General features: G+C 50.5%; 390 protein-coding genes, 11 pseudogenes and 1 riboswitch (1 of these 402 cut by a window edge). Of the genes and pseudogenes, 215 read left to right on the top strand and 186 right to left on the bottom strand.

All coding sequences use genetic code 11. The features are described from left to right. Window positions 1-1,497 precede the first annotated feature (1,497 nt). The 7 genes and pseudogenes from K3T82_RS25570 to K3T82_RS25530 all read left to right on the top strand — a co-directional run. Complete coding sequence (locus tag K3T82_RS25570; RefSeq protein WP_220196374.1) at window positions 1,498-2,451, top strand: hypothetical protein; 954 nt, start codon at window positions 1,498-1,500, stop codon at window positions 2,449-2,451. A 765-nt stretch (window positions 2,452-3,216) separates the two neighbouring features. Further along, window positions 3,217-3,588 carry a glyoxalase superfamily protein gene (locus tag K3T82_RS25560; RefSeq protein WP_236031521.1) on the top strand — a complete coding sequence of 124 codons (372 nt, stop codon included), beginning with the start codon at window positions 3,217-3,219 and terminating at the stop codon, window positions 3,586-3,588. A 193-nt stretch (window positions 3,589-3,781) separates the two neighbouring features. Continuing rightward, complete coding sequence (locus K3T82_RS25555; RefSeq protein ID WP_220196373.1) at window positions 3,782-4,234, top strand: pyridoxamine 5'-phosphate oxidase family protein; 453 nt, start codon at window positions 3,782-3,784, stop codon at window positions 4,232-4,234. Between the two features lie 168 nt (window positions 4,235-4,402). Next, window positions 4,403-4,888, top strand: coding sequence for an iron chaperone (locus tag K3T82_RS25550; RefSeq protein WP_220196372.1), 486 nt, complete (start codon window positions 4,403-4,405; stop codon window positions 4,886-4,888). Between the two features lie 69 nt (window positions 4,889-4,957). Continuing rightward, complete coding sequence (locus K3T82_RS50025; protein ID WP_220196371.1) at window positions 4,958-5,206, top strand: DUF4158 domain-containing protein; 249 nt, start codon at window positions 4,958-4,960, stop codon at window positions 5,204-5,206. A 664-nt stretch (window positions 5,207-5,870) separates the two neighbouring features. Continuing rightward, a pseudogene (locus K3T82_RS47835) lies at window positions 5,871-7,190 on the top strand (MFS transporter). Window positions 7,191-7,471: 281 nt separating this feature from the next. Then, window positions 7,472-7,699: pseudogene (locus K3T82_RS25530) on the top strand (DDE-type integrase/transposase/recombinase); the annotation flags it as partial. Between the two features lie 169 nt (window positions 7,700-7,868). Here the strand turns inward: K3T82_RS25530 and K3T82_RS25525 are convergent. From K3T82_RS25525 to K3T82_RS25510, 4 genes are all read right to left on the bottom strand, one after another. Continuing rightward, window positions 7,869-8,552, bottom strand: a complete 684-nt coding sequence (locus K3T82_RS25525) for a hydrolase (protein WP_220196368.1) — start codon at window positions 8,550-8,552, stop codon at window positions 7,869-7,871. A 419-nt stretch (window positions 8,553-8,971) separates the two neighbouring features. Further along, the gene (locus K3T82_RS25520) at window positions 8,972-10,357 is read right to left on the bottom strand and encodes a cytochrome P450 (protein ID WP_220196367.1); all 1,386 of its coding nucleotides are present in this window, start codon (window positions 10,355-10,357) and stop codon (window positions 8,972-8,974) included. 47 nt (window positions 10,358-10,404) lie between these two features. After that, complete coding sequence (locus K3T82_RS25515; RefSeq protein ID WP_220196366.1) at window positions 10,405-11,508, bottom strand: hypothetical protein; 1,104 nt, start codon at window positions 11,506-11,508, stop codon at window positions 10,405-10,407. A 25-nt stretch (window positions 11,509-11,533) separates the two neighbouring features. Continuing rightward, a complete protein-coding gene (locus K3T82_RS25510; RefSeq protein ID WP_220196365.1) occupies window positions 11,534-12,142 on the bottom strand; it encodes a hypothetical protein in 609 nt (202 codons plus the stop codon). Between the two features lie 860 nt (window positions 12,143-13,002). Here K3T82_RS25510 and K3T82_RS25505 point away from each other — a divergent pair. The 3 genes from K3T82_RS25505 to K3T82_RS25495 all read left to right on the top strand — a co-directional run bounded on the left by K3T82_RS25505 (window position 13,003) and on the right by K3T82_RS25495 (window position 16,014). Beyond that, the gene (locus K3T82_RS25505) at window positions 13,003-13,584 is read left to right on the top strand and encodes a hypothetical protein (RefSeq protein ID WP_220196364.1); all 582 of its coding nucleotides are present in this window, start codon (window positions 13,003-13,005) and stop codon (window positions 13,582-13,584) included. A 93-nt stretch (window positions 13,585-13,677) separates the two neighbouring features. Then, window positions 13,678-14,025 (top strand): zinc-binding metallopeptidase family protein, encoded by a 348-nt coding sequence (locus K3T82_RS25500; RefSeq protein WP_220196363.1) that lies wholly within the window; start codon window positions 13,678-13,680, stop codon window positions 14,023-14,025. Between the two features lie 129 nt (window positions 14,026-14,154). Further along, window positions 14,155-16,014: a S9 family peptidase gene (locus K3T82_RS25495; protein ID WP_220196362.1), complete on the top strand. Its 1,860-nt coding sequence runs from the start codon at window positions 14,155-14,157 to the stop codon at window positions 16,012-16,014. 735 nt (window positions 16,015-16,749) lie between these two features. On the opposite strand, the gene K3T82_RS25490 is transcribed toward K3T82_RS25495, so the two are convergent. Further along, window positions 16,750-17,301, bottom strand: coding sequence for a PadR family transcriptional regulator (locus tag K3T82_RS25490; protein ID WP_220196361.1), 552 nt, complete (start codon window positions 17,299-17,301; stop codon window positions 16,750-16,752). A 163-nt stretch (window positions 17,302-17,464) separates the two neighbouring features. On the opposite strand from K3T82_RS25490, the gene K3T82_RS25485 reads away from it, so the two are divergent. Further along, window positions 17,465-19,246 carry a CocE/NonD family hydrolase gene (locus tag K3T82_RS25485; RefSeq protein WP_220196360.1) on the top strand — a complete coding sequence of 594 codons (1,782 nt, stop codon included), beginning with the start codon at window positions 17,465-17,467 and terminating at the stop codon, window positions 19,244-19,246. Window positions 19,247-19,393: 147 nt separating this feature from the next. Here K3T82_RS25485 and K3T82_RS25480 read toward each other — a convergent pair whose 3' ends face one another. Then, window positions 19,394-20,251 carry a TetR/AcrR family transcriptional regulator gene (locus K3T82_RS25480; protein ID WP_236031519.1) on the bottom strand — a complete coding sequence of 286 codons (858 nt, stop codon included), beginning with the start codon at window positions 20,249-20,251 and terminating at the stop codon, window positions 19,394-19,396. Window positions 20,252-20,484: 233 nt separating this feature from the next. Between K3T82_RS25480 and K3T82_RS25475 the strand changes: the two genes are divergently transcribed. Both K3T82_RS25475 and K3T82_RS25470 read left to right on the top strand, forming a co-directional pair. After that, window positions 20,485-21,513 carry a YndJ family transporter gene (locus K3T82_RS25475; protein ID WP_220196359.1) on the top strand — a complete coding sequence of 343 codons (1,029 nt, stop codon included), beginning with the start codon at window positions 20,485-20,487 and terminating at the stop codon, window positions 21,511-21,513. After that, on the top strand, window positions 21,501-22,451 hold the full coding sequence (locus K3T82_RS25470; protein ID WP_220196358.1) for a TIGR01777 family oxidoreductase: 951 nt from the start codon (window positions 21,501-21,503) through the stop codon (window positions 22,449-22,451). Before K3T82_RS25475 ends, K3T82_RS25470 begins: the two co-directional genes overlap by 13 nt. A 300-nt stretch (window positions 22,452-22,751) precedes the next feature. Here the strand turns inward: K3T82_RS25470 and K3T82_RS25465 are convergent, their stop codons facing one another. From K3T82_RS25465 to K3T82_RS25445, 5 genes are all read right to left on the bottom strand, one after another. After that, window positions 22,752-24,128 carry an MFS transporter gene (locus K3T82_RS25465; protein ID WP_220196357.1) on the bottom strand — a complete coding sequence of 459 codons (1,377 nt, stop codon included), beginning with the start codon at window positions 24,126-24,128 and terminating at the stop codon, window positions 22,752-22,754. Window positions 24,129-24,175: 47 nt separating this feature from the next. Next, window positions 24,176-25,159, bottom strand: coding sequence for an aldo/keto reductase (locus K3T82_RS25460; RefSeq protein WP_220196356.1), 984 nt, complete (start codon window positions 25,157-25,159; stop codon window positions 24,176-24,178). A 25-nt stretch (window positions 25,160-25,184) separates the two neighbouring features. Beyond that, window positions 25,185-25,568, bottom strand: a complete 384-nt coding sequence (locus K3T82_RS25455; RefSeq protein ID WP_220196355.1) for a DUF2255 family protein — start codon at window positions 25,566-25,568, stop codon at window positions 25,185-25,187. Between the two features lie 48 nt (window positions 25,569-25,616). After that, complete coding sequence (locus K3T82_RS25450; protein ID WP_220196354.1) at window positions 25,617-26,660, bottom strand: zinc-dependent alcohol dehydrogenase family protein; 1,044 nt, start codon at window positions 26,658-26,660, stop codon at window positions 25,617-25,619. Between the two features lie 147 nt (window positions 26,661-26,807). Beyond that, complete coding sequence (locus K3T82_RS25445; protein ID WP_220196353.1) at window positions 26,808-27,203, bottom strand: (R)-mandelonitrile lyase; 396 nt, start codon at window positions 27,201-27,203, stop codon at window positions 26,808-26,810. Between the two features lie 295 nt (window positions 27,204-27,498). Between K3T82_RS25445 and K3T82_RS25440 the strand changes: the two genes are divergently transcribed. Beyond that, window positions 27,499-28,443, top strand: a complete 945-nt coding sequence (locus tag K3T82_RS25440) for an AraC family transcriptional regulator (protein ID WP_220196352.1) — start codon at window positions 27,499-27,501, stop codon at window positions 28,441-28,443. A gap of 70 nt (window positions 28,444-28,513) precedes the next feature. Here the strand turns inward: K3T82_RS25440 and K3T82_RS25435 are convergent. Beyond that, window positions 28,514-28,901 (bottom strand): annotated as a pseudogene (locus K3T82_RS25435) (transposase); the annotation flags it as partial. 367 nt (window positions 28,902-29,268) lie between these two features. Here K3T82_RS25435 and K3T82_RS25430 point away from each other — a divergent pair. Continuing rightward, window positions 29,269-29,748: a group II truncated hemoglobin gene (locus K3T82_RS25430; RefSeq protein ID WP_220196351.1), complete on the top strand. Its 480-nt coding sequence runs from the start codon at window positions 29,269-29,271 to the stop codon at window positions 29,746-29,748. A gap of 253 nt (window positions 29,749-30,001) precedes the next feature. Here K3T82_RS25430 and K3T82_RS25425 read toward each other — a convergent pair whose 3' ends face one another. Next, window positions 30,002-30,739, bottom strand: coding sequence for a peroxiredoxin-like family protein (locus K3T82_RS25425; RefSeq protein WP_236031517.1), 738 nt, complete (start codon window positions 30,737-30,739; stop codon window positions 30,002-30,004). A 460-nt stretch (window positions 30,740-31,199) separates the two neighbouring features. Here K3T82_RS25425 and K3T82_RS25420 point away from each other — a divergent pair, with 460 nt between their 5' ends. After that, window positions 31,200-32,225, top strand: a complete 1,026-nt coding sequence (locus K3T82_RS25420) for a pentapeptide repeat-containing protein (protein ID WP_220196350.1) — start codon at window positions 31,200-31,202, stop codon at window positions 32,223-32,225. A 372-nt stretch (window positions 32,226-32,597) separates the two neighbouring features. Continuing rightward, entirely contained in the window at window positions 32,598-34,742 is a 2,145-nt protein-coding gene (locus K3T82_RS25415; protein ID WP_220196349.1) for a glycosyltransferase family 39 protein, read from the top strand. A gap of 161 nt (window positions 34,743-34,903) precedes the next feature. On the opposite strand, the gene K3T82_RS25410 is transcribed toward K3T82_RS25415, so the two are convergent. Both K3T82_RS25410 and K3T82_RS25405 read right to left on the bottom strand, forming a co-directional pair. Then, window positions 34,904-35,776 (bottom strand): alpha/beta fold hydrolase, encoded by an 873-nt coding sequence (locus K3T82_RS25410; protein ID WP_236031514.1) that lies wholly within the window; start codon window positions 35,774-35,776, stop codon window positions 34,904-34,906. Then, entirely contained in the window at window positions 35,773-36,216 is a 444-nt protein-coding gene (locus K3T82_RS25405) for a MarR family winged helix-turn-helix transcriptional regulator (RefSeq protein ID WP_220196348.1), read from the bottom strand. Before K3T82_RS25405 ends, K3T82_RS25410 begins: the two co-directional genes overlap by 4 nt. Before the next feature lie 215 nt (window positions 36,217-36,431). Between K3T82_RS25405 and K3T82_RS25400 the strand changes: the two genes are divergently transcribed. Together K3T82_RS25400 and K3T82_RS25395 are read left to right on the top strand one after the other, a co-directional pair. After that, window positions 36,432-36,605, top strand: coding sequence for a TetR/AcrR family transcriptional regulator (locus K3T82_RS25400; RefSeq protein WP_220196347.1), 174 nt, complete (start codon window positions 36,432-36,434; stop codon window positions 36,603-36,605). Window positions 36,606-36,916: 311 nt separating this feature from the next. Beyond that, the gene (locus K3T82_RS25395; RefSeq protein WP_220196346.1) at window positions 36,917-37,402 is read left to right on the top strand and encodes a GNAT family N-acetyltransferase; all 486 of its coding nucleotides are present in this window, start codon (window positions 36,917-36,919) and stop codon (window positions 37,400-37,402) included. A 30-nt stretch (window positions 37,403-37,432) separates the two neighbouring features. Here K3T82_RS25395 and K3T82_RS25390 read toward each other — a convergent pair whose 3' ends face one another. Beyond that, window positions 37,433-38,155, bottom strand: coding sequence for a hypothetical protein (locus K3T82_RS25390; RefSeq protein WP_220196345.1), 723 nt, complete (start codon window positions 38,153-38,155; stop codon window positions 37,433-37,435). A 440-nt stretch (window positions 38,156-38,595) separates the two neighbouring features. On the opposite strand from K3T82_RS25390, the gene K3T82_RS25385 reads away from it, so the two are divergent. Beyond that, window positions 38,596-40,833, top strand: a complete 2,238-nt coding sequence (locus tag K3T82_RS25385; RefSeq protein ID WP_220196344.1) for a PAS domain S-box protein — start codon at window positions 38,596-38,598, stop codon at window positions 40,831-40,833. A 20-nt stretch (window positions 40,834-40,853) separates the two neighbouring features. Here the strand turns inward: K3T82_RS25385 and K3T82_RS25380 are convergent, their stop codons facing one another. Further along, complete coding sequence (locus K3T82_RS25380; RefSeq protein ID WP_220196343.1) at window positions 40,854-41,660, bottom strand: class I SAM-dependent methyltransferase; 807 nt, start codon at window positions 41,658-41,660, stop codon at window positions 40,854-40,856. 930 nt (window positions 41,661-42,590) lie between these two features. On the opposite strand from K3T82_RS25380, the gene K3T82_RS25375 reads away from it, so the two are divergent. Next, on the top strand, window positions 42,591-43,565 hold the full coding sequence (locus tag K3T82_RS25375; RefSeq protein ID WP_220196342.1) for an ATP-binding cassette domain-containing protein: 975 nt from the start codon (window positions 42,591-42,593) through the stop codon (window positions 43,563-43,565). 28 nt (window positions 43,566-43,593) lie between these two features. Beyond that, window positions 43,594-44,406, top strand: a complete 813-nt coding sequence (locus K3T82_RS25370) for an ABC transporter permease (RefSeq protein WP_420799340.1) — start codon at window positions 43,594-43,596, stop codon at window positions 44,404-44,406. Window positions 44,407-44,543: 137 nt separating this feature from the next. Here the strand turns inward: K3T82_RS25370 and K3T82_RS25365 are convergent, their stop codons facing one another. The 4 genes from K3T82_RS25365 to K3T82_RS25350 all read right to left on the bottom strand — a co-directional run bounded on the left by K3T82_RS25365 (window position 44,544) and on the right by K3T82_RS25350 (window position 48,730). Then, the gene (locus tag K3T82_RS25365) at window positions 44,544-45,137 is read right to left on the bottom strand and encodes a DinB family protein (protein ID WP_220196340.1); all 594 of its coding nucleotides are present in this window, start codon (window positions 45,135-45,137) and stop codon (window positions 44,544-44,546) included. Window positions 45,138-45,871: 734 nt separating this feature from the next. After that, the gene (locus K3T82_RS25360; RefSeq protein ID WP_220196339.1) at window positions 45,872-47,098 is read right to left on the bottom strand and encodes an MFS transporter; all 1,227 of its coding nucleotides are present in this window, start codon (window positions 47,096-47,098) and stop codon (window positions 45,872-45,874) included. Then, window positions 47,095-47,664 carry an ArsR/SmtB family transcription factor gene (locus tag K3T82_RS25355; protein WP_220196338.1) on the bottom strand — a complete coding sequence of 190 codons (570 nt, stop codon included), beginning with the start codon at window positions 47,662-47,664 and terminating at the stop codon, window positions 47,095-47,097. The genes K3T82_RS25360 and K3T82_RS25355 overlap by 4 nt, the downstream gene beginning before the upstream one ends. A 337-nt stretch (window positions 47,665-48,001) precedes the next feature. Further along, the gene (locus K3T82_RS25350; RefSeq protein WP_220196337.1) at window positions 48,002-48,730 is read right to left on the bottom strand and encodes a hypothetical protein; all 729 of its coding nucleotides are present in this window, start codon (window positions 48,728-48,730) and stop codon (window positions 48,002-48,004) included. Window positions 48,731-49,548: 818 nt separating this feature from the next. On the opposite strand from K3T82_RS25350, the gene K3T82_RS25345 reads away from it, so the two are divergent. Then, complete coding sequence (locus K3T82_RS25345; protein ID WP_220196336.1) at window positions 49,549-50,427, top strand: SDR family oxidoreductase; 879 nt, start codon at window positions 49,549-49,551, stop codon at window positions 50,425-50,427. A 315-nt stretch (window positions 50,428-50,742) separates the two neighbouring features. Here K3T82_RS25345 and K3T82_RS25340 read toward each other — a convergent pair whose 3' ends face one another. Further along, window positions 50,743-51,663, bottom strand: a complete 921-nt coding sequence (locus K3T82_RS25340) for an undecaprenyl-diphosphate phosphatase (protein WP_220196335.1) — start codon at window positions 51,661-51,663, stop codon at window positions 50,743-50,745. A 269-nt stretch (window positions 51,664-51,932) separates the two neighbouring features. On the opposite strand from K3T82_RS25340, the gene K3T82_RS50020 reads away from it, so the two are divergent. Next, on the top strand, window positions 51,933-52,241 hold the full coding sequence (locus K3T82_RS50020; RefSeq protein WP_420799322.1) for a DUF1294 domain-containing protein: 309 nt from the start codon (window positions 51,933-51,935) through the stop codon (window positions 52,239-52,241). 782 nt (window positions 52,242-53,023) lie between these two features. On the opposite strand, the gene K3T82_RS25330 is transcribed toward K3T82_RS50020, so the two are convergent. The 3 genes from K3T82_RS25330 to K3T82_RS25320 all read right to left on the bottom strand — a co-directional run bounded on the left by K3T82_RS25330 (window position 53,024) and on the right by K3T82_RS25320 (window position 59,543). After that, on the bottom strand, window positions 53,024-54,568 hold the full coding sequence (locus tag K3T82_RS25330; protein ID WP_220196333.1) for an NERD domain-containing protein kinase family protein: 1,545 nt from the start codon (window positions 54,566-54,568) through the stop codon (window positions 53,024-53,026). Then, window positions 54,565-58,029: a tetratricopeptide repeat protein gene (locus K3T82_RS25325; protein WP_220196332.1), complete on the bottom strand. Its 3,465-nt coding sequence runs from the start codon at window positions 58,027-58,029 to the stop codon at window positions 54,565-54,567. The genes K3T82_RS25330 and K3T82_RS25325 overlap by 4 nt, the downstream gene beginning before the upstream one ends. Before the next feature lie 503 nt (window positions 58,030-58,532). Beyond that, the gene (locus K3T82_RS25320) at window positions 58,533-59,543 is read right to left on the bottom strand and encodes a hypothetical protein (protein ID WP_220196331.1); all 1,011 of its coding nucleotides are present in this window, start codon (window positions 59,541-59,543) and stop codon (window positions 58,533-58,535) included. A gap of 445 nt (window positions 59,544-59,988) precedes the next feature. Here K3T82_RS25320 and K3T82_RS25315 point away from each other — a divergent pair, with 445 nt between their 5' ends. After that, entirely contained in the window at window positions 59,989-60,558 is a 570-nt protein-coding gene (locus tag K3T82_RS25315; RefSeq protein ID WP_220196330.1) for an arsinothricin resistance N-acetyltransferase ArsN1 family B, read from the top strand. A gap of 251 nt (window positions 60,559-60,809) precedes the next feature. Further along, entirely contained in the window at window positions 60,810-61,550 is a 741-nt protein-coding gene (locus tag K3T82_RS25310; protein ID WP_220196329.1) for a hypothetical protein, read from the top strand. A gap of 101 nt (window positions 61,551-61,651) precedes the next feature. On the opposite strand, the gene K3T82_RS25305 is transcribed toward K3T82_RS25310, so the two are convergent. Next, the gene (locus tag K3T82_RS25305) at window positions 61,652-62,803 is read right to left on the bottom strand and encodes an aminotransferase class V-fold PLP-dependent enzyme (protein WP_220196328.1); all 1,152 of its coding nucleotides are present in this window, start codon (window positions 62,801-62,803) and stop codon (window positions 61,652-61,654) included. An 813-nt stretch (window positions 62,804-63,616) separates the two neighbouring features. Between K3T82_RS25305 and K3T82_RS25300 the strand changes: the two genes are divergently transcribed. After that, window positions 63,617-65,029, top strand: a complete 1,413-nt coding sequence (locus K3T82_RS25300) for a tryptophanase (protein WP_220196327.1) — start codon at window positions 63,617-63,619, stop codon at window positions 65,027-65,029. Between the two features lie 334 nt (window positions 65,030-65,363). Next, complete coding sequence (locus K3T82_RS25295) at window positions 65,364-66,761, top strand: hypothetical protein (protein WP_220194907.1); 1,398 nt, start codon at window positions 65,364-65,366, stop codon at window positions 66,759-66,761. 52 nt (window positions 66,762-66,813) lie between these two features. Here K3T82_RS25295 and K3T82_RS25290 read toward each other — a convergent pair whose 3' ends face one another. Genes K3T82_RS25290 through K3T82_RS25280 form a run of 3 tightly spaced genes read right to left on the bottom strand, consistent with a single transcriptional unit; the run spans window position 66,814 to window position 68,279 of the window. Further along, window positions 66,814-67,149 (bottom strand): GNAT family N-acetyltransferase, encoded by a 336-nt coding sequence (locus K3T82_RS25290; protein ID WP_220196326.1) that lies wholly within the window; start codon window positions 67,147-67,149, stop codon window positions 66,814-66,816. Continuing rightward, window positions 67,137-67,760, bottom strand: a complete 624-nt coding sequence (locus tag K3T82_RS25285) for a HEAT repeat domain-containing protein (protein ID WP_268886677.1) — start codon at window positions 67,758-67,760, stop codon at window positions 67,137-67,139. Before K3T82_RS25285 ends, K3T82_RS25290 begins: the two co-directional genes overlap by 13 nt. A 36-nt stretch (window positions 67,761-67,796) precedes the next feature. Continuing rightward, window positions 67,797-68,279, bottom strand: coding sequence for a HEAT repeat domain-containing protein (locus K3T82_RS25280; protein ID WP_220196324.1), 483 nt, complete (start codon window positions 68,277-68,279; stop codon window positions 67,797-67,799). Between K3T82_RS25280 and K3T82_RS25275 the strand changes: the two are divergent. Beyond that, window positions 68,272-69,446 (top strand): annotated as a pseudogene (locus K3T82_RS25275) (serine/threonine protein kinase). The gene K3T82_RS25280 and the pseudogene K3T82_RS25275 sit on opposite strands and share 8 nt — an antisense overlap. Before the next feature lie 469 nt (window positions 69,447-69,915). Here K3T82_RS25275 and K3T82_RS25270 read toward each other — a convergent pair. The 4 genes from K3T82_RS25270 to K3T82_RS25255 form a co-directional block, all read right to left on the bottom strand. After that, the gene (locus K3T82_RS25270; protein WP_220196323.1) at window positions 69,916-72,162 is read right to left on the bottom strand and encodes a PAS domain S-box protein; all 2,247 of its coding nucleotides are present in this window, start codon (window positions 72,160-72,162) and stop codon (window positions 69,916-69,918) included. Window positions 72,163-73,087: 925 nt separating this feature from the next. After that, entirely contained in the window at window positions 73,088-73,252 is a 165-nt protein-coding gene (locus K3T82_RS25265; protein WP_220196322.1) for a hypothetical protein, read from the bottom strand. A 43-nt stretch (window positions 73,253-73,295) separates the two neighbouring features. Further along, window positions 73,296-73,508 carry a hypothetical protein gene (locus tag K3T82_RS25260; protein WP_220196321.1) on the bottom strand — a complete coding sequence of 71 codons (213 nt, stop codon included), beginning with the start codon at window positions 73,506-73,508 and terminating at the stop codon, window positions 73,296-73,298. 261 nt (window positions 73,509-73,769) lie between these two features. Beyond that, entirely contained in the window at window positions 73,770-74,288 is a 519-nt protein-coding gene (locus K3T82_RS25255) for a pyridoxamine 5'-phosphate oxidase family protein (protein WP_220196320.1), read from the bottom strand. Window positions 74,289-74,653: 365 nt separating this feature from the next. Between K3T82_RS25255 and K3T82_RS25250 the strand changes: the two genes are divergently transcribed. Next, window positions 74,654-75,169 (top strand): MarR family winged helix-turn-helix transcriptional regulator, encoded by a 516-nt coding sequence (locus K3T82_RS25250; RefSeq protein ID WP_220196319.1) that lies wholly within the window; start codon window positions 74,654-74,656, stop codon window positions 75,167-75,169. A gap of 5 nt (window positions 75,170-75,174) precedes the next feature. Further along, the gene (locus K3T82_RS25245; protein ID WP_220196318.1) at window positions 75,175-77,487 is read left to right on the top strand and encodes an FUSC family protein; all 2,313 of its coding nucleotides are present in this window, start codon (window positions 75,175-75,177) and stop codon (window positions 77,485-77,487) included. 184 nt (window positions 77,488-77,671) lie between these two features. Here the strand turns inward: K3T82_RS25245 and K3T82_RS25240 are convergent, their stop codons facing one another. Then, window positions 77,672-79,258, bottom strand: coding sequence for an FAD-dependent monooxygenase (locus tag K3T82_RS25240; protein WP_220196317.1), 1,587 nt, complete (start codon window positions 79,256-79,258; stop codon window positions 77,672-77,674). 196 nt (window positions 79,259-79,454) lie between these two features. Next, the gene (locus K3T82_RS25235; protein ID WP_220196316.1) at window positions 79,455-82,679 is read right to left on the bottom strand and encodes an NB-ARC domain-containing protein; all 3,225 of its coding nucleotides are present in this window, start codon (window positions 82,677-82,679) and stop codon (window positions 79,455-79,457) included. A 738-nt stretch (window positions 82,680-83,417) separates the two neighbouring features. Here K3T82_RS25235 and K3T82_RS25230 point away from each other — a divergent pair. Beyond that, entirely contained in the window at window positions 83,418-83,795 is a 378-nt protein-coding gene (locus K3T82_RS25230) for a VOC family protein (protein ID WP_220196315.1), read from the top strand. Between the two features lie 476 nt (window positions 83,796-84,271). Continuing rightward, window positions 84,272-84,739 carry a GNAT family N-acetyltransferase gene (locus K3T82_RS25225; protein ID WP_220196314.1) on the top strand — a complete coding sequence of 156 codons (468 nt, stop codon included), beginning with the start codon at window positions 84,272-84,274 and terminating at the stop codon, window positions 84,737-84,739. Between the two features lie 66 nt (window positions 84,740-84,805). On the opposite strand, the gene K3T82_RS47825 is transcribed toward K3T82_RS25225, so the two are convergent. Further along, window positions 84,806-85,039 carry an LLM class flavin-dependent oxidoreductase gene (locus K3T82_RS47825; RefSeq protein ID WP_236031509.1) on the bottom strand — a complete coding sequence of 78 codons (234 nt, stop codon included), beginning with the start codon at window positions 85,037-85,039 and terminating at the stop codon, window positions 84,806-84,808. Next, window positions 85,014-85,532 carry an LLM class flavin-dependent oxidoreductase gene (locus K3T82_RS25220; protein WP_236031507.1) on the bottom strand — a complete coding sequence of 173 codons (519 nt, stop codon included), beginning with the start codon at window positions 85,530-85,532 and terminating at the stop codon, window positions 85,014-85,016. The genes K3T82_RS47825 and K3T82_RS25220 overlap by 26 nt, the downstream gene beginning before the upstream one ends. Before the next feature lie 16 nt (window positions 85,533-85,548). Here K3T82_RS25220 and K3T82_RS25215 point away from each other — a divergent pair, with 16 nt between their 5' ends. After that, the gene (locus tag K3T82_RS25215) at window positions 85,549-85,821 is read left to right on the top strand and encodes a TetR/AcrR family transcriptional regulator C-terminal domain-containing protein (RefSeq protein WP_220196313.1); all 273 of its coding nucleotides are present in this window, start codon (window positions 85,549-85,551) and stop codon (window positions 85,819-85,821) included. 211 nt (window positions 85,822-86,032) lie between these two features. Here K3T82_RS25215 and K3T82_RS25210 read toward each other — a convergent pair whose 3' ends face one another. The 3 genes from K3T82_RS25210 to K3T82_RS25200 form a co-directional block, all read right to left on the bottom strand. After that, entirely contained in the window at window positions 86,033-86,266 is a 234-nt protein-coding gene (locus K3T82_RS25210; protein ID WP_307811149.1) for a zinc-binding dehydrogenase, read from the bottom strand. A gap of 272 nt (window positions 86,267-86,538) precedes the next feature. Beyond that, window positions 86,539-87,159 carry a TetR/AcrR family transcriptional regulator gene (locus K3T82_RS25205; protein ID WP_220196311.1) on the bottom strand — a complete coding sequence of 207 codons (621 nt, stop codon included), beginning with the start codon at window positions 87,157-87,159 and terminating at the stop codon, window positions 86,539-86,541. A gap of 153 nt (window positions 87,160-87,312) precedes the next feature. After that, window positions 87,313-88,566, bottom strand: a complete 1,254-nt coding sequence (locus K3T82_RS25200; protein WP_220196310.1) for a cytochrome P450 family protein — start codon at window positions 88,564-88,566, stop codon at window positions 87,313-87,315. 572 nt (window positions 88,567-89,138) lie between these two features. Between K3T82_RS25200 and K3T82_RS25195 the strand changes: the two genes are divergently transcribed. The 8 genes from K3T82_RS25195 (at window position 89,139) to K3T82_RS25165 (ending at window position 98,214) form a co-directional block, all read left to right on the top strand. Further along, complete coding sequence (locus tag K3T82_RS25195) at window positions 89,139-89,501, top strand: RNA polymerase sigma factor (RefSeq protein WP_220196309.1); 363 nt, start codon at window positions 89,139-89,141, stop codon at window positions 89,499-89,501. A 59-nt stretch (window positions 89,502-89,560) separates the two neighbouring features. Beyond that, a complete protein-coding gene (locus K3T82_RS25190) occupies window positions 89,561-89,932 on the top strand; it encodes a hypothetical protein (protein WP_220196308.1) in 372 nt (123 codons plus the stop codon). A 165-nt stretch (window positions 89,933-90,097) separates the two neighbouring features. Then, complete coding sequence (locus K3T82_RS25185; protein ID WP_220196307.1) at window positions 90,098-92,767, top strand: LuxR C-terminal-related transcriptional regulator; 2,670 nt, start codon at window positions 90,098-90,100, stop codon at window positions 92,765-92,767. A 167-nt stretch (window positions 92,768-92,934) separates the two neighbouring features. Next, entirely contained in the window at window positions 92,935-93,837 is a 903-nt protein-coding gene (locus K3T82_RS25180) for an aminoglycoside phosphotransferase family protein (protein ID WP_220196306.1), read from the top strand. A 16-nt stretch (window positions 93,838-93,853) separates the two neighbouring features. Next, entirely contained in the window at window positions 93,854-94,699 is an 846-nt protein-coding gene (locus tag K3T82_RS25175) for an LLM class flavin-dependent oxidoreductase (RefSeq protein ID WP_220196305.1), read from the top strand. A gap of 532 nt (window positions 94,700-95,231) precedes the next feature. Beyond that, window positions 95,232-95,444: a PAS domain-containing protein gene (locus tag K3T82_RS49635; RefSeq protein ID WP_307811179.1), complete on the top strand. Its 213-nt coding sequence runs from the start codon at window positions 95,232-95,234 to the stop codon at window positions 95,442-95,444. Next, window positions 95,363-96,691, top strand: a complete 1,329-nt coding sequence (locus tag K3T82_RS25170; protein ID WP_307811148.1) for a sensor histidine kinase — start codon at window positions 95,363-95,365, stop codon at window positions 96,689-96,691. The genes K3T82_RS49635 and K3T82_RS25170 overlap by 82 nt, the downstream gene beginning before the upstream one ends. A 524-nt stretch (window positions 96,692-97,215) precedes the next feature. Beyond that, window positions 97,216-98,214, top strand: a complete 999-nt coding sequence (locus K3T82_RS25165; RefSeq protein ID WP_220196304.1) for a type I glyceraldehyde-3-phosphate dehydrogenase — start codon at window positions 97,216-97,218, stop codon at window positions 98,212-98,214. A gap of 179 nt (window positions 98,215-98,393) precedes the next feature. On the opposite strand, the pseudogene K3T82_RS25160 reads toward K3T82_RS25165, so the two are convergent. Together K3T82_RS25160 and K3T82_RS25155 are read right to left on the bottom strand one after the other, a co-directional pair. Next, window positions 98,394-98,807, bottom strand: a pseudogene (locus K3T82_RS25160) (zinc-binding dehydrogenase); the annotation flags it as partial. 65 nt (window positions 98,808-98,872) lie between these two features. Further along, on the bottom strand, window positions 98,873-99,334 hold the full coding sequence (locus tag K3T82_RS25155) for a hypothetical protein (RefSeq protein ID WP_220196303.1): 462 nt from the start codon (window positions 99,332-99,334) through the stop codon (window positions 98,873-98,875). Window positions 99,335-99,567: 233 nt separating this feature from the next. Between K3T82_RS25155 and K3T82_RS25150 the strand changes: the two genes are divergently transcribed. From K3T82_RS25150 to K3T82_RS25130, 5 genes and pseudogenes are all read left to right on the top strand, one after another. Next, a complete protein-coding gene (locus tag K3T82_RS25150; RefSeq protein ID WP_220196302.1) occupies window positions 99,568-99,993 on the top strand; it encodes an SRPBCC family protein in 426 nt (141 codons plus the stop codon). Continuing rightward, entirely contained in the window at window positions 99,986-100,465 is a 480-nt protein-coding gene (locus K3T82_RS25145) for an EVE domain-containing protein (protein ID WP_220196301.1), read from the top strand. The genes K3T82_RS25150 and K3T82_RS25145 overlap by 8 nt, the downstream gene beginning before the upstream one ends. Further along, window positions 100,434-100,907, top strand: coding sequence for a MarR family winged helix-turn-helix transcriptional regulator (locus K3T82_RS25140; RefSeq protein ID WP_220196300.1), 474 nt, complete (start codon window positions 100,434-100,436; stop codon window positions 100,905-100,907). The genes K3T82_RS25145 and K3T82_RS25140 overlap by 32 nt, the downstream gene beginning before the upstream one ends. Before the next feature lie 47 nt (window positions 100,908-100,954). Next, window positions 100,955-102,058, top strand: coding sequence for a DUF6585 family protein (locus tag K3T82_RS49630; protein ID WP_307811147.1), 1,104 nt, complete (start codon window positions 100,955-100,957; stop codon window positions 102,056-102,058). 164 nt (window positions 102,059-102,222) lie between these two features. Further along, window positions 102,223-102,347 (top strand): annotated as a pseudogene (locus K3T82_RS25130) (IS5/IS1182 family transposase); the annotation flags it as partial. Window positions 102,348-102,358: 11 nt separating this feature from the next. Here K3T82_RS25130 and K3T82_RS25125 read toward each other — a convergent pair. Further along, window positions 102,359-102,778: a winged helix-turn-helix transcriptional regulator gene (locus K3T82_RS25125; protein ID WP_220196298.1), complete on the bottom strand. Its 420-nt coding sequence runs from the start codon at window positions 102,776-102,778 to the stop codon at window positions 102,359-102,361. 175 nt (window positions 102,779-102,953) lie between these two features. Here K3T82_RS25125 and K3T82_RS25120 point away from each other — a divergent pair, with 175 nt between their 5' ends. After that, a complete protein-coding gene (locus K3T82_RS25120; RefSeq protein ID WP_220196297.1) occupies window positions 102,954-103,676 on the top strand; it encodes an SDR family NAD(P)-dependent oxidoreductase in 723 nt (240 codons plus the stop codon). Window positions 103,677-103,994: 318 nt separating this feature from the next. After that, window positions 103,995-105,032: a GNAT family N-acetyltransferase gene (locus K3T82_RS25115; protein ID WP_220196296.1), complete on the top strand. Its 1,038-nt coding sequence runs from the start codon at window positions 103,995-103,997 to the stop codon at window positions 105,030-105,032. Window positions 105,033-105,167: 135 nt separating this feature from the next. Here the strand turns inward: K3T82_RS25115 and K3T82_RS25110 are convergent, their stop codons facing one another. After that, window positions 105,168-105,914, bottom strand: a complete 747-nt coding sequence (locus K3T82_RS25110) for a response regulator transcription factor (RefSeq protein WP_220196295.1) — start codon at window positions 105,912-105,914, stop codon at window positions 105,168-105,170. Beyond that, window positions 105,898-107,064: a sensor histidine kinase gene (locus K3T82_RS25105; RefSeq protein WP_220196294.1), complete on the bottom strand. Its 1,167-nt coding sequence runs from the start codon at window positions 107,062-107,064 to the stop codon at window positions 105,898-105,900. Before K3T82_RS25105 ends, K3T82_RS25110 begins: the two co-directional genes overlap by 17 nt. Before the next feature lie 504 nt (window positions 107,065-107,568). On the opposite strand from K3T82_RS25105, the gene K3T82_RS25100 reads away from it, so the two are divergent. The 6 genes and pseudogenes from K3T82_RS25100 to K3T82_RS25075 all read left to right on the top strand — a co-directional run bounded on the left by K3T82_RS25100 (window position 107,569) and on the right by K3T82_RS25075 (window position 113,660). Then, window positions 107,569-108,507: a CPBP family intramembrane glutamic endopeptidase gene (locus tag K3T82_RS25100; RefSeq protein ID WP_220196293.1), complete on the top strand. Its 939-nt coding sequence runs from the start codon at window positions 107,569-107,571 to the stop codon at window positions 108,505-108,507. Window positions 108,508-109,469: 962 nt separating this feature from the next. Beyond that, window positions 109,470-109,799 (top strand): annotated as a pseudogene (locus K3T82_RS50890) (winged helix-turn-helix domain-containing protein); the annotation flags it as partial. A 30-nt stretch (window positions 109,800-109,829) separates the two neighbouring features. Continuing rightward, window positions 109,830-111,518 (top strand): LuxR C-terminal-related transcriptional regulator, encoded by a 1,689-nt coding sequence (locus tag K3T82_RS25090; RefSeq protein WP_220196291.1) that lies wholly within the window; start codon window positions 109,830-109,832, stop codon window positions 111,516-111,518. 131 nt (window positions 111,519-111,649) lie between these two features. Beyond that, entirely contained in the window at window positions 111,650-112,369 is a 720-nt protein-coding gene (locus K3T82_RS25085) for an FAD-dependent monooxygenase (RefSeq protein ID WP_220196290.1), read from the top strand. After that, window positions 112,366-112,950: an FAD-dependent oxidoreductase gene (locus K3T82_RS49625; protein ID WP_220196289.1), complete on the top strand. Its 585-nt coding sequence runs from the start codon at window positions 112,366-112,368 to the stop codon at window positions 112,948-112,950. Before K3T82_RS25085 ends, K3T82_RS49625 begins: the two co-directional genes overlap by 4 nt. A 302-nt stretch (window positions 112,951-113,252) precedes the next feature. Then, complete coding sequence (locus K3T82_RS25075; protein ID WP_220196288.1) at window positions 113,253-113,660, top strand: DUF6924 domain-containing protein; 408 nt, start codon at window positions 113,253-113,255, stop codon at window positions 113,658-113,660. Between the two features lie 329 nt (window positions 113,661-113,989). Here K3T82_RS25075 and K3T82_RS25070 read toward each other — a convergent pair whose 3' ends face one another. The 3 genes from K3T82_RS25070 to K3T82_RS25060 are packed head-to-tail and all read right to left on the bottom strand — an operon-like array spanning window position 113,990 to window position 116,430. Continuing rightward, a complete protein-coding gene (locus K3T82_RS25070) occupies window positions 113,990-114,613 on the bottom strand; it encodes a response regulator (protein ID WP_220196287.1) in 624 nt (207 codons plus the stop codon). Continuing rightward, window positions 114,610-115,926, bottom strand: coding sequence for a sensor histidine kinase (locus tag K3T82_RS25065; RefSeq protein WP_220196286.1), 1,317 nt, complete (start codon window positions 115,924-115,926; stop codon window positions 114,610-114,612). Before K3T82_RS25065 ends, K3T82_RS25070 begins: the two co-directional genes overlap by 4 nt. 42 nt (window positions 115,927-115,968) lie before the next feature. Then, window positions 115,969-116,430, bottom strand: coding sequence for a hypothetical protein (locus tag K3T82_RS25060; protein ID WP_220196285.1), 462 nt, complete (start codon window positions 116,428-116,430; stop codon window positions 115,969-115,971). Between the two features lie 261 nt (window positions 116,431-116,691). Between K3T82_RS25060 and K3T82_RS25055 the strand changes: the two genes are divergently transcribed. Both K3T82_RS25055 and K3T82_RS50015 read left to right on the top strand, forming a co-directional pair. Beyond that, window positions 116,692-117,435, top strand: a complete 744-nt coding sequence (locus K3T82_RS25055; protein ID WP_220196284.1) for a CPBP family intramembrane glutamic endopeptidase — start codon at window positions 116,692-116,694, stop codon at window positions 117,433-117,435. Between the two features lie 262 nt (window positions 117,436-117,697). After that, window positions 117,698-117,959 (top strand): annotated as a pseudogene (locus K3T82_RS50015) (IS6 family transposase); the annotation flags it as partial. A 53-nt stretch (window positions 117,960-118,012) separates the two neighbouring features. Here the strand turns inward: K3T82_RS50015 and K3T82_RS25050 are convergent. The 3 genes from K3T82_RS25050 to K3T82_RS25040 all read right to left on the bottom strand — a co-directional run bounded on the left by K3T82_RS25050 (window position 118,013) and on the right by K3T82_RS25040 (window position 121,865). Continuing rightward, window positions 118,013-118,807, bottom strand: coding sequence for a COG4705 family protein (locus K3T82_RS25050; RefSeq protein WP_220196520.1), 795 nt, complete (start codon window positions 118,805-118,807; stop codon window positions 118,013-118,015). A gap of 928 nt (window positions 118,808-119,735) precedes the next feature. Then, window positions 119,736-120,848, bottom strand: a complete 1,113-nt coding sequence (locus K3T82_RS25045; protein WP_220196283.1) for a homospermidine biosynthesis protein — start codon at window positions 120,846-120,848, stop codon at window positions 119,736-119,738. A 492-nt stretch (window positions 120,849-121,340) separates the two neighbouring features. Continuing rightward, window positions 121,341-121,865, bottom strand: coding sequence for an Lrp/AsnC family transcriptional regulator (locus K3T82_RS25040; protein ID WP_220196282.1), 525 nt, complete (start codon window positions 121,863-121,865; stop codon window positions 121,341-121,343). Window positions 121,866-122,203: 338 nt separating this feature from the next. On the opposite strand from K3T82_RS25040, the gene K3T82_RS25035 reads away from it, so the two are divergent. After that, complete coding sequence (locus K3T82_RS25035; RefSeq protein WP_220196281.1) at window positions 122,204-123,121, top strand: PhzF family phenazine biosynthesis protein; 918 nt, start codon at window positions 122,204-122,206, stop codon at window positions 123,119-123,121. A 465-nt stretch (window positions 123,122-123,586) separates the two neighbouring features. On the opposite strand, the gene K3T82_RS25030 is transcribed toward K3T82_RS25035, so the two are convergent. Next, the gene (locus K3T82_RS25030) at window positions 123,587-124,789 is read right to left on the bottom strand and encodes an MFS transporter (protein ID WP_220196280.1); all 1,203 of its coding nucleotides are present in this window, start codon (window positions 124,787-124,789) and stop codon (window positions 123,587-123,589) included. Between the two features lie 256 nt (window positions 124,790-125,045). Continuing rightward, a pseudogene (locus K3T82_RS50010) lies at window positions 125,046-125,632 on the bottom strand (DUF4277 domain-containing protein); the annotation flags it as partial. A 504-nt stretch (window positions 125,633-126,136) separates the two neighbouring features. Between K3T82_RS50010 and K3T82_RS25010 the strand changes: the two are divergent. The 6 genes from K3T82_RS25010 (at window position 126,137) to K3T82_RS24985 (ending at window position 130,294) form a co-directional block, all read left to right on the top strand. After that, window positions 126,137-126,817 (top strand): GntR family transcriptional regulator, encoded by a 681-nt coding sequence (locus K3T82_RS25010; RefSeq protein WP_220196276.1) that lies wholly within the window; start codon window positions 126,137-126,139, stop codon window positions 126,815-126,817. 55 nt (window positions 126,818-126,872) lie between these two features. Then, the gene (locus K3T82_RS47815; protein ID WP_220196275.1) at window positions 126,873-127,256 is read left to right on the top strand and encodes a cupin domain-containing protein; all 384 of its coding nucleotides are present in this window, start codon (window positions 126,873-126,875) and stop codon (window positions 127,254-127,256) included. 126 nt (window positions 127,257-127,382) lie between these two features. Further along, entirely contained in the window at window positions 127,383-128,387 is a 1,005-nt protein-coding gene (locus tag K3T82_RS25000) for a Gfo/Idh/MocA family protein (RefSeq protein ID WP_220196274.1), read from the top strand. Next, complete coding sequence (locus tag K3T82_RS24995; RefSeq protein WP_220196273.1) at window positions 128,384-129,136, top strand: sugar phosphate isomerase/epimerase family protein; 753 nt, start codon at window positions 128,384-128,386, stop codon at window positions 129,134-129,136. The genes K3T82_RS25000 and K3T82_RS24995 overlap by 4 nt, the downstream gene beginning before the upstream one ends. Window positions 129,137-129,331: 195 nt before the next feature. After that, the gene (locus tag K3T82_RS24990; protein ID WP_220196272.1) at window positions 129,332-129,874 is read left to right on the top strand and encodes a CbrC family protein; all 543 of its coding nucleotides are present in this window, start codon (window positions 129,332-129,334) and stop codon (window positions 129,872-129,874) included. Window positions 129,875-129,937: 63 nt separating this feature from the next. Further along, on the top strand, window positions 129,938-130,294 hold the full coding sequence (locus K3T82_RS24985; RefSeq protein WP_220196271.1) for a hypothetical protein: 357 nt from the start codon (window positions 129,938-129,940) through the stop codon (window positions 130,292-130,294). Between the two features lie 542 nt (window positions 130,295-130,836). Here the strand turns inward: K3T82_RS24985 and sigJ are convergent. Both sigJ and K3T82_RS24975 read right to left on the bottom strand, forming a co-directional pair. After that, entirely contained in the window at window positions 130,837-131,844 is a 1,008-nt protein-coding gene (gene sigJ, locus K3T82_RS24980; protein WP_220196270.1) for an RNA polymerase sigma factor SigJ, read from the bottom strand. 59 nt (window positions 131,845-131,903) lie between these two features. After that, the gene (locus tag K3T82_RS24975; protein WP_220196269.1) at window positions 131,904-133,238 is read right to left on the bottom strand and encodes a phytoene desaturase family protein; all 1,335 of its coding nucleotides are present in this window, start codon (window positions 133,236-133,238) and stop codon (window positions 131,904-131,906) included. An 832-nt stretch (window positions 133,239-134,070) separates the two neighbouring features. Between K3T82_RS24975 and K3T82_RS24970 the strand changes: the two genes are divergently transcribed. Beyond that, window positions 134,071-135,366, top strand: coding sequence for an MFS transporter (locus K3T82_RS24970; RefSeq protein WP_220196268.1), 1,296 nt, complete (start codon window positions 134,071-134,073; stop codon window positions 135,364-135,366). A gap of 619 nt (window positions 135,367-135,985) precedes the next feature. On the opposite strand, the gene K3T82_RS24965 is transcribed toward K3T82_RS24970, so the two are convergent. From K3T82_RS24965 to K3T82_RS24955, 3 genes are all read right to left on the bottom strand, one after another. Further along, window positions 135,986-136,927 carry a TIGR03621 family F420-dependent LLM class oxidoreductase gene (locus K3T82_RS24965; RefSeq protein WP_220196267.1) on the bottom strand — a complete coding sequence of 314 codons (942 nt, stop codon included), beginning with the start codon at window positions 136,925-136,927 and terminating at the stop codon, window positions 135,986-135,988. Between the two features lie 316 nt (window positions 136,928-137,243). After that, a complete protein-coding gene (locus K3T82_RS24960) occupies window positions 137,244-138,203 on the bottom strand; it encodes a 3-oxoacyl-ACP synthase III family protein (protein WP_236031500.1) in 960 nt (319 codons plus the stop codon). Between the two features lie 100 nt (window positions 138,204-138,303). Continuing rightward, entirely contained in the window at window positions 138,304-140,091 is a 1,788-nt protein-coding gene (locus tag K3T82_RS24955) for a thiamine pyrophosphate-binding protein (RefSeq protein ID WP_236031498.1), read from the bottom strand. Between the two features lie 668 nt (window positions 140,092-140,759). Between K3T82_RS24955 and K3T82_RS24950 the strand changes: the two genes are divergently transcribed. Further along, complete coding sequence (locus tag K3T82_RS24950; protein WP_220196266.1) at window positions 140,760-141,875, top strand: hypothetical protein; 1,116 nt, start codon at window positions 140,760-140,762, stop codon at window positions 141,873-141,875. 255 nt (window positions 141,876-142,130) lie between these two features. Here the strand turns inward: K3T82_RS24950 and K3T82_RS24945 are convergent, their stop codons facing one another. Continuing rightward, on the bottom strand, window positions 142,131-142,562 hold the full coding sequence (locus K3T82_RS24945; RefSeq protein WP_220196265.1) for an SRPBCC family protein: 432 nt from the start codon (window positions 142,560-142,562) through the stop codon (window positions 142,131-142,133). Between the two features lie 208 nt (window positions 142,563-142,770). Between K3T82_RS24945 and K3T82_RS50005 the strand changes: the two genes are divergently transcribed. Then, window positions 142,771-143,064 carry a transposase family protein gene (locus K3T82_RS50005; RefSeq protein WP_220196264.1) on the top strand — a complete coding sequence of 98 codons (294 nt, stop codon included), beginning with the start codon at window positions 142,771-142,773 and terminating at the stop codon, window positions 143,062-143,064. Window positions 143,065-143,141: 77 nt separating this feature from the next. Here the strand turns inward: K3T82_RS50005 and K3T82_RS24935 are convergent, their stop codons facing one another. Further along, window positions 143,142-143,705 (bottom strand): GNAT family N-acetyltransferase, encoded by a 564-nt coding sequence (locus tag K3T82_RS24935; RefSeq protein WP_220196263.1) that lies wholly within the window; start codon window positions 143,703-143,705, stop codon window positions 143,142-143,144. Between the two features lie 1,025 nt (window positions 143,706-144,730). Between K3T82_RS24935 and K3T82_RS24930 the strand changes: the two genes are divergently transcribed. Together K3T82_RS24930 and K3T82_RS24925 are read left to right on the top strand one after the other, a co-directional pair. Continuing rightward, window positions 144,731-147,646, top strand: coding sequence for a malectin domain-containing carbohydrate-binding protein (locus K3T82_RS24930; RefSeq protein ID WP_220196262.1), 2,916 nt, complete (start codon window positions 144,731-144,733; stop codon window positions 147,644-147,646). A 79-nt stretch (window positions 147,647-147,725) separates the two neighbouring features. Next, window positions 147,726-147,923, top strand: a complete 198-nt coding sequence (locus K3T82_RS24925; protein ID WP_220196261.1) for an RDD family protein — start codon at window positions 147,726-147,728, stop codon at window positions 147,921-147,923. A gap of 36 nt (window positions 147,924-147,959) precedes the next feature. Here K3T82_RS24925 and K3T82_RS24920 read toward each other — a convergent pair whose 3' ends face one another. Together K3T82_RS24920 and K3T82_RS24915 are read right to left on the bottom strand one after the other, a co-directional pair. Further along, a complete protein-coding gene (locus K3T82_RS24920; protein ID WP_220196260.1) occupies window positions 147,960-148,553 on the bottom strand; it encodes a cysteine hydrolase family protein in 594 nt (197 codons plus the stop codon). Window positions 148,554-148,694: 141 nt separating this feature from the next. Beyond that, the gene (locus K3T82_RS24915; RefSeq protein WP_220196259.1) at window positions 148,695-150,467 is read right to left on the bottom strand and encodes an MFS transporter; all 1,773 of its coding nucleotides are present in this window, start codon (window positions 150,465-150,467) and stop codon (window positions 148,695-148,697) included. A gap of 296 nt (window positions 150,468-150,763) precedes the next feature. On the opposite strand from K3T82_RS24915, the gene K3T82_RS24910 reads away from it, so the two are divergent. Then, the gene (locus K3T82_RS24910) at window positions 150,764-151,396 is read left to right on the top strand and encodes a TetR/AcrR family transcriptional regulator (RefSeq protein WP_220196258.1); all 633 of its coding nucleotides are present in this window, start codon (window positions 150,764-150,766) and stop codon (window positions 151,394-151,396) included. Between the two features lie 39 nt (window positions 151,397-151,435). Here K3T82_RS24910 and K3T82_RS24905 read toward each other — a convergent pair whose 3' ends face one another. Then, window positions 151,436-152,059: a TetR/AcrR family transcriptional regulator gene (locus tag K3T82_RS24905; RefSeq protein WP_220196257.1), complete on the bottom strand. Its 624-nt coding sequence runs from the start codon at window positions 152,057-152,059 to the stop codon at window positions 151,436-151,438. Window positions 152,060-152,227: 168 nt separating this feature from the next. Between K3T82_RS24905 and K3T82_RS24900 the strand changes: the two genes are divergently transcribed. Then, window positions 152,228-153,481 carry a multidrug efflux MFS transporter gene (locus tag K3T82_RS24900; RefSeq protein ID WP_220196256.1) on the top strand — a complete coding sequence of 418 codons (1,254 nt, stop codon included), beginning with the start codon at window positions 152,228-152,230 and terminating at the stop codon, window positions 153,479-153,481. A 65-nt stretch (window positions 153,482-153,546) separates the two neighbouring features. On the opposite strand, the gene K3T82_RS24895 is transcribed toward K3T82_RS24900, so the two are convergent. Then, window positions 153,547-154,575 carry an abortive infection protein gene (locus K3T82_RS24895; protein ID WP_220196255.1) on the bottom strand — a complete coding sequence of 343 codons (1,029 nt, stop codon included), beginning with the start codon at window positions 154,573-154,575 and terminating at the stop codon, window positions 153,547-153,549. Further along, a complete protein-coding gene (locus tag K3T82_RS24890) occupies window positions 154,572-155,195 on the bottom strand; it encodes a TetR/AcrR family transcriptional regulator (protein WP_220196254.1) in 624 nt (207 codons plus the stop codon). The genes K3T82_RS24895 and K3T82_RS24890 overlap by 4 nt, the downstream gene beginning before the upstream one ends. Before the next feature lie 54 nt (window positions 155,196-155,249). Here K3T82_RS24890 and K3T82_RS49190 point away from each other — a divergent pair, with 54 nt between their 5' ends. Continuing rightward, the gene (locus K3T82_RS49190; RefSeq protein ID WP_268886672.1) at window positions 155,250-155,384 is read left to right on the top strand and encodes a hypothetical protein; all 135 of its coding nucleotides are present in this window, start codon (window positions 155,250-155,252) and stop codon (window positions 155,382-155,384) included. Window positions 155,385-155,526: 142 nt separating this feature from the next. On the opposite strand, the gene K3T82_RS24885 is transcribed toward K3T82_RS49190, so the two are convergent. Then, on the bottom strand, window positions 155,527-156,909 hold the full coding sequence (locus K3T82_RS24885) for a hypothetical protein (RefSeq protein WP_220196253.1): 1,383 nt from the start codon (window positions 156,907-156,909) through the stop codon (window positions 155,527-155,529). A gap of 1,565 nt (window positions 156,910-158,474) precedes the next feature. On the opposite strand from K3T82_RS24885, the gene K3T82_RS24880 reads away from it, so the two are divergent. The 7 genes from K3T82_RS24880 to K3T82_RS24850 all read left to right on the top strand — a co-directional run bounded on the left by K3T82_RS24880 (window position 158,475) and on the right by K3T82_RS24850 (window position 166,470). Next, a complete protein-coding gene (locus K3T82_RS24880; RefSeq protein WP_220196252.1) occupies window positions 158,475-159,245 on the top strand; it encodes a glycosyltransferase family 2 protein in 771 nt (256 codons plus the stop codon). 65 nt (window positions 159,246-159,310) lie between these two features. Then, the gene (locus K3T82_RS24875) at window positions 159,311-160,666 is read left to right on the top strand and encodes a glycosyltransferase family 2 protein (RefSeq protein WP_220196251.1); all 1,356 of its coding nucleotides are present in this window, start codon (window positions 159,311-159,313) and stop codon (window positions 160,664-160,666) included. A gap of 4 nt (window positions 160,667-160,670) precedes the next feature. Continuing rightward, window positions 160,671-161,693, top strand: a complete 1,023-nt coding sequence (locus tag K3T82_RS24870) for a glycosyltransferase family 2 protein (protein ID WP_220196250.1) — start codon at window positions 160,671-160,673, stop codon at window positions 161,691-161,693. A 113-nt stretch (window positions 161,694-161,806) separates the two neighbouring features. Next, entirely contained in the window at window positions 161,807-163,174 is a 1,368-nt protein-coding gene (locus K3T82_RS24865; RefSeq protein ID WP_220196249.1) for a lipopolysaccharide biosynthesis protein, read from the top strand. After that, window positions 163,158-165,029: a hypothetical protein gene (locus K3T82_RS24860; protein WP_220196248.1), complete on the top strand. Its 1,872-nt coding sequence runs from the start codon at window positions 163,158-163,160 to the stop codon at window positions 165,027-165,029. Before K3T82_RS24865 ends, K3T82_RS24860 begins: the two co-directional genes overlap by 17 nt. A 2-nt stretch (window positions 165,030-165,031) precedes the next feature. Further along, entirely contained in the window at window positions 165,032-165,652 is a 621-nt protein-coding gene (locus K3T82_RS24855) for a hypothetical protein (protein WP_220196247.1), read from the top strand. A 203-nt stretch (window positions 165,653-165,855) separates the two neighbouring features. Then, entirely contained in the window at window positions 165,856-166,470 is a 615-nt protein-coding gene (locus tag K3T82_RS24850; RefSeq protein ID WP_220196246.1) for a hypothetical protein, read from the top strand. A 318-nt stretch (window positions 166,471-166,788) separates the two neighbouring features. Here K3T82_RS24850 and K3T82_RS24845 read toward each other — a convergent pair whose 3' ends face one another. Beyond that, window positions 166,789-168,078: a choice-of-anchor P family protein gene (locus tag K3T82_RS24845; RefSeq protein WP_220196245.1), complete on the bottom strand. Its 1,290-nt coding sequence runs from the start codon at window positions 168,076-168,078 to the stop codon at window positions 166,789-166,791. Between the two features lie 637 nt (window positions 168,079-168,715). Between K3T82_RS24845 and K3T82_RS24840 the strand changes: the two genes are divergently transcribed. From K3T82_RS24840 to K3T82_RS24830, 3 genes are all read left to right on the top strand, one after another. Further along, the gene (locus K3T82_RS24840) at window positions 168,716-169,384 is read left to right on the top strand and encodes a DUF998 domain-containing protein (protein ID WP_220196244.1); all 669 of its coding nucleotides are present in this window, start codon (window positions 168,716-168,718) and stop codon (window positions 169,382-169,384) included. A gap of 23 nt (window positions 169,385-169,407) precedes the next feature. Next, complete coding sequence (locus tag K3T82_RS24835; RefSeq protein ID WP_220196243.1) at window positions 169,408-170,364, top strand: TetR family transcriptional regulator; 957 nt, start codon at window positions 169,408-169,410, stop codon at window positions 170,362-170,364. 152 nt (window positions 170,365-170,516) lie between these two features. Then, window positions 170,517-171,254 (top strand): N-acyl homoserine lactonase family protein, encoded by a 738-nt coding sequence (locus K3T82_RS24830; RefSeq protein ID WP_220196242.1) that lies wholly within the window; start codon window positions 170,517-170,519, stop codon window positions 171,252-171,254. A 142-nt stretch (window positions 171,255-171,396) separates the two neighbouring features. Here K3T82_RS24830 and K3T82_RS24825 read toward each other — a convergent pair whose 3' ends face one another. Further along, window positions 171,397-172,299, bottom strand: coding sequence for an LLM class flavin-dependent oxidoreductase (locus K3T82_RS24825; RefSeq protein WP_220196241.1), 903 nt, complete (start codon window positions 172,297-172,299; stop codon window positions 171,397-171,399). 49 nt (window positions 172,300-172,348) lie between these two features. Beyond that, window positions 172,349-174,610, bottom strand: coding sequence for an LLM class flavin-dependent oxidoreductase (locus K3T82_RS24820; protein ID WP_220196240.1), 2,262 nt, complete (start codon window positions 174,608-174,610; stop codon window positions 172,349-172,351). Window positions 174,611-174,794: 184 nt separating this feature from the next. Between K3T82_RS24820 and K3T82_RS24815 the strand changes: the two genes are divergently transcribed. Continuing rightward, window positions 174,795-175,214, top strand: a complete 420-nt coding sequence (locus K3T82_RS24815; RefSeq protein ID WP_220196239.1) for a winged helix-turn-helix transcriptional regulator — start codon at window positions 174,795-174,797, stop codon at window positions 175,212-175,214. A gap of 416 nt (window positions 175,215-175,630) precedes the next feature. Here the strand turns inward: K3T82_RS24815 and K3T82_RS24810 are convergent, their stop codons facing one another. From K3T82_RS24810 to K3T82_RS24800, 3 genes are all read right to left on the bottom strand, one after another. Beyond that, a complete protein-coding gene (locus K3T82_RS24810; protein ID WP_220196238.1) occupies window positions 175,631-176,371 on the bottom strand; it encodes a metallophosphoesterase family protein in 741 nt (246 codons plus the stop codon). A 149-nt stretch (window positions 176,372-176,520) separates the two neighbouring features. Next, on the bottom strand, window positions 176,521-177,105 hold the full coding sequence (locus tag K3T82_RS24805) for a TetR/AcrR family transcriptional regulator (protein ID WP_236031496.1): 585 nt from the start codon (window positions 177,103-177,105) through the stop codon (window positions 176,521-176,523). Beyond that, entirely contained in the window at window positions 177,102-177,941 is an 840-nt protein-coding gene (locus tag K3T82_RS24800) for an alpha/beta fold hydrolase (RefSeq protein ID WP_220196237.1), read from the bottom strand. The genes K3T82_RS24805 and K3T82_RS24800 overlap by 4 nt, the downstream gene beginning before the upstream one ends. A 189-nt stretch (window positions 177,942-178,130) precedes the next feature. Between K3T82_RS24800 and K3T82_RS24795 the strand changes: the two genes are divergently transcribed. Further along, window positions 178,131-178,619 carry a DinB family protein gene (locus tag K3T82_RS24795; RefSeq protein WP_220196236.1) on the top strand — a complete coding sequence of 163 codons (489 nt, stop codon included), beginning with the start codon at window positions 178,131-178,133 and terminating at the stop codon, window positions 178,617-178,619. 136 nt (window positions 178,620-178,755) lie between these two features. Here the strand turns inward: K3T82_RS24795 and K3T82_RS24790 are convergent, their stop codons facing one another. Then, window positions 178,756-178,968, bottom strand: coding sequence for a hypothetical protein (locus tag K3T82_RS24790; RefSeq protein WP_220196235.1), 213 nt, complete (start codon window positions 178,966-178,968; stop codon window positions 178,756-178,758). Between the two features lie 118 nt (window positions 178,969-179,086). Between K3T82_RS24790 and K3T82_RS24785 the strand changes: the two genes are divergently transcribed. Together K3T82_RS24785 and K3T82_RS24780 are read left to right on the top strand one after the other, a co-directional pair. Then, entirely contained in the window at window positions 179,087-179,551 is a 465-nt protein-coding gene (locus K3T82_RS24785; protein WP_220196234.1) for a MarR family winged helix-turn-helix transcriptional regulator, read from the top strand. A 194-nt stretch (window positions 179,552-179,745) separates the two neighbouring features. Continuing rightward, complete coding sequence (locus K3T82_RS24780; protein ID WP_220196233.1) at window positions 179,746-180,501, top strand: SDR family NAD(P)-dependent oxidoreductase; 756 nt, start codon at window positions 179,746-179,748, stop codon at window positions 180,499-180,501. Between the two features lie 45 nt (window positions 180,502-180,546). Here K3T82_RS24780 and K3T82_RS24775 read toward each other — a convergent pair whose 3' ends face one another. Next, window positions 180,547-180,876, bottom strand: a complete 330-nt coding sequence (locus K3T82_RS24775; protein ID WP_220196232.1) for a nuclear transport factor 2 family protein — start codon at window positions 180,874-180,876, stop codon at window positions 180,547-180,549. Between the two features lie 485 nt (window positions 180,877-181,361). Between K3T82_RS24775 and K3T82_RS24770 the strand changes: the two genes are divergently transcribed. Further along, window positions 181,362-181,736, top strand: a complete 375-nt coding sequence (locus tag K3T82_RS24770; RefSeq protein ID WP_220196231.1) for a winged helix-turn-helix transcriptional regulator — start codon at window positions 181,362-181,364, stop codon at window positions 181,734-181,736. Window positions 181,737-181,858: 122 nt separating this feature from the next. Here K3T82_RS24770 and K3T82_RS24765 read toward each other — a convergent pair whose 3' ends face one another. Then, on the bottom strand, window positions 181,859-182,347 hold the full coding sequence (locus tag K3T82_RS24765) for a nucleotidyltransferase domain-containing protein (protein ID WP_220196230.1): 489 nt from the start codon (window positions 182,345-182,347) through the stop codon (window positions 181,859-181,861). 230 nt (window positions 182,348-182,577) lie between these two features. Here K3T82_RS24765 and K3T82_RS24760 point away from each other — a divergent pair, with 230 nt between their 5' ends. From K3T82_RS24760 to K3T82_RS24745, 4 genes are all read left to right on the top strand, one after another. Next, the gene (locus tag K3T82_RS24760) at window positions 182,578-183,891 is read left to right on the top strand and encodes an NF041680 family putative transposase (RefSeq protein WP_220196229.1); all 1,314 of its coding nucleotides are present in this window, start codon (window positions 182,578-182,580) and stop codon (window positions 183,889-183,891) included. Between the two features lie 332 nt (window positions 183,892-184,223). Next, window positions 184,224-185,207, top strand: coding sequence for an LLM class flavin-dependent oxidoreductase (locus K3T82_RS24755; protein WP_220196228.1), 984 nt, complete (start codon window positions 184,224-184,226; stop codon window positions 185,205-185,207). Window positions 185,208-185,736: 529 nt separating this feature from the next. Next, complete coding sequence (locus K3T82_RS24750) at window positions 185,737-186,327, top strand: hypothetical protein (protein WP_220196227.1); 591 nt, start codon at window positions 185,737-185,739, stop codon at window positions 186,325-186,327. A gap of 316 nt (window positions 186,328-186,643) precedes the next feature. Continuing rightward, window positions 186,644-187,780 (top strand): winged helix DNA-binding domain-containing protein, encoded by a 1,137-nt coding sequence (locus K3T82_RS24745; RefSeq protein ID WP_220196226.1) that lies wholly within the window; start codon window positions 186,644-186,646, stop codon window positions 187,778-187,780. A 188-nt stretch (window positions 187,781-187,968) separates the two neighbouring features. Here K3T82_RS24745 and K3T82_RS24740 read toward each other — a convergent pair whose 3' ends face one another. After that, on the bottom strand, window positions 187,969-189,891 hold the full coding sequence (locus K3T82_RS24740; protein ID WP_220196225.1) for an RICIN domain-containing protein: 1,923 nt from the start codon (window positions 189,889-189,891) through the stop codon (window positions 187,969-187,971). 569 nt (window positions 189,892-190,460) lie between these two features. Here K3T82_RS24740 and K3T82_RS24735 point away from each other — a divergent pair. The 4 genes from K3T82_RS24735 to K3T82_RS24720 all read left to right on the top strand — a co-directional run bounded on the left by K3T82_RS24735 (window position 190,461) and on the right by K3T82_RS24720 (window position 197,242). Then, window positions 190,461-191,228 (top strand): MBL fold metallo-hydrolase, encoded by a 768-nt coding sequence (locus K3T82_RS24735; RefSeq protein ID WP_220196224.1) that lies wholly within the window; start codon window positions 190,461-190,463, stop codon window positions 191,226-191,228. 546 nt (window positions 191,229-191,774) lie between these two features. Beyond that, window positions 191,775-194,300, top strand: a complete 2,526-nt coding sequence (gene fxsT, locus K3T82_RS24730) for an FxSxx-COOH system tetratricopeptide repeat protein (RefSeq protein WP_220196223.1) — start codon at window positions 191,775-191,777, stop codon at window positions 194,298-194,300. 350 nt (window positions 194,301-194,650) lie between these two features. Further along, on the top strand, window positions 194,651-195,757 hold the full coding sequence (locus K3T82_RS24725; RefSeq protein ID WP_220196222.1) for a LacI family DNA-binding transcriptional regulator: 1,107 nt from the start codon (window positions 194,651-194,653) through the stop codon (window positions 195,755-195,757). A 219-nt stretch (window positions 195,758-195,976) separates the two neighbouring features. Beyond that, a complete protein-coding gene (locus K3T82_RS24720; RefSeq protein ID WP_220196221.1) occupies window positions 195,977-197,242 on the top strand; it encodes a glycoside hydrolase family 16 protein in 1,266 nt (421 codons plus the stop codon). Window positions 197,243-197,453: 211 nt separating this feature from the next. Here K3T82_RS24720 and K3T82_RS24715 read toward each other — a convergent pair whose 3' ends face one another. The 3 genes from K3T82_RS24715 to K3T82_RS24705 all read right to left on the bottom strand — a co-directional run bounded on the left by K3T82_RS24715 (window position 197,454) and on the right by K3T82_RS24705 (window position 201,115). Further along, window positions 197,454-198,431 (bottom strand): class I SAM-dependent methyltransferase, encoded by a 978-nt coding sequence (locus K3T82_RS24715; protein ID WP_220196220.1) that lies wholly within the window; start codon window positions 198,429-198,431, stop codon window positions 197,454-197,456. Window positions 198,432-198,689: 258 nt separating this feature from the next. Beyond that, entirely contained in the window at window positions 198,690-199,529 is an 840-nt protein-coding gene (locus K3T82_RS24710) for a phytanoyl-CoA dioxygenase family protein (protein ID WP_236031494.1), read from the bottom strand. Window positions 199,530-199,792: 263 nt separating this feature from the next. Further along, window positions 199,793-201,115 carry a discoidin domain-containing protein gene (locus tag K3T82_RS24705; RefSeq protein ID WP_220196218.1) on the bottom strand — a complete coding sequence of 441 codons (1,323 nt, stop codon included), beginning with the start codon at window positions 201,113-201,115 and terminating at the stop codon, window positions 199,793-199,795. A 531-nt stretch (window positions 201,116-201,646) separates the two neighbouring features. Here K3T82_RS24705 and fxsT (K3T82_RS24700) point away from each other — a divergent pair. Both fxsT (K3T82_RS24700) and K3T82_RS50000 read left to right on the top strand, forming a co-directional pair. Further along, the gene (gene fxsT / locus K3T82_RS24700; RefSeq protein WP_220196217.1) at window positions 201,647-204,073 is read left to right on the top strand and encodes an FxSxx-COOH system tetratricopeptide repeat protein; all 2,427 of its coding nucleotides are present in this window, start codon (window positions 201,647-201,649) and stop codon (window positions 204,071-204,073) included. A gap of 586 nt (window positions 204,074-204,659) precedes the next feature. Next, a complete protein-coding gene (locus tag K3T82_RS50000) occupies window positions 204,660-204,815 on the top strand; it encodes a DUF5679 domain-containing protein (protein WP_007920481.1) in 156 nt (51 codons plus the stop codon). Window positions 204,816-204,948: 133 nt separating this feature from the next. On the opposite strand, the gene K3T82_RS24690 is transcribed toward K3T82_RS50000, so the two are convergent. Beyond that, window positions 204,949-205,398 carry a carboxymuconolactone decarboxylase family protein gene (locus K3T82_RS24690; protein WP_220196216.1) on the bottom strand — a complete coding sequence of 150 codons (450 nt, stop codon included), beginning with the start codon at window positions 205,396-205,398 and terminating at the stop codon, window positions 204,949-204,951. Between the two features lie 370 nt (window positions 205,399-205,768). On the opposite strand from K3T82_RS24690, the gene K3T82_RS24685 reads away from it, so the two are divergent. The 4 genes from K3T82_RS24685 to K3T82_RS24670 all read left to right on the top strand — a co-directional run bounded on the left by K3T82_RS24685 (window position 205,769) and on the right by K3T82_RS24670 (window position 211,170). Continuing rightward, the gene (locus K3T82_RS24685; RefSeq protein ID WP_220196215.1) at window positions 205,769-208,411 is read left to right on the top strand and encodes an ABC transporter permease family protein; all 2,643 of its coding nucleotides are present in this window, start codon (window positions 205,769-205,771) and stop codon (window positions 208,409-208,411) included. Window positions 208,412-208,431: 20 nt separating this feature from the next. Continuing rightward, window positions 208,432-208,884 (top strand): FtsX-like permease family protein, encoded by a 453-nt coding sequence (locus tag K3T82_RS24680; protein WP_220196214.1) that lies wholly within the window; start codon window positions 208,432-208,434, stop codon window positions 208,882-208,884. A 358-nt stretch (window positions 208,885-209,242) separates the two neighbouring features. Next, window positions 209,243-209,803: an RNA polymerase sigma factor gene (locus K3T82_RS49995; protein ID WP_420799339.1), complete on the top strand. Its 561-nt coding sequence runs from the start codon at window positions 209,243-209,245 to the stop codon at window positions 209,801-209,803. 320 nt (window positions 209,804-210,123) lie between these two features. Continuing rightward, window positions 210,124-211,170, top strand: a complete 1,047-nt coding sequence (locus tag K3T82_RS24670; protein WP_220196212.1) for a hypothetical protein — start codon at window positions 210,124-210,126, stop codon at window positions 211,168-211,170. A 54-nt stretch (window positions 211,171-211,224) separates the two neighbouring features. Here K3T82_RS24670 and K3T82_RS24665 read toward each other — a convergent pair whose 3' ends face one another. Beyond that, on the bottom strand, window positions 211,225-212,820 hold the full coding sequence (locus K3T82_RS24665; protein ID WP_220196211.1) for a Na+/H+ antiporter: 1,596 nt from the start codon (window positions 212,818-212,820) through the stop codon (window positions 211,225-211,227). 206 nt (window positions 212,821-213,026) lie between these two features. Further along, entirely contained in the window at window positions 213,027-214,010 is a 984-nt protein-coding gene (locus K3T82_RS24660) for a helix-turn-helix transcriptional regulator (protein ID WP_220196210.1), read from the bottom strand. Window positions 214,011-214,265: 255 nt separating this feature from the next. Between K3T82_RS24660 and K3T82_RS24655 the strand changes: the two genes are divergently transcribed. The 4 genes from K3T82_RS24655 (at window position 214,266) to K3T82_RS24640 (ending at window position 217,751) form a co-directional block, all read left to right on the top strand. After that, a complete protein-coding gene (locus K3T82_RS24655; protein ID WP_220196209.1) occupies window positions 214,266-214,664 on the top strand; it encodes a VOC family protein in 399 nt (132 codons plus the stop codon). A gap of 44 nt (window positions 214,665-214,708) precedes the next feature. Beyond that, window positions 214,709-215,098 (top strand): VOC family protein, encoded by a 390-nt coding sequence (locus K3T82_RS24650; RefSeq protein WP_220196208.1) that lies wholly within the window; start codon window positions 214,709-214,711, stop codon window positions 215,096-215,098. A 223-nt stretch (window positions 215,099-215,321) separates the two neighbouring features. Then, complete coding sequence (locus tag K3T82_RS24645; RefSeq protein WP_220196207.1) at window positions 215,322-217,265, top strand: PAS domain S-box protein; 1,944 nt, start codon at window positions 215,322-215,324, stop codon at window positions 217,263-217,265. 87 nt (window positions 217,266-217,352) lie between these two features. Continuing rightward, the gene (locus tag K3T82_RS24640) at window positions 217,353-217,751 is read left to right on the top strand and encodes a hypothetical protein (RefSeq protein ID WP_220196206.1); all 399 of its coding nucleotides are present in this window, start codon (window positions 217,353-217,355) and stop codon (window positions 217,749-217,751) included. A gap of 90 nt (window positions 217,752-217,841) precedes the next feature. Here the strand turns inward: K3T82_RS24640 and K3T82_RS24635 are convergent, their stop codons facing one another. The 8 genes from K3T82_RS24635 to K3T82_RS24600 form a co-directional block, all read right to left on the bottom strand. Then, a complete protein-coding gene (locus K3T82_RS24635; RefSeq protein ID WP_220196205.1) occupies window positions 217,842-218,414 on the bottom strand; it encodes a dihydrofolate reductase family protein in 573 nt (190 codons plus the stop codon). A 256-nt stretch (window positions 218,415-218,670) separates the two neighbouring features. Continuing rightward, the gene (locus K3T82_RS24630; RefSeq protein WP_220196204.1) at window positions 218,671-219,909 is read right to left on the bottom strand and encodes a WD40/YVTN/BNR-like repeat-containing protein; all 1,239 of its coding nucleotides are present in this window, start codon (window positions 219,907-219,909) and stop codon (window positions 218,671-218,673) included. A gap of 247 nt (window positions 219,910-220,156) precedes the next feature. Further along, window positions 220,157-221,326, bottom strand: coding sequence for an AI-2E family transporter (locus K3T82_RS24625; RefSeq protein WP_220196203.1), 1,170 nt, complete (start codon window positions 221,324-221,326; stop codon window positions 220,157-220,159). A 219-nt stretch (window positions 221,327-221,545) separates the two neighbouring features. Further along, on the bottom strand, window positions 221,546-222,757 hold the full coding sequence (locus K3T82_RS24620; RefSeq protein ID WP_220196202.1) for a hypothetical protein: 1,212 nt from the start codon (window positions 222,755-222,757) through the stop codon (window positions 221,546-221,548). Continuing rightward, entirely contained in the window at window positions 222,757-223,293 is a 537-nt protein-coding gene (locus K3T82_RS24615; RefSeq protein WP_220196201.1) for an RNA polymerase sigma factor, read from the bottom strand. Before K3T82_RS24615 ends, K3T82_RS24620 begins: the two co-directional genes overlap by 1 nt. A gap of 207 nt (window positions 223,294-223,500) precedes the next feature. Further along, a complete protein-coding gene (locus tag K3T82_RS24610; RefSeq protein ID WP_220196200.1) occupies window positions 223,501-224,757 on the bottom strand; it encodes a phosphodiester glycosidase family protein in 1,257 nt (418 codons plus the stop codon). A 271-nt stretch (window positions 224,758-225,028) separates the two neighbouring features. Then, window positions 225,029-226,390 (bottom strand): NAD(P)/FAD-dependent oxidoreductase, encoded by a 1,362-nt coding sequence (locus K3T82_RS24605; RefSeq protein WP_236031492.1) that lies wholly within the window; start codon window positions 226,388-226,390, stop codon window positions 225,029-225,031. 143 nt (window positions 226,391-226,533) lie between these two features. Next, on the bottom strand, window positions 226,534-227,154 hold the full coding sequence (locus tag K3T82_RS24600) for a hypothetical protein (RefSeq protein ID WP_220196199.1): 621 nt from the start codon (window positions 227,152-227,154) through the stop codon (window positions 226,534-226,536). Window positions 227,155-227,383: 229 nt separating this feature from the next. Here K3T82_RS24600 and K3T82_RS24595 point away from each other — a divergent pair, with 229 nt between their 5' ends. Together K3T82_RS24595 and K3T82_RS24590 are read left to right on the top strand one after the other, a co-directional pair. Then, window positions 227,384-229,525 carry a RelA/SpoT family protein gene (locus K3T82_RS24595; protein WP_220196198.1) on the top strand — a complete coding sequence of 714 codons (2,142 nt, stop codon included), beginning with the start codon at window positions 227,384-227,386 and terminating at the stop codon, window positions 229,523-229,525. Between the two features lie 11 nt (window positions 229,526-229,536). Next, window positions 229,537-230,088: a 3'-5' exonuclease gene (locus K3T82_RS24590; RefSeq protein WP_220196197.1), complete on the top strand. Its 552-nt coding sequence runs from the start codon at window positions 229,537-229,539 to the stop codon at window positions 230,086-230,088. Between the two features lie 145 nt (window positions 230,089-230,233). On the opposite strand, the gene K3T82_RS24585 is transcribed toward K3T82_RS24590, so the two are convergent. Next, entirely contained in the window at window positions 230,234-230,497 is a 264-nt protein-coding gene (locus K3T82_RS24585) for a hypothetical protein (RefSeq protein ID WP_220196196.1), read from the bottom strand. Between the two features lie 328 nt (window positions 230,498-230,825). Here K3T82_RS24585 and K3T82_RS24580 point away from each other — a divergent pair, with 328 nt between their 5' ends. Further along, complete coding sequence (locus tag K3T82_RS24580) at window positions 230,826-232,382, top strand: HD domain-containing phosphohydrolase (protein ID WP_220196195.1); 1,557 nt, start codon at window positions 230,826-230,828, stop codon at window positions 232,380-232,382. An 81-nt stretch (window positions 232,383-232,463) separates the two neighbouring features. Here the strand turns inward: K3T82_RS24580 and K3T82_RS24575 are convergent, their stop codons facing one another. Then, a complete protein-coding gene (locus K3T82_RS24575; protein ID WP_220196194.1) occupies window positions 232,464-233,372 on the bottom strand; it encodes an LLM class F420-dependent oxidoreductase in 909 nt (302 codons plus the stop codon). Between the two features lie 923 nt (window positions 233,373-234,295). On the opposite strand from K3T82_RS24575, the gene K3T82_RS24570 reads away from it, so the two are divergent. Continuing rightward, window positions 234,296-234,598: a hypothetical protein gene (locus K3T82_RS24570; protein WP_220196193.1), complete on the top strand. Its 303-nt coding sequence runs from the start codon at window positions 234,296-234,298 to the stop codon at window positions 234,596-234,598. Between the two features lie 238 nt (window positions 234,599-234,836). After that, window positions 234,837-235,226, top strand: coding sequence for a PPOX class F420-dependent oxidoreductase (locus K3T82_RS24565; RefSeq protein WP_220196192.1), 390 nt, complete (start codon window positions 234,837-234,839; stop codon window positions 235,224-235,226). A 136-nt stretch (window positions 235,227-235,362) separates the two neighbouring features. On the opposite strand, the gene K3T82_RS24560 is transcribed toward K3T82_RS24565, so the two are convergent. The 3 genes from K3T82_RS24560 to K3T82_RS24550 form a co-directional block, all read right to left on the bottom strand. After that, window positions 235,363-236,472, bottom strand: coding sequence for a hypothetical protein (locus tag K3T82_RS24560; protein ID WP_220196191.1), 1,110 nt, complete (start codon window positions 236,470-236,472; stop codon window positions 235,363-235,365). 52 nt (window positions 236,473-236,524) lie between these two features. Then, entirely contained in the window at window positions 236,525-236,992 is a 468-nt protein-coding gene (locus K3T82_RS24555; protein WP_220196190.1) for an SRPBCC family protein, read from the bottom strand. Window positions 236,993-237,341: 349 nt separating this feature from the next. Next, window positions 237,342-237,764, bottom strand: coding sequence for a VOC family protein (locus tag K3T82_RS24550; protein ID WP_220196189.1), 423 nt, complete (start codon window positions 237,762-237,764; stop codon window positions 237,342-237,344). A 252-nt stretch (window positions 237,765-238,016) separates the two neighbouring features. Here K3T82_RS24550 and K3T82_RS24545 point away from each other — a divergent pair, with 252 nt between their 5' ends. Continuing rightward, entirely contained in the window at window positions 238,017-238,565 is a 549-nt protein-coding gene (locus K3T82_RS24545; RefSeq protein ID WP_220196188.1) for a DUF4870 domain-containing protein, read from the top strand. 274 nt (window positions 238,566-238,839) lie between these two features. Here the strand turns inward: K3T82_RS24545 and K3T82_RS24540 are convergent, their stop codons facing one another. Both K3T82_RS24540 and K3T82_RS24535 read right to left on the bottom strand, forming a co-directional pair. Beyond that, window positions 238,840-240,411, bottom strand: a complete 1,572-nt coding sequence (locus K3T82_RS24540) for an outer membrane protein assembly factor BamB (RefSeq protein WP_220196187.1) — start codon at window positions 240,409-240,411, stop codon at window positions 238,840-238,842. After that, on the bottom strand, window positions 240,404-240,967 hold the full coding sequence (locus K3T82_RS24535; RefSeq protein ID WP_220196186.1) for an RNA polymerase sigma factor: 564 nt from the start codon (window positions 240,965-240,967) through the stop codon (window positions 240,404-240,406). Before K3T82_RS24535 ends, K3T82_RS24540 begins: the two co-directional genes overlap by 8 nt. Window positions 240,968-241,178: 211 nt before the next feature. Between K3T82_RS24535 and K3T82_RS24530 the strand changes: the two genes are divergently transcribed. After that, window positions 241,179-241,619 (top strand): PaaI family thioesterase, encoded by a 441-nt coding sequence (locus K3T82_RS24530; RefSeq protein WP_220196185.1) that lies wholly within the window; start codon window positions 241,179-241,181, stop codon window positions 241,617-241,619. 399 nt (window positions 241,620-242,018) lie between these two features. Next, window positions 242,019-242,813 carry an LLM class flavin-dependent oxidoreductase gene (locus tag K3T82_RS24525; RefSeq protein ID WP_220196184.1) on the top strand — a complete coding sequence of 265 codons (795 nt, stop codon included), beginning with the start codon at window positions 242,019-242,021 and terminating at the stop codon, window positions 242,811-242,813. 70 nt (window positions 242,814-242,883) lie between these two features. Here the strand turns inward: K3T82_RS24525 and K3T82_RS24520 are convergent, their stop codons facing one another. The 6 genes from K3T82_RS24520 to K3T82_RS24495 form a co-directional block, all read right to left on the bottom strand. Continuing rightward, window positions 242,884-244,353 (bottom strand): DHA2 family efflux MFS transporter permease subunit, encoded by a 1,470-nt coding sequence (locus K3T82_RS24520; RefSeq protein WP_220196183.1) that lies wholly within the window; start codon window positions 244,351-244,353, stop codon window positions 242,884-242,886. A gap of 237 nt (window positions 244,354-244,590) precedes the next feature. Continuing rightward, window positions 244,591-244,740, bottom strand: a complete 150-nt coding sequence (locus K3T82_RS49990) for a pentapeptide repeat-containing protein (RefSeq protein ID WP_220196182.1) — start codon at window positions 244,738-244,740, stop codon at window positions 244,591-244,593. A gap of 219 nt (window positions 244,741-244,959) precedes the next feature. After that, a complete protein-coding gene (locus K3T82_RS24510) occupies window positions 244,960-245,907 on the bottom strand; it encodes an oxidoreductase (protein WP_220196181.1) in 948 nt (315 codons plus the stop codon). A 389-nt stretch (window positions 245,908-246,296) separates the two neighbouring features. Then, window positions 246,297-248,051: a class I mannose-6-phosphate isomerase gene (locus K3T82_RS24505; protein WP_220196180.1), complete on the bottom strand. Its 1,755-nt coding sequence runs from the start codon at window positions 248,049-248,051 to the stop codon at window positions 246,297-246,299. Between the two features lie 22 nt (window positions 248,052-248,073). Continuing rightward, a complete protein-coding gene (locus tag K3T82_RS24500) occupies window positions 248,074-249,066 on the bottom strand; it encodes an ROK family protein (protein WP_220196179.1) in 993 nt (330 codons plus the stop codon). Window positions 249,067-249,081: 15 nt separating this feature from the next. Continuing rightward, the gene (locus K3T82_RS24495) at window positions 249,082-251,526 is read right to left on the bottom strand and encodes a glycoside hydrolase family 38 N-terminal domain-containing protein (protein WP_220196178.1); all 2,445 of its coding nucleotides are present in this window, start codon (window positions 251,524-251,526) and stop codon (window positions 249,082-249,084) included. 302 nt (window positions 251,527-251,828) lie between these two features. On the opposite strand from K3T82_RS24495, the gene K3T82_RS24490 reads away from it, so the two are divergent. The 8 genes from K3T82_RS24490 to K3T82_RS24455 all read left to right on the top strand — a co-directional run bounded on the left by K3T82_RS24490 (window position 251,829) and on the right by K3T82_RS24455 (window position 261,326). Continuing rightward, complete coding sequence (locus K3T82_RS24490) at window positions 251,829-252,620, top strand: GntR family transcriptional regulator (RefSeq protein WP_220196177.1); 792 nt, start codon at window positions 251,829-251,831, stop codon at window positions 252,618-252,620. Between the two features lie 298 nt (window positions 252,621-252,918). Continuing rightward, on the top strand, window positions 252,919-254,247 hold the full coding sequence (locus K3T82_RS24485; RefSeq protein ID WP_220196176.1) for an ABC transporter substrate-binding protein: 1,329 nt from the start codon (window positions 252,919-252,921) through the stop codon (window positions 254,245-254,247). A 20-nt stretch (window positions 254,248-254,267) separates the two neighbouring features. Next, the gene (locus K3T82_RS24480; RefSeq protein WP_220196175.1) at window positions 254,268-255,194 is read left to right on the top strand and encodes a carbohydrate ABC transporter permease; all 927 of its coding nucleotides are present in this window, start codon (window positions 254,268-254,270) and stop codon (window positions 255,192-255,194) included. Window positions 255,195-255,212: 18 nt separating this feature from the next. After that, the gene (locus K3T82_RS24475; RefSeq protein ID WP_236031490.1) at window positions 255,213-256,112 is read left to right on the top strand and encodes a carbohydrate ABC transporter permease; all 900 of its coding nucleotides are present in this window, start codon (window positions 255,213-255,215) and stop codon (window positions 256,110-256,112) included. A gap of 511 nt (window positions 256,113-256,623) precedes the next feature. Further along, window positions 256,624-257,817 (top strand): MFS transporter, encoded by a 1,194-nt coding sequence (locus K3T82_RS24470; protein WP_220196174.1) that lies wholly within the window; start codon window positions 256,624-256,626, stop codon window positions 257,815-257,817. 218 nt (window positions 257,818-258,035) lie between these two features. Next, entirely contained in the window at window positions 258,036-259,298 is a 1,263-nt protein-coding gene (locus K3T82_RS24465; RefSeq protein ID WP_236031487.1) for a hypothetical protein, read from the top strand. Window positions 259,299-259,479: 181 nt separating this feature from the next. Continuing rightward, a complete protein-coding gene (locus tag K3T82_RS24460) occupies window positions 259,480-260,019 on the top strand; it encodes a hypothetical protein (RefSeq protein ID WP_220196173.1) in 540 nt (179 codons plus the stop codon). Window positions 260,020-260,108: 89 nt separating this feature from the next. Next, entirely contained in the window at window positions 260,109-261,326 is a 1,218-nt protein-coding gene (locus K3T82_RS24455; RefSeq protein ID WP_220196172.1) for a serine hydrolase domain-containing protein, read from the top strand. 61 nt (window positions 261,327-261,387) lie between these two features. On the opposite strand, the gene K3T82_RS24450 is transcribed toward K3T82_RS24455, so the two are convergent. Beyond that, window positions 261,388-262,041 carry a P-loop NTPase family protein gene (locus K3T82_RS24450; protein ID WP_220196171.1) on the bottom strand — a complete coding sequence of 218 codons (654 nt, stop codon included), beginning with the start codon at window positions 262,039-262,041 and terminating at the stop codon, window positions 261,388-261,390. 461 nt (window positions 262,042-262,502) lie between these two features. Between K3T82_RS24450 and K3T82_RS24445 the strand changes: the two genes are divergently transcribed. Further along, window positions 262,503-263,174 (top strand): HPP family protein, encoded by a 672-nt coding sequence (locus K3T82_RS24445; RefSeq protein ID WP_220196170.1) that lies wholly within the window; start codon window positions 262,503-262,505, stop codon window positions 263,172-263,174. 75 nt (window positions 263,175-263,249) lie between these two features. Here K3T82_RS24445 and K3T82_RS24440 read toward each other — a convergent pair whose 3' ends face one another. Next, complete coding sequence (locus K3T82_RS24440) at window positions 263,250-264,053, bottom strand: SDR family NAD(P)-dependent oxidoreductase (RefSeq protein ID WP_220196169.1); 804 nt, start codon at window positions 264,051-264,053, stop codon at window positions 263,250-263,252. Window positions 264,054-264,208: 155 nt separating this feature from the next. Further along, the gene (locus K3T82_RS24435; protein WP_220196168.1) at window positions 264,209-267,775 is read right to left on the bottom strand and encodes a winged helix-turn-helix domain-containing protein; all 3,567 of its coding nucleotides are present in this window, start codon (window positions 267,773-267,775) and stop codon (window positions 264,209-264,211) included. A gap of 224 nt (window positions 267,776-267,999) precedes the next feature. Here K3T82_RS24435 and K3T82_RS24430 point away from each other — a divergent pair, with 224 nt between their 5' ends. After that, entirely contained in the window at window positions 268,000-269,385 is a 1,386-nt protein-coding gene (locus tag K3T82_RS24430) for a bifunctional metallophosphatase/5'-nucleotidase (RefSeq protein WP_220196167.1), read from the top strand. Between the two features lie 44 nt (window positions 269,386-269,429). On the opposite strand, the gene K3T82_RS24425 is transcribed toward K3T82_RS24430, so the two are convergent. Next, the gene (locus K3T82_RS24425) at window positions 269,430-270,257 is read right to left on the bottom strand and encodes an alpha/beta fold hydrolase (RefSeq protein WP_236031484.1); all 828 of its coding nucleotides are present in this window, start codon (window positions 270,255-270,257) and stop codon (window positions 269,430-269,432) included. Between the two features lie 393 nt (window positions 270,258-270,650). On the opposite strand from K3T82_RS24425, the gene K3T82_RS24420 reads away from it, so the two are divergent. The 4 genes from K3T82_RS24420 to K3T82_RS24405 all read left to right on the top strand — a co-directional run bounded on the left by K3T82_RS24420 (window position 270,651) and on the right by K3T82_RS24405 (window position 275,354). Then, window positions 270,651-272,159, top strand: coding sequence for a phage terminase large subunit family protein (locus K3T82_RS24420; RefSeq protein ID WP_220196166.1), 1,509 nt, complete (start codon window positions 270,651-270,653; stop codon window positions 272,157-272,159). Between the two features lie 170 nt (window positions 272,160-272,329). Then, the gene (locus tag K3T82_RS24415) at window positions 272,330-272,965 is read left to right on the top strand and encodes a DUF1684 domain-containing protein (protein WP_220196165.1); all 636 of its coding nucleotides are present in this window, start codon (window positions 272,330-272,332) and stop codon (window positions 272,963-272,965) included. Window positions 272,966-273,201: 236 nt separating this feature from the next. Beyond that, the gene (locus K3T82_RS24410) at window positions 273,202-274,581 is read left to right on the top strand and encodes a cytochrome P450 (RefSeq protein WP_220196164.1); all 1,380 of its coding nucleotides are present in this window, start codon (window positions 273,202-273,204) and stop codon (window positions 274,579-274,581) included. A gap of 200 nt (window positions 274,582-274,781) precedes the next feature. Then, on the top strand, window positions 274,782-275,354 hold the full coding sequence (locus K3T82_RS24405; protein WP_220196163.1) for a hypothetical protein: 573 nt from the start codon (window positions 274,782-274,784) through the stop codon (window positions 275,352-275,354). Window positions 275,355-275,418: 64 nt separating this feature from the next. On the opposite strand, the gene K3T82_RS24400 is transcribed toward K3T82_RS24405, so the two are convergent. The 3 genes from K3T82_RS24400 to K3T82_RS24390 all read right to left on the bottom strand — a co-directional run bounded on the left by K3T82_RS24400 (window position 275,419) and on the right by K3T82_RS24390 (window position 280,227). Continuing rightward, window positions 275,419-276,366, bottom strand: a complete 948-nt coding sequence (locus tag K3T82_RS24400; RefSeq protein ID WP_220196162.1) for a DMT family transporter — start codon at window positions 276,364-276,366, stop codon at window positions 275,419-275,421. A gap of 218 nt (window positions 276,367-276,584) precedes the next feature. Next, window positions 276,585-278,306 carry a M3 family oligoendopeptidase gene (locus K3T82_RS24395; protein ID WP_220196161.1) on the bottom strand — a complete coding sequence of 574 codons (1,722 nt, stop codon included), beginning with the start codon at window positions 278,304-278,306 and terminating at the stop codon, window positions 276,585-276,587. Window positions 278,307-278,598: 292 nt separating this feature from the next. Continuing rightward, a complete protein-coding gene (locus tag K3T82_RS24390; protein WP_220196160.1) occupies window positions 278,599-280,227 on the bottom strand; it encodes a choice-of-anchor D domain-containing protein in 1,629 nt (542 codons plus the stop codon). 381 nt (window positions 280,228-280,608) lie between these two features. On the opposite strand from K3T82_RS24390, the gene K3T82_RS24385 reads away from it, so the two are divergent. The 3 genes from K3T82_RS24385 (at window position 280,609) to K3T82_RS24375 (ending at window position 283,712) form a co-directional block, all read left to right on the top strand. Beyond that, window positions 280,609-281,502 (top strand): metal ABC transporter permease, encoded by an 894-nt coding sequence (locus K3T82_RS24385; protein ID WP_236031481.1) that lies wholly within the window; start codon window positions 280,609-280,611, stop codon window positions 281,500-281,502. Between the two features lie 22 nt (window positions 281,503-281,524). Further along, window positions 281,525-282,391 (top strand): metal ABC transporter permease, encoded by an 867-nt coding sequence (locus tag K3T82_RS24380; RefSeq protein ID WP_220196158.1) that lies wholly within the window; start codon window positions 281,525-281,527, stop codon window positions 282,389-282,391. 100 nt (window positions 282,392-282,491) lie between these two features. After that, the gene (locus K3T82_RS24375) at window positions 282,492-283,712 is read left to right on the top strand and encodes an FUSC family protein (protein WP_220196157.1); all 1,221 of its coding nucleotides are present in this window, start codon (window positions 282,492-282,494) and stop codon (window positions 283,710-283,712) included. Window positions 283,713-283,721: 9 nt separating this feature from the next. Here K3T82_RS24375 and K3T82_RS24370 read toward each other — a convergent pair whose 3' ends face one another. Both K3T82_RS24370 and K3T82_RS24365 read right to left on the bottom strand, forming a co-directional pair. After that, the gene (locus K3T82_RS24370) at window positions 283,722-284,543 is read right to left on the bottom strand and encodes an MBL fold metallo-hydrolase (protein WP_220196156.1); all 822 of its coding nucleotides are present in this window, start codon (window positions 284,541-284,543) and stop codon (window positions 283,722-283,724) included. Between the two features lie 170 nt (window positions 284,544-284,713). Continuing rightward, the gene (locus K3T82_RS24365; RefSeq protein WP_220196155.1) at window positions 284,714-285,052 is read right to left on the bottom strand and encodes an ArsR/SmtB family transcription factor; all 339 of its coding nucleotides are present in this window, start codon (window positions 285,050-285,052) and stop codon (window positions 284,714-284,716) included. A gap of 114 nt (window positions 285,053-285,166) precedes the next feature. On the opposite strand from K3T82_RS24365, the gene K3T82_RS24360 reads away from it, so the two are divergent. Together K3T82_RS24360 and K3T82_RS24355 are read left to right on the top strand one after the other, a co-directional pair. Next, window positions 285,167-285,928, top strand: coding sequence for a glucose 1-dehydrogenase (locus K3T82_RS24360; RefSeq protein ID WP_220196154.1), 762 nt, complete (start codon window positions 285,167-285,169; stop codon window positions 285,926-285,928). Between the two features lie 211 nt (window positions 285,929-286,139). After that, window positions 286,140-286,529 carry a secondary thiamine-phosphate synthase enzyme YjbQ gene (locus tag K3T82_RS24355; protein ID WP_220196153.1) on the top strand — a complete coding sequence of 130 codons (390 nt, stop codon included), beginning with the start codon at window positions 286,140-286,142 and terminating at the stop codon, window positions 286,527-286,529. 45 nt (window positions 286,530-286,574) lie between these two features. Here the strand turns inward: K3T82_RS24355 and K3T82_RS24350 are convergent, their stop codons facing one another. Further along, window positions 286,575-287,261, bottom strand: coding sequence for a GNAT family N-acetyltransferase (locus tag K3T82_RS24350; RefSeq protein WP_220196152.1), 687 nt, complete (start codon window positions 287,259-287,261; stop codon window positions 286,575-286,577). Window positions 287,262-287,570: 309 nt separating this feature from the next. Here K3T82_RS24350 and K3T82_RS24345 point away from each other — a divergent pair, with 309 nt between their 5' ends. Continuing rightward, window positions 287,571-287,810: a hypothetical protein gene (locus K3T82_RS24345; protein ID WP_220196151.1), complete on the top strand. Its 240-nt coding sequence runs from the start codon at window positions 287,571-287,573 to the stop codon at window positions 287,808-287,810. 189 nt (window positions 287,811-287,999) lie between these two features. Here K3T82_RS24345 and K3T82_RS24340 read toward each other — a convergent pair whose 3' ends face one another. Next, on the bottom strand, window positions 288,000-288,617 hold the full coding sequence (locus K3T82_RS24340; RefSeq protein WP_220196150.1) for a GNAT family N-acetyltransferase: 618 nt from the start codon (window positions 288,615-288,617) through the stop codon (window positions 288,000-288,002). A gap of 311 nt (window positions 288,618-288,928) precedes the next feature. Here K3T82_RS24340 and K3T82_RS24335 point away from each other — a divergent pair, with 311 nt between their 5' ends. After that, entirely contained in the window at window positions 288,929-289,867 is a 939-nt protein-coding gene (locus K3T82_RS24335; protein ID WP_220196149.1) for a DMT family transporter, read from the top strand. Between the two features lie 34 nt (window positions 289,868-289,901). Here K3T82_RS24335 and K3T82_RS24330 read toward each other — a convergent pair whose 3' ends face one another. The 3 genes from K3T82_RS24330 to K3T82_RS24320 form a co-directional block, all read right to left on the bottom strand. Continuing rightward, complete coding sequence (locus tag K3T82_RS24330; protein ID WP_220196148.1) at window positions 289,902-291,404, bottom strand: chitinase; 1,503 nt, start codon at window positions 291,402-291,404, stop codon at window positions 289,902-289,904. A gap of 461 nt (window positions 291,405-291,865) precedes the next feature. Then, a complete protein-coding gene (locus tag K3T82_RS24325) occupies window positions 291,866-292,060 on the bottom strand; it encodes a hypothetical protein (RefSeq protein WP_220196147.1) in 195 nt (64 codons plus the stop codon). A gap of 252 nt (window positions 292,061-292,312) precedes the next feature. Continuing rightward, window positions 292,313-293,137 carry a maleylpyruvate isomerase family mycothiol-dependent enzyme gene (locus tag K3T82_RS24320; RefSeq protein WP_220196146.1) on the bottom strand — a complete coding sequence of 275 codons (825 nt, stop codon included), beginning with the start codon at window positions 293,135-293,137 and terminating at the stop codon, window positions 292,313-292,315. 226 nt (window positions 293,138-293,363) lie between these two features. Between K3T82_RS24320 and K3T82_RS24315 the strand changes: the two genes are divergently transcribed. Next, a complete protein-coding gene (locus tag K3T82_RS24315; RefSeq protein WP_220196145.1) occupies window positions 293,364-294,230 on the top strand; it encodes an LLM class F420-dependent oxidoreductase in 867 nt (288 codons plus the stop codon). Between the two features lie 45 nt (window positions 294,231-294,275). On the opposite strand, the gene K3T82_RS24310 is transcribed toward K3T82_RS24315, so the two are convergent. The 4 genes from K3T82_RS24310 to K3T82_RS24295 form a co-directional block, all read right to left on the bottom strand. Next, complete coding sequence (locus tag K3T82_RS24310; protein ID WP_220196144.1) at window positions 294,276-296,459, bottom strand: FUSC family protein; 2,184 nt, start codon at window positions 296,457-296,459, stop codon at window positions 294,276-294,278. A 196-nt stretch (window positions 296,460-296,655) separates the two neighbouring features. Continuing rightward, entirely contained in the window at window positions 296,656-297,981 is a 1,326-nt protein-coding gene (locus K3T82_RS24305) for an ABC transporter substrate-binding protein (RefSeq protein ID WP_220196143.1), read from the bottom strand. A gap of 64 nt (window positions 297,982-298,045) precedes the next feature. Then, on the bottom strand, window positions 298,046-298,915 hold the full coding sequence (locus K3T82_RS24300; RefSeq protein WP_220196142.1) for a carbohydrate ABC transporter permease: 870 nt from the start codon (window positions 298,913-298,915) through the stop codon (window positions 298,046-298,048). Window positions 298,916-298,927: 12 nt separating this feature from the next. Next, window positions 298,928-299,884: a carbohydrate ABC transporter permease gene (locus tag K3T82_RS24295; protein WP_220196141.1), complete on the bottom strand. Its 957-nt coding sequence runs from the start codon at window positions 299,882-299,884 to the stop codon at window positions 298,928-298,930. A gap of 283 nt (window positions 299,885-300,167) precedes the next feature. Here K3T82_RS24295 and K3T82_RS24290 point away from each other — a divergent pair, with 283 nt between their 5' ends. Next, complete coding sequence (locus tag K3T82_RS24290; RefSeq protein WP_220196140.1) at window positions 300,168-300,926, top strand: WD40 repeat domain-containing protein; 759 nt, start codon at window positions 300,168-300,170, stop codon at window positions 300,924-300,926. 67 nt (window positions 300,927-300,993) lie between these two features. Here K3T82_RS24290 and K3T82_RS24285 read toward each other — a convergent pair whose 3' ends face one another. Continuing rightward, on the bottom strand, window positions 300,994-301,551 hold the full coding sequence (locus K3T82_RS24285; RefSeq protein WP_220196139.1) for a dihydrofolate reductase family protein: 558 nt from the start codon (window positions 301,549-301,551) through the stop codon (window positions 300,994-300,996). A 196-nt stretch (window positions 301,552-301,747) separates the two neighbouring features. Between K3T82_RS24285 and K3T82_RS24280 the strand changes: the two genes are divergently transcribed. Then, window positions 301,748-302,107 carry a cupin domain-containing protein gene (locus K3T82_RS24280; protein WP_420799338.1) on the top strand — a complete coding sequence of 120 codons (360 nt, stop codon included), beginning with the start codon at window positions 301,748-301,750 and terminating at the stop codon, window positions 302,105-302,107. 76 nt (window positions 302,108-302,183) lie between these two features. Here K3T82_RS24280 and K3T82_RS24275 read toward each other — a convergent pair whose 3' ends face one another. The 3 genes from K3T82_RS24275 to K3T82_RS24265 all read right to left on the bottom strand — a co-directional run bounded on the left by K3T82_RS24275 (window position 302,184) and on the right by K3T82_RS24265 (window position 304,802). After that, on the bottom strand, window positions 302,184-303,056 hold the full coding sequence (locus tag K3T82_RS24275; RefSeq protein ID WP_220196137.1) for an LLM class F420-dependent oxidoreductase: 873 nt from the start codon (window positions 303,054-303,056) through the stop codon (window positions 302,184-302,186). A gap of 190 nt (window positions 303,057-303,246) precedes the next feature. Then, on the bottom strand, window positions 303,247-304,032 hold the full coding sequence (locus tag K3T82_RS24270; RefSeq protein WP_307811138.1) for an amino acid ABC transporter ATP-binding protein: 786 nt from the start codon (window positions 304,030-304,032) through the stop codon (window positions 303,247-303,249). Next, window positions 304,032-304,802: an amino acid ABC transporter permease gene (locus K3T82_RS24265; RefSeq protein WP_220196136.1), complete on the bottom strand. Its 771-nt coding sequence runs from the start codon at window positions 304,800-304,802 to the stop codon at window positions 304,032-304,034. Before K3T82_RS24265 ends, K3T82_RS24270 begins: the two co-directional genes overlap by 1 nt. Before the next feature lie 87 nt (window positions 304,803-304,889). On the opposite strand from K3T82_RS24265, the gene K3T82_RS24260 reads away from it, so the two are divergent. The 3 genes from K3T82_RS24260 to K3T82_RS24250 all read left to right on the top strand — a co-directional run bounded on the left by K3T82_RS24260 (window position 304,890) and on the right by K3T82_RS24250 (window position 307,641). Beyond that, window positions 304,890-305,132 (top strand): hypothetical protein, encoded by a 243-nt coding sequence (locus K3T82_RS24260; protein ID WP_220196135.1) that lies wholly within the window; start codon window positions 304,890-304,892, stop codon window positions 305,130-305,132. A 379-nt stretch (window positions 305,133-305,511) separates the two neighbouring features. After that, on the top strand, window positions 305,512-306,642 hold the full coding sequence (gene thiO, locus K3T82_RS24255; protein WP_220196134.1) for a glycine oxidase ThiO: 1,131 nt from the start codon (window positions 305,512-305,514) through the stop codon (window positions 306,640-306,642). A 15-nt stretch (window positions 306,643-306,657) separates the two neighbouring features. After that, window positions 306,658-307,641: a phosphotransferase enzyme family protein gene (locus K3T82_RS24250; RefSeq protein WP_220196133.1), complete on the top strand. Its 984-nt coding sequence runs from the start codon at window positions 306,658-306,660 to the stop codon at window positions 307,639-307,641. 14 nt (window positions 307,642-307,655) lie between these two features. Here K3T82_RS24250 and K3T82_RS24245 read toward each other — a convergent pair whose 3' ends face one another. Continuing rightward, window positions 307,656-308,522, bottom strand: a complete 867-nt coding sequence (locus K3T82_RS24245) for an alpha/beta fold hydrolase (RefSeq protein ID WP_220196132.1) — start codon at window positions 308,520-308,522, stop codon at window positions 307,656-307,658. Between the two features lie 167 nt (window positions 308,523-308,689). Then, a riboswitch (ZMP/ZTP riboswitch) is annotated at window positions 308,690-308,779 on the top strand. 63 nt (window positions 308,780-308,842) lie between these two features. Between K3T82_RS24245 and K3T82_RS24240 the strand changes: the two genes are divergently transcribed. Beyond that, on the top strand, window positions 308,843-310,357 hold the full coding sequence (locus K3T82_RS24240; protein WP_220196131.1) for a glycine hydroxymethyltransferase: 1,515 nt from the start codon (window positions 308,843-308,845) through the stop codon (window positions 310,355-310,357). 83 nt (window positions 310,358-310,440) lie between these two features. Here the strand turns inward: K3T82_RS24240 and K3T82_RS24235 are convergent, their stop codons facing one another. The 3 genes from K3T82_RS24235 to K3T82_RS24225 form a co-directional block, all read right to left on the bottom strand. Next, complete coding sequence (locus K3T82_RS24235; RefSeq protein WP_220196130.1) at window positions 310,441-311,415, bottom strand: GNAT family N-acetyltransferase; 975 nt, start codon at window positions 311,413-311,415, stop codon at window positions 310,441-310,443. Window positions 311,416-311,932: 517 nt separating this feature from the next. Then, window positions 311,933-312,625 carry a nucleotidyltransferase domain-containing protein gene (locus tag K3T82_RS24230; protein WP_236031479.1) on the bottom strand — a complete coding sequence of 231 codons (693 nt, stop codon included), beginning with the start codon at window positions 312,623-312,625 and terminating at the stop codon, window positions 311,933-311,935. Between the two features lie 49 nt (window positions 312,626-312,674). Further along, window positions 312,675-313,253, bottom strand: coding sequence for a TetR/AcrR family transcriptional regulator (locus K3T82_RS24225; protein WP_220196128.1), 579 nt, complete (start codon window positions 313,251-313,253; stop codon window positions 312,675-312,677). 188 nt (window positions 313,254-313,441) lie between these two features. Here K3T82_RS24225 and K3T82_RS24220 point away from each other — a divergent pair, with 188 nt between their 5' ends. The 5 genes from K3T82_RS24220 to K3T82_RS24195 all read left to right on the top strand — a co-directional run bounded on the left by K3T82_RS24220 (window position 313,442) and on the right by K3T82_RS24195 (window position 321,170). Beyond that, on the top strand, window positions 313,442-314,848 hold the full coding sequence (locus K3T82_RS24220) for a cytochrome P450 (protein WP_220196127.1): 1,407 nt from the start codon (window positions 313,442-313,444) through the stop codon (window positions 314,846-314,848). Window positions 314,849-315,009: 161 nt separating this feature from the next. Further along, the gene (locus K3T82_RS24215; RefSeq protein WP_220196126.1) at window positions 315,010-315,471 is read left to right on the top strand and encodes a GNAT family N-acetyltransferase; all 462 of its coding nucleotides are present in this window, start codon (window positions 315,010-315,012) and stop codon (window positions 315,469-315,471) included. Window positions 315,472-315,479: 8 nt separating this feature from the next. Continuing rightward, the gene (locus tag K3T82_RS24210) at window positions 315,480-318,659 is read left to right on the top strand and encodes a winged helix-turn-helix domain-containing protein (protein WP_220196125.1); all 3,180 of its coding nucleotides are present in this window, start codon (window positions 315,480-315,482) and stop codon (window positions 318,657-318,659) included. Between the two features lie 406 nt (window positions 318,660-319,065). Continuing rightward, window positions 319,066-319,581: a DinB family protein gene (locus K3T82_RS24200; protein WP_220196124.1), complete on the top strand. Its 516-nt coding sequence runs from the start codon at window positions 319,066-319,068 to the stop codon at window positions 319,579-319,581. A gap of 137 nt (window positions 319,582-319,718) precedes the next feature. Then, window positions 319,719-321,170, top strand: coding sequence for an MFS transporter (locus K3T82_RS24195; protein WP_220196123.1), 1,452 nt, complete (start codon window positions 319,719-319,721; stop codon window positions 321,168-321,170). A gap of 121 nt (window positions 321,171-321,291) precedes the next feature. Here the strand turns inward: K3T82_RS24195 and K3T82_RS24190 are convergent, their stop codons facing one another. The 3 genes from K3T82_RS24190 to K3T82_RS24180 all read right to left on the bottom strand — a co-directional run bounded on the left by K3T82_RS24190 (window position 321,292) and on the right by K3T82_RS24180 (window position 324,906). Then, entirely contained in the window at window positions 321,292-322,233 is a 942-nt protein-coding gene (locus K3T82_RS24190; RefSeq protein ID WP_220196122.1) for an aminoglycoside phosphotransferase family protein, read from the bottom strand. Window positions 322,234-322,307: 74 nt separating this feature from the next. After that, a complete protein-coding gene (ilvD, locus tag K3T82_RS24185) occupies window positions 322,308-324,044 on the bottom strand; it encodes a dihydroxy-acid dehydratase (RefSeq protein WP_220196511.1) in 1,737 nt (578 codons plus the stop codon). A gap of 52 nt (window positions 324,045-324,096) precedes the next feature. Next, the gene (locus tag K3T82_RS24180; RefSeq protein WP_220196121.1) at window positions 324,097-324,906 is read right to left on the bottom strand and encodes an SDR family NAD(P)-dependent oxidoreductase; all 810 of its coding nucleotides are present in this window, start codon (window positions 324,904-324,906) and stop codon (window positions 324,097-324,099) included. A gap of 195 nt (window positions 324,907-325,101) precedes the next feature. Here K3T82_RS24180 and K3T82_RS24175 point away from each other — a divergent pair, with 195 nt between their 5' ends. Continuing rightward, the gene (locus K3T82_RS24175; RefSeq protein WP_220196120.1) at window positions 325,102-325,494 is read left to right on the top strand and encodes a VOC family protein; all 393 of its coding nucleotides are present in this window, start codon (window positions 325,102-325,104) and stop codon (window positions 325,492-325,494) included. A gap of 161 nt (window positions 325,495-325,655) precedes the next feature. Here K3T82_RS24175 and K3T82_RS24170 read toward each other — a convergent pair whose 3' ends face one another. From K3T82_RS24170 to K3T82_RS24155, 4 genes are all read right to left on the bottom strand, one after another. After that, window positions 325,656-326,540 (bottom strand): hypothetical protein, encoded by an 885-nt coding sequence (locus K3T82_RS24170; protein ID WP_220196119.1) that lies wholly within the window; start codon window positions 326,538-326,540, stop codon window positions 325,656-325,658. A gap of 205 nt (window positions 326,541-326,745) precedes the next feature. Continuing rightward, window positions 326,746-327,372, bottom strand: a complete 627-nt coding sequence (locus tag K3T82_RS24165; RefSeq protein WP_220196118.1) for a type 1 glutamine amidotransferase family protein — start codon at window positions 327,370-327,372, stop codon at window positions 326,746-326,748. A gap of 152 nt (window positions 327,373-327,524) precedes the next feature. Further along, complete coding sequence (locus tag K3T82_RS24160; protein ID WP_220196117.1) at window positions 327,525-327,761, bottom strand: hypothetical protein; 237 nt, start codon at window positions 327,759-327,761, stop codon at window positions 327,525-327,527. After that, window positions 327,740-328,027, bottom strand: a complete 288-nt coding sequence (locus K3T82_RS24155; RefSeq protein ID WP_220196116.1) for a hypothetical protein — start codon at window positions 328,025-328,027, stop codon at window positions 327,740-327,742. Before K3T82_RS24155 ends, K3T82_RS24160 begins: the two co-directional genes overlap by 22 nt. A gap of 264 nt (window positions 328,028-328,291) precedes the next feature. On the opposite strand from K3T82_RS24155, the gene K3T82_RS24150 reads away from it, so the two are divergent. Further along, on the top strand, window positions 328,292-329,128 hold the full coding sequence (locus K3T82_RS24150) for an aminoglycoside adenylyltransferase domain-containing protein (RefSeq protein WP_220196115.1): 837 nt from the start codon (window positions 328,292-328,294) through the stop codon (window positions 329,126-329,128). Window positions 329,129-329,211: 83 nt separating this feature from the next. On the opposite strand, the gene K3T82_RS24145 is transcribed toward K3T82_RS24150, so the two are convergent. After that, the gene (locus tag K3T82_RS24145) at window positions 329,212-329,631 is read right to left on the bottom strand and encodes a nitroreductase family deazaflavin-dependent oxidoreductase (protein WP_220196114.1); all 420 of its coding nucleotides are present in this window, start codon (window positions 329,629-329,631) and stop codon (window positions 329,212-329,214) included. 806 nt (window positions 329,632-330,437) lie between these two features. On the opposite strand from K3T82_RS24145, the gene K3T82_RS24140 reads away from it, so the two are divergent. Beyond that, a complete protein-coding gene (locus K3T82_RS24140; protein WP_220196113.1) occupies window positions 330,438-333,092 on the top strand; it encodes a glycoside hydrolase family 78 protein in 2,655 nt (884 codons plus the stop codon). Between the two features lie 4 nt (window positions 333,093-333,096). Next, entirely contained in the window at window positions 333,097-334,248 is a 1,152-nt protein-coding gene (locus K3T82_RS24135) for a phosphotransferase family protein (protein ID WP_220196112.1), read from the top strand. Window positions 334,249-334,303: 55 nt separating this feature from the next. Here the strand turns inward: K3T82_RS24135 and K3T82_RS24130 are convergent, their stop codons facing one another. Further along, window positions 334,304-335,221 (bottom strand): MmyB family transcriptional regulator, encoded by a 918-nt coding sequence (locus K3T82_RS24130; RefSeq protein ID WP_220196111.1) that lies wholly within the window; start codon window positions 335,219-335,221, stop codon window positions 334,304-334,306. A 163-nt stretch (window positions 335,222-335,384) separates the two neighbouring features. On the opposite strand from K3T82_RS24130, the gene K3T82_RS24125 reads away from it, so the two are divergent. Continuing rightward, window positions 335,385-336,134 (top strand): SDR family NAD(P)-dependent oxidoreductase, encoded by a 750-nt coding sequence (locus K3T82_RS24125; RefSeq protein ID WP_220196110.1) that lies wholly within the window; start codon window positions 335,385-335,387, stop codon window positions 336,132-336,134. Window positions 336,135-336,252: 118 nt separating this feature from the next. Here K3T82_RS24125 and K3T82_RS24120 read toward each other — a convergent pair whose 3' ends face one another. Beyond that, the gene (locus tag K3T82_RS24120; RefSeq protein ID WP_220196109.1) at window positions 336,253-336,966 is read right to left on the bottom strand and encodes a TetR/AcrR family transcriptional regulator; all 714 of its coding nucleotides are present in this window, start codon (window positions 336,964-336,966) and stop codon (window positions 336,253-336,255) included. Window positions 336,967-337,336: 370 nt separating this feature from the next. Between K3T82_RS24120 and K3T82_RS24115 the strand changes: the two genes are divergently transcribed. Both K3T82_RS24115 and K3T82_RS24110 read left to right on the top strand, forming a co-directional pair. Next, window positions 337,337-338,185, top strand: coding sequence for an SDR family oxidoreductase (locus tag K3T82_RS24115; RefSeq protein WP_220196108.1), 849 nt, complete (start codon window positions 337,337-337,339; stop codon window positions 338,183-338,185). Between the two features lie 134 nt (window positions 338,186-338,319). After that, entirely contained in the window at window positions 338,320-338,805 is a 486-nt protein-coding gene (locus tag K3T82_RS24110) for an HIT family protein (protein WP_220196107.1), read from the top strand. Window positions 338,806-338,841: 36 nt separating this feature from the next. Here the strand turns inward: K3T82_RS24110 and K3T82_RS24105 are convergent, their stop codons facing one another. Further along, window positions 338,842-339,759: a LysR family transcriptional regulator gene (locus K3T82_RS24105; RefSeq protein WP_220196106.1), complete on the bottom strand. Its 918-nt coding sequence runs from the start codon at window positions 339,757-339,759 to the stop codon at window positions 338,842-338,844. Window positions 339,760-339,958: 199 nt separating this feature from the next. Between K3T82_RS24105 and K3T82_RS24100 the strand changes: the two genes are divergently transcribed. The 3 genes from K3T82_RS24100 (at window position 339,959) to K3T82_RS24090 (ending at window position 342,462) form a co-directional block, all read left to right on the top strand. After that, window positions 339,959-340,372 carry a PPOX class F420-dependent oxidoreductase gene (locus K3T82_RS24100; RefSeq protein WP_220196105.1) on the top strand — a complete coding sequence of 138 codons (414 nt, stop codon included), beginning with the start codon at window positions 339,959-339,961 and terminating at the stop codon, window positions 340,370-340,372. Between the two features lie 74 nt (window positions 340,373-340,446). Continuing rightward, window positions 340,447-341,718, top strand: coding sequence for a multidrug effflux MFS transporter (locus K3T82_RS24095; protein ID WP_220196104.1), 1,272 nt, complete (start codon window positions 340,447-340,449; stop codon window positions 341,716-341,718). 204 nt (window positions 341,719-341,922) lie between these two features. After that, window positions 341,923-342,462 carry a DUF1697 domain-containing protein gene (locus tag K3T82_RS24090; protein WP_220196103.1) on the top strand — a complete coding sequence of 180 codons (540 nt, stop codon included), beginning with the start codon at window positions 341,923-341,925 and terminating at the stop codon, window positions 342,460-342,462. 51 nt (window positions 342,463-342,513) lie between these two features. Here the strand turns inward: K3T82_RS24090 and K3T82_RS24085 are convergent, their stop codons facing one another. The 7 genes from K3T82_RS24085 to K3T82_RS24055 all read right to left on the bottom strand — a co-directional run bounded on the left by K3T82_RS24085 (window position 342,514) and on the right by K3T82_RS24055 (window position 352,451). Next, window positions 342,514-343,023, bottom strand: coding sequence for an NUDIX hydrolase (locus K3T82_RS24085; RefSeq protein ID WP_220196102.1), 510 nt, complete (start codon window positions 343,021-343,023; stop codon window positions 342,514-342,516). A gap of 211 nt (window positions 343,024-343,234) precedes the next feature. Next, window positions 343,235-345,040: a serine hydrolase gene (locus tag K3T82_RS24080; protein WP_236031568.1), complete on the bottom strand. Its 1,806-nt coding sequence runs from the start codon at window positions 345,038-345,040 to the stop codon at window positions 343,235-343,237. 364 nt (window positions 345,041-345,404) lie between these two features. Further along, window positions 345,405-346,493, bottom strand: a complete 1,089-nt coding sequence (locus K3T82_RS24075) for a hypothetical protein (RefSeq protein WP_220196101.1) — start codon at window positions 346,491-346,493, stop codon at window positions 345,405-345,407. 209 nt (window positions 346,494-346,702) lie between these two features. Then, complete coding sequence (locus tag K3T82_RS24070) at window positions 346,703-347,470, bottom strand: SDR family oxidoreductase (protein WP_220196100.1); 768 nt, start codon at window positions 347,468-347,470, stop codon at window positions 346,703-346,705. A gap of 613 nt (window positions 347,471-348,083) precedes the next feature. After that, on the bottom strand, window positions 348,084-348,566 hold the full coding sequence (locus K3T82_RS24065; RefSeq protein WP_220196099.1) for a DinB family protein: 483 nt from the start codon (window positions 348,564-348,566) through the stop codon (window positions 348,084-348,086). Window positions 348,567-348,812: 246 nt separating this feature from the next. Next, on the bottom strand, window positions 348,813-350,519 hold the full coding sequence (locus K3T82_RS24060) for a S53 family peptidase (RefSeq protein WP_220196098.1): 1,707 nt from the start codon (window positions 350,517-350,519) through the stop codon (window positions 348,813-348,815). 654 nt (window positions 350,520-351,173) lie between these two features. Then, window positions 351,174-352,451 (bottom strand): ROK family transcriptional regulator, encoded by a 1,278-nt coding sequence (locus tag K3T82_RS24055; protein WP_220196097.1) that lies wholly within the window; start codon window positions 352,449-352,451, stop codon window positions 351,174-351,176. A 794-nt stretch (window positions 352,452-353,245) separates the two neighbouring features. Here K3T82_RS24055 and K3T82_RS24050 point away from each other — a divergent pair. The 8 genes from K3T82_RS24050 (at window position 353,246) to K3T82_RS24015 (ending at window position 362,660) form a co-directional block, all read left to right on the top strand. Further along, a complete protein-coding gene (locus tag K3T82_RS24050) occupies window positions 353,246-353,452 on the top strand; it encodes a hypothetical protein (RefSeq protein ID WP_220196096.1) in 207 nt (68 codons plus the stop codon). A gap of 244 nt (window positions 353,453-353,696) precedes the next feature. Continuing rightward, the gene (locus K3T82_RS24045) at window positions 353,697-355,073 is read left to right on the top strand and encodes an extracellular solute-binding protein (protein WP_220196095.1); all 1,377 of its coding nucleotides are present in this window, start codon (window positions 353,697-353,699) and stop codon (window positions 355,071-355,073) included. A 134-nt stretch (window positions 355,074-355,207) separates the two neighbouring features. Then, the gene (locus K3T82_RS24040; RefSeq protein WP_220196094.1) at window positions 355,208-356,146 is read left to right on the top strand and encodes a carbohydrate ABC transporter permease; all 939 of its coding nucleotides are present in this window, start codon (window positions 355,208-355,210) and stop codon (window positions 356,144-356,146) included. A 285-nt stretch (window positions 356,147-356,431) separates the two neighbouring features. After that, window positions 356,432-357,247 carry a carbohydrate ABC transporter permease gene (locus K3T82_RS24035; RefSeq protein ID WP_236031475.1) on the top strand — a complete coding sequence of 272 codons (816 nt, stop codon included), beginning with the start codon at window positions 356,432-356,434 and terminating at the stop codon, window positions 357,245-357,247. 62 nt (window positions 357,248-357,309) lie between these two features. Beyond that, complete coding sequence (locus K3T82_RS24030) at window positions 357,310-358,908, top strand: alpha-amylase family glycosyl hydrolase (protein ID WP_220196092.1); 1,599 nt, start codon at window positions 357,310-357,312, stop codon at window positions 358,906-358,908. A gap of 267 nt (window positions 358,909-359,175) precedes the next feature. Next, window positions 359,176-359,979, top strand: a complete 804-nt coding sequence (locus tag K3T82_RS24025; protein WP_220196091.1) for an AraC family transcriptional regulator — start codon at window positions 359,176-359,178, stop codon at window positions 359,977-359,979. Window positions 359,980-360,106: 127 nt separating this feature from the next. Continuing rightward, complete coding sequence (locus tag K3T82_RS24020) at window positions 360,107-361,090, top strand: NADPH:quinone oxidoreductase family protein (RefSeq protein ID WP_220196090.1); 984 nt, start codon at window positions 360,107-360,109, stop codon at window positions 361,088-361,090. Between the two features lie 316 nt (window positions 361,091-361,406). Next, entirely contained in the window at window positions 361,407-362,660 is a 1,254-nt protein-coding gene (locus K3T82_RS24015; RefSeq protein WP_220196089.1) for an aminotransferase-like domain-containing protein, read from the top strand. Between the two features lie 79 nt (window positions 362,661-362,739). Here the strand turns inward: K3T82_RS24015 and fabF are convergent, their stop codons facing one another. After that, window positions 362,740-363,975 (bottom strand): beta-ketoacyl-ACP synthase II, encoded by a 1,236-nt coding sequence (gene fabF, locus K3T82_RS24010; protein ID WP_220196088.1) that lies wholly within the window; start codon window positions 363,973-363,975, stop codon window positions 362,740-362,742. 204 nt (window positions 363,976-364,179) lie between these two features. Beyond that, window positions 364,180-365,112, bottom strand: a complete 933-nt coding sequence (locus K3T82_RS24005; RefSeq protein ID WP_220196087.1) for a cation diffusion facilitator family transporter — start codon at window positions 365,110-365,112, stop codon at window positions 364,180-364,182. Between the two features lie 536 nt (window positions 365,113-365,648). Between K3T82_RS24005 and K3T82_RS24000 the strand changes: the two genes are divergently transcribed. Further along, the gene (locus K3T82_RS24000) at window positions 365,649-366,068 is read left to right on the top strand and encodes a DUF4383 domain-containing protein (RefSeq protein ID WP_220196086.1); all 420 of its coding nucleotides are present in this window, start codon (window positions 365,649-365,651) and stop codon (window positions 366,066-366,068) included. A gap of 44 nt (window positions 366,069-366,112) precedes the next feature. Here the strand turns inward: K3T82_RS24000 and K3T82_RS23995 are convergent, their stop codons facing one another. The 4 genes and pseudogenes from K3T82_RS23995 to K3T82_RS23980 form a co-directional block, all read right to left on the bottom strand. Next, window positions 366,113-366,937: a sugar phosphate isomerase/epimerase family protein gene (locus tag K3T82_RS23995; RefSeq protein WP_220196085.1), complete on the bottom strand. Its 825-nt coding sequence runs from the start codon at window positions 366,935-366,937 to the stop codon at window positions 366,113-366,115. A 14-nt stretch (window positions 366,938-366,951) separates the two neighbouring features. Continuing rightward, window positions 366,952-368,118 carry a dihydrodipicolinate synthase family protein gene (locus K3T82_RS23990; protein ID WP_220196084.1) on the bottom strand — a complete coding sequence of 389 codons (1,167 nt, stop codon included), beginning with the start codon at window positions 368,116-368,118 and terminating at the stop codon, window positions 366,952-366,954. Window positions 368,119-368,136: 18 nt separating this feature from the next. Continuing rightward, window positions 368,137-369,297 carry a Gfo/Idh/MocA family protein gene (locus K3T82_RS23985; protein ID WP_220196083.1) on the bottom strand — a complete coding sequence of 387 codons (1,161 nt, stop codon included), beginning with the start codon at window positions 369,295-369,297 and terminating at the stop codon, window positions 368,137-368,139. Between the two features lie 106 nt (window positions 369,298-369,403). Then, window positions 369,404-370,624: pseudogene (locus tag K3T82_RS23980) on the bottom strand (MFS transporter). Window positions 370,625-370,905: 281 nt separating this feature from the next. On the opposite strand from K3T82_RS23980, the gene K3T82_RS23975 reads away from it, so the two are divergent. The 7 genes from K3T82_RS23975 to K3T82_RS23945 all read left to right on the top strand — a co-directional run bounded on the left by K3T82_RS23975 (window position 370,906) and on the right by K3T82_RS23945 (window position 379,275). Continuing rightward, complete coding sequence (locus tag K3T82_RS23975) at window positions 370,906-371,934, top strand: LacI family DNA-binding transcriptional regulator (protein WP_220196081.1); 1,029 nt, start codon at window positions 370,906-370,908, stop codon at window positions 371,932-371,934. A 231-nt stretch (window positions 371,935-372,165) separates the two neighbouring features. Continuing rightward, window positions 372,166-373,032, top strand: coding sequence for an IclR family transcriptional regulator (locus tag K3T82_RS23970; RefSeq protein WP_220196080.1), 867 nt, complete (start codon window positions 372,166-372,168; stop codon window positions 373,030-373,032). A 42-nt stretch (window positions 373,033-373,074) separates the two neighbouring features. Beyond that, window positions 373,075-373,611 carry a (2Fe-2S)-binding protein gene (locus K3T82_RS23965; protein WP_220196079.1) on the top strand — a complete coding sequence of 179 codons (537 nt, stop codon included), beginning with the start codon at window positions 373,075-373,077 and terminating at the stop codon, window positions 373,609-373,611. Further along, a complete protein-coding gene (locus K3T82_RS23960) occupies window positions 373,608-376,130 on the top strand; it encodes a xanthine dehydrogenase family protein molybdopterin-binding subunit (protein WP_220196078.1) in 2,523 nt (840 codons plus the stop codon). The genes K3T82_RS23965 and K3T82_RS23960 overlap by 4 nt, the downstream gene beginning before the upstream one ends. Further along, window positions 376,130-377,116 carry an FAD binding domain-containing protein gene (locus tag K3T82_RS23955; RefSeq protein WP_220196077.1) on the top strand — a complete coding sequence of 329 codons (987 nt, stop codon included), beginning with the start codon at window positions 376,130-376,132 and terminating at the stop codon, window positions 377,114-377,116. Before K3T82_RS23960 ends, K3T82_RS23955 begins: the two co-directional genes overlap by 1 nt. Window positions 377,117-377,345: 229 nt before the next feature. After that, the gene (locus K3T82_RS23950) at window positions 377,346-377,876 is read left to right on the top strand and encodes a hypothetical protein (RefSeq protein ID WP_220196076.1); all 531 of its coding nucleotides are present in this window, start codon (window positions 377,346-377,348) and stop codon (window positions 377,874-377,876) included. A gap of 121 nt (window positions 377,877-377,997) precedes the next feature. Beyond that, window positions 377,998-379,275 carry a phenylacetate--CoA ligase family protein gene (locus K3T82_RS23945; protein ID WP_220196075.1) on the top strand — a complete coding sequence of 426 codons (1,278 nt, stop codon included), beginning with the start codon at window positions 377,998-378,000 and terminating at the stop codon, window positions 379,273-379,275. Between the two features lie 85 nt (window positions 379,276-379,360). Here K3T82_RS23945 and K3T82_RS23940 read toward each other — a convergent pair whose 3' ends face one another. Further along, a complete protein-coding gene (locus tag K3T82_RS23940) occupies window positions 379,361-380,233 on the bottom strand; it encodes a class I SAM-dependent methyltransferase (RefSeq protein WP_220196074.1) in 873 nt (290 codons plus the stop codon). Window positions 380,234-380,480: 247 nt separating this feature from the next. On the opposite strand from K3T82_RS23940, the gene K3T82_RS23935 reads away from it, so the two are divergent. Beyond that, complete coding sequence (locus K3T82_RS23935) at window positions 380,481-382,586, top strand: ATP-binding protein (RefSeq protein ID WP_220196073.1); 2,106 nt, start codon at window positions 380,481-380,483, stop codon at window positions 382,584-382,586. Window positions 382,587-382,731: 145 nt separating this feature from the next. After that, entirely contained in the window at window positions 382,732-384,024 is a 1,293-nt protein-coding gene (locus K3T82_RS23930; protein WP_220196072.1) for a hypothetical protein, read from the top strand. A gap of 154 nt (window positions 384,025-384,178) precedes the next feature. Here the strand turns inward: K3T82_RS23930 and K3T82_RS23925 are convergent, their stop codons facing one another. The 4 genes from K3T82_RS23925 to K3T82_RS23910 form a co-directional block, all read right to left on the bottom strand. Continuing rightward, window positions 384,179-384,934, bottom strand: a complete 756-nt coding sequence (locus K3T82_RS23925; protein WP_220196071.1) for a carbon-nitrogen hydrolase family protein — start codon at window positions 384,932-384,934, stop codon at window positions 384,179-384,181. A 255-nt stretch (window positions 384,935-385,189) separates the two neighbouring features. Then, a complete protein-coding gene (locus K3T82_RS23920; RefSeq protein ID WP_220196070.1) occupies window positions 385,190-385,642 on the bottom strand; it encodes a hypothetical protein in 453 nt (150 codons plus the stop codon). 215 nt (window positions 385,643-385,857) lie between these two features. Then, window positions 385,858-386,532: a class I SAM-dependent methyltransferase gene (locus tag K3T82_RS23915; RefSeq protein WP_220196069.1), complete on the bottom strand. Its 675-nt coding sequence runs from the start codon at window positions 386,530-386,532 to the stop codon at window positions 385,858-385,860. A gap of 63 nt (window positions 386,533-386,595) precedes the next feature. Next, entirely contained in the window at window positions 386,596-387,303 is a 708-nt protein-coding gene (locus K3T82_RS23910) for a peroxiredoxin-like family protein (protein ID WP_236031473.1), read from the bottom strand. A 284-nt stretch (window positions 387,304-387,587) separates the two neighbouring features. Here K3T82_RS23910 and K3T82_RS23905 point away from each other — a divergent pair. The 3 genes and pseudogenes from K3T82_RS23905 (at window position 387,588) to K3T82_RS23895 (ending at window position 390,454) form a co-directional block, all read left to right on the top strand. Further along, a pseudogene (locus K3T82_RS23905) lies at window positions 387,588-387,898 on the top strand (winged helix-turn-helix transcriptional regulator). 295 nt (window positions 387,899-388,193) lie between these two features. Then, entirely contained in the window at window positions 388,194-388,940 is a 747-nt protein-coding gene (locus tag K3T82_RS23900) for a GntR family transcriptional regulator (protein ID WP_220196068.1), read from the top strand. Window positions 388,941-389,140: 200 nt separating this feature from the next. Next, on the top strand, window positions 389,141-390,454 hold the full coding sequence (locus K3T82_RS23895; RefSeq protein ID WP_220196067.1) for a cytochrome P450: 1,314 nt from the start codon (window positions 389,141-389,143) through the stop codon (window positions 390,452-390,454). Window positions 390,455-390,570: 116 nt separating this feature from the next. Here K3T82_RS23895 and K3T82_RS23890 read toward each other — a convergent pair whose 3' ends face one another. Then, complete coding sequence (locus K3T82_RS23890; RefSeq protein ID WP_220196066.1) at window positions 390,571-391,374, bottom strand: SDR family oxidoreductase; 804 nt, start codon at window positions 391,372-391,374, stop codon at window positions 390,571-390,573. 155 nt (window positions 391,375-391,529) lie between these two features. Here K3T82_RS23890 and K3T82_RS23885 point away from each other — a divergent pair, with 155 nt between their 5' ends. Then, on the top strand, window positions 391,530-392,459 hold the full coding sequence (locus K3T82_RS23885) for an RNA polymerase sigma-70 factor (RefSeq protein WP_220196065.1): 930 nt from the start codon (window positions 391,530-391,532) through the stop codon (window positions 392,457-392,459). A gap of 60 nt (window positions 392,460-392,519) precedes the next feature. Here K3T82_RS23885 and K3T82_RS23880 read toward each other — a convergent pair whose 3' ends face one another. The 5 genes from K3T82_RS23880 to K3T82_RS23860 all read right to left on the bottom strand — a co-directional run bounded on the left by K3T82_RS23880 (window position 392,520) and on the right by K3T82_RS23860 (window position 398,402). Beyond that, window positions 392,520-392,816 (bottom strand): GlsB/YeaQ/YmgE family stress response membrane protein, encoded by a 297-nt coding sequence (locus K3T82_RS23880; RefSeq protein ID WP_220196064.1) that lies wholly within the window; start codon window positions 392,814-392,816, stop codon window positions 392,520-392,522. Window positions 392,817-393,013: 197 nt separating this feature from the next. Beyond that, entirely contained in the window at window positions 393,014-393,562 is a 549-nt protein-coding gene (locus K3T82_RS23875) for an HNH endonuclease (protein ID WP_220196063.1), read from the bottom strand. 79 nt (window positions 393,563-393,641) lie between these two features. Then, entirely contained in the window at window positions 393,642-394,289 is a 648-nt protein-coding gene (locus tag K3T82_RS23870) for a pentapeptide repeat-containing protein (protein ID WP_220196062.1), read from the bottom strand. A gap of 337 nt (window positions 394,290-394,626) precedes the next feature. After that, window positions 394,627-396,492 carry an ABC transporter ATP-binding protein gene (locus K3T82_RS23865; RefSeq protein WP_220196061.1) on the bottom strand — a complete coding sequence of 622 codons (1,866 nt, stop codon included), beginning with the start codon at window positions 396,490-396,492 and terminating at the stop codon, window positions 394,627-394,629. A 2-nt stretch (window positions 396,493-396,494) separates the two neighbouring features. Then, window positions 396,495-398,402, bottom strand: a complete 1,908-nt coding sequence (locus K3T82_RS23860; RefSeq protein WP_220196060.1) for an ABC transporter ATP-binding protein — start codon at window positions 398,400-398,402, stop codon at window positions 396,495-396,497. A 504-nt stretch (window positions 398,403-398,906) separates the two neighbouring features. Between K3T82_RS23860 and K3T82_RS23855 the strand changes: the two genes are divergently transcribed. Next, on the top strand, window positions 398,907-399,896 hold the full coding sequence (locus K3T82_RS23855) for a helix-turn-helix transcriptional regulator (RefSeq protein ID WP_220196059.1): 990 nt from the start codon (window positions 398,907-398,909) through the stop codon (window positions 399,894-399,896). A 50-nt stretch (window positions 399,897-399,946) separates the two neighbouring features. Here the strand turns inward: K3T82_RS23855 and K3T82_RS23850 are convergent, their stop codons facing one another. Next, entirely contained in the window at window positions 399,947-400,834 is an 888-nt protein-coding gene (locus tag K3T82_RS23850) for an alpha/beta hydrolase (RefSeq protein WP_220196058.1), read from the bottom strand. Between the two features lie 142 nt (window positions 400,835-400,976). On the opposite strand from K3T82_RS23850, the gene K3T82_RS23845 reads away from it, so the two are divergent. Further along, complete coding sequence (locus K3T82_RS23845; protein WP_220196057.1) at window positions 400,977-401,882, top strand: LysR substrate-binding domain-containing protein; 906 nt, start codon at window positions 400,977-400,979, stop codon at window positions 401,880-401,882. A 53-nt stretch (window positions 401,883-401,935) separates the two neighbouring features. Here the strand turns inward: K3T82_RS23845 and K3T82_RS23840 are convergent, their stop codons facing one another. Beyond that, on the bottom strand, window positions 401,936-403,159 hold the full coding sequence (locus tag K3T82_RS23840; RefSeq protein WP_220196056.1) for a glycosyltransferase: 1,224 nt from the start codon (window positions 403,157-403,159) through the stop codon (window positions 401,936-401,938). A 471-nt stretch (window positions 403,160-403,630) separates the two neighbouring features. On the opposite strand from K3T82_RS23840, the gene thrS reads away from it, so the two are divergent. The 3 genes from thrS (at window position 403,631) to K3T82_RS23825 (ending at window position 407,022) form a co-directional block, all read left to right on the top strand. Further along, window positions 403,631-405,505 carry a threonine--tRNA ligase gene (thrS, locus tag K3T82_RS23835; RefSeq protein WP_220196055.1) on the top strand — a complete coding sequence of 625 codons (1,875 nt, stop codon included), beginning with the start codon at window positions 403,631-403,633 and terminating at the stop codon, window positions 405,503-405,505. Window positions 405,506-405,711: 206 nt separating this feature from the next. After that, window positions 405,712-406,143 carry a MarR family winged helix-turn-helix transcriptional regulator gene (locus tag K3T82_RS23830; RefSeq protein ID WP_220196054.1) on the top strand — a complete coding sequence of 144 codons (432 nt, stop codon included), beginning with the start codon at window positions 405,712-405,714 and terminating at the stop codon, window positions 406,141-406,143. A gap of 66 nt (window positions 406,144-406,209) precedes the next feature. Beyond that, window positions 406,210-407,022: an SDR family NAD(P)-dependent oxidoreductase gene (locus K3T82_RS23825; RefSeq protein ID WP_220196053.1), complete on the top strand. Its 813-nt coding sequence runs from the start codon at window positions 406,210-406,212 to the stop codon at window positions 407,020-407,022. A gap of 286 nt (window positions 407,023-407,308) precedes the next feature. Here the strand turns inward: K3T82_RS23825 and K3T82_RS23820 are convergent, their stop codons facing one another. Beyond that, on the bottom strand, window positions 407,309-408,295 hold the full coding sequence (locus K3T82_RS23820; RefSeq protein WP_220196052.1) for a phosphotransferase enzyme family protein: 987 nt from the start codon (window positions 408,293-408,295) through the stop codon (window positions 407,309-407,311). Between the two features lie 254 nt (window positions 408,296-408,549). On the opposite strand from K3T82_RS23820, the gene K3T82_RS23815 reads away from it, so the two are divergent. From K3T82_RS23815 to K3T82_RS23790, 6 genes are all read left to right on the top strand, one after another. Further along, complete coding sequence (locus K3T82_RS23815) at window positions 408,550-409,197, top strand: TetR/AcrR family transcriptional regulator (RefSeq protein WP_220196051.1); 648 nt, start codon at window positions 408,550-408,552, stop codon at window positions 409,195-409,197. A gap of 107 nt (window positions 409,198-409,304) precedes the next feature. Beyond that, on the top strand, window positions 409,305-409,844 hold the full coding sequence (locus K3T82_RS23810) for a hypothetical protein (RefSeq protein ID WP_220196050.1): 540 nt from the start codon (window positions 409,305-409,307) through the stop codon (window positions 409,842-409,844). A gap of 70 nt (window positions 409,845-409,914) precedes the next feature. Continuing rightward, a complete protein-coding gene (locus K3T82_RS23805) occupies window positions 409,915-410,319 on the top strand; it encodes a PPOX class F420-dependent oxidoreductase (protein WP_220196049.1) in 405 nt (134 codons plus the stop codon). 77 nt (window positions 410,320-410,396) lie between these two features. Then, complete coding sequence (locus K3T82_RS23800; RefSeq protein WP_220196048.1) at window positions 410,397-411,992, top strand: amidase; 1,596 nt, start codon at window positions 410,397-410,399, stop codon at window positions 411,990-411,992. A gap of 324 nt (window positions 411,993-412,316) precedes the next feature. Next, window positions 412,317-413,234 (top strand): phytanoyl-CoA dioxygenase family protein, encoded by a 918-nt coding sequence (locus K3T82_RS23795; protein WP_236031467.1) that lies wholly within the window; start codon window positions 412,317-412,319, stop codon window positions 413,232-413,234. Between the two features lie 76 nt (window positions 413,235-413,310). Then, a complete protein-coding gene (locus K3T82_RS23790) occupies window positions 413,311-414,045 on the top strand; it encodes a metallophosphoesterase family protein (RefSeq protein ID WP_220196047.1) in 735 nt (244 codons plus the stop codon). A 71-nt stretch (window positions 414,046-414,116) separates the two neighbouring features. On the opposite strand, the gene K3T82_RS23785 is transcribed toward K3T82_RS23790, so the two are convergent. Beyond that, window positions 414,117-414,908, bottom strand: coding sequence for a CHAP domain-containing protein (locus K3T82_RS23785; RefSeq protein ID WP_220196046.1), 792 nt, complete (start codon window positions 414,906-414,908; stop codon window positions 414,117-414,119). Window positions 414,909-415,403: 495 nt separating this feature from the next. Here K3T82_RS23785 and K3T82_RS23780 point away from each other — a divergent pair, with 495 nt between their 5' ends. Continuing rightward, window positions 415,404-416,015 (top strand): LysE family translocator, encoded by a 612-nt coding sequence (locus K3T82_RS23780; protein WP_220196045.1) that lies wholly within the window; start codon window positions 415,404-415,406, stop codon window positions 416,013-416,015. 142 nt (window positions 416,016-416,157) lie between these two features. Here K3T82_RS23780 and K3T82_RS23775 read toward each other — a convergent pair whose 3' ends face one another. The 3 genes from K3T82_RS23775 to K3T82_RS23765 all read right to left on the bottom strand — a co-directional run bounded on the left by K3T82_RS23775 (window position 416,158) and on the right by K3T82_RS23765 (window position 418,713). Beyond that, entirely contained in the window at window positions 416,158-416,766 is a 609-nt protein-coding gene (locus K3T82_RS23775; protein WP_220196044.1) for an RNA polymerase sigma factor, read from the bottom strand. A gap of 13 nt (window positions 416,767-416,779) precedes the next feature. Beyond that, window positions 416,780-417,664, bottom strand: coding sequence for an anti-sigma factor (locus tag K3T82_RS23770; protein ID WP_220196043.1), 885 nt, complete (start codon window positions 417,662-417,664; stop codon window positions 416,780-416,782). A gap of 203 nt (window positions 417,665-417,867) precedes the next feature. After that, a complete protein-coding gene (locus tag K3T82_RS23765; protein ID WP_220196042.1) occupies window positions 417,868-418,713 on the bottom strand; it encodes a DUF4397 domain-containing protein in 846 nt (281 codons plus the stop codon). A gap of 534 nt (window positions 418,714-419,247) precedes the next feature. Here K3T82_RS23765 and K3T82_RS23760 point away from each other — a divergent pair. After that, complete coding sequence (locus tag K3T82_RS23760) at window positions 419,248-420,663, top strand: serine/threonine protein kinase (protein WP_220196041.1); 1,416 nt, start codon at window positions 419,248-419,250, stop codon at window positions 420,661-420,663. A gap of 27 nt (window positions 420,664-420,690) precedes the next feature. Here the strand turns inward: K3T82_RS23760 and K3T82_RS23755 are convergent, their stop codons facing one another. The 4 genes from K3T82_RS23755 to K3T82_RS23740 all read right to left on the bottom strand — a co-directional run bounded on the left by K3T82_RS23755 (window position 420,691) and on the right by K3T82_RS23740 (window position 424,849). Then, window positions 420,691-421,293, bottom strand: a complete 603-nt coding sequence (locus K3T82_RS23755; RefSeq protein ID WP_220196040.1) for a class F sortase — start codon at window positions 421,291-421,293, stop codon at window positions 420,691-420,693. A gap of 242 nt (window positions 421,294-421,535) precedes the next feature. Continuing rightward, on the bottom strand, window positions 421,536-422,960 hold the full coding sequence (locus K3T82_RS23750; RefSeq protein ID WP_220196039.1) for an ABC transporter substrate-binding protein: 1,425 nt from the start codon (window positions 422,958-422,960) through the stop codon (window positions 421,536-421,538). Window positions 422,961-422,993: 33 nt separating this feature from the next. Continuing rightward, the gene (locus K3T82_RS23745; protein ID WP_220196038.1) at window positions 422,994-423,842 is read right to left on the bottom strand and encodes a carbohydrate ABC transporter permease; all 849 of its coding nucleotides are present in this window, start codon (window positions 423,840-423,842) and stop codon (window positions 422,994-422,996) included. Then, window positions 423,839-424,849: a carbohydrate ABC transporter permease gene (locus K3T82_RS23740; protein WP_220196037.1), complete on the bottom strand. Its 1,011-nt coding sequence runs from the start codon at window positions 424,847-424,849 to the stop codon at window positions 423,839-423,841. The genes K3T82_RS23745 and K3T82_RS23740 overlap by 4 nt, the downstream gene beginning before the upstream one ends. A 301-nt stretch (window positions 424,850-425,150) precedes the next feature. Between K3T82_RS23740 and K3T82_RS23735 the strand changes: the two genes are divergently transcribed. From K3T82_RS23735 to K3T82_RS23725, 3 genes are all read left to right on the top strand, one after another. Next, entirely contained in the window at window positions 425,151-425,636 is a 486-nt protein-coding gene (locus K3T82_RS23735; protein ID WP_220196036.1) for an Rrf2 family transcriptional regulator, read from the top strand. A gap of 242 nt (window positions 425,637-425,878) precedes the next feature. After that, a complete protein-coding gene (locus K3T82_RS23730; RefSeq protein ID WP_220196035.1) occupies window positions 425,879-427,126 on the top strand; it encodes an MFS transporter in 1,248 nt (415 codons plus the stop codon). 167 nt (window positions 427,127-427,293) lie between these two features. Beyond that, entirely contained in the window at window positions 427,294-428,517 is a 1,224-nt protein-coding gene (locus K3T82_RS23725; protein ID WP_220196034.1) for a cytochrome P450 family protein, read from the top strand. A 240-nt stretch (window positions 428,518-428,757) separates the two neighbouring features. Here K3T82_RS23725 and melA read toward each other — a convergent pair whose 3' ends face one another. From melA to K3T82_RS23710, 3 genes are all read right to left on the bottom strand, one after another. Further along, the gene (melA, locus tag K3T82_RS23720; protein ID WP_220196033.1) at window positions 428,758-430,074 is read right to left on the bottom strand and encodes an alpha-galactosidase; all 1,317 of its coding nucleotides are present in this window, start codon (window positions 430,072-430,074) and stop codon (window positions 428,758-428,760) included. 158 nt (window positions 430,075-430,232) lie between these two features. After that, window positions 430,233-431,270, bottom strand: a complete 1,038-nt coding sequence (locus tag K3T82_RS23715; RefSeq protein ID WP_220196032.1) for a LacI family DNA-binding transcriptional regulator — start codon at window positions 431,268-431,270, stop codon at window positions 430,233-430,235. A 184-nt stretch (window positions 431,271-431,454) separates the two neighbouring features. Further along, a complete protein-coding gene (locus K3T82_RS23710; RefSeq protein ID WP_220196031.1) occupies window positions 431,455-431,928 on the bottom strand; it encodes a GNAT family N-acetyltransferase in 474 nt (157 codons plus the stop codon). 352 nt (window positions 431,929-432,280) lie between these two features. Here K3T82_RS23710 and K3T82_RS23705 point away from each other — a divergent pair, with 352 nt between their 5' ends. Both K3T82_RS23705 and K3T82_RS23700 read left to right on the top strand, forming a co-directional pair. After that, a complete protein-coding gene (locus K3T82_RS23705; protein ID WP_220196030.1) occupies window positions 432,281-432,850 on the top strand; it encodes an Hsp20/alpha crystallin family protein in 570 nt (189 codons plus the stop codon). A gap of 63 nt (window positions 432,851-432,913) precedes the next feature. Beyond that, on the top strand, window positions 432,914-433,864 hold the full coding sequence (locus K3T82_RS23700; RefSeq protein ID WP_220196029.1) for a quinone oxidoreductase family protein: 951 nt from the start codon (window positions 432,914-432,916) through the stop codon (window positions 433,862-433,864). 136 nt (window positions 433,865-434,000) lie between these two features. On the opposite strand, the gene K3T82_RS23695 is transcribed toward K3T82_RS23700, so the two are convergent. Next, window positions 434,001-434,519, bottom strand: coding sequence for a hypothetical protein (locus tag K3T82_RS23695; protein WP_220196028.1), 519 nt, complete (start codon window positions 434,517-434,519; stop codon window positions 434,001-434,003). 350 nt (window positions 434,520-434,869) lie between these two features. Between K3T82_RS23695 and K3T82_RS23690 the strand changes: the two genes are divergently transcribed. The 7 genes from K3T82_RS23690 to K3T82_RS23660 all read left to right on the top strand — a co-directional run bounded on the left by K3T82_RS23690 (window position 434,870) and on the right by K3T82_RS23660 (window position 441,501). Continuing rightward, on the top strand, window positions 434,870-435,796 hold the full coding sequence (locus tag K3T82_RS23690; RefSeq protein ID WP_220196027.1) for a hypothetical protein: 927 nt from the start codon (window positions 434,870-434,872) through the stop codon (window positions 435,794-435,796). Window positions 435,797-435,832: 36 nt separating this feature from the next. Next, complete coding sequence (locus K3T82_RS23685; RefSeq protein WP_220196026.1) at window positions 435,833-436,465, top strand: hypothetical protein; 633 nt, start codon at window positions 435,833-435,835, stop codon at window positions 436,463-436,465. A 426-nt stretch (window positions 436,466-436,891) separates the two neighbouring features. After that, entirely contained in the window at window positions 436,892-438,571 is a 1,680-nt protein-coding gene (locus tag K3T82_RS23680; RefSeq protein WP_220196025.1) for an ABC transporter ATP-binding protein, read from the top strand. 136 nt (window positions 438,572-438,707) lie between these two features. Then, complete coding sequence (locus tag K3T82_RS23675; RefSeq protein WP_220196024.1) at window positions 438,708-439,301, top strand: ECF transporter S component; 594 nt, start codon at window positions 438,708-438,710, stop codon at window positions 439,299-439,301. 140 nt (window positions 439,302-439,441) lie between these two features. Further along, window positions 439,442-440,098: an energy-coupling factor transporter transmembrane component T family protein gene (locus K3T82_RS23670; protein ID WP_220196023.1), complete on the top strand. Its 657-nt coding sequence runs from the start codon at window positions 439,442-439,444 to the stop codon at window positions 440,096-440,098. Between the two features lie 2 nt (window positions 440,099-440,100). Further along, entirely contained in the window at window positions 440,101-440,355 is a 255-nt protein-coding gene (locus K3T82_RS23665) for an energy-coupling factor transporter transmembrane protein EcfT (protein ID WP_220196022.1), read from the top strand. A 195-nt stretch (window positions 440,356-440,550) separates the two neighbouring features. Then, window positions 440,551-441,501, top strand: a complete 951-nt coding sequence (locus K3T82_RS23660; protein ID WP_220196021.1) for a S1C family serine protease — start codon at window positions 440,551-440,553, stop codon at window positions 441,499-441,501. A 483-nt stretch (window positions 441,502-441,984) separates the two neighbouring features. On the opposite strand, the gene K3T82_RS23655 is transcribed toward K3T82_RS23660, so the two are convergent. After that, window positions 441,985-442,401: a PleD family two-component system response regulator gene (locus tag K3T82_RS23655; protein WP_220196020.1), complete on the bottom strand. Its 417-nt coding sequence runs from the start codon at window positions 442,399-442,401 to the stop codon at window positions 441,985-441,987. A gap of 271 nt (window positions 442,402-442,672) precedes the next feature. Between K3T82_RS23655 and K3T82_RS49985 the strand changes: the two genes are divergently transcribed. The 7 genes from K3T82_RS49985 to K3T82_RS23620 all read left to right on the top strand — a co-directional run bounded on the left by K3T82_RS49985 (window position 442,673) and on the right by K3T82_RS23620 (window position 449,026). Beyond that, window positions 442,673-442,957 carry a DUF2795 domain-containing protein gene (locus K3T82_RS49985; RefSeq protein ID WP_220196019.1) on the top strand — a complete coding sequence of 95 codons (285 nt, stop codon included), beginning with the start codon at window positions 442,673-442,675 and terminating at the stop codon, window positions 442,955-442,957. A 106-nt stretch (window positions 442,958-443,063) separates the two neighbouring features. Beyond that, entirely contained in the window at window positions 443,064-444,155 is a 1,092-nt protein-coding gene (locus K3T82_RS23645; RefSeq protein WP_220196018.1) for a DJ-1/PfpI/YhbO family deglycase/protease, read from the top strand. A 149-nt stretch (window positions 444,156-444,304) separates the two neighbouring features. Beyond that, window positions 444,305-444,472, top strand: a complete 168-nt coding sequence (locus K3T82_RS23640) for a hypothetical protein (RefSeq protein WP_220196017.1) — start codon at window positions 444,305-444,307, stop codon at window positions 444,470-444,472. 222 nt (window positions 444,473-444,694) lie between these two features. Further along, window positions 444,695-445,681 (top strand): acetylxylan esterase, encoded by a 987-nt coding sequence (locus tag K3T82_RS23635; RefSeq protein WP_220196016.1) that lies wholly within the window; start codon window positions 444,695-444,697, stop codon window positions 445,679-445,681. 316 nt (window positions 445,682-445,997) lie between these two features. Then, a complete protein-coding gene (locus K3T82_RS23630) occupies window positions 445,998-446,180 on the top strand; it encodes a hypothetical protein (protein ID WP_220196015.1) in 183 nt (60 codons plus the stop codon). Window positions 446,181-446,816: 636 nt separating this feature from the next. Continuing rightward, window positions 446,817-447,626 carry a class I SAM-dependent methyltransferase gene (locus K3T82_RS23625; RefSeq protein WP_220196014.1) on the top strand — a complete coding sequence of 270 codons (810 nt, stop codon included), beginning with the start codon at window positions 446,817-446,819 and terminating at the stop codon, window positions 447,624-447,626. Between the two features lie 215 nt (window positions 447,627-447,841). Then, window positions 447,842-449,026: a L,D-transpeptidase gene (locus tag K3T82_RS23620; protein WP_220196013.1), complete on the top strand. Its 1,185-nt coding sequence runs from the start codon at window positions 447,842-447,844 to the stop codon at window positions 449,024-449,026. 82 nt (window positions 449,027-449,108) lie between these two features. Here the strand turns inward: K3T82_RS23620 and K3T82_RS23615 are convergent, their stop codons facing one another. Beyond that, complete coding sequence (locus K3T82_RS23615) at window positions 449,109-449,867, bottom strand: creatininase family protein (protein ID WP_236031464.1); 759 nt, start codon at window positions 449,865-449,867, stop codon at window positions 449,109-449,111. Window positions 449,868-449,890: 23 nt separating this feature from the next. Beyond that, window positions 449,891-450,799, bottom strand: a complete 909-nt coding sequence (locus K3T82_RS23610) for a helix-turn-helix domain-containing protein (protein WP_220196011.1) — start codon at window positions 450,797-450,799, stop codon at window positions 449,891-449,893. Window positions 450,800-451,050: 251 nt separating this feature from the next. Between K3T82_RS23610 and K3T82_RS23605 the strand changes: the two genes are divergently transcribed. Both K3T82_RS23605 and K3T82_RS23600 read left to right on the top strand, forming a co-directional pair. Then, window positions 451,051-451,188, top strand: coding sequence for a hypothetical protein (locus K3T82_RS23605; protein ID WP_220196010.1), 138 nt, complete (start codon window positions 451,051-451,053; stop codon window positions 451,186-451,188). Window positions 451,189-451,347: 159 nt separating this feature from the next. Continuing rightward, complete coding sequence (locus tag K3T82_RS23600) at window positions 451,348-452,592, top strand: MFS transporter (protein WP_220196009.1); 1,245 nt, start codon at window positions 451,348-451,350, stop codon at window positions 452,590-452,592. An 83-nt stretch (window positions 452,593-452,675) separates the two neighbouring features. On the opposite strand, the gene K3T82_RS23595 is transcribed toward K3T82_RS23600, so the two are convergent. The 3 genes from K3T82_RS23595 to K3T82_RS23585 are packed head-to-tail and all read right to left on the bottom strand — an operon-like array spanning window position 452,676 to window position 455,773. Beyond that, complete coding sequence (locus K3T82_RS23595) at window positions 452,676-453,152, bottom strand: SRPBCC family protein (protein WP_220196008.1); 477 nt, start codon at window positions 453,150-453,152, stop codon at window positions 452,676-452,678. A gap of 55 nt (window positions 453,153-453,207) precedes the next feature. After that, window positions 453,208-454,857 (bottom strand): ABC transporter permease subunit, encoded by a 1,650-nt coding sequence (locus K3T82_RS23590; protein WP_220196007.1) that lies wholly within the window; start codon window positions 454,855-454,857, stop codon window positions 453,208-453,210. After that, on the bottom strand, window positions 454,844-455,773 hold the full coding sequence (locus K3T82_RS23585; RefSeq protein WP_220196006.1) for an ABC transporter ATP-binding protein: 930 nt from the start codon (window positions 455,771-455,773) through the stop codon (window positions 454,844-454,846). Before K3T82_RS23585 ends, K3T82_RS23590 begins: the two co-directional genes overlap by 14 nt. Before the next feature lie 666 nt (window positions 455,774-456,439). Here K3T82_RS23585 and K3T82_RS23580 point away from each other — a divergent pair. The 3 genes from K3T82_RS23580 (at window position 456,440) to K3T82_RS23570 (ending at window position 460,516) form a co-directional block, all read left to right on the top strand. Then, window positions 456,440-458,179, top strand: a complete 1,740-nt coding sequence (locus K3T82_RS23580) for an ABC transporter ATP-binding protein (protein WP_220196005.1) — start codon at window positions 456,440-456,442, stop codon at window positions 458,177-458,179. Further along, entirely contained in the window at window positions 458,176-459,963 is a 1,788-nt protein-coding gene (locus tag K3T82_RS23575) for an ABC transporter ATP-binding protein (RefSeq protein ID WP_220196004.1), read from the top strand. Before K3T82_RS23580 ends, K3T82_RS23575 begins: the two co-directional genes overlap by 4 nt. Window positions 459,964-460,075: 112 nt before the next feature. Further along, window positions 460,076-460,516, top strand: coding sequence for a GNAT family N-acetyltransferase (locus K3T82_RS23570; RefSeq protein ID WP_220196003.1), 441 nt, complete (start codon window positions 460,076-460,078; stop codon window positions 460,514-460,516). Window positions 460,517-460,785: 269 nt separating this feature from the next. Here the strand turns inward: K3T82_RS23570 and K3T82_RS23565 are convergent, their stop codons facing one another. Further along, window positions 460,786-461,373: the 3' portion of a universal stress protein gene (locus K3T82_RS23565; protein ID WP_220196002.1), read on the bottom strand. Its footprint extends 432 nt past the window's final position; the window shows 588 of its 1,020 coding nt (coding positions 433-1,020); the start codon falls outside the window, past its right edge; its stop codon occupies window positions 460,786-460,788.

The raw sequence follows: 461,373 nt of genomic DNA, 5'->3' as shown, positions 1-461,373 counted from the left end.
GAGAGCAGTGCCAGTCCTTTGTTTATAGCGTGTGTCTCTCTCCCAAACAACATCTGACAAGCCCGCATCACATAGTGCCAGAACCTCAGAGGATCATTGTCACTACCATCAAGTGAGACCCAGGCCAGTGCGGGAAAAGCGGGCGACCCACGACGAGCAGCGAGCCACTGGTTCATTAATGTCGTTTTACCAAAGCCTGCTGGGGCCTGCAACAATGTGAGTTTATGCCCAATGCTGTAATCAAGCTGGGAAAGCAAACGCGCGCGCTCAACAAGGAGCACCGGAAGTTGGGGAGGATGCAATTTGGTTTCCAGCAGAGGCGGCATAGCACCTTCATAGTGTTTTTGCTGAAGAGGTTGACGCTCCACTGTAGATAGAGCTTGTGGAATCTCTATCTCTCCATGTATGCGCTCTGACAACGTAGCTGCGATTTTAGCCAGTCGTGCTACAGTCAGATCTTCCAGTCTCCCTAGGTATGCTCGATAGAGTATTCCCTGATGCTTACGATACGCTTTCCAGTACCAGCCTCCCCGGCTGTTTCCTACACGTTCTTTACGCGCCGTATAGGAGCCGTGAAGAGATTGGAAAGAGAAGGTTGTGGATGTTTCCTCGCATAACCACTCGAACCATCGCTCTGATCCAACAACGACTGAGATAGCCTGATTTTCTTCATAAAAAGAAAGCGTATCCTCGCGTACAGTAGGTGTTGATCGCGTCATGACCTGCTTCTCTTAGTGCTCCCCGACCTTGCCTCACTTTTTGAGGACAAGATGCATCCTGCTCAAAGTTCCCCAACAGTATATCACATGTTGGGGAACTTCACTCTCCCATCCTCTTTCTACGCAGATATGGCGCTATTCCGTTCTCCGAAACTGATCCATGTATGGACATGCCATACTCAGTGTTCGGTTCCTGCTTCAGTGCAGAGAGAAAGCCTTTCGCTCGTCTTCCACCTGCTCCACAGGCGTCACTTCCCGCAGAACCAGGGGTAGGATATCAGTCAATAAAATTATAATAGATAATGTATAACATAACATATTTCTTCCTTCATAATCATATAATTACATTATTATATTCGTAACATACATAACATTATGAATACACTAAAATGATCGCATCAGATAAAATGACCGAAAAGTGTCCTTGTTGTAAATCCCAAGATTGGGCGGGAGAAATCTGCAAAACGCTACGGGCTATCGTAAGCTGAGGAGCTTACCCTTTGGCTCTTTGTTCACCAGGATACCTCTGCCGATTCCGCCCTTAGAATGTTGGGATTTACAATGGAGGTATCAACGCGGCCCTGGTGGGTAATATGTTTGGCAGAGTTAAATCTAAAATCTTTCCCTCTATTTCCTAGCCTCTGCTCTGGTGATATGGTACGCTTGTTCCATATACATATTGGTTCAATCGCTTGCCCCGCCTGGAGGTGCATATTCCTGGCTAGACAACTCGCGCCTTCAGCGTTCGCCCCGATGGGGCATTTTAAATAATCAGGAGTTGGAACATGATGCAGAAGAGAACAAGCCACCATCTCCCCTTGATATCACCGCTTTCTTTCCTGAATTAGCTACCCTGGCCCGCCGAGCTGTACGCCTGCCCCCACGTCGAAACCCTGAACCTGGACCAGATGAAAGCAAGGTGGGCGGCACGTTTCTCTGGCCCGCCAACGAACCCTGGCTGATATGTTCAGTTGGTCATGCTCAGACTGAACCTCAACACAGACAGGATACAGAATTGCTGCGCAGGGAGGCGGGGTCCTGGGATCCTGTAAATGAGCGCAACAGAGAGTGGTATGCGAATGGTTCCCTCTCCAGAGAACCTGACCCAATGCCCGCAGGCCAGCCACATGGAGCCTATGTTGGGATCATCCAGCTGCGAGCTGATAATATCCCCGAACTTGTCTTTCCAGAAGGTTGTGATCTCTTTCAATTGCTCTGGTGTCCACGAGATCATGACCATAAAGAATACTCCTGCTGGGGGCCCGAATGCCGTGTGTATTGGAGACAGAGCAGCACCATTTCTGAGGTTCTGAAGGAGCAGCCAGTACCCACCATCTTCAACCCTGATTATATGCCGCAGGTCTGCCAGTTTATCCCGGAACGTACTCAGGACTATCCAGACATATTCGAGCTTCCCGAAGAGTTGCAGTACCGCATCTGGAGATGGGAAGAGACAGAGGCTGCTCAAGGCCACATATACGGCTACGGCTCCCATCTGGGTGCAGCTCCGGGTATGAAGATTGGTGATAATGTAGATTGGATTCAGGACCCCTGGCTCCCCCTGTCCTTCCTGTCAGCAAGAAATGAAACATTTACTAACGGTAGCAGTTGGGAATGGGATGGAGAGTCTTTCCGTAGGTGGAGACCTCTGGAGGAACCGCCCCTCGTGCATGGTGTGCCTCTGCAAGACGGCCAGGGCACGAGCAATCAGGCGTTTGGCCCAATTTACTAGCCATTACCTGGTGGCTTGAACAGGGTAAGCTGGACACTCCCAGAGAGATTGCCACACGCTGCGCGCTGCTTGCCTCGACCGGCGCTCTCGTTCTTTTTCCTCACCCACCCACAACCATTCCATTGGGTGAAGGCAACTCACCCCCTCGCGCTTTATACTTCTCACAGGTTCAACGAAAGGAGGAAAGTGCGAGCCATTCGATGCTGTGGTATCAAAGAACATCTGGACATCTCCTGGCAAGAATGGTTTGATGATCTTCAGGTTCTTCCCCAGGCCTCTGGCCCAACGATCTTGTAAGGTTCCCTGATCGATCAAGCAGCACTCTATCGGGTTCTGCTCAAAATCAACGGCCTGGGCTTGACCTTGCTCTCTCTCCAGACACGAGAGGAGGCTTCACAGCAAGGGAGAACTGAAAAAGCAATCGCTTCTGAGAAGGGCGAGGAGCACAATGACCAGAGCCATTGTTTCTTGCCAGACAAGCAAATTCCAAGCGAATAGAATGAAAAACGTTCAAATTGGCACGGGCTCGCTCCTTGCTCTAACGAGATTCCTCCCAACAGGTGGTCTTTCTCTTCAGGCAACTACTCCTTTTGGCATCCTTTTGGCGACTGTAGAATGCCTTGCATTCTGTTATTCTTTGTTCAGACGCGGTTCGGTAATCCTGGTGAACTAAAATGGCTCGCCGATCCCTCGCACGGTGCGAAGGCCGCGAAACGAAAGCAAAGAATACACTGTTTTATGATACCTGAAAGGTTGGTTATAACCATGGCTAATGAACAAATTCAGATGGTGATGATTGCGGTTACTGATATGGCAAAGGCCAAAGCCTTTTACGCGGAGCAATTGGGATTTCAGGTAACCACAGACTACGGACAAGGCGACCAGCACTGGGTGACGCTTGCACTCCCAGGAGGCGGTGCCACGCTGACGCTGTCGACGTTACATGGAAACATGAAGCCAGGATCGATGAGGATGTACCTCTCAACTTCAAACATTGAGGAAACCTACAACGGGCTCAAAGCAAAGGATGCTAAAGCCAATGATATAAAGGATGATCTGTATGGCCCGGGGTCTGGTGTCAAATGGTTTGACCTCCGTGATCCCGATGGCAACGTGTGGCAGGTGGTTCAGTCCTAGCCGCAACCACGTTGCGCGATCATCATTGCATGATCGCTTTGACCAACCTGATGGGGGCTGGCAGTCGCTCCCATCAGGTTGGGAGTGGGTCAGAACTGCTCAGACGTGTGCTGTCGGGCACACCGGCGCAAAACTGGATCAGGTGAGGCGTCGCGCCGATTGACACGATGTAAAGTAAAAATGAGGAGCATGTATGAAACAGTCCTGGCAAGATTTTGCGCTTGCTGAACCCGAACTCTCTTCTTTTGGCGAGATTCGCTTGAAAAGTGGTCCAGCGTTTCTGTCAACCGTTCGTACTGATGGGATGCCTAGAGTTCATCCTGTGACGCCAATTCTTGGTGAGGGGCATCTTCTCTTGTTTATGGAGCCAACATCTCCGAAAGGCCATGATCTCCAGCGTGGCTCAGGCTATGCCTTGCATTGTTGGGTAAGCAGCAATGATGGTGGCGAAGGAGAATTTAGGCTGACTGGGCATGCTCATTTCACTGAGAGTCCAGCCATGCGGGAGCTTGCTACTACATACGGATATCCACCGCAAGATCACTACATTTTATTCGAGTTGACTGTAGAAAGCGCGTTTTCAACGGTGTACTCCGCTACTGGTGAGCCAATACGGAAAAAATGGAAAAGCAAACAAGACTCTTAAAAGAGAAACATGCTGATGCCATAAGGGGACTGAATATGAGTGGGGATACGTGAAGAAATGCCGACCGGGGTTTCACCACCATGTGAGGCGACACATATCGAAAAGAATATATGTCCGCAATTGAAATGCGGTAAGGTTTTCAACCTAAATGAAGATGAGGAAATTGTTATGAGCCAGTCTGAAAAGCAAATCACGCAGGATTCCGCCAGGAGCACCGAAACACCTACCAACAAGTATAAGGGATTCTCAGAAGAGGAGCGGGCCGCGATGAAGGAGCGCGCGAAAGAGCAGAAGGCGGAGGCGCGCGCCAACAAGAACAGAGCAGAAGGAGAAAGCGACGTGCTCGCGAAGATCGCCGAGATGCCAGAACCGGATCGCTCCATGGCTATGCGGATCCATGAGATCATCAAAGAGAGCGCGCCAGTCCTTTCGCCGAAAACCTGGTATGGGATGCCCGCGTATGCCAGGGACGGCAAGATTGTCTGCTTCTTCCGACCTGCCCCCAAGTTCAACACCAGATACGCGACATTCAGCTTCGAGGATAGCGCGAATCTCGACGAAGATGATATGTGGGCGACCGCTTTCGCGCTGAAGGGGTTGACTGATACAGAAGAGGCAAAAATCGCTGCGCTCGTGAAGAAAGCGGTGGGTTAAGGGCTAAACTCGCCACTGGTGTAAAGCGTGGACATGACACTGTCGATTTTCGAGGAAGTATCCTCGTGATTGCTCCGCTCATTTTCGGCTAGCACGTATCGGGAGCTCTCCACCTGGTTGCTACCGCTTGCTCTCACCACTGATAACAGCATCGCCTTGATTGAAGCGCTCCTGTCAGAAATGCGTGCGCGCCAGATTCTCATTTCGGAAGAACGCGCGGCAATCGAGGTGATGTGGAATTGCTCAAACACTCACCCCAATTGCGTTTGCCGGCCAACCAACTGCTTGCCGACACAGGCATATTCCCTCGCATCGTGACAATGGCTGCAAACAGGGTATGCCGATCCGTAACAGTTTTGGCTGGCGGCCTCTTGACTGATGGGATTTTCTTTGCTATGCTTGGCCTACTACGCGAAAGGAACAAACATGAGTACTACCTCCACCTTCGCGATGAAGGTCTTCTAACGCTTCATCCTCACGTACAGGACTTCATGTGCGAGGAAGCCTGTCACATCTGAATACGCAACGTCCATCGAGCAAAAAGAACAGCTCTTGCCAGGGAACAACAATCTGTTCCAGTCGTTGCTCCTGCAACTTGCTACATGGTGCATGCTTGTTGTGATGTTCGCGACCTCTCAAAGCTACTAATCCTGGTAGCACTATCAGATATGTGATTCGCGCAGGCGTCCGTTCATACTTTGATCCCTCATGGGGATGGTATCGTCTGCCCAATCGTTGCGCGGAAAACGCTTGTAACTCTTCCTGTTCCCGTATACACTAACCGTCTGCGTTGTCTATGCCTGTCAGGCAGTTGTTGCCTGATGAGGAAAGCGCAGGTGCCGTGGGGTGTTGACGGGCCATCCATACAATAAAGATTTCCATTTCCCGTTTCCAAGGTGGGAAGAGAGGCGCTTTGCTGTCGAGGCCAATCTTTTTGCGGAGCGTGACTGCTGTTTTCCAGTTTTTGGGTGAAGCAAGTAATATGAATCAAATACACGATCAACCAGGCGGCGAGGAAAGCTCGCGCTCTTCTGAACTCATCTTAACGCCAGCGGAAGTGGCGGTGACGCCTCGCTATCCGTCGCTCTGGCGCAATCGCGATTTTATGCTGCTCTGGAGCAGCCAGCTCCTCTCAAGCGTCGGCAGCCAGGTTTCGCTGCTAGCCTTTCCGCTGCTGGTCCTGGGCATTACGCACTCAGCGACTCAGGCAGGATTGGTTGGTGCTCTGGATAGTTTGCCTTTTGCTATTCTCTGCCTGCCTGCGGGCGCGTTGATCGACCGTTGGGATCGAAAGCGGGTGATGCTGATCTGCGATACCGGGCGAGCGCTTGCCCTAGGCAGCATTCCCGTAGCGCTCTGGTTGGGGCACCTAAGCCTTCTCCAAATCTGCCTGGTCGCGCTGGTCGAAGGGACGCTGATGACCTTCTTTTCGGTGGCCGAGATCGCCTGCCTGCCGCACTTGGTGCCCAAAGAGCAGATACCCGCCGCCAGCGCGCAGAATCAGGCCATCAACTCGACCTCCTGGACGCTGGGACCGTTTCTGGGCGGTTTGCTCTATGGCATCGGGCCGGCTGTCCCGTTTCTGACCGACGCCATCTCATATGTTTGGTCGGTACTGAGCGTCTTCTTGATGCGCGCGCGTTTCCAAGAGGAGCGCGCAGAGGAGCCACGCAAAATCTGGTACGAGATCGGCGAGGGTCTCCTCTGGCTCTGACGCGAGCACATCCTGCGTTTCCTGGCCCTACTGACCCTGGTCCTCGTCTTCTCCACGGTCGGTTTTACGTTGATCCTGATTGTGCTGGCGCAGAACCTGCATGCCACGCCGCTTGCCATCGGTATGCTCTTCGCTAGTGGCGGTGTGGGCAGTATTGCCGGAGCAGTGCTGAGCGGTCCCTTGCAAAAGCGTTTCGCCTTTGGTCCGTTGACGATCGTTTCAGCCTGGGTTTGGGCCGTTTCCTGGCTCGCCCTGGCCGTCGCGCCGAACCTCTGGGTGTTAGGGGTCGCCAACGGAGTGAGCTTCATTATCGTGCCCATCTTTTACTCCGTCCAGTTCAGCTATCGCATGATCGCGATCCCAGACCATTTGCAGGGGCGTGTGCAGAGCGTGTTCCGTCTCCTTTCTCTTGGCAGCCAGCCCCTGGGCCTCGCGCTCACAGGGCTGTTGATTCAATGGATTGGTCCAGGTCAGACGGTTGTGCTGCTCTTTGTGCCTCAAGCTCTCATTGCGCTGTTCGCCACCTTAAACCGTCGACTACGAGCCATTCCATCACTGAGCGAGCTGGCACCCAAAGAGATTGGGTAAGGTTAGCATCAGGCAAGATCACTGCAAGGTCTGATCAAAGAGCGATTGGACCTCGCTACACGTCTCAAGGAGAACGGTGTCCATATCTGTTTTTGCACACATCCATCATTTTGGTAGAGCCACATTATGATATGGTTGGCAAATTGGTTCCCTGAGCTCAACCTAGAGAGATATTCTGCTCAATCACGAACTAGTTTTTTAATTCCGCCAACAATATCATGATCTGGTGACGAACTCAAAGAAGTCGAGGAAAATGAGCTCGAACAATGAGACCTTCACCACTTAAGGTTGCGTTGAGCTATCGAGATGTCGAAGAAATGATGATGGAACGAGGACTCACTATCGATCACACCACGATCAATTGTTGGGTGCAACGCTACGCCCCAGAGCGAAACAAGCGATGTCGACCACACCTCAAGCTTTCCAATGACTCCTGGCGCATCGATGAAACTTACGTCAAAATCAAAGGGAGGTGGATGTATCTCTATCTGGCCGTAGATTCCGTGGGAAATATTTAAGTGCGTGGGCGCTGCTACCATGCTCTAGGTGAGTGGAGCATACTGGAGCCGCTTGCTCACCTAGAGTATGGGGGATTTGTGCCTTGATAGTGTTGAGATGTATGTTGTTGTGCTTGTGCTTGCCTTCTTGTGGCAATTGTTGGGTGGAGAAGGTTGAAATTTACCTGGATCTGGCGCCCGCAGCCACTGGAGCGGCACTTCTTTTGCCTGCTCCTCGCAGTTCCTCGAACCATCCCCAATCTGTATTCTGATCAATGACCGTCTGCAAGAACCCTTTAACCGTTTCTTTCCGTGCCCAATCGCGTTGCAGTTCACATGCGACCGCGTTCCATGTCACCAGATGTGCACCAGCCTGCTCTATTCGGCGTAACGCGGTCTCATGCGCCATAGACGTTGTCCCACCAAGTGCATCCACCACGGGATAGACTTCGTAGCCCTCCTTGAGCGCGTCAAGGGTTGGAAACAACAGGCATGCCTCGGTCCACAACGCACCGATGATCAGTTTTCGCCGCCCGGTGGCTTTAATCGCCGCCACCGTCTCTTTATCTTCCCAGGTATTAATAGAGGTCCGATCATACGATTTCACACCCGAGAGTGCTTCTTTTAACTGTGGAATGGTATCTGGATTCACGCCAGTCTTTACATTGACCGTTGTAAGAACGATAGGAAGTTCAAACACCTTCGCGAGCCTGGCGAGGGTGACAACATTGTTGATAAGGTCGCCAGAATTCATCGATTTGACGGTGTAGATTTGCAACGGCTGATAGTCGATGAGCACCAGTGCTGCATTCTTTGGAGTCAGCAGGTGGTCTTGCATGGGATCGCGTATGGGTAAGCTAGTCATCACGTTCTCCTTTAGGGATCGTTGTAGGCGCATCCCCTTGCCTAGAAATCCTTGGCATCTGAAGAGAGGCAAGAAAACACCCGGTATTTATTTTGAGTATAGCAATCCCAGAAAAGCTCTATGCTTCTCTCACATGGTTGGCCTTTCTTGATGCTCCTGTTTACTCGTCGTACTGACGAGCGGCTGCCATAGATGCTTTTCCAGGTGTTTTGAAGAGAGATGGACCAGAATGCAGAGGCGTCAGCGACGAGTGATGAGATTGTCATCTCTTCTCGGCAAAGTGTACAATAGCCTTGTCATACGGCTTTTTTCATGATGCGTGAAAAGTGATACATATTAATATGCAATAAATGGGAGAAACACCAAGGAAACCAAACCGCCTTGGTGCTTCTCTTCTCGTGTGATGAGAGTGGTCGTGCTTAGCGTTTCACTAATTTCATGGGAAGGTCCGTACTGGGGACGAGCGCCAAGGCGGTTTTTGGCTCAACTGGCTGATCTGAGAGTGAGACAAGACGGTAGTTTTGAGCTACCAGCGAGAGCATCACTTGCATCTCCATGAGGGCAAAGTTATTGCCGATACAGATGCGTTGTCCGCCACTAAAGGGCATAAAATAATGACGAGGGCGCTTGGCGACTTGCTCAGGTGCAAAGCGTTCTGGATCAAAGCGCTCAGCATCCTCCCAGATGGCGGGATGACGATGGAGTTCATAATTGCTCCAGAAGACGATGCTCCCGGCAGGAATGTAGTAACCATCAATTACGTCATCATTGATGGTACGCCGCATCAACTGCCACACCGTTGGGTAGAGTCGCATCGTCTCATCAATCACCATCCTCGTATAGACCAGCTTAGAGAGATCTTCCATCGTGGGAACGCGCCCCCCCAGCACTCGATCCACCTCCTCGTGCAGTTTTGCTTCAACATCAGGATGTTGGGAGAGGAGATACCAGACCCAGGAGAGGGCATTTGCGCTTGTTTCATGACCGGCGATAAAAATAGTCTGAATCTCATCGCGCAATTCTTGATCGCTGAGCCCTTCACCCGTCTCTTCATCCACAGAGGCCAGCATCATCGAGAGCAGATCGCCCGTGTCTTCCTGGCGCTCACGACGTTCGCGCATGACTGTGTAGGAAATAACATCCATTTGCTGGATCGCCTGCCGGAGACGTCGATGCGAGGGCGTTGGGAAAGAGAGTGGCGGGAAGGGCATACGCGCAAAGGCGGCTAAGACCTCATTGGAGGTCTGGAAAGCCCGCCCAAAGTCCTGTGCGGCATCACTGGCGTCAATGTTCATAAGAGCCATGCTCACCATCTTGAGCGTAATTTTGAGCATTTCTTCCTTGACGTAGATCGTCTCATTGCGTACCGTTTTTTCTTCCCAGGTCTCAATGGTGCCGCGTGTGATATCGTTGATGAGATCCACTAGCTTTTCAATGCGCTGGCGATGGAAAGCTGGCTGCATCAGGCGTCGTCGCTTCCTCCATTTCTCCCCCGAACTGGTGATGAGTCCTTCACCCATGACGGTATGCAGCATCTTATAGATGAAAACATCTTTGTCATAATTGCTGATGTTATCAATCAGGACCCGCTTGATGTAATCAGGATGATTGAGCATCACGATCTGCATGTTGAGCAAGGGGAATTGCACGATATCGCCATACTCTTTTGCCAGCGAGCCAAGAAACTGAAGTGGCTGTTTTTGAAAAGCCAGCGTGGCGCTCAGTGGATTGCGTGATCGGTACTGAGGCACGCGTTTTGCCGTTGGTGTTGTGGCGGTTGGTGATGGGTGTATTGTCTCTGCCATATATGAGATCCTTCTCTTTCTTTGGGGAGAGATGATGTTTTACATGATCAAGTATTGCTTACACTACGCCATGATTTTTGAACGGCTTGCAGTGAGATATTCAAGAGGTCAATATCCGTTCCTGTACGCAGCAATGGCAAAGGTTGGTTAGGTGTTTGGGCCGTCCTTTGCAGCAGGACATCATAGGCCGTAATCGCTTGCTTCATCCTCATGAGTTCTGCATCGGTATATTGGGCACTACGTAGGCGCATCCATAGCGCGTTGAGGACGCCAACCAGAGGCCAAAGGACTTTTGCAGGAGGATAGGGAATACGCTCAACCATTTGACCGTTGCTCGCATCGACATAGACCTGCACAAGTTGTTGGATACTCGCTTCTAATTCCTGTTTTTCCTGATCAACAAGCTGCCGGTCCTTCGCCACCGCGCTCTCAATGGCCGCCATCATCTCAGCGCGATTGGCACGCTTCGAGGCGGCACTGGCTGTTGAGACCCACAGGGCGGAGATGAACGCAACCAGAAATTGCAAAGCCACGGGAACACCGAAGACGACGAAGCCATTGGCCCCAATCGCCTGGGTGAGCTCCACCGCCTTTGGCTGGAAGAAGTAGTCAAGGACAATAAAGGCCGAATCAAGGACCGCGAAGACAAACACAAAGCGGATGGGCAGCAGCGAAATCGACAGCAGTTCGATGAAGACGAAGAGCCCATAGAACACGATACTGACGATATTCATCTCTGGATACATAAAGATGATAGTGAAAACCAGGAGGATTTCACACCCAAAGACGGGAATACTGCCCGCAAGAACAGGTCGCCCAAGCCGATTCGCCACCATCATGGCCGCGATGAACAGATAGACCAGCACATAGTCTACATTCATAACCATCGATCTAGCCCCGATCACGACGGTAATATCTATAATTTCCATGATGAGGAAAAGGATGCCAACTGTGCTGATGGTGCGATGCCGTCGATAGGCTTCTTTTTTGATGATACTGGCGTTGGCTGGAGGCTGAGGTGGCATTGTGAGTTTGTACCACCACCCGAAAAGCTTATCCAGACGGTCCCCTTTGGTCTCCATCATGTCACCAACGGAGCGGGCTGGTGATGGAGCCACAGGAGTCTCCACAGGGGGGATGTTCATATTCACGTTACTTCACTTTTCTCCTTCTTCTCTACTTCTTTAGAATAATCACTTTCAAGGTCAGAAGCGCATTGAGTATCTCGTCAACCAGAGTGGGTGCGTGAGATGCTTGCAGTGCCTCTTTGATCTCCCAAACGGTATGCCGCCCGTCAATCAACCGCCATACCATAAACAATGCCTGACGCTGCTGTGGCGTCCAGTTGTGAAACCAGTGCCAATTCATTACCGCAACAGCGTGGGGAATGAGCATATTGGTATCTGACACAACCGGAAATGAGCCGCCCGCTTGGCCTGTTGGCGTCCTCTGTGGTTGAGGCGAACGCGTTTGGGTGGGTGGGTGATTGGTCACGTGATTGGGTGACGTGGGTTTTACTGGGTGAAAGCTCCATTCAAAAGGTCCTCTCTCATCATTGAGACGAATAAGGACCTCTTTGGCAATTGGAGCCTGCTGTCCTTGTTTGTCTATCACAGAGCATGACACCACCGCTCCATTGACCAGTTCCAATCTAGCGGTGCTCTTCTTGGGAAGTCCAGGAACCCGATGGAGTTCAGCCTGAAGTGTACCGCTCAAGCGATGGAGTGCGAAGAGTTCAAGGCTTATGTCTAAGCCCGCACTCACGTCAATCCTGTCTTCATCCACATCCATTCCTCACGAAGTTTGGCTAGGTAGGTAGTATCAAGCGAGAGAAAGCTTCACCTGCCCAAAGGCAATGGCGATGTTGGAGGCTGGTAAGCAAATGAAACTCAACATTTCTCTGGGGCAGCGTAACATGCTTTTCATAAAATCGTCAAATATTATAAGAGGAAGTAACTATATGAGCAAAAAAGTTATTTACTTAAAGTACTACTATTCTGTTTATTATATTGATGAGCTATTGTAGCAGATATAGAGGTTTCAGCCTATTGATGGGTTTATACTGCAATTGCTGGGCAGAGCCCACGTGTGACAAGTGGCACACTGTATACATTTTGGAATTTGGGTTATCAACAACAAACTCTCTCCTTCTTTCTGATCACGTGCGGTTCTCTCCCATTGACCCATTTCTCCATTGCCCTGGACAAGCTCAACGAGCAAAACCTTGCCACACCCGCAGTTGATGAGTACGGCAAGTTTTTGCGCGAGGCAGTGTTCAAGAAAAATCTCCGTGCTACTCTGCTGGCGAACCATTCTATCAGGTACATAGCATTTTCTCTGAGCAGGTGCGGAGATGGTGGCTACGTTGCGCCTGAGCATGCTATATCAAAGCCCAAAAGTTGCTATAAATTTGCTATACAGCTTTCCCTGCCAGAGCCACTATACTTTCACTATCAAAGGGAAACGGAATCTCCAGCAGTAAGGTCGTCTCGCTTATGAGACATAAGAACACTGTCGAGAGCAGTTTCCTCTAGGATAACGCGTGTGTTTGAGATGCTCTCATTGCTTTCTAGAAGCAAGAAAGCAATGCTCAACGGAGCCAAAGTGATTTGTTGTTTGACATGAACACATGAAAGGATGGATTCATGCGATATCCTTCGTTCCGCCTCCTTTGGAGCGTGATGTTGGCCTGTCTTCTTGCTTGTCTCGCCTTACTGGCCACAACACTCCCCTCCTATGCCTCATCTCCCACTTCTGCCAAGAAGGCGATTGTCACATGCCATCAGATCTTGGTGCAACTGCACGGGAGTGCCCCTGCCACTTCCCAATGTCTTGATCAGCGTTCCAGCGGAAACACAAAGACCAGTGTGAAGCCGGCTATAACAACCGATAATGCTTGTTCAGCCTATACCGGTGCGCTCAAGATCTATTCGGACGCCAATTATCAAGGGAGTATGATCTGCTTCATCGGCACGGGTTGGGCTGATTTGACGCAATATTGGCTCTTCTGGCCTGTAAGCTGGAATGATCAGGCAAGTAGTTTCTATGGGGGCTGCAATAACGGTACGTTTTACCAGAACGTCGATAAAAATACACATACGGGATGGGGGAATTCCCAGAGTTTCGGCGGGGCATATAACTGGGGAGGCAACTTTGACGGCCTCAATGGACATCTTCCCAACGATTCCCTGTCAGCGATCCTCATCACAAGCTCCTGTAATTATTAGATAACCTGCATCCGCTTGAGGAACATCTTACCAAGTACGGCAGCCACACAAATATGTTCAGGGAGCAGGACCTAGACTTGGCAGCGACCCCTCTTGGAGGAAGACTTCTCGGATGCACTGCCAACGGCAACGCTTCAGGTGTCATTCAAGTCGCCTCCTCCCTACCCGGCGACGGCATCAATCGGGCGGCTGGCTCAACTGGGGCAGGAGGAGGCCGAAGGTCTCGGCCTCCCCTACGGCACCGGGCTCAAAGATGGGACCTCGGATGCAAACGCGCTTGTCGCGTGCGCAGGTATCCCTTCGCTGGCAGGCCTCGGACCGATCGGTGACAAGGAGCACAACGCCAAAGAAGAAGCCGTTCCGGAAGCGACACGCTATCGGGCGACTTCTTCTTTTGTCAACATTACTCCGACAGTAGCATATGCCAAAGCCATTTCTTGATATTACTGAGCACTATTTTTGCGGGAGAGCCAGAATTTTGGACATAAAGGAATGCAAAGAACGTTAATAAAGTGTGGAAGAAATCTACACGTTCTTTCGTACTTTTAGTCTAGGGAAGGAAACTCCAAAATGAAGGCCACTACCAAGCAGCTTATACCACGTGAAGTTCTCTTTGGGAATCCGGTCAAGGCTAGCCCACAAATCTCTCCAGACGGCAAGCACCTGGCCTACTTGGCGCCCGTTGATAATGCGCTCAATGTCTGGGTTGGTTCTTTAGATGGTGACGACTATCAGCCTGTGACCGAAGATAAAGAGCGAGGGATACGCTTTTATTTCTGGGCGGCTGATAACAAGCATATTGGCTACATTCAGGACATTGGTGGTGATGAGAACTGGCACCTCTATCTGACAAACATTGAAACGCGTGAGACACGCGACCTCACACCATTTGAGAATGTACAGGCACGTGTGGCAAGTCGCGATAAGCATTTTCCCACTGAGTTACTGATAGAGCTGAATAAAGAGGATCCTCGTGTCCATGACGTCTATCATCTTGATCTCCTCTCAGACGAATTGCAGCTGGTTGCCAAAAATCCTGGCAATGTTGCCAGTTGGGTGATTGATACACAATTGAAGGTACGGGGAGCAGTGACAGCGCTTCCTGATGGTGGCAATGAACTGTTAGTACGTGAGCGGGAGGAGAGCGAATGGAGCAGGCTCATCACATGGACCGCTGAAGATGCACAGACAAGCGGCCCCGTTAGTTTTACCCACGATGGTAATGGCCTCTACATGATAGACTCACGTAATGCGAATGCTTCACGTCTGGTGAGACTTGCGCTTGATACTGAAGAAATGAGCGTGCTGGCGGAAGATCCACACTATGATGTTGAAAACGTGATGATACATCACGATACCTACGAGATTCAAGCGGTTACCTTTAATCGGGATCGTGTGGAATGGACAATACTTGATGCCTCCTTGCAAGAGGATTTCATGCGGTTACGTGAACTCCATGCTGGTGATATCTTCATTCTTAGCCGGGCTGATGATGACCAAACCTGGCTTGTAAGTTATGTTGTAGATGATGGTCCCGTGGCCTATTATGTCTATGATCGTGCCAGCAAGAATGGTCACTTCCTCTTTACCAATCAGCCAGAATTGAGTAACTATCTTCTAGCCCCAATGCAACCAGTTACATTTCAGGCTCGTGACGGTCTCACGCTTCACGGCTACCTGACGCTACCCGAGGGTGAATCACAAACCACCCTGCCTTTGGTACTCAATGTGCATGGCGGTCCTTGGGCACGCGATAGCTGGGGCTACAGAGCCGAGGCACAATGGCTCGCCAATAGGGGGTATGCCTGCTTGCAGATCAACTATCGTGGCTCGACTGGCTATGGGAAGGACTTCTTAAATGCGGGCAATAAAGAGTGGGGAGCAAAAATGCATGACGATCTGGTAGATGCTGTGCATTGGGCTATTGAGCAAGGTATTGCTGATCCCAAGAAGGTCGCGATCTATGGTGGGTCCTATGGCGGCTACGCGGCTCTCGTTGGCGCAACCTTTACGCCCGATCTCTTTTGCTGCGCTGTTGACATTGTTGGGCCTAGCAACTTGCTTACCCTGATCAAGACGATTCCGCCCTACTGGTCCACATTCCTGGCGACCTTCCATACGCGGGTGGGGAATCCAGATACTGAGGAGGAGTTTTTAAAGTCGCGTTCACCTCTCTTCAAAGCTGACCAGATCAAGATTCCTCTACTTATCGCACAAGGGGCAAATGATCCTCGCGTTAAACAGAATGAGTCCGAACAGATTGTAGCTGCCATGAAGGAGAAGGACATTAACTACGAATATATGCTCTTCCCTGACGAGGGACACGGTTTTGCCAAGCCAGAGAACCGCATCAAATTCTATGCAGCGGCAGAGAAATTTCTTGCCAGATGGCTGGGCGGCCGTTATGAAGAAACAGAGGAGAGTGCGTAGATTAAGTAATCATTCCATGATGGTTTCATGGATATAACACGCCGTGCGCAGAGAGATTCATGCGCTCCTCATGATTAATAACAGAAGCAAACAAATTACTTTTGTTTGTCATGTAGCATCCCCTGTTTCTCATTTATCATGTGTGTAGTTTAACCAGCCTTTGTAGCATCTGCTACAAAGGCTTTTTGCACGAGAAATGAAAAGCAAGTCTTGAGGAAAATGGCTGAAGCAATGGACCTTACTTGGCTGTTGATCTTCGATTCCGCATCATTTCCTCTATCTAAGGAACTATAAATGGAGATGCTCTTTTATGATAGGAGGTTCCCCTTGTTAATGATCGAGACTCATCCTATTTCTATAACAGAAACTTATGATTTGCGCCTCATAAGAAATTGAGAAACCATCGGGCGAGGATTTTGACGCACATCCTTGTCATTTGGTCTGTACTGACTCCTAAACCTTGACAGCCGTGATGTACAAAAGAGATGGAACGGTGCGCTGGGAACAGCCTCCACTCCTTTTTTTGATCACCCATTACCCGGAGATGGTATCAGGCCTGGGCTGCAAGATCACCACTTCGATCAACGATCCATGTGATCTCAAGTGCTCGTGCTTGTTCCCGATCATCTGATCGCACGGCCTCCACGATAGGATGAAGAAGCGAAAGCACTCAAAGACGACAGCTCGCGTGTGTCTCTGGGCCTTAGAGCCTACCCCAATAGGTATAATTTCCTCTTACTCTGGAAGGCGGCGCACGACTTCAATGGCCTCTTCCAACCAGTCAATATACGCCTGTTCTCGTTTTAATCCCTGCTCTAATGTTAGGCGTCGGAGCATCTGTCTGCGACTCACTCCTAACGTCCCAACTAACGCATCCAGGGGAAAATGGACCAGCTGTTGATACGATGCCAACCGCTCATTGTGAGCGGTACGCTGTTGCTCAAGTAATTGAATAACCTCAGCGTTTGATAGGATAGACGCGAAGAAGACCTGAATGAGCAGAGGATCACGGAAGATGGGCAGATCCTGAGATTCGGTTAACCAACGGCGAAATTCCACGCGCCCGGTCTCTGTCACAGTGTAGACCTTGCGATTGGGCCGTGCGTGCTGGATCTCTTCGTGAACCGAGGCATACCCCTGTTCCACCAGCCGATCCAGAGTGCGATAGATTTGCATTTGGTCGGCAAGCCAGAAATAACCAACCCCCTGATCAAATTGCTTCTTGAGGTCATAACCCGTCATGGGTTCTTTGTGCAACCAACCAAGAATAGCGTAGGCAAGCGACATCTCTTTTTCCTCCTGAGTTTCCTCTTGACAACATAGGGCCCAGCCGTTATTATACAATCTGTCTAGTATTAGATAAGTCTTATATAAGACTTATCTAATACTAGAGAACAAGACACAACCCATGGCCTGAGCGGCCAGGAGAAAACGAGAGGAACATCTCTTTATGACTCAGAAGCAGGAAAGTGAAGTTCGAGTCCTGTATGATGTGCCCGCGACCATGCGCGATGGAGTAGTGCTACGCGCTAATGTGTATCGTCCGGTAAGCGAGGGGCACTGGCCAGTGCTGCTCCTGCGCATTCCGTATGGCAAGCATTTGCCACTGGCAACGTCCCTCTTCGATCCTACGCAGATGGCGCGCAGGGGGTATGTGGTGATTATTCAGGATACCCGTGGGCGCTACGCGTCCGAGGGAGAATGGGAACCGAATGTCAATGAGTGGATGGATGGGGTGGATACGATCGAGTGGGCAGCGCGTCTCCCCTATAGCAATGGCCAGATCGGCATGTTTGGAGCCTCGTATTCTGGTTTTGCCCAGTGGGCACCAGCCACCCTACAGCCCGCTGCTCTCAAGACAATTGTGCCGATGATCACTGTGGGCGACCCGCTGGACGGCTCGCGGTATCGGGCCGGGGCTTTTGAGCTGGGCAAGCATACGAACTGGCATTTACAGTCGGTTGGAACTGATGTGGTCCTCAAACAATGCCAGGGTGAGGCTGATCCGCGCAAACTTGGTCAGGCTCTGCGCGAACTGGCGGAGGAGATTGACGCACTGGGCACACGGGGTTACTGGTCCCTACCGCTCAAAGAGTTTGCGCCGCTCAAGCGCACCGGCACGGGGCAAGCGTTGTTTGAGGAGCTTGAGCATGTGATGGATCGTAAGGGATTGGATGGACTCACGCTGGCGGGCAAATATGAGCAGGTACAGGTACCAGCCCTCAATATTGGTGGCTGGTACGATCTTTACTTACAGGGCACCATCGAGAGTTTTCGCGCCATGCACGAGCGCGGCAGCACGCGCGCAGCACGCCAGAGTCAGTTGTTGATTGGACCGTGGTCGCATATGAACCGCACCAACTTCGTCGGCGAGATCAATTTTGGCATCGGCGCCAATAGCGTGACGCTTGACCTGAGGAATTCCATGGAAAGCATCCACCAGCGCTGGTTCGATCACTGGCTCAAGGGACTTGAGAATGGCGTCATGGAGGAGGCACCAATCAGGCTCTTCGTGATGGGCGCGAATGTGTGGCGCGAGGAGAACGAATGGCCACTGGCGCGCGCAGTTGAGACGCGCTACTACCTGCACAGCGGCGGACAAGCCAATACCATACATGGCAATGGGACGCTGAGCACAATCCCGCCACGTGAGGAGGCCGCGGATACGTACAATTACGACCCCGCAAATCCGGTTATCACGCACGGAGGTGCGCTGCTGATGACGGTGGAATATCCAGCTGGTCCCTATGACCAACGAGCCACAGAGAGCCGGAGGGATGTGCTGGTCTACACCACGCCACCATTAGAAGAAGACACCGAGGTGACCGGACCGATCACAGTCGTGCTGTGGGCGAAATCGAGCGCACCGGATACAGACTTCGTGGCACGCCTAGTCGATGTGCATCCCGACGGCTACGCACGAAACCTCACCGATGGCATCATTCGTGCCCGCTATCGTGGCTTCACGCGAGGTGAAGAGCCGTCGCTGATCGAGCCAGGCACCGCCTATGAGTACGAGATCGATCTCTGGTCCACCAGCAATCTCTTCAAGCGCGGGCATCACATTCGCCTGGATATCACCAGCAGCAATTTTCCGCGCTGGGATCGCAATCCCAACACAGGTCACGACTTCGGCGTCGATGCCGAGCTGGTCGTCGCCTACCAAATGATCCTACATGATGAGGCACATCCCTCGTATGTCGTCTTGCCCATTGTGCCCTCAATCTCCTGATGATCCTGCGCCTGTACCTCTACACAGTGTTAAGTCAATACTGTGTAGAGGTCGGAATCCGTGAACAACCGCTTTAGCATAAGCTATCAAAGTGGTTGTTCACATCTGGCGGGAGTCAGGCTCGATCCTGTGCATTTCAGGACGCTATCAAACGCTTCGTTGTTCGTCTGAATCTCCTGCTAGAAGGGAGCTACGTTTTTTTTGCAAAGCCTGCGCATCTAAAGGGCAACAGGTTCCTGCTCTCATGATCATCTTCTTGCTAAGGCGAGCCATGCTTCCTAGCTGGCACTGATCATCCCCCTTCCGACCCAAGCAGCGGTCCAACAATGTGCGCGAACCGAGCCAGGAGGTGCGCGATCCAAGGAATCCGTAAGAGGGGCGCAATCGCCCCAGCAGTTCATGAATGAACTGCAAAAGAGCCTCGGTCTGGCGTCTCTCAGGGCTCAGATCCTGGAGCCAGAAGAGAACCAGGGCTAGCTGCAAGCCATAGAGAATCGTCGCCAGATCCTCCACCTGTGAGGCACGAGGGATATCCCTGGCATGCTCCACCAGAAGACGATAGCTTGCACGCGCTCGGTAACGAACTTCCGCTCCCTCCTTGCCGAAGACCCCGGCGCGCGAGAGGGGATTGAGGGCCGCCCCAGATAAGGCAACCAGCGTTAAGCGGTGAGGTGTCATGACTTCCAACAGTGCGCGCATAAGCTGATGAAAACGGTCGGCGATGGAGGTCACAGGAAGCAGCGGAATCAGTTCCTCTAACTGGAGCACCAGCCAGCGGTACAATTCCAGGACGAGATCCTCTTTGCTGGCAAAATATCGATAGGTCAGTCCCAGGGAACACGAGGCCTCTGCCGCTATCTCGCGCATTGTGGTCTGATCATAGCCTTTCGTCGCGAACAGGCGCCAGGCTGTCTCCATGATGCGCTGCCGCGTCAGGAGCGCTTTCTGCGTAAGTTTCTGCGTTGCTCGTGGTTCGCGCGTCTCCTGCGCCTCAGACGATTCCATACTGCTCTCCTCAAGACGATTTTGCTCGCCGACATCCACATGAGCCCCCTGGACACCAACCCGCTTGATTGGAAGTCGGTATCCAACCCTTGACTACAGCATAACGCATCTGCTAGGATATTAACAAGTGAACAACGTTCACTTTTCTGTAAACCTGGCTGATCATCAGTATTGTAGTGCCCAATTCGCGTGCCTGCGAGGTGTCTGGTGATCATTAAGATATGGAGCTTCATATGTCTTTGCACAGAAACAAACGGGTCAGGTGGAGCTGGATCAGCCCTGGCTTTGGGGGAGGCATCTGGGGAGGCATCGTATGTGCTCGTCTGCTCAGTTGGACCCAACTGAATGATCTGGAGATTGTGCTCTTGCTGGCGCTGTTTGTGATCACTCCGTTAGCTCTCCCTTTTGTTTTCTCCCAGCAGGCAGGCCCTTTGTTCTCGAAATGGACTGCACTGGTCGTGTTTCTCCAGCCCTTGGCGGCCATTCTCGGTGGCGCCGCCTTCTTTCTTCCTACGGGACCGTTAGCTGCAACATTTGCTTCTGTCTGGGGTGGGTTTACCGGGCTGCTCGCGCTGCTTAGTCTGGTTCAGTTCTGCCAGATGCTCAGAAAGAAGCACTGCCCCTCGCTTGCCGAACTCTGCCTGGCAGGAGCCCTGCTTTACCTACCAGCAGGCGGGGCATGGATGATGCTGGCGTGTTGGGGTCTTCAGCCGCTGGGCTTTGGTGTGCACACTGACCTGCTTACAGCCGTTCATTTTCACGTGATTCCCCTGACCGCGCTGGTCATCACAGGACTGACTGGGCAGGCTCTTCACAACAATCTGGTGACATGTCGTGGGGTCTATTGGATGGCTTATCGCACTGCGGCCTTCGGCGTTCTGATTAATCCGCTGCTGGTCGCTGCCGGGCTAACTGCTGCCCAGATCACCGGCCTGCCCGATCTCGACACGACACCAGCCGATCTACTGGCTCTCAGCCTGCTTCTGCTCGCACTCTTGGGTCTGCGTTTCGTTGTGCCCACAACCGTTTCCCGGTTCGCGCAGATGTTTATGGCGTTGTCGTATCTGACCGTCTTTTTCACCATGCTGGTTGCCGGAGCGTATGCCCTTGGCGTTGCAACCGGAGCGTGGACCTTCACCATAGCTCAGATGATTGCAATTCATGGGCTGGAGAACGCACTACTCTTTGGCTGTGGTGGGTTACTTGGCTGGCGTCTCAGAACAAAGCAGAGGAGCAGCGGAGGTGAGGAATGCGCGTGCTGATTACTGGTGGTACCGGACTGATTGGACGGACGCTCACCCATCTCCTTATCTCTCAAGGATATGAGATCATCATCTTGAGCAGATATCCAAAGCAGGCAGCAGAGATGTTTTCCCAACAAGGCTTGCCACAGATCCAGACGATTAGCTGGGATGCCACCTCTGCACAAGGATGGGGAGAATTGCTAACCAATGAGTGCGCCATCGTCAATCTGGCGGGCGCGACTCCGGCTCACTGGCGCTGGACGCGCACGTATCGAGCGCGCATTCTGGAGAGCCGTCTGAGCGCCGGACAGGCGGTGATCCAAGCAATGGAGCGCTATGGGGCACCAGCGGTGCTGATCCAAGCCTCAGCTTCGGGATACTATGGTGATCGCGGACAGGAACTGTTGACCGAGACGAGCTTGCCTGGGCAGGGCTTTCGCGCGCGGGTCTGCCAGGAGTGGGAAGCATCGACCGCTTCTGCTCCAACCAGATGCTGTATCATCCGTACCGGGCTGGTCCTCGACCTCCATGCTGGCGCCTTTCCCCCGTTGGTGCAGTTTGCTCGCGTGCTGGGGAGTCAAGTGGGCAACGGGCACCAGTGGCTGCCTTGGATTCATCGCGTGGACGTGGCCCGTGCCATCCAGTTTCTGATAGAACAGCGCCAACTCTCCGGCCCGTTCAATCTCTGTGCGCCGGAAGGGGCGACCAATCGAACGTTTCTGCGCGCGCTCCAGGACATTTTGCGACGACCTTCCCTGTTTCCCCTTCCCGCGTTCGTGCTCCGAGCGGCGTTAGGAGAACTCGCGACGGTGATGCTGGACAGCCAGCATCTTGTGCCTGAACGTCTGATGGAGGCGACCTTCCAGTTTGTGTATCCTACACTCCCGCAAGCACTCGACCAGTTGTTGCGCAAGCACGATGGTTCTCCTGTTACAAGGCGGAAGGTCTATGTATGATGGGTGATCAATTTTGTGTGTCAAAAAGAAAGGATGAACGCAATGACCCAACGCATCCTGTTCATTGGTGCTTTTCTCGTGATGATGCTCATTGTGGGGATTCCGCTACATTCGCTGTTATCAGGAGCAATGCAGCGGGATCCCATATCCTAAAAACCTCAAAATAGTTCATTTACCCCTCTTATCTAAACCATTCGTGGCCTTATAATCTCTTTCTGTACGTATCTCTTCGATACTCCTTTCATTTGTCATACGGTCCTCCTGCGTTTCACAATGGGTTCACAATTGGGGTGTCTCCTATCACCTTCTGACGAAGACCCATGCACAGACCAATCCAAGGAAGAGAACCCCTCCGGCGACGACAAAGGCGAGATGCATGCCTGAGAGGAACATCTGCTGATTCCCCACAAGCGTTCCAAGAATCGCGACTCCGATAACCCCACCCACCTGCCGGCTCACATTGAGCATGCCCGATGCGATGCCTGATTGGGCTTTTGGAGCATGCGACATCACCGCCTCAGTCATGGCCGGTAAGATCAGGGCAAGCCCGAATCCCAAGACGGCAGTGATACACGCCAGCAACAGGTAGTTGGTGTGTATCTCAACCAGCAAAAACCCAAAACAGGCCAAAGTGCTGAGGAGCAGCCCAATGACCATCACACGTTTGGTCCCGATGCGAGCCATAAGCATGCCAGAGAGAGAGGTTGCGAGCAAGGCACTGCCAAAGGAAGGAAGCAATGCCAATCCTGTGAGCGATGGCGTATAGTGTTGCACCTCTTGCAAGAACAGGCTGATGACAAAAATGAAGCCTGTAAACGTAAAGGTCTGGCACAGGGCGACCATATTGGTCGCAGAGAACGTTCTTTCTTGAAACAGGTTCAAGGGAAGCATCGGATGGCTGGTGGTCTTTTCTCTCCAAAGGAATATGAGGAAAAAGAGGGCACTTCCAGTATATGCTGCAAGAATAAGCGGAGATCTGTTTCCCAAGCTGTTTCCTTCAATCAAGGCAAATGTCAACAGTCCCAATGCGAGAATACTTGTCACTTGCCCAGGAAGGTCCAGGTTGCGTCCTGCTTGCGGCGACGAAGGAGTAATAGAACGAAAGGTGAGCAGAAAGCCGAGAATGCCGATAGGCAGGTTGATCAGGAAGATGCTACGCCACCCAAACGCATTGACCAAAAAACCTCCAAGCAGAGGACCTGAAAGTGCTCCGATGCTGGCCACAGCGGCCCAGATACCAATGGCTTGCGCCCGTTTGTGTGCCTCAGTATAGATGGTATTTAAGAGGGCGAGCGAATTGGGGACAAGCAGGGCTGCCCCAAGCCCCTGGATGGCACGGGCAATCTGCAAGACGAGCAACGTTGGTGCCAGGCTACACAGCGTTGACGCCAGTGTGAAGAGGGCAAAACCAACCAAAAAAATCGTTCTACTTCCTCTTCGGTCGCCAAGCGCTCCGCCAGTCAGCAGCAAACTGGCGAAGACGAGGGCATAGCCCTCCACAATCCATTGCAGCCCGGTCACATTCGTGCTCAGGTGCTCTTTGATATCAACCAATGCTACATTGACGATGGTCACATCGAGAATCGTCATAAAGTAGCCAAGACAGAGAGCCAGCAGTGGCATCATGGTTTGTGCTCTTGGTTGTTGAATTCTCTGTTGAGATGAGGTCGTGATCATGTACTTCTCTTTCACTGAATGCGGGTCAATGCTTCCTCACTTCCAGTTTATTGATGGCCGACGATAGGATGCGGCACATACGGCTCTTCCAGGTATGCGACCTCTTCCCGGGTCAGGTGGATGTCCAGCGCTCCGACGGCATCTTCCAAATGCGTGATTTTCGTTGCTCCGACGATAGGAGCAGTCACCGGTTGCTTCTGTAACAGCCAGGCCAGCGCGATTTGAACGCGCGGCACGCCATGTTTTTCCGCGATTTCCGCAACCCGTTTCACGACCCGTTGATCGGTCTCGGCGGTCGCATCGTACTTGCTCTTTGCGATCTGATCTGTTTCGACGCGAAGCGTGTTTTCCGAAGAACGGTCACGCGTTAATCTTCCAGATGCGAGTGGGCTATACGGGATCACGCCAATCCTTTCCTCACGGCAAAGCGGTAGCATCTCACGCTCCTCTTCGCGATAGATGAGGTTCAGGTGATCCTGCATTGTGACAAAGCGGGTCCATCCATGCTTCTCGGCAACGTGCAGCGCCTTCTGGAACTGCCACGCGAACATGGCGGAGGCGCCGATGTAGCGAGCCTTTCCAACTTTCACCACGTCGTGTAGCGCCTCCATCGTCTCCTCGATGGGAGTCTGGTAATCCCAGCGATGGATCTGGTAGAGATCCACATAATCTGTTCCCAACCGTTGCAAACTGTGGTCGATCTCGCTCAGAATCGCTTTGCGCGATAGCCCAGCACCATTGGGTCCATCATGCATCTTGCCATGTACTTTAGTCGCGATGACTACCTCGTCCCGATTCGCGAAATTCTTCAATGCCCGCCCAAGGATCTCCTCACTTTTCCCAATGGAATAGACGTTGGCAGTATCGAAGAAATTGATCCCCAACTCAAGGGCTTTCTTGATGATGGGCCGACTGTTTTCTTCGTCAAGCACCCATTTGTGTACCCACCGTTCCGTGTCCCCAAACCCCATACAACCGAGGCAAATGCGAGACACATCCATTCCAGTGTTTCCTAACTTCGTATATTCCAAGCAATCTTCCTCTCTTCCCGCTTCTTTACGCAGATGGCACCAGCTTCAGCAAGGTCGCACGCGCTTGAGGGGCGACCATCGGGCGAACATACGTTGCACTGTATCTGTGGTACTTCGATTGATAGGCAGCATCTATCTCGTTACCCAACGCCTCATCGGAGCTTGCGTCCACCAATGTCACGTCCTTCCTCACTCCGCCAGCCTCAATGCGTCCTTCAGGCCTTCGTTGGATCTGCTGGAACCAGGCCGTTTCACGGCCACGGTATGCACGCACGTAGAGATCATCACCGGCACGAACGACCCAGATAGTGACAGGCTTGCGTAACGTGCCATCCTGCTTGACAGTTGCGAGTTGCAATTCCTCTGCCGCTCCAATTCGCTCGAGATCATTGCGTGTCCAGTTCGTCATTGTAGACCTCCTTCGTCGATAACTTCAGCTTCTCTTCTTTCACGTTTGCTACATCGTCCCTACTTTTATCAGCGACTTGATTGCACGGCGTTCGTCCATTGCCGCGTACGCTTCCTGAATGTGGTCGAGATCGGTTGTAAAGTCGAAGACACGTCCGGGATTGATACGGCCCTCCAGCACATCATCAAGCAGAGCAGGGATATAAGCGCGTGCCGGAGCTGGACCGCCGCGCATACCAACATTGCGATAGAACGTACCTGTTGCCGGAACCTCTACATCGTGCGGGACACCGACGCGACCAACAATGGCACCGGCGCGCGCAATTGCAAAGGCCGTCTGGTTCGCTTCATTTGTTCCGACGCACTCAAGCACCGCGTCAACACCGATGCCATCAGTCAGATCCATAATCGTTTTGATCGCATCATTGCCACGCGAGGCAAGCACATCTGTGGCACCGAATTCACGCGCAAGTGCCTGACGTTCAGGATGACGGCTCAGTGCGATAATCCGTTCAGCTCCAAGCAATTTAGCAGATAGAACAGCAGACAAGCCAACTGCACCATCACCAACAACAGCAACAGTGTCACCCTGTTTCACGCCAGCCGAGACTGCCGCATGATAGCCAGTTCCCATAACATCTGAAAGTGTCAGGAGTGAAGCCAACGTTTCATCAGAAAAATTGGAGCCTGGAACAACCACAAGTGTGCCGTCAGCCAGCGGTACACGCGTAAACTCTGCCTGCCCGCCATCGCCTTCGTTACCCGCACCAAAGAAGCCGCCATGTACGCAGGCTGTTTGGAAATCGGCCTTACAGTTCGGACAGGTGCCGTCGCTAAAGGCAAACGGTGCAATAACAAAATCACCTTTTTTAATGGTTTGAACCTCTATGCCAACTTCCTCCACCACACCGATAAACTCGTGACCGATTGACCCCACTGGATGCGGTGATATACCTCGGTAATACCAGAGGTCAGAGCCACACACGCAAGCCAGTACGACACGTACGATAGCGTCAGTCTGTTCTTTAATGATCGGATTTGGCAGCTCACCAACTTCTATTTTGCCTGCTTCTTTAAAAATTGCTGCTTTCATACTTCCTCTATCTCCTTCTCGTCAATGCTTAATAACATTGCTGCGAACTTCATATAAGCTCCTTCTGACATCTGGCTATCCTGTTTTATGCACGATAGCTAGCCATCTTCGCATCCAGGATAGCCGCGATCTTCTTTTCTTACACGCTTAGCCCTGGTACTGCTCGTCGCGGACGTGTTCCATCCAGTCGACAGTCTTGCCATCAAGCCGTTCCTGAATGGCGATATGCGTCATAGCAGTGGTTGGCGCGGCTCCGTGCCAGTGTTTCTCCCCCGGCTCAAACCAGATCACGTCGCCCGGTCGAATTTCTTCGATCGGACCGCCCCAGCGTTGTGCGCGGCCATGGCCAGCAGTCACGATCAAGGTCTGGCCCAGAGGGTGAGTATGCCAGGCTGTCCGAGCGCCAGGCTCGAAGGTGACACTGGCACCAGCCACACGGGCCGGTTCAGGGGCTGTGAAGAGGGGATCAATGCGGACTGTGCCGGTAAAATACTCGGCCTGCCCTCTGCCGGAAGGTTGTGAGCCACTTCGTTTGATATCCATTTTCTCAATTCCTCCATCTTGCATCTTTTTTATTCATAAGCTTCACACTCCCACCCCTTGCAGTTATCTGTGACATGAGAGTCGATAAAGTCTAGATCAAACACTACATCAGAGTGCCTTTATCTCTTCTTGAAGAAAAGTCCAGTTTATGAGCCCCGGAGAGAGAGGCTCGTCCTTTCACTGATGCTTATTATAGACAGCCTGGAACCCAGAGTGGTAGAATAATTCTCGAAAATGATTGTCTGATTCTACAAATTTTTAGACAGGTAAGGCAGAAACCAGGAAAGAGGTTGCTATGACTGTGATGGCGGACCGGCAGGGAGAGCGCAAGGCGACACTACTGCAAACCTATCGCGAGGAACTGGTGGAACGAATCGGGCAAGCTATCAACTTCGATGGGTCCGTCCAACCGCTTCACGGGCTACACCTGTACCGTCACTCTGTACCTCTGGAGCGCGTGTACAGCGTGGTCGATCCGTCAGTGTGTGTGGTTGCGCAGGGGAGTAAGGAGTTCCTCCTGGGCGAGAGCCGCTATCGATACGATCCCTTCCACTATCTTCTGTCGACGGTCGATCTGCCCAATATTGGTCAGGTCCTCGAAGCCTCGAAAGAGCGACCGTTCCTCAGTCTCCGCCTCTCCCTTGATCCTGGCCTTGTCAGTTCGGTCATGCTTGAAGCAGGCTACGCCCCTTCGAGAAAGCCTGTGGGAGTGAGGGCCATCGATGTCAGTTTGTTGGATTCCAACCTACTGGAAGCGACCGTTCGGCTTACGAGGCTTCTGGGCTCCCCAAGCGAAGCATCGGTTCTCCTGCCTCTGATCACCCGGGAAATTGTCTATCGGCTCCTGATGGGAGAGCAAGGAGTTCGGCTCCGCCACCTGGCGACGCTTGGGGAGGGTTCTTCCCCCATTGCGAGGGCAGTTGAGCGGCTTCGTCAAGACTTTGACCGGCCACTGCGCGTCGAGCAACTCGCGCGCGAGATCGGTATGAGCGTTTCGGGATTCCACCAGCACTTCAAAGCTGTTACCGCTCTGAGTCCCCTGCAATTCCAGAAGCGGCTGCGACTACAAGAGGCACGGCGTCTGATGCTCTCGGAGGATCTTGATGCAGCAAGTGCGGCCTATCGCGTGGGTTACCAGGATGCCTCCCATTTCAATCGGGAATACAAAAGCCTCTTCGGCGTTCCCCCAATGCGTGACATGCAACGGCTACGCGAAGCCACCAAGGTAAGCGCTGACTGATGAGCCAGGCATATCCGATACAGAGCATGATCCGCCTCGCGCAACGGATATGTCAGAATTGAGAACACAGAAGGACATCCTGGCGTAGGCAACTAATGCGATAGTGCAGATGGGCGACCTGCCAGCGCGCTTTCTCCCGATTCGCGCGATCCCAGTTTCCGGCGGTGCAGCCGTTTGTTGGCCTGACGCACCTTCTTGAGCGCGGTTTTGAGGAAGGCTTGGTTTTCGACGTGCTCTCCTGTACTCAAGGTCACCAGACGGTTCAAGCCCGCATCGATCCCTACAGCAACTGGTTTCTGTACCGCGATGGGATCAGGGATCTCAACGTGCAGGGACACAAACCACCAATCTGCCTGACGAGTGAGACGTGCGCCTGTATCCTTGCCCTCAAAGCGCAGATTCTCAGCCAGATTGGCCCATCCGAGCTTGGGGATCCACATGCGATGACCTCCCAACTCCAAAAAAATTAGAAAGGGGATAAAAGTGGAGAAGGGCCTCTATTTGATTATACCCAAGCACTATAGGCAAATTCGCATATTCTAGCCTTTTTAGAGTATACTGTGTTAAGAAATAGAAAATAGGAGCGGCTGCATAGTTAAAAATGGTGAAAAAAATAACAGAGGCATACATGGATCTTATGAAATCATGTTTCCCTATGTTCACAAAGGTACATCACGCTCATCTTATCTTCAGGCAGTATCCGTGTCCTTCATCGAAAAGCTCTCTTCTCTGTGAAATAAAGAAAAAGTTTTCCTATCTTCCTGCACAACCTTCTTGAAGCATGGTTTCTGCAGGAGATACCATTGAGACCTTGGAGGATGCCTGATGCCAACACTCTTCGAACATGCTGGTGGCCTTGATGCCCTGTACAGATTAGAAGAGGTCTTCTACGCCAGTGTACTCAAGGATCCTTTGCTTCAGCCCCTTTTCGGATCTGGTCAGCCACACCACGTTGACCATTTGACAGCCTTTACCGCCGAGTCCTTGGGCGGACCACAACGTTTTACCCGTGAATTAGGAGGGATGGATACCTTAATCGCCAGACATCGCCATCTCAAGATTACCGAGACCCAGCGGCAACGATTCGTTGAATTATACATGATGGCTCTTGATACAGTAGGGATGCCAGATGATGACCCTTTTCGCAAGGCATTCCAAGAACATGTAGAGTTTGGTTCACATGTGGCGATGCAAAATTCCCATGCCGAGCGCGACGAAGATCTCTATCCGTTGTACGAGGTGCCTCGTTGGACGTGGGCAGGAGATAAGTCAGATGATGAGGAGGGACCTCATCAAAGGGAATAGTATGAGTAATTCTTCCTGGTGGGAGAGATCTCCTTTTTCCTAGCCAGCAACCTTTACAACCCTCGGCTTGGCATAATTCTTTGCTCACAAAGAATTATGCCAAGCCATCTACATTACAGATGGCGCCAACCAAATTGTGACAATTGCACTCCTATTCCGCAAGTGCTTACAAAAATGGGTGGAACGCGTCGCTCTTACATGAACAGAAAGTTGGCCATGGTTGCCCTTTGTTGTCTCTACTCTTGAAAACAAATTATAGCCCCTCAACAGGAGTACGTTCACCTGTAAGGGATATCAGACGTTCGAGAAGAATGGACGGATCAAGTCGATGGGTATAGTTTGGATCGACGAAGGCCAAGCGCACGGTTCCTGACTGATCGAGCAGAAAGGTCCCTGGTATGGGCAATTCCCAAGACTCATCGCCATTGTAGGTAGGCAAATCTGCGCCAACTTGTTTGTGTGCAGTGCGTACAGCCTCATCAATCGTAAACACCAATCTGTACGCTCGCGCCACCTGATTACCAACATCGCTCAAGACGGCAAAGGCCAACCCATACTTCTCTGCGAGTGAAAGGCTCTGATCTGGGGTCTGTGGAGAAATCGCCACCAGCGAGGCACCCAATGCCTGAATTTGAGGAAGCACCTGTTGGTAAGCATGCAACTGCAAATTGCAGTATGGACACCACGCTCCTCGATAGAAAGTAAGTATCACTGGCCCTCGCGTAAGCAGGTTCGAGAGCGTCATTGCATTGCCCAGAGCATCGGGCAAGGTAAAATCTGGGGCATGTTCCCCCTCCTTGAGAGCTTGCTCTGCTATACCCAATGTGAGAAGCTGATCAATCGTGCTCAATATTTGCTCTACCAAATCTGCGGGAGCACGATTTTTCACGAAGGCCAGCGCTGTCTCAAGCTGTTGCGGGAAGGGCAAGTTCATTTGCAGTATTGTTTGTATTTGCTGCTGTATTAGCTGTTGCGCGTATGAATCATCCATTAGAATTTGTTCCCCTTTCTCATTAACTGTTCTGTTTGGTAAAAGGCCAAACTGTACCCAAAGAACCTATTTGGTGAGATTTCAATACATCTGGAATACTGTACCCAAAGAACCTATTTGGTGAGATTTCAATACATCTGGAATACAGCAGGTATATCGGCATTCGCACATTCGATATCTCTTCACATCGCGTCCATGCTCCCCTTCTTCTCTTACTCAATAGGCCTTCCACGTCTTTTATTTTCTATCACCCTATCACATCACACACCTCAATTGCTACTTATGGGCTTCTCGCTCAAAGGGAGAAAGAGCGAGTCCCTCGCAGAAACTGGTTTCGAGACTCCTCATACTTGCTCTAGACAAAACAAGTGCTTTGTGTAAAAATGAGCTTAAATAAACAATATTTTTCTTCAACGAACGAATTCATCAGACAAAACCCCAACAGCACATGGAAGAACATATGTGGCAAAGAATCAAGAGCCTTTTTGCTCAACAGAGTTTATGGATCCGTATTGGTATTTCACTAACACTGCTGGTAACGTTGATCCTGGTCGTTCTGGGCTATCGTTACACCTGGGGGTGGATGGGTGTCTCTGGCAAGAACTTCTGGGACTGGTTGAGCATCCTGATCGTGCCAGTCGCCGTGGCATTGACCGGGTCGCTGTACACCCATCTACATAACAAGGCTGAGCGCGAAGAAGAACAGCAACGCGAAGATCAAGAACGCGAACTCGCACTCGACAATCAGCGCGAGGCAGCGCTTCAAACCTATTTCGACCGTATGTCAGAACTCCTGCTTGAGAAGCAGTTAGAGACCAATCCCAAGGCGCTCGCCATCGCCCACGCTCGTACAACGACGGTCCTACGCATGCTCGATCCTTCCCGGCGTGCCAGCGTTCTGCGTTTTCTCGGTGATACTGATCTCGCGCGCCAGGTCATCAATCGTGATATGCGCAGCCTCAATCTCGAGGGCGTCGATCTTTCATCGGCCAATCTCTCTCAGGTCGAATTATTGCTCGTTGACCTAGCAAGCACGAATTTGAAGCGCGCAGACCTCGCGGGCGCCAATCTGGAGAAGGCCCGCTTGCGGAGAGCGAATATGAAGCAGGTCAATCTCGAACGTGCTAACCTCTGGCGTGCAGACCTGACCAAAGCCCACCTGCACAATGCCAATCTGCGAGGTGCCAACCTGACGGAAGCTGATCTCAGTGGTGCCATACTCTCTGAAGCCGACCTGAGCGGAGCACGCCTAAAAGGTACAAACCTGCAAGGCGCGGACTTGCAAGGAGCTCTTCTCAAACGAGCTAACTTTATCAACGTGAAAGGGCTTATGCCTGAACAATTGGAGCAGTATCGCCTACAAGGTGCTTACATCGATACACCTCGACCAGTTCACACTCCAGCATCTCTCCCCACGCCCATCGAAACGCCAGCACCTTCCAACTCAGGTCAGGAAAGTGAAGAACCCGAAAGAAAGCAAGTCTAAACTCCAGGAATATTACAATCCTTGCCAACGACACGTTCCCGCGTACAATCTGTCTGTAGATTATCGCCAGTAGCAGCTACTACTGAGGATCTAAAGACAGATTGCTTTTGCCTCATTACCCACACTCTCTTCGAGAGTGTCAAACATATTCTTTCGCCTTCCTATCAAGAATATGTAGCCATCCCGCTTATCGAACTCCATCCACTATCTAATGCCAACTACCTCGCACCAGTAGCCGAAACAGCAGAAAGTTCTCCTATACATCCAGTTACTAGTTGCTTTTCATTCTCTGGGCTTGGTATCCTGTATTTACTTTATTCTATCTATATGATAATGATGGGGTAGAATCAGCCAGAAATGGAGCTAATGCGTGTGAGCTTTTCAATAGACACTATTCGATCAAAGCCTACTAAAGACCATGAGACCAAATTATTTCGTTCCTATTTATGGAGCATATTACGCAACTGGGAATTCTATGTATTATTGTTGATTGCGGGATGGCTGCGCCTGTATCATCTTGGAAGTAGTGAGTTCAATACTGATCAGGCAGCCCTCTTTCGTATGGCCTATGATGCTGTCCATCAGGGACTCTTACCAGTAACGAGCAATGAAGCCTCGATTGGTTTTGCGAATGCCCCTGGGTCCATTTATCTATTGATGCCAGCTACTCTCTTTACGTCAAATCCCATTGCCGGAACGTTGTTGACTGGCTCCCTTGCAACACTTTCCGTCGCGATTACCTACATATTTGTGCATAAGTATTATGGTCGTATGGCGGCAATTTTTGCCACTTTCCTCTATGCGGTCGCGCCCCTTCCGTTAAATTACTCGCGTACATTGTGGCAACCCAACATGATGTACCTATTTACCATGCTCTTCATCTTTGCTCTGTTTCGTGGAGTCGTTGAGCGGCGTAAGGGTTGGTTCTTTCCTGCGTGTCTTCTGTTAAGCATCCTTTATCAAATGCACCCGACTACGATTATCCTAGGAAGCGTGCTTTGTCTGGCTGTTCTGCTGGCACCCACAACCATTCGGTGGCGGGACATGTTCTATGCGTGCCTTGGCGTTGGTATTGTCTTCTTCCCCTATTTGCTCTGGCAACTTTTGACTGGTTTCCATGAACTTCCATTAATGGTTATGCAATCTCGGGCAGCGCTCATTGACAAGCAAGCCATCTTTTTTGAGGGTCTGCTTCTTGGACCATATAGCATACGCTCACGTCCCTCATATCCACAATCATTCGGCAAACTCTTTTACCCATACCTGCAACCATTTGAATACCTAATTCTGGCACTGGCGCTCGTAACTATTATTGTATTGAGTGGCACAGTATTGTGGCGCTGGTATCAGCAGATTCGAGATCGGCGTAAAGCTGAGGAGACTCGACAGAGATTCTGGCAATCCTGGGAGAGCTTTATGCCACGTCCAGCAGTGGCAGGATTGGCAATTCTGTGTGCTTGGCAAATACTTCCGGTGCTGATACTTACTCGCCATTCCGCGCCAATATTTCCACAATACCTTTTTATGACCGTTCCCGCCCCATTCATTTTAATAGGACTATTACCTGGAACACTAGGAAGTTGGGACAATGCCCGCTGGCAAAGGATCGCCAAACCTCTACTCCGGGCTTTATATGTTGTTTTAGCTTTTCTTGTTCTGGCTCAACTGATGGGAAGTGTTGCCAACATACGCGATAAGACCCAGGGTTATTTTCGTGACCATGGTTCTCAGGAGTCTGCCTCATACTATGAAGCACTCGATTCATCGCTTGCGGTCCTGGAAAAAGCAGAAGCGCTTGCGGATCAGTATCACGCACGTCGCATCTTGATTGCGACAGATCGCTCCACAGAATTGTCAATGTACTACCTAGGAGAGCACACACGCTATCCAACGACGGTATACCGTGCTGATACCTGTTTGCTAATGCCACGTAAAGAAGATGGCCCCGCGATACTTATTATGGCACCATACGCGCGAACGGGAAAGGCATTGGCGCTTCTCAACGCCGCGAAGCTATTGGGGGAATCTGCGCGCCTTGGAGGCTCACCTTATCTGTTGTATGCTCTGCCGTCAGCCTCTACCAATGAGGAAACGTCGAGTGGTCCGGTATTTGCTCCACAACTTCAGGCAGCGCCCTCGGTGGTCTGGCAAGATGGATCTGAATCTCCGCTGGTCACTCGTTGGACGGTACGACAACCATATGAACCTGGTTCTGGAAAACGGTATGTCTACGAGATGCACGCCCAAATCAGTGATACTGTTGCTTCATTGAACAGCAGTTGCACGTTGAGTAATGCGCAAGCTGGTGATCAACTTATCGTCTCTTTTCAGCTTTCCCCAACCAACCATGTCACGCGCCCACAAAAGGTTGCCTTCCAGGCGCGAACGTACACGATGGAGCCCTATAACCCAACCTATGGGCCCTTCCATTTGGCAACGCATCGCCTGGTAAGTAGCTCCCCTGCCAGTATGCTTGCTCCAGACGGGTCAACCTTGCTAACGCTCCCTATATCATAATCTTCAGGCTCTAAAGGGATAAGATGCTCACAGCCTCCCTGTGAGCATCCAGCCCCCTGTGCCGCGGAGAACACCTGGCACACTTTGTCTTGCTGACCTCATAGAAGCCTGGACAGGCTTGGGCCAATCGTGATTGGTATTAACGCGAATGCCACGCTCAATTATCTCAGAGGGGGTGTAGCCTGCTCCCTCAGAAAGGAGGCGCCAACGACCCTGGCGACTTCTTGTGGAGCCCCTTGGTCGATGCCAAAGTGGTCAAGCTTGGGAAATGTATGTGTTTCTGTGCGCGGGATGACTGCAGCCAACCGTTCCATCGTCCGTTGGAGCCGAGGGTTATAGGATTTGCCCCCATACATGAGCAGTACCGAGGCTTCTATTTCTCGATAGTTTTCATAGCTACCATCAAGCCGAACTTCTTCCTGATGCTCGCGCAGACACTCATGAAGAAGATCCAGCTTCTGCTTGCGCTCATGGGAACTCATGAATAGGAGCAGCATGAATTTCATGAGCCAGGGCGGGAGTTTGCCTGAAGATTCAGGGTTTATACCTCTTACAAACTCAACAAATGCATCGAGGTTCTTTTGCTCAGCTAGCTTCTGACTAAAGCGAGGCATCCAGCCGGCTGGTATGGACCCCTCAATCGAGACGCCGGGTTCGTAGACTGCGACGTTGGTGAACGAGGGATTGTTGCGAGCAACTTCTAGAGCGACGAATCCTCCAAAACTGTGGCCCACAAGACCAGAAGCGCCAGTCTGACGCTGCAAAGCCAGCACATCCTCACACTCTTTTTGGATGCTGTAATCAGCGCCTTGCGGACTGCTCTGCCCACGCCCACGCCGTTCAATGATATGCACAGTAAACTGTTCAGCTAGCGCGCGCCCGAAGGCAGCATAGTCAGCAGCCAGAGAGAGGGCGCCTGGAATCACGATAACCGCTGGTCCATGTCCAAGTGTAAGATAGCTGATCTTCGCTCCATCCTGGGAGACCACCATGTGAGCAGTGGAGGTAGCAGCATCTATAGAAGTCGTTGTCATATCTGTTCCTCCTTTAATTTCAACATCAGGGCTTGATATAACCGTTCGGTAATCTCACGCAACTGCTGAGCATCCACATCTGCAAGGGCTAGCAACTGGTCAAAGTGCGCATCCAGCAGTTGTCGCCCACGGGTCACCACTTCGTTACCTTTCGGCGTGATGGTCACGAGCCGTTTGCGACCATGCTCCGGACTCCTTGTCGTCTGGATGTAACCGTCTCTGGCAAGTTCTACCAGCATCATGCTCACAGCTGGATCGCTATAGCCAAGGGCGACAGCCAACTCATGTTGAGTGACTGTACCAGCGTGTTGCAGAACAAACAGAAAAAGGGCACGCTTGTAGGTAATACCCACCTGCACCTGCAATAGGCGATCAGCAGCACGGTCCAGTTCCAACATGAACCTGCCTAAGAGATAGCTAGGATGAGTGTCTATCGCCATATTAACCCCTTAATACTAAGTACTTAATATTAAGATCTTAACATATTTTGCTAAATGATTCAACACTTTTCGGAGGAGACACCACAAACACAAGCATTTGTCTCTGCCAGTGTACTTTGACTGGCTGGGAGAGGATGGTTACTATGAATAGTATGAGAGGAAGAATATTTTCCTGATTTGTTATTTCCCTTTCAGCCCTCCTCTCAAAGCAGGTGATGAAGGAGAAGGGCTTTCTGGCGATGACGATTCGGGATATCGCCAACCGGGCCAATGTCAATCGAGGAACATTTTACGCCCATTATCTCGACACATGCGCCTTACTGGATGAGTTGATTTATGAGCAGTTTCAAACACTCCTGAAGAAGAGTCTTTCGCCGGAGTCGCACTAAAATAAGCAGACACTGCATCTTCTCATGAAGATTGTGCTGGAGCACTTCTGGCTCAAAGCCGAGGTCATTATCAGCAAGCCCTGACACTCTGGAAACGAGCTTAGGGTTTGAACCATGTCGATATGCCTTCCCGTTCCACGGGCTGACTAACATCACCCACGATCAAGCAATGATTGAAAATGGCCTAATGAGCCAAAATGCGGACTCCATTCCTAATGCTTTGGCTTTTCTGCCCTTGCCCAATTGGCCCTTGCCACTTCAAAGAACCTCTGGTATCTTGATCCAACACCACATCTTTGGAGGGAACCACCGTGATTCAGGAATGGCATCGTGGAATGTATGTCATTAGCACCGATAAAAATCGCCTCGATCTTCAGGTCATTCATCGCTACCTTACCACCTCCTACTGGGCTCAAGGCATTCCTCTGGAAACCGTCAGGCGCTCTCTTGAGCATGCTCTGACCTTTGGCCTCTATCTGCAAGATCAACAGGTGGGGTTTGCAAAGATTATCACAGACTACGCCACCTTTGCGTATGTTGCCGATGTATTTATTCTGGACCCCTATCAGGGTCAAGGGCTGGGAACGTGGCTGATGGAGACGGTAAAAGCGCATCCTGACTTACAGGGATTGCGGCGCTGGGTGCTCTCGACGAAAGATGCTCATGCTCTCTATCAAAAAGTTGGCTTTACTGCTTTACATTTTCCTGAACGTTTTATGGAAGTTCTAGTGTTTGATATCTATCTCAAAGAACAAGGAACGACTCCTGACAGTCCTCCATACCGACTGAGACAGTGAGTCCGTAAGACGTGGCTACCAGGTGCTCCTTTAGGTTGTGAGTCGGAAATCCATTAGATCAATCGAGACCATTAGCAGATCGCGAATTGGTTTCAGGCCTGGGCCACGCATATATGCACGACGCCTGGTTGGAAAGCGGAGCCCCCTAACTTCAATTATGTCATAGACATATTGTGCTGCTGGAAAGCCACCTGCCACATCAACATGATAGTCGTGCCGGCGCAGGAGAAAATCCTCGCCAAAGTAGAAGTCCTGTTCTTTGCTATGGCTGGCGATTGCTTCCGGAAAACGTGCATGCAACCCACGCCAAAGTTCTCCACCTTCTTGCCAGGGCGAGATTTCAATAATCTCGAAGCCAGGCATAGCCAGAAGAAATGGCGTCGTAAGGTAGGTCCACAGCGCATAGCCGTTAAAATATGCACGCTGAAGCGGATCCCAAGGCGTGTTCATAATGTGGTTGGTGAAAGAGGTCCTTGGATTGAGGAGTTCTCTGACAACGGTCCCCGTGATGGTTTCTATCGCAATCCTATTGGGCGTAAATGCAGTACGCCAATTCGGCTGACCGAATGGGCTGACAGACGCAATTTCCTCGTGAAGCATAATTGTCTCCTCACGGAGATTGGAATCCTGCTCAAGACCCTTCATCTGCCACAATCCTCCACCGGTGATGATGGTTGCGGTCATCTCCTTAAAAGAGTTCCAGCAATTAAGGCCACCATGCGCGGCAATAACACGCTCAAGAAGATCATGCATATGATTCCTCCTAGAATCAGATGAAGCAATTTCTTAAGATATTATATGTGGTTGGAAAACAAAGAGAAGCATGAGTCCTCAGCCCATCCAGACTATTGGCGTCATCAAGATGCACCTCACTAAGCGATATCTCCCAATGTATCGTTTATACCATTCATCTATAAATTCTTCCCAAAATCGGCCTCTAGCACAATGAAGCGTGTGTCTCCGACACTTTCTTAAAAATAAGCAATGATGTGCTTGACTTTGACCACCTAATCTACACTATTATGATAGCAAGTAATCATCACATACTCTATCCGTCTCACAGAGCTCATTGCATGTGGAAAAGTGCTCCCAATTCCACACCATCCCAGACCCTTATGCTCTGATGAACGTACAGTAAGGAGAAAAGTGGCGTTTTCAATGGCCCTGGGACATGCGAGGAGGAGGGCAATCCGATGTCTGTATCTCATTCCCATCAGCCAGAAGAGAGAAATCAACCACATCAAAGATATGAAGCACCTGAGAATCGTTTTCTGGCTATCATGCAAGAAGATGCCGATATCTTTTGGATAGTAACCCTAGATGGCTCAATGCAAGAACGCTGCCCCAGTTGGCAAACCTTTACTGGTCAGCAAGAACACGAGTATTTTGGACGAGGATGGCGGGATGCACTGCATCCCGCTGACCAGCTTCTGATAGCAGAAGCTGTGACCCAAGCCGCCTCCACTGGCTCTACCACGAGGAGAGAGTGCCACATTCGTCGATATGATGGGACCTACTGCCTGGTAGATCTGCGGGCGATTCCTGTGCGCGAGTCTGATGGATCTATCCTTGAGGTCATCGTCTGTGGAACAGATATCACCGGGCAAGAACAGAGAGGTCAGATGAGTGAAGCAGGGGTGCAACTTGCCCTCAAAGCTTCGGGGGTGGGTATGTGGGATTGGGATCTGATCACAAATCAGATTAATTGTACGGACCAGGGGAAAGCGATTTTAGGTGTGTCGCCTGATCTTCCACTTAACTATAAGGGCTTCCTGGAAACATTGTCCCCTGAGGATCGTGAACCAGTCGACCAATTCCTGGCAGATGTGATAAATGAACGTGCAGAGTATCAGATTGAGTACCGCATTCGCTGGCCTGATGGAAGCATCCATTGGATCTCAGATAGAGGTCAAGTCATCACTGATGCGCAAGGCTACCCAGTCCACGTGCTCGGAGCCGTCATTAATATCACGGAACTGAAGCAGGCTGAAGAACAGGTCACCACCATTCTTGAGAGTATTACCGATCATTTTTGGTCTGTCGATCCAGAGTGGCGCTTTACGTATATGAATCAAAAAGCTGAGGAGTTGACAGGAAGTAGCCGGGAAATGGTGCAGGGCAAAATTCTGTGGGATGTGACACCTGATCTTCTTGGCACACCTTTTGAACACTATTATCGTGCAGCAATGGTGATGAAGCAGACAATGCACTTTGAAGCCCTTCATCCAACCTCCCAGAGATGGGTTGAAGTGCATGTGTACCCGACGCAGAATGGACTCTCGATTTATATGCAAGACATCACCGAGCGCAAACGCGGAGAAGAAGCATTGCGGGAAAGCGAAATGCGCTTTCGTGGGCTTGTGGAGTCCAATATCATTGGAATCATCGTGTCTGACTTGACAGGAACTATTTACGAAGCGAACGATGCCTTCCTCTCGCTTTTAGGCTATACCCATGAGGACCTGAAAGCTGGAAGAATGAACTGGATAACGATGACGGTCCCTGAAGATCGGGCGCTCTCCATTCAGACAGTAGAGGAAATGCTCGCAACCAACCGTTTTCGGCCTTTTGAAAAAGACTATATCACAAAAGATGGTAAACGAGTACCTGTACTGATTGGGGGCACACTCTTCCGCCAGGAAGGCGCTTCCCCGTTACTGATTGCTTTCGTTTTAGACTTGACCGCCCGCAAAGAAATCGAACGACAAAAAGACCTCATGCTCGGCATGACCAGCCACGAGTTGAAAACCCCACTGGCAGCGCTTAAAGGCACATTCCAATTGCTGCAACGACGAGCAAAACGCCTGGGCACTCAAATCGACAATCTGTCCCCCGAAATGAGAGCTTTCTTCGATGATCTTATGGAACGTCTGGCAGCCAGCGTCCAACTAGTAGATGTTCAGACACATCTGATCAATGATCTGTTGGATGTCTCACGAATCTCGGCGAATACTCTGGAAATCTCATTGGAGCACTGTGAACTGACCTCAATCGTGCGCGAAACTGTTGAGAATGTGCGGATGGTCGCGCCAGAGCACAAGCTCCAGCTCGACTTGCCAGAGCACACCACGGTCATGGTACATGCCGACCGAGCTCGGATTGGTCAGGTAGTAACAAACTATCTCACCAACGCAATCCGCTATTCGAGCGCAGATCAGCCAATCCACATTGGACTAACCATTCAGAAGGGCATGGCTCGTGTTTGGGTGCGAGACCAGGGGCCAGGCATCACTAAGGAGGCTCAAAAGGAACTATGGCAGCGCTTCTACCAGGTCAAGGGAGTACCAGCTCAGAATGGCTCAGGGAAGGGATTGGGCCTGGGTTTATATATTTGTCGTACACTCATTGATCAACACCACGGAGAAGTAGGTGTTGAGAGCATACCTGGGAAGGGTTCCACCTTCTGGTTTACCTTGCCCATAATCAAATGAGCGCAAACTGAAACAGCCACCTACGAAGCTCTTTGAGCGACAATGACTTCATAGACGAAGTTTCGGACAACTTCCCCGTTGTATTTCGATTCAATCAGGCGTTCGATATCTTGGAGGAAGCCATGCCGAGACTGGTCGTTGATGCTATTGACCAAGGAGTCGGTATGCAACCAGCCTATATAAGAGGCGGTTGAATGCTTCATGGGGATTTCGAAATAGCGACGTTCGACTGAACGAAACATAGGTAACTGGGCTAGCTCTGGGTACATTGTCGGAACATTATCAGGTGCTGGTGGCTGAAATGACGGGTCGTTGCTCAGCCCCCATTTCAGGTAAAAAGGCTGTGTATCTGCAATAAAACCAGGCGTGCCTCCTCTCACGTGGTGAACGTGAAGGATCGTCAGGAATCCTCCTGGGGAGAGAGCCTCAGCAGGCTTTGAGAATCGGACATTAAGATCGATCCAGTGGAAGGCACTTGCACTAATGACTGCATTAAACTGCTGTGAAAACAGGGGCCACGCTTCAAACGAACTCACTTTAACTTGCGCGTTGGGAAACTGTTTGAGGTTCTGTATTGCGAAAGCTGCCAGATGGGGGCCAAGTTCTAGAGCCAGCAGATCTATACCGTGTTGGGCCAAGGGAACACTGAGCTGTCCTGTTCCACAGCCGATCTCAAGAGCTCTGCTTCCCTTGTGAAGATTGGATAACACAATGATCGTATCAACCACCACCTGCGGGTACTGTGAACGGTACATATTGTAGTATTCGGCAACCAAGTCGAATGACTCACGGCGGCGACCTGATTCCTCATTATTCATAGTAGCCATTGGGATAAATTATAACCTCTCATTTCTCTTGTGTCGCTTCTCTCCAACAGCCCTAGAGCTGAACTTGTTACGCTCTGTTTAATCAAACGCCATTTATCCACCAGCTGGATCATTTCTCACCCCACCTAATTGATCAGGTGTAAGCAAAGACATCACCCAACCTTCGCCTTATTCGAGATACTCAAGATACTCCTTTTTCACAATATCTTATATTTGTAGGAAGGATTTTCGCGCAGGTCCTTTACATCTTTTACATACTCTCCCCTTTCCTGGCAGAAATCTCCTCTTTCAAGTTTATCTTCCCCACATTTGCAGGTCAAGACCACGCTGGTGCCTCGATAATGACAAATAGCTCTTGACTACGCTTATGATGATCGTAGTGATGCCACTCGCGATTGCTTTGACAGGCGCTTGATCATAACCTTGCATGTATTTTCCCATATCACATCTACCTCTCCTTCACCTTCTAGACTATAGGAATTACATAATCCATACCAGAGCCTAAGCAAAGGCCACTCCCTCTTTTCTTCTTTCATCAATTTTCTTCTCTATAGGCAGACGCAGCAGGCTATTCCGGGTATTGGTTCTAACTGTGGGCAAGTCCAAACTCAGGCTTGGCAACATAACGATATATCGTTAATATAAATAATAACGATATATCGTTATGGAGAGAAGAGGGTTGCTTTCGATAGAAAAGGGAACCGTTCTGAGAGTCAAACCACTGGGCGGACCGCAAGCATCCCTCAAGGCTAACCCACAGGAAATGATCTAACACCCTGGCTGTGGCCTGCATACGCAGATCACCAGAAGCAATCCATCAATAGGCACCAGTTGGTTGAACATGAATTATCCCAAACTCATCGCATGGCACTAACACTTGTATACCTATCATGATGGATATATGAAACACATTTAAAGGATAGACGCAATATGGCACAACAGACTCCGGAACTTGCCATTGACGCACGCGGACTGGTCAAAGTCTTTGGCGATAATCGGGCCGTTGACGGCATTGATCTACACGTACCAGCTGGCAGTATTTATGGCGTCCTTGGCCCCAATGGCGCTGGGAAGACCACAACTATTAACATGTTGGCAACCTTGCTTCGGCCCGACGAGGGCACCGCCACCATCTTTGGACACAGTGTTGAGAAAGAACCGCAGATCGTACGCCAGCTTATTGGCGTGACTGGTCAGTATGCTTCGGTCGATGAAGCACTCTCCGCAACCGAAAACCTCATCATCTTTTCCCGGCTGCTCGGCCTGAACAAAGCTGCGGCAAAGCAAAAAGCCGCTGAACTTTTAGAGGAGTTTGGTCTGACTGAAGCAGCAAAACGCCCCCTGGCAAAGTTTTCGGGTGGGATGCGTCGTCGGCTTGATCTTGCAGCCAGCCTCATTGCGCAACCACCACTGCTTTTTCTGGACGAGCCAACCACCGGCCTTGACCCGCGTACTCGCGCGCAGATGTGGTTAACCATTCGTCGTTTGGTCGATACCGGCTCAACCGTCCTCCTGACCACCCAATACCTCGATGAAGCAGACCAGCTTGCTGATCGCATTGCGGTGATCGACAAAGGCAAGGTAGTAGCTGAGGGGACACCCGATGAACTGAAAAAATCGGTTGGCACGGCGGCATTGCAGGTACGCATACAGAATGATCTTCAGCTCCCACAGGCGCAACAAATTGTCGAGGCCCACCTTGGAGTCAAAGCGACGTGCTCACCGATGACAGGAAGCTTGAGTGCGCCAATGGGGAACGCTGATAAAGTCACTGATGTGCTGGTCGCCCTCAGGAATGCAGGCATTCACCTCAGCGAAATGAGCGTCCAGAAACCAACACTTGACGAAGTCTTCTTAACACTTACCGGACACGATACCAAAGAGAAGGATGCAGACGATGAGTAGCACTCAAACCATGAGGGATATCCAGCCAATGAAGGATTCCCAGGCCATCACCTCCATAGCAGAACGCCACCTGAAAAATCATGTCAGCTTGCGGCAGTCCATCAGTAACTCGATGGTGATGGCGTATCGCGGTGTGTGCAAAATGCGCCGCACACCTGAACAGTTCTTTGACGTGACTGTGCAGCCAATCCTCTTTACCTTGATGTTTACCTACATCTTTGGTGGGGCGATTGCCGGCGATGTTCAAAGCTATCTTCCAATCATTATTCCAGGCATTTTGGTCCAAACTGTGATTTCCACCTCGATTGTTACGGGTGTGCAACTACGTGAAGATATGGACAAAGGAGTGTTTAACCGTTTCCGTACTTTACCCATCGCACGCATCTCACCGCTGGCAGGCGCGCTCCTCGCTGACATGATTCGGTATGGGATTGCGACTGTGCTGACGATTGTCATGGGCTACATCATGGGTTACCGACCCGAGTTGCTTGGCATAGCAATCGGTGGGGTGCTGGTGATGGGGGCAGCCTGGTGCATCAGCTGGATTTTCGCTTTCTTCGGTGTGATCGCCCGAACGGCATCGAGTGTGCAAGGAATCTCAATGATGGTTCTCTTTCCACTCACCTTCCTCTCGAACGCCTTTGTCCCGGCTAAGACCTTACCAGACTGGTTACAGGTCTTTGTCAACTTCAATCCCATCTCCCATCTCGTCTCGGCAGTACGCCTGCTCGCAAGTAGCGGCACTATTGACCAGGAATTTTGGCTGACGCTACTTGGCGCGCTGGCAATCGTGCTGATTTTTGCGCCACTGACCGTCAGGGCATATATGCGCAAAGCCTAGACTGGCTTCACCCTTTTTCTGTCCATGCTCACATGGAAGGTCGCTGATACTCCAAGGTTGTCCCTGGAATATCAGCGACCACATCATGCGCAACCTCTCTACTCATAAAAAAAGGAAACGCTCATTCGCTTCTGTTCTTAATCCAAATCGACGACTGGCAGGCCATGTGCGCCGAGAATGGTGGAGATTTCGCTGCCGTGATGGATGTCATGTTCGAGCACTCCCCAGATGATCTGCTGGAGCGAAACTGCGGGTCTCACTTCTCCGGACAGGCGCGCTCTCTCTACCCACATCTGGGCGTATGGCTGGAGCGCTGGCTCTACCAGATTCGCGTGGCGCTCACGTTCCGCCTCAACCAAAGGAGGAAAGGTCTGCTCAAGATCAGCAGGGGTCAGGCGGGTAAGCGTCTCCTCGATCATTTGCCAGGTCTTCTCAAGTCCGGCAACCAGTTCTGCCGCCGTATGGCATGGGTCCACGTCCGCCTCACAAACTCCCAAAGCCCATAATTCGAAGGTGGTCAGGTCGTCGTTCCCTTCGCCCATCCGTGCGTGGAACCACCAGGCGCGATTCGCGACAATATGCGTCACATACATGCCAATCGACCAGTGTTGCGGCGCGAGGCGCAAGGCAAGCTGCTCGTCTGTAAGAGGCGCGATGGCAGCGATAAGACGCTGCGTATATCGACCCCAACCCGCATAGAAGGGGAATAGTGAAAGCTTATGTTCTGTCATGATAAGTATTCCTTGCTTTTTTCTGAGAGAATAAACAACACAATCGTATCAATACGCAAGGAAACGATTGGGAGAGACCAGAGGAAGAAGAGAAAGCGAGTCATCGCTTGCACCATGATTGAACATGCAATGCCGCGATGGAGGAAAAAATGGCATCCACCTGCTAATGGTATGGTCTTTCGGGGAACATCGGCGATGCGTTCGCCGCTGTTCCAGGCCTGACACCTCGCGAGCCGCGTGCTTCTCCATATCTCTCTCGTACCATCTCGTTGCTTGCGCTATTACTATCCATCATCTCGCGCAGGCTCTGCCAGAGGGACACGAGCAGGAATCAGACACAGAATAGCTGATCGCTCATGCCTGATGAGAGACACGCGATAGATGGAAACAAGAATGGGAACGTCTGTTTCCCTATTTGAGCGGGAAACAGGGTGGAGTTAGCGGCACACTGGCATAGATATCAAAACCTCCCAAAAAATCGAACGAATACTTCACTACTATACAAAGGAAGAGATGATCCTGTCAAGGCTGTGTTGTCGAACTAATCCAATTCGGGCTTAGCAAGATCATTATCATCCCTTTGCTCTCTCCAATGCACAAAATCCCGGTGAAAGAAGCTAGATGAAAAACGAATTTTCCAGAAGCATGTGCCCTGCTGCACTCAATCTTGAGCAGCAGAATGTTGAGAGCCAGAGTCATGCAGTCCAGAATCAATGTTTCATCTTCTCCCTACTTCAATTTAACTCACGCAGCCACCGAACACATAAACCTGCTGCTGCGCTTACCAGGGTGAGCGCGCCAGCGGCAAGAAACAATGTCTGAGTTCCCCAGGCGCTAGCGATGGCACCAGAGCCGTAGAGTGAAAGTGGCGCAAAACCAACACTCGCTAGCATGACAAAACTCATCACCCTGCCCAGCATCTCCTTTGCCACGTTGGTCTGGATGAGCGTGAGGAACAGCACGAGCAGCATTCCATTGAGCAGGCCCACACCCGCCAGGCAGAACATCATCAGAGGTAGTGGTATGAAAGCAATCCCAATTAGTAGTGGTGCCTCCAGAATCTGTACCAGACAGAAGAAGCGCCCCCGCGCCCGAGTCGGGCTGTAGATGCCGGATACAATGAACCCAAGCACTGAACCAAGACCTAAGCTCCATAGCAACAGGCTGTACCCCTCTGCCCCAATGTGTAGTACATCCCGAGCAATCAGCGGCAGGCCGACAGAGATAGGGCCCGTCGCCGCTAACGCTGCGCAAGTGTCTATCAGCAATAATGCAATCAGCCAGGGGAAGCTCATAACATAGCGCACCCCTTCGCGCGCATCATGTAGCAACGACTTTTTTGTCTCCTGTAGAGCACGTGCCAGTGGGGCCATGAGCCACGCCGCCAGTACCGCGATGACGAAAGAGAGAGCATTGATACCAAAAGCCGCCGCTGTGCCAAATGTTGCCACTACGAGACCTGCTGGCAGCGCACCGATCAACGTTCCCAACTGCGAGATCAAGGCCATCAGCGAATTCGCGCCATCGAGTTGCTCACGAGGCAACAGATGAGGGGGAATGCTACCTGCCGCTGGATCGAAGATGCCTGTTGCCACACTGTGAATGCTGAGAAGTACACACAGCAACCAGAGCGGCACATAACCAGTGAGTGCCATTAGACCAAGCGCACCCGAAGTTATCGCACGTGTGGCATCAGACCAGAACATGACTGTACGTGGATCAAGCCTATCGGTAATGACTCCTCCGGCGATGGTCAGAGGAATTCTGGGAACTGACAGGGCCAACATTGCCAGCGCCAGATCAAGTGGCGAGCCCTTCAACTGTTGCAGCACCAGCCAAGTTACGGCAACCACCTGGAAGGAGTTGCCCAGCGCGGAGACAGTCTGCCCAATCCACAGCAGACGAAAATCCCGGTCACTCAAAGGGACGATCATACGAGTAAGGCTCAACTGTTTCATCATGGGACATCATGCTCCCTGTGGGTTTCTGGCACCCTATGAAGGAGGTAGCTAACGGCAACGAATTGTTCGTAGGTATCTCGCTCTGGATCTTCCAACGCCTGATAGATCTCACGACCCACAGCATCAAGCAATTCCTGGATACGTGCTAGTCGATCCTCTGAGAGCCTTACCAGCTCATGCGTGAACTTCGTTCCTGGTATCGGTTCTTGAAAGTAAGCGCTTGCCCTGATATACTCCTGGCGCAGAGCCTCCAGTGTACTCTCCACCAATTCCTGATCTCTTGCTGTTTCTTTTGTCTCTGGCGCGAGGCGTACCACACGCGCCACGGCACGATAATATTTCTCGATCACGCCGCCTTTGGGCTTCTGGGAGACAATCTCAATCATCCCCGCCGACTGCAACTCACGCACATGGAAATGCATGCGTGGCGGCGAGATTTGCAGCATCTCAGCTAGCTGTTTGTTGGTGTAAGGTGCGTTGGTTAACAGGCCGAGCACACGCTGCCGCAATGGATGGGCAAGGGCACGAATCTGCTCGGGCGTCTCCAGAACAAGCACATCTCGCATTGGCGACTCCCTCGTTATGATCAACTTTCTATATATTGATAAATTTTATTTTAATCAATAAAGAAAAGTATAATAAATAAGATAGAGTCTTGTCAATGACGGAGATAATAAAAGCTGAAAGCGATACGCAGGAGCAAACATCAATCAATTTGTTAGAACTGATAGTGGAATATTCATCCACCTTCCTTCTTCAAAACAGGCAAACTATACATCAAGAGATAAGTAGCTTTTATCCCCAAGCCAGAATTTTGGTCGTCGTTTATGACCCCAAGGCATTACAATTTTTTTCTGCTCATCTAGGGCAAGCAGATCCACACTTTCTGCTACTCATCCAGCTTTAGCGCTCATCGAGCGATGAGCGCGCCAGCCAGGCAAGGACACAAAATAGGACGCCTCCGAGGAGAAACCATGTGCCCCAGATAAGATTTTGAGTAATAAATTGTTGCATCGTGAGCGCAGCCTGTGTGACAGGTGCACCTATTAGAAGATGCTCCTGCTGCCAGCTCATCATACCTGTTATTGCTAATCCCTGGAGAATCCCTCCATAGAGTTCATGAATAATCATAATCACACCGCCAATCCAGGCAAGCAGAAGCAACAGCCAACGGGGAATGAAGCGCCCCCAGGGCTGGACCAGCGCTAGTGAAATTGCCGCTCCGAACATACAAAGAACACCCGGAGCTATGATCCACACGAAGCCATTGACGGTAAAGCTGTAGGCCACATAAGCTGTCATCGTTATTATCCCCACTCCGGTCGCCCCCAGTTGCATACTACGGGACATCTTATCGCCTTGCAGACAAAATAACATGATGAGCCCACCCAGAACACACAGGATGCCAACAGTCACGACCCAGGCGAAGATGACTCCACTCCCAACAGCAGGGCCGCTCTCCAAAGGTATATTGCCAGTAGGGACAGTAAGTATTCCCGTGGTAGCAGCCTCGATTCCCCAATAGAAATGGGCAATGGCGAAGAGCAACGACCAAGCACATGCAGCGTATCCAATCCATAGTGCTGAGCGTTTCTGCTTGCTGGTCTCCAAAACACCCGAGATAGTTTTCACCTTTCGATTCTCCCTTTCTAAATGACAGAAAGACAACATGCCATCGATATCGGCAACGCTTTCACCTGCTCATCCGATCTCAACTTGCCAAACAGTGTATTCAGCTTTTTTGCTCATGAGGCTGCTCTTCTGAGTCTGTCGCCTCCGTATTCGCTCTCCTGCCAAGCGTACTATAAGTAGAGCGTCCTATGATGCGTCTAAAGTCCTGTTGAGAGCAAGACATTTGACCTGCCCATGCAAAGCGTTCCTCCCTGCAAATCAGTCTCTCCTGCCAGGCAAGGATGGCGACTCGCGTATGATCCTAGAAGCAGAGCTTACTTGCATATTCCTCAAATTTCACCCGATTATCTTCTTGAGATAAATTGCACCTGGCTCTAAAGAAGCATCTTCTCTGCCGAAAGGCATTGTTTGGGAGTGTGTCTCAATGATCGGTCACATTTCCTCGTTTGCTTTTGTCATAGGAATGAAAAGAAAACCTGCCCGATGCGGCAGGAAGACACACTCTCACTTCTCGCGCTGACTGACCAGCCTAGATATTGATGAACCACAATAGGCAAAGAAAGATTCTTTCAACAGCAGCCTTCCCAAGAAATTGGCAGTGTGTTGGTTCTGGCACAAGCTTGGTGAAAACTCTTGTGTAGTGAAAGCCTCACACCATTCTCTGGACTCCACAGAGATGAGCATGGCTTTAAACGATCTCATGCATCACCGAGCGGAGGCAGAACCAGTTTTTCAATATGGTAGACATTCTCTCATCCGCACATCGAGATCGTGGATGTAAAGTGTTTCAGTTTCCAAGATTGGAGGATATATTCATCATGGCAGCAATAAATATGCAAGGGAAAGTGTGTCTGGTGACAGGGAGCACTTCGGGGATTGGGAAAGCGACGGCCAGAGGACTGGCTAGAATGGGCGCGACGGTGGTGATGATCTGCCGCAATCGTGCAAAAGGTGAAGCAACACAGGCAGAGATCAAAGCGGAGAGCGCAAACGCACAGGTGGACCTGATTGTCGCCGACCTCTCTGAGTTTTCCCAGGTACGCCGCGCCGCCAGTGAGGTGACGCAAAAATACCCACAGCTTCACGTATTGATCAATAATGCAGGAGGATTGAAAAGTGAACGAGAAGTAACAACTGACGGCTTTGAGTACGCCTTTGCCACCAATTACCTGGCTCCCTTCCTGCTTACCCATCTACTACTGGATACGCTCAAGGCCAGCGTCCCGGCGCGTATCATCAATGTCAGTTCCGCTGGGCATACCCTTGGAAAAATCGATTTTGAAAATTTGCAAAGCGAACGACGGTATAGCCCCTCAAGAGTCTATGGTGATACCAAGCTAGCGCAACTCTATTACACCTATGAACTAGCAGAGCAACTCACAGGAACGGGCATCACTGTGAACGCACTTCATCCAGGGGCAGTCGCCACCAATTTCAATGATAATTTGAAAGGCTTTGTGCGTCTCATTGGGGCGTTCAATAATTTAGTGGGAACAAGTCCGGAAAAAGGAGCACAGACGACACTCTACCTGGCAACCTCGCCTGAGGTAGAGGGAGTGAATGGGAAATACTTCTCTAAGAGCAAGGAGACCCCTTCCTCCAAGCTTTCCTATGATGTGGCAGTGCGAAAACGTCTCTGGCAAGTATCAGAGGAGTTGCTTCAGCCATATGTTCAATTAGCAGCCAATAAAGTATGACATCGTGGAGAGGCAAAACAAGTATAATGATGACGAAGAGAAAAGCTGACGTTGTGATAAGAGATAGACTCCAGCAGAACACACATGGGTGGCCCCACATCGTTTCATTGCCGAAAATACTCAGGAGTATCCTATCAAGCGGCTTGAAGAGGGTCGCACCTCTCTCAGAAGCGTCATTGTATTCCTCATTGACCTCACATGAGACTCCCATCATTGATGCCATGTTCTATATGCTTCAGCATCTTCTTGCATACACCATCAATATACTGAAAGGAGCGGTCGCTAGACCGCTCCTCAGAGACCACGAAGAAGCAGTTAGTGAGCAAAAAACACGATCAGGAGAATCACAGCCACCAGCACGCGATATATGGCAAAGGGCACCAGCTTGACTTTTGCAATCAGCTTCAAGAAGAAATGGATTGCTATCAAAGCGCTGACAAATGCGATCACAAAGCCCACCCCAAAAAACGGCAAGGTATGAGCATTCAGCGTATCCAGGTGTTTTACCAGGGAAAGCGCGCTGGCGGCCAGCATAATGGGCACAGACATCAAAAACGAAAAATCTGAGGCCGCCTGATAGCTTAAACCGAACAAGACGCCAGCGGAAATAGTGCTTCCAGAGCGCGAGAAGCCGGGCCAGAGCGAGAGGCACTGAAATACTCCTATGACAAATGCTTTTGGCAGTGTCAGGCTATCAATCGTAGGAACCGTAGGAATACGTGGGCGAAACCAGTCTGCTGCAACCATCAAAAGCGCACCCACGACCAGGGCTCCCAGAACCGTTGGCACCGAAAAAAGATGCTCGTCAATAAAATCAGAAAAAGCAAATCCCAGAATGCCAGCAGGCAGCAGGCCAACCAGAATATGCCCCCACCCGAATTTAGAGACCTTTGTTTTTCCCAGAGCCCTGGCTTTGGCGGCTGCAAGAGGAAGCGTTTCCTGCAATTCCGGTTTGACGGCTGCAAGAGGAAGCGTCTCCTGTAATTCCGGCTGTAAGCGTGCGAGTCCAAGAAGATTGAGGAAACGTTGCCGAAAGATAATGACCACTGCCAGAATAGCCCCAAGCTGAATAACAACCTTAAACGTATTGGCGACATCCACCGAATAGAGCCCTTCCGAGTGGAGCCAAAGATCATCAACAAGAACCATATGCCCAGTCGAGGATACTGGAGCAAATTCCGTTAGCCCCTCAACCAATCCCAAGATAACTGCGACAAAAAAATTCCAAAGTGGCATGCATCCTACTCCATCATTTATCATTCACTGGTCTGGCCGTCCTGAAGAAAGGGATGTTTCTCTTATCCCCAAAAAAGCCCTTCTAGTATAGCACGACAAATACATGTTCTACCTAAAAATAGGAGAATGTATTGGCAGGGTCTATCTTTTTGAGAAGAAATTCTCTCTATCAGCGAGCGCCAGTACACCGGGGGCAAGCTTTCCCAATCTCTACATCCTCGCAAGATGTTATATGATATTGGTACACAAGCAAGGCTGATTTTGCTTGTATGTTGCGAAAAGAGACGAGGGCAAACTTGAAGTTAATTATTGTTTACTTTATTGTACTTAATATTGTGACTTTTGTAGTCTATGGCCTGGATAAGCATGCGGCCAAAAATAGATGGCAAAGAGTTCCTGAGAACGTTTTATTATTACTCGCATTTGCTGGTGGCACCCCTGCCGCATATTTTGCGCGAAATTATTTCCGGCATAAGACGATCAAACGCCCCTTCATCAACAGGTTGCGGCTTATACTCATCGTGCAAATATGCCTTTTAGTTCTCTATATTCTGTTCGCTTTCCGTGGGCAGGCTTAGCTTTCATTCGTTTGTGAATACTCTTTAGCGCTGCCTACGCCTCAAACCCAAGGAAGGCTCTACTACTATAGGGCCCCTCGCGCTACCACCTGACAGCTACCAACAAGGTAATAACTTGGTTGGGGCTGTTTTTAGATGCGTAGCTACTCCTTAATAATCAAATTTTTCAAATCACAAATTCTTGAGCGGATTTTTATTTGTTCGCTTGGTGTCTATATACTCCCTTGATCAGCATATAGCGATAATAGATAGTGCTTGAAGAACGCTTCTAGAAATTTCATGGTGAACGGGAAGAGATACCCTTTCCCAGTGGAAATGTTCGGAATTTCTAAGCGTATGAGCATATACCTATAAGATCGTTTTGTGTTACATGTGGTGAGAGAAAAATCCTCCCACCGGACGAGAGAGGCACCTCGCAACAATATCATGCTAAATTTAATATGGCTCACCCATATAGTCACACTCTCAGCAATGTTTGTGCTCCCACTCTTGATTCCCTACGCTTCAGGAGTCACGTCCTCAATGGCTCACCATAGTAGAAAACTGCGTTGGTACATAATTGTCCCCCTGTTAGGGTGCCTACTGCTGTGTAGTCAACATGTCGAGCAACGTGATACAACCACGCCAACATTGACAACACAACAGGTTTCGTTCGCAAGATGTGGTAATACGCCAGAAATAATGATGGTTCGCTTGATGCTCTGGAATGGGAGAAGATGCGTCGCGTTACCTACAACCTGGGGATAATCACACCTTCTTTTCTACCAGCATATGGCTAAAATTTAGGGAAAATATCTTCTCAATGTTGCCAAGTCGGGTCGCTGAATTGGGTCAAGAAGAAGGCATGCCTCTATCAGGCGAATCGCTTCTGGTTCCAGGCGACTTTCTGCCAATCGCAGTCCTGGGGCCAGTTCATTCGGCCAAGGCCTACGTCTGTCTATGAGCTTATCATCACTTTTTTTGAATGGTAGCTCCCCAGTCAACAGTTCCCAGGCAATAATCCCCCAGGAATAAATATCGCTACGCACATCTCCTTTAAAGCTGACTGGCGCTGCTGGCGTACTCTGTTCCTTTTCGACATACTCAATTAGCTCCGGCGAGGCATATTCATCCCACATCTTATCGCGCTCTTTTCCTTTTTTGAGATGATGCAATCTGGTCCCGCTTCCCGGTATTTTCGTGCAATCAAAATTAAATAATTGTGCAATTGGCTCCGCCTCACTCATCTGTACAAAAATGCTATCTGGGCGTAGATCCCGGTACGCGCTCTTCATAAAGCCTGACTGTTGTGTCAGATATTCTAACGCGTTCAGTAGCCCTCCCAGGATATGTATGCGTGCCGCCAGATCAAAAGGAATTTGTTTCAATTCTTCCTCTGAAGTTGCCCTATACAATTCTCCGGAGAGGAGTTCACTTAAAAAAGCTCCAGACCTGCGCGCAAGGATGACATAGAGATTTTCATCGGTTGATTTTACGGTGCGATACTCAACGATATGTTTATAGTGGGCAAAGCGAGTCAAGACATCGGCATGGCGCAAAATCAATTGCTCTCGTTTCACGCGCTGGTCTTGTGACGCCAATACCTGCCCATATTCTTTGATCCAGACTGGATCTTTGAATACTTCTCCCTCACCCAGAAAAATCTTACAGTCAAGAAAAGCATCGTTGTGATGCTCATTTAAAAGTAGATACCCTTCAATGCTGCGCTGACGCGATTTGGCAGCTACCTTCACTTCTGAGAGAAGGATATTCGCAACCTTTGCTTGTTGTATCGCGTTGAGATGGATATTCTTCGTGGGATTGGCTGCACGGAAAGCCGCGATGAGTTGGGGCAACTGCTCAAGACGGCAAGCGCCAGCGGCACCTTCTGGCTGTGGCCTTTGCGGGTCCCCTCCCACATATGAGACCTGGGGGCGCGAATCAAGGCCGATACTCGTAAAGACAAGAGCGGCATAAACAGGTGGAACCACAGGCAGCCAGTTGCGCTCTTTTTTCAGGCGTCCCCCTAATTCCTTGGCCGCATACCGGTAGTTTGGCAAAGTATTATGCTCATCTTTCCATACGCCATCAATAAGGCGTCTCACCTTGCCATTGCTTCCCTCAACTTCTATGCGCTGCCCCCGCCAATTTTTAAAGTCAAGCAAGAAAATGGCATCTGGAAGCAGCAGGATCGCATCAATCTCACGATCCATGGTCTGCTTGCCAATAAATGTCGCTGGAAGGATATATCCATTTTCCTGGGAGAGAAGGCGCTGTAGGTCCTTGATAGCCTGTTCTTCATTTCTTTTTATGTACTTCGATCCTGCTGTCAGCTTTAGTTGTATCATCCGAAGAGCTTCCTCCCTGTTTTTGCTTTCGCGAAGGCAGCCTTAGCCGCCTTCCCTCTTCCTAAGGCCTGTAGTGCTTTGCCCTTGCCATGATGATACTCTGCAATGTTGGAATCAAGATGAATAGCTTGCTCAAACGCAATTAACGCTTTATCGTAGCGTTTGAGGGAAAGCAGAAGCTTGCCTTTCATATAATAGGCTGGGGCAAAACCAGAATCAATATGAATATGATGTTCAAAGGCTTTGAGAGCCTCTTTATGTCGTCCCTGTTCTTGGAGAAGAAAACCATAAAAGCCATAGTCTGTGTAATAAGGATTCAGGCGAATTGCCTGCTCAAGTGCTTCAAGCGCTGCTTTCTGATGTCCAAGAGCCACCAAAACTCGGCTTTTTAACTCGTAAGCCTCCGCGTTATCAGGATCAAGTCCAATGGCTTGCTCAACTGCGGTCTGAGCTTCCATAAATTGTTTGCGCTGAAACAAGTCCTTCCCTCGTGCCACTAAATGTTCAATACGACTGTGAACAAGTTGCACATCTTCCTTACTTTGCTCAAAGGACTCCAATATGTCATCTGGCAAGACCTCCAAATGACTGACAAGAAGAATGCCTCGCTTCCGTTCCGGGTGCTTACCACTGTCCCTCGTAGCTTGTATGCCATCTTTCAGAAGGCGAGCAGGCACATTCTCAGGATCAAGACGAATTGCCTGCTCAACCGTTGCTAGTGCCTCCTCATAGCGTCTGAGCGTAAAGAGAAACTGGCCCTGATCAAGATAGGCTGCGAGATAGCTGGGTTCAAGGCGAATAGCTTGCTCGACTGCTGTCAATGCCTCCTCATAGCGTTCCAAAGCATAGAGATATTCACTATGAGCCAGGTGAACGGTAGGATGATTGGGTTCAACGTAAAGGGCCTGTTCAATGGTTAGAAGTGCTTCCTCGTAGCGCTCCAGATCATAGAGAATATCTCCTTGTAAGAAATAAGGTTCGGCGGAATCGGGACACTTCTCTTGCATCCGCTTGTAGATATTGATGGCCTCATCGTCTCTCTCAAACATTCTCAACAAGGCACCTAAATTATAATAGAGCTGGGCGTCGGACGTTTCAAGCTGCACGCCATGTTGAAACGTCGCCAGGGCCTCTTCATAGCGCTCTAATCGACACAGGAGCTCCCCTTGATTCAGATAGGTCTCAGCAATGGTAGGATCAAGACGCTGTGCCTCTTCATACGCCGCTAACGCTTCCTCATAACATTGAAGCTCCACCAGCACTCGGCCTTTATTCTGGTGCACAAGTGCGTAGTGGGGATGAAAATTGAGGATCAGTTGAAACTCTGCCAATGCTTCCTGGTAACGCTTGAGGAGAAAGAGGATCGTACCTCGATTATTATGATGGGAAGGGTTCGTAAAATCGAGACGCAGGGCTTCATCAAGCTCGGACAGGATGTCCTCATATGATTTTTTCCCTTCCAGCACTTCTTTTTGCAGCACAAAGCTATCAACATGCGACTGCAACACATCCCTCTCAACAGTAACTTCTTGATGAGGACGACCAAGAGCAAGCTCTACCTTCTTTTTGAACGCATGCGCGCGCGAATCATTTGGATGGTTACGTATGACCTGCTCGAATATTTCAAGTGCCTCCTCAAGACGATTGAGCAGCATTAATACCTCTCCTCGGGCGCAAGAAGCAGCGATGTCATCAGGGCGCAGGAGTCTGTACTGGTCTAATGCATCCAATGCCTCTTCATAGCGTTTTAAGGTAACAAGCAGGCTCCCCTGGCTGAAATAGACATCTGCATTCTTCGGGTCCTGGCGGAGGATATGCTCAAACATTGCAAGCGCTTCCTCATGACGACCAAGTTTTTGCAGCAGTCTCGCCTGTATAAGAGAGAACTCCGTCAAGTTTGGCCCAATACGACCGCTTCGCTCAAAAGCCTCCAATGCTTCCTCATAATGATCAAGCGAAAAAAGAAGAGCTCCTTGCCTGGCTGAATATAGAACATTGTCAGGGTCGCGGGCCTGAGCCTGTTCAAACATTACTAGAGACTCTGCGTAACGACCAAGTTCAAACAGAATTTCCCCTCGCAGGGCGTAGGCATCCACAGGCTCTGGATCAAGCTGAATACTCTGCCCAAGCGCTACCAGTGCCTCCTCATAGCGATTGAGAGTGTAGAGCGTAGTACCTATGTGATAAGGCTTGCGGGCATCTAAGTGATCAAGGTTAGCCGCCTTCTCGAACATCGCCAGGGCTTCCTCATGACGTTCGAGTGCTTTTAACGTCTTTCCTTTGTTAAAGTATGCCTCCGCGTACTCAGGATCAAGGCGTAAATTTTCTTCAAATGCGGCAAGTGCCTCCCCATAGCGCTCAAGTCGAAACAGTATAACGCCCTTATTGCCGTATATACGCCCTCCTTTGGGGTCTAGGCGTATGACCTCTTCATAGGTTGCCAGGGCTTCTTCGTACTTTCCCAGTTCGTTGAGTGAGTTCGCTCGATTCGTCAAAATCTGGTATTGAGGAATGCTCCCGTGGTGTTTCTCGGTACGCGGATAAGAATGGCCTGGCACGCGCTGGTAGATAAATTCCAATTCATTTGCGATCTGTAACATACTGGACGGGCGATCTTCCGGTCTTTGCTGGAGACAGTGTTTAAGCACCTCTCTGATTTCAGGCGACATCGCGGGAATACACGCGTCCTGGGGCTTAAACTCATCCAGAGCTTCCAATGCCAGGATTCCCGATCTCCAGGTTACTTCCCCAACAAACATCTCTAAGACCGATACAGCCCAGCTCCAGATGTCTGTCCTATGGCTCAACGGTTCCTCATCATACTGCTCAGGGGAACAATAAAATAACGTGTATCCTTGAGCTGTGACCAGACTACTATGCTCGGCGCTCTGCTCCATTCCCCTGCTTGCCAATACGCGTGCTTTGGCTAAGCCAAAATCTGTCACTTTGGCTATACCATCTTTTGTCATCATCACATTGGCAGGCTTAATGTCCTGGTGGACTACCCCCTGTTCATGAGCGGCATAAATCCCCTGGGCCATCATAATAGACACATCGAGTATCCGCGCCAGCGCGCTCGTCTTCCCTCCCCTGTAGAGTTTGCGCCGCTGAATCCACTCCTTGAGGGTGCCTCCCTGAACGTATTCGGCAAAAATGCGTGGAATGTGACCAAGAGTCAGGACATACATACAGAGCACAATGTTCGGATGTGGTTCCAGGTGCACCCAGGTCTCAGCCTCACGTACAAAATTTTCTTTGTCTTCCTCGCTGGCAAACATTCCTGGCAAGGGGCTTTTAACCGCCAAATCGGAGTTCCGTGCGTAATCGCGTATTTTATGGACAACCCCCATTCTTCCGTTTCCCAGCAGGCCCATCACTTCATACTCCTGGAGGATACGATCACCAATCTGCCACGTTTCGGGTACATGATGAAAAGGACTCTGATCCTTCCAGCGATGCATAATACTCTCATTGGAGAGGTTTTCTGAATGGTCTCTTTGCTCCATACCGCTAAAAGAATCCTCCTTCCGTATAAAATGAAGGCTTTCAACATACATAGGATGCTACGCTCATCTTAAGCATTTATCTGTTCGCATTGAGTACGATCATGGTTAGATTGAATTTGAGTGGAGTTTGTTGCTGGGGAAAAAAGGAGAAATCGGGTGGTCGCGAAAATAGTCATCAATAGAGACCTAAAGCAAATCTGTTCAGTCTCTCTGCTGGCGCTTTTTACTCCTATCACATACTTATACTATTTTAATTTATATATGCATTTTTGTCAGTATAGCATAGGAAAATTAAAAATGTCCAGGCACGTAGGGAAAGAAGTAGTCACAAAGCCCTGTATAACACCAACTACTTCCAGAGCAGGGAAGAACACATAGAAGGCAGAAACTTGTGTGGGTCAAAAAGGCAGGAGGCGGGTACCACACACTCTCGTGTGCGGCACCCGCCTCGCGCATCCTTATCCCTTGGCGTACCTGCCACGCAGTCGCCGTGTCGCCCTGCGCAGCATCTCCACCGGGGACTCGCTGGCCCCGCTCCTGCTCACCACGTAGGGGAGCGGCAGGAACAGCAGGTTCCCCGTGAGCTCGACGAGGAACACGCCTCCTGAACCAGTTGCGAGCAGCCCCACCGATATGGCCCCTAGCCGGAAGATGAGGGCCGTCAAGCCCGCATCTCGGACACTCGCCCACGTGTCGGGCCCACTGGCCTGCCACGCCCGCCAGCTCTTCCACATCTCCTGGCGCGTAAGGTTCCGCCAGGAGGAGGGCCGCACCCGCCAGAAGCTGATGACGAGAGCCAGCTGCATGAAGTGGGCCATCATCTGGACCACCAGGATGATCGTCGCCCAGGCCTGCGAAATCCGGTAATGGTTATACCAGATCTCGAAGATCACACCGTAGGAGACGACCAGGAATGCCGTAGTTGCCCACACCGCTCGCCGCCAGGCCTTCCGGTCGGCCTCCGTCGGCTCGGGCGTTCCGCCGACCTTCTGGTCGTCCTTCGTCAGGTCGAGCGTTCCGTCAGCCTCCGTCAGCTCGGGCGTTCCGCTGGTGCTGACCGCCAGTCCACCGGTTGCGAGCAGGACGAAGACCACCTCGGTCAGCGCCGTGTAGACACTGCTGACCGAGGAGAACTGCACGAGATTGTGCAGTCCTCCCTCCTCGTAGGACCGAGCAGTGAATGTTCCCACGGCGTACGAGATTCCCAGCATCAGCGGGAGAAGCGTCAGGGACATGTACAGCCCCCGGCGCTTACGCCAGTTACCGCTCGGGTCATCGGCCCTCTGCGCGACCCATGTGATGGGAGCCGCGAAGCCTGCCAGCATCGCGGCGGCGATGCTGAAGTTCTTGTCGGTTGCGGGCAAAGAAGACATCAACGCCCACACCGCCAGACCCATGCCGAGGCTGAAGGTCGGCCAGCCGACCGCCCTTTCCAGCCCTTCCTTTATACGTCCCCACTTGGGTGACACTCTAACCCCTTCCTCGGGGCTCGAAGTTGATACACGCTCTGGGATTAGATACGCGCCTTATGAAAGCATAGCCCGGCAGAGCCTGTGGGCTCCCAGGCGTGAGAATATGCAATGATCATGGACCACTGGCTTTCTCATACTCTCACCCGCCTCATTTCGTAGAGGACACCACGCCGCTTTACTGTCTGGAGCAGTCGCCAGTGTGCCTGCATGCTTGTGGTGTCGAACACCATGATCTTACCAAGCAGCCAGCAGATAAATCCCTACTGTTGTACCACATCTCGCAAGTATACACAAGCATACATAGGAAAATACCCAGTCCCAAAGGAAAGAGGAGTTTCCGCCTTGCGATCACCTCGATTTGTCCTGTATCCTAAGAAGAGAACCACGACGCGATGACGCCGGCAGGGCTACGAAATAAAACTATCGGAGGAGAATATGCCACATGTCACAACGCATCCGTTTAGCTCGCGCGAAGGACGCTCAGGCCATTCAAGACATTTACGCCCCTATTGTCAGCCACACCCCAATATCATTTGAAACAACCCCTCCTTCCATCGACGAGATCCAACGGCGTATTGAGCATACACTTACAAAATTCCCCTGGCTGGTCTATGAAGATGCGGATAGGTTGTCAGGTTACGCCTATGCCAGTCAGCATCGCACCCGGGCAGCCTATCAATGGGCGGTCGATGTATCTGTCTATGTTCATGAGCAGAGCCGCCACCGGGGAATAGGACGTAGGCTGTATACAGCACTTTTTCAGCTACTCCGCCAACAGGGATTTTATAACGCATATGCTGGCATTACACTACCTAACGCTGGCAGTGTAGCACTCCATGAGGCCATGGGTATGCGACCGCTAGGGGTCTATCATAAGGTGGGCTATAAACTAGGTACCTGGCATGATGTTGGCTGGTGGCAAGGAGAATTACAACCACACAGCAACAATCCACATGCTCCAAAGAGCATGGCTGAGATGGACATCTTTATATGGGAAGAACACATCTTATAAAAGTTCACACGTTACGTATTCCTTAAAGTGAGTCGGGGTCGCCAAATATGGCAGCCCCGACTCACTTTATAAACACCTTCAATTAGACCCGCTCAAAACTTCAGTTTGTACGGGCATATATGTGTATTCATATGAAGCAAACGTTGTAGATAGCTCTGCTTACACAGGCACTTTGTAGTGAAGACACTTGCTGACCTCCCAGTAGATTTAACTCATGTCAGAAAGTGAAAGGAACCAAAATGAGAGGCAAAGTGAAACGTTCAGTTTGCACTAAGATGATGTGTCTCCTAACACTCGGCATTGCATTCGCACTGCTACTTTTAGTTGGCACCTCAAACCATGCTTCGGCTGCTAGTAAAGCGACAACAAAGCCTGCCATAACAACTGCGAAGAATACAACGGTTCAATGGCCTGGTAGATTCGGCGTCGGTCGGTTTAACCGCGGTTTCTCTATTGGTGGTAACTTTGGGCAGCCTCAGTTCTTCCAGCAGCAACAGCCCCAGTTCTTCCAGCGTCAACCTATGTTCTTCCAGCAGCAACAGCCTCAGTTCTTCCAGCGTCAACCTATGTTCTTCCAGCAACAGCAGCCGCAGTTCTTCCAGCAGCAACAGCAGCCGCAGTTCTTCCAGCAGCAACAGCAGCCGCAGTTCTTCCAGCAGCAACAGCAGCCGCAGTTCTTCCAGCAGCAACAGCAGCCGCAGTTCTTCCAGCGTCAACAGCAGCCGCAGTTCTTCCAGCAGCAACAGCAACAGCAACAGCCACTATTACAAGCCGCTCAACAACTTCAGAATGCCCAACAGCGGCTTCTAGGCATTCAGCAGCAAATACAGCAATTTCAGGGTATTCAGCAGCAGCCTCAACTCATGCAACAACAGGCGCAGATAGGTATGGGCATGCAGCAAGTTCAGATGGGGCAGGGTATGCAGGGCATGGGCATGCAGCAGCCTCAGCTTCAGATGGGACAAGGTATGCAAGGCATGGGCATGCAGTAGTCTTAGCTTCAAGTGGTTCAGTAATTACGCTAACCACAAATAAGATTGGCGCAAAAAGCCAGGGCGGAACCATGTCTAGGTTCCGCCCTGGCTTTTTTAATTTAGAACTCGCGGAGAGCTTTCGCGAGGGTATCTAACTCTTCCTCAGTATTGTAAAAACCTGTGGAGACGCGTATCGCCTGCGTTTCAGGAATGTTACGAATTAGAATATTCCGCTCACGCAAAAAGGTTACAATCTCTTCGTCAGATCGACCCTCAATCGTGAAGGAGAGCAGACCGCTTGCGCCTGGTTGTGGAGTGAGAATGGTGAGACCAGGAACGGTTTGCAATACTTCCGCCGCATAGGCATTAAGTTGACTGATTCGAGCGAACATCCATTCATGTCCAACCTCTTGCTCAAACCATTCCAGGGAAGCATTCTGACCCGCGATGGCCGCTGTCTGTCGTCCCCCCAACTCAAAGCGCTGAGCACTCTCAATCAACGCCCAATCACCATGGAAGTTCTTGGCAGACCAGTAGCCCACATAAGTTGAAGTAATGTGCCTCAAGGCATCGCGACTGGCAAAGAGCCCGCCGGTTCCTTCAGGTCCGCACAGCCATTTCTGCATTGGGATGGCATAGAAATCGGCCTCCAATGCTTTCATATCCAGTGCGATAGCTCCGGCGGACTGCGCGCCATCAATCAGTACCGGAATATCTCTCTCATGCCCCAGGCGATTCACGGCGCGTACATCCAGTACGCTACCTGTCGTCCAGGTCACATGCGATAGCACAATCAGGCGAGTATGTTCGGTAACTAATGGCTCAATAGCCTCGACGGCAGCGCGATTCGCTGTTGGCCCCAACTCTGCAAAACGAATCACCACGCCATAACGGTCACGTAACTGATAGAGAGGTGCCAGAGCACTAATATGCTCATGATCCGTCGTGATAATCTCGTCTCCCGCGCGCCAGTTGATACCGTTAGCGACAATATTCAAGCCCTCGCCGGTGTTATCAGTCAAAGCGATCTCTTCGGCATCAGCGTTGAGCAGATTCGCGACATTCTGACGAGCACGCTTATAGGTATTGACTGTCCGTTCAAAGCTTTGTGCTACAATACGTCCACCCTGTAATTCCTGCTCAAAATGGCTTTGGACAGCTTGTATACTGAGCTCTGGCAGGGGACCAAAGGTGCCCGTATTAAGATAGATGTGTGCAGTAGCCGCAGGCAACTGCTCGCGTATGCGCTGAATGTGAGACTGGTCAGACACGGATAAAGCTCCTCTTTGCGTAGTGACAATAGAAAATACTGAGAGCATCGCGCGGAGTATAATTACTACCACACGATCCACGTACTTTGCTCTTCAGTATACCTCATAACATTGATATACATCTATACATAGTGCCTGGGCAGTAACAAAGAAAGCATGTAATACTGGACGGCATAACCTAATTGCATTGATATCTACCCACAGTCCGCCCTGGCTCTCGCAGGCCTACTATGCGTCGCACAAAAAACGGATCGTAGTCCGCATAGCATATTATGCGAACTACGATCCTTCTTGCCAAGGGTCGAGAGAAGAAAGAACTGCATGGATTAACAACCATAAGTGCCAGGCGCAGCGAAATAAAGGCGAGAAAAACTCGTGATGCCTAGAAAAAATGCCAGCTCCTGTTTCGTGGATAGGGGATGCAAATACGCAAGAGTTGGGTCAAGGAATAGAGAGAGACACACCTTTGCCTGATTGAAGTGAAACGAGACAACTAGGATCAACCCAATATTGAGATATATCTTTAATAGCCCGGTAAGGAAGAGGAAACCTCTTTTTAAGACATTAATCATTGATAGAAATATCGTATATATTGCATTAAAAAACTTACAGGTCGTATAATGTTTAAGCGAATGGTTGCTTGATATAAGAAGAAAGAACTCTACAATAGATCAAGCCAATCAGAGAAGAGAGTGAATTCATGTCAAAGGAGCAGAAATGAGCATGTGGCCTTATCAACAAGACTCATGCTCATCACCTTTTTTGGCAAAATAGGAATGACTCCCAATAGAGCCTTTCACATGAGAGGAAAGCATGGAAATACTTGATTTTCAGCCCAAGAGTTGGGTTGAACCTTTTCGCATTAAGACAATAGCGCCTTTACGGAAAATATCTTACGAAGAACGTTTATCCGCTCTGGAGCGCGCGAGCTATAATTTATTTATGCTTCGCTCTGAAGATGTATTTATCGATCTTTTGAGTGACTCAGGTACCAGCGCAATGAGCGAGAATCAGTGGTCAGCAATGATGAGAGGGGATGAGAGTTACGCTGGCAGCAGTTCCTTTTATCGTTTTGAAAAAAGCGTAAAAGATATTACACGCTTTATGCATATTATCCCAACGCACCAGGGACGATCAGCCGAACATATCCTTTTCAGTACTATTTGCAAGCCTGGGGACGTTATTCCTAATAATTTCCATTTTGATACCACTCAGGCTAACGTTGAGTCGTCTGGTGGTGATCCGCTCAACCTCGCTATTTCAGAAGCGAATTACCCTCACCTCGAACATCCTTTTAAAGGGAATATAGATCTGGAGCGGCTTCAGCAAACGCTTGAAGAGGTAGGAACAGAGCAAATTCCCTGCGTAATGCTCACAGTAACAAATAATGCGGTTGGTGGGCAACCGGTAAGTATGGCAAACATCCGAGCTGTTAGCGCTCTTTGCCGTAGCTATGGTGTCCCTTTCTTCTTAGATGCTTGCCGCTTTGCTGAAAACGCCTGGTTCATCAAGCAACGTGAAGATGGTTACGCTGACCGAACCCCATTAGAGATCGCGCAAGAAATGTTCCAGTATGCAGATGGCTGTACGATGAGCGCGAAGAAAGATGGCCTTACGAATATCGGTGGTTTTCTAGCATTAAATGATACCGAGCTTGCCGAAAAATGCAAACAAAAGTTGATCCTGATCGAAGGCTTCCCTACCTATGGCGGGCTAGCTGGTTATGATATGGAGGCTATAGCGGTCGGTCTCCAGGAAGTGCTCCAGGAAGACTATTTGCGTTACCGGGTAGAGTCGGTTGCTACGCTAGGGCAAAAGTTGCTAGATGCGGATATTCCAATAGTACGCCCTGTCGGCGGCCATGCAATCTTCGTTGATGCCAGCACAATGCTGCCTCACATTCCTCAACATCAGTATCCAGCGCAAGCTTTAGGTATCGCACTCTATCTCTCTGCCGGTATCCGCACAGTAGAACTAGGAAGTGTCGCCTTCGCTCGCAAGGATAGTGAGGGCCGAGAACAGGCCGCGCCTCTGGAACTCCTACGCCTTGCTCTGCCTCGTAGAGTGTACACACGCAGCCATCTGGATTATATCGCCGATGCCTTGATACATCTGAAACACAATGCGGCCCACATTCAGGGGGTACGCATTACCTGGGAACCAGAGCAATTACGCCACTTTACAGCTCGTTATGCCCTCTGTTTACCTTCAAACACAGAAGTATAGGCGTCAGCAAAAAGAAACCTCCTGCGAGAAACTGATAAAAGAAACATCAGTCATCTCACCAGGAGGTTTCTTATATAGTCATAGTATGCCCCCTCGATAGCAGAAAAGCAAGCAGGGCAACAGCTCTCAGAGGATGTAGCCTAGTGGCTTCATAGGATCTTGAGGCCCTTGCTGGTCACATATTGGATATCCTGCTCGACACCCATTTAGCCCCTTCATACCTCGCTTTTATTTTCTAAATTTTTCTTCACGCTAGTCCTGACAACCACTCATAAATCCAGGGAGGGTGCTAGAATCAAGAGAGAAACCAAACCAGAGAGAAAGGATGAGACACATGGAATGGAGAAGCACCTGGACGGACCCATTCCAAGCGTATCTGAAGCCATTCGCAAGCTTGATAAGGGATCGCAGGACGTGGCGGGCATTGCTGGAAACGGTGAAGGGGATCATCGCGAGTGGAAGTGTGATCGGCACTCGTATCGCAGCGTCTTCTCAAGAACTGAGCCAGAGTAAGAATGGGGCGCAACGGGTGTTGCGGATGGCCAAAGGAGAGAGTACCAAGCGCTCAGAGCTAGACGCTGAGGAGCTGACAGCACGCTTGCGGCAAGTGGGAGTGGGGCAGTTGCGGGAAAGCAAAGCGGACGAGGTGTGGTTCATTGCTGATGGCTCCGAGCTCTGTAAACCGTATGCGCAAGAAATGCCATATCTGATGCAGGTCCGCGATCAGAACAAGAAATTGGTGCCGGGCTACCGTACGCTCACCGTACTGGCAGTCACCCCAAAGCAGCGGGGGATTCTCTATCAGAAAGTGTTCAGTAGCGAGGAACCCGGTTTCGTGAGCGAACCCGCCGAAGTCCAAACCATGCTCATGACGGTGCATGAGGCAATGAAAGATGGCCAGGTGCAGTCTCAGGTGACCTGGGTGCTCGATAGTGGCTTTGACGATGTCGCGGTCTGGCGCACGATGTGGGAGCAGCAGGAACACGTGGTCTGCCGAGTCTGCCAGCGGAAGCGATTGGTCCAATGGCAAACAGAGTCAAAGGCCTGGAGCAAGGGGCCGTTACAGGAGGCAAGCAAACGGCTGAAGATGCTGGCAATGGTACGCACCAACATGGAGGTGCCCCTGGGGAAGCAGGCTCATCCCAAGCGGCAAGAGGTGGATGTGGAAATTTCGGCCTGCTCAGTTGGGCTCACCTATCACAGCGAGGTTCGTCGTCTGAGCCAGGAGCCAGATCAGATCCTGCCCAAGGATCTCTGGTTGGTGCAGGTGCGCATCCTCAATTGCCCGTGGGAGCCGTGGTGGTTGATCACCGACTGGCCGGCGGAAACCGAAGCCGAGGCCATGCGCATCTTTTGTATGTATCGGCAAAGATGGGGAGTCGAGGAGAGCTTCAAGTTTACCAAGACGTGCTTCGCCTGGGATGAGGTGCAAGTCCTTGATTGGCAGGCCATCAAGACATTGGTCGCTCTGGCTTGGGTTGCAGCAGGCTTTTTGTATGAGATGGGGGTGACCTTCTCCTGGGAAGAGGTCCAATTGCTCGCCAAACTCGGCGGATTTGTTCCCCATCGTGGTCGCTTTCCTGGCAAGATCGTCTTGTTACGCGGTCTGGCACGTTTGCTGGAGATGCTGGCCACTCAGGCCATTCTCTCGCGCTACGCTTCTGAGCATGGGACTTTGCCTCCCAAGATTACCGCTTTCTTACACGCTCTTTCTCCTCCCAACGAGTTATGATGGGATGTCAGATCCAGCCCCTTGACAATATTCACGTATGATGATCCCCTCATTAATGAATGTGCGGCAATGCTTGCCACCCATGAAGCTCAAGCTCCATATGGGCAAAGCTGTAGATCTTCTCATATCCTACGCGCTCTAGAAGGCGTTGGGCACGCCGGTTACGCTCGCTGATCCAGCTCACGCCCATGGTGACATGTACTCCTAACGTGGCTTCGGCAGCCCAGGATTCCGCTCGTTCCTCTGCGCACCATAAGAGATACCTGCCGAAGCCACATCTTGTATACTCTGGAAACAACCATACATTGGCGAAGAGCCGCACCTGCCCAGGACCTCTGACGCTGGCATAGCTCACGATGCGTCTATCTGGCGCACCTACAACCCACATATCCGCTTGGAGGTCAATAGTATGCTCCTGCCAGTGCCGTTTAAGGCTTTCTCTATCTGAGAGCAACTGCCCAAATCCACCATCTCCTGCACGTTCTGCACTCGCACGACCGCTTCCAGGTCATCCATTTTCACCGGGCGTACCCAGAAATCATCTGGTAGCATGCTTGCAACGATCATATTATTTCCTCTCTTTGTTGTCCTTAACCGCCAATTATGAAAAGCATTTGCCAACGCTGCCTGGGCAGCAGCTAGCTTCGCCGCCACATTCTTCCACCTCAGGCTGAGTTGGCGTTGTGTGACGTCTGAGCCTCTCAGGCGACTGCGCTCAGGTAAACGTGTGGTAAGCCGCCACAGGACTTCAGACCCCAGATGCCCGAGCAGATTCGATGCTTCTGTACGAACGGCTTCGCAGGAATCTTTGAGCGCTGAAACCACTGGTTCGATTGGAACTCGCTCCTTCTGTTTCCCAAGCACGCGTAACGCGGCAAGGCGAACATCTTCCTCCTTGTCCTGGAGAGCTACAACGACAGGTCCAAGAGCAATCGGCTCCTCTCGTTGCTCCAGGGCTTCCAAAGCCTCTTTACGGACCACTTCATCCTCATCATGCAGAGCTTCGAGAAAGGCGATTTCTGGAACTTTCTCCCCCTACATTTTCAATGCCCAGATGGCTTCCTGACGAACAGAGGCATCCTCATCTTCAAGGGCTCCAAACAGCGCCAGAGGGATCTCTGGAAGGCCAAGTCTCGCCAACACATTCACGGCTGCACGACGGACTGTTGGCACCCCATCCTCCTGAAGCGCGCTGATGATAGCCTCTTGGATGCGGTTGCGCAATTTATCTTCGAGGGAATCCATGGCTAGCGTTTTCCATGCTTGTATCACACTGGTACGCACTTCCCAGGATGGATCGTGCCGCAATTGTAGAAGAGTCTGAGGCAACCCTCGCCCTTCCAGGGCCTGCACTGCTGCTGCGCGCACAGCTGAAGAGATATCTTTCAGAGAAACGCGAAAGGCATCAATAACAGCCGGTGGCGCTTCATGGCCCTGGCATGCCAATACACGTATTGTTGTCACACGCTTCTCCCACTGGGGACTGGCGAGGTCTCGCAACAACGTATCTATGGACATAGTCAGCTCATTCTGTGGTCTTGGGGTAGGTGGGTTTGCGGAGGTCTATCTCGGCAAGCATATTCATTTAGACACGCAGGCTGCTCTCAAAATTCTGCATACCCGGCTCGCAGATCCTCAAGAGATCGAGAATTTTCGCAAAGAGGCGCGTACTATCGCTCAACTCCAGCATCCTAATATTATTCGGATTCTCGACTTTCAGATCCAGAACAACACACTTTCTTTGTAATGGATTTTGCTCCTCATGGCTCTCTGCGTGATCGTCATAAGCGTGGTGAACAGGTTCCATTCGAGGCGATCGTTACCTATACAAATCAAGCAGCTTCAGCTCTTCAATTTGCACACACGCACAAATATATTCATCGCGACATCAAGCCTGAGAATCTGTTAATTGGCTATCATCAGGAGATCCTCGTCAGTGATTTCGGGATTGCGGTTGTTGCTCAGAGTACGCATATGCCAACTGCTCAAGATATGGCTGGAACTGTTCCCTACATGGCTCCTGAGCAGATCCAGGCCCATTCGCGTCCCGCCAGTGATCAATACTCACTAGCCATTACTGTTTATGAATGGCTGACCGGAAGGCGCCCTTTTAACGGGACTTTCACCGAGATTGCTGTAAAACAGAGCACAGTTCCACCGCCTCCACCAAGCCAATTTGTGACAATTGCACCAGGAACAGAACAGGTAATCCTAAAAGCGCTGGAGAAAACGCCCGAACAACGTTTCCCAGATGTAAATGCCTTCGCTTCTGCGCTTGAACAGTCGCGCCTGGGCTATACCATCACATCCGTTCAGAGTGTGCCATCTGAAATCAAAAAGACGCAGCAGGTACTCGAACAAGTGAAAGCACCTCCCATGCCCAAGCTCGTTGAGCCTACTCACTCTGTAAATATCGAGACGCCTCTACAGCCAGCGTCAAGGACACCACCATATATTCTCCAGGCACCTCTACCGCCTCCTCAATACGCTATGCCCATGTATACACCTTATCAATATGCCCAGAACAATATGATGCCCTATGGAGCTGACAGCATCTATGCGTATCCGCCTATCCCTCAACAACAAACGCTGCTCCCCATACTACAGGGGGAAACCACGAAAGATGGATGCGCTCTGGATAGGTCTGTATGTTGTCGTGGGTTGGATCCTCTACGCCTTATATGAAATCGCGGCCCATATTTCCGAGTTATTGGTTGTCACATGTCTCTCACCCGTAGTAGCAATTGTGCCATTTCTCTGTGAATTATTGATACGAGGCATTGTCAAACTTGTATCCAGGTTTGTACGAGGAAGAACAGTAGCCTGAACATCTTACGCATAATATCTTCTGGGTCCTCCATTCCCTCAGTTTGTCATACCCAGGTTTTCATAGCCCCCCTTTCCACACATCTATCACAACTGCTATGGTAATCTGATGCTTCCTTTACGGTAATATAAAGTCAAGCCCGTTCAACAAAGGTAGGAACAAGCAATAACTTGCTCTAGTGAACAGTTGAACATGCCAGAGAAAGGCACGATCTTCCATACGGCTCGACCGATTACGAAAGCTTGCGCTTCTCTGGCAGTGCTCCGGAGAAAGCATCTAACCACATCTTATAGTTCGCATGCTCAAAGGTTATATGCGCAAAACGTCTTATTGGTGTGCCTTCGTTTCCTTCCTTGAAGCATCTGAGAAGGGAAGGGTAAACCAGAATGTGGCTCCTTGCCCAGGCACACTCTCAATCCCTACTTGTCCGTGATGTTGGCTAATGAGTTGGTGACAGATATAGAGGCCTAACCCCAAACCTGTTCTCCACCCTCGCTGCACTTGCACATTCGTTACTTGATAAAAACGATTCCAGATGCGATGTTGCTGCTCCTGAGTGAGGCCGGGACCATGATCCTGTACCCATACCCGAACCATATCTCCATCCAGATCCAGTCCCACCCGTACTGATTCAGTCTCCGGGGAGAATTTGAGCGCATTGGTGAGATAGTTCCCCAGGACTTGCTGAAGCCGATCCCTATCTGCAGTGACCATAAGATGATCCAGTTCTGGCAACACCAGAGTTATCAACCTTGTAGGCTGAGCCGCTTGCTGATCATGCACCGTTGCCGAAACCACCTCAATCAGATCACACGGAGCCAGGGCCAGTTCCAACTTACCTTCCTGAAGTCGAGAAACATCCAGCAAGTCGTTGATGAGCCGATTCTGCATTCGCAACGATTGCTGACCACGACCAAGCATCAACAACACATCTTCCAAAATTTGTAGTTGTGTTTCGGAGAGTGATTCATTCTGATTGAGGAGACGAATGAGTCGGCGCTGGGCCATTTGCACATTACCTTGCAGGGAGGTAAGTGGTGTCTTGAGTTCATGGGTCACCACACCGACAAAAGCATCTCGCTCTTGTTCAAGGGCTTTGCGCTCAGAAATGTCACGCGCAATCGACGAGGCACCAATAATCGTTCCTCCGCGATCCGTGATAGGAGAAATCGTCACCGAAACGGGAACAAAACTGCCATCTTTGCGCACGCGAGTGGTTTCAAAATGCTCAACGTGCTCTCCCCGCCGAATATGCTCCATAATTGATTGAAATTCATCTTGATGGCCTGGCAGAAAGAGTATTGTAACTGGCTTTCCGATGATTTCCTGGGCGCTGTAGCCATACATTCGCTCGGCAGCAGCATTCCAACTGGTAATAATCCCGTCCAAATTCTTGCTAAGAATGGCATCATCCGAAGAGGTAACAATGGCAGCCAGATAGAGTGAATCCGCTTCTGCCGATTTATACGCTGTCATATCGCGCAGATTACATTGCATCATCTCCTCGCCCTGGACCTCAAAGAGGGTCGACACCCATTCGATGAAACAGGGCTTCGCATCCTGGAATGGGCATGCCATTGTCCCCATATGTACCAATCGTTCCTCTTGTACACGCAGCAAGAACTTCTCCTGCGTCGCCTGGTTGTCAAGCAACCCAATTTGCCAGAGGGCAGACCCTACAACCTGTTCGTAGGCCATTCCTAATAAGTGAAAGAGCGTAGGATTTGCATCGATAATACGACCACTGCGAGGGTCAACGAGCAAAATCCCATCAGTAGAGGCTTCAAAAAGGCGACGATAGCGCTGTTCTTTAAAGGCCAGGTGTGCCTCAATAGCTTGATGTTTCACGCTCTCAGTCTGCAAAGTGCGGTTTTGCTTTGGCAATAAGCTCACTGCCTGCCTTTGCTCTGTTGTGGTGGCATGGTGAAGATCGTGCTCATCTGGAAGGACATGAGTCTTCAGTTCACGCATCTGAAGGAACGATTCTCTCTGTTCTTGTCCAGTAAAAAGTGCCAAGGGATAGGCGCACAACAGCGAAAAGGAGTGAGTACCAATGCTATGAAGGTTATTCCAGAGGGCTTCTAGTTCAAGAGCAGCCTTCGGCTTGCCCTGCTGCCAGAGCAGTGTCACCATCTCACCAAAGATACGAACATGAGAGTGCCTCTTCCCAAGCTGAGAAATCAAACCGTCGATAAAGCTGGTGAAGCGCGTAGGATCAGGCGATCCCTCAATCGAAATATGGGTAAGGACCTCAGCCGCATCGAGAGCAATATAAGACCCCTGAGCATGAACCATGCTCAAGTCAATACCATCTGTCTGTAGCCGTTGGGAAAGGGCTTGCAAGTGGTATGAGGTCGCCAGCACCAGACACGCAGCCCCGCTCGTAAGCCCTGTCCTAACGAATGAAACTACAGTATCGAGAAGAAAGGCATCAGTTTCATAGAATTGAATTTCATGTTTGCCTAAACGCAGCCTCTCCCATGCGAAGCGCAAAACAGGCTGCTCAGCTACCACACTCTGTAATAATCTCTCTTCATATTCTTGTGGTGGCACATCTTCTGGTGAATGTTTCATATGGATTATCTCATCCTTTAGTCACTGAAGCGAGAAACGCTGACTCAAATTATTCCCACAGAATCAGGCACGATAGCTCTTATCAACAAACCAATGATTTTGAAGCTCAATGCTGCGCCCATCTGCTTAAGCAGAAATAAAATAGCGTTTACTAACTACTCTCTAGAGTTTGTTAGGAAGGCTCCAGGGTAATTTTGGTAAAACTTCAAATTCTTAGGAGAAAAGGAGGTTAGCTTACTACGGCTTAGAAATCTCCAAAGGGCAGCTTCAATATAGAGCATAAATATCTCACTCATCAAAATAGAACCTTTCACATGGAGATGATATAGATAAATTAACGCCTCTATCTGTGTGACGTAACACATATTTCTAAAAACAACGTAGCACACAAAATAGCAAGACCTGAAAGGGCTCGCCTCGAAATGTCCTCTTAGTAATACGGTTGACGGGGTGCAATCCGATGGAATAGTATCAATAGTTCTTCTATCTCAACAATATTTCTATCCATTACAAGGGGAATAGATTGGGTTGGCAAAAACGCAGATTCTCACGATAGAAAGGATTGCAAGTGTCTGCATGTACAACACGGCAAATGAGTTCACTTCTAGACCAGAGAAGCACTTGCCTCCGCGTGACAAATCACAACATCGGTTCCATTCAAGAGACTGCTGGTAATCTTGAAGTGAAGAGCGTTGACCGCGATAGGGACATTGACCGGCGCATTGGTTACCCTGATCGAGCGTAGGTATGCGATCCACTTATCGTTAACGTACCATCAGAATTCGTCGTGATGGTACTGGGGCTTGTCGTACTATCGCCCCAGTCAGTGGATGACACTATCTGTTCCGGAGAGAATGCCCCCCATGTGATCTTGCACGGCGTAAAAGACATGTTGTGCCAAAAAAGGTGATTCTTGTTTTAACCATTATTTCCTAAATGCTTCAAGCGATGTTTTCTCATAGATAATGTCATGCCCTAAGATGTTTGAAATTTCTGCACACGCCTCAGGGTAAGTATATTCTTTGGGGCCAAGCAGTGAGTAAGCTTTCCCTGCATGGGCTGAAGAATGCTCGAAAATGGTCACAATCATGTGAACTTGATCCTCTGCTGCGATTGGCACGTGCTTGCTTTCTTCAAAGCGAGTAGAAAAATAGGCGCAGGGTGCGTCGTGTATCCGCCTCCGGCTCTTTTTCCGCTATACCAGGCTCCTGAAAATAGAGTGCGAAGTTAAAGGCGTTGCCCGACCATTGCTTGAGTAATCGGGTGTGGGCTGGTAGATGCTGTTCATAGGGAATATTAAGACTACCATCGCGGAAATGCGCTCTGGATAGAGCCGTGCGCATCACCAGACGATGTTCGCTCCCCAATCGTTGGCGATAAGCACCACCTTCTCCTCTTCTAGCGCATCTAGCATACCTACGATGTCGGCCGTCATATTCAGCATGCTATAGCTCTCGATGGCTTGCGGAGCATTGTAATGTGGCCCATAAATTCGCCAAATAGGGGATCAAGGATAAGCCTTGGTGCGAAGATCGAACATCGCCGCGTTCCATCGGTTGAGGCAGAACGCGGCTAATGCATGTCGCGTGGCGCGGCAAAGCAAGTAGTTAAAACTGGTAGCGGGTTTGGCCGAGGCCTATGGCGAATGCGAAGACTTTCCTGAGTTTGACGGAGAACACAAGGTTCGAATCTGTGAGAACTCTTTGTTCGTCTTCATCGTAGAGATAAAAATAACCGTTGCGTACCTGGTATGGCCAGTCTCCATCCCACTTGGTCGCCCACACCGAGGCTAAGCGTTCGAGCGCGTCCTGGTCGGTGATCTGCACGGCGTCGCCCTCAACCACCACGGAGAGCCCTTCTTTCTGGTTGCTACCGGTCGTCAGAATAACGTGCGGGTTTCCACGCAGGTTGACAGTCTTTTGTGCGGCGTCGGTAGCGGTAAAGTGGATGGTCCCGTCGTGCCACACGGCCACGAGCGGCGTGGCGTGAGGGCGACCATCGGCTCGCACCGTTGAGAGACAAAAGAGATCGGCTGTTTCCAGCACCCGACGAGTCTCCTCCCATGGCGTGCCCCCTCTGCTTGGTACACCGTGTTGGGTGTCGGGTGTCGTGATAGGTTCGTTCATCTAAGAACTCCTTTCAATCGTTCCGTTTCTCTCGCAGGAAGAGAGAAGATATCAATCCATTCTCTTTGCACGCAGGAAAGCTGGAAAGGCCAAAAACGACGCGATGCCTCCAACGGTCAAAATAGCCTGCGAAGGTACCTCAATCAAAAGCGCATCCGTTGCGCATCCCGTGTGAAATTCAATGAGAAATACTGAGCCAACATTTCTCTTCCATGCTATTTCCAGTACATCTCGTGGCAAGCAACTCGCTCCCAATAGCTAGTGGAACATTCTATACCGCTGCCTTGACATTCAGTATATTGTTTGTGTAGCATATATTTAGCTAGACAAAATATTTGTGAGAGAATTGAAAGGCGGATAGCACGATGGCTCCTTTTCCACCACCCTCTTCGACTACCCTTGCCCAGGAGTTACTTGATCTTCTTCCGAGACTCCTTAGACGCATGCGTATTGATACACCCATTGCCCAAGAGGAGGCTGGCGAACCAGAAACATGGCACGATATCACAGAACTACGCGCTGCATCCGGACAGGTTTCCCTTTTAGGGTTCCTCGTTAAACAGGAACACGCGACGATGCAAAGCCTTGCGCAATATCTTGCAGTAACTCCCGCGACGGTGACTATGATGGTCAAACGCCTGCTCACACAAGGCTATGTGGAACGGCAGCGTGATGAGCATGATTGGAGGCTTGTCTGGGTGACACCAACCGAGCGAGGACGACGAGCCATTCGCGCTTACCAGCAACTCCGCCAGGCTTCGTTTCAGCAGCGTTTGGCACAATTAACAGATGAGGAACAGCAGCACTTGTGGGCAGCCCTCCCCGCCCTCCATCACTTAGTAGCAATCGATATCTCCGCGAGTTCTGGAAAGGGAGAATAACAAGCATGTCCTGGCTCACACAACTCTATTTATCCTTTCTCTCATCATTGCGAGCTGCGACCAGGGATGTTTTACACGTCAACAGACACGACATCTGGTACAGCTTGCGTGTCCTCACGGTGATCCTTGTCCCTCTCCTAGTCAGCGGTCTCTTTCCTCACCTTCCTGGCTTCCCTGATAACACCGTTTTTTTGGAGCTGGGGGCTTTTTTCACGATGCTTGCCATTCCCGATGGAAGCTATAGCAGACGGGCACGCATCATGGGGCTTGGAGTCTGTCTTGAAGCCGGCGCCTGTATCGCTGGTACCTTGCTTGGCAAGCAGGCGCTTCTATCTGCGGTCGTGGTAGTTTTCTGGGCATTCGGGACAGGCATGCTCACTGCCTTTGGGAAAGCAGGCGGCAAGCTGGGGTACATAACAACGGCCTGTTTCGTGATTGCTCTTGCCTCCCCTGCGAGTCTACCGCTGGCAGGACTCCGTTGCGCGATCCTGCTCTCTGGTGCCGTCTGGGCTATGGTGTTGCATCTGTGGGTCTGGCCTATCAGAAAGTATCAACCTCTCAAGCAGACTGTTGCTCGCTATTACTGCGCATTACAAGCAGTGCTGACTACTCTCCATCTCAGGATTGTTGGTAACGCGCAGGGAAACGAGCGCCACACCGAGGAGTTCTGGAAGCAGCGTACCAGCCTACAAAACATACGCAAAGAGGCTCACCAAATCTTCGATGAGGTCCATTGTGGGACCAATCCAACGGCCCAGCGGCTAGCATTCTTCTTAGGGCAGGCAGATGCGCTCTTCAATGTGGAGATCGCGTTTGCTGAGAGTCTGAGAACTTTCCCACTGCAGCACGCTTCTCCTGTTGTGCAAGAGACGCTTATGCAGGCAAGCGCTGTTCTAAAACAGACGCTAACATATCTGTCTCAGGCGATCTGGTCGGGACAATCGGGAAGGAGAAAAAACGGTCTTACAAAGGCACTCCAGGATGTGGTCGAGAAGCTGGCGGAGGCTGGTGCTCTTCCCACCGAAGAAAACACTGACGCCCAGGCACAAGCACATCTACTGCATCTGTTGCATCTCTTAAAACAACTTGTCACACTCTGCCAGAGGAGCTTGACCGCGATGGATACGGCCATCCCCAAGGCACCAGTAACTCAAGTGAGACAACGCCCATCCTTACGAACCATGCTAGCGAACGCCTGGCACACACTCGCTAACCATCTAAACACTCGCTCACGCATTGTACGCTATGCCCTGCGTTTGAGTATTACCATCTCGATCGCAACTGCTCTCTTTCTCTTCTTGAGGATTCCGCATGGGTACTGGATGGCTATGTCAGTTCTCATTGTGCTCAAACCTGATTTCCACACAACCCATCAGCGTACTCGACTGCGTCTTGGCGGAACAATTGCCGGCGGGATATTTGCTGGGGCATTGTCTCTGATCGTGTACCAACAAGGGCTGCTCCTCCTGCTGATAGCCTTGCTTTGTTTTCTCGCATTTCTGGTCCGTTCACGTCATTACGGCATATATGCATTTTTCTTGTCTTCCTTTCTGATATTGTCTCTCGACATCGCCCATCCTGGGAACTGGACCGTGGCCCTGATCCGCATCGCTAGTAATCTAATAGGCGCGGCACTGGCGTATCTTTCGATCTACCTGCTCTGGCCTCGCTGGGAAAAGAAGGGACTACCCGATCAGGTAGGTAGTGCTCTGGCTTCCATCCGACACTTTTTCCATGGTGCGATCAGCCTGTATATTCTCCCATCATCTTCCCCAATGAACATGAGAGAGCTACGCCTCGTTGCCAGTCAGGAATGTACAAGAGCGATACACTTACTGGAGCGCCTCTCTCTCGAACCGTGGTCCTCGCCGGATGATTTAACGCGTTATGCGATCCTGCGTCTGTCTCTGCGGCAACTCTGCGAGAGTATCATCGCTCTCTCTCACCTCCTCTCTCCTGCGAGGAAACCCTATCAGACGCTGCCGGATGCCGCAAGGCTCCCGGCTCAGATTGAGGAGGCACTTGAGAATATAGAGGATGCTATACGGCGCGGGTGTTTTCCAAACGATATTCTCCAAGTTCAAAAACGTCTGCTGGCGCTACAGGAAACGCTACGTGGGATACAGACGGTACAATGCAATGAGCAGTCTCCACAGCTACCTCATCATGAACTGCCGGTTATGCCCGCGCCTCTTCTAGGTGTCTACTTACCGTTTCTAGTACAGACTCTCAGTGAGCTATCCCTGGCAGGCAACAATCTCTCAAGGGAAGAGAGGCAAGAAAATCATCCATCTTATGCTGAAGCAAGAGGGCAATGAATGGTCAGCATACATGTTATCACTTTGTCAGACTAGCTTTAACACCCTTTCAAACAGGATGGAAGGAGGTATGCACGGTTTCCTCATAACTGTGCATACTTACGGCCACGGATGTTTGAGAACTTTGAGGGTCGTTGGCAATCTGGCCAGATCTTCTTGGCTCTACTGATAATGGCGGTTCACATCAATGACCGACAATCTCTTGCAGATACAAGAGAATTGATCCAAACTCAGAACGCTCTCCTGTGAGACCGATGTATCCATCAGGACGAACAAGGATCAGCGCATCTCCGTGAACGCCATAAGCGCGATGAGCATGCCCTTCGCTATCAATCAGCGTTTGGTGAGAGGCAGTGGCCGTGTTTCCTGGACGGGTTATGGTATACATGCGCAGGTTGTTCTGATACGCTGAGGGAAGTTGCGGCAAGGGCTGCTTCCCGAAGGCAAGCAGGGTGAAATGCGTGCCTTGGAATACATCGAAGAGACGAATGTGCTCTCTCCTCTTCTCATGCAGGCATGGGGCATCGGGAGCACGGTCTCCGGCGCGAATGTCTGTTGTGGTGGTCCTATTCCAGGATAGCGTACTTTCGCGGTAATGGATGCCCAACTGCGTCGTATCACTGAAAGCATCCTTCCCCTCAAGTCGGTTGGCAATACTATGCACGCCTGCGGAATTCCCCTCAGCATCGGCCTGGCCCCACGATTGGAGACGGATGGTGGTGGTGGTGAGAAGCTCGCGCGCAACTGGGAGCCGTTCGGCCTGATAGGTCTCCAATAAGGTGTCTGGAGCGCCCCGCAAAGCAAGAGCGAGTTTCCACCCCAAATTGTAAGCGTCCTGAACGCCCGTGTTCATACCTTGCCCACCAGCGGGCGAATGGACATGAGCAGCGTCACCCGCAAGAAAGACCCTGCCTCGGCGATAGCTATCGACCATACGAATATTGACGTGGTAGATTGAGAGATAGGTGGGATTGCTGAAACGGACGCCAGGCTTGCCTACGCGCTCGTCAAAGATGGTCTGAAAGGTCTCCACGGTAGGAGTTGAAAAGACGCCATGCTCGTCGGGCGTGATAGGCGCGGTAAAAAACCAGGTATCGCTCCGAGGCATTGGGGAAAGCGAGAGCAGCCCTCGTGTCGGATGCGTCCAGAAATGACAACGGGTAGCATCCAGCCCGTCGACATGCAGGTTGCCGAACAAGGCGAACCGTTCTTCCCAGGTCGCACCCAGAAACGAAATGCCCGCCGACTTGCGAACTGCGCTCCCTCCTCCATCGCACCCAACCAAATAGCGAGCGCGAATCTCCTTGACCGTTCCAGCATGCTGCACGGAAGCCACCACGTGATCCTCGTACTGTGTGAAGTGGGTGAACGTGTGATCCAGTTCTACGTGAAGTCCAACTGCTTCCAGACGCTCGCGCAAGATGGCTTCGGTGTGCTGCTGGCTGATATTGAGGTCACCAGGATAAGGGATCGTGGGCGTTTGGGGCGTTTGGGGGACGAAGACCTCGCGAACCACGTTCCCATTGCGGTCATAGAAGCACCAAGGCAGGGGGACCTCGGTAGCGGCTGAAAGTGCGTCGACGACCCCTAGATCCGCAAAGAGTTCCTGTGAACGCGGACTGATGCTCCGGGCGCGCGTCCCGATAGGATAGTTCTCGGCCCGATCAATAATGCGGCAGGACACACCACGCCGGGCAAGATCGATGGCGAGCGTCATGCCCACTGGTCCTGCACCAACAATAAGGACATCGATGAGAGATATCTCAGTCATAGAGAAGTTATTCCTTCTGTGCTGTTTTCTGTGTCTCGTTTCACTAGCAGGAGTCTCTCACATGTGAGAGACTGCGCTCGACCCAACTATGATACTGGTGGACAGGCCAAAAGAATATATCAAGACGCTATCATCTTTGTGAAAATGATCGTGTTACCCAAACTCTAAGTGGGCGCTTGGCGAGCATAAGAAATCGTTAAAAGTGTGCAGGCAAACTGTGCAGAAAGTCACGTATAGCTTTTGCCTGCACATGGTGCATCTGTTCAAATAGCACGAGAGCCATCTTACCCTCAGAGCGAGCTTCTTCATACTGATGTTTAGCTCTGGCAACAAGGGCTAATCCCATATGGGCGCGAGCCATGCATTCTTGGAAATCGTGGGGGATCGTGTGTATCACCATTTCAAATTGCTCTTGTGCCTGAGCATAATCTTGTTGCTGAAGTGCATACTTCCCCCAGGCCAGGAGGGCCTCTCCCTGTAATTGGGGCATGTCCAATGTGTTTGCCAGAACAAGTCCTTCTTGCAGAGAGCTATGTGCGGTACTCAGATCGCCATCTTGCAAGGAGGCAATGCCTAATAAAATCAGGCTTTCACTACAAAAAGCGCTATGCTCAATGTGACGAGCTTGCTCCAGTGCATGCAGAAAGCGCGAACGAGCCAATTGCAAATGCTCTTGTGCCAGTGTCAGCCGTCCCTGAGCCATGAGAAACTGGCATTCACTATGCGTTCTGGTCCTTTCAGCAGTGTGCGTTTCCGCCTGTTGAAGAGCATCCCGTGCGGCCTCAAAATCACCTATTTTGATCGCAACCAGGCTGATTTTGAGCCTGATCCAGAAGAGCCATCGCTGTAAATTCAGGGCAGATGCCTGTTCTAGTGCTTGTCCATAGAAGCTGTTCGCCTGGGTATATGCCCCTTGAAGAAAAGCGATTTCTCCAAGGCGGTAGTTGTGGATTGCCCGGTTATCAGCAAATTTGTGTGCTTCGATGATGAGAGATGCTTTATCAAAGAGAGCATGTGCGTGGTTGAGTTCTCCCTTATGAGTATAGAGCACGCCCAGATTCTGCAAGACCATGACAAAATGATACGCATGTGCGGTGTGTCCCTTTGCCAGATGGTAGGCTTTCAGCAAATTCGCTTCAGCTGTTCTTAGATCTCTCCGATTGAGTCCAAGCACGCCGCGATCGGCGTAGTAGAAGCTCAGACGGGCATCTCCCAGACGTTCTGCTGTCGCAATGGTTTCCTCGAAGCAACTCGCTGCCTCGGAAAAGCGGTCCTGCTGGGCAAATACTGATCCCAAGTGGGATAAAAGCTGAAGGCCTTCAGAGAGATCATGGTTTTGGAGCGCTGTCAGCCCTTCCCGCAGAATCTGTTCCGCCTCCAAATAGTTCCCATGCTCGCGAAAAGCCACACCGAGATGATCAGCAAGACGTGCCTGAACAATCGCATTCCTACTGAGGCGCGCATACGCATAGGCTTGTTGGAGCAAGGGGAAGATCACATCATATGGAACATGAGAATGCAGATAACGAGTGAGATGGAGAATCACTTGGATATAGCATTCAGGTTCATGGAATTGCTGGGCTATCTCCAGTGCGGTAAAGATGATATGGCTCTCCTGATCTAGCGCACTCGTATGTTCCTGATGCTGCTCGACGTACTCCATCACATAGCGGATGAGATGCCTTTCCGCTTGCTGTTTCTTGCTCGGGCGTTGTTTGGTTCGGGCATAGTCGGCGATAGTCTGGTGGAGGTAATAACGTGTGTCTTCGCACACCTCAACCAACCCTATGTCCACCAGACGATCCAGGGTGCTCTGAGTTGATCTGGTGACAAAGAGGGCAGCCTCTTCGGAGAAACTATGTGGCTTCGGTGGAAAAACGGAAAGAGCGGTAAGTGCCTGCTTTTCGGCTGCCGTCAATCTGGCCTCACTGAGTTGAATCATCGTTTGCAACGTCAGGGGTGTGCCTACAGGCAAACGTGCGTCCGGCTCGAGACCAAGTTGTAGACGTTCTGAAGCGTTCTGTAGGCGCGTTAAAGTGGTAGAGAGGCGGCGTGGCTGGTGGTGGCGCGTCTGCACGGTGATATGTGTGCCCATGAGTTTGAGGGCCAATGGCAATCCTCCCGATGCCTGTACCAACTTGTTGAGAATTTCCTGGTTAACGTCGCGCAGAACAGGCGCACACTGGGTCAGGAACTCAATACTCTGGATTCGATCCAATTCAGAGAGGTGGATCGAATCCAGAATCGCAAACTGCGACGCGACTTCTCGAAGTCGCGTCGTCAGCAGATAGACACAGCATGGTCCACCAATTTGACAGGCCAGAGCATCCTCAAGGGTCCAGGCATCATCCAGGATGATAAGCAGGCGTCTCATACCTATGGCGTCCCGCAAGACCTCTCTCCATTGCTGGCTGCTCTTGCGAGAGCCTCCCTCACGGTTGATGCCCAGCAGCGTACTCCAGCGGCTGAGGAGCGCAGGAATATAGGGCTGTGGTCCCAATTCTGCCCAGAGTACGCCTGCTGGGAATGCCTGCTGGATTTGTTTCTCATTCACCAACGCTGCGGCCAAAGTTGTCTTGCCGACGCCAGGCAAACCGGTCAGTGCAAGTCGCATACCGTCTCCATTCTGGCAGTGCTGAACAATCTGTGCGAGTATGGCTTCCCGACCAATGAGGCGAGGCGTTTGGAGCAGCTGGAGCGGGGTTGCAGGATCAGAAACAGGCCAGAGGGATGTGTGGGTTGTGGGCACGATCGCAAGGGGTACCTGCCGGAGCAGGCCGAGTTCCGCTTCACTTTTATTGAAGAGCTGGCAAAGCTTCTTGCGATAGGCTGGCCCTGGAAAAACAGTGCCGTTCTCCCAGCGTGCCACCATATAAGTGTAGGGAACCTCCAGAAGATCCGCAACTTCCTGTTGAGACCAGCCATGTTCCAGGCGAGCACGCTTGAGGCCAACATTTGGTTCTCTGCGCTGCGGCGGCTTGTTTTTCAGTGCGATCTTGGTTGGTTGCTTCCTAAAAATTGCACGTGTATCTCGCTGGGATGTCCTTCGTATCTTCGGTCCCTGAAGAAGATCAGCTTTGTTGGGGAGAGTTGATGTTTCTTTGTTCCCAAGCACTTTTGCCGTTTCCTCTAAGCGAGCCAGAGAAAGATTGCTTGTTTGCCCAAGATATTTCTTCGCGACACGCTGCCCCTGACGACGATAAGCATACCAATAGTAACGATTGGGTGTTCGCGCCTCTCGGTGCAGATTCAGAGAATCAGATATTCCTCGGAAGGAGAACGAAGCGTGCGTATCAAGCCAGGAAAACCAGAAAGGTTCATCAGAGGATGTGAGCAGATAACAATGCTGATCCTGCTCAGAAAGAAGATATGCCTGATGTTCTGGTGACCAGGCAAGAGTTGCAAGCGGAATTTTGGGCATCGTCTTATCTCTATTGTCCTTGTGTTTCCCAAATCGCAATCAGGAACAAGCTGCTGCTCCTCGGCATGTTGTATCTCACTCATAGGACAATCTCATTTTAAAGTAATTCTATCCGGCCTTCAGTGTACCACAAGAGGAGAATGCAACCGATAGGGACTATCCAACCAGTTACCCGTCGAATGAGTATGTGAAACATCCAAACGGTTATTCTCTGAATGGCTGGTCAAGTTTTGCTAGCAGTGGACTTCTGGGTGGAGGCGCTTGAGTCGCGCTGCTTTGCATTGTCTTAGAGCCCCACCTTGTAAAAAGCCGCGCTCGCCAATAATGTATGAGCAAATGGTTTGGAAAGATGATTTGGGTCTATAGAAGGATCTTTCTATGAAGGCAGGTTTTCTCTTGGATCAGGCAAGCCACCACCATACCAACCTCACCCATTAAGAAATGCGCTCTTTTGTTTTCTCGACGAATGGAGCCTCTCCTCTTCTCTACATATGCATCTCTTCTTGATGTCGACCTACCGCAATAAGTGAGCCGCCATCCTGATTCCACCCTTTATCCTAATGGATGAGGTCTAGTCATTTCGACTTCGTTTCTAGCTGGGAGGAAGAGGGCAGGCACCGCCCGTAGTGCGTCTGCCATTTGCTCTTACCTGAGTGAGGATGGTATCATAGAAATAGCGTCGCGTGTCGATGGCGGACAACGCCAGACATGGAGGCGCTATACTGTGAAAGGACAGACATGTCTGTTAGATTCAACCACACGATCATTGCCACCCGAGATCGGCACATCTCGGCGACCTTCTTCACGCACCTCTTTGGCCTTCCTGAACCAACCACCTGGGGACCATTCGTCTCTGTCAGGCTGGACGAGGGCGTCTTTCTCCAGTTCGCTGAACCAGGCATTAACGACATCCAGATGCAGCATTACGCCTTCCTCGTCGATGACCAGAGTTTCGACGAGATCTATGCGCGTATCCTCCAAGATGGGATCGAACACTGGGCCGATCCCCAGATGACCCTGCCCGGTCGCATCAATACCAATCATGGTGGACGGGGCATCTACTTCCTCGACCCAACTGGGCACGGCTTAGAAATCTTCACCCGTCCCTATGGCTAGGGCACTTAATGGACAGAGAACACAGCGCTTCTTGTCCTGTATCACTGGTTGACAGCACTTCAAACTTTTTCTGTATCCAGCTTTCTCTGCATGTAGAGAAAGCTGGGCATCAAAGATACTGGGAAAAGACAAGTTTCCATCCCATATCTTTTCGATCTGTTGAAGAACTAGCAGAAAAATGGAAGACGCTTGTTCATAAAAATCGACTCATCAATGGTGAAAAGATATGTGTCAGAGTCTGCCCATTCTTCCTCTAAAACAGTGAATTACACAATGAAAAGTTATGAGCCGATTGCGGAGTTGGACAGCTTTGCTGCTGGGATCGAACGGACAGGTGGAAGGACAGATTACGAAATTGGAACTCATTAAGCGAAGTATGTATGGTCGGGCAGGCCTTGATGTCCTTCGGAGACGGATTCTTCTCTCACTGGCGCCAACTTCAACAACACGATCGAACAAGCAAAAAGGAGAGGACCATGATCCACAGAATCCATCTTCAAGACGTGCAGCAAGCCAAGCAATTGCTTGAAGTGCAACGGGCTGCCTACTTTGTCGAAGCAGAACTGATAGGTTCTTTTGCCATTCCAGCTTTGCATGAAGACCTCCAAGCGCTTCAACGGTGCGATGAAACGTTCTATGGCTATTGGGTCAATGAACGCTTGGTAGGAGCCATCTCGTACAAAAAAGCGTCTGAACTTCTTGATATTCACCGTTTAGTCGTTCATCCTGCCTCTTTCCGTCGAGGGATTGGCAAGGCGTTGGTCCAGTTTGTTGAACATGCAGAGGAGGACATGGAAAGGGTGATTGTTTCAACAGGAACGAAAAATCTTCCAGCGAAACAGCTGTATACCCAGCTCGGTTTTGTCGAAGTTGGGGAAAAAGAAGTCATTCCAGGGCTCTTCATTACTCTTTTCGAGAAAAAACGATTCTCAAAGGCTTCGTAGATCGACGACCATTTCCGTTCAAACCACAGCGATTGAGTCACCTCTGGCAGCGATTTAGCCTGTGTTTCACCTGAGGAGCAACTCCTGTACGCCTGCTTCCTCGTACGCTGCTATACGCTTGCGGATCATCGCAGGACCACCAATCAGTGCAGCATTGCTCATATAGGCTCTTGTTGCCTCAGGAACTTTTGCCTGGGCCTGCTCATCAGTATCCCCTAGAATACAGGTCGTTCCTACTGTGCGATGAATACTTTGATAGTCGCGTCCAACAGTCTCACAATGCCGTTTGAGGATCGCCATACAAACTACAGGCAGCCCCGTACTGCGCCACCAGTTTGAGCGTCACTTGCTCGCCACCACCAGCAATGAGCAAGGGGATGTGAGGCTGCTGCACCCCTTTGGGCTGATTGATGGCGCCATTCACCTGATAGTATTTCCCTTCAAATGTGGCCTCTTCCTGCGTCCACATACGTAGGAGAATCTGGACCGCTTCGCGCAATTGGCCAGAGCGAATAGAGGTCGGAGGAAAATCAGAACCATAATAGGCACGAAACTGAGCAGCAAGTAAAGGAGAGCCTGACCCAATTCCCAACGTGAGCCAACCATGACTCATCACATCAACGGTGCTTGCCATTTTCGCCAGCAGCGCAGGATGACGAAAGACGTTGTTGGTGACCATTTGACCGATACGCACACGGCTGGTATCACGTGCCAGTGCTGCCGTCGTGGTCCAGCACTCGAAGAGAGACTCTTGTAAAGGTTGTGAGGCTCCAGAAGCATCACCAGACCACAAGACATCAGAAATCCAGATGGCGTTGAACCCTGCTTCCTCAGCGGGCCAGGCAACGAAGGCACTGGACCGATTAAGTGCGTACCTTCAAGAACTTGATCGCCAAGGGATATTCCACGTTCCCGATCCTCGCCTTTCAGCGCAGGCTTTTTTAGCCTTGCTGGAAGGGCAGATCATCGAGCGAGCACGTCTGGGAGTAGGACCTGCTCTTACGAGTGAGAAGATGGGGCATCATATTGACGCCTGTGTTACCTTGTTTCTTACGGCCCATCAAGTCAATCGTCCTGATTGAGCGCTTTTTCATCTCAACTCCCAAAAGATGCATGCGCGCAGGCGAGAGGGGTTGCGTGATAGGTGCAGAAAGCTCTGACGGAACACTCCCACTTGTTCGGTTTAGTCTAAACATCAAAGCGTAGTGTAAGCTGTGCTGTTCCGAAAATCGTTCTTTGCGCCAAAAGCCGGGGATTTTCGAGCAGGATTTGCGGAATATGGGGCTTGAGGGACTATGCATGTATTTCGTGCGCTTTGTATGCTTCTGCCAGTGGGTAAACCATCGAAATCTCGACACGCACACGTCCTGTAACGATGAGCTTGCCAATCTCAGCGAGTTGCGCCGTCGTGGGGAGCAGGAGAACCACATCCTGAACGATCAAAGAAGCCGAAACTGTATGCGACGTCGAGTAATGACCCCAGGTCGTTGAAATCAGCGTGCCACTGCGTTTGAGCACAGAGAGCAAGCGATCCTGTTCTCACCACCCACCGTATCAATGACCAGATCAACATCATGCGCAACCTATTCCACTGACGTGGTGGTATAGTCGATAATCCACCGTTCTTGAGCAAAAATCGCGGCATGTTTTGGATGAAACTCTTCTGCGGAGGCAGGAAAACACCCTGGTTTCCTTTGCAGTGGGTCCATCGGATAAACAGGCATATAGACGGCTTGGAAAGCCGTCTATATACATTCGATCATTCGATTTGCCTCCACCAGCATTTCCAATGATAGAACTCAAGAGCAAAGTGCGTTGCGCAAGAAGGCCAGCAACGTCTCAACTTCAGCAGTGTATCCACTTGGTGAGCGTACTCCATCGCCCATGGGACGCACAAGCGATAAATACAATATGCCGATATAGTGAGCCAGTTTCTCCACAGCAATATCGGTGCGCACTTCCCCACGCTGCTGCCCATAGGATACAAGCGCCTGGAGCATATCAAAGAAACCGGTACGATTGGTCACTGCATTCATGGTTGACTGCGGAGAATAAAACTCCTGCCGCAAAGCCTGCTCGATATCCGGGTGCGTTAATATTTGCTCGCCAATCTTCAGGAAGAGAAAACGGAGCACATCGAGCATCTCTGGTTGTGTCTCCAGATATTTGTGTACTGCAGGTTGAACATACTGCTCATAGAGATCGCCCGCAAAGGGGAGCAGGAGCACCATTTTGGTCGGGAAATAATTAAACAATGTGCCACGACTCACTTCGGCTTTGACCGCGACCATATCCATGGTAGTCCGCTCATAGCCAACCTCGCGAAATAGCGTGCGAGCAGCCTCCACAATTTGTCGAATGGTGCGTTGTTTGTTACGCTCACGTAAAGGCAAATGACCCATATCACGTTTTGCCTCCATACCCTTTCGTCTCCTCTCTCCAACGGACAATTCCATACACCACAGCCAAAATAGAGAAGAGCGAGCATGGGATGGACATAGGCCATCCCAGTCTCGCCTCCTCAGTAGGCAAGCGGCTCTGACGCCACTATTCTATCATTTGTAGCGGAAATGTTAAAAAGCAATCGGGAGGCTGGTCAGCCCACGTACGTTGAGCGCGCCATGCCACGTAATGGCTTCGCGTGGTACAGCGAGGCGCGCGTTTGGCAGGCGTCGCAGCAAAGTGGTAAAGGCAATATCTCCTTCCAGACGCGCCAGAGGAGCGCCCAAGCAGATATGTATCCCTTGTCCAAAAGCCAGATGACGATCAATACGGCGTGCCAGATCCAGTTCCCCCGCGTCTGTGAAGTGTCTCTCATCGCGGTTGGCCGAGGTTAAAACCGGAATCAGAATATCTCCCCGCGAGATGTGTTGTCCACCGAGTTCAACATCTTCCATGGCCCGACGTGGCACAGGGGTTAGCACCGGCCCAGTAAAGCGCAACAATTCCTCGACTGCCATGGGAACAAGGCTCAGATCTGCTCGGAGCTGTGCCAACTGCTCTGGATGATCGAACAAAGCCAGCATGCCGGTCCCGATGAGATTCGATGTTGTCTCATGTCCGGCTACAATCAACAAACCAATCATCGATAAGAGTTCCGGCTCACTCAGACGATCCCCTTCCTCCTCGATCTGGATCAGCTGGCTGATGAGGTCGTCCTGGGGCTGGCGGCGTTTTTCCGCGATCAGTTGAACGATATATGCATTATATGCGCGAAGTTTTTTTGCCCGCTCGGCAGCTCCTTTCTCATCCAGAATAATCGGTCCCCCATCTATGAGCGCCCGGGACCCCTCGCGAAGCACATCCCAACTGTCGTGAGGCACGCCCAACATGTTGGAAATGACGTTAATAGGCAGAGGAAAGGCAAAATCCTCAACGAGGTTCATCTTGCCCTGCCCCTCAACCCGATCGAGCAGCGTATCAGCAATCTGCTGAATACTTGGGCGCAACTCCTGGATATATCTGGGAGTAAAAACCTTGGAAACTAGCCCACGCAGACGTCGATGGTCCAGACCGTCGACGCTCAACATAGATTGACTAAAAATGGTAAAACCGGCATTTTCCGCCTCTCCCCTCCGCTGACCCACCACATTGTCTTCTCCAACTGGAGGGGTGACAGTGAAACGCTTGCTATCTTTCAAGACCAGAAGTGATTCTTCCATACGCGTAATCATCCAGGCTTTCTGTCGTCCACCAGTTGGAAAAGGAGCCGGTACCACAGCTCCCCTCACGCGCATTTGTGCGAACAGGGGAAACGGATCATTCAAAAGCTGTGTCCCAAAAAAGCTTGAAGATGGTGTTTCCGCTGCGTCAAACTGCATAGCCATCAAGATATCTCCATTTTTTTGAATGAGATCTATTTTTATATTATCATCAAACTTATACTTAGTATATATTTTTTGCGAGAAGATTGTCAAGTACCTATCTCATGGTGGATGTCATTCAAATTTTTGTGGAGAAAGACACAACAAGAAAAGGGGCATGTTCACGTAAGTGCTGGGCTTGCCCCGCTTAAGTCCTTCCCACTCGAAAAAGCAACAAGCAAGAGGTTTTGCATCAACGGATGCCAACAATAATAAGCAGTAAACAAACAAGCGGTGGTAAGCCTAGCATGTACTTTATTATTTTCTCTTTATACATGTAACGAACATTCTCTCCATACGCAAGCGCCATCCTGTTCTTCTCCCTCAGCTGTTTCTACTCCCTCTCCTCAACTCAGCTTTCGCCATATTCCTGCCTCCAGCGAGACGAAAGATGGCATCCCCTTCTCTCTTGATCTGGATGCCTCCTCAACACGAGAGGGAAGGGCTTCCTCAACATACAAAGTACTGAGGTGTGTTAACATTTTTGCGAGCAGAGCGATTTATAAAGCAGAAAATGTTCATGCTGAGGGAATTGTATGCGCCAGATTCAAACGGAGGTTGGTTTTGATGACTCACCACTTGCACTTCTCTATGATCGTTACGCACATATCATTTTGACATATATCGCACGCTCTATTTCTTCAAAAGAAGATGCGGATGACGTATTGTTGGACGTATTTATTGTGGCGTTAGAGAATCAGGTCTGGCTGAACTGGAGCGAGGGAGAACAACTTGCCTGGCTCCGCCGCATCGCCTACAACAAGTCTATCGATTATTATCGACGCAACGCTCGTCACCCATTGGTCGCCTTAGAGCAGATCATTGCAACACACTTAAGTGATGACGAACACTCTCCAGAACAGATCGCGCTACGCATAGAATACTGGCTTCTGAAATAACGGACCTGGGTGGAGGAGCACAGATCTGGCATGATACGATGCTGCTGGCTGAGGGAAACATGCCAGTAAAAGCGTTCGCTCCTCCACCTACCGATGTTGTGCAAAAGGCCGTCGGCTACCCACAAAGGAACCTCAAGCAATACCAAGTCCCTAATGTTGATGCCTTGATCTGGCTGCCTAGCAGTGGTCTGATCGTCACCGGGGATAATAGTGGACAGATTGTGAGCTGGAATGTCACCAATGGCAAGACTGCTCATACCTACAAGCAACTTGATCCAAGGGTTATTTCACGTACCTGGGGATTGACCTGTACGCCTGATGGAGCATTCATCGCCGCTTGTTTTCTTACTGATAGCGCTTCTGAAAAACTCGTCCAAGTCTGGGAATCGCGGAGTGGGAAACGCCTTTTCCAATATCCTCCCGAAGGATAGGGGAAGTTGGAAGAGGGATGGCTGGCAAGAATTCCTTGTGGATCCTTTGGCAACTGTCTTCCGTTCAGTCTATGATAAACTAGACAAGATGAAACAACAGCAACCAAGCATCACAGCACTTTGAGCCGTGATAAATGAGATACGTTAGACAGATAGAGAGCAAGCATGCATCATATTGAACCAACACCTACCTCTTTTCTTGGCCGAGCGCAGGAAATCGCTGAGGTCGGTACAGTGCTCGCTGATCCCTCCTGCCGCTTACTGACGCTGGTCGGGCCAGGGGGAATCGGCAAGACCCGGTTGGCGATGGAAGCCGCCTCACTCCACCGTGCTTTCTTTCCTGACGGCGTCTTTTGGGTGTCGCTTGCTCAGCTCTCCTGGATCGACGATCTGCTGCCAGCCATTGCCGAAGCCATGCCGTTTCATTTTCAGCAGGGAAGTCGCAGCCCACGCGAGCAGTTTTTTGCGTATCTGCACGAAAAGCAGACAAAACAGGTTTTGCTGGTGCTGGATAATGTAGAGCATCTGTTGGATGGGGTTGATCTCCTTACCGATATCTTGGCAGCCACTACTGGCTTGAAAATCCTCGCCACCTCCCGTGAAGTGCTCAACCTCCAGGAAGAGTGGATTAGGCCGATTACGGGTCTCGCCTATCCTGATCAAGAAGAAGGCAAGGCAGCAGGCGATTACAGTGCCGTGCAGTTGTTTGTGGGACGCGCACGCCGGATACACGGTGACTTCGATCTGATCGAAGACGAGCAAGGTGTGGTAGACATCTGCCAGTTGGTGGAGGGAATGCCGCTGGCTCTTGAACTGGCGGCTGGATGGCTGGGGACACTCCGTCCCACCGACATTGCTCAGGAAATCCAACGCAATCTGGATCTGTTGGCAACCCGTGTGCGCAATCTGCCAGAGCGCCACCGCAGCATGCGTTCCGTATTCGATCACTCCTGGCAGCTGATGCGTGAAACAGACCGCGAGGTGTTCCAGAAGCTCTCCGTCTTTCGCGGCGGATTTACCCGCGGGGCGGCAGAAAGCGTGGCTGGAGCATCTCTCCCGACGCTGGCCAAGCTGATTGATCAATCGCTGGTGCGCAGGACCACCTCGGGACGCTACGAGATTCATGAACTGCTGCGGCAATACGGCGCGGAACGGCTAGGGGCGGCTGGCCAGGCGGCGGTCCAGCAAGTATACATCGACTACTATCTTGGTTTGCTGCATCGACTTGAGAGCGACATTAAAGCACACCAACAGGTCGCTGCGTTAGACGCCATTTCGACTGACTTTGAGAATGTGCGCCACGCCTGGCACCTGGCTCTTCAGCAGAGGCATGTTGTGATGCTTTCCCTGGCGGTCGAAAGCTTGCGTCTGTTCGCCGATATGCGCGGACGGTATCATGAAATCGTCGCCTTACTCCAGGCAGCAGTCGAGCAGTTCCCACCATCCCCCACAGAGGTGCAACACTTCCTATTCAGCCGCATTCAAGCACGGCTGATCCACCTGATTTTGCTAGGCAGCCTGCACAGAGAACAGGATCTACGCGTTCAGATTGACACCTGTCTGGCTACGGCACGTGCACGGCAGGATCAGGCAGAGATTGGATTCTGCTTGCTCGTTTCAGGTATTCTCGCTGTCTGGGAGGTAAATGGGAAACACTCACATTTCCCCACAAGGGCTGCAACGCTCTTTCAGGAAAGTACCGCTGTATTCGAGGCACTAGGTGATCCTTTCTGCCTGGCAGAAGCACTGAACTGGCTGGCTTGGGAGATACCATTGACCTCTGATGATGTGCATCTTTCAGGGCAGGTACTCCTCAAGCAAAGCCTCGACCTGCGGCGCGCGATTGGGGATCGCCACGGCGTCGCTTGGATTACGCTCAATCTCTCTTGTGCCTCACTTGACCAGCTCAATTACCTCGCCTATGAAGTCTATGCGCGAGAGGCACTCGTGTTGATGCGCGAAATGAGAAGCGCGAAAGGTACTCTTCAGGCCCTCTTCAATCTGGCCCAGGCAACCCTCTTGAAAGGTGAACTAGAAGAAGCCCTGGCTTTGGCCGAGCAGATGCGCGATCTGGCTCATGAGATTGACAACCTCGATGGGGCAAGGTTAGCAGCAGATCTGCGAGCATTTGTACTTTGCGTAATGGACGAATCCTATGCGGAAAGCGCGGCGCTGACGCAGACTGGCCGCTCCATTCCATTAGAGTTGTTTTTCGGCAATCAGTACAATCTGGGGAAGTGCTGGGGGCAGGCAGTAGTGGACTGCGGACAGAGTAAGTATGAAGACGCCCGGCTGAGTTACGCGACGTTCTTCTGGGGAAGAAGTAACTATCGATGCGACGATCCCGGCCCGGCAACGCTCTGCCTGGTCCTGGAAGCAGCTGCACTTGCCCATGAGGGCATGCTAGAGGCCGCTGCTGAACTGTTGGGCCTGGCTTTTCAGCAACCAAGCAGAGCCAGTGGGTGGCTGCGGCGATGGCCACTTGTAGCACGCCTGCGCGATGGCCTGAGATGCAAACTTGGCGAGGAGGTGTATCGAGCTGCCTGGGAACGTGGTGCTGCTCAGGATCTGGAGGCCACGGTTCGGTCAATCCTAGGCAATATGGGTAAGACTGCTCGCAAGAGCGCGAACCACACGTTGCTCGAACCGCTGAGCGAGCGGGAATTAGAAGTGCTCACTCTGATTGCCCAGGGGCTTTCCAATCGCGAAATTGCCCAGTGCTTGGTGCTGAGTGTAGGCACCGTCAAAGTCCATACGCGCAACATCTACAGCAAGTTGGGCGTAAGCAGCCGCACACAGGCGCTCGCACAAGCTACCAAATTTAAGCTTCTGTAGTTTCGCTGTATGACTGTTCTCAATCCTCCAGACACCTACCACTCCGCCCAGAAACAGAAATACCCCTGGTCTGTATGGCAGATTACCACTTTTGGCAGATCACACTACCACCACTGCTCATCTATACTAAGCGCATCAGAAATTCGCGCAAGAAGAGGAGAAAATTGATGGGTAAAATGCATGTCGATGAGGTGGAGATTGGTAGCACTCTCGTAAGGCGGTTACTCGCGGCCCAGTTTCCGCAGTGGGCGGACCTCCCCATCGAGCCGGTCCCCTCCGCTGGAACCAATAACGCGCTCTATCGGCTAGGCCCAGACCTGGCCGTGCGACTTCCACGCATCGAAGGTGCTACTGGACAAATGAGCAAAGAGCACCAATGGTTGCCGAGGCTTGCTCCGCATCTGCCGCTTGCCGTTCCTGTCCCCCTCGCTATGGGAATGCCCGGCGAAGGCTATCCCTGGCATTGGTCCATCTATCGGTGGCTCGAAGGTGAGAACGCGGAAAGACAACGTATTGTCGATGAAGACCAGGCGGCGAGTGATATGGCTCAATTCATTACTGCTTTACAGCGAGTCGATTCTGCGGGTTGGTCGTCCCCTGAGCTGCCCAGATCCTCTCGTGGGGGACCGCTTTCCATGCGGGATGTCCCCACGCGTACCGCCATCGCCCAACTTTCCGGCGTGCTCGATACCGACGCGGTGACTACGGCATGGGAGGCAGCCCTCCAGGTACCAGAGTGGCGCGGCGCACCCATCCTGACCCACGGAGACTTGTTACCAGGAAATCTGCTTGTCCAACAAGGCCGACTCAGTGCCGTCATCGACTTCGAGGGGTTGGGCGTAGGTGATCCCGCTTGCGACTTGATTGTTGCGTGGAGTCTGCTTTCCGTCCGCACGCGGGACATCTTCCGCGCAGCCCTATCGATTGATGACGCAACCTGGGCGCGAGGGCGAAGCTGGGCACTGTCCATCGGATTGATCGCCCTCCCCTATTACCAGAGTACAAATCCAGTGTTCGCTACCACTGCTCGCCGTATGATCACCGAGGTCCTCGCCGACCACCAAATATAGAAAAGGAGCATTATCTGTGAAATTTGCCATTGATATTCCCCACTTTGGTCCTTTTAGCAATCCTCACCTAGTCGCCGAATTGGCTCATGAAGCTGAGGAGGAGGGTTGGGATGGTTTCTTTCTCTGGGATCACATCAATTTCAAACACGCCGAATCGTCGGAACCCATAGCAATCGCTGACCCCTGGATTCTCCTGGCCGCGATTGCACTGCGCACGAAATCCATCAAACTTGGTCCGATGGTCACGCCGTTGCCGCGCCGTCGCCCCTGGAAGTTGGCACGTGAAACCGTCACGCTTGACTACCTCTCAGGAGGGCGTCTTATCCTCGGGGTTGGTCTAGGGGGCGACTACTATGGAGAATACCACGACTTCGGCGAGATAGCTGATGCCAGAATTCATGGAGAGAAGCTCGATGAGGGACTTGCCATCCTGACGCACTTGTGGAGTGGTGAAGAGTTCAACTATGAGGGAGAACATTATCATCTCAGCCGGGTACAATTTCTGCCTAAACCCCTTCAGCAACCACGCATTCCCATCTGGGTCGCGGGCAACTGGCCTCACAAAAAGCCTTTTCGTCGTGCGGCTCAGTTCGATGGGGTCTTTCCCCAGAAGAGCGGGAGTGAGGTCACTCCAGAGGATTTCCGAGAGATCCTTGGCTCTATCTCTATCCAGCGGACGCAAACAACCCCTTTCGATGCGGTTGCCTTTGGACTGACCAGCGAGACTGACAAAGCACGGGCTGGAGCACATGTGGCTTCATTTGCCCAAGCAGGTGCCACCTGGTGGTTGGAGCACTTTGCTCCCCATCACACTGTTGAGCAGATACACCAGCGTATTCACCAGGGACCACCGCGCTTTTGAGTGAGTTACCGCCCCAGAACTGCAAGAGGATCCTGATTCTGTGTTTTACATAGTGAAACCATGCAAACATTGTGCAATTACCACTATCGATCTGGTGTGGAAATCTGGTGAGAGGTATCAGAAATGATAGGGAAGAACTTTGCGAATTGTTCCAGTCATCCCCCATGAGGTCTGTCCATTGGATCCTTATGCCACTCGAAATATCATATCTACAAGCCATCAAACGGATCTCGGATCTTACTTGTTCGCCGTACTATAGCGAACATCTTTGCATAACCCGAGCGCCAGGTCGCACTCGCACACATGAATTGCTCTCCGATGATGAGATTGAAGTCTCTTTTCTACGACGCATACAATAAACTTAGAATAATGTTCTTTTTCTCAGCTTGCAGCGCAATTGAACATTGCCGAAAGAGATTATGTGGTGGGTAAAACGCACCATGTCACACAACGTAAAAAGAAACGGGGTGGAACGCCTACAGGGAAGCCCATTCCTTACTCCCGCTCTTTGAGGATCACACCCCACGATCAAATGCAATTTCGCCAGTTGAAAGCTATCTGGGAGTCTTTCCCAGAGGGTCTCATTGTCTGTGATCGCAACCAGAAGATTCTACGGATCAATGCCGCTGCTCGCACACTCTTTGAAGTGGCTTCCGAAGCCCAATGCAGCAGGTGGATCGCGTCTTGCCGGAAGAAACCTTCCTCCTCTCATCTCCGGTACTCTTCGTGGCCCAACAAGTGGTAGATGTCATCCAGTCTATCCTGAATTGTCACACTGTGGATATGCTCGCGCACGGTCATCGATCAGGCCATCTGTATTATGTCGTGGGAAGCGGCTATACTGCTGAACAAGAACAGTACTGGCGGGACATCGGGGGATATTTCCATCCCTCAGAAGTGCTTGGCGACGCGGCATACACTCGCCTGGGCACTAACCAAGAGGTAGTGATTGCGATGGATCGGTTGCACACCATTGCACGCCTCGGGAAACATTTGCCTTTTCCGGCGTCTCTTTGCTCTGCATCTCATGACACCGAGACCTTCCTGCTCGTTCCTCTGTTTCTGGAGCAGCAGTGTGTTGGGATGCTGATGGTCGCCAAAGCGAGTTCGGAAGAAGCGTACACGCCAGAAGAGATCGCGTTCGTGAAAGCCGTCACCGCGCAGACCATGCTGCTCATTGAGGGCATTCACGATTTCTCTGCGCAGGAAGGGAAAAAGAACCGAGCCCTTGCCCAGCAGGAAGTGAGTCGCCTGGCTGGCGAATTTCTGACCCTGGCCAGTCATGAACTGCGCACCCCACTGACGGGTATCATGGGCAATCTGCAATTAGCCCAGCGCCGATTGCAGACCTTCAAAGGGCAGCTTACTCCTTCGTCCGTTCAGGTCTGCGAACCCTTTGCCTATGTTCAGCAACCCCTCGCAGCCGCCTCGCAGAGTGCCCAACTTCAGCAGCAGATGATTAATGATTTGATCGATGATGCACGGATCCAGACCAATACGCTCCCATTCTCCCTGAGACCTGAGGATCTGGGCACTCTGCTCAGAGAGGTGGTGGTCGGGCAGCAACACGCTGCGCCTGAACCCCCCATCACGTTGGATGTTCCGCCTTTGGAACCAAAGGTGCCCATCCTCGCCGATGCGGGGCGGATCACGTACGTGCTCACCACCTTTCTGACGAATGCACGCACCTCTTCTCCCCCTGGGCGACCTGTCGAGGTGCACATACGGGTTGAGGAAGCGCTCGCCCGGGTCTCCGTCCACAACGAGGGAGCAGGCATTGCGAGAGAAGATCTTGATCATCTCTGGGAACGCTTCTATCGCACCAAAGGCAACGCCGTCCAGCATGAACTGGATCTGAGCTTCGGATTGGCCCTCTATTTGTGCCGGGTGTTCATTGAACGGCATGAGGGAAACGTTGGGGTGCAGAGTGCTCCTGGCGAGGGCGCCACGTTCTGGTTTACTTTGCCCATCACACCATCTCTAGGAAAATGAGACACGTTCCCTTGCCATCTAACTCAATCATTGTGAACACGCTGTAGAGGTAGAGAAGGAGCATATCCCAACATGAAACAGTTGTCTAGATGAGCTTGTCTTTTAGAACGTCAACACATCCGAGACAGCCCCGGTAAAACAGTGGCCAGTGATCCATCAGTGTTTGCAATTCTGTCTTCTTTGCTTCGCGTCTAAAAACGGCCCAACATGCCTGTTTGAGCAGCGCGAGCTGTACTCCTTGAAAGGCAGAACAGTCCTCCAGGTTCTCCAACTAATAGCACGGAAAATGCACATCCGTGCTCAGACGGGCCGCCTGGCTACTGACTCGGCGGAATTTGAGCAGTGGGTAAGGCCCGGCAAGCACTCTTTTTTCGTGGCTGTGCGACGTGATATTTGGCAGCAGCGCCAGAAACTGTGGAGAAAAGGGTTCCATTTTCTCGATATCTCCTAGTATACTTCTCGGTGAGATGTTTGTCCTCTTGCTTGAGAAGGACTTTCGCAAGACAAGATAAGGGAGATTATGTGTGAGTAACATTGCGATCTACGGTTTTGGTCGTATTGGACGTTCTATGCTCAAATCGGCATTGAAGCGGAATCTGTTCACACCCGTTGTGATTGCCGACATTAGAGATCTTGAGACGACAGCCGCCGTCTTTCAAGTTGATAGTAACTATGGCCGCTGGCATGAAGATGTCAGCACCAGAGAAAACAGTTTTCTGATAGGTGGGCGTGATATTCCCTATATTGATTCGTCCAAAGAAGTACCCGATTGGGGAGCGATGGGCATCGATCTGGTTGTTGACTGTACGGGTCGTGCCGTCACTCGCGCCGGAGCGCAGGTTCATCTTGACCGTGGCGCGAGGCGAGTGCTCATCAGCGCCGCGAGCAAAACCCTTCAGGATTGCGACGCCGTTCTGCTGCCTGGCATCAACATGGAGAGTTTTGATCCGCAGGCCCACAAAATCGTGAGCATGGCAAGCTGTACCACCAACGCCCTTGCCGCCGTAGTGAAAGTGATGCTGGAGCAATTTGGTATCCAGTATGGCTTATTCACAACGGTTCACGCGTATACCAACACGCAATCTTTAACCGACCAGCCCATGCGCGACCGGCGCGATTCGTGGGCGGCAGCAGAAAATATCATTCCTTCCTCCTCAGGCGCGGCGAAAGCCCTCAAGTTTATCTGGCCGGACCTGAAAATCACAGGCAAGGCGTATCGCGTCCCCATCAAGACCGGTAGCATCGCCGAACTCAATCTCATCACCGAACGCACGGTCACAGCGCAGGAAGTGAACGCCGCCTTTATCCAGGCAGCCAGCGAGGGGCCGTTGAAAGGGATTATGGATGTGCTGAAAGAGGAATGGGCATCAGCACGCATCGTCGGCGATTACCATTCTTCGATTATTGATCTCCCCCTGACCCAGGTGCAGGAGGGAAATTTTGTCTCGGTCGCGGCCTGGTACGACAATGAATGGGGATACGCTTCGCGCCTCGCCGAGACTGCGGCGAAACTCAGGAGCTAGCTAAAGGAGTGCACTACCACTGGGCAAGGCGGAGAGGGCATTTCCCCGCTTTGCCTGCGTGCGAACCAGATGGCCGTCGCCTGTGTGGTGCGCACATACGCTTTTGGAGATATGTCGATGATGACGAATCTCGTTGCCGATTTCACTTCTTCTCCGATCTCACGTTTTCTCGCTTGTCCTTACTTTGACCAGCGATTAATCGCGTGGCGTTCATCTATCGCGGCATAGGCATCGGCAATATGGTCAAGGTCGGTAGTGTAATCAAAGACGCGACCAGGTTGAATCTTGCCAGCGAGGACCCCATCAAGCAGTTCGGTCATGTAGGCACGAACCGGAACGGGACCACCGCGCATCCTAACATTACGATAGAATGTCCCTTCGGCAGGAATCTCTACATTGTTAGGCAGACCAACGCGACCAACTATGGCACTAGCCCGAGCAATCGCAAAGGCCGTCTGATTCGCTTCCATTGTCCCAACACACTCAAGCGCCACGTCCACACCGATGCTTTCAGTCAAAGCCAAAATGGTTTTGATTGCCTCATCACCGCGCTCCTCGGCAATGTCAGTTGCGCCAAACTCACGAGCAAGTGCTTGGCGCTCAGCGTGAAGTTAAGCCCCAATGGTACATTTGGGATGTGTCATATTTATTTGATAGTTTATTCCTCGACCTGTAAGGTGGAGAGGAAATAAGAAAGATTCATAGGGCCAGAAGCATAGTTGCCACCCCCATCGGAAGAGTCAGAATCAAGTTTGTAGATGTTGGGATTTTCTGGCTTGCTATTTGTATCAAGCAGCACATAGTAATTTCCACCATCCGCGATCCCAATCACAAACATGCCCGGATGGCTCTTGCAAAAGCCAAATTCGTCCATCCCTTCGCGATAAAACATGCCAGGCTCAAACATCCAGACCCAGACCCGGGCGCTATCATCATTTTTATAGCTCACGCTCTTTGGCCAGGCCACGTCTTGATAAAATTGGCGGATCGGTTCAGGAAGCACCTTCCCATCCACTGTAACCTGCTCAGGGTTCTCGCGTGGGTTATAGGTTGCACCAAGACGCTGAAGATGTTTGATAGCACTAGCGGAAAGGACGCCGGGAGGTAATTTATTTGCCAAAACAAAAGACTCCATTCTTTTTACTGGTACGCTTGTTGAAGCGTGCCTATATCTTCATTCTCCTGGGAGATTATGAGATCGGTAATCAGTAAAAAAAGGACTCATAAAGAAAGCCTGCCCCAGAACAAGGCGGTTTTCACATGTTCATCTTCTGGAACAATGGTCAACTTCTTGACATTTTTCATAAGTGCGCTTATAATAAGCGTGCTTATGAAAAGGAAGGACTTGCATTTATGTGGACTCTGACTGCAACTGCCCGCACTCGTGCTGCGGCTTCGCGTGTATGGGCCATCTATTGTGATGTCGCCAACTGGCCTCGTTGGGATCATGGGATGGCCTTCTATTGGCCTGATGGTCCCTTCGTAGTCGGTACTGCTGGCACACTACAACCTGTGGGGGGACCAGAACTGCCCTTTACAATCACTTACGTCGAAGAAGGGCGTCGCTTTGATGATCGTACTCCCCTTGGACCAGACCATGCCATCATCGCTCGCCATGAATTGACTCCTCTAGCTTCGGGGACTCAAATTACCCATATCATTGAAATCGAGGGCCCGGATGCGGAGTTCCTCGCTCAACAGATGGACTTTAAGCAAGAAGAATTAAACGATACCGTCGCTCATCTGGCCCGCTATGCTGAGGAGGACAACCATGACTGAGATCCGGTTCTGGATAGGTGTTGTCTCACATGAGCATGTACAAAGGGGGGTTGAGTTGGGCATTGCCCAATTCAACCACGGGAAGCGTGCCCCCGCTGCTCGCATGCGTCAAGGGGACTGGCTCATCTACTATTCTCCGCGCACAAGTTATCCATCTGGCGCTCCCCTGCAAGCATTTACAGCCATTGGGCAGATTACGTCCGAAACTCCTTACCAGGTCACGCTCCCTGATGGTTTTCAGCCGTTCCGTCATAACGTTCACTATCTTCCCTGTCGCCCAGTTCCCATCCAGGAGGTGCTTGAAGAACTGGCCTTTTTGCCGGATAAACGGTATTGGGGAGCGCGTTTTCGCTTTGGCCATCTCGCAGTGTCCCGCACGGATTTTCAACGTATAGCTCGCGCCATGGGTGTGAACGTTTCTTCTGGAAAGGAAGATGCCAGTGAAGCTCTCTCGTTTCGAACAAGCAAATGAGAGTTCGGGCTTTTTGCTCTGGCAACTGACCAATCTCTGGCAGCACCACATTCGCAGCGCGCTTGCGCCTTTGGGAATTACTCATGTCCAATTCGTGCTGTTGGCAAGCGTCGCCTGGCTAGAGCAGATGGAACAGTTGGTGAGCCAAGCGACCCTGTCTCGCCATGCCCGCACCGATATCATGATGACATCCCAGGTGGTGCGCACGCTCGAGGAGAAAGGATTACTCACCCGAACCATTCATCCAACCGATACACGTGCCAAGGCGGTCTCATTGACCGCAGAAGGGCGCGAGGTTGCGCGACGAGCAGTGGCCGTGGTTGAGAAAGCTGATGACCAATTTTTTCAGGAACTTGGTGAGCAAGCTCCAACCTTTCTGAGTTTGATGCATCGATTGATCGAAGTGGCAGGGTCGGCACAGACCTCTTCTGCTGAGTGGTAAAGAGAAGAGATGCTCAAGAGTCAGGGAACGGAGCAAGATGAGCGCAGATGCTTGCTCTGTTTGCCTCTCTTGCTCCTCTCCGTTTCTGCAGATGTGGAGATCGCAAAAAATTGAACGATCAGCATGAAAGTTGTCACACATCAGTCCCATCAACTTTCATAAATAGGAACACATGCTACTCCTTCTGCTACCAGGATTCACATGCTGATAGTGAGATACCAGTGGATCATCGGATATTTATGCATCTATCGATCAATGTGAGGCATTGTATATTCAGGTTGAGAAAGAAGCATATATACTCTCTCATATACACATCCTTACAGATACCATTCAAAGAAATAAATGACAGGGGCAAATCCATCTATGCGAATTTCACACAGCACGTTGCCACAGGGGATCTCTCGGCAGGCAACCATGCATCAGTTAGGAAAGGTTCGCGAGATCTACGAGCCACGCCACACCCATCCTCTAGCGATGGTAAGTACATTGTTGAGCATCATGATCGTTGCACTCATCATAGTAGTGGCTATCCTCATCTTTCCCCTCCCCATTCCACAGCATTATATATTCTATTCCGTCTCTCGGGAGCTCTCTTATTTGTTATTCCGGTTGTTCTTATTATTATATGGTACACGATACTTCTGCACAGGAACACGCGGGTGTATACCTTCAGCAACGGTTTGATATACAGCAAAAATGATCAGATGATCCCTCTCCGTTGGGAGGGCATCCAATCACTTTATCACAAGTGCGTCCAGGGAAAGGGAGGAGCTATACATACCTATACCATCCAGCTCTCCAACGGCCAGAAGATACTCCTGATAAACGAACTCAAAAAAATTACCCATCTGGGAGACATGATTGAGGATAAGACCGCGCGCTTCTGGCTACCGCAGGTGATAGGCGCCTACCAGAATGGTGATCCCATTCACTTTGGCCCTTTGACGGTGAATCAGAGCGGCCTCGACAGTGGGAAGGCACATATTCCCTGGGCGCAAATTCCTCGTCTGGTGGACACTCGTACATGTGTTGTTGCCGATCAGCGAGGCATCTTCCATAGGCTTTTGGTCAGAGTGGAGGATGTTCCGAATGCGGTTTTACTGCAACGTTTGGTGAATCAGATTGCCACGGCGAATAATTCCACGAGATGATCGCCCCATAAAGGCTCATCTTCTCACTGCTAACTCATAATGTTTTCTCTTTGCAAAAGCGCGTGGGACACCCCACACTAATCGTCATGACCTGGAGCACGTTGGGTGCAGCAAATTTTTGCATGGGGTTGTTCCAGAGAAAAACTCCGTGCTACAGAGGTGTGGGGAGGGAACCCGAACTGAGCGCAGCCATTTTAAACAGCCAATCCGTCAAAACCAGCTCCGTGAGAGGAGATGACCGTGGCTACGACGGTGGAAAATTTTTCAAGGCAGGAAACGACATCTCCTGGGAACGCTACTTTATCCTTTCACGTTTTTCGCGTACGTATCCTCAGAGTGAAGCGTATCGAAGAGTGCTTGAGTTGCGATGACTTGTTCGTAGTTCTCGACAATCCAGTGTTCAATCTGGAGGGCCAAGACACTCAATGTTTCTCCTAAAGGGGTCAGGCTGTATTCCACACGGGGTGGCACTTCATGATAGCTCCTACGCTCAACCACGCCTGCACGCTCCAACTCACGGAGCGTTTGCGTGAGCATTTTCTGCGAAATTCCCTGACCTCTTCGCATCATCAGACCCGTGCGCATCGGTCCTGCTTTGAGTAAACAGAGAATCAAGAGGGACCACTTCCCTCCAATGAGTTCCAAAATCTCGCGTGAGCGACAGTGTGCATTCAATGGTTCGGGCTTGTTTGCGCCGACCATTTCACTTTGTCTGGCCATAAATACCTCCTTCTCAACAGGTCTTGCATCACGCTCTCAATTATTACCAAAAGGTGCGTACTTGTCAATCAGAAACATTGATCTTAGACTGGATACTGTTGAGTTGCGAACGGACCGTCCAGGTTTGTTGGCAGATTAACATCGAGCCTTACAACAGAAGGAAAGAAGGATTCACATGAGTAAGAGAAACGTCGCGATTGTGACAGGAGCATCAAGTGGCATTGGGCTTGGTCTGACCCGTGCTTTGCTTGAACAGGAGTATGCCGTCGTCGCTACTTCCCGCACCATTACCACAGCGGGAGTGTTGATCGCATCTGAGCAGCTTGCCCTTGTAGAAGGCGATATTGCCCATGAGCAAACGGCGGCTTTGATCGTCGAGACAGCGGTGCAGAGGTTTGGCTGTATCGACCTCCTGGTCAACAATGCAGGCATTTTTATCGGCAAACCCTTTACTGATTATACTGCTGAAGATGTCAAGAAGCTTGTGGCGACAAATCTCTTTGGCTTTTTCTTTCTCACGCAACAGAGCATTCGCCAGATGCGAAAACAAAGATCGGGTCATGTCATCAACATCTCGGCGACTATTGCCGATCAACCTATCGTAGGTGCGCCAGCAGTCATTCCCATTCTCACCAAAGGGGGATTGAATGTTGCCACAAGAGCACTTGCTGTTGAATATGCACATGAGGGGATTCGGGTGAATGCCATTGCCCCAGGGACGATTGATACCCCTCTCTCGCAAAAAGGAGATCCTGAGTTTTTGAAACAGCTTCAACCAATGCAGCGAATAGGGACGGTATCGGAAATTGCTGACGCCGTACTGTATCTCACAGGTGCTTCCTTTATTACAGGTGAGGTCTTGCATATTGATGGGGGAGCACACGCGGGCAAATGGTAATCCCACGAGGCCTCCCTTAACATTGGGCCTATAAGATCCTTCTCTCTGGGAAGGTGAGTCTGGACCTGAGCAGTAGCCACAGTAGCCAAACCATCCATGAACATCCAGGGCAGTAATGGTGAGGAGTGCTTGTCCAATGGCTTCTTATAATGCTTCTGCAGTCGCATGTGGCAGCCTGATAATTGCCGCCATATGTAGTATGTTGTCTAATAGTGAGGCAAAATGGGAAGCCTTCCAGGAGCAGCAGGCCAAAATTATCGAGCAATCAAGCGCTCCTGCAGCGCTGGAATCACAGCATCAGTCGAAAGGATTCAAACGATGTCACATTCTCTGCTTTTTGTGAAGGATGTCCCTTCAACGATTCCTTCTATCGTCGCTCTCTGGCAACGACAAGAGCAGCGTCAACGGCAACTTGATCCATGCCTACATCCTGAACGGAGCGCGATGGAACTGGAAGACAGGGTTCAACATGGCCTTGAGGATGGCATCGTCATCCTGGGACCATCTGGACGCGTGCGTGGATATGTGCAACCAGGCATTTGGCCTCTTCCCGAGATGAGTCTCTTGCACGCCTTTCTAACCTCAAGAAACGGCATCACTCAGGCATTGGTCCTTTCTGATCCACAGGATGATGATGCTCATGACGTTGCTGAGATGGGGCTTCTCGCGCTGGCAACATTTTGGCATGTGCAGAGGACGACAGGTGAGCTGATTCGTTGGCCGAGCCATGATCGCTGGCTGGAGCCGTTGCTACTCTTGCATGGTTTTGCTCTTGATAGCGTCTGCGCCTTGCGTCGTGAACCCCTTCCGAGCGCATCTCATCCGCCGTCATCGTTCACGGTGCGCCATGCGCGCCCGGAAGATGAAGAGGCGCTAGTGGCTCTCTTCGAGGAAGAACTCACCTTTCATGAGCACTACACACCCTTTGTACGCAAGAGCCCACGTGTGTTGCGCGCATTTCGTGCAAAGCTGGCGTGCATCTGGGAGGGGAGGAGTCTCGTTGAAGGGGCACCAGCGGTTCTGGTAGCAGATGCAGCAGGAGCCGTCATTGGGATGGCGGAGAATACACTCGTTGAGATCGGAAACACGGATGAGCCTGGCTTCACGCCATCTGGGCATTATGGGTGCCTGGATAATGTTTGCGTGACCGCATCCTCTCGTGGGCAAGGTGTTGGTCGTCATCTGGTGCAAGCCTCTTTTGACATGTGGACAGAAATGCGGCGGCTTCTGACCTTGGATGGATACCTGCTCTGGTACAATCCTGACAATCCAAGTGCTGCGCACTTCTGGTCCCGGTGTGGCTTTGAGCCATTGTGGACGACCTATCAACGCTTGCATGCTCCTTCTGTAAAATAGCGGAACAGTGAGTCGCCCTGTCCAGTTTCTTGAACTATAATGATACTTATGGCTCTATGTCCTGATGATGGCGTGTGTCTTTTTGCCTGGAACGTCAGCTTCATTCTTCCGTACCAGCTTCATTTTTTCAGGCTCTTAGAGAAGACCGCGTTCACGCGCATACATCACGGCTTGCGTTCGGTCTCGCAGGCCCAGTCGGCTGAACACATTGGACAGATGATTTTTCACGGTTCCCTCGCTAATCACCAGACACTCAGCAATTTCTCGATTGGTTGCGCCTGTTGCAATGAAGCGCAAGATCTCAATCTCGCGCTTCGTCAAATCTCCTAGACTGGTCTCCCCGAATGCGCTGTTGGCTCGTCGTCCCGTAGAAATGGGAGAGGAAAGATCACCTGGATCATTTTCCATCTCGCTAGCCTTCCTGCTCGTCGATGGAACGAACGAAGAAACCACTTTGCCAGCAATTGATGGGTCGAATTGATAGATACCTTGAGCGGCTGCACGAACTGCCAGAGCCAAGTCAGACGCCGGAATATCTTTGAGTAAGTAGCCGTGTGCCCCTGCTTGCAAAGCGTCCTGGATGTACTCGTCATCGTCAAAGGTCGTAAGCATAAGGATGTGGCAAGAAGGAAGCTGGCGGCGAAGCTGGATTGTTGCTAACACGCCATCCATAATTGGCATACGAATATCCATCAAGATTACATTCGGCTGCCAGTGAAGAGCAGCCTCAAGCGCCTCCTGTCCATTGGCGGCTGTTGCCAGAACTTCTATGCTGTCCTGGACTTGTAAGAGCGATGCGATGCCATCACGTACCAATTGCTGATCATCGACCACCAACACACGCACTGGAGGGTCATGTCTTTCGCTAAGCTTCATCATCATACCCATTCTTTTCTGTTTGGATATGCTCGCTTTGATGCGTAGCCGAACCTGCTTTGGGTAGAGTCACTAACAGATGGGTTCCGTGACCAGGGGAACTGTCCAGATGGAAATGTCCACTGACCAGGGCTATTCGTTCCCGCATCCCTTGTAAGCCATAGCCAGATGTGCTTTCTGCCACTTTTCGCTGGACAAGTTCTGGATTAAATCCCCATCCATTATCGCATATCTGCAGGCGAGCTTCTTGTTTATCAAACTGGAGCATCACCTCGATCTTTTCCGCATGAGCATGCTTCTGAATATTCGTAAAGGCTTCCTGAGCTACTCGATAGAGGGTCAGGCGTATTTCCTGGGAAAAGTCAGCTTCATCTCCCATAGTGTGGTAGTCCACGGCGAACTGGCTCGTGTACAACTGTTGGATCAAGAAGGTCATACCCCTGACGCAGGAAAAGTCTTCCTGGTTCAATCGGAGCGCACGTACAGAACCACGCACCTCCTGGAGCGCTTCTTTGGCCACCTGTTTCGCCGCCCGAACCGCCTGAATGGTTTCCTGAGAGGACACTTCATGATAGACCAGCGCTTTTTCCAACTGGACAGTGATGGCCATGAGGGAGTGTCCAAGGCCATCGTGAATGTCACGAGCAATTCGATTGCGCTCCTTGAGCGTAGCAAGTTCAGCCACCTGCTCAGCATAAACGGTGAGTTGTTGATGGGAACATGCGATCTCTTGCAGTAACTGTTCTGCCTGCATACGGCTGGCTTTTTCCTGGGTGACTGTTCGTGCCATGGTCAGCAAAAATACCAGAGCGAAGCAGAAGAGGGTAGCCGTCCAGAGGCTACCCAGATTGGTATACCAGTGGAATGAAAAGAGCGTTTCCTGACCAAAATAGACGCCCCCAGCAAGGAGAGCTATCCAGAAGCCAATCCTGTGCCCAAAAGAGAGCGTGGCCAGGTAAGGCGGGATCAAATACAGTATGTCAGCATAGTTGAGGGGAAGGAGGTAGAAGCGCTCAAGTTGGACCGCCCCTTCAATCAATAGGATACGGATGATCAACAAGATGCTGGCCATTCGCTTCGGAACTTCCTCTCCATACCTACGATACTCCATGCGATCGATTGAGAGCAAAGCCAGGATAACAATGGTGATCGCCACCGTCAGTTCTATAGCTCTGGCCTGAGAAACACAAGAACATCTGATTCCCAGCTTGAAGAAGGAAATGCCCAAGATGCCAAGATAGAGGGAAGAGGACACCCAATCGAACGGTTTGGGAGCCAGCCACCAAAGAAGTCGCCTCTGTTCGGGAAATCGCATTGATCTGCGTGACGATACCATTTCTTGCATCCTGGAGTATTCACCTTTCGAGTCTATAGCCAGCCTGGCCCATACAGCTTGTTTTGAAACAAGCATAGATGAAAAGGAGCAAGCGCACAATATGCCATTCGTCACAGCGTCAGGATCAATAGGCATAGGATGATTGGTTCTTCACCTCTAGCAACATCATTTCTTAAAAATGGCTCTTTAGGCTGTCACAATATCCCTTTTTTCACTCCATCCTCCTCGCTGTTTCTACCTATACTTGTTGAGCGTGAGAGAACCTTCCTCACTATCTAGAATATCAAGCTGTACGCTTCATCGAAGAGAGAAAGAAGAAAACGCATGTTAAGCACAACACATATTTCTCCCAGACGTACCTGGCTCCAGAATCATTCGCTGCTTGCTTACTTCCTCCTTGCCTTTGGGATCAGTTGGCTCTTCGAACTCCCTATTACCCTTTCCCAGTCTGGCATTGGCCTGCTTCCCTATCATCTTCCGCCGCTTCTAACAAGCCTCACACCGGGGGTGCCGCTCGGACCAACCGGTGCGGCCTTTATCCTAACAGCCCTGTTGGAAGGAAAGCCCGGAGTGATCCGTTTACTCAAGCGCTATATCCAGTGGCGTGTCTCCCTCAAATGGTACCTCTTAATCCTTCTTGGATGCCCACTGTTGTTGGCGCTGGCGGTCAGTCTCTTCTCCACACCACGTCTCCAGAATCTGCCCACTTTCCTGGGGTCGTATCTCATGCACGTGCTGTTCGCTCTCTCGCTCAATTGGGAAGAGGGAGGATGGCGTGGCTTCGCACTCCCTCGCTTGCAAAAGCAAGCCGGTCCTTTATTAGGAACGATCGTTCTGGGCATCTTATGGGGAATTTGGCATCTACCGCTATCGCTTATTCCGGCACAAAACCCAATGGGCTCTGCAATCACGCTTTCCTTGCCCCTGTTTTGTCTCTTTTTGTTTCAGACGACAGCGAAATCGGTCAGCTATACCTGGCTCTGGAACAATACAGGTGGCAGCCTGCTCATTGCTACTCTCTTTCATGCTGCTGCCTCTCTCAATGGACATGATCTAGACCAACTCTTTGGGAAGGTAAATGCCGTGGTTCCCTCGTTTGCCACTGCTATCGGCTTTGGGGGAGTGGCGCTTCTCATCATCATTCTGACAAGAGGGACGCTTTCCTACAAACCTAACGAGACAATTCTTCCGGGCGATGAGAAATCAGCTATTGAAAACAGGGTGGCATTCCTCACCTCTGTTGATGGGGAGAGGGAATATTGAGAGAGGACTCGATAGGGCTGGTGAGCATCACGATACGCGGAAAAGTTGCCCTACGCATCATAGAGTAACTTTTTTCCTCTCGCCTGTATGCAGAGTCATTAAGGGGAAAACAGAGTGAAGCCATCTCGCCCGTTTTCCTTGTAAGTTAGTGAAAAAGTGGTATGCAGACTCTTCGAATTTACATTACCTGAGCGTAACCTGTCGCATCTAGAGCAGTTTTTCGATGTAACAAATCGTTGGACTGCTGGACACCTGTGAATTATACCTTCTCCCTTGTCAAAACGGATGACAGGCAATTTCGGGATGACATGCTCTACACGCATGCCTTCAGCCTTGTCTGATAAATAGTACGACCATCAGGAGCCTTTCAATCTTGGTAAAATTGAAAGGCTCACATACTTTATAATCCAAGAGCCTCTATTGTGTTCAAGACTCTCCTGCGCATGCCGATCGGCTTTCAACTTATGCCAGGCTTTACGTACAATCCCAAAGTGGCACTCACATTGGGTAAGGGATGTGCTGACGAGGTCTCATACATAGAAGGTTTTTATGTTGGGACCCCGATTAGAATGGTCAGTGGAAACAATGGAGACGGGCCCCAGGCTTCTGGCAACGCTTTATAGGCAACTTTCACCCAGGCGGCAGAACCATCACTGCTCGCTGGGAGATCTCTTCTGGCTGAGAGCATTGGGAACGGAACTTCGACTTGACGTATATGAAGGTCAGCTAGGCTACACGGTTTACAGCCGTCCCCTCCGCCAGATGCAAGGGAGAGGTGCAGCGATGTCCTTTTTCTCTGGATCAATACGAAGGACGAGAATAGTCTGGATGCACACATAAGCCTTGCGTGGTCGCCCAGGTTTTTCCCAAGGGGACAACTTGACGCAAACCTCAGGTGATGCGTCAGTTGCCAAACGATACCCCTTCCTGCTACACTAAATACAACACGATAACAGTGTAGGATAAGTCAAGATGAACAGCTTGAAGGATGGGCTGCGGGACTACGACTCTTCACGCTTGGTTTCCAGGATCATACTCATCTTGACGATGTACAGCAATTTCTCTCTTCCTTTACAGGTCGCCACCACTATCTGCTCGATTACTTTATTACGGAGGTCCTGAACGCACAGCCTGCAAGCATACAAGCATTTCTACTTCAGACCAGTATTCTTCAGCGGCTCTGCGCACCTCTTTGCGATAGTGTCACTGAAAACACGGGGAGTGAGCAGATCCTGACAGAGATTGAGCACACTGGTCTGTTTCTCCAGGCGCTTCCAGGTTCGGAAGGCTGGTATCGCTATCATACATCCTTTGCTGAGGCGATGCAAAAAGAGGCCCGGCGCTGTCTGGGGGAAGCGCGCTTCTCGCTCTGTCTGCAGCGAGCACAAAGCTGGTTTGAGCACAATGGAATGCTGGAAGAAGCTATCGTGCTAGCGCTCCAACGCCGCGCCTACACAGATGTCCTTACACTGCTTGAGCGATTACTAGAACCCTTTAACACGTTTCGTGAGTACATCTATGCCATTAAACGCTGGCTGCAACTAGTGCCCGGAGATCTTCTTGCTACTTCACCGCGACTCTGCTTTGTATATGCCTCCGCTCTCACATTCAGTTCAAACTCGGATCAACTCGAAGCATCAACCTTTATCCACGTTATGAGACTCTTGCAATATGCTGAAGATCAATGGCAAGCCCAACAGCAGATCACATCCCTGGCCGAGGTCTATGCCTTGCGCGCTATGATCTTCATTCGTCAAGGGAAGATCTCACAGGCAGCACCTGACGCACACAAGGCGCTTGATATTCTTTCACCGCAACAATCCATCTGGCGTGTGATCTGCCAGTCAACGCTGGCCCTAGAAGCTCGCTGGCTCGGGCATTTTCAATCCGCCTATCAGGCCATGCTCTCAGGGATTTCTACATTTGGAGATACACAAGAACAGGAAGGAGCCATCGTGCTCAGGCTGCTTCTGGGAGAACTCTGCATTGAACAGGGACTACTCTCCAGGGCTGAAGAACTCTTTCAAACGGTTCTGCGTGAAGCGAGAGAGGGCTCGAATGACCAGGCCAGAGCACTGGCAGGAATGGCACAGCTCGCTTATGAACATAATCACTTGACCAAGGCAGAACAACAAGCAAAGCAAGCGCTGGCGATCAGCACCTCCATCAATGATCGGCTCTTGCAAGTCCAGGCAACGTTGCTTCTAGCGAGGATTGCTGCTGCCTATGACAAGAGACAAGAGGCTATTAAAATGCTCCAGGCCTTATTGATTCACCTCGATCCCACCCAATTTCTGCAGCAATATCGCGAGGTCTCACTCTGGCTGACGAACTGCGCGTTCTCCGCAGGTGATACCGCCTCTGTTCAACGCTGGCTCAGTTCACTTACCGACGAGACTCCCCCCTCCATTTCGCGATTTCAGCAAGAGCGAGAGGTATTGATGCGGGCTCGCTTGCTTTTACACAACGGCGCAGCCCAGGACGTAGTGACTCTGCTCAAGCCCTGGCAGGAAGAGGCTGTGTCGAACGAACGCCTGCGCAGCATACTTGAGATTGATCTTTTACTGAGCCTTGCCTATTTTCAACGGAAACAGCCCCAGGAGGCCAGAAAGCAGTTCAGTGAGGTTATCCAGCTTGCGTATTCCGAACATTACCTGCGTTTGTTCCTCGATGAAGGGGAGATTGTCGCCTCGCTGTTCTCTGCACAGCTCAATACTACGCGCGAAAAATCGCTTCAGACCTATATCCGTTCTATTCTACAAGCCTTTGACAGCAGGCAGGTGCATCCCAATATACCATCTTCTGACCTTGCTACCTTGCTTGCCTCATTAAGCCCGCAAGAACGGCAAATCTTACGCCTGCTCGCAAACGGTATGGAGCGACAGGAGATTGCCGAGCACCTGGTAATCAGCCTCAATACTGTCAAAACGCATTTGCAGCGCCTCTATCAGAAGCTCCATGTGACCAACCGCTTTGAGGCGGTCGAAATTGCTCGCCAGCTTGACCTCTAGTTTCACCCCTTGATTCACCCCTGTGGGTGACACGCCTCACCCTGCGCTGAAACTATACTCTAGACAACGAGAACACACGATGCCGCTCGAGAGTAAAAATGGACATAAGTACACATATAGGGGTTTCATACATGTCTCAGAAATCTTTTCACGTCATGGTTATTGGTGGCGGTCTGGGCGGACTTTGCCTGGCTCAGGGACTCAGAAAAGCGGGCATCAGCGTTGCTGTTTATGAACGTGATCGGACCCACAACGAACGCTTACAGGGGTACCGCATCCATATCGAGGCAATGGGCAATCGCGCTCTGCACGACTGCCTGCCTCCTCATCTTTTCGACGCCTACATCAAGACCACCGGGAGCGCGGGCACGGGCCTGCTGATGAGTGATGAGCAACTCAATCATCTGATGGAATTTGCCGTAGATTTGACCAAACAGAACAATCTGCTTGAATCATCTCGCTCGGTCAGTCGCATCACCCTGCGCCAGGTGCTACTGGCGGAACTGGATGATGTTATCCAGCTCGATAAATGCTACTCACACTATCAAGAAAACGCTGATGGATCGGTGACCGCTTTCTTTGCGGATGGCTCAAGCGCGACAGGCGATCTACTGGTAGCAGCCGATGGGGGCAATTCCCGTGTCCGCCAGCAATTCCTGCCCCAGGCCCAACGCGTTGAGACCGGGACAGTAGCTATCATGGGCAAAGTGGCCCTGACCCCGAGGTCCACTCACTGCTCGTCGCTAACCAGCTCGATTGGGCAACCATTGTGCTTGGACCCAAAGGACGTGGCTTCTTCTCTGCCGTCCACAACCTCAGTAGCAAGGCCGGGGAGCGGATCTGGGGCATGATTGGGGCCAACGAGGAAGCCTTGCTGGGGGAGGCCAGCACGCTGTTCGAGAATACCAACGATTATTACTTCTGGGCTTTCCTCACAAGACAGAAGAACTACCCAATGCAAAGAGATCTGCAACAACTGCCAGGAGGCGAGCTGCTCCAGATAGCTCAGGACATGATAGGCGATTGGCATCCGACGCTGCGACACCTAGTTAGCCTGACAGATCAGAGCACAGTTATCGCAACGCCCTTGCGCATCGCTACAACCATTGCGCCCTGGGAAAGCCAAAACATCACACTGCTCGGCGACGCTATTCATAGTATGCCTCCCACGCGCGGGATCGGAGGTAACACGGCCCTCAGAGATGCTCAGTTGCTTTGCCAGAAACTGATCGCAGTAGCAAGACAAGAGAAAACCATGTCTGGAACTCTTAAAGAGTACGTCACCGAAATGCTCCACTACAGTTTTGCCGCCGTCAAGAGTTCAAAGCAATCGTTGGAGATGATTGTGATGGAAAATTCCGTTGGCCGCGCACTTACAAAAACTGCTTTACGTTCTGTCAATCTCTTCACTTCGCGCAAGAAGAGTTCATAGGCATTTTAAGCAAAAAGTGCTTTGTCAAAGCTCATTTGATACCCTGGGAGTGAGGATCAGACGGAGGTAGGCATGACTCATCAGGCAAAGGTGACTCTTCAATGCGACTACGAGCGCTACAAGCGTTCCTGGGAAAAGCGCTTTCCATCTGGTATACTCCCCCACAAGAGGTGTAAATCGCATGCCTCATCGCAGTCTGATAGACTGTGAGAGCACTTCACCTCCCATTCGTACAGGGGGAATGCCGAATACCTGCAGGTATTGCTACGCATTCCTCGCAGCTATTGCGAGGACACGCTATAATGAAAAACATCTCAGAAATGGAAGAGTCTACAGTATTACGAACCGATTTTTCGGATGAGAGTGTATGGCGGATGGTTTGTGCACTCATCGAAGAGCCCGTCGGTGACTTCCAGGCTAACGTTACTTTCGTCAGCGACTCAGCACTTGAAGAGATCACTGTAGAGGAGATCGTCGAACACGCGAAGAAGGATGTAGGCTTTGTCTTCATCGTCGATACCATAACGATTTCACATGAAGAGCACCCCATCCTCGTTGTGGACTTGTGGGAAGAGCCTGGTCGTACCTTTCGTGTTATTCCCTCTGAAATGTGGGGTGTTGAGAATAATCTGTCGATTGCAAACATGTTCTTTTGGGAATTTGCGGAGAGTGCTGACGATGATGGGATCTATCGTGGCTTTGACGACTAGAGGAATAATCTGTCACCGAAAAAGTATCTATGGCTCGTCTCCCGTCACATACATTTACAAACACTGAGAGATGAAAGCTGCTTCTGGAGGATTTCTCTGTCGGCCAATAGTTGCGCTGCTCACTCTTCGCCCTAAAACCTGCTCTTAGCCTTATTTACCAATTTTATCGCACCTAATGCGCAAAAAGAAACGACTTTGTTAGAGACTGTGATTGTTCCTATGTTTCCCACGTACCCCGCCCTCCTCCGAGGCGATACTTGAAAATATAGGTACTCCTGTGTTTATCAAGGGTAACGGGCCGAAGAAGGTGGTGAACATGCCATCACTGGCTACGGCAATAATCCCTGTTCCAGCGCACGCGTGACTGCGGCGGTACGGTCATCAACGCCGAGTTTATTGAAAATTCTGAGGAGATGGGATTTGATGGTGGCTTCGCTAATATGCAGACTGCGTGCGGCCTCTTTATTGCTGGCACCGCGGGCGACCAGTCGGAGTACTTCCAGTTCGCGCCAACTTAGAAGCGTGCTGGCGGGCTGCCGGACCTCTTGTAAGAGAAAGGTTGCAACTTCAGGGGCAAACGCCGATTTCCCTTGCGCGACCGTCCTTACTGCAACAAAGAGCTGCTCGCGCGGAACATCCTTGAGCATATAGCCGGTGGCGCCCGCTTTGAGGGCACGCAGGATATCGACGCGGCTCTCAAAAGTGGTCAGCACCAGAATAGGCGTCTCCAGGTGGCGCTGGCGGATGCTTTCGATCGCGGTGGTTCCATCCATAATCGCCATGCGCAGATCCATAATAACAACATCAGGGCGCAATTGCTCCACCAGTTCAAGCGCATCCTGACCGTTGGAAGCCTCACCAACAACACTCAAATCGGGCTGGCTGGCCAACATCCCGCGTAGGCCTTCGCGTACTACAGGATGATCATCGACGATAAGCAGACGAATACTCATAGAGTCTGCTCCTGATTCTCCTGGGATGGCGTAGGCAAGGCGGCCGCCAGAATAGTCCCTTCTCCAGGGGCGCTTTCAATAGTCAGTGTACCGCCAAGCTTTTCAATGCGCTCCCTCAAGCTTTTCAAACCAAAACCGCTACTCTGCGCTCCCGCCAGATCCACAAGATCTTCTCTGGCGCCCGGCTCAAAGCCAGTTCCATTATCCTCAATATCCAGCGTCACCATCTGGTCCATATAGGAAAGCGTCATGGTAATCCGCGAGGCTTGCGCATGTTTGCGCACATTTGTCAATGCCTCCTGCGCAGCTCGCAGCAGTATATGCTCGTATTCCGGGCGCAGGGGGTAGATATCCCCAGTCACAGCCGCGCTGGCGGAGATCTCGTTCTCACTAGACCATCGAGCTACCAGTGTGCTCAGTACTTCTCCGAGGGAAGCGCGGCCCAGAGCCTCGGATTGCAGAGCCCAGATCAGGCGACGCGCCTCGCTCGCGTTTTCGCGAGCGATCCTCCTGGCCCGATCTATATGCTCACTCACAACCGTTGCTTCCCCCTGCCACTTGGCTTCGGCGGCCTCCAAGTGCATCACAATGCTGGAAAAGCCCTGCGCCAGCGTATCGTGAATCTCGTAGGCCAGGCGCTGGCGCTCCTCAATAACGCCTGCCTGTCTCTCCGCGCGTGCCAGCGCCTGCCTGGTCTCTTCCAGCTCTTTAATCAAATTATGCTGAACATAATTTTGTTTAATACTGGAGGAGACAAAAAACGCAGTAAGGATCACTACAAACATAATGCCAAGAAAAAAATAGATGGAATTATTCATGCCATATACCAACGAGACAAAAAACGTGGAAAAGACCAGTAAGATCAGTGCAACGATTATTTTCCAGGATAGAGGGAGAAAAAGAAAGATCTGCAAAAACAGAATATACAGCATGTCAAAGAAGCTGACATTCAGATAGACCAGTCCCAGCCAGATCATCCAGCTGATCCCCAGGTATCCACAGGTTTTAAGAAGATGCTTCATCCACCAGAGCGGATTGACAAAAACGCAAATGCCATACCAGAGCGCAAACACCAGGCAGCCACCGAGCGCCAGGGTGCGGGATTGCCAATCTTGAGCGGGCAACATGGCAAAAGTTACCGCACCAGCCATAGCCAGGTACGCGCTAGCGTGAAAAAGAGGAAGCCAGTTCATCCATGCTGATGGCGACGAACCATGAGCGCTCCTTCTCGTGGGCATAAATGGCAACATGCAAAGCATACTTTGACCTCGTCGTGCGATCCAGTTAAAACCGACTGGAGCATCGATCTCCATCCAGAAAGACTCCAGCCAAGTATACCATGCAACACACATCATTTACAGAGGAGGGGTGAGGGTGCGCTGTTCGACCAGCGTTCCACCCAGTCTCATCACAGCCGCTTCAATCAGTGCCCACTGGCGCTCAGTAGTGGTATCCCTGACCAGCAAGCGCGCGGCGGGCGAGGCCATCGAGAACAATGCCCACGGAGTCATCAGGGCACTGACTACTGCGCCACGAACAAGCTGCTGAACCGCCTGCCCGCGCGCCTCTTCGTTCACCCAATCGCGCTCGCCCAGACTCACGACAAGATAGCGCTGATCATCTGGCTTACAGGCAATGCCTACGGTCACGGCCCGCTCCAGATGATGAAACTCCCAGCGACCAATCTGCACCATGACCGCACGGCCGCCGCTCACTTTCTGCGCGCGCATTCGCCGTGTATATTGAGACGCTTCAACAATGGCGTCGGCCAGATTTTCGGGGGTGACCTGTCCGGCATAATAGATACGTTGCTGCATGCTTTCCCTCCTGTAACAGAATGGACTCTTTTACCATCTCAGAAAGTATCGCCAAAAATACGCCAGGAGGCAAGCGCCACCTGGTGGAATCGGGATTCAACCTTCTGGCTGAATCGCAGGTCCACCTTCTGATTGCATCCGAAGCCCGACAAAAAGAGGGACACATTTTCCATCATTTGGCCGTTTCAACTGAATATACTCCTATGTTTTACTTGTTAAACAATATGCAATAATTGCATGTGTTTCACAAGGAGTTTTCATATGACACAAACAGCAACAACGCAGGCTCCCGCTCAGAGCCGTCCTCTCACACCGTTGATCGCCTGGCGGAATGTCCTGGGAGCAACCATTGTGGGCTGGATTATCATCGCGCTCCCGAACTTTGCCTTTCTCACCGACTACCTTGCAAGAACCATGAGAAACGATCTTGTCCTGGCTTCACTCTATCTCGACTGTGGCTTCTTTGTCAGTTGCGCGCTGGTGATCGCCCTGGTCTACTGGTGGCAGCATGCACACGGCGAGACTCTGGCAGACCTCGGCTGGGGCAAACGTACCACTGTTACAGCTATAATCATTGCAGTGATTTTTGGCTCGCTCTGGACCGCCACATCCTACCTTAACACCGCCAGGAACGGGCTCACCTTCTTCGATCTGCCCTGGGAACGCTTTGTAATGGCCCCGATGGGCATTGTTCTGGCGTTTGGGGAAGAGATCCTCTTTCGTGGCTTCCTGATGGAGCAACTGCGTCGGGCTGGAGTCAAAGCCTGGATACAGATACTGGTTTCCGCAGCCACCATTGGCTCCTATCATGGCCTGGTCGGCTTTCACTACTTTCCTGAATATGCCATCTCTGGCTTTGTCCTCTTCTCCATCGTCGCTCTTCTCCATGTCATTGGCAAGCGCAGCATGACCCCCAATCTGACGGCTCATGCTCTGGCTCATGTCTTTGGCGATCCCGCTCTGACAATGGGCATCCTCGCTGGCCTGCTTCATACACTTAAATAAGGCCCGTAGTGCCCGATGTCCTGCTCCTGGTAGCATTACCAGGAGCAGGACATCGGGCACTACGGGAGCTCTCTCGCAATTTTATGCTTCTTTTACTGCTTTTGCTCGCCGCTCTACACCTGGTAGCAGCTTACTGATCTATAGCGGATCCATGAGAGAGCGTCTTTTCTTGCGGTTCTGTCAGAACTCAGAGTCTGATGTGGCGTAGAAGCGGCTTATGGCATATTCTTTTGAGACACAAACACCTGATGAGAAGCACCCCATGAATTGTCCCGTTGTACATCTTCCTCCATAAAAGAACAACGCCAGAAAACCATCCTCAGGTACAAGACATTTCGCTACACAGACTACAAACATCTTTTCATGAACGCATCGGCACTCCTTTCAACGTTCTCGAATATCCTACGTATATCGTTCTTCTTGTCGTTATCCGGCGAGTGCGCTACAAACTTCACCTTCGCGATGGAGCGGAGATGTATTTGGAGCATGGGTGGTCTTTCACGCACGATACCGGTCAGGGATGGCGCTGTTCTCCCCATCTGTAAATATGGAGATTCCAGCTAAACTTGCAGCAAACCTATGAGTCAATCGTGGCAGTGTTTTTTGACAAAGCGCTATTCTTAGTGTTAATCTTCTTGGCACTCTGGGGAAAGAGCAACACACCAAGCGCCATAAGGGCAAACAAAGTGCAGGTAAGCATCGCTCTGCTCACAGCAAGTCCGCCGTGGTCGATTGGCTTGTCAAAGAAATTGCCAACGACAGCACCAAATGGTCTGGTAAGGATGAAGGCTGCCCAGAACAGAATCGCTCCATTTAGTGCGCGGCGATGGTGAAGAAAAACGATACTTAGCAGCGCCAAGCCAAACACGAATGAAGAGCCGATGTAACCAAGCCCAGCGGTATCGGCAAACCAATCACCCAATGCGGTTCCTAGCGTTTGCGAAAATGTTATGGTGAGCCAATAGAAGCATTCAGCACGTCGGTCTAGAATATCATCAGCGGAATTTCGCCCTAAAACTTTGCGCCACGTAATCAGAGAACCGATAACAAGGCTTAATAGGAGTAGCGAGCCGCCAGTGTAGCCAATCCCAAGAGAGCGGGTCACATAATCCGCAAGCGTTGTTCCAGCAGTCGTGGATGCAACTATCGTTCCCCAGTACAGGAAAGGATGAAATCGCTTCGTCATAATCTGCACGAAAGCCAGCAGGGCAAATAAACCCACTAGGATGGTTGTTGCCTTGAGATACCCTAATCCCATATCCATACTGACCAAATTGCCGCCAACCTCACCAAATGTAGTAGCCAAGATTTTGATCAGCCAGAAGCCAAAGGTGGCTAGTGGCACTTTGCTGTTAATGTATAATTTGCTCACTTCCCTCTTTTTTTTATTGCCGTCGATGACTATTTCGCTAATATCCACTTCAATTGCCCTTCATATGACCAGAAAAATGATTTTTCGCTGAAAAAGGCATATTCTGACGCAACAAAGAATAACCTGTCGTTTTGTCACACTCAAGCGCTTCTTCTCAGAAGCGCAATGAGGAAGTATATGCTTTCTGAAAGTTGTCAAAGAAGCATAACTTGCTTGCGATTCTTGCCCTTGATACGCGTCAACTCTATTATTACTGCTTTATTTCAGGTAGCAGGAGCATTCTTCTCTTATTGCTCCATTTGTTTCTAATTTACTCAGGATCAAAAATGATGTTCTCAAATAGAAGTAGAAGTACCAAAAGTAACTGAACCAGTGTGCAAGTTTTTTTGTAACTCTTCAGTATCCAAATCTCGCGAAGCGCCGCAAGCGCTGAGGAGCCAAGGGAAGGAGCGGACCTGAAATGTTACAAGAAAATTATGAAATAGAGGCTATGATGATGCGGGGGCATTATTTGTAAATATGGAAATTCCATTGCACAGATTGCTAGCCCCAGCCTAGCTGATAGAGTTATTGAAGAAGAGTGGATGCAACCATACAAGTCATCAGTTGGGCAACGACGCCTCTCGGAGCACTCTTGGGAGGATGGCTTGGAGAGCAGATCGGCATACGCTCTTCCTTATTTCTCGTGGTTGGTGGTCTCCTTTTTGGGCAACTCTGGCTCTGGTGTTCGCCCGTCCGTATCCTGCCGCACACTTCCGCAGGAAAAAGAACACAAGGATTGGCGCTAGGATGATATGAGATGAAGCATCCAGTGATTGATAGCCCCTGAGTCAGGAGGCAACACCTCGTGGAGCGACTGTCGCGCTCATTCTAATGCCCCAGAGAGGCGAATCAATGAGTCTGGCAGACGTAAATACTGCTCCTGTGCTCACTCTGTCTCAGGGAAGTATTTGGGTTTGACAGTAGTCCATTTCTCTTTATAGACAGAGACCAGGTTATCCACCATGTGAGAGCGCTGGTCATACAGGCGTTGGAAGGGGCGATGCTCACACTTTTCGAGCACATAGGCGGTCAATAGAGGGAGTGCTATCGTTGTATCCACGTAGCAAACGACTGAATCGGGTAACTGGCTGGGATCGACCTTTCCCCAGGTCACAGCCTCTTGAGGCGTGGCACCAGAGAGGCCACCTGTATCGGGGCGAGCATCGGTAAATTGGATAAAATAGTCATGGCCTTTTTCTTCGAGACCTAGGACCTCCTGCAACTGGGGTTCAGTCTGCAAAGCAAAATTCTTTGGACTCCCACCACCTAGAACGATCACAGCACTTTTGCCATGATTCTGTTTGGCTTGATAGACAATAGCTGTTGTTTCCATGACATCTGCTTCAGGATCGAAGCCTACCTGGTAGCCATCGGCGGCACGGATCGCGGCAATATTCATCCCAATGGTGGAGTCGCCTGGGCTGGGAGTATAGATTGGAACGCCTGCGAGGTGTGCGGCTGAAAGGAGAGAACGATAGGGATAGTTCAGCACGCGCTCACGTTCAAGAGTATAGCGTCCCAGCCGATAGTGAAGCTCAGCTGTACTCATGCGATGCTGGAACTCTGGTTGTTCGAGGCAGCGATACAGAAAGGCATCTGTCTGAAATAACACATCCTGATCCATCAAAATATCATAGATACGGATGATCTTCTCCTTGAACAGGGCCACATCGTTGACAAAAGGGCTGCCCTGGTAGAGCTGAAGGCCAAGAGAGCGATGCATATCGTGATACAAATTCGCCCCAGTAGAGACCATCCAATCAATAAAGCCTGCTTCGATGAGCGGAACAAGAGCAGCATAGCCAAGACCGGCAGGAGTGAGAGCGCCAGAAAGTGTCAGGCCAACCGTCACACCAGGGCGAAGAACCTTGTGAGCTAGGAGCTGGCAAGCCTCGCGTAACCTACCAGCATTATAGGCAAGACAGAAATTATCAACGAGTTCAGCTATGCTCAACTTTGACGGAATAGATTGTGGATTTAATAAAGGTCCGTATGCCATATCTGAAAATAACTCTCATTTCATGTGTGTGTATGCTTCCGTGTCCCACCTACCACCAATCTACAAACCGATGGAAAGATGCAGATGTAAAAGGGGAAGAATGCGATGGTAGTGTAGCAGGAAGGGAGAAAACAATCAAGGGGAATATAGGGAAGATTGTGCTACTGCTGAATTGCTTGCAAGTCGCTGGGTAGTTTAACGATGGGTATCGCTTACTGAGCGTATCAAAGCTTAGCCCTCTTAATTTAGTTGACCGTTCTTCAGCCTATGCAGGAAAGTTTTGCCCAAATGATTCCCAAAGCATCAGTAGTTCGGTATGCACTTTTTTAACGTCCTCATTATCGAGGCCTTCAGACCACGTCTTTTCAAGCTGGATTGTAGAGTTCTCTAAGCTGCGCAGCATTTGAATAAATGAAACATTGTCTAGCTTCTTTTCTGTGCGAGAAGGTTCCATAGAGGAATTCAAGTCCTCCTCGAAGCCAGATACGTAACTTACTCGTCCATGAGTAGTGCTCTGCTGGATGAGGTGCTCATGTTCTTTCTCTCCTGCCCCAGCAGCTCATGGGTGACGACAGGGTGCATTGTGGGCTGGGAGAACGTAATCGAGGTGGAAGGCTGACCGTGGACCGCAAGTTGATCAAGGACACTGTCCAGGTGAGCTATCGAGGTGGCGGCTACCTTCACCAGCACCTGATCATTACCGGCCATACGATAACACTCAAGAACCTCTGGCAGTTCACTGGCAGCGGAGGCCAAGCTCCGACAATGCAGTCCCGCCGCTGGCACTAAGCGGACCAAAGCCACAATAGGCAACCCAAGCAGAGCAAGGTCTACCTCAGCATGATAGCCTCTAATGATTCCTTGCTCCTCCATCTTACGTATGCGTTCGGCGACAGCAGGCGCAGTGAGTCCTACTTGTTGTCCCAACTCGCTGTAGGAGAGGCGCGCATTCCGTTGCAATGCCTCAAGCAGTTGCCAATTTGTCTCATCAAGCAGTTTTTTTGTATCTAAAGTCATAGTCTATTTTTCCTTTAGTATCTAAAGTTTTCCGATGTCATTGCTTGCATTTTTTTCTACACTTTACCACAAAACAATGCTACACTGGATGCTGAGAGAGCAAGCAGGGTAAAAAAGCTATTGAGAGCGGGCGCATGAGTCTCCTCCTTTTGCTCTCACTGTTTACCTCTCGATGGAACAAGGGGCAAACAGGCGGGCGTACCAACTATCCAGGCATTTGGATTCACCACGCTCGACAAAAGATCGCGACTGCGTTCCCAAGAAGAAGGAACTTGGTAGCTAGGGCGTCTATTATCGCCTTTGTATGGATTAAAGGAATATAAGAGAAGGAGAATCTGATGAGCAGACAACATGTTCGTTTCTACATAGTTGATGTCTTTGCACAAGAGCCCCTGAGCGGAAATCCACTTGCACTGGTGGTAAATGCGCAGGATTTGAGCCAGGAGACCATGCAGCGAATTGCCCGCGAGTTTAACCAGTCTGAGACCACCTTTCTACTCCCTCCAACCAGGCACGAGGCTGATTGGCGTCTACGTTCTTTCACCCCAGTGGGTAAAGAGGTCGGAGGTGCCGGGCATAATGCGCTCGGGGCCTGGTGGTGGTTGGCTGAAACAGGCCAACTGAAATTGTCTGGACCTCAGACTGTCTTTCATCAGGAGATAGGGGAACAGGTTCTCGCAGTGGAAGTGTTAGCGGATAAGAGAGAAGAGGAAGCGCTGTGGCAGCCAACGACCATCAGCATGAGGCAGACCGCTCCATCATTTGGAGCTATCCACACAGATCCAGCAGAGTTAGCGGCTGCGCTTGGCCTAGAGTCATCTGATTTATTTGTTGAAGGCTTACCTGCACAGGTTGTTTCAACAGGAGCTGCACATATGATGGTACCCGTGCAGAGCCGTGAAGCAATAAGTCGCGCTCAACCAGACGCGAAACGCCTGTATCAACATCTTCACTCGGTCGGTGGTCAAGGCTGCTATCTCTTTAGCCTGGACACCGTTGATCCACTTGCCGCAGCCTATACACGTTTCTTTAATCCTACAGAAGGGATTGTCGAAGATCCCGCTACTGGGACTGCGGCTGGCCCGCTCGCCTGCTACTTAGCAAAGTATGGCCGCATCGACTCTTGGGGAACGACAATAATCGAGCAGGGATATGACCTGGCGCGGCCAAGCCGTATTGAGATACGTTTGCAGGGCGATGAGGTGCGCATCTGCGGTTCAGGGGTAACGGCGGCTGAGGGCATGCTACGACTCTAAGCAAAGAAAGCACTATCAGGTATCCCCATGTCTTTCGACAGGGGCTTGCTTTCACAAGCCTGGACTTGTCCAGACTCGGCAAGGACCCTTCGGAGTTATGCTGTGGTACTTCATGGAATATGTATCACACGAATGATATATAAAAACGTGAAATAACCATTGCCAATTCCAGATTTTCCCTTTTTAGGGAAAATCTGGCCCACATTCCGCAGTTTGAAAATTGTTTTTTGCATATTTGCTTGTATGCCTTTTGCGCGTTTTGCATGATTACTGAAAAGCCTAGAAGTACCACAAAGGAACATGCAAAATCATGTTCAGCTTCTGTTAGAATTTCTTGCTTCTTTTATCTATAGTTATAACAGGCACTACAGGTTGATACGTCTTGAGCCAGAGTGTTTCTTTGATACGCTGAAGACTATTTTCCAAACTGCGGAATATGGGGATATTAGACAAACAAGGCTACAATTACATTTTTGTTACAGCGAGATTTCTGTTTTTCGCCGTCGCAATAAAAAGTAAAAGCAGCATAAAAGAGAATACCCCAATAGTCCATCTGCTTCCCAGATACTGTAGCAGATTACCGGTAATAAAGAAGCCAAATGAATATGCTCCGAGTACAACTAGTCGAGCTAGACTAGTAACTCTGCCTCTCATTTCATCAGGAACCATTTTTGCTGAATAGGAAGACGTTGTTACATTATAGAGTGGGTCTACTGCATACAAGAGTGCAGTGATCCCTGCAAAAAGAACATTATTTATGGCGAGCGCATATAAACTGAAAATGAAGAAACTAAGTAATGATACGCCGACAAGTAGTCGCTTCATGCCAAAGCGACTATATATTTTTGCAGATACGAAGGAACCACAAATGCCTCCTCCGGCACCAATAGTAAAGATAACGCCGATAAATAAGGAGGAAGCATGATGCTCTTTCGCAAGAACAATAATGAGCAAATATAATCCTGCGGAAAGAATGGTTCTTCCTGCTGTAAGAAGATTTAAGAAGCGAAGTAACGGCTGATGCCAAAACCACAAGATTGCTTCTTTGATTTCATGATGAATTGCCTTTCGTTCAGTCAGGGTTTCTGCGTCAAGAGGTATATTTATAAAAAAGATGGAAAACGCATTGATAAAATAAGAAAGCGAATCCACAAAGAAAGCAATAAAACCGCCCCCTGTCTGATATAAAAATCCTCCTAAAGGTGGCCCTACAAGTAAGGCAATCTGGTCTGCTGTACCAGATTGTGCAGAGGCTGCTGGAAATTGTTCTTTTGAGACAACTTTTGGGAACGAGGCAAACCTTCCTAAATTTGCAAAGACAAAGAATGATCCCTCAATAGCACTCATTATGTAGAGTTGAATTACAGAAAGAGTATGAAATGCGAGTGCGAGGGTAATACTTCCCATTGCTAATCCACTCCCAAGATTTGCTAGAACCATGACAATTTTTCTATTCCATCTGTCAATTAATCCACCAGCCGGAATTGCCCAAAAAACATAGACAAGGCCCCGTATGGCAGCAACCCCTCCAGCTTGTGCGGAGGAGCCTGTTAAAGCCAGAACAACTAAAGGAAGTGCTATACCGGATACTTCTGTTCCAACCCAAGAGACAAGCTGTCCACTCCACAGAAGCATGAAGTTACGTTGTTTCCAAAGTGATTTACTCATATTTTAACTTAGAACTCACATTCCGCAGTTTCGATCTGAAAAAATAGTATTGTTGAGAAGTTTGCCACAGTTTCTTGTTCCAGATTTCCAGCTGCTTGTAGGCCTGCTTATAAGCCGTCTGCAATGTATGCTTGATGCCATCGGCGCTGCGAACTATGATTCAGCGCTCAGATCCTTGCTCCAACTTTATCTGCAAGCTCACCATCTGCCTTTGACCATCAGCGCTCGGCATCCATGCCTTCTCAGCCTCTCTGAGGGCAGCTTTAGCTTCTTTGCTGGTTTCGGGAATCCGACTGACCCACTGCGCCGATGCTTGATTGAGTGCTTACATGGTATGCGTGCTGTAGAGGCCATTATCAGCAACGTAGGTGGGTATCTCTTGTGGCTCCTGCTGTTGCAACTGAGCATGCAGTTCGGCAATGATCTTGATCAGGCTTGCTTTGTCGCTACTATTGCCAGAAAGTGGTTGCAAAAAGAGTGGAATATCGCCTTGATGGACTTGATGAGCAATGCCAGCAAACAAGGTGGTCACATCCTGCACGTTTAGCCAATCCAGGGTCGGCCCAGGCAATCGTCGTTGAGCATGCCTGCACTGATACCGGGCCCCAAGAGGTGCGCGGCTGGTTTGTTCTCAAAAAATTGAGGGACCAGAAGGTGCTGTCGATTGGAGAAGCCCAATCCGTTGAGGATCATGGAGACCGTGGCCGTTCCGTAACTAACCACGCGCTGTTGGGTAGGAGCCAGCGCGACCAATCAGGCTGCCAGACCTATTTCCTGGCACATACCTGCGACAATTCCTAGATGATCCACACGTTCGTTCTGGTAATCTTCAGCCTGCTGCATCGAAATTCCGCTCCTTGCGTCCGCTGAAACCAGCTTATCCAATTTCCGTTTTTCTGTCAATTACCCCGCGGAATGTGGGATCTGGAATTGTTTTTTGCCTTTCGCTTCACTTTACAGGTAGGCAAATCGTAGTACCTTCGCCCAAAAGAGCGAAGGGTGTGTGCGAATCAGGCGCCCACCTATTTCACACACCCCTCCATAGACCGCAGGACGACGAATCATCGCAGTATGAGTGCGCTGCGATCCACTGCACCACATTCCGAGCCATATTACCACTTGAAAACCTCTACCATTGTTCTCTGGTTGTCATTAGGTCAATTTTTGGTATACAATATACAATATACCAAAATAATTTCTCGGTTGGGCTCTCTCTCAAGAGAGATAATAGAGGAGTACAAACTATTAGCAGCAAAGCTACTTCAAAGGCTATTGCAGAAAAATAGCAGATGGTATACGGCGAGCGACAGATTAGACTATGAAAATATGCCATAGAGGATAGAAATATTGAAGGATAGCCTAGAACACTATACACTCCATCAGCGCATTTATTTCAAGATTCGTGAGCTTATAGAGTCCGGTGATCTTCTGCCTGGTACACAGTTGGATGAGCGGACTCTTGCCAGTCGCCTGTCTGTAAGTCGGACGCCTTTGCGGGAGGCAATTGCAACCCTCGTAGAGGAAGGGCTTGTAGAACGTCGTCCATACCGCGGCAATTTTGTAAAGGTATTTACAGCCAAACAGATAAGCGATCTCTATGAAGTACGTAAGACACTAGAAGGGTTAGCCACTCGCTTGGCAATTTCCCAACTTTCAGATGAGGATCTTGCACAATTACGTCAGGTTCTCGATGAGGCTCAGGGAGCACTAGAGCGCGAGGATATAGCAGGCTATAGCATGGCTGATCAGCGCTTTCATACTTTGATCACGCATTTATCAGCGAACCAGATTCTGATAGAGATGCTTGATCGTTTGCAGCGGAAGATACATATCGTGCGGATTAGAGCGAATCGCGATCCACAGGTAGTAAAACGTACTGCGTTTGAACGTCCACGTATTCTTGCAGCACTTGAGGCGCGTAATGCGGAGTTAGCTGAACGTCTGATGGTGGAGCACATCGAGGGCGTGCAGCGCGATGTCGTGGCTCAGATTGAGGCTACTGAAGCGACAGCAGGCAACAGTATGTAAAGTTAGCGAGTATGTAAAGGCTTATTGAAAGGAGTGGTTCTATCTCGATGGGCAAATGGAACCAAGGCAAGTTCATCAACAACACGAAAGAACCAGAAAATATTCACTATACGAACTGGGGCAGCTCGCCTGGTTAGTTGGAACAGTACAAATGCCAGGAGCAGAACAGACGTTGGGAGTGGTTACAATTCGACCAAAACACAGGAATCCACTGCATATGCATCCCAACTGTGAAGAGTTGTTTTATGTCATAGCGGGAGAATGTGATCATAAGCTAGGGAACGAAATTTTTCATCTGACCCCTGGGAGTGTCATTCGTATTCCGCGTGGGGTGCCACACTGGGCACAATGCACCAGCGAGGAGCCCCTTACGGCTGTCGTTTCCTTTTCGAATCCAGACCGGCATACAGAAAATCTTGAAGAGGGTGATATTGCTTAGGCAGTAAAGAATTCAGCTCGTTGGATACATACATAAGTAGACCCCCAAGAGAGTAGATAGACTCGACTCGATCAGCAATCATCCCTGCCAATTAGTATCGTCTTCGAAGAAGAAGGAGCTTCAATAATGAAACAGTTCAATATTGCTGTTGTTGGTTGTGGGAATGTTTCACACATGCATTTCGATGCATATAAGGATCATCTAGAGCAAGTGCGAATTGTGGCTGCGTGCGATACAAATAGAGAAAGCATGAATGAGGCACATAAGAAGTATGGATTTGAACAGGGTTTTACCTCGTTAGAAGCTATGATTGCCCAGGCCCAGTGGGATGTCGCAGTGGTCTGTACGCCCACTCCTGTACGTAAGCACGTCGTGACGCGACTTGCGGCGGCCGGAAAGCATATATTTGTGGAGAAACCATTCGCAGATAATTACCAGGACGCGCAGGATATGGTAAATATATGCGCTCAGGCTGGGGTCAAGTTAGCTGTGAATCAGAATTTTCGCTATCATTATCCCTTTGATATGGCTCGCAAGCTGATAACGGAGGGAGAGATAGGACGAGTGATGCATATTATGCATCAGGATCTGATGTTGCGCCAGGATACGGGGTGGAGGCTGCAAACAAAGAGGCATGCAATGGCGGTGATGGGGATTCACTGGCTAGACGGCTTCCGCTGGATAGTAGGCGATGAGCCTGTCTCTATAATGGCAGAGACCCGTTCTTCGGCTGCGATAGAGTGTGTAGGGGAAACGGAGGCTTCTGTACAGGTTAATTTTGAGAAGGACGTGCTGGCCTCATATCTGGAGAGCTTTTCTTCTGCACTGGCAAGGACAGAGACGATAATTCTTGGTGAGATGGGAACACTGGTACTTACCTATAACGATATGTGCTTATATAAACTCAATGACCACAGCAGGCCATACAAGCAATGGGAGAATCCACTGAGAGGCCCGAAGAAACCGGAAGCAACTTTTGTTGGTCTCAATCTTCTGTTGGCCTCGGTAGAACAGGGAAATGAGCCAGCAAATAGTGGACATGATAATCTCAAGACGATTGCACTGTTAGACGCAGCATATCGGTCAGCAAAGACACAGCGTCCGGTATTTTTCACTGGAGGAGTGGCATGAAGTTAGCGTTCTCCAAACCAACAAGTAAAGATGAGCAGCAGGAGCTATGCACTCGTTTCCGCTCATATGGCTATGATGGTCTCCAACTGAAATATGACCAGTATAGCAAATACATATGTGCTCCCGAGCGTTTTATTGATGATTATGGAACGGATGCCAGGGATATTGCGTCCGGACTGATCATAGGCGGGAGACTAGACGAGGCGGGGGTTACTTCGTTACGAAGCGTCTTCAAGTTCGCACAGGCAGTTGGGACCAAACGCATCATTTTCTGTCATGGAGAGTCAAGAAAAGGATTGTCGTCTTCTGATCTTCAGAGTTTCGCAAGAGCGCTTTCGGAGCTAGGGAAGGAGGCTCAACAATATGAGGTTGTGTTGTCACTTCACCATCACTATGACCAGCCAGTTATGTATCGCCAGGATTTCTCGGTATTTTTTGAGGCAATCGTTGATAATACCGTCAAATTGACAATAGATACTGCACACCTGGTAAAATCTGGTATCGATGATATTGCAGGCATGATCAGAGATTACCGTCATATTATTGATAATATACATGTCAAAGATATCAAGAAGGGCGAATTTAGGGTTTTAGGTCAAGGTGATATCGATTTTGAGCCACTGTTCACTGCGCTACGCGAGATCAAGTATGATGGGTGGTTGTGCGCCGACGAGGAGAGTGGAAGTGACCTGGTTGGCGCTATGGAAACATGTATACGCTTTCTTATTCCGTACGTTGTATGTTGTTGAGTTCAAGTTCGACCCGATAGCCACGTGTCATGTGTGTTTCGCCTCTCTCCATCAAAAGTAGAACAAATAGACCAGAAATCGCTTGTTCGTGCAAAGAGACACATACGTCCCCCTACCTGCTACAGGTCATCGCTCGTTGCCCATCGCGTGATAGAGATATTTATAATAAAGTGAGAAAAATAGAGTCAGAGAATCATGGAGAGACAGAAACAATCGCTTTTCCCCGCTTTCAAATATCATCCTGATCCCTTAGCGGCAGGCATGATCCGGAGACAACAAACGATCTGCCCAGTATGTCAGCAGATCCGGGCCTACGTCTATGTTGGCCCATTTTATTCTGAGGAGAACGTTACAGGCATCTGTCCTTGTTATATAAAGGATGGCTCGGCTGCGCAAACATATCACGGACAATTCACTGATCTGATTGATTGCGGCTGGAGGGAAATCGCCCCGGAATATCTCGATGAGTTACATCATCGAACCCCTGGTTATAGTAGCTGGCAATCAGAAACCTGGCTCAGCCATCACAACGATTTCTGTGCGTTTGTGGGTTATGTGGGATGGAAAGAGATTCAACCTTTTGCCGAAGAGATAGCGGTGGATCTAGCAAAGCTCAAAACTCTCTATAGGCTCACACAAGCTCAACTAGAGCGATGGAGCACTGGTGATTCCATTCAAGGCTATCTGTTCCAGTGCGTTGTGTGCGGCAAAAATCGCCTCACCACTGACGCAAGCTAGGGCAAGTTGTGAAAAACGTTCATCAAAAGTAGTCAAATGATACAGATTCTTGATGGAGAAACGATGTTCCCCACAACATTCAGAGAAGATGAGAGTGAAGGGGCGACAAGGCCCCAAGAAGACTGGGCCGTGGTTTTACCGCTTTGGGCCTCTGGCGGCATGAATGAGGATGTCAAGCAGCGCCGCACTGGCCACGCCGATACCGGTGCACGGCCACAGAGGCTGATTGATCATCCCACTGATGAGCCCACCGACGACTCCGCCAAGGAGAGGGGCAATGAACAGTATCGCAAGCAATCCGATGCTTGCAAGAATGCGTATGACCCACAGAAAGGGAGTGAGTATCACCTCTCTTACCCCTTCGAGCCCGTCGTCCCAAGCCTTGAAAGCCAGGCCAAGGATCACTGCACAGAGCAGTAGGATCCACCAGAGCCAGCCGGATATGTCCCACAACCAGGACACAAGACCACTTCCTTCGATCGGTGTTGCACCTTATAGGGGCCGAGCCAAAAGATCAGGCTCATTGAGCAGATGCTTAGCGGTCTTCCTCGTCTGCCACGCCTTCAGCAGACGATGCGATCGCGAATGAGTAGTCAGCAGATCGCCCACGCGAACTTCGTAGCAGAAGGAGACACAACTCGATGGGCTTTTAGTATACAGAAACAATGGCACAAAGCACTTGTGCATCTATGTGCAAAAATCTTGCCATGCCCATTGCTCTCTATCCAACTATGCATTCTCCTGAGACTGCGCCTGTGCTAATAACGCGGTCGCTTCTTCATATCCCATCCATTGTGATGGGGCTTGAGGTTCGATTTCCTGTCCTTGCCCCAGCTAGTTTCTTTTCTTTCTTCAAGATGTCCATAATTCGTTTCCATCTCAAAATCGTCTCTTGTTCCAACAGCAAAATGTCAGAATGCAACCGAAGCTCCTTGACAATTGTTTCAAGGAACCATTGCTCATCAGGCGATAGTACCGTTGTCGTCAGTATCGAGTGCGGGAATGTGCTGCAATTTCTCAGGGTTGACAATGATATCAATTTCCTGGATCTGGTTATCGGTGCATGCAAGGATCATGACAAATGTAGCTTTCCCTTTCTGGGAGGCACGTTGATGCCACACAGGAAGCATCTTACTACTCTCCTTTCCTTCCAGTCCCAGGCTGTGAAGTTGTTTTTCATCTAGACCTTCCTCCAGGTAGCCAATCAGACCTGGTTGGCCATTGATGAGTGTTGGTCGAATCGCCACCTTGATCCCATGGAACACTTTTGGCTGAAGCCAAAGCAGATGACGAGCCACACGATCTAACCCATGCACAGGATGGAGCGTCGCTCTTACTTTGCCTCCGCCATCGGTATTAACCACAATCTCGTCTGAGAGCACCTGCACTAGCCCTTCCATATTACCGTTCATCCACGCCTGGAAAAACTGCGTGAACACCTGCCGTTGCCCAGCATAAGGTGCAGATGTGTGGGTGGGGCGCGCAGGCAGATGCCGCCGCGCTCGGTGCAGAATCTGGCGACAGTTTTCCGCGCTTTTGCCCACGATGTCCGCAATCTCTGCGTAATCGTAGTCAAACACCTGGCGTAAGAGAAAGACCGCCCGTTCGATGGGAGACAGCCGCTCCAGCAACAGGAGAAATGCGAGAGAGAGTGATTCGTTGAGTTCCGAGAGTTCAGACGGATCGGTGGCTTCGATCAATGGCTCAGGGAGCCAGAGACCAACGTAGGTTTCACGCTGCATTTGAGCGGAGCGCAGCTGGTCAATACACCTGCGCGTCACCAGTGTGCAGAGATAGGCTTTGGGTTGTTCTATCGTTTCTTTCTCTTCGGAGGCATAAAACTGCAGAAAGGCTTCCTGCACACAATCTTCAGCATCCATCACGCTGCCCAGCATGTGGTATGCGATGGAAAAGAGTAACGATTTATACTGCTGGAACATTGTTTCCTGTTGCACGGATGATCTTTTCATAGCAAAGGATCTCTTTTGCTGTTCTGTGCGACAGCAAAAGAGACGTAGCCCCTTTCAGTTTAGTCAATGACATCCGATGAGTTGACCAAGGATACGCTCTGTCTAGAGCTGAGCTTGGCGATAATCAGCCTAGCCGCACTCCTAGCACTGGCAAAGCAAGCGTCGGCCTTTTCCCCTTCCGGGCCAACCCAATCGCCCACGACATACAGATTGGGGAACCCTGGAATCTCTGGACCGGGACGCCCGGAGAGACCACCAAACCTCGCCTGGACAATCGCATTGGAGGCAATCATATGCGGCAAGAAGGACTGCTCGACGACCTCAGCACGCCAGCCGGGCTGCAAGAGATCCATCAGCGCCTCCATCTCTTGCTGGGTCGCCTCTGGCTCCGCCGCTTCACCAGGTCGTAGATATTTCATGAGATGGATCAGGGCGCTCCCCTCCGGCGCGAGATGTGCCGAGGCGGAATGCACCGAATAATAGAACGGGCGATCGATGCCATAGGCGACGAGGTTCTCTGCTTTCTTGAGACGGCGCAGAGCGATATCGAGGCAGGCCACATACGCGGGAATTGCCTGGGCTGCCCAGTGGCTCAGAGTTTCGTGTGTGCCATCGGCAACCAGAGCAGAGACTGTTTCTGGATCAGTGGCCAGCAATACCATGCTTGCTTCGTGGAGTGAATCATCCGCCAGACGCACGCGATATCTTTCTCCAGCCATTTCAATCGCCTTGACACGTGAATGAGTGATAAGATGTGCTCCTGCCTCCTGCGCTTTTTGTCGGAGACCATCCACCAGCGTTTGCCAGCCATTATCCAGATAGCGTACTCCCTGGCTATTCAGCAGAGAAAGAGCCAGGCCGGCGGAGAGCAGATCAGGTGCATGGATATAGGTTGAGGTGCGTGCACTTGCGAGAAGAAACTGGCGGGCCTGCGGATGCTGAACTTCCTGTTCGAGCCATTCCTGCCAACTTATCTCCTGAAACTCTGCAATGTTTAGGTGTTTGACACGACCAAACACGCGCATCAACTCTTCTTTGGCGGCGGGTGCCAAGAAAGGGACCTTCAAGAGAGAGGCTGCTCCACTTGGCAAAGAATGGATCTTCCCATCCGCAAGTATGGAGAACCCGTAGGGCTGCGGCAGCGAACCACTATAAGAGACGCCAAGTTCGCTCAGTACTTGTTCACCGGCTTCATGCAGACGGAGCGCATGCGCTCCTTGATTGAAAAAGAAACCGCCAACAGAACGGGTTCTGGCACGCCCACCAGGAGTACGGGTCTTCTCAAAAAGCGTGACGGCATGACCAGCTCGCGAAAGATAGGCGGCGGCGGAGAGCCCCGAGAGGCCACCTCCAACAATGATCACCGGAGGTTGAGTATGTGAATGTGTTGCCATCAATTTGTCCATTTCTTGTTGTGTTCTGCCTGATCATGCGGTCAGGCGCTTGCTTCATTTCAACCGTATTGAGAGTGGTAGAGAACCATTGCTTCCATTCTCTTCGGCATCAATGTGCCCCCTTGCTTCACTCCTTAAACACGAGTCGAAATAGGCAACCTGTTTGTGACACAAGAATTTTTTTCGCAATGATCAAGAGTTTCTACCAATCGACGCATCGATGAGTGATCGATCAGCGTGAAGAGCAATCAGCGTGAAGAGCAATCAGCTCAACCATTGAATGTTCGAGAACCCGGCCTGTTAGGTCTCTATCAGGACAGAGAACAAACGGAGAGGTGTCACATCTGTAAGTGCTCTCTTCTCTCGACTCCTATATGAGCCTCAGAGAGAGGCACTCAAAGTTTCGTCGTTCTCTTGGCAAGGGATCGATTGTAAGATGCTAAGTGGGCAAAGGAAACAACGCTTGACAGGCAGAAACGTCTTGTGATAGGATCAGCATATCTTTTCAAAGAGCAAACAGTAAATATATCGATGAAGCAAGGATGAAATGTTGACACCCCTCCAAGGAACATCCATCGTCAGCATTCTTGCTCATTGTGCGAATATGTTCGCGCCGCATGCGGCGCACAGCGAGGATGAAGAACAGAGATAAACTCTCCCATGTCCACTCCTTGTGGGCACACACGATCTCTTCTTCTCCAGAAATACTATTCGTAAACAGGTGTGCAGCGTATCATCGCGTGAGACAGCTCGAACTTGTTTGAAAAGGTTCATGCTACTATTTCGCCTGGGAAGTAGTAGGATAAACTTTTTGCAAAGGTAGAGCTTCTCTATGAACAAGTCAGCAGGTCCTACAAACCCAAACACATCTGTAGGACGCACGTCTTTTGTGCTTCTTCTCGTCATCGCACTCCTGAACACTATGGGAATGACAATCATTATCCCTCTTGTTCCGTTTCTCACGTTACAATATCTTGCTCATCCGACAAATCTCGCAGCCATCGTGGGATGGCTCACCGCAGTCTATGGTATCTGTCAATTGATCGCTGCGCCAGGTTTGGGTGTTCTGAGCGACCGTTTCGGACGACGCCCCATTCTCTTCATCTGTCTCCTTGGTTCCGCGTTCGGCTATCTCATCTTCGGTCTTGGTGGAGCGCTCTGGCTACTCTTCCTCGGACGCATTATCGATGGCCTGACAGGTGGCAACATCAGCGTCTTGTTCGGCTACATCGCTGACATCACTGAACCAGAGGATCGTGGCAAGTACTTTGGCATGCTAGGTGGTGTGGCAGGAATCGGTTCTCTCATTGGCCCCACTCTTGGTGGACTGCTGGCAACGATCAATTATCGCGCTCCATTTCTTGTCGCCGCTAGCCTTCTCCTGCTTACGCTCGTCTGTGGGTACTTCTTGCTCCCAGAGAGTTTGGACAAAGAGCACCGCATCACTTCCATTTCTGTGAGCGAACTCAATCCCTTGAAACAACTGGCATCCGCATTTCGTTGGAAAAATGTGCGCGGGCTCTTGCTGGCCTGGTTCTTGTATGCTCTCCCAGTGAGCATGTTGCAGGCAACGCTCACGGTCTTGATGCAGGGCCGTCTTGGCTTTAATGCAACGCAGGCCGGTCTCGTTGTTACCCTGGTTGGAGCGGTAGACATTCTCGTGCAGGGAGTCCTGGTTGGCTGGTTCCTCACCATGTTGGGAAATATCAGGCTCGGTCTTATCGCCCTGGTGCTTGTCGGTATCAGCTACCTTGTGCTTGGTTCCATCGCGTTTCTTGCCACACCACTTCTCTTGTTTGTCGGTATCATCCTCTTCGCAGGTTCGGGGAGCCTCGTTGAAAACGCTTTGCGCGGGCTCATCTCTGAAATGGTTGGACGGCACGAACAAGGTCGTGTGAGTGGAGCAACACAATCATTGCAATCGCTTGGATGGGTTGTTGGGCCACTCGTTGGCGGTTTCATGTACACCGCATGGGGGCCTTTTCAAGCATATGCCTCAGCTACATTCAGCATTGTCTTCGCCATTCTCTGTCTCTGGATTGTTCTCCCGCTTCCCCAGAGACAAAAAGCAAAAGAGCAAACACCCAGTGAAAAAGAAGTTCCATTGCTATCGAGCGAAGAGGACTAAAAAAGATCTTCCCTGTCGTTTCCTTCGAGGGAGAGAGTTTTCTGCTCTCCCTCGTCCGTTGATGCCTTCTCGTACACCTCATCAGAAAATTGAGGAACTCATCGCCAAAAACGAACAGTTATGCTACTCTGCCATTTCCCTCGTAACGAAAAAAGAAGGGCATTTTTCCAGATAACATGTCCTAAACGGGATCTTAGACGTTTTTTAATGTCGTGACCCCACAACGTGCGCCACTCGTTCACGACTACCCAGATCATTTCGCGCAAGGAAAGTCTGGAGCCCTCAGAGAGGTGATACCCATGACCTGGAGTTTTCCGATTGACCGTTTTCATCAGCACCAATTTCAAATCATCAGGCGATCGGAGATACTGAGGAACGCCGCTCTACGCGACTGCATGATCCCAATAGATGCAACGTTTTTGCCGACGCAGACTATATCTCAGTCTTGTTGGTAATCATCAGGAGAGTTTTTACATGTCTTCAATGGACGTGAAGCCCTTTGCCGGGTGAGAGAAGCCGCGCATAACAACAGCAAAGTCGTGTACGCCGGCTTCTCTTTGGCCCTTCCTAATACGTATTAGGTAAGATGTACACCCAATTTCCCTCTTGCCGCCAGTTTTTACTTCCCTGCCAGTTGGGCAACAACCGGTGCGAAGGCCCGCATATACTGGGCGCGGATAACAAGATATGAGACGCCCAGGCGCTCGCGCCAGCGCTGGATACGCTCGACCATTTGCTCAGTAGTTCCAAGCATGACATAAGGATTGGCAAGCACCTGCTCAACCGTGGCGTCTGTCAGTTTTCTTTCGCGGATGTATTGTTCCGCGGCCTCCTGCTGACTTTGTGCCAGGGCAAAGCCGGAGATAAGAATATTCAACTCGATGGACGAAAAACGCTCGCCTGCGGCCTCGCGAATCCACCCAACTTTTTCGGTCAGGGTATCCTCAATATTTTCTGTGGCATCGACGGTACCATTATCATTTACCTTGATGTGCAGACCAATAACATTGGCTTCGCGCGCAGCCAAGCTCAGGAATTTTTTGCCACCACCACCCATGACGATCGGCGGGTGAGGACGCTGAATGGGTTTTGGCGTCACGTTGAGATCGGTCACAATATAATGTTTGCCAGTGAAATTGACGGTTTCATCGCTGAAACTTTGTTTCAGAATCTGTAAGGCTTCTTCCAGGCGTTCAATGCGGAGCCCGGCACGTTCAAAGGGCACACCAACCTGGTCGTATTCCGGTCGATTCCAGCCCGCTCCAATGCCCAGTTCGAAACGTCCACCGGAGAGCATATCCAGCGCCGCCACCTCTTTCGCGAGAAGGACCGGGTGACGAAGATCATTGTTATAGACCAGTGTGCCAATTCTCAGAGTTTTCGTCGCGTCCGCGGCTGCCATGAGGGAAGCCAGAGGAAAAAACTCGTTGGTATAGTGATCTGGCTGCAAGAGGATAGAATAGCCCAGATCTTCGGCCTCTCGTGCCCGTGTGATCCATTCTTCGCGATTAGGGGCGCCATCTGTAATGATGCCAAAGCGAAACGGTCGTACGTGTGGCATGTAACTTCTCCTGATTCCTTTGATACAGCTCTGTTCACCGACAAAATTGTCGTCCTATTAAAATTTTGTCATAAATCATGGCTGCTTGCCAGAACAATCTCACTCTCAGGCATAAGTGGCAAAACTGAAGACATAATCTGTTCGCACAATGAGAACGAGGGAAACAGCTCTTTGCATTTCAGGAACTCTTCTAAAGCGAGTCAACTCCAGATGGACCTCCATACAAATACAAGGAAAGAAAAAGAACGAAGAGCACCTGTTGTAATAATGATATCCAGCAGATGCTCTTTTTGTCGTCAGCAAGCACATCAATGTACTACCGATGCCTCTTTAAAAGAATTGCCGTTTGGTGATAGCCGACACCAACAGCGGCGAGTATCAGGTAATCCGACACGATATCAAGATAGTGATAGGCCAGCGTCACAGGATAGGAGGCTAGCGTCAGATTGCCAAATTGTTCCAACGTATCCAGGTATTCACGTGGTTGTATATGCTCTGCCCAATGATCCATCAGGACCCGTGACGCCTGGTGCGTAATAAGCGCAATGTCTTTCCCAGTTAGCCTATGCTTCGCTAGCAGGCTATGCACCATTGCAGGTAGACCTTGCATCGCCGTGACCTGGAAGGAGTGAATGCCTGTATCCTCCATGATTTTATAGGTTGGATGCATGGCATCACGCATTTGCATCGTCATCGCGCCATACTGCTCACTCATCGTCTGGCTCGCATAATCAATCAACTCAAAGTCGGCATCCGGGCCGACGACCGCTGATCCTGCTCCATCGCCAACACTGAGCGCATGCCCTTGCGTGTAATCCATGTAGTGCGTCCAATTGGTCCCACAGGCGACAAGGGCATATGTGCTCCGGCCTGCTGTTATAGCACTCGATGCCTCAATCACACTAAGCAAGAAGGTCGAGAACTCGTTGTTGAGTGGAACAACGAGTGTATGTTCAGAGAGGTGCAGATCGCGATGGACAGCATAAAGGCTGTTGGGTGTGTAGAACTCTGGTACAGATGCGTACCCATAGAGTCGATCAACCGCTTCAGGAGTAACTTGCGCTCGCTGAAGTGCCAGCCGTGACGCTTCCACCATCAGCGTTTCCAATTGCTCGCCTTTCGCCAAGTAGCGCCGCTCCTTCATGCCAGTGAAGAGATCCTTTTCTGCAACGCCCTGCGCATTTGCTGCCGTGGTGATCTGCTGAAAGATCGGATCATCGTTGACCCGTATATGAGGCGGAACGCTATATCCACACCCTTTGATGCCAACTCTCATCGCCGGCGTTTTTCTTCCTTTTAGTGGCCCTTTCATTCTCAACGAGAATATTCCAAAAGAGTGTGACAATGTCAATTTCCTTATGTGCCTAACAATGGAATTAGTCTTTATTAAAGAGCGTATCGACGCGACGTTGTAGTGAGCGGGGAATTTGATTGAGATCGACGGATACTTCGATCAAGGATGGAAGCCCTTGTGCATTCAATTGCAGTGATTGACGTAGGCTCGCTTCAAAATCAGCCAGGGTCGAGACAACGCAGGCATGCACCCCCAGGTTGCGAGCGATGGCACCTACCTGGAGTGGCTCTTGAAATGTGGTGAGGTACGATGTTCCCTTTAACAACTTCTCACCATTCTGTACCATCCCATGTCCTCCATTGTTGAGGACCACCCAGGTCACTGGCACGTTGTACTCGGCAGCTGTATGAACTTCAAGTCCATGCATGCCAAAGGCCCCATCCCCCAGGAGTGCCACTACTGGCCTCTCGGGATCTGCAATCTTGCCACCGATGGAGGCGGCAATGGCATAGCCCATACTTGCAGTGTTGGTGGCAAAAAAGACAGTTCCTGGCTGGCGCGCCTCATAGAATTGTCCCGCCCAACTTAAGCAGTTACCGTTATCTACGAACAGCAACGTCTCCTCAGGCAAGACTTCATTCATTTTTGTGACGACGGCTTGCGGCTTGAGCAGTGGGGAGTTGCCTTGAAGTTGTTCAGCCTGATAATAACGAGGAGTCGCCGCGCTCATCTGTCTGAGAGCGTTTGATGGCATGCGCACCACCTTTTGTCGCGACCGCGCCAGGTCAGCAGCCAGTTCTTGAAGAATCGCATTTGCATCACCAACCACACTATAATCGACAGGATAGATATTCCCAATAGCCTGGGGATCAAGATCTATCTGAATGATGGTGCGACGGTGAGGAGGAGCTAAGAGGTGATCCCAGCCATTCGTTTGGAATTCTCCCAGGCTGGTCCCAACAAGCAGCAACACATCGACGTCTTGGTCATAGAGATACTCTTCTGCAAGTGGATGACCACCAAAGCCAAAGACGCCAAGCGAGAGCGGGTGCCGCTCAGGGAAGGCGCTCTTGCCTTTGAGTGTTGTGGCAACAGGAATCCGCAAACTTTCTGCAACTTGCTGGAGTGGGGACCAAGCTCCAGCAAGATTAATACCATGTCCAACGAGCACAGCTGGTTTCTTTGCCGCATTCAGAACATTCGCAATCTCATGTATCGCCATAGGATCGCCCACAGGAGCCACCTGCGTAAAAAATTTAGTGGTGGGGAGCCCATCATCAGGGGCAGGTTGCTTGACCACATCGGCTGGCATGTTAAGATGCACAGCTCCCGTACGCCCCGTTAGTGCCGTACGAATCATACGGCGAATGAGATGCTGCGTCTGTTGGGGGGTTTGCAGCATCAGCGACAACTTGGTGGCTGTGCGATACACCTCTACAAGATCAATGGTCCGGTTGCCGCTGCTGCTATCTTGTAGACCACCTTTGCCAAAATCTCCTGTTGCAACCTGCCCCGAGAGGAGAAGTACAGGAATGGAGTCACTGTTGGCGCTGGTAATACCTGTCAGCGCGTTGGTCGCGCCAGGGCCGCTCGTTGCACAACAAACACCCAACCCTCGTTGCACACGGGCATAGCCTTCAGCCATAAATGCTGCCCCTTCCTCATGCTTTGCGAGCACAGGCTGAATTTGTTTCCGCTGCGCGAGCGCCTCAAAGAGAGGGACAAGGGGACCACCAGGAACTCCAAAAAGATGTGTTACGCCGACCTCTTCTAGAGCGCGTAACATGACATGGATCGCCGTTGGGGAAGGTGATAGAGCGGCAAGCGGTTCTGTTTGCGTTGGTGTAGATATGTCCTGCATAAAAGACATGGGGTAGATGACTCCTTCCATCATTATGCGAGCAGAATGTGCTGGGCAGGATTGGAATCGGAGTACGAGGATATATCGTTGAATGAGTGCAAAACTCCGTGTTCACCTCGCTATTATCATTTTTGAGCCAATGGCTAGAAATAGTCAGCACAAATAAACTCATCCAATCTACAAGCTCAGCTATAAATCGAAAGATGAAATATCTATTTATATATAACACGTTGCTGATACGATGTCTACTTGAAGCATCAGTGAGTCCAGGCAGATGAGGAAGAAGAGAAGAGGGAGGAACAGGATAATATCGCCTCAAAGAATAGAAATATGCCTGTAGGGATGAGACATTTTTGCTATTTCTCTCCAAATGAGTGTTAATCATACATGGCTTTTTCTCATATCTTATTGCGTTGTTTTCACGTGGAGCCCACTATTATTTTGTTGTTGATAGCAAGGCGTTATTTCTGTTTTTAAGCTCAGACCTGTGCAATGAGGATCTTGCTTTACTTCAAAAAGGTACATCTAAAAGAGAATAAAAAGGCGATTCCATCGCCTTTTGCTTGAGTAGACTTGCAGTTTTAAATATGTTACATTTTCCTGGACTAGAAAGACACCATCGCCCACACTATAAGGCCGTACGTAACGTGCTAGAACATCAAGGAGGATTGGTACATTTGGATAACTCACCACACCAGGGATGGTCCCCCAATGAGCTGATCGAACCACAAGAAGCCGCGCCCAAGAAAGGCTTTCTCCAATGGTGGTACCGTCTGACGGCATTGCCCGACCCACCTGCGAATGCAAGCGTGGTAGCGAGAGAGGCCGCCCGCAAATCACGTCTGTTGAGTGTGATTGTGGGATGTCTACTGATCAGTTTTGTCGCGTTTATTCCCGGCTGCCTGGCTCTTCCCAACCCTTATGTCATTGTCGTCGACCTGGGTATGTTGCCCTTCTGTATTATCGCTCTCTTTCTAAATAGAGCCAAAAAGCCAACCCTTGCAGGCATTTTACTCACAGTCGCCTTTGAGGCGGCACTCGTGATGGTTGTGCTCACTTCGGTGCCATTCGACGAGCCATCGCTTCAGCAATATGAACTCTTTGTCTTTGGTGAACTACTGGCAGTATCACTTATTGCACCTGGTAGTGTCTTTGCGGTGGCTGGTTTCAACATTCTCTTTATTTCGTGGAGCCTCTTCTTCCAGACCCCCAAAGATCCGCATTTTCTCATGGTCTTGCAGTCGCAATTTGCGCCGATCTGGGTGCGACCCGTCGCCGTTCAATTCCTGGTAGCTGGCGTGACCTATTTGTGGGTCTCTGGCGCGCAAAAGGCGATTGCGCGTGCCAATCAAGCAGAGATGATCGCGAAACTCGAACACGAGCTAGCAGATCAGAAACAAGAGCTTGAGGCTGGTATCCAGCAAATTCTTGAGACCCACGTCCAGGTCGCGAACGGGAATCTGAAAGCGCGCGCGCCGCAAACGCAGGATAGTGTGCTCTGGCAGATTGCAAATGCGTTGAACAATTTGCTGGTACGTTTCCAGCGTGCCTCCCAGAGTGAAAGAGAACTACAAATCTTGCAAGAGGCAATAATTCGCTCTGTACGGTATGTGCAGCAAGCCAATGCCTATCGGCAAAAACCTGTGCTTCATCCCACAAAGACGCCTCTTGATCAACTAATCGCAGTCTTGCAAGGGCAGGAGCTTGGGAGTGTGAATGCTGCCAACCCAAACAGTCAGCCGTTGTCAAGTCGCCAATCGCGAAACAATCAAGGAGAGTGGCCAAGTCCCTAGCCTTCAGTGAGACAACAAAAAAACCAGGGTGATAAGCTTTATTATCGCTTAACACCCTGATTTCTTTTGCCTCTTCATCTTGCGGTCATTAACGTGTTATTCACCACTTATGCGGGTAGCGACTGCCACTGTTCCTCAGTAAAGGCCTGAACTCGGCGGATTGCTTGCCCTGGCGCGGCCTTGAACACGACTCGAATCCCCGCTGGCCATCATAAAATACCAACAGAATGATTTATCTGGGGAGTATCAATTGTATTATCCTCTTGGGCCTGGTGGTGGGCATGTCCCTGTTTCAATCCAAGACGTCAGATCTTTCAGATGACCATCCCAGGCTTCGCTGATATTAGTATAAACCTCCCATTTTTCTCCTTCACCAATACCGCTATGGGTAAGTGTTAACAACATGCCGTCTTTTTCTTTTGTTAACCCAAATTTAATGGTTGTCGGAGTAGGGGAAAATGCTTCCCAAGTAAAACTGAACGATTGAGATGGCTTCACTTCTTTTACTTTTCCATGCTCTCCTACGCCAGGCGCCCATTCTGTACAAAAGGTTCCTCCAGGTCTCAATTCAATTTCAGCTTTTTGTACCAACCAGCGTTCTAATTCTTCCTTTTCGGTAAGTGCTTTAAAAACTCGTTCAGGCATAGCTTTAATAAATTGTTCTTTTTTTATAGTTATTGTATTCATTTATATCATCTCCTTCTCTTACATTGTACTCGCGATTTAAAAATTTTATCGATCTTTTTCACCTACCCAAAACCGGGAATAATAAGGAGGGTAGGAGAATCAAAATATATGCTCAGATGCAAGATAAGATGAGATATTCTAGAAAAAACATCAACCCTGTTATGAGCTTCAGATCCTCCATTAACTTTGATGACTATCGCTAGTCTGCTTGAAGAGAGCCATCCTAATATACTTATCTCTAATACTACAGTGGCACTTTGACAGGAGCACCTCTGATAAATTAGCTTTTAAGGGCAGATACATCGCTCCTCTTGCTTGTTGTCCTCTCTGCACCGCTGCTTCAGAATACATACACAGCCATTATCTGCGAACGGTGGCCGACATTCCGGAAATCGGCCAGCTCGCCATACTGAAATTGACGGTGCATCGCTTCTTTTGCCGCAATGCTTTCTGCCCTCGTCGCATTTTTACCGAAAGGCTTCCTGAGCTTGTTCAGCCGTAGGCCCAGATGAAAATGATAATTACTACCAGAATACGGTCAGTACTTTTGGTAGATTGTTCAGGCTATCAAGAGGGAATTTATCCGTTCACATTGTTGGTATTGATAAGCGCAAACATTCTTTCGTCAACAAACTGGTTGTTGGCATATTGACGATCGCGGAGGCGTCCTTCTTCCTGAAAACCGAGCTTTTCGAGCAGGCGTGCGGAGGCGAAATTGGGATACGCAACCTGAGCTTCAATGCGATGCAAGTGGATATGTTCGAAGCCGAACTGAATAATCGCAGTCAAGGCCTCTGTCATGATCCCTTTATTCCAGTAGTGTTTCGAGAGAATATAGCTCAGGCTTGCATTTCGATTATCGGCATCCCATGAATATCCACAGTTGCCGATGACCCTGCTCTCTCCCTTTGATATGATGCCCCAGCGTAGTGCTTCATGTTGAGCAAAACGCCTTCGATGACGTTCAATACTCTTTTCCGCTTGTTCGAGCTGTGTCATTGGAGCTGGATCGTAGTAGCGCATATTCTCTTCATCGGACAGAAAGAGGAAGGAGTCTTGTGCATCCGTTGCCGCAAGTTGCCGTAAGATCAGGCGTTCTGTTTCTAAGGTCGGAAAGGTGTGCAGGTGGATATTTAAACCCATGATGATTATACTCTCCTCAAGTGTATTTTCGATATATATGCGAATATTATATGCTATTCATTTTGATTTATTTGATAATTATTCGTTGAAAGAAAGTCTATATTTGTTCCTGGATCAAAGATAGCCTACCAGGGCCCACGGGTTACGCTAACCTGGAATGGATGACAACCTATAGAGGGCCTCATGCGTTGCTTTTTGCATCAGAGTTAACGTTAACCTTTCATAACGCATACTACTAACAGAAGATTTCCAATTTCGTCAATCTCAAACCCATTTACACCCGCAATTGCTCGTATAATGGCTTTACCCTTGACAAATTACTTTGCTCTATGCTATCCTCATGATAGAAAAACAAGGTTAACGTTAACCTTGTTTTTCTATCATGAGGATAGTAGCTATTTACTGGGTATCTTTACCCAGCACGTCAGAGCACGCAATGGATGCGGCTGGTTAATATGCTGTTTACCCAATGGTTCTCTCTTACTTAGATGTTCAATGATGATATCTTTGAGGAGGTGTGTATGCTACTTGTACCCCTAAACACTTCTTTTTTACCTGCTCGAGTTCATCAAAACCTCCCGTACCCCTTGCCAATCTCTCGTCGGCAAAAGGCATCGTTCCCATCTGAACCATTAAAATGTTCTCTGCAATCAATTATCCTTTCCACCTGACAACTAAAGCAGTACACGTTATTCATCGTATACGATGAATACTCGTTGCCATTATCCTAATGACATCACTTCGATATGTCATTAGATCAACATGCTTAGCACATAAGTTTCCATGTGGAGAACTCGACGAAATGGCTCTTCCATTGCCACCTTATGTTTCGCGGGACAGAGCGTCAGGCGGAAGTGCTATTCATCTTGAGCTCTGGTTGATTGTGGTTCTCAATGGTTTAGACGACACAGGCCTCGTATAACGACATCGTATTTTGTTGCATATTCTAAGCCGTATTCAGGCTGTCAGTATGGTCTCCCCCACATGGGAACATATGGAGAGCAAGTCTGAGAGGATAAGACAACATGCAAGAGAAAAAGGGCCAAAGGCGGAGCGCATTACTGGGAGTACTCATAATACTCACCTTGACTATTGGCATATTTGTTACTCTGCCCTATACCACCAATGCTGCTGGCTTGACAACACAGAGGGGTAGTGCGGCGGCTGCGGTTGGTGGCACAGGAGCGACACTCCCCTATGCCGAACTGGTAGCTCATAATGCGACCACAACCGGCACCATTATTGGCCCATCCTATACACTAGGGGATCTGGCGTTCGATGCAATCGATCATCAGGCAGTTCGATTAACCCAGGGACAGTATGTACAATTTACCTTACCTCAGCAGGCCAATGGGCTCAACCTGCGTTACAGCATTCCCGACGCGCCTGGTGGAAATGGTATCGATGCCTCGCTTAGTATTTATATCAACGGGGTCAAGCAGTCCAAGGATCTGCAACTGACCTCGAAGTATAGCTGGCTCTATGGAGCACCAAATTTCTCGGATTGTAATTCCGTGGTCTGGTCAAATTCACCCGGTGGCACAGCACATCATCAGTTTGATGAAGCGCATGTGCTTCTACCCCAGATGGCGGCAGGCACGACCGTAAAACTACAGGTGGATTCGGGAAATACGGCTCAATGGTATGCTATCGATGTCGCAGACTTCGAGCAGGTACCAACACCTCTCTCCCAGCCAGCAGGCTCCATTTCAGTCACATCCGCCCCCTATAACGCGGACCCAACTGGGTCATCGAACGCCACACAGGCAATCCAGAATGCCGTCAATGATGGCAAGGCCCAGGGAAAGAGTGTCTGGTTGCCCCAGGGCACCTATCTGGTCACCAACCACATCCTCGTTGACAATGTCACCTTAACGGGCGCGGGTCCGTGGTATTCGATTCTCACGGGCGCTCCCACTGGTGGCGGGAATGGAAATAGCCCAAACAATGGTACTGGCGTTGGCATTTATGGGAACGATGTCTATGATGGAAGTAGCAGTTCCAATGTCAATCTGTCAAACTTTGCCATTAATGGGCAAATTACTAACCGCCTCGACTGTCTCCAGGATAATGGCATTGGTGGTTCACTCAACAATTCAAGAATTTCCAATGTCTGGATCGAGCATACCAAAGTTGGTATGTGGTTCGATGGCCCTTTCAGCGGCCTGACTGTTACTGGCTCCCGCATGGATAGCCTAACCGCTGATGGCCTGAACTTCCATCGAGCAGTGTCGAACTCGTCAGTCCAGCAGAGTATCATCCGGGGTACTGGTGATGATGGTCTTGCCATGTGGTCAGATCTCAATGGAGCATCCATTGGAGATACAAATAATAGTTTTGACCATAACACCATTCAGTCACCTTTTGTTGCCAATGGTATCGCCATCTACGGTGGGAATGGAAATAGCGTTACCAACAATATTGTCAGTGGCTCGCAATACCGTGGTGGTGGGATCAATCTGGATTACCAAAATTTTGGAGGTCCAACCGCCCCCTTTAGCAACACCACCACCGTCTCGAATAACACTATCAATTATACCGCTGGCATAGGCGACCAGGGAATCCAACAATTTGGTGGACTGATGTTCTGGTCAGCCAATGGCTCAATCAACGCACCATTTACAGTCTCAAACAACGAGATCGACAACTCGCAATATGTCGCGATCTCGTTTGATGGCGGCAATCCTATCAGTAACATCGCTATGAGCAACATCAATATTAATGGTTCAGAGTTCGCCTTTTCCAACAAAGTCAATACAATTACTGGCTCTGCCAGCAATGTGACAGCCAGTAATCTGAGTGTTGGTGGGATGCAGAGCTGTGAGTCAGCAGGATCATGGAATGTGACGATGGGTCAGGGCAACTCTGGTTGGAGCCCCACGCCGCAAACCTGTGGTTTCCCAACAGGAACCCCAACACCAACACCTTCACCAACGCAACAACCTTCACCAACACCTTCGCCAACACCAAATCCCCCGCCAACCGGAACCCTGGTGACGGCGATCAACGCGGGTGGCTCTGGCGCAGGCAGCTTTGTCTCCGATACAAACTTTAACACGGGTAATACCTTTAGCGACACTTCGTCCTCAATTAATACCAGCAGGGTTGCTGAATCCATACCACAATCGGTCTGGCAGACCTGCCGCTGGAACAGCTCATTTACTTATACCATTCCTGGCCTAACGGCTGGAGCAAACTACACTGTTGCGCTCGATTGGGCGGAATTGACCTGGACAGCAGCTGGTCAGCGCAAATTCAATGTTGCACTCAACGGCAATCAGGTTCTCACAGGTTTCGATGTCTTTTCGACTGCGGGATACAAGACGGCTCTACAGAGACAATTCACAGTCACGGCCAACAGTAGTGGTCAAATTGTCATTGCCTTCTCACAAGGTGGGGCGGATAATCCATTTATTAGTGGCATCGAGATCTGGGGATCCTCTGGTACACCCACACCAACCCCAACGCCAACGCAGGGAACCGGCACGCTGGTAACCGCGATCAATAGCGGCGGCGGCGCGACGGGCAACTTTGTAGCTGACACTGGCTATAATACTGGCAATGCCTTCAGCGATACCTCATCCTCAATCAATACCAGTGGCATAAGTAATCCAGCGCCGCAGGGAGTCTGGCAGACCTGTCGCTGGAATAGCTCCTTCACTTATACCATCACGGGATTGACAGCGGGAACAACCTACACCGTCGCGCTCGATTGGGCGGAATTGACCTGGACGGCTGCCGGTCAGCGCAAGTTCAATGTCGCGCTCAATGGCAATCAAGTTCTCACAGGTTTCGATGTCTTCGCGACTGCGGGATATAAGACAGCCTTACAGAAGCGATATTCAGTCACGGCCAATAGTAGTGGTCAGATTGTCATCTCCTTCTCACAGGGTGGAGTGGATAATCCATTTATCAATGGCATCGAAGTCTACCGTGCCTGATGCTCTGATGAGCACTATATGCGGAGTTAGCAGTGGATCACCCATTGCTAGCTACGCACAATTTCGAGGAGTTGCAGGAATGCCAGGCTACATGCGATGCGGCCTGGCATTCCTATGCGATATGAGTACAAAGCCAATGCAAAGTTATGGCGAGAACTCGTTTCGTACCATGCTTAAGAGTCCATTCCTTATTGGTGCAATCTTCGTCTGGACTTCGCCACGCAAACAATATCTTGGCGATAAGGTTGCGCACACAATCATTATTAAGACTCGCTAAACTACCACACTCTCTATTCCAACAAATATGACTTGTTTACATTCGCGATTGGAACGCTTCGAGCAATTCCTGAGAGGAGATCACGCTTGCCTGACGTGGAAAGACCTTCTGGGTTAGGACGCGATGAACCTCTTCATCTCTATCAGCACAGCAATCCTCCACCACAACCAGTTCATAATCCATATCCGCCGCCCAACGAACCGTAGAGAGGACAACACCGCTTGTGGCAATACCCATCATGATGAGTCTCGTAATGTCTCGCGCCTTCAGGAGCGTCTCAAGGTCTGTTGTGCTAAAGGCTCCAACACGGCGTTTAGTCACAACACTCTCTCCTGGCAAGGGAGCAACGCGAGGATGGATCTCCGTTCCTGGTTGTCCCTCCTGAAGATGGCCCATCCCTCGAATGGCAGAGAACCCACGATTACGCGGGTTAACCTCCGGGTAGCCCTCGCGGAAACGCACAACGACATAGATAATGGTAAAGTGTGCATCGCGAGCCGCCTGAAGCACGTTAGCGGCTCGTTCAAGAAGAGCTTCCTTTTTTTCTCCCGTGCTGGAAACCATGTCATTCTGATAATCCATAACCAGGAGAGCAGTTGGTGTATTGCTCACTGAGAAGATGTCTGTCATGTGTTTACTCTTTTCTACAATAGTTTGTAAGGTGCTCCGCCTGCGGCGGTATGAAAAAAGGGAGAAATGCAGAGAGACTAACACCCCTCTGCACTCCTGACTTTCATTGCATTGTGATGAAAGTGGATGCCTCTCCCTGCCTTATTGCATATTCTCTATCGTGTCGAGGCTGGCCTCTTCTTTATCATAGCTCGCAGCGTTTGGACGGGCAAATTGTTGCTTGCCACGAAGCAGGGACGCGACTGCAGCGACCAGGCACATCGCGGCGGAGAGGTAGAAAACGCTATGCAATCCGACTGCAAATGGAGATGTGATCAGATTCGGGAAGAAGGTATGTCCCAGAAGGTTTGCTTTGCTCGCCGCCGGGAGCACATTGAGCGCGTTGTCTGGGATCAGTTGCCCCATGGGATTGTAGCCCAGGAAAGCTGCAAAGAGGGCCGAAGTGGGCGGCAGATGCGCGATGCCATCGGCTATATTCGCCGGAATACCTGCGGCGATCAGACCATCAAGAAGCGTAGTAGGAAGCGAAGCCGCCAGGCCCAACGTTATCAGGCTAAAGAAGACGCCGATGCTGACAATTGAGCCAGAGTTCTGGAAGGTTGAGCGCATACCAGAAGCCACCCCACGCTGCTCACGCGGCACGCTACCCATGATCGATGAGGTATTAGGCGATGAAAACATCCCCTGCCCGACGCCGAGCATAAAGAGAATCAGGGCAAACCAGATATAATCAAAGTTCAATGGCAAGACCGTGAGCAGGAAGAAGCCCAGGGCTTGTATCAGCATACCCAGTGTCGAGAAGGGCCGCGCACCAAAGCGATCTGACAACCAGCCACTCAACGGCCCCATCAAGAGAAAACCTATCATCAGCGGGATCATATAGATCCCCGCCCATAAAGGGGTCACCTCATAATCGTAGCCGTGCAGCGGAAGCCAGATCCCTTGAAGCCAGATGACTAGCATGAATTGTAATCCACCGCGCGCGATGCTTGCCAGGAAACTACTGGTGTTGCCAGCCGCAAACATACGAATCTTGAAGAGGCTAAGACGGAACATCGGATCAGGAACGCGCAATTCAATCCAGATAAATGCTCCGAGTAAAAAGAAGCCAAGGATCAGCGCGCCTAATACAAGAGGGTTTCCCCAGCCCGTGGGCGAACCATTATATGGTTCAATACCATAGGTAATACCGATCAGCAGGATCGTCGCACCACTCGCAAAGGTAATGTTGCCCATCCAGTCAATCTTCTGGCGTTTGGGAGTCGTCGCAGTCTCACGAAGCATCGCATAGGCCCAGATAGTGCCAGCGATACCAACGGGAACACTGACCAGGAATACCAGTCGCCAATCAAAGTAGGAGAGGATGCCTCCAAGGATCAGGCCAATAACAGAGCCAAGAATGGCTGCAATCTGGTTAATACCAAGCGCGAAGCCTCGCTGGTGCTCAGGAAAGGCGTCAGTGATGATCGCCGAACTATTGGAGAGAAGGAAACCTCCTCCTATGCCCTGGACGAAGCGGAAGAGGATTAGCTCTAACGCTCCCAGATTCCCTGTGCTTGGCGTCAGCCAGAGGAGAATACTTCCAATGGTAAAGATAAGAAAACCGAGATTATAGAACCTGACACGCCCAAACATATCGGAGATACGCCCAAACGTGACCAGGAGTGTCGCGGTCACAACCATATATCCCATCAACATCCACAAGAAATAGCCGGTTTCATCGGGTGCCAGGGGATCAATATGAATGCCTTTGAAGATAACGGGGAGAGAGATTAATACAATACTGGAGTCGATAGTCGCCATAAGAACGCCAAGAGTCGTATTTGTGAGCGCGATCCATTTATAGCGAGGTGAGATGGGTCTGTTCCTGCGAGGTACCCGCTTCACCTCCTGATTTTGTGTCGCAACATTCATGTCCTTCTCTTTTCTTTTCTGCGTACCATTGGAAATTCCGTTTGCACCTCCATCCTGCCAGACAAATGGGGAGCGCAAGGTTTTGAGAGAGCACCTCGCGCTCCCTCAAGGACTATCACCCTTGCGTCCCATTTCCTCCCGAAAGGATGAAGCCATAGCCATCTATTAGAATATTAATCTAGAATAATATTCTCGTCAAGGTATGATACAATGGGCGACAGAAATTTGCGAGCACGAACCTGCTTGGAGCAAACAGAACGCATAGGACAATTATGCGTTGTAAGGAGAAATATTTGATGATGAATGCTTCAGATCGTAGCGCTTCAACAGAAGCACGACGGAAAGCCATTCTGGATGCCGCGCTGGCACTCTTTCTTGAGAAAGGCTTCAGCGAAACGACGATGGAGGATATTCGGCAGCATTCGGGTGCCAGTACCGGGAGCATCTATCATCATTTTAAGAACAAAGATATGCTCGCACGCGCGCTCTACCTCGAAGGGCGGCAGGACATGAATCAAGCAGTCATTGAGGCACTCGCAACAGAGGACCCATATAAGGGGCTTACCGGAGTGATCTATGCTTATTTACAGTGGTTTGAGCAAAATCCGGAATTAGGCCAGTATGTTATGCAGGCTGCCGATACAGAGTACCTGGGAGCATATATCAAGGTGCTGCGCCAGAAGATTACCACCAGCATCTCAGGAGAAAGTTTTCCGGCACAGTTCCTGAACTGGCTTCTGCCTTTTGTGGAGGCGGGTATTATCGTACGACTCCCACAACAACTCTATTATCCTCTTGCCATTGGTCCAAGTCGGGAGTTCGTACGCCGCTGGCTACGAACTCGCATCGCAACCGAGATGCAAGAGGCAAGAGCACCACTGGCGGAAATGGCATGGGCGACGCTCTCAGCCTCACATGCACAAGGATAGCACCCTTTTCCGTATCTCACTAACCAACCAGCCAAACTATCAAGCTTGCGCAGATGCAACGACAAGCCAGGCAGCTTGCGCCAGGGGGTCATATGCTTCTTGCGTCACTTCCGCGTGCCTGGTGCGTAACCAAATTCGGACAAATTCTCGGCTAGAGCCAAGAATAAGCGGAACATAAAGCGATTCTGGCAATCGCCTAACATTTCTACTCTCAATTGAGGGGGTTAGCCATTGCAACACTCGTTCTGACAGCGTCTCAGCGGGAAGCGTGGTTTTGGTCTTTTGGCGAAGCACTTTGATATATGCATTCAAGTACTCAGACTCGCCTGCTTGCATGAGGTATTGACCGAGGTCAGGATGCTGCTCAAACCATCCAAGATACGCATACACAAGAGCTTGAACACCTTCCTGAGCAATCCGTTCAACAAAAGATGTAGCAAGGGCTGCATGGGAACTTGTGCGCCCTTCAAGATAGAGAGCTTGCGCAAGTAGCTCTTTATTGGAGAAGTGATGATAAATACTCCCAGTACTGGTTCCAGAAAGCTTGCGGATATCCTCCATAGTGGTTTCTGCAAAACCTTTGCTAGCAAAGCAGGTGAGCGCAGCATCCAAAATGGACTGCCTCCTGGATGCTTTAGGAATATTCTGTGCAGAATCACTCATACATCAATGAATCTCCTCTTTCTCCAATGGTATTCCCATTTCTAAGGAGTCATACAGCTCTGTTCCTACCAGTGTATTGATAATATTCTATCCTTGACAATAAAACAATTCTAGAATATTATTCTAATACGATTGAGCAAAACGAACACAGAAAGAAGGCCTGCTGGTATGCCTATCTGGAAAAGAAACTTACTAATTTGCTGGTTTGGCATGTTTGTCACCAGTGTGGGTATGAGTCAGATTGCTCCCGTTTTGCCACTGTATATCAAACACCTGGGCATCGACAATTCAGCCTCAATTGCACAATTGTCGGGCCTTACCTTTGGCATAACCTATATTATTTCTGCGCTGTTCTCCCCTATCTGGGGTATGGCAGCGGACAGGGCTGGTAGAAAGCCTATGTTACTGCGTGCTAGCCTCGGGATGGCAATTGTGATCGGCCTCATGGGTTTAGCGCAAAATGTCTATGTACTGCTGGGTTTACGGTTGTTACAAGGCGTCATCACTGGGTATAGTACGGCTTGTACCACTCTCATCGCCACACAGACGCACAAGGAGCACGCGGGTTGGGCTTTAGGCACCCTTTCCACGGCGAATATTGCGGGAGGGCTGCTGGGTCCCATCATTGGAGGTGGAATAGAAGAGAGTCTTGGTCTGCAAAATGTCTTTTTTCTCACTGGTGCTCTCATGCTGATAGCATTTCTCATGACCCTCTTCTGGGTCAAAGAATCATTTACCCGCGAAGGGAAAGAGATGCTGGGGGTGAAAGCAATCTGGCAGCGTATACCAGACAAAAACCTTACAATAGTTGTATCATTGACGTATTTTATCATCACACTGGCGCTCTATTCGATTGAGCCCGTGGTGACTGTCTATGTGACTCAGCTTACCACTGATACTACGCATGTTGCGCTGTTAGCGGGTATGGCATTCTCAGCTTCAGGGCTTGCCAATATCATTGCGGCTCCACAACTAGGGAAACTCTCTGACAGATTTGGAGTACAAAAGGTCATGCTTATCGCGCTGGTGGTCGCGGCAGTCATTTTCCTTCCCCAAGCCTTTGTTCAAGATCCATGGCAGTTGATGGGGCTACGCTTTTTGTTAGGTCTTGCCGTAGCCGGGTTAAACCCTTCGATCAATATCTTAATCAAGAAAATCACCCCCAGCGCCCTGACCGGAAGAGTGTTTGGTTTTAGCATTTCCGCAGGCTACTTAGGCGTCTTTGGAGGATCTGTGTTAGGGGGACAGGTGACCGCCTGGTGGGGGATCAGATCCATCTTTTTTCTAACCAGCACCCTTTTACTGTTCAATGCCGTATGGGTGTATTTCACAATCTATAAAAAATTAAACAAGCAGGAAGAAGCGCTTTTCCAACAAGGAAGATCAGGAGAAACTTTGGATATTCCCGCCGAAGTCCAGTAACAGATCACTTAAGAGCAACCATAAGTGGTATCTCCAGTATGAGCCTCCTCTCGCGCCGCATGGGCTCAGTGTGCCGCGTAGTAGTCAGCTACCGCCTTGAACGACTCCTTTGGCTCCCAGGGCATATCCGGATAGGAGGCTCCATGCCTGCCATCAGCATAGCTTTTTACCAGGCCATAGCTAGCCATGTCTAGATCGCGCCGAGGGTCGCTTTCGTGATGAACCAAGGCAGGGAAATGAAAAATATATACGAACGCGCCATTGACTCCCGTGCCATCGAGTATCCCCAACAAGTCCGTGATTTCACGTGCCTGCAAACGCTCATCGCGCACATAGTCGCCCTTGAGTTGCTCGACTGGCATGATGGTCTCATCAAGGATCGCCCAACCCATACCGCCCACGTCTTCGGCACCTCGGTACGTACAGCAACCGAATTCAGTGATGATCACTGGCTTGTTATGGGCAAAATACGATGTGATCAAGTTGCTATAGACCTCTTTGATACGCTTTTCTCGATACACATCAGCGCACACGAAGTCAAAGAGCGACCAATCGACTTGTTCAAGGGGAGCGGACGCATAGGTCACGGCACCACTGAATACCTGCCGAACAGTCTGGTTGGCCTTGGCTAAAAAGGCATTCAACGGCTTGTTATGAGCACCCGTTTTTACCACGCTCTTGAGGGCTGGAAGGCGCTCAATGATGTTTTTGCCCTCCACAATGCCTTGCATAAATAGCGTCAGTTCACAGCCCAGAATAAAGATGAGTTGTGGAAAGAAACTGCGTAACCGTTCAGCCTCCATGGCGCACTCTCTGATGTAATCAAGCGTCTCTTGTTCATCTTGATCGTACAAAAGCGGAGACAGCCAGACTTCTAGCCCCTGCTTGAGAGCAGCTTCTGTAGCAAGCATCAGCCGCTCAATTGAGCGACCGGAGATTCTGATGGCATTGCAGTGCAAATCCTGCTGAATAATCTCAAGCTCACGATGGACACACTGCGAGTCGAATGTTGGGTGTGTGACAACCAGGCCACCGCGCTCATTTCCAATATCGTAGCTCACTCCTACGTCGTAATTGACGCCTCTTCGTCTCATAAATTTCTCTCTTTCTCTTCTGAATCTGGCTTGAGTAGACGTAAGACAATCCTGGCATCAGGAAGGGGCTTTGTGAGGTGTTCTTGGTGAAGGAAAGCCATCCCACTCCAGAGACCTTGAAGACAGGCAAAAAGCGCGGCTATCAATTGATCTGGATTGTCTTTCGCAATCTCCCCAGTCGCCTGCCCCTCGACAATGAGTTGCCGCACCATACTTTGAAACTCCTGGCTTTGCCTGGCGACCAGTTCACGCAGATCATTGGGCAGCGTTTCATCAATGAGCAGCTGATAGAAAAGCTGGTAAAATTCAGGTTGCTCGCGCCGGGATTCAATAACCGTTGTAATAAGAAAATCAAGGCGTTCCCCTGGCGTCCCCGGCATCTCCAGAACGTGCGGGAGGAGCCAGTCAGCTTGCACAACCTGCTCGAGCAACGTCTGAAAGAGCTCCTCTTTGCTAGCAAAATGGCGATAGGCCAATCCTTGGCTCACTTGGGCCTCAGCAGCAACATCTGCCATCGTCGCCCCTCTGCCCAACCGCGCAAAAACTCTTCTTGCGCTTTCCAGAAGTTTGGCGCGTGTGGCCTCACGCAAACGTTGATTTGCCTCTGCCGTTCGAGCCATTGCACCTCCTCAATAAATGAATCATATCTTCATTTATTGAGGAGTATACCCACTTTGTTTCGAGATGTCAAGGTTTCGACAGGGGACCGTAGTCAGGAAGATCCTTATAATGGATATGTCGTTCTGTTCGATATCTTGCGTTTCCGCCAGCCCCCAATGGGCGCCTCGCGCTATTTTGAGAGCCATTAACAAGAGAGAGTATGAAGCAGAGGAGATGGTCATGACATACCATCTCCTCTGCTTCATACTCTCTCTCTTGTTAAAATCCCTGTCTCGCGGCCTTCTTACGGTTCGCGCTTTATCTCCTGATGCATTTTTCCTGCTCAAGTCATTAGTGAGCGTAATCGATCACTTTCACCTGATATGGGGTAAGTTCAACCTCTTTCTGTTGAACTTTCACAGTAATCTTGGTAGCTGTTTTATTCACCAGCATAATGTGTTGATCTGAGGCCAATGCTTCAACCTTAGCAGGTGCAGAAACAGTTGTGTTATACAGCTTTACACCTGGGGCAAAATCGTCCTTGAGAGCCTTGGCACTAAAATACCAGGGCTGCGGTTGCCCTCCCCCGACGTAGGTATCAGTCCAGAGCCCCAGATCTGTTGAGCCATCGCCCGATCCACCCCAGGCAAGGGCTACCGCTCCACCTACTTTCAAGAACTCGATCATCGTACATGCCTTTAACGCGTTATCGAAATTTGCATCAACAATCTGGTTACGTGGGTAAGCAAACCACTCAGATAACCAGACAGGCAATGTCGTCGAGCCTGGATAGAGATTAGGATCAAGGGAACGAACCCAACGCACAATATCCGCAAATTTCGCCGCCGCAACAAAGGGATCGGCAACAAGGGCACCCGTCTCTCGCTCTTCTCTATTCTCAATCGAACTATCTACCGTAATGAAACCGGCACCAGCTTTGTGTTGCAGCCAATATCGTACAACATCGAGTGATCTCTGATCGAACGTTCCATAGGGTTTCGTCACTATTGACGGGTTACTTTGATCCTTTGCGGTCCACACATCCATAAAGACATAAGGGCCACCAATTTTGACGCTCTCCGGTGGTATCCCCTTTGATTGTGCCACTTTTATCAGTGTATTGTAGACCTGGTTATACATATAGGTATAGCCATGGCGAGCAGATATAGCATTGGGATTTCCCGGGCTCACGGTAAAATCATATTTATCCGCTCCAGGATTATAATATCCTTTTAATTCGTTCCACACCTGGAAGTATCTAACATTATATGGCGGGACCATATAGCGCTCGGCAACACGCTGTACAAGGTGTAGCCAATCCCCCATTTTATTATCGAGAATGCGTGTGCCATACGCGATGGAATCCCATTCCTGTGACTCTGTCAATACCTCTGTTTTCCCACCCGCAATCGGTCTTCCCTTCATCCACCAGGGGGCTTCATCCAGCGAAATAACTGGGGTATTCCCAGCATCCACCGACAACTTCAGGCGACTATCCAAGGCAGACCAATCCGTTGGATCAGGATCGACAGGATTCGGCCAGGGATCTGGCAAACCCCAACTCATAATGTGTGTATTCTGAAATGACATGCCATTTTTGAGCATCGACTTCACGTTCTCAATAGCTGCGAGATCGTTGTTTCCAGAGGGATACACAAGCGAATCATCAACATGAGTCACTCCAAGAGCAAGCTGACTTATGCCAGAACATGACGTATCGATTGTTATGTCCACTTCGCCATCCTTTGGCGCGGTTGCTTTTCCCTTTTGGCAACGGTCAAGGTCATTCGGAATGCTGGTTGCGGCCATCGTGGGTTGATTTGTTATACTCCTGTTGACAGTTGAGGGCTTCTGATCAGGATCTGCACAGGATACTAAGACAGCCAAAAGTAGTATAAAATAAACATACAAAGAAGTTGAATGCTTTTCCCTTTTACCCATAAAACTCACCACAAGAAGCTGATTGGCAGCCTCTATAAATAAAAAGAACCCGCAAAGCAAGGCATAAAATAAAGCAGAAGGGTACTCGCCTTATCTCTGGGATTGAACATTGGCAAATGGCAAGACATGCCCCATAGACTGCTATGGCTCAATCTCAATTATGTTCTATTTCCATTAGTCAAAGTCGCCTTCTCAATCAGAAAGATCCGTCATCTCCCCATTCTTTATTATAAATTGAATAGTGTTAAGCCATCAATATACTTGGCTTAATAGTACCAGAATGATTGAGAAACAGGCCTCTACACCTATTGGGATACATGTATAATAACTGCTTATAGAGTACCCAAAGTAGCATCTTAAAAAGCTATACTTTCAGAGCTTGACAGGCCACATGACAGTCAGTATACTCATCGACAGCAGACTCACTACTCTATTTTAATGAGCCAAATAGTTCTGTTGTAACTTGTATTTAACTACAAATACGCACTTTTTTATTATTTTCTCTCTATCTACTTATAACATCGGGAAAGGAGATCCTCTAATCCTTGAATGTGGCATGATAATTGGGGGATTACAGCCACAACTCACTGTATTTGTTTTCTCGCGAGAAAGAGAAGATTCACTACTATGTAAGCAAATACTAACAAGCTTGATATTTTTCGCCTGATCATGATCGCACCCACAATTACTTTTTTTCGTGAAAACATGTGCTCTGGTATAAGCTCCATGCAGTCGGTGAAGCGAACTATTTTCTAATGCTATCACTCACTCATTGCTTTTACCTCACCACTCCCTGGCTTACCCATGCTCTTCAGCATATATCACATTAAGCGCTGAGCAAGGTCAAAAAAACGCGTAGAACACGCATCTCTGGAGTGTTTTCCAAATAGAATGCTATGACCTTTCCCAAAAGAGACATACATTCAATGACTAGATGATTCCTTCTGGGCAGAGACTCTATGAAAGCGAAGCATGTCTTGCCCAATAAATCATAAAGCAGCATGTTGCTTGCAAAGTAAAACATCCCCCACCCATGACGTAACAGCAAAGGATCTAGCCTACGTCATCTCCACCTCAAGCTCAAAAAGGTGAGCGTAACAGTGTAGGAACAGAGCTGACCCTCTGTTATTCCAATTGCCCTGAGCTTCCCATGGAATTTTCATGCTGATCACAAAAAATACAAATTGCTTCTGAATGGCTCTCACCACAAGATAATATCAGTAATAGGAAGCAGGAAAAGGTGAAGAGACAAAACAGGCTTTTCTATCGTCCAACGAGTTTTCACTCCCAGTCCTTATTATCAAAGCAAAAAACATTTAAAGCGTAGCACGATGCGAGCAAAGGATGTCGATGCTAATATGCAAGAGCACCAACACTATCCAAGTATTAGCGTGGTGATTCCAACCCTGAATGAAGCCCAGAATCTATATCACATTTTACCCAAGATGCCAGCTATTGTCAGTGAAGTTATTCTCGTTGATGGACACTCAACCGATGATACTATCATTGTTGCCAAACAATTGCTACCAACAATACATATCCTTCAGCAGCAGGAAAAAGGCAAAGGCGATGCAATGAGGACAGGCTTTTCAGCGTGTACGAGCGATATCATCGTGATGTTAGATGCCGATGGATCAGCCAATCCGGCAGAGATTGTACGCTTTGTTGAAGCCCTTATGGCTGGTTTTGACTTTGCCAAAGGATCACGTTTCATCAAAGGCGGAGGAAGCCGGGACATTACCCTGCTACGGAAGATGGGAAATTATATGTTGTGCCAGTTCGCCAATCTGCTTTTCCGACAGCGATTCAGCGACTTATGTTATGGGTACAATGCTTTCTGGCGCCATTGTCTTGAACAGGTCGATATTGACTGTGATGGCTTTGAAATCGAATCGCAACTCTGTCTCCGCATGCACAAAGCCCATTACAAAATCATTGAAGTCCCCAGCCTGGAACATGTGCGCATCCATGGGCAAAGCAATCTACATACATTTCGCGATGGCTGGCGTGTGCTCAAAACAATCGTGAGAGAGCGTCGCACAAAACTCATCGGGACGCCTCATTCCTCACTACTCCATACGCAAGGGCAACACTCAACCCCTTTCGTAGAAGAGGCAAGCATACGGTAACGGACCGATCAATGTTCCTCAAACAGGAAACAGAATTCATTTAGAGAGAGTGAAGATAAAAAGAAATGCTCGCACAAGCGCCAGAGAAAGACGCCCACAGTAATCGGGCTCCAGATCTTGTCCCAATGCGCATCATCGAAATTGAATTGGGGCAACCTCTACCCGTTCTCTCAAATTTTGATGAGAAGAAAGGGAGGCACTATCAGCGTGCTCTAGGCGTGGTACGTCTACATACGCAACCACTGGGCACCATCGAATTGCAATTACCGAGGGAGCGTGTAGAGCCTTCTGAGTATGCGCAAATACTCTGGAACGCACTGCACAACGAGATCAATGAACACTTGCAACAAGATGGCTTAACCCCGGTCAGTGAGCTGAGAAGTGATGGTTTACCCCGGGCGACCCCACCGCCGTGCATCAGAGAGCGCAATAATTTCTTAGGCAGTACAGACGCCCCATTCGTAAGTGTGATTGTGCCGACCCATGATCGCCCTGAGAGACTCGCAATCTGCTTGAATACCTTACTAGCACAGCACTACCCACATTATGAAGTGATCGTTGTCGATAATGCCCCAAAGACAGAGAGCACGCTCACCTTGATCACCAAAAAATATAGTGATGCCTCTCAGGTACGTTATCTTCGTGAAGAGCGTCAGGGCGCGAGCTGGGCTCGCAATTGTGGTATGCAGGTCGCCAAAGGCGAAATCCTGGTCTTTACCGATGATGATGTGGTCCTCGATACGTACTGGCTAACTGAGCTTGTGAGAGCCTTTCGTCGCTCAGACAACGTCGCCTGCGTGACCGGGCTAATCCTTCCTCTCGAGCTTGAAGAGCCTGCGCAATTCTGGTTTGAACAATATGGAGGCTTCACCAAAGGCTTTAGACGACGTATCTTTGATATGGCCAAACATCATCCCAAAACGCGTTTACATCCCTATACCTCCGGTCAATTTGGCACTGGTGCCAGCATGGCCTTCTCTGCTGCCTATCTACGCGATGTCGGTGGCTTTGATCCAGCGTTGGGCGGAACTGGTCCCATCAAAAACGGGCAGGATATTGCGGCCTTTTTCGAAGTGATGATGCAAGGCTACCAACTCGTCTACGAACCACTCTCACTCGCCTATCACCTTCATAGACGCGACTACGCGGGGCTACTCAAGCAAATCTACGGGTATGGTATGGGGCTAACAGCCCATCTTACCAAGTGCATCTGTGATCGCCCACGGCTCTTTTTTGATCTGCTTTCGAAATTATCATACGGCCTCTTCTTCGCCCTTAGTGGACGCTCTGCAAAAAATCAGAAGAGACAGGCAAGCTATCCCAAAGAGCTGAAAAGTGTTGAGTTAAAAGGGATGCTCCAAGGGCCAGTTGGATACCTGCGAAGCAGAAGCATTACGCGGAAAGCGCAGCAGAAAGGATGATGGCATGACTTATAGCAGAGAAAAGATGTATAGCTCTGATATTTCCGTTATCCTCTGTGCCTATACAGAACAACGTTGGACCGACCTGATCGCAGCCGTAGCGTCTGTACAACACCAGACTCTGGGAGCGCGTGAAATCATTGTCGTCATCGATCATCATCCGGATTTGTTGAAAAGGGCGCAAGAACAGCTGACAGGCGTGGTCGTTGTGCCAAATAAAGAAGAACGTGGATTATCTGGAGCACGAAACAGTGGTATTGCGGTTTCCCAGGGACAGCTTATCGCGTTTCTGGATGATGATGCCATAGCGGACCCCAACTGGCTGCGGCTCTTTCAGGAGACCCTACAAGATCCACAGGTGCTAGGTGTTGGTGGAGTTGTAGAGCCATGGTGGGTCGATCATAGGCCCTCCTGGTTCCCAGAAGAATTTCACTGGGTGGTGGGCTGCACCTACCGAGGCATGCCCCAGACCAACGCCATCATTCGCAATCCCATTGGAGCGAGTATGTGCATACGTCGCGCTGTATTCGAAAATGTTGGAAGTTTTCGCAGCGGGATCGGACGTGTTGGTACCCGCCCAATTGGTTGTGAAGAGACAGAGTTATGCATTCGCGCACGCCAATATTGGCCTGACCGCCACTTTCTCTACCAACCTCAAGCGATGGTACAACATCGTGTACCAGCACAGAGGGCGAACTGGAGATATTTCTGGGCACGCTGCTACGCCGAGGGAATTTCTAAGGCATTTGTCGCTCGCTATGTTGGAACAAAAGATTCCCTTTCGTCAGAAAGTGCCTACACGTTCCGCACGTTACCTCTGGGAGTTCTACGCAACGTAGGAAGCATACTTACACAACGCGACCTCAACGGAATGGCGCGCGCCGCAGCGATCAGTACTGGGCTGTTTGTCACTACCGCAGGCTATCTCGTTGGCAGATGTTTTTCACAAACAAATGAAAGTAAGCAACATATGGAAATACAGGTTACAAGCTCCAAGCAGCTAAACGATGCCCAGGCTAGACCATAGTCCTATCGGGCGTGCAGGCATAAATATTCCTCGGTAATGTATGCATGCATATCTTCGCGTGTGTACCTGTTCGTAGCGTGGATAAATAGCCCTGTTTCTTGGAGTCTTCAGCGGTGATAGCATCACTCTTTCAATGGATCAAAAAGAATAGTGCCATCTTATTTAATACTGGTTCCTTAATAGGCACAATGGCAGTGACATCAGTGCTAGGTTTCGCATACTGGTGGGTGGCAGCTCGTTACTTCCCGCCGGACGCTGTTGGCCTCGCATCAGCCGCAACCTCAACCATGATGTTGCTCTCTTCCTTCTGTATGCTGGGACTGGGTACCCTACTTCTCACCGAGATTCCACGCAATAAAGGGCAAGAGGGAGCACTCATCAGTACAGCCTTGTTACTTGTTGGAAATGTGGGATTCTTAGTTGGGATAATTTTCTCCCTGCTCGCTCCCTTAATTTCTCCAGCACTACGCCCGATTGGTGCCACGATACAAAATATCTTGCTCTTTGCCGCCAGTATCAGCATAACTGCTATGACAGTTATCATCGATCAGGCTGTTATAGGGTTGCTCAAAGGCGAATTGCAATTCTATCGCAACACCATCTTTTCCCTTGTCAAACTGGTTGCCTTGTATCTCGTCGGGCTCTGGCTCACTGATAAAATTGGCATGACAATTTATGCCACCTGGACATTGGGCAATATTATCTCATCGCTCCCATTGCTGATTCTGGCCCTCTGGAAAGGGCGACACAAGCTGGGCAGTTTATCACCCAGGTGGCAGGTACTGCGGAAACTGGGATCATCAGCCATCCAACATCATATCTTTAATCTTATCCTACAGGCACCAACTCAGATATTACCAGTCCTTGTGACGGTTCTACTGTCCCCAACCATGAATGCCTGGTTCTATGTAGCATCAATGATCGCGAATTTTATCTTCGCGGTCGCGGCATCACTCACGACGGTATTGCATGCAACAAACGCGGCACAGCGAGCAACCCTATCACAGAAAACACGCCTGACTGTGGGCATCGCAACCATAACAGGCATCATCACCAGCGGCACCTTGTTTCTAACTGCCAACCTTGTTCTCAGCTTTTTCGGTCCAAATTACGCGGAACAGGCCGCATGGCCTCTGCGAATCCTGGCACTGGGAGCATTCCCGCTGATTATCAAAAATCACCATATTGCCATACGCCGGATCAAGGATGAGGTTACCAACGCGATGCTCCCTATCATTTCAGGCAGCGTACTTGAACTGGTCCTGGCAACGCTTGGCGCACGTTTGGGGGGGCTATCGGGGCTCAGTCTTGGATGGGTAATTGCCCTCTGTGTTGAGGCTCTCTTTATGTCTCCTCTCATATTCAGAACCATCAGAGGCATAGATAACACAACCAACACTATCAAGCAACTTATGATCTTAGATACAAAAGAAGAGATTCCATATGAGCAAAGAGTTCACACAAATGAATACATCCAATAAAACAAAGAAATCAATTATTATAGATATTCTACTGACTATCCTATGCCTCGCCCTCCCGCTAGGCTCATTCGCGCTCTGGTACAGTTCGCTCAACGCAGTGGCGACGCAAATATCACATATGAATGGTTTGGGTCTCGTTTCCATCATGCCTCCAGAACTCATTGGTGCTCTGGTAATCATGATGGTTAGTTTCTGTATCACGCTTCAGAAAGTACGTTACTATACCCCTCTTCTGCTTCTGCATTTTGGGCTTATTATCATTATGTTATACGGTGTCACGACTCTCGTTGAACAAGCTCCGCGCTTTTCCGTGGTGTATACACATGCCGGGTATACCGAATATATCATCCGCACAGGTTCGGTGAATCCTCACCTAAGTGCGTATTTTAATTGGCCCGGATTCTTTATATTAAGTGCTTTTGTCACCCAACTCGCCGGGTACCAAACGATTTTGAGCTACGCTGCCTGGGCTCCCGTCTTTAATAATGTTATTACGCTTGCAGCGCTCTACTTCCTCTTTACAACATTTACGACAAATCGACGAGTGATTTGGCTCGCCTTGTGGCTCTTCTGTATCACGAATTGGATTGGGCAAGATTATTTTTCTCCCCAGGGCCTCTTTTTCTGTTTCTACATTGTTATTCTTGCAATCTTATTAAAATGGTTTAAAACACCTTCTGACGAGTCTATCCGCTCACTTGGACCGCGTTTAAGTCGGCTTCGTTTTCTCCCATCTCTCTATACCTGGCTTACCGCACCCGATCCACTCAGCACGCCAAGTCAGCGGCGAAAAAAAATCGCGCTTCTTCTCTGCGTTTTGGTACTCTTCTCCTTTACGGTGTATGGCCATCAATTAACACCTTTTTTCACAATTGTCAGCGTCACGGCGCTCATCGTTTTCCGGCGCTGCACTCTAAAGCTCTGGTGGCTTCCTATCGTGATGACAGTGATGACCCTGTTTTGGATGTTTATAATGGCGCACACTTATCTCGCGGGGCACATGAATCAGGTCTTTGGAGGGCTCAGCCAGATTTTTGTTTCGCTTTCATCGAATGTCTCGGATCGAGTCGGAGGTGATCCACAACATGCCTTGATCGCCCGGCTACGAATTATCATGACCTTTTTTGTGTGGGCAGTAGCATTTGTGGGGGCTCTCTTTCGCCTGGGCAAGGGGTACAAAGATGCCTCTGTGGTATTACTGGCACTTGCTCCATTCCCACTCTTCATCGTACAGCCGTATGGTGGAGAGATGCTACTGCGCTGTTATCTCTTCTCTTTGCCATCAATGATCTTTCTCGCGGCCTCAGTCGTTTACGAGAAACCACCATTTCCGTCCTTTTTCTCAAGACTGACAATGATCAAGCTTCCCTGGAAGGGGCTGGTCATGTCGAGCCTGACAATTATCTTGCTGGGTGGCTTCCTATTCACACGCTACGGCAATGAGAATATTGACTATAAGACCTATGACGAAGTCAATGGAGTCCAGATGCTCTATAGCATAGCTCCTTCCAAAGCATTATTTGTTGCTGGTTGGACCGGAACACCCTGGCAAATGAAAAACTTTGAAAAATTCCGTGTGACAACGCTCGCCACAAACGAGACATTGAGCAATGACATCATCACACTCGACGTTCGAGATGTGGTCCACTTTATGCAAGATCAACAACGCCCTCAGACATATATGATCTTCACACGCAGTCAAAAGGCCTGGTTTGACGCAATGTCAGGCTATCCAGTTGGTTCGCTCGATAAATTTGAGGAGGCTATCAACTCATCAGGAGAATTTACCCTGATCTACCGCACTACCGACGTACAGATTTATCAGCTCACCAGTTCTCTAGAAGGAGACCAATAGCAATGCGTTTCCATTGGTTATGGCCTGTGATTATTTTACTTTCTGCCGCTGCAACAAGTATCGTGACCTATGTAAGGCCTGAGGCTCCGGCCAAGGCACTTATCGTCATGAGTTTTCTCTTTCTCTGTCCAGGCATGGCACTGACGCGTTTTCTCCGGCTCCATGAAATTGTCGCAGAACTAATAATTGCATTGACCCTCAGTTTCTCCATTGATGCCATTGTTGCAGGTCTCTTTCTGTACGCTGGGAGCTGGTCGATTTCGGGCATAATCATGACCTTGCTCATATTCAGTGTTACAGGCGCAATCGCGCAATTTGTGATACTCCACCCGGCAATAGCACAACGGCTCTACGCGCTCCCAGTCCGCAACAACTCAGAGAAGAGAACTGACAGTGTAGCGCTAGCAGTTCTCTCAAATGACGCTCCCGCACCAATACTTCTTGAAACTGAGCTAGAAACTGAGAATAAAGCAGACAATGAGGCCGATCAGTTGCCCAATGGTGCCTCTACATTGGAAGTTGTCCAGGAAGAAGTTATTGAAGACCAGGAAACATCTCACTTACCCAAAGACACCCCTATAGCAGAGATTTCACAAACAGAGAACAGTGAACTAGAAGCTTAACCCCTTAAGGTAGGACGAGATCATATGAATTTGCCATCTACCTGGCTGGAAGCCGAATTTTGGCTTATAGAGATCTGTTCTAAACAATATAGTGATGAGATAATATAGTGGTGAAAGGCAATTCAATGAGTAGCGTCCTCTCGATGTAAGCCAATCGACTCGAGAGGTATAAATATATTATTGTTGAGCATTGGAGGGATTTAATGCCTTTATCACCTGTAGAACAATCACATAAAAATAGAGAATACCAGCAATCACAGAATCTTAAACTCTGGTTATGGTTGCTCATTATCCTTTGCCTTGCCAGCGTGGGCTCATTTCCCCTAACATCACTTTTTCTTTCTCCAGAAGATTACGCGCAACTGACAACGAAGCAACCTTCTCCAACACCCGCACACCAAACAATTGTCGATCCACTTAACAATTGGAGCAAAGTTTACAAACATACAGATAATCTGCAATTTGACAAGAATAATAGTCAATTTTTTGAGGGTGATACTTCGCTATTAGCACGTTGGAATAATGCGAAGACACATGAGGAGATTACATGGCACCTGCAAGGAATGACTTCATTTCAAGCTGTAACATATTTTTGGCCCCAGGAACCTATCTCACATTTTAGTATTTATATTTCTGCGGATGCAATCAATTGGAGCGAAGTTTCACCGACAATTACTGGTGGAAAGGGGAACTGGACACGCTATGACTATCATGTAAAAGGTCTAACTGGTGTGAATTTTATTAAGATGCGTTGGAATAACATTACTGGTCAGGCCTGGTCTCCTCAGATCAGTTCAGTAACGCTCTCAAATGAATGATTGAAAAGAACGTTCCCTCTGACGCTACTAGAAGACAGCTTTCACATATATAGCAAAACCCTAGGCAAAACTGAATTCGCGCTATAAGCAACTCTCCTTGTATTCTATATTATTCAATCTCTCTTCTATCGCTATCATATACACTCAGGGTCGGATTACTATTCTTTCCATATATTTTACCGAGATTAGTAGCCACATTAACGAACATCTAGCATCACTTAATCAAGGTTGCTTTGAGCTGAGCACATAAAAGGCCCCTTCCTATCCCTATGTGCAGAGATGGAAGGGGCGCGTTTATATCAACTTCTGATCGGGAAGCTAGACATACGTGATGATAGCTTCAGCGTGACCAATCACAATATCAGCGCCCGCCCTAGGTCCTTGCGTTATTTTCACATGCAACCCATTAACCTGGATGGAAAGCCGATTCTGTTGTTGTACAATTGCCTGCTCATTGAGTATCACAGTACCAACACCAGGAATCGGTAGCGTGGTATTGGGAGTTGGACTATAGTTTGAATGTAGAGGCTGACCCGGGATAGACAACAGTGCGAAAGTCGTTGAACCTGCCAAGGCTGGTGGTAGTGATCCCACAACATGCGCGGTGACAGTTGTACCAGAAGCAACTATACCAGACCCTGTAAGAATATTAATTGTTGAAGATGCGTCTACGATTGCCGGATCAGCAGTCGCCAAACTAGAAACCGTATCAGTGATTCCTGCAACTGTAAATCCAGCAGCCGAGGCAACTGGAGTAGTAGCGGATTCGCTACACCCAAGTCCCTGAATCGAAACATCCCCCACGGGCGCAGTTGTTGGATTAGTGCTCTGAAAGCCGAAAGCGCGAGCCTGCGGGACCGCCAATGGCTCAAAATCGAATGTGGTGGTTCCACCCGTTGTGGTGCCCAGAGTGAAGAAATCGACATTGCCTGTGTATCCATTCGGTCCTGGCTCACCTACACGAATACCCAGCCAGCCATCACCTGGAAGGATACGCGCGTTCGGAAATGCGGCCTTAATGGCATTCCATGTGCGATACTGGCTGGTATTGTTATCCGGCCATTTATTCCCGTTGCTTCCATAGCGCGACCATGTCCATAAAGCATTACCACCATTGATGGTATCAAAAGTGTTCCATGTATCTTGAGGAACCGAACCATTGGCACTTGGCACATAAACAAGTCGCCCCTGGAAAGAGGTTGACGTACCAGTAAAATCGACATTAAAGTTCAGGAATGGCGACTCAGATGCTCCCGCGACTCCGCTATGTGAATACGCGCCAAATGACATTTGCGTGATTGAAGCAAGGGAGGTACTGCTGAACTGATAGGTCGCAATGTTCTTGCGATTATAAGGAGATGGATCAAGTGTAAATTGTATGCTTCCTCTCCCGTGTGGAGGTGTTCCAGGGCCGACGACAAAAGAACCAAGTGTGTTATCAATCGTATCATTAGTATCATTGTACATGAACCACTTCTTCGACCCGGATGCTATAACAACTGCCGGATTTGAAGAGGTGTAATCAAGGTCAAGTGCTGTTACAATCACCGTTGGATCAACTGCTGATGTAATAGTCATTGCCGTGTGTGCTGATACTTCTTGCGACATCTCCACCCAAGCCCTTTCTGTTGCTTGCCCCCCTTATCTGATTTGGGAGACAAGAGCTTCAAGAAACCCATTACTCAGTCGTATCGCATCATCTGCATTTCGCTTGATCGCCCTTATGAGCCATTTTCTCTATTATTTACATCCTCAACTCTCTTTCCTTGAAAATCACCATATACAATTTACACCACTATTATGTACTATATTTTCAGTAAATACAATATTATACTATAATCATTAATTAAATTCAATTAACTTTTTACAATTACAGTACAATTTCGCACATTTGTCATACATTTTTAACATTCGCCAATAGAATTGAATACCAGACAGTGATCTCAACCAAAAGATAGAGCATCCCGATTACGGTGCACATAGATGAGCAGAAACACAGAAATCCATGTACTCTGTGCAAATCACACATCCAGAATCAGGTTGATTATGATACTTTGATTGTGATACAGCGGGCGACATATGCCTCCAGCCAATTCATAACTACCTATTTAAATGGCCCTAAGCGTCTACCTAAATATGATAGGCACTGCTTGACTTTTACCCTCTTATTAGGTATATTTCTCCATAGCACATATATGACCGTAATTTCAATATTGGTCATTTTTATACAGTCAGAGGGAATTATATGAAAGCTCCAACAAAAAGTACTCAAGAACAGCCATTCTGGATCAGATTGCTGCTCGCTTGTGGCGCGATCGGTCCGCTGCTTTTCATTGTCTCCTTTCTCGTCGAAGGTGCCACACGGCCTCACTACAGTGCCTTGCATCATGTTGTCAGCTCGCTCAGTCAGGGAGAGGATGGCTGGATACAAATTACTAACTTCATCGTCTGCGGAGCACTTGTTTTTGGTTTTGCCATTGGATTGAGGCATGCCCTACGTACAGGTCGTGGCTCTACCTGGGGGCCAATCCTACTGGGTATCTTTGGGCTCGGACTCATTGGAGCTGGTATCTTTGTAACTGATCCACTTCTAGGTTATCCACCAGGAGCGTCGAGCACTCCCAGCATTCACGGAATCCTCCATAATCTTATGAGCCTGTTCGTCTTCGTTTCACTGATCGCGGCTTGCTTTGTATTGGCACGACGTGATATAGCCAATCCTGGCAGGCAAGGCTGGGCATTGTATTCAATTGCCACAGGTATTTTAGTTGCCATCTTTTTCGTCTTGACCGATATCGTCGCGTTACAAGATGGGCCAGCAGGACTCATACAGCGAATCTGCATTATTCTCGGCTGGTGCTGGATCTCACTACTGGCAATCCGTCTGATGAACAAGAGGATATCGATAGCTTAAATCACAAATCAGGAGAGTGACTATTGGCTCAGCAGAATGGAGGCGAAAGCCGACGATTACAAACTAGAATGAAACGTGAAGCACGCGCACAGCACATTCTGGATGCAGCATTAAACTTAATCCTGCGCAATGGCTATGACAAGACTACTATTGAAGATATCGCCAGGGAAGCAGGAGTTGGAAAAGGAACCCTCTACCTGCACTGGACTACGCGAGAAACACTATTCTCAGATCTCATTCTCCGGGAAAAAATCGCGATGGCAGAAGATATCAGGCAGCGTCTTGGAAGCGATCCTGAAGGCGCTACTTTGCATAGCCTCCTCAAACATGCAGCTCTTGCTCTCTTACAGCGCCCATTACTCAAAGCTGTCTTACTACAGGATACGGTGGTTTTTGGGAAGTTTATCCAACGTGAGCAGAATAGCGCTATCTCAACACAGGTCCTTACAGGTTTCACAAACTACCTGGAAACGCTCCGCGAGCAGGGATTGGTACGCTCTGATCTCACTCCGCACTTGCTCACATCCCTCTTTGGTTCCATTTTTCTCGGTTTTTTCCTGGCTCAACCCCTCTTACCAGACGCTATGGCACTGTCTAAGGAGAAACTAGCAGAACTGATTGCCGAGACCGGGCAGCGTACATTAGAGCCATCTGATCCCGCTCCATCTGGTGCCTTGCATATCGCCTCTCAGGCCCTGACTCAATACCTCGATCATTCTGTGGGCAAAGCACAAGAACAACTTCAAGTAGGTGCTCAGGCGAAATCTGAGGAAGATCAACTGCTTATCCACAGACCCATCCGGGCAAGAGGGAGAAAAGGTGGGCGGTCAAAGTTACTAAAAACAACAGAACAGGTCGCCCAGGCCCGACACTTGTACGCCGACAAGACCAGATCTATTCAGGAGATCTGTACAGTGCTCGGCATCTCCAGAGCCACCTTTTATCGCTATCTGCGCGAGACACAGAAAGATGAGGCATAACCAATAGTAAGCAAAATCACAAATGAGTTTAACTCAAAGCACGCAAGGATTTGGAAGCACAGCGCAATTATTTTATAGCCTAATATGCCTCAACTTCTCTATACTTGAGAAATCAGTTCTCAACAGCAGAGAGAAGATAGGAGGCAATTCACATGGAGTTCTCTCAGCCTATACCGGTCCGCCTTTATCTATTCCAACTATCCCTCATTGAAGATGGGACGCCCATTCCTGGCTATCTGATCCAAACCAGTGATGGCAAAAATATCCTTATCGACACGGGATACCCGGTCGATGGTTCCATGCTCTCGTGCAATCGCCCACCCGGCCGTGCCATTCGAGAAACCTATCCTGTCGTTGACCAGCTTGCAGCGCTAGGGCTTACTCCACACGACATTCACTTTCTCGTCTGCTCCCACTTTGATCCTGACCACTCTGGCTGCCACGATGCCTTCCCCGAAGCAGAACTCATTGTCCAACGGCGTCATTATGAGTTTGCCTGTGCGACCCAAGATGATCGTTTCACCTTCACCCGTCCTCACTGGAACGCCCCTGGTTTATGTTACCAACTTATCGATGGCGACCTGGAACTAGTACCTGGAGTAGAGCTTATTGAAACTAGCGGTCATGTTCCTGGCCATCAGGCCATTCTTGTTCGGCTTCCACATACCGGCCCTATCTTGCTCGCCATTGATGCAGCCGCGATGGAAACCGAATTCGATCCCGCGACACGAATGGATGATAATGGCTCCGACCTCAATCCTACTGAAGCTGCCGCTAGTGCGCGCAAATTGCTTGCCCTAGCGAAGCGCGAAGGCGTGGTGCTCACCGTTTTTGGGCATGACGAAATACAGTGGCCCACGCTCAAAAAGGCTCCCGAGTTCTATTGCTGATCCTAAAACCATATGCGATTTCTCTGGATAATTACGCTGAGCTTGCTCTTTAGCGGAGAGGGACCAGGCTCTCATAGCAATAGCGCCTGGGAAATACTATTACTATGAGAGCCTGGTCCCTCTTTGAGGAGCAGCCCACCAACTACTGGTGAGCACGCTCGGCATCAACAAGTTCACGAACGGCGGGAACAACCTCGGCAGCGAAAAGCTCTATTGTCCGCGCGTCATCTGCGGCAAGGATATATCCAGTCATTCCGTACTTGAATGTAATTTCCGCAAGGTCTTGAGCCCATTGCTGGGGCGATCCATCGAGCAGAGAACGACCAGCACGTGTGAAGCGACCTGAGATGTTCAGGAAACGACGTATACTGGAAGGGTCTCGTCCTGAGAGCGCCGCCCCCTCGTCAATATACTTGTTCATTTCTTCGAGATCGGCTGGTCCTCCTGGTAAATAGGCCAGTGTTGGCAACCAACCATCGGCGACACGTCCAGTTAGTCTCAAGATTCGTGGTTTATAGGCTCCAATCCAGATCCCTATTTCATGCGCTGGAGCGGGACCGCGTTTGATCCCTTTGACCTGATAATATTTGCCGTCAACGCGCACTCCGCCAGGTTTATCAGCAGCCCATATCTCTCGGATAATCTGTATCGCCTCATCCAGTGCCCCAACCGCCTGGCCTGGCGTCAAGCGACGCCCTCCCATGCCTTCGATTGCATCCCAGAATCCACCAGCTCCTATGCCTAACTCAAAGCGACCACCGCTCAGAAGATCCAAACTGGCTGCACTTCGCCCGAGCACGGCAGGTTGCCTCAAAGGAAGATTAAGGACGTTACCACTAACGCGGATGCGTTTGGTGTTCGCCGCGACATATGTAAGAAGCGTCCAGGTATCATGAAATGATGGCTGATACGGATGATCCTGGAACGTCACCAGATCAAGACCCACCCGATCCGCTACCATCGCAAGTTCAACCGCATGCATAACTGGTTGGACCACAGGCGTTATGAACAAGCCAAAAAGCAAATTCTGCCTATAATCTGTCATGAAATTCTCCATTAGGTTGTTAACATCCTATTCACAAGTAAGGTATTACTTATACCGTATTAGCGGATACACGGTTAGGCGCGATATTGAAGTTGTCACGGAAAACATTTTCAGGATCATATCGTGACTTCAGCTCACGCAGACGCGCTAGAGTCCTGGGTGGAAAGGCATCATTGAGGCGCTCAGGGCGCAAATCAGTTTCAAAGCTCAGATAGAGCCCTTGAAAATGAGCTGAGAGTGCATCCCATAGTGTATTCATACGATGACGGCTCATTCCAAATGCTGTCACGGAAAAATTTGCCGCTCGGTTAGCATAGGCTGTCGCGTCAGGATCAACATCTGAAACCGCTCCACCAACTGCGCGTATCTGGAAAAAGTACACAGCTCCACTGTATATTAAGCGCGCGGCTTCAGCAGCGAACTCGGGCGTGATATGTTTTATGAGGCCAGTACGCCCAACTGGCTCCCCCTGTCCCTTATGGTAGCCCTCATCATGTGCATTTGCCATAATGTTCGCATAGGACGTAATGACAATATTTTGATCATACAGTGGCGCGATGTTAGCAAGAGGTTGAAGTCTGTCGATGATAATATCAGGTTGATCAGAGTCAACAACAGCCATTACCTGTGCTACTACCGCCATTCCCCGACGAGGCGGCCCCATGATAAGGAAACTTGTAAGATCACGCGGCGCTCTCTCGACAGCCTTACCCCATTTTTCGAGGAAGTCGGCGGTATCACTTGCATCAAAAACCAACTGCGCCCAACCAACAGCACCAACCTCATCTACCTCAAACTCAAAGGATGTCACAATACCAAAGTTTGCTCCGGCCCCACGAACGGCCCAGAACAAATCCGGGTTCTCATCGTCGCTAGCACGCGCCACTGAGCCATCCGCAAGCACCATTTCAACAGCACGCAGGTGATCAAGCGTCAAACCATGTTCACGCACAAGCCAACCCACACCGCCAGCAGTAGCGAGCCCACCAACCCCCACCCCACCGTAATCACCCGAACTAAGTGCCCACCCATATGGTTCTAATGCAGCCGCGACATCCATCCAGCGCGCTCCTGGCTCAATTCGCACGCGACGGGTGAGCTCATCAAGCACCTCTATCTTGTTGAGCCAGGAGAGGTCGATAACAATGCCACCATCATTGGTTGAACGACCACTAATACCATGTCCACCGCTACGCACTGCAAACGGTACAGTAGGATGTAAGCGAGCGAAAGCAAGGGCCTCAATGATTTCATTTGTATTCTTCACCTGGAAGACAATGCCGGGGGATCCACCTCGCATATAGGTTGACTTGACGCGCGCATAGCTCACATCTCCGGGTTCTATAACAGCCAAAGCCAGCAACTCAGGTACGCCATCATAGTCAATTCCCACACGTCGCTTGGCCCGTACTGCAGCACGACGTATCTCAGGTCCTAAGAACGCATCTGGTAATTCCCGATTCACCGCTTCACGCAATGCTGGAGCAACCTCAAGAGCAAACTGCTCTATCGTTGCCAGGTCATCTGATTTGAGAATTACAGTGCTGATGCCATCGTTGGTAACGAACGGTAAAAGTTCTTCAACCCATTGAGCACTTGGTCCTCTAAGAAATCCTTCCCGAGATGGCGAGAAATTCCCTGTGATGACAACAAGACGTCGAATCTCGCGTGGATCGCGACCAGCCTCGTGCGCAGACTCGTCGATAATTTTATTCGCAGATGGGAAATCTTCCGGTTTCATAGACTCAATCGAGGACAGCCAGCCAACCGCCTTCTGGCCTATCAAACGCAACGCTTGCCGTTGGGTAGCGCTAACCCAGATAGGGATATCGTGTGCTGGAATAGGTCCTCGTTGTGCACCTTTAAGGCGATAGTACGAGCCATTAAAGCGGAGTGGAGTATCATCGCCACCATCTAGCACACCACCAATGATATCGATCGCTTCATCCAACGCCATCACTGCCTCATCGTCCTTCTCGATCTCATTCCACAAGGTTCCAGCACCCAGTGCGAGATTGAGCCGACCGGAGGAAAGAAGGTCAAGGCTTGCCACCGAGCGCGCCAAGACAGTGGGTGACCACTGCGATATATTGGATATATTTGCCACAAGGTGCACGCGTTTCGTTTGAGCGGCAACCCATGAGAGGAGTGTCCAGGTATCCAGGAGCTCTGGTTGTAAGAAGTTATTATGAAATATTACCAGGTCATAGCCAAGCTCTTCACTACGTTTCGCAAGCGAAACAGACGTCTCTGGTTGGCTGCTAACCGGAGTAATATTTATTCCGAACTGGATCGGATGACCATAGTTCATATGCGTAAGGTTTCCTTAAGTTGATCGAGCATCTGATTTTCACACATGGTAAGAACAAACTCTTTTATCAGGCGATGTAGTTCCCCTTTGTATGTAGCTTTCCTTATGGAACTAATAATATATTCGCATCCTAGATTTGTCAAGAACATTGTTTTCTACAGAAAATGATGTTATACTTTTCCCTATGAAAGCATCAGAGGCAAATCATCCATCCAACATACAAGAAGCCTGCACAGAAACTCCATTAGGACGAGCCATCCATTTTCTGGGAGATACCTGGGTGTTGCTCATCGTCATGAATTTATTACAGGGGTCTATGCGCTTTAACGCTTTGCGCTCAGTGCTAGGGCACATTAGCTCCAAAACACTTTCCAATCGCCTCAAAATGTTGGAAGAGTTAGGGTTCGTGCAGCGGCTTGCTTACCTGGAAATTCCACCGCGAGTTGAATATCATCTCACTGCCAAGGGCAGAGAACTCGGAGATGTGCTCGCAGCTCTTGAGGAGTTTGGCAACAAACACCTCTCCAATTCAACCACTATCGCGGAATGCGATGAATACTTATCCACCAATGAAAAAGCTCCCGCTGTCAAACAGGCCGAATAGCAATTACGCCTTGCTTATGGTAGCCTGCATGAAGAATCATCATTTTTAAGCCTATCATCCCTCCAGGCGCAATGCCAACCAAGATTCATAATTTTCTTCAACCTCAACCGTTCAAGACGGTTTGCCGACAGTATCATTTCACATTGCAACAGCAGACGTCTTTGCCAACGTTTCTCAATGACCCCAAACAGGGAACAGGATGCTTTAGACGAGCGGCAATGCTTTCAGCTCTGCCATAGCCGAAGGGAGTACGCAAAAATATGGAGAAAGATCAAGCCAAGGAGGCAACATTTGGTAGGGCTTGCTTGAAATTCTTCACTGATTTGTTAAGGAAAGTCATGGCGCTAAGATATACAAATTGAAGGACGATCTCAGCTCCTGATATAATTAGGAGCTGAGATCGTCCTTCAATTTAGTTATGGGGCTTCACCTAGAGTATCCCAGGCTCGCACCCATGAATTAATATCAGGCATACCGCTGGCATAACCAATTTGAAGAAGGGTAGGTATATCAAGAGGGATGCGGCGCAGATCGACACTTATATGTCCATTACGCAGGGTAAGGATAGCATATTCAGCCCAGCGAACCTGCTTGTTACGCTGGAGATCCTTACTCTCAGGACCGACTCCTGGAAGGCCAACACTCCCAGGATTAATGAGCAGCGCTTGCTCAAAGCGACGTAGCATCTGCACATGTGTATGCCCACCAGCCATAATCCATGCCTGGTGACCCGCAAACATGCTTCTCATTTCAGAACTACTCGTCGTAGAGGCAATCACTTCATTATATGATCGTGGGGATCCATGAAAGCATAGAAGTGATTTGTCTGTATCAAGACGTAACTCGATCACTGGTTGAAAAGAGCGTAGATACTCCAGATCAGCTTCGGTAAACTGCTGAAGGCCCCAATGAACAATCTCTCTTAGTTCCTCATCACCATCAGGCACCGGTTGCAGATACCAGTCATCGGTATTGCCTAAGACCACCGGGCAATTCAGCATTCGTAGCCGCTCAAGCACTTCGTGGGGCTGTGGCCCTAACGCAGCTACATCTCCAAGACAGATAATGTGGTCAACCTGCTCCTGTTGCAATTCACTTAAAACACATTCTAACGCGACGAGATTGCCATGAATATCAGCAATAAGGCCAATTCGCATGCACATCTCCTATCTCTTGCCTCTTATAGATAACTATTCTTTCCTCTATTCTGTCACTAAGCAAGTATATACTGCTAATCCGCCCCTTCTAGAGAATTGTGCATCATTATTCTCGCAGTTGTTTTTACATCTGTATTGTATGACCAGACTTAAACGCTGGTTTTTGCTATATGGCTTGCCAGATAGTCCAATAGTGCCTTCAACAAGCTCTCGAATGTCTCATTGTTCACGTTTGGAAGGCCAAATCCATCAATGTATTCCAGTGAGACACACCCATGAACGACACTACGAAGCATGCGCACTGCAAGCCGGGCAGCAGCATCTGAGAGTTGATAGGCAGATAACGCACGGATCATAGTCGCCACCACTTCTTGCCCAGCCATCTGCCACTCGCGGTCCTCAGAATCAGGCGCACGCGAGGCAGCCTCGTAGAGACCTGGATGAGCTCTCGCAAAGTCCCGTAGAGCGTATGCGAGGGCGAACACCGCATCATCGCCAGCCTTGCCCTGAACAGCACGCCCCACCTGAATTGACACTTCCTGCAATCCTAGAAGGGAAAGCTGACGTCGCAGTCCAGCCAGACCAGCAAAGTAGTGGTAGAGCGCGGGAGGACGAACACCCAGTTCAGAGGCAAGCGTAGCCATCGAGAGGGGAGCCAACCCACCTTTATCCACAAGCTCAGCAGCCTTTTGCACAATTGCTTCTGCATCCAAACCAGCACGCGTAGCCATCATTGGACCTCCTGTAAAGATGTAATTCCTTGTTGTGAGCTTATTTCGGACAGAAAGGCAAGAATGCGTTGCCCCACCACCACTGGTTCCTCTACATGCAAATGATGACCAGCGCCTTCAATGACTTGGGCTACTGCATGTGGCAAACGCGCCGCAAGAATCTGAGCTTCGTGGGTGGGATCTTTAAAATCAGGGTCGCGCGACCCCATCAAAATCAGAGTAGATGTCTGGATCTCTCCATGGCGAGCGTAGGTTGCCCCACTGCTCTCAGAGAATAATTGCCGTAAAGCGCGCAAGCGTCCAGGTTCCTTGAGCATCATCTTAACGCGGCATCGGTGTTCCTCAAAATCATCGGGGCGAGCTTTGGGATACATTTTCAAAAAATACCAATTAAACACTGCCACTCCCCATAGAGGTGATAATAGGAGATAAACCATCAGCTTTGTAAAGAATGCAGATCTTGGGGCCGCAACAAAAGGTCCGATAAGAACCAGTCCCCGCACAAGAGAAGGCTCTTGCAGCGATGCCTGGAGGGCCGCTCCGGTCGCTTTAGATGTGCCAATAATAAAGGCTGGAGTAGCACCTAAATGTTTGATAAGCGTTAACATATCTGAACCAAGCGCGGCATCAGTATACTCGGGCCAGTCAACGCTCGATTCTCCTTGCCCCCGTATATCCATTGTCACAACGCGATATCCTGCCGCGACCAATTGTGGAGCTAGATAGCGGTATTCAGAGCGAAAATCCCCTCCTGCTGGCATACAGAGGACCATAGGGCCTTGCCCCTGATCCTCAAAAGAAATGGTCCCATCAGCTATTTGCAGGTAGTGAATGGACATTTATCATACCTTTCTGGAAAAAGCTCTTCACGCAGAAATATTTTATTTAATATACTTTCATTTTAGTTTAACACCATTAAACTGTCAAGTATAAGAGAGCTTCTTGGATAGTCAAGTGATCAGTCCAGGTCGATCTTGACAGGAATGAGATACTAATGAGCAACCCGATGAAAACCAGATGGAGTACTCATGACTGACACTAATATCACCCTTGCCATGATGACTGAGGGCTGGCAAACGTATCAAAGGGAATTGAGCGAAGCCCTGGCTCCGTTATCCACTGAGCAGCTTGCTCTGCGCGCTGCGCCCCACCTGCGTTCCATCGGTGAGCTGGCGCGCCATATGATTGCAGCGCGCGCAGGTTGGTACCACGATGTTCTGCACGAGGGAGATGACGCTTTTGACGCGCTCTCCTATTGGAACTCACCTGGTTCTCCAATACGCTCCGCCAGTGAGATCGTAAACGGGCTGGCTCTCACCTGGCAGGTGATGCAGGAGGCGCTAGCGCGCTATACCCCCACCGATCTGCAGGTCGTCTTCGAATATGAACTCAACGGCCAAACACACAAGTACACCCGTGGATGGGTCGTCTGGCATGTGATTGAACACGACTTGCATCACGGCGGAGAAATTAGCTACTCGCTGGGCATGCACGGCCTTCAGGCTCCAGATATCTAGCCTGTGGGCGTCCTCCTGTTTCAGGTGGAGTACCTTCTTGAGAAGGAAAAGGCACCTGTTTCTCTCCGTCAGGCTCCAGTGTTCATCTCGTTGTACGTCACGTGGGTACTCCCATTTCAAGAACCCCGCCTCACGCCTACATCTTCCGTCCGTTTTGGATATCGGGATACAGGTGGGGCAATTTCAGGCGAGCCTCGTTCGTCGTAAACTGCCACATGATTGAACAACGCTTCTGGTTGCGTGTACGTTCCAGAGTATTAATACGCCGACGCGGCGTTCCCAGACAGTCGACCCGGCGAGATAAATAGCCCTTCTGGAAAATACTGATCTCGATTTCGGCCATATTCAACTATCAGAATTTCCTTCGCCAGAGCCTCATAAAAAACTTTGATGAAAATGTCATGAGGCATATTTAAATCCCTGAACAAGGCTTGACATTATTAAAATAGGGGCATATACTCCTAATCATGGGAACGAAAATCCAGGAACTCGATACAACAGCATTGAAGGCGTCCGCAGAAATCTGTGCATGCTCACAGGTACGCAAAGCCGCACGGGTGATTACACAACTCTACGATCGGTGTTTGCAGCCAACTGGATTACGCATGACGCAGCATACTGTGTTAGTCATGATTGCTATCTCAGAACAAGAGACAGTGATGCATCTAGCTGAGAAGCTAGCCATGGATAGAAGTGCACTTGCTCGCGCGTTGAAACCGCTTGAAAACCAGGGATTAGTAACTGTTGATGCAGGAAGTGATCGACGCACGCGAGTAGTACGCCTGACAGAGCAGGGGAAACAAGCACTAATAGATGCTCATCCTTACTGGCTTCAGGCTCAAAAGCAAATCATCGCACAATTTGGTGAGCAACAGACACACACCCTGCTTGCCGAACTGAAAAAAGTTGAATCGTTAGAGCACACAATTTAATTTTTTGTATAAAAGGGGCGCATGCCCCTTTTATACAAAAAATCTGCTTTTCTTTTCCCATAAAGGGGCATATACCCCTTTTCAAGGCCCTGGAGAGTAAATCAGGCCCTTTTCCTGATCTCTAGGAGACGTAGGGGGAGTGGAAGTGGTAGCTCTCAATCACATTAACAAGAATAGAATGGAGTAGATAACACATGACACAGATATTGAGCGGGAAAGTAGCATTGGTCACTGGTGGATCGCGTGGGATTGGCGCTGCAACTGCGTATGCCCTTGCTGAGCAGGGTGCGGATGTCACGATAAGCTATACCAGCGATGCCTCAGTCACAAAGGCAGAAACGCTTATTCGTCAAATCAAAGAGATGGGGGTACGTGCAATCGCTTTTCGAGCTGATCAGGCCGATCCCGCACAGGTCACGGGGCTAATCGACCAGGTCATCAAGTATTTTGGGCGCCTTGATATTCTGGTCAACAATGCTGGCGTCCTGGCATTTGGAGAGATTACCGATCCCCAAAGAGACGAAACGACCTTCAACAATCTGATGGCAGTCAATCTTACCAGCGTGGCAACTGGGGTGCGTGCTGCGGCACGTGTAATGGGCGAGGGCGGAAGGATCATCTCCATTGGCTCCTGGTTTTCCACAAGAACAGGTATTCCAGGCATTGCAGACTATAGTGCAGCAAAGGCTGCCATCGCTGGATATACCCGAGGCTGGGCGCGAGACCTAGGGCCGAAAGGGATCACTGTCAACATAATTCAACCAGGAGCTATCGATACCGATATGAATCCGGCGGATGGACCGTTCTCCCCTGGAGTGACTTCAACCATCGCTCTTGGGCGTTACGGGCGCCCTGAAGAGATTGCGGCGGCGATCGTCTTTTTGGCAAGTCCGGCAGCATCCTATATTACTGGCACAACTTTGACTGTTGATGGAGGAATGCTGGCTTAGTCATCACACCAGGGATGGGAATTCGCGAATTCCCATCCCGTCTGGTTACACAATCTCAAGGCGTTCGATCAAATCATTATGGATAACGAAGCGATACTGCAAATCTGCAATTCCACCAGGAAAATTACCAGTTAGGCGACCAATCACTAGATAGCTCTTCTCATCCAAACGCTTGGTATCAAGAATCTGTGTCGTGTATTCATATATAGATGCAACCCCTTCCTGCCATTCTCGAATCTCTTGAGAGCCATGATAGGTATGGTTTTCATCAACGACCAGCGCCTCTTCGCTAAACGACGCGACAACAGCGTCTATGTCACGTCGAGCGCTGGCTTCGAAGTAACGGGTAATAACGGAAGTCTCAGTGAGAGACATAGGGCCTCCTTTGTTTCAACTTATGTTAACATTCCAATGACATTGGAAAATGTTTCATAAATATGACCAGTCTAATTCTGACGACCTGACGACTGGTCAAAATGACCAGTCTGATTACGATTCCTAAGACCGTATAGTGCTATTGATTCGACAGTAAGCGAATGGAAAGCACGAACCTCCAGGATAGGTGAGCACCTCCTCTTTGTAGAGGAGGTGAAGTTTGCCTTCTCCCTTGTCGTCGAAGTATACTCACTGCATGCTCTGTATACAAGTACGCACAAAAATGTGCGATACTGACAGCAATACTAGTAAGTAACTCATCCGCCAGAGCGCAGTCACCTAGAATGCTCAGTTGTTGCATACCATAAACTCAGCTTGTAGTGGAACCACATGCCGACTAGCTTCGTCGCCACTCAGGCGGCATTAGCGAATGCTTTACTTAGCATACTGAGATAGCACTAGGTGCCGAAAGGAAGACGTGTTCGATGGGACAAGATAATCACATGGCACAGGACAAGTGCGGAGTGGAAACAACGATATCCGTTGTTGGAGGTAAGTGGAAACCCATGATTTTATTTGCCTTGCTCTCTGGCCCACGTCGTTTTGGGGAACTCACTCGGCTTATCCCTCAAATCACACAGCGTATGCTCACACTGCAACTACGCGAACTAGAAGAAGATGGAATAATTTCGCGCGAGATCTATAATCAAGTACCTCCGAAGGTCGAATATTCCCTAACACTGCTAGGACAGACTATCGAACCAATCCTGGCAAATATGCAAAAATGGGGCGAGCATTACACAAACTCAAGAGCAATAAGTGAGAAGCACTACTCAGAACAGAGACACACAGTTCAATAATACATCTGCAAAATGCGCAGAATTACACCTATGTAATTCAAAGATGTTCTTGTGCAATCCGCTACAGATGAGCCTATCAGTGCTTCCTCATCAACATAGGGGAGTCTATGGACTGATGAGAATTATGGCAGCAGGCGCTCAATACGCTGTTCAAGACTTTCAGGTTCTGGTACAGATGGTTCAGGAAGGCCAACTTTATCAAAGAGCAGGAAGGAAGCGTGTTCTCGGTGAGCTTTTGCCTGCGGGATCAGCATCCAATCGACGCTTTGCGCGGACTCTTGATACACCACATTGGTAAGGATACCATCAATCTGGTTCGCGTGGTTCTTCCTTTCAAAAATGATACCTGGTGTCCCAAACTGCTTAAATAGGGCAAGACGTTCTTCCGTCGTTTTTGCTCCGCTCTGCCAGGGGGTGGCACATAACGACGCACTCGATGCGTCAGAGACGACGACAGACAGATCCAGATCACTGAGCCACGTTTCTTCACTACGACCAAAGCTCCCAGTCAACCAGGCTGCCACAAAACGCTCATCATTTTGCAACGCGAAAGTGATCTGTTCCAATAACATAGTGCGTGCTTGGACATACTTCATTTTTTCCATGGACATCAACGATCTCCTTGATCCTCTTTGCTCTTGTAGTAAAATAGCGCATTAACATATCGACGGAAAAGAAGATATGGAGTAACAGAGCACTCTGAAAGATGCATATATTTCCTCAAAATACATAAAGATTTCTTGTTTAGACTAATGTAGAGCAAAAAGGCAATCTCTCTTGCGAAAGATTGCCAAAGCGAGTACTGTTCCGGTATCAAAGAAACAAAAGGAGCAGAACTCGCATGTACCTTACCACATGGAACAAGTTTCGTCACGAGATCTATGACTGCTTTTTGCGAGCCAAAGATGCGCTGTTCAATACGGTGGATGCACTGATGACGGAAACGCAGGCCAAATCGTTGCCAGAAGTGACACAATCGCTCTGGTTTGAAAGAAAGTGGTCGTCGATCTATGAAGCGTTTGAAGATGGTCGCATTGATCAACAGGCCCTGCGAAAGGTGTTCATCCGATATTTGCCCGAGAAGGAAGCAGATTCCAGCTTGTGGATCGGGATTGATACCAGTGGCATAGCTCGTCCGAGATCGCTCACCGCCAGAGATCGCAGTGCGCTGCCGGTCCCTAATCTGCCGAAGTGTGAGAAGCCAGTCACGTTTGGATGGCAGTTCTCGACGGTCGTCGCTTTGCCTGATCCTGCCAGCAGTTGGACCTACATCCTGGATCAGCAGCGAGTGAACACGGGGACGACCGCAGCGCAGATGGCCTTTGCCCAATTGCAGCAGTTGAGTTCGTCGTTGCCCAAGGAAACGGTGGTGGTGCTGGATCGTGGATACAACGCGATCTGGCTCTGGTGCCAATGCAGCACCTTGCCTTTGCAGGGCACGCTGATCCGTCTCAAAGGCAACCGCTGTTTTTACCGCGCAGCGCCTGCTCCCTCGGGCAAACGAGGAGCACCACGCAAAGATGGAGAGAAACTGCAACCTGAGGAGGAGAGCAGCCATGGGAGTCCAGATGGGACATGGCAGGGTCAGGATGCCAAAGGTCGACTGGTCACGGTCACGTGGTGGAAACAGGTCCACGTCAAGCAAGCACGCTGGCTGGAAGTGACGGTTCTGCAGGTCGTGCGGCCTCATGCGACCAACAAAGAGCGCGATCCCCGCGTCAGTTGGTTTGTCTGGATCGGAGACACATCGGTGGATCTTGCCTCCATCGCCCTGGGCTATGTGCGCCGCTTTGGACAAGAACATGGCTATCGCTTTGACAAACAGGCGTTGTTGTGGGAGAAACCGCGCTTGCGTACTCCAGAGCAGTTTGAGCGCTGGAGCCTGATCGTGGCGATTGCTCACAATCAGGTGGTTCTGGCACGTTCGGTGGTCGAACCGCAACTGCGTCCGTGGGAAAACAAGCAACGGGTGTCTACCCCGCAGCAAGTGCGACGCGGGATTGGCAAATTGTTGCCTCGTTTGGGAACCCCGGCCAAGCCGGTCCAACTGCGAGGAAAATCGAAAGGCCGCCAAAGGGGGGTGCAGATTGGCAAAGCGAAGCGGTTTCCGGTCGTTCACAAGACGCCAAAATTGCCTCCCCTGATTCCCAAATAACCAATTTGGGCGCTTTTTCATCGATCCTGGCTCATTTCACGGAACTTTTTCATGAGTTCTGGTAGATAGACGTTAGTTTAAACAAGAATAAAGATCGTACTTACAATAAAACTTTGATTCTTGTCGATTAGGGAAGAACAGATGCCACCTATTATTTATGGTGAAACTTGTCAAATATTATTGTCCTAAAAATGCCAAATTTGACCGTCTTCTAATAGAAAGCCGAATTTACAGGAGGTATGCTATCGCCAAAAAGCCTGATCGCCCAAACGCGGATGAAGTATTTCCTGACAAAGTCACCCACTATTTTCTCAACAGATAAGGAGACTGCCTTGACCGAAAATGTACAACAGACCGGGACCTCTCCTTCCTGGATCGTCGAAGGAGAAAGCAAAGTACGCTTTGGCATCCTATCTAACATTTTCCTTGAGTGGGAGAGCTTACTCAAAGAGGTTCTCTACATAGAAGAACTTGGCTACGATGCAGCTTGCATCTACGACCATCCGGTCAGCACAGGCAGTTCAGATTGCTGGACAACGCTGTCTATGCTTGCCGTCACAACCAAACGTATTCGTCTCATGTCATTCGTCAGCAGTGCTTATTATCGGCATCCAGCCATTCTAGCACGAATGGCGGCAGATGTAGACCGTGCCAGCCATGGTCGCCTCGTACTTGGGCTAGGAATGGGCGATGACAAGGCTGAATTTGAGCAGTTAGGTATACCTCTTCCAAGCGTCAACGAACGGCAGGAGAGATTAGAAGAAACCATTCAAATTATCAAGGGGCTTTGGCAAGGGAAGCCTTTTGATTACCAGGGTCGTCATTTTCAGCTTCAGCAAACCAATGGCTATCCATTACCCATGCAACAACCACATGTACCTCTGCTCATCGGCGGTGGAGGTGAGCGCGTTACCCTACGCCAGGTTGCTCAATATGCGGACATGAGTAACTTTGGTCCCCATGTCTGGACTGGGAGCGCTTTTCGGCTTGAGGATATCCAACGTAAATACGATGTACTGAACGTATACTGTGAAGCATATAGCCGCCCATCCAAGACCATATTGCACAGCTACTTTGTGCCAACGCTCCAGGTTGCCCGCACGCAGGAAGAACTCAATGCCAAACGCCTACTCAACCCCATTCGCGAAGACGCAGTCAGAGGAGCGATTGTAGGTACAATCGAGGAGGTTAAAAACCAGGTCCAGACCCTGGTGAACATGGGAATGCAGTATTTCATTATGTATGTTCTTCCCACAGACACTGAATCGCTGGAAATATTCGCCCACGAAATCATGCCAGCAATTCAGTATACGTGAGGAAGAGCGGCAAATTTAAGCTGATGACTTCGAAATAGGGGATGCGACCTACTGACGCAAAGAGGAAATGGATCATTGAAGTGTACTTATTGGCACATAAGCAATTGCATAACAAAGATCCATTTCTTCTCTTCAAGCCCAGGTATAAGATAATAATATTTTTTGAGTAATGGAAAACGAACCTAGAGTGTGTATAGCGCGAACCTCTGAAGCATCCACATCATCATCCCTTCCTTCTGTTATCAGTCTCTATCCACGCCCTCTATGACTAGAATTTTCACGTTAAAAACACAGGCTCAACTACCAATAGGTAAGAATTGATTGCAGAATTAAACACAATTTGTTACAGTACGCCCATATACAATAGAGCGTCCCAAATTAATTTCCTGGTTTGCAATAGTAAATAATCCGAATATTTTTACATTGCTTATTGCGGCTCTACAATGGGCTTGAGAACATTGTCGTTTGCGCCTTAGAGACGTCGGAATGCACATGATTCCAATAAATCTAGTGAAGGATTTTGAGCATAATGGCAGTCAACAACCACAACATCATAACTTTTCAAGAAAAGCAAAAGGGTTATACGCTTGAGATTATCAACAAAGATGGCGAAACAAGTGTGGTAACCTCAACAGAAAATTGTCTCCAAGTACTCTCGCCATACCCCAATGACGCAATTTTCACGATTAATGCTCATTATCAAGAGAAGAACATAGGCACTGGGCGCTATCGTAAACTCGGAGAAATTGGTCAAGTTACTTCTATCGAAGTACTTGAAGCTTTTGGCGCTATGATGGGCCTGCTAGAAACAGCTCTTGCTCGACGGCAAGCCAAACATCAGGAAGTTCTGCATGCGGAAAGACTCGCTCGCCTGGTTATACTTTCCTGTGAGTGTGGACATGAAGTAAGCTATGATCCACAAGAGCATTTCTTCACAACTTCGTTGGGGAGCCCTGCCATTACTTGCGAGGTTTGTAAAACTATTCTCGATCTTGAAACTATCAAACAAAGCATACAACGCCGTACTCTATCTCTGGAAAAGGAATTGCAACAACAACGCGAGCAGCTAGCATACATAGATACACTTCGTAGCGACTTAAATAATAGAGCATCGTCATAAGTTGAGCATCAAGCCCTTTACTGTCATTCATAGGGTATTGCAATACGCCTACTCCAATCGTATGTGAAAACCCATGTAGCCTGAACTGCAGCTAGCATTGATGGTGGCTCCGTCATTGCTGGAACTTCTATGCTTTGCAATCTTTCTATGGTTGCGCCCTCCGCATTCATATATATTGATACGCGTACTCCTGCTTTCCAATTTCCTCTTTTTGGTCAGAACCCTCGTAAAGAGGACGCAGGCTAACCGGTTTTCCTCATATACTGTTTTCTACAGAACGAAAGGCAGAAAAGCACAACAAAATAAAGGAAACGCAATGCACACCTTAACATGGAATCAGGTTCATACCTGGCGGTTAACGCAACATGGTCTCACCCCCCGTATATCCAAAGAAGATTGGGTCCAGATAGTAACGCGCATTGGTGGTTTTCAAGCACAGGTTATGTCCGCCGCAGAACTCGCGTTGTGTTCTCGTGTGGAGGGTCTCTCCGCTCAAGACATTAAATCCGCTCTCTGGCAGGATCATACTCTGATCAAAACCTGGGCTATGAGAGGAACGCTACATCTGCTCCCAGCCACCGAATTGCCTCTCTATGTGGCAGCTCGTAACTGGCAGTTAGATACTAGCTGGTCTCGCTATTTCGCTGAATTCGGTTTAAGCAGTCAGGCACAACAGGAAGCCTATCTCGCCGCAATCCCGCATGTTTTGGAGCAGGGACCGATGACTCGCCAGCAACTTGCTGACGCTGTCGCCAAACACACAAGAATTGCTCTCGTTCGTGATCTCATCGTCTCGGCCAATTGGGGCTCTCCTTTGAAACCATCGGCCTACCGTGGCGATCTCTGTTTCGGACCAAGCCAGGGTTCCAACGTCACTTTTGTACACCCCAAAACGTGGATAAGCAACTGGTCCGCTCAAGACACTCTAGAGCAGGAACAGGCTCTTAAGCGCTTTGTTCGTCTATATCTACAGGCCTATGGTCCAGCCCTCCCAGAAGATTTCGCCCGCTGGTGGGGAGGCAACCTCTCTCATGCCAGAAAACTCTTTCGGTCAATGCAAGACGAAGTCAAAGAGGTCGAAATAGAAGGTCAGCACGCCTTTGCCTTAGATACTACTCTAAAGCATATTCAAAATGCTGAACGATCAGAGGTGATCCATTTTCTTCCACTGTTTGATGTGTATACAATTGGAGTGGGACGGACACTGGGTGAGATTCTTCCTCCAATTCATAAGAAGCTCGTCTTTCGTCCACAAGGATGGATCTCTGCTGTCATTCTGGTCAACGGGTCCATTCAAGGTGTCTGGCAATCCAGCCCCAAGCGCTCGCAGATTCACATCAAGGTTCACATGTTCCCTCCGCAAGCTACTTCGATTGAGAAAAGAATCAAAGCCGAGGCGGATCGACTTCGTTCCTTCTACCAGAAGGACATTCATCTGGAATTTCGTAAATAAACAGATGTATTCATCGACAAATACAGTCATAAACACTATGTATGCTACCAATTGGAATTCTTCGACAGGAACATCGGAGGCTGGCTTTATAGCAGCCTCCGATGGTTTAAATCACAAACGGCAATTCTGTCCTTTGTAAGGGTCATTCATTTCCACTAATAGCGAATAACAGTATTCACTGTGTGCTTTTAAACCGAGACTATCTGCCACTGCTGATTGGCCCCACCCCAGTAGTCCCATTGTTCCAGGGGCGCCCCATCGCTTGTAGATTGACCTGTCACATCAAGAGCCTTTCCACTGTGGCGATTGATGATCTTAACATACCCACCCCCAATATCAACAATCTGCCACTGCTGGTTAGCACCTCCATTATCATGGTACTGAATGACTGGGCCTCCATTGGCAGTCGATTGCCCTGAGACATCGAGCAGCTTTCCACTGTTACGATTGACGATTTTGACGTAACCATCCCCTGTATCGACCAGTTGCCATTGCTGATTGGTGCCACCATTATCGCTATACTGAATGATCGAGCCTCCATCCTGGGTTGATTGCCCCTGGACATCGAGCACCTTCCCGCTATTGCGGCTCACAATCTTTGAATAGGAGACCGGAGCGGGAGTATAGGTGACATTAGGGATGACAAAGGTGGTGATTGATTGTGCAGGCAGCGAGGTGCTCAGGGTTTTATTCGCGATAGAGAGGCTGGAGAGTTGAGCCAGATGCTCACTCGATGAAGTGCGATATGGCGTCGCTATGCTACCCACGCTTGTAAAGTTTGAGAGACTATACTGCATATCAGTCGCCGTGGTGTTGCCATTGGTCGCCACAAGTACCAGCGTCTTCGAGGCAGCATCATAAGCACTGAAAGTGTTACTATCGCTATTACCAATCATCTGATAGCCGGGGCGCACAAATTTGGAGTAATTTCCAAATCCATAGTAGCGCGCAGGGTAGATAATATTACCACTACTATCGGTGGCAGCCAGGCCCCAGAGATCACTGGTCGAGCCAGCATTGCCTGAGCCTGAGCCATTGAAGTAGTTGTCTGCCGCCTGCCAGATGACCCAGGAAGAAGGATGTAGATGCTGTTCGTCACGCAGAATTTCCCTCGATAGCGTAATAGCCGCAGCCATCTCACTGCTTTGCGCGCCCGTTCCCCATTCAGACATCCACAGGCGCTTATTATCGCCCTGCCCAATGGTATTGTATGCGTAGTCGCGGTCGCTATCACTTCCACCATAGGTATGCGTATTATATTGCGCAATGTAGCCTTTAGCCTGGCTATCATAGGTATTGTAGTTTGAGTTAGAGCGATCCACAGAGGTATCATCTGAGGCTGAGATAGAGGTATAGGCGGAGACACCCGTCTGTGACAATACAACACCAAGCTTCTTGATGATGGTGTTCTGTGTCGTGGTTGAAACATTCATGCCTTCCTGATCGCCCTGAAAGTTCCAGTAGCCAGGGGTTGGCTCATTGAATGGAGCAAGTGTCTGGAAGGTCACGCCCCAGCTATCATGGAAGTGCTGCGCAATCGTGGCCATATAATTCACAAAGTCGTCATAGTGCGCACTACTCAGGTTTTCTGCGTTGCCACTCGCACCCGATGTACAGCTATTTGTGAGCATCCAGGCGGGAGGAGAATTGACAAAACCTTCAAAAAGATTGGCGCCGCGCTGCTTGGCAGCCTGCAACACCCAACGTTGATTGGCGTCCTGATTCCAATCGTAGGTACCAGCCGAAGGCTCATACGTGGGAATATTGGTATAAACACCCGCTTTGCCGGAAGCAATAGCATTGTGGCAAACGTTTCCGGGGCCATCAGCCCCAAAGTTATAGCGCAACACATTAAGACCAATGCCTGTATTCGTATTAAAGAGCGCATCAGCCAGCGCATTGCGCTGTGTATCGCTCAAGCTGCCAGCCCAGTTAGCCCACCAGGCCATACTACTCCCCCAACCACGAAGTACCTGATATTGTTGCGTAGGATAGACTGTCACGATAGTTGCTGCGCGTGCATTAGGCAGTCCGCCAGCCAGAGTCAGCCCAAATAGAGCAAGCGCCATTATCAAAGAAATGAGATATTGCCTGTGGGAACGATGAAGCATACGGTTCCTCCTTGTACTACAGACGCCATCATGGTGCCTGATGACAATGCCCGGAAAGATCCCAACCAAAAGCAAGTTCAACGACTAGAGCAACATTGACATAAAGCAATCAGGAAGACAGACAGAGGCTTATGGAGAAATAAGGGGGCGATGTCGAAACGACGTGAGGATCAATGTATAATTGAGGTCACGAATCAGGTCGTGAGCGCCCTTGCAAGGTAAGATCATCCTTGATCCTCCACAATAATTCATACACTGTATAAACGAACTGTACCCAACAAAGAAATGAAAGTCAAGTTCTCTGCTAGTCGATAGAGGTATATAAAAGGTTAGCAGAAAACAGCACATTTGCTTGATAATAGCGGAAGATAACGTTGTTCTTGAGAGTATGGCACCACATAGCTCAATAGGGGAGTTTATTTGATGGCACGAATTGGCACGTTGAGACCCCTGGTGTTCTAATAGAGAGAAATATAAAAATGTTAGATACTTTCTCTTTCAGCTAGATAGTTGTGAGCATAAACGCTATAATTCTAAATATAGTATCATGAAAGAAGCAAAGACATCCCATGAAAATCCATTTATTACGCCACGCAACCCTGGTCATCACATCAGGTAATCACACCATTCTTGTCGATCCTATGTTGAGCCCCGCTCAAGCAATGGAGCCAATCGCCAATGCCGGTAATCAACTGCGCATTCCGATGGTCGAACTCCCACTCTCTTCAATGGAACTACAAACCTTGCTTGGGAAGATTGACGCGGTTCTGGTCACGCATACGCATCGCGATCACTGGGATTCTTCCGCTCAGTCTCTCTTACCAAAGCATCTTCCCATTTTATGCCAACCAGAAGACCAGGGAGTTTTTGAGCAGGCAGGTTTCTCAACTGTTCTTCCAATCGAGCAGCAAAGGAACTGGCAAGGGCTTCAGATTTTCCGAACAGGAGGACAGCATGGAAGTGGAGAGCTCAGAAAAAAGATGGGTCCAGTCTCTGGCTTTGTTCTTGCAGCGGCTGGCGAACCCTCACTCTACATCGCTGGCGATACTATCTGGTGCCCTGAGGTAGAGCAAGCGTTGAAACACTTCTCACCCAACATCGTCGTCTTAAACGCTGGGGCGGCTAGCTACATTACGGGGGGTGGTCCCATTACGATGAATGAGGATGATGTGTGCCAAGTATCTCGAGCGCTTCCACAAGCACAGGTGATAGCCGTTCACATGGAGGTTGTTAATCACTGCCTCCTCACGCGAGCGAATTTGAGAGCGCGAATAGAGGCTGAAGGGTTGGAGAAGCAAGTCTTGATCCCTCACGATGGAGAGGCCATCGGCTTCTAATTGAGAAACAATAGAAGTCAAGAAAAGTTTTGAGTCAACCTCCTTTATGTCTCGCCATCAGCGCTTGCCAAAGCAAGGCATGAAGGAGGAACGAAAAGGCCAGCCTAGAGTAGGCTCACTCTCCGGGCCAATATATCAAGCATAACTCGGCCAATATTCATTATTTCATATCAAAAATCCTACTGCTGGAGACAGAACAACTTTTATGCCTTGCCAATAGTAGCAAGCTGATCATTAATCAGTTTCATTAGAAGGAGATAATTCGGAACTAAACTTGTCTTGAGAGAAAGCCAGGTCGTCCCATCCTTTTTCTTGATGGCAAGCGCATACGTAAAGGTATCAACCTCTTTTGTTCGTGTTACAAGCTTATCTTCAATTCCAATGAGCATAGTGGATCTGATGGTCTTTCACCAGGACATTAACCGGACGTTTACCGGTCACTTTGCCTCATGCGCTTTACCTACCGATTCTCTTTGTTTATACTGTATTTATTACCTGCAAATCACACAAGGATGTCAGAATCTTCAGGAGGAAGAAGCTATTTCCATGCATTTTGGACAACGATTGCGCGAGGAGCGGTTACGCCGCCATCTGTCTCAGGAAGCGATGGCGGAAGCGCTGGCCCTTTCGCCCAGGAGTATCCGTCGTTGGGAACGAGGGCAGGCCCTTCCCCAGGCCTCCGTCCGGCTCCAACTTAGTCGTTTTTTCGGCCTAAGTCCCGATGAGCTTTTTGAGGATGAGAAGCAGAGCCAGTCACCACGTCCCTCTCAGTGGTTTATTCCTTATGCTCACAATCCTTTCTTCACTGGAAGAGAAGAAATCCTCACAACCCTTCAGGCAATGCTCACGCCCAATCGAGCACCTGCGGCTACACACATCTATGCACTCTATGGGCTAGGTGGAGTTGGTAAGACACAGGTTGCCTTGGAATATGCATATCGTTATGCACAGGAATACCAAGCCGTACTATGGATCGGGGCAGAGACCACAGAAAGCATCATTTCCAGCCTACGAGGTATTGCCAAGTTGCTTCAATTGGAGCAACAGGGCGACAAAGACCAACAACAGATGATCAAAGCAGTCCAAAACTGGTTGACAACACATGATCAATGGCTGCTCATCTTAGATAACGTGGAAGACCTGGAGATGGTAGGCCGTTTTCTCCCAACCGCACGGCAAGGAGCAATCTTATTTACGACACGCATTCAGACATTGGGAACGCACGCGAAAGGCATACACCTGTCGCCTATGGAAGATATTGAAGGATTGCTCTTCCTCTTGCGGCGTGCCAAGGTGGTCGATGCTAAAGCTACTTCCGAACAGGTACACATGCTCTCTACAAGCCAGTCACTTCAATACGACGCAGGCAAGGAACTAGTCAATGCCACAGGGGGATTACCACTAGCACTTGATCAAGCAGGAGCCTATCTGGAAGAAACACAATGTGGTCTGCCAACCTACCTTGACCTTTTTCGTACTCAACGCGCCACGCTTCTTCAACAGCGAGGTGAAGGGGCACATGAACATCCAGCATCAGTCTCTACTACGCTCACTCTGGCAATCAATGTAACATCTCAACGCCATCCGGCAGTCAGGGATCTCCTACGGGTCTGCGCCCTTTTACAGCCTGATGCAATCCCAGAAGAACTCTTCCACCAGGAAGCCAAGCAGCTTGGTACAACTCTAGAAGCCGCCTGTAGCAATCCACTGGACTGGAATCAGGTAGTAGCTGTTGCCTGTTCATATTCTTTACTGTCTCGCCAATCCGAGACACAGACATTCTCGATCCATAGGCTACTACAAGTGGTCCTCTTAGATACTATGACAAAGGAAGAACTCAAGGCATGGACCTCGCGAGTTATTAAAGCACTCGACTCCATGTTTCCTGGGGAACAACAAATAGAGCAATATGCCAACTGGAGAAGGCAGTGTGATCGATTGATCTCGCATGTACAACTCTGCTTGCAGAGAACTAATGATTCTGAAGACGCTCTCGCCCTGGCATCGCTAACCTATAAAGCCGCCCAGTATTTGCGTGAGCGCGGACAATTTGCCGAGGCAATGCTACATTATCAGCGCTCGTTACACCTCTGGGAGCAAAAACGAGGGCCAGATCATCCGGATACGGCCCGGGCGCTCCATAATCTGGCAGTACTCTACTGGAGGATGGGACAGTATGCTGAGGCTGAACCGCTCTTTTTGCGTGCGTTACGCATCAGAGAGGAAATCCTGGGCATGGAACACCCAGATGTGGCAACGACCCTTAATTATATGGCCCTGCTCCAATGGAAAATGGGTCAATATGCCAAGGCAGAAACTCTCCTTCAGCGCGCGTTGCACATCTGGGAACAGGCGCTTTCTCCTGATCACCCCAATATCGCATATCCATTCAATAATCTAGCAATTCTCTATGCGGAACAGGGCAAATATGCTGAGGCAGAAACTTACTTTCGACGCGCGTTGCAAATCCAAGAAAAAACGTATTCCCCCGATCACCCAGATATCGCTCAGGGACTTCATAATTTAGCGGAGCTCGCTCAAGATCAGGGCAAGTATGAAGAAGCGGAATCGCTCTATCAACGTGTCCTTCGCCTTCGTGAGCAGACCAACGGCCCTAATCATCCCGATGTCGCGGAAACACTCAATGGTCTCGCTGAACTCTACCGAATGCAGGGCAAATTTACTGAGGCAGAGCCACTCTATCAAAGAGTTTTGCATATCTACGAACAGAGCCAGGGAACGGATAACCCCTATGTGGCTATGGTCCTCAATGAGTTAGCAAACCTCTCACGCGATCAAGGCAAGTATGCGGAAGCCGAAGTTCAATATCAGCAGACTCTCTCAATGCGCGAGCAACAACTTGGACAACATCACCCAGATATAGCTGAAACATTACATGATCTAGCTATCCTCTCGCAAATGCAAGGAGATCTAAGTAGAGGACTCTCGCTAACAAATCGAGCCCTTGAGATACGCTTATCCTCTCTGGGAGAAACACACCCTAAAACGCTTGCCATACAAGAACTCTACACCCAACTTGCAAAAAATAAGGAAGAGGATGATAATGAGTAACTTGCAGGTTTTTTGGCCGCTAAGAAGCAGCATCTTCAGGCATACGTTGCCTTAAAGCATTCCAAAATTGGGAGAAATGGAACCATCAACACAGTTCAATCCGCCCTTCGCTGGAATTACTATAAGATACAGAAAAAAATTCCTCAATCAAATAAATAGTGCGAGCTCTCATTCTCTTGACAGAAACCGGTTTCTAGGTTACTCTCTCTTTAGAGGCAGAATTCGCATTTTACACCATATTTAACATCAATACATAGATGAGTTTTTATCACTTATCTATGTATACTCCGCCATTTTACGGGCAAAAGAATGAGTACCGAACGTCAAGAGCGCACAGCATGGAGCACGCTATGCACAATAAATTGACTATCCAGGATATAGCTCGCCTTGCAGGTGTCTCAAAAGCAACCGTCTCACGCGTCCTCAACCATAATCCGTCTGTCAATGGACTCTTACGTGAACGTGTGCAGCGCGTTATAAAAGAGCATAATTTTATTCCCAGTGTTATCGCTGTCGGACTAGCAGATGGCCACACGCGCCTGATAGGTGTGCTTGCCCCACCTTTAACATGGCCTTCCGTCCCTGAGATCATGCAGGGGGTAGCCGAGTACATTGAGCAAACACATTACGAGATGGTCCTCTACAGTATCGGCCTGGAGCGCAATCACTCAGATGTGCTCGACAATATTCTACGCCTGAAGATTGTTTCTGGCCTGTTAGCGATCTTTCCCGGTGAGCTGATGAGCCACCTCACCTACCGCTTTGAGCAAGGCTTTCCCCTGGTAACAATAGATGACCAGGCTGAACCAACCTCACTCCCCTGGGTGGGCGTCGATAATCATACCAGCGCATATCAGGCTACACGCTACCTGCTCGACCTCGGGCATACGCGTATCGCTCACCTCATGGGGCCTCAACATTATTATTGCGCCATCGAACGGTACCAGGGATATGCTCACGCCTTACGTGATGCCGGTATCATCCTCGATCCAGCCCTGGTTTTCCAAGGTACATTCGTGCCTGATAGTGGGCGTCAGTGCGCTATACAGCTCTTCTCGCGTGAGAAGAGCGACTGGCCCACAGCTCTCTTTGTCGCGAACGATCAAATGGCTTATGGAGTCTTGGATGTGGCTGAACAACTAGGGATACAGATTCCAGAGGAGATAACCGTTGTCGGCTTCGATGATAACAACTTCTCGGCACTTACCCGACCCTCTCTTACTACCATACGACAACCCTTTTCCCAGATGGGTCGGCAAGCCCTTGAAACTCTGGTAACAATGATTGATCAACATCACCATACAGGAAAAGAAGCGCTCAATCACCCTGAAGCTGAAGAAACCCAAAAATCGATGCACTCTGAACAGGAGGACACTTCTCCGCGTATTCAGATCCCAACTCATCTCGTTGTACGCACGTCAAGTGGTGTCCCCAGGACACTTTCAATTGGTTTATAACCTGATTTTCGCCATTTATTCAATAAATATATTATTTCAAAAGCCTCTTTTACGAAAAATAAATCCTGTCATAGTGGCGGCATGTTGTTTTGATATGAGAAACCCTTCCGTGGATACTGAAGCGCAGTATCCGCATCTCATAAACATCTGTTTGTCGTGTGAGGCGTGAAGTATTCTCTGCTTCGCTCGCTTCTATCAAGGATGAGAAAGAGGTAATCAATGCAGATGCATCCTCAAGGGGTTCAGGGAAACGATCCCCGACAACGTCATCAACCCAGTACACTTCTTATTGTGACGCTACTAGTGCTCCTATCACTTCTGGCTGCGGCCTCTGGTGCCATCTTCTCGAATAAGATAGCCCAGGCCCGTGCGGATGTCACCTGGACACCGGTCTGGAGTGACAATTTCGACGGGCAAGCCGGCACGGGCGTCAACACCTCCGATTGGCGCTATGATACTGGAACCGGCTGGGGCACCGGTGAAATCGAGAACATGACGAGCAGTACAGCAAATGTACAACGAGATGGAAGCGGCCATCTCAAGATTACGGCTCTGCGCGATGGCAATGGGAACTGGACCTCTGGGCGTATCGAGACGCAGCGCGCAGATTTCGCGGCACCTGCCGGCGGTCAGCTACAGGTCAGCGCGTCCATTCAGCAACCCAATGTTTCCGGGGCGGCGGCAGCGGGTTACTGGCCCGCGTTCTGGATGCTTGGTGCGCAGTTCCGCGTAGACCAGAACTGGCCTCATGATGGCGAAATTGACATCATGGAGGATATCAATGGCCTGAGCTCAGTTTTCGGTACGCTCCACTGCGGCGTGAGTCCTGGTGGTCCCTGTAACGAGACCACTGGTATTGGAAGCGGTCAACGAGCCTGCTCTGGCTGCCAGACCAGCTACCACACCTACTCCATGATCGTCGATAGGAGCGTTTCTCCTGAGCAAATCCGCTGGTACCTGGACGGTTCTAACTACTTTACCGTCAACGCCAATCAAGTCGACGCGTCGACCTGGTCAAGTGCGGTTGACCACGGTTTCTTCATCATCTTCGATCTGGCAATGGGAGGTGGCTTCCCTGCCGCCTTTGGTGGTGGTCCAACCTCCGCGACTCAATCGGGAGCCTCCATGCTCGTTGACAATGTGCAGGTATCCGTGGCTGGCGGCTCTGGTGGCGGCACTACCCCTACCCCAACTCCTACCTCAGCACCAGGAAACGGCTACACCTATAGCGCAAGCAGCACTGGCACCAATCAAGCTCTACTCACCTTTAAGCCTACTGGCTGGACAGCGGGATATGTCATCGTTCACTATATCGTTGCCGGGGGTGGTCAGCAGAATGTCTATATGACATACAATAGTGGCAATGCTCGCTGGGAATACACTGTTGGCGGGGTGAACCCTGGCAATGTCGTCCAATATGCTTTCACCTATCAGAAGAGTGGACTCCAATATGATACCCCATGGTATTCATGGACCCATCCATAAAACGTCGCTCTCCTCATTCTTATGAGTAACACTCATCGAAGAGTTGAGGGGAACACGTACAAGTTCGAGGGGTACCTCTCCAGCAGGGACGCTAGAAAGGTACCCCTTGAACTTGTACGTGAGCTTTTAGCAGATCGTAGTAAGTGCTTGCGGTCGTTCACCAGTCAGCACCAGTATAGCTCATGTCATTCGAAGATGTTAACGAAACAATTCATCGTACAGACACAAGCGCGGTGACAAACCCTGCGATGGCAGGAATTGCGTCCGTCTCTTCCCCAAAATTGCATTGCTCTTCCATCTCAAGCCCACAGGACGCCAGGAAAGCCGCCACATGCTGACTCGAAGGTGACGCGCTCTCAATTCCGAAGGTGATTGGCTCGCCAGTGGCCTTGAGCACAGCTCTAATATAACGCATTTGAAACGACTGAGATCTGATCAAGTCCGCATTGAAGTAATCGAATGCAACGACACTGCCAGGAGCGAGGCTCGCGATTTTCCGTAATGATTCCTCGACGGACTCCCGGTCCAAATACATAGTTACGCCCTCCCACAAGAAGAAACTCGGCTTCTTCGGATCAAAGCCAGCATTTACTAACTTCTCAAGCCAGTCCTCCTTGAGAAAATCGGCAGGCACGAATGTAATCCGTGTCGTGTCCAAGCCAACCTTTCCCATCATGGCACGTTTTGTCCGCTGAGTATCTTCTGTATCGATCTCAAAGCAGCATATTTCATTGGATAGCTGAAAGGCCCGTGTATCCCAGCCTGCGCCAAGAAGCACAAACTGTTTGATGTCGCCGAGATGGCGAGCCAGCGCCGCGTCGAAGAAAGCCGTTCGGGCTGCAGACTCGTACGCCACAGATGATTTTCCCTGATAGGGGTAGCGATAGACTGCTGGCACAAACCCGGTGAGACGATTAGCTAGGATCGCAGGACCTACAAAAAGGCGTAGACCCAAGCGAGAGACATTAGGAAGAGCCATCATCAACCGAACCGCTGGCTCATCAGGCATTGCTCCCAAATGGTGGCGCACATATCGCATATACAAAGGTGCGAGCGCCGTCATTGATACACCTGCTTTGCGCCTGAAAAGGATGCCTTTTGTCGCAAAAAGTATATATCCCACCAGTTCAAACGGAAAACACACGATCTGGATGAGGCGAAAGATGGTCGCAGCAGCAATAGAGCTCATACTATATGACCCCTTTTTTCACGGACATCTGCATATCATTCATAAACATAGACTCGGTTTATTAATAGCCAGAGTATAACTCAGGGGCCAGGAGCTGTCAACGATATACCTTTCGTAGAAGGCCCTTCTCTCTTGTTGGATGGGCTCTTGCGCCTACGAGGCTCAAAGAAGTAAGGGGATGTGCATGAGGCTTGGGAGAAATCCCAAGTCTCATGCACATCCCCTTATGATAGGAAAGACTGTGTTTATACTATATACTTACTCGGTCCTGAAAGAGGTCACCTTCTCCTGGCCACTCATTTCAATCACTGGCTTACCATCCTCATCGACCCACACACCACAGGGGCCACCTGGCAGGCTGGCATCAAGATCAACTTCTGTGCCATCCATGCGCAAAATGGGCTTCATAAACTGCGAGACCTGTTCCGCCTCCCCAGAGATATAATGACCAATAAGTGAGCGACGGAAGCGATCCTGGGTGGTATTCGGATAACTACCATGCACCAACGTCCCATTAAAGAAGAGAACATCTCCAGCCTTCATCACCATCGGGCGTATCTCTTGATCCTCAGGCAGAGGAACCGTCACGTCAGTAAAGCTATTCTTTGTATCGGCTTCAGTAGTGCAGAGCAGAGGCCAGGTATGGCTACCAGGAACAATCTGCATGCAGCCATTGGTTTCATCACAATCATCCAGCGCCAACCAGGCTGCCATGCAGGTCCCTGGTCTGGCTCGTAGGAAATATTGATCTTGATGCAAGGCCTGACCTCGGGCACCCGCAGGCTTAAAGTACAGCATCGTCTGGACAGCATATGGTTCGCGACCTAAAAGACCTGTCAAAACTTCATTCAGACGCGGCTCTAACAACCATGTAAGGCTCGTCTCGTCCCAATGGTGCATATGAATCATCCGAGGATAGTGCTTCAGTGGATCGCTACTTTCCGCGTCAACTCCGACTAAATCGCCAGGATGAGCACCTCTCGCCCGCAACTCTACAAAATGGTCGCGCAGGTGCTCCACCTCATCGGGTGTAAACAACTCCCTCGCAATCGCATAACCATTCTCTTCATAACAAGCGCGCATATTTTCAGTCAACATAGACTGGCACATTCCTTTCCATCGTATAAGCCAACAAGCTTCATACAGAGAATTGCATTCATTGCGTACAGCATAAACTCGTGGAGAGGAAAACGCCAGAGCTACAAGTGACAAAAAGGTGTCTGAAAGTGACAACCTTCACGCTTCACAACAAAGGTGTCCTCCAATAAACCTGAACATCGTATGGTCGTTGGTTCATTGGAGGACATCAGGGACAGATGTCGCAACTATAAACGATAAGCTAGGCCCAAATGATACGAGTCTTATGCTGGATCATAGGCAACAGCCCAATCAATTTGCAAGTTGCCACGCGTCGAAGGGGATGGGCAACCATCAAGGCATGACTCAGTTTGTATGACCCACTGCATTGGAACATTGGGTATCGCTCGTGTTGATACGCCAACAACCTTATCATCAAGGATAAAGCGCACCTTGCCTGGAGACCACTCAAGGGTAGCGGTATGCCAGGATGTATAGGTCACACCACTATCGAACGCATCCTGCTCGCTACCATCACGTGGATGCATAAAGCCATTGATCGTGTTATCGAGATCACCTTCGGGGAAGTCAATCTCTCCATCTTTAGCCGAGATTCCTCCATTCTGACTATCAGGCCACAGGAGCCAGGCCGTCTTAAAACCTTTGAGCGAATCTGATCTAAAGCGAATCGTGTATCTCCCATACAAGTGGTTCTTCAGGATAGGCAGGATCGCTGCCCCCATTGGAGTACCATTCTCTGTATGTAAATACAGGTTCAATAGGCCGTTTTTGGCGCTCAGGACTTTAGAAGGATAATATTTTGATGGCGATCCCAGTTGGCCTGCTGTGTCGGGCCAACCATCTTGATAGATAGTAAACTTTTTATCATAGGCAGGGCCAGGGAAGTCTCCAACCGCCACATCCGATGTGAAATCTTCAGTAAAGACCTGATGCCACCCAGCAATATCACCCAGTGGCATATTCTGGCCCGATGGCGATGTACCGCTCTCACCAGTGGCGGTAGGGGTAATTCCCGTAGCAGGGGGAGTACTTACCGTGGCGGTAGGAGTACTGGGGGCCTTACTATCCTGACCATATACTTTAAATTCCCAAAGCGAATAGCCATATTCAGTGGCGCGCTTTGTGCCATATATACGGATATACCGACCCTTGCCAGAAACGCTTATGGTCTCAGTTCCGCCATGCCCGGCCTGCTGTGTATAAATAGTCGTCCATTTTTTCCCATCATCAGAAACCTGAAGCTTATATGCCTTCGCGTACGCGGTTTCCCACTGGAGTACGACACGACCAACATTGACAGATGCCCCAAGGTCAATAGCCAGCCATTGCGGGTCGCTATAGGCGCTGGACCAGCGGGTCTCAGCCTTGCCATCTACCGCCGCCGATGGGGGAAGAAGGACATTCTCGGTTGATGAGGCAACCGCCAAATGCCCCTGGGAGAGGAGTGCCACGCTATTGGCAGCAGAGGCATTGAGAAGTTGTGGAGTGAAAATAAGGCCAACAATACAACTGAGAGCCAGTATGCCAAAGGTGAGTAAGCGAAGCCGTTTCCGGCCCATCCATGCCCTAAAAGGAGTTACATCCATTATACGCTCCTATTTTATGTATTCCAAAAACACCAGCACGACACCCAGTACCTCCCTCAAAGTGAGCTTATAGCGTTGGAGAAGAAACGGATGACGTAGCAAGGAAAATTAGTGTCTTATGAGAGCATAACATACTGAATTGGCTTTTAGAGAGGATAGAGGGAGAAAATGCCTAGCAAATAATCTTTTCTTGACTCTGAAAGCGATCATATACGCCAAAACCAGAATTGGAGTACACAAATTGGCAGCTTTTCCCAGCATATGTCGGCGTGGCGTTTTAGCCTGCGCCAGGCCCCTCATCCATATGTGGGCACTCCACTCTCACCTACGCCGAGCTCACCTCTCAATCTATCTGCATTTCATGATAAGAAATAAATAGAGAAAGAGCATCCCCTAACAGGACAACTACCGGACACTTTCAGGTCAATTTGCTCCAATCGCTTTACATGCCGATAATATTCTTTTACACTGTATTTACATAGTTAATTTTACACAAATATGACAGAACATCCAGAAGGGACGGCACTATTTATGAGTTTTGGAGACCGTTTGCGTGAGGAACGATTGCGGCGTCATTTGTCACAAGAGGCTCTGGCTGAGGCACTAGCACTCTCCGCCCGAAGCATACGCCGTTGGGAGCAAGGACAGGCGATTCCCCAAGCCTCCGTCCGAGTCCAACTAAGCCGCTTCTTTGGACTGAGCCTCGAAGAGTTGTTTGAAGATCAGAAAAAATCGTCCTCCCACACACTCCATTGGTGCGTCCCGTATACACGCAACCCTTTCTTCACTGGTCGAGAAGAATACCTCACAGCTCTCCATACATCTCTCTATACCAATCAAGAGGCTGAATCTACCCATGTATATGCACTCTACGGGCTGGGCGGCGTGGGTAAAACACAAATCGCCCTGGAATATGCCTATCGATTTGCCAAAGAGTTTAGCGCAATCTTCTGGATTGGGGCGGAGACCAACGATAGTCTCACCTCAAGTCTATTACAGATTGCCAAGGCACTTCAATTGCCAGAATGCGATGACAGGGATCAGCAACGCGTCATGACAGCAGTTCGCCACTGGCTGACAACGCATAGTCAGTGGTTGCTCATCTTCGATAATGTGGACGACCTGGGAATCTTAGATCTCTTTCTTCCATCCGCACGACATGGAGCAGTCTTGCTCACAACTCGTTTGCAGATCTTAGGTACGCGAGCGCGGGGGATGCAACTATTGCCGATGGAACATGAGGAAGGGATGCTTTTCTTATTATGTCGGGCAAAAGTGTTGGAGGCAGATGCGACCAACGAGCAAGTACTCCAGCTATCCGTGCAGAAATCTTCCCTGTATGCTGTTGCGGTAAACCTGGTCACGCTCATGGGAGGGCTTCCGCTGGCACTCGACCAAGCGGGAGCCTACTTGGAAGAAACGCAGTGTGGTCTGCCTGCCTACCTGGAACTTTTCCATACCCGACGTACCATCCTGCTCCATCAGAGAGGAGAAGGAGGCCAGAATCACCCCATGCCAGTTTCCACGACCTTCGCCCTCGCGATCACAGCGACTGCTGAACGCCATCCAGCGGTGGGAGATCTCTTACGGGTCTGTACATTGCTACAGCCAGATGCAATACCCGAAGAACTCTTTCGCCAGGGAGGAACACATCTCGGACCAATTTTGGGAACTGTATGTAGCGATGTGCTGGACTGGAACAGAGTGATCGCTCTCGCGTGTTCCTACTCTTTGTTATCTCGTCAACCAGAAGCACAAACCTTTTCGATCCATCGACTCGTACAGGCAGTTCACTTGGATACTATGACAGAAACAGAACGACAAGAGTGGACCAGGAGAATCATTGAAGCGCTTGATGTCGTGTTACCCGAAGTGCAGCCGACAACAGAATATCCCATCTGGAAGCAATGTGAGCGGCTCTTACCACATGCACTGCTATGCCTGAATAGACTTACGGTTGAGGATTCCCTCGCTCTAGCATCCTTAGCTTACAAGACAGCTCAGTATCTTCGTGAACGTGGGCGATATATGGAAGCGGAGCCGCTCTATCTGCGTGCGTTACGCATTCAAGAGCAAATTTTAGGCCCCGAGCATCTCAAGGTAGCAGCCTTGCTTAACTACCTGGCAGCCCTCTACTGGAACCAGGGGAAATATGCGGAAGCAGAGAAACTCTTACAGCGTGCTTTGTCTATCTGGGAACAGAGCCCGGACCACGACCAGCTGAATATAGCTCGCGCGCAGAACAATCTGGGAAATCTTTCCTGGGAACAGGGGAAGTATGCAGAGGCGGAACCACGTTATCAACAAGCTCTGCATATTTGGAAGCAAACTTGGGGGTCAGATCACCCTAACGTGGCGACCTCATTGAACAATCTGGCAGAACTCTACCGCATGCAGGGCAAATACACAGAGGCGGAACCACGCTATCAACAAGCGCTTGCCATCCGAGAACAGAACCTGGGTTCCAGCCATCCCGAAGTTGCAACCTCGTTGAACAATCTGGCAGAACTCTATCGCATGCAGAACAAATATGCAAAGGCAGAACCGCTTTATCAACGCGCGACTTCTATCCGAGAACAAATATTAGGCCGTACACATCCTCTGGTAGCGGAACCACTCAATGGGCTGGCAAACCTCTACCGTGATCAGGAGGAGTACGTGAAGGCAGAGCCAATCTATCAACAAGCGCTTGCCATCCGAGAACAACATCTAGGCCGACAGCATCCTGAAACAGCACAATCGCTACATGATCTGGCTATCTTTTTTCAGAGGCAAGGCAAGCTGAGAGAAGCACGATCTCTTGTTGAACAAGCTCTGGAAATTCGTTCTCAGTCTCTGGGCAATGTCCACCCTAAAACAATCGAGGCTCAAGAACTATCTACTCAACTTGCACAAGAACTGAAACACACAGAAGAAGGAGCAAAATCCCAAAATCGAACAGAAGAAGCTTCAGGCTAGTTTATCCAAGGCATATCTGGAAACTATTCGCTTTTCCCGACCTTTCCTGACTTTCAGCATTGTCTCTTGGCGACAACAAAATATACACCTCAAGCGCCGCTTCAATCCCAAAGACCACAATCGGATTTTAGTAACATCAAGCTTATGGATTTGCTAGTAAGTCGCTTTTTTTCTTTTTCTTTCGCACTGTGCCTTTTCAGTGGAAAGAAGTACTATTGTCAAAAATGGATATGAGGCAACTTTCTTTTCTTCTAAATTGAGCTTCTTTTCTGTGTCTGAGAGCACTGAAGAGAACTCATTTAGATTTTCGGTGCCCCATTTTCCGCGCAAAATACACTCACATCTAATTGGATAAGTCCGCTCTAGATGCGGGTTTACCACTGAAATTTTTGACAGCTAATTGGGAAGGAAGAATCCGAAAACGAAGGGGGATAGCAGGGATAGGGAGGTATCCAAAAAGTACCTCAAGGAGTATAAAAATGCTCCCAAACATGTTTGAGAAACGTGAATAATAAAAGTCAAATATATTCTGCTTGCGTGGGTATGATATATTTGGTTTCAGTTCACATTGAAAGGAGGTCTGTCTATGGCAGACGTCGCATATTGCGTGAAATGTAAGGAAAAGCGCGAAATGAAGGATCCCCACAAAATCGAGATGAAAAACGGGAAACCTGCGATGCAGGGAACCTGTTCTGTGTGTGGGACAAAGCTTACGCGCATCCTTTCTAGTAAAGACGCGTAATCCTACTATTATCATGAAATACTGCTTGCACATTTGGTGCTAGCTTGACTTATATCAAGGAGAAGCAACAGTTCTGTGGCTTCTCCTTGATTGTTTTCCCATCACGCATACAACCGCTTTAATTACAAAACGATTATGGCTTATAGTACCCAGGCTCATCACGGAAGCTAATGCCGAAACGGTTCCAGGCATTGATAGTTGCGATGAGCAGTGTCAAATCCGTCAGTTCGGTATCGTTAAAGTGAGAGCGTACCTGCTCAAACACCTCGTCTGGAACCTGATCAATTGAAATCTGGGTGAGTTTCTCTGTCCAGAGCAGAGCAGCACGCTCGCGCTCACTAAAGAAGGGGGTCTCTCGCCACACAGGAAGAGCATATAGGCGCTGCTCAGTCTCTCCGCCAGCACGAGCATCCAGACTATGCATATCGACACAGTAGGCACAACCATTTATCTGTGAGGCACGCAAACGTACAAGTTCCTTTAGAGAAGTTTCAATGCTACAATCAGCGATATATTTTTCAACACCATTCATGGCCCGCATGGCTCCTGGAGCAGCCTTAGAGTAGTTCATTCTTGTACCCATATTATTTTTCTCCTTCAGATTCTATTTACCTAACCAAGCTTCTTTGATGGGCCAAGTATAATACGTCAATGGCCCCCTACAAAGATCCATTTTTAGCGTTTTCGAGGATACCATTAAGTGCTGGGCCACGCACCGTCGTGCCATTTCCTCCAACTATGGCTTCACTCCTTATCCAAAAACCTGAGAAAGTGTGTGCTAACTGAGACCAGTAGCATTAGTTTTCGCAGAAGACTTAGCATGGGTAATGGAAGTTGAATGAGAACAAGTGTATAATTGATCAAAATATTTGATCACAAAAGGCAGAGCGTGGCCTTCAAAGCTCAAAAGAGCCTCGACAGGGAGAGGATTTAGCCATAAAGGAGTTATAGGGATGCAACTCGCTATCTGGTTCCGCCCGTTCACACAATCTCTGAGGACAACATCTTCATCTGTAGCCCACCTCACACGATGGAATTGGCGCTCAAATTGGATGCTGCTCTTTATCATTTGTTTGGGTATGAGCTTTGCAATCCTCTTATTGTGCGCAATCCCACTTCTTGAACAAGTAACCGGTACCGCCAGTCTGCGCCAATCAATCCGCGTGTCACCTGAAAACTCACGCCTGACATTAAGTGCGAACGCAATGGCACTCTCACCCCAATTGCTCAAGTCAATGCAGGCTACGACCATAGAACCCTTCCGAACGCATCTCGCCCCCTATCTAAAACCGGAAGTGCAGGCGCAATATCGGGTAGGCGGCTTTCCGCTTCTCACACCCACAAACCCCAATGCAGGCGATCAACTCAACTTCATTACGACTGATAACGTCCAGATGCGCAATCACGTCCATCTTATTCAGGGTAGGTTCCCGACAAACAATGCTGGCAGCGAACTGGAGGTAGCTCTCAAGCCCCAAGTAGCGCAGGCGCTGAATATTTCTCTTGGCTCAACCATCACTACCAACATCACCTTTTTTACAAGTCCCACTGAGAAGGATCTAGCAGGCTTTACCAGAGATCCCCACCTCGTCCATAACACAGAACTTACCATGCGCGTCGTTGGTCTCATAGATGTGAATGCCAACGACATATTCTGGCGTGGCACAAACTTCCTTCCGACACGTATTAATCCAGAGAGAGCTCAGCCTGTGAGCTTCCCTCTCCTACTCTCAAGCAATGCCCTCGCCCTCTGGTGCCAGGATCGTCTTGAGCATGAAAATATTCCTACCATTAAGTCGGAGATCTATCAGGGTCCGCTAACTCGTGAGGCGTTCGTCTTTGATAAGGTTATTTTCGCCAGTTGGGACCTTTTTATCGATCCCTCACATCTAACCATTGAACAGTATAATCAATTTCGTCAGGATCTCAGAGATGCGGGAACAGGCTTTAGTAAAGCTAGCACTCCCCAAGACAATAATTTTCTCAACTTCGACCCTCCTTATTTAGCAGGGCAGGCCTTTGGAAGTCCCATCCTGGGCGATGGCCCCTCGATTCTGAATCAGTTGAGCACCCATCTGGCGCTCTCGCATGTGCCTGTCTTGATCATTTCGCTTCCCACAATCTTGCTCGACCTTTTCTTCATGAGTTTCTTGATTTCCTTGCTCGTCGAACGCCAGTCAGGCACTATCGCGATATTACGAAGTCGGGGAGCAAGCTCACTTCAAATTATGCTCTCGTTCACATTCCAGGGTTTGATAGCGGCCCTACTGGCGGTAGCTATAGGTACCATCTGCGCACCACTCGTTGTAAGCTCTGTAACGCGCACACTCCTCCAACCGCTAGGGCGAGACGCAGTCGATGTTCTATGGAGCAATCCCTGGCATACAATACTGAGTACTTCACCATACATGCTCGTGGCCTTCCTCGCTGGCATGGGTATCCTCATCCTCACCCTCATTCAAAGCTTGAGGTTGAATATTCTCACCTTGCGCAAAGAGACCGCACGCGCAACACGTCGTCCCTTCTGGGAGCGATTCTACCTGGATATCTTTGCAACGCTAATCGCGATTTGCCTCTATCTCCTGGCAAACTACGCCTACAGCCTGCGCACACTACTCTCTGACGACGTGCTTTTTGTAATCGCTACCCCTCTCGCGCTTCTAGCCCCATTCTTCCTGATTCTGGGGCTTGCCTTCTGTTTCTTACGCCTGGCTCCACGCGTACTCAACTTTCTGGCATCCCTGGCAAGTCGTGGACGAGCAGCACCCCTCATGCTCGCTCTAGCGCAGATGACACGCTCTCCCCAACGCCCCTTGCAGGTATCCCTCCTGCTCGCGCTTGCGTCTTCTTTTATCATGCTCACACTCATCTTTAGCAACTCACAACAGTTACGCCTCACTGAGCTAGCACGCTATGAGAATATCGCGGATTTCAGTGGAACCATATCAGACAATTCAATCTCTTCTGTGCCCAATGCCTATCATTCCTTAGGAACGCTCAAAGGCGTGAAGGCAGCCTCCGTCGGCAATCAGATTGTCGGCTTTATCGATCAGAGCCATGCCACACGCATACGAGCCATCGATTCCTCAACATATGCTCAGGCAACATTCTGGAGTAACCGAAACGCTGAGCAACCCTTAAGCGAGCTTATGCGCACACTCGTAGCAAAGCGAGATATGGCTATTCAGCAGCACGTAGTTCCCGCCCTCATCGATGCGCTGGGTTGGGATGAGTTGCACCTCTCACCCGGCAAAACGTTTACGCTCACTTCCTATGCTTCGGGCAAAAGCTATAAGACGACTTTTTTCGCCGTGGCTCGCGTGAACGAGATTGAGGGTATGTATGACTCGCCACAATTAAAGACCTCCAACGACTTAAGCGTAACACCGGCACTACTTGTAGACTATCAGACGCTTGCGACTTATCGCGCGCAAACAGATAAGCAACCAATGACTCTCACTCAGTTCTGGCTGCGCACTAGCGATGATCCAGCGCTTCTGACGCAGTTGCGTTCTCAGTTGAGCGCATCAGCATTGCACATCACTGAGCTAAAAGATAGACGAGCCTTGCTCGACACACTGCGCACTGACCCCTGACAGTGGATTTGTTCATATTATTGGGCCTTGGTACAGTTGTGGCTCTGTTACTTGGGACATGTAGCAACGCCTTGATGACCTGGAATAGCCTGCGGGAGCGGCAAATAAATTTCGCTGTTCTACGCGCGCTTGGAACCGAACCTCTCCTGGTGACACAAATGCTGGCCTGGGAACAAGGCTTGATCTATTTATTAGCACTACCAATAGGTATTACTTTCGGCCTTCTACTGACTCTGACTCTCATACCCAATCTCATCATCAGCAGCACTCCTGTTGCTGGCACTCTGGGCAATCTGAGTGGCGTAGAATACAATCTGCTCCAGCACACGCTCCCTGTGAGGGTCCAACCACCTCTATCGCTGGTCTTCACGCTTCTGGCACTTGTCGGCATCGCTATACTCTCAGTGTATTTAATCGCACGCTCCTCGCGGCGTACAATCCTGGCTCAGACTATCCGCCTGAGCCAGGATTAACAAACAGTGCAAGCTATGCCACTTAGGTCACATAGCTTGCACTTTCACCAATATCCCCCACATCAGCTTGAGTTCCGCGCTGGCTCAAGCGCCGCTGTCGTTGTTTTCGCGAAAACATTCTATGCATACAACGAACTTCTCCTTTAGGCTAAAAAAGCTGAAATACTACGCAGGGAATGTATATCTACATGCGTTACAAGAAATAGAAAGCTTGGATATACAAAGTCGAGGAGAACAGATGTATCAGGCCTATAGAGAAGAAGCTTCAGACTGTATTCAGAAAGATACAGTCTCCCTCGATCATCTTGTAGCGCAAGCACGCTAGGGAAAAGCTGCCGCATTTGCACATCTCTTTGAAATCTTTAATGCGCCTATTTGTACCTATATAGCTCGCCTAGTGGGAAATGATGAATGGGGGCGAGATCTAGCGCAGGAGACTTTTCTCAAAGCCTGGAAGGGCTTACCAGGCATACAAGGTGAATTACAGTTTCGCGCCTGGCTCTATCGAATTGCGACCAACGTCGCCTATTCACATCTGCGCCAAATAAGGCATGTGCGCTGGCTGCCCTGGATTCAGGTCGGCGAAAATGAAAGCCCTAGCATTGAGGGGCCAGAGGCATGGGTAAGCGAGATCGATGTAATACAGCATATACTGGTAAGATCAAATGGCATTGGGGAGAGAAGTCTCCAAACAAAGGTGCAACCTGGGGGCCAGGTTACCCAACTTCATATGATGGGATACTCTACTTCTTCTTTGGAGAGATTTATTCTGGCTCACAAAACGGCCTTTGGGTCTTGCATGATGGTAAGCGAGATATCTATCCTTTGCAACGTTAGAGCAAAGGCAAAAGTGTATCTACGGCCAATTCCCCCATGCTCAAGCATGGGGGAATTTTCATGCTCAGTTTCAGAGTCATAACACAAATGTACCTAATGGGAATTCAAGTGAGCAAATCAGCGTTATCATATATCAATAGCTTCTCCTCTACCCCGTTGAGTGAAAGCTCCGGGCCTGTGGCCTATCCCCAGGGAGGTGTAAAAAAAGGATAGCGAACGGCTAAGGATGCCGGGTGGAGCTACGCATGGGGTGTAACAAACGCGCATTTACGCGCGAATTTATTCACTGCTTCACGCTCTGGGGCTGCGCAAGCGGTCACCGAAGCACGGTCATTTCTGACAACATGCGTAGGATCGAGGAAGCTCTTCGCAAACGACAAAATCCCCAAACTGTTGGTGGGTGTGGTGGTTGTGTTTGGTTGGGGGAAAAGTCTCTCCCAGAGAGTAAAGCATGTCGTCACGGCACTTCGTGATGACGTAGCAATCTCATGGGAGATGCTCAAACTTTCTGGCAAACGTCTGGTCGTGGGCGCGCTGGTCGCGTTCGCGCTGGTCTGGGTAACAAGCGTCGCTGAATTCGCCTTCGGTTTCGGCTTCGCTCCGAGCGTCGACGGAAAGGTGTGGCGTATCTTTATTAACGCCACGCTGTTCGTCGGCCCACTGGGCATCCCGCCGTTCTTCATGGTGCTTTCCTTCTGGCTTCACTCCAGGGGGCGGCGCATCTGCTGGATCGGCAAGGGAGAAGTTCTGTCGGTTCTCATTACCGAGTTCGCCGTCCTGGTCAGCAACGTTCTGGCGGTTCTCATCAATCAGGGTGAGTTCACCAAAAGCTTCGTCCTGGTACAGATGGGCACCGTCTTCACGCTGATGCTTCTGCGCTCGGGATACATGGGTCGCGCCGCTGCTAAAGAGGGATGGCTCCCAAAGCTGGAGCACAAGCGCACGGATCACCTGTGGGCCGCTCTGGCTGGAACGGGGCTGATCGGGGGAGCGCTCCTGGTTCTCTGGGCCTGGAAAAGCACGCGAGAAGGGACCTTTACTGGCTCCCTACCGCTACTGGGAACTGGCATCGATGTTGTTGGTGCCGTGCTCATGGCGGCGGTAACGAAGTTCGCTCAGTTCGGGCAGCGCGTCTTCCAGCTCCAGGGCTGGGGCGACTCGAAGGGCAACGTCCTGCGGGTCGCGCTCAGGAGTTGCGGGAAGATGGTCTTGCTGGCGGTTTCGGCCGGGTATCTGAGCATCGCTATGGGTATCTGGGGTGCCAGCGTCTTCACGGATCGCTGGCACCACTTCGAGGGAGTTCACACCCTGGTGGTGGCGAGCAGTGTCTTCCTGCTCGCACTGAAGGGAACGGTCGGTGACTTCATCGGCACGTTCCTCGCACTCAACATCATGAGTGGTGAGGGGCAAAGTGAGGAGGAAGTGAGCGAAGAATTCCTGATCCAATGAGAAGTGAGGTGGCTGGTCCTTCGGGACCAACCACCTCACTTCTTTTTCAAGTTCCTACGCGCCTCGGTCCTGCTCGCCCTCCAGGCGCAGCCACTCAAAATCTAGTTCCTGCTGCACCCGGCGCATCACTTCATCACTGATCCACTCCTCATTGCGCAGTCTCACCAGGGCATCCAGCTCAACCTCTAGCAAATCCTGTTCTAACTGTGCAACCTTCGTGGAATGAACCTCAGCCTCCTCGTCCCGTTCTCCGTGATAACGGGCAGTATGTAACTGCACCCTGGACGCATAGCGCTTCTTCATCTTCAGCGCGAATTCCTTTGTGATAAGCTCCTGCTCCACCAGTTCATGTAAGCGTGTCTGAGCCGAGAGTGCAACCTTGAGGCGTGCCTTGTGCTTCTCACGCTCCTCGCTGCCGTCAGTAGTAATCTTCAGCCAGCGAATGAGTAAGGGCAGACTCAAACCTTGCCCAATAATCGTCACCAGAATGATCACAAAGGTAATAAAGATTATCAGATCACGCTGCGGGAAGGGCGCTCCTCCTTCAATAACCAGAGGCAACGCGAGAGCCGATGCCAGCGAAACAATACCGCGCATGCCAGTCCAGCCAACAATCAAGATATGTTGCCACGGTGGCACCTCCCGCTGCACCTTACCACCTATTCGCCCTAAATAGGCTCCTGGGAAAACCCAGATCATACGCACAGCCGCCAGTACGAAACAGACTACAATCGCATAGACAACAGCCGATATAAGCGAGATATGAGCCTCCGCGAGTCTCTCTACGACGCCCCGCAGTTGTAGACCAATCAGGATGAAGATCATCCCATTTAGAAGAAAGACCACCATCTCCCAGATCGCTGTCCCCTGAATACGTAGCACTGGCGTCATAGTACTGAAGCGAGGCTGAGCATAGAAGAGTCCAAGCGCGATAACCGCCAATACCCCTGAGGCATGCAAAGCATCCGCCAGAAGATAGACAGCAAAACCAGAGAGAAAGGTGAAGGTCAAGTAGACAGGTACATCGTTCGCTAGGCGACGGAAGAATGGAGTCACCACGAAGCCACCAGCGATACCAATGGCAATCCCACCCAGGCTGCTAAGTAGGAACTCTCCACCAGCCTGCCACATCGAGAAAGCACCAGTGACTACAGCGACAACAGCCGTGCGATACGCTACCAACGAGGTAGCATCATTGAGCAAGCTCTCACCTTCCAGCACAGTGACGATGATGCGCGGGAGACGGAAACGCTTGGCAATGCTGCTCGCCGCCACAGCGTCCGGGGGCGCGACGATTGCTCCCAGGACAAAAGCAGCAGGCCAGGGCAGACTGGGTATAAGCATATGCGCTATTACGGCGACCGCGATCATAGACGCCAGAACCAGGCCAATCGCCATCAAGCCAATTGAGCGCAGGTTCGTCCGAAAATCACGCATTGAGGTGTCATAGGCCGATAATTGAATGATAGGAGGTAGAAACAGCACAAATACAATGTCAGGCTCAAGTGTCACACGGGGCAAGCCAGGAACCAAGCTGATCGCCAATCCGCCTGTGACAAGTAAAATGGGTTCAGGGATGCCTAGCTTGTGCGCTATAGCAACCAGAATCAGCATAACCGCAAGTAGGGCGAGAATCGTCTCAACTGCCAATGTATATGGGTCTCCTTCGGGATACTAAAAAGGACGGCAATTGGGAGCATCACGAACTTGCCTTTTGGCACTCGCCTGCCTGGAAGACAAGCTATTCGCTAGCGACAATAAACTATAGCACATACATTCAAGAATAACGATAGAATTGTCCAGAATCATCCATAAATATTCGAAAGTAGTGGAGTAGACACCAGGACCAACTCTCCCTAAGCCTTGCCTGGGGATATGTCTATCTCAGGGACGGTATCAGCTATGCTACTCATGTGCAAAGCCAGTTCACGTAGCGCGTCGCGGAGTTCTGGTGGTTGGCGAATGACAAAGGGGATATTGAGGCTCATCAGGTACCGCGCCATTTCGGGTAGATGGGAATGGTGCGTTTGGAAGAGTACCCCCGATGAGGTCTCGCTTAATTTGCCGTGTGAGGTAGGTATCTTATGACGCACAGTATACAGTTCCGCATGGAACTCAATCTCAATTTGCCAGAGGGCAGGAATAGTATCAAGTCGCTTGACAACAAACTCCTGACAATCAAAGTCCTCATCACGCGTAAAGGTTGTTTTGAGCAAGCGTACATCATCCATGCGATCTAATCGAAAAAGGCGAAAATCTTTTCGGAGGCAGCAATAGCCAACAACATACCATTGTCCTTTACGTCCAGCCAACCCATACGGCTCAATCTCGCGCGTCGTCTGCTGATTATGATGCGAACGATATACAATTGCTACACGCCGCCGCTCCTGAATAGCGTCACTGAGAGCGATCAATAATGAGGCATCTGGGCGCATGTCCTCCTGATGCGACACCAATACCAGATGCTCAGAGATACTTTGCAGGCGCTCACGTCCACGTAATGGCAGCACACGATAGACCTTGGCAAGCGCTCCTTCAACCGCCACTGACGAGAAGTCAATTTCCAGCCAGGGTGCCCCAAGTAACGCGAAGACAATTGCCGTAGCCTCATCTTCAGTAAAGAGGAGGGGAGGTAGCTTGAATCCAGGGCGCAGACGATAACCACCACCCGGTCCCCGCGACCCCTCGATTGGCATACCCATATCCTGAAGCATCTGGATATAGCGACGTACCGTTCGCGGCTCCACTTCCAGACGGCGCGCCAGTTCATCTCCTCCCATGCGCGGATGTGTTTGCAACAGTTCTAGTATTGTAAGCAGACGCGTTGTTGGATGATACACTCTTCCCTCTCTATATTCACTTTGGTCTTATGCGAACCCCAACGCCGCTGAGCGCGGCTAGCATGCACTCCTTATCGAAACCCCTGAGCATATCAGCGCTAACTGCCACTCTGGCGGTGTTGGGGTTCGTATCCAGAAGAATGTGCTCAGGTTTCCCGATAAGGAGGATATTCACAAATTGCACGAGTTTAGGACTTATTTTAACCGCAATTGCGATTACAATGCAAGGGTAGTTGCTTCAAAAGGAGGATACCAATGCAATTGATTTCTGTTCGCTTACTGGTCCGTAACTTCTCTGCCTCAATTCGCTTCTGGCAGGACGTTATGGGCCTTACAATGCCGTTCTGTGATGAAGGGCTAACTTATGCCTACTTCGACACAGGTAGTACCCTGTTGGAACTCATCGGGCGCGATAGTATGGCCTCGGCAATCGATGAAGCAACGCCAACACCAGACCCAGTTGGTCAACGAGCGGTAATCAGTTTCCGCGTGGAAAATGTTGACGAGACCTATACCAGACTCATCGAGAGTGGCGCTACAGCGATCAAAGGTCCCCTGGATCGCGCGACCTGGAACGCACGTGCCGCCCACATTGCCGACCCCGATGGACATCTCATTGAGATCTATAGTCCACTCTCTGTCACCAACGCCTGAGCATATTGGCGCTCACGATAGCAATTCAAAGGAATACTATCCAAATGAAACTAACCTATATTCCCTTGCGAGTTACCGATTTCCCAGCAGCGGTTCACTTCTGGAGCAAAGTCGCAAAATTGCCCCTGACATACAGCGATGAGAATGGCGAGTTTGCATCATTCGACACTGGCAGCGTGACATTACTCCTCATCGGCAGCAAAGCAGTCGCAAAAGCTGGTGGCGACACGCTCCCCATACAGCCGCATGCCCAATCGTTGTATCTCTCATTTCAGGTAGATGACGTTGACAAGACCTACGCTGATCTGATAGCAGGAGGTGCCACTTCAGTTTACTCCCCGCAAGATTTTTCAGATCTACAAGCACGTCAGGCTCATATCATGGATTCCGACGGTCATCTCATTGAGATTTATCAGCCGTTAGTAAAAGTCTAAATTATCAACAGGCTGACTTTCACACATGCTCAAGGGAGTCAGCCTATTCAAGAGGCACATGCCCATCACAAAGTGAATAAGACAGACCAATGTAGAAGTCTGAGGAGGGCGGGCACAGCCCTTGCAAAAGTTGAGCTTGTCCTACAGGTGTAGAGTATGTTGTGCAAGATGTATTTCTGTGTTCTGTTGATAGGGAACCGACAAGAAAGAGTGCAGTACAATTATGCAAAACAACCCCTCTCACAATGAGCGATTTGTCGGTCCTTTATGGAACGAGCATATCAAACATATCCTCATACCTCCCTCTCAGGAAAATACGCTTCTTCTAGATACATTCCTTCGGAATGACCCGCTCTGGCAAAACCACGCCGAAAGCGTCTACGCTGGCATCATTATCCTCGATACCCAGGGAATTGTTGTGGATTCAACATGCCACCCTGTAGCACTATCACCACCCTGGACCGACGAAATCATTGGGAAACCTTTCGTTCAAATCTCCTGGTGGTCTTATGACCTCCTCATTCAACAGCGCATACGCACCGCAATAGACTATGCCATCCATGGCCAAATCGTACGTATCGATACTCGCATCCTCTGCCCCAGTGGCTCATTCCGCGATATAAAAGCAACCATTACCCCACAACTAGATATCTTTAATAACATCTCATGCCTCATTTATTCATACCTGGACACGACAGAAAAGAGGCGAACCGAAGAAGATATTCGGATGCTGATCAACGCTATGCCACAACTGGTCTGGATGGCACGCGCAGATGGCTATATCAACTATGCCAATCAGCGCTGGCTAAACTACACGGGAATGACCCTGGGTGAAATTCAAGATTGGGGGTGGAGCGCATGTCTGCATCCTGACGATTTTGAGCGGACAACAAATGAATGGAGAGAATGCATACGCACTGGTAAGCCCTTCGAAGTAGAGCAACGACTACGTAATATACATACCCAAAACTATCGCTGGTTTCTGGCACGGGGAGAGCCAGTACGCAACACTCATGGCGAAATTGTGCAATGGATAGGTACGGTCACCGATATACACGAACAAAAGCTACTCGAAACCGCTTTGCGGACAAGCTATGTTCGTTTTAAGCGTCTATTTACCTCAAACATCATCGGCATCGCGCTCGCGGATATCCATGGTCGTGTCATTGAAGCGAATCAGGCTTATCTAGATATAATTGGTTATTCCCAGGCCGAGCTTGAGGAGGGGTTAGCACGATGGAACACCACAACACCCGATGAGTATCGTTCACTCGATGAGAAGGCTATCAGGGAACTTTTAGAAACCGGTACGTGTACGCCTTTTGAGAAAGTCTACCGCCGACACAATGATGGTCGAATTGTTCCCGTCCTGCTCGGCGGAGCTATGATGGAAAAAGGAAGCGATCAATTAATCTGCTTTATCATGGACATGACACCGCAGAAAGAGCTTGAAAAAAAGAAGGACGAGTTTATTAGCATCGCCAGTCATGAATTAAAAACACCACTTGCCGCGCTTAAGATGCTGCTCCATTTTGTGAAGAAACATCTCAAGCATCACTCATATGATAAAGTGGAGTCCTACTTGATGCGCACGGATATACAGGTAGCTGTACTTACAGATTTAATCAACGATCTTCTCGATGTATCCAAAATTCGGATGGGGAGGTTTAGCTATATAGATGAGATGCTTGATCTCGACGTGTTTGTCCGCAGGATCATAGATGAGATGCAAGAAACCACTACTACACATAACCTACACCTCCATGGCGCGACCAGCATGCATACCCTGGGCGATAAACACAGGCTGAGCCAAGTCTTTACCAACTTGTTGACGAATGCGATCAAATATTCTCCGCAGGCAAATACAGTTGATATCACCCTCACCTCCTCTGAGCATACCGCTTTCATCCAAATACGCGACTATGGCATAGGCATTCCAGAAGAATTCCAGGCCAATATCTTTGAACGCTTTAACCGTGGTAGCTTCAGTAAAGAAGAACATATCTTTCCCGGTCTGGGCATGGGCCTTTATATCGCACATGAGATCATCAATCACTATGGCGGCACCATCAAGCTAAAAAGCGAGGCAGGGTATGGCACCACCTTTACTGTCTCACTCCCTATCATACGCACGACACCAGTTAACAACATCGCTTACGCACATTGATCTGGAACCATTTACCATCTAGTATCGTCTTATCTTTACTCGGGGCTCAGACCTTATTACATTTATATATAGAAACAAGAGGGGTTTATGAAAACACGTCAACTTCTTACATTGCTCTGTCTCCATTTCCTCCTTCTTCTCCTTGTTGGATGTGGTACCCAGGCCGCTGCTTCATCTTCTACCAATCCAGATGCACTCCATATCACCAGGAAGCCCGTAGATGCAAGCGGAACGAGTGAGAAGACAGTCAGCGAAGCAACCAAAGTCCAACAAATCTATAAGCATATTCAATCTCTTCCCTCCATGCCCACAGATCAAATGTGTACCATGCAAGCAGGCCCATCCTATGAACTGGTCTTCTCTCACGCTGGCACGACACTCCTGACAGCCAAAGCCGACTCTAGCGGCTGCGGCACGGTCAAACTGAGCGATAAAGACACACGCCTCGCTGATAAAGCCTTCTGGCAATTGCTCCAAGACGCCTAGTTTGCTTCAAGAAGGGCAAAAACAAGGGAAAGGATGCGAGTGGAGCACTCACATCCTTTCCCCCAAAACAGACTCGCTTCATCTGCGACATCACTTCTCCGCGAGTTCATAATAATGAATCACGACCCCAGAAGGATGAGTTTTTGTATTGGACAGTTTCAATTTTACCTTATTATCGCCAAAGAGAGACTTCCCACTCCCCAGAACCACAGGATGGATGAGAAGCTGATATTCATCAATTAAACCCAGGCGGGTAAGGGCTTGTACAATGCTAGCGCTCCCATAAATCAATATGTCACGCCCCTCTTCATTCTTCAACTTCTCAATCTCTGTTGCTACGATCTCCCTCTCTAGCTTCGAGCTGTTCCAATCAGCACTCTCAAGCGTGCGGGAAAAGACGATCTTATGCATGGCATTGACAATATTCGCGTACTCAATCTCTCCCTGGGAAGCGTTCGGATTATTAGGGACATGAGGCCAGGCACCCGCAAAACTCTGATATGTTTCACGCCCTAGTAATAGCGTGTCAGCCGCGCTCACGATATCAGTCTCATACCTACCCATAGCTTCGTCATAGAACTCTCCAACAAAGCTCATATCATTATTTGGTCCAGAAATAAAGCCATCTAGTGAAATCCACATCGTTACGATGATCTTACGCATCCTATTCTCCAATCGGTGTCTCAAAATTATAGCTTGCAATCCGCAAGTAGAGCTACCCTACTCTTCCAAATCCATAAAACAAAAACGGAAACGCTGGTAAGGCCTCACTACACGGAGAAATGAAGTGACTACTGAGTCAGAGGCTCAGTAGTCACCAGAGTCGTATCGATGCTGATCCGATATGACAATAGTTGCCCTGGCAAATTAACTCACAACAATGAGTTATAACGCTACAGCGAATAAGGAATATATAGCTCTATTGCAGCGTAGGTTTCAAGGCTCGCCAACTTCTACCGCCATCATATGTCTGGAAGAGTGTTTCCGTTCCATCATCAGTCTTATCAACCATCCAGCCAAGAGTTGGATTTAGGAAAGTCATACTTGTGATGACCTCACCATAGGGTTGCAAACCAGTTGGTTGAAGCGTCTTCCAATGCCGTCCACCATCAAACGTTCGCTGAAGAATCGGCCAGTTTTTTTCGTTTGTTCCAAGCACCCAACCATTGCTGGCGTTTACAAAGGTAATCCAGTAGAAGATTCGAGTTCCACTGCTCATAATAGTAGCACCAGATTTCCAGGATTTACCTCCATCACTAGTGTGAAAGACAGTAAGGGCGCTTGAATTGCTCCCGAAAGCACCAGATTTCACCATTAGCGTCCCTTGACGCGCTTTACTGAAGAATGGTCCATAGCTCTCAGTGAAGGAATTCTCGTCTGATGGCGAATCTGTAACCGGAGGGATGGAAGAGAGGATCCAGGTCTTCCCTCCATTATGAGTCTCATATAAACGCACATTCAATGTGCCATCCTCAGGCCCAGTCATCCATCCATTTTGCAGGCTGGTAAAGTAAAACCTCTTTGGCCCATTCGTAGGCAGGCCAGAGGGGTTCTGGGTAGTATCGAGTAACTGCTTCCATGTCTTGCCACCGTTACTCGTACTCATGAGCACAACATGATATTTACCAAATCCATGATCCTTATCAAAGGCCAGCCAACCATGTCGCACATCAATGAACTCAATTTGATAGATGCCAATATTTGTCAGAGGCTGGAAATCGAATTTCGCTTCGGTCCAGGAGCGACCACCATTCTCGGTTCTCCATAGACTCGTCAGGCCATTCTGCAACACACCTATATAGGCATGTCGCTCATCCAGAACAAACCATGAGGTTATGCTATTCAATAGATTGTTAGGCGGTAAGTACAGATCTGGGGGAGTCACTTTCTGCCACTGGGTCGATCCACGATGAGTTACCAGCACCCCAGTTCTATCTTTTAACAGCGCCCAGCCATCTGTAGGGGTAATCATTTTCAAATCTTCGATCTGCACAGGCTGAGCAGGCGGTTTCGCCGCGCTCACATAAACCCTGGTAGGCAACACAAAGAATAAGTTTACAGCTAACAACAAAGCCACACCAGATAATGATATTCCAAGAGGAAGCAATAGCTTAAGGCGCTGATGTATAGACCACAGGTCGTCCTGACTAAACTTCATAATGTTCTTTCCTATCCATTACTTTGATATTATTAAACGTAATTTTTACAGGAAGCAATGCACCAGGAAATGATGGAAAATCACATTGATGGGGTGTGAATGCTTCGCTCATCTCCTTCCTTGCAAGCAGCAACGACACTAACTTTCGGAGCAGGCATAAACATTGATCACATAGATAAACGCCAGATATAGTAAAAAGATCGCGCTTTGCTCACGAAAAACTCAGCACTTCATCAGGACCCATAACCTATTCGCCTGGCGCGCCCTTGTTGAGGGTTCGTCCAGGTGTAGCAGAGAAACTAGCCAGTTCACCAGAAGCATCTTCGCGCGACACATCCACAAACTCTTCAAGGTGGTTGCTTCGCCAGGCTACCCAAGCTGCCTGGACTAGCCTCTGAATCAGGCCTGCGATTGGGGCTGCCAACAATGCCCCCAAAACACCGAAGAGCTGACTCCCGATCAGAAGTGCAGCTATAGATATAATCGGATGCAGGCCTATCGACTGACCCAGAATACGTGGAGCTAGAATTTGTCCTTCAAGCACACCATTCACAATGGTAACAAAGATCCCCATAATCAGTGCCGTCTGCCAACCTTGTGTGAGGGCAAAGAGAATGGCAATAGTGCCCGAGATATAAGCTCCGATTATTGGGACAAACTCAAAGACAAAGGCAATTACTCCCAACAGCACGACAAAGGGTACCCCGATAATCAGCGCTCCAATCACCGTAATCAGTGTGATTATGCTCGCCAGAATAATCTGTCCCCGCACGAACCCCCCTAGCGAATGCTCTAGCGTATCAAGAAAAAAGTTCGCCTTCACCCTAAACCGTCGAGGCGTCCTATGTCGAATCCAGGCAATAAAACGCGATCCATCCATCAAAAAGTACACACAAAGCGAGGCCAGAATAATGCCATTGATAAGGACCGCGAATACATTCCCGATCAGTGGTAGAACATTTACTACCGCGCTCTGAAGATAGCCCGCGACCTGCTTGAGCGCGCTTACCAGTTGTTGTGGAGAAGAGCCAATCTGCGTTAAAAAATTCAGGAAAGGCTGAAGTTGCTTCTGTAACGCCGGATTCTGCACAAACGTCTGTAGCCAGGCAATTAGCGATGCTAATTGCTCGATGGCGGCGATAACAATGAAATACAGGAGGAAAACCAGTAGCAAGAGCATGAACATGAAGACTATCAGGATAGCTAGTTTGCGCGGCATTACCTTCTGAACCAGCTTCACCAGTGGATAGACGACATATGCTACAAGACCCGCAAGAGTCAGGAGAATGAGTGGGCCAATAACTAACTTCAGAAACCAGACAAGTCCCGCGACCAAAGCCAGCCACGCTACCAATGTAACGGCAATGAAGCATCTCCTCCGCCAAATATCGATACTCGATGAGGGCTCAGCAGACATAGAGGTCAAAGCTCACTTTCTGAAGGACATTGAGAAGGAAAGCTGTCTGGTTCTATTGTATGCTGCTAGATGAAATGGGGAGCGTTCTATCATAAACAAACTGCTCTATTTTCGCGAAAAAGAAGCAATCAAACGATTTGCTAAATACCTTCTCTCGCAGAAATAGAACAGTTTGTTTATGATAGAAAATGTTTTACAATTGAGCCAAGCTTATCTACGTCAGGCTCTGGGAACGACAAACTGCGTTTCAACGCTACCTTCACCCAGGGGAGGTCCTTTTGAATTCAGCTTCAAAATCCAGTTCCCTTGATGCTGCATTAAATCCTCCTGAACGGTCGCATACCAGCCGATTACCTTCCCCTGTTTCCCATTACCATGAGCGTCTGTGTATGCCTCTACCAATATCTTCTTCCCATTGAGCATACCTTCCAGGTTAACCTGACCATTCGGTGGTAAATCTTCGGCACTCTCAATGTAGATAATGGTCTGGCTATGAGTCACTGTTATACCTTTGAGGTTCACTGTATGCCCATTGATACTCAGCTCCTTACCAGGTAGAGCAACTCGCTTCGCTGAGTGAAATGGAATCATAAAGTCGAAACCCGTAATATCTTCGTGAACATTGAGTGTGGTAGTGCCCATTGGTATTGCACTCGAATCAAAGCTAATTAACTGGATCGTGCGTTTGTGCTGTGTATCATAAAAGTAGATATTCGCGGTTGGTCCTAAAGGGAGCGAAATATCTTGCTGAACAATTAGTTTATCAATGTAGAGAGGATTCACAAACATTGGCTCCCCATCGATAGCAAGTCTCACAAAGGTACGATTTGTATCAGCATAGGCAGAAATTAACGTCACTTGTTGACCATTAATGATCTTTGTGAGATTTAAGAGTGTCTCCTCTCCTCTCAGGCAGGCAGCATGCTCCCCATTATCAACACCATAATAGTTGTCAGCAAATGCATAGGAGCAATCTACCTTTGCCACAGACTTAACGGGTGTTGGAGTAGTTGTTTTTTTTCCCAGGTCACTCATTTCCTTGCGACTATTGAACAGGATGAGTGAGCTCGCGACAACGAGTGCCGCAACGAGCACCACAGCAATACCACCGAATATACGCGAGAAGCGACTCCATCCAGGTCTTTGAACCTCGCGGCTTTCATTCAATGCGCCCGATCTAGCTCTGCGCGATCGAACCTCTTGCAGAGAAATTATTACCCCCTGCTGTCGAGTCGCCCTTATCCCCTCCTCAAGACGCTCCCTGACACGCCGCAACGATTCCGCATTCGCCGTTGTTTCAGCAACAGGAGCACGATAGAGCCACCGCAGATCCTCTATCAGATGCTCCGCCGAAACATCGAGATTATGCCCTGCCTCATCAATCTGCTGATCAAGGCGCTCAGGCTCAAACTTTTGCTTCTTATCAGTCATTAAAGATCTCCTTCCGCCTGCTCATAGATGCGACGTAACAGATTCAAGGCTCTGTAGAGCATAGTGCGTACAGCACCCTCGCTCTTCGCCGTCACTTGAGCAATCTCTCCGCAACGTAAGCCCTCACCAAAACGTAATTGTAATATCTCCTGCTGGGATGTGGGCAGTTTAAGTACATGCATTCGCAATTGTGCATATTCTTCTTGCTGTAAGATAGTTTGCTCTGGTTGGCGCTCCTCTGCTGCAAGGACAGTGTCTTCGATGGCCGCGATTGGCACATGGTAATGTTTACCATGGCGCCTGAAGTAATCAACCACCTTGTTGCGTGCGATTGCCATGATCCAAGCACGCTCATAATGTTTGCCCTCACCTCGTATAGATGCTCCTTTTTCTACGACCACCGTGAAAACTTCTAGCAAAATATCCTCAGCGTCCTCGCGTGTTCGCAACTGCCTTAATAAATACGCGAATACAGTCGGCGCATACGCTTCGTAGAGAGCAATAGCTGGTTCATGATTTGGTTCTAGTCGTTGCATGAAGTACTCCGCGACTTTTGAGATCTCATTTAATATAGTCGCAAAATCCCTAAAAATAACACACCTTTGGGGCTAAAATTTTTAAATTGGGTGATGAGTCTTCTGATTGTCTCTAACGGCGCCTTAACGAGAGGCTCATAGGCAACACAAATGCGCACCTGATTCTTCTGAAAGAATCGAGTGCGCATGTTGACTATCTTTAAAAGCTTATCCCTGGCGGTAACGGGATGGTGCTGACCTTTGGGCCTGCTGATCTGCATAGACAAGCAAGCTATTCGCCACGCGCCGTTCGCGACCGTCCGAGGGTGTATTGATAACTGAAACACTCTCCTGCCCTGGCAGGCGAGCCACCATCTCGGAGGAACCCCCACCATCAAAGAGAAGAGCCTGGTACGCTCCAATCGACAGAAGATAGCCTGCCATCTCCTGTCGCGTTAGCCCCTGGCTATGATCTGGACCAACCTCACGTCCATCAAATACCGCCAGGAATGCACGCTCACCATCCTGAGTAATACCTACGGCGGTCAAGGGGTTGGCAGCAGTCGTATTCCCTAGCTCACTTGAGGAGGGAATTTCGCCATCACGAATCAACTGTACACCACCACCAATAGCCTGCTGTAAATCGTTGTCTGGTGTAATCTGCTGGCTAATTTCCAGTTCACTTCCCACCTGGAGATTAGCCTGGAGCCACTGTCCAGACTCGCCTCCACCAATCAACGCCTCCTGACCATCAGAGAGTTTAGCCAGAGTACCCAGATTGGTTTCAAGAGCGGTAACAGTATAGCGCGCCTCGTTGATGGGCTTCAAAAGGGCTACAGTATAACCGCTCACATTCATCGCACCCAGGCGCGATGTAGCTAATAGCATGCCACCTGACCTGGCGAAGGCGTAGCGATTCACTGCGTTCAAGGCATGGCTAGAAGTCCCTACATTGATAGTTCCGTTATATTGTTCATGCCCAATAATCAAATTTTTATTCGCATCAACGCCCAGTACGGCAAGATCATTGGCATTCTGAGAGCGAGGAGCAGGACTCTGCCACATTTCGCCATTAATGGCCAACATGTTGATCGGAGCACCGGTCGTATTTATCTCAAAGAAGTCGCCATTAATACCTGCGATTGCTTGCGTACGATTTGCCATCGAACTCACAGTCTCGCTACGGCTGAATATCTGATCGTTTGCCTGCACAACACCCAGGTTCACATTTGGATTAGAGAGGTCCAGATCCAACAAGCTTACATGCTGAGACCCATTGGATGTGCTCAAAGTCTGCGAAGAGACCTGAACCCCCGCTGCCAGACTCTGATCTAGCGTCTGCTTCTCACTCAAGATAACAGGCCAGCCCGGTGGTGTCTCTGTAAACGCTACCCTGGCATACGTCAACGCCGATTGCCCAAAAAACAGCACTAGCAATACCACACAGAGTAGGATTGGCGCAATGATGCGCTTTCGTAACAACATATGCTCAATTTCCTTGCACAAGTTTGTGAAAATCGTGATTACCTTGTTTTCATTTTACCGGCTCTTGATAAATAATAAAGCACCTTTACATACATATAGCCCATTAGTATGATGTTAAACATATTCATATTCAAGTATTGATGAAAATAACTGAATATCAGGACAAGAAGAGAGGCGAGGAGGACGTAAGGCAGGCGCAAATGTACCTGTCTTACGTCCTCCTCGCCTCTCTCAAAATGTTCTCTCGCGGTCAGAGCATAATGTTGACCTATCACATGCTATGCGAATGTTTCTCCCTCTTGAATTTGCCACCATCTGGCGTATGATAAATGATGCGGGCACTTCGCTGATAGGTCAGGTAATTCAAGGCATATTGGAAAGTCACGATGAAACGGTTACGAAAACTTATGAGGTTGTAGATATGGATACCAACCCATAACAACCAACCAATCAAACCGGCTATATGCAAGCGACCAATAGCAGCAAGCGCATAGGCACGCCCTACCATCGCCATTGTCCCCTTATCAACATAATGAAATGGGTATGATATGTGCTCACCTTGCAGCTGTCTCTGTATAGCTTCCGCAACGTACTCCCCTTCCTGGATCGCGACCTGTGCTACCCCAGGCAAAGGCTTTCCTCCTTGCAGAACACACGCTGTATCACCTATTACGAAGATATTGTCATGCTCTTGAAGCGTAAGCGCAGTAGTTACTTTGACCCGCCCACTATGATCAACTTCAGTCCCAAGCCAAACGCCAGCGGGAGAAGCTAGCACCCCTGCCGTCCAGATGACAGCTCGCGTAGCAACGAATTCACCACCAAAGGTGATTCCCTCCCCGCTCACATCTGTGACCATTTTGCCTACATGCAGTTCAACACCCAGGTGGCGCAGTTGCTTTTCAGCCGAACGCGCCAAATCCTTGGGCAATGTTGGTAAAATACGCGGCATAGCATCCACCAGCATGATCCGCGTCAAACTCGGGCGCAAATGACGAAAATCGCGAGCTAACGTCTTGTTAGCCAGTTCGGCAATACTGCCAGCCAACTCGACACCAGTGGGGCCCGCACCCACCAGCACAAAAGTCAACAGAGCGCGACGCTTTTCCTCATCTGGCTCCAATTCAGCCTGCTCAAAGGCACTCAGAAGCATTGAGCGAATCGCAAGTGCATCTTCAAGCGTTTTCATACTTGGTGCAATCTCGCCCCATTCTGGATGCTGGAAATAGTTGGCGCTCGCACCTGTGGCAATAATAAGGTAGTCATAAGAGAGTGGCAACTGACCGCGTAGAACCACCTGTCGCCGCTCGACATCAACGCCTGTGACCTCGGCGAGCATTACTCTTGTGTTCGCCTGTTTATGCAAAATCTCACGAATAGGCGCAGAGATTACCGTAGTAGGGAGGCCAGCAGTCGCAACCTGATAAAGCATTGGCTGAAAGAGGTGATAATTATCCCTATCAATTACTACTACCTCAACAGGCGTCATAGCAAGCCTCTTCGCCACCGCAATCCCAGCGAAGCCTCCCCCAACAATGACCACGCGTTGACGAGACAGAGGCTCCACCTCATTCATCATTGATTCCGCTTTCTCTCGCTTTAGCTTCTCCTGAGATAGGGATTCATCATACATACCTTCATCTCACCTTCGCGTCTAAATTATCAGCCAGAAAGGGCACACAAAAGTAGGCCTTTCTATAGCCCCCTTTGCCTTTCAATGTAACGCGAGACACCAACCAGATGTCAGGCACCTCAATATAATGCTATCCAGCCAAACTACATTGGAGGATAAGCCGAAGGAGGCCCCATCTGGACGGTTTTATTCCCCATGCCCTTCCCAACAAGCCCCCCCAGTGCTCCGATACCAATACCCACGCCAATATGTAAAAAGAGCGTAACGAGCAAGCCCAACACGACACTGATAAAATAGCCGGAGGAATAGGCAATTCTTAAAATCGCGATGAAGCTAATCATAGTCCCCACACAATAAGCGATAAAGAACAGGAGACTAGCCCATAGGCCTGCGATGGTAGCGGTCGCAATCTTGCGTGCGCGTTGGGCAGCAAGCATTCCCATAACAAAATAAAGCACCCAATAAATTATCATAAAGATTGTGCCCTGAAGCAGCGCAAAGGGTGTAAGAGCATTATTCGCGATTCTATGGATAAAAAGCGAGATAAATAGTTGATTAACAACGATAGACAGGATATACGTAGCGACCATAATCGCGCCAAAGATCAGCCCATACGTCAAAGCAATACTATTTGTGGACCTAGGCGCGGGCGAAGCGGGTTGATAGGGAAAGCCAGACTGAGCGGGATTGGGTCCATTCTCTTGATATGGTTGACTCTGATAGGGGTTTGGTGTGCTATGTGGTGGCGGTGGTGGTTGCTGCAATCGTACATCTCCTTTAAATGGTTACACAAATACAAAGCTACATATATATTTATGAACACCTCCATGTGGAGGTATTTGCAATCTGCCGGGATGAAAGAAATACACCCAACAGTATACCATCTTCTAAATCGTTAGACTGTGAAACTCACCACAACGAGGTCAGCGAATGCATGGCTTGACATATAACTGTACAATACAGAAAAGAATGTTCGGCCTGTGAGGGTATAATATGCAGTTCACGCTTGATTCAATCCAACCGCCTCACCTGCGGCAGACAAACAAGGCGCATAATGCGAATGTGCAATCTCTGGTCACATTTGCGGACTTGCAACACGTGCTGCATAGCTATATCGTTTCTGAGAGACACCGCCAGCGTATCCAATCAGCCTATGAACTGGCAGAGAAGGCCCACCGGGGCGTTCGGCGGCAATCTGGAGAGCCATACATTCAACATCCCCTCGAAGTGGCGCTTCTACTCGCGGAAATGTATATCGACGCAGATGGAATCATCGCCGCGCTCCTCCATGACGTCGTAGAAGATACAGACTATACCCTCGACGACCTGAGACAGGCATTTGGCTCACAAGTTACCATCATCGTCGATGGCGTGACCAAATTCACGGCCCTGGCACGTACCCAGGGCGAGATAAGCGGCCCATCGCCAGATGAGAAGCGCCGCTCTTACGCGGAAACGGTACGCAAACTTCTGGTCGCCATGGCAGAGGAGCCACGGGTAATCGCTCTCAAGATCGCAGATCGCGTCCATAATATGCGCACACTGGTGGCAACCAGCCCCGCTCATCAGCGAAAAACATCCTTAGAGACCAGGGAAATTTATATTCCCCTGGCAAAGCGCTTAGGAATGGCACGCGCGCAAGCTGAACTGGAAGATTTGGCGTTTCTTTACCTGGATCCAGAGAGATACGCGGCTCTCCTGCAAGATGTAAAAGAGAATATGGAGTACCGCCTTCCCCTACTCAACGAGATTGGCAGTACGCTACAGACAGAACTGCAACGAGCAGGGCTACATGCTACCATTCAGGTTTGCCAGAAGCACCTGGTCAGTATCAAACGTAAACTCGAATTTGGTCCCCTTCAGCCCCTAGAGCAGATCCATGACCTGCTCTCCCTACGCATCCTGGTTGAGACTGATCGCGAATGTTATATGGCACTGGGGCGGGTTCACTCCCTCTGGAAAGCAAAAGATGGTTGTATTAAAGACTATATCGCTACTCCCAAACTCAATGGCTATCAATCCCTGCATACCACGGTCTTCGCTCTGGGAAAAAGTTTGATCGAGATGCAAATTCGCACGCCAGATATGCAGCGTACAGCCGATTATGGACTTGCTAGCTACTGGTATTTGCAAGAGCGGCTCCGCAAAGAGGGACAGGAGAAGGCATCCACCTCAAGCTGGTGGCTCTCCTATCGTGAAATGGTTTCATGGATCACACAGTTGCGACAGTGGCAACGCGAACTTCCCCAGAATACAGATGAATTTGTAGAAGCATTCAAAGCGGATACTTTTCAGGAGCAGATCTTTGTCTTTACACCTAAAGGGGAAGTGAAGGATCTACCAGGTGGCTCCACGCCACTCGACATGGCGTATCGCATTCATCCTGACCTCGGAAATCATTGCGCCGGGGCACGTGTGACCACAATCAACCAGCATGGACTCCTAGATACACGTCTGGTCCCGCTTGACTATGAACTCAAGGATGGTGAGATCGTCGATATTCAGATCCATTCCGATATCCATCCAACACGTGAATGGCTCCTCTTCGCGCGAACCGCCGCCGCACGCTCGGCAATCAGACGGGCATTGCAAACTCTGGACCGCTCAAAACTTCTGCACCTTAAACAGGAGCCGCCGAGTGATCTGCCCGAAAAGGCCGACCAGCGGGAAAAAGAGAGCTTCCCTCCATCCCCCAATGCCAGAGCAACACGCTTAGCTTCGTGCTGCGCGCCACTCCCAGGCGATCCTATCATCGGTGCCATCCTTCCACAAGAGGACTTTATCGTACATCAGCTAAGCTGCAAACAGATAGATCAGGCCCGCCAGAATACGGCAGCCCAGCTTATTAAGGTAGATTGGGAGAGCATTCACGCAGAATCTTATCTCGTACCCGTGTTGATTCGGGCACACGACCGCGCGGGCTTGATCCGCGATATCTCCATCGTGATCGCCGATGCCAATCTCAATATGACCTCTGTAGCCTCTGCCTCCTCACATGGGAGCGCATCCATTACAGTCACTATTCAGTTTGAGGCATCAGAGCATTTCCTTGCTCAGCTTGCGTCTATTCTGCACCAATTGCAAGGCGTTAAGAATGTAATCGAGGCCCAAAGAGCAAGCAATAGCTCATCCTAATGGAGGTTTCGATGCCAAAACGCCTACTTGATCAGATACTCATTATTGATGTCGAGGCAACCTGCTGGGATGGCCCCACCCCTCAAGGTCAAGAGAGTGAGATAATTGAAATAGGTCTCTGTCTATTAGAGACGACAACGGGCAAGCGGCATGACAAACGCAGCATCTTGATTCGCCCGGAACGCTCAACGATAAGCCCATTTTGCACACAGTTGACCGGTCTAACTCAGGAACAAGTTCAGCAGGGCATCTCATTTACAGACGCCTGCGCGTTGCTACAGATTGAATATCAATCTCATCAACGCATCTGGGCCAGCTATGGAGATTCTGACCGACAGCGCTTCGAACGCCAGTGCAGGGCACAGCAACTCCCCTACCCATTCAGCCCCAAACATATCAATATCAAAATTCTGTTTGCCCTCCTACGTGCCCTGCCCAAAGAAGTTGGAATGTCATCAGCACTCAAGATCCTCAATATTCCTCTGGAGGGAACCCATCACAGCGGAGCCGACGATGCCTGGAATATTGCCAGAATCTTTGCCATCATCTTGCAAAAGGAATAAAGAATTTGCATTAGCTTATGATAGGGTTCAGCATTTCATTTTTCCACAAACTGCTAAGAACCTTGGAAACTCAGGTGATAGTAGCCCATACTATCACCTTGTTGGGGCAACAACAAGGTGACATGGGATAGCTATTTATTCTTATCTATCCCAAATGCCTGGCCTGTTCGTCGCTCTCTTCCATTAATTCGACGAGTTGCTGTTGAACAGAGAGGACTCTTGGCTTACCATCAAGGGTAGCCGCAAGCTCATAGCGAGCCGGGGTATTTCTGGTTGCTGGTATTCTCGCCCGAAGCTCAACGCCACACAAAATTTCCCCGCTTGATAAAGGTGTCACATTGCCAAAAACGTCCCGAAAATTAATCGAGCGACAGAACGCAACCTGATAGGTCCTCTTTTTCTGCGACATACAACCCTCCCTTTCAGCACAGCCCGCTTCCTACGGACTATGCTGCTATCAACGCACTATCTTCCATCCACAGAACCCTTCGCCTCAATCAGCCATCCTCTCATGCAGGTCGGCTTCTTGCTTGTCTTAGAGGCATAAGAGATGTTATGATGGCTAAAGTAGCACCTATTGGCAGAAAATACATCGGGGAGTTCACCTATATTTCTGTTCATTACCTTCAATTTACTTTTTATGATCTACTTCTTATCAGAAAACCCAGGCACAATGGCGCTAGCCAAGCACGACAGAAAGATGGGTTAAGCAGTAGATTCTATGGGGAAGGACAATTATGGCTGAGATCAAAACATCAGATCGAAATCTGGCAGATCTCTTATGCGCGCTTTCATTTGCCACCGGGATAGGCTTTGGGGATCATATGGAGCATGGATTGAAAAGCGCATATATAGGACTTCAAATCGCCAAAGCACTCCAACTCCAATATGAGGACCAGGAAGCTATCTTCTATGGCGCGCTCCTCAAGGATGTAGGGTGCACGGCATGCTCTGCTGGTATCTCAACCTTCTTCCCCGATGATGAACAAGTTCCACGCTCCGACTTTATGCTCGTCGATCCTTCACAAATTCAGGAGATGCTCGGGTGGCTCGCTAAAAATGTACCAATGGATGCACGCCTGCCAGGTCGAATGACAAAGCTCCTCTCCTTTATAGCGCAGTGCGGACCCGTAATTCGCGAAGCGATGCGAGGGCATTGCGAAGTAGCAGAGCTCTTCGCGCGACGTCTGGGCTTCCCAACTTATGTACAAGAAACACTTCGTTATCAGTGGGAGCGTTGGGATGGCAGAAGCCTCGCCTATGGTATCAAATCAGCTCAGGTTCCCATCGCGGCGCGTATCCTCCATCTCTCACAGGTAATGGAGCTTGTTTATAGTATCGGAGGGCCATCCGCCGCACGCACACTCGCGGATGAGCGCCAGGGAACGCGCTTCGATCCCAAGCTTGTTCAAACATTCCTCCAAATCACTGAAGCAACTAGCTGGTGGGATACCTTCGAGCAAAAGGAGCAAGCACAAACAATTCTTGCCATGTGTCCTCCCACACAGGCTGAAGTCTTCGCGCAGGATCGCACAGAGGATATATGCGAAGCCTTGGCAGACTTTATCGATGGTAAGACTCCAGAGACATGGCATCACTCATTCCAGGTTGCGGAGGTCGCGGTTGGTATCGGAAGCTGCCTCGGGCTAAATAGTCAGGAGCAACGCTCCTTACGGTGTGCAGCGCTGGTTCATGATATTGGGAAGGTCGCGATTCCCTTTGGCATCCTCGCCAAAGGAGCACAGCGCTCAAAAAGCGAATGGGACATCTATTGTCTCCACTCTTACTATACTCAAAAGGTGCTGGAACAGGTTACACCACTCCACGAACTCGCAGAGATTGCAGCCTCTCACCATGAATGGTTAAACGGGCAGGGCTATCATCGCCAACTTAGAGGTGACCAGATACCACTCGCGGGTCGCGTGCTCGGTCTAGCAAATGCCTATGTTAGAGAGAACCAGAACCATGAGACAGAGGTGCTTTTGCAAAGTCTTTCCGAGCGCGTCGGAGCACAATTCGATGCCACATGCTATGACGCCCTGGTCTCATTCTTGAAACAAGGCAATGGCAAAGAGCGAACAAAGTTCAAACCCAGGTCTCCTGGCAGCTTGACCCAACGCGAGACCGAGGTACTACGCCTCCTGGCTCAGGGAGCAAACACGCCCCAGATCGCACGCACTCTCTCCATCAGCAAAAAGACTGTTGAGCACCACCTGGCTCACATCTATGGCAAATTTGGCGTCTCCTGTCGCACCGCCGCAGTAGCCTACGCCGTACAACAACAGTTTGTGTAATATGAAAAGAGGCCAATTGTCTCCTATATAAGCGCTTATATAGGAGACAATTGGCCTCTCCTGATAATCTAATAAATCAAATTAGCGCCCGGCGACTGGCAGTTTATCCACAACAGGCACAATCTCGGTAGCAAGGATTTCGAAGACTTCGGGCTCATGAACATTTGCCAGGCTAAAGATGGCCTGGTCGATACCCATCTCCCCTAGTTTGCCGAAGAGGTCAATGGCGGCTTGTGGACTCAGCGAGCCATTCCGGCCATCTTTAGTTATGGCTAACTGGTCCAGCGAGGTCTTCTCAATTTCCTCATAGGGCCGATTAAAGGTAGCACAATGCTCACGAAGCACATTAAGCTTATGTTTGAGCACATCATCCCCGATGCGAGCAAAGAAATTGCAGGCGTCACCATACTGAGCGATCATACGCAGAGTCTTCTTTTCGCCAACACCACCAATCAAGATTGGAGGATGTGGTTTGTGTACAGCCTGCGGTGAATTCAGTGGACGCGCGAGGTGATAATGCTCACCCTCATAAGGTTTCTCATCACCAGACCACATTTGATGCGCGATCTGAAGTGTCTCCTCCAGGCGTTCAAAACGCTCCTTCAGAGAAGGGAAAGGTACGCCTAATCCTAGATGTTCCTCCTCGTTCCACGCCGCGCCAATCCCAAAATAAGACCGCCCCTGAGACAGGACATCCAGCGTAGTTGCGGTCTTTACCAATAGACCCGGATGGCGATACGTCACGCCAGTAACCATTGTACCAAGCTTGATCCGCTTCGTGCGAGCAGCCGCGAAAGCTAGTGCGCTCCATCCCTCCAACATCTCCATTTCCGGAGGGCCAGCAAAGCCAATCTGGAAGAAATGATCCATCACCCAGAAACTATACAAGCCCGCCTCATCCGCGCTCTCAGCAATGCGGGCAAAAGTTGCTCCAAGTTCATTTTGCCCATTGGGCCATGTAAAAATCGGTACCTGTAATCCCAGACGCATTCAATACTCCTCAATCAAACAAACTTTCTCTCAATTGCCATGGTACTACAAAACACACAACAAACAGAGAAGCCCCAATTATTCCACTGGCATCTGACCCATACATTTATCATTCATAACAAATCCCATATCACCACTAAATTATGTATCATACTTCTTCACAACAGGCAAATGCGCTAGAAGACTCTTTAGATAGCTTTGGAAACCCAGCGAGTGAAGTCTGTCAGGTAGCCAACTTTCAGCAATAGCTATGCTTCTATCGAAGATTTTGGTACAATAGCCATACTCCCGATAGGCTCTCTTTCTGAGCCAGGAAGAGACTTGCGTGGGTAAGCGTGTGCAGTATCCGTATATGCCGGTCCTCACACATTCAACGCGGCTTTACGCACCGCAATAGCATAGGTATTCTCTAACAAGAAAAGAGGGTAGGTACTTCCCGTGGCAAACAAAGAACAGAAAAAAGTGCAGAAAGCTGCACCCAAATCCAATAAACAGAAAAAACAAGCCCAGCGTGAGAAGAAAACTCGTAGCCAGGCGTAAAGTATCTCGAACAGGCAGAGAGAGGCCGTGGCCTAACCTGAATAGCGTTGACCTCTCTCCGCTGAACCCTTCCCAATGCCTATCTCATTATTCCAGACCTTTACCACGTTCCTCACCAGATTCGCCATTTCCTACAGCATGAACAGCCATCTTCCAACATGAGCGGCCATCTTCAAACCATTAAGCCTTTAGAGTGAAGACAATTCCCTCTTTCGAAGGATGCCATTACTCCACGCTTCCAGGTATATTTTGCTTACACCTTATCCGAAAACCTGAAGACATCAGCGCTAACCGCCAACAGATGGCGCTGGCTTTCGCATGAGATCCTACGCCTTCTCCAAGCGCTAGAATGATAGTGCTAACTATGCCAATGGAGCCGCAACATGATTACCTACAACCTTTCATCACATAACCCGGAAGAAGAACCCATTCTGCGCAACATCGATACTATGTCACAGCGCATTATCGCTCTGGACAATGAGATTCTTTTCTATCAGGATCACATGACCGCCTTCAATAATGTCAATGAGTTCTTCAGAGTCCTTCATCGCATGGATGACCTCACACGGGAAGAGAACAGACTATACAATCAAATCAGCGAAGAAGAGCAAAAATTGTATGTCCTTCGTGAAATTCAGCCAGAGAACCCCTCAGGCTCAACAAAACGTGAGTCTCGGGATCGGTAATGTCCGATAAAAGTCAAGCAGCCATCTCATTCCGCTTTCATCTCTGCGCGACACGCGGACCTCTCTAAAATTCGGACTTGCAGGACCTCTCAATACTGAATATAGTATGGAAAGTCGCGGCAGGAGTAGGATAGAAAAGCATAAATATCCTATTTCTTCTACTCCAACTTAAAACGATGCGACTCACCATTATGAGTACGTTTGATTCCCATACATCAATATAGAAAGGCCCTATTTCATGGCTGATTTGAGTAATCCGAAGGTGCAAAAAATCCTTCAATCAAAACAACTCGCGTATCTCGCGACGCTTGGCAATAACGGCGAGCCACAGAATTCGCCCATGTGGTTTTTATGGGATGGTGAATATCTCAAATTTACGCACACAACGAAACGCCAGAAATTCCGGAATATCCAACGCGACCCACGCGTCGCGATAGCGATCACCGATCCCGATAACTTGTATACCCAAGCAGAGTTCCGTGGCATCGTTGACCATGTCGAGGAAGATCCCAATGGCGAATTCTTCGACACTCTCGCGAAGCATTATGATTCCACTATCCGCTACCCAGGCGATGAGCGTGTCATCCTCTACGTAAAACCCCAGCATATCGTTGGTCAGGGTCTCTAAGAGATATCTTGAATCGTCCTGATTTAATGATGAGATAGCAGAACGGATCTCCCATAGTCAGTAGTAATGCTCTAAACAAGAGAGCGGTACCTGTTTGCGTAGGTACCGCTCTCTTGCTTGGAGGATGGTCTTCAGCTTAAAGCCCACCATGTGCTGGTGAATTAGGGGATACGGCGGGAGCATATTTGCCCTGAAGCATGTGATAGAGATACCAGGAAATCGTATCAATAATGGGCACCTGGGTCGCGAAGACCCGAGGATCTAGGCCACTGGGCTTCATATGGCCGGTATTAACACGCTGCAACATCGTCAAGAGAATTTTGGCAGCATAAGCAGTCTGCTCATTTGTAACGCCACCACTCTGCTTAAGACGATAGAATTGCTTCAACTGGTTGTTAATGAACATGCCTTGCTGGTGGAGTGGATGGTTAGGAGATAATACAACAAGACCTTCCTGGCTGTTTGCCAGCAAGCGCAAGGCATTGATGATCTCCTGCACAAACTCCTCTACCTGAGCTTTCCGTTCAGCTTCAACCATGCTAAAGCGCTGCTCAATACTCCGCAATTCCTCGGCTCTATCAGCGCGTTTTACGGCCTGATCCATACCACGCACCCAGAGAAACGAGATTACAGCAACCATAATCTGAATCGCCACCGGACGCCCCACGATAACAGCCATAGTATATTGAGATATGGCTTGCTGAAGATCAGGTGACAAGGGCTGCACCATCAGATCAGCAGTGATCAGAATCGTATTCACCACTGCAATGATAAACGCGGCACTGCGTGGGAGAATAGAAGCACCAAGAATAACAGAAATAACCATAATATCGTAAGCTGGCAAATAGACTAGGTGAATTTTACCATCCGCTGAACCAAGAACAACGCCGATGGTTGCCAGGATCGATAGCGTTACGAGAATACCTCCGGCGACAGTGACAAAGCCTTTGCGATTGCAGAATGTTGCCACCAGCACACCAGCCAGAGCAAAAAGAACTGAGAACATTGAAGCTCGGTCAGTAAATGTTGCTGGAATAAAGGCCGTAAGGGTAACAAGCATGCCAAGCAAAATCCAGGAAGTGAGTCGACTTCGACGCACCTTCTCTCGTTGCTCAATTGTTTCCTGAGGTATATCCCATCCAGTACTTGTCATCCGCAGCCACCAATTTACGCGAGGTAGTGGCGGATTGGTAGTTTCACCTAACGGCGAACTTGTCCGCGATTCGGAATTGGTGGGATGCATCATTTGTTCTTCTCCTTACATACAATACAGGATTGATCAGCAACACAATGTATATTTACTTGCTCGTAATAGGTGTACCTTCCAACAATGCCTTGAGCTTCGTAAACATTTCTTGATGCGAGGCATATCCTTGCTTATACACTGTTTTGACAAGTAAGCCCGGCGCCGTGATTTCAACACGCTCCTTTACAAGCGTTCCATTCCCCTCTGGGATGCAGGTAGTCACATTATGCAAAAAGATACCAGGTGACTGATGCGCATCATAGACAATCTGCCCCTTCGCGTTGATACTCATCTCAACACTATAGGTAAAGGTCGTCATGAAAGGTCCCTGCTTCATCCGATCCGTAATCTTATAATGATTGACATGAGAGCCATCGGCCGCCACAGTTGATTTCATGTGGGTAATTTTGACAATAAGTGGATGGATCTGAGTGTGATTGCTCAGTGTAGAGAGGAAACTTGTTACCTTTTCGGGTGGCACCCCGATAAACGTTTCAAGATCAAAGGAGGCATGTGCCATACTAGTGATCCTTTCGCATTCAGTAAATAAATATGTCAATACAAAAAATCCGCTCAATTAAGGAGCGAAAGATTTTTATGTCTTTGGCAAGACAAGCCTTCAAAATATGGTACAATGATCACATTGACTCATAATTTGAAGGTAAATAACGAAGTAAACTATAGCAGCAATATAGAAATGAGTCAATACATATTAAGAAGGTCCTACAGCAGAGTTATAGCAATGGAAGAAAGTGAGGGAAATGAGCAAGCCAGCCAGGAATACAAAGGTGGAGTTATTCGTTTGTAGTCCCGGCAAGGCAAGCTATCACAGGGGAGAGAAGAGAGGTTATGTACCTCTGCAATGAGGATTATGACTGCCAGCTTTCGTCCGCCGCCGCATGTGGTGAGTCATGCGAGATCTGCATCAATTCAATACGGTTGCCATCGGGATCAGTAAGCCAGTACTGCCAGTTATTATCAAGGCCACGCACTGGAGCACCTTCGATAGGTAGCCCGCGCGCCTCTAGCTCCTTGAGAGTCGCTGGTAGATCATCAACCACCAGACAAAAGTGATTATACCCTACCTCACTCTGACGATTCTCACCGCTGGCTCCAGGAAAGAGTTCGATGAAATGTCCCGGAGCGATTTGCAGATACACGATCCATGGCGAGGGACTCCCCTCGCGGTCGAGTTGAAAAGCCTGACGCAGGCCCAATTTGTTGCAATAGAAATCCAGGGAGCGCGTCAAATCACTAATATTGAAGGCAACATGCCCAATGCCCTTGATCATGATGGAACCCCTTTTCAAATATTGAGATTACACACTTACCTATAGTTCCTCACATCCAGGGGCCGCATGTCAAATACCCCCCAAAGCATTTTCTTTGTCGCTCTTGCTGCGGACATTCGCCCTCTATAGCTCACTTGCTAGCAACAGTCACATTTTCGTCACACTTTCGCCATAGATCCACCACATCTGCTACTTATACTTGACCACAAAGGTACGAGCATACACAGTAACTTTGAGAAAGGACATACAAGTATGAAGCAATATCAAGACTATGAGCAACCACAGGCTGAAGCCTATCAAAAGGAATATTGGGAGCAGCCCCAGCGTGTATACGATGATACCCAATCACAGTATCGATTTGAAGGACCTTCAATGCAACATCAGGAAGGGTTCGAAGAACCCAGGATGTCAGCGCAAATACCCCAACCCATGCTATTCTCTTTCAGTAACAGCAGCACCCGTCTAGCAGGTCTAAGCTATCTCCTCTTCTGGTTGAGCGGTCTGTTGGTACTGCTCTACGCGCCTAATGACAGGCTGGCTCGCTTTCATGCTCTCCAATCGCTCATTTTCTTCGGCAGCTTCAACGCACTCTACATCGCGCTTCTCACTATCATGGTGAGAGAAATTCCATTAATATATGGTTTCGCCATCTTCGCCTTCGTGCTCTTGAACCTTATAGGCTTCGTCGGCTGGATCGTCGGCATGGTTGGTGCTTTCTCCGGAAAGTATACCAAACTTCCATTCGTGGGTAACGTCGTAGAGCACTGGCTGGCAAGCAGCAAGGCGATCAAAGGGTGGTAATCTAGATCACAGCCTATTCCCACTTATTATCAGTAGCCAGACAGGCAACACATTCCGTAATAATGTACAGAACTTCATCGGCAATTTGTCCTACTCTTAATCCCATCCTTGTACCAGTGGATGGTCGCTCCTAAGATAGTCCAGGGGCAGGCGCCACCTTTGCGCTAAATTACAACTGCTGATCTTGCTTCAAAACATCCCACCTCAGTTAGTCAGCTCTGACTAGCTGAGGTGGATCATGGCAGAGTAGTTCAGACTCTTCCTGGCAATTCGCTCAGGCCAGGATTATGCCATTATCTACAGGAAGTTTCCAGAGGAGTTTGCCATCGCTGGCACGTATCGCGGTAATAGCTAAGACAGATGGTCTCCCCCCAATGTAGGAGTTACTCCATACTATGCTATAGACCACACCATTCACATTTGCAACTCTGTTACTATCACCGAAACTATAACCTGGAATGCCCGTTTCCCAGAGCACATTGCCGCTTTTCGCATTTAAAGCCACCATATACTGTTGAGGTCTATCCTTAGTGCTTCGAGAAGCGGATAGATAGAGCACATCAGAAGTGGTTTGCGTAATGAGTCCATTCCTCGTAATACTAGCATTATAGGACTGTTGCCAGGCCAATGCACCCGTTCGCACATTCAGGCTAAAGACATTCCCTGCATAGTCAGCGCAAATGAGGGTATCACCGCTCAAGGAGGCACTTCTTACACCATCACTATGCATGAAATATTTCCACAGGAGCTTACCTGTATTGCCGTCGAAAGCATAGAGGAAATCTGATGGAGAACTCTTTCGATCTTTCGAGCGGAAAGACTGATAGACGACACCATCAATTACTCTTGCTGGATAATCCTCATATGTGTTCTCAGGTTGAACCATAGGCATACGCCACAGGATCTTGCCATCGGTCAAATTGGCTGCATACACGACTTCACCAACCTGATCCACATTTGTTGTAAAGGTTAATGTATCCCCATCAATACCATTTATCAAAAATCGTTTATTTATCGGTACATAGCTTATCTTAACTTCGCCGCTGGCAGAATCTAGCCCGTACACCCGTGGACCTGGATTGACATACGAGTCACCCGCTACAAAGAGCAAGCTCTTATAGAGGGTTAGGCACGTATATCGGCGTGCTCCATTATTGGTAATCTCGCGGGACCACCGTACCTGTCCAGTTTGCGTATTAATCGCTGTAACCTTATTTATCTCATCAAACATATACAGGTTATTGCCCAGGACGCAGGCTTTTGTCACGTTAGTTGGGTCTAAATCTCCCTCAGATGCATGATATGCGCGCGTCACATGCCACAAAATCTTGTGTGTCTTGAGGTCTAGTTTATCTATACCATCCTTCTTAAAAATGTAGATTCCATGAACAGTGGCGACAGGGCTCGTTCCTGTCTGGTCTGCGCGCATCATCTGCAAGACTGTCAGCAGCGAGCTAATCAGAATGCCAACCACCAGCACAGCAGCAAGTGTAGTTAGCCAAGAGGGAACGTTTCGCCTGGAAGGGAAAAGCGTGAGCGAAACTGGTTTCATTTGTTTGACGACGTCGCCATACCTGTCACGTGGTCCCTGTAAAATGCCGCTTTTAGTATTTTCTTCATGCCCAGCCGCACCATCTAGAGCGATTATCTCTACATCATCATTGGTAGTGGCAATATGCCGCGCCAACCGCTCCCAGACACGTTCCCCCGCGTTCGAGTATTTGGTATAGACACGCCGCAAATCTTGGGTCATACGCGAATCCGGTGTTGAGAACTCAACCCTAGAAAGTGAGTTAATCTGCTCTTCAATCAACTCTGGCTGGAATCGTTCATCATGGTTATTCATAGCAGTTTCCTTCCTCCCTTCGTTGCTTATAAATGCCTCGCAGTAGATTGAGCGTACGCGAAAGCATGGTGCGAATTGCCCCCTCGCTTTTACGCATACGAGCCGCGATTTGCGCGCAGGGCAGTTCATCGGCAAAACGTAAGCGCAACACTTCCTGCTGCTCCCTTGAAAGAGAGCCGAGATGCTCTTGAAGTTGCGTCAGTTCCTCCTGATGCAGAAGGGATTGCTCAGGGGTAAGCGTTTTTTCGTCTACTAACCGCTCTGCAACATCATCATGTAAAGATTGTGCGGGGCGCCGAATTCCACGTCGGTGATAATCCATACATTTGTTGTAGGCCACACGCCTGAGCCAAGCTTCCTGGCGTTGAGCGCTTATTTGGAACAGTGCTGAGTGTTCCATTGCCGCGAGAAAGACGTCCAGCAAGATATCTTCCGCGTCCGCCTCTGAGGGAATATGTTGACGGATCGCAATTAGAAGACCGAGCCAGTGACGCTGATAGAGTTGGCCCACAGGCGTCTCTACCGGCTCAGGCGGACTGGATACTAGTTGCATCATGCACCTCATTATTCATCTGGTTTTGAGATCTCACCCCATAATCGCGTTTACCCACCAGATGTTACAAGTCGGAAGAAATTCCCTCCCACCCCATTTAGCCAAGAGAGTCATATGGTATGCTTTATCTGGCATATAATCATGCGAGGCCCTAAACATAGCACCAAAGTGAGGACACTCAGACAGAGGCAAGATACAAGGAGGTAGAACCTATATGAGCATAGCAGATGAATCATCGAAGAAGGTGCCCTTAACAGGCGCAGACGTCATACGTCAATTTATTCCTACATCTCCCTATATTCGATATCTTGGCATACAGCTTGTCGAGATCAAGCCCGGTCAGGCAACTCTGCTGCTCCCTTTCAGAAATGAGGTGATCACTCGGGAACAAGTAGTGCATGGGGGGGCAATCTCATCACTCATTGATGTCGCGGGAATGGCCGCAGCATGGTCCGACGCCGAGGTGCCTGAACGTATACGTGGCTCAACCGTTAATCTTACAGTCTCATATCTTGCTCCCGCTGTGGCATCAGACCTACGTGCGGTCGCGCGCGTTTTGCGGCGGGGCCGCAGCCTTGTCTATCTTGATGTCGAGGTCTACGATGCCGCTAATAGCATAGTTGCTAAGGGTATCGCGACATACAAGCTTGGTTAGGTTCACCATTAGTTAATTCCGCTCTAATTTGGTTATTGCTAGAGAAGTAAGGAGTAAAGGGTGTAGGGTCGCCTAACTCTTCTACGACCATAATCCAGCTTTCGATAGCGTCCTAGCCCTGCTTCACAATTTCTTCATAGGTATGCCCATGTGTTTTGCATCCAGGAAGCTCAGGAACAGTGACACCAAACTCCAGAGAGCCTCATATAACACAAGGCAACGCGAAAATGCGGCTAGATGGTTGGTTTATGCTTGTAATCTACAAAAATGCTCCCAACTCTGGTGTGGAAGAGTGCCAAATTCTCCCTAATTTTCGCCTAATATGACCACCGTTGTCATATTACCAGGTGTACACTTTCGCTGTAATACTGAGTATTTGCAGGCAGGGAGAGTAAAATAATGAAATATGGTTTCATTCTCATGGGTGAGCCAAACGAGGTAGTAGAACTAGCGCAAGAGGCTGAGCAGGCTGGCTGGGACGGAGTTTTTCTGCCCGATAACTGGATGACGGCATGGATATTACTCACGGCCATTGCGACATGTACCAAGCGGATCGCGCTGGGCACAATGCTCACACCACTACCTGAACAGCCCCCCTGGTACATAGCTGCACAAACCGCAACCCTTGATCAGCTTTCAAATGGGCGAGTAATCCTCACAGCAGGACTAGGAGTGCTAGAGCTTGATAAGTTCGGAATGCAGGATAACAAGGTGCGTGCCCAGAGGCTTGACGAGGCGCTTGAGCTTATCAATATTTGGTGGCAAGGAGAGCCTTCGCAAACTCTAACATATGAGGGACGGCATTATCACCTGCAAGAGATGCAAGCCAGTGTGGATTGGCGCACACAGCGGCCAGTACAAACGCCACGTATTCCTATCTGGGTAATTGGAGGAGTTAAACAGAGCCAATTACGGCGAGCAGCGCGCTGGGACGGTGCGGTCATCAATGGCAAACCTGATGAGATAGGTAAGCGCAAGACAGCTATCGAGGAACTACGTGAAGGTTTGCCCCTACGCGACATTATAGTCGAAGGAGAGACTCCTCCCAATGATCCCGAGCGTGCAGGCTCTATTGTGCGCCCATTTGCTGAGGCGGGCGCGACATGGTGGCTGGAAAGCATGTGGGAATGGGAGGGCATCTCACGCGCTTATGATATACGCACACGCGTTCGCTCAGGTCCTCCACGCTATTGAAAGTAAATAAAATGTGAAAGAGCGCTTTTTCAACTGTGATGGAAAAGCGCTCTTTCACGTAATACTCTGCTTAGATGCTGGCTTCAGCGGCAGCGATAGCCTCGTCGATGCTGGTGGGCTGCTCCTTGAGGGGAGACTTGCGCATCGTGGCGGCTGCCTCGCTGTCACGTATCAGGAGGGAGATACCAGTCGCGATAATGATCAGGATGGCGGAAGTGATGAACGCAGCATGATACGCATTCAGGTTGGGTTGCGCAACGCCATGTGCGTCCAGGGTCGTCATCCCCACAATGCTGATAATACTACTGATGAGCGCGACTCCAAGCGAGGCACCCACCTGCCGCTGAGCGTTGTTGAGTGCCGAAGCCTGACCAGTCTGTGCAGACGTGATCGTAGCAAAACCTGCCGTCTGCACAGGGAGAAAAGCACAGGCCATACCTGCCCCAATCAGGAACATCAGTACCCGCATGAACCAGAGTGAAGTATCCTGCCCCATCAGACACATCAATAACATGAAGATGGAAACGCCACTCAAGCCAGTGAGAATGAGGCGTCGTGGCCCTAATGTGGGATAAAGTCGCCCAACAATCTGTGTAGAGACCAGGACACCCAATGCCTCAGGGAAGGTGGTGAGACCCGAAGTCAAGGCTGTGGCACCACGCCCCTCTTGCAGGAAGATCGGCGCGGCGTAGAGTAGACCCATGAAGCCTGCTCCCGAAAAGAGGGAGAGCAGGTTGCAGACACGGAAGGCCCGATTACTGAATAAGCGCAGATCAAGCATCGGATGAGCGACACGTAGCTCAACAATGACAAAGGCGATCAAGATCAACACGCCAACAATGCCGCTTATCAGGATGCCAGGAGCGGTCCAACCATCATTTGGTCCCTCGCTCAACGCATACATCGTCAATGCAAGGCCTACACCAGCAAGTACGAAGCCCAATACATCAAAGTCCCTGGTCTTATGCTCAGAGTTCTCAGTAAGAAAGAAGAGGCCAAAAAGGCAGGAAACAATCCCAATAGGGACGTTAACATAGAAGACCCAATTCCACGAAAGCTTATCAATGAGCAAGCCACCAAGCACTGGACCCATGGCAGGCGCGAGAGCGGTCGGAATATTGAGGATGCGCGAAACCTGAACGCGCTCAGCAGGAGGGAAGGTACGATAGAGCAGCGCGGTCCCCACCGGAGTCAGGGCGCCACCTGCCAGACCTTGAAGAACGCGAAAACCTATGAGCATAGGTAGGCTGGTCGCCAGTCCACAGAGGGCGGAAGCAATACTAAAGAGAGCTAGCGAGATCAAAAATACACGCTTGGTACCGAAGCGGTCGCCAAGCCAGCCCGATGCTGGGATCACTACTGCCAGACTTACAAGATACCCTACTACCACCGCGTCGATAGCCGTACCAGTCACATTAAATTGGCGGCTTAGAGAAGGTAGCGCTACGTTGACAATAGTTGAATCCATGATACTCATAAACATAGCAGCGACAAAGACGATACTGACTGAAATCTTGGGATTAATGCGAGGAAGATGCATGCAGGGCGCTCCGATTTGATAGATGACATTTCGCTAATAAAAATATTCGCGTATAGTAGTATTCGTAACTATTTTAGATACATTATAGATAAATGTCAACCCACTTATCTCAATTCACCACCCATCACTCTGCCCTCTGGACATGTACAATCTGCAAGCTTTTCCGCAAGAAGAGCAGTATTGAGACTAGATCTCCTCTGTGCGTGTCCAGCGTGTATGGAAAATATTCACTCCAGGTTATGAGATGATTGCTATAATAAGGATTTTAGGGACTTCACGCATATCAACCCAGCTAAGATCAGCCCCATTGAAATTGGTACCTTTAAGTTGAGCTGAATGCAGGCTTGCCTTCAGCAGAGCAGTACTCCCTGTAGTATGGCTTGTCACAGCTTGACCTTATGAGGATTGCTACGTGTAAGGTCAGCACTCCTCAATGAATAAGCAATGAGATTAGCCCCGGACAGATCCGGCTGTATATGTGGGTTTCGCTGCGGAAATCAGCCTGCTTCGCAGACCTCTGGGTAAAAAGTGTGTAATAAAATGTTGTGCATAGCATTTTATTACACACTTTTCTTCATCTCTTCCGCGCCAAGTGGCAAATATTAGCTAGACCTGTTCAGGCGCGCTTTGAAGGCCCGCGTAATCCACCCCTGTTAGCTCAGTAGAGACCTGCCAGAGCCGTTCAGCGGCAGCGTGATTATATTCGCGCTTGGCATTGACCTCAATCTGAGGATAACCACGCAATCCGAAGAGACTACGAGGCCCAACTAGCTCACCTCCGTGAACATCAGGCGAAAGAGCAGCATAAAGCTGTGGGAGCGCCCCCATAGCAGCACTCTGACCCAGAACATTATTAAAACGATAGAAGAAACTCTCCATTGAAGAGTTGCTGAGGGTTGCACTGGTCGCCTGCAGATTGGTGTTGGCATAGCCAGGATGCGCCGCAGCACTAATAGTCTCCGCCCCGGAAGCAGCAAGGCGTGTCTGAAGTTCAAAGGCAAAGAGCAGATTGGAAGTCTTGCTCTGTCCATAGGCAGACCAGCGCGCATAAGAATTCTGGCCTTGCAGGTCATCAAAACGGATGCCTCCCATTCGGCGCGCCACGCTACTTGTCGATACGACGCGACTCCCAGGTGTAATAAGGAGCAGGGGAAGTAAGAGGCCAGTAAGCGCGAAGTGCCCAAGATGGTTAGTACCAAACTGCATCTCAAAACCATCAAGCGTCTCGGCACGTGGGATCGCCATAACTCCTGCGTTGTTAAAGAGAAGATCAAGACGCTTGTAATCCTGGCGCACACGCGAAGCGAACTCGCGCACCGAAGCAAGCGAAGCCAGATCAAGCTGGAGTAGCGCGATAGACGCCTTCGGGATTTCCTTCAAGATTGCATCACGCGCCTTCTCTCCGCGCTCAAGGCTACGGCAAGCCATTATGACATGCGCTCCATGCGCGGCAAGCGCCTTTGCGGTCTCTACACCCAGGCCGCTGTTCGCGCCAGTGATAAGCACGATCCTGCCGCGCTGGTCAGGTATGTCATTTACTGTCCAGTTGCTCAAGGTTTCCCTCCAAATATACTCGTTCTCTCGCCATATAGTTGATACGTGCAAATAAAGCTCTGCTACACATTGTATCACCATGAGCACCTCCTTGTTCACATAAAGAGTAAGCGAACAAGGAAACAAACCCATCCAAAATAAGCGGGTAATACGGGCCAGTGCAGCGATCCCTCACACTCAGGCAATTGCGGGAAGCTCGACATGAGGATCTCAGATGTGCTAGGGTAATCTATGGCCCGCATGCATACAATGCCGGGGACGAACGAAGGCCAACGGGGGCGTTCCTCACTGTCGCGGAACATAGCCCCCAAGGTTCGGTAAATACAGAGGAACCCACAGCTCAAGCGAAGCACACCTTCGCTCAAGCACATGAGAAAATGGAATGGAAATTACTTGACAAAGGCTTTCACAACCTTGCATGGTACATTGCCAGTGTTGCGCAAAGTGTAGTGGCTGATACTTGCGGGTAGGATAATACTCTCGGCAAAGCGCAGTTCCACCGGATCGTTTCCAGGACTAAGAATCTCGCAGGTCTCACCTTCGACAAAATTGAGGGCCACAAATTTCCCTTGCGTCTCGTCCTCGATAGCGATTGAGAATTCGAGGCGATGAATGGCAAAGAAGAGTTGTTCAATATCACCAATGCGATACTCAGCCCAGCCAGAACCTTCACGCAGAAGTTCAGGTTGTGGGATGAGGTTCTGACGCACCCAGTTTGTCGTACGCGTTGAGTCAAGATTGGCGAAGGCATGATCGATATGCACATGGCGCAGATTGCCGGAGAGGTCACGCCTCAGATAGTCATAGATCTTGAAGGTGAAGATATAGGGGGTCGCACTGATCTCTAATACAAGATTATTCGCGCCACTGCAATGTACGGTTCCACTCGGGATGAGAAAGAGGTCATGAGGCTTGCTGGGGAAGCTATTAACATGATCCGTGATTTCAAAGGGCATGCTTTGATCGCGCGCAGCCAGAGCAGCGCTCTTAAATGACTCGCGATCAGTCTCTTCACGCAAACCAAGGTAGACTCGCGCGTCCTCGTCACAGGTTACGATATAGTAGGTCTCATCCTGCGTAAAGGGCTCTCCAAATTGATCGCGAATGTAGTCAACGCGGGGATGAACCTGGCAAGAGAGGTTTGTCCCACCCATAGTATCGAGATAGTCGAAGCGGATAGGAAAATAGCTACCATAACGCGCGGCGACGGGAACACCAAGGACCGCATCAGTCTCAGCCCAGAGTAGATAGTCGAAGGCACACTCAAATGAGCGCTCCTGGTTTCCAAGTAGCAGACCATTCTCGGGAGCAATCAACTCAAAGGACCAGGCGTAATTGGGAACCTCAGTTGGCAGGCCAAAGCGCTCCTTCATCCACTGCCCACCCCAGACCCCAGGCGCGAACCAGGGCTTGACACGAAATGGTCTCTGCGACACCTCATGCAGAGCTCGACGCATTTCGTCACCTGCGACAAGCTTTGGCACTGTATGCTCACTGCCATCGACAAAAAGATCCATCCGCGTCAGTTGAGCACGCTTGATGCGATTGAGCATAGGCCAGTCCACAAAATAGAAGCGCTTATACATAGCAGAGAAGCCCTCTGGCTGACACACACCTACATTGGTAACGGCTTTCTGACCTGCTAGCTGCTGGCCCCGGTCTTTGGGCACTTCAACATATACATGATAACCTTGTTCCGTGATAAGGGAAGCCCCGAAGCCATAAATCACGGTTATGATGTTCCCTCCCCCCTCCTCAATATTGTTTTGGAGTTGGTTCAAACGTTCGGGTTGCCAGAGATCGCGCAGGTCGCCATGAAAGATACGCCCGAAGACGGGGTCATCGGTAAGCGAGGTAGAGATAAGCTGATTAATCTCACTCTCGGATCGAAAACAAGTTTCGGTTGAGAGCCAACGCGTCTCATCCGTCGTCAGGTCCGCGAACGCTGCCCGAAGACGAGTTATGAAGTCATCCCAGGGCAAACCAACGAAACCGTCGATGATAACTATCTTCTTTCCACTTACTTGCTTGATAGCCTGAAAGAGTGTGCGTGCGAGAGCATTATGCCCTTCTTCGATAGTTAGCCAGGGGAAAAGCTGAACCGGGTATGTACGATACGTGGATGATGCAGATACTTCTTCCATTACAATATACTCTCTTTTCGATTCACATTAAGACGTCCAGACCGCGAGCAAGGGCAGAGGCGCCAACAAGCGCGGCTGTGTCTCCGAGTTCCGCTATAGAGATGCGCGTGCGGCAACGTGGGAAGGTCCAGGTATGCTCATCTACGTAACGCTGAACTGTAGGAAGGAACAATTGAGACGAAGCGGCAACGCCACCGCCAAGGATGACAAGATCGGGATCGTAGGTATGGATCAAGGAAACAATACCAACACCTAAATATCGCGCAAAATAGGCCGCAACTTGTTCCGCAATGGTGTCTCCAGCCGAGGCAGCAGCAAAGATACTCTGGGGAGTCATCTTCTCAGGAACAGGGATACTGCGCTCAGTATAGAGGGTCACTGCATGCTTCAACAATGGGGCTGTGCCTATCATGGCTTCAAGACATCCAATATTGCCACAGGTACAGCGCGGGCCATCGGCCTGGACGGTGATATGGCCTCCCATACTTCCGAAGAGACCACGTCCACCGCGTAGTACACGCCTCTGAAGCGCGACGCCACAGCCAATCCCGGTACCCAGTGTCAGACAAAGCAGGTTCTCCACTTGCTTGCCCGCGCCATACATCAACTCACCCACAGTATACAGGCGCGCGTCATTTTCGATGAAGACAGGTACATGAAAGGACTGTGATAGTGACTGCGCGACTGGAAAGCCGATCAGACTGGAGAGGGATTCGTTGACATCCAGAATAGTTCCTTGCTGAGGGTCAATAATACCTTTTAGGCTCATCCCAATTGCCTGCACAGATTGGCCCGCCAGGACGCGCTCTCCAATTCTCATAATAGCCGCCAGCACACTCGCAGCGTCACGTTGTATGGGCAAGTCTACCACATGTACAGCTGTCACCTCTGCTCCTCGCACAAGCCCGGCCTTAATACGCGTGCCCCCAACATCGAAGGCCAGGACCGCTGACGGAAACGTCAGCGATCCCGACTGCGAGATCAGAGCCTCTTTATGTCTCACTGGATCAAACATATGGATCTATCTCCGTTAGCGCCAACCGAGAGCTTCCACTGGAAGCGCGGCCTGGAGTGCCTGCTCATCGCTCGTAAAGCTCACGGTGCTTACAAAGCGATAGCGTAAACGCAGACGACCTCGCTGATTGATGGGGAAGTTGGTATGCCAGTAGTGATTGACCGGCATCGAGGCCAGGAAACCATTCCAGGCATAAGGCTCAGTTTCCCAACGATTATACGCAAGCTCATTGGTCAATACCAGGGGTGCATCCAGCGGAAGCCAGAGGAGCGCAGCCCCGTTCTCGTCCGCGATACGTGCCGCACGTTGAACAGTATAATAACTGGAAACAGTCCCCGGTAACTGCCCATCTGTGGCATGACTACCAGGGCGGAAGTAACCACCTCCAGTTTCAAAAAGCAATTCATGACGCGCAGCGAACGGGAAGGCCACATAGGCCGCTTCTGGCAGATCGCACCAGACCTTCTCCCAGTCTACCACCAATTCGACAATTGGCAAGTGATGATAGACACGCCAGGAAAGCATGACCTGTCCGACGCTACTCTCAGTCCCGCGCAGTGTTACCTCATCAAAGACAGGGCCTCGCTGTAGGGTCGCAGACTGATCCAGCGGCACACTGAGATGGTCAACGATTTTCTCCCTGGGGAAGGATTGCTTGAGTTGCTCGCTTGCCATATCCAGCGCGATATAACGAGCACGGTTCCCAACAGCTTCTCGCTTCCAGGGATGGACAACTCGCTCATGAACGAGTTGTCCAAAGCCGTGGTGATGCTTGGCATCGACCCACTCACGCCCATTCGCGCGCTCACGCAGGCTAAGCAATTGCCCACTCTTGATATCGATATTCAGGTCCCAGGCATCAGTTGAAAGCCGGGTCGATCCGCTTCCCTGTGATAATGTCTGTAGCTCAGAGCTGCCCACACCTGTGTTGACAAGGGAAAACGATTCGAACGGCTTCTGGCTAGTAAGCGGAAGAGAGGCAACATACCTTGTCATAGCGTTATCTTCAACCTGAATGGGATAGGTAGTCCCGCTCTCGTCAACCAGAGACTGCATCTGCTCATCGATACGATAATCTTCGGACGCGAATTGAATAGTATGCAGCCCTTCCTGATGCTGGGCAGAGCCAACATGTAACTGGCGTCCACGCGTCGAAGAGGTGGGTAGAATGGTACGCAAGCTGCGTCCAATAGCCTCATTAAGATAGAGATCGGCCCTATAGAAGGTCAAATCCTTCTGCATGCGATGGAACTCATTAAAGGGAGAATCAGGACGAGCCGTCGTCGACCAGGCATTGAAAGTGTGCTCAAGAGCGAAACGCTCCTGATCCAGGGCAATATCCAGCGCAGCTTGAGCCTCTTTGGAACCACTTTGCTCAACCAGGGCAATAGCATCAGCGCGGCGACGCTGCGTCTGACGGGCCAGAGCAACACGCGGGGTCTCGGCCCCAAGGCCATGCGCCCAGTGGTCGGGCCATGCGACCTGATAGGTTGGATACTCCTGAGTATAGCGTTTCTGGAAATCTTCGAACCATTCATGAGGGGCTGCGGTGCGGAGTTTAATATCATCATGCTCAGCGTTCCAGCGCTCAATAATGGCACACCAGCGGCGGTCAGGGGGCGCGTTATCGACATAGAAGCCCCCTGTATTGACCTGCATCATATCGTAGGGAAATCCCTCAGCACGTATACGCTCAACATAGCGTGGCAATTCGCGTTTCGTCGCCTCATAGAGCTCATCGACGCTTGTGGTGTCCGTCTCGGTGAAATAGCGACTCTTATCAGCCCCAAAGCCTTTGATGCCAGAAATAGCGATAGTATTTCCAAGATGGTATTGTTCACTCAACCAGTGCAGCACGCGCCCACCGTCCGGGCCTTGCCACCAAAACATCTTCGGAACACGGATAGGGGTATCTTGACGTAAAAGGTCGCTCGACTCTTTCAACCAGGCATAATGAGCACTTCCGCGCTTGCCCAGAGGATCGGTCGCGTTATCGATATGGACATGACTACAAAAATAGGGGATATTAAACTCGGCCAGGATATCTGCTGCCGCCCAGGGCCAACCATTAATATCGCTATGCATGGCAGTGAATAGAGGCAGATTGTGACGCTGGCAATATGAGACCGCCAGTTCGATACTACGCCGATAGGCATCGGCATCGATAAGATCAGTATAGTGGAGATACGTTGCCATAATCTCAATCTGCCCACTACGCACGTAGCTGAGGAACTCCTCCTCACGCTCTGGTCTCGCGGTAATGTATTGCTGAACCTGCCAGAAGGTCTCGCAGGTCCATTTAAAACGATGTGGCTCCGGGTCTTGTTGCGTCTGCCGGCAAATATCAAGCACACTATCGTAGAATTCTATATACATTTGCCGGATCTGCTCCGGCGGATGGGTATATCCAATATCTGTATGCGCGCTCTGCGTAACGTAGAATGTAAAGGGATTCGCCATAGAACTTGTGCCCTTTCCGGCTGGAATTACACTATCTTACGCGAAAACCAGCCCCCAATGTGGGCTCGCGTGGCTAGCACAGGCACGCTCAGGTTTTCGAGAGACTCACTATGATTCGCACTCAAGGCATCATTGCTCACCGCTCGTTGCACTCAAACTTGACAAACGCTCTCGGGGCGATCATAATAACAACAAAGCACACTTGTTATAACAAGACGATACCATATTGAAAAGAGCGCTGTCAACACCAAACATACTGACGCAAGCTATTTATCATATGGAACGAAAAGGAGAAGGCTACCATGGACAATGATGTCATTGATGGAGCATCCCCAGATACGGAAGGGAAGGCCCGAAGCGTATCCGGTCCATTCCCAAAACACTATCAAGTCAGGGAAAATATCGCTAACCGGATTGCTAACGGGACCTGGAAGCCAGGCGTGCTGATCCCCTCGGAAACCGTATTGGGGAGCGAATTTAGCGTGAGCCGCATCACAGTTCGACGCGCGATTAGCGACCTCATTCATGAGGGAAAGTTGTTCAGTATCCAGGGGAAAGGCACCTTTGTCGCCAAGCCCAAGTTGCCGGAACGCTTTGTACATCGCGCTTTTGGTATTTACGAGGATCTCAGGCGTCAGGGAGTACAGCTAACGACACAGATCCTCCGCCAGGAACGACAGCCAGCACCTCAAGGCGTAGCCACGACGCTCGGTCTGCAAGCCGGTGAAGAGGTGCAAGTGTTGGTACGCGTACGTTCGGTTGAGGATGAAAGGCTACTTGTCTCGACCACGTATATCCCAAACAAGCTGTGTCCAGACCTGGATAGTGTCGACCTCACCTCCGCATCCTTGTATCACGTCTTGAGTACACGCTATGGACTGAAGATCGCACGCGGTGAGCGCAGCCTGGAAGCGGTTGCCGCCGGTCAATGGGAGGCACGTCAGCTTGAAATAGCGCTTGGTAGCCCATTACTTCTCCTCGATAGTATCGCCTACCTCGCCAATGGTCAGGCATTCGAGCACTCGCGGACCTTCCACCGTGGAGATCGAGCACGCGTCGAGGTTGAGTTTACGCCCAGTCAAGACGAATGGTAAGGAAGCGGAGTTATCATGGCATCTTTCCATACAATATGAGCGCTAGCTAAAGCTCAGCGCCTACATAGAGGGCATCTTTTCAAAGTTTCTTTTCTCATCTCCGAACAACGCATCTGTTCGGAGCTAGAGCCTTATACACTTTTTCACAGCGCAGTGATATACGAAACGACGTTGTACTTAATCACTTATTCGCTGTCTTGACGAAAAGGATGGCACGTAGGCTCTTCATAGCGGACATTAGCACATCATAAGATCAAGCATACCGCATGAGAGATACGTTCGATGAAAGGAGTCGAGAATGAACGCCCTGCGACGTTTCTCGGGGTTACATATCTTATTAATTCTGATTTTTCTCTTGCCCTTTCTCCTGGCTTTCTACCGACCAGGAACCCAGGAAAGGACTCACCAAATCACCTTCTGGACCACCTATACTGATGATATTGGAATACCAGCTCAAGAGGCGGTTATTGCCGCCTTCGAGAAAGCGAATCCCGATATCCAGGTTAAGATGGTACCAATACCAGGAGGCGACTCTGACCTCTCCTCGCTCCTGACCGCTGTTCGTGGTGGTACGGGGCCAGATGTCTATTTCCTTCCACGCTTTACAACCCCACAGTATGCAGCAATGGGGCTACTTGAGAACCTGGGGCCACAGATGGCGCGCGAAAAAATAGACCTCTCCAAAGAATTCATCCCCTCAGCCTGGAGCGAAACACAATATAAAGGCCAAACCTATTCGCTTCCCATTGAGTCAGACGCACGTGCGCTTTATTACAACAAGAGCATGCTACGTCAGGCCGGAGTTGATCCCGACGTGCTCGACCCCTCACATGGGCCAATTAGCATCGACACATTAAAATCCATCGCACTCAAGGTGAATCATACCGATGCGCGGGGCGCATATGATCGAGTCGGCTTTATCCCCTGGCTCAATGAAGGATGGCATACGACCTGGGCGATAGCATATGGTGCGAAGTTCTTTGATGCCAATAGCTGTCAGGTTACCCCCACCGATCCCGGCTTAGAGAAAGCCTACCAGCTCTTCTATGACTGGAACGAAGTGATGCCTCAGAATAAGCTCAATACTTTCACATCATCATACATTCAGAAGAATGGGCCTCCTTCTCAGGACCCCTTCTATACCGAACATCTGGCAATGACCATCAGTGGCGACTGGACATTGGAACAAATCAAGAAGTACGCGCCGAAAATGGATTATGGTGTAACATACCTACCCTCGACCTACGAGGGTGAGCAACCCTACACCTGGTCAGGCGGCTATTCCCTGACCATTCCCACAGGCGCGAAGCATGCCGATGACGCCTATCGCTTCATGCGCTTTATGACTGGACCAGAAGGACAGCGGATCTATGTCAAAGATACCGGACATCTGCCAACCTGGAAGTCACTACTGAACGAACAAAGCCTCTTTACACCAGAGCACAACTTCTTCGTCAAGCTCCTGCCCTATTCACATGGGCGCGTGCCGATTCCCGTAAGCTCGTCCTACTGGGATGAATTGACCACGGCCCAGGAAAAGGTCACGCTACACGCAGCTACGCCACAACAGGCTTTACAAACAGTGTACCAACACTTGCAGCCACAAATGCAACCATATTGCGTCTGAGCACTAGGAGGTGTTGAAATATGCAAGCAACAACTTCGCGTCGGGTATCAAACAGATCTAAAATGAGCGCTAGAGACCGCTCGAACCTGATCAAGGGCCTCCTTTTTATCCTACCCTGGATCATCGGTTTCATCGTCCTGGCGGTGTATCCAACGATCTATTCCATATATCTGAGCTTTACACGTTACTCGGGCTTTGAGCCTCCGCTATGGCTAGGGTTAGGCAACTATACACGCCTGTTCCATGACGACCTGTTCTGGACCTCGCTCTACAACACGCTATTCTATGCCATCATCGGCGTACCTATAGGCATCGTTATAGCGCTCTTGCTAGCAATGGCGATGAATCGACCAGTACGAGAGATCTCAATCTACCGCGCCATTCTCTACTTGCCGTCCATCCTGCCAATCTTCGCACTCTCATTTGTCACCATTGTTTTAATCAATCCACAATACGGTCTGATCAGTTATCTACTCTCGCTCGTGGGAGCGCCACAGATTGATTACCTGAGCGACCCAACAAGCGCGAAGATGGTTATCATCGCCCTGGCACAGTTGGGCGCAGGGAACGCGGCCCTCATCTTCCTGGCTGGTATGCGTGGTATCCCCAAGGCGCTCTATGAGGCAGCGCACCTCGATGGTGCTGGTCCAATGCGCAGCTTCTTTAGCATCACCCTTCCTTTGCTCTCGCCGGTGCTTCTATTCAACCTGATTACCGGAGTGAGCCAGGCGCTACAGGTATTTACACAATCATATATCATTACGAGCGGTGGGCCAAATAACGGTACCTTGTTCTATATGCTATACCTGTACAACAACGCCTTTAAATATGCCCAACTGGGATATGCATCGGCCCTGGCTGTGGTCCTGTTCATTATTGGACTGGCAATGGCTTTGATCCTGCAATTCGTCTCACGGCGCTTTGTCAACTACGATCTGGTCAGCTAATAGAAGGAGATGAAATCTATGCAAACAATGATGAAACAGGCCACTCCTGAAACAGAGCAGCAACGACCAGAAACGAGGGAGAAACGCGCTACAGGGTTCACGCGCCTGCTTGAGCAGGTTGGAGTACGAATTTTCCTGATCGCCATGAGCCTGGTCTTTATCATCCCAGTCGTCTGGATGGTGGTCACAGCTTTAAAGACTAATCAGGAACTCACCATATTCCCACCGTCATTTTGGCCGCATGATATACGCTGGGAGAACTTCGTTCAGGCCTACAACTTTATTCCCTTTGGGAGATACTTCGTTAATAGCCTGTTGGTAACGCTGGTGAGCATCATTGGAGCGGTCGTATCGAACTTACTGGTCGCCTACGGCTTCTCATGCATTCGCTGGCCTGGGCGCGACATCGTCTTTTATCTGGTCATCGCGACCATCTTTATCCCTTTTCCTGTCGCGGCGATTCCGCTGTTTGACCTCTTCGCGCGCCTGAAGTGGGTTGACACGCTCCTACCGCTGACGGTGCCAGCCTTCCTGGGAAGTGCCTTCTATGTCTTCCTGCTGCGTCAGTTTCTCTTACAGATTCCATACGATATGATCGAGGCGGCACGCATAGATGGAGCAACTGAGCTTCAGATCCTCACGCGCATCGTCGCGCCACAGGCTCGCGCATCACTGGCAGTTGTAGCCCTCTTCAGCGCCGTCGCTTCATGGAATGACTTCCTGGGGCCACTAATCTATGTGCAGAACGATGCGTTACGCACGCTCGCTATTGGACTGCAATTCTTCCGCTCGGCTCATGATGTCGAGTTCAACTTGCTGATGGCTGCTTCTCTAGTGGCGGTTGTGCCAATCATTGTACTCTTCCTGATCTTCCAACGCTCGTTTGTGAAGGGGGTTTCAGTAGGCAGTATTCGTTAGATGCTTTACCAATTGGTTTAGAAAATGACTCCCCAATATATGTCTAAATGTTGGGGAGTTTTGCTTTGATGATTCTCATGACTACAAGAATTATTTACACAGCAATTCCTTCGGAACCGTTTCACAAATGACTCTAAAGTACCATCGTCACCTGGAACATTTATGCGCTCATAAAACTCATCATAACCAATGTCAACAGCCTTATCATCGCATCCCATAAACACCATGATGCTCGCAGGTTTACCAGCTTGACGCATCCCTGTTATTAAGGAGTCAATTCATGACAATATTCCTCTTCTGTGGTCTCACCATCGAGAATAAGAGCCTTTATAGAGAGTATCAGCAACCATTCAGGTTTCCCTGTGTGCCCCAGGGGATATAGACAATGAAGCGCTAGCACGATATAGTACGAGCAACGCTTCACGCATCTAGCGGTTATTCTTCCGCACGTGGCTCGCACTCATATACGGCACACTTGACCAGGCCGAACCATTGAAAGGACTCATCACGTATGCAGGACACAGTACAGACTACGCAGCAAGAGGAGCAACTCGCCCCTCATGCCACTGTAAGCTGGCGCGAGAGGCGTCAGGAGGCCAAACGTGCCCGGCAACAGGACCGGGCTGCGAAGCGGCAAGAGAAAAGGGATCAAGAGTCAGCACTTGCGACGTTTGACCTGACCAGAACAGAACCCGAGAGCTTCTACGAAAGAGCCATCGAATGGACGCATCGCGCGGACAAAATCATCAACCTTGTGCTGGGATACTTACTAGCGGTCGCCTCAGTCCTTGGCTTTATGGATGTGCTAAGCAATGGTGAAGTTCTGGGACATGTCCCTTTCCTCTTTTACATCTGGCTGCTCATAATGGGTCTCGGTGTAGACTTCCAGATCTTGCTCGTTATAGGACGCGTACCCGATCTGGCACGCATGGTTGGGCACCCGGTGGGAAAATGGATACTTGTTATCTTTAATATCGCCTTTCTGGCCTTCCTCGCCTATGTTTCAATCGTTATCGGAGCCGTATTTACCCAGCATCGAGACGTACCCGGCACTATCACACAGGCTATGGGTGTACTCGGCATCAACTCAACGAGCTTTGTCTACGAGCGTGCCACATTAGCGACGTTCTTGCTCATTCTTATGGCTGTCGACCGCACAATGGAGCGCTGGCGCATGCAGATCGCGGCAGGAAATCGCCAGCAGCAGCGTGAAGCAAACAATGTAGAAGTCACAGAGAAGCAGGCCAACGTGGTCACGTTAGTCGAGCAGAACAAGCAGAGTAGCGAGATGGCGCAGGTTATAAAGGCAATGCAGGAGATGAACACTCAAAATCTGGCCGCGATGCAAGCTATGAACAATGAAACCCTGGAGCGCTTCTCCCGCGTCACGGCAGAGATGGTCCGCGAGACCGTGGAACACACAACGGCTACGGTCACACTACCCGGCTTTGCCCGGCGCGCCCTACCTCCCGGCATCACTCAGGATGAGAACGATCTAGAGCGCAATACAGGGGCGTTGAGATCAATCGATCTTAATGGCGCAAACGAACAGCGAATGCGCTATTATGGCGAGCTTATCGAGGCAATTTACCGAGGCAACCCGGAGGTCAAGATCAGCGAGATTGTCGACAAAGTTGGTTGCTCACGCGCAACGGCTTCCAGATGGCTCAAACAGGTCAAAACGTCAGTTACGCAAGAGAACTAAAAAATAGAGCACATACGCACAAATGAGGGGCATGTTCTTCGAATTGAACATGCCCCTCATTTTATACCTATACGTATAACCAAGGTCACCCAGGATGCCGGGTGAAAAGTACCAGGTGAGATCTTTTAGCCATGATAGACATTATTCTATATATATGGCTTTATGGCTTGATTGTTTTGAGAGCTTAATATTTCTGTATCTCTTGAAGGAACTTGTAAATGCAACAGGCACCACAGCACAAGAATGCGCCTGAATCGATAGAGCGAGAACAGCAACCCCTGGACCAGCAGAAGACCCACCTGCTTAACACAGATCAGGCAGAAACAACCTCTGAAAAAGAGAACAAAGCAAGAACATCTGAAGACCAGGACGTTAAACGGAAATCTATAGAAGAAGAAAAGACACATCTACTCGACAAATCTCCATTATTGGAACGCCCACAGGTCTATTGGTACAAGCGACGGACATCGATAATAGCTATATGCTGCGCATTGGTAGCGATAACTGCTCTGGTCACGCTGCCATTGTGGCAGACCTTATTGCAGGGTAGCGCACCTAAGCCCCCAACGACGACACAGGCACATGCAACTCCAACAGCACAACCAACCCCGATTCCCTTTGACCCTAATGTGGGCGCTGTCTTACCTAATCATCGCGTAGTAGCCTTCTACGCTGTTCCAGGCGCGGAAGTAACGGGACCAGCCTATGTACCAAGCACATCCATGCTGAATGATCTTAAAAAACAGGGTGCAGAGTATGAGCGCCTGGACCCTGCTCATCCGGTGCAACTAGGCATTGACCTTGTCGTAAGTGTGCCAGACTCGTATCCTGGTCCCGACAACACGTACAGTCACCATGTTGATATCGAAACCATGAAGGCATACCTGGCGTTTTGCGCCCGTTATAACCTGCTACTATTTCTCGATCTCAACATTGGGCAGGCACCGGTTATGCAAGAGGTCAACTCCTTCCTACCATACTTAGAGAAGTATCCATTTGTCCATCTCGCAATTGATCCAGAATGGATGTTTCCACGCCACGACGGAATCCCAGGAACCAACCTGAGCAATGTTCGTGCCAGCGACCTCAATCCGATCATTGACGCAGTCGCCGCCCTGCCCGCACGTTACCACATTCCACGCAAGATGCTCATCATCCATCAATATCGCGGCGATGGCGATGGATTGTCCAACCCCTATAATGCTGGACAGGCAGAGATTGCGGATAAACGCAACATTCACTCCAGCCCCAACGTTGATGTCGTGTTCCATGTAGATAGCGTTGGAGGCTTTCCAGGTGACAAAGAAGCCAAGAGATCACAGTACGCCGAGTGGGTAGGGCAAGACATACAGAATTACCACAACTTCCGCTATGGAGGCTTCAAGATCTTCTACAAAATCGAAGCCAAAACCGGAATTATGACCCCCAAGGAGGTTCTCTCGCTCAATCCCGCTCCTTTGATCATCACCTACGGCAATTGACAAAAGGCACCAAAGAAGCCGGGTCGAGAACAAAAAATGTTCTCGACCCGGCTTCTTTGCATCAAGAGAGAAGTTCCTCACAATGCCATTCACGAAAGACCATGACAGGATTAAGGTTGACAACTAACGTTAGTTAAGCTATACTTACGAACGTGAAGAGGTTTAGTGAAGGACGAGGAGTATGGCTCTCTTTGATGACAGGCTAGCGCAAGAGATTACAACCTTAGTGAAGCAAAGGTATATAGATCTTGGGATGGCTCTTGGCGCTACAAATGAACGTGAAAATTTGACAGGTAAGGAAAGTCCACTACAGCAGGATCTCGCGTACTTAATCGGAATCGCTAATGGTGGATATGACAGATCCACCGAGGCAATATCTCGGGCTGAATTGGCTCTAACGCGCTTATTGGAATTACTTCTGGGAAACGTATTACACAGCAGAGCGACAATTCCAGAGGGCTTCTGGCGTACAGATATCGGAATCCTGGTGTCGCGCGTGCGCTGGTGGATCTCCGTCGATGATCTGATCACAATAAGCAATGCCGCCGCGTTGGCCTTTGGAGAGAACACGCAGGCTACTCGTATGCGCATTGTACGCGCTATCGAAAATGGCATGCTTGAATGGGTTCCTGATCCCTCGATAGCAAACTCCCAGCGCAATAAACGCGTGCTCAGGGCACAGGTAGAGCGCCTGCGCGAACTACGAACTCTACCCGAATAACGCGATATACTTAGCTATCACACCTGAGAGAGCACAATGGATTCTCTCGGGTAGTTAAAATCATTGCACACTAATGAAGGTATGACAATATGTCTACACAACATGTAAAAAATGGAGCTTCAAGAGACGACTTTATGCGCGGCTTTCCACCATCTAAGGAGGCACGAGTTACACATGCGCAGCAACTCCTGGGACCATATAACCGTTGGAGTTTCCAGAACATACAAAAGCTTAATCCCACAGCCGAAGTATGGCGTGGGGAAGGTGCCGTCGTACATTTCGATAGAGAGCCACGCGACCTGGATGGGATATCTTATCAAAGACGTAATGGGTCACGCTATACCTTTGGTGAGATGTTAGAGCTTAGCTACACAGATGGGATTGCGGTCATCCACCAAGGTAAGATGATCTATGAGCGCTATCTCAATAGTATGCAAGCTCACACCCTTCACGCCTGGGCTTCAGGCAGTAAATCCATGACAGGAACACTAGCAGCGATGCTAGCGCATGAAGGGCTCTTTGATCTAGAAAACCAGATCACATACTACCTGCCTGAGTTAAAGGAAAGTGGATTCGCTGGAGCGACCGTACAGCAAGCAATGGACATGACGACGACTGTAAAATTCCGCAGGGTCGAGGGTGGGCCTCTGACTGCTCATCCAAGCATGGTTGAGGATTGGCAATATAGCGTCACGCTGGGGTGGCTAGCAAAACCTGAAAAATATACAGGCCCAGAGACGAGTTATGAACTACTTGCGACAATGTACAGAGATGGTGAGCATGGAGAGCGCTTCACTTATCAGACGCCCAATAGTGACATCCTGGCTTGGATCATAAAGCGCTTGCTGAACAAACCCCTCGCCGACATCATGCAAGAGCGAATCTGGAGCAAAATGGGAGTAGAACGAGACGCAGCCTGGGTTGTTGGCCCTACCACCGAAGAGACATCAGGATCGGGACTCATCACCACACTCCGCGACATGGCACGCTTCGGGCAGATGATGCTGCAAAAAGGTAGGTTTAATGGAAAACAAATTGTTCCTGAGGCTGTGATCGAGGACATGGAGCGAGTTGCACTTCCAGGCTCACATAATCCTATGCCTTACCATAATCAGTGGTGGCTGGCAAACAACGAGCACGGAGCTTACTATGCATTAGGGTACGGTGGGCAGATTCTCTACATTGATCCATCAGCACAACTCGTCGTAGCAAAGATGAGCTCATATCCTGTGCCTGTCGATGGTGGAGAAGAATTCTTCCATGCTTTCGCCGCACTTCCAGCACTAGCAAATGAGCTAGTGAAGTGACGAAGAGAGCAACCAGTTGCACCGACTGGTTGCTCTCCTTACATTCGAATAGTCAGGATACCTATACTGAGCTATTGTGCTGGCTCAAGGCATCAATACGCGCAAGGAAGCGCTTACGATCCGCGTTGGTACGAATGAGCACAACTTTGTGCTTGTAGGGCATTAGATACTGATGAACGAAGGCCGCTGTGGGCGCGAAGACGACGGGAAAGTACTTTTTCAGACGAACCAGTATGTATTCAGCATCGAGAAGATCGGCAGGCTCTCTTTGTCCCTCAAGATAGAGCCGTTGGTACTCCAGAATTGTTGGGTCAGTAATCTCCCTACTCAAGCAATGGTTGCGTGTATCCTTGAGTAGCTTGAAGAGCAACTTCAATCCATTGAAGCCAGGATAGGGGTTAATACCACGCAAACTCTTGTTAATATGACGAAAAATGATACGCCAGGCGGCAGTTGTCCAGGGGACCTCATACAGCACAATATAATTGGCATGGTAGAGTAGCGGCTCCGTCCAAATGAGGAAGATACCTTCTGTGACCCATGAAGGCTGAGAGGCAATTGAAAAAGCATCTTCAATATATGCCGCGTCATTGGCACCATTCTTCGAGCCAAAGGTATCTAGTTCATAATGAGGGATGGACAGGCGAGCAGCGATATCGCTCGCTAACGTAGTCTTGCCACTACCAGAGCCACCAAGGATATGGATCTTTACCATAACAAACTTTCCAGTTCAAAACAAACACATTTGAAAAGTGGCAAAGGTATGGAGAAGATGCTGCAAGGCATAATCTACTAGAATAGAGGGTTTGGAGATGAATACACTGCAAACAAGGAAAGACTAGCTTGCTACAGATCCATACCAGGCATCACTATGATCGCACTTTCTCCATACCAGACACACCATCATGTGCAAGATAATCACAAGAGGAGTAATGATGTGTTGTTACGCTTCTCAGCGGAAGCAGGGTGGAGTTAGCGGTGAGCTGGCATAAATGTAGGGAACCTCCATGAGGGTACTTGAAGAAACTACGATATGTAGGCATTATATCGACGTATAGATCAGGATGTCAAGAAGATTCTCGCAAGTTACCATTCACAGTGCAGAGCGTGTTAGAGAGAGCAGCTGCACTAGACTATGCCGCATTGTAGTTATTCATGAGACAGGATGGAGACACTATGAAGCGGGAGGGAGAAGAACAGCATAAGCAGCCCACTGGCTGGCGTCCTCCAGAAGAACAGGGGCAACATAATATGGTGGATATTGTAAGAGGGCTCATAACACGCTTGCGTATCCCCTGGCTCATGGCCCATCATTCAAAGGCAATAGTGCTCACGCTCTTTAGCTTCTTCAACGGGTGCATCAGTATCGGTTTGATGGCGATGCTAGCAGCCATTACTGGCTCACCATTTATCTTCCCCTCACTTGGCCCCACCGCTTTTCTCTGCTACTATGCCCCCACCTCACCAACCGCCTCGCCACATAATATCATCATCGGGCAGCTCATCGGAACGCTGATGGGCTATCTAAGTCTTATCGTCACAGGGCTAACGACAGCGGATCCCGCGATCAGCGGCGGTGTTACATGGTCACGCGTCCTAGCAGCCGCGCTCTCGCTGGGGCTGACGTCTGGTCTAATGATTCTTTTTAGAGCGCCACATCCACCCGCTGGAGCCACAACACTGATTATCTCACTGGGCATACTCACAAAACCCTGGCAACTCGTTCTGCTGATGGTCGCGGTGGTACTTCTAACACTTCAGGCAATTGTCATCAACCGGCTCGCTGGTATCCCCTATCCACTCTGGAAGGAATACCCAAAGAAGGAGGAGCCAGGGAATACTCCCTAACCCCTCCCCTCCTTACACTTCTGTTCCTCCGTGCTGCCTAACTAGTTCTTAGGCTTGCCTGGCGCGGGCGGCAGTTTAGTGCTTACCAACACTCTCCAGTCTCTCACGCAACTTGCTCTCGGTGGCTTTAAGCAGAAATGAGCGGGACATAAGGCGAGCCATCTGAATAGAGAAGTGGTTCATACGCCCTGGAATAACATAGCGCTTCCCTTGCTCTAACGCCTTCAAGCCAGATACTACCACCTCCCGAGGGGTTACCTTGACACCAACATCTGGTACGGGATTCTCAGTCTTGGCATGGAAAGCGGTCTCGACCTGACCAGGACAGAGCGCTAACACTTGAATACCGCGCTGACGATACTCCGCCCAGAGCGACTCGCTGAAGGAAAGCACAAAGGCTTTGCTCGCAGCATAGACAGCCATATAAGGAGTAGGAATAAAGGCTGCCATTGAGGCCACATTGAGGATCGCCCCCTCGCCACGCGCAGCCATCTGAGGTAGAAACGCATGGGTCAAATCAACGACAGCGGTGACATTAAGCATAACCTGTTGATGATCGCGTGCAGGATCAAGTGCGTCAAAGTTATCATAGGTCCCGAAGCCAGCATTGTTGACGAGAAGACCAACATGCAATCCAAACGTTTGAACCGTATCCTGCACCTTAGCGATTGCCTCTGGCTGGCTGAGGTCGGCGACAATCACTTCGCTACGAATGTTATACGTCTCTGCCAGCTCAGTCGCGAGTGTACGTAAAGGTGCCTCCGAACGCGCAACCAGGATAAGATGCATTCCACGCACTGCCAGTTCGCGAGCGAAGGTTTCGCCAATACCAGAGGAAGCGCCAGTGATCAACGCTGTTTTGCCTGCATAATGAAACATCTTTATGCTCCTTCAATTCGATGGTGAATAAGCCCACTTACAGTTTCGGTGTAGTTCGTTTGTTGACTCTCAACTCATTGGTGGCAGTATAGCCGGGCAAAACGACAGAACTATCCTCCTAATGGGTGGTTCTGTCCAACGAATTGTGGAGGAGCTTAGTCGAGTTTCAGGAGCCGTGCAGCCTCGCTGGCCTGGACACGATTGACGACACCTAATTTTTGATAGAGGTGTTTCACATGATCCTTGACTGTGTTGACAGAGACAATCAGCTCGCGCGCGATATCCGCATTACTCCAGCCAGATGTGAGCAGGCGTAGTACACGCTTTTCCTGCACAGACAGAGGCTCATAGAGCAAGCGACCTGAAGATGAAAGGGCCTGCTCAGCGCTCTGACTGGCTGCACGCAGAAGCATTTGCGTGTAAGAGAGCAACGACTCGTCATGTTGCAAAGCGGGGAGAAGCGAACGAAGCAAGCGAACCAACGGCTTGCCTTCATTAAGAAAGAGGCGGACATAACTCTCACGCGAGGCTCTTGAAAGAGCCTCACATATCCAGCGCCGAGCCTGCTGATGCTGTTTGCAAGCAGAGTGAGCCAGGGCGAGCAGGAGTTGTATCTCAAGTACCAGGGAACTATAACCATATTCCTCTGCGAGAGGAAGCAAAGATGAGAGTGTGCGCAGGGCAGGACGAGCCTTTCCCTGGGCGAGAAAAACACGCCCCTGCATTACTTGCCTTGTCAGGCGTTCGATCACTGTTGGGGAGCCCTCTCCCAGGCTGACCTCTACCGCTTGTGCGTTACCTGTGGCAAGCAGTAAGCGACTATACCAGACATAAAGGCGAGCATACAGCCAGGAATTGTCGGAAGTCCAAACCTGATGTTGATGTGGGAGAAGGTCCAGGATATCTTGTAGAGCCTCCTCAATCTCACCCTGAGCATATCGTAAGAGGGCTAGTTGTAAGCAGGCTTGAACGTGTAGGTCCTGGCGAACGCCAGTCTGGCGAGCGAGTTCAAGGGCTTCCCGAACCTGCTGCTCCGCCGATACTAGATCGTTACGCTCAATGGCAATCCATGCCAACTCTGACAATGCATCCACAACCATTTCATGGTCACTCTGCTTGCGAGCTTCAGCAAGCATTTCGCGCTGATAGGTACTTGCCTGGCGCAGTTCGCCTTGAAGCAGGCTACACTTGCCCAATGCCGAATGAATGGAGTTCGACAGGAAGTAGTTCTTCAGAAAGAGGCTACGCTCTTTGGCGGCTAAGAGTGTCCGATGAGCCTCTTTAACCCTACCAAGAAAGAGCATTTCACTTCCTGTAAAGTACTGACATGTGCCAATCCAGACTTGAATATGCTTATCGGGGTCCTCAGGAGGAAGCAGGGCAAGGGCCTGCCGAGCCGAACGAGCAATGTGAGCAAGGGGCTGTAAATCCAGGCCAATCAGCGCGCGATTTCCCCAGACCACACCAACCCATGAAAGCATATTACGCTGTCGCCAACTCTCCTCGGCCATCTGCAAAAGAGTCTCTATACGTGCGGCTATCATTGCTGGTAGGGGTAGAGACGCCTGCGAGAAGCGGAGCGCGGATGCGATAGAGACGCAGAGCATAGGATGCTCACGCAATACGACTTCTGGCAACGGCTCGACCCAACGCAGGATGGTTTGCATATCCTCGACATCTCCCTGCATCTCAATATGAGCAAACAGGAGCGCGACACGCTCCATGTCTCGTGAAAGCAAAGCCGCCTCTATAGCCTCTGCGTGCATACCTTGCTGCTCGTACCACTGGCTGGCAAACCGGGCTAACCGCTGAACAGCCTCCTCACCGAGATTGTGAGTGGCCTTACGACGCAACGACTCGGCAAAGAGTGGATGATAACTATACCATCCAGCATCGGACGCCTCTAGAAAAAGCCCTGAACGCTCAATCATTTGCAAAGAAGAGGTGCTCATTTCATCCCCAGCTAGAGCATTGCAGAGGGAAACATTCAGACGGCTCAATACACTTGTCTGTAGGAGAAAGCGTTGCAAAAATTCAGGCTGTGTAGCGAAAATCTCAGTATCAAAATAATCAAGTAGCAATTTATAAGGAGAAGCAGGATTTGAAACAGATAACGTGAGAGCCTGCTCAATATCCAGCTTGACACGCGAATGTGTGAGCCCCAGAGAGAGAAGGCGCAATCCGGCGGGCCAGCCTTTCAGAGATGTATCAAGGCGCTTGAGCAGAGTCTCAGGAAGTGGTGTGGAAAGAGCCTCGCTAAAAAACGTCAGCGTTTCCTCCATCGAGAAACGCAAATCAGCAGCAATCATCTCGCGCAAATTGCCTCTGGCACGCCATTGCATAAGAGGAAGAAGGGGTTCTGAGCGCGAAAGCAATATAACACGCATATCCGGTGGAAGATGATCTAAAAAATAAGTCAACATTTCCACCAGCCGAGGCTCTCTGATGACCTGAAAGTTATCCAACACAAGCAGCATATCATGTGATTTATGCACAAGCTCATTGAGTAGAAGGGTAGGAATCTCGTTCGACGGATTTTGTATGAGGCATTGCGCCAGTTCTTTCTCTAAGAGAGACATCGCGAGGGTACTCCAGAAACGAAAGGGGTCGTTATCATCTATCTCCAAGGTGAACCAGGAGGCAGTGGGAAGCATATCGCGCACGGTAAGCCACTGACTCACAACTGTCGTCTTACCATAGCCTGCGGGGGCTTGTATTAGTGTAAGCGGATAAGAGCACGCCCCATCAAGCCAATCCATCAGACGTAAACGCTCTATGACCAGCGATGGTAAATGCGGCGGAGACAGTTTAGAGGCAAGCACTGGTATTGCAGGGCGGATTGTAGAAGATGAAGTTTGAACACCTCGCAAGTAGAGCACAGTAGATGCTGACGACTCATGGCCCATGACGCGTGCAAGTTGTTCCAGAGGGAGGGTTTGGGCCATGCAATATCCAAAGCGGTGGCGAAGATCCTGTGGGCTAATATCAACGAGGCGCGTAAGTTTAGCATATTTCGATACAAGATGCCCAAGCGCACGCTCAGTAAGGGCTTTCCCAGTCTTTGTTGACATGAAGAGATAAGTACATTCAGACGGAAGCGAAGCAACATACTCGCTTAGGGCAGAACATTCTTCAAGCGTCACTTCGCGCACATGTTGGCGCTGATCTATGATATTAAGCGTCACACCTCCTTGATTAAAGTGAACCTGTTGGGGTGTCAAAGCACATAACTCATGAGCTCTCAGGCCAGCATAAAGAAGTAGGCTTATTATGGCCCGGTCACGCAATGAACCAGAGGTGCCTACAGCAGCCAGCAAGGCACGCTCCTCCTCATTGTTCAAGTATCTCGGCATTGGAGCGTCCCGAGGGATAAGCGTGAAAGCACTGCCAAAATCGCATTGTGTGAGACACGATGCTGATGCCCAGGAAAAGAAACGCCTCAAGCTTATGAGTGAGCGGTTAACACTGGCATGCTTGAGCTTGAGCGTAATGAGCAGGTAGTCGCGATATCGCATTAGCAACGCGAGGGTAATATTTTCAGGCGCAAAGGTGATGTGAGAAGCATCTTTTTGCTCACACCAGGCAATAAACTGACGGAGATCGCTCAAATAGTTGCGCACTGTCACTGATGAGAGTTTGGGAGTCTGGTGAAGGGCACTGGCGTATTGTATAAACATTTGTTGTCCCTCGTCCGTGATGGATGGCTGTGCCTCGCGACTCATTACAATTCCCTTTTCTGTCACACTATTAATCATGTCTGCTAAGCAGTTTAGCAGATAGTGATCACAATATCCAGATTTAGAGAAGACACTACGCTACTATCCAAATTGACCATAACAATGGAAAGCATGTTGCATCCCTTACTTTATGCTTTACAAAAATATTAAATCCACTTAAAGCTCATATGTTAAGATACAGGCAAAACACACAAGAAAAGGATCGTTCTATGGCTGCTACACCTCAGCGTATACGCATTTTACACAGCAATGATATTCATGGACGAATAGCAGGGCTTGCACGTATCGCCACACTAGTCAAGCGTGAGCGAGAGGAGCATCCCGAACTTCCGATACTCTATCTGGATGGGGGCGATATCGAAGAATCATCAGTGCGCTTGAGTAACCTGACACGCGGAGTCGGGATGCACCGCCTGCTAGCGGTAGCAGGCTGCGATGCAGCAACCATTGGAAATGGCGGCATGATGCGGTATGGATATCAGATCCTTAAAGAATATGGTGAGGCTGTCCACTTTCCTGAATTATTAGCGAATATGCGCACCCCTGAAGGTGCGGTACCCGAGGGCGCGCTCCCAGCTACAATTCTCCAGGCAGGAAGTTTGCGGCTGGGTATCATTGGCCTGACAGACAACCTTAATAATATCTATACTGAATTCTTCAGCATGCCAGAGCTACCAGCAGGACCACTGGTACGCGAACTCACAACCGAACTCCATCAGCAAGGAGCTGAGGTAGTCATCGTACTCTCGCACCTGGGGCTGCCTAATGACCGCAATTTGGCGCTGGAGTTACAAGGTATTGTCCCACTTATCATTGGGGCACACACGCATGACTTACTACCAGAGGGAGAACAAATCGGCGAGGTCCTGATCGCACAAGCTGGCTACTTTGCACAACACCTGGGTCAGATTGACTTGTTCTGGGATGGTTCAAACCTGCACGTTGAGCAGATTCAGGTACGAACGGTTGAAGAAGAGGTTCCACCCGCTCCCGAAATTCAGATTGAGGTAGAACGTGTTGAAGCAGAAATGGAGCATCACCTCAATATGATTGTGGGCATTATGGATAAACCGTTTGACTATTCAGAGGAGCATGAGTGTGCTGCGGCAAACTTGATGGCGGATATGTTACGCGAAAGGATGAGCGCGGATATCGGAATGGTCACGGCGGGCATCTCCTTTATCGCTGGCATTCCAGCAGGCCCACTTACACGCAAAATGCTATGGGAAATTTGCCCCTGGCCTTCAAATCCTGCCATTGTCGAAATGACAGGTGAACAACTGCTCGCTACTGTGCGGCGCGGCTACAACCCTCAGAAGGCCGCTGAGCGTCCACGTCCATTGCGTGGGCACGCGCTTGGTTTCTTTCATCTAAGCGGCGCCAGCTACCACGATGGAGAACTTCTTATCGCAGGCGCCCCGGTAGAGGCCGAACGCATCTACCGTATCGCAAGCACAGACAACGAACTTAATGCTAGCAGTAACTACATCGATTCTACGTGGGGACTCAAGCCACACTACGATGTGCCAGTTATCCTGCGAGAGGCAATGGAAGAGTATATCGGCAAGCATGGACATGTGTCCCCACGCCAATAGGAGGGCAAGCCGGATATCTCATGAGAAATGAGTTTATTCATTTCTCATGACTTTAAAAAGGCCAATAGATCAGCGTTAAAATGGTCCTTATGCGTACTGGTAAGCCCATGAGGAGCACCTGGATAGACCTTTAAGGTAGCATTCTTGACCAGCTTTGAGGAAAGCTGGGCCGAGTCACCAATAGGTACAATCTGGTCTGCGTCACCATGTATAATCAAAGTTGGGATATCAATTTTCTTAAGATCCTCCGTGAAGTCCGTCTCTGAAAAGGCTTTGACGCAATCATAAGCACCTTTAAATCCAACCTGCATCGACCACAACCAGAATGCATCGCGCAATCCCTGTGAGACTTTAGCGCCTGGACGATTGGCGCCGTAAAAAGGAGAACTTAAATCCTTATAGTATTGTGAGCGATCCGCAACGAGACCCGCTCGGATCTGGTCAAACGCCTCAATAGGGAGGCCACCAGGATTCGTAGGTGTCTTGAGCATCAATGGCGGCACTGCTCCTACCAACACAGCCTTGGCGACACGCGAAGTTCCGTGACGTCCAATATAGCGAGCGACCTCACCTCCGCCAGTAGAATGTCCAACCAGAACCACATCTTTTAGATCAAGTTCATCCATAACCGCCGCCAGATCATCAGCATATGTATCCATATCATTGCCGTTCCAGGTCTGGCTAGATCGCCCATGTCCGCGTCGATCATGGGCGACTCCGCGATAGCTATTGGAGGCCACAAGGAACATCTGATCATCCCATACGTCGGCATTTAGCGGCCAACCATGGCTAAAGACAACAGGCTGCCCTGTACCCCAATCTTTATAGAAGATCCTTGTACCATCTTGAGTTGTAATAATGTTTGTACTCACAGCCAAAGGCCCTCCTCCTTACAGTTCGATAATTATCCGCCAACATCAAAACACGTTCAGGAGGGAGACTATGTTACGACTTTAACCATAAAATTAAGAGCTAATCAAGTCGTGGCTGTATGTTACGCCCACCAGCTAGATAGCATTATTTGTTTTTCTAGATGTTTGGATCACATGATTTATGCATCAGATATCTCTTATTATCAAATGTAATAATTCAACAATCATATGAATGGATCATTCTAATAGTTACATTTTAAGAATACGTGCGTTAATATAATTGCGGGCACATATAATCAATACATACCATATTACCGCTTTTTGGGAAGGCAAAAAGAATAGGCTGATACTGGTCATTTTCGCACATGTGAAGAAGAGGAGGAGGAAATGTCGATGCGGAGATCAAAACGGTCAAACCAGTCACCAATCATTCTGCCCGCCTGCCCCGAACGTCCTGGATTGGGCTGGTTCGCTCGCGAAATCCTGGGCCGACCGCTCTACCCCTACCAGGAACTTGTAGGCGACGCTATTCTCGACAGCGTCCTCACCGGACGAGGCGACACCTTTACCGTTATGTTCGCGCGTCAAATGGGAAAAAACCAGCTTAGCGCCGCCCTGGAAGCCTACCTACTCTTCTGTATGCCAGAAGGTTGCATCATTAAGGCTGCCCCAACTTATAAGCCACAGACCATTAATAGCCGCCAGCGCCTCCTGAGCCTCCTCGAAGCTGAGCTAACTCGCGAGCGCGTCTGGAAACACTTTGGCTACATTATTGGACTTGCTCCGGAGCGCGAGCAAGTCGCGTATCAATCAGGTCCACGAGTCATGTTTTTCTCAGCAGGTCCGGGCGCCAATATTGTCGGCGCGACCGCGTCGTTGCTTCTCGAAATCGATGAAGCACAAAATGTAGATCCTGACAAGTATGATACTGATCTCAGACCAATGGCTAGCACGACCAATGCTACCACTGTCCTCTATGGCACCGCCTGGTCCGAGGACACTCTACTCGCTCGCGCTCGCGCACATAACCTGGAACTTCAATACCAGGACAATCGCCAACGCCACTTCGAATTTGACTGGCGCACCCTGGCTGCCATCAATGCCAACTATAAACACTACGTCGAAAGTGAAATCGCCCGTCTGGGTGAAGACCATGTAAGCGTGCGTACTCAGTATCGCCTGCTCTCCATTCTCGGTTCAGGTTACCTCTTCAACGAACTACAAACAGATCTCCTTCAAGGCGATCACTCCTGGGAAAACACACCTAATCATGAGGAGGGTTTCTATGTTGCTGGGCTAGACGTGGCGGGTGAGCAGCGTCCACAGATGGGGCTTCCCGCCCACAAGCACGACAGCACCGTCCTTACTATCGCTCACATTACCCTTAACGAACTCGATCTTCCTGAGCTACGCATTGTACATCACTATGCCTGGACTGGCATGAAGTATACCGATCAATATGCCTCGGTGAAACACATCATCGCCGACTGGGGCCTGCGACGACTTGTCGTTGACAAAACTGGCCTTGGTGAAGGGCTGGCTTCCATGCTTACCGAGCGCTTTGGACCAGAGCTTGTCCGCCCTTTCCATTTCACTCGCGCCAGCAAGTCACAGCTCACCTTTCACCTCCTAAACCTCGTCAACGCCGGACGCATCAGCATTTATCGTCAGGAGGGAGCCCCCCACGCCAGCTATAGCCAATGCTGGCATCAGCTACATCATGCTCGCTATAATGTTCCAGCGGAGGGGCTAATGAACATGTATGTCTCCGAGGCCGATGGTCATGACGACTACCTCATGAGCCTCGCGCTCTGCTGCGAGGCCAGTCATGAAGGGCGTCCACCAGCCACAAGAAGCGCGATTATTCATCCTATTCGCCTGTACGAGGATGGCAGATTTTAGAGGGACTAACATTGGTGTTTAGCCGAGAAGCAGGTGCGAGCATAGGACCTATCAAAGATGATGGGTGCATGGCTCGCGCGTTAGTTCTCTTTGCAAGCAACCAAACATAGATCTCGTTGTATACTCAAGTTATTCAATGCTTTACACACATACAGAAAGTCGAGTTTGGAATGTCTACCTATTTAGAACTTTATGACTATCGGCAACAAGTCTTCGCGCTTTATCGCGAACGCGACCACGCCATACTAGCAGGTAAGGATAGCGAAGCAATCTGGAAGCGCTTTTGCATGAGGCGAGATACCCTCTTCGCGCAACACTCCCAATCCGCCCTCACCGAGGAGCAGCGTCGCACGTTCACAGCATTACCTTATTTTCCCTATAATCCAGCACTACGCTTTGCCGTCGAGATTGAGACCAATGTAGAGCCTCAACGGCAGTCAACCGCAATGAATAGCACAGAAAGTATGGAGATGGCCACAGTAGGTCGTGTACATTTCACGGTTGAAGGGGAAGAAGCATCTCTTGATCTCTACTGGCTTGACGTCTATGGTGGCGGTCTCTTTCTACCTTTCCGCGATACAACCTGTCCTCAGGAAGCTTACGGCGGAGGTCGCTATCTCTTTGATACAGTAAAGGGTAGCACCCCAATTCCAGCAGGAGAAGACGGAAAGAATACCATCATCCTTGACTTCAACTACGCCTATAACCCCTCTTGCGCCTATAATGATGCCTGGGTTTGCCCCCTCGCACCAATGGAAAATCGCCTCACAGTTCCTATTCGTGCAGGCGAACTCAAGTATCGCTGAGCAATACCGGGCAGGCAGGGAGAAGTTACACAAAAGTTCATGCTTTCTGTAACTTCTTCCCTATTAATGGCGAAATGGAGAAAAGAATCCACCTTACAACCCCTCCTGCGATGGAGGTCATAGCCTTCTTTGTGTGATTAAATGGAAGAGACAAAAAGTTAAAACAATCCTAGTGAGTAACTTGATTGCCGAGAGCCCTCTCGAATATCACATCAGGTTATGAGGCAAAGAACGCTATGGTAACAGAAATCAATACAGAAGGGCCTGAAACAGCGACAGCCAAGCCTATACCTTTTATCAAAGAGCCACCACTTGTTGGTAGTCTTTTCGCCTACCAGAAGGACCGTTTGCAGATACTCATGCGCATCTGGCAGGAGTTGGGAGAGGTTGGTGGTTTCCATATGGGGCCTTATGCTCTTCCAACGTTTAGCGCCCCTCATCATGTGCACAGCATTCTGGTTGAGCACGCATATGATTTCGACAAAGGCGAGTCAACACATAATGTCTTTCGCCCAGTTATAGGCAATGGCATCTTCATTAGCGAAGGAGACTTCCATCGTCGCCAGCGTAAATTGATGGCCCCTTCCTTCCAGCCACGACACATTGCGAGCTACGCGGATACGATGGCCTTCTATGGCGAGGAGATCCAGAGCGGATGGCGCGATGGCGAGGTCATTCTTATCGACAATGAGATGATCGCGACCACTATGAGTATCATTGGAAAGGTCCTCTTTGACGCCGATGTATTCTCAGAAACAAGCGACCTGGGGTCAGCCATGGAGACAACACTAAGCTTCATAGGGGATCGTCTGGCACGTATAATCCCAGTTCCTTACTCCTGGCCTACACCAAAGAATAATCGCACGCGCCAGGCCATTGCGCTGCTCAGGAACCGCATTCAGCAGATGATCTCTGAAAGACAAAGTAGCACAGCAGAGCGCAATGACTTCCTCTCTATTCTGCTCAATGCGCGCGATGATGATGGTGAACCAATGAATGATGAGCAGATCATTGACGAATGTCTGACCCTCTTTGGGGCCGGGCATGAAACCACAGCGACAGCCCTTACCTGGGCCTGGTTTTTACTGGCCCAACATCCAGAAACGTACCGCACATTACAGCAGGAGGTTGATACCATCCTCCAGGGTCGTCTACCTACCTACGCCGATTTGCCAAATCTCCCCTATTGTCTCCAGGTTTTCAAAGAAACGCTACGTATGTATCCTCCTGCGTACGCGATAGCCCGCGCGGCCCTCAAAGATCTGGACATAAATGGGTACCAGCTACATAAGGGCGACGTAGCCATTATCGCGCCATACATAATGCATTACCGCTCGGACTTCTTCCCGCAGCCAGAAGCCTTCCAACCTGAGCGCTTCACGCCCGAACGCGAGAAGCAACTGCCTCGCTATGCATACCTTCCCTTTGGGGCTGGCCCCCGCATCTGTATTGGCAATCATTTCTCCATGATGGAAGGACAATTGCTACTAGCAACCATCGCACAGCGTGTCACCTTTGAACTGGTCCCCAACCAGAAGATCACACCAGACCCAGGAAAATCGCTGACCCTACGCCCTGATCATCCCATCAAAATGATCGTTAGACGACGCTCATAGCCTCTATAGAAATGTAACAGGCGCCAGAGTCACGGCTGAACAAAACTGGCTATGACCCTGGCGCTTTTGCGCACTTGAGAAGCCTCTTCCTATCGAATACCTAATGGCATATATTTCGATGCCTTCATGCAGTAAGTCATTATTATGGAAGGAGAGTAGTTTATTATACCTTAGCGGCTTTAAAAAGGAGTGTTGTATTGATGGCATCGTATTCGTATCCATTATTTTTACACATTGTTGGCGTAGTGGGGTTGTTCATCGCCATTAGCCTGCAAACAGCCAGCTTGATAGGCATTGTTCACGCACGCACTGTTGAACAGGTAAGAGTGTGGTGCAGCTCGCATAAGGTCTTGATACGGATTTTTATCATCTCCTTTCTCCTCACGCTCCTCCCAGGTATGCACCTGACATTTAACACCTGGGGTTGGTCAACGGCATGGATCAACGCCTCGGTGGTGGCTCTGCTTGTATTAAGTGGGTTGGGACCGTTAATCAATACCCGCCGTCTCAGGGCTATTCATAAAGCCTCACTGGTAGCCTCCGATGGACCTATCCCCGATGCGCTGGCACGTCAAAGTCGTGATCCACTGCTCTGGTCCTCAATACTGGGCATGAACGGCCTCGCCATTGGCATTATCTACCTGATGGTACTCAAGCCGGACCTGTTGGGCTCAATTATAGCTTTATGCATAAGCACACTACTCGGCGTAGGCATAGCATGGTTTGTTTGGCGCCTACGTCCCGCTACTACTCCCCTTCCCTCTGTCAATTAAGACTCACAATGAATGGAGCTTCCTCATGCGAGGAAGCTCCATTCATTGTGAGTTGCAATACTTTTCAAACAATTTGTTCGCGCTTGCGCCGAGGCCAGAGACGTAGCTCGCCTATCACCATACCCAGGAAAATACAGGCACATCCAATCCAACCAAGCGGTGTGAGCGATTCGCCAACAGCATAGCCGAAAACGCCCGCCCAGACTGGCTCCAAAGCATAGATTAACGTCGCCTGCGTACTACTAACCGACTGCTGTACCCTGTTCATAAGCGCCAAACAGAAAGCTGTAGCCATGACCCCCATAAAGAGTGCCGAGAGCCAGACCGGAAGCGTTGGCATAACGAGCGGCTCACCAGCAATAGGAATCGCGAGGGCACTGAGCAAAGCAGTCAGCGCCACTTGCACAGTAGCCAGATTCATCGGGTCAGCCTTGGGCGCAAATTTGCTGACAGATACGATATGCAAGGCATTGGCTACAGCACAGCCAAGCATTAGCAACTCCCCAATGCCAAAGGTAAGCGCCAGTTCTTTGTTTGTGGATAACAGCGTTAGCCCCACAAAGGAAAGAACCACGCCTAAAACTGCCAGGCGAGTTGGAACCTGACGCAAGATAAAAAGGGATAGCAGCGTCACAAACGGAACGTACAGTCCGGTAATGAAAGCGGCTTCGCTGGATGTCGTGTAGCGCAATCCCGCCGTCTGTAGAACATAGCCAGCAAATAGAAAGAGCCCAATCAGGCTACCAGCAAAGAATTCATAGCGTGTCAGCTTGCGCAAACGCCTGTGAAAAATCACGATAAGCGCCAGAGCACCAATGCTAAAACGCAGAGCCAGGAACGTCATGACTCCTGTAAGCTTGATCGTCTCCTGAACTATCAGGAACGTGCTTCCCCAGATCAGCGTCGCCAGGATCATCAACGCGAAATACAGATACTTACGCTGACGCGTCAGGGGCAACAGTACCAGAGTTGTACTGGTACTTTCCATAGTTGTTGGCGAAGGTGTGCTCATGTAGTCGGTAGTATTTCCTATTCTCTGGTATCTTCTCCTTATAAGGAACCCTGAGCGCTTTGCGCTAGCCGCGACTAGCAGCGCTGGTTTCCGCATAAGATCTTTATGCACCCAAAATACCATAAGAGAAGGCAAGTACCAAATCAAATCTGATACTTACCCTCTCTCAACATCACACAGGACGCAAAAGCTATACTAAAAGCAACAGCAAATAAAACTTACTGCGGGCTTGCCGTTGCTTCTAGCTCTTCGAGGTTCTGCAATAGAAGATCTAGCGCCGATTGCACGGCCTCCGCATCAAACGCGAACTGTGCTCCGGCAGCCGCGAACAGTTCTGGGATGGTTCTCGTAGCACCAAGCGAGAGCGCATGGCGATATTGTTGTATAGCAGCCTGTGGATCTTTCAGATAGTTAGCCCAAACCTGGATCGCGCCAAGGGCCGCAAAACCATATTCCACATAGTAGAAGGGATAGCAATGGAAGTGCAGAATATTCTGCCAACCTGTTTTGAGAACTGCGTCGAGGCCACTCCAATCAACTTCGGGCAAAAAGCGCTGAGTCAACTCCTGCCACTTCTGATCGCACTGTGCGGGATCTTGCGCTAGCTCAGGGTTCTCATAAGCCCAATGCTGGAAGGCATCACCGCGCGCCACGCTAGGAAGGAGCCACAAAATCATATGCTCAAGGTGAGCTCTGCGAAGAAGTGCCGTCTCCTCGAGCGTAGCGATACCGGCATCTGGTAGATGCATGGAGCCAATAAACTCCATACTTGTTGAAGCAACCTCAGCAAACTCTGCCGGAAGTGAATGTTCTCTGTGCTGTTCCAGGTATGGAAGCTGACGCATCTCAAAGACATGGAAGGCATGACCTGCTTCGTGGCAGATCAGATCAATAGCATCTGTCAGAGAAGTCACACGCCCAAAGATGAAGGGTAATCGCTTAACTTCATAGGGCAGGTTGTAGCCTCCAGGAGCCTTAGATGGACGATCATCCAGGTCAAAGAGCTGTTCCTGAATCATCGTCTCAAAGTACGAGCCAAGCTCTGGATCGATATGCTGGAACAACTTTTGAAACTGTCGCAACATCTCATCAATGTCCGTCACTAGACGAGGAGCGACCTCTTCGTATGGATTGACATTGGTATCCCAGGGCCGAATCGTTTCGACACCCAATTTCTGCCTGCGCTTCTCCCATAGCTTACTAGCTGCTGGTACAATAACTTGCTCAATCGCAGCCAGGAAAGCCTTGCAATCTTCAGGTGTGTAGTCGAAGCGATGGACCTGAAGCCAGCGATAATCGCGGTAATTTTCATATCCAGCATTGCGCGCAATCTCCTGGCGAAGCTGGAAATTCTTGGTCCAGAGAGTATTCAGCGTCTCTCGATCAGCAATCTGGCGCTCGCTCACAGTACGCCAGGCTTGCTCTCGCCTGTCCCGATCATGTTCAAGCAGGACAGGGTGTAATGAAGCAGCGCTTTTCTCCTCCCCTTCCCATTGCACTGTCTGCTCACCTTTGACACGAAGATACTCCGTCGCCAAACTTTGCTCCTCGTTTAGGAGAGGAAGGTTTGCCTCATTAAAAATAGAGGCCTCCGCACGCAAATTGCGCATAGGGCCCACGAAATTCTCAACTTCCAGGCCACTCTCCAGTAGCTTCTGCTTGAGTTGCTGCTCATACGGCTGTGCCGGGGCGTTCACCTCATTTAGAAAGCGCTGCTGGCGCTCAGCCCGCTCTTGATCCGCCGTGTTCCGTGTGCACTCAATCTCATTCCGCGTCCTGGTCTCATCAACAAGCGCACCTAATTGAGACCATTGAGCAAGCCAGGGTGCTAGGGTTTCTGTTGAGAGGTCAGTTGAGGTAAGCTCCTGATACCAGGGCTCTATATCGGCCCAGCGAAGACTTTCAAACTCTTCGCTTGTCTGTGGAAGTTGGGTATACATCTAAACTACCTTTCTTCTATCTCCGCGCAATCGAGTTTCTTTTTCGAGAGGGCTGGGTGCGGCGATACCATTTGTCATCCTCTATTGATCCTCGCTTAGTATAGCATAAACGGGACAGCGAGACTGAACGAATGGGGAGGCAGCCTCTCACAAAGATGGCTCTCCTCTCGGAATAATCATCTAGCGCCACTTCAAGCAGGCAAGATAAGGGTGGGAGGTCCATGCGCACACGATCGCAGAGAACGCTCCCACCCCTTAGTGAGGAAGAGTAACAGCTAGTCTACTGGAGAGATTAGCTTATTGGGCCATTGTAGCTAGCGCTGACATTGATATCATCAATATAGAGATGATTGGTGGAGGTATTGAGCACCATCAAGCGCGAGTAGTGCTGCGTAGTCGAGAGATCATTGTCGACCGCCCCCACAGAGGTCCCATTCAGCCACAACTCAGCGTGACCGCTTGTAACCTGATTCAGAGCTATCTCAACGCTATACCAGGTGTTAGCCTGGATGCCGTTTGCAGGCGACGAAAGCGTATAGATCTGACCATTATTGCCCCAGATGAAGGCATCAAGCCCTTTTGTCCCCGAGTTGTAGACAATCTCCCAGGCATTGTTACCGTTGTTATTGCGTCCAAGCGCGATGTCAGTGCCAATCGAGGTATCACTGATGCGGAAGTAGAGACGCGTGAAACTCTGTGTGACCGGGCCTGAGGGCATAGTAGTGTAGATGTAGCTGTACTGGTTGGCACTATTGATAAAGGCAGCAGCATTCGTGCCACCATGTGTCACACTCGTCTGTACACTGGCTTGCCCCGTACTATCGGCGTTCGTGAATGTCCACTTCGTGAAGTTGCCGGTTTCAAAATTGTCCTGGAAGTAGCTCACCTGCGTCACGCCGATACCACTGAGCGGTATCGAGTAGGGAGTACCACTGGCACTGGTCGCGATATTGAGCGATGCGCTCCTACTCCCAGTCGCGGGAGGATGGAAACTTACCGTGATCGTACACGATCCACCACTGGCAAGCGAGCTGCCACAGGTATTTGTTTGTGCGAAATCGCTCGCATTCGTACCGCTTATACTGATATTACTAATCCCAAGTGCGGAGGCTCCAGTATTTGATAAAGTAACAGTACGCGAAGCGGTGCTATTCACACCTAACTCGTCAAAATCCACGCTACTGGGAGCAAAGTTGACATCGGGTCCAGCATTGGTAGGACCATTGTAGGTGTCAGAGACCACAACATCATCAATATAGGTTGTGGTAGCAACCTTGTCGAAGAACATCAACCGCGAGTATGGGTTAGCATTTGACATGTTAGCATCGACTGAGCCAATGGAGGTACCATTAACCCAGACCTCACCATGTCCATTCGTTACAGAATTGACATAGACCTCGACACAATACCATGTGTTGACTTTCAAAAGATTTGACGGGCTAATGAAACTATGCACTTGCCCCTGATTATCCCAGAAATAGACATCCAGGCCATGCACATCACGGTCAAAGTCGACACCCCAGACGCTACTATCGTTATTGTTACGACCAATCGCCAGTTCAGTGCCACTGGAGAGTCCATCAAAAGTTGAGTAACGCACATAGAAACGGGTATAGGCTTTCGTTTGTGGGCCAGAAAGGGCCGTATACACATAACTTATCTGACCGGGATTAAAGGTGTTGGTCAGGGCAAGGGCGTGTGTACCTGTGTGTGCCACCTGCGTCTGAACTGTGGCCTGACCATTCATGTCGCTGTTATTAAACGTCCATTTACTGGTATCGCCACTCTCAAAACCATCACTGAAATAGACTTCAGCCGCACGCACCGTATGTGGGAACAACGCAAATACAGCCATCAGGAGTGCTGAAAGCACAAGGAGCCGTATTCCACGCTTTGTCGTCCCTGGCAAAACATGTCGCATTTTCTACCTTCTCCTATTTATCCAATCTTGGGAGCGACCTCACCAGACGGAGCCTTATGCCTCCTCTGGCAACACTCTTACACGTTTGCGGCCTGATCGCTCTCATCATTTGTCAAGCGTAACAGGTACCGGTTGCGAGCATGTGTCAATAAGAGTGACAAGAATGTGCTCATTCGAGCAGCAAAGTAGATAATAGCTTGTGGTTTTATCGCGAGGACGAGTAGCACGCCCCGTCTGGGCGATTGAGACGTTGTACCATTATTTGACAGGGTTTTCGCGCTTATGCTATGCTGTGACAAACGATACAAAGTATCAATTTATGGAATCACGCAAGGATCACAGTTTAGCACTGGTTGGCAAGGAAAGGGCCTCATCGCAAGCATGTTTGACATTCTTATGTACCCCTTTATACAGAACGCGTTCTTCGCCGGGACGTGCGTCGCGATCATAGCCGCTGTCGTTGGCTATTTCCTGGTGCTACGTGGCCTGACCTTTTCAGGCCATGCCCTCTCACACATTGGATTCGCTGGCGCTGCGGGGGCTGTCCTGCTTGGTGTGGACCCTGTGTTCGGCTTGCTCGCCTTTACGGTTGGTTCCGGTATCGGTATCGGCTTAATTAGCAAAGAAGTCCGCGAAAGCGACGTCGCTATTGGCGTAATCATGACCTTCGCATTATCGCTGGGCATTCTCTTCCTCTCAATCTACAAAGGCTATGCTGAGCGAGCATATAGCATCCTCTTTGGAACTATTCTAGGAATCAGCCACTTCGATGTGATGGTAAATGTGATCTTCTGTGTTCTCTGCCTGGGAGTGATTGCCTTCTTATTCCGTCCCTTGCTCTTTAGCTCATGTGACCCCGAAGTGGCCCATACCCGAGGAGTACCCGTACGCCTGCTAGGTATCCTCTTCCTGATAATTGTCGCGATTACGATCTCTATCTCGGTGCAGGTTGTGGGAATTCTACTGATCTTTACACTTCTGGTTGGACCAGCCGCGACTGCTATGCGCATCGTTCACTCCCCTGGCAAGACTCTCATCCTCTCCATCGCACTAAGCATCGCCTATACCTGGTTGGCAATCTTTCTGGCGGCTAACACCTTGTTACCAGTTAGCTTCTTTATAACGGCACTGGCCTTCGTCATCTACCTCCCGGTACGCCTGCTCTCTCCTCTCTGGCTAGGAAAGAAGGGGCGCGAGTTATCGGAAAATCTGGCACAAGAGCGGAGCGCCCAAAGTGTGCCCGAAGATATGAAAATTAGCGTGCCCTCGCGCTAGAAGACGAGGGAGAGACTAGATAATGTCAACATTACTCGAACTATTTCAACTCTATCAGAATCAGGAATTCGTGCGTAATGCCTTTCTGGCTGGCACCATGGTTGCCATCGTGACCGCTATCGTGGGCTACTTTGTGGTCTTGCGCTCACAAGCCTTCGCCGGACATGCTCTCTCACATGTTGGTTTCGCAGGGGCGACGGGCGCGGCGCTTCTTGGCCTGAGTTCATTAACAGGAATGTTCGCGCTAACGCTACTCGCCGCGTTGGGTATGGGTGCTCTGGATAAACGCCTACAGGGGCGAGATATCGAGACTGGAATAGTGCTCTCGTTCGCTCTTGGGCTAGGTGTCCTCTTTCTCAATATCTATACCCAATATGCGACACAAACAGTTGGCGTACTCTTCGGTTCGCTATGGAGCGTTTCGCATAATGACATGCTTGTCACGCTCATCGTTGGCCTGATCGTCATTGGCGTGCTAGCTCTCATCTTCCGTCCCCTGCTATTTAGTTCTATTGATCCAGAAGTAGCACAGGCGCGCGGCATCCCTGTGCGCCTACTCTCCGTCATCTTCCTGCTTTTGATTGCCGTCACTGTCACTGAGGCGGTGCAGGTCGTGGGAGTACTGCTAGTCTTCGCGCTTCTGATCGTACCGGCAGCTATCGCGCGCCAGCTAACCAATCGTCCCCTGGTCGCGCTCTGGCTCACGCTGCTTCTGGGGCTAGCCTTCACCTGGATTGGCTTGCTGCTTGGATTACTTGGACACTGGCCCGTTGGCTTTTATATCTCAGCGCTCGCAGCTCTCAGCTACTTTACGGTCACTGGCTTTAAGCGTCTCCGCCCCCCAACACGCTATCAGAATATGCCTCATCCTAATCGCGAATGTGACTGAGCACTTGGAATAAGGGAACACTCTTACTGCCATGAGGTGGGGTTTGCGGATGTGGCTATGCTAGATATACATAGACTAATAAAGCAGCAAAGAACAGGGCATGAGAACGTTACCATGGACTATCCAACATAATCTGAAATGGCGCAAAGCTGGCCTGCTTGGCCTCGCGGCATTGCAAAAAACATTGGCAGCCGCAGTCTCATGGCAAGTTGCCTTTCTCCTGGCGGGAACTGAGGCGGCTGCGCTCGCTGCTGTCTCAGCGGTTATCGTGCTTCAGGTCACTGGCTGGCAAACCATTCAAAAAAGTATCGAACGGGTACTCGGTGTAATTATCGGTATTAGCATTTCTATTGGCATCGTCCATTACCTGGGACTACAGGTCTGGACGATCTTTTGTGTAGTCTTCGCTGCCAGCATCATAGGGATTTGCATTCAGAAGCAGGGAGCCTACATGGCGACGCAAATCCCCATCAGCGCGCTGCTGGGCCTGGTCGTGGGAGTGGGGGAAGAGAGTTACCCGCTCTTGCGCTTACTTGGCGCGCTGATAGGTGGTGTCATCGGTATAGCATTCAGTATTCTGCTATCGCCGCCAACCTATGCGCACAAAGCCCAGAAGACGCTAGCGAACCTGTTACAAGAGGTAGCCCAGACGCTACCAACCCTGGCAGATACCGTTGCAGGCTCAGTCGCATCGTCGCGCCAGTTAGCAATCTATGAGCATATGCACGCGGTCGAGCGCAAAGTACGTGCCAGTGAGCGTGATCTTGCGTTGGGCCGAGAAAATTTACGCTTTAACCCCTGGGGAAGATCTCTACAAGGTATTGTGGAGGGCCAACCTCACATGCTAGAGATGTTGGAAAAACTGACGCGTCAGATGGAGCGAATCGCCTGGACCGTAAGTGAGACCGGCAATTCATGGGAGGAAATGTGTACGTTCTATGCCTGGGCCAAACGCTATGCAGAGCTACTTCGCATTATGGGTGAGATGCTAGATTTTGTAGGCAAACGAGTGCAGCAGGTGTCACTCACGACCTCTGGTATGAACTACAAACTAGAGATCCACGACGAGAATAGAGTGCTCGCGCAACTGGAACAGGCCCAGAAACGGCTCACAGAAGAAGAGGCCGCGCTTCTAAAAGACCGCGAAGAGACCTCCGTCAAGCAACAAGCCAAACCGGAATCCACGCATCCATCGTATCGCGTGGTTGTACGTAGCTCTCTGTTGCTTGACCTGGGGCGTATGCTCGATGACCTGGAAGAAATGATTACTACTGTACGGCGCTGGCAAGCTGGAGGCGTTTCTGGGCAATTCCTTTCCTAAGAACAGGAACTATGCCGGGAAATGGCCCTCTAAAGCCCGCACATAACGGTCTGCCGAGCGTATGACAGCGTTTCGCGCATCGCGCGGAACAATCGTCTGGAACCAGGCTGCGTACAGGCGCTCAAAGGGATAGCGGACAGCCGTCTCAGCAATAGAGCGTACTGTTGCTGCTGGCAGTGGTATAGAGTTTGGATAACTATACATAAACGTCACCCAATTGCGGTCCGCGACTACACTAATCGTATCCCCAGTCAATAACACACCTTTACCCTCTGCTCCCTTGCTCCAGTGCAGCACACTACTTCCTGGATAATGCCCACCCAAGCGCTGTACCGTCACATCATCGGTCAACTGGAGTGTCTCACCAGACCAGAAGCGCAAGTGCTCATCGGGACGCGATACCCACTGCTTATCATCTTCATGCAGATAGACCGGTACATCAAAAGCGCGCGCCCACTCGACCATGGCTGAGTAATAGTGTGGATGCGAGATCGCAATGGCTCGCAGCCCTCCAAGGCGTTCGATTTCTCTGCGGGTCTCTTCGTCAAACAAAGTGATACAATCCCAGAGAATGTTTCCCTGCTCTGTCTGTACCAGTAACGCTCGCTGCCCAATCGCGAACGACGGCTCAGTCCCAATACCAATCAGTCCAGGTTCATGCTCTTTAAAGACATTGTGATAGCCCTCCGTCTGCATCGCAGTCAACGTTGTCCACTTCTGTCCCTGGTGTCCAATGTATTGACGCTGATCCAAACAAATCGGGCATTCCTTGGGAGCCTGCTCGCTCTCAGGATACTGTGTTCCACAAGTGGCGCAAATCCAATGTTCCATATTCCAACCTCCATAGGTGCGAATCGTATCTTTGTGGACCTTATTATATAGCAAGCATTCAGGAAGATAAAATGCCCATAAGGCCAGTACTTATTGTACTTTCAGGCAGTCTCAGGCTAAACGCACACGCTAATAGGGCAGAACTTCACCAAAGTATGCCAGAAAGGGGGTTACGAAGTGGAGGGGGTAAGGAAAGTTTTCTGTACACGCTCAAGAAAGCGCTTCAACGTCTCCTGCTTGATGAGATAGAATACCTGTTTGCCCAGGCGACGCTCCTCCAACAGCCCGGCATCACGCAATTCTTTGAGGTGGTAGGAAAGTTTCGACGTAGCGATATTTCCAAGCTTCGGTTGCACATCAATATAGGGGCAGAGGGCTTCCGGTAGCTCAGGATGAGGCGTCGAGGTACATGATTCATCACGCCCCTTCGCGAGAATGCTCAGGATTTGCAAGCGCAATGGATCACTGAGCGCCGCCGCGACTCTCGCCAAGTATTGTTGATCTTCCATAGCAAACAGTATAGCATAATCGGCTTGACATTACAAATAAATTTGGAGTATGATGCCATCATTCCAAATTTTATTGGATTATCACGTTAACTTATATTTACGAAGAGAGATGCTATGCAGAGATTTATGAATAAAGTTGTCCTGATTACGGGGGGGAGTACCGGAATTGGCCTGACAACAGCCAGAGCTTTCGCGCGTGAAGGAGCGAAAGTGATTATTGCAGGTCGCCGCCTCAAAGAAGGTGAACAGGCGATCTCTTCCCTCAGAGCCGAGGGTGCACAAGCCAGTTTCATCGCAACCGATGTCACGATGGAAGCAGAAGTGGCTCACTTACTGGACGAGATAATCGCACGCTATGGGCGACTCGATGTGGCCTTTAATAACGCAGGCATAATAGGTACAAGTGGGCCAGTTGCCGCATTGAGCGAAGATGAATGGGACAAAACTATCGCAGGCAACCTCAAAGGAACCTGGCTGAGCATGAAATATGAAATCCAGCAGATGCTAAGTCAGGGAGAAGGCGTGATTGTCAACATGGGGTCAAACATTGGCGTACATGCTACGCGGTCTATGCTCGGAGCCTATGCCGTCGCCAAAGCTGGCGTACAAACCTTGACAAAGGCCGCTGCTCTTGACTATATTGCTTCTGGCATTCGCATCAACTCCGTCAGTCCGGGAGCGGTCAACGCCCCCATGTCGAAGCGACCTTCAGAGACAGATGAGGCAAGAGATCAAAGAGTTGCGGCAACACTTCCCATCGGGCGCATCGCTCAACCAGAAGAGGTCGCTAATACCGTTCTCTGGCTGAGCTCTCCCGAAGCCTCATTCGTCGTTGGCAACGATATCATATTGGATGGCGGATTCACCCTTCAATAAGCCTATAAAACCTTTTCATCAGAGCAATCGTGCTAGGATTAGACCAATTGCCCTGTAATTATATTTTTCCCTTATACGGAAAAACCAACGCCGCTGACGCGCTCAGGTTTTCGCATAAGACCTTCTCATTACAAGAAAACCTGAGCGTGTCAGCGCTAGCCGCCGATCAGGTGGCGTTAGTTTTCGCATAAGACCTTCCTGGAGGATTGGCGTGAAGACCTTTACGATCAGTACAAAGAAGAAAGATCAAATCATCGACATCACCAATACTGTCGAACAGTTTCTCCGTGATGAAGAGAAAGAGGATGGGCTCTGCTTACTCTTTGTAGCCCATACTACCTGCTCGCTCACGACTGCGGACCTTGATCCCGGCACCGATCTCGATCTCCTCGATGCCCTACGCAACCTACTTCCACATCTTTCATACAGACATCCACACGATCCACATCATACTCCGGATCACATCCTCTCGACCATCATCGGCCCCTCACTTGTCATACCTTACTCTGACCGTCAACTTATGCTCGGTACCTGGCAGAGTGTCATTCTGGTCGAACTGGATGGCCCTCGCCAACGAACGATCCATCTCAACACATTCTAGCCAGTATAAGCAAGACTCGCCCCCTGGCCTGATGGCACCAAAGCATTAGCCTCGAATGTTAGCGGCGCGCGCAAAGACACGGTAACCAGCCGCTTCCGCCAGTTTAAGCGACGCAACATTCGAGCTTAACGCGCTATAGAACGGGACGAGCCCTTCCTGAGCCACGGAAGCGGCCCATGCCACGGTCGCCGCCAGAGCATACCCACGGCGACGGGCATCTGGTTGTGTCTCAATCCCCAGCTCACAGGCCTCAGTGGTTCGACGCGAGCTGTGCGCAATACTCAACAGGCGTCCCTCCACAACAACACCTAGAAGTGGTCTTCTGGCTGGGTGAAAGTAGTATTCTACAGAGCCAGCCTCAAAAGCTTCAACTAATTCTTCATCATCCGCTGTGAGCGGGCGCACGATCTGTTGAGCAGTAGTCAGTGGCAGGATTGGTAACGCGATCTGGTGCAAAGCCACCTCCCGACTGATATCTGGGGTAGTCTCCGCTGTAGGAGGAAGCGCTAGCGCCTCATTTACTCGCATGAGCAAATCTCTTTGCTCATGTGCGGCAACATCCGCTCTCCAGATATTCACGCGTTCTCCAGCAAGTTCAGCAGTACAAAGCTTCCAGGGTGGCTGTGGACCCTCTCGCAAAACTTCAACATCACTCCGATTTATGATTGGGAGTTTGATATGCCATACAGCTTCGATATGTTGTCGAAGCAAGGTTCGGTCTCCTGCTAACATAACAAATCCTTTCGTTTTATGAAAGTGTAACATATACACTAAAAAGTGTGACTATCAAGCAAGTTGTCCGTTTAGTAATGTGAGTGGAAAAATACGTTAAGTTTTCCACCTGGAAAGAGGCTTGGTTTGTCAACTCGTATCCACGTAGAGAGCAAAGCCGGAATGAGCCGGTTCGGAGCGGGGGAAGTATCAAGTACTGGTAATAACGAACAGAACATCAGGAACATCAAGTTATAGAACATCGTAGCTCACAGATCAAGGACGGTCCTTGGTGTTACCTTCTCTTGAACACAAGCGAAAGGAAACATCATGAGTCTCATTGCTCTCTTTAAGCGCCCCTCTGCCCAACCTCCAGTAGAGGTCATCCAAGCGGCCTGTGCCTACTACGGCCAATCCCCTGAACGTGTTTCATCAGTTCGTGCGGAGAAATTACGCGCGCTCTCTAATGACATGTGGGTCGTACGCCTTAACGAGCGCCAAAGTGCCGTTGTCGCTTATACGCCCAACGAGCGCGAACGTGCAGTCGCAGCTGCCTGGTTTAATGAATAGTAGCGAGAGAACGTAAGAGAAGAAAGGCTCTGTTGTTGACATATGCCAGCAACAGAGCCTTTCTAGCTTTGAGCATGTCCCATTAGAATGTAGTTGGAAATCTCAAGCTACTTCATATGTAAACATTGCGCTTGAAGCAACGCCTCACAGCTCAATTGTTCTCAACACAGCTATAGCGGCTCTGACTATCTATAGGCTGCTATTTGGCACGCGGATGATTGGCTCGTTGATCCGCTTGAAATCATTTGAGAGACACTCCATGATGATTTCGTCATAAAACTGTCCGCCCCAGCAACATGCCTCATGCCTTGTGCCAACCACCCGGAATCCAGCCTTGGTATATGCTCTCTGCGCAGCCGTGTTATAACTATATGTACGCAGCTCGATATTATGCAAGCCAAGGACCGTAAAGCCATAATCGAGCATCAACCGTGTCGCCTCAGTGCCATAGCCTTTATGCCAACAATCCTTCATGCCTATAAGAATACCAAAGGTAGCCTTACGATGTATATGGTCGAGATGCCGTAATTCGGTTATACCTATCATGCGCATACCGACACGCTCATAAATAATAAAGCCAATCCTATGATGCTGGTCATCCCTTAGATCTTGCTCTACATCGGCTTTCACCGCTTCTAGAGATCTAGGAATTAAGGGGTCACCAGAGAGTAACGAAACCTCAAAATCATTTATCCATTTGTACATAAGTGGCACAATATCTAAATGCATCGGACCAAGCGCAATCCCTTCCCCAACTACATTAATGGCATACTCTTTCTTCTCTCGGTTCTCCTCATTCCCTGACATACGTTGCTCCTTTGATGTAGCAAAATACAGGTATAATCTCCGCCTTATATTGTAACATGCACTCTCGGAAGACGTACAGAATACGCTACAAGCTTCCGGGGCTATCTACTTCTCACTTCACTACTTCAATCTGCCCACTTCGCGGACCTCGGGCACTATTAACATGCACATATTGACATACGTCATACGTATGACTTACCATAGGAAGTGGGACCTATGCTTGCCTATATGCCCAAATGCTCACTCACTGCCTACAAGGCATCGCTTTTTGATGGATAGTATTCAATACCAGTTTTGAAAGGATTTCTACGTTGAAAACCCGAGGGTATCTGCTCACGCTTCTCACATCCAGCGCATTTGGTCTGGGCGCGGTTCTGGGCAAGATGGCATCTTCCGCGCTCAATCCCTTTCTGGTAGCTAGTCTGAACTTTCTGATCGGAGGGCTACTACTACTCGCATTTCTTGCCTGGCGCAGAATCCGGCTCTGGCAACCCTTAGCACGGCGCGACTGGAGAAATATCATCCTGCTTTCAATCTTCGGTACAGCCCTGCCTGCCTGTTGCATCATCTATGGCCTGGGACTGACTAGCGCGATCAAGGCGGGATTCCTGATTCAGCTTCAAGGCGTTATGGCCACTATCTTCGCGGTTATCTTCCTACGCGAGCATCTAAGCTGGAAGCAGGTTGCTGGAATGCTGCTCCTGCTCGTTGGGGGTCTTTTCGTAATTATGAAGGATCTACACAACTCTTTCTGGAGCGCCTTTACGCTTGGGGATGCTCTGGTAATTCTGGGGTGCATTGGCTTCGGCTACGCCCTTGTTCCAGCAAAGCAGCTAGTTAATAAAATTGACGCACTACCACTTACAACGTGGAAGCTTCTCATCAGTGCCCTGGTTACCATGCCACTGTTACTCACGCAGCCAAACGTCATACCGAACTCTACGCCAAATTTCCTCTTCTGGCTTATGCCTCTCTATATCGTGTCGAACTTCTGCATTGCCTACATTACACAGCAAGCAGGACTCAAATATTTGCATGCCTGGGAGTCCGCGACCATCATGCAGACAACGCCGATCTTTTCGACGCTCTCTGCCATCTTTATCCTTGGTGATACCCTCTCCCCGCTTCAATTGCTCGGTGGTGGCATCATGCTTGGAGGTGGATGCATCGTAGCTTTGAGCGATATGCGTATAAGCAAGAAGGCTGCGCAGGAGCCCACCAGTATGGCAAGCTCCGCGCGCGAGAGTTAAGAGAGCAAGCATATCCCATGCTTGCTCTTACCAGCTATGGAAGGGAGTTCAGATGAGGCTTGACGTTGTTGGCAAAGTTGTAGCCATTGGAAGCATCCCAGCTAATTGACCAATCCATTGCCCCACGTAGGGCTGGATAGGTAGTCGATGGTCTGAAGCTGCCACAGTTCGTACCTCTCGTCAGGCAGTCCAACGCTGCGTTGACTACCGAAGGCGAGACGTATCCGCTCCCTGCGGCAGATGTAGATGCGGGAAGGCCAATGCCAACCTGATCAGCGCGTAGACCGCCTTGCAATTGAATGCAAGCCAGGGCCGTGATAAAGTCGACGTTTCCCTGCGAGTACACTTTGCCATCACACCCGAGCATTGAACCGGAGTTATAGTACTGAGTGTTGACAACCGTCAGGATGTCTTTAATATTCAAAGCTAGCTGGAAGTATCCAGCGCCCGTCGACTGCATATCAAGCGTCTGTGGTGCCAGAGTGATAATCAGACTGGAACCCACTCTTGATGACAACTGACGTAGCGCATTCGCCATATAGGTTGGATTCAGCCCATTCTCGAAATCAATATCAACACCATCAAAGCCATATGTCTGAATCAAGCTGTAGACGCTATTGGCGAAATTGGTCGCGCTGGTGGCATCATTGACGCTCACGGTACCATTCTGACCACCAACCGAGATGATGACCTTCTTGCCCTGAGCATGTAACGAGGCAATATCGCTGGTGAACTGAGCGGCGCTATACCCATTTAGAGCGGCTGAGAGGCCCGAATCTACACTAAATGTCACTGCACCGGGTCTGCCTGGATCGGCATTCGCGAAGGCCACAGCAATCAGATCATAATTCGAATTGACGGCGCTCAGTCGCAGGGGCGTAGCACCATTCACAAAGTCCTGCCAATAGCCAGTCAGGATATGCCTGGGCAGGCTCCCGCCGCACGTTGTGCATGGTGTAGGTGTCATTGTAGGTACCGTCGTAGGTGTTGCTGTAGGTGTGTTTGGGGGTGTAGTTGGGGTTGGCGTACTTGTACCAGCGGGACCAACCAAAGAGATATCATCGACGAAGACATTCCCTTGAGCATACCAGCCATGAATATAGATAGTCACGCTGGTTGTAGAAGCTGTCGTAGTAAACTGATACGTTAGCAGAGTATAGCTACTGCTACTCGTCCAGTTAGCACTATATCCATTAGCACCAAGATACGCATAGGGACCATTAACGTACGCGCTCAGAGTATAAGCGGTACTGGGCTTTACACTGATTGTCTGCGTACACTGACCCGTTGTTGAACTGCTGGGAGTGAGTTGTAGCGCATGTGTGCCACTATGTACCGGACTACCAACCACGCTATCACCCGTGTCACAGTTCCAGCCGCTAAGATTGCCAGTCTCAAGACCAGGATTAGTAACCAGGTTACTATCAGCGGCAAATACATGCCCTGACCAGCCAGAGAAGACGAGATAGCCAGCGCAACTCATTACGACGACAATAATAGAGGTCATAAGTATGACGGAACGATAGGAACGCAGCATAGTTCGCTCTCCTTGCAATAATTTGCTGCGGCAATGAGCTCAACATACATCTCTGAAATGTGGCAAGCTCATGTCCTTCAAACGAAATACAACCTATCATGTGTCTCGCATGCCACTTAGCAATAAGCATGCAGTGATAACTTCTACCTGAAGTCCTCATATATAAGCATAAAACCATACAGCCCTGTTGTCAAGACAACTAGACCAATAAGCAGCCAAATTCACAAATTCTTTCAACGATAATCAGAGGTCATAAACCTTCCACATGTAAACATAACAATTCAGCCTGTGTTATGCCTGCCACCCTACGTATCTGCCCAACCGTTATAGATAACCTGTTTATGGCAAAATATCACCTCCACTTATGCCAAAGAAAGACAAGCTCTCCAACCAATGTGGCCGGAGAGCTTGTCTTTAAATTAGACGCGTTTCAGATTTGAACGCCTTGAGAGGATTGGTGCCTACTGTTGGCTACCACCACCTAATGCTGGACCACCGAAAAGGCCGCCGAGCAGCTGATCAATTAGAGGAAGCTGGATGGGAAGACCAGCGAAACCACCCTGTATACCTTCCAACTCAGCGTCATCCAATTCCTTCATCTCAGTCTGGGGTTCCTGTGCGATACGTTCGTCGTTCTTCATCATTTCCCATTCCATGTTCCAACTCCTTCGCCATTATCCAGTACTTCTGTCCATGCTTACTAAATAACGGCTTTATATCTCTTTGTTTTTTCAACCTTAAATAGAGCGTCAACTGCTCTATAAGATTAGTATACTCACTGATCTAAATCATATACCCCTGTAGTACTATTTCATATATGTATATCCTTCGTACTATTTATTGTGCCTCCCGCTCGGGCCGCATCCAATGCTCTACTTATGCTTGCGATCTCCTCTCGACCAGTGGTCCTACGCAATGATCGCCACAGTCTGAAACAGTACCTCAGCGTAAGCCTTGTTCCCCTCAATAGTTGCCTCTTTCATGGCTCGCTCTTTCGCTATACCTTTTGTAAAGAGTCGCCATGCAATCTCCTGCTTCATCGTCACCAATGTCACAGGAGCAAAATCACATTCAGTAAACAGAGACCACTTCCCCTCCTGCCGCACGAGATACCACTGTTTACCTGCCTCACCCTCTACACATAAAGCGACCGTTGTTCCTTCGGCTGCTTCGACAACATGAAATGTCCAGGGTAAGGCACGCACAAAGGTATCTAGGACAGGGGTAAACAATGTGGGCTCAGTGAGTTCCGGTTGCCCAACAGCCTCACGGATATGTTGCTGGTGATGCCAGCGTTCAGTGTACTCACGCGCTACATCGAGCCAGACCGGTGCCCGATTTGGGCCAGCCCAACTGACGACACCGTTCATCTCCATAAGAGAAAGGCTTTTGAAGTAGCTGATAATCTGTTGCCCTGTGTGTTCTAGCAAATTACAAAGTAAATGCGGGCTCATCCTTCGTGTCGCTTCAACCCAGATCTGATTTTGCGCGTTAATGCGGCTTACCAGATCTGGACCAGGAGGCAAGAAAGAGGAGGTATCTTTATCTCTTCCACCTGAGAGCTTACCAATATCATCTCCTAGCAAATGGAGAACAATATCCTTCACAGACCACCCGGCACATGGCGTCTCGCGTTTCCAATCCTGCTCATCGAGACCCAAAAGGAGGTTCAACAGATGCTCAAGCAGTGGCTCAAATAGATCAACCACAATGATCGGCTCAACAGCTTTCATACCAAACACCTTTCCTACTCTCCAGACAAAGACACAGCTCGCCTAAACATATATTTCAGATACGCTTCTTTTCTTCAATCATTCTTCATATTTATTTTCGCTTATATTACCTATCTATTTCAACCAGATAGCGCTCAATATATCCGCCTTCCTAATAATAGAGGCCGAGATAGTTGCAGTTCCAAAGCCCGGTGCAATATGATATAGGGAGAGAAAGGATGGTCACATGACAACGACCCACACACTGAGCTTTGGAATCAAAACTGCACCCCAGCATACGACCTATGAAGATATGCTCACGATCTGGCAGGCAGCCGACGAAGAGCCAACCCTTGAACATGCCTGGCTCTTTGATCACTTCATGCCTATCGTTGGTGACTATACCGGCCCCTGTCTGGAGGGCTGGTCGCTCCTCTCCGCCTTCGCCGCGCTCACCAGGCGCATCCGCGTTGGCTTGATGGTGACTGGCAATACCTATCGCCATCCCGCCGTGCTTGCCAATATCGGCGCAACTGTTGACGTTATCTCGGGCGGACGCTTAGACTTCGGAATTGGAGCGGGCTGGAACGAGCGCGAACACTCATCCTATGGTATTCCGCTCTACAAGCCAGGTGAGCGCATTCGCCGCATGGGAGAAGCATGCGAGATCATTCGCCGCATGTGGACCGAAAAGGCCCCCACTTTTGAGGGGCGCTATTACCAAATCAACGAAGCCTATTGCGAGCCGAAACCCATCCAAAAGCCATACCCGCCCTTTGTAATTGGTGGTGGCGGCGAACAACTGACCCTGCGCTATGTCGCGCAATACGCGGATATCTGGAACATGACAGGCAACGATATTGAGACTTTCAAGCATAAGAGCGCAGTGCTGGACGAACACTGTGCCGCCATCGGTCGTGATTCCAGAGAAATTGCACGCTCCATTCAGGTTCCTATCAATCCCGAGAACTTAGGCGAGGCACGAACACTCATCGAGACTTTTATTGAGGCAGGCGCGAGCCACTTTATCCTCGGTCTACGCCCACCTTTCTCGCAGGGAATCGTACATCGTCTAGTTGAAGAGATCGTCGAGCCAATCAAAGCTACTCGTTAGCACTGAGGAACACTCGTTACCAACACCTATCTTTGTTTCTTAGTCTCAGGAAACACTTTCTCGTGCCAGGTGTGGGACTATCTTATCATGCTCACGCCTGGCAATGAGCAGTTGATGCATATAGATTATATGCCTTACAATGGCTTTGGCTTCCACTACTAAGGCGTCTAGCATCGGAAATTCAGATGAGTAGACCTGATTCTTTGCCAAACAGTCAAGGGAGCGAAGATCCTTCTGAAAATTGGGTAATTCCTTCGCGATTCCATGCCCCCCAATCGCGACAGCAATATCACTCATCGCCATGCAAAAATGCGTACAAAACGTAGAGATATGAGGCAACCCTTTATGATTTGGTCTATCCAAAAGGTAGGACTCTATGGCTAATAAACTCCGCATAATGGCTCTACTAGACTCTAGCAATCCCTGACCAAGGTCGGCATCAAATTGATGTTGTGCTGGTTCCTGAAGAGAACGCGTCACCGATGCCTCGGCGTTTGAGAGGGCCAGACGCGTTTTTAGCAACAATGTATAGAGCGCGAACTCATCATAGGAGCCCGGGTTAACATATGCTTGTAAAATGGCAGCGCCGAAATCACGCAAGGTTCGCATTCGCTCAGCAATGTTATGTGAGACATGCACCTGCTCCCACGTAGGCCACAGGGCATAAATAAGTAAAGCCAGCGCCCCACCAATGAGCGTATCCACCATGCGATCAACGGCGGTCAACAGCGGATTGGGAATCACAAGAGTGAGCAGAAAGACTATCGACGAGGTCATAAATACTGAAAAGAGAGCATAGTTAGCAAAGAGAAAAGCGAATGCTAGGTAAGCCATTACCGCATCTAGTATCACCAGCCACCAGTGTGTGGGCATTAGGAGCCCAACCAGGATAGTTGTCAATCCAACACCCAGGAATGTACCCAGTGTGCGTGCCAAACCTCGCGCAAAAGTGTTTGTGAAATCTGGCCTGAGTACCACGAGGGCTGTCAATGGTATCCAGTAACCACGCTCTATAGGCAGAGGGCCAAGGCGATAGAACGCGGTTGATAGCGCCAGGGCGATCCCTAGACGAATCGCGTGCCGAAAGGCTGCCGATTGTAGGCTCAGATTAGCACGCAGAGTCGTGAAGGCGTTATGCCATTGAAGATGGCTCTGCTGAGTGGCCCGCGATCCTCCTGGAATGGACGTCACATGTCGAAGTTGCTTATAACTCCAGGAGCGAGCCAGTTTTTTCGCATGATGCAAAGTGCTACGCAACTTGTCACAATAGGAAATTAGTTGCTGTAAAGTCTGTTCGCTCTCCGGTGGCTTCTCTAAATTGCGTATAGTATGCAACGCAAGCTTAAATTGAATATATGGAGATTGAACTGGGCGAACAAAAGGAGATGAGGGTTTCAAATCATAAGCAATCAGGCGCAGTTCGGTAGCGGCTGCCTCTAGCACTTGATCCAGCTCATAAATATATTTTGCATCCTTACCTAACTGATGTTCAATATTCAGCCGAAGTTGGAAAATAGCGATTTCCAGAAGGCGTATGCGTTCGGCTTCTTCTAATAAGGCATGAAATACCTTCCAGGGTCGCTCAGGCATACTACTCTCAGCTAGCATCTCATACGCATTAAGTAGTGCTTCTCCCACTGGCCTAACCCCTTCAACTGAGCCATGCACATGCTCCGCAAGTATCTCGTAGGCTTGTGCAAGCGTTATTCGCTCAATCGTTGTGACATACCCACGCGATACCAGCCATATCAAGCCAGTTTGCAAAAGTGCTCCCGCGAAAATCAGAAACGCCTGGAGAGCCGCGTGCAGGGGATCAAGTGAGAAATGTGAAAGCACTATCAGGGCCGCAGCAGCTTGCAAGCCTATAGGTGTAGCATATTTGCCAAGCGGAACAAGCATTCCAACTCCCACCCCCCAGATGCCCGCGACCAGAATGGCAAGCCAGTCAATTCGACTGGTTGCGCTTCCGACAAAGGCCGATACCGCTACACCTACGCACGCCAGGAGCATTGCGCGCACACGCGCTGATGAGGTCGCGTTCAATCCTACCGAGCCAATTCCAATCGCACCACCAGCCATCGCTACACCTTCAGCGACATGGCCTGTCGCCACACCGATGACCAAGGGAAGCGCAAAGCCCAGCATACTATAGAAGCCTTGGATCGGAGCTAGTTGCGTTCTATCAATCCGTAGCGTTCCCCCCAGGCATGCTTGAGAGGAATGAGCCACGATATATAATTCCGAATATCGATGCCTGGAAAGCGCTTCTTCTCATTTCTCTCTAACGCTTTCTTCATCTCTATCGCTTCTCTTCACTGATGTCGTATGAGATAACCAATCATCTATCACCAGTGTAGGCACCCAAAAAAGAGAGGAGTACGGAAGGATTGAAACCCTCCGTGCTCCTCTCTTTTTCTAGGAGATACTAGCCCTGGGCCAGTTTTGAGGTGCAGCCCTGCGTCATCTTCTGCAAAGCATCATTGGCGGATAGCTGGCTCGTCAGCGCTCCTGTGAAGTTGGTGGTAATGACCGTGCGGCAGTCATCCCAGGCGGGCAGAGTGCTGGGCACGAAACCATTCTGGATCGACTCGGGACCAGCCTTGCGCGCGGGATTCTGATCGAAATAGCTCTTCAGCTCAGAACCCTCGTACGCCGATTTACGAATAGGCATGTAGCCGGTGGCTTTGACGAACTGTGAGTTCGCGTCCACGCTCACCAGATACTTCATAAAGTCCCAAGCAGCATTCTTGGCATCTTCATTCGCGCCAGAGAGCATGGCGACATTGGTGCCATAGAGCGAGGTAAATTGCCCACCCGAACCACCAGGCAGAGCAGACTCCGAGAACTTGAACTTACCGGCAATCGCGCTCTGAATAAAGGGATAGCTGGCAACAGTGCTAAGCGCGAAGACAGATTTACCAGCGGCGAAGTCGTTCTGCCAGTTATACAGCTTGGTAATATGGATATTACCAGCCTTGACCAGGGGGGTGAGGTCACTCAAGGCCTTGAGCGCGGACTGTGAATTATTCCCCTCTCCAAAGGCAGCTTTCGTGCCATCGCTGGAAACGAAGTCGCTACCACCAAACGCTTTATAGAGGGTCGACCACTCGTCAACCGAGGGGGTCATTGAGAGGCCCCAGCGTGAACCGTCGGACTTGGAGACTTTCGTAATCGCGGCCTTCAATTCATCAATCGTGGTGGGAACGGCAATGCCCTCTTGCTTTAAGACATCTTCATTGTAGTAAAGCACTTCGACGCTCTTGTTGAATGGGAGCATATATTGCGTCCCATCAATCTGCCCATCCTTCCAGATGGAAGGGTAGAAATCGCTGATATCGCTCTGGCTCAGACCATTCTTACCCGAGATATAGGGCTGCAAAGACTCAATCGCGTTGGACTGCTGGTACTTCGAGGCCCAGCTCTCGTAGACTTGAGCCATGGTTGGCGCGTTATTGGCGGCAATGGCGGCAGTCAACTTTGTCTTAAGCGTGTCATAGGAGTCAAAAGCCTGCAACTTGATAGTTACATTCTTATGCTGATCCATATATTGCTTGGCAAGGTTCTCCACGGCGGTCTTGTTCGCACCGGTGGCAAAAGCCTCCCAGAAATCGACAGTATACTTTTTGTTGGCATCCAGCACGCCAGCGTTTCCACTACCATTGTCGCTGGTGGAATCGCCTCCACACGCGCTCAGAACCAGGGCCATGACCATTAGCACCAGGGCCATGCCAGACCAGATACGACGACGCATAAAAATTGAAATCCTTTCATATAAGAAAGCGCAACAAAGAGTTTGATAGATCAATAGAGCGCCTTTACCCCTTAGTGCTCCCAGATGAGATGCCCTCTATGAACTGCTTTTGCGCGATCAAGAAGACGACCAGAACAGGCAGCGTTGTAAAGGCAACGGCAGCTGCCAGGCCAGTCGGATCATTACCTTCGTTGGTGACGAAGGAGCGTAATCCAACCTCAACCGGGCGGAATGTGTCACTACTAGTTACCAGATAGGGCCAGAGAAAAGCATTCCAACTGCCTATAAATATCTGAAGCGCGATTACCGCCAGGGCAGGCCGTGCCAGGGGCGCAGCCACCCGCCAGAGATAACCGAAACGCGAACAGCCATCAAGTTGTGCCGCCTCCCATAATGATGGCGGCAGTGAGAGGAAGAACTGGCGCAGCAGAAAGATACCTGAGATGCTCACGCCAAAGGGAATAATTTGCGCCTGATAGCTATCGATCCAACGCAAAGATGAGACTATCAGGTAACTCGGAATCAGTGTGGCCTCGGAAGGGACCATGATGATACCCAGGAGCAGCAGGAATAGGATATTACGCCCAGGAAACTTCATGACTCCAAAGGCATACGCAGCTAACAGCGATGTAACCGTTGCCAGAACAATCGTACAGATCGCGACCAGCAGGCTATTACCAAAATACTGTAACCAGGGAGCCATGTTCCAGGCACGCGCATAGTTTGACCATTCCCAATCTGGCAACACATGCGGTACTACGTCATATGCATCGTGTGTGGTCAAGAGCGAAGTAACCAGCATATAGTAGATGGGAAACACCGCCATCAAGGCAGCGAGCGCGATCACCAAGTAGCGCGCACCCAGTCGTATTCTCGCACCCAACCAACCAGACGCACGCTTCTGAGGCCGCTTAGAGTCTCTTATAGCAGACATAAACCCTTCCCCCTATTCCACAGCAGAAGTAGAGCGGCGCGATAAGCCAAACTGTGCTACTGAGATTGTAAAGACAAGCAGGAAAATGATAACCGAGATCGCCGCACCTGTTCCGGTATGCGCCGAGGTACCAAACGCCTGCGCGAAGAGATACAACCCAAGGGTTTGACCAGCATTCCCCGCGCCCCCATCTGGTCCCACAAACAAAAAGGCTGGCTGAAACATCTTGAAAGACTCTATAGTGCTCAGCAGCAGCACCACCATTGTGACAGGCGTCAGCAACGGCCAGGTGATATGACGGAAAACCTGCCAGGGTCCAGCACCATCCACACGCGCGGCTTCCGCCAACGCGGGTGAAATATTGGTCAGCCCCGACATAAAGAGCACAACACTAAAGCCCAACGACTTCCAGGTTGTATACAGGATCATGCTAGGCAAAATCCAGTGAGGGTCTCCCAGCCAATCAATGCTCTTAAGGTGGAGCAAGTGGAGAATGCCATTCAATAGGCCATGATAGTTATCAAACATCCAGAGCCAGATCGAAGTCGTCGCGACCATCGGCGTAATAAAAGGCGAGAAGATCGCCAGTCGCCAGAACGCGCGCCCTCGAATACTCGACATCAAGAGAATCGCCAATAGCAGCGAGAGGATGAGTTGCAGTGGAACTGAAACGACGACATAGAGCACTGTTGTCTGGAGTGACTGCCAGAAACTCGGATCACTCAGTAAGAAACGGTAGTTCGCTAGCCCTACAAATGGCTGTGTACCGTGATTGAGGAAATTCCATTTGAAGAGGCTGATAATAAAGACAAAGACAGAGGGGAAATATGAGAACACACCTAGAATAATGAAGGCAGGAAGTAGATAGAGATATGCCTGACCCGTCGTCAACCACCGCCTCCACCTCTGCTTACGCGAATAGGGCTGTTTGCCCTCGCTGGCTACAGATAGCCTAAGATCGCTTTCCATACGGCTCCCCAGACAAGAAATAAAGTAGCGCTACAAACATGATAACTATAGCACGTTAAACTAGGGTAATCAAATCGTAAAAACTAGTTTAACATTCCATTATATCGCCCCACAGCATTTGCGCAATATGCTTGAAGGATCAGACCGCCCGCATACACATATTGTTCAAGGGAAACATCTGGCAATTACCCATACATATTGTTTGTTACACTTAACTCTTTCATACGATTGGTTAACTGAGCATTCGCTAGCGAAATAAATTCTTGTAGCCCTATCGCCATCATTGGACTGGTCTGCAAACGGGCACCTCGAGGTCTCCTTTAACACACTGGGGATCTTCGACGGAACGACATGCGCAACAAAGCTACAAACTAGCCTTCAGGGCACTAATGCTCTCTGGTCACCTGACCATACGCGCCTATTAAATATTTCAAGCACCAATTTTCCTCAGATCGTGGATGCCAGCACAGGCAAGGTTCTAGCCACCTATATCCCAACCGAGCAAGCTAAGGGTTGTTGCGGCGGCAGTGGTTATATCGCTCCTTTCGCGTTTGCCTGGTCTGGTAATGGTACACAGATCATCTCACTCACAGGTAGTCAACAATCTCAATGGAGTGTTGAGATCTGGAGCGCCAGCACAGGTAAAGTTGTCAGCAAGCCTCTAACACAAAATGGCACCCCGAACTTCATCCAACTCTCGCCTAGCGGCAAATATGTTGCTGTGAGCGATAAGAGTGGCATCGCAATATGGAGTATAGACAAGAAAAAGCAGATAGGGCACCTTTCCCTCAATGTAGACTCCCAGCATGCCCCTTTGGCCTGGGCATGGTCGCCTGATGGCAAATATCTAGCCGAGAGCAACTCAGAGATTCATCTCTGGGACGTTCACGCCAAAAAATTTGTCGCCATCTTTGGCAAAGTATCCAATAAGAACTGGATCTCAAATCTAGCCTGGTCCAAGGATAGCATCAAACTTGCCGCATCCATCTCAACGCCTCCAGATTGGACCAAAAACACCGTAAATATCTGGAAGATCTCTTAAGCACTTCAACACGTTGAATAGCAAACAACAGAGGCGCTGGTAAATCAGCGCCTCTGTTGTTTGCTATTCAGGCTTTCTGGTAGCAAAGTACGATCCTGCCTGTAGGATATGGCTGAACATACAGCAGCTTCAGAGACATCTGATCAGGCAGGGGCGTAAAAAATGGCTTACCCGCTCCCAGAACCACAGGGTGAACACGCAGATGATACTCATCTATAAGGCCAGCCTGTGTCAACAATGAAACAAGGCTACCACTACCAAAGAGCATCAAATCTTTTCCAGATTGCTGTTTGAGGGTGGCGACAGCTTCTACAACCTGATCTTGCACCAATCTGGCGGGTGCCCACTCTCCCCAGGGAGCATTTGTCAATGACCTGGAACAGACAACTTTGGAAAGTGTATTAACCTGCTCTGCCAGCGGATCTTGCTCTTTGCTCACATACGGCCAATGCGCGGCAAACATCTGGTATGTCAGCCGTCCTAAGACAAGTGTATCCACCTGACTCAGAAGGTCTGGAATAAGATCATGATCGTATTCAGTCCCAACTGTCCAATTCAACGAACCGTCTGATCCAGCCATAAAACCATCTAGACTGACAAAACTTGAGGCAATGAGTTTTCTCATTTCACCATTCCATCCTAATCAAAAATAAACAACTCTTTCCCATTCTCCAGAAGTGAATGAAAAGCGGCAATCCCAGCCCATACAAATCACTGCTTGCGCTTGCAAGCAGATCCTCACTATAATTGAGCAGGCAGGCAATGATTGAGCTGCCAACATTCATGTTGTACAGGAAGCAAAGAAAAGAGACTTTACCATGATAGAGAAGGTCAATTTAGCGGAGAAATTTGGGCGTTTCACTGATCACTGGAACCCAAAGATTGCCGGTGAACTCAATGACTCTTATGTTAAGCTCGCGAAATTACAAGGGGAGTTCGTGTGGCATCATCATGAGAACGAGGACGAAATGTTCCTGGTTATCAGTGGTCACCTGCTCATGAAATTGCGCGATCAGGATATCCACCTTGATCCAGGCGAATTTATCATTATTCCACGTGGCGTCGAGCATATGCCAGTAGCGGATGAGGAGACGCAGGTGCTTCTGCTAGAGCCAAAAACAACACTGAATACTGGTTCAGTCGTCAATGAGCGCACCGTCGCAAAGCTTGAGCGAATCTAACGCACAATGTAAACGCTCCTCGCCGTTTTTCAACGGCGAGGAGCACTGAAAAGACACTCTAGATTAAACTGAAAGACTAACCCGCAAATTCTGCTTTTAATGGTTGAATAATCTCTTCGTCAAGACGATGGGCAATGCCTTGTGGATAAGGTACAAGCAAACTCAGAATGAGATGTGTTGCCCCTGCTTGAATATAGCTATATATCTGGCTACGGGCATCCTGCATATCTTCGGGATCCACAACAACCTGTATTGAGCGTTGAATGGTTTGCGGATCTCGCCCAATAGCAGCACAATGGGCATCAAGAACCGCGCTTCTCTGCTGAAACATATCAACGCCTCCACCAACAAAGTTCCAGATCGAGGCATATTGAGCAACAATGCGCAAGGTCAATTTTTCGCCTGCCCCGCCTATCACAAAGGGTGGATAAGGCTTTTGTACTGGCTTAGGTTCACAGTAAGCGTCTTTAAGCTGATAATATTTACCCTCAAAACCAGGTGCGGTTTCGGTCCACATGCGACGAATAACCTCACATGCCTCACCCATACGGCGAATCCTTTCGCCAGTAGTATAGAGAGGGATACCATATGAGGCATGCTCTCGCTCATTCCAGCCCGCGCCAATTCCGAAGTCTAAGCGACCACCAGAGATGACATCCACGGTCGCGCCGATATTAGCCAGCACAGCGGGATGGCGATAGGTATTGCCAGTCACCATCAAGCCAACGCGGATGCGCCTGGTGAGCGCGGCGAAGGCGGAGAGGAGCGACCAGCCCTCAAGACAGGGACCGGTGAAATCGCGTCCCAATGGCATAAAATGATCAAACAACCATGCATGCTCGATGGATGGAATGCTATCTGCCTCCAGCCAGACACGGAGCATATCTTCATAGGTCGTATGTTGAGGTACTGTTTTGATGCCAAAACTCAGTTTCTTACCAGTCATCATCACGACTCCTTTTGCTCATAGATAGGCACTTGAGTACCACTTCTTCCGAGTATACAAGAAAACACGTTGAAGAGAATACTCTCAGCCTCTACGCCGCTTTATAGAATAGTCACCCATAATGAAGAGTAGAAAAAAGAAAGGGGGCAGGCCTTTGTGGCTCGCTCCCTTTCTTTTTTCGTAAATGCCTGGATTAGCCAGCGGTCACACGTCCGATGAACTTACGCGTTCTCTCGTTCTGACAATCGTCAAAGATCTGTTCCGGCGGTCCCTGCTCCACAATCTGGGCATCTGCCATGAAGACAACGTGATCAGCGACGTCGCGGGCGAAACCCATTTCGTGCGTCACCACGACCATTGTCATGCCCTCTTCCGCTAGCTGGCGCATTACTCCCAATACTTCGCCAACGAGTTCGGGGTCAAGCGCGGAAGTGGCTTCGTCAAAGAGCATCAATTTGGGATTCATCGCCAGGGCACGCGCGATAGCAACACGCTGCTGCTGTCCGCCCGAAAGCTTATGGGGATAGGAGTTGGCCTTCTCTGCGAGTCCCACCTTCGCCAGCAGGTTGTGCGCAAGCTCAACCACTTCGCCCTTTGGCCTACGCAGCACCTGTATAGGTGCCTCAATGACATTCTCAAGCGCGGTCTTGTGGGCAAAAAGATTAAAGCGCTGGAAGACGAAGCCAATCTGTGAGCGCATGCGCGCAATATTGGCTTCACTATCCTCAATCAGGCGACCATTCTGCTCACGGTAACCCAGATGCTGACCATCGATATAGATACGCCCACCATCAATTTTCTCCAGATGGTTCAGGCAACGCAACATGGTCGTCTTACCAGAGCCGCTGGGGCCGATAACGGCGACTACCTGACCGCGCTCAACCTGAAAATCTACCCCATTCAGTACAACATTATCACCAAAGCGCTTCACCAGTTGCTCGGTACGCACCATGGAGATGTTCTTCTGCTCAACAGCCATTAGCGCGATCCTCCCTTGACTAGGCTCTGATCATTACTACCGAAACCGAAGCCAAATGTACGTTGTGAAAAGCTCTTGTTTACTTTGAACTTCTGGTTGCGGTCAGGGTCAAGTTTGCGCTCAATCCATTGCTGCACAAAGCCCCAAAGTGTGGTTAGCAGGAGATAGTAGACTGTTGCCACAATGAGCAACTCAAAGATGCTAAAGGTTGGCGCGCCAAAGGTACGCGCGAAGTTCGTCAGTTCCATCATACCAACGACGGTAGCGATAGAGGTGGTCTTGAGCATGTTATTAAACTCATTACCCAACGGTGGAATGATGACGCGAGCGGCCTGTGGCAGAATAATACGGCGCATCGCGACCCAGTAGCGCATACCCAGCGCCTTAGCCGCCTCCATCTGACCTGGATCGACCGCGCCAATGGCGGCACGCGTGATCTCTGACATATATGCCCCTTCATTAAGGGAGAAGGCAACCAGCACACAAGCATAGTCAGGCAATAAGAGACCGGGAACGAGCTTTGGCAGACCATTCCAGAGCAATAGCACCTGGACGAGCAAGGGACTACCACGGAAGAACCAGATGTAGGCTTGCGCAATCCACTTTAGCGCACGGAACCTGGACATCTGCATGAGTGCGAGTAAAAGACCAAGTACAACGCCAATGGCTTGAGCCACGACAGAAATCCACAAGGCGAGCCATGCCGCATTCAAGAAATAAAGGTGAGGATCTTGAAAAAGGTAGAAACCGACAAGATTCCATTTAAACATTAGCATTCCTCCTGCTGAGGTAGACTCCCTATCCCTGACCTTTGCTAACGCGAAACAGGGAGTCTAATATTAGGCCATAGATAAGGCATGCGCCAGGCATGCAAGGCCGCGAGCGCCACCCATTGGGGCTGCACCAGTGTAATTTGTGATCCGCAGGGAGCAGGTCAGGTGCGCTCCCCAGTTAAACGCCTTCTTCATGTGAATATCCACTACATCATCACAACGACTTCTCTTCAGGCACCAGAGCGGACTCTAGCCGCCAAGGGGGTACGTTGGCATTCAATAGCTCTAACACCAATTCATGTGCCAGCGTACCTCAATACCAGATAAGTTTGGCACATGGTCATAGTCTTTGGTCAATGATCCATTGTCCTTAAAAACAGGCAAGCCTCACCCTCTCTACTTATTTAGACTCCTCTTAGCCTGTAAGAACAGACAGAAGAACACCACCAATATTTACACAATTCAATATATTGCCTCTTGAAGAGGAATAATAGCACGCTCTGACTGAAATTAAAAGAGCTTCAAAGTGTTATGCATGAGGTCGCACCCAGGCTTTCATATCGCTTTCAAAGGCTTGAGTAATACCTATGTTTGCATGTATGCTTTATAGGGTAATGGTCTAGACCATTCTACACTCATAATTAATGCGTCGACTTATAGCACTCGTCGCATTATGGTGCCAGGACAATGAAAGAGAAGGTAACGGATGACCTCTTCAACAACCACAAACATTGTCATCATGGGTGGAGGAGTCACAGGAAGCTCTATCGCATACCACTTACAAAAGGCAGGGACCACCAGTGTGACCGTTATCGAGCGCGAAGAGATAGCCTCCGAATCCTCTAGCGCGGCGGCGGGCATGCTCGCGCCCATAGGAGGCATGCAGAAGGACGACGCCTTTACCAATCTCCTGATCGCAGGTCGCAAACTCAATCTTGAACTTATTCCTCAGCTTCAGGAGGCAAGCGGAGTGCAGCCAGAATATCGTCGCCTGGGCTCACTGCGTCTCGCCACTACCAAGGTGGAGGAAGAGCAGTTACGTACACGCTTTACATTCTGGCAAGAGCTACAACAAGAGGTGGAGTGGATGAATGGCGAGGAGGCAAGAAAGGTTGAGCCAGTCCTGGGAGAGCAGGTACGCGCCGCTATCTTCGCTCCCGGTGCGGGTTCGATAAAGCCCAAAGGGTTTACACAGGCATATGCTGGTGCCGCTCGCAACCTGGGGGCGCGTTTTATCGAGCGCTGCGAAGTGGTAGGGATTGAGCACGACGGCTACAATGTTACGGGCGTGCGTACCTCAACTGGCATGAACATCCCCTGCCAGCATCTCGTGATCGCGGCGGGGGCATGGTCGGGCCGCTGCGGCGACTGGCTGGGTTTTGATCTCCCCATTACGCCAACGCGTGGACAGATTCTCGCGCTCCACCAGCCGGAGCAACCATTGACCCATATTCTCTCTGGAGCCGGCGTATACCTCATCCCTAAGCCTGATAGCACAATCTTCGTAGGTGCGAGCGTAGAAAAGGCAGGCTTCGATAAGCGCTTGACCGCAGGAGCCATCGCTCGCCTGCTCACCAGCGCAATTCAAGTCGCCCCCATGTTGGAGCAGGCAACAATAGATCGCATGTGGGCTGGATTGCGCCCTGGAACGCCTGATGATCGCCCAATTCTGGGCAAAGCGCCCGGCTGGCACAATGTGACTCTGGCGGCTGGTCATAACGGTGTGGGCTTCGAGTTGAGCGCTATCACAGGTAAACTCATAGCCGAACTCGTCACCACAGGTCAGACTCCGCCCTTGATCAAGCCTTTCGGGGTCGAGCGCTTCGCCACTAATTAAGAGAGAACAAAGATAATGCCAGCGAGCAATTCAGCTCAGCGTGAGCAGCTTGCCCACCTCATTGCAGATAACTATCACTTTTCCGGTGAGATTACACTACATCATGTCGCTCACTACTGGTTTGAAGATCGTGGCATCTACCGCATTGAAGTAGGTAAAAATGAGGCATATCTGCTTCGCGCCTTCCGTAGAGATGTCGCTCACTGGCTTCTGGGGCAAGCACAATTGCTCACTTACCTGAATCAGAACAACTATCGCGCGCCGCGCCTACTACTCACCCGCCAGGGCGAGACCATAGCGCGGCACGGAATTTGGATGGGATTACTTATGACTTACGTCGAGGGCGAGATGGCTGACTTCTCTCCCGAGACACTGGAAAAGCTTGGTGAGCAGATTGGGCTTCTCCATACGCTTCGCATATTACCCGACGTTCAACTGCCAAGCTCACGCCTGGATCCTCATCTAATTGAACCATACCACATCGAGCTCCTGGGTAGCAGTCTACCTAAGCTCCCCCAGGAGCTAGCCACTATTGGCTCGGAATTACTTACTACCCTTGAACACATTCAGCAAGCGCGATGCCTACCTCATGGGCTTCTGCATGGTGATTGCTGGCCCCATAACGCCGTGCTCACAGATGGCGAGACACTAACCATGATTGACTGGGATGGCGCAGGTGCTGGTCCCTTGCTCCTCGACTTGGGATACTTGTTGATGTGCTGCCATCTCGGCAAGCCACAGCTACCACAGATGCAAGCCGACAAAGAACTCATTCAGGCTGTGATGCGAGGTTACCGCAGACGCCGTGATCTAACTGAATTAGAATTTGTATATCTGCTGGATGCGATTCGCTATGATCTGGCACGCCGCGCCGCCGTTGACGACATTTTTGCTTCCATCACACCACAAAACCCCTGGCAAAAGAATCTCTGGCTTCAAAAGACACGCGCTCGCTTTGAGATCAGCACGGAGATAGCACGATTGGCTCGCACTTGCTGACCATAAGAAGATCATTAGGCAGAAACCTTTGTCGTCAGAAACCGAATAATGTGCTGCGCTATGGCATCCGCATCTTCCTCCAATGCGAAGTGACCTGTATCCAGCAGATGCACTTCACACTGGGGCAAATCGCGTTTAAACGCCTCTGCGCCAGCTGACCCAAAGATTGGATCATTCTTGCCCCATACGGCTAGTAATGGCGGCTGGTATTGCCGGAAGTATGCATGCCATTGGGGATATAGTTGCGGATTAGTACGATAATCTTCAAAGAGAGCTAGTTGGATTTCTACATTGCCTGGACGATCCAGCCCCATCTGATCAAAAGTCCAGGCATCTGGGCTGATATGGGTTTTATCATGCACTCCTTCGGTATACTGCCAGATGGTTGACGCAAGTGTACATAGTTGCCGGATAGGCTTCTCCGTTTCGGCATTGCGATTAGACCAGAATGGCTGGGCCGCATCCCAGAAAGAGGTAAATCCCTCCTGGTAAGCATTACCATTCTGGCTGATGATGGCTGTGATTTTCTCTGGATGCTTGACCGCCAAACGAAAGCCAACGGGAGCGCCATAATCCTGCACATACATGCTGAAGCGCTTAAGCTTTAACGAATTAAGAGCTTCTTCCACAACCTCTTCCAGATGGTCAAATGTGTACGAGAATTGCCTGATATCTGGACAATCGCTATAGCCATATCCAGGGTAATCTGGTGCAACTATATGAAATCGCTCGGACAGGGAAGGAATAAGGTTACGAAACATATGTGAGGAAGAAGGAAACCCATGCAGCAATACAAGCGTCTGCTCATGCTCCTCTCCCGCCTCACGATAGAATACGTTGATTCCGTCAACCAACACCTTGCGATAAGTGATAGCTGTCATGACACACCTCTCTTCAGTGAACGCTCCTACCACCTTTCATTCTAGCTCTCTACACACAACCCGCGAACGTCACCCCTATCATCCTCTGATACCACTTTATCAATGGTCGACATCCATCATAGCTATCCACCTTGACGAAGGGCAATGAATTAGGATATCTTTAGCGTATGTTCGTGGGTAACTGGCGATCACAGTGGAATAACCACGGGGAAGCTCGCGAATAGAGGAAGAGACAGTCGCTCGCCTGGGCTGGCGCATCCGTTGTGATGCGAAGACTATGCTGTTCGGCAGCATACCAGTCAGAAGGAGAGGACTTATCTATGGCGATCAATACTCCACCCTCAACCCTACTCACTCGCTACCTACAATCACTCAATGGGGCCACCCCTAATTCTGCCGCCACCGCCTTCTATGCCTCAATCGATACGGTTAGCAGTGTTTCGCCGTCTATCGCGAATTCGATTCTACAAGAGCTACAGGACCAGCGTCAGAATCTCAAGCTTATCGCGAGCGAGAACTATAGCTCCCTGGCAACCCAGCTTGCCACCGGCAACCTTTTGACTGATAAGTATGCCGAAGGCTATCCCTACCATCGCTTCTACGCGGGCTGTGATAATGTCGATGCCATCGAGTCCGAGGCAGCGGAACTGGCACGCACGCTCTTTGGGGCCGATCATGCTTATGTGCAACCTCATTCAGGGGCGGACGCGAACCTTGTGGCCTTTCTCGCCATTCTTTCAAGTAAGGCTCAGAAACCTGTGCTAGAGAGCCTGGGAATTGAGAATATCTCCACAGCTTCACGCGAGGATTGGAACCGGGTACGCGCCGCTGTCACCAATCAACGCCTGCTTTCGCTCGACTACTACTCTGGTGGGCATCTGACGCATGGCTATCGCCACAATGTTTCGAGCTGGCTCTTTGACGTCTCCAGCTATACAGTTGATCGCGAGAGCAAGCTTATCGATCTCGACCAGTTGCGAGCACAATTGCATGAAGTACGACCGCTGATCCTTCTGGCTGGCTATAGCGCCTACCCACGCAAACTCAATTTTGCGAAGATGCGCGAGCTCGCCGATGAAGTGGGCGCGGTCCTGATGGTTGATATGGCACATTTCGCGGGCCTGGTCGCTGGCAAGGTCTTTACCGGCGATTACAACCCAGTTCCCTTCGCGCACATCGTGACCAGCACGACGCATAAGACCCTGCGCGGTCCCCGTGGCGGACTCGTCCTCTGCAAACAAGAGCTAGCCGAGTGGGTCGACAAAGGCTGTCCGGCGATCCTGGGTGGGCCGCTACCACACGTACTGGCAGCGAAGGCTGTGGCCTTCCGCGAAGCCAGCCAGCCCGAGTTCCAGGCCTACGCCCACCGCATTGTGGAAAATTCCAGCGCGCTTGCCGAAGCCTGCCTCGAAGAGTCATTGCAGGTCTTGACTAGCGGCACCGATAACCACTTGCTCTTGCTCGACGTAACCCAGACGTTCGGTCTAACCGGGCGGCAAGCAGAGTCGGCTCTGAGAGCGTGCCGCGTGACGCTGAACCGCAACTCTCTGCCCTTCGATGTCAATGGCCCCTGGTATACCAGTGGCCTCCGCCTTGGCACGCCTGCCCTGACGACGCTTGGCATGGGACGCGAGGAGATGCGCGAAATAGCGCGTATTATCAAACTGGTGCTCTCAAATACGCGCCCCAGCGTGACCGCTAACGGTAAATCCAGCCTCGCGAAATACACATTGGACAGCGCTATCGAAGCCCAGGCTCAGGAGCGCGTTCAGAACCTCCTCTCGCGCTACCCACTCTACCCTGAACTCGACGCGAATCTGCTTGCAACACGCTAGAGAAGATATTAAGAAAGAGCAGAGTGCGATTGGAAAGTGATCCAATTGCACTCCGCTCTTAAAACTATATGAAATTCCTATAACTAGGGGAGCAGATCCTTGCCAGGTCGAAGCTCTTTCTCGTAGCGTCCAATGCGCATGGTAACGGACATGCCAGCACGTTCATAGAGGCGTTGAGCGCCCGTTAGGCTTTGCCCATCTACCGCCAGACCAACACGCTTGATACCATGCTGATAGAAAGCGTGAAAGGCATTCGTAAGCAGAGCAATACCTAGTCCACGCTTGCGCCAGGAACGGAGAACTGCCAATCGCGCGATCCAGCCATCCCCCTCCTCCCGTTCGCGACAGAGCGCTGCCCCTACGATCCGATTGCCATCCTCAGCAAAAAACCAGAGCGTAGGATCAAATGTCTCGGTAACCATATGCTTTCGCCACTCATCATAGTCTTGCGGCGCGTGCCCCCAGTGGTCGCGAAACCCCTCCTCAATGGTATCATAAGCATATCTAATCTCTTCAGGACTACCATCACTCATACGAATGGTAATTCCCTCTGGAAAGGCTGACAGAGTAGGAGAAGTCTCCATCATAATCGCCATGCGGAAGAAGACACGCGTCAGGGAGTAGTGCGACGATTCTAACAGGTTTATAGCAGGCTCATTATTGGCAACGATATTGTTGACCAGGACCAGGCGAATATCCTCAGGCTGGTCAGCAATCAGCTCACGTGCGCGCGACTCCGTGAAGCTAATAATGGCGGTCCCGATACCACGTCCATAATGCTCAGGATGAACATAACCATCGGCCAAGATACGCCCGGCATCCTCAACAGTCAAAGTAGCATAGCCACAGACAAAACCTTCAGTTGTGGTAATCAGCCAGGCATCGGTTTCGAGATTCAGTTTCTCCCAACTAGCAAGGATCGAGCTCTCCTCCTCCATCTCGCCACCGCCAGCCTCAGCAACATCATGCGCATGCATCAGAGCAATGATTGCGGGTATATCCTCATGTACAGGTGCGCGCCCCTTATACTCAGATGCCAAGGAAAAGGTCGCAGGCATAATCATGTTCTCCTTCGTTTTTGGCGTGGTCTGGCACACATTTAGACACAAGGCAGGCGCAACACATCTATTTAAGAGCTTTACTGATATCACCAGGATAGTACCCAAATACTCAGGCAGGTACCTGGATAATAAGCCCGCAATATGGGAGCTTGGGATAAAGATCTGGAACTTATCGATGAAAACGACCACAGGGAGATTACACTGTGATGGGCTACCTTATGCACGGCGCGACCACGCAACCTTCACCTACGCTTCATTCTGTGCGCAGGCGTATACGTATACGTAGTTTATAAAATCAGGCAAATGCATTAGTAGCGCATCAACATGGGTGATCGTTCCTTTCATTGTTGAGGTTGATACCTTCAGTATACGTGACTCGAACGCGAGATGCAAGCGTGATTCGAAAAATGCATACGCAGATTTAATAGCCCCAGAAGTCTTGTTCAACATTATTATCTAAACAAAAGACAGCGCAAACAAGAATATACATTAGTATAGAACAAAGAGAGGCAATTTACAGAAGAGAAGTTTTCAACTCTCCCTTCAGGGAAGATAAGATCCACTCAAGAAGCTCTAGAGCCACTCGCACACGCTTGCGTGTCTCACCACAGAAGAGGCACTCTAGCCGCTCTTCGATATCAACCGGGCCTTGTGATAGATCTTTGACATGAGACCAAATAGATCCATTGGGTGGAAGCGGTCTGTTATTCGCGGCCCATAGTCCTTCGATAATTTGCCAGGAAACCGTCCCAGTTACAAAGGCAGCTTTCAGCAGCTGATTCCCGTTCTCAGCCACGCGAATCTTGAAATGAGCAGACTCTAGCCATGAGATGATCTTCTCCTTCTCTGGTTCAGATATCTGGTAGGTCTCAAAGCGCCTCTGAGCCTGCTCCCTCAGGTCCGCAAGTACACCATGTGGATCAAGGAGGATTCGTCCATCCAGGTAGGCATAGACTTCCATTGGATTTGCTTCGAGTTCGGATTGAGCCAATGCCACATCAGCATATCCTTGTTCAATGAGGATTCCTTGGCGTAGCTCTCGATGAAACTCACGCTTGGTGCCAGGAGTAAGAATGAAGCGCATGTCCAAATCAGACCCCAGCAAGGCATCACCTCGGGCAACAGAACCAGTCAGCAGAATCCCGATTACCTCTTCTTGTCTGGATAGCTCCTCAACCAGCTCTTGAATGAGAGTTTGATATAACAAATTAGTACTCCTTCTGGAATCTTGCTTCATCATCGACATATAAATAGGGCTACTTACCAAGCAAACCATAATAGAAGAGGTGCCCAAGATCCTCTTTGTACTTCCTCGATGTCTTCAAGAAGTCGGGCTGAGAGAAGAGTTGCCTGAACTGTGAAAGATACGCCACCACCGCCTCAAACGAGAGGTGACTCTCAATGGCTCCCTCACGTTTCCCTTTCTCCACAAAGGTGCGAAAGAAAGGGATAGTTCGTTCGTTGGCATACGCTTGATAGAAAGCCTGAATTTCCGGGTCATCCCATGCAATAGAACGCATGAATGTATCACTAAACTGATTGGCCAGTTCCCCCTGCTCCATGAACAGCAATGCGAGTTTCTCGCGAAAAGGGATATCTCGCGCCAACAACTGCTCAGCCTCGTCCATCGCACGATTCATGTAGCGTTTGAGCATTTCAAGGGCAAGCGCCTGCTTTGTCCCAAAGTAATGATAAATGGTCACCTGTGAGACATTCGCCTCTTTCGCGATTTCAGAGACATGAACATCCTGCAACCCTCGCTCTAAAAAGAGCTTCTGAGCCGCATCTAGAATGGCATCTCTCTTCTTCTGGCTTCTTCGTTCATAACCATTCATAAAATATGACCACTCTCCTTGCCGCTCAGTATAGCATAGTTTTGAAACCAATTCATCACAACTAGTTCAAAACTCATTGACAGGAGGCCAATACGTCGAGTAATATGAACTTAAATCTAATTTTGAGTTCATATTACTTACAAAAACTGGGCAAGTAGATAGTATCCATCCTACAGTGGAGGAACAATATGGCAACTACTATGCATACATCAAAGACTATTCCAGGCCCTCGTACTCTGCCACTACTAGGGTGGCGTGCAAGCATATTCAAGCTGTACAGTGATCCATTCCGTTATCTTTCTCACTTATATGCAACCTATGGTCCGGTGGTTACGCTCTCAAAGGGGGATGCCTCCTATATTTGTGCCTTCGGTCCCGAACTGAATTTCGCGCTACTCTCCAATCCAACCCTATTTGAGGTCAGCGCGGGTCCTATGGAGAAGCTTGCACAGGACACTGCCCTGGTGCGGGTCGGAGGTCATAGCTTACAGATGATGAGGAGGGAGAAGCATAAACAACAACGGCGACTCATGCAGCCAGCCTTTCATAAACAACAGGTCGCCCATCTGCTCACAGATATGGTTACTCTCACTTCACTGATGCTTGATAGCTGGCAAGAACGCACCGAGATCCAGCTTTATCGGGAAATGGAACTGCTTACAAGAGATATAGTTGTAAAGACACTCTTTGGCTTGGACGACAAGGCCGAGATTGAGCATCTGGGCTCTTTGCTAGAGCGCATGGTCTCTTCGCTCATGCTGGCACTAATTGCGCCTGTGAATCTGCCTGGCACGCCATATGCACGTATGCAGCACATGGCAGAAGAGCTAGAAACTGCTTTACAGGCGATGATTGCTCGTAAGCGCTCACAGGGGGAGACCACCGATTTGCTCTCAGTTCTCATCCATGCTCACGATGAGGATGGGGCAACGTTGAGTGACCTTGAACTGGTGAGCCACGCATTTACGCTATTCACCGCCGGGCATGCGACGACTACTGATGCCCTGACCTGGGCACTGTTCCTCCTGAGCCAGCATCCCCAGGTCACAGCAGACCTCCTCGATGAAGTTGATGGGGTGCTTCATGGTGAAGCGCCAACTATTGAGCAACTCCAACAACTACCATTACTCGACTATGTCATCAAGGAGAGTTTACGCCTGCTGCCACCAGGAGGTATTGGTCAGCGCAAAGCGATGGCCCCGTGCGAGCTTGAAGGTTATGAGCTAGCCGAGGGAACAACCATCATCTACAGTGAGTTCCTGACACATCGTTTATCTGAACTCTATGAGCAGCCAGATCGCTTTTTGCCCCAGCGCTGGGCAACACTCAAGCGTACCGCGTACGAATATCTCCCCTTCAGTGCGGGACAGCACAGATGCATTGGCTCCGAATTCGCGCTGCTGGAGGAGAAAATCACCCTTGCCATGCTGATACAGCGCTATCGCCTGGAAGGAATCTCAAATGCAAGGATCGATCTTGGTCTGGAGATGCGCCCCAAACATGGAATGACAATGCGCATCTTCCCCCAAGATAGACAGTTCAAGCGCGTGCCCGTACGCGGCAATATTCGTGATCTGGTCGTGCTTGCGGAATAGGTCCCCAGTGACACAAACCATTATCTTGCTCCTCTCCTTCAGCTTGTGATACACTCGAAGCTGTTGGGTGATTAGGCACAAGCTTTAGGAGGCCACTCCCACGCTCTGCTAGACCATTCCTTTTTTACATCTGAACATATACAATCATAAGGATAACTTTCATGCTCACTCTGCGGCGTTATATGCCTACCGATCAAGCAGCTGTCGAACATTTACATGTATACGCCATTCAGCGGATTGGAGCCTACCTGGGACGTGGTCCCTGGGATGACGATATTTACGCTATCGAGGATACATATCTCAATGATGGGGGTGAATTTCTGATTGGAGAAATCAATGGTCAGTTTGTGGCAATGGGAGCCTTGAAACGCACAGACGCGAACCAAGCCCAGATCAAACGTATGCGCGTCCACCCAGAGCATCAGGGGCACGGCTATGGTCAGCTTGTTCTACTAGAGCTAGAAGCGCGGGCCCGCGCTCTCGGCTATCAGAAGCTCCATCTTGATACCTCTATCGTCCAACTCCCCGCCCAGAGGCTCTACGAGAAGCATGGTTTTCAGGAAGTGGGCCGCGATATATATCAGGGGTTAGAAGTAATCTTATATGAAAAACATTTGAGTTAGGCTCCACAATGTCAAGGTCATCTCTCCACATACTTGCCTGGTCAACCGAGAACCAGCGTTATAAGCTCTCTACCAGGGGACAACAGCAACAAAGCTTTTCCCTGGATGAGGACGAGGCGTGGCGAGGCTGGCTATCACAATGTGTCTCCTTCTCCTTCCAGGGACGCTACGGGAATGCTAGTGTGGTCAAAGAGGCCCGCTCTCGGGGTGCGGGCTACTGGTATGCCTATAGCACACGTGGACGCCGTACAGGCAAATGCTATCTTGGCCCGGATTCTAGGGTAACGCTAGCCCGTCTGGAAGAGGTTGCTCAGTCGCTCGCTCAGACAGCTTCACCATTACACGATTTCATACCTGATGAGCCATCTGTAACTAGAGAAGCTACTTTAGCACCATCGATTGAGCCGCTGCTTGCGACAAAACTCTCTCCTCCGCACTTACCCTCCACTCTAGTAGAGCGTGAGGCATTGCACTTGAGGATGGAAGAAGCTCTAGCGCGACCCCTGGTGCTGCTTTCCGCCTCGGCAGGCTGGGGTAAGACGACTCTCCTGAGCTCATGGGCCACTCAAACAGCTCGCGACGTAGCCTGGCTTACGCTTGACGAGCTCGACAATGATCCAACGCGCTTTTGGAGCGCGGTAATCACAGCCCTACGTTCCCTATTGCCAGATGTTGGAGCCAGTGCCCTAGCGATGCTACGCACGCCTCAGCCACCACGTCTCTCTGTCATTGTAACCACCCTTCTCAACGAACTAAACGACCTGATGCGTCAGGCAGTATTTGTCTTCGATGACTACCACCTGATCGAAGAGCAGGCTATTCATGGATCTCTGCTCTTTTTCCTTGAGCACCTGCCACAATCGCTCTCTTTGGTACTCGCCAGCCGGATCGACCCACCTCTGCCACTAGCTCGCCTTCGCGTGCGTGGTCAGATGAGCGAGTTTCGCGATATGGATCTGCGCTTCCAGCGCGATGAAGTGGCACGCTTCTTAGTTGATAGCGAAGGTCTGCCACTCTCTAAGAGCGAGGTGACAGCACTTGAGAGACGCACTGAGGGCTGGATCGCTGGTCTCCAACTGGCGGCACTCACCCTGCGCCAGCGCTCGGACCACGCTGCCTTCGTTCAGAACTTCACAGGCAGCCAGCGCTATATTCTGGACTACTTGCAAGAGGAGGTTATGAACCAATTGCCCCCTCCCTTACAAAACTTCCTACTTCGCTCTTCTATCCTAACGCGCCTGAACGCCTCCCTCTGCGAGGCTGTCACGGCAGAGCCTGAAAGCCGGAAAATGTTGGCAACGATTGAGCGCTCCAATCTCTTTCTGATCGCGCTGGATGAAGAGAGGCACTGGTATCGTTTCCATGATCTATTCCGCGAAATGCTGCTGACCCACCTTAGAGCCAGCCAGCCAGAACTCGTTCCGACCCTACATGAGCGTGCCACGCGCTGGTATGAGGCACAAGGCGCGCTGCCAGAGGCTATCAGACATGCCCTGGCTATCAATGATCTTTCATCTGCCGCCGAGTTAATGGAAAAGGCCGCCGAATCAATCTGGTTGGCTGGTGGCGCGAAGATTGTCCTTGATTGGATTGTACTTCTCCCTGAAGCGGTCTTACGTCAACACCTGAATCTGGGTCTTACAGCCGCCCTGCACATGCTCCACAAGCTTTTCGGCGCACCTGAAGAATATCAATCGGAGGCGCTGGTTAAGGTAGAGCAGATTATCTCACGTGCGGAGCGCCTGCTTCACGATGATAAGACCAACATACTCTCACCAGCGGAACGAGAACAGCTTAAGAGACGTGTGCGTCTATTCTACCTCTGGAGTTACGCCAATAAGTCCATCCTGGCAGGCGATATCGTGCAACTGAGTCAGCAAGGACAACAGATGCAAGATCTAGCCATTGAAGAAGAGATGCTCTGGCAACTGGTTCCGCTCTTTGTCAACGTTATTCTCAGCCTGAACTCAATCACTGATTTCAGCTTCCTGATGCCCATGCTTCTCAAGGCGCGCAAACTGAGCGAGCATGAGCAGAAGGTCTATGCCTTCCTGAGGATAGGGCAGTGGTTGGCACAACTCTCTTATGAGACAGGGCAATTGCGCGAGGCACGAAGGATTGGCCTGGAAACGCTAAACCTGCTAGAGTATGAGGACATACAGGCTCTCTCAATAAAAGGCTACATTCATCTCACACTGGCTCGCATCTACTGGTCCTGGGGGCAGCGCGAGGAGGCACAAGCACAGTTACAGGCTGCGTTAGAGCACGCGCGCACCTGGCAATACCTGGCCCTGAATCTCGACGCGCATAATCTTTGGTTACAATTCTCGCTCGACGAAAGCAACGTCGTTGACGCTGAGCAGGCACTCCATGTAGTCGAGCAAAACACCCAACAGCAGATTACTGGACTATATATCCCTGACATGGTAAGCACGCGAGTACGGCTCTGGCTCGCTCAAGGAAACATCGATTCAGCAAGCGATTGGGCTGCTCAACGCATACAAACTACAAACACCTATGAGTCCGCACTTGCCTGGGAAGAAGATTTAATCCTGGCTCGCGTTTACCTCTCACAGCAGCGCTACACGGGCGCACAAGAGATCCTGACAGCTCTGGTAAATGGTGCCGAGCGCGGCGGAAGAATCAATAAGCTTGCTCAAGCTCTTGCGCTTCAGGTAGTCGCGTTTGAAGGACAGAATGAGAGTGAGCAGGCAATGCAGACTACCACACGTCTGTTACGTTTGACTGAACCAGAAGGCTACATTCGCGTTTATCTGGACGCGGGCGAGCTAATGGCACGCGTGCTTCAGCGCCTCCTCGCGCCCGAGGGAAGCTATGCGCGACTCATCCTTCCACCAGCCTGCATAACTATGGCCGCAACGCTATGCGCCACATTCGAGCAAGGACGCATAGTCGAAGAGCCAGTCTCCTCCGCGATCACCCACAACACAACCTCAACTCAGCATACAGGTTATACCTCACAGGGAGAAACTTACGAACCTCTCAGCCCACAAGAGCAGAAGGTATTACACTTGCTGATCGAGGGCAAGACCTACGCCGAGATTGCCCAAACGTTGATTGTCTCGCCTAACACGGTCAAGACCCAGGTCAGCAGTATTTATCGCAAGCTTAATGTAAGCCGCCGTGCCGAAGCGATTCGAGCCGCCCAACACCTGAATCTCCTCTAATCTCACCCGTTGGGTGGACAGGTTATCATCCTTCATTCTCCCAACATTCCGAGCGCAATCACCCTTTCAATCACGCATTCTGGCGAAGACCAACCTAGGCCCAACCGGCTATACTCCTATCAGTGAGAAACGAAACAAGAAATCTTCTCACGAAAAGGAAGCGCCTATGTGGATACAGATACGTGTGAAAGGGCATATCGATCCCATCTGGCAAGTAGACTTCGAGGGCTGTGCATCACGCATGAAGAGAACGGGACCTCACTCCTCTCGGGGATTGTAAAGGACCAGGCCGCCCTCTATGGTGCGCTATTAAAGGTCCGCGCTCTGAGCGTATCGCTACTCGCGCTAGAATCAATGCCAAACGATCCAATAAGTTCAGCTCAACAGGACGAAAGGATAAGATAACATGCAAGCAACAACACTTCTTCGAGAACAAATTCAGCAGGCTCATGGCTTTTTGGGAGCGACTATGGAAGGCGTGACAGAGGAGCAAGCTCACTGGACTCCTCTCGGCACCGCGAATCCTCTGGCAGCGACCTATGTCCATGCCATTGCTAGCGAGGACTTAGCCATCAACATGGTACTCAAAGGCGGCGCGCCCCTCTACGCCTCCGAGTGGGCAAATAAGACTGGTATCAGCGACGTTCAACCTCTGAGCTCGCCAGAGTGGGCGCGGAGCGTGCGGATCGACCTGCCGCAAACACTGAGCTACGCCCAGGCGGTCCATGCTGCCACCGACGCTTACCTCGCGACCTTGACTGACGAGGACCTGGATCGCGACCTGGATCTAACCGCCTTCGGATTGGGGCACATGACTGTCGGCGTCATCCTCAATCGCATGGTGCTGGGGCACGTCGACAATATGACTGGCGAGATCTCAGTCCTCAAGGGTCTCCAGGGCACGAAAGGCTACCCTATCTAAACCTCACATCCAGATCAGTTGATGCCTGGTTCAGTATCAATCAGGCATCAACCCCAACAACGCAAACACACTTGTATACATCATGAATTAGTTACTTATAAAGCATATATGCAAATAAAAGGTAGAAACAAATATCCATGAACGCAGAATTAACGACTAAAACAAAAACTACTGCGAAAGTGCTCGATTCAAAGCGCTGGCTCATGCTAGCCGCCGCACTAGGCGCGACTTTGATGGGGGCAATCGACATCTTTATTGTTAATGTCGCCATTCCAACCATCCAGCACGAGCTACATACGGGTTTCGCGGAGATGCAATTAATCTCTGCTGGCTACACTCTAGCCAACGCTGCTTTGCTCGTCCTTGGTGGTCGCCTGGGTGATCTGTATGGGCGCAAGCGTCTGTTTCTAATTGGCGTAGGAGCCTTCACGGCCTTCTCAGCACTTTGCGGCTTCGCGCCAGATCCCTTGCTACTGATTGTCTTTCGTGTATTGCAGGGCACGGCGGCAGCAATGATGACCCCACAGGTCTTCTCACTCATTCAGGATAATTTCTCGTCTCAGGAGCGGCCAGTAGCTATGAGCGCCTATGCTGCGACCCTGGGTCTGGCCTCAGTCGTAGGCATGGTACTTGGCGGTGGACTCATCGTGGCGAATGTCCTGGGTATGGGCTGGCGTAGTATCTTCCTAATCAACGTACCTTTTGGTCTCATCGTTCTGGTGGCTTCGATACTTTTTATTAAAGAATCTAGGGAACCCGCCACACACACCCTGGATTATGGCGGCGTCGCTCTGTTGACACTGGCACTGGTATTCTTTACCTTTCCCCTTATCATGGGAGGTAATACCGGCTGGCCGCTATGGACCATCATCTGCCTGCCGTTATCGCTACCTTGTGTCGTTGCCTTCTGGTTCTACGAGCAATATACAGCAAAACAGGGGCAAGAGCCCCTGGTCTCTCCCGAACTCTTCAAGCTGCATAAGTTCACGGCTGGTAACCTGACCAATCTGCTTGATGGTTCGCTTTGGAATGGTATGATTTTTCTGTTCTCAATCTATCTACAAACCGGGCTACATTTCACACCACTACAATCGGGTCTGGCAATGGTGGTTGGCAGCATCGCGTTCATCCTGGCTTCCAGCGCCAGCACTCTAATTCTGCCTCGCCTGGGTCGACGCAACATCTCAATTGCCGCTTGCCTGGTAACAATCAATTATGCCCTGGTCTTACTTGCAGCTCAATACCTTGAAGCACGCTGGGGTGTATTCCCAATATTGATAGCCTTCTTCGTCCTATGCTTCAGCCATGCCCTGCTCTACACGCCACTCATGCCAAAGACGGTTGAGGAAGTCACAGCGGCCCATGTAGGGGCTGCGTCGGGCATCTACACCACGACACTTGAGATATCTGGTACGTTGGGAGTTGCCATTATCGGTCTGATCTACGCGGTGCTGACCATTAGCGGCACGGGCATCGCACTTGCTTTCGTTCTGACCATGGCCTTCATCGCGCTCCTGAGCGCGGGAACGATCTTCTTAGTACGGCCTCTAGAGGGACATAAGCCCCATGCCAGCAACACAACAATGTAGCATTAACCTCTATGATGAAGCGAGCCCCAAGGCAAAGGGTGTCGCTTCATCGTCTTCTCCCACTTCCACCATTCCTCTACCGCCTCATTAATATCGCTCCTCACATATATCGCATTCAGACTCACACTCTAGCCCATGCCTCGGCAACCTGAAGCACCTTACGCCCTGCTTGCACCTGACCTACCTTCAGCAGAAATAACCCGTGAGACATTGATTGGATGAAGCCCCACTCCCATATACCTTGTGGATCAACACCGGTCAAGTGGCTGAGATAGTCACACCGTTCGCGACCCAGGCTCACCGGATCAGCAAGCAATTCATCGCACCACTCACGCATTGGGATGCTAAGGTCATACGCAGGCTCGGCCACAAAGCCATCCGGATCAATAAACTTAAACGCGGGTTGAGGCTGGGAGAGATCTTGCAGTATGTTACCGCTATGAGCATCGCCATGTACCAGGACCGCGCTTTGCGGATCAAAGGCCGCTTCACGGGAGCGTGCGAAAGATAACACCTTGTGATACGCTCGCTTAGAGACGGGTCTACCAAGTTCTTCCCAGAGCGTTGTAATAAAGTTCGCCAATGCCTCAGCCACACCAGTACCAGTCTGAAGCAGTGAAGCTGGCGGACGGTGGGTCCAGGCAGCCTTAAGCGTTGTACAGATGATCTCAATCTGTGTGTTTGTAGCATATCCCAGATCCATTAATGGCGTGCCCAGACGCTCCAACAGCATCGCGCGGCGAGTCAGGTCATGCCTGATAAGGCGGGCGTAACCATGACCATCCGCGACTGCAAATGTCTGAACCTCATTCTCGAACACAGTATTACCCACCATCTCCGGCATAGCCAGCTTGAGAATGGCCTCTGAACCATCCCCCATTCTGGCTTCCGCCACATATGCCTCAGAGCCTCCCGCAAGGCACTTGCCCACACTCATATCCCACTCCTGCTCAAGCACCTCAATAAGTTCGCCTAAACCCTCCACCCACCACAAGCCCTCCTCGCCCAGCGTCGCAACCTTCTGGCGTACTGCCCACGGCAATTCAATCATTCGTTCGCGCATACAATGACACTCCTATTATCAGGCACTCATCAAAGTTGAGTGCCTACATATCTTTTGCATCAAAGTTTCTTATCTCATGTCAGAGATGCCCCCTCAGATGCGCCACCCGCGACCCGGGCAAAAAGCGAAAGAATGCCAGTACTATGCCGTGGTGGGGGTGGTGTCCAGCGTGCTCGCCGCTCAGCTAATACGCGCTCGATCTCTTCGGCAGCTAGATGCTGATCCCCAGTTCCTACCACAGCGAGACGACGCTCAGGAATATGAATCTCGATCAGGTCGCCTTCTTCAATGAGCGCGACAGGGCCTCCATCGAGGGCTTCGGGGGTAATATGCCCGATACATGGTCCCTTCATCGCGCCTGAGAAGCGTCCATCAGTTATCAGGGCGGTAGTGGTGTTGAGCGCGGGATCATCGGCGATGATAGCGGAGGCAAAATACATTTCGGGCATGCCATTGGCACGCGGCCCCTCATAGCGAATGACCACCACATCGCCAGGAAGAATCTTGCGCTCCCGTAACGCCGCAATAGCCTCCTCTTCAAAATCGAAGACCCTGGCTGGCCCTACATGCACATGCATTTCAGGCGGGACCGCGAAGGCTTTGACGACTGCTCCATCAGGGGCGAGATTGCCTCGTAGCACCGCGACCCCACCGTCACTACCGAAGGGGTCCGAGCGTGGACGAATGACCTCACGCCGGGACACCTTAACATTGCGCAGATAACCGATGCGCTCGGCGAAGAAGCGGCTATGTTCAATCTCTTCCAAATTCTGACCCAGCGTCTTACCAGTCACGGTCAGGCAGTCCAGGTGGAGCATATCACGTAACTCTAGCATAATGGCGGGAACACCACCAGCGTACCAGAAATACTCAACCGGATAACGCCCAGTAGTCTTTACATTTGCCAGCACTGGCACCTGACGGTGGATGCGGTCAAAATCATCGATGGTGATCTCAATCCCTGCCTCGCGCGCGATCAGTGGCAGATGTAACAACATATTCGTGGAGCCACCAACCGCCGCGTGGATAACGATTGCGTTCTCAAAAGCTTCGCGAGTCAAAATACGCCGGGGTGTGATCTCCTCTTCAATGAGTCTCAACATCTGTTTACCAGTAGCGCGAGCATAGCGCAAAAGTTGCGCGAGAGGCGCTGGCACGAGGGCCGACCCCGGCAAGGATAGACCAAGCGCCTCCGAGATAACCTGACCCGTGCTGGCACTCCCCATGAACTGGCAGGCTCCACATGTGGGGCATGCCCCATGCTCGGCCTGTTCAAACTCTTCCCGTTCAAATTCTCCCCGCTCGACAGCCATGCCCATAGGCCAGAGGTGATTTGAGGTCACATAATCGGGCGCGTTCAATTGGGTACCACCCGGCAGGTGAATAGCTGGCAGGTTGCAGCGAGCAATGGCGAGCAGATGTGCAGGTACCGACTTATCATTGCCTGAGATCAATACCATACCATCGTGGGGGTGCCCCAGAGCGTGAATCTCAATCATCGCCGCCATGATATCACGTGAGACTAGAGAGTACGACATACCTGAGTGCGCCTGAGCGACACCGTCGCATATATCGCTGACAGTAAAGACGCCCGGCTTACCACCTGACTCAAAGACACCATTACTCACCTCTTCAACAAGCGAGCGAAAGTGGAATGTGCCCGGATGACCCATACCATAGGCGCTATCGACAAGTACCTGAGGTTTGCTCAGATCTTCCTCGGTCCAGTTCATACCCATCCGCAAGGCGTCGCCTTGATGATTCACGGAGCGCAGGTGCTGGCTCCTTAGTTTGCTAGGATCTATCGGCATCATTGCTCTCCTTTTCAACCATGCAATCCAGTGTTAGCGGCTCGCATATTGCTTATCTTAAACGCGAAGAGTATTTAGGTAGATCAGGCATATCATCAGGCAGAGGACTATGCAGCGTCCAGCCCCCATCAACCACAAGGGTTTGCCCTGTCACTTGGCGCGCCCCAGGCGAGGCGAGATAAAGCGCGGCTGCCACCACATCATCTACATAGCCAACACGCCTGGTTGGTGTCACCTCTGCCCAATGCGTTTCATAATCGGGATCATCTTGTAGTGTTCGCTCAGTAAGGGTCGCGCCAGGACTGATAGCATTGACTGTAATACCATACTTACCGACCTCCAGCGCGATACTCTTCGCCATCATGCGAATTCCCGCCTTGCTCACGCCGTACACGCTCAAATTCAGGTGAGCCTGAACGCCAGTAACAGACGACATCAAAATAATGCGTCCAGGAGTCTGCGCTTCTATCATGATGCGGGCGGCTGTCTGCGCGATAAAGAAGCTTCCACGCAGGTTCACACCTGTTAAGCGGTCAAAGGCTTCGGGAGTATAGTCGAGGAACGAGCCATAGTTGGTAATGCCAGCGTTGGCAATCACAATATCTAGCCCACCTGCTTTCTCCGCGAAGCTTTGAAACATGCTCCGAATGCTATCTACATCAGCAACATCACCCGCATATGGATGGACACACTCAATCTTCAGTTCAGTATTCAACGCTTGCGCAGCCCGACTACATAGTTCCGCATCAATATCGTTCAGCGCGACCGTTGCGCCCTCATTCGCGAAGGCCCGACAGAGCGCATAGCCAATGCCCGTCCCCGCGCCAGTGACAAAGACGGCCTTTCCAGTAAAATTGCTCACATTGTCCCTCCTTTGCTTTACACTCCCTTCAGTCTCGCATGTGAACCCCGCTCATTGCAAATTCAAAGTCACTTGAAAGTGTCGTTTCGTTTCTTTACTCTTCCACATCTACGACATTCCGTCAGAATAACACAGTACAGACACTTGTGAATTGCAAGCGATATTGTGCTAATGAAGAAAGGAACAGGGATCAGAATGGACATGAAACTTGAGCTGGTGCCAATACCAGTCGCGGATGTTGATCGCGCCAAGGAATTCTACGTGGAGCAGGTTGGCTTTAATGTGGACGTTGATGTACAGAGGAATGGAATGCGTGTTGTGCAACTCACTCCACCTGGATCAAACTGCTCAATCGTCATCGGCACCGGACTTGGCGAAATCTCAGCTATGCAGCCCGGTACCATAAAGGCTCTGCACTTAGTTGTAGGGGATATTTACAAAGCTCGTGAAGCACTTGCCAACCGTGGCATTCACATGAGCGAGGTTGATGAACATGACCAGGGGATAAAATACTCCTCTTTTAGCGACCCTGATGGCAACACATGGCTTCTTCAGGAGATGCCCTGGCGCTCACCCGAATTCCAATAACCCAATCTCCACACAAAAAACTTCCTCTCCCCATATGTAGGCGCAGAGCTTCGGACTGCGCCGCTTCCCCCACGATCTCACTCGCATATATACACGAGAAGGCTCTGGGGATCGCCGCGCGTTGCGCTGCTGGCGACTCCCGGAGCCTTCTCGCTTCGTTCTCAGTTGTTCACCAGTGCCCCGGCGTCGAGCTGGGCGATGAGGGTGCTGACGATGCCCTGGTCCTTTCCCGCATCCACGGGAGGGCCGAACACCTTCACGTTCGTCTCGGTGGCGTACCCGTTGGCCGGCACCGGGTGCCAGTCCTGGGCCACCAGAGGCTTGCCGTCACCGGTGAGTGCATCCACGCCGCCGGTGTTGCGGACCTCACGGTCCTCGCCGCGGACGAGCAGCACGTGCTCCACAGCGTCGTTCACGACGTTGGCATGGGCACGCCCCTCGAAGCCGATGATCTTGTCACCCTTGATCGTGACGCAGTTGCGCACCCCACTGCTCCAGTCGGTCTGGTTGAGCGCGGTACCGACCACGTGACCTTTCACGGTCGCCGTGAGCTTCAGAGTGTGCTTGCCACCGAACGGGGAGGAGCCCGTCACCTTGACGGGCCCGCTGCCGGTGACCACGGTCTGCGTGCCGCTGATGGACAGGGTCAGTGTGGCGTCGTCGACCCCGCTGATCTCACCCTCGACCTGAGTCGCCTGTCCACTTGTGCCCGTCAGGTCCTCCCGCGTCAGCGAGATGCAGATCGTGCGCGGACCTGTCGCGGAAGGCTTCACAGGCGCTGAGGGATCGGTCGTCGGGCTCGCCGACGCCGAGGGCTTGTCCCTTGATTGGTTGAGCGGCATCGACGAGTCGCTCACCGGCGCCGAGGGTGCGACCCCCGGCCGGGCGTGCGGCGGAATGCCGCAACCAGTTAGTGCCACGAAGAGTATCGCAACGATCGCGACGAAGAGTGCGTTGAACCAGTTTCGACCAGTCAGGTGCATGCGCACGTGACTCACCTTCTCTCTTGAGAGATGCCTGATGATTTTTTTAAGTGCTGAGAACACGCTTCATTCTTCTTCGTACCACTAGTTGGCACACATCCGCGTCAACTGTCTCCCGGATGGAGACTAGCTTCGCAGAGACGAGTGTCAGACCAACAATACACAGAAGAGGTGATGCGTTTCGCTTGATACTCGCAGTATACTATGGTACAAGTACAATGGACAAGCATTGCACCAAAATTGACCCTATTTCAAGACAATTTCAGGCTTATACTCCTATTCCCAAAGCACGCATAAGCGCGAAGTGGTATGCTGGATCACCGGTCTTGAAGAGGCCATACCACGCCTCCAGGGCTTCAGGGGTATAGACCTCAAGCCGTTTCAAGATGTGATAAGCAAATTCCAGCGAGGCCGTGGCTCCTGCGGTGATAAGATCGCCATCCGTGAAGGCTCGCTCCTGCTGATATAGCGCCTCACCCCGATATCCCGTTGCCTTGAGCGCGTCGATAATATTGCCTGTGTGCCGCCTATCATCAAGCAGCCCGGCACAAGCTAGCCCATCTACAGCACCACAAATAGCCGCGACTGGTACACCAGTTTCCAGGAAAGCCCGAGCACACTCAAGTGCTTGATCCCGTTTGCCTTCCGTCCAACCCTCACCTCCAGTCAGGATCAGCATAGCACTCTGCGCAGGCGTGAGCTCTGCCAATGCCATATCGGGAATGATGGTCAACCCTCCAATCGTCTTGATGGGCTCGCGACTAACGCCTACAGTTCGCACGCAATACCGTGACTGCCAGGATGGATTATTTAGGGCCGCGATAGCATAGGCTGGCTCCCAATCGGAGAATGTATCATAAACAAAGAGGTGTACAATTCGTTGTTTCTGCTGCATCAGAACTCCCTTTCCTATTTATAAAGTACTTCAAAGGAAGTGAGGGTATTTCGCGTATCCAATACTAATATAGCAGCATAAGCAGACATAATTGACCCTCTTTAAAAATTATGATCCATGGAATGATTATTGAAGATGACAGAAACGGTAAGCTACAGTTCCATATGGTAATCATTATAGTTTTGAGGGTTAATCTGGACAGTTACATATTCGCCCTCGCGGACAACGGGGCGCGAGTTCTTATCCTGCTTAAAGCGATAGCGCGAACCAGTGCGAGGATCAAGCCACTCGGCGCGCACCGTATACACAGTATAACCATTGCCAGGTGAGCTTGCATTATTATTTACGAAGCGACTCTGAATATTGCTTACAAGCGCGGAAACGCGCATGCCCCTCTTGAGAGACGGTCACGCTTGAAGGCATAGCTCACACTCCGCACAAAAACAATCAGCCCCATAAGTAAACCCAAGCCGACACCAATCAGCGTGCCAGGACTGGACATGGACATATCAGTAGGATCAAACGAAGAGAGCGATGCCCCATGCGTAAAGAGCACTTCATAAAAAACCGTTCCTAGAAGACCGCAGACGAGAGCCCCAAAAACAGCCATGAATACGCCTGCGATGACGGCTCCAATGAGTCGAAGAAGAAGCATGCCAGCCTCCCTGCCTTTGTGGCAAACCACTAAATTGAAGTACAATCTGACTCGTTAGCCTTTTACCCCTATAAATTCATAACTCATCCACACCCGGAGTGCAATAGATCAACGTGCAGTATTGTATATTTCAGGGGTTCGCTTTCATCAAGATTACTTAGCTACATACAACATTACTTCTAGCACCTTGGAGATACCCTGGCAGATAATCTGAGGATATACGGTAGATAAGAAACTATCATACAATTAAGGGAGGAGGAAAGTATGGAAGAAAAACCTATTTTGCCGGAGGCACTAGCCATTCAGGCCCAACCAACACCTTACGACGATGTTAACGCGGTCTTGCACACCTTCGCAAGCATAGCACAGAACACGCTAGCTGATCAGTTTGTCGGTATGTATGCCTATGGATCACTGGCTCTGGGTGGCTTCGATCCAGACACCAGCGACATCGATTTCATTGTGATTACCAGAGGTACACTTAGTGATCATCACATCACAGCTCTACGGGAGATACACAAACGCTTCGACGCAAGCCAATCGCCCTGGGCGGCAAAGCTAGAGGCAGCCTACATTCCTCTCAAAGTATTGCAACATCATACACCAACCACCACACGCTATCCACAGGTCGAGAAGGGAACAGCCCTCTTCGAGGGTCCTCTAGAAGAGGGCTGGCTCTTCCAGTGCTACACCCTTCGCGAGCATGGTATAAGGGTGGCAGGTCCCAATCCCCACACCCTGAGCGAACCCATCACCCCCCGAACCATGCGCCGGGCCGTCCCAACAATTCCGAAGATGTGGCAAGAGCAGGCCAGGAGTGATCCCTCCTGGCTAGACTGGCTACGTGTCCGCCACAACCAGGCATTCGTCGTCTTAACCCTCTGCCGACTTCTTTTCACGCTCACCACAGCCACAGTCGCCTCCAAGCCCACTGCTGCCCACTGGGCTCAATCAAATCTGGATTCACAATGGACCAATCTTATCGAACAAGCGCTAAACAATCAGCATAACCCCGAACAAGTCCCAGAATCCGATATAGAAAGTACCCTATCCCTGCTCCAATATACGATTGAGCAATGTCAGGCCTACAAAGTGCTTTGAAGCCCCTCCAAAAATAAAGAAGAGGGTTAGCACTTACTAATCCCTCTTCTTCGAATGCTCTCTCAACATGCAGGCACTAAGATTTAGTCAGCGCTTCGCTTCAACACAATCAGCGGAATCTGGCGCGTCGTTTTCGCCTGATGCTCAGCAAGAAATGAGCTCACCTCATTAAATTTGGCGAAGAGTCGCCTATACTCCTCACCACTGGCGATGACAGCTGTAGTAGTAAAGGCCTCGCCACCTATTTCTACGGTAACTTCAGGATTCGCCACTATATTGTGATACCACGCTGGGTGCTTCGGCGCGCCAAGCATCGATGCCGCGACGACATAACTATCGCCATCATCAACAAATCCCAGCGGGGTCGTACGCTTCTCACCGCTCTTCGCGCCCACTGTATTTAATAGCAACAGCCGACCGCCCGCGTAAGGTCCGCCCACCTTACCACCATTGGCCCGAAACTCATCAATAACATTCTTATTCCATGCATTGATATCCTGCATTTATCGATTCTCCTAAACATACGTTTCAAAATATTATTTTTCCTTCTTGCAGAATATCACAAGAAAAGGAGGGTCGTATAGCTTATGGACACATATATATCCACAAGCCATATGACTCTCCCTTATCTCTTCTCAGTAGAACTCGTTGAATTCGAAGGCAGTGGAGCATCACTGCATGGCAGCTTATATAATTTATACTGCTTGATTGACCGGGTCTTATCCTGCAATACAATCACGGTATCGATAGGCGGAAAACCAGGCTCGCAAACTTCTGGTCTTTTCTCCGCTAACGGCGCGCCTTCACCTTCATACAGCGCTCGATGTACCCACGCTCTGACTCGCTCTCTAATGAACTCGTCGCTTCCGCGTTTCGGCTCACTATGATTGTCCGCCATGTTTCACGAAGCTCTTTCTATATTTATATGCTATATATGTTAATCGCAAACAATATCTAATCGTAACTCAACAGGACCCTTCGATACGCCTGGGAGCGAAGTTATGCTTAAACGTCCCCCACTGGTAAAGAGGCATCCTTAGTATAAGACGCCATCCATCCCACTTTTCCTGACAGCCCAACAACATCATACCCCGCCCGCTTCCCAGGCAGCAAGAGCCATAATAAAGCGAGACATCATAGCTTACAACCTGCACACCTTTATCTACTCTTACGACACTTTAGCTGGCGATTTTTCACATAATTTAGCTCATAACTACCCGCTTGCTTGACTTGACATGGCTTAACTTACCGATTTATAGTGACTCAAACTTGACCGTGCATTAGTCAGGCGAAAGGAAGCAAGCGATCAATGACTGATCAACATGATTCCCAAACTACACCCTCCACGACAACAACCCACAGCAAGATATCCCAGACCACTATCGCGAATCTGCGCTTCGAACACCTTAAGGATACGCTCGGTATAGGTACAGACAGGCCTCGCCTATCATGGACAATTGAGACCACCACTCCCAATTGGCGGCAGCGCGGCTACGAGCTTGAGGTCTATACTACAGATGGAGAACTAAAAGGACAAACTGGTCTGGTTGACTCTGAGCAATCAGTGCTTGTTCCCTGGCCCTTTGAGCCACTCCACTCCCGCGAAGGTCTCTCGGTCCGCCTGCGCATTCATGAAAGTAATGGGCAGCATTCGGACTGGAGCGCCCTATACTCCGTTGAGGCTGGTCTCCTCTCGCCAGATGACTGGAGCGCGCGCTTTGTGACACCCGATTGGGAGGAGGATACCTCCCAACCCGGAGCCCACCCACTCCTGCGCCATGAATTCGATGTGCAACCCGGCCTGAAACAAGCACGGCTCTATGTCACAGCCCTGGGACTCTATGAGTCTCACCTCAACGGCACCGTCATAGGCGATCATACCCTGGCACCAGGATGGACCAGCTACACACATCGCCTCCGCTACCAGACCTTTGACGTCACAAGCCACTTGCATGAGGGGCGTAACGCCATCGGAGCCATGCTCGGCGATGGATGGTATAGGGGGCGTCTCGGCTTCAATGGTGGGCAACGCAACCACTATGGGGACCAGCTGGCTCTACTGGCTCAACTTGAGCTTACCTACGAGGATGGCACAACAGAGCGCGTTGTGACCGATCCATCATGGCACGCGGCTCGCGGTCCCATCCTTGCCAGCGGTATCTACGACGGTGAAACCTATGACGCTCGCCAGGACCACCCGGGATGGTCCACACCAGGGCATGACGACCATGATTGGTTCCCAGTTCGCTCTGTGGAGCGTGATCTCAATACTCTGGTCGCGCCCACAGGGCCAGCAGTTCGCCGCGTTGAGCTAGTCACCCCGTTATCCATCACAACCTCACCGAGTGGACGCACTATCATCGATTTCGGACAGAATCTCGTTGGACGGCTCCGCCTGACAGTTCGCGGCGAGGCTGGACAAACAATCACCCTGCGCCACGCCGAGGTGCTGGAAGATGGTGAACTCTGTACACGCCTCCTACGCCACGCGCAAGCAACCGATCACTATACACTACGAGGTGGCGACACCGAGACATGGGAACCACGCTTTACCTTCCACGGCTTCCGCTATGCCGAGGTGGAGGGTTGGCCCGGCGAGCTTCAGCTTGATAATCTGCGCGCCGTGGTCTGCCACTCCGATATGGAGCGCATTGGCTGGTTCGAGTGTTCAAATTCGCTTCTCAACCAGTTACACTCCAATGTTATCTGGAGTATGCGTGGCAACTTTGTAGATATTCCGACCGATTGTCCCCAGCGCGACGAGCGAATGGGCTGGACCGGCGATATCCAGGTCTTCTCACCCACCGCTAGCTTTCTCTACAATACGGCAGGCTTCCTGACCTCCTGGCTAGCTGATGTCGCTTTCGATCAGGCGGATGCGGGTGGCGTTGTGCCATTTGTCGTTCCTAATCTTCTGGACAAGGACGTGCCGCCAGCGGCTGCCTGGGGTGATGCTGGCGTGGTCGTACCCTGGGTACTCTACCAGCGCAGCGGAGACGCTGGCATCCTCGCCACCCAATTCGCCAGTATGCGCGCCTGGGTCGATACAATAGCCGAGAGAGCCGGTAGTACTCGGCTATGGAATACGGGCTTTCAATATGGTGACTGGCTCGATCCCCGCGCCCCAGCCGAGCGTGCCGATGATGCCCGTACCGACAAGTACCTGATCGCTACCGCCTATTTCGCTTACTCATCTGAACTGCTGAGTCAAGCCGCGCAAGTGCTTGGAGACACCGAGAATGCCGAGCGCTACAGCAAACTGGCTCAGGAGGTACGCGTGGCCTTCAATAGGGAGTACGTCACGCCAGGCGGTCGCGTTCTCAGTGACAGCACGACCGCCTACGCGCTGGCCTTGCAGTTCAATTTACTCGAAACTACAGAGCATCGTCAGCGCGCGGGTAAGCGATTGGCGGAACTGGTGCGAGAGAGTGGCTACCATATCAGTACGGGATTCGTTGGCACACCGCTCATTTGTGACGCCCTCTGCGCCGCTGGGGAAGAAGCCGTCGCCTACCGTCTTCTGATGCAGACCGAGTGTCCTTCCTGGCTCTATCCAGTAACCCAGGGAGCCACCACCATCTGGGAGCGTTGGGACTGCCAGCGTCCGGATGGCACAATTAACACCAGCTCCATGACTTCCTTCAATCACTACGCGCTGGGAGCCGTCGCCGACTGGTTGCATCGCACTGTGGCTGGCCTCGCTCCCGCCGAGCCCGGTTACCGCCGCATCACCATCCAACCACGCCCCGGTAGCGATCTTACGCATGCCAGCGCTCAGCACCGCACGCCCTACGGCCTCTCCAAAGTGGCCTGGAGGCTAGAAGATGATAAACTCAGCGTCGAGGCCGTAATTCCGCCCAATACCACCGCTCACGTGGTCCTCCCTGGGCGAGAGAGCGAGCTAATAGAGGTAGGCTCTGGCTCCTATCACTGGACCTACGAATATCAACAACAGAAAGGATAGCTATATGGAAAGTGCCGCCCAACGCGCCGAACGAATTCTATCCAAGACATTTGGCGGTCCTATACACCTTGGTGAAGCGCAAGACCTGGGCGGCAGTGCTCGCTCAAAAGTGCTACGATTTAGCGTATTAGAAGGGCCTGATACAGCTCCCAGGAGCATCATCGTAAAGCATATAAACAGCGAAACATTTGACCCTCATAGCACCAACGACGCAACCTGGTACTTCTTCAATGATTGGGCCAGTCTGCAATTCCTCGATCAAGTGACCTCCTCACCACTCGCCCCCAGGCTATATGGAGGCGAGCGCGAGACAGGTCTGCTTGTCATGGAAGATATCCAGCAGATAACCCGTTTGGATCATCTCTTGCTAGGAGATGATCCAAACGCCGCAGAGGCCGGGCTGATGGCTTATGCCAAGCTACATGGTCATCTGCACGCGCTCTCTATCAACCATCAAAATGAATATCTACGCATTCGTGAGTACCTTGGGCCCACCAAAAGCGCCGACGATTTCTACACCTTCCTCTGGCTTCCCACAACCCTGGAAGAGGTTGCCAGACTCCTCGATGTACCAGTTCAGCCTGGCGCAAGCCATGAGCTTGAGAGATTGATTACAGCCCTGACCAACCCTGGCCCTTTCTTAAGCTTTGTGCAATCGGATGCGGCGCCAGACAACATCCTCTTTGACGGCGAACGATGGCGCTTGATTGACTTTGAGGGTGCTACGTATATGCATGCGCTGCTTGAAGGAGCATATATTCATATGCCTTTCCCCACCTGCTGGTGTGTCTACCGCATACCTGATCCTCTGGTTCAGCGACTTGAGGATCGCTATCGAGTCGAACTGGCTCGCGCCTGTCCAGCCGCTTCAGATGATACTCTTTTCAAGCACAGTATGGCTGAGGCATGCATCACCTGGGTACTGTTCTTCCATAAGTGGATCTGTTCGCTTGAGAAATTACTGATTCAGGACCAGAACATCGTGGCACTTAGTGATAGGCAACGCTTCTTGCTTTATATGGAGAACGCCACTCGTTCTTTGGAGTATGCCAACCACCTTCCGGCTCTAGGGAACACATTACGCCTGTGTGCTAAACGGCTCACCCAACTCTGGCCGGAAGCTGTAGATCCCCCCTACTATCCAGCCTTTAGATAAGGCTCGCGCTCAACCACTTATCCACAAATCTTCCACACCACTCAGAAACATAACTTTAAAAACTGTGAACGACAGGGGTAGTCGATGTCTCGATGCTATTGAGAGCCGCGAATACAGTCCGCGCGGCATCATCTAACGGTAAGAGCGCCATAAGACAGGGATACATTTGGCTACAGATAGAGATACGAATTTGTTTAAGTTGGATTGGTTGCCATTCTCCCGTAATAGTATTTCTACAGAGAAGCTGCTTTGGTAATTCGTCATGTTGATCAAGGATCTCGCCCTGTTCCCAATACATACGAAAGTCGGCAACAGCACAGAACCGTTCAACGAGTTCTTGATACCAGGGTTCAAATTGGTATAATCTGTTGCTCTGCTTAAAGAGTTGGATGCCCCGAACGACCCCAACTTCCCAGGCTTTGGTAGATTCGTCATTAAAGCTCGAACGCTTTCGAACTGGCATATCATGACGAAAAAATAAAGGAAGCACATAGCGCTGTGTCTCTGGAATTTCGGAGAGTGGTAGGAACTCAAATAAGCGCTGGAAACTCCCGCTAATAGCCTCAATATGCAGAGTGTGCGTCACAAGCAGAGCAGGGTAGGGCAGTGTATCCATGACCTGCCTCCCCTGCTCTAATACCTGCCGAAGGTCGGAACCCGTTAATTCTAGATTCTCTGGAAGATAACGCGCAGCTAATAACAGTTCGTTACGCTGAGCCATGCTGCATTCAAGGTAATGAGCAATCTGCATCAAAGTCTGGCGGCTCGGAACCCTCAGTGAGCGCCCAACCAGCAAATTCTTATAGGTTGGGCATGCTTCATCCGTTAACTCCTGCTGAGTAAAGCGTTTGAGCAATGGATGCGGGCAATCTCTCACCTCATCCTGGCGCGCGATTCGTAACCTCTCTATCGTCTCAATGACGTCTCTTATCACTGGTAATTTCCGCGCAATATTGGAATCGGACTCAAGCATACATCTTCTCCTAAAATGGGGCAGGCAAGCTCGCTCCATAGACGACAGGCCAATCCAGGTGTAGTTTTACACTTGGTACAACATAGAGCACCCCCTATACTATTTCCCGGAACCACTACCTGTGGCTCCTAATGAACCCATACTAAGATTAGGAGATTTTATCGTGCCAAGACTTGAAGGAAAAGTTGCCGTTATCACGGGAGGAAGTACAGGAATTGGGCTTGCAACTGCTCAGCGTTTCGTCGCTGAGGGCGCATATGTATATATCACTGGTCGCCGCCAGAGCGAGCTTGACGCGGCAGTCAAGAAAGTAGAGCACAATATCACCGCAGTTCAAGGTGATGTCGCCAATCTCGCCGACCTTGACCGCCTCTATACGACGGTAAAGCAGCAACACAATCACATTGATATCATCTTCGCCAATGCAGGCGGAGGAGAACGAATGGCACTGGAGAGCATCACAGAAGCCCATTTCGACCAGACAATGAACACTAACGCCAAAGGATTGCTCTTTACGGTTCAAAAAGCCCTTCCACTCATGCGGGATGGGGGATCAATTATTCTCACCGCCTCGACAACTACCGTCACAGGTGTCGAAGGACTCAGCGTTTATAGCGCTGCCAAATCCGCTGTACGCTCTTTCGCGCGTAGCTGGGTTCTGGACCTGAAATCTCGCGGTATCCGTGTTAACGCTATCAGCCCTGGCCCAACCAACACTCCAGGGCTCAATGGCCTCGCAAAAAATGAGGAGGAGCGCAGGCATCTCCTGGCGCATTTCGCAGATATGGTACCGTTAGGCCGGTTAGGCGATCCCGACGAAACCGCGAAAGCTGTCCTGTTTCTAGCATCGGATGAGAGCAGCTTCGTTAATGGGATAGAACTCTTCGTTGATGGAGGCGAAGCCCAAATCTAAGGAATGAGTGTATTGAAGGTGGTTTGATTTAACCACCTTCAATACACTCATTCCTAAATCGCTCACAATCCTCAGCAAAGCAGGGCACAGATCTCATGCTCTGCTCTAGCTTCTCAAGCTAAACATTGTTCTCCGCTAGATTTTCGGCAGGAAACAACCACTGAGTGAGCTCTTCGCGTGAGGCAACATGTATACTTCCCTTTGGGGCACCCAGCACACGCTCGACTGCATCAGCCGAACCCTCAACAAGCCGTTGCAGACGCGGCAAATCTTCTGGCGAGCTCTCTTCGCCGAGGAGCAATTCAGCCGAGGCAAACCCGATATCTTCGAAGAGGGAGAGGACTGCTCTGGCAGCCTGGTCGGGATAAGCAGTTGTCAGAACCCCCTCCTCAATCCCTTGCCGTATAATCGCCTCCAGCCAGGGAGTAATGCGTTTGATTCTGGCACTATAGAGTTTCTGACGCACAATCGCATTCTCATCGCTATACCATACGCGCAAGAAGGCAAACACAAGCTGCTTGTGCTCAATCTTTTCTCGATCAAGTACCGCGAAACTACGCCGTAGCTTATCAAGGGCTTTGAGTTCTGGATCATGAACAATGGAGAGTATAAGCGGCTCTACTTTGTCCGCTCTACGCTCAACCATCGCTTTAAGTAACGCTGGCTTCGAGTCAAAGTAGTGGTAAAACGCCCCTGAGGAGATTTTCAGCTCACCCAGAATATCGGCAATCGCCATCTGCTCATATCCCTTGGTTATGACGGCTCTTTCAGCCGCGTCCAGGATAGCATTGCGACGAGCCTCATACGCCGCCTCATTAACAACACGTGGCATACTCTCTCCCCCCATTAGCAAACAGAGTCTCGGTTTATTCGTACGTGGAGTATAGTCGATTGTGGAAGTTCTTGTCAAGAAGAGCAAGATACAAGAACTTTTTAATGATGGCTCCATGGTACGATCTCAAAATACTCTCCTTTATACACCCTATTCCCCAATCGCTCACATTCTCTCATAACTGCCCCAAAGGACAGGGTCGCCGCTGACCCTTTAGACGAAGCGTAATAGTTGCTTCAGGCTTATACTCACCTCACATTCTTTGAAGGCCCATAAATATCACAATCACACTTACGAGAATCTAACATCCATAAGCTTCTAAATGAAGCCTCAATCACTTCACGAGCCACTATCAAGAAAGGTTAGAGAGATGAGCAAAGTTTTGGTAACCGGGGCAACCGGCAACGTTGGGCGAGAGGTCGTAACGCAATTGTTGAACGAGGGCATAGAAGTTCGCGCGCTGATCCGCAATCCCGCCTCTGCGAGCCTTCCTAATGGAGTTGAGATCGCACAGGGCGACCTGTCAGATACCAAGAGCCTGGTCAAGAGTGCCGAAGGTGTTGAGGCAGTATTTCTGGTGTGGCCTGGACTGCCAACTAGCCTCGCGCCAGCCATGCTAGAAGCATTCAAGCCACATGTTTCCCGCGTTGTCTACCTCTCATCAATGAGCATCCCCAAAGATCGCACAATCAAAATCGATCCAATCACGGATTTTCATAACGAAATCGAACAACAGATTGAGCATTCCGGCCTGGATTGGACCTTCTTGCGCATCAGCGGCCTCGCGACCAATACCCTCGGCTGGGGACAGCAGACCCGTTCCGGCGATGTCGTAAGATGGCCCTTCGCGGCTGCCGCTCGATCACTCATACATGAGAAAGATGTAGCAGCCGTCGCTGTTCGCGCGCTAACCAGTGCTCAACACCATGGAGCAAAATACGACTTGACTGGTCCCCAGGTGTTAACACAGGCCGAACAGGTTCGTGCCATCGGGGACGCTATTGGACGTCCACTGCGCTATGAAGAAACCTCTCCCGAGGTGGCACGTCAACAGATGCTAGCCTACTTCCCCCCCGCGACGGTGGATGGCATGATCAAAGCCTGGGGTAGCCTCGTCGAACACCCCGAGCGCATGTCACATACAGTGGAAGAGGTCACTGGAACACCAGCCCACCCCTACAGCGAATGGGCCCGTGACCACGTTCACGACTTCCGCTAATTTCTCTTCATAAAGGGCACCAGTCACAGTAAGGGCCAGAAGGGAAGCACTGATCTAATCATCTTCCCTTCCCAATCTGCTATACTTATTCTTCTATAGATAGCGTTCTATCCGATAGAATCTAGGAGAATATAATGTTTCGCTCCCAACCATTTGATATTGAAGCGTATGAGAAGAGATCGAAGGAAGGCCCTTGCTTTGTCTGCGAGCTCATTGCAGGCAACAATCCACATCATATAATCTATGAGGACCAGACCGCTATAGCTTTCCTCAACAAGTATCCCACTTTATACGGCTATGCCCTGGTGGCTCCGCGCGAGCATCGCGAGCAGGCAACGGGAGATTTTAGCCTGGAAGAATATCTCGCGCTGCAACGTGTGATATACCATATCTCCGAAGCCTTGAGACAGGTCGTCCCTACTGAAAGGCTCTATGTACTTTCCCTTGGAAGCCAGCAAGGGAATCGCCATGTACATTGGCATCTTGTACCTCTGCCTTCAGGGGTTCCCTATGCCCAGCAACAGACCGCAGCCATCGACGCTGCATCCAGGGGGGTGCTTGCTATTTCAGATGAGGAGATGGCAGCGCTAGCCCAGCAAATTCGTTCGGCTCTGGCCTAACGTGACCTCTCCTGACCCTTCTTCATCTAAAGCACATTACGCGGATTGAGCATAGCGAGAACCATTAGCTTCCTGCTCACGCATCCAGTCGAGCGCGGTCTGGATAAAGAGGTTTGCGCCTGGCGAGATTGTCTTTCGTGATCTGACAGAGAGGCCAATCTGAAGATACTGGGGCGGATCAAGCGAGAGCGCAGACATGCCATCAAGCCTCTCTGGAAGCATCATACGAGGCATAAGTGTAACGCCAAGACCCTCACGAACCATCGCCAGAATCGTCGCGCTATCGCTAGCCTGATAGCGCACATGAGGCAGATGCCTGCCTAAATCGGTGCCCGCCATTTTCATAAGCTGAAGCGCGCACTGCGACTTCTCGATGATCAGACCCTCCTCACGCAAGTCGCTCCCGGTCACGAAATCTTGCTTCGAAAATCGATGCTTCTCTGGAACAAGTACACATAGTTCGTCGCTCATGATCAGCGTATGCTCACGTCCCTCCTCAGGTGGGAGCAGCACAAAGCCAACATCGATTACACTCTTCTCAATCCAATCACCTACCTCATGCATCGCGCCCTCAAAGAGCACTACCTCCATATCTGGATAGCGCTGCTGAAATCTGGTCATCACGCTCGCAAGCAGATTGGGAGAGATGATAGATAGCATACTCCCCAGGCGCAATTTACCCATTGCCAGACCCCGCTCAACACGCGCCTCCTGCTCAATAGCGGAGGCAGAGGCCAATAGCGCGCGAGCATGAGGGATGATCCTTTGCCCCGTAGCAGTCAATGCGACAACTCCCTTACGGTTGCGCTCAATGAGCGTTACTCCCAGCTCCTTCTCAAGGGCTGAGAGGGCGTGGCTGACCGCCGATTGCGTTAAATCGATGGCGTAGGCGGCCTCCGTGAAACTTCCCGTTTCTGCCAGAGCGATGAAGCTTTGAAGCTGTGACAAGTTCATATGAATCTCTTTCATAAGATGATGACAAACATGATTTGCATTCATTGTAGCAGGTAAGCTATACTCATGACAAGCAAGGAGATGAGGTTCTAGAAGATTCCCTATGGAGACCTCCATCTCTAAGACGTACCCTTCCATTCTCACCGCCTACGGCGAGGATTCTAAGATAATACACTACGAAAAAGGAATCATACTTACTATGTTGATCATTTCAGAACAGACGCAAAATATACTCCAATCGAAGGCGTTCGCGCATGTAGCAACCATTGGACCAAAGGGAGAGCCACAGGTCAGTCCAGTGCTCTTTGGCTGGGACGGCACATATCTCTACTTTGGGATGAACAAGATTCGCCAGAAGCATCGTAATCTCAAGCGGGAGCCGCGCATCGCGCTCTCGCTCATCAATCCTACCGATAACTTTAGCTCTATAGAAATTCGTGGCGTCGTGGATCGCATTGAAGATGATGTTGACTATCAGGTTCTCCATCGAATATCGCAAAAGTACTTCAACCGGGACGCGTCCGCCGATATACAGCCAGGCGAGGAGAGAGTCGTCATCTATGTGAAACCTGAGCGCGTCTTTGCCTTCCCTCCCACAAATAGCGAGAAGTAAACTAGCCTTTTCCATCAAGACTACCTATAAAACAGATATCATGTTGGCCTATCATCATATTGAGGGAATGATTTATGTCCAAGGATAATTTAGCTGTAAATCCCGAAACAGCCTTAAACTTTTCCGAAAAGAGTGCAGAGATACTCGAACGTGAAACCCCAATTCGGGTACGTCATGTACTCATTCTAGGCTCCCTGAGCGCGTTTGGGCCGCTCTCAACGGACATGTACTTACCTTCGCTACCTGCCCTGAGCCATGACCTACACGCCACGATGTCACAGACACAGCTTACCCTGAGCGCAGGCATTCTTGGGCTGGCTCTGGGGCAGGTACTCTCGGGCCCGGTAAGTGATGCGCTCGGACGCAAGCGCCCTTTGATCGTTGGCATCGTTGCCTTTATCCTTTCATCGCTGCTCTGCATTGTAGCGCCAAATATTCCAGTCCTGGTCGCCCTGCGCTTTATTCAGGGGATGTCTGGCGCGACGGGAATTGTGATTTCTATGGCTATGGCACGTGATATGTACGCAGGTAACGCCATGGCTCGCTTCCTCTCGTTGCTGATGTTAGTCAATGGGGTCGCCCCCATTGTCGCACCCATCATCGGGAGCCAATTGCTACGCTTTACCTCCTGGCATGGGGTCTTCATTACTCTGGCCCTCTTCGGAGTTGCTCTATTGCTAGCCTCCTTCTTCGGGCTCGGCGAGACATTGCCAGCGACCAGCAGGCAGAGTGGGGGCATCGCCACCACATTTGGAGCATTTCGTGATTTACTCAGAGATGGTCGCTTTGTGGGGTACGCGCTCTCAGCAGGCTTCGCCTTCGCTGCCTGCATCACCTACATTTCAGTTTCACCGTTCATCTTGCAAAACATCTATCACCTGTCGCCACAGGTCTTTGGTCTTCTGTTCGGCATCAACGCGCTTGGCATTGTCATTGTGGGGCAGATCAACGGTAAGCTTGTCGGTCGCATTTCATCACGCACCTTACTGAACTGGGGGCTTGGAGGTATCGCGCTAGGTGGTATTGCGTTACTCATAGTAGTGATTAGCGGGATTGGTCTTTTCGGCGTTCTGCCATCCCTCTTTATACTGGTATCCAGTATTGGGTTGATCATGCCAAACTCCGCGGCGCTGGCTCTCGCGACCACGCGTACAGCAGGGAGTGCCTCGGCGCTCCTCGGGGTATTACAACTCGTTATCGGGCCTGTAGCCGCGCCCTTGATTGGACTCGGTGGCACAGAGAGCGCACTCCCGATGGCCCTGGGTATAGCCGGATTCGGCATTTTGTCTCTGCTCACATTCGTTGTCCTCTGCCGTCCCCTTCAGGACCGCGCTCAGGTACAGTAAGCCCTTTGGTGTCAGCAACCTTGATCACATTACAAAGGCGCAGAGCTGATTACACCACCAGATAAGAAGGAGTTGACTGACGCTAAAAGGTCGAGCCAGTCAACTCCTTCTTCATTCTTCTGGAAGCTACCATCAGGATAGGAAACTGAACGAGCACAAGCCTGATATAATAGGCAGAAGAAATAGTAACAAGGAGGCTCACACATGGCAAGGTTTGTAACACTCTTTCGAGGCATCAATGTCAGCGGAACGCAGGTGCGCATGGACGAACTCAAAGCCCTGCACAAAAACCTGGGCCAGAGCGATATTGCCACCTATATACGCAGCGGGAATGTCGTCTTCACCGACAATGAGACAAGCGCGAGTCAGCTTCCCGCAATGATTGAGGAGGCTTTTGCTTCAAGGTTCGGCTTTCAAGCCAGGGCAGTGTTACGCACAGCAGCCGAGCTCGAAACCACAATTGCTCACAATCCCTTTGTAGAAAAGGCGGCCAGCACCCCTAATTGGCTTATCGTACTCTTCCTGGCGGAACAGCCTACCGGGGAAGCACTTGCAAACTTGCGCCAGACTTATAATGGTCCCGAAGAGTTCGAACTTGTAGAACGTGAACTCTATATCTATTATCCCAACGGCATTGGACGCTCTAAGCTCACACTCCCATTGATCGAAAAGCGTTTGAACACTTATGGCACTGGTCGCAACTGGAATACTGTCCTCCAGCTACAAAAAATGCTTCAGGGATAGGCTATTTGATGTTGTTCATAGCACAGAATCTACCTAGATCAATACGCGATCTCAGGCGTGCTGCTGAGCTTTCCAATCGCGCAAGATCTCATAGTGGACGGGAAACGCGAGTGTTGGAAGTTCTTCCCAGGCAAAGAATCCAAGCTCGCTCGCCTCTTCGAGCTGAATAGCTAAATTGGGAAGCTGATGAGAGGGAAGCTGTGCCTGAAAGGCCGCTACAATATTAGAACCACCCTCTCCACCATAGATTCCAATCAATTTATCTATTTGGATATCGATATTGGCCTCTTCCTTTGCCTCGCGAATAACCGCCACCTGTGGCGACTCTCCAAACTCAATATATCCTCCACAAAAGTTCCATAGGCCTTTTGCTGGCTCAATATTCCGCTTGAGAAGCAGTAATTTCCCCTCATGTTCTATTACCGCCAAGACTACCAAATTTGGCTGGGGATAGTAAATATAATGGCACTCAGGGCAACAAGAACGGCGTACTTGATGTATCTCTTTCTCAATCAGGGCGGTCGCGCAGAGTGGGCAATAAATAAAGTTTGTTTGAGGCATAGCAGATTACTCCATATCGTATGTGGCTTCGAATGATCCCGAGAAGCCTTCCATTCTTATTATTGTCTTACAATCAACTAAAATAACAAGCAGGCTTCAACTTCTTGCGACCAAATGTGTTGCATTCATCAGTTGAAGATCGCTCCCTTACAAGAGAGCACCCTGCTTGCTATCACGCACGCTGCCACCAAACACTATCAAACAAATCAACTCATACTATGAGGGCTGAAGCGATACTTTTACAAACATGGCGGACGATATCTTGTCCATCTTCAAGGGCATTCTGGCTCTGCGAGTAGACAGCAACAACATAGGTTACTTTGCCTCTGGTTACTATGCCCGAAGAATTCATGACCCATAAACCATCGGGGCCCACAACCCAGCCATCCTTCAATGAGACAAGCGCCCCTATCGGCGCGGTATCCCCAACTCCTATCTGCTGATCCTCCTCCACGTGCCGCATAAGATCCAAAGCAATCTGGCGATCCTGAGCATTCAAGATTTTCCCTTGATGGAGCAAAGTGAGCATATCTACCATTGACTGTGGGGTAATCGCGCTATATCCCCATGACTCAGGATCGGGGGTCAACCCACCCACATGAATCTTTTGGAGGTAACTCATGAGCGCGGGGGCACCACCAAGTTCATCATAATAGAGCGCGGAGGCGGCATCATTATCAGAATTCTCAATCATCGTCGTCAAGAGTTGCATTTCTCCATCGTCAGGTCCTCGCCCCTGGCTCTCAAGCATATCAAAAAAGGCGAGCATGATTGGGATCTTCATCGAACTTGCCATCGTAAACGGCAGGTCGCTATTATATGAGTAACTGAAGTGACGTGTAACATCATAAACTGAAACGCCGACATTGTTTCCACGACTGGTAACATAACTGGCTAACTCTGACGAGAGCACATCAAGCGATGCCTCACTGCGCATATTGCTGGATCCTGAGAAGCTTACTACGTTAGCAGGTATCCATCCTGTCCCACTACGATTGGGAGCATCCCACCGCACACGATACCATAGCATCCCATCATTCCAATTCGTTTCTCCCTGCAATAAAAGAGGAAAGTTTTTTCCTACATGCACTACTGCTTTGCCACGCTCAGGAACATCGAGAAGCTCAGAAGCACTCGATGCCCACACGCGCTGCTGAGCACGAATGGAAACTGCTGGCATTCCCAGCGTATTCAGGTAATCCAACCCGGTTGATAAACGCCGAATAGCTGGCAGCCCCTGTGCATTCTGCGCATCCTGATCCAGAACAAGCCCATCGCGTCCAAATACCTGAACTTGCAAATGGTGAAGCTTACCATTTATTTTAGCGATAAAGGGAAGAACTTCAGTGCGTGGGTCGCCAAAGTCAACCTTCCAACCATCAGGTGAGATATCGGTGCGGATAATATATTGCCAGAATGCCTGCGGAATCCGATGTCCAACGTCTTTACCCGCACGTGTACTCGTCTTCACAAAGACGCTTTCACTAGAAGTTGTAGAAGCCGCTGTTACCAATAGAGCGGGGTGAGCTGCCTTGCGAATATCAACATAGGTCAGGGAGCTTCCTTTGCCTCCAATCTCTATCTGGCTGCCTGCTGTCAAGAGTGCTTGTAGCAAAGGCAAGCGCACAATACCAGTTTCAGGATCATTCACGCCATTAGTAACCAGGCCCGCTAATATATCTTTAGAGCTAGACTTGTAGTTTTGCTTCTCGATTGGAAGAAGCAAAGCGCCTGAACTAAAAAACTGTATCCATCCATGCTCTACTGGATACGCGACGGTTAAGGGAGCACCCAGGCTAGTTTGGCCACTATGGCTCTGATAATAATTGGCAAAAAAAGAAGAAACCGCGAGCTTCCGCGTTGCAGTTTGGGAAAATACGAAGGCTGGAGTTGTCACCTCGCCATCATTCACCCATCCATCCAACCCGGCCAGATCTTTGCTATCGTGATGGGGAAACCAGGCGCTTGAGGTAAAGACAAAACTCGAAAGAAGGCTGAGAATGACAAACAATATCACCAAAGGCGTAGTTCTCTGACTCATTGAGCTTCGTGTTTGGCCCGAACGGTATAAAAATCTTTTGATATGCATTCGGATATTGCTCTCAATCCACTTTGTCTTCTCATCTAGTACCATATGCATGCTATCAACCGCCCTACCAGCCACATCTGGCTCGTCCTCTCGTCGTTTGCTAAACTGTGCCCTACCGCAAGACACCTGCGTCATATGCAGCTTGAAGTCCCCCCTTCTGATGGTCAGAGGCTTTTCTGCACTCAAGGGCTTCACGGAATTCATGGGGCGTCGCGGAATCAACGCACCCTCTGTTCTTCGCGAAGTTTTGGGAGATGAAGAAGGCTCCTGAGCGTTAATCAGGCGCACCCTTCTAATTTCCATAGGTAATAACCATAGGGGCGGGATCAAGTTTAAGCACTTCCGCCGGGGTCATCAGGCCCGTCGGAGCCTCAATCCGATAAAACAACTTAAAGCCACCATAGCGAAAGTTTTGGTATAAGTTCATGTCGCGTTTCACCCATTCCGCGTACTGTTGTTGCTTGTCCTCATGGTCGCCTTGATATCCGCCAACGCTATCCACATGTAGCACAACATCAACACGCTTCTCAGACAGGAGTTTCTGTTTATCCGCCAGTTCAGCATCAGACCCGCTAAACGGATTCGCCAATCCATCACCACTAGGTCTATACTGGTGCAGAATGAGCATTTTACGTGGTACATGATATTTTATAGGAATATCCGCCAGAGCCTTAATAATTGGATTAAGATCACTAGAGCGCACATTGCTAAGATTCACACCTGGAATACCATCATGGCGAGGAAACATCCATTCGGGATCAACCGCCATATGCACAAAGCGATACTTTTGCAAGTACGGCAAAAATGAGTTAACTTCCTTCATTACCTGGGCCTGACCAAAGTTCAGGTCCAGGAAGAGGAGGAGATGGTTTTTCTGGCAGAAGTCAATATAGCTACGCACTGTCTGCTCATCGACATGGTGACTATAAGTTTTATCGGGACCAGGCGAAGAGTCTGGTACACTCACAACCAGATCGATACCAAGCTGAACGGAATGCCTGGGGTCCAAAGCTTCATAGGCCGCGCCCTGCTGTTTCAGACGGTCAAGCATATCCGGGGTGGGCTCATAGGCCGGACCGGTTGCCTCAGCCCCTGGAACAGCGTAGTAAGCTACAACACGATGTTGAGGTAGAACGGCACCAATATTGGGATCAAATGGGGGTTCTGGTTGCTGGAGCTTTATCGTGTTCTGAATAGCTCCTTGAAAGGATGTTTGCCATAAAGGATAAGTCACGACTATAGCAATAATTGCCATCAGGGCTGACAGGAGAAAACCAACTGATACAGGCCCTGGTCTACGCGGAAGTCGCCAGGAGGATGTAGAAGGATACCAATCCATATCTGGCTGATTATCATCCGATGGTTGAAAAGTTTCGCGCATAGGTTGCCCCTCTAACTGTTCTCTGAGAAGAGTATGCCAGCGCAACCTACAGGTACTTATCAATATATAAATACACAAGCACGGAGACGCTCATTAACACATCAATTGAATATCTTTTCCTCCCAATTTAGCCTATAAACATCCCTAAAGCAGGAGTACAGAGAGGCTTCAACCCCTCTGCACTCATCACTAGCTTGGGGAAAGAGTATCTACATCCCTCCGCGCGAATGTAGTATCTGGCCTGTAATCCATCGGGCTTCTTCGCTGGCAAGGAAGGCAATCAGGCGCGCGGCGTCCTCGGGTTGGCCCAGACGCCCAAAAGGGGCTTTGGCAAGAAGTTCTCTTTTCAACTCCTCACTCATCCATCCTGTATCGGTCGCGCCTGGATCAACGGCATTGACAGTGATGCCACGGGACGCGAGGTCGGCGGAAAGCGAAATCGTAAATGCCGCTATCGCGCCCTTTGTAGAGGCATAAGCCAGTTCATGCGGCATAGGCCAATCCTGCCCTGAGACAAGGTTAACGATCCGTCCACCGCTGGTTGAAGAGAAGCGTCGCGCGAACTCAACACTCAGAAGAAAGGTGCCACGCATATTCACTGTGTAATGCGCATCCAGAATTTCAGCGGTCAGTTGCTCATAACCATCGCTTACTGAGTAAGCTGCGTTATTGACCAGGATCGTAGGAGAACCCAGCCGCGCCTCAATCTCATCCATGATCTGAGTTGCGGCCTGGGGATGGCTCATATCCACTTCCATACCCTCACACCGCACGCCCAACGCACGCAGAGCAGTGGGGAGATCACGACGCGTCTCGTCGTGCGTCCCATATACCTCTTGATCATAGCTTCCCCAATGAGTGAAGAAGATATCGATATTCATGCTCGCCAGTGCTTTACAGATAGCTGTGCCGATACCACGATCTCGGCTTACTCCAGTCACTATCGCAATACGTTTCTGGGTAGTATTCAATCCCATAAATTATTTCTTTGCCTTTCCGTTAATACGCAATTAAGGTCTTAGACGAAAACCAACCCTCATACGAGGGCACGGCGCCGCTCCTCGCGGCTAGCGCAATGCGCTCAGGTTTTCGCATCAGGAGTAAACACAATTCAAGTTCAGCAGAATGGCTCGAAACGCCGCACACCAAGCCATCTAACATAGCAGCATTCATCGGTACGGAAAGGTTATGGGAAGCGTATACCATGCTCTACAGGCGGGCAGTATACGAGAGGGTGAGGAGAATGCAGAATTACGAAGAGTAATAAACGATGGAAACCAAGAGGAACGTGACATCTCACTCAGCCTTACACGACGCAGCGTTACACATAACCAGCACAATTGACATTGTTGCTTCATGCATCACAACAATCAATCTTGATATGCTCGTTCCGCTACCGAGTAAAGCTTACAGGCATGCCACTGGGGAGGTCTCCTTTTCTTGAATCAAAACAGCTTAATAAAGAACAGTATAAGCAACGGAACGCTGATCGTCAAGCTATTTTGAGGCACATCATCATTGTGGGGCTTCACGCAAGCTGTCTTTGCTAGCGACAACTTGCGCGAGATAACTATTGTCTCATTGTTATAACTACTGCCGTTCCAAATATGATGCACAGTTGCGTTCGATCTGACGCAGGTGAACGATATCGTGATTAGCCCAATGCTCGACCCAAATCTCCGTCGTTAAATCCCCCTCTTCGGGATGATACGCTGTACGCTTCCAATCATCCTCGCGCAGAAAGCCGATAATGTTCAGGCTGGCGGCTCGCTGGATTGCAAAATCACGTAATAGCTCGCTAACAGTATCGCGTGAGGTATTGCGCTGACTATGCCACAGCTTCTCATCATTGGGAACGAGAGTAGGATACTCTTCCCTAACAATGCGCTCCAAGCGTGTACGCATGACAAACATTTCGTCGTCCACCAGGTGAGCCAGAATTTCCCGTATACTCCATTCTTCTGGCCCTGGATGATAATCAAGTACCTCATCGCTCAGTGTCGCGGTTAAGCGTGTCAGTTCTTCATGGGTGACTTCCAATGTCGCAATCAAATGCGCAAGTGTCGCTGCCATTGCTGATTTCTCCTCTTCAATTCGCAATCAGGTGACCAGGGAAACTCCGGGTTCTTCTGGAGGCTCCCTGCATATGCCAACTTTAACATAAAAGATGCATCAGCAGTGACTATAGTTTTTGATTATAACGATCAAAATTTTTAATAAGAAAGCTCCCATGCTTCTCTTGCGGAAGAATGGGAGCAATACTCACTCATTCAACACACTGGCATCAGCCAGCGATGATGAGCTGTCGGAAACAAAAGCCTAAGAATTGCTGGCGGCGAGGTCTCGCGCGATATTCCAGGCATTAGGAGTTCCCATGCCTGTCGCCAGATCGTATCCCTTTTTAGCGCCATAGTACAGGTTGTCGCCTGTAGTGACATCATGATAGGGAGCATATGGTTGTGGAGTCGTAAAGAGGCTATAGAGTGCCTCATGACCGCTGCCCATCGTGGGCATATCCTGGCTCGTAAGGTACTGATTAATGTTGGTTGCGATGCCAGCCCAGAGAGGAGCCGAGGCACTGGTACCACCGATGACGCTCCAACGTCCCTGAATAAAGACCGAGTAGCCACTTCTCAAATCGGCATCCGCCGATATATCTGGCACAGCACGATAGCGAGAAGTCTGAATGCCATCTTGATAGGCTGGGCGCTTGAAGTACTGGCTGATGCCGCCACCGCCACCACCTCGGCGGCTAGAGCTTGTATCACTCCAGGCAGACTCGTCAGCATAGGAGCCATCGCTATTGACGCTTAGCTTCGTACCGCCAACACCAACCACATGAGGATCACTGGCGGGATAATCAACTCCAAGCTGACTATCATCACAGGCATAAGCACCAGAGTCACCCGAGGCAGCAAAGAAAGCCTGCCCCTGCGCGACACCTTGCTTGAATACATTGTCCATAGCGCTCGCCAAAGATTGGCCCGTCTCGCGCTCACAGGCCCCCCAGCTAATACTGACAACTTTCGATGTATTATCAGTAACGATCTGGTTATAGAGGTCCAGCGCTCCCTGCGCGGTGTTGGGGCCAATATAGACTTTCTGCGTAGCTTTGGGAGCGATAGCTGAAAGTATCTCCATATCTAGCTCAACCTCTGGCGCACCAGAACCAGCTTTATTCTTAGCACCGTCCACAAGGACATTGGAGTAGCGAGGCGCACCCAGGCCATACTGTTGCAAATAGGTATTCACATCACCAGGAACATAGCCATCTAGCTCAAAGAGCGCTACAGACTGCCCCTGTCCGTTGAAGCCAGCGTCGAGAAGGGGATTGATGTTATAGGCGCTACGCAGAGTGGAAGGAGTGTAACCACCAGCGGGTCCTCTATTTGCACTTGTGCTACTCTGAACAGTCGAGTGGCTATAATGATGATAGCGCGCCACATTGTCAAGCCCGGAGACATTGAGCACAACATTGGAGAACTCGGCTGGTAGCGAGGGCTCACTTGTGGGAGCATAGGCGGTACGCCCATCAATGTTATAGTCAGAGATGGCGACATTGAAGACCTTCTCCACCTGCGACAACGATCCACTAACATTGATGAGCTGGGAGTTCGACGAGATTCCAGTCACCTGTAGACCAGAATCACGCAAATAGCTTGCGACACGCTGCACAGACTGTTGATCTGGCGCAAAGCGTTGTTCAAAATACTGTGGCGTAATATAGTGGTGATACAAGGATGAATTAGGATTGTTCTGAGCTGCGATCAGCGCATCCAGCTCAGCCTCATTGCGCAGTCGTAACGAGAGCGCCAGATTCATTGGCTGTTGCTCGTTCGCTGCATGCATCGGCTTGTATTGCTTCAGCACTGGCGCGATATGACCTCGCATGGTAAAGCGAGGTGCCTGGCTTGCTGAAGCTGCAAGATGCCCTCCGACTGTCTGCGCCGCTACCATCGCACTTACCAGCAAGAGAAGCGTAAATACAGTAACAGGGAGAGACCATTTCCGCGTCGTCAGTTTCATGTTCCTCCTCCTCTACTAACTTCATAAGCTAAAACCAATCTTTATTCAACTGCGCTGCGCTTGCTGTGCAAGCGTGACCTCTATTCAGAGGTGCTACGCGCTCAGATTTTCGATTGGCTTTAAATACCTTGCATCCCTACAACCACAAAAGCAAGCATTCATAATATTCCAAATACAGTGATGTGTTGCGTTGCCTCAATTCACAGAGATCGTTTGAGGCACCAATACTGCTGGTTGCTTGCATAAACTAAAGCTTACATTGAAATATCTTGATACACAATGAACTGATGAGAAATTGATATAAAAGTACTATACGAAGAACGAGTATTCATTCAGGGGCAGCATGGCGCGGGGTAAGCTATAACCTGATGCTTTATTTAGGGCGAAACATAATCCTTGATGATTCCAGTAAATGAGATTGCTCTTCAAGGGAAAAGCGATAAAGTGCTGCGCGTGCAGCACTTTATCGCCCTCATCTGGGAATTTCTGAGCGTGAAGACGCTAAAGGTGTCACATCCAATGTTGTGCTTATAGCATTAGATGTGACACCTTTGGCGTGAGAGGAAATCTGGCAGAGAAAACTTAAGTAGAAACCACGAAGCACTTATAACTTTTGCGCATTGTCACTAGCTAGATTACTTCGAGCACCGGATGTTACCGGGTCTGTGATTGATTTGTCTTACGCCGAAGTTGTTGCATCTGGGTTGCCTGTAAAAGCAAGTCGTCTATAGCATGCGCATCGCCCTCCTCATAGATAGGAGATTGAAAGACTTTGCGCAGGATAAGGCTCGCGGCACCTCGCGCCCAGGTTGTCTCATCAACAGGGGTAATCACCAGCTCAACATTCTTCTGTACCCCAAAGGTGTGAAGTGGTATAGTCATCCTAAGTGGTTCTAACAGCAGTTCACCAGCACGTAGCCCCTCGCCAGTAATCAAAATCCGTTCGGGATCGAAGATATTTATGAGATTCGCGGTCGCGATCCCCAGAGCCTCACCCGCACGTCGAAAGATTTTCTGGATTGCGATATCTCCAGCCACAGCACGCTCAACCAGATCATCAAGTGCTGAACGCTCATAATATCCAGGGTCGCCCCCGGTCGCTGCACGCAGGATCCCATAGTCTGAGGCTACAGCTTCCAGGCAGCCTCGCTTACCACAGGTACAACTGGGAGCATCAACGCGTGTATCGACGGTCATATGACCAAATTCGCCTGCACCCCCATGGCTCCCACGGTAGATCTCACCATTGATAATGACACCCATACCGACGCCGCGCCCAGTGGTAATAAGCAAGAAGTTATCAATATCATGCCCGGCCCCAAATAAGCGCTCGGCAACAGCCAGTGTGTTAACATCATTATCAACACTCACAGGAACGCGCAGCTTAAATTCAAGCGCGGGTCCAAGTTCGGCGTCCCGCCAATCAAAAAGTGAGGAATAGCGACAGATGCCGTGAGTCGAATCAACGAAGCCCGCAAGCCCAATCCCAACACCGAGAACCTGACGAAATGTCAGACCCGCCTCGCTAATCATTTGCTTAATCGCGCTAGCCATCAGGTCAACCACCTGATATGGAGGGCTGCCACCAGTGAAGGTTTGCTCACTGGCACAAAGAATCGTGCAACTCAGGTCACACAAGGTAATAGTCATGCCGTTCTCGCGTAGCTTGACGCCTACCGCATAGCCTGATGAAGGATTAATACTTAGCAGAACGGGGCGACGTCCCCCGCTCGATGTCTCTGATTGCACCTCTAGAACAAGCCCCGCACTGATGAAATTCGCCACGATGCGCGTAATAGTCGCCGCTGGAAGGCCGCTTTTCTTTGCAAGCTTGGTGCGCGAGATAGCCTGCTCCTCAGCAATCAAATTGAAAACAATGCTCTGGTTAAGGTCTCGTAAGAGACGCTTACTCCCAGTACGTGTAGATGCCATAACGTTGTTTCCTCCACACATGCAGACGAGACGCACTCGGCGACCATGCTCAAGCCAGGCACCAGACCGCATGTCACTACACTGTCACTTTGTCGCGTTCCATGTGCATCTTGTTCTGCTATTGTATCAGATATTAGATACTTTTCTACCCCCATATTATTCGCATGCAATCATTTTATGCATGCATTGCTTAGCGGCAATATACATCCCGCTTTCAACCAGCATGAGTCTCGGCACACATGTCGTTAAAACAGGATGTATATATAACCCTTAACTTTGTTTTTTTACAGAAATAAGTATGATTCGAGCGTACCATCACTAACTATCACTTGTCAAGATGCACGCGATTCCCCATAGTTATGTTGTAACTTCGCCCCGATCAGGCAGCCATTTTCGCACTAAATACACATATAATAACAATTTACGCCATATGGAGAAGCCATTACAGACAGAAAACCTCGATTCCTGGGGCATATATTGACATCTCTAAATTTTCAATGTAAAGTTACATGTAACATCGTTGAGTGAAGTAAGTTTGCAAGCCAATGAGGGGTTGTCTGCACGATGTTGCTTTATTTGGCTCTATCTACTGTTGGGTCAAGAAGCTAGCGAAACTTCACTAACCGGCAACATTGTGCGTTGTCAATGGCTTCAATTATATCTTAGACGAAACCATAGCTGTCACTAATCTCCATTTGGAGAAAAGATGCATACAGGTTTTCGAATAAGGTAGTCGCCAGGAATTGCTGCCACACAACAGAGGGGGTAGCAAAATCAAACCAAAGGGGGCTTTTGTGCAACGGTTCATAGCACAACACAGGATCACCATAAGCGGCATTGGCGCTGCTCTCAAGTTCCATATTGATCAGCCACTTTCTTCCCTCACACTCTCGGACGTGTGGGCTGGCAAGATCGCGCATCCCTTGCGAAATGCCGCTATGACTTGCTCTATTCCCACTGCAATTGCTATGAACAGGCAACCCAATCCCCAACATCTGTGACTTTTTTCGCGCCCAACCTTTCGATGGCTTCTACATCGAAAATCATCAGTGTTGACGGTGACAGTCACGTTCTGTTCACATCGCGATATTTAATGATTCGCAATGCCCTATCCACAAGAAAGGGCACGCCCAGACGGATTGTTACAGTCTAGCAAGTTCATTTAGTAGGTCTTAGACGAAAACCAACGCCGCTTTCGCGGCTAGCGCCGACGCACTTAGGTTTTCGCTGAGAAAGGAAGGTATCATGAATACTGATCAGAGCAATCTCATGGATGATTTCATGAAAGGCAAGATTGGCCGCCGCACATTTGTGCGCCAGGCAACGGCGCTGGGCATCTCGCTCTCCAGTATCGGAGCCATTATGGCTGCCTGCACTACTGGTGGTAGTGGTAGCAGCAGTGACTCCATCAAGTGGCAAAACTGGGCCAACACAGGTGAAATCCAGCGCTTTAAGGACTTCACCGCGAATTACAATAAGACCCACAACACCAACGTTCAATACACCTTCATCCCCTCAGCCAACAATAACTATTTTACAAAGATCTTGACCCAGCTCAATGGTGGCGTTGGGCCAGACGTTTTCTATGCTGGTGACGGTGATGTTGGTAAGCTCGTTGCGAACAAGACCATTCTTGAACTGAATGATCTGCTCAGCAGCTCGAAGAGCAAAGAGAAAGCTGAAGACTACAATCCAGCCCTGTGGGGTGCTGCCAAGACGCAGAGCGGTAAGATTTTCGGTGTCCCCGTCGACTGCAACCCTCTGCTGCTCTGGTATAACGAGAAGGTGCTCGAGGATGCTGGTGTTACCACCATGCCCGCGACCCTGGCCGAGCAGGGCAAATGGACTCGCGATGCCTTCCAGGAGGTCATCGACAAGGTTTTCGCTACAAAGAAGTCAGGCTTCATCCTCGAAGCCTGGGCGCTACAATTCTGGGCGTGGTGTACAGTCAATGGCGGCAAGGTCTATGACAAGGACGGCTATGGCGACCTCATCGCACAAGACGATCCAAAGAGCATGGAGGCACTAACCTGGCTTTCCAACAATGTTCGCCAGAAGAAAATTGTGTATGCTGGTAGCCTGCCGAAGGGCCAGGGTTCAGACCTCATTCTGATTAGCGGTCAGACAGGCTTTGTCTCCGCTGGTCGTTGGCTGCTCCCCGAGTTCAAGGCCGCGAATGGCATGAAATATGATTGTGTCACCTTCCCCTCCACCGATGGTAAGATCGCGCCTGCTCCTGTAGCTCTTGCATACATGGTCATCAATGCCAAAACCAAACTCAAGGATGCAGCTTTTGACTTCCTGACCAACTTTGTTTCCGCTGATGGTCAGAAATTCAGACTGAGTGGCGGCGGTAACGCTGTGCCATCGATCCAGGCTGCTGACGCAGAAAAGGTCGTCACTGACGGTAATGATCCTAAGCACGCTCAGTACTTGCTCGACGCTCGTAACGCTGGCTACGGTCTCTTCCCAGCGGAAGGCAACGCCCCTGGCTTGAGCGACGATATCAAGACAATGTTCGATGGAATCTGGCTGCAAAATAAGGATATTAAGACCTCTCTAGCGAACTTTGCTAAGACGGCGAATCCACGCATCCAGAAGGGACAGCAGGACGCAAAGTAGGTATTCTCAGGGCATATGAACTACTAACCTCCTTGTCTCAGATCGCAGGGAAAGCAACACACATAAGTGGAGCTTTCCCTTGCGGTCTTATTCAACCATTAGAACACAGCGAACGAAGGTAGAGGTCATAGGTTATGGAATATCAGATTCAATCGCGGGAGGGGACTCAGGTACACGCACCAAAGAGCAACCGGCACGCGCGCGAAAGAAAGGATGCTCTCTGGGGGTACGTCTTCATTCTGCCACAGTTGCTGGGTATGCTAGCATTCTCCTTGCTTCCTCTGTTAACAGTATTCTACTTGAGTACGGTAAGTTGGGACGGTCTCGGCCCCATTCAATTCGTTGGTCTGCAAAACTTCATTGATCAGCTCACCAGCGATGATTTACGCATCTCCCTCTTGCACACGGTATACTACACTGCGCTCTCCGTGCCCGGAGGTCTCGTCTTAGCCTTGCTCATCGCACTTGGCCTCAACAATGTGCGTGGGAAGAGCTTCTACCGGGTACTCTACTTCATGCCATATATCACGGGCTCAGTCGCAGTGGGTGTGATCTGGGGCTGGCTGTTGAACACAGACTTTGGTCTGATTAACAATATGTTGCGCAGTTGGTTCAACTTCAATGGCTTCGGCTGGCTCACAACCTCGCAGCTTGTCATTCCGTCTCTGGCGATAGTAAGTATCTGGCAGGGATTGGGCTTCAACATGATCATCTTCCTGGCAGGCTTGCAAGGTATTCCGGCAACCTACTTCGAAGCCGCACAGATCGATGGCGCAAATAAATTCCAGGTCTTCTGGCGCGTTACGTTGCCTCTACTAACACCAACCATTTTCTTTACAACGGTTATCTCGGTCATCAACTCCTTCCAGGTCTTCGACATCACCTTCGTGCTTACAGGTGGCGGTCCAGGCAAAGATAGCTACACAATGGTCTATCTCCTCTACCATCAAGGCTTTGAGCAAGCTCAGTTTGGTAATGCGAGTGCAACCGCGGTCATCTTGTTTGTCATTATCCTGGCACTCACCCTGCTTCAGTTCCGCCTCCAGAGGCGTTGGGTGAACTACGAAGTGTAAGTGCGCTTACTCCTTATGCGAGAACCTGAGCGTACTTGTTACTACGAACATCAACCCTCATACGAGGGCACGGCGCTGCCTTAGCAGCGGCAGCTAGCGCGAACGCACTCAGATGTTTGTGCAAGAAATACGCGCCAGCCACATCAGTGGCGTTAGGTATCGTATAAACCCCTTAGAAAGTGAAGTGAGCTGATGTTACAAGAAACAATCACACAAAATGCTGAACAGACGGGACGGAAAGAAGTCAGCCGAGCTAGAAAATCATCGCCAAAGAAGGCGTCGGGTATGGCTACTACAGTATTGCTCCACGCGGTACTGATTCTTGGCTCACTCGTCATGGTTGTGCCGTTCATCTGGATGCTGGTAACGTCGCTGGAAGGGACAGCACAGTCATTTAGCGTCCCACCAGCCTGGATTCCCAATCCCGTTATGTGGGAAAATTATCCAAAATCACTTGCGGCGCTCCCTTTTGATCTTGCCTATATCAATAGCGCAATTGTCTCACTTGCGGTAACAATCTGCCAGCTAGTTACCTGTTCCATGGCTGGCTATGCCTTCGCCCGCCTCAAATTCCCTGGGCGCAATATCATCTTCTTCGCCTTCCTGGCTACTTTGATGATTCCATTCCAGCTTACCATCATTCCGATCTTCATTACGATGAAGAATCTGGGTATCCTGGATACGCTGGTCTCCCTGATCCTTCCTCCAGCACTCTTTAGCGCTTTTGGCGTCTTCCTCATGCGCCAGTTTATCATGGGCTTACCTATCGAACTCGAAGAGGCTGCCATTGTAGATGGGGCCGGACGCTGGACAATTTTCTGGCGCGTTGTGCTGCCCTTGCTCAAAGCCCCGCTTTCGGCGCTGGGTATCTTCGCCTTCCTGGGCCAGTGGAATGACTTCCTGAGACCCCTTATCATGCTCAATACGCCCGAGAACTTTACGGTGCCGCTGATGCTCAATCAGTTCCGTGGGCAGTACGCGACTGAATGGACCCTGGTCATGGCTGGCTCGGTCATCGCAGTTGTTCCCGTCCTGATCGTATACATCATCGCGCAGCGTCAGGTCATTCAAGGCATTGCCATGACTGGCTTGAAGGCGTAAACTTCTACCTTATTAGCTTATCCATATTACCTATTCCAGGCAAAGAGAGGATGCAACGACCCATGCCACAACACCATCCCTGGTGGCAGACCAGTACGATCTATCAGATTTATCCACGCAGTTTCCATGATAGTAATGGGGATGGTGTTGGTGATATCCCCGGTATCGTGAGCAAGCTAGACTACTTGACCTGGCTAGGGGTCGATGCCCTCTGGCTCTCACCTATCTATCCATCACCAATGGCCGATTTCGGCTACGATATTAGCGATTACACGAATGTCCATCCTCTCTTTGGAAGCCTGACTGATATGGATGCCTTGATTCAGCAAGCGCATCAACGTAATCTCAAGGTTATTCTGGATTTCGTACCCAATCATACTTCTGATGAGCATTCCTGGTTTCAGATGTCGAGGTCTAGCCGCGATAATCCGAAACGGGATTGGTACATCTGGCGCGATCCCGCTCCCGATGGCGGTCCACCCACAAACTGGGCAAGCACATTCGGTGGTCCTGCCTGGCAGTTCGATGAGCTGACAGGGCAGTATTACTTGCATCTTTTCGATGTGAAACAACCCGATCTCAACTGGCGAAATCCAGAGGTGCGTCAGGCGATGTATGATGTCCTGCACTTCTGGCTGAAGCGGGGTATCGACGGTTTCCGCATCGATGTGCTATGGCTCTTACTTAAAGATGACCAGTTCCGCGATAATCCGCCCAACCCTGACTGGAAGCCTGGCGATCCTCCCTACGCGACCCAGAGGGATATCTACACCGCAGATCAGCCCGGCATTCATGACATTGTACGTGAGATGCGCGCCACACTAGATGAGTACAGCGAACGTGTCATGATCGGCGAGATCTATCTTCCAGTGCACCGCCTGGTTCGCTATTATGGCGAGCACCTGGACGAAGCCCATCTACCTTTCAATTTCCAGCTTGTATCGATGCCAACCTGGGAAGCGCAGGCTGTTCAGCAGATTGTTGAAACCTACGAGGCAGCGCTCCCTGCTGGTGCTTGGCCGAACTGGGTTCTAGGCAATCATGACCAATCGCGTATCGCTTCACGTATCGGTCGCGAACAGGCTCGCGTCGCACAGATGCTTCTATTGACGCTCCGTGGCTCGCCAACCTGCTACTATGGCGATGAATTGGGAATGTCCAATGTGAAGATTCCTGTGGAACTCATACACGATCCCCAGGGAAAGGATAATCCTCAATACAGTCGTGATCCCTATCGCACGCCAATGCAGTGGGATACCGGCTCCAACGCTGGCTTTGGCCCTTCTGGCACGACTCCCTGGCTACCAGTTGCTGACGACTCCCAGAACTATAATGTGAGTGTTGAGCAGGAAGATTCAAAGTCGTTCCTGACTCTGGTCCGCAGCCTGCTGTCGCTACGACGAACGCTACCCGCGCTCACAATTGGTGAACTGCGCATCATCGCACAGTCAAACCCGAACTGTTTTGTCTACCTGCGTCAGAACGGAGACCAGCACTACCTTGTGGCGCTCAATTTTTCGGGAGAAGAGCAACTTGTGGCGCTTCCAGAGCAAGGAACGGGCCGTGTATTACTCTCAACCAGCCTTGACCGTGAGGGAGAGCATTCACTTTCAGAGCTACGCCTGAGAGCCAATGAGGGACTGCTCATCGAGCTTCCATAACTTCACCCTGTATGTAGCCGTGCCGCTTTTGCCGCGGCACGGCTACATTGCGTTCTCTTCCGTCAGGCCGCTTGTTTGGGACGAGCACGCATTGGCTAAAGCACTGCTGAGTGCATCCCTGTCACGACTAACCTTGCCATTTCAGCTACCTTCGATTACCTCTCACGTATGCATCGAACTATTGACATCTTACCTTGTTTAGGCCCACAATAGGGAGAGCTAAAATTGACCAGAAGGTGTCTAGAATGCGCATTTTGTATGGAAGGTATGAACGAGAACAATCATATCCTATGGCCTACTGAGGTCTCTCTTGGTGACGTTTACTACCCACCTGGAGGTGGCTTTGGCCCCCGCAAACAACCGTATCTACAACTCGTCTTCCTCCATAGCGGACATATGACAGTCTGGATCGATAAGGTAGCTCATGATGCGGGGCCCAATATGGTCTTTTTACTCTATCCAGGGCATGAAGAGCTTTTTCGCTTCGCTGAACATGAAGTTACCTATCACTCCTGGTTACACGCGGATATACCGGACCTGGCACCAGAACTCGCCACCCGTCTCGCGTCTATCCCACGCCCCTTACCACTCACGCCAACTATGCTACAATTGCTCCACAGCGCGCTCGCGCTACAGCCAGCAAGTCTCTCTACCACGACCGAACTTCTCAAGACACTGGCGATGCAGATGTTCTGGCTCTACATTGGTGAAGGTGAACGGCACGTGCGCTATGGACATGTGCTCGCTCACTCGACGGTCGAAGAGGCTCGCCTTTACATTCATGCTCATCTCTCCGACCCCCTCACGCTGGAACAGATCGCGCAAGAGGTGTCCATCAGTCCATCCTATCTGATTCGGCTCTTCCAGACACATCTACAGGCAACTCCTATCTCCTATCTCTGGCAGGCTCGCGTCGCGCATGGTATCTCGCTTCTTCAGAAAACGGGCCTCTCCGTTCAGGCCATCGCTGAACAATGTGGTTTCCAGACTCGCCATCACTTCTCGCGTCGCGTGCGTCAGGAGTTAGGATATGGCCCCCAGGAAGTTCGTAACCGCTCCTGGCTACGCTAAACAATACGTTGAAGAATGCCCAACTATGCTACAATAGTGCATAGCGCATTCAACCTTCTTTTTCAGGTTCAAGGATGAGATGCCTGAGTAGTACAGAGAACGTACATATATTGAAGGAGAACGTACCATGAAAGCCGTGCTGTGCAAGGCATATGGTCCCCCCGAAAGTCTTGTCATAGAAGAGATAGAGCCACTCAAGCCAGGCAAAGGGCAGGTTGTTATTGCTGTGAAAGCCTGCGGCGTCAATTTTCCCGATACCCTCATCATTCAAGGAAAGTATCAATTTCAGCCACCAATGCCTTTCTCACCAGGGAGTGAAGTCGCGGGCGTTGTGAAGGCGCTTGGAGAAGGCGTCGAGGCCGTGCATATCGGCGAGAGGGTCATTGCCTTTACGCTATTTGGAGGCTTCGCGGAGGAGGCGCTCGCCGAAGCCTCGCAACTCATTCGCATTCCAGATGGGATTGACTTCACTACAGCCTCTAGCTTTGTCATGACCTATGGCACCTCGCATTACGCACTCAAGAATCGGGCGCGCCTACAACCCGGCGAGACACTGCTTGTACTTGGCGCTGCCGGAGGGGTTGGCTTGGCTGCGGTCGAGCTAGGCAAAGTTATGGGCGCGTGCGTTATCGCTGCGGCTTCAAGCGCCGAGAAACTAGAGGTATGTCGCCACTATGGTGCGGACGAGGTAATAAATTACGCCAGTGAAGACCTGCGCGAGCGTATACGCGCCCTGACGGCTGGTAAGGGCGTAGATGTGGTCGTAGATCCAGTAGGAGGAAGCTATTCTGAAGCAGCCCTACGGGGCATGGCCTGGGATGGGCGCTTCATGGTCATTGGCTTTACGGCTGGCGAGATCCCACGTATCCCTCTCAACCTGATGCTCCTCAAGAGTTGCTCTATTGTAGGCGTCTTCTGGGGTGCCTTCGCAACTCGCGATCCTCAACGAAACCAGGAGAACCTGGGCGAGCTGCTCTCCTGGCTCGCCAGCGGTCAACTTAAACCTCTGATCTCCCAGAAATATCCTTTGAACCGCGTTGCCGATGCGCTACAGAGCATGCTTGCCCGCAAGGTGACCGGCAAAGCCGTTCTCTTGATTGATGCAGAATAGAGGTTAGCTCTATATCTCAAAGCAAATAACCGTCACAATGGAAGAAAGGTAACGTCCAGGGCCAATTTTTAGTAGACCCCGGACGCTACCTCTCTTCATCTACAAACCACGGCTAAGGGTGAGACATATGGAACAGTTATGTGGGCAAAAACACCCCTATGTCTTGGTCGAATAGTACCAATTGGCCCAATTTCTCTACCTACTCATATAGATTGGCTGTAGACATTCTGGGCTTCACGCCTTATGATAAAAAATATTTAGCCACTTGAGCATCTACGCGGCAAGGGAATTCAGGAGCTAGAGGAGAGAGGTACCTATGCAAAACTTTTGGGACCAACGGTATGCCCAACGTGTCAAATTGATGAAAAGTTCAGCTATTCGCGATCTGCTAAAACTCACCGAGCAGCCAGAGATTATTTCTTTCGCGGGTGGTCTGCCCGCGCCCGATGTATTTCCAATCGAGCAGGTTGACGCTGCCTCCCACAAGGTATTACAGGAGCGCGGCGCGCAGGCACTCCAGTATGGACCCTCGGAAGGCTATGGCCCACTGCTTGAGCTAATCGCGCGTACCGCTTCCCGTGATGGCCTCCCCATTACGCCGGAAAATGTTTTCATCACCTCGGGATCCCAGCAAGGGTTAGACTTTATTGGACGCTTGCTTGTAAATCCAGGGGATCTTGTCCTTGTGGAGTCACCAACCTATATGGGCGCATTACAGGCCCTGGCTCCCTATGGCGCGGAGTACGTGACCATTCCCTCGGACGAGCATGGCATGATTACCTCCTCACTAGAAGAGGTGCTGGCAACCAGGAAGCCCAAACTAATGTATGTCTTGCCGAACTTCCAGAACCCGGCAGGCGTGACGATGAGTTTGGAGCGCCGACGACAATTAGTAGAGCTTGCTATCCGTTACGAGATACCAATCATTGAGGATGACCCATACTCACAATTACGCTTCGAGGGAGAACATCTACCATCGCTACTAACCCTTGAAAATGAGCTACGCGGTACAGAAGAGGATACCTACCGGGGATACATTATTCAATTGAATACCTTCTCCAAGGTGTTAGCACCGGGTCTGCGCGTAGCTTGGATGATAGCCGCACCAGAACTGGTTCGCAAGCTAGTCCAGTCTAAGCAGGGAGCCGACCTCCAGACCGCGAGCCTGAACCAGATGATCGCCTATGAGTTGATGCGCGATGGCTTCATTGAGCGGCATATCCCCCTTATCCGCCGCACCTATCGCGAACGGCGCGATGTCATGCTCAATGCTATGGATGAACACTTCCCCGCTTGCATCCACTGGACACGACCAGAGGGTGGCATGTTCCTCTGGATCACGCTGCCTGAGGGGATGAACGCGACCGAGCTATTGCGCGAGGCCGTCAAGGAGAATGTCGCCTTTGTGCCGGGAGCCTCCTTCCATGCCGAGGGTGGCGTACAGAATACGCTGCGCCTGAGCTTCTCCAACGCGACACCAGAGCGTATTCGTGAGGGAATCGCGCGCCTGGGTCGGGTCTTCCATAAAGCGGTTGCCGCTCAGACCACCACCGCTTCCACACACGTCTGATCACACTTCGAGATAACAACAGGGCTACGCTGTTTCCTGGTGAACGCGTAGCCCTACTTCATTTTAGAGGATTTGTATGCTACTCGTAGCGCTGGAATGCCAGGCAAGTATTGTGACCGCCAAAACCCATTGAATTGGATATCGCGACCCGTACATTGCCAGAGCGCGCCTGATTGGGAATGTAATCAAGGTCACACGCGGGATCGGGATTCTCAAGGTTGATTGTGGGCGGCATAATGCTATTCGTAATGCTAAGAATGGAAATCGCGGCTTCAATCGCGCCAGCGGCCCCAAAGGTATGCCCAAGCATAGATTTGGTTGAGCTAATCGGGATCTTATACGCATGCTCGCCCAGGGCGGCTTTAATCGCCTGCGTCTCTGTGGAATCATTAAAAGACGTCGAAGTGCCATGCGCGTTGATGTAATCAATCTGCTCAGGAGTGAGGTCAGCAGTCTGTAACGCGCGACGTATGGCGCGCGCCATGCCTTCGCCGCCGGGCGCGGGTTCAGTAACGTGGTAGGCATCCGCAGTCGAACCATAGCCAACCATCTCGGCGATGATGGGAGCGCCACGCTCTAACGCGAAGTCCAGATCTTCCAGCACAAGCATACCCGCGCCTTCTCCCATCACAAAGCCATCGCGCTGAGCATCGAATGGGCGACTTGCTCGCTGTGGCTCATCATTACGCCGCGAGAGAGCATGCATATTGGCGAATGCAGCCATTCCCAAAGGCGTAACAGCTTTCTCTGAGCCACCGGCGAGCATAACACGTGCTGTTCCGCGCCGAATAGTCTCCCACGCCTCACCAAGCGCGTTACCACCGGTCGCGCAGGCCGAAGCGGCGGCCCACACTGGTCCCTGCGCTCCCGTTAGCAGAGAAACCATTCCTGACGCGGCATTCATCATTAACATTGGGATAGTAAAAGGGCTGACACGCGAGGGGCCTTTGTCTTTCAATACATAGATCTGATCGTGTATTGTATTCAATCCGCCCACACCACTGCCAATGTATACTCCAACCTCTGGGGCCAGGTCTTTCGTGATCTCTAGGCCAGACTGGGCAAGCGCCTGCCTCGCCGCTCCGACTGCAATGTGCGTGAATGGGTCATTCCTACGCGCCTCCTTGCGATCCATATACTGGCTCGCGTCAAAGTCCTTCACTTCGCCCGCGAACCGTACAAGGTACTCGCTCGCGTCAAAACTTGTGATTGGACTAATTCCAGAACGACCCTGAAGTAATCCCTTCCAGGTCTCTTCAACTGTATGTCCCAGGGATGTCACCATTCCCATGCCTGTCACAACTACACGCTTCATAATGTTTATAAGTCCCTTCAAAAGTATATATTCAAGCTATCGATGGCATGTTCTCGTTTCTTCCTCACTATCCCCCATGCCTCACTCTTCTCTAACTACTTATCCTCAACCTGTAGAGCATAATTGTATAACATAGGGAAAGGATACTGGTAGTCGCTGCGGAGCGTTACCAGTACCCTTTCCCTATGTGTGCCTGTATATGCATTACTGCGCCCGTGCTGCCACTATCTCATCATGCTCATGATTATGGGTGTGCTCCATGCAACAGTAGAGGCCCTGTGAGGAGCAGGATTTTTTTGCTGCTGTGTGGCACTCAAACTGGATTGTCGTGTGACCAATGTTATGGTCTTTCTTCAACATCGTCTCCAGATTTTGCAAAATGAGCGCGCTCTGGCTCATTAACTGATCATCAATATGCACATGGCAGGAGAGAGCATACATTCCACTGGTGATACTCCAAACGTGCAAATCATGAACATCCTGGACACCTTCGACACTCTTCATGTCATCGACTAAAGTCTCCATATTGACATCTTTGGGTGCTGCCTCCAACAAGATATCAGTTGTTTCGCGGAAAATACGCCAGGCGCTTAGCGCTATGAGACCCGCGATACCAATTGAGAGAATAGGATCTGCGATGGTCCAGCCTGTAAACATGATGATGAGGCCCGCGAGAATAACACCAACCGAAGCCCCTACATCACCAAATACGTGCAGGGCAGCGGCACGGGTATTGAGGTTATCGCCTTCTTTCTGTAAACCAAAGCCAATAAACAAATTGACTACGATACCCACTCCCGCTGATACAAACATAACCAAAGGCTGTATCGGCTCTGGATGCTGGAAGCGCTGAATAGCCTCCCACAGAATCCAGAAAGTTATTAAAATGAGTGTGATAGCATTGACCATGGCCGCAAGAATACCTACACGGTGATAGCCAAAGGTCTTACGGGCGTTGGCGGGTCTTTCAGCCTGTACGGCTGCGAACCAGGCTAGCCCTAATGCGAAAAGGTCTGTGACAACATGGCCTGCGTCAGAGAGCAGAGCCAATGAATTTGCCATGATACCGCCGATGAGTTCGGCCGCGAGGATAAAAAAGGTGAGGAAAAAGGCCAGGCGCAAGGTTTGCTTCGCCATATTGTGCACATGTCCATGCGCATGATTATGTTGATGTTTCTCCTGCATTCTTTTTACTGCCCTTTCCTTACATAGATTATTCAATTTAGCATATGCTTAATTATACGGTCCAAGCATAATGAATGCAATAGGTCGGTTTATCTCCTGAGATTGCATTCTGTAACCTTCGTATTCCTCATTATTGTGCAGGGTATTCCAATTCTTGGCATCAGTTCATCACTTCGGCTTGTTTTTCCTTTGGTACCAAGAGTAAAGGTAGGAGTGCAATATTTTGCCTTACCATTGCGGAATTTAGTGCATATCTGGTAATATTATACTGCGAAATACACCAGAGCAGGAAAAAGTTATCACTCCTGCCTCTAATCTCATCCTCTCCTTTAAAGCTTTTGTAGATCGTTTACAAGGAAATACGTATTTTGTAGGTGATTTATAGGCGAAGAATATATTACATGCATACGTCACGCAACATATGAAAGCAATAACCTGTACAATGGGAGCTTAAATTGAGTCGTGGCGTAGCCAAAGGAGGCGCGGGTATGCCCTGGACAGTAAATCGCTATTTTACCCTGGCTATCGCGGTCATTTTCCTTATTGTAGGCACCTGGGGAATCGCTGTAACCTCCACTATGCAGGTTGGTAGCCTACTCATCTTCGATGTGGATATAGTCCACAACTTCTTCTTCTTTTTTACGGGCACAGTGGCAATGATCGTTACAGTGCTGGGTCCTGACTGGTCAAAGCGCTTTAATCAGATCATTGGGATTATCTATCTCGTTGTGGGGCTGCTAGGGCTGGCCTACCCTACACTCTACTTTGATGGTCGGCTCCTCGGCATCATGCATGCGAATCTGGCGGACCATATACTCCACCTCTTCATTGGGCTGGTCGCCATTGTTCTCAGTTTCTCTCCCGAGGGTCTCGCAGTCACAACTCAATCTCAGGATGCCACAGGCTAGGCGTTTTCCGGTCCGGGGTGCCAGCATCCCGGACCGGAAAGCAATTAGACACAGCTCAAATAGCGCTCACTCATCAGGCTCAAGATCTGCGCACCGGGCATTTGCCAGAGCGCCTCGTTGAAAATCTCAACTTCGATAGGACCTCGATATACGGCAGCCTCTACAAGCTGACGCAAGCGCCGTAGCTCAATGACGCCATCTCCCATCATGCCACGTCCATTGAGCATATCTGGCGTTGGCACAAGCCAGTCGCAGACATGAAAGCCCAGGATATGCCCGCGTGCGGCTTCAATCTCGCGCTCAAGCTCAGGGTCCCACCAGACATGGTAAGCATCGATAACGACGCCAACATTAGGATGTGCGAGACGCCGTACAAACCCATTGGCCTGCCCCAGTGTGACAATCACTGAACGATCCCCGGCATACATCGGGTGAAGTGGCTCTATGCCAAGGCGCACACCATACTCTTGCGCGTAGGGCAGGAGCGTGGCTATACTTTCCTCGACATAGGCTCTCGCGGCTGGCAAATTGCGGTCGGCGGCGGGACCACAAACCAGCACCAGCGTATCAGTACCCAGGGTAGCGGCCTCCTCAATGGCTCGCCGATTGTCATCGAGACGCTCTTGCCGCTCACGCTCACTTCCGGCGCAGAACCAACCACCACGGCACAGGCTGGAAACTCGCAATCCCGCATCCTGCACGATACGCGCGCTCTCCTGTAGGCCCGTAGCCTCAACCTTGTCGCGCCAGAGGCCGATGTAAGGAATGCCAGCCTGCACGCAACCTTCGACAGCCTCGCGCACGCTCCACGGCTTCGTGGTCATCTGATTCAAACTCAGGCGCGAAAGATCGCGCAATGGTTCTTGCATAACTCATTCCCTCCTTATCCGGCAATTCCTGCCAGGGCCAGCACGCGCCGCATTCGCTCACAGGCTAGATCGGGATTCGCAAGCAAGCCAGCACTATCCGCCAGCATAAACAGGTCCGCGAGATGGACCAGCGAGCGGGCGCTCTCCTGTCCGTTGACCATGCGGAAATGCTCCTGATGCCCGTTGAGATAGGCCATAAAAACGACACCCGTTTTATAGGAATAGGTGGGAGCCTGGAAGATATGGCGCGAGAGCGGAACAGTGGGAGCCAGGATTGACTCATAGCGTTCCCATTCCTCCTCGTCGAGGGCGTGGAGCGCGGCGGCGGCGGCAGGCGCGATGGCATCGAAGATGCCCAGTAAGGCGTGACTGTATCCCTGCTCATCGCCGCGAATAAGGCTGGCGAAGTTGAAGTCGTCCCCTGTGTACATCCGCACGCCCTCAGGCAGTTGCCGCCTCATCTCAATCTCGCGTTCCGCATTCAGCAGCGAGATTTTGATACCCTCAACCTTCGCGGCATGTCGTCGAATCACTTCCAGGCATACCTTCATGGCCTCGCCATGCTCGCGATGCCCCCAGTAGCCTGCCAGTGCCGGATCAAACATCTCGCCAAGCCAGTGTAGGATCACAGGCTGCTTTACCTGAGCAAGAATAGCGCCATAGACACTCGCGTAGTCTTCTGGTCCGCGCGCGCAGGCTGCGAGCGCCCGACTTGCCATCAGTATGACGCGTCCTCCCTGCCCTTCGACATACGCGCACTGCTCCTCATAGGCCGCTCTGACCTCCGCAAGTGTCACACTCGGGCTAGGTATGAGGTGATCAGTGCCCGCGCCACAGGCCACATCTCCCCCGCAGGCTCGCGCCTCCGCCAGTGAGCGCCGAATCAATTCCCTGGTAGCGCTCCAATCCAGGCCCATACCGCGCTGAGCCGTATCCATTGCCTCAGCAACCGTGAAACCCAAACCCCACAGATGTCGGCGGTACGCCATGGTAGCCTCCCAGTCCAGAGTGGCGGGGCTTCCAGGAGTATTATCTGCATAGGGGTCCGCGACGACGTGCGCTGCCGCGTAGGCCTTCCGCTCACGCGCCGGAGGACTACTGGCGGAAAATGGCATGTACTCAGAGAGTGTATAGGTCTCAAGGGTATGGTCCGCGCGTGGTAGCCGTAGCTGATAGCTCATGTATGCTTCCTTCCTCGCCTAGCGCGCTTCGTCTATCAGGTCTGGCACATCAACCCAACGCCGCTCGCGCCATGAGCGCAACCCTAATTCCGCGACTTGTACGCCTCTGGCACCTGCCAGCAGATCCCAGGCAAACGGCTCATCATCCACAACATGCTTGAGGAATAGTTCCCATTGCACTTTGAAGGCATTGGCGAAGACCTCATTATCGGGCACATCCTGCCAGCTAGCGTAGAAATCGATAGGGTTGGGAACATCGGGATTCCAGATGGCGCGAGGCGTGTTGACACGGCTCTGGACCTTGCATTCACGCAAACCCGCCACCGCGCTACCATGCGTACCATCAACCTGGATTGAGAGGAGTTCGTCGCGGTAGACACGCACACACCAGGACGAATTAAAGTGAGCTACGATCCCGCCCTCAAGCTCAAAGGTCGCATAGGCAGCATCATCGGCAGTGGCGGCGTAGGTATGCCCCCGCTCATCAACGCGCTCCGGAATGTGGGTCGCGCCAAGACAGGACAGGGACTGGATCTCTCCGAAGAGGTTCGCCAGTACATAGCGCCAGTGACAGAGCATATCGACAATGATGCCACCGCCCTCTTCCTGGCGATAATTCCATGATGGGCGCTGGGCCTCCTGCCAATCTCCCTCGAAAACCCAATAGCCAAACTCGCCGCGCACCGAGAGGATGCGTCCGAAAAAGCCACTCTCAATAACGCGCTTAAGCTTCATCAGGCCCGGCAAGAATAGCTTGTCCTGTACTACACCATGCTTAACACCCGCCGCGCTGGCCTGCCGCGCCAGAGCCAGCGCTGACTCGGTATCAGTCGCGGTTGGCTTCTCGCAATAGATATGCTTGCCTGCTCTAATGGCAGCGCTCACGCTCTCCACACGCCTTGTCGTTGTCTGCGCATCAAAATAAATCTCATCTTCGGAGTTCGCCAGGCAAGCGGCAAGATCGTTACTCCAGCGCTCGATCCCATGAGCCTTCGCTAATGCCCTCAACTTCTCTTCATTGCGCCCCACCAGAATGGGGTCAGGCATCAATCTGTCCCCATTCGCCAATCGAACCCCACCCTCATTCCGTAACGCAACAATAGAGCGCACAAGATGCTGGTTCGTCCCCATACGACCTGTCACGCCATTCATGATTATGCCTATTCGTCTCGTCGCCATCGTATAATCCTTTCCATTACTCTATGGAATTGTAGATTTTGAAGTGTCAGCCCAATACTAATTCACAGCAGGCTCATGAGCCCCTTGATCGGTCTCGTCGCTAGCCTCAGACCCTATACGCGTCACGCGACTCCTTACCCAGAGCAGTAACGACAATGGTAACCACGAAGAAGATGCCCGTAACGAGAGCCAGAGCCAGGCCATAGTTTCCCCCATAAGCCACGGCAATATTCGCTTAGATAGTCGCGTTCGCAGCCGCGATCAGGTTCCCAAGCTGATAAGTGAGACCGGGGAAGGTGCCACGTACCTCGGCAGGTGAGAGTTCGTTAAGGTGAGCCGGAATAACACCAAAGGCCCCCTGGACCATAAATTGCATCAGGAAAGCTCCAATGGTGAGCATCAGAACTGTTGAAGAGAACGCCCAGAGAGGGGTTATCAGCAAGGCTAAGACCTGAGCTATAATGATTGCCCTGCGCCGCCCAATCTTCTGTGAGAGGGTGCCAAAGAGCACGCAGCCCAGTAAGGCCCCGATGTTGTAGATAATGGCGATAGTTCCCGTTACCTGCGGCGTGAGTTTATGCTGCGCCTGCAAGAATGTTGGGTAGAGGTCCTGTGTGCCATGGCTCATGAACTGGAAGGCCGTCATCAGTACCACAAGATAAAGGAAGAGTGGGAAACGATGAATGATCGCATGCCAGATGTTACCAGTGCTGGCACGACCTCGTTCCTGGGCCTGCCGCCATGCCGGTGATTCCTTGACTCCCAGGCGTAGAAAGACCGCCAGCAAGGCCGGGATGGAACCTATGAAGAACATACCGCGCCACCCCACATAGGGATAGGCGACGGCGAAGACGACTGCCGCGAGCAAATAGCCAATCACATAGCCGCTCTGCAAAACACCAGAGAAAAAGCCCCTGGACCGCTCGGGTATCGACTCCATAGCGAGCGATGCCCCTACGCCCCACTCGCCTCCCATAGCAATCCCAAAGAGAGCGCGTAATACCAGTAACGCCGTCAGAGAAGGGGCGAAACCAGATAGTAGCTCCATCAATGAATAGAAAATAACATCAATCATCAAAGCCGGTCGCCGCCCAAAGCGATCCGCGATCAGGCCAAAGATCAAAGCCCCAACCGGGCGAAATGCCAGCGTTAGCGTTATCGCTATCGTTACCGCTGGCACACCAACTTGAAAATCCTTTGCTATCGACTGCACCACAAATACGAGGATAAAATAATCGAAGGCATCGAGGGTCCAGCCCAAAAAGCAGGCAATAAAGGCATTACGCTGATCGCCATTCAAGGCACGGAGATGCGACAGAACATCCATTAAACAGGCACTCCTTTCGCTATTACCTCATAGCATCTCAACACTGAGAAAACGTTATCTTCCCTATGACTGAAGAGAATAGACAGCAGACCCATTCTCTAAAGGGAAAAATAAAGCGCAGATTTCGCACCAGCCATGTTTACCTGATAGTAAACCTTTACTATCAAAAACTATAAAACAATTGATTCGCCTTTGTCAATGTGAGGCGCTAACTTGACAAGCCGCGTTCTTTCAGCAATACTTGCGAAGAAATGCATTACTGATCACAGGAGAGGTGTTAGATGGGGAAACAGACAGCATCCATTGTCGATGTCGCCAAACGGGCTGGCGTTTCAGTCGCCAGCGCCAGCAGGGTTCTTAGCGGTTCCTCATATCCGGTCAGCGATGAGACGCGACAAAAGGTCCTTGAAGCCGCGCAGGCTCTAGACTATGCCCCCAACACGCTCGCGCGAAGCCTTCGCGCGCAACGCAGCAATCTTATTGCGGTCATTGTTGGTGATAACGCCGACCCCTACTTCGCAGAGATCACGCGCGGCGTCGAAGAAGTCGCCAATGAGCGTGGCTACCTCACTATCGTCTGCAATACCGACCGCCAGAGCGACCGTGAATTGCACTATCTGCGTATGCTTCAGGATTACCGGGCCGATGGTGTTATCTTCGCTGGCAGTGGACTTAACGAGCCGGAATACCTTGAACAATTTGAGAAGATCATCGAGACAATGCAAGCACGTGGAGCGGCAATAGTTGCTCTGGCTCAGCATACGCTTCAGTTGCCCACAATTCAGGTGGATAATTTCGGTGGTGCTCGCGCCATGACCAGGCATCTGATTGAGCAGGGTCACAGGCGCATCGCCTTTGTCTCTGGACCCACGAATCTACTGGTCGCGACTGCGCGACTTCAAGGCTACACCGCCGCTCTGGTTGAGGCAGGCCTATGCGTTGATTCAGACCTGATTCTCCCTGGCAACTTCAACCGTGAAGGCGGTGAACAAGCTGCGCATAAACTCGCTCAGTTCGCCGCAGAGCAGCGCCCCAGCGCGGTCTTTGCCGCGAACGACGAGACCGCCTTCGGGGTCTTGAGCGGTCTGAGTAGTCAAGGCTGGCGCATTCCCGCTGACATCTCCATCTGTGGCTTCGGTGACCTGCCAATGGCAAGTGTGGTCTATCCACCTCTCACCACTGTTCATATCGGCTTACGTGAACTTGGGCGCTCAGGTGCGCACAAACTCCTGGCTCAGTTACAGCGTGAGGAAATAGAGGCAAACGAGATTATACCCACCTCACTCTCTATACGCTGCACAACCAGTTAGATGCCGCTGCTGAAGCGATGCGGCTACATATGATGAAAAGTATACGAACGTAAGCGCGACATCAATTGCATCTTACGTTTATATACGCTCCCTCCTCTCTATGTAGCCGCAGAACTTGCGCCTGCGCCATCCCTATCTCAAATGCCTCTCCACTAGAAACCCTATATGTAGCCGCGTCGCTTCAGCAGCGGCAGCCTGCACCATCATATGTGCTCCCACTAAAGAGCATAATTGACATCACTTCTCCTCCCTATGTATACTGTTCTTATGAGCAAACAAATTGTTCGCCATTCTGAACAACAGGGCATGTTACCTGCCAATGGCACAAATGGAAGCGCCTCCGCTACACCTATGGTCGAACGGGCCTTTCTCCTGCTCGATCTGCTGGGAGCATCCGAACGCGGCATGACGCTCTCGGATCTGGCTCGCGCGCTGGATATGAGCAAGGGCAGCTTGCACGGGCTACTCAGAACGCTAGAAGCAAGCGGTGCGGTTGAACAGGACTCTGAGAAGCTCTATAGCCTTGGGCCGCGTGTCTTTGATCTGGCCCAGCGCTACATTCAAGGAGCGGGCTTGCGACGCTTCGCTCTCCCGGCTATGCAACGCCTTGCCGCAACCAGCGACGAGACCGTACTACTGGGACGCGTCGAGAGTAATGGAGTGCGTATCCTCGAAATCGCGCAAACGGAGAACGAGCACGCTGGCCTGCGCATCACCGCCCGGCAGGGAAGCAAGGTGCATATGTTGGCGGGGGCGACAGCTCGCGTCATTCTCGCTAGCTGGCCTCCTGAGCAGCGCGAGGCATACTTGAGCGAGCATGCACTCCCACGCTTTACCGATCACTCTGTTACTGATAAGGCGCGCTTCCTTCGCGAAGTCGAGCAGGTTGCCTACCAGGGCATTGGCATGGATTACGGTGAATATCTCACAGGCGTCAATGCCGTCGCCACGCCTATTCAGGGGCCAGGCAATACGCTTATAGCTCTTTTGTGGATCGTTGGTTTCGCCTCACGCTTTGGCGTGGAGCGTATGACAATACTAAGCGAGCATCTGCACACGGAAGCTCAGAATATCTCACGCTCGCTACTCCATATCTAGCATCTCTCTTGTTGCCTATTCATCAAGGAGTGAGCTATCGCAATGCAACGTATGCTAATAACTCTCAACATCAATGGCGAGGAACGAGAGGTCGCGGTACAGCCTCACCATACACTACTGGAGGTCCTGCGCGAAGATCTGGGGCTGATCGGCACCAAGCACGGCTGCGAATTGGGCGAATGCGGAGCCTGTACAATCCTGCTTGATGGGGCACCCGTACTCTCCTGTCTTCTCTTACCTCTGGCTCTCCAGGGACGCGCCATCACTACTATCGAAGGTTTGGAGGATCATGGGCAACTACACCCACTCCAGGAAACCTTCGCCGAGTTGGGTGCTGCCCAGTGTGGCTACTGCACGCCTGGTATGCTACTGGCAGGCGCGGCCCTGCTAGCCCACAACACACATCCATCACGGGAAGCGATGAAAGAGGCCCTGGCAGGCAACCTCTGTCGCTGTACTGGCTATACCAAGATTTATGAGGCTATAGAGGCTGCGTCTGAACGCATGGATGAGGAAAAGCATAAGGCTGCTTTGCCAGGTCCGTCGTCGAACGGGATAGGAGGCAAACGACGATTATGAAAGAACAGCTATCCGACTACAAGCAGCCTCACCCCTATAGTATAATAGGTACGTCCAGGCCTAAGGTTGATGCCTATCCCAAGGTCACCGGGCGCGCGCTCTACTCTGACGATATTATGCTACCGCGCATGCTCTACGGCGGTCTCTTGCGCTCCCCTCACCCACACGCGCGCATTATCGCCATCGATACCCGACCCGCGCTCGATCTGCCCGGCGTGGTCGCAATCCTTACGGGTGAAGACCTCCCCCAGCGCTTCGGTATTCTTCCCTCTAGTCAGGACGAACTGGCGCTCGCTATCGATAAGGTCCGCTATGTTGGTGACCCAGTAGCGGCTGTAGCCGCGCTTGATCCCGATACCCTTGAGCAGGCAATCAAGCTTATTGAGGTTGAATATGAGGTTCTACCCGCGCTCATGAGTATAGATGAGGCTCTGGCCCATCCCGAGGTGAAGATTAACGATGAGGCACGCATAGGCAATATTCATAAGGCTGTTTCCTATGAATTTGGTGATATGGAGCAGGGCTTCACCGAGGCCGATTATACGCGGGAGGACTGGTTCTACTATGAGGGCAATAATCACGCGCCCATCGAAGAGCATGCCTGTGTCGCGAACTGGGAACCTAATCCCGCCGACCCCGAGGGTGGCAAATTAACGCTCTGGTCATCAACTCAGACACCTCACTATGTGCATCGTGAGGTGAGTAAGGTGCTCAAGCTTTCACCATCACATATACGCGTGATCGCGCCCAATGTGGGTGGAGGCTTTGGGGGTAAGTCCGATCCCTTCTCCCATGAGATATGCGCCGCCGAACTTGCGCGCCGTACCGCGAGGCCGGTTAAGATCACCTGCACGCGCGAGGAGGTCTTCCTGACACACCGAGGACGCCACCCAGTCAAGATGTGGATCAAGACGGGCGTCAAGCGCGATGGTACACTCACCGCCATGCACTTCCGCTCCTTCCTTGATGGCGGAGCTTATGGCTCCTATGGCATCGCGACGACCTACTATACAGGTGTGCTCCAGACAGTAACCTATAAGCTTCCCTGCTACAAGTTCGAGGGGATGCGCCTCTTCACCAATAAGCCGCCCTGCGGACCCAAGCGCGGACACGGGACTACACAACCTCGCTACGCTGTTGAGGTCCATCTCGATAAGCTCGCACATGATCTAGGCATGAACCCGCTCGCTCTACGCCAGCACAATCTGATTGAGCCCTATACACGGACTATCAACGGCCTACGCGTGACCAGTTGCGCTCTCGGCAAATGTCTAGAACAGGTCGCGGATCGCTCGCACTTCACGACTCGCAGTCAGGATCGCTCGCGCCAGGACACAGGGCCGGTACGGCATGGTCTGGGAATCGCCGCGTCATCATATATCTGTGGTGCGGGAAAGCCAATCTACTGGAATGATATGCCGCACTCTTCAGTACAGATTCGCCTGGATCGCGGGGGTGGAGTGACCGTTTACTGCGGAGCGACAGATATTGGGCAGGGCTCAACCTCCGTCCTAGCCTATATCGTTGCCGAGGAACTTGGCATCACACCTGAGCATATCCACCTGGAAACCGCCGATACGACGCTGACGCCCGTTGATCTGGGTTCCTACTCCAGTCGCGTGACATTCATGGCTGGCAACGCCGCTATTAGCGCCGCGCGCAAGCTTAGAGAGCGCCTCTTCGAAGTCGCAGCGGTACGCCTGGATGTGCCAACCGAGCAACTAAATGCTGCGGACAATATCATCTATGATGAGGAAGACCCTGGACGCTCTCTCCCCTTCACGCTAGCAGTCCAACTGGCGGAGGCGCGTTATGGCGGGCTGGTCTCGTCCGGCTCTTACGCGCCCCCTGACAATATTCACGGCGATTATAAGGGCGCGGGAGTTGGTCCCTCACCCGCCTACTCCTATTCTGCCTGTGTCGCGCGCGTCGCGGTCGATTGCGAGACTGGCGAGCTGACGGTCGAAAAGCTCTGGTTGGCTCACGATGTTGGTCAAGCCCTCAATCCCCTGCTGGTTGCGGGACAGGTTGAGGGGGGCGCGTATATGGGCTATGGCGAGGCCGTAATGGAGCAGCAGATCTTCCGCAAGGGGCGGCATAAGATTCCCTCTCTGCTCGATTACAAGTTACCTACGACGCTTGATACGCCAGAGATCGAGACCATTCTAATCGAAGAGCCCGACCTTGAGGGTCCATTTGGCGGCAAGGAAGCAGGACAGGGTCCACTCAATCCGGTCATTCCCGCCATTGCTAACGCGGTCTACGACGCCATCGATGTGCGCATCGACGAGACGCCGATCACGCCCGATAAAATTCTCCAGGCACTCAAAGCCGCTTCAGGTGCGCGCACCCAGATTCGCGCCGTCAAGCCTAGCATAGCACCCGATCCCTGGCCCACACGCCTCATCAAGTGGGAGCCTAATGCCCAGGCTCATATCATCGAGCCAGCAAGCAACCGCGATCAGTTTAAAGACTATACAATGTCGGACCCTGCTACACTGAAGGGGAGGAACATCTAATGTTACGCCTGCCACCTTTCCGCTATCTCGCTCCCTCCTCACTGGATGAGGCCGCTCGTATGCTCGCTAGCGAGGGGCCCGACGCCATGCCTGTCGCGGGCGGCACCGACCTCTACCCCAATATGAAGCGCCGCCAGTTCACGCCCGGCGTACTCGTTGGGATCGGCCATCTCTCCGAACTGGCTCACATTGAGGGCTCGCCCGAAAGTGGTTTGCGCATCGGAGCTGGCGTATCATTGACGACCATCGCGGAGCATCCCCAGATTCGGGCAAGCTATCCCGCGCTTGCTCTCGCCGCCGTCTCGATCTCTACTCCCCAGTTGCGCAATATGGGCACCATTGGCGGAAATGTCCTGCTTGATACGCGCTGTAACTACTACAATCAGACCGAGTTCTGGCGCCACTCCATCGGCTACTGCATGAAGCGCGATGGCGATATATGCCTGGTTGCTCCAGGCAGTCCGCGCTGCTGGGCTATCGCCTCGGCGGATACCGCGCCAGTGCTGCTTAGCCTTGATGCCCGTGTGACGCTGGTCAGCGCTCATGGCACGCGCCAACTCCCAATTCGCGATCTCTACCGCGACGACGGCATGCGTCCCTATACCCGCGAACCAGATGAGTTGCTTACAGAGATTGCGCTCCCCTCTGCTCAGGGCTGGCAAAGCACCTATCTCAAACTGCGCCGCCGGGGTTCTTTCGATTTCCCTCTGCTAGGGGTCGCTGTCGCGCTCCTTCGAGATGAAGAGGGCACTATTCTCGACGCCCGGTTGGCTCTCGGAGCGGTCGCCTCGCATCCCGTAGAGGCTGATGACGCTGCCGCGCTCCTACGCAATCAGCGCCTCGACGCCGAGCTTATTGAGCAAGTGGCTCAAGTCGCCACAAAGCGCGCCAGACCTCTCGACAACGCCGATCTGACCATCAACTACCGCAAGCAAGTTACACCTATCTACATCAAACGCGCCCTGACTCAGCTTTTAACTATATAAATATGGCATCAAGTTGCTACCACCCATCGCAATTTAGTTTGCGATATATCCAATTAAAATAGTGCCTTTTTCTCTTTGGGTTGGAGCTATTGGTGGAAATAAGATCAAGAGCTTAATTTTACACCAATATGGTTCATTTGCCCCATACATTAGCCTCCATTGATGAGATATATTCTCTATGCACATGAGAATAATGCATCTCGATAAACACAAAAGCCGGAGGAAATGTATGTTTCGACGTATTCCAAAATCGGTCTGGGTTGTAACACTTCCCGTAGCAATAGTGCTGGGTATCTGGCCGGCTGTCTGGCTGGCTCAAAGCAACTGGGTCTTTTTAGGTGTGCTTATAGGATGGTTGTATGTCCCACAAGGACTGTACCTATTCATTAAAGACAGCTTTTCTACAGACACAGCTCGGCTCCAATGGTTCGCAACGCTTGGTTATCCGCTGGCGATGCTGGGATACAGCGTCTGCGCTTACTGGGTTACACATAGAACGAACTTCATGCGCGATGGGCTAATTGTCACGATTGTTGCAGCATTTGTCAGCGCAGTGGGAGGCATTGCGACAGCTATCACTGTGGTAGATTTCAATCGGCATGAGAACATCCTTAGCGCCATCTCAGGCTACGTGTCAGCGTTGCCAATTCATGGATTCATCCTGATCCACCTTCTCTTCTCAGCGGTACTGGGATGGTTGATCGGTTCAGGAATAGCTCGGCTTAATTCCCGAAAAGCAATAGCACATGGTACAGCTTAAAACAAAACAGTAGCACATCTGCAACATCTCTTCAGTTTTCTTTATCAACGCATAAAGGCTTAAATTTTGCTCTCAATTAGCTGGAATAATACCACATAGCAGTGGAAAGGATGACAACGCTATGTCAAGATTGGAACGCGCCACACGGGAATATATTGTCGAACATCAATTACACAAACTCAGCTCAGGATTGCGCCACATCACAACGTGCAATCGCTTCTACCAGCATAAATTCGCCGTTCACTCCCTGGATATCGATGCTATCCAGAATCTCTCAGACCTCGCTCTGCTTCCCTTCACTACCAAAAGCGAGCTGGTCGCGGACCAGGAAGCATACCCCCCCTATGGCTCCTTCCTGAGCCATGAACCACACGACTACTACCGCCTGCATCAGACCTCCGGTACTACCGGGCATCCGCTCAAGGTTCTCGACACCCTTAAGAGCTGGGACTGGTGGGCTCGCTGCTGGCACACGGTCTATAGCGCGGCAGGCTTGACACGCAAAGACATACTCTTCTTCGCTTTTGGCTTTGGACCCTTCATTGGCTTCTGGTCCGCCTACGAGGCAGCCAGATATCTCGGAGCTCTCACTATTCCCGGCGGCGGCATGAGCTCACTTCAACGTCTGAACACTCTTCTGGACTGCGGCGCGACCGTTCTCCTCTGCACACCTAGCTATGCCCTTCACCTCGCTGAGGTCGCACGCGAGCAGGGAATATCGCTAAGGGAGAGCAGCATACGTGTAACCATTCACGCGGGAGAGCCGGGCGCGTCTATTCCAGCTACGCGCAGGCGCATCGAAGAGGCATGGGGAGCCGAGACATACGATCACGCAGGCATGACTGAGATGGGAGCCTATGGCTTTACCTGCGAAGCGCATACAGGTATTCACGTCAACGAAGGGGAGTTTATCGCCGAAATCCTTGATCCACAAACAGGCGAAGTCGTGCCAGAGGGTCAGCGTGGCGAACTGGTGCTCACCAACCTTGGACGCTGGGGTAGCCCCGCGCTACGCTACCGCACAGGCGACCTCGTTGAGAATGGTGGTCATCACTGCCCCTGTGGTAGGAGCTATCTTGTCCTACCGGGTGGTATACTTGGGCGGATTGACGATATGCTCATAGTGCGTGGCGTCAACATCTATCCCTCAGCCCTCGCGAACATCCTGCACCGCTTCCCCGAAGTCGCCGAATATCAGATCATTGTCACAAGCGCTGGCACGATGGACGAACTCACGCTACGGGTTGAATGCCCCGCAAATCTCGTTCCACGCCTGCAAGAGGAGCTACACCAATCACTCAGCCTGCGCATACCTATCGAAGCAGTTGAGTCCCGGACGCTCCCACGCTACGAACTCAAAGCTCGCCGTGTCATTGACCAACGCCACAACAAAGCCTAAACGAGTTGATCCTCAGATGGGGCGCTAAGCTTTCGTCTGTCGTTTGATCACAATGTTCTCGCTCATCCATTCTATGGAGCAAGCCTTACTTCTTCACCTCGCCAACCACTGTAATAAAGGTCCACAGTCCACAGAAGTCGGGCGACTTCATATCCTCAAGCGCGAGATGATAAAGACGATCTAGTTCAGGTTGCGTCGCGACTTCATGTTTTAGCAAGTAGGGCTGTACAAGCTTGTATCCGGTCGCCCCATCCTGATAGACACGTCTATGCTCAGGCGTGCCAGCCGAGCAATCCACCACATAGGCATAAATGTTGACATCTCGGCAACCTGCGTCCGTGAGCAAGCGCCGAAGCATTGGCGTCACCCCACCATGCCGCCCATCTGGCGAGAAGCCCATGCCCGCGCGAAAAAAGCTCTGGTTTAATAGCGCATGAATCTCTTCGCATGCACGGCTGTTTGTCAGGGCAGACTCGGCCTCCGTCAGGCGGATGAAACCACCCTTGCGCGTTACCCGCGCACATTCACGAAGGAATCTCGGCCAGATGGTCCTCGGCATAAAGCTAGTAAGCAAGCGCGCATTCACAAAGTCAAATACATTGTCCAGGAACTCTAACGGCTTGGTAGCATCCATCTGGCGCAGATGTATATTGCGTACCTGCTCTTCCAAAACCGATGAGCGAGCATATTCAAGCATCGTTGCGCTATTGTCTAGCCCCGTAATCTGTAGACCAGGATTCTCTAACGCGAGATCAATCATCCATCCACCCGCACCACAGGCCACATCCAAAACATCATGTATACCCGCGAGGCTCTCTAGCTCAGGCACCGGCCTCTTCATGCCACTCGCCAGCAAACGGTGTTGCTTACACAGACGCGCGACCTCGCTAAAGTTGCCAGCATCCATCACGTACGTACTCGCCCTCTCCTCCTTGAAAGTATCGGCTTGCTCAGACATCAGGTTTCGCCCTCCTGCTATTTACATTTCCTATTTTTCGCTACATATACCTTCTTTATTATAAGCTGCTGACTTTAGTACTGCAATATATATCAGAGCTTGACATCCATATCTACTAATGCTTATATTATAATGGCTCTGTTTAGGAGCTCAATACCACTCAATATTGCTATGCCTGATAGATTCACAACATCGTCGCAACCCTTTACACCTACATACTTACAGCAGGTACACTATGAGCTCTCTTATGAATAGTAAAGCATATCATTATGCGGAAACGCTACTGGAGCATACGCCTGTAGGTGTTGCTATCTTTGGCGCACACGATTTACGCCTGCTAGAGTTTAACTCAAGCTATCAAGGCTTTCTTGATAACTATTTCGCGACCCGACCAGAACATAAAATCGTCGTTGGCAAGACAGTTTTGGACTGGGCCTTTCACTCCGATAGCACTCGCGTCATGGAGATTTTTAAAGAAGTACAGGCAAGTGGCCAACCTTACCGCAATGAGGAACTCCCTTTCCACGTTGGCGAAGACCTGTCTTATTGGGACTTCATGCTCCAGCCAATCTTTGACGATACCCATAAGATGACTCATATCGTACAGACGCTCAATGATGTCACCAAGCAGGTGCAGGCTCGCCAGCAGGCAGAGAGAGCGCGAGCCGAATCGCAAAGGGTGAGCAATCTTGCTGAGAGTGACCGCCAATGTATCGCCATTATTGAGCGGGTCGCTCGTTGTCTTCGCGACTCCCTTGAGATCGATACCGTGGCCCACAATATCATCTATGCGATCTCTCACCATATTCGCCCCTCAAAAGTTTGTATCTTCAGTAGCGACTCAAATCAGCGCGCGCTACGTCATGTCTGTGCCTACACAGATCCCGTTAGCAAACAGACTGTTTCCGATTTAGAATACATCCCTTTCGAGCACACAGATCTCCCATTTGTCCCCTCCATCCTACAGCAGCACGAACCAATCTTCGTCTCAAATCTGCAACAGGCTGCCACCCAACGCCAGATTGATCCTCAACACGTTCTTGTTCAAGCTGGTATCCAGGGTTATGCCTTTCTCCCACTGTGGCATAGTAATCGTCTCGAGGGAGCACTCAGCGTCCTCTTCGACACTCCCATTGACCCCGACGGAACAGAGGCACGCGTCCTGCGCGGCTCCTGTGCTTATTTCGCATCGGCCCTGGCCTACGCTCGTCAGCATAATTCAGCCACGCGAGAGCAGAGCTATCTCCGTGCTGTCCTTGACCAACTCCCAGAGGCCATCCTTATCGTCGAGTCAGCCGATGGCACAATTAGCTACGCCAACGAGGGGGCCGCCCATATCCTAGGCTACGAACTACAGGACATCCTCAAACAGCCACTCCATCACTACCGTACTCCCCTCACTGAAGATGACCTGAGCTTTGGCGGACGCCACATTACTCCTTGGACCGTGATCGTCAGCCGCGCTCTTTGCGGTGAGACCATCAAAGGAAAAGAGGCTATGGTCGGGCGCTCTTGCGGAAGCCATTTGATCACCCTTGCTTCGTGCGCGCCACTCTACGGTGAAGATAATATTATGAATGGAGCGGTCATCGTCTTTCAGGATGTCACAGCACAAAAGACGATAGAGCAGCATAAAAACGAGTTTTTCTCTATCGCCAACCATGAACTGCGCACACCCATTACTGTCATTCAGGGCTTTACCGAAATCCTACAACTCAAGAGTCAGCAGAGCTATCAATTCGATACCCTCACGCTCTACGCTCTACGTAGCATCTCCGAACAGAGTGAGCAACTCACGCACCTCATCGAAGAGATGATGGATATCTCGCGTATCGAACAATTTCGCTTTACACTCCAACGCCAATCCCACAATCTGCTTACGCTCTTCACCCATACCTTCGAAGCCCAGCAGGTCGCTGCACGTCAGCACACGCTCAAGCTCATTTTGAACAACATCCAACCCGGTGAACACCTGTTAGCCTTTATCGATGAGGAGCGTCTACGCCAGGCTCTCAATAATCTCGTCGGCAATGCTATCAAGTACAGCTCTCCCGGCAGCCAGATTGAGGTTGGTCTGCGTGTGCAGCGCGACACTGAGCAAGAACCCGAAGCCATCTTCTGGGTTAAAGACGAAGGAATTGGCATTGCCAGTGATGAGATTCCCCATATCTTTGACCGCTTCTATCGTGCCCGCAACGTTGACCAGAGCCAAAGCGGCTTCGGCATAGGCCTCTATCTCGTCAAAGAAGTCGTCACCCGCCACGGAGGTCGCCTGTGGGTAGAAAGTAAGGAGGGGCAGGGCTCGACTTTCTATGGTTCCCTTCCTCTTGCTGCTATCCAGAGCGGCACATAGCCACTTTTGTTAGCTAGCTAACTTGTGCTATTATTACCCCATTTTCCCCTACAACTTGCTTAATGTGTGGTACATTTAACTAGCCTTACTAAATCAATATTACTCGATGTATTTATTTTTTTATTTCTACAAGAAAGGATAGTAAATGGAGGAAGGATCTTCTGATACAGCCGCAAATACCAGAAGGCTAGAAGAGCTATTAGATCAATTGGGGACGCGCTATGACAAATCGCTTTCCGGGCTGACTGAAGAGGAGCCTATCGCGCCCTCCAATCCAATCAGTCAGCCATCTTTTCCACCGCCCGGTACATGGCTAAACGAGCTCAAGAGCCTTGAAACGCCAATACAAACAGATGCCAATGCCGTATTGCCTGCTAACCAAACATCACTTGCTAGCACAACCGATCCTCATTCAGGTATACAATCAGGCCCTATTGTAGCGCCACCACTTGCTTATCCGCAGGTGCCGGGCGAGTTCGCGAAGCGCGTCTCTCAGTCCGGCATCCAGAATACCACAGTATCGACCCCCTCTTCGCGCACGACAGACAAGCTGGATGAGAAATCGCTTTCATTCCCAGTAGGCACAAAGTCTGACACAAGCTCGCAGCCAGTGCCAAAGCCAGCACCAAACATTGTGCGCATTCTTCCAGATCCACCACGTCGGGCCTCTGGGAATCGTAAGCGGCGCTCTTTCATCCCCGCTATTGTGTGTCTGGTATTACTCACGATAGCTGGTATATTCTGGCTTATGCAACAGAGCAATGCCAACCTCTTACCGGAGGTACAACAAGAGACAAACTCTATCGCAACGGCTGCGAATACGCCTGCTTTACAAAATACGCCAGGACAAACACCAACCGATAGTCACCATCCGACACAGACAACTACACCCAAGACAAAAGCCACACCTACGACTCCTTCTAACCCAACAACCGCGCCAACTTCGCCTCCCACCCAGGTTGTGAAGCCGCCTGTTACCTCAACCAGTGCCCTCTCCTTTGAGGATGGGGGAACAGATGGCTGGATACATAGCGATCCTGATGGCACCCTTTATTCGGTCAAGAACCAGGCAACGAGCAGCGCGAAAGATGGCAGTCATGTCTTAATGGTGTCATACAATTCAGATAATAGTTCTAGCTACCCAACTCTGGAAACCCCGCTACTACCAAAGACCCTCAAATCCGGACAGACCATCACGGCCTACATTCTCAAAACACAGGGCAGCAGTGTGGAAGCGAGTCTCTATATTGCGGACCAGAACGATACATGGTACAAAGCGACATCAGATAGCAATGTAGCCTTTGTCAATAGTAATCAAACATGGTATTCCTTCACCTTCAGAGTACCATCAAACATCCAGGGACCCGCAACAAAGGTGGGCATTATCCTCTTTGGTTACAATGCCGTTGTCTATATTGATGCTATCGATTGGAACTAGATATCTATTTGTTTCTCCCCATTAGAGGGTGGTACAAGGCCCTGTTCTCATAAACAATCCTGAGAACAGGGCCTTGTACCACCTTTTCTTCGGCATATTTCAACACGCGCCAACGACTTGCCAAAGTGCGATCAATCATACCTTTATTGAGATCCTACTCTAACACATCACGGGGATAAATACTCTTTGCCTGAACACTATCAGCTAGATTAATTTCAACTGTAACAAAGGGAATCTGACGAGATGTAGAGGCTAGCACATCTCCATCTGGATCGATAATCACGCCATGTCCAACAAAGAAGTGATCATCCACGCGATTGGAGGAGATCACGAAGGCCCCCGAAACAATCGCGGCCATACGAGGAGCAACAATCCAGCGCTCATAAGCAATTGATGACGCACGCGGAACTGCAATGATATTCGCTCCTTGTTTGCCATAGTTCCTGGCCCATTCGTTAAACATTACTTCTGTGCAAATCAGAAAGCCAATTGCCATATCCTGTACATGAGTTACCGTGAAATCACGCTCATTGCGGTCAAACCAGCGACGCTCATAAAAGTCTTTTTCATCAGGAAAATAATACTTATCATGAATTCCCTTATACCCCTCCTCAGATGTCCAGGAAAAACCTCGATTGAGATGCTTGCCATCCTTGCTCACCAAATGCGTCCCTAAAATGGCTGCCGGTGCAAGCTCAGAGAGTTGATTCATCATTACATCGTGCTCATTCTGAGCACTCTGCCAGCGCAGAGCATCAAACTCTGGTATCCTGGCAAACCAGGCGGAAAATGGTAATTCTGGCAACAAGACCAGATCACTACGCTGCTCTCTGACATGGGCAATCAGCTCTTTCCAGGCAAAGCTAAAATTTTCTCGGTTATTGGGAAGCTCACATACAGTCACTTTCATATATTTTCTGATCCTTTTAGTGGCTACAAATAGAAGATATACAACTCATCCATATCTCATCATATAATATCAATCTAGCTAAAACCAGAAAAAAGGGCAATCAGATTCCTCAGGTAGCTATTTAAAAGGATCATTCCTCATCATACTTCTTTGTGTAAACGCTCCAAACAATAAAGCAGCCTGGAGGTAGAGTAGTTATTTTGCCCACTCCACCCCAGGCTCCACATGAACGATTCCCGGATCGCTCACATGCTCTCAATTCACTGTCTGGATAGTAATTGATCCGCGTTCGGCATCGCCAGAAGCGGACTGCTTAAGGTGGCGATAGCGCTTCTCTATGCTGAGAATCAGGTACATAGCGCCAATGCCGATGAGCAGGTGAACAATCTGGATCAGCCAGTGCAGGTCACCGGGAAGGATTCGCATCTGCGTCACGCCAAGGACTGGCACCACGAGAGCGTAGGTGATGCCTACAATACCCATAAGCCTGACCCCTGGCGTGAGGAGCGCGATGACTCCTAGCACCAGAAAGAAGAGAGATCCGGTACTACCAAGCACAATATGCACATTCACAATGCTTATAGAGGCCAGAGCCGCCAGAAGCCAGCCTAGTCTCAACAAATTAGCAAGCCAGAACAATAATCCAAGAACCAACGTGGTCATCAGCGCCAAGCGGGCGACCAACGAAATGACGCGTACAACTCTCATAGAAAACCTCTATTATCATCTTCAACAATGATTGCTACCATTTTTGGATCAATCACACTTCCTACCACACCGCATTCTTATGCAGGAAAGCGCTCACACTTCCCTGCACACTATTACCGTTTTCCGAATCGATCACACTTGGATATCTATGTACAATCGTTTTTGGGATCGATCACACTTTCTTCTTCTCGCCTCTGACAATCTCACGCGCTGCTTCATAGACTTTTCCGCGCCTTGACATAGCCGATTTCGGGTAGCTTAGGTGAGTCAGTCCCTAGCTTGCCACTCTCGATCTGGATGAACCCAGCCTCACTTAGAAGTCCTGGCTGATCCTGAACACCACTGTTCCACGGTCCGGTATGCGCGGGACGTGTTGAACCCTCCTCAGACCTCCTGGTATCAACAATCAGTACGCGCCCTCCAGGTTTGAGTACGCGCTCAATCTCTACAAGTCCCTGGCGTTTAAGATCATCAGGCAGAACATGCATCATCAAGGTACTCAGGACCAGATCGAACGACTTATCTGGAAAGGGCAAGTTTTCAATCGCTCCCACCTGGAAGTTAATAGAAGGAGCATCAGTGCGCGCCTTGCGGTACGCGCGCTCAATCTGCTTCGAGCCTGGATCTATTCCACACACACGACCCTTAGCGCCAACGAGCCTATACGCGTCTATGGCTAACGTACCAGTCCCACAGCCCACATCCAGCACCGCTTCTCCAGACTGTAAATCTGCCAGTTCGATAATTTCCCTCTGTAACGCACGCCACTTCCCGGGCGCGGTGAAGGTATTGAAGTACCACAACATCAGGTCGTAGCGCCAGCCAAAATCTAACACATGACCCCTCGTAATATATGTCTTTCCTTTGTCATGATGTATGGATGAACGCATAAAACTTGCTCCTCTATAATTGCCTCTCCGCACTGGCCCTTGCCCAGACGAAAGAGTTGCCATTTATTTGATAACTTTTGAAGCCTGGACAGGACGTAATTTCTCAAGTTTGGCAATGATGGTAGATGGCTCAAGGCGCTGGGTGAAGTTAGGATCGACGAAAGCCAGACACGCGATTCCAGATTGGTCAATAACAAAAGTTCCTGGCATTGGCAGTTCCCAGGATTCGTCACCATTGTAGACAGGGAGATCCATGCCTACCTGTTTATGAGCGGCACGTACAGACTCGTCGAGAGTGAAGACGAGCCCAAACTGACGCGCGACCCTGTTGCCAACATCGCTCAAAACGGTGAAAGTCAATTCCTGCTTCTCCATCAGCGATAGGCTATGGTCCGCTGTCTGGGGTGAAATCGCGACCAGGGAGGCCCCTAACTCTTGAATCTGCGGTAATGCCTGCTGATACGCGCGCAGTTGTAGATTACAGTATGGGCACCATGCGCCACGATAGAAAGAGACCACAACCGGACCTCGTTGGAGTAACGTCGAGAACGTCACTAGATTGCCAAGCGCATCAGGTAACGTGAAATCAGAAACCCGCTCCCCCACTTTAAGAGCTTTGCTGACTGCCTCAGACGCCATTAACTGCTCAATAGGGAGTTGTAACTGGCGTAGCAAAGTGCCTGGTAACTGGTCATATGCCTGCGCCGCTAGCGCGTCAAGCTGCGACTGCAACGAAGTCATATTAACATCCTGTTTCTCCATAGCACTCATGGAATAACCTTCTTTCTCAATGACTGCCAACGGCGGCTTATAAAGCGGTAAATTCGAGGGCGACCATCTCCCCCGTTCTGGTATATCCTGAAAACCGCAAAAGCATGCGCATTTCCCGCGCCAACCTTGTAGTGATTGATATCAATTGTTACAATGTGAATGCTACCTGATTGATTGGGCATAAACAAGTACGCAAAAGTTCTTGACTATGGTCTTATGCGAAAACCAACGCCGCTGCCGCGCTCAGGTTTCCGGATAAGGTGTAAGTATACGGAGGGTCATATATGGCGCAACAAAAAAAGGCAATGAGATGCCCGGCGGGAATCATGACAGTAGGGGGCAGATTCAAATTACAAATCTGGTATCACTTGCTCAACGGAACCAAGCGCTTTGGCGAATTACAGCGCCTCATTCCACAGGCCAGTCGACAGATGCTCACACTTCAATTGCGCGACTTAGAGCAATTAGGCATGCTTCAACGCCGAGTATATGATCAAGTCCCCCAAAGGTTGAATATTCGCTGACAGACCAGGGGCGAAGCTATGAATCTATGATTCGTCAGTTAGATGCATGGGGCGCAAACTTTGGAGCTTAAACATGCTATCGTAGTGAATTCGCGAAGTAGCGCAACTATGGTATAGTATAGATGCTCGCCCATGCTTCCCGGCATTGCTCGCCCGGACAGGCTAGAGGCACACATTTCTTACTCCTTATGAGGAAATTTGAGCGCGTTCTATCTGTTATGAACACCAACACGAGCGCCGACCCCGTGCGGAGACACAGCGCGCTCAGGAGTTCAATAAAGAAAGGGTCCGCGCTAACTGCCGCGAAGGCAGCATTGGTTTTCGAATAAGACCTTGATGGATGATTTACTGCTGGGAAGGTTGCTTATGAGTATCATCTCTCGAAATAGCCCTTTGCCACGTTACTACCAGCTCAAAGAGATCATGCGCGAAAAGATTCGCGGCGAGGAATGGAAGCCCGGCGATCTCATTCCTTCCGAGCGCGAACTCAGTGAGCAATATGGCATCAGCCGCATGACGGCACGCCAGGCCATCACCGAACTGGTCAACGAAGGGCTCTTCTATCGCGAACAGGGGCGCGGCACATTCGTCAGTCGTCACCGCATCACCCAACACCTCACTCAACTCACCGGATTCACCCAGGATATGCAGGCTCGCGGACAACGGGCAAGCGCACATGTCCTCTCCGCCAGAATGTGGCCCGCTGATGAAAAGATCGCGGAGCGTCTGCATATCAAGAGCGGCGACAACGTTTTTCGCCTGCATCGACTGCGCATCGCCGATGGTGACCCCCTGGCGCTCGAAACCTCCTTTATCCATTTCATGGGCTGCGAACGTTTGCTGGAAGAAGATCTCAATGCACATTCGCTCTATCATCTACTAGACGTGAAGTATGGTCAGCCGCCGCTAGAGGCCGATCAAGAGCTTGAAGCTGGTCTGGTTGGAGCGGATGAGGCCCGATTACTCAAGATCTCAGTAGGTAGCCCCGTACTCTATACACGTCGCACAACCTATACTGAACGCAAGCAACCAATCGAATACGCCGCATCTATGTACTGTGGGCACAAATATACTTTCTACACGCACTTGCAACGAGAACACTTTGTCCGCTAAAACACGCAAACATCTACAGGCGCGACTCTCGCTTACGCGAATACCTGAGCATACTCAGGTAGATACAAATACCTTAGAGTCGCGCCTGCCCTATCTCTACAACCCCCACTATCCTTGAAGCGTATCTCCATTGAAATCACCAATTTGTAACCTGTACATCATTACCAACTCGTAGGTTATGCGCTATGCAAGGAGAAAGCATGACTACTTCAGAGATACGCCCATATGAAGCTATTCCAGAAGTTGAATTCCCCGATAACTTCAGCCTCCAAATGGGCCCAGTGCTCGCCGGTCTCTATGAAAAGCATGGTCCGATATTTCGCGCCGAACGTTTTGGAATGCAAAGAATCTACATGCTTGGACCTGAGGCCAACCGCTTCGTTCTGATCAATAATCGCAAAAAGTTTTCCAATCATATTGGCTGGGGGACAGTCTTTGGCGTTGAGCAACTCCTGGGACGGGGTCTGCTCATGATGGATGGCGATGAACACTCACATCATCGTAAGATTATGAATCCCGCCTTTACCTTTAGCTATATGTCGCGCTACTTACCCCTGATGCAGCGCATCATCCGTGAGCAAGCAAAGACCTGGGGCGAGCGCGGCGAGGTTGATATCTACGAGGAGATGCGTACAATCACCTTCAATGTCGCCGCCGAAGCTCTTACAGGCCTAAAGAGTGGTACGGAGGTCGATACCTTCCGCGAACTGTTTATCAATCTGCTCTATCCCACTGGCCCTTTTGATTCAGATGAACAGTACTACGCCTATATCATGCCTCTTCAACAGCGCTTGCGTGAACTCCTTGTTCCTCGTATCGAGGAACGACGCAAGCATCCTACCGACGATATCTTTGGCCTACTGGTAAGCGCTCATGATGAGCATGGCGAAACGCTCACGGATGAACAGCTTATCTCACACATCAACATTCTGCTGGTAGCAGGTCATGAAACCTCCACTAGCTTGAGTGCCTGGCTACTTTATCTGCTCGCACAATACCCCGACTATACCCAACGTATCATGCAGGAGCAGGAGCAACTTCTCACTCCGGGTAATGAGCCAACGTTGGAAGAGATCAAAAAGATGAAGGTGCTGGACAACGCTCTAAGTGAGGCCGAGCGGCTCTATCCTCCAGTCGCGAATGGTCCACGCGGCGTAACAGAGGACTTCGAGTTTCATGGCTATCATGTGCCTGCCGGAACCTTCCTCCTCTATTCCATCACAGGGGCTCATATGATTCCCAGCATTTTCGCGGACCCTGAGAAATTCGATCCCGACCGCTTCACGCCCCCACGCGAGGAGCACAAGAAGAACCCATACGCTCTGGTTGGCTTCGGTGGCGGCCCACGCATCTGTATCGGTATCAACTTCGCTCAGGTCGAAATCAAAGCTCTGGCATCGCATGTTTTGCGCAACTATCACTTCTCAGTGGCACCCAATCAGAATATCCAACAGGTCTATGGAGTCACTGGCTCTCCCCTCAATGGTATTCGCATGCGCTTCAAACACATCTAATTCCCGACGCGCAAGGGTTTCACGGCTACAAAAAATATTGTAAAACACTCAAAAGGATGCTCTTATCCGAGAGCATCCTTTTGAGTGTAGCTCTAAGTATAGATTAGCACTAATGGTCAGGAGCGGCTATCACCAGCCACGCTCAATCGTTCAGCAAGAAACTCCTCCCAGGTACGGATGCCGTCACTGTGATCTGGTGTTAAGTTCGCACCAGCCCGATGAGCACTAGCGGCCTTGCCTGGCTGCCACATAGGTATAATCAAGCGACGCTGATGCCTGGCACGCAGGTATGCGCGCATCAGATCAGCCATCGCGTATATTCGTGGCCCACCAAGGTCAGGAGCAAAACCAACAGGTTCTCCTAACGTGAGCTGGACCAATCGATCAGCCACTTCTTCGGCAGCGACTGGTTGGTATTTAAAACCAGCAAAAGTTGGCATAACAGGCAACTTCGCCATAGCCTGAGCGACTGTAAAGAGCAAGTCATGAAACTGAGTAGCGCGCAGAATCGTCCAGGGCAAGCCAGAATCAATCACAATCTGCTCGGAGGCACGCTTAGATGCGAAATAGCCGAACATGGCTCGGTCCATGAATCCTTCAACCGGAACGCGGTCCGCGCCTACAACGGAGATATATACCAGATGCTTCACACCCACTCCCGATGCCGCTCGGACCAGATTCTGAGTCTTCACTTCGTCGCCACTATTGCTACCCGCACAATGCAAAATGATATCAACGCCCTTCATTGCGGCATCGATTCCTGAGCTCGTTGTCAGATCACCTGTCACAAACTCGATGCCTTCTCCAGACTCGCGGCTGTGTCGACTTAGAACCCGTACCTTGCAGCCGGCATCCCGCAAGCTAGGGACAACATTACGACCAAGGGTACCAGTTCCGCCCGTAACTAGAATATGTAGCATAGTAATTTCTTCTCTCATTTCTAAATATTCTGAATGAACCTCAGATGTCGTACAGGAGACGAGAGAGCACAGGCAAATGTGACAGGCCTCCTTTTTGTTCTCTACCCTGAAATAGACTTATAATACGCAGGAAGAGAGAAGGAGAAATGTAAGTGATGGATGAACCCATAAGCCAGGAAGAAGAGTTTGAGCATTACCGCTCGCTCCTCTTTACCATTGCCTATCGAATGACCGGGAGCGCAAGCGACGCTGAGGACCTTGTTCAGGAGACATATCTACGCTACCAGGCAAATGCCAGCCAGGATATTGTCTCCTTGAAGTCATATCTTACAACCATTATTACCCGTCTGTCACTCGATTATCTAAAATCGGCTCGCGTCGCACGTGAGCAGTATTTTGGTGTCTGGTTACCCGAACCAATTCTCACAACGGGAGATAACGAATCTCTCCAAAACAACCTTGAGAAACAAGAAGCGCTTTCGTTGGCGTTTTTATGCTTGCTAGAAGCTCTCAACCCACCAGAGCGAGCCGTTTTTCTCTTGCACGAAGTCTTTGATTATCCCTTTAGCGAAATCGGGACAATGCTAGAGAAAAGCTCGGCCAATTGCCGCCAGATTTTTCATCGGGCCAGGCAAGCCTTACAAGACAGGAGAACGCGTTTCGAGCCGGAGCCACAGCGCCAGCGTCAATTCGTGCTTAGTTTTCTTTCCGCCAGCCAAGCCGGTGACATGGCGGCACTGACCAGCCTTCTGTCACAAGAGACCATATCCTGGTCGGACGGTGGTGGCAAGATACAGACAAACTTCAAACCAATTTATGGTCAACAAGCCGTGGCGCGCTTCTGGTGTTTCTGGCTCAGTGGAGCCTACAAAAACAATCGGGCTCTGCTACATACGTTGGAGGAAATTAACGGCAACCCCGCAATTCTGTTCTGGGATGAAGGTAAACTAGTTATAGCCATCAGCATGACCTTGAACACCGAAGGGATTCAGGATATCTATACTCAAATGAACCCAGATAAACTGGCCTATCTGCAAAAACAACTCTCTAGCACTCACTACCGTCCAGAAAACAGAATGCCATAAAAAACAGCCAGGGGAGCAGGTAACCTGCTCCCCTGGCTGTTTTTTATCTTCTGATGCTCGTTAGCGCCGAACCGTTCCGCGCGAGACCGCTCGTAAGATTGCGATCAAGATACATGCGCCAATAAAGGCAATGATAATCGATCCAATAAGGCTGTTAGAGCCAAGTCCCAGCAAGCCAGCCAGGAAACCACCAATCAACGCGCCCACCAGGCCCACAACGATATCTCCGATGACGCCATAACCACCACCGCGCATAACCACGCTCGCCAGGAAACCGGCGATCAAACCAACAAGCAACCACCATACAATCGTACTCAAGCCCACATCCGCAAGTATAAGGCTAGCTGTAGTAAACATCACTCAAATCCCTCCTCTTCGATTACGATAACTTCTTTGATGCCTTGATAATGAATCTTCGTTGTGTCCTTACAGATATTATCACGGCAAAAGAGGAGAGAAAGATTCACAAATACAAGCAGATAGCGTAGGATTAATAATTCTTTAATTTTACATTAAGCTTTTTAATTTTACATTTATAATGCATTCAGCTTATTTCATCCCTTAGGCATCTGCTCATATACAGCCAGCCAATCGGTGGCGAGCTTAATCTGGGCCTGCTTCAGATCAAGCGTGCCTGCACACACCTGACTATGCAGAAAGCTCTCAACACGATCCTTCTCATGGGCCCCTGGTTTGGGGTTAAGTGCCTGAGGCCACAGATTAGCAGGGCTATTAGAACCACCTAGATCCAGGCTGATGAGATGATCTATCTCAAATTTACTACTAGACTGTTGATCAATACCATATGCTGTAAAAATCTGGCTCCGCAGGCTCTGTGGCATCCCTTGCATCATGGATGTGTAGTCATTCTTGCACACCTTTTCTTTTGTTATACCTGCAACAGCATCTCCCGGCGTACATCCTTTATCTGGTAAGCTACTGCGCACGACACAACCCGAAGTCCTGGTCTGTGCTCCCCAGGTTGGCCCAGGAGTTAATCCTGCGGTACTGAGGTTTTTGGTCGAAGTTTCCTGAGCGCATGCGGATAATATCAGGGCCACAAACACACAGCCTGCAAACAGACAGTATAACCTCTCTCGCATAGCCTTTCTCCCACGGAAAATGGCTCGCTAAGCGAGCCATTTTCTTACCTATCCTTACTCACGAATGTTACGTCTACGTTCATATCAACTCGTCTGTCTTCGGATTCCCATAAGACCACTCCACATTCACCCCTAACACTTGAACCAGGGCCAATGCCTGCATAGGATCTATAACTAATCCCTGTAAATCGTTCGCGCTTATATGTAGACCCTCAATCTCACAGCCAGCGATCCGTGCGCCTTTGAGTCGCGCGCCAGAGAACTGTACACCTCGCAAACGACAACGCTCAAATACTACCCCTGTGAGATCGGACCCTTGAAAATCGGCCTCGCTCAAATCACAATCCTCGAAGCGAACCGCCCTGAACTTAGCGAAGCGAAACTGGGCCAGGTTGAGCTTGCAATCCTGGAATACCACATCATGCAAGCGCGATTCGTTGGCCTGGAAACCCATCAGAAAACAGGAGCGAAACTCTATGCGATCAAAGCTAGCTTGCTGCCACTGTGCACCCGCAAGTTCTGTAGACTCCAGGCGGCAGTCCTCTAAGCGGATCAGCTCAAACTGGCTCTCGCTCAGCTTTACGCGCTTCAATAATAGCTGATCCAGATGAACATGCTCAGCCACCTGCCCACTTAACTCCTCGCGCGCGAGGATAAACTGACTATAGTGCGCGTGGTCCTGCACGAAAGGCGTTGGCAGGGCATGCGTCGCCATACGTCGGGGCAAAAGCGGGGCTTTAATAATCCTCACCGCTTGATGTTGGCCGGTTATATAATTGCTGTCAATAATAACATCACCCCTTTCTCACGAACACTTTCAAAGATATCCTCAATTACTCCAACGCTCGACAACTCCGAATTTCTCACCTCTTTCTCTTATACGACATCTACCGCAAAGTTTATCACATGGGAAATAAGGGATGCAGGTACGATTATCGCTAACAATCGTACCTGCACACCCTGCCTTCTGAGAGAAATGCCCAATTCTTTACAAAATTCAGGAAGGGGTATGAATGAGACGTTAGCCTCACTCATACCCCTTCCTGACTACGTTCTGGTATCTATTAGACGGCTCTTGGCAACTCTTCCTTCACATCCGTATGGCGGAAGCCCATTGCATAGAGTGAGGCGTACGCACCCTCAGCATCCAGCAATTCGTCGTGTGTACCCTGTTCGACAATCTGGCCCTGCTTCAAGACAATGATCTTGTCCGCGCCCTTGATCGTCGAGAGACGGTGAGCGATCACAAACGCCGTGCGCCCATAAAGTAGGCGACGCAGGCCCTCCTGCACCAGGACCTCTGTAAAGGTGTCAATGCTTGCCGTGGCCTCATCGAGAACCAGGATACGCGGATCAGCCAGCAGAGCGCGCGCGAAGGAGATCAACTGACGCTGTCCCACACTCAGGTTACGTCCACGCTCACGAATGACTGTATCATACCCCTCAGGCATGCCTAGAATGAGATCATGCACACCCACAACCTTCGCAGCCTCCTCAACCTCTGTATCACTCGCATCCAGGCGCCCATAACGGATATTTTCGCGAATCGTGCCAGTAAAGAGGAACGGCTCCTGAAGCACGATACCAATTTGTCGCCGCAACGATTGTTGTTTCACTTCGCGAATATCGTGCCCATCAATCAGTAATTTCCCATCCAGCAACTCGTAGAAGCGGGGAAGCAGGCTGATAATGGTACTCTTACCAGCCCCGGTCGGACCCACAATAGCAATCGTCTGACCAGCTTCAGCCTTGAGATTCAGCCTCTTGAGAACTGGATGCTCCTTCTTGTACCCGAAGACCACATCCTTGAACTCGACGGTCCCCTTCACCTGTGGCATCTCATAAGCATCCTCGCGATCCTGAATCGAAATCGGGACATCGAGAATCTGGAAAATGCGCTCAGCAGCCACACCCGCGCGCTGCAGCTGCGTATACTGCATGCTCAGATCGCGTATGGGGTCGAAGAAACGGTTGATATAGAGCGTAAAGGCAACAAGTATGCCAACCTGCAACTCACCATGCGCGACCATCCAGCCACCATAAAGGACCGCCAGAGCCGTCGCGACAGCAGCAACAACCTCGACCAGCGGCAGGACCAGGGCTGCGATGCGGTTCGCTTCCAGGTTAGTATCCAGATTATAGTGGTTCAGCTCTTCAAACTCTTCGCGGTTACGATCCTCACGCGCAAGGCTCTGGATAACACGCATACCCGAGATATTTTCCTGCAAGGTTGCGTTCACCAGCGAGATAGCCGCGCGCGTGCGACGGAACGAGCGTTGAGCATAACGCTGCCAGAATATGGCGATAATAACCATGACTGGCAATACCGTAAAGGTAAGCAACGCCAGACGCACGCTCATCGCTAGCATAGTGGCAATGATACCTATCAACGCGACGAGGGAGCCAAGCATCGAGAGCAAACCCGAACTCAGCATCGATTCCATGACATCGATATCGCTCTGAAGGCGCGACATGACGCGACCAATCTGCGTATGGTCATAGAAGCTCAGGGAGAGCTTCTGCAAGTGCGCATACATGTCGGCGCTCATGTTATACAGAATCTTCTGTCCCGCCAGAGACATGCTCCAGATTTGCCAGTATTGCGACTGCCACATGCCAACGTTAACCAGCAAGAGCGCACCACTAATCCAGGCCAATCCTACCAGATCGCTATGGCTGATAAAGCTGTCAATCGCCACACCAATCAGGTAGGGGTTCGCAAGGTTAAAGGCCGTGTAGAGCAACACCAGGAAGCAACTCATAATCGTTACCCCTTTGTACTTATCGACATAGGGGCCAAAGCGACCGATGAGCTTCCAATCGAACTTACCGTTGATATCTTCATCTGAACCCGCCAGGCTATTCTCGTTCCAGGTATGTTGGGCCGCTAGCTTGGCATAGAGATCATATTTTGAACTTTTCTTGCGCACAATCACCGCATCACCTCCCTTTTCTCAGCGTTCTCTATCTCCATATAGTCAGTCGTATCTACGTCCTTGCGATTCTTACGCAACTCCTCTTCAACCTGATCAGCTAGTGCGCGAGCCTCAAACTCTTCTTGCTCACGCAACTGCAAATCATACAGGCGCGCGTAGCGTCCATTCTCTTTGATCAGAGAATCATGCGTACCACGCTCGACAATCTGCCCTTCTTCGATAACCATGATCTGGTCGGCATTCTTAACTGTTCGCAGTCGCGAGGCTACGACAAATGAGGTACGCCCTTTCATTACGGCCTCTAGCGCCTGCTGAATCAGGTATTCTGTCTCCATGTCGACGCTTGACGTCGAGTCATCCAATACCAGGATACGCGGATCAAGCAGGAGTGTACGCGCGATGGCGATACGCTGCTTCTGACCACCGGAGAGCGTTACACCGCGCTCACCCACCCAGGTATCGTAGCCATCAGGCAGCGTCATGATAAATTCGTGAATGCGCGCTACCTTCGCCGCATTATAAATCTGCTCATCGGTCGCGCCCCGAACACCATAGCCAATGTTGTCACGGATCGTCGCGTTGAAGAGGAAGACATCCTGTAGCACCAGACCAATATTGCGGCGTAGCGACACCTGTGTTACGTCACGCACATCTATACCATCCACCTTCAGCGAGCCACCAGTCACATCATAGAAGCGGGGCAACAGGTGCAGGAGCGAACTCTTTCCGCTACCAGTCACACCTAGCAACGCGACCACCTGACCGGGCTGAGCGTCGATGTTGATATCATGTAGAATCTGTCGACCGCGATTATAGGCAAAGTCCACATGCTCGAACTGCACATGGCCTTCGATATTCTTTAATTCCTTCGCATTGGGAGCATCCACAACCGTCGAGGTGGTATCAAGCACGTTGAAGATGCGCTCACCAGCGGCAAGTCCGCGCATGAACCAGTTCACCATGAAGCCAAAGGTACGAACCGGCGTCGCCAGCAAGAGAGCATACTGTGTTACCGCAACCAGTGTACCCAGACTCAGATGATGCTGGATGACCGCGACACCACCTACCCAAAGCACCAGCACAGTCACGATATTGAGAACAAAGACCAGCAAAGGCTGGTTCCAGGCCATAAAGCGCATTGCCTTCAAGCTGTAATCGCGCAAGAGCTGATTTTGCTTATCGAACTTGTCCATTTCGAACTCTTCGCGCGCGAAGGCTTTAACGACCCGCACACCACTCAAGCTCTCCTGCATAACCGTGCTTAACACGCCGTTCTCATTCTGGACAGCCAACCAGATAGGGCGAATGCGCACCGCGACCTGTGAGGTAAACACCGCCAGAAATGGCACACAGATGAGCGTTACCAGTGCCAGCACCCAGTCAAGCGAGAAGAGGAGCCCTGCGACCGCCACAAAGGTGACAATAGCCAGGCAGGCACGCATAAGACCAAAAGGGAGGAAGTTGCGTATTCCCTCGATATCCACCGTCATACGCGACATCAACTGACCCGTCTCAGAATCATCGTGGAAGGCAAAACTGAGATTTTGCAAATGGTCATACATTTTATTACGCAGATCATATGAGACATCTTGCGAGACGGACTGTGAGAGGTATCCCTGCCCATACGCGAAGAGACCTCGTAGAGCGCTGGCACCAAGAATGGCTGCCGCAGCGATCAACAATCCGGTAAAATCCCCGTTTCGCACACCTACGTCGATAACCCATTGCAGTAATTGCGGCACTACCAGCGACGCACCAGTTGCCAGCGCAACACAGAGGATAGTAACAACGGACCAGAACCAATGGGGGCGCAATAATCCTACAATTCGAGTGAGTATACGCCAATTAAACTTAAATGATTCAACATACGATGATAATAATTTTTGCTGTCTCTCTAATGGCATTGCAAGCAGGTCCTTTCTTGACACGCCTATAGCCTCTACGCACAAACCACATCTTCCCTTTAAAAGTCTAGCTTGCAATGACTGACAGGGGGGTGTCAGTTATTCGATGAGTTTTGAGGGATACTGAAAAACAGCGACACGCATACCACCGCGCTTTACACTTACATGCTTGCTCAGATCACTACACAAGCCACATGCACTACGTGCATTATGTTAGGAAGCAACCAAGCCATTATGGCTCATCAATAGCGGCCCATTGCCTATATAAAAATATTACTATAATCAGATATAGGCGCAGAAGATGAAGGACCATACCTGACCTGTACTTATCTGTTTTGGCGACATCCATTTAAAATCGGACATGGCAACCATTCATATCTCTATGAGTATAACGTCAAAAAGGGCAAAATGTTGCATAACTAGCCCTATTTTCTACTGAGAAAAGATGCCAAAAACACTACTATAACCTTGCCATTAGGTACAGCTTCATGTCAGAATACAAGTATGCAAAAGATCGAGCGTCTCATGGCTATTACGCTACTGTTACAAGCACGCGGAAAAATGACAGCCAGGAGACTAGCCGAGATTCTAGGGACATCCACGCGAACAATTTATCGCGATATTACTTCCCTCTCGCTGTCTCATGTACCTATCTCGATGGATTATGGGCCAGGTGGAGGGTATTATTTACCGGCTGACTATCAATTTGACTCGACCGTCTTCACGCGTGAGGAAGCGGTTTCCTTAATTCTCAGCACGGATATCGCAGGTAACTATAGCCTTTTCGCAGGGGACGATGGACTTCACCGCGCGCTCATCAAACTGGAGGCCACGCTTCCAGAAGAGTATCGCAGCGAGGTGCGAGAGGCACGTGAGCGAATCTTCTTCGATATGACTGCCTGGCGCTTTGGCAGCGCGCGCACAAGCTATCTTGAACAGATCCGCTCCGCCGTTCTACAGGCCTTGAAGGTTGATATCCTGTATCCCTGTGTCTCTTGTGTCGACACGCCCGGCATGAGATGGCGTCGCCTCGACCCTATCGGGCTGGTCTTTAAGGGCCTGTCGCTCAAACATATTCGCACAGGTATCTGGTACCTTGTGGCCTACTGCCATACCTGTCGCACGTATCAGACCTTCCGTGTAGGCAATATTGAAAATATACGCGTCTCCGAAGAGGTGGTATGCGAGCACCAAAACTTCGATCTCCGCACGTACTGGAAGGAGGAACGCAGCCTCTCCGAGGCAAATCAGCCACCTATAGGCGTTATCTTACACATCAGCGAGGAGGCACGTCATAAACTTGAGGGGCGCTATACCATTCTAGAAGCCCATCCCGATGAGAGTATCATTGTCGAGGTAAAGCTCAATTCGGTAGAGGTCGCCGTTCCTTATGTCCTGGCTTTCGGTATACAGGCAATTGTTATTGAGCCAGATGAAGTGCGCATCGCCGTCGCCAACGCGGCCCGCCAGATCGCGGAACAGTATTACACCTGAGAGGAACTGACCAACCATACAACGGCTAGTTCCTCCCGGGTTATCCAACATCATTTTCTTAACAAGTGTCGCACAAGAAAGGCGCACTGGTCAGCAACCGTTTGCTCAAAAATCGCGCCCTCGTAAAAGTCATAATGGTCGCAATCATAGCACAAGGCCTCCCCATGTGGCGCGGCCTGCGCGGTCTTGAGTGCCGCTTGGGGCGAGTCGGCTGTGTCGCGATTCCCTATGCACATCAGGAGCGGACACTCTACACGAGATGCATAGGTAATGGGGCGATAGAACGGAAGGCTCAGAAGCGCGCGGACGGCAATCCTATTCTTCCAGTGAACGCCATTAGGCACGAGATGCCGCAGATCGCGTTCCACATCAGGAGACTTAAAGATCGCTAATTCGTCAGGTTTTCCCATGATTTTGATGTAACTAGGAGACTGCCCCAACCACCCCCAAAACTGGTCCTTGATAGCCCTTGCCAGCATCGGCAGCATCGCAAGAGGTTTGACAGCGGCAAGGTTGGTAAAACCATCCGTAAAGGGATTCTGGGCTATCACAGCCGCCAGGCCACGAACGCGGGCAGCCGAAACGATAGCATGTCCTCCACCCAACGATGTTCCCCACAATGCGATTCGTTCCGCATCGAGTTCCGTATGAGCGCGAGCATAAGCAATAGCCGATGCCCAATCCTCAAGCTGACTCTCAATATGTACCAGTTCACGCGGCTCACCTTCGCTGGCTCCAAAATAACGGTATTCAAAGACAATGGCCGCAATCCCAGCCTCGACAAAGCGTGTGGCGTAAGCATCCAAGCGCAGTTCGCGAGTTCCACCCAAACACTGTCCCAGGATCACACAAGGAAATGGACCCGATTCTGATGGCAAATATAGCCAAGCAGCACAGCGCTTTCCCTGAGAAGAAATTGTGATATCTCGTCGCTTCATGTGTCTCTCCTCTGATTCTATCTATAGAGGGGATCGCCCCCTCTTGCTGAGATACAGCTTAACAGGGTATACTATCGCTTGTCCAACACTTATTTCGCTTCTATTAACACTTCTACCATACATAATAGGGGAGAAAGCCTCTATGGAGCTTCGCCACTTACGCTATTTTGTCGCCGTTGCCGAAGAGTTGCACTTTGCCCGTGCCGCCGAACGACTACACATCGCGCAGCAGCCGCTAAGTTTTCAAATCAAGCAACTTGAAGAGGATTTAGGGGTGATGCTTTTTCGGCGCACCACACGCCGGGTCGAACTGACAGATGCAGGCCACGCCTTTCTCGTGGAAACCTATAGTGCACTTGCACACCTACGGCAGGGGATGGAATTAGCCAGGAGAGCAGAACGAGGAGAAGCGGGATCGTTAGTGGTCGCCTACGTAAGTATAGCCCTCTTCAACCTAATACCAGGGGTAGTGCGTCTCTTCCGCGAGCGCTTTCCTGATGTGCAGATCACATTGCGCGAGATGTGCTCTCCCGAACTCGAAGAGCACATCTTAGAAAAGGGCTGCGATGTGGGTCTGGTTGTACAGGGAATGCATGTCCCTGAAATCTCCTATGAAACCGTCCTAAGCGAGCAAGCAATGATTGCCATTCCAATCAAACATCCACTCGCAGGCCAGGGGCCAATCTCGCTCGATGACTTCGCCTCAGAACCGTTTATTATGTATGAGCGCACACAAAGATCTTTAATCTACAGCCAGATTATCGCGATGTGCCTGGAAGCTGGCTTTAGTCCCAACATCGTTCAGGAGGCGACATCCGAGCAGGCAGTGATTGGGTTAGTGGCAGCGGGTATTGGGGTCGCACTGGTTTCATCCTGCCTGAGCGAATTACGCACGCATGAGGTGATCTACCGCCCGCTCGCGGGTCCCGCAACCCTGGTTAAGTATGCAATGGCTTGGAAACAAGAGAATACCTCCCCCTTAGTCAAGGCTTTTCTCAATGTGGTCAGGGAAGTTTCCCAGCATGCAACCTTGGACCCGTCTTTATGACAGATAAAGGTAACCAGTTATCGATCTCTGCATTTCCAGAATCAAAACAACCTTCACTTTTTATGCGCCGCCTCGCTGACACTATGGTAAGTGCGCCCACGCCACGCTACCCCTTTGCCTGAAAGCACCTGCCAGGCCGAACGCCCCAGAATGCCTTCAAACACCGCCGCACCTAGTGGATGTGTAAGCGCGTAGCGCCGTGGCAAATCCAACATACGATTGAGCCAGAAACGATAACTCAAAAGCGCCCCCATCTCTAGCACCGTCGCCCCTACTATCTCTCTCTTACGCGGAGACCTCCAACGTGCCAGTAGAAGCAGAGGTAGAAGAAAGGGAGCAATGGCAATATTGAAGAGCCCGAAGAGTTGCGCCAGGAAGAAGGCAAAGCCACCGCGATTGCCCAGGTATGCATTCTTGAGCCAGCCATGCCAGACCTCTTTAAAGTTGTGGTACATACGTACCGAAACCAGTCCGCGCCCATCGAGGAAGCACACGCGATAGCCCTGCCCTTTCACAACACGCGACAGATCCAGATCATCGAGTACAGTCGCACGCAGACGCGGCGCGGCATAACCGCCAATACTCTCATACACCGAGCGCCGAATGAGCATAAACTGGCCCGCTGCTATGGCAACAGGGCTGGTTGGATCATTGACCTGTCGGGGCGGATAAAGCATACCGATGCCCATATAGGCAATAGGGATGAGCGCCTTCTCCCAGAAAGTTTCTAACTCCTGGTCAGCGCCCATACTAAAGAGATCGACGCCCTCTTCTTGCGCGCGCTCAAAGGCCGAGCGAAGAGCCTGGGGCGCGTGACAGGTATCGGCGTCGGAGAAGACCAGCCATTCTCCGCGCGCCACTCTGGCCCCCTCATGCATGGCATGCGGCTTACCCGCCCAACCAGAGGGGAGATCATGCACCTCCACCACGCGCAATAACCTGCCATGCGGATGCTGAGTCTGGATGTCTCGTAAAATCACCCCTGTCTGGTCGCTTGAATCATCATTGACGACAATGACCTCGAAGTTGGGGTAATCCTGTCCTAGCAGAGACTCCACACAGCGCCGAATACCTCGCTCTTCGTCGCGAGCCGGAACAACATACGAGATAAGTGGCGAGATCGCTCGTATATCGCGCGCAGAGAGGATGCGCACTCGGTCATTCTTCCCCGGCCTCGTACGCCACCAGTTTACAAGATAAAAGCCTGCGACCCCCAGAGCATGGCTCCATAGTAGCAGGCGCGGCCATGACGACCGCACAAAGTTTTTTCTTCGCATATATATAAATTCTTCAAAACTTTCTTGATAATTCGCTCTTCCAATTCTAGTGCAAAATATCCAAGCTCACAAGCATACGTCCACCGGCAAGAAAAAATGCATATTCTTAGAAGTAGCAAGCGCCGATTGAATTAAGAAAGCGTTTGCAATCTGACATAGCTATGTTATAATCATTCACACATATAGCAGGCATTGCTTGAGACAATGCCATCGTCTCTGGTACTCACAGAGAGGGACACCCCGAGCTGTAAGTGTCCTGTGTACCCACGATGGATACCACTCAAGAAGCTTCTCTCCTACTTTTCTCAGGAGAGCGGATAGCCACCGTTATGAGGCAGAGAGGCCGGTTTCGCCACCAGGCAATATGCGCGCGATCCGGTAAAACGTGGGTGGAACCACGAAAGAGTGCAGGCTCTTTCGTCCCGAGGGTCGGGGCGAAGGGGCTTTTTTGTTGGAAGGAAAAATGTCACAATGGGTACGGCAGTAGAGGCAGCGGGCAAGCATACTCAACAAGAATTGGATCGTATGCGCCATTCCACAGCGCACTTGATGGCGGCGGCGGTCCAGGCCATCTGGCCCGAGGCGAAATTCGGCGTTGGGCCCGCGATCAAACACGGCTTTTATTACGATATGGATCTCCCCGTGGCGCTCACCCCCAAGGATCTTGAGCGCATCGAGAAAAAGATGCGCGAATTGAAGAATAAGAAACTTGGCTATAAACGCATCGAGATTGGCGTCGATGAGGCCATCGAGGAGATGAGCAAGCGCAACCAGCCCTACAAGGTTGAGCTCTTGAAGCTCCTCAAAGAGCGCGGCAGCACAGCAGTTGTGCAGGAGACTGGTGATGCCGAGGCCATTGGCGTCAGCGAGGGTCAAGGGGGAGCGGAAATCGTCTCCTTCTACGAGACGGGCGACTTCCTTGATCTCTGTCGCGGACCTCACGTCAATGATACCACCGAGATCGGGGCTTTCAAGCTCATGAGCATCGCCGGGGCGTATTGGCGCGGCAACGAGAAAAATCCTCAGCTCCAGCGCCTCTATGGTACGGCCTTCTATAGCAAAGAAGAGCTGGATCAGTATCTCTGGCTGCTAGAGGAATCGAAGAAGCGCGACCATCGCCGACTGGGCATGGAACTCGATCTCTTCACCTTCTCCGATCTCGTCGGCGCGGGCCTGCCTCTCTTTACAGCTAAGGGAACACTGGTACGCGATCTACTGGAAGAGTTCGTGCAGTCCTTGCAAGAGCCGCTGGGCTATCAGCGCGTACATATTCCGCACATCACCAAGAACGATTTGTACAAGACCTCGGGCCACTGGGACAAGTTCCAGGAGGATATCTTCCATGTGAGCGGCAAGAGCGGCGAGGACTTCTGCATGAAGCCTATGAACTGCCCACACCATACGCAGATTTACGCCAGCCGCCTGAGAAGCTACCGTGAGCTACCTATCCGCATGAGCGAGGTCACCAGTGTCTACCGTGACGAGTTGCCAGGCACCCTCCACGGCCTCTCACGCGTTCGCGCGATCACTCAGGATGATGGGCACGTCTTCTGCACACCCGATCAGGTACAGGAAGAGGCTCTGAGAATTTACTCCATTATCGAGGACTTCTACAAGCCCTTCGATATGAAGCTCACCGTGCGCCTCTCGCTCTGGGACGAGGAGCATCCAGAGAAATATCTGGGTACACCTGAGCTATGGAATAGCGCTCAGGATCAGTTGCGCCAGGTGCTGAAGTTCAAGGGAGTCGAGTGGGTCGAAGAGGCGGGCGAGGCCGCGTTCTATGGTCCCAAGATCGACTTCACAGTTCTTGACGCCCTGGAGCGCGAGTGGCAGCTTGCTACCATCCAGCTAGACTTCAACCTGCCCGAACGCTTCGATCTGCAATATACCGCTCCAGATGGTCAAGCCACACGCCCAGTCATGTTGCACCGCGCCATCCTGGGCTCAGTCGAGCGCTTCATGTCAATCCTGATTGAGCACTACGCGGGAGCCTTCCCAACGTGGCTATCGCCTGTTCAGGCGATGGTCATTCCTATCGCGGATCGCCATCTCGACTACGCCCATGAGGTTCGTAAGACCTTGCTTGGTGTACGCCTCAATTCGTCGCGTGAGACAATCAGGGTAGAAATCGACGAGGCTCGCGAATCGATGCAGAAGAAGATCCGCAACGCTCAGTTGCAGAAGATCCCCTATATGCTCGTCGTCGGCGACAAGGAAGCAGAAACCAGAACGGTAGCCCTGCGCCACCGCAGCGGCAGCAACCTGGGAACGCTCTCGCTTGACGCCATCGCCGAACGCATCAAGACCGAAATCCTTACACGCGCAGATCTGCCACGCGAGTAACAATGAACTTTCGCGCCGCTGGCGCTCATGGGGGAAAAGGCAAGACAAGCGGGTCCGTGTGTCCTGTCTTTTCCCCTTACCCTAAGACCCACACCGGGGAAGAAATACGTAATCCTGGTTCCTAAGATCAGAAGCTTGACACCTTCACGCAGTGTATACTATAATTTAGCCGGCAAAGTAAAAGTTGGCAAAGTTGATGAGGAACTATGCAATCATTTGAAGAAGATATAAGCTATGCTCTTATTCAGGTAATAAAGGAGCATCGCCGCCAGGCCGATGAAGCACTAAAGCAGCTTGGCTTGCATGCATCCCAGGAATTTCTGCTTTTTCTACTTTGGGAAGATGATGGCTTATCTCAATCTCAACTTGCTTCACGCCTCAAGCTAGAGCTTCCAACAATTACAAAATCAGTACAACGAATGGAACGTGTTGGTCTGGTAAAGCGTCGACTCGATGAGCAGGACACTCGTATCTCGCGTGTCTACCTTACAGAACAAGGGCGCGCGCTCTATGAGCCAGCCATGAAATTATGGAAGGATCTTGAAGCCCGCACCTGTAAGCATATGACAGAGCTTGAGCAAGCTTTGTTACGTCGCCTGCTTCAACAGGCTCTAGCGAACCTTTCTTTAGAGGAGTAATTTCCTCTTTTTTTACTCTTTTAAATAGCCGGCTATTTAAAAGAGATGGCGAAAGGATATGAACACATGAGTATGAGAACAACTTCGATGCAAGGTCGTATCGCTCTGGTAACAGGCAGCAGCCGTGGTATTGGTGCCGCAACTGCCATTCAACTTGGAGAACAAGGAGCAACCGTCGCAGTCAACTATTACCGCAATGCCACGGCTGCTCAGAAGGTGGTTGAAACAATTGAGAAAGCGGGAGGCAAGGCACTTGCCTTTCAGGCGGATGTAGCAAAGCAGGATGAGGTTGAGCGCATGGTCGCACGCATCCATGAAACCCTCGGGCCAATCGATACTCTGGTTTTGAATGCCCCAGCTTCAAGCAACTCTTCTTCTGAGATACCTGCCCATGAACAGCTGCAGGCGATTCTTGCTCCCTTCACAGGAAGTCGCTGGGATGTTCTAGATACATTTGTTCGAGGTCAATTGCAAGCTGCTTACTATCCCAGTCAAGCCGTTCTTCCACACATGATCAAACAACAAAGAGGAAGTATCATTTTCGTCAGCGCCACACATGCCCGCAGACCTGACGCTGGGGGAATAGCCATCTCAGTCTCTATAGCCAAGGCTAGCGTAGAGGCAATGATAAAGAGTATGGCGGAGGAGTTAGGGCCACACGGCATCAGAGTCAATACGGTTGGTGGTGGAATGATTCTGACTGATCTCAATGCTGGAGCGCCCCAGGCGTTTAAAGATCAGATGGCAAGCATGACTCCTTTGCGTAGAAATGGTCGCCCAGAAGATATGGCCTCTGCTATTACGTATCTGGCATCAAATCAGGCCTCTTTTGTCACAGGGTCCTATCTCACTGTTGATGGTGGCAACTTCATCGTCTAAGATCAATGCTACAAGAGCAATGGGCGTGTTCAGCTTGGCGAACACGCCCATTGCTCTTGTAGCGTTATTCCTACCCAACATGAGATATACCCTCTCGAACCTCAGCATTCATACCACCTCAAAGATTAAATAATAAGTGTTCTATGAGTATTCGATGTGGTATAAAACGCTGGTCAGGGTTACATTTGTGGACCAGGCATGCCGCTTTAGTATCGATATGCTCTATTGAAAGGCAAAAGATATGTTTCACAAAATCCCTTGTTACACTCCTCCTCAACATTCTTTCTCATTTAAGAAGAGATGTTTTGTAGGTCTGCATCCGTTGTGCCAGCTTTTGCCGAAGCGAAGTACACCATTCGGGATAGTCGTGACCTTCCACAAGGTCCATTGCCCGGACCAGCTTTGCGTACATCATAAGATTCGAGAATCTCATGAACGTTGGCAGGTGAGTATGCAACTCTTCAGCCAATACATGATGTGCTGAATATCCACGGATAAAAACACGGAACGAGGGGTTGTTGAGATCGACACCAGCCTCAAAGAGATCTCTGAGAGCCAGGGCGATATCCGCAACATGCCAGCAATAAAAGCAATCATCAAAGTCCAACATGGCGATGGTGTTGTTCTGCCAAAAGAGGTTATCAAGCTCAAAATCGCCGTGAATGAGGCCATAATTCATTTCTGTCACCGGAAAAGCAGACAATAATGAGGTGATAGAATCAAGTTCAGCCTGTATCTTAGGCTCATCACTAGAGACATAGCTTTGGGCCACATCCAGTTGGTCTCTCCATGTAGGACGCTTGGATAAATTCGGCTCTCGATATTGGCCCATCGTTGCATGCAGTTTTCCTAGTGCCGCTCCCCATGCCTCAAATTGAGCAATGCTCAACTCTTCTAAGTTTAGCTGCTCACCTTCCAGTTTCGTAAACACGACCGCATGAAATGTGCCCCTGCCAGTCTCGACCATTTCAACCCAACGCCCATGCATAGACATGATAGGAGTCGTTACGATCATACCTTTGTTGGCAAGCCAATTGAGAAGAGCCATCTCAACCTCAATAGTCGACACAGTCCGTTCGCTGGTATCGACAAAGCGTAGAAAATAGCGCTCGCCACCTTTGAGAAAGGTATACACAAAATTTGCACTCGATCTGAAAAAACGAGCAGTCCCCTGGTCATGCTCCCATCGCTCTAGAATGCGCTCTGCTATATGGCTCCGCCACTGGCTATCTAGAGTGCTATCCACCTTAAGCATCGTGCTCAACTTCATCATAAGCATGCCCTTCCTCTGAGCCAGAAAATATTGAGATCGCCATATCTTTAACCTGCTCACCACCCCAGGAAAGTATATCATTTCTCAAGCCTATCACATTTTCTCATTAATTTCGCTTCCTATGCCCCTAGCAATTAGCCATGAATTTAAGGTTATCAAAATCTTTTCCAAAAAAGGCTTGACATGGCTCTAAAATGCTGGTATATTTCTACTTACCAAAGGTAAATAAAATTAACTAAGGTAAAGGTGAGCGAATGGGAAGGAAAGAAAGGCGCACAAGAGAGCAGCAGGAACTTAAGCAAAGCATCATGAATGCTGCCCGCGATATCGCTCTCGCGGAAGGGTGGACCAATGTAACGATGCGCAAGATCGCAGACCGCATCGAGTACAGCCATCCCGCTATTTACGCACACTTTGAGAATAAAGACATGCTCTTTTTGGAGATTGTACATGAGGGCTTCCGCCTGATGGAAGCCGATTTGAAGCTGGCTCGTGAACAAGCTCATGATCCAGAGGAAGCGCTACTGCTTGTCGCGCGCGGTTATCTTGGATTCGCCTGGCGCTACCCTGAGCTCTACCGCCTGATGTATGGCCTGGATGGTGTTACTTTCAGTATCTCAGAGCCTCAGAAAGAAGGCCTTCAGATTGAGAATATCGTAGCCCTCACCGTTAAAGATTTGCTTGATACTCACGGCTGGCCAACAGAGCACCTTGCCGATCAGGTAAATATCCTTTGGGGAACAGGACACGGTTTGGTAACCCTCACACTCGCTGGGCGTATTGGCAGCCAGGAGCAAGCAATGCAATTATTCGAACAGGCCCTCCAAGATCTGCTGCTAGCCTGGAAACATAAAGCAGACACTACACGTCCAGCATCCCTTTTCCCAAACACAGCATCTTGAAAATTTTCATGAATATTACAAGCCTAATTAAATTTTGGCCTTTACTTACCTAAGGTAAAAAATTAAACAAAGGTCAAACATAGTTACTGATTGAGGAGACGGATATTATGACACTTTATCCTTACACACTGTTAATGCACATCATGGGCGTTATCGGCCTGTTTATCGCTATCAGCCTGGAGATGATCATCTTATCTCGCCTGAGGGCGGCGAAATTGACTGCCCAGGTCCACGAATGGCTGACACTTGGACGAGTGATTGATCTTCTTTTACCGATCTCTGCCGCGCTCATTCTCATTAGCGGCCTTGTGCTGACATTCTCGGTCTGGGGATGGGAGCATGCCTGGATTGAGCTTTCGCTAGGACTGCTCGTTCTTGTTGGTATCCTGAGTCCCGTTATTAACGGACCTCGACTGAAAGCAATCCATGCCGAAGCGAAGACCGCGCCCGAAGGTGAGATTCCAGCGTCTCTACGAAAGGCTATCGCTAATCCTGTGCTACGAGCTTATGTACCCATCCCAGGACTAATCGCGTTGGGGGCGGTTGGCATGATGGTTCTAAAACTGGATTGGCTTGGTTCGGGAATTGTCCTGGCTCTGGTCCTCATTGCAAGCCTCATCATCTTCGCCATCTCGCGTAAAGGATAGCTTGAGCATAGCAACAACACTTTTATAAAAAAGTATTGACATAAATTTACAAGAAAAAAAGGGGAAAGACATGTTTTCAGAACAAGAGGTATCGTTCCTGCGCACACAACCACTCGCAAGACTAGCCACTGTAGCAGTCAATGGTCAACCCGACGCAGACGCTGTCGGCTTTGCCTTCGAGAATGGACGCTTCTATATTGGGGGATACTTCCTCAAGAGCACTCGCAAGTACAAGAATATTGCAGCCGGACATAGCAAGGTGTCCTTACTGATTGATGATCTGCGCTCACTCGAACCATTTGAGCCACGCTCGATTAAGCTTCACGGCGAGGCCGAAATAATGGATCTTGAGGAAGGTTTTCGCGGTCCCGGCACCTACATTGTAATCACGCCTAAGGTTTCCTGGAGCATGGGTATCGAAGGACAAGCCTTCCAGGATGGTCAGGCCATCATTAAGAAAATCACCTGGGAATAGAGATCGGGTTTACAAAAAGGTCTCCCCTGCCACGTGACCTGCTAGTTAAACGAATAAATGAAAGGCAATGATTGGTTATGATAGAGAAGAAGCATGGGCAAAAGGATGGCACTACACCTCTCACTCGTCTAAGCGCCTCGGAGCTGGCTCGCCATATTGCTGAGGGTTCACTTTCCTCGCAGGAAGTTGTTGAAGCACACATTCGCCAAATCGAAGCGGTCAATCCTCGCCTGAATGCTGTCGTGGTCCCACTCTTTGAGCAGGCTCGCACTCAGGCTCGCGAGGCCGATAGCCTGCGCGAGAAAGGCACACTTCTTGGTCCACTCCATGGCATCCCCATCACTCTCAAGGAGCAATTCATGGTGACGGGAACCGCAACCACCGTTGGTATCATAAGCCAGAAAACGCGGCTAATGCAGCAAGAGGGTCCCCTAGTGACACGGCTTCGACAGGCCGGAGCTATCCCACTTGGAAAGACAAATGTCTCACAACTGCTGATGTACCATGAATCCGATAACCCTGTCTATGGGAGAACAAATAATCCCTGGAATCTGGCCCGAACTCCCGGTGGAAGCAGCGGTGGAGAGGCCGCTATAATAGCAGCCGGTGGCTCTCCCCTTGGTTTGGGAGGGGATTTTGGTGGCAGTATTCGCGTACCTGCGCACTTCAGCGGCCTGTATAGCTTACTTCCCACAGCTCGGCGCTTGCCACATTTCGATACCGCTCACCATGCCTATGTCTCTGGGCAAGAAGGTATTATCGCTCAACCCGCTCCTATTGCTCGAAGCGTTGAGGATCTGCGCCTGGCAATGAACATTCTAGCGGCCCCAGGATTGAATAATATCGATCCTACGATTCCTCCTGTTCCCTGGTCTGATCCTACCGCTGTCTCACTTTCTGGGCTAAGAATTGGCATGTATACCGATAATGGTATCTTCTCGGTATCTCCAGCAGTGCGCCGCGCTACAGAGGAGGCAGCACAAAGTTTGCGCGCTCGCGGAGCTATCATTGAACCCTGGAGCCCACCTGATGTAGCGGAAGCTATTCGCATCTATGTCGGGTTAGTTGGTGCGGATGGGTTTGCAACCTATAAAAATAACCTCGGAAACGATCCGCGTGATCGTCGTATCAGCTTCAATATGCGTGTGAGCAGTCTGCCAAAGGCCATACGCGCCCCACTGGTAGCGCTCCTCAGGAGCAACGGTCAGGTTCACATGGCGTCTTCGTTGCAGTACATTCGGGGGGCATTATCGGTCAATCAGTACTGGAAACTGGTGGAAGAGCGTAACCAATACCGCCAGCGCTTCCTGGCTTCACTCGATGCACAGGGCTTTGACGCAATTCTCTGCCCACCACACGCTCTTCCCGCGCTGACTCATGGAACCAGCGGCACCCTAAACGTGACAAATGCTGGAAGTTACGCGATTCTCTATAACTTGCTTGGTTTGCCTTCTGGGGTAGCCCCCATCACTCGCGTACAACCAGGAGAGGAGAGCGAGAGAAATACTGGTAAGGATAGTGTTGAACGTGCCGCTCGTACCGTCGAGATGGGTAGTGCTGGCCTGCCGGTAGGCGTCCAACTGGTGGCCCATCCCTGGCGGGAGGATATCGTCCTGGCGCTTATGGCCGCCCTGGAAGAGCAAACTGGCACCTTTCCATTCCCTGAAATCTAAAATCTCATGCTATGAAGATGAGGAAAATGCAGAAGAACTAGCCACTGCATTCTCCTCATCTTCGTATGACCTATCTCATCCAACGCGGTAGCCAGTTCCAGTACATAGAAGACACCCCTCTCCACTCAAATACGGCGAAGGTGCTCATTTTCCCTGGCATTGAGCTCGCCTTTCTGGTACACTTTTTAGTAAACGTATTCCCCCAAATATTATGAGAATGCACAAAGCCTCAATATAAAGAAGAATGGTTATCAAGTAGGGTGAGAAGGCGGAAGCGGGCTTCAGAGAAGATGCCCAGGCGACGATAGCACAAAAGGAGCTTTCATGATGATCAAGAACGCGCGCACACTTGATTTCCCATTGATAAGCAATGGCTACCCCATAGCCGCCACACAGCAAGATACAGGCTGGCTAGAGCCAACCAAACCAGCGGCACCTCTGGCGCAACTCCATAAGCGCTATCAAGAGCATGGTTATCTCTGGCTCAAAGGTATTCTTGATCGTGAAGCCGTGATGGCCTTTCGGAGCCGCTTCTTCGAGGCCTTCCGCTCGACTGGCCTACTAGCAGAAGAAAGCGATCCAGTTGAGGGCCTTGACTCGGGACAAGAGGTAGATCGAGAACAGGTACATCGCATCTGGATGGAGGCCGTTCGTTGGCCCGAGTACGAGGCATTTTGCTATTCTCCCCAGATTGTTCGCTTCTATGAATCCTTTCTCGGAGGCGACATCCAACTGCTTAAACGCAAAATCATACGCTATACCCGTCCCGGCGACATCCATTGCACACCCGGTCATTACGATCTGATCTATCTGCGAGCAGGCACAGATCATGTCTATAGCAGTTGGATTCCTCTTGGCGATATTCCTGTAGAAATGGGTGGGCTGGTCTACCTGGAGCACTCCGATACGCTTGGCAGGCAAATGGAGGCCGAGTTTTCCAAACTCAATGCTAGTCTCTCCTATGAAGAGCGTATCAGCGCCTATAACAAAAACATGACCGAAGGGGGCTGGGTAGGCAAAGATCTGGCGGCTCTCGCCACAAAGATTGGGGGGCGCTGGCTCCTGGCCGACTATGAGGCTGGCGATATGGTTGTGCATAGCCCCTATATGATCCACGGCTCAACAGAGAATCGTGATCCTCTGGGTCGTATGCGTCTCTCAACCGATATTCGCTACCAGCGTCAGAGCGACCTCAGCGACCCTCGCTGGAATAATCACTATTATGTAGGAGACAAGCTTTAAACTTACGTACCCTTCCGATCCATCCAGTACAATTGGAATACAATATGTTTTCTCTTGCCAGGAAGGTATGTAGTACATGAAGATAGCAGTCATCTCGGATATCCACGGTAATTGCTTTGCCCTTGATCAGGTGCTCGCTGATATTCGCGAGCAAGGTATCGAACAAGTCGTATGCCTGGGAGACGCCATTCAGGGAGGAGCACAGCCCACGCAAACGGTTGCGCGCTTACGCGAACTCGCCTGCCCGATAGTCATGGGCAACGCCGATGCCTGGTTACTCGCAGGGCTGGAAACCTCACAGAACGAGCAGGTCAGCCCTCAACAACTTGCGGTTCGCGAATGGCAACTTGCTCAACTCTCCACTGAGGATAGAGTCTTTATTCAGAGCTTTCAACCAACCATAGAAATGCCATTGGAGGCTGGAAAGAAGTTGCTCTGCTTTCATGGTTCACCCCACTCGTTCGATGACATCATTTTACCCAATACGCCAGAAGATACCGTCGAACAGCTTCTCAATGGTTTTAACGCTACGTTATATACAGGGGGACACACCCATACCCAGCAGATACGCCGCCTGGGAGCGATCTGGTATTTTAATCCTGGTAGCGTAGGCTTTGCCTATAACTGGCGTCAGACTCAAGAGCGCTTCCACGCCGATCCCTGGTCCGATTACGCCACATTAGAGAGCCAGGGTGAACGCTTCGGAGTCACCTTCCGCCACGTTCCCTTTGATGTCGATGAATATATCCGCATCATTCACGATAGCGGCAAGCCATACGCTACCGAATCCATCACGTCTTACCAGACTTAGCGCTTATCTGAAATCATGACACAGGAGAGCCCCCCCAATCGCTTATGAGAGCCTCTCCTGTACCGGCCCTGTCAACTTAACGAGAGAAAGACCATACCATTCGCAGGATACTGAAAGTTCCAGTAGGAGAGGACGCCCCAACCACCACCATTCGCATACCAGCTATAATTGCTTGTAGAGACAACCATTGAGGAGACGATAGTCTCGACAATCGCCACGTGTCCCAGGCTCCCAGCCCCCTGTACATTTGGTTGAAGCACCATGATAGAGCCAGCCGTAGGGGTGGGCGAGACGACCCATCCAGCACTCTGAGCCTGACCGGCCCACTCCCAGGCATTCCCCAACCAGGGTACCCAGACTCCAAAGAGCTGATGGAAGCGTTCCGCTGCCCAGAAGGTACACTGCCCCGCGTAGAAATGATTTCCCGTTCCAGAGGTTGGCCCCTGTGGAGGAGTGGGTGTCGGTTGCGGTGGTGCAGGGGTAGGCACTTGTGGAGGATTAGGAGGAGCAGGTGCCTGGGGTGGCATAGGGATAGGCCCCGAACTCTGCCGAGGAGGATTAGGAAGGCGCATAAAGTAGACATCGCCGCTACCCGGTGGTTGATCAAACTGGCGCAAGGGATCATAGGCTAAGATTCCACGTTGAAACCATTGATATGAGCCTGGGTAACCAGTGCGAGGGGTATACACATTAGTTATCGGTAGGCCCAAATGTGTCAGACCACTCATCCCCAGCCCACCAAATTGACAGTAGAAATTGAGTATGCTTCCACCAATATAACAGCCCGTTTGTTTGCAACGCCAGTAGTTTGCCCCGGCAGCCTCGAAGCAGGTCGCAACTATGGGATCGCTTAGACTGAGCATTGTTAACCTCCCTACAACCTCATCACATCTCCCCGCTTATACTCTATAATATGTACAATTCAAGTATACCCTATAATTCTGATATTGTACAGGTTTCTACATTTAGAATAGCATAAATCAATATAAAATACTGAGAAGGAACCAGGCAATCATCGTAGCACTCATAGGAAAGTTTATTTTTCATGAGCATCTTATAGAAGACTTTACGTTCAGATATGACTTATGCTATACTCAAGCACAATAATGTAACATATCTTAATTGAGGAACGACATGCCCGGCTACCGGAATCTTAGAGCCAACTTATATAGCCAGCAGCAGAGCCAGTGCCATCTCAGGTCTGGTTCTTTAAGCATGTCGCCGATACTCTACACGCCGTAGCAAACACATGGCCCGCGCGGGCAAGAGCAGGTAAGAACGAACGCCAGACCTTTGAACAAGGGCCTGGCGTTTTTGTATGCTCTTTTCCTCGCAACCACCTGAAAGGAAACCAGGATATGAACGTTGAGCTTTTCTTCCGCACCTTCATCATCGGTATATCGATTGCCGCCGCCGTCGGTCCAATGAGCTTGCTCTGTATTCAGAGAACGCTCACACGCGGCTACCTCTATGGTCTGATCTCCGGGCTAGGTATCGCCAGCGCAGATGGTCTTTATGCCAGTGTCTCGGCCTTCGGGCTTACCGCCATCTCAAACGTGCTCATCAGTCAGAACTGGTGGGTACACCTCGTAGGTGGAATCTTCCTGATCTACCTGGGCTGTAGGACGGCGCTCACTCCACCCGCTCAGAAGGCTGCACGCACCGTTACGGTACGTGATTTGCCCCATGCCTATGGCACTACACTGGTACTCACACTCACCAATCCTATGACCATCATTTCCTTCGCGCTCATCTTCGCCAGCGTCGGTCTGGGAAACACCTCTGGGACTGTGCCCGCGCTTGGTGTCACGCTCAGTATCTTTCTCGGTTCACTCTGCTGGTGGTTAGTGCTTGTCAGTGGCGTCAGTTTGTTACGTGAGCGCCTGACCACTACCTGGCTGCTCTGGATCAATCGCCTTTCAGGCGGCGGTATTGTCCTCTTTGGCCTGCTCATCCTCTTCAAAGTGTGAGTAATCCCTGCATCGTCCGTCCTGGAACAACACTATTCCAGCAATTCCAGGCGGACACGAGAGAGGCGATACAATACTCGCCAGTGCGTAATGTACTGGCGAGTATTGTCCTTCCTAAGGCTTCTTGACGGATTTTATTTCGTTATGAAAAGTCATCCATTCCCTTATCCGCGAGGAGACGGCGCAGGTGGTGCAAACCCAGGCGCATACGCGCTTTGACTGTTCCCAGTGGCACCTGACAGCCCTCCGCGATTTCTGTATGGGTCCATCCCCCAAAATAAGCCATCTCAATCACCAGGCGTTGCTCTTTGGGGAGTCGTGTCAAAGCATCTCGTACTTGCTCTCCCTGAATATGTCGCCACGCCCCATCCCAGGCATCAGGACTGGCGATTTGCGCTTCCTGCTCTATCGCATCGAGAGTTGTGGAATTAAGAGCCGAGCGACGATTGGCTTTGCGGATATAGTCAATGGCACGATGGTGGATGATAGAGCAAAGCCATGTCTTGACTGAGCCAGCCTTTGGCGCATAAGTAATCGCGTGCTGCCAGACCGCAACAAAAGCCTCCTGAAGCATGTCCTCAGCAAGCTGATGGTCCGCCACCATACGGTACGCAAGTGAATAGAGCAACTGGTGATAACGGTCATAGATGGCCTCCAGAGCCACAATGCTTCCATTGGCCGTCGCGCTTATTAATCCCTCATCACTCAGATCATTCATCATTTGAGGTGAGAGGCTAGCCTCTGATGTCACGGCCCTTCTTTGCTTAAAGAATCGCATGCAATCCCCCCCTCATCATCCGCTCTCGTTCTCGATGGGCAGCAATATCAATCAGCGCTGACATATAGAGAATGCTTGATCTAAACGCGCACCCTCGCTTAAGTAATCCAAGCGCGATAACCCGTCCCTGGGGAGTATGGGGGCTAGCCTGCGGACCCGGCTCAAGACTAATGGCAACTGCGTCGTACCCGCGAATGTCGCCCTTAATGCGTAATGTGGCTACATCCTGCCGGATGCTCAGAACACCGATACTACTTGGCTTATTGTCTCGCAGGAACCACCCCTGGTAGAGATTAGTTCCCTGGAGGTGAGGCAGGCGATGCATCACCAGCATCGTCTCGTCCTGTTGTGGCATTGTAATCAATTCGCCACAAATCTCTGATCGCTCTTCCGACCCACTTAGTGCATACACAGTAAAGGTTATTGAGGAGGGAGTTGTAATCTGGTGCTGCAAAGAAATGTTCCAGGCAGCCATGACACCCAACGAAATTAACAATAGAGCAGCAAAGCTCGCCAGGGTACGGGCGCTCCAGGTAGCCAAAAAATTGGTAGAACGTGGACGAGATGAGGCGCTGTCCGAGGATGGGAGTATGTGATGAGCGGCCTCGCTCGCCCGTATCCTGGCAAAGAGCACTTCCTTCTGTAAAGGCGAATGCTCAACTGGCCTGACTGAGAGGGGCAACAGATGAGTGACAGCCTGTAGTTCTTGGGCGAGTTTACGACAGGCAGGACAATCAGCCAGGTGCTCCTCTGCCAGCTGCCTCTCTTCTGGAGGTAACGCACCCAGCGCGTATGCTCCTGATAGCTCATCGAATTCCTGGCAGTTCATCCCGTATTGCTTCCCTTCTTGCGCCACGGCTATGTATCCCATAACATCCATCTTTAATGAAAGCCAGGAATCGCGCCAGAGAGAAACAAATCACCAGGACTCAATGTGCGGTGAACTGTTTCTCTCTTCTCAAATTCAAGACAGGCGCTTTCAAACTAGACATACATCTTTCTATAGATAAGCACGTCCTCTGACCCTTTTAAATCGGTGGTCTCTGCAAATGCTCAATGATTAGCCTGACCGGTTCAGAAGCTTTGAGAGCGATGCCTGACAAGCCTGCCCAGGAAATAGATGAGCACACACGCGACCAGAAGGGAAAGGCTTAGCCATTGCCACGAAGGAAAGGATGGCGCTGATACCAATGCTGATGGATCGCTGCCTGTGCCGGGCAGGCCAGGGATACCCATGACTTGCGCGCTAATGAGCTGGAGTTTGGGCGTTCCCTCTTGCTCGCCAATGGCAAAGATACTGGCTACATTCCAGTCCTTGAGCGTTATTGTAAGCGGAAGCTCGACATTTTTTGGGCCTGCGTACAGGGTAAAGGTCCTCTCCCCTGCTCCCACAGTAATATAATTACTGGCTTGCTTATAGTTCAACCCCGAAATGGTAGTCGAGCTCCTGCTCACCTTCACCTGAGCTGAGCCAGTCCCCGGTGCCAGATGATAGGCACGAACCTTGGACCCGGTCTTAGGCGCGGTATTGTCGTCCTGAAAGACGGTAAATGAGAAGCCAGAGCTTTTTGTTCCAAGCCCCACGATGGTATAGGCTGCTCCATCCTTGACCTCGATGTTCTCGGTGACTATCGAGGCGCCCACGCCCTTACCCAGCAGAGCGAGTTCAACACTATGTGTTCCTGCTGGAAGCGGCAAATACTCAGTGACTGTCGCGAACTGGAAACTACGCAATAACTCCTTGCCATCAACGAAGACATCCACAATTCCCACATCAGGAGAGGCATGAACAACGCGAACCATAGCTGTTGGTTGGGTTGCCGCCCGCGCCATTGGCGCGCTGGCAAACATGATTGCCATAACGCAGAATAGCACAACTCCCGTTCGCAAAGTCATTAGAAGGATCGGTAGCATTCTCATAAGAGTTAGATTTTTCTCCTCATTATGCTATAGCGCTTCCCCTGGCACCAGATAAATGAGTCATGGCTTTCGCAAACGCCACCTTCTCCGGCTTTGTTCCTGACGAACAACCATCAATACAAGCCAGTGTGCATTCCCCGGCAGCGTTCACGAAAACCTGAAGACAGGTCACACACATTGATACGCAATATAAACATTTCTGGATCTCTTTTGGCAGACAATTCTTCCAACATTGCCAATTTTGCTCTGTAGCATCAAATACTCGTCTATATTCAAGCAGTCTCAGGAGACTGTATTCCTCTTTTAGCAGTTAGATTCAGGGATTCTATATTCACGATGCACCTTCGCGGAGCATCATTGGCTGGGGATGCATTTTCCACGCGCATTCGCAGCTCACGACGCATTATAATGGTTATGGTAGTATTGTTTGTGTCAAGATACGCAAGCAAGACGCGGGCTGGCTCTATCAACGGTCTTAGTTATCTACTAAATTACGGTGCCAGGGAGTAAGCGCCACATAAAGAGGGAATACTTATGGATGAGTACAGGGTTGTAAGACTCCACCCGAAGATCTTTAAGGAACGCTATGACGTCGAGGAAGTTCTTGGACGAGGTGGATTCAGCACCGTCTACCTCGTTAAAGACCGTGAGGGCGAGCGGCAACACTTCGCGCTCAAAGAACTGCTCGACCAGGAACCAGCAGAGCAAGCACGCTTTAAATTCGAGGCCGAGCTCCTTATGAGGCTCGACCACCCGGCGCTCCCTTCTGTCTACAAGCAATTCGAAGAGGGCGAGCGTTCATATATGCTCATGGAATATATTGATGGCCCTAATCTGGAAGTACTACGTAAACAGCAAACCAACCGGAACTTTCCTCTGCGTGAGACGCTCACAATGCTTACTCCCGTCGCTGACGCGCTGACCTACCTCCACACGCGGACAACCCCTATCATTCATCGGGATATCAAACCTGCCAATATAATTGTCCCTAAACAGGGAAAGACGGCAGTACTCGTTGATTTTGGGATCGCCAAAGCCTATCATCCCGACGCCACAACTACCGCTATTCGCCGCTGCACGCCTGGTTACGGCGCACCTGAGCAGTATAGTACGGAGGGATCAGATCGACGAACTGATATCTATGGACTGGCTGCAACCTGCTACACTCTCCTCTCTGGCACTGTTCCCATCGATGCCTTTCAACGCGTTACCCAACTCGCAACCAAAAAAGCCGATCCCTTGCAGCCACTTATAGAACTCGTTCCATCCCTCTCCCCACAGGTAGCTCAGGTTATACACCGCGCGCTTGAGCTGGATGGGACACAACGCTATGATTCCATTGAGCAATTCTGGCAAGCCCTACAGAAGGCAGCCCTTGGGGGATCGCGTACTCCATCCGTTGTGCTAGTCCCAACATTCGCAAAGATAAACCGCCAGCGACAACTTTCCAGCCTGGGGCGAAACGTAGCCATGTTTAGCATCTTACTGCTAGTCGCGCTTGTGGCAGTGGGGAGCGGGATATATTTTCAGTACAATGGGCATTCCGCCGCCAAAATGGGTGCGACACCTACGACACCACAACACTCCATACCAACCGCTACCCAGGTATCACTCTATCCCCAACTCGCTCCAACATATGATGGCACCATTTCCAATCTGCAAACAAACAAGACAGGTAGCCTACAGATGACGGCCATCCAACAGCAAGGTGGAGAGATTAAGGGCATAGTCCTCAAGGAGCAGGAGAAAGGCTCATTCACTGGCGCGCTCGACATCTCACGGCACATCCTCCTCACAGTCACCATTCCGCGCGCAGACCATCCTCTTTTCTTTCAGGGTTCCCTGCGCCAGGATGGTAATCTTGTAGGCTCGTACTGCCAGATCGACGAGGGTGGGCAATGTATGGGGGAATATGGAATTTGGAGCGTCTCACCTGGCCCAAGCCATTAGGGGCAGGCGAAGCGCTCAGAACCAGGGCTAATCCAAACTGGTATACACAACACGCCGCAGGATAGTTTGCTGCGCTACAGAATCCCAGCTTCCTTCACAAGTGATAAGATTAAGGAATTTGCCACTGGTATCCGCGAAAATTGCTTGCAACGGAGCACGTTGAGGGCTATATTGATCTACCTTAATAACATGGAAACGCAGGCGATGTCCCTCGTTGTCGGAAACCATCACGCTATCTCCAACCCGCAACTGGTGCAAGTTCCAGAAGACCGCCGGAACGCCACCAGGTCTATCAAGATGCCCATCGATGACCGCGCTTCCCCGCTGTCCCGGGAGTGGTCCTCGATTGAACCATCCCACGCCGGTCCACCGGTTACGGCGTGGCACATCCAGGTTTGAGCCAGCAAAACCAACCGGCTCGATAGGCGCATCCACCCCGATACGCGGAATCTGAAGGCGGGCCGTCGCGATATTCAGATCCGCGCCAGACCGAGGCACAGTAGGTGTCTTGCTACCCAACGAAGCCACATCTGGTGTACTCACCTGACGGATAGAGGAAGAGGATGCGCAACCAGATAAAACACAGAGTAGAGCCAGGCAATACAGCCAGAAGCGCGACCTTCGCGACATATTACGCCCACAACCTCTTTCTATTACGCTTATACCAGGAGGCAAATCTCTTCTTTTGCTATGTTATGAATATCTACGCCTATCAATATATCTGGATCACTAAGTGTAACCTTTTTTGCCAATCTCTACAACATCCAGTAAATTTGATACTTCGCGCCACCTGAGGGGCAAAAAAGAGTGAGAGCGACATCGCCAGCATTCCACCAGCAAAGTCGCTCTCACTTTTATCTAGGATATACCCGCTACTGATTCGCCGCGTTATACTCATCAAGAGAATCGTTGGCCTTCTGAACCGCCGAGTCAAGGGCGCTCTTGGCGCTATTGTTGTGACCCGTAAGGTAATCATCTGTGGCCTGCTGAATGTAGTTGCGTACGGAAATCATGTTGCCAGCGACGCAGCCAGCATTGTCGTAGTTGGCCGAGCCAGAGCGAATCTGATCAACACCAACCTTGAATTGAGGATACTTATTCAACGTATCCTTCATCTCCTGCTGATTGTAAGCGGAGAGGCGAGTTGGCATATAACCTGTGTTTGCGGACCAGTAAGCCTGATTCTCAGGCTGTGCGGTGTACTTAATGAAGTCCCAGCCGCCTTCCTGCTGATCCTTCGTACCTTTGTTGGTCAACCAGAGCGACGCGCCACCAATGGCAGTGCGACCATCGGTCTGACCAGCGATGCGAGGGACATAAGCTACACCAACGTCAAGCTTGTTACCGGTCTTCTCGTTGGTATTCAGGATATTGCGCAGCGAGGCAATCGACTCAAAGGTAACTGCTGTCTGACCATTCAGGAAAGCGGAGGTAGCAGGCGCGCCATTGGTACCAAAGTACTTGGCGGAACCGCTATCAAGAAGTTGCTTCTGCCACTCCAGCCACTGTACACCGATATTGTTGTTGAAGGCAAAGCTAGCCGCGCGCTGTGTGCGACCATTATTAGGCGTAGCGGCCAGAGTATTGTGCGCAGCCAACTCTTGCTCAAAGAACCAGGAATAATCATAGAGGCCGACGCCCGCGCGTGAGACCTTACCGCTAGAATCTTTCTTTGTCAGCTTCTTGGCCGCACTTAGCAACTGGTCATATGTCCAGAGCTTCTGGTCGGTAGGCAAGCCCGCCTCTTTGAAGGCGTTCTTGTCGTAGTACATAACCATCGTTGAGGAGTTGAAGGGCATCGAATAGAGCTTACCATTGATGGTGTAGTAGCTGCGAATGGCAGGCTCCAGGTCATCGACGAGGCTCTGCAAGTTGTCGCGCTGAATCAGATCTTGCACAGGGATGATCTGCTTGGTATCGATCATACGCTGCGTACCAATGTCATAGATTTGCACAACATTTGGAAGCTGATTACCGCTCAATGAGGCATTAAACTTACTGAGAGTATCATCATATGAAGCCTGGAAGACAGGCTCAATATAATATTTATTCTGGCTCTCGTTATATTTATTCACAAGCTTACGAACAACATCGCCATTGACACCACCCAGACCATACCAGAAGGTAATCTTCGTGGTTCCGGGCTTCTGTGGCACCATAGTAACGGCCGAGGTTGGTGCTGGTGTCGTCGCAGCCGTGTTTGTAGTCGAAGTGCTGTTGTTTGTGCTGCCGCCACATCCCACGATAAGCAGGGCAAGCAAGAGCAAGAACGGTAGATAGAGTTTGCGTAGCCGCATGAAAAGGGTTCCTCCAAATAGGGTTGAAAAAATTTATTTAATAATGCCAGCCGTCAGCCCACGAACGAGTTGGCGATGGCCAAGAATTAAGGGTATCAGAGTTGGAATCAGGATAATCAGAGTCGCAGCCATCTGCGTATTGAGCACCTGAACTTCGCTGTTATGAAAGATCGTGATACCAATCTGTGTCGTACGCCATTGAGACGCGTTCGTGACCAGCAGCGGCCAGTAGAACTGATTCCAGGTCGAAAGAAAGGTATAGAGACCCAGCGTCGAGAGAGCTGGGCGAGCCAGCGGAATCAGAAAGCTCCATAAGTAGCGCAGGTGTCCACAACCATCCAGTTTGGCGGCCTCCCGCAACTCAGGAGGCAGCGTCAGAAAGTACTGGCGCAAGAGGAAGATACCAAAGGCACTAGCCAGGAAAGGCACCACCAGACCTTGATAGCTATCTGTCCAACCTAGATGAGAGATCAACAGGAAGTTAGGTACGATAGTCGCCTCAAAGGGGATCATCATGGTTCCCAAGGCTATCAGAAAAAAGACCGACTTCAACCAGAAGTTGAGGTAAGCAAAGGCATATGCCGCCAGCGATGATGTAATCATTACCCCCAACGTCACCAGAATCGAGACCACAAAAGAATTGAGCACCCAGCGTAACAGGTCTGGCTGTTGCACCAGAACCGCGCCGAAGACGCTAAAATCCAGTTGCCCCAGATTAGGGATGAAGCTGGGCGAGATTGTATCACCCTGCAAGGCGATAGAGAGTGCGAAAATTAATGGAAAGAGCAAAATCAGCGAGGTCAGTACCAGCAAAAGATAGGTAAAGAAGGTACTCACGTGCCGCGCCGCACCATGCGCTGGCTGATGAACTACACTACTCATCGGTAATGCACTCGCTTTCCTAGGAATGTAAATTGGATCACGCTCAAGATGAGCAGAATGATAAACAGAACTACAGACATCGCAGAGGCAAATCCATAACGATGGTCGATCCAGAATGACTGATATATGGCATAGGTAAAGACATTGGTTGAGCTATCCGGTCCCGGACCATTCATCAAGACGTTAAACTGGGTAAAGGCTTGGAATGTCTCGATGGTATTGACAACCAACAGGAAGAGCAAGATAGGCGTCAGCAGGGGCAAAGTGATATGCCAGAACTTACGCCAGCTCCCCGCACCATCCAGGGAGGCACTCTCGTAGAGCTCACCAGGAATAGCCTGCATCCCCGCCAATGTGATGACGAAGGTAAAACCCAGGCCCGACCAGATTGACATGACCGCTATCGAAATAAGCGCCGTTTCGGCGTTGGTCAACAAGCCAGGTTGAGGCAAATTCAACAAATCTACCAGCCAAGTCATGATGTTGGTCGAGGGATCAAAGATCAAAGCCCAGATGACACTGGAACTTGCCAGCGACACTGCGATACTGATTGTAAAGATAAGGCGAAAGATGCCAATACCACGTACCTTCGCCAGCGCCAGCGATGCTAGCCCCAGTCCGCAGAGTATCTGAAGAACTACTACCAACAGGACAAACTCACAGCTCGTCAGGAGGCTACGCAGATAGTCGTTATCTGGCTTGCTGAAATCTAAGATCTGTTGATAGTAGCGCAGGCCTATAAATTTCACTGGTTCGCCAAGCTCATTGGAGATGTTCAAACTCAGCCAGAGCGCTCGCCCGAATGGGTAATAGGTAAATATAAAAAAAATTGCTAGAGCTGGCAGGAGAAAGAGTAGGGCCAAACCCAACTCGCGCCAGCGCGTCACTAGCTCTCTCCTTCTCATCTGAGAAGAGGCTTGTCGCTCTTTAACTTGTTGAGCCATCTCCAGTTGCTCAGGCTCAGCCAGAGTCAAATCCGTTCTAGTTAAATGAGAATTCTGTGTCAATCCTGCTGCGTACTCCTCTCTGTATGGAAATCTATTACTAAAATATCTCTGCTTTATTAACAAATAGTTAAATATGAATAAAGATGAGCCTAAAAATTTATTAAAGATAAGGATCTGAGCTTTAATGTTGGGGTAATTAAGAACCTCTGTGTCTGGGAAAGCCAGTTTGAGAGATGCCTGTTTCTCTTTGGCTTTGACTTGACAAAGTCACGAGTTACAACTATAGTTATCATATATCATTGTAACCATATTCATTACATTACTGAAGAGAGATATTGGTCTCTCAAAGCGAGAAATTATCATGGGTGCCAATAGTCGATTAACCATAGCATCTCATGCTCTGGTGGTAATAGCGCACAGATTGCAAAAGTATGGAGAGCAGTATGACTTCTGCACATCACAGGAGATTGCTGACAGCGTCAACACTAACCCTGTAATCTTACGTGAACTATTAGGAATGATGGAAAAACAGCATCTTGTCCGCGTTCAGCGGGGCTGCAATGCTGGCTGGAAGCTCGCGCGCCAACCAGAGGAGATTACACTTCTCGACGTTTATCATGCGGTCAAGCCGGGCTCGGTGTTCGCAATGCACCATACTCCTCCCAATCCTCATTGTCAGGTCGGGAATGGTATTAGTTCGGTACTGAAAGGCGTTTACGCGAATGTCCAACACACGTTGGAGCAGGAACTGGCAAATACGACTATTGCCGATATTCTGCGTGATAGCCTTGCAGGGTCATCTACATATAATGTCCTTATAGAGGAACAAGCATCAACTTCGATTTAATGCGCTTCAATTGAGGCTCCCCTTTGCTTTTTAATCTTTACAATATAAAGCAAGTCTTCATGCGACGCTCCACTATCTATCCTAGCTCGACGAAGCTCAGGATGAGCCACTAGAATACAGTTAGCATGTACCAGAGCAGTGATCAAGGGAGAACATTAGTATACTCAGTCATGTCTATGGCTTTTAGCCATCAGTGTAACAAATATCATTACACTTGAGCGAAGAAGGCATATCTTTCCTGCATGTCATCCATTGCAAGCTCTCAAGCGCCCACGCGTAATGAACCCTTAAAAGGCCTCAATCCTCGTATCCTCCTCCTGGCTCTGGGCATGTTCGCACTGGGAACCGACGCCTTTGTGGTCGCAGGGGTGCTGCCTACTATTGCTGGAGAAGTCAAGGTAACAGAGTCGCTAGCCGGACAGCTCGTCACAGCTTTCTCCCTGACCTATGGTCTGGGTGCGCCGCTCCTGGCTGCGCTTACTAGTCGATGGTCGCCTAATCGCGTGCTCTTGCTTGCACTGGGGTTCTTCTGTTTTGCTAATATAGGATCTGCCATCGCGCCAACTTTTCCCTTACTGATGCTATCGCGTGTCCTGACTGGCTGCTTCGCCGCATCCTACGCCCCACTCGCTTATACTATTGCAACCTCGATGGCTCCACCAGAAAAACGGGGGCAGGCTCTCTCTCTAGTCGTCATTGGCACAAAAGTAGCCACAGTAATAGGTTCTCCGTTAGGAACCTGGATTGGTGAGCATATCGGCTGGCGCATGTCCTTCGGACTGGTCGCGCTTCTAGCTGGGATAGCCCTTATCGCGCTTCTGATCTTCCGTCTCCCCTCTACAGCCGCACCCATACGCCTATCCCTTGGCGCTCGCCTGGCTCCTATCACACAACCACGGCTGGTACTAGCCCTACTCCCGGCTCTACTATGGAATCTAGGGACATTCGCGGTCTATACCTACATCGCGCCCCTACTTCAAGCTACCGTGCATATTAAGGATGTGAGTGGACTCTTGATGGCGTTTGGAGTGGGAATGATCTGTGGTAACTTGCTGGCGGGACGCATTGTTGACCGCCTCGGATCAAATCGTCCCCTGGTATTCTTCTTGATCGCTCTGATTGTTGTCCAATCTTTCCTCGCTCTGGCGACCACTACCTTGATTGGTAGCATCATATCCATCTTTATCTGGGCTTTGTTGACGTCGATAACCTTCATTCCACAACAATACCGCATGTTACATCTCGCACCTGAACATGCGAATGTCATCCTGGCCCTTAACAATTCAACATTATACCTGGGCATTGCTGCAGGTGCCGGGCTAGGTGGTCTCGCCTTACACATCGTTCCCGTCACACAATTGGGCCTGCTTGGGTCTGGAGTACTCTTGCTCTCTCTCCTACTTTTCGGACTCAGCATCCGCCTGAGCGATGGCAAGGCATCGCAAGATGAAGAACACGCGAGAGAAAAGATACTTGTTACACCTGAATAAAAGAGTATGCAAAACAGGCTTAACCCGAATTTTATAAATTCTTGATAGGCCTGTTTTGCATACTGTAAACAAGTTACCTATCAAATATACAAAGAAGGAAAGAATAGAGTATAATAAATCTAGGCAGAGCGGTACCTGCCTAAATTATATAGAGAATGGAGTCTCTTATGGCAACAACAGAGCCGCAGATTGATTTTACATCTCCTGCATTCAAAAAGAACCCCTATGAGATTCTTGCCAACATGCGACGACAGAATCCCGTCGCAAAAATTTCTCTCCCTGGCGACCGAACAGGTTGGCTAGTTACTCGCTACGAGGACGTTGAAACTCTCATCAAAGATCCACGTCTATCCATCGACATACGCGACGTCTACCCACCCGAAGTTATCCAGGCGGTCTTCCCTTTTGGAGAGGTTTCTGAAGGACTCCTACATAGTATGGTGTTCTCCAATGATCCGAAAACGCACTCGCGTCTTCGCAATCTGGTGAGCCACTCCTTCACCCCTCGCTATATCGAGACCTGGCAGGGCCGTATTCAAAACATCATCGATGAGATCATTAATCAACTCCCAGAGCATGGTGAAATTGATCTCATTCGTGAGGTGGCATTCCCCCTGCCAATGATCGTTATTTCAGAAATGTTGGGCATCCCGGTCGAAGACAGAGAGAAATTCCGCGACTGGTCAAATAGTTATGTGGACTCACTGGGGAACCCTGCAGCAGCTCAGGCCATTATTGGTGATATGGCTGAGTTCCAACAATATCTATTTGAATTGATTGAAGCCAAACGCGCCAATCCTTCGGATGATCTCTTGAGCAAACTGGTGAGTACCGATGTAGAGGGTGATCGCCTTTCTCGTCAGGAACTCATTGGCATGACACTCCTGCTCGTCATGGCTGGAAATGAAACCACGACCACGCTCATCAGTAGCGCAATGCTCACGCTCTTCCAAAATCCTGAACAAAAGGAGCTTCTGAAGCAGAATCCCGCATTACTGAAACCGGCAATCGAGGAATTTATTCGCTATCAGGGCCCGCTTCTCAATTTGAATGATCGTTGGGCAGTGGAAGATTTTGAGTATAAAGGGCAACAGATTAAAAAAGGCGAGTCTGTCTACCTGTGTGTTGCTTCCGCTAACCGCGACGAAGAGCGTTTCCAGAATGGGAACTCCTTCAATGTTCAGCGCTCTGATCTTCAGAGACATGTGGGCTTTGGTCTAGGCATGCACTACTGCCTAGGCGCGCCACTGGCTCGCCTGGAAGGAGTTATTGGCTTGCACACTATCTTGCAGCGCTTGCCAGAGATTCGCCTCGCCGTCCCAGAGGAAGAGCTCACCTGGCGACCGAGCATCATCACATTCGCTCTGGAAAAGCTTCCTGTGCGCTTCTAACATCGTGGCGAGCAGGAGATCAGACACTTCCAGAAAATACATCAATAACTCGACAGGATATTGAAAAGCTTCCTTCGAGGGCTGATCTTGCATTTCTGCCAGGGAAAGATCATACTGCAACCACATAGAAAAACCTCCTGTAGAGAAGACTGACATAACAAATTTCAGTCTCTCTAGGAGGTTTCTTTTCCGTAATAGCGCCCCAAATCTTGATGGGACACTCTATGCCTACACCTCTATTTACTTCTCGAAGGGTTGCAGGAACTCTCGCTGGGCCTCCCACATCTCATCGAAGAGATCGCTCAACTCGGCAGGTGAGCATACGGCAGCACTCAGAGGATCAAGCATCAGCGCGTAGCGTGCCGCCTCCTTATTGCGCTCCAGCAGGGCCTCACTCATTAGCGTATGCACTGCCATATGGCTGCGATTCAGGGCTGCAAGCTGCTCCGGCAGGGGACCAAAATGCGTCGGCTGGACTCCATTGCGGTCCACAAGGCAGGCTACCTCGACGCAACCATCCAACAGGTTATCGATCAGGCCAGTGTTGCGCACATTGCCGTAGATAACTTGGCGACGATTCAGCGTAATACCCTCGACAATATAGGACCCATACTCATGGCTGCGGTTGAAAGGGATCTCAGCACTACCATCGAGCATAGCCTGAATGGTGCCTTCGTTCTTACGCCGCCACTCGGGCCAGTTGTTAGCATAGAAGCCTGTCTCACCCAGGTAGCCAGCACGGCAATAACGCTCAATCAACTCTGGCCGCTTGCGGAAATAGGGAACATATTCAGAGAAGTGACCGCTACTCTCAGTGACAAACGCGCCAAAGTAGCGCATCATTTCAAAACGGACCGGATCCTTCTCATAGATTTCGCTGTCCTGAATGCGTTCCAGCAGCAGTGGATAGGCGTTCTGCCCCTGATAACTCAGCTCAGTAAACCAGGCATTGTGGTTGATGCCTGCGCACTTCCACTCAAGCTCATCATACTCAACCCCCAGGTAACTAGCGAGCTGCTTGGACGAACCCTGGACGCTATGGCAGAGGCCCACTGTACGCATTGTTGTTCCCTTGGAAGCAACCAGAGTCAGAATCGACATTGGGTTGGTATAGTTGAGCACCCATGCCTCGGGGCACAGCTCTTCCGCGTCATGCAGGATATCAAGCCACGCAGGACCAGTGCGCAAGGCCTTGAAGATACCACCGGGTCCGATGGTGTCACCAATGCACTGATTAATACCATACTTCATGGGAATATCGAAGTCGTGGCGCACATTTGCCAGACCGGCGACCTCGATTGTGTTTACCAGGAAGTCGCTTCCAGTCAGCACCTTGCGGCGATCCGTCGAGCTTTCGACATTCCATCGCTTGCCACTTATTTCTACCAGCTTGGCTGCGATCTGGTGCGCCAGTTCCAGACGAGCTGCATCAATATCGACAAGCGCAATCGTCCCCTCATCGAGGCCCTCGATATGCAAAATATCTGTAATCAGTTGGCGCGCAAAGACGGTGCTGCCCGCGCCAATAAATGTAATCTTCGGTGTAGCCTTAGACATACAGATGCCTTCTCCTTCTCTGGTAAGGTCTTGAAAGCCGCCCCCGGCGGCGGTAAACATACAATCCCCATGTTTTTACAACAGCATTCAGAAGACTTGAGCCCACACAGCCCTCTTTAGCTCACTCCGTCTACCCACTGTTGTACCCAACGAACTTTCTATGCAATGGGTGCTGGACCTGTTGACTGCCGTACCACAAGCCGAGTTGGCAGAGTGACAGGCGGAATGTACTCCTCACCCTCTATCATGCGCAAAAGAAGTTGTATAGCCTGCCGCCCCATCGCCTCTTTATCCTGACGCACTGTCGTCAATCCTGGTTCGGTGTAGCGGGCAAGACCCACATCATCAAACCCTGTGAGTGACACATCTTTGGGGACACATAAGCCTTGTTCACGCAAGGCGCGTAAAATTCCCATCGCCATCAGGTCGCTTCCAGCGACGATAGCCGTGAAATCGCGCCGCTCATTTAAAAGCTGACATGCAGCTTCATACGCCTGTTCCGTGTTCCAGCCAGACTGACGTATTAAGTCAGGGTCAAGGCTGTAACCCGCGCTGGTGAAGGCCTGCTGCGCTCCCAGAATACGCTCCATTCCGAACATATTGCTCAATGAGCCAGTAAGAAAGGCGATACGCCGATGCCCTAGCGAAAGCAAATGCTCCGTTACCTGACGTGCGCCGTTTCCGTTATCGCTCTTTATATAGGTAGCGAAACGCCCCTGCCCTACCGCGTCTATGAAGACAGTTGGCAGGTCCGCCTGGACCAGCGCCGGAATACGCGCATCAGCCGAACTCAGAGCAAGAAGGATCGCGCCCGCGACATTGCGCGTCCGAAGCGAGCGAACATACCCTTCCGGCGTCATGTCCTGAGGACGCGATGGCTGTAGCAAATCGTAATCGGCTTCCGCCGCCTCCGCTTCGATGTACTTCAACACATCCAGATAGAAGTAGTGCTTGGTCTCTCCCAGGCGTGAGAAAGAGAGACCCTCCTCTACATGAAACATGCCAAGCACAATCGTCCGCGAACGCTGACGTACCATACTCTGCGCGACTACGTTCGGCTCATACCCCAGGGTAGCTGCTGCCTCCAATACCCGCTGCCTTACCTCTTCGCTGATACGACCCGTACCATTGAGCACACGCGAAACCGTGGTTCGCGAGACACCCGCCAGCCGAGCGACCTGCTCACTGGTAATCATCAGCGTTCTCCTTCACTCCAATTGCGCACACGTGTGCATAGACATGCTTCTATTATGCATGGTAAATTGCGTATATGTCAAGATAACAGCAGTCCAAATTGCGCACACGTGTGCTCTCCCAAAATGGAAATGAGGTAGCTCACCTCTATGTATGGCTTACTACCCCGTATGTATGGACTCGCGCTCAGTCGAGTTTCTTGCGCATCTGGATATTCGTGGGAAGGTAACCTAGCTTCTCGTACATTTTGATCGCGCCATGGTTATGACCAAAGACATGCAGGACTATCGAGTGAAGGTCCAGGTCACGCACTTTCTCTTCCATAAGCTCAAAGGCCCGTGAACCATAACCACGTCTGCGATATGGCTCAAAGATTTCTACATCGTAGACAAAGGCCATAGGCTCAGCTTCGCGCTCAACACGTGCGAACCAGAGGATTCCAGCATGCTCGCCACTCTGTTCATCGTAGATCGAGAAGAGATAATTATTCGGCGTCTCGACTCCTTGAGGCAAATAGTTCTCAAACTCCTTGCGTGAGTTCTCTAACGCGTTCTCGGCGGTCCATCGACCACCTTTGATATGGTCTTCAGCATAACCCTTGACAGCTTTATCTAAATAGCTCTGATATTGCTCCTCGCTCAACGGAACCAGTTGAACCATCCTTGTTTCGCTCCTTTCCTGATAAACACATGCGTATTGTAGCATAATTGCGGACCTCGCAGCATGCGCTTTGCAGAGTTCACAGAGCATGAACGGTTTTGCTCTCCACAAAAGAGGCTACGCTCTTCCATTTCACCACCTGTAGCCGTGAACTGCCCCTCCATCGTGATACTCTCTGTGAGGAGAAATGTAAAGCCTCATACTATAACCAATACTTCAGCACCTTTAAACAACCCAAATTGGGACTTCCCATACGTAGGCGCAGCGCTTCTGCCCGCGCCGGGCACTACATCGGACTCCGCTTCGAACCCTTTCTGCGGACAACTACAAATATGACAGGAGGTATGCTTCTATGAGTATGTCACGCTTCGATCCCTTCGGCGAAGGTCTTAGCCTGCGTAACGCCATGAACCAGCTCTTCGAGCAGAGCTTTGTGCGTCCACGCCTGTTTGGCGAGAGTGTAGAGGCTGTCAGTATGCCAATGGACGTCTACGAGGACGAACATGGCTATGAAATACGTGTAGGCATGCCAGGCGTCAAACCGGAAGACATCAACCTGACCATCCACCAGAACACACTCACCATTCGCGGTGAGTATCATCAGAGGCGAGAAGTCACCGAGCCACAGGCAGAAGCACAGAACCAGCCAACACAAACAACCTCTTCTACTCAGGAGGAACATCATAAACAGGGAAACTGGCTCTTGCGCGAGATCCACTCAGGCTCTTTCCAACGTACCGTGACCCTTGACCGTCCTATCGACGTCGATCATGTAACCACCAATTATGAGAACGGCATTCTAGGCATAAAGCTACCACTTAGCGAGGCTAGCCGTCCACGCCGCATCAATATCCAGCGGGGGCAAGAAACTAATCAGCCTCCCTCTGTCAATGCGGCACAGCCACCACAACAACCATCATAGTCCATGTCTTGTTTTTTGTAGCAACCTACAGAAGTGAGCACGCCAGCAAAGGGGGAAATATCCATGCAAGCCTTACGCATCACTGATTTCGGCCCACCTGAAAACCTCCATTTAAGCGATGTAGAGCATCCTCGGCTCTCCGCCGATGAGGCGCTAGTCGAGATCCACGCTGCTGGACTCAATCCTAGCGATATTGGTAACGCGGCTGGCCGCTTCACCCAAACTGACTTGCCACGTATCCTAGGACGTGATTTCGCAGGCATCGTTATCGAGGGGCCCGAACATATGCTCGGACACGAGGTATGGGGAGGTGGAGCCGAGTTTGGTTTTACGCGTGATGGCTCGCATGCCGAATATATAGCTGCTCCTAGTGCTGTGCTCTGTCCAAAACCAGTCAATCTCTCGATGGAGCAAGCCAGCGCGGTCGCGACCCCCTTCGTCACTGCCTGGCTCTCTCTGGAAGCAAGTCAACTCCAAGCTGGACAGTCTCTTCTCGTTATGGGTGCGCGCGGTGCGGTCGGGAATGCCGCTCTACAACTCGGAAAAGCTCGCGGTCTACGCCTTTTCGGAGCCCAACGCGGTGAACTTCCTACCGAGGATATGTATAAGGCAATCAATACTGAGCATCCCGACGCCCAACAAGAGCTTCTCAAACTCACTCAAGGGCGCGGTGTGGACGCCTGCATCGATACTGTAGGAGGACCCCTTTTCAATCTTGGCCTCTCTTGCCTGACCCATAGTGGTTGCCTTATCGCCATTACTGCCCGCGCCGAGGGCATAGTCCAATTCAATATGCGCAACTTCTACCATCGCGAGCTACGCCTCTTCGGGGTCAACTCTCTCAATTGCGGAGCCACTCAGACTCGGGATGTGCTCAATAAGTTGAGGCAGGACTTTGAAGCAGGCGAGCTTCACGCTCCAAATATTCGCACCTTCCCCCTACACGAAGCACCTCAAATCTATCAACAGCTAGCTCAGGGAGTGCTCGGCACCAAGGCTGTCTTCGTCCCCTGAAGCAGTCCTCATCCTTTCTTTGCAATACAAAGAAAGGATGAGGACTGCTTTATCAACCATAAAACAGTCCTCACTCTTTTCTTTGTACGAGATATCTCTGGTGGCGTAGATTCTTGAAGAAGAATCCAGGCAAATATTATTGATAACAGGCTCGACCAGGGGAAGTCTCCGCAGGCTGTATATAGAGCTGCGATTTTAAGTGTGACCAGGCGTCTGAGTCCAGAGGGTCACTCATTTGCAGGTCTTCGAGCTCCACATGAAAGCTCTTAAGGAAGTCGGTAATCTGGCTACCAAAATCAATGCGCTTGTCCTCAATCCACCACCGGAAAACCGCCCTATCCTCTTCGTTCATCTCGCTAATGGTCGACCAGAGCTGTTTCGCGAGCGAAACCTCTTCCTTCTCTAATAACAGCGCCTCCCAGGAGCTTAGACCTTGCTGCATAGGTAGAGCCTCAATATGCGCCGCCACCCAGCCAATTAAAAAGCGCCGCAAATTCTCAGGACGGCGCAAGATCTCCAGTAGTAATCGACGATTACATTCTTTAAAATAGACTGCCAGTTTCTCGGTATCGCGCGTGACTTCCGTCTCCTCATCCGTAACTCGGATGTCAAACGATATCACCACCTGCATACGCGAACGCATCAGTTCACCCATGCTCCACTCCTTCCAACAACCTGCACTCCACCAATCAACACTACACGATGCAAAACGTGTCTACTTACAGTATGCTACATGTCTGCAAATTATACTACTTCTAAAGCGGAAACGTTACCATTGATCCCCAAAAAATGTAACCTTAGCACGTTAACTCATTATCGAAGCATACAGCCAGCCAAAACTATCCCAGCGCCAACGGCTTATGCTATAATAGCCGGACTAGTTTCCAAGCGCTCAATTTGAGATAGGACGCGTCCCTGCCACAGATATTTCCCTATATAGGGAATATCGCTTATCTCTATCATTCTATTTTTCACATATTGTTGACATAGGATATGAAAGGTTCTATGGACGAGAACAACTATGTTCCTCCCTCCAAATCGCCAGAGGAGAGGAGGCAGCCTATCGCCCTGGTTGCGCGTTTGATGCAGGATGCTCCAAACATGCGCCATGTGGACGAAGTATTTTTATGGTTATCCCAGACGATTGCAAAGCACCTGGATATTACTGTTGTCCAATTCTGGACCACTCAACTCGATTCTAATGGGCAATTTCATGCTGCTCTGCGCGCGCTGGCATCTCAACATCAAGCCCTACCTCAACCAGTGCATCTCAATCAGCATATGGCCTTAGTCATGCGGCAACGCCTCCTTGAGAAGAGAAGTAGTGCATCTCTTCCTGTCGAGAACGTTTTTCCCGCCTCTCAAGCCTCTCTACTTGCTCACTACAGGTTGCGCTTCCTTGCCAACTTTGTTCTCAGTAGAGACGCGCTTCTCCCCCCACCAAAAAGCTTACCGGAGGGTGTTCCTTCTCCGTTTATTCTGTGTGTGGCTTTCCTCACTTCGCAGCCGCTTACCAGAGAGCAAGAGCGGGCTATCCGCTTCCTGATGGAGCAATCCATCCGTATCCTGAGCCAGTTCCAACTGCTTCATACTCCTGGCTCCATCAGGCAAAAGCAAGCATCAGGCGACGCGAAAAAGCCAGCACCTTTTGCGCTTGACGAGACGATACCTCGCCGAACCCAGAACCTGGAGCAATTTCAGGCGGATAATCCTTTCTCCAGCGCGGCTATCATCTCTGATAAAAACGCTCGTCGACTCTACACCGCTATCGATGGACGCAGAGATGTCGCTGAACTTCTCCAATATTTGCCTCTAGAACGGAAGGAGGTTTATAGCGCTTTGCGGAATCTACTCGAAGAGAAGAAGATCCAATTTTATACGCCGCAAGGCGAAGGCATTGACGCTTCGCTTATCCTTTCATCACTCTCGTAATTCGCGAGAGACTCTCTGTAAAGGGGCTCTTTATTTATGCCAATACCTGTAATTGCGAATCTTATGTCTATCCCTATTGCGCTGGTCACAATGGCTATCGCCATTCGCGCCCTATTTATGTATCGACTCTCGCGAAGTGATATGCTGCTAGTCCTGGGATTGGCAATGGGTTCTATCTCTATCGCGACCCTCGTAGGCTCACTCAGCGATTCTCATATTGGTGGTACTTCATTCACAGGCGACTGGGCCAGAGCCTTTGGTGCATGCTGTGGTGCGCTCTTCATTTACCTCAGTTCTTTAGTCAAGTCACATGAGCAGATGTTAAATCTGGTGCGCTGGCAAGCTCTAGGCTGGATTCTCTTCATTATCGTTATTCTTTGCACCCCACTCTACCCCCCCATACAAGCACCGTGGACGCCTCTCATTCTTAATCTTTTCCGCATGATTATTTATAGTCTTGCCTTTGTTCGCTACGCTTCGCTCTACGCGACCAAATCAACTCGTTTCAGCATGATTATGAGCGTGGGCTTCTTTATCCTCATCATTGGCTATGCGCTCAATATTCCTGGTTATTTTCAGAGCGGACTTATCTTTTTTACTATTATCGCCGCTTCCGTTCGTATTGTGTCCTACCTCACTCTATTCTGGGCCTACAATACCAACGCCTAGCTCTTCCTCCTCATCGCTGGCAACCCTCTAGGGTTGCCAGCGCTCCTCAATTACCACTCTCACCCAATTTCATCCTTTCACGTATCATATTCCTTATTTGAAAACCTGAGCGCGTCAGTGACGTTGCTTTATACATAAAATTATAGTTGACTCATTTTGTCATGATTGACAAAAGCACCATTCCTGAGTACTATTAAAATATATTTGTGCTCTTCCTTTTAGCAAGTCCTTTCGCGGCAGTTTTGCTCATTTACCAGAGGAATTCCTTTTACCGTAATGGCAGCAAAACTACCCAGGCTTGTGTCTACTTTATCCGAAAACCTGAGCGCATTGGCACTAGCCGCCGATCAGGTGGCACCGTGCCCTCGAATGAGGGTTGGTTTTCGTATAAAACTTTATTTATGTTTTTTGAACCGAGGTCGCCAGATGACGACATCCGTTGAACATAATTCTTCCGCATCTCCATTAGCTATTGATGTACATCAACTTAGCTTCCGCTATCGTGCGCCTGATGAGGATGAGAAGGAGAAGGCTGCCGCCCACTCCTACCCCTCTATCATTGAAAATATCTCTTTTCAGGTAGCCGCAGGCGAACTTCTGTTGATCGCTGGCCCAAGTGGCAGCGGCAAAAGTACCTTAATAAGATGCTTAAATGGTCTGATTCCCAATAGTTATAAAGGAGTGCTTAAAGGGAAGATTCAACTTCAGAGCCGCTCCACACGCGGTCTAAAGCTTCGTGATCTAGCTCCCTACATTGGCACTATGCTTCAAGATCCCGATAAGCAAGTGGTTGGGAGTACGGTTGAACAAGAAGTCGCCTTCGGTTTGGAGAATTTAGGTACACCCCGGGCCGAGATGCGCCAGCGCATCCAGGCTGCGCTCAAGCAACTTCACCTTGAAGCCTACCAGGGACGCGAAACCTTCGCGCTCTCGGGCGGACAACGCCAGCAGGTAGCTGCCGCCGGACTGCTGGTCATGCAACCTGCGATTATGCTCTTCGACGAACCCTTTGCTAATCTTGATTCGCGTGCAATTGATGAACTAGAACAACTTATCTCCACTTTGCGAGCCGAGGGTCGCACTATTGTCATTGTAGAGCATCGCGTCGAAGAAGCCCTGCGCCTTAAGCCCGATAAAGTGCTTCTCTTACATGAAGGCAAACAGGCCTTCTTCGGTACGACAAAAGAGTTTATGGCAAATCCTAGCGTCGCAGATCCTACCCAGGTGAAGTTGCCTATTGAGGCTACATTACACGCACTACCATCAAATACTACCGTTCGCGAGTGGCTTATCCAGCCTATCGCGACTGCGCATAGCGCGTCTGACAATGAGCAGGTACCAGTGTTGCGCTTCGAGGATGTGCATTATCGCTATGGGCTCTTCTCTAATGAAGTGCTTCGCGGTATCTCTTTCGATGTTCGCCGGGGTGAAACCATCGCGCTCCTGGGTCCCAATGGTTCTGGCAAAACTACTCTGGTCAAGCAGGCTCTAGGCTTATTACGGCCCACCAGGGGCCACGTCACCCTGCACCAGGACAATACCCGTAAGTTAAGCGTCGCACAACTTGCCTCACGCATCGGCTACGTCTTCCAGAGCCCTAATGCGATGCTTTTCGCGCCAACCGTAGCCCAGGAGGTAGCCTTCGGCCCTACCAACTTACACTTCTCAAAAGAGCGCCTGCACGATGCAGTGCAAACATCCATCAAAGCCCTCAATGTCGATGCCTTCGAGAAACGCTCCCCCTTCTCTCTCAGCTTTGGGCAACAGAAACGCGTTGCCATCGCTTCCGTGCTCGCAATGCAAGGCAATATCCTTCTCCTCGATGAGCCTACAGCAGGGCAGGATCATCGATCTTATATTAGCTTCATGGAGTACTTGCGCCACTTGCCCGGACTGGACGCGCTCCTCTTTATCACCCATGATCTGGATCTGGCCCTACGCTATACTCAACGCGTACTCCTGCTCAAAGAGGGACAACTGGTAGCCGATGGTTCCCCCCTCGACGTACTCTCTGACAGGAACTTGCTAGAGGAGTGCAATTTGCGCCCCACCTCTCTTCTGCGCTATCTACTCGCCGAACATGCCCAGGTTGGCGAGCGACTCTAGCGAGAGATGTGGATAACAGTATGGAAAGGAGGAGCATCCACAGCACCTGATACGCGTTTTTGTAGCACTGATTTCTTTTAATTAATCATCGCATGTGTTCATCGCGCGGATTATAACGCATGGAAAGGTTATTTGTATGGACTCCTTGGAACAGACGGAATCTCCCGTTGAGCGGAACGAAACGTCCTCGATATGGGGAATTAGCGTACGTCACGTTGTCTATGCCGCGCTTGGTGCAGCCCTTTATGGAGGCCTGAGCTACCTGACCAATATCATTCAGTTACCTAGTGCAGGTAATGTCTCCCTGCGCCCGGCTATCGTAATCCCACTGCTCTTCGCGGTCCTCTATGGCCCCTGGGTCGGGCTCTTCGCGGGTGGCGTTGGAAACCTGCTTGGCGACTGGATTTCAGGCTATGGTGTCTACTGGAACTGGGATGTTGGTAATGGACTCCTTGGTTTTATCGCGGGGCTGGCTATCATTCTCACTCTGGGACGTTATAACAACACGCGTAAAATCGTGATCGCCGAGATTTTTAGCGCCATCGGTATTGTGCTTGGTATCGCCTTCGCTTCATACAACGAAATGTGGATCTCTAAGATCGATTTCAACACCGCCACTATAGGCTATATGGCACCTGCAGCTATATCGGATCTCGTCAACGGTCTGATCTTGCTGCCAATTCTGCTGGTAGCCTATAACGCGGCCATTCGACGCGTTGGGCGCGGCTAGAGCTTTCTCATCACACGCGCTGAAGGAGTATAACCACTCTACCAATATATTTCGCACCTACACCACGCAGAAGACCATAAACCTTCTGCGTGGTTCACCTACCAGAGCGCCACTGGCGCGAAACGAGAGTGCAATCTACAATGTTGATTAATTTTCCTTATATCAAACGTGACACTCCCATTCACCGCATGGATGTGCGCGCCAAATTGCTTCTCCTTATTACCTTCGGCGTCGCTGCCGCTCAGACATCCAACTTCTGGCTGATACTTGCTTTTTTTGTGATCGCGGTCTTCTATTACCAGCAGTGCCACCTGCGCTGGCATGAAACAAAATCCGCATGGCGGCTGATTATCGTTCTCAATGTAATGCTTATCCTGGCGAACTTCTTTCTCACAGGTGGGCAGGTCGTTCGTGGCGTGGATACAGGGCCGGAACATATCATTGCCTACATCCCCTTCCTCGGCTTCCTGGCACACACCCCCTTCATCGGCCTTGTCCCATTACCCCTTAGCGTCGAGAGCTCGGTCTTTCTACTCACTCAGACACTTCGGAATTTCGCCATCGCCCTGATCGCCGTCTCTCTCCCCTATACGACAAACCCCGGACACATAGCGCCTGGCTTCAAAGGACTCGGCCTTCCCGACTGGGTCGCTTACGCAATGGATCTTTCTTTTCGCTTCCTCCCTAGTGTAGGACGTGACTTCGGAACAACGTTAGACGCGCAACGCGCCCGTGGCTTCGAGCTAGATAAGCTCCGTGGCGGTATCGCAGGCAAAATCATGCGCCTCGCCCCCTAATCGTGCCCCTGGTCATTGGCTCCATTGTCGGCGCAGAAGACATCATCAATGCGATGGAGTTACGCTGCTTTGGAGTTGGCAAACGTACATGGCTACATGAAGCACATGCTCGCCCTCTCGATATCGCGATTATTGCCCTTAGCCTATCCACATTCGTCCTCATCACCGTTCTCAACATCCTCGGCGGTATTTATGGTACCGGCCCTCTCCACATCTTACACGTCCAGGGTATCCCTGCCAACTGGTTCCCCCACTAATAAGCATCTTCACGTGCGCACATGTAGGCGCTCGCCAATGCTGAGCGCCTGACTCCCACTTACTTTCACTCTATGCATTGTCAGAATGGTACACTGAAATCAGTACCTATGTTTTTCTTATACTCACAACCGATGAATTATTACGTATGCTCTTAAATGATAAATTCAACGCCCATACGCAGAAAGGGCTAAAGCATGTATGATCCAAACGCTCGTAATGAAAATGATTTTGATAACGCTTTGTCAGAATCACCTGAGCGCACAAAGATAACAGAGCCAACGCCCAGTCTTCAGCACCGGGTTCCCTATCCAGATAGGTCACAATCATCATGGCCCCTGTATTACTACGAGCAGCCAACTCTTGGTGCGCCACCACGAACAGTTCCCACCCGTCAAGGTTCTGTTTTGAACGCAGTCCTGCTTACACTGCTGTGCGCGACGATCTTTGGCGCGATTCTCTTTGGTGCGGGTTGGGTCTTCGGTCGTAATAGCACTATCCCCAGTCAGGAAGCCTTACATCCCATCGCCGTTACGACTATGGGGCAGGCTCGCGAGATGGTTGTGAATAAGGTCCAGCCCTCCATTGTACAGATTACCGGACAACAGACCACCAGCAATTCGGTTGGCACTGGCGTCATTATAGACAAGCGTGGCTACATCGTTACCAATAATCACGTTATTCGCAGCGCCATAACAATTCGCGTCCAACTCCCCAATGGTAAGACCGTCCCTGGAGAAATAATTGGTAGCGAACCTGATTACGATCTGGCGATCATCAAGGTTGAGACAACCAGCCCGCTTACAGCCATCATGCTAGGAGATTCATCGCAACTCCATGTAGGACAGGATGTGCTCGCGATTGGCAATCCACTAGGCATCAGCAGGACTGTTACCAGTGGCATCGTAAGCGCGGTCAATCGTACCATTTCAGAGGGTCACGGTACGACGCTGCATGGCGCAGTCCAGACCGACGCCCCAATCAACCCCGGCAACAGTGGCGGCGCGCTCGTCGATATGCAGGGAAATCTCGTTGGCATCCCTACCCTCACTGCGATCAATCCCGAGTTCAATACGCCAGCGAATGGCATGGGCTTCGCTGTCCCATCCAACAAGGTCAAAGAGATCATGGAGAAATACCTGCCATAGGTCGCAGTCAGCCATATGTAGATGTAACGCACGCATAAGTTATCTCAATTCGCAAAGTAGTATTAACAGTATAGTAAACAAAAGTACGGACTTTTCCGTACTTTTGTTTATTGTCAATCGTCCTGACTGCTCTATGAAACACACTACCTGGAGCTTTGGTATTGGCGCTCCCGGCTACGCCATAGTCACCGACAAAACACAGTCGAATACATAGGCACGCAATTCTTTGTAAAGAGAAGCCCATACTAGCACAGACCCTTTGTTGTGGAGTCCGTGCTGGCATAGGCTTCTCTTTCTGTCACAATCTTTTTTGTTGTCTATTGACTTTGAAAATGCTCCATGGTTTGGTTATCCGAAGATTAAGAGCCTTTATCTGCTCTATGTGTAGCGCTAGCTGCTCGCGAAAGAAACGAGGGAAAGGAACTTGCGGTCATTGCTCTCTTTTCCCTGGGTAATGCTCTCTCCCCAGCGCTACACTCCTTATTAACTAGCGCGCTGCCCCTGTAAGACCATCTGCCGTTTCGCACCCCGCGTCGAGAGAGCCATCTCAATCAAGCGCAACAGGCTTAATAGATCGATTTGCTGCCATAGCACATAGAGCTTGCGCGCCGCCACAGCATATCTTAAGGCCTCCTCATCACCTCCTACACAGGAGAGAATAGCCGGAACTTTCGCTAGCTCTGGCTCATTGTGCAAGCTATCAAACACGTCAATACCATTCATGGACATCAATTCATAATTGATAAGGAATAGATCTGGTTTCAGCTCGCGACCCACGCGCAAAGCCTCGAGGCCATCTGATACATAGCAAAGATGATAAAGTTCCTGACCCCACGGAATTTCCAGATCGGCTACATTGCCGTCATTAGCACGCTTCCCCACTACCAGAATCTTTTTCATAAAGAAATAACATCCTTTTCTAACAATAAGTGCAGGGGGATTGTAAAACGCCACAGTTTCCCCTGCTTCTACATACGAATAAGGCAAGGTTACAGTCTCACTTAGCCCAAATGGCCCCCTTAAAAGGCATGTATCTTCCTGACAAGAGCCAACGTGCTAGCTACAAGAGCACTGTTCTGAAGGATTGAGCTCTCCATATATAGGTGTAGAGCATTCGCCTGCACTTGAGTTCACCGCAAATGGCGCTTCTCGCGAATAAGATTTGGAGGATATGATGATGGAACACCATACACGCCTGGAAAAATTTCTTGAGGGCACGGAATACCCCACGACAAAAGCTAATCTAGTCATATATGCCGAGCGATATGGTATTGAGCACCAAATCAGTCAGAGGCTTCTGCAATTGCCTGAACGCAAGTTTGACACACCTACAGAGGTGCTTTCCGCTCTTGGCCTGGTTCGAAGTACTTCAGCCAAAGATTCTGTAGAGTCTCATCGAGGCTCATCCAACTATGACCGCAACATACCACAAGGGGGAAAGGGAGGACACTCTTAGAACCTTCTCCTCTGGTCCAGTGACCTTGCTTCAACCGTATCAAATTCCAGGATCAAGAGTTTGATAGGAAGCGGGTGAGAGAGAAAGATGCATTATGGAATCAAACATGACGCAACTCAATCAACCAAAGCGCATCGCGATTTTGGTCGAGGACGCCTTTGAAGATAGTGAACTTCTCATCCCGTATAACGCGCTTAAACAGGCAAGGGCCGATGTCAAAGTCCTTGGCTCTCGCGGCAATGTTCAGTATGCAGGGAAGCAAGGCAAGTTCTCTATTACCTCGGACGCGAGCACCGCTGAAGTTATACCTGGCTTCTTTGACGCGATTCTTATTCCTGGTGGCATGGCTCCCGATATCATGCGTACCAATATGCGCACCGTCCACCTGGTTCAGGATGCAATGCGACAGGGAAAACTTATCGCCGCCGTCTGTCATGGTCCCCAGGTACTTATCGAAGGTAATTTGTTGCGCGGCAGGTATGCTACTGGTCTGCGCGCGATCCGCAAAGATATGCAGAACGCAGGCGCGAACTATATCGACGCTCCTATCGCTGAGTCTGGCAATCTACTAACCGCGCGCAGGCCAGGAGATCTGCCTATTCTCACTACGGCAATCCTCAAGCGCCTTGATCTTCAAGTTCAGGGCCTCGACCTGCCCGATATTCATAACTTTGAGGCACCATGGTGGAAGCTAGCCGAATTTTGGGGCGGCTCTAGCAAGGCACAGATTACCGAGGCCATTACGCATACACTACAGGAAGAACAACGAGCGGCAGAGGTTTGCGGCTACCACGCACCTAAAGTTGATGATGAAGCAATACGCGCACTCTATCAGCGCCTGACGACCGATGCCAGTAATCACGTCAGGCTTCTGACGCAACGACTCAGCGATCTGGGTGAAATTAAGCCAGAGTTGGTAGGGGATGGAGCACAACAGGCACAACAAGCTTGGCAGACCCTGCATGATCCTCTCGATGTACTCCTAGGGGTGCTCGACAAGCTACAAGAACGCATTGGGAATGTGTATCAACGAAGTATTACCCTAACCGATCCAGTGACGGTCGCCATCCTGGATCGTATGGAGGTATCACTGGTAAAGAGCGAACAACAACTGGTAAACTGTTTGCAACAAATTCTGCTAGGAGCTACAGTACAAAGCGAAAGAACCCAAGGCACCCATCAGAGGCAGGTACCTTAACACACAAACCATACAACATTCAGAAAACCAATACCCACATATGTCTGCGCAGCGCTTTAACCTGCGTTTGGCTCGCAACCCTACAAATGTAGGCGCAGCGTTTTAGCCTGCGCAGTGCTTTAGTATCTCATACGAAAGAAAGGGTCCTAATGGAAGCGATATTAGTGTATCTCTTGATTCCTATTTTTTTCATTGCGCTCGGCATCCTGGTCCTACTCTTCGCTCGCTCTAGTCTCGCCACCTCCCCTTTAGAAATTGACACAAATCCCATAGTCACTGAGGCCGATGCCACACAAAAAGAGGGGGAATATCTATAAGCTCCAACCGCAGGCTATCCCCTTGACAGGTTGCTCTCTTATGGAACAATGTCGTATTCTTTTATTGAGGCCCGCCAGCCCAGGTCAATCACGGCTGCCGGGCTTAACTATTTTTCCCGAACCACTCGCAGCCCACACTCCTGCTGGCATAGTATTTTAGCCTGCGTCAGAACACCCAATATGGCCCAGCGCCACTTATTTCGCGAAAGGAACACTTAGTTTATGCTTATTGACATGCCCCTACAGGAACTCGAACAATATCGGCCTGCTCTCACTGCCCAGGAGGATTTTGACGCTTTCTGGCAGCAGACTCTCGCCGTAAGCAATGCACAGCCGCTAGATGCAAGTTTCGAGTTGCTACCTACTGAAGAGTATGCATATGTCGCGGATCGCGTCAATATTTATAATGTTCACTTCAATGGCTTTGGCGAAGGCACACGTGTAGCTGGCTGGTACCTCGTTCCTAAAGCGGACTACCGCCGCGAGAAGGATGGCAAGATCCCCACTATTGTGCAGTACCACGGGTATAGCGGTGGGCGTGGCTTACCCAGCGCCTATTTGCATTGGGCCCTACAGGGATACGCGATCCTGGCCGTGGATACGCGCGGGCAGGATGGAGATACGCCCGATAATCACCAGTATGTAGAAGGTGGCTTCGTAGGCTTCATGACCAAGGGCCTACTTCAGCCTGAGCACTATTACTACCGCCATGTATACATGGATTGCGTACGCGCCATCGACGTCGTTCGCTCTCGACCAGAGACTGGTCCCATCTTCATCACTGGCGGCAGCCAGGGAGGCGGTCTAACGTTAGCGGTCGCGGCCCTGGCACAAGATAAAGGCATTGTCGCGGCCATGCCCGACGTTCCTTTCCTCTGCCACTTCCGGCGCTCTATCGAAATCTATAGCGCCGGACCTTACCAGGAACTGGTGGATTTCTGGAAGCGCCGCCCCCACACCGTCGAGGAGAGTTACCGGACATTGAGTTATTTCGATGGCCTTAACTTCGCTCCGCGTATCTCCTGCCCCGTCCTGCTCTCGGTAGCCTTGATGGATACTATTTGCCCACCTTCCAGCGGCTTCGCGGTCTATAATCACCTGGGAGGCGAGAAATCTCTCCGAGTCTACCCCTTCAACGGTCATGAAGGAGGCAGCAACATTCAAGAGCAGGAAAAATATCGCTTCGTCCACAAACTTTTACAGGGTTAAGCACTAATCCTTTCCTTTGTTTATAGCTACCACAGCATTCTAAAAAGAAGGGATGTGATTTAGAGAGTCATAACATTGACTACTAGATCACATCCATACAAGCCTCCCTCGCCCGCATGCCCACTGTATTAGCACCAATTATTTAGGTGCTAATGAAATTTCAATCTCAGCGGGAATATTACTCAACCTTATCTTGTTAGATAGAGTAGAGTAGCCCCACAACTCTTATAAAAAGTGGAGTAAGCACTCTTTATAGACCGCGTCAGCGGTGTGTATTTCCTCTTCACGTTCTCACATTACCAGAAAGGATATTCAGATGGAAGCGATACTGTTTTTGGTCCTTATCGGTGTAATAATGTTTGTTGCTTTTGGGTTCATGACTATTTCATATGAGGTCGAGAGACGGGCAGAGATCAGGCTCACGCTTGAGGATCCGATTGTTGAAAGGCAACTCAGCGTAGAAAAACAGCACAATGGAGATATCTGTTGCGCAGCCTGAACGCTTTGATCTTAGCTTCCCCTTCGAGGTTATGCACCTCGATCACCTTTAGCACAACGAAAAATCAAGAGGGTGTGGGCGTACGACAGGAACCTTCCTATCATACATCCACGCCCTCTCAGCATCTCCAGAACGCATAATTCATCATGTGTAGGCATTGAGCTTTAGCCAATTCCTAGCTCACCACCCCACTACATGTAAATGCAATGCTTTCCTTTCGCCTATGCTCCGTTTTAGACTGCGCAGACCTCTTGCTTTTTACGCTCCTGTCGGTTACAATGGGGTCTGTACTTGCGCATCTTGCAGGTATATTTCTACATTAGTCCACAAGGAGAGCCTTGCAATATGGGTATAACCAGGAACCGAATCAAGAGAAGCGTCAAACGCGCTGTATCTGGATTCGGAGAATTGCAGGGTGTCTCGGTCACTCCCTTTACACTCTTCTTCTAAACGCTCCTACATTCTTTCTCAGGAAGCGGCGAACATCCAGCAGCGCGGATGCTGCCTGAAGATGCTAGTACATTCCTGACTTCGATCAATTACTCACACCTCTTCGGACAGCACCATTAACGCTTTCTGGTCGTTCTGGTGAATTACCTGCTATCGAGGTAGCCTCCGCAGAAAGAATGAGTAACCATGGCACGCAAACAATACAAAGCCCACTTCACAACAAAGACACAACAGATCACACGCGCGGGTTGGGACCCCCTGGCCCATTGGTATGACGGCTGGGTTGGCAAAGATGGCAGTCATCATCATCGCCAACTCGCCATTCCCTCCCTCCTAGAGCTACTTCACCTACAGGCTGGCGAAGATGTGCTTGATATCGGGGCAGGTCAGGGAGTCCTTGCTCCCTATATAGCTCGAACGCAAGCAAACTACGTAGGAGTCGAGGTGAGCCCCAGACTACTTCGTCTGGCACGCCAACGGCACGGCAATACAGGAACATTTCTACAAGGCGACGCGCGCTACCTCGCTCGCATCCCAGGCATTCAGCAAGCCTCATTTGACGCGGCAGTCTTCCTACTAAGCATACAGGATATGAATCCGTTGCAACCAATCATGGATGCCGTAGCCTGGGCCCTACGCGGAGGCGGGCGCATAGTGATTGTCATGACACATCCCTGCTTTCGCATCCCTCGTCAAAGCGGTTGGGGTTGGCAAGAGGACCGTAAATTGCAGTATCGACGCATTGATCGCTATCTCACGCCATTAACCATTCCAATGAAGCCTTATCCCGGTCAGACTCAAGGCACAACTCTCAGCTTCCATCGCCCACTAGAACACTACGTCAACGGGTTAGCTCGAAGCGGACTCCTGCTTGACCAGATGCGCGAGATTACCACCTATAAGACCACCAGCCAGGGACCACACTCTCATGCCGAGAATCTGGCTCACCAGGAAATCCCCCTCTTCCTCGCCATCCGCGCCCGCAAAACAACTTAACTGGCTCACTCTAACTTATTGTTCTGCATTCTCCAAGGCTCCAATATAATTGCTGAACTTTATCAGTACTTATATTGGAGCCTTAACGCTCCACTTTAGCAAGCGCACAGCAGCACCACCACTCTATCCTAATTATGTTGCATTTTAATATCTACAGCGAGGAAATATATGAGACATAAAAAACAGTACGGTTAAGTTCAAGAGAGTACATAGACATGCGTATATTTGGCATCCAGAAACAGTGGGGGGCTCCCCTGCAACATAAACACAAAAAAATATATATACTTATAATATTTCTTCTCACCATACTTTCTCTTCAAGCGTGTGGCGCTGATACTAAAAACATAACAAACCGTGTAGCAACCAACGCAGATCGACAAACGCAGAGTGAGAATCGCGGTTCACAGCAAGGGAATCAGAGTTCCTCCGAAATCAAGGACAACAACATCGTTACACCGGCAATGTTAAAAAATGCCCAAAAGGCACTAAGCGACCTCAATAATGAGATCAAGCAACTTAAAGCCAAAGGTGTGGACGTTCACACGCAGCAGCAAAAGTACCAGGCAGGCCAGCAGAGCGTCAAAGCGATAGCGACAACCCAGGACTATATTCTCGCTCTTATATCCATTGGCGCGGATCGCGTGGCGGTAGAGAGCGATGCGGCCCAGGGCAACGGCTACACACTTGTCCAGACCCTACAGGATAAAGCCCAGTCCTGGGGCAATGCCCACAAATGGCACAATCCCTACGATAAGCAGAATTACCTACTGGACACCAGTTACCTGAACCTGGAACTTGGTTACGGCGCGGTACCCTATCTCACAAACAGACTTTCAACCGTCGGACCAAGTGCCTATCAGGAGGTGGAGGATGTCTTGTTCCATCTCGCCATGCTTGAAGCCAATGCCGAGGATATGACACCTTACAATAAAACTCATGCTACTGATACGCAGATTCTGTCATACTATCATCTACAGGAGCAACGTGTAATGGTCGTGTCGTTAACCGAGCAAGCTATGCGGGTATATGAAAATGGAAAGCTGGTGCGCTCGTTCCTCGTCACGACAGGGCGCGCCAATCGTCCTACACCTCCCGGCTTATGGAGTCTGAGCACACACCTTACTAACGTACCCTTCACCTCCTTCGACCCACCTGGTTCACCCGATTACTACAAACCAGTCACGATCAACTACGCAGTCGAGTTCCGCGCGCAGGGTTATTATGTTCATGACTCCTGGTGGCGCAAGGATTACGGACCCGGAACGCAATTTCCCCATGAGGATTCAAGTCACGATAGTGACGCTGGAACTGGTAGCCACGGTTGCGTAAACCTACCAACCAATCAGATGCTCTGGGTTTACCAGAACTCCAGCGCGAATACAAAACTCGTTGTCTACTAAAGAGGAATCTCTCTAAAACCTGTGCTTTCGCACTAATTCTCCATCAAAGGTAGTGGTGCCTTTGATGGGGAATTATTTATACTTACTCCACATCATTTCCGAGAGATGCTGCCTCTTGCAGTGTTTGAGCGGCTTCTGCAACAACAGCTTCCCACAATTGCTTCCCCAACTCAGCACTCGCGTGCGTTGGATCACCAATCACACCGGTAGAGGTATAGTGCGTAAAATCCAGATTGGGATCACTCCAGTCAACCTCTGTGGAATGGGGATTGGTGATTAGTTCTTTGCGAACGGATGCTGGACGCAGATAGAGAGAAACAGACGTGGTAAAGCTATCAGCATGCCCTACTGGGATCTCGGGGTCAGCTAGCCGGCACCAAATCGCATGAAAGGGATGAGATGGTAAGAACACCTGTGCTTTGCCCTGGAACCTCTGATTAAAACGCTCGACAACATCACTCAGAGCATGACCGCCACAGCCTCGCCAGATGACCATGCGCTTAAATCCCTGTGCCGCTAATGATGTCAAAGTTGCTTCGATCAAAGCGTTATGCAAATCGACTGGCACATCAATAAAACCACTACCAAAATTGCGGTGCTCTGGCGTTGGTCCAAAGGGCATCGCCGGTAATACAACAGCCTGAACTGCGAAATCTAGCGCCGCTTTTTCTGCGGCTGCGACCATAAGCGTTTCAGCAAACCACGTATCAAAATCAACTGGAAGATGAGGCCCCTGCTGCTCCGTACAACCAGTTGGAATGATCGCTAACCAGCCCTGTTGAGCGCATCTGGCAATTTCTTGATAGGTCAAATCACCAAAGCGTCTGCTCTTTGCTTCCATCAATAACATATTTCCTTTTCTTTCTACCCTTCGCTCTCGTCCGCCCCTTCTGCCTGCTTCAATGCCTGACCACAGTTATAGCAGTAATGAAAGCTGGTAGCACATGGTGAGGAACAGGAAGGACAGTTAAGCGTAAGTTCACCTCCAGCCAGCAATGCCGCCGCTTCTTCCGGACTCGGTGACGTGGACTGCTCCTCTTCCTCTAACCCTTGTGGATTCTGCTTAATTATCCGAAGCGTCTCCGCACGCACTTGCTCTAGTTGAATACCTAGTTGCTCCAAGGTTGCTGAAGCGATGCCTTCACCTTCTCGTATGAGTGCCAGAAGCAAGTGCTCCGTTCCAACGAAATGATGATTGAGTTTACGTGCTTCATCAACTGCGAGTTCAATAACCCTCTTGGAGCGTGGAGTCAGGCCAACCATACCTAGCACAACGCGATCACCTCTACCAATAATGAGCTCGACATTACGGCGAACTTTCTCCTGCTCAGCGCCAAGGCTGGTTAAGACTTTGTTGGCAATACCTTCGCCTTCAGCCAGTATACCCAGCAAAAGGTGTTCAGTGCCAATGTAATTATGCTGGAAACGCATTGCCTCTTCCTGAGCCAGCATTAAAACATTACGAGCCCGCTTGGTAAACCTATCAAAGCGGTCTTTAGGCCCCACTGGGTTCAACTGTTTACTCTGCGTGATTTTGCCAAAAAGCTGAGCTATCTGCTCGAAGGGGATATGCGAAGTAGAACCTGAATCGCTTTGCGCTTGAGCAGTGATGCGTTGCCGCTTCAGATAATCCCGAAGGTCTGATGGCGCGAAGCGGTAATCAGCTCCAATGCGGTAGGCGGAGAGTTCACCTTTATTCACCAGACGTCGAATCGTAACTGGGTCAACATGCAAAAGCTCCGCAATCTCTTCAGAAGTCATGAACTTTTCCATAGCATCCCTTCCTTCGGTGCTATAAGATATTCAAACAGATTTTAGAGACTATATATTACTATGAATACTATACATTACTATAGATGCATTCAACAAGGATGGAATGGCAATATCCGATGTCATGCATACACTCAATACCTCTCCACCATATGTATCAGTGCATCCTATCGACAATGCTTAGCTACCAGTTGACAGCAGCAAGGGCACGGTGTTACCATTATCCAATAAGAACTTGATGAAAGGGGATCAGTATGACTCTCGCGACAACGCGGCACATTCGGGGATGGCGCTTGAACGCACCCGGCTGTGTCTACGCACCTGTCAAGGCGCTTCGTGTCGCCCAGGGCCGTACTATGCCTTTTTTGGTGTGGACGCTAACACGAAGCTAAGCAGCGTATCCAATACACAGGCCGTGGGTGACACAAACTGGTCTCGCCTACGGCTATTATTTTGCCCTCCATCTCGCAAGGGCTAGAAGTCCGTGGCACGTGCCAGCAGGTGTCGCCCATGGCTTTTTATAATGCTCTTTTTGTGAATGGAGTTATCTCATGTCGCACGAAACCAAGACCCACACGCCTCCCCTCTGGCGTAATCCCAACTATCTGCTCTTGCAAAGCGGGCAGATTGTATCCTACCTCGGTAATCAACAACAATTTATCGCGCTACCGCTGCTCATCCTGGCTATCACAGGCTCAACCATCCAGGCGGGTATCGCCGTCAGCCTGAACACCATAGCCGTGCTGGTAGTCAGCCCTCTCGCTGGCGCTCTGGTTGATCGGTGGGACCGTAAAAGAACCATGCTGGTCTGTGACGCAGGTCGCATGCTGCTCACTCTCAGCATTCCACTAGCCTACTGGCTACATGTTTTGAGCATGGCGCAGATCTACATCGCTGTGACGCTCGCTGGCGCGTTTGGAACGCTCTTTAGCGTCGCGAATACCGCCGCACTACCTAATGTCGTGACGCGCAAGCAATTGCCGGTCGCGCTCTCGCAAGCCCAGGTAGCCTATTCCTGCGTGCGCACCTTCGGTTCGCTTATTGGTGGCACGCTCTATAGTATTGGCAACGTCTTCCCTTTCCTGGCAAACGGCATCTCATTTGGCGCGTCGGTACTCTCACTGAGCTTCATACGTGGGCGCTTCCAGAGCGAATCTGAAGCATCTCCCCGCCAATCGTTGCATCAGACTATCACCGAGGGCTTCACCTGGCTCTGGCGGCAGCCACTATTGCGCTTCCTTACCATCATCAATGGCGCGGATAGTCTTCGGTATGGCGCGGGTTATCTTGTTATCCTGATTCTGGCGCAAAACCTGCATACCTCACCCAGCGGTATAGGCTTCATCTTCACTGGTGCGGCGGTGGGTGCGCTGTTAGGAAACATCGCGAGCCACTGGGCACGCCAGCGCTTTCCCTTTGGCAAGATCGCCATCAGCATGCTCTGGCTCGAAGCTCTGATGTTCCCACTCTACGCCATCGCGCCCAACGCCTTCATCATGTGTCTCATCGCGGCAGCCGAGGAGTTAGTTGGTCCAATCTATAACATCTCGCTCGACACCTACCGCCTCACAGCGACACCAGACACCATGCGCGGACGTATGAGCAGCACTGTTCAGCTTGTAACGCAGGGCGCGCAATCGTTGGGAGCTATTCTCGGTGGGCTTCTCATTCAGATAGTTGGAGCGCAATGGAGCGCCCTCATCCTGGGAGCATGGCTGATCCTGCTTGCCATTGCCACCACCCTGAATCATCGCGTCAGGCACGCCACGCTCCCAACACCCGAACCGGCCGTCTAATACACAACTCTCAAGCCACGTATAAACAAGAAAACAAGATGGATGTGCTTGCCGACAGCAAGCACATCCATCTTGCCTCTTACCTATTCAACATATTGAGCCAGTTTCGCAAGAGATGACTCTGTACCAACCTCGTTGTCCTCGGGTCGAATGCCCACTGGAATATCCTTGAAAGTCATGGTAACCATTGTTCCGCCGTTTTCGGCCTCCAATGTGATTTCCATGATCATCTCTCCAGTGAAGGCTGGATCGGCTGAAGCAAAAGTAATGGCTTCAACAATCCTTCGTGGTGGTTCCAGTTCCACAAAGCGCGAGGTATAACTATCTTCTCTCTCAGATGTCTTGCCACGTGCACTTGTGTCCGTTAATGGATAGTACAATGACATCCGATACCCGCCACCAACCCTATGATCGAAGCTATGAACCTCTCCGGTCATATCGCCCGGTGCCATCCAGGTCGCCAGGGCCACTGGATCGGTAAAGGCTCGATAGAGCGCTTCAGGCGTCGCCTTGATCCAGCGCGAGTTGTGAGTGCTACCACGCGAGCGTGCTTCTGCCATGAGCACATCCTTTCCTTCTGAAAGTCACGCGCTATTTGCGCGCACTCACTCATTCTCACCGTGCGATATCTTTACGGACAAAACGGATCGAAGCCAGGACCAGTGCCATAGCAGTCACCAGCAACACTCCCAATGTATCCATAAGCGGGAGACCATGCAAGAGAGGAGTGCCATAGTAATAGAAAGCTGAGAACCTCAACGTTGTCTCTGACCAGTTCAACTCAGGACCAACAAAGCTGATGAAGAACCAGATTACCAGTAAGAAGCTCAAGAGGCCAGTATCCACTACTGTCCGCAACCAGCCAGCAAAGAGATAGCCCAGAGCAGCCATGAGTAGGCCCAATGGAATGATTGAGAGTGTCGCGGCAGACAGGTTGCCCCAGTCCAACTTGAGGCCGGTAGCTAGCGAAGCCAGCGTTGTCGCGCCCAGCGTCACTACTCCCATAAACACCGTCGCGGTCGTAAGCGCACCAAAGCGTGCCAGCAGAACCCGCAGACGTGACTGCGGCGTCGCCAGCACCAGATCATGCAGGCCCTCCTCCTCATCGGCGGACCAACGTGTAGCCTGGGTTATGGCAAAAGCCATCAGCAAGAGCGGTAAAAAGGCAAACAGGGCACTGAGTAGTGTGGCATTCATGCCCGAGTCTCCACCGCCAACCTTCGAGAGAATGCCGCTCAACAGTGGTGAGCTCTCATATATTTTTGATAGTTGTTGCTCTGTTTGCTTGACAATCACAATCATCCACGCGGCAAACCCGGCGATACCCAGTGTCCACCAGCAGGCAGGTTTTACGATCATCCCTAGACTGCGCGTATAGACCGAGCGTAGCGACCAGGCATTCGCGGGGAGCGCCCGTTCTGTCCGCGCCGCGCGCTCTGGTAACCGCAAGAAGCGGGGCAGAGCTACCGTTCCGCCTACATCACGCCGCACGAAGAGTCCTAGCGCTGCGCCGCACAGCACCACATTCAATGCCAGCAAGATCAATAAGCCGCCAGTATTAGTCCCAAAACCTGATACAAGCGGTCGACTCAAATTATAGTAATAGATAGGCGAGAAGCGGCTAATCCATTCGGTATCAGGGATGACCCGGTGAATCATATCCACCATGATCGCGATCAACAATAGACCGCCCGTAATACCAGACGCCGCGCCTCGTTCCTGTGTGAATTGGGAGAGCAACAGGGCAAGCGATCCAAAGACGCCGCAAGCAAGCACCACGTTCAAACCAAAGAGCAGGGCATCTCCCAGACCAAAGTCCGCGCTGACCTTCTGACCACCTGCGAAGGCCAGGAGTCCAATCAGCAGCCCCATGCCCAGCAAAGCGGTCCAGAGAGCGGCTAGCTTCTCCAATGCGACACGCATCCGCCCACGCGGAAGCGAGAGCAAGACATCGAGAGAGCCACGCTCTTCTTCGCCCCTCAGCATACGACTGCACACAAGCAGAGGCCAGACAGCCATCAGCAGGATGGTAAAGCCATATTTAAAGGTGGCGTAGCCGCCGGGCGTATCCACGGCGACCGGTTCGGCGAGCCAGGTGAATGAGCTAGAGAGGCTGACAAGCGACGCCCGAGCCTCAGGAGTCTCTACCAGCGAGGGGAAAGCGGACAGGACCGCGAAGAGTAGCAAGCCCATGCCCAGACCCCAACCAAGAATAGCGATTCGCGCCTCGCGTAAGGTTTTGAGATAGACACTAGTGAACCACATGACTGGCCTCCCTGGCGGCGACGCCGTCACTTTCGTAGTAGCGCATGAAAATGTCTTCCAGGCTGGGTTCGTGGCTGCTAAGGCTCACGACAGAATACCGTGCCGCTTCCTTGATGACCGCATCGGCCTGCCCCTGTACAGCGATCCGCAGCGTACGTCCATCTGCCAGCGCCTCCACCTGCTCCACGCCTTCAAGTCCCTTGAAGACTTCCACAGGCACCGCACTGGCAAAGACAATGGTCATCTCCTGATGCTTGATATCCTTCAATTCTTCGATGAGACCCACCCGCGCGAGTTGTCCCCCACGGATGATAGCGACCCGATTACAGGTCTGCTCCACCTCGGTCAGGATATGAGAGGAGAGGAATACCGTGCGCCCATCGTCGCGCACTTCCAGCACCATGCGATCAAACTCCTGCTGATTCAGTGGGTCCAGTCCGCTAGTAGGCTCATCCAGAATCAGCAGGCGAGGACGATGCATAAAAGCTTGAATGATACCTAGCTTGCGCTTATTGCCGCTGGAATACTGGCGAAACTTACGGCTCGGATCGAAGTCCAGGCGCGCGATCAGTTGCTTGAGATAGACCTGATCGACGCCTCCACGCAGGTGCCCAAAGTACTCTAGAATCTGCCGACCAGTCAGATTAGGATCAAGCGCGAGCTCACCCGGCAGATAGCCGATCAAACGTTTGACCTCTACAGACTGCCGCCAGACATCAAGTCCAGCGATTCGCGCCTGACCTGAATTGGCGCGCAATAGCGCCATCAGCAGGCGAATGGTGGTTGTTTTACCCGCGCCATTGGGACCGAGAAAACCAAAGACCTCTCCCTCTTGCACTTGAAAGGAAACGTCACTAATGCCACGCTTACTTCCATAACGCTTGGTCAGGCTCTCTACTTCAATGATCGCTGTCATATCCCTATTCTCTCTCTCATTTACAAACAGAGTCTCTGTTTATTTTCTACAAGGAGCATAGCCCAAGAATATGGCCTTGTCAATGGAATTCATCGTATTCTCGGAGCCTGAGATAAAAACATTTAGCATATATTTACATTCACGCCTTCCTGCTTCCCAGAATCCGCAAAGTGGGCCGATGCCATCTGTCAGGGGAGAACTGGAAAGCTACGCGGGGCTTTCAAATCGCCCTTGACGTGAAGGGGAAGTTCATGTTACTCTTAAAGAGCTTCAATTGATTAGTTTGTAATAAACATCCACTCTGGAGAGGCAACTACATGGTTTATTGTATGGTAACGGAGCGTGCCATGGCTACGGCACGTGTGGGCATTAATCCTTTTGTCCAAGGCCATACTATGCCCTTTTTGCCGCTTCTCTCTACATTGAAGTGTCCTGACCGCTTCAATTAGATATGCTACTCAGGCTGTGGGCACAAGATGGTCAACGCCCACGGCACCACCTCAAATCCCTTGTTATTCGACATCTCCGTGGGCATTTATCCACTTGTATAGGGGCGTCACCTGCCTTTACGCGCCCACCATCCCGTTTTAGCATGTTTGCTAACGGTCGATCTTAACGGTTTCGTACATAACGACAATACTCCAAAGAGACCTGGAAGGGACCATCATGCATCTTAAGGGCTATCGCCAACTGCTCGCAACATACCTCGCTCCACAATGGAGGCTGGTCATTATCCTGGCGATATTACTTTGTGGTGACATTGCGCTGCAAATCGTCAATCCACAACTCCTCCGCATTTTTATTGATACCATCACGTCTACTGGTGTACAAAATGGTATCTTGGGAGTCGCGCTCCTCTTTATCGGTGTGGCACTGGTGCAACAGATCGTCAAGATCTTCGCGACCTACTTCAGCGAACGCGTAGGCTGGTCCGCTACAAACGCCTTACGCCTGGATCTTACAGAGCACCTCGTCACGCTGGACATGGGCTTCCATAAGCGTCATACACCCGGCGAACTTATCGAGCGTGTCGATGGTGACGTCACAGCGCTGGCCAACTTCTTCTCCCAATTCATCATCAAGATTGTTGGCAACCTGCTGCTCTTACTGGGTGTCCTGATTGTCCTTGCCTTTCAGGACTGGCAGGCAAGCATAGCGCTGATCCTCTTTACCATTATCGCGCTCCTGCTCATCGCCAGCGCGCGCAATATCGCGGTCAAGTACTGGAAAGCCTTTCGCCAGAGTACCGCCGAACTCTTCGGCTTCCTCGAAGAGCGCCTGCACGGCACCGAGGATATTCGCTCAAGTGGAGCTCAGGAGTATGTAATGCTCCGCCTCTACAGGCATACCCGCCAGCGCTTTCGCACCGGGCGCACCGCCAGAGTCATGTCGGTCGCCGTATGGACCATGCCGATTATAACCTCACTCATGGGAACAATGGTTGCCTTCCTTGTTATCGCCTGGTTTTACAGCCGGAATGAGATGTCTCTCGGTATGGCCTTCTTGATCTATTTCTACACCCAACTTATCTTCCAGCCCATCCAGGCTATCACGGACCAGCTGGACGACTTCCAGAAGGCAAGCGCGGGCTTTATCCGTATCCGCGAAATGCTTGAGGTGCAGAGCGAGCTTGAGGACGGTCCCGGCGCGACCTTTCCAGAGGGCGCGTTGGACGTCGAGTTCGAGGATGTCTCCTTTGGCTATGGTGAGGAAGACCTGACCGTGCGAAACCTGGCCTTCCGCGTCGAGGCAGGAAAAGTGCTAGGTTTGCTAGGGCGCACTGGTAGCGGAAAAACAACGATCACGCGCCTGCTCTTCCGTCTGTATGATCCTGCAAGCGGGGTTATTCGCCTGGGCGGACAGGATATCCGCGCCGCCAAGCGTGCCGACTTGCGCAATCTGGTTGGCATGGTCACCCAGGACGTACAGCTTTTCCATGCCAGTGTGCGCGACAATCTCACCTTCTTCGACAAGAGCATCGACGACACGCGCATCATTCAGGCCATCGAGACACTTGGCATGGGTCAATGGTATAAGGAATTACCGGAAGGGCTAGACACAATGCTCGCGAGCAACGGTGGTGGACTCTCAGCAGGTGAGGCTCAATTATTGGCCTTCGCACGCGTCTTCCTGCGTAATCCATCGGTCGTCATTCTCGACGAGGCTTCATCACGTCTCGATCCCGCCACCGAGCGCCTGTTGGAGCAAGCTATTGATAAGCTGCTCAAGGGGCGAACCGCGATAATAATCGCGCACCGTCTGAGCACGGTCCAACGCGCCGATAGCATCATGGTGCTGGACAAGGGGAGTATTAGCGAGCTTGGCGCGCGTACCGAACTCGCGAATGATTACGATTCCTACTTCTCACACCTGCTTCGCGCCGCTCATGAGGAGGTTCTACAATGAAAGCCTGGCGCTGCTTCTGGTACCTGATTCGCTTCCAGCCCTGGTACTTCGCGCTCAACTGCCTCTCAATCGTCCTGGTCTTCATCTTTGAGATGATAGTTGGATTGATTGTGCAACGCTTCTTCGACAGCCTGACCGCCAATAGTCTGAGCAGTCAGCTACTCTGGTCCATCGCGGCCTTGTTATTGGCCTCAGCCCTGGGACGTATCATCTTCCTGGCAGGCTGTCAGATCACCAACTCGCCCTTCATGTACGTTGGCGCGGCCCTCTTGCAGAAGAACATCTTCGCCCATGTGCTACGACAGCCAGGAGCACGGGCCCTGCCTGCATCCTCCGGCGAGGCAATCAGTCGCCTGCGCGACGATGTGGATGATATTTCCAGCTTCCTGATGGGCTTCAACGACCTTGTAGCCTTTATCATCTTCGTGGGCGTGGCTTTTGTCATTATGTTCAGGATCACCCCCACGATCACAGCCATCGTCTACCTGCCGCTGATCGTGATTGTTGCCTGTGTGCAATTCGCGGGCGAGCAGATCAGAAAGCGACGTGGAGATAACCGCAAGGCTACAGGCGCGGTGACAGGCTTTCTAGGAGAGCTCTTTGGCGCTGTCCAGGCGGTTCAGATCGCCAACGCCGAGCATAAGAGTGTCGCCTACTTCCGCCGCCTCAATGACGCTCGCCTGACCATGACGGTACGCGACAAGGTGCTTGATCAGGTGCTACAATCAACCTTCTCCAATACCGTAAGCATTGGAACAGGTATCATCCTGCTTCTGGCAGGACAGGTCATGCACAGTGGTAGCTTTACAGTGGGCGACTTCGCGCTTTTCGTCTACTTCCTGGGTTGGATGACCGAATTTACCACCCACTTTGGGCGCATGTCGACCGCGTACAAACAGGCGAACGTCTCTATCGACCGCCTACTAACGCTGCTCCAGGGTGCGCCCCCACGCAAACTGGTCGAGGTCAGCCCACTCTATATGCATGGTTCACTTCCGGAACTACCGCCTACGCCTGCTATAGGGGAGAAACGCTTACAGTGCCTCGACGTGACAGGTTTGGGCTACCACTATCCCGATACGGAGCACGGCATTAGCGGCATCAACCTCGCGCTCAAGAGAGGTTCCTTTACCGTGGTCACGGGTCGTATTGGCTCAGGCAAGACGACCCTACTTCAGGTCTTGCTGGGTCTGCTACCACCTAGCCAGGGAGAGATAGCCTGGAACGGCTCACGCGTCGAGCAGCCCGAGACATTCTTTGTTCCGCCCTTCAGCGCCTATACCTCGCAGGTACCGCACATGTTCAGCGACAGCCTGCGCGAAAACATCCTACTGGGGGTCAAGGAGGAGTCGGAGACCATGAGCCGCGCGCTTGAACTAGCGGTCCTTGAGCCCGATATCGCTGAGATGAGCGAGGGATTGGACACCATGATTGGGCCAAGGGGCGTGCGCCTCTCTGGTGGACAGATACAACGCGCGGCGGCAGCGCGCATGTTTGTGCGCCCGGCGGAACTCTACGTCGTTGACGACCTTTCCAGCGCACTCGACGTAGAGACCGAAACACTGCTCTGGCAGCGAATCGCCGCGCGACAGGACGCCACCGTCCTCGCGGTCTCGCATCGACGTTCAGTCCTGCGCCGGGCCGACCACATCCTTGTACTCAAAGAGGGCCGCATCGAAGCCGAAGGCAAGCTTGACGACCTGCTCGCCAGCAGTGAAGAGATGCGCCGCCTCTGGCATGGTGACTTTAGCGCCAGCGAAACAGTCGAAGCCACCACAGACTAGCCAGTTGTAGTCCCTTACAACAATCTATGTGCTAAAACAAATAATCTATAAAACACCCTGGGACAGGGTCGTCTCAGGGTGTTCCGACAACTTACAGAGAGAATATTTCAATATGAGTTATCAGATTAAAGCCGCGCTCGAACCACATCCTGAGTTTGAGAAATACTTGCATGAGCGCATCCGAGAATTTAACAATCAACATTCACCATCACATAAACAAGCTCGAACTGAAGGAGCAATCAAGAAGGCGCATATCATAGTTGTAGATAAGGATAATCAGTGGCAGGGTGGCATTACAGCTGAGCTTTACTGGAACTGGCTAGAACTAAATGACTTCTGGCTCTCAGAGACGCTCCGCGGTCAAGGACTTGGAAGTACGATTCTGACACAAATCGAGCAAATAGGCCGGAAAAATGGAGCTCACAAAGTCTTGCTAACAACCTATGAGTTCCAGGCTCGCACCTTCTACGAACGTCACGGCTATAAAGTCGTGGGAGTCATAGAAGACTATCCCCCTGGCTCAAGCTACTACACAATGGTTAAAGTGCTATAAGGAGCGCTATTCTGATCTTACAGGCAAACGCTTAATTGTTACTATAAGAAGGTTTCATCTAATCCATCGATGAAAATAAGTTCTCGCGAAAACTTTTTTAACAACAACAATGCAATAGAGATCAGAAGGCTTACCTCCAAAGAATTGATGATCAAGAACAGGGTGGGGAAACAGACTTAAACCTGTGCTGGGTTTCCTTTTTGTAATCACAAAACCACAGGGCCATATCATATCTCATGCGACGATCCCTGTGGCTTTGTGTTAAGGTTTTAGTGCTTGTGATGCCTGGAACTAGCACTATGGGTAAAGAGTTCTACTTCGACGGGCTGAGAGCGCACGATGAGCAGGGGGCAGGCAGCGGCATTGAGCATATCTTCGGTGACGCTGCCCTCGCGTAGACGTTGCAATCCAACCTTGCCCTGGGTCGCCAGCGCGACGATGTCGCAGACCTGATGATCACCTTCTCCCATATACTTGACCTCCTCAAGAAGGCGCTTCCAGATATCATCCCGTGCCGTATAGGGTACTACTGAGGAGCTGGCAGTGAGCGAGTAATCGCAGAAGTCGCCGCCACGAAAACGGGCTTCGATACTTTGTAGATAGGCCATAGCTTCGTCGCGGGCCTGGGAGTTCTGCGCGTCAATTTGCCTCTTATTAGCGCGGCTATTCGCAGTTTGGGTGCGGACAGCGCAGGTCAGGTGAATATGGCCCTTCCGCGGGTGGGCGAGGGCATGGGCCAGTCGGGCGGCCGGGAGAAGCGCGGACTCAGAAAGGGATGAGCCATCGAGCGCGACCAGGATATGGGGCGTGTGCTGGGGGTTCTCATAGTGATGCACGAAAGACATGCAGATGTTGGG

This window comes from Ktedonospora formicarum (assembly GCF_016587355.1).
GTDB lineage: Bacteria > Chloroflexota > Ktedonobacteria > Ktedonobacterales > Ktedonobacteraceae > Ktedonobacter > Ktedonobacter formicarum.
Note: the sequence above shows the minus strand (reverse complement) of the source record. Positions and strands in the feature narration are given on the sequence as shown.

What these genes read in the sequence shown, in the direction of transcription:
- K3T82_RS24495 (WP_220196178.1), bottom strand. Translation starts at nt 251,526, where the DNA reads ATGGCGAATCCCTTTACATTCTACGTTACGCAGAGCGCGCATACAGAT.
- K3T82_RS25490 (WP_220196361.1), bottom strand. Translation starts at nt 17,301, where the DNA reads ATGTCGCTTGCCTACGCTATTCTTGGTTGGTTGCACAAAGAACCCATG.
- K3T82_RS25420 (WP_220196350.1), top strand. Translation starts at nt 31,200, where the DNA reads ATGTGGCAAAGAATCAAGAGCCTTTTTGCTCAACAGAGTTTATGGATC.
- K3T82_RS25090 (WP_220196291.1), top strand. Translation starts at nt 109,830, where the DNA reads ATGCAAAAAGAGGCCCGGCGCTGTCTGGGGGAAGCGCGCTTCTCGCTC.
- K3T82_RS25125 (WP_220196298.1), bottom strand. Translation starts at nt 102,778, where the DNA reads ATGGCCAGACAAAGTGAAATGGTCGGCGCAAACAAGCCCGAACCATTG.
- K3T82_RS24975 (WP_220196269.1), bottom strand. Translation starts at nt 133,238, where the DNA reads ATGGCAACACATTCACATACTCAACCTCCGGTGATCATTGTTGGAGGT.
- K3T82_RS25000 (WP_220196274.1), top strand. Translation starts at nt 127,383, where the DNA reads ATGAAACAGTTCAATATTGCTGTTGTTGGTTGTGGGAATGTTTCACAC.
- K3T82_RS24115 (WP_220196108.1), top strand. Translation starts at nt 337,337, where the DNA reads ATGAGCAAAGTTTTGGTAACCGGGGCAACCGGCAACGTTGGGCGAGAG.
- thiO (WP_220196134.1), top strand. Translation starts at nt 305,512, where the DNA reads ATGACCTCTTCAACAACCACAAACATTGTCATCATGGGTGGAGGAGTC.
- K3T82_RS24005 (WP_220196087.1), bottom strand. Translation starts at nt 365,112, where the DNA reads ATGGCGAAGCAAACCTTGCGCCTGGCCTTTTTCCTCACCTTTTTTATC.
- K3T82_RS24455 (WP_220196172.1), top strand. Translation starts at nt 260,109, where the DNA reads ATGTCTACACAACATGTAAAAAATGGAGCTTCAAGAGACGACTTTATG.
- K3T82_RS24915 (WP_220196259.1), bottom strand. Translation starts at nt 150,467, where the DNA reads ATGAATGTTGCGACACAAAATCAGGAGGTGAAGCGGGTACCTCGCAGG.
- K3T82_RS24905 (WP_220196257.1), bottom strand. Translation starts at nt 152,059, where the DNA reads ATGAGTGATTCTGCACAGAATATTCCTAAAGCATCCAGGAGGCAGTCC.
- K3T82_RS25035 (WP_220196281.1), top strand. Translation starts at nt 122,204, where the DNA reads ATGAGCAGACAACATGTTCGTTTCTACATAGTTGATGTCTTTGCACAA.
- K3T82_RS23855 (WP_220196059.1), top strand. Translation starts at nt 398,907, where the DNA reads ATGCAAAAGATCGAGCGTCTCATGGCTATTACGCTACTGTTACAAGCA.
- K3T82_RS24385 (WP_236031481.1), top strand. Translation starts at nt 280,609, where the DNA reads ATGTTTGACATTCTTATGTACCCCTTTATACAGAACGCGTTCTTCGCC.
- K3T82_RS24465 (WP_236031487.1), top strand. Translation starts at nt 258,036, where the DNA reads ATGCAACAGGCACCACAGCACAAGAATGCGCCTGAATCGATAGAGCGA.
- K3T82_RS24305 (WP_220196143.1), bottom strand. Translation starts at nt 297,981, where the DNA reads ATGCGTCGTCGTATCTGGTCTGGCATGGCCCTGGTGCTAATGGTCATG.
- K3T82_RS24640 (WP_220196206.1), top strand. Translation starts at nt 217,353, where the DNA reads ATGAAAACACGTCAACTTCTTACATTGCTCTGTCTCCATTTCCTCCTT.
- K3T82_RS24235 (WP_220196130.1), bottom strand. Translation starts at nt 311,415, where the DNA reads ATGCCTGCGACCTTTTCCTTGGCATCTGAGTATAAGGGGCGCGCACCT.
- K3T82_RS24630 (WP_220196204.1), bottom strand. Translation starts at nt 219,909, where the DNA reads ATGAAGTTTAGTCAGGACGACCTGTGGTCTATACATCAGCGCCTTAAG.
- K3T82_RS25115 (WP_220196296.1), top strand. Translation starts at nt 103,995, where the DNA reads ATGTCACATTCTCTGCTTTTTGTGAAGGATGTCCCTTCAACGATTCCT.
- K3T82_RS24535 (WP_220196186.1), bottom strand. Translation starts at nt 240,967, where the DNA reads ATGATGCAACTAGTATCCAGTCCGCCTGAGCCGGTAGAGACGCCTGTG.
- K3T82_RS23845 (WP_220196057.1), top strand. Translation starts at nt 400,977, where the DNA reads ATGGAGCTTCGCCACTTACGCTATTTTGTCGCCGTTGCCGAAGAGTTG.
- K3T82_RS23620 (WP_220196013.1), top strand. Translation starts at nt 447,842, where the DNA reads ATGCGTATATTTGGCATCCAGAAACAGTGGGGGGCTCCCCTGCAACAT.
- K3T82_RS25215 (WP_220196313.1), top strand. Translation starts at nt 85,549, where the DNA reads ATGGCGTTGAACCCTGCTTCCTCAGCGGGCCAGGCAACGAAGGCACTG.
- K3T82_RS24130 (WP_220196111.1), bottom strand. Translation starts at nt 335,221, where the DNA reads ATGCTTGAGTCCGATTCCAATATTGCGCGGAAATTACCAGTGATAAGA.
- K3T82_RS24140 (WP_220196113.1), top strand. Translation starts at nt 330,438, where the DNA reads ATGACTGATCAACATGATTCCCAAACTACACCCTCCACGACAACAACC.
- K3T82_RS24955 (WP_236031498.1), bottom strand. Translation starts at nt 140,091, where the DNA reads ATGTCTTTTATGCAGGACATATCTACACCAACGCAAACAGAACCGCTT.
- K3T82_RS24690 (WP_220196216.1), bottom strand. Translation starts at nt 205,398, where the DNA reads ATGGGTACAAGAATGAACTACTCTAAGGCTGCTCCAGGAGCCATGCGG.
- K3T82_RS24470 (WP_220196174.1), top strand. Translation starts at nt 256,624, where the DNA reads ATGCAGGACACAGTACAGACTACGCAGCAAGAGGAGCAACTCGCCCCT.
- K3T82_RS25450 (WP_220196354.1), bottom strand. Translation starts at nt 26,660, where the DNA reads ATGAAAGCAGCAATTTTTAAAGAAGCAGGCAAAATAGAAGTTGGTGAG.
- K3T82_RS24565 (WP_220196192.1), top strand. Translation starts at nt 234,837, where the DNA reads ATGGCTGATTTGAGTAATCCGAAGGTGCAAAAAATCCTTCAATCAAAA.
- K3T82_RS23790 (WP_220196047.1), top strand. Translation starts at nt 413,311, where the DNA reads ATGAAGATAGCAGTCATCTCGGATATCCACGGTAATTGCTTTGCCCTT.
- K3T82_RS24500 (WP_220196179.1), bottom strand. Translation starts at nt 249,066, where the DNA reads ATGTTTGATCCAGTGAGACATAAAGAGGCTCTGATCTCGCAGTCGGGA.
- K3T82_RS24770 (WP_220196231.1), top strand. Translation starts at nt 181,362, where the DNA reads ATGGGACAAGATAATCACATGGCACAGGACAAGTGCGGAGTGGAAACA.
- K3T82_RS23860 (WP_220196060.1), bottom strand. Translation starts at nt 398,402, where the DNA reads ATGCCATTAGAGAGACAGCAAAAATTATTATCATCGTATGTTGAATCA.
- K3T82_RS24750 (WP_220196227.1), top strand. Translation starts at nt 185,737, where the DNA reads ATGGCAGTCAACAACCACAACATCATAACTTTTCAAGAAAAGCAAAAG.
- K3T82_RS24785 (WP_220196234.1), top strand. Translation starts at nt 179,087, where the DNA reads ATGGGAACGAAAATCCAGGAACTCGATACAACAGCATTGAAGGCGTCC.
- K3T82_RS23890 (WP_220196066.1), bottom strand. Translation starts at nt 391,374, where the DNA reads ATGCTACATATTCTAGTTACGGGCGGAACTGGTACCCTTGGTCGTAAT.
- K3T82_RS24765 (WP_220196230.1), bottom strand. Translation starts at nt 182,347, where the DNA reads ATGTCCATGGAAAAAATGAAGTATGTCCAAGCACGCACTATGTTATTG.
- K3T82_RS24965 (WP_220196267.1), bottom strand. Translation starts at nt 136,927, where the DNA reads ATGCCACACGTACGACCGTTTCGCTTTGGCATCATTACAGATGGCGCC.
- K3T82_RS24150 (WP_220196115.1), top strand. Translation starts at nt 328,292, where the DNA reads ATGGAAGAAAAACCTATTTTGCCGGAGGCACTAGCCATTCAGGCCCAA.
- K3T82_RS25045 (WP_220196283.1), bottom strand. Translation starts at nt 120,848, where the DNA reads ATGGCATACGGACCTTTATTAAATCCACAATCTATTCCGTCAAAGTTG.
- K3T82_RS24910 (WP_220196258.1), top strand. Translation starts at nt 150,764, where the DNA reads ATGATGAATGCTTCAGATCGTAGCGCTTCAACAGAAGCACGACGGAAA.
- K3T82_RS25455 (WP_220196355.1), bottom strand. Translation starts at nt 25,568, where the DNA reads ATGACGAACTGGACACGCAATGATCTCGAGCGAATTGGAGCGGCAGAG.
- K3T82_RS25495 (WP_220196362.1), top strand. Translation starts at nt 14,155, where the DNA reads ATGAAGGCCACTACCAAGCAGCTTATACCACGTGAAGTTCTCTTTGGG.
- K3T82_RS24645 (WP_220196207.1), top strand. Translation starts at nt 215,322, where the DNA reads ATGCAAAACAACCCCTCTCACAATGAGCGATTTGTCGGTCCTTTATGG.
- K3T82_RS24610 (WP_220196200.1), bottom strand. Translation starts at nt 224,757, where the DNA reads ATGTTGTTACGAAAGCGCATCATTGCGCCAATCCTACTCTGTGTGGTA.
- K3T82_RS24315 (WP_220196145.1), top strand. Translation starts at nt 293,364, where the DNA reads ATGACAACGACCCACACACTGAGCTTTGGAATCAAAACTGCACCCCAG.
- K3T82_RS25480 (WP_236031519.1), bottom strand. Translation starts at nt 20,251, where the DNA reads ATGGAATCGTCTGAGGCGCAGGAGACGCGCGAACCACGAGCAACGCAG.
- K3T82_RS25040 (WP_220196282.1), bottom strand. Translation starts at nt 121,865, where the DNA reads ATGACTTTAGATACAAAAAAACTGCTTGATGAGACAAATTGGCAACTG.
- K3T82_RS23800 (WP_220196048.1), top strand. Translation starts at nt 410,397, where the DNA reads ATGATAGAGAAGAAGCATGGGCAAAAGGATGGCACTACACCTCTCACT.
- K3T82_RS25440 (WP_220196352.1), top strand. Translation starts at nt 27,499, where the DNA reads ATGACTGTGATGGCGGACCGGCAGGGAGAGCGCAAGGCGACACTACTG.
- K3T82_RS23875 (WP_220196063.1), bottom strand. Translation starts at nt 393,562, where the DNA reads ATGCGAGAGAGGTTATACTGTCTGTTTGCAGGCTGTGTGTTTGTGGCC.
- K3T82_RS23710 (WP_220196031.1), bottom strand. Translation starts at nt 431,928, where the DNA reads ATGGTTCAACTGGTTCCGTTGAGCGAGGAGCAATATCAGAGCTATTTA.
- K3T82_RS24145 (WP_220196114.1), bottom strand. Translation starts at nt 329,631, where the DNA reads ATGCAGGATATCAATGCATGGAATAAGAATGTTATTGATGAGTTTCGG.
- K3T82_RS24360 (WP_220196154.1), top strand. Translation starts at nt 285,167, where the DNA reads ATGCAGAGATTTATGAATAAAGTTGTCCTGATTACGGGGGGGAGTACC.
- K3T82_RS24165 (WP_220196118.1), bottom strand. Translation starts at nt 327,372, where the DNA reads ATGCAGCAGAAACAACGAATTGTACACCTCTTTGTTTATGATACATTC.
- K3T82_RS49635 (WP_307811179.1), top strand. Translation starts at nt 95,232, where the DNA reads ATGCAATTTCGCCAGTTGAAAGCTATCTGGGAGTCTTTCCCAGAGGGT.
- K3T82_RS24490 (WP_220196177.1), top strand. Translation starts at nt 251,829, where the DNA reads ATGGACAATGATGTCATTGATGGAGCATCCCCAGATACGGAAGGGAAG.
- K3T82_RS24320 (WP_220196146.1), bottom strand. Translation starts at nt 293,137, where the DNA reads ATGAAAGCTGTTGAGCCGATCATTGTGGTTGATCTATTTGAGCCACTG.
- K3T82_RS23915 (WP_220196069.1), bottom strand. Translation starts at nt 386,532, where the DNA reads ATGCGTTCATCCATACATCATGACAAAGGAAAGACATATATTACGAGG.
- K3T82_RS25190 (WP_220196308.1), top strand. Translation starts at nt 89,561, where the DNA reads ATGCCAGTAAAAGCGTTCGCTCCTCCACCTACCGATGTTGTGCAAAAG.
- K3T82_RS25340 (WP_220196335.1), bottom strand. Translation starts at nt 51,663, where the DNA reads ATGCCACTTTGGAATTTTTTTGTCGCAGTTATCTTGGGATTGGTTGAG.
- K3T82_RS23735 (WP_220196036.1), top strand. Translation starts at nt 425,151, where the DNA reads ATGGGTGCCAATAGTCGATTAACCATAGCATCTCATGCTCTGGTGGTA.
- K3T82_RS24395 (WP_220196161.1), bottom strand. Translation starts at nt 278,306, where the DNA reads ATGTATACCCAACTTCCACAGACAAGCGAAGAGTTTGAAAGTCTTCGC.
- K3T82_RS25255 (WP_220196320.1), bottom strand. Translation starts at nt 74,288, where the DNA reads ATGAACGAACCTATCACGACACCCGACACCCAACACGGTGTACCAAGC.
- K3T82_RS24605 (WP_236031492.1), bottom strand. Translation starts at nt 226,390, where the DNA reads ATGTATGATGAATCCCTATCTCAGGAGAAGCTAAAGCGAGAGAAAGCG.
- K3T82_RS23885 (WP_220196065.1), top strand. Translation starts at nt 391,530, where the DNA reads ATGGATGAACCCATAAGCCAGGAAGAAGAGTTTGAGCATTACCGCTCG.
- K3T82_RS24890 (WP_220196254.1), bottom strand. Translation starts at nt 155,195, where the DNA reads ATGGCTCGAACGGCAGAGGCAAATCAACGTTTGCGTGAGGCCACACGC.
- K3T82_RS25390 (WP_220196345.1), bottom strand. Translation starts at nt 38,155, where the DNA reads ATGCATGATCTTCTTGAGCGTGTTATTGCCGCGCATGGTGGCCTTAAT.
- K3T82_RS23935 (WP_220196073.1), top strand. Translation starts at nt 380,481, where the DNA reads ATGAATAGTAAAGCATATCATTATGCGGAAACGCTACTGGAGCATACG.
- K3T82_RS24945 (WP_220196265.1), bottom strand. Translation starts at nt 142,562, where the DNA reads ATGAATACAATAACTATAAAAAAAGAACAATTTATTAAAGCTATGCCT.
- K3T82_RS24055 (WP_220196097.1), bottom strand. Translation starts at nt 352,451, where the DNA reads ATGGCATCTACACGTACTGGGAGTAAGCGTCTCTTACGAGACCTTAAC.
- K3T82_RS23725 (WP_220196034.1), top strand. Translation starts at nt 427,294, where the DNA reads ATGGCAACAACAGAGCCGCAGATTGATTTTACATCTCCTGCATTCAAA.
- K3T82_RS23575 (WP_220196004.1), top strand. Translation starts at nt 458,176, where the DNA reads ATGAAAGCCTGGCGCTGCTTCTGGTACCTGATTCGCTTCCAGCCCTGG.
- K3T82_RS24190 (WP_220196122.1), bottom strand. Translation starts at nt 322,233, where the DNA reads ATGCGCGAACGAATGATTGAATTGCCGTGGGCAGTACGCCAGAAGGTT.
- K3T82_RS24270 (WP_307811138.1), bottom strand. Translation starts at nt 304,032, where the DNA reads ATGGCTGTTGAGCAGAAGAACATCTCCATGGTGCGTACCGAGCAACTG.
- K3T82_RS24040 (WP_220196094.1), top strand. Translation starts at nt 355,208, where the DNA reads ATGGAATATCAGATTCAATCGCGGGAGGGGACTCAGGTACACGCACCA.
- K3T82_RS24800 (WP_220196237.1), bottom strand. Translation starts at nt 177,941, where the DNA reads ATGTCCATTCACTACCTGCAAATAGCTGATGGGACCATTTCTTTTGAG.
- K3T82_RS23815 (WP_220196051.1), top strand. Translation starts at nt 408,550, where the DNA reads ATGGGAAGGAAAGAAAGGCGCACAAGAGAGCAGCAGGAACTTAAGCAA.
- K3T82_RS24345 (WP_220196151.1), top strand. Translation starts at nt 287,571, where the DNA reads ATGAGTCTCATTGCTCTCTTTAAGCGCCCCTCTGCCCAACCTCCAGTA.
- K3T82_RS24405 (WP_220196163.1), top strand. Translation starts at nt 274,782, where the DNA reads ATGGCATCGTATTCGTATCCATTATTTTTACACATTGTTGGCGTAGTG.
- K3T82_RS24175 (WP_220196120.1), top strand. Translation starts at nt 325,102, where the DNA reads ATGGACATGAAACTTGAGCTGGTGCCAATACCAGTCGCGGATGTTGAT.
- K3T82_RS23705 (WP_220196030.1), top strand. Translation starts at nt 432,281, where the DNA reads ATGAGTATGTCACGCTTCGATCCCTTCGGCGAAGGTCTTAGCCTGCGT.
- K3T82_RS24375 (WP_220196157.1), top strand. Translation starts at nt 282,492, where the DNA reads ATGAGAACGTTACCATGGACTATCCAACATAATCTGAAATGGCGCAAA.
- K3T82_RS23770 (WP_220196043.1), bottom strand. Translation starts at nt 417,664, where the DNA reads ATGGGATACATAGCCGTGGCGCAAGAAGGGAAGCAATACGGGATGAAC.
- K3T82_RS25400 (WP_220196347.1), top strand. Translation starts at nt 36,432, where the DNA reads ATGAAGGAGAAGGGCTTTCTGGCGATGACGATTCGGGATATCGCCAAC.
- K3T82_RS24935 (WP_220196263.1), bottom strand. Translation starts at nt 143,705, where the DNA reads ATGGGTTTAAATATCCACCTGCACACCTTTCCGACCTTAGAAACAGAA.
- K3T82_RS23975 (WP_220196081.1), top strand. Translation starts at nt 370,906, where the DNA reads ATGGGGAAACAGACAGCATCCATTGTCGATGTCGCCAAACGGGCTGGC.
- K3T82_RS23675 (WP_220196024.1), top strand. Translation starts at nt 438,708, where the DNA reads ATGGACTCCTTGGAACAGACGGAATCTCCCGTTGAGCGGAACGAAACG.
- K3T82_RS23635 (WP_220196016.1), top strand. Translation starts at nt 444,695, where the DNA reads ATGCTTATTGACATGCCCCTACAGGAACTCGAACAATATCGGCCTGCT.
- K3T82_RS24430 (WP_220196167.1), top strand. Translation starts at nt 268,000, where the DNA reads ATGGCTGCTACACCTCAGCGTATACGCATTTTACACAGCAATGATATT.
- K3T82_RS25505 (WP_220196364.1), top strand. Translation starts at nt 13,003, where the DNA reads ATGCGATATCCTTCGTTCCGCCTCCTTTGGAGCGTGATGTTGGCCTGT.
- K3T82_RS25065 (WP_220196286.1), bottom strand. Translation starts at nt 115,926, where the DNA reads ATGGAGATCGATGCTCCAGTCGGTTTTAACTGGATCGCACGACGAGGT.
- K3T82_RS24350 (WP_220196152.1), bottom strand. Translation starts at nt 287,261, where the DNA reads ATGTTAGCAGGAGACCGAACCTTGCTTCGACAACATATCGAAGCTGTA.
- K3T82_RS23585 (WP_220196006.1), bottom strand. Translation starts at nt 455,773, where the DNA reads ATGACAGCGATCATTGAAGTAGAGAGCCTGACCAAGCGTTATGGAAGT.
- K3T82_RS23805 (WP_220196049.1), top strand. Translation starts at nt 409,915, where the DNA reads ATGTTTTCAGAACAAGAGGTATCGTTCCTGCGCACACAACCACTCGCA.
- K3T82_RS25110 (WP_220196295.1), bottom strand. Translation starts at nt 105,914, where the DNA reads ATGATGATGAAGCTTAGCGAAAGACATGACCCTCCAGTGCGTGTGTTG.
- K3T82_RS23755 (WP_220196040.1), bottom strand. Translation starts at nt 421,293, where the DNA reads ATGTCGCGAAGGTCGCGCTTCTGGCTGTATTGCCTGGCTCTACTCTGT.
- K3T82_RS25360 (WP_220196339.1), bottom strand. Translation starts at nt 47,098, where the DNA reads ATGATGAAACAGTTGAGCCTTACTCGTATGATCGTCCCTTTGAGTGAC.
- K3T82_RS23840 (WP_220196056.1), bottom strand. Translation starts at nt 403,159, where the DNA reads ATGCGAAGAAAAAACTTTGTGCGGTCGTCATGGCCGCGCCTGCTACTA.
- K3T82_RS24380 (WP_220196158.1), top strand. Translation starts at nt 281,525, where the DNA reads ATGTCAACATTACTCGAACTATTTCAACTCTATCAGAATCAGGAATTC.
- K3T82_RS25235 (WP_220196316.1), bottom strand. Translation starts at nt 82,679, where the DNA reads ATGCCCAAAATTCCGCTTGCAACTCTTGCCTGGTCACCAGAACATCAG.
- K3T82_RS23590 (WP_220196007.1), bottom strand. Translation starts at nt 454,857, where the DNA reads ATGTGGTTCACTAGTGTCTATCTCAAAACCTTACGCGAGGCGCGAATC.
- K3T82_RS24330 (WP_220196148.1), bottom strand. Translation starts at nt 291,404, where the DNA reads ATGCTGCGTTCCTATCGTTCCGTCATACTTATGACCTCTATTATTGTC.
- K3T82_RS23680 (WP_220196025.1), top strand. Translation starts at nt 436,892, where the DNA reads ATGACGACATCCGTTGAACATAATTCTTCCGCATCTCCATTAGCTATT.
- K3T82_RS24555 (WP_220196190.1), bottom strand. Translation starts at nt 236,992, where the DNA reads ATGGCACATGCCTCCTTTGATCTTGAAACGTTTATCGGGGTGCCACCC.
- K3T82_RS24400 (WP_220196162.1), bottom strand. Translation starts at nt 276,366, where the DNA reads ATGAGCACACCTTCGCCAACAACTATGGAAAGTACCAGTACAACTCTG.
- K3T82_RS25185 (WP_220196307.1), top strand. Translation starts at nt 90,098, where the DNA reads ATGCATCATATTGAACCAACACCTACCTCTTTTCTTGGCCGAGCGCAG.
- K3T82_RS25470 (WP_220196358.1), top strand. Translation starts at nt 21,501, where the DNA reads ATGCGCGTGCTGATTACTGGTGGTACCGGACTGATTGGACGGACGCTC.
- K3T82_RS24720 (WP_220196221.1), top strand. Translation starts at nt 195,977, where the DNA reads ATGCAGATGCATCCTCAAGGGGTTCAGGGAAACGATCCCCGACAACGT.
- K3T82_RS24485 (WP_220196176.1), top strand. Translation starts at nt 252,919, where the DNA reads ATGAACGCCCTGCGACGTTTCTCGGGGTTACATATCTTATTAATTCTG.
- K3T82_RS25425 (WP_236031517.1), bottom strand. Translation starts at nt 30,739, where the DNA reads ATGGATGATTCATACGCGCAACAGCTAATACAGCAGCAAATACAAACA.
- K3T82_RS23760 (WP_220196041.1), top strand. Translation starts at nt 419,248, where the DNA reads ATGGATGAGTACAGGGTTGTAAGACTCCACCCGAAGATCTTTAAGGAA.
- K3T82_RS24110 (WP_220196107.1), top strand. Translation starts at nt 338,320, where the DNA reads ATGTTTCGCTCCCAACCATTTGATATTGAAGCGTATGAGAAGAGATCG.
- K3T82_RS24200 (WP_220196124.1), top strand. Translation starts at nt 319,066, where the DNA reads ATGCAAGCAACAACACTTCTTCGAGAACAAATTCAGCAGGCTCATGGC.
- K3T82_RS25290 (WP_220196326.1), bottom strand. Translation starts at nt 67,149, where the DNA reads ATGTGGGTTGTAGGTGCGCCAGATAGACGCATCGTGAGCTATGCCAGC.
- K3T82_RS25280 (WP_220196324.1), bottom strand. Translation starts at nt 68,279, where the DNA reads ATGTCCATAGATACGTTGTTGCGAGACCTCGCCAGTCCCCAGTGGGAG.
- K3T82_RS25075 (WP_220196288.1), top strand. Translation starts at nt 113,253, where the DNA reads ATGAAAAACATCTCAGAAATGGAAGAGTCTACAGTATTACGAACCGAT.
- K3T82_RS24970 (WP_220196268.1), top strand. Translation starts at nt 134,071, where the DNA reads ATGAACAAGTCAGCAGGTCCTACAAACCCAAACACATCTGTAGGACGC.
- K3T82_RS24015 (WP_220196089.1), top strand. Translation starts at nt 361,407, where the DNA reads ATGCAAAACTTTTGGGACCAACGGTATGCCCAACGTGTCAAATTGATG.
- K3T82_RS23695 (WP_220196028.1), bottom strand. Translation starts at nt 434,519, where the DNA reads ATGGGTGAACTGATGCGTTCGCGTATGCAGGTGGTGATATCGTTTGAC.
- K3T82_RS24025 (WP_220196091.1), top strand. Translation starts at nt 359,176, where the DNA reads ATGAACGAGAACAATCATATCCTATGGCCTACTGAGGTCTCTCTTGGT.
- K3T82_RS24705 (WP_220196218.1), bottom strand. Translation starts at nt 201,115, where the DNA reads ATGGATGTAACTCCTTTTAGGGCATGGATGGGCCGGAAACGGCTTCGC.
- K3T82_RS24805 (WP_236031496.1), bottom strand. Translation starts at nt 177,105, where the DNA reads ATGATGGCTACGCGTGCTGGTTTGGATGCAGAAGCAATTGTGCAAAAG.
- K3T82_RS25430 (WP_220196351.1), top strand. Translation starts at nt 29,269, where the DNA reads ATGCCAACACTCTTCGAACATGCTGGTGGCCTTGATGCCCTGTACAGA.
- K3T82_RS25170 (WP_307811148.1), top strand. Translation starts at nt 95,363, where the DNA reads ATGCAGCAGGTGGATCGCGTCTTGCCGGAAGAAACCTTCCTCCTCTCA.
- K3T82_RS24035 (WP_236031475.1), top strand. Translation starts at nt 356,432, where the DNA reads ATGGCTACTACAGTATTGCTCCACGCGGTACTGATTCTTGGCTCACTC.
- ilvD (WP_220196511.1), bottom strand. Translation starts at nt 324,044, where the DNA reads ATGCCGATAGATCCTAGCAAACTAAGGAGCCAGCACCTGCGCTCCGTG.
- K3T82_RS23610 (WP_220196011.1), bottom strand. Translation starts at nt 450,799, where the DNA reads ATGGAAAAGTTCATGACTTCTGAAGAGATTGCGGAGCTTTTGCATGTT.
- K3T82_RS24445 (WP_220196170.1), top strand. Translation starts at nt 262,503, where the DNA reads ATGAAGCGGGAGGGAGAAGAACAGCATAAGCAGCCCACTGGCTGGCGT.
- K3T82_RS24420 (WP_220196166.1), top strand. Translation starts at nt 270,651, where the DNA reads ATGCGGAGATCAAAACGGTCAAACCAGTCACCAATCATTCTGCCCGCC.
- K3T82_RS24625 (WP_220196203.1), bottom strand. Translation starts at nt 221,326, where the DNA reads ATGTCTGCTGAGCCCTCATCGAGTATCGATATTTGGCGGAGGAGATGC.
- fxsT (WP_220196217.1), top strand. Translation starts at nt 201,647, where the DNA reads ATGAGTTTTGGAGACCGTTTGCGTGAGGAACGATTGCGGCGTCATTTG.
- K3T82_RS25315 (WP_220196330.1), top strand. Translation starts at nt 59,989, where the DNA reads ATGTCACAACGCATCCGTTTAGCTCGCGCGAAGGACGCTCAGGCCATT.
- K3T82_RS24860 (WP_220196248.1), top strand. Translation starts at nt 163,158, where the DNA reads ATGAATACATCCAATAAAACAAAGAAATCAATTATTATAGATATTCTA.
- K3T82_RS23810 (WP_220196050.1), top strand. Translation starts at nt 409,305, where the DNA reads ATGACACTTTATCCTTACACACTGTTAATGCACATCATGGGCGTTATC.
- K3T82_RS25270 (WP_220196323.1), bottom strand. Translation starts at nt 72,162, where the DNA reads ATGAAACATTCACCAGAAGATGTGCCACCACAAGAATATGAAGAGAGA.
- K3T82_RS25560 (WP_236031521.1), top strand. Translation starts at nt 3,217, where the DNA reads ATGGCTAATGAACAAATTCAGATGGTGATGATTGCGGTTACTGATATG.
- K3T82_RS50000 (WP_007920481.1), top strand. Translation starts at nt 204,660, where the DNA reads ATGGCAGACGTCGCATATTGCGTGAAATGTAAGGAAAAGCGCGAAATG.
- K3T82_RS24985 (WP_220196271.1), top strand. Translation starts at nt 129,938, where the DNA reads ATGTTCCCCACAACATTCAGAGAAGATGAGAGTGAAGGGGCGACAAGG.
- K3T82_RS24815 (WP_220196239.1), top strand. Translation starts at nt 174,795, where the DNA reads ATGAAAGCATCAGAGGCAAATCATCCATCCAACATACAAGAAGCCTGC.
- K3T82_RS24275 (WP_220196137.1), bottom strand. Translation starts at nt 303,056, where the DNA reads ATGATGACTGGTAAGAAACTGAGTTTTGGCATCAAAACAGTACCTCAA.
- K3T82_RS23640 (WP_220196017.1), top strand. Translation starts at nt 444,305, where the DNA reads ATGGAAGCGATATTAGTGTATCTCTTGATTCCTATTTTTTTCATTGCG.
- K3T82_RS25355 (WP_220196338.1), bottom strand. Translation starts at nt 47,664, where the DNA reads ATGCGAGATGTGCTTGTTCTGGAGACGCCCGAGCAGATTCGTGCCCTT.
- K3T82_RS24020 (WP_220196090.1), top strand. Translation starts at nt 360,107, where the DNA reads ATGAAAGCCGTGCTGTGCAAGGCATATGGTCCCCCCGAAAGTCTTGTC.
- K3T82_RS23920 (WP_220196070.1), bottom strand. Translation starts at nt 385,642, where the DNA reads ATGAGAGTTGTACGCGTCATTTCGTTGGTCGCCCGCTTGGCGCTGATG.
- fxsT (WP_220196223.1), top strand. Translation starts at nt 191,775, where the DNA reads ATGCATTTTGGACAACGATTGCGCGAGGAGCGGTTACGCCGCCATCTG.
- K3T82_RS23645 (WP_220196018.1), top strand. Translation starts at nt 443,064, where the DNA reads ATGACGCAACTCAATCAACCAAAGCGCATCGCGATTTTGGTCGAGGAC.
- K3T82_RS24545 (WP_220196188.1), top strand. Translation starts at nt 238,017, where the DNA reads ATGAAGCAATATCAAGACTATGAGCAACCACAGGCTGAAGCCTATCAA.
- K3T82_RS24880 (WP_220196252.1), top strand. Translation starts at nt 158,475, where the DNA reads ATGCAAGAGCACCAACACTATCCAAGTATTAGCGTGGTGATTCCAACC.
- K3T82_RS23630 (WP_220196015.1), top strand. Translation starts at nt 445,998, where the DNA reads ATGGAAGCGATACTGTTTTTGGTCCTTATCGGTGTAATAATGTTTGTT.
- K3T82_RS24560 (WP_220196191.1), bottom strand. Translation starts at nt 236,472, where the DNA reads ATGATGCATCCCACCAATTCCGAATCGCGGACAAGTTCGCCGTTAGGT.
- K3T82_RS23690 (WP_220196027.1), top strand. Translation starts at nt 434,870, where the DNA reads ATGGACGAGAACAACTATGTTCCTCCCTCCAAATCGCCAGAGGAGAGG.
- K3T82_RS23950 (WP_220196076.1), top strand. Translation starts at nt 377,346, where the DNA reads ATGTTTCGACGTATTCCAAAATCGGTCTGGGTTGTAACACTTCCCGTA.
- K3T82_RS24285 (WP_220196139.1), bottom strand. Translation starts at nt 301,551, where the DNA reads ATGAGAAAACTCATTGCCTCAAGTTTTGTCAGTCTAGATGGTTTTATG.
- K3T82_RS24090 (WP_220196103.1), top strand. Translation starts at nt 341,923, where the DNA reads ATGGCAAGGTTTGTAACACTCTTTCGAGGCATCAATGTCAGCGGAACG.
- K3T82_RS24855 (WP_220196247.1), top strand. Translation starts at nt 165,032, where the DNA reads ATGCGTTTCCATTGGTTATGGCCTGTGATTATTTTACTTTCTGCCGCT.
- K3T82_RS23715 (WP_220196032.1), bottom strand. Translation starts at nt 431,270, where the DNA reads ATGATTACCAGTGAGCAGGTCGCTCGGCTGGCGGGTGTCTCGCGAACC.
- K3T82_RS23660 (WP_220196021.1), top strand. Translation starts at nt 440,551, where the DNA reads ATGTATGATCCAAACGCTCGTAATGAAAATGATTTTGATAACGCTTTG.
- K3T82_RS24900 (WP_220196256.1), top strand. Translation starts at nt 152,228, where the DNA reads ATGCCTATCTGGAAAAGAAACTTACTAATTTGCTGGTTTGGCATGTTT.
- K3T82_RS23795 (WP_236031467.1), top strand. Translation starts at nt 412,317, where the DNA reads ATGATGATCAAGAACGCGCGCACACTTGATTTCCCATTGATAAGCAAT.
- K3T82_RS24530 (WP_220196185.1), top strand. Translation starts at nt 241,179, where the DNA reads ATGAGCATAGCAGATGAATCATCGAAGAAGGTGCCCTTAACAGGCGCA.
- K3T82_RS23945 (WP_220196075.1), top strand. Translation starts at nt 377,998, where the DNA reads ATGTCAAGATTGGAACGCGCCACACGGGAATATATTGTCGAACATCAA.
- K3T82_RS24850 (WP_220196246.1), top strand. Translation starts at nt 165,856, where the DNA reads ATGCCTTTATCACCTGTAGAACAATCACATAAAAATAGAGAATACCAG.
- K3T82_RS24265 (WP_220196136.1), bottom strand. Translation starts at nt 304,802, where the DNA reads ATGTTTAAATGGAATCTTGTCGGTTTCTACCTTTTTCAAGATCCTCAC.
- K3T82_RS24480 (WP_220196175.1), top strand. Translation starts at nt 254,268, where the DNA reads ATGCAAGCAACAACTTCGCGTCGGGTATCAAACAGATCTAAAATGAGC.
- K3T82_RS24550 (WP_220196189.1), bottom strand. Translation starts at nt 237,764, where the DNA reads ATGATCAAGGGCATTGGGCATGTTGCCTTCAATATTAGTGATTTGACG.
- K3T82_RS24830 (WP_220196242.1), top strand. Translation starts at nt 170,517, where the DNA reads ATGGAGTTCTCTCAGCCTATACCGGTCCGCCTTTATCTATTCCAACTA.
- K3T82_RS25230 (WP_220196315.1), top strand. Translation starts at nt 83,418, where the DNA reads ATGTCTGTTAGATTCAACCACACGATCATTGCCACCCGAGATCGGCAC.
- K3T82_RS24725 (WP_220196222.1), top strand. Translation starts at nt 194,651, where the DNA reads ATGCACAATAAATTGACTATCCAGGATATAGCTCGCCTTGCAGGTGTC.
- K3T82_RS24260 (WP_220196135.1), top strand. Translation starts at nt 304,890, where the DNA reads ATGCGCCAGGCATGCAAGGCCGCGAGCGCCACCCATTGGGGCTGCACC.
- K3T82_RS24575 (WP_220196194.1), bottom strand. Translation starts at nt 233,372, where the DNA reads ATGCGTCTGGGATTACAGGTACCGATTTTTACATGGCCCAATGGGCAA.
- K3T82_RS25485 (WP_220196360.1), top strand. Translation starts at nt 17,465, where the DNA reads ATGACTCAGAAGCAGGAAAGTGAAGTTCGAGTCCTGTATGATGTGCCC.
- K3T82_RS50020 (WP_420799322.1), top strand. Translation starts at nt 51,933, where the DNA reads ATGTTGCGAAAAGAGACGAGGGCAAACTTGAAGTTAATTATTGTTTAC.
- K3T82_RS23965 (WP_220196079.1), top strand. Translation starts at nt 373,075, where the DNA reads ATGCAACGTATGCTAATAACTCTCAACATCAATGGCGAGGAACGAGAG.
- K3T82_RS25240 (WP_220196317.1), bottom strand. Translation starts at nt 79,258, where the DNA reads ATGACTGAGATATCTCTCATCGATGTCCTTATTGTTGGTGCAGGACCA.
- K3T82_RS23990 (WP_220196084.1), bottom strand. Translation starts at nt 368,118, where the DNA reads ATGAGCTATCAGCTACGGCTACCACGCGCGGACCATACCCTTGAGACC.
- K3T82_RS23780 (WP_220196045.1), top strand. Translation starts at nt 415,404, where the DNA reads ATGAACGTTGAGCTTTTCTTCCGCACCTTCATCATCGGTATATCGATT.
- K3T82_RS24475 (WP_236031490.1), top strand. Translation starts at nt 255,213, where the DNA reads ATGCAAACAATGATGAAACAGGCCACTCCTGAAACAGAGCAGCAACGA.
- K3T82_RS24370 (WP_220196156.1), bottom strand. Translation starts at nt 284,543, where the DNA reads ATGGAACATTGGATTTGCGCCACTTGTGGAACACAGTATCCTGAGAGC.
- K3T82_RS25150 (WP_220196302.1), top strand. Translation starts at nt 99,568, where the DNA reads ATGTGGACTCTGACTGCAACTGCCCGCACTCGTGCTGCGGCTTCGCGT.
- K3T82_RS25370 (WP_420799340.1), top strand. Translation starts at nt 43,594, where the DNA reads ATGAAGGATTCCCAGGCCATCACCTCCATAGCAGAACGCCACCTGAAA.
- K3T82_RS25100 (WP_220196293.1), top strand. Translation starts at nt 107,569, where the DNA reads ATGTTAAGCACAACACATATTTCTCCCAGACGTACCTGGCTCCAGAAT.
- K3T82_RS24735 (WP_220196224.1), top strand. Translation starts at nt 190,461, where the DNA reads ATGAAAATCCATTTATTACGCCACGCAACCCTGGTCATCACATCAGGT.
- K3T82_RS25550 (WP_220196372.1), top strand. Translation starts at nt 4,403, where the DNA reads ATGAGCCAGTCTGAAAAGCAAATCACGCAGGATTCCGCCAGGAGCACC.
- K3T82_RS24100 (WP_220196105.1), top strand. Translation starts at nt 339,959, where the DNA reads ATGTTGATCATTTCAGAACAGACGCAAAATATACTCCAATCGAAGGCG.
- K3T82_RS24390 (WP_220196160.1), bottom strand. Translation starts at nt 280,227, where the DNA reads ATGCGACATGTTTTGCCAGGGACGACAAAGCGTGGAATACGGCTCCTT.
- K3T82_RS24460 (WP_220196173.1), top strand. Translation starts at nt 259,480, where the DNA reads ATGGCTCTCTTTGATGACAGGCTAGCGCAAGAGATTACAACCTTAGTG.
- K3T82_RS25475 (WP_220196359.1), top strand. Translation starts at nt 20,485, where the DNA reads ATGTCTTTGCACAGAAACAAACGGGTCAGGTGGAGCTGGATCAGCCCT.
- K3T82_RS24440 (WP_220196169.1), bottom strand. Translation starts at nt 264,053, where the DNA reads ATGTTTCATTATGCAGGCAAAACAGCGTTGATCACTGGCGCTTCCTCT.
- K3T82_RS23850 (WP_220196058.1), bottom strand. Translation starts at nt 400,834, where the DNA reads ATGAAGCGACGAGATATCACAATTTCTTCTCAGGGAAAGCGCTGTGCT.
- K3T82_RS24995 (WP_220196273.1), top strand. Translation starts at nt 128,384, where the DNA reads ATGAAGTTAGCGTTCTCCAAACCAACAAGTAAAGATGAGCAGCAGGAG.
- K3T82_RS23655 (WP_220196020.1), bottom strand. Translation starts at nt 442,401, where the DNA reads ATGAAAAAGATTCTGGTAGTGGGGAAGCGTGCTAATGACGGCAATGTA.
- K3T82_RS23930 (WP_220196072.1), top strand. Translation starts at nt 382,732, where the DNA reads ATGGAGGAAGGATCTTCTGATACAGCCGCAAATACCAGAAGGCTAGAA.
- K3T82_RS47825 (WP_236031509.1), bottom strand. Translation starts at nt 85,039, where the DNA reads ATGGCGATCCTCAAACGGCATTGTGAGACTGTTGGACGCGACTATCAA.
- K3T82_RS24925 (WP_220196261.1), top strand. Translation starts at nt 147,726, where the DNA reads ATGCCAGGCTACATGCGATGCGGCCTGGCATTCCTATGCGATATGAGT.
- K3T82_RS24450 (WP_220196171.1), bottom strand. Translation starts at nt 262,041, where the DNA reads ATGGTAAAGATCCATATCCTTGGTGGCTCTGGTAGTGGCAAGACTACG.
- K3T82_RS24590 (WP_220196197.1), top strand. Translation starts at nt 229,537, where the DNA reads ATGCCAAAACGCCTACTTGATCAGATACTCATTATTGATGTCGAGGCA.
- K3T82_RS24540 (WP_220196187.1), bottom strand. Translation starts at nt 240,411, where the DNA reads ATGAATAACCATGATGAACGATTCCAGCCAGAGTTGATTGAAGAGCAG.
- K3T82_RS25205 (WP_220196311.1), bottom strand. Translation starts at nt 87,159, where the DNA reads ATGGAGGCAAAACGTGATATGGGTCATTTGCCTTTACGTGAGCGTAAC.
- K3T82_RS24745 (WP_220196226.1), top strand. Translation starts at nt 186,644, where the DNA reads ATGCACACCTTAACATGGAATCAGGTTCATACCTGGCGGTTAACGCAA.
- K3T82_RS25330 (WP_220196333.1), bottom strand. Translation starts at nt 54,568, where the DNA reads ATGATACAACTAAAGCTGACAGCAGGATCGAAGTACATAAAAAGAAAT.
- K3T82_RS24655 (WP_220196209.1), top strand. Translation starts at nt 214,266, where the DNA reads ATGCAATTGATTTCTGTTCGCTTACTGGTCCGTAACTTCTCTGCCTCA.
- K3T82_RS24365 (WP_220196155.1), bottom strand. Translation starts at nt 285,052, where the DNA reads ATGGAAGATCAACAATACTTGGCGAGAGTCGCGGCGGCGCTCAGTGAT.
- K3T82_RS24775 (WP_220196232.1), bottom strand. Translation starts at nt 180,876, where the DNA reads ATGTCTCTCACTGAGACTTCCGTTATTACCCGTTACTTCGAAGCCAGC.
- K3T82_RS25385 (WP_220196344.1), top strand. Translation starts at nt 38,596, where the DNA reads ATGTCTGTATCTCATTCCCATCAGCCAGAAGAGAGAAATCAACCACAT.
- K3T82_RS24065 (WP_220196099.1), bottom strand. Translation starts at nt 348,566, where the DNA reads ATGGCAGCGACACTTGCGCATTTGATTGCGACATTGGAAGTCACCCAT.
- K3T82_RS24215 (WP_220196126.1), top strand. Translation starts at nt 315,010, where the DNA reads ATGCTCACTCTGCGGCGTTATATGCCTACCGATCAAGCAGCTGTCGAA.
- melA (WP_220196033.1), bottom strand. Translation starts at nt 430,074, where the DNA reads ATGTCTAAGGCTACACCGAAGATTACATTTATTGGCGCGGGCAGCACC.
- K3T82_RS24740 (WP_220196225.1), bottom strand. Translation starts at nt 189,891, where the DNA reads ATGCTTCATCGTTCCCACAGGCAATATCTCATTTCTTTGATAATGGCG.
- K3T82_RS47815 (WP_220196275.1), top strand. Translation starts at nt 126,873, where the DNA reads ATGGAACCAAGGCAAGTTCATCAACAACACGAAAGAACCAGAAAATAT.
- K3T82_RS24870 (WP_220196250.1), top strand. Translation starts at nt 160,671, where the DNA reads ATGACTTATAGCAGAGAAAAGATGTATAGCTCTGATATTTCCGTTATC.
- K3T82_RS24415 (WP_220196165.1), top strand. Translation starts at nt 272,330, where the DNA reads ATGTCTACCTATTTAGAACTTTATGACTATCGGCAACAAGTCTTCGCG.
- K3T82_RS25300 (WP_220196327.1), top strand. Translation starts at nt 63,617, where the DNA reads ATGGAAATACTTGATTTTCAGCCCAAGAGTTGGGTTGAACCTTTTCGC.
- K3T82_RS24685 (WP_220196215.1), top strand. Translation starts at nt 205,769, where the DNA reads ATGCAACTCGCTATCTGGTTCCGCCCGTTCACACAATCTCTGAGGACA.
- K3T82_RS23960 (WP_220196078.1), top strand. Translation starts at nt 373,608, where the DNA reads ATGAAAGAACAGCTATCCGACTACAAGCAGCCTCACCCCTATAGTATA.
- K3T82_RS25525 (WP_220196368.1), bottom strand. Translation starts at nt 8,552, where the DNA reads ATGACTAGCTTACCCATACGCGATCCCATGCAAGACCACCTGCTGACT.
- K3T82_RS23615 (WP_236031464.1), bottom strand. Translation starts at nt 449,867, where the DNA reads ATGGAAGCAAAGAGCAGACGCTTTGGTGATTTGACCTATCAAGAAATT.
- K3T82_RS25200 (WP_220196310.1), bottom strand. Translation starts at nt 88,566, where the DNA reads ATGGCTATGCAGTTTGACGCAGCGGAAACACCATCTTCAAGCTTTTTT.
- K3T82_RS25245 (WP_220196318.1), top strand. Translation starts at nt 75,175, where the DNA reads ATGTCCTGGCTCACACAACTCTATTTATCCTTTCTCTCATCATTGCGA.
- K3T82_RS25060 (WP_220196285.1), bottom strand. Translation starts at nt 116,430, where the DNA reads ATGCAGCAACGTATCTATTATGCCGGACAGGTCACCCCCGAAAATCTG.
- K3T82_RS23900 (WP_220196068.1), top strand. Translation starts at nt 388,194, where the DNA reads ATGAGTATCATCTCTCGAAATAGCCCTTTGCCACGTTACTACCAGCTC.
- K3T82_RS23880 (WP_220196064.1), bottom strand. Translation starts at nt 392,816, where the DNA reads ATGTTTACTACAGCTAGCCTTATACTTGCGGATGTGGGCTTGAGTACG.
- K3T82_RS25070 (WP_220196287.1), bottom strand. Translation starts at nt 114,613, where the DNA reads ATGAGTATTCGTCTGCTTATCGTCGATGATCATCCTGTAGTACGCGAA.
- K3T82_RS24875 (WP_220196251.1), top strand. Translation starts at nt 159,311, where the DNA reads ATGCTCGCACAAGCGCCAGAGAAAGACGCCCACAGTAATCGGGCTCCA.
- K3T82_RS24920 (WP_220196260.1), bottom strand. Translation starts at nt 148,553, where the DNA reads ATGACAGACATCTTCTCAGTGAGCAATACACCAACTGCTCTCCTGGTT.
- K3T82_RS24795 (WP_220196236.1), top strand. Translation starts at nt 178,131, where the DNA reads ATGACTGACACTAATATCACCCTTGCCATGATGACTGAGGGCTGGCAA.
- K3T82_RS23830 (WP_220196054.1), top strand. Translation starts at nt 405,712, where the DNA reads ATGCAATCATTTGAAGAAGATATAAGCTATGCTCTTATTCAGGTAATA.
- K3T82_RS25325 (WP_220196332.1), bottom strand. Translation starts at nt 58,029, where the DNA reads ATGCATCGCTGGAAGGATCAGAGTCCTTTTCATCATGTACCCGAAACG.
- K3T82_RS24045 (WP_220196095.1), top strand. Translation starts at nt 353,697, where the DNA reads ATGAATACTGATCAGAGCAATCTCATGGATGATTTCATGAAAGGCAAG.
- K3T82_RS49625 (WP_220196289.1), top strand. Translation starts at nt 112,366, where the DNA reads ATGATTGGGGCCAACGAGGAAGCCTTGCTGGGGGAGGCCAGCACGCTG.
- K3T82_RS24505 (WP_220196180.1), bottom strand. Translation starts at nt 248,051, where the DNA reads ATGGAAGAAGTATCTGCATCATCCACGTATCGTACATACCCGGTTCAG.
- K3T82_RS24250 (WP_220196133.1), top strand. Translation starts at nt 306,658, where the DNA reads ATGCCAGCGAGCAATTCAGCTCAGCGTGAGCAGCTTGCCCACCTCATT.
- K3T82_RS24435 (WP_220196168.1), bottom strand. Translation starts at nt 267,775, where the DNA reads ATGAGTCGCGAGGCACAGCCATCCATCACGGACGAGGGACAACAAATG.
- K3T82_RS24075 (WP_220196101.1), bottom strand. Translation starts at nt 346,493, where the DNA reads ATGCGCGAAACTTTTCAACCATCGGATGATAATCAGCCAGATATGGAT.
- K3T82_RS24780 (WP_220196233.1), top strand. Translation starts at nt 179,746, where the DNA reads ATGACACAGATATTGAGCGGGAAAGTAGCATTGGTCACTGGTGGATCG.
- K3T82_RS23985 (WP_220196083.1), bottom strand. Translation starts at nt 369,297, where the DNA reads ATGGCGACGAGACGAATAGGCATAATCATGAATGGCGTGACAGGTCGT.
- K3T82_RS23925 (WP_220196071.1), bottom strand. Translation starts at nt 384,934, where the DNA reads ATGAAAGTGACTGTATGTGAGCTTCCCAATAACCGAGAAAATTTTAGC.
- K3T82_RS25145 (WP_220196301.1), top strand. Translation starts at nt 99,986, where the DNA reads ATGACTGAGATCCGGTTCTGGATAGGTGTTGTCTCACATGAGCATGTA.
- K3T82_RS23765 (WP_220196042.1), bottom strand. Translation starts at nt 418,713, where the DNA reads ATGAGAATGCTACCGATCCTTCTAATGACTTTGCGAACGGGAGTTGTG.
- K3T82_RS24960 (WP_236031500.1), bottom strand. Translation starts at nt 138,203, where the DNA reads ATGAGAGTTGGCATCAAAGGGTGTGGATATAGCGTTCCGCCTCATATA.
- K3T82_RS25030 (WP_220196280.1), bottom strand. Translation starts at nt 124,789, where the DNA reads ATGAGTAAATCACTTTGGAAACAACGTAACTTCATGCTTCTGTGGAGT.
- K3T82_RS23605 (WP_220196010.1), top strand. Translation starts at nt 451,051, where the DNA reads ATGACTCTCGCGACAACGCGGCACATTCGGGGATGGCGCTTGAACGCA.
- K3T82_RS25085 (WP_220196290.1), top strand. Translation starts at nt 111,650, where the DNA reads ATGTCTCAGAAATCTTTTCACGTCATGGTTATTGGTGGCGGTCTGGGC.
- K3T82_RS23745 (WP_220196038.1), bottom strand. Translation starts at nt 423,842, where the DNA reads ATGAGTAGTGTAGTTCATCAGCCAGCGCATGGTGCGGCGCGGCACGTG.
- K3T82_RS24990 (WP_220196272.1), top strand. Translation starts at nt 129,332, where the DNA reads ATGGAGAGACAGAAACAATCGCTTTTCCCCGCTTTCAAATATCATCCT.
- K3T82_RS24650 (WP_220196208.1), top strand. Translation starts at nt 214,709, where the DNA reads ATGAAACTAACCTATATTCCCTTGCGAGTTACCGATTTCCCAGCAGCG.
- K3T82_RS23595 (WP_220196008.1), bottom strand. Translation starts at nt 453,152, where the DNA reads ATGGCAGAAGCACGCTCGCGTGGTAGCACTCACAACTCGCGCTGGATC.
- K3T82_RS24760 (WP_220196229.1), top strand. Translation starts at nt 182,578, where the DNA reads ATGTACCTTACCACATGGAACAAGTTTCGTCACGAGATCTATGACTGC.
- K3T82_RS24635 (WP_220196205.1), bottom strand. Translation starts at nt 218,414, where the DNA reads ATGCGTAAGATCATCGTAACGATGTGGATTTCACTAGATGGCTTTATT.
- K3T82_RS24060 (WP_220196098.1), bottom strand. Translation starts at nt 350,519, where the DNA reads ATGAAACTGACGACGCGGAAATGGTCTCTCCCTGTTACTGTATTTACG.
- sigJ (WP_220196270.1), bottom strand. Translation starts at nt 131,844, where the DNA reads ATGAAAAGATCATCCGTGCAACAGGAAACAATGTTCCAGCAGTATAAA.
- K3T82_RS25520 (WP_220196367.1), bottom strand. Translation starts at nt 10,357, where the DNA reads ATGGCAGAGACAATACACCCATCACCAACCGCCACAACACCAACGGCA.
- K3T82_RS25295 (WP_220194907.1), top strand. Translation starts at nt 65,364, where the DNA reads ATGGAATGGAGAAGCACCTGGACGGACCCATTCCAAGCGTATCTGAAG.
- K3T82_RS23580 (WP_220196005.1), top strand. Translation starts at nt 456,440, where the DNA reads ATGCATCTTAAGGGCTATCGCCAACTGCTCGCAACATACCTCGCTCCA.
- K3T82_RS24245 (WP_220196132.1), bottom strand. Translation starts at nt 308,522, where the DNA reads ATGACAGCTATCACTTATCGCAAGGTGTTGGTTGACGGAATCAACGTA.
- K3T82_RS24340 (WP_220196150.1), bottom strand. Translation starts at nt 288,617, where the DNA reads ATGTCAGGGAATGAGGAGAACCGAGAGAAGAAAGAGTATGCCATTAAT.
- K3T82_RS24715 (WP_220196220.1), bottom strand. Translation starts at nt 198,431, where the DNA reads ATGAGCTCTATTGCTGCTGCGACCATCTTTCGCCTCATCCAGATCGTG.
- K3T82_RS24195 (WP_220196123.1), top strand. Translation starts at nt 319,719, where the DNA reads ATGAACGCAGAATTAACGACTAAAACAAAAACTACTGCGAAAGTGCTC.
- K3T82_RS23910 (WP_236031473.1), bottom strand. Translation starts at nt 387,303, where the DNA reads ATGAGTGCTATGGAGAAACAGGATGTTAATATGACTTCGTTGCAGTCG.
- K3T82_RS24160 (WP_220196117.1), bottom strand. Translation starts at nt 327,761, where the DNA reads ATGCGCGTTTCCGCGCTTGTAAGCAATATTCAGAGTCGCTTCGTAAAT.
- thrS (WP_220196055.1), top strand. Translation starts at nt 403,631, where the DNA reads ATGGGTACGGCAGTAGAGGCAGCGGGCAAGCATACTCAACAAGAATTG.
- K3T82_RS23625 (WP_220196014.1), top strand. Translation starts at nt 446,817, where the DNA reads ATGGCACGCAAACAATACAAAGCCCACTTCACAACAAAGACACAACAG.
- K3T82_RS23895 (WP_220196067.1), top strand. Translation starts at nt 389,141, where the DNA reads ATGACTACTTCAGAGATACGCCCATATGAAGCTATTCCAGAAGTTGAA.
- K3T82_RS24030 (WP_220196092.1), top strand. Translation starts at nt 357,310, where the DNA reads ATGCCACAACACCATCCCTGGTGGCAGACCAGTACGATCTATCAGATT.
- K3T82_RS49630 (WP_307811147.1), top strand. Translation starts at nt 100,955, where the DNA reads ATGCTTGCTCTGTTTGCCTCTCTTGCTCCTCTCCGTTTCTGCAGATGT.
- K3T82_RS25225 (WP_220196314.1), top strand. Translation starts at nt 84,272, where the DNA reads ATGATCCACAGAATCCATCTTCAAGACGTGCAGCAAGCCAAGCAATTG.
- K3T82_RS23785 (WP_220196046.1), bottom strand. Translation starts at nt 414,908, where the DNA reads ATGCTCAGTCTAAGCGATCCCATAGTTGCGACCTGCTTCGAGGCTGCC.
- K3T82_RS24810 (WP_220196238.1), bottom strand. Translation starts at nt 176,371, where the DNA reads ATGCGAATTGGCCTTATTGCTGATATTCATGGCAATCTCGTCGCGTTA.
- K3T82_RS25365 (WP_220196340.1), bottom strand. Translation starts at nt 45,137, where the DNA reads ATGACAGAACATAAGCTTTCACTATTCCCCTTCTATGCGGGTTGGGGT.
- K3T82_RS24225 (WP_220196128.1), bottom strand. Translation starts at nt 313,253, where the DNA reads ATGAATGGTTATGAACGAAGAAGCCAGAAGAAGAGAGATGCCATTCTA.
- K3T82_RS24620 (WP_220196202.1), bottom strand. Translation starts at nt 222,757, where the DNA reads ATGACTGATAAGAAGCAAAAGTTTGAGCCTGAGCGCCTTGATCAGCAG.
- K3T82_RS25345 (WP_220196336.1), top strand. Translation starts at nt 49,549, where the DNA reads ATGGCAGCAATAAATATGCAAGGGAAAGTGTGTCTGGTGACAGGGAGC.
- K3T82_RS24930 (WP_220196262.1), top strand. Translation starts at nt 144,731, where the DNA reads ATGCAAGAGAAAAAGGGCCAAAGGCGGAGCGCATTACTGGGAGTACTC.
- K3T82_RS24135 (WP_220196112.1), top strand. Translation starts at nt 333,097, where the DNA reads ATGGAAAGTGCCGCCCAACGCGCCGAACGAATTCTATCCAAGACATTT.
- K3T82_RS25120 (WP_220196297.1), top strand. Translation starts at nt 102,954, where the DNA reads ATGAGTAAGAGAAACGTCGCGATTGTGACAGGAGCATCAAGTGGCATT.
- K3T82_RS23820 (WP_220196052.1), bottom strand. Translation starts at nt 408,295, where the DNA reads ATGATGAAGTTGAGCACGATGCTTAAGGTGGATAGCACTCTAGATAGC.
- K3T82_RS23570 (WP_220196003.1), top strand. Translation starts at nt 460,076, where the DNA reads ATGAGTTATCAGATTAAAGCCGCGCTCGAACCACATCCTGAGTTTGAG.
- K3T82_RS24325 (WP_220196147.1), bottom strand. Translation starts at nt 292,060, where the DNA reads ATGGAATGGGAAATGATGAAGAACGACGAACGTATCGCACAGGAACCC.
- K3T82_RS24085 (WP_220196102.1), bottom strand. Translation starts at nt 343,023, where the DNA reads ATGCCTCAAACAAACTTTATTTATTGCCCACTCTGCGCGACCGCCCTG.
- K3T82_RS25180 (WP_220196306.1), top strand. Translation starts at nt 92,935, where the DNA reads ATGGGTAAAATGCATGTCGATGAGGTGGAGATTGGTAGCACTCTCGTA.
- K3T82_RS24095 (WP_220196104.1), top strand. Translation starts at nt 340,447, where the DNA reads ATGTCCAAGGATAATTTAGCTGTAAATCCCGAAACAGCCTTAAACTTT.
- K3T82_RS24585 (WP_220196196.1), bottom strand. Translation starts at nt 230,497, where the DNA reads ATGTCGCAGAAAAAGAGGACCTATCAGGTTGCGTTCTGTCGCTCGATT.
- K3T82_RS24825 (WP_220196241.1), bottom strand. Translation starts at nt 172,299, where the DNA reads ATGACAGATTATAGGCAGAATTTGCTTTTTGGCTTGTTCATAACGCCT.
- K3T82_RS24570 (WP_220196193.1), top strand. Translation starts at nt 234,296, where the DNA reads ATGATTACCTACAACCTTTCATCACATAACCCGGAAGAAGAACCCATT.
- K3T82_RS24615 (WP_220196201.1), bottom strand. Translation starts at nt 223,293, where the DNA reads ATGCAACGACTAGAACCAAATCATGAACCAGCTATTGCTCTCTACGAA.
- K3T82_RS23730 (WP_220196035.1), top strand. Translation starts at nt 425,879, where the DNA reads ATGTCATCCATTGCAAGCTCTCAAGCGCCCACGCGTAATGAACCCTTA.
- K3T82_RS24410 (WP_220196164.1), top strand. Translation starts at nt 273,202, where the DNA reads ATGGTAACAGAAATCAATACAGAAGGGCCTGAAACAGCGACAGCCAAG.
- K3T82_RS25410 (WP_236031514.1), bottom strand. Translation starts at nt 35,776, where the DNA reads ATGACAACGACTTCTATAGATGCTGCTACCTCCACTGCTCACATGGTG.
- K3T82_RS25375 (WP_220196342.1), top strand. Translation starts at nt 42,591, where the DNA reads ATGGCACAACAGACTCCGGAACTTGCCATTGACGCACGCGGACTGGTC.
- K3T82_RS24155 (WP_220196116.1), bottom strand. Translation starts at nt 328,027, where the DNA reads ATGCTTCTTCTTCGACTCATTGGAGCCGTCATCGCAGGCGTATTCATG.
- K3T82_RS23995 (WP_220196085.1), bottom strand. Translation starts at nt 366,937, where the DNA reads ATGCAAGAACCATTGCGCGATCTTTCGCGCCTGAGTTTGAATCAGATG.
- K3T82_RS24105 (WP_220196106.1), bottom strand. Translation starts at nt 339,759, where the DNA reads ATGAACTTGTCACAGCTTCAAAGCTTCATCGCTCTGGCAGAAACGGGA.
- K3T82_RS23670 (WP_220196023.1), top strand. Translation starts at nt 439,442, where the DNA reads ATGTTGATTAATTTTCCTTATATCAAACGTGACACTCCCATTCACCGC.
- K3T82_RS24300 (WP_220196142.1), bottom strand. Translation starts at nt 298,915, where the DNA reads ATGTCTGCTATAAGAGACTCTAAGCGGCCTCAGAAGCGTGCGTCTGGT.
- K3T82_RS25195 (WP_220196309.1), top strand. Translation starts at nt 89,139, where the DNA reads ATGCGCCAGATTCAAACGGAGGTTGGTTTTGATGACTCACCACTTGCA.
- K3T82_RS23940 (WP_220196074.1), bottom strand. Translation starts at nt 380,233, where the DNA reads ATGTCTGAGCAAGCCGATACTTTCAAGGAGGAGAGGGCGAGTACGTAC.
- K3T82_RS24525 (WP_220196184.1), top strand. Translation starts at nt 242,019, where the DNA reads ATGAAATATGGTTTCATTCTCATGGGTGAGCCAAACGAGGTAGTAGAA.
- K3T82_RS24520 (WP_220196183.1), bottom strand. Translation starts at nt 244,353, where the DNA reads ATGCATCTTCCTCGCATTAATCCCAAGATTTCAGTCAGTATCGTCTTT.
- K3T82_RS25265 (WP_220196322.1), bottom strand. Translation starts at nt 73,252, where the DNA reads ATGATTGTGACCATTTTCGAGCATTCTTCAGCCCATGCAGGGAAAGCT.
- K3T82_RS49985 (WP_220196019.1), top strand. Translation starts at nt 442,673, where the DNA reads ATGATGATGGAACACCATACACGCCTGGAAAAATTTCTTGAGGGCACG.
- K3T82_RS24840 (WP_220196244.1), top strand. Translation starts at nt 168,716, where the DNA reads ATGAAAGCTCCAACAAAAAGTACTCAAGAACAGCCATTCTGGATCAGA.
- K3T82_RS24240 (WP_220196131.1), top strand. Translation starts at nt 308,843, where the DNA reads ATGGCGATCAATACTCCACCCTCAACCCTACTCACTCGCTACCTACAA.
- K3T82_RS24845 (WP_220196245.1), bottom strand. Translation starts at nt 168,078, where the DNA reads ATGTCGCAAGAAGTATCAGCACACACGGCAATGACTATTACATCAGCA.
- K3T82_RS24710 (WP_236031494.1), bottom strand. Translation starts at nt 199,529, where the DNA reads ATGTTGACTGAAAATATGCGCGCTTGTTATGAAGAGAATGGTTATGCG.
- K3T82_RS24220 (WP_220196127.1), top strand. Translation starts at nt 313,442, where the DNA reads ATGGCAACTACTATGCATACATCAAAGACTATTCCAGGCCCTCGTACT.
- K3T82_RS23955 (WP_220196077.1), top strand. Translation starts at nt 376,130, where the DNA reads ATGTTACGCCTGCCACCTTTCCGCTATCTCGCTCCCTCCTCACTGGAT.
- K3T82_RS24580 (WP_220196195.1), top strand. Translation starts at nt 230,826, where the DNA reads ATGGCTGAGATCAAAACATCAGATCGAAATCTGGCAGATCTCTTATGC.
- K3T82_RS23600 (WP_220196009.1), top strand. Translation starts at nt 451,348, where the DNA reads ATGTCGCACGAAACCAAGACCCACACGCCTCCCCTCTGGCGTAATCCC.
- K3T82_RS23685 (WP_220196026.1), top strand. Translation starts at nt 435,833, where the DNA reads ATGCCAATACCTGTAATTGCGAATCTTATGTCTATCCCTATTGCGCTG.
- K3T82_RS24595 (WP_220196198.1), top strand. Translation starts at nt 227,384, where the DNA reads ATGCAGTTCACGCTTGATTCAATCCAACCGCCTCACCTGCGGCAGACA.
- K3T82_RS25250 (WP_220196319.1), top strand. Translation starts at nt 74,654, where the DNA reads ATGGCTCCTTTTCCACCACCCTCTTCGACTACCCTTGCCCAGGAGTTA.
- K3T82_RS25555 (WP_220196373.1), top strand. Translation starts at nt 3,782, where the DNA reads ATGAAACAGTCCTGGCAAGATTTTGCGCTTGCTGAACCCGAACTCTCT.
- K3T82_RS24295 (WP_220196141.1), bottom strand. Translation starts at nt 299,884, where the DNA reads ATGGAAAGCGATCTTAGGCTATCTGTAGCCAGCGAGGGCAAACAGCCC.
- K3T82_RS23825 (WP_220196053.1), top strand. Translation starts at nt 406,210, where the DNA reads ATGAGTATGAGAACAACTTCGATGCAAGGTCGTATCGCTCTGGTAACA.
- K3T82_RS24895 (WP_220196255.1), bottom strand. Translation starts at nt 154,575, where the DNA reads ATGAGACGAAGAGGCGTCAATTACGACGTAGGAGTGAGCTACGATATT.
- K3T82_RS24000 (WP_220196086.1), top strand. Translation starts at nt 365,649, where the DNA reads ATGCCCTGGACAGTAAATCGCTATTTTACCCTGGCTATCGCGGTCATT.
- K3T82_RS23750 (WP_220196039.1), bottom strand. Translation starts at nt 422,960, where the DNA reads ATGCGGCTACGCAAACTCTATCTACCGTTCTTGCTCTTGCTTGCCCTG.
- K3T82_RS25405 (WP_220196348.1), bottom strand. Translation starts at nt 36,216, where the DNA reads ATGGCGATAGACACTCATCCTAGCTATCTCTTAGGCAGGTTCATGTTG.
- K3T82_RS24070 (WP_220196100.1), bottom strand. Translation starts at nt 347,470, where the DNA reads ATGGGATTGAATACTACCCAGAAACGTATTGCGATAGTGACTGGAGTA.
- K3T82_RS25055 (WP_220196284.1), top strand. Translation starts at nt 116,692, where the DNA reads ATGACACAAACAGCAACAACGCAGGCTCCCGCTCAGAGCCGTCCTCTC.
- K3T82_RS25380 (WP_220196343.1), bottom strand. Translation starts at nt 41,660, where the DNA reads ATGGCTACTATGAATAATGAGGAATCAGGTCGCCGCCGTGAGTCATTC.
- K3T82_RS24210 (WP_220196125.1), top strand. Translation starts at nt 315,480, where the DNA reads ATGTCAAGGTCATCTCTCCACATACTTGCCTGGTCAACCGAGAACCAG.
- fabF (WP_220196088.1), bottom strand. Translation starts at nt 363,975, where the DNA reads ATGAAGCGTGTAGTTGTGACAGGCATGGGAATGGTGACATCCCTGGGA.
- K3T82_RS25445 (WP_220196353.1), bottom strand. Translation starts at nt 27,203, where the DNA reads ATGGATATCAAACGAAGTGGCTCACAACCTTCCGGCAGAGGGCAGGCC.
- K3T82_RS23700 (WP_220196029.1), top strand. Translation starts at nt 432,914, where the DNA reads ATGCAAGCCTTACGCATCACTGATTTCGGCCCACCTGAAAACCTCCAT.
- K3T82_RS25465 (WP_220196357.1), bottom strand. Translation starts at nt 24,128, where the DNA reads ATGATCACGACCTCATCTCAACAGAGAATTCAACAACCAAGAGCACAA.
- K3T82_RS24820 (WP_220196240.1), bottom strand. Translation starts at nt 174,610, where the DNA reads ATGAACTATGGTCATCCGATCCAGTTCGGAATAAATATTACTCCGGTT.
- K3T82_RS24120 (WP_220196109.1), bottom strand. Translation starts at nt 336,966, where the DNA reads ATGCCACGTGTTGTTAATGAGGCGGCGTATGAGGCTCGTCGCAATGCT.